The organism is Nocardiopsis dassonvillei, assembly GCF_964273065.1.
Classification (GTDB): domain Bacteria; phylum Actinomycetota; class Actinomycetes; order Streptosporangiales; family Streptosporangiaceae; genus Nocardiopsis; species Nocardiopsis dassonvillei_B.
The window spans coordinates 2,451,515-2,912,887 of the sequence record NZ_OZ186815.1 but is presented as its reverse complement, the minus strand read 5'-3'; the positions used below and the strand labels follow the sequence as shown (position 1 = coordinate 2,912,887).

The window sequence follows — 461,373 nt, the reverse complement described above, 5'->3', positions numbered from 1 at the left end:
CGGGGCCTTCCGATCTCACAGGCCGCGTTCCGCCCCGTGCGGAACGCGGCCTCGCCCGTGCGCGCTTGGCCCCGCGCCGCGCCGGGAGAGCTTAAGCTGACAGGACCGGGTCCCGAACCGGGCGCCCGCGCGGCGTTCCGGCCCCGGCGCAGCGCATCATGAGAACCGCTGGGCATCGAGAAGCGCTGGGCGGAACCCGGGAGGGGCCGCGCAGCGCACCCGACGAGAGAAAGAGCAGCAGCCGTGTCCGAGTCCCCACTGACCAATGACGACTTCCCCGAAGAGGAGCCGGGTCAGTCGTCGGCGGAAGCGACCGGCCTGGCGGGCGAGCCGTCCGAGGAGGCCGCGCAGGCCGACTCCGAGCCGAGCGGCGACGCCGAGCTGACCGACGACGCCGAGTCCGCCGACGAGGCCGAGTCCACCGACGACGAGGACGCGGAGGCCGAGGCGGAGGAGGCCGAGGAGGCCCCGCGCCCCGACCCCGTCGAGGAGTTCAAGAACGAGCTCTTCCTGCTCCCCGGCGACTGGTACGTCGTGCACACCTACGCCGGGTACGAGAAGCGGGTCAAGGCCAACGTCGAGAGCCGCACCCAGTCCCTCAACATGGAGGAGTACATCTTCCAGGTCGAGGTCCCCGAGCACCAGGTCACCGAGGTCAAGAGCGGCAAGCGCCAGCAGGTCACCGAGAAGGTCCTGCCCGGCTACGTGCTCGTCCGCATGGACCTCACCGACGAGTCCTGGTCGGCCATCCGCAACACCCCCGGCGTCACCGGCTTCGTGGGCCTGTCCAACAAGCCCGCCCCGCTGAGCCTCACCGAGGTCGCCAAGCTCCTGGCGCCCGAGCCGGAGGAGGAGCCGGAGCAGGTCCAGAAGGCCAAGGCCGGCGGCGGCGTGGAGATCCGCTCCGACGTCGCCTACGAGATCGGCGAGTCCGTCACGGTCATGGAGGGCCCGTTCGCGACCCTGCCCGCCACCGTGAGCGAGATCAACCCCGACACCCAGAAGCTCAAGGTGCTGGTGTCGATCTTCGGCCGCGAGACCCCGGTCGAGCTGTCGTTCAACCAGGTCGCCAAGATCTGACCCGGTGACCGCGCCCGGGTACTCGCCCGGGCGGCGTAGACTTGGTGGGTCCGCCTCGTGCGGACCCACTCGCGTGCCCGGCCTCCGGCGGGGCGCGCCGGCCCGCCCGGTCCCGGCGGGCCGCCGCCCGGCGCCTTCACCGCCCGGGCGCTGTTCCTCCCACCGCGGTGGTTCCCCCGGCCGTCCCCGGCCGTGCGGTGCCCCGGGAGGACAGGGACCGGTACACAACGCAGATCAGGCAAAGGACCCGATATGCCTCCGAAGAAGAAACTGGCCGCACTCGTCAAGGTGCAGCTGCCCGCCGGTCAGGCGACCCCGGCTCCGCCCGTCGGTACCGCTCTCGGTCCGCACGGCGTCAACATCATGGACTTCTGCAAGCAGTACAACGCTGCCACGGAGTCCCAGCGCGGCAACGTGATCCCGGTCGAGATCTCGATCTACGAGGACCGGTCCTTCACCTTCGTCACGAAGACGCCGCCGGCGCCGAAGCTGATCCTGAAGGCCGCGGGCCTGGACAAGGCCGCCACCGACCCGGGTCGCAGCACGGCCGGTTCCATCACCGCCGAGCAGGTCCGCGAGATCGCGCAGACCAAGCTGCCCGACCTCAACACCGACGACATCGAGGCCGCCGCCAAGATCGTCGCCGGCACCGCCCGCTCGATGGGCATCGAGGTCAAGTAGCCCCGTGCTCCGGCCGCTCCGACCGGCCGGGCGAGGGATGCTCGACAGTTCCAGAACCGAAACGTGGCAGGGCCTCGCGCTGGCCCACAGACCACACGTTCCCCATAAGGAGAACAGCGTGAAGCGCAGCAAGAACCACCGCAAAGCCAGCGAGCTGGTGGACCGCGAGAAGCAGTACGCCCCCTCCGAGGCCGTGAAGCTGGCCAAGGAGACCTCCACCACCAAGTTCGACGCGACCGTCGAGGTCGCCATGCGCCTGGGCGTCGACCCGCGCAAGGCCGACCAGATGGTCCGCGGCACCGTCAACCTGCCGCACGGCACCGGTAAGACCGCACGGGTCCTGGTCTTCGCGACCGGTGAGCGTGCCGAGCAGGCTCTCGCCGCCGGCGCCGACATCATCGGCGACGACGAGATGATCGAGAAGGTGGCCAAGGGCTTCACCGACTTCGACGCCGTCGTCGCCACCCCGGACCTCATGGGCAAGGTCGGTCGCCTCGGCCGCGTCCTGGGTCCGCGCGGCCTGATGCCGAACCCCAAGACGGGCACGGTCACCCCCGACGTGGCCAAGGCCGTCACCGACATCAAGGGCGGCAAGATCGAGTTCCGCGTGGACCGCCACGGGAACCTGCACTTCATCATCGGCAAGGCCTCCTTCAGCGAGCAGCAGCTCGTGGAGAACTTCCAGGCCGCCCTCGACGAGGTGACCCGTCTCAAGCCGTCCGCCGCCAAGGGCCGCTACATCAAGAAGGCCGTGGTCAGCACGAGCATGGGCCCGAGCATCCCGCTCGAGGTCTGACGGTCCTCCTGACGCGAACGGCCCCCGGCTCCGCAAGGAGCCGGGGGCCGTCGTCGCCGGGGCCACGGGGCCCGGCGGCGCCCCCGTCCCGGGGCGCCGGAACGGCTACATGGGGGCGATGGCGTCCTCGGCGGGCAGCTCGAACGACGTGGAGCCGACGGAGGAGAACTCCATCCTCACGGTGGAGGTGTCGTCCACGAACTCCATGCGCATCGGGAAGCCTTCGTCGGACACCCACAGCTTGCTCTTCAGGTCACCGGAGATCTCCGCGCCGAAGAGGCCCTCGAAGGCGTTTCTGCCCTCGGTGGACAGGCCCTGGATCTCCTCGGTGGTCAGGGTGCCGGCGATGACGGTGGTGTCCACACCGTCGACCGCCTCCTGGCCGACCTCCTCGATCTGCTCCAGCTCCCCGAAGGAGCCCACCATCTCGGGCAGGTGGGAGACGTCGAAGCTCTCGGAGAGATCCGGACCGCCGGCGCCCGAGGTGTCCTCCACCCATTCGGTGCCGGTGCCGTAGACGTCGTGCGGGTTGGCGAGAAGGAAGCGGTCGTCCGCGGTGGCGATGCTGGTCACCGTGGAGAGGTCCTCCGCGGTCACTCCGTCCGGAAGGCCGCCGCCCAGCTCCAGGAGCTGGACCATCATCTCCCCGTAGAAGGGCATGACCATCTCCATCCTGATGGCCTGGGGTTCGTCCATGACCTGGTAGGCCATGGTCAGCGGGATGGTCTCACCGGACTCCGGGTCGGTCGCCGTGCCCTCGACGGCGAGGCTGTAGTTGGTGACCTCCGCGGTGTTCTCGCTCAGCGCGGCCAGGAGGTCGGTGAGACCGCCTCCGCTGCTCTCCTCCGCGGCGGCCTCGGTGGCCTCCTCGGTCGGCTCGGGGGCTTCCTCGGAGCCGCAGGCGGCGAGGGACAGGGCCAGGACCCCGGCGGTGAACAGGGCCGGGACGCGGGTCTTCACGGTGCTTGTGTCGCTTTCTCTGGAAGGGGGATGAGCACCAGGGAGCGGGGAGTGCTCGGTGCCGTCGATGCTCCCACGCGCAGGGGACATTCCGGGCATTTTTTCTTGCGTCCCTACGACGGGACCGGGTCCCGTGCGGTTTCCCGGGCCCGGTCCCGGTCCGCCCCCTGCCGGGTGGCCACCGTCACGTCGGGGATCTCCGGAAACGGAGGTTCGAGCACCCGCCGGTTCGGGTACGATGGGTTCTTGCCGAAGACCGCTGGTCGTCACCCGAACGGGTGACCTAAGGATCCATCCACTGATGGGCGCCCGCGCAGGTGTCACAGAAGCTTTCCCGTACCGCTCCACCGCGCCCCGCGCGCCCGGAGCCGGATACGCGGACGTGCCCCGTGCGCCTGGCGCTCGGGGCTTTTCTCGTGCTGACGCCCATGAGTGCGGGTCCTTGGGAAACCACCGGCGTTCAATGTTGGAAGGAGTCCCATGGCGAGGCCGGACAAGGCAGCCGCGGTCGCCGCGCTCTCGGAGGAGTTCCGAGAGTCCAGCGGTGCCGTGCTGACCGAATACCGGGGGCTCACTGTGGCTCAGCTCACCGAGCTGCGCCGTAGCCTCGGTCAGAACGCGCGTTTCTCCATCGTGAAGAACACGCTGACCAAGCTGGCGCTCAAGGAGGCCGGCGTCGACGTCCAGATCGATGATCTGCTCGTCGGCCCGTCCGCCATCGCCTTCGTCCACGGTGACGTGGTCGAGGCCGCCAAGGGTCTGCGCGACTTCTCGAAGGCGAACTCGCCCCTGGTGATCAAGGGCGGCATCATCGACGGCAAGTCGATGAGCGCCGAGGACGTCACCAAGCTGGCCGATCTGGAGTCCCGAGAGGTCCTCCTCTCGAAGCTGGCCGGCGCGCTCAAGGCCAAGCAGGGCCAGGCCGCCGCCGTCTTCCAGGCGCTCCCCTCCAAGGCCGTGCGCCTCGCGCAGGCCCTGGCGGACAAGCGTTCCGAGGAAGCCGCTTAAACCTTTTTGAACCACGGCGGGTGCCGACGGCGCCCGGCCACTGGCTCGCACGTGATGCCCCACGGTGCGCGTGTTCGTAAAGAAAGAGAGATCGCATCATGGCGAAGCTCAGCAACGAAGACCTGCTTGCCGCGTTCGAGGAGATGACCCTTCTCGAGCTCTCCGAGTTCGTGAAGCTCTTCGAGGACAAGTTCGACGTCACCGCCGCCGCTCCGGCCGCCGTCGTCGCCGCCCCGGGTGGCGGTGGCGCCGCCGCCCCGGCCGAGGACGAGAAGGACGAGTTCGACGTCATCCTCGAGGGTGCCGGCGACAAGAAGATCCAGGTCATCAAGGAGGTCCGCGGCCTCACGAGCCTGGGCCTCAAGGAGGCCAAGGACCTGGTCGACAACGCTCCCAAGCCGCTGCTCGAGGGCGTCAACAAGGAGACCGCGGAGAAGGCCAAGGCCGCTCTCGAGGGCGCCGGCGCCACCGTCACCCTCAAGTAGTCCCCAGCGGGCCGCACGCGGCCCGTCGACTGCCTGCGCGGCCGTCCTCCCCACACCGGGGAGGGCGGCCGCCTTCGTGTGTCCGGGGGCCGTCCGCGGGCCGCCCAGGGGCCCTCCGGGGCCCGGTCGCGGCGGCCGCCGCGCCGAGCGCCGCCGTCCGGCGCGGATCACCCCGGGACGTGTGCGAAGCTTGTTCGTGCTCGGCGCCGGGACGCCGGATCCGAGCCGGGGCCGGCCCCGGTCCGCGGATGCGGATCGTCCCCGGAACACGGTAATCTCCGGTGCCGGGAATCTTGGGAGGCCCGGGGGCGAGTGTTTACCCGCCCGCCCCGGGGGAATTCTTCCGGGTGTCCGATGGCTCACAACCCCCCGGGGGCCAGGGCGAGCGCGCAGTCCGCCGGGCGGATCGGCCCCGCGCAGGGGTTGACGGATCGCCTCCCACAGGTGATCCTGCCGGTGTCGTGAGTGGCGCTGTGGACCATGAGTGGACAGCGGTGTGGTGTTCGGCTACACTGCTCTTTTGCGCTGCCCTTTGGTGATCCCTGTGCCGGTGACCGGCTGCCGACCAGCCCGTTTCGTCTGGACACGGTACCCGTTCCCGCTCGATGTGACCGTCTCAACCGCGTTGCGGCGGTCCTTCTCGTGACGGATCGTCTGGCGTGCGCGCTTCAACCGCCACAAGCCTTCGGAAGGACCCCTGTTGGCAGCCTCGCGCAACGCCTCCGCTAACGCCCTTGGTCCGCACCGCGTTTCTTTCGCCCGTATCCAGGAACCCCTCGAGGTTCCGAACCTGCTTGCCCTGCAGACCGAGTCGTTCGACTGGCTGCTTGGCAACGACAAGTGGAAGGCCCGGGTCGACGCGGCCCGGAACGCTGGCCGCAAGGACGTTACGGAGCAGTCCGGTCTCGAAGAGATCTTCGAGGAGATCAGCCCGATCGAGGACTTCTCGGGCACGATGTCCCTGTCGTTCCGTGACCACCGCTTCGAGCCGCCCAAGAACACGGTCGACGAGTGCAAGGAGCGGGACGCCACCTACTCCGCGCCGATGTTCGTCACCGCGGAGTTCATCAACAACGACACCGGCGAGATCAAGAGCCAGACGGTCTTCATGGGCGACTTCCCGCTCATGACCGACAAGGGCACCTTCATCATCAACGGCACCGAGCGTGTCGTCGTGTCCCAGCTGGTCCGGTCCCCGGGCGTCTACTTCGACAGGTCCGTCGACAAGACCACCGACAAGGACCTGTTCGGCTGCAAGGTCATCCCGTCCCGCGGTGCCTGGCTGGAGTTCGAGGTCGACAAGCGCGACTTCGTCGGCGTCCGCATCGACCGCAAGCGCAAGCAGGGCGTCACCGTCCTGCTCAAGGCGCTGGGCTGGACCACCGACCAGATCCTGGAGCGTTTCGGCCAGTACGAGTCCATCCGCAACACGCTGGAGAAGGACCCGACCGCCGGCACCGACGACGCCCTGCTGGACATCTACCGCAAGCTGCGCCCGGGAGAGCCGCCCACGAAGGAGTCGGCCCAGGCGCTGCTGGAGAACCTCTACTTCAACCCCAAGCGCTACGACCTGGCCAAGGTCGGCCGCTACAAGATCAACAAGAAGCTCGGTCTGGAGACCGACTACACGCAGGGCACGCTGACCGAAGAGGACGTCGTCGCCACCATCGAGTACCTCGTGCGGCTGCACGCGGGCGAGAAGGAGAGGGAGACCCCGCTCGGCACCCTGCCGATCGAGGTCGACGACATCGACCACTTCGGCAACCGCCGCCTGCGCACCGTCGGCGAGCTCATCCAGAACCAGGTCCGCCTGGGCCTGGCCCGCATGGAGCGCGTCGTCCGCGAGCGGATGACCACCCAGGACGTCGAGGCGATCACGCCGCAGACCCTGATCAACATCCGCCCCGTCGTGGCCTCCATCAAGGAGTTCTTCGGCACCTCGCAGCTGTCCCAGTTCATGGACCAGACCAACCCGCTCGCGGGCCTGACCCACAAGCGCCGCCTCTCGGCGCTGGGCCCGGGCGGTCTGTCCCGTGAGCGCGCCGGCTTCGAGGTCCGCGACGTGCACCCCTCCCACTACGGCCGCATGTGCCCGATCGAGACCCCCGAAGGTCCCAACATCGGCCTCATCGGCTCGCTGGCCGCGTACGGGCGGGTCAACCCGTTCGGCTTCGTGGAGACCCCGTACCGCAAGGTCGTCGACGGCCGCATCACCGACCAGGTCGACTACCTCACCGCGGACGAGGAGGACCGGTACATCATCGCGCAGGCCAACACGCCGATGAACCCGGACGGCACCTTCGCCGAGGACCGCGTGCTCGTCCGCCGTAAGGGCGGGGAGTTCGAGCAGGTCGGCACCGACGAGGTCGACTACATGGACGTGTCGCCGCGCCAGATGGTGTCGGTCGCCACCGCCATGATCCCGTTCCTGGAGCACGACGACGCCAACCGCGCGCTCATGGGCTCCAACATGCAGCGCCAGGCCGTGCCGCTGCTGCGCGCCGAGTCCCCGTTCGTCGGCACCGGCATGGAGTACCGCGCCGCCACCGACGCCGGTGACGTCGTGCTCGCCGAGAAGGCCGGTGTCGTCGAGGACGTCACCGCCGACTACGTCACCGTCATGGCCGACGACGGCACGCGCAAGACGTACCGCCTGCACAAGTTCCAGCGCTCCAACCAGGGCACCTGCTTCAACCAGCGACCCATCGTCAGCGAGGGCCAGCGGGTCGAGGAGCGCCAGGTCCTGGCCGACGGCCCGTCCACCGACCAGGGCGAGATGTCGCTGGGCAAGAACCTCCTCGTGGCGTACATGTCGTGGGAGGGCCACAACTACGAGGACGCCATCATCCTCTCCCAGCGCCTGGTGCAGGACGACGTCCTGTCCTCGATCCACATCGAGGAGCACGAGGTCGACGCCCGCGACACCAAGCTGGGCCCGGAGGAGATCACCCGCGAGATCCCGAACGTCAGCGAAGAGGTCCTGGCCGACCTCGACGACCGGGGCATCATCCGCATCGGCGCCGAGGTCGTCGACGGCGACATCCTCGTCGGCAAGGTCACGCCCAAGGGCGAGACCGAGCTGACCCCGGAGGAGCGCCTGCTGCGCGCCATCTTCGGCGAGAAGGCCCGCGAGGTCCGCGACACCTCCCTGAAGGTGCCGCACGGCGAGTCCGGCAAGGTCATCGGCGTCAAGGTGTTCAGCCGCGAGGAGGGCGACGAGCTCGCCCCCGGCGTGAACGAGATGGTCCGCGTCTACGTGGCCCAGAAGCGCAAGATCACCGACGGCGACAAGCTCGCCGGCCGCCACGGCAACAAGGGCGTCATCTCCAAGATCCTCCCGCAGGAGGACATGCCCTTCCTGGAGGACGGCACCCCCGTCGACATCATCCTCAACCCGCTGGGCGTCCCCGGCCGAATGAACGTCGGCCAGGTGCTGGAGGTCCACCTGGGCTGGCTGGCCAAGAACGGCTGGCTGGTCGAGGGCCTGGAGGAGGACTGGCAGAAGGCGCTCGACGCCATCGGCGCCACCGACGTACCGCCCGGCTCCCGGGTCGCCACGCCGGTCTTCGACGGCCTGCACGGTGACGAGCTCAGCGGTCTCATCACGTCGGTCCGCCCGAACAAGGACGGCAACCGCCTCATCAACGCGGACGGCAAGGCCCGCCTGTTCGACGGCCGCACCGGTGAGCCCTTCGCCGAGCCCATCTCCGTCGGCTACAAGTACATCCTGAAGCTCCACCACCTCGTGGACGACAAGATCCACGCGCGCTCCACCGGCCCGTACTCCATGATCACCCAGCAGCCGCTGGGCGGTAAGGCGCAGTTCGGCGGCCAGCGCTTCGGTGAGATGGAGGTCTGGGCCCTGGAGGCCTACGGCGCCGCCTACGCCCTCCAGGAGCTGCTCACCATCAAGTCCGACGACGTGGTGGGCCGGGTCAAGGTCTACGAGGCCATCGTCAAGGGCGAGAACATCCCCGAGCCGGGCATCCCTGAGTCCTTCAAGGTGCTCATCAAGGAGATGCAGTCGCTCTGTCTGAACGTGGAGGTGCTGTCCAGTGACGGTATGTCCATCGAGATGCGGGACAGCGACGAGGACGTCTTCCGCGCGGCGGAAGAACTGGGAATCGACCTGGGTCGGCGCGAGCCGAGCAGTGTCGAAGAGGTCTAACTTCCGCATTCTTCGAGAGCAGGGGACGAATTAAGTGCTCGACGTCAACTTCTTCGACGAGCTGCGCATCGGCCTGGCCACGGCCGACGACATCCGCCAGTGGTCGCACGGCGAGGTCAAGAAGCCCGAAACCATCAACTACCGGACCCTCAAGCCCGAGAAGGACGGCCTCTTCTGCGAGAAGATCTTCGGCCCGACCCGGGACTGGGAGTGCTACTGCGGCAAGTACAAGCGCGTCCGCTTCAAGGGCATCATCTGTGAGCGCTGCGGCGTCGAGGTGACCCGTGCCAAGGTGCGCCGCGAGCGGATGGGCCACATCGAGCTGGCCGCTCCCGTCACGCACATCTGGTACTTCAAGGGCGTGCCCTCCCGCCTGGGCTACCTGCTGGACCTGGCGCCGAAGGATCTCGAGAAGATCATCTACTTCGCCGCCTACATGGTCACGTGGGTGGACACCGAGGCCCGTGAGCGCGACCTCCAGTCCCTGGAGGCGCGGATCGCGGTCGAGAAGCAGCACATGGAGCAGCGCCGCGACTCCACCATCGAGGAGCGGCACCGCAAGCTCGAGGCCGACCTGGCCGAGCTCGAGGAGCAGGGTGCCAAGGGCGACGCCCGCCGCAAGGTGCGCGAGGGCGCCGAGCGCGAGATGCGCCAGCTGCGCGACCGCGCCCAGCGCGAGATCGACCGCCTCGACGAGGTCTGGAACCGGTTCAAGAACCTCAAGGTCCAGGACCTCGAGGGCGACGAGATGCTCTACCGCGAGATGCGGGACCGCTTCGGGAAGTACTTCCGCGGCGGCATGGGCGCCCAGGCCATCCAGGACCGGCTCGCCAACTTCGAGCTGGACGAGGAGGCCGAGAAGCTCCGCGAGACCATCCGCACCGGCAAGGGCCAGAAGAAGGCCCGCGCCCTGAAGCGGCTCAAGGTCGTCTCGGCGTTCCTCAACACCCGCAACAGCCCCATGGGCATGGTGCTGGACTGCATCCCGGTCATCCCGCCGGACCTGCGTCCGATGGTGCAGCTGGACGGTGGCCGCTTCGCGACCTCCGACCTCAACGACCTGTACCGCCGCGTCATCAACCGCAACAACCGCCTCAAGCGGCTGCTGGACCTCGGCGCGCCCGAGATCATCGTCAACAACGAGAAGCGGATGCTCCAGGAGGCCGTCGACGCGCTGTTCGACAACGGCCGCCGCGGCCGCCCCGTCACCGGGCCCGGCAACCGTCCGCTCAAGTCGCTGTCCGACATGCTCAAGGGCAAGCAGGGCCGGTTCCGCCAGAACCTGCTGGGCAAGCGCGTCGACTACTCCGGCCGTTCGGTCATCGTCGTCGGCCCGCAGCTGAAGCTGCACCAGTGCGGTCTGCCCAAGCAGATGGCCCTGGAGCTCTTCAAGCCGTTCGTGATGAAGCGCCTGGTCGACCTGAACCACGCCCAGAACATCAAGAGCGCCAAGCGCATGGTGGAGCGGTCCCGCCCCGTCGTGTGGGACGTCCTCGAAGAGGTCATCACCGAGCACCCGGTTCTGCTCAACCGCGCCCCGACCCTGCACCGCCTGGGCATCCAGGCGTTCGAGCCGCAGCTGGTCGAGGGCAAGGCCATCCAGATCCACCCGCTCGTGTGCACCGCCTTCAACGCGGACTTCGACGGCGACCAGATGGCCGTGCACCTGCCGCTGTCCGCCGAGGCCCAGGCCGAGGCGCGGCTGCTGATGCTCGCCACCAACAACATCCTCAAGCCGTCCGACGGCAAGCCCGTGACCATGCCCACCCAGGACATGATCATCGGCCTGTACTACCTGACGACGGAGCGGCCGGGCGCGACCGGCGAGGGCCGCGCGTTCCGCGGTCCGGCCGAGGCGATCATGGCCTACGACCTGGGCGACCTCGACCTGCAGGCGAAGATCCGCCTGCGCATCGAGGACGGCGCCCCGGCTCCCAAGGACTGGACGCCGCCGCAGGACTGGAAGCAGGGCGACCCGTACACCCTGGAGACCACCCTGGGCCGGTACCTCTTCAACGAGACCACCCCGGTGGACTACCCGTACATCAACTACCAGGTCGGCAAGAAGCAGATCTCGGTGCTGGTCAACGACCTCGCCGAGAACTACCCCAAGGTGCAGGTCGCCACGACCCTGGACGCCCTCAAGGACGCCGGTTACCGCTGGGCCACCCGGTCCGGCCTGACCATCGGCATCGAGGACGTCGTCGCGCCTCCGCAGAAGGCGGAGATCCTCGCGGGCTACGACCGCAAGGCGGACAAGATCCAGCGCGAGTACGACCGGGGTCTCATCACCGACGACGAGCGCCGCAACGAGCTCACCGAGGTGTGGACCCAGGCCACCGCCGAGGTCGCCAAGAACATGGAGGACAACTTCCCCGCCGACAACCCGGTGTGGATGATGGTCCAGTCCGGCGCCCGAGGCAACCCGATGCAGGTGCGTCAGATCGCCGGTATCCGCGGTCTGGTCTCCAACACCAAGGGTGAGACGATCCCGCGTCCGATCAAGTCCTCCTACCGCGAGGGCCTGTCCGTGCTGGAGTACTTCATCTCCACGCACGGCCAGCGCAAGGGCCTGGCCGACACCGCGCTGCGGACCGCCGACTCGGGTTACCTGACCCGTCGTCTGGTGGACGTCGCCCAGGACGTCATCGTCCGGGAGATCGACTGCGGCACCGACCGGTCGCTGTGGCACGAGATCGGCGAGAAGAACGCCGCCGGCGTCGTCGTGCGCAAGCACAACGTCGAGAACACCGGGTTCGGCCGCACCCTCTCCGAGGACGTCCACGACGCCAACGGCGACCTGGTGCTGCCCGCGCTGTCCGACACCTCCGAGCAGAACATCGACAAGCTGATCGCCGCCGGGATCACCCGGGTGCGCATCCGCTCGTCGCTGACCTGCGAGGCGAAGATCGGCGTCTGCACCACCTGCTACGGCCGCTCCATGGCGACCGGCAAGCCGGTGGACGTCGGCGAGGCGATCGGTATCATCGCGGCCCAGTCCATCGGTGAGCCCGGCACCCAGCTGACCATGCGGACCTTCCACATGGGCGGTTCCGCCGGTCAGGACATCACCCACGGTCTGCCCCGTGTCCAGGAGCTCTTCGAGGCCCGCATCCCCAAGGGTGTGGCCCCGATCTCCGAGGTCGAGGGTCGGATCCGGATCGACGACACCGAGAAGAGCCGCAAGATCGTCGTCATCCCCGACGACGGCACCGACGAGATCGCCTACCCGGTCCCGATGCGCGCTCAGCTCCTGGTCGGCGAGGGCGACCACGTCAAGGTCGGCCAGCAGCTGATCCAGGGTGCGATCAACCCGCACGAGGTCCTGCGCATCCAGGGCCCGCGCGCGGTGCAGCAGCACCTGGTGTCCGAGGTCCAGGAGGTGTACAAGTCGCAGGGTGTGTCCATCCACGACAAGCACATCGAGATCATCGTGCGCCAGATGCTCAAGCGCGTGAACATCCTGGAGTCGGGCGACACCGAGCTGCTGCCCGGCGAGATGGTCGAGCGGCCCAAGTTCGAGCAGATCAACCGCCGGGTCGTGTCCGAGGGCGGTCAGCCCGCCTCCGGCCGTCCGGTGCTGCTCGGCATCACCAAGGCGTCGCTGGCCACCGAGTCCTGGCTGTCGGCGGCCTCCTTCCAGGAGACCACCCGCGTGCTGACCGAGAACGCGATCCACGGCAAGAGCGACCCGCTGCTCGGCCTCAAGGAGAACGTCATCATCGGTAAGCTCATCCCGGCCGGTACGGGCATCCCCCAGTACCGCAACATCCGGGTGGAGCCCACCGAGGAGGCCAAGGCCTCGATGTACTCGGTCTCCGGTTACGAGGAGCCGAGCGAGTACACCTTCGGGCAGGGCTCCGGCGAGGCCGTGCCGCTGGAGGAGTACGACTTCGGGCCGTACAACCGGTAGCGAAGTGAACTGGCGGCGGCGGTCCGCCGCCCCCCTCGGGGGGCGGCGCCGCCGCCGTTCGGTGTAAGAGGGTCCGTGACACGGGCCGGGGAGAGGGCGCCACGGCGCCGGCGGGAGAGGCATGTCTGATAACGGGGGCGTACGGGATTCCGGCGGTGGCGCTTCGTGGTTCAAACCCAGTGAGGACCGCCACCTGCGGCAGTCGGAGTACGAGGACCCGCTCGAAGGCCAGGAGCGGCAGGAGGAGACGGTCTTCCCGGACAGCGGGGGGTACGCGGGCCTGAGCTCGTCGCGGCCCGCACTGGCGGACCCGTACCCGGAGGCCCTGGGCGGGCCTCCCGTGGAACCGCCCAACCCGCTGTCCTACCCGGGGGCGGGGGAGGCGGCCTACCGGCCGCTCACCCGGATACCGGGCGAGGACACCGGCCCGCGGACCCAGGAGATCCCGGTCCTGCGCCCGGCTTCCGAGCCCCTGTGGGCCGACACCGCCCCGGACACGGGGCGGTCGGCCCCCGCCCGGGACGCCGAGGAGACCCGCGGAGCCGGGGACGCCGACCCGCGTGACGGCCGTGCCGCCGCCCGGGACGCCGACGGCGCCCGCGGCGGTGACGACGGTTTCCGCTCCGCCCCCGCCTGGGGTGCGGAGACGGACCTGCGCGACGACCCGGCCGCCGCAGCGGCGGCCGGGGAGGCCGGGCTGCGTGATGGGGCGTCCGCCGGGTACGGGGCCCCCGCCTGGGATGCGGAGGAGACCCACGGTGCCCGCGGTGCCGCTGTGGCGGGGGACACCGATCTGGGCGGTGACCGCTCTCCCTGGGAGGCGGCCGGCGGTGGGCTCGGCGCCGACGACTTCCGTACGGCCTCCGCCGGGCCCGCGGCTCCCGCATGGGGGACGGACGAGGCCTACGGCGCCCGCGGTGCCGGTGCGTCGGCGGGGGAGTCCGGGCTGCGTGATGAGCGGGCTTCGTGGAGCGGTGACGACGACCTGCGTGGCGGCGCTGCTCCGGCCTGGGGAGCCGGTGCGCCGGCCGGGGACACCGGCCTGAGCGATGACCGGGCGCCCTGGGACTCCGGCAGTGGGGTGCGCGGCGGGGACGACGGTTTCGGCTTCGCCGGGCCCACGGCCTCCGGCTGGGAGCCGGACGCGGGCCCGCGTGAGGCCGCGTCCGCCGGATACCCGACCCCTGCCCGGGGCGCCGATGCGCCGGAGTCGGGGCTGGGTGATGAGCGGGCCTCGTGGGGTGGTGACGACGACCTGCGTGCCGGTTCCGGGTGGGAGTCGGACACGGACCTGCGTGGCGGTGCTGCTCCGTCCTGGGGCGCCGATGGGGCCCCCGGTGCCGGTGCGCCGGAGTCGGGGCTGGGTGATGAGCGGGCCTCGTGGGGTGGTGACGACGACCTGCGTGCCGGTTCCGGGTGGGAGTCGGACACGGACCTGCGCGGCGGTGCTGCTCCGTCCTGGGGCGCCGATGGGGCCCCCGGTGCCGGTGCGCCGGAGTCGGGGCTGGGTGATGAGCGGGCCTCGTGGGGTGGTGACGACGACCTGCGTGCCGGTTCCGGGTGGGAGTCGGACACGGACCTGCGCGGCGGTGCTGCTCCGTCCTGGGGCGCCGATGGGGCCCCCGGTGCTGTGGCCGGGGACACCGGCCTGCGCGATGACCGGGCGCCCTGGGACTCCGGCAGTGGGGTGCGGGACGGTGGCGACGGTTTCGGCTCCGCCGGGCCCACGGCCTCCGGGTGGGATGCGGATCCGCTCGGCGACCGCACCTCCGCCTGGGGTACCGATGAGGCCTATGGTGCGCATGGGGCCGGTGCTGTGGCCGGGGACGATGAGCTGAGTGACGACCGCTCCTCCTGGGGCGCCGACGGGGCGCTCGGCGGGGACGACGGCTTCCGCGCCGCTCCCGCGGCCTCCGGGTGGGACGCGGACCCGCTCGGCGACCGGGGCCCCTGGGACGGCGGGACCGCCCCGCAGGGCACCGGCCGTACGTCCGGCTGGGACGGCGACGACTTCTCCGCGTACGGCCGCGGCCGGTCCGCCGAGGCGGACCCGCTCGGCGACCGCACGCCCGACCGGGACGCGGACGAGGACCTCGGCGCGCGCGGCGCGGACGCGCCCTCGGGGGGCGCGGGCCTCCGGGACGACCTCGGCCCCTGGGGCGCCGACCCGCTGGACGGTGACGGGCGCCAGGAGGCCGCCTGGGAGCGGGGAGACGCGGCCGACGCCCGCCCCGCGGACATCGACCCGCTGACCGACGACTCCTACGGGACGCGGGGCGACCGCGACTCGTCCTGGGGCCCGGAGGCGGACCCCCTCAACGACGACCGGGGGACCGGGTGGGGCGGGGACCCGCTCGGGGAGGACCGGCCCGCGGAGGCGGGCGGGGAGGCCGACCCCTGGGCGTGGAGCAAGAACGCCGACGCCGTCCCCGGACCCGTGCAGGTGCCCGACTCCCGCGAGGAGCGGGCCTCCGCCCCCTGGACCGACGTTCCCGAGCCCGACGCCTGGGAGGGCGAGCCCTCCGGCGGCACCGGCAACACCTGGGCCTTCGACCGGGACGACCCCCGGCTCCCCGACGTGGTCCGCGAGGCCGAGCGGCGGCGCCGCGAGGAGCGCGGGGCCGAGGAGCCGGCGGACGCGCCCGAGGACCCGCTGGCGGCGATCGCCGACATGCAGTCGCGGGCCAGGGAAACCGGGCCCGAGGCCACGCAGATGATCGAGCCCGTGGAGGAGGAGGCCCAGGAGCCGGAGTACGACGACGGCTTCACCCCCGCCGACTACGGGATGCCGGTCAAACCCAGGGCGAAGAAGCGGAAAAAGGATCCCATCGCCGAGGAGTTCCCCGGCTTCGAGGACCGCCCGCTCGGCGGCGAGGCCGGCGACCCCTACCCCGGCTACGACAGCGTCGACTTCCTCGCCGACACCGACCGGGGGGCGGTGGCCACCCTGTGGCTGGGTGTCGCCTCGCTGGTCCCCGGTGTCGGCCTCGTCACCGCGCTGCTCGCCCTGCTGGTCACCGGGCCCCGGGCCAAGCGGGCGATCCGGGCCTCCAACGGCACCCTGGACGGACTCGGCCTCATCACCGGGGGCACCGTCTTCGCGGTGCTCGGCATCCTGGTCACGGTGATCTCCGTCGCCATCTGGGTGATCCTGTAGAACCGACGGCCGCCCCCTGTGACAATGGTCCACGGGGGGCGGCCGTCGTTCCATGCCCGGCCACGGTGGAGAACCGGGGCCGAGCAGCGCCGGGAGCGCGTAGACTGGTGGTGACCCACGGCTACGCGAGGACCGGTTCTGCGGTTCCCGCCATGTCGCACACCGTTTTGACCGCCTAGAGGGTAGACGGTAGCCTGTGTGATTGTGCCCGTGAGTCGACGGGTCACACGTGTGTGTGCGGCGCCCCGGTCCTGGGAGATCTGCGGCGCGCGGCGCATGTGAACCCCCTCCCGTGAAAATCGGCCCCTTTTCAGGTGTCCGTCGTGCCTCCGAAAGAGCGCGACACGCCCGACAGCGTGGGTCGGGGAGGTTCGGGAAATCCAGCAGGTCAATAGCGATACGGCTACGAGAACCGGCGTAGGTCACGAGGAAGACGGAGACGCGGTGCCCACCATCCAGCAGCTGGTCCGCAAGGGCCGACAGGACAAGGTCGCAAAGAACAAGACCCCGGCGCTGAAGGGGAGTCCGCAGCGTCGTGGCGTGTGCACGCGCGTTTACACCACCACGCCGAAGAAGCCGAACTCCGCCCTGCGCAAGGTCGCTCGCGTGAAGCTGAGCAGCGGTATCGAGGTCACGGCCTACATCCCCGGTATCGGTCACAACCTCCAGGAGCACAGCATCGTGCTGGTGCGCGGTGGTCGTGTGAAGGACCTGCCGGGTGTCCGCTACCGAATCGTCCGCGGTTCGCTCGACACCCAGGGTGTCCGTAACCGCAAGCAGGCGCGTAGCCGCTACGGCGCCAAGAAGGAGAAGTAAGCATGCCGCGCAAGGGCCCGGCGCCGAAGCGCCAGCTCATCACCGACCCGGTCTACGGTTCGCCGCTCGTCACCGCACTGATCAACAAGGTGCTGCTCGACGGCAAGCGCTCGATCGCCCAGCGCGTCGTCTACGACGCCCTCGAGGGTGCTCGCGAGAAGACCGGCCAGGACCCGCTGGTCGTCCTCAAGCGCGCTCTGGACAACGTCAAGCCCGCGCTGGAGGTCCGCAGCCGCCGTGTCGGTGGCGCGACCTACCAGGTGCCGGTCGAGGTTCGCGCCTCCCGGTCCACCACGCTGGCCCTGCGCTGGCTGGTCTCCTTCGCGCGTCAGCGCCGTGAGAAGACCATGACCGAGCGTCTGATGAACGAGCTGGTCGACGCCAGCAACGGTCTCGGCGCGGCCGTCAAGAAGCGTGAAGACACGCACAAGATGGCCGAGTCGAACAAGGCCTTCGCCCACTACCGCTGGTAACCCCGCGGTTGTATCGCATTAGACCGAGGGAAGACGAGCCTCATGGCTGTTAAGACTGCGCTTGACCTGGCCAAGGTCCGCAACATCGGGATCATGGCCCACATCGACGCGGGCAAGACCACCACCACTGAGCGGATCCTCTACTACACCGGTGTGACCCACAAGGTGGGCGAGGTCCACGATGGCGCTGCCACCATGGACTGGATGAAGGAGGAGCAGGAGCGGGGTATCACCATTACCTCGGCTGCTACCACCACCCACTGGGACGACCACACCATCAACATCATCGACACGCCCGGCCACGTGGACTTCACGGTCGAGGTCGAGCGGTCGCTGCGTGTTCTCGACGGTGCTGTCGCGGTCTTCGACGCCAAGGAAGGCGTCGAGCCCCAGTCGGAGCAGGTCTGGCGTCAGGCTGACCGCTACGGCGTGCCGCGCATCTGTTTCGTCAACAAGATGGACAAGATCGGTGCCGAGTTCCAGCGCTGCGTGGACATGTTCCGCGAGCGCCTGGGTGCCAACGCGATGCCGATCCAGCTGCCCATCGGCGCCGAGGGCGACTTCAAGGGTGTCATCGACCTCGTGAAGATGAAGGCCTACGTCTGGAACGACGAGGCCGCCCTGGGCGAGATGTACGACACGATCGACATCCCGGACACCCACGCCGACGCCGCGCGTGAGGCTCGCGACCAGTTCCTGGAGACGCTGGCCGAGGCCGACGACGAGATCATGGAGCTGTACCTGGAGGGGCAGGAGCCCACCCTGGAGCAGCTGGTCCCGGCGATCCGCCGCGCGACCATCGCCGGCACGGCCATCCCGGTGGTCTGCGGCACCGCGTTCAAGAACAAGGGCGTGCAGCCCCTGCTCGACGCGGTCGTCGCCTACCTCCCCTCGCCCATGGACATCGAGGCCATCGAGGGCCACGACCCCAAGGACGAGACCGAGGAGACCAAGCTCCAGCGCAAGCCCAGCAACGACGAGCCGCTGTCCGCCCTGGTCTTCAAGATCATGAGCGACCCGCACCTCGGCAAGCTGACCTACCTGCGCGTCTACTCCGGCGTCCTCCAGACCGGTACCCAGGTGCTCAACAGCGTCAAGGGCCGCAAGGAGCGCATCGGCAAGATCTACCGCATGCACTCGAACAAGCGTGAGGAGATCTCCGAGGTCGGCGCCGGCGACATCGTCGCCGTCATGGGTCTGAAGGACACCACCACGGGCGAGACGCTCTGCGACCCGCAGAACGCCATCGTCCTGGAGTCCATGACCTTCCCGGCCCCGGTCATCGAGGTGGCCATCGAGCCGAAGACGAAGAGCGACCAGGAGAAGCTGGGCATCGCGATCCAGCGCCTCGCGGAGGAGGACCCCTCCTTCCAGGTCGCCACCGACGACCAGACCGGCCAGACCGTCATCTCCGGTATGGGCGAGCTGCACCTCGAGGTCCTCGTCAACCGCATGCGCGACGAGTTCAAGGTCGAGGCGAACATCGGTAAGCCCCAGGTGGCCTACCGCGAGACCATTCGCAAGAAGGTCGAAGGCCACGTCTACACCCACAAGAAGCAGACGGGTGGCTCGGGCCAGTTCGCCAAGGTCAAGATCGACATCGAGCCCCTCGAGTCGGAGAGCGGCGACACCAGCGGCTACGAGTTCGTCAACGCCGTCACCGGTGGCCGCATCCCGCGCGAGTACATCCCGTCGGTCGACGCCGGCTGCCAGGAGGCCGCGGAGCTGGGCGTCCTCGCCCACTACCCGCTGGTCGGCGTGAAGGTGACGCTGACCGACGGTCAGTACCACGAGGTCGACTCCTCCGAGATGGCCTTCAAGACCGCCGGTTCGATGGCCTTCAAGGAGGCCGTCAAGCTGGCCAAGCCGACTCTTCTGGAGCCGGTCATGGCGGTGGAGGTCACCACCCCCGAGGAGTACATGGGTGACGTGATCGGCGACCTGAACTCCCGCCGTGGACAGATCCAGTCCATGGACGAGCGTTCCGGTGTCCGTCTCGTCAAGGCCCTCGTGCCCCTCTCCGAGATGTTCGGCTACGTGGGTGACCTGCGCAGCCGTACGCAGGGTCGAGCCAACTACTCGATGGTGTTCGACTCCTACGCGGAGGTTCCGTCCGCTGTCGCCCAAGAAATTGTGGCGAAGGTTCGCGGCGAGTAGTCGCGAACACGTAACCAATCCGGTCCCGCCCCCTCGAGGGGCGGGCCGGGTACCAGATAGCTCTGTACGTCTAGGAGACATCCAGTGGCGAAGGAAAAGTTCGAGCGGACTAAGCCGCACGTCAACATCGGCACCATCGGTCACATCGACCACGGCAAGACCACGCTGACCGCGGCCATCACCAAGGTGCTGCACGACGCGTACCCGGAGATCAACCCGTTCACCCCGTTCGAGGACATCGACAACGCTCCTGAGGAGCGCGAGCGCGGTATCACCATCTCCGTCGCCCACGTCGAGTACCAGACCGAGGCTCGTCACTACGCCCACGTCGACTGCCCGGGTCACGCGGACTACGTGAAGAACATGATCACCGGTGCCGCCCAGATGGACGGCGCGATCCTGGTCGTGGCCGCCACCGACGGCCCGATGCCGCAGACCAAGGAGCACGTGCTCCTGGCCCGCCAGGTCGGCGTGCCCTACATCGTGGTGGCCCTGAACAAGGCCGACATGGTGGACGACGAGGAGATCTTCGAGCTCGTCGAGCTCGAGGTCCGCGAGCTGCTCAGCGAGTACGAGTTCCCCGGCGACGACATCCCCGTCACCAAGGTCTCCGCGCTGAAGGCCCTCGAGGGCGACCCGGAGTGGGGCAAGTCCGTCCTGGAGCTCATGGGCACCGTGGACGAGTACATCCCCGAGCCCGAGCGTGACACCGACAAGCCCTTCCTGATGCCGATCGAGGACGTCTTCTCGATCACCGGTCGCGGCACCGTCGTCACCGGCCGCATCGAGCGCGGCATCGTCAACGTCAACGAGACCGTCGACATCGTCGGTATCAAGGACGAGAAGCAGACCACCACGGTCACCGGTGTCGAGATGTTCCGCAAGCTGCTCGACCAGGGCCAGGCCGGCGACAACGTCGGTCTGCTCCTGCGCGGCATCAAGCGCGAGGACGTCGAGCGCGGCCAGGTCGTCATCAAGCCGGGCACGACCACCCCGCACACCGAGTTCGAGGCCCAGGTCGTCATCCTGTCCAAGGACGAGGGTGGCCGCCACACGCCGTTCTTCAACAACTACCGCCCGCAGTTCTACTTCCGCACCACCGACGTCACCGGCGTCGTGACGCTGCCGGAGGGCACCGAGATGGTCATGCCCGGTGACAACACCGAGATGACCGTCCAGCTGATCCAGCCGGTCGCGATGGAAGAGGGCCTGAAGTTCGCCATCCGCGAGGGTGGCCGGACCGTGGGCGCCGGTCGCGTCACGAAGATCATCAAGTAGCACACGACGGGAAGGCTCCTCCCGGAGCCGACCCGACGTGCCGGGCGGGCCGCCCATTCCGGCGGCCCGCCCGGCACAACGAAAAGACGTCATCGGGCTCTGTGACGGTGACGCACCGCAGGGGCAAGCCCTGTTGCGGTTTCTCAAGGAAATAGGGGCTCACGGCTGTACGGCGGTCTCCGCCGGGCCTGGGCTTCTGTGACCGGACACCGTTACGGACACTGAAGCGAAGGACGAACAGGCCACATGGCGGGACAGAAGATCCGCATTCGGCTAAAGGCCTATGACCACGAGGTCATCGACAGCTCGGCGAAGAAGATCGTCGAGACTGTGACGCGAACTGGCGCACAGGTCGCGGGCCCGGTGCCGCTGCCGACGGAGAAGAACGTTTACTGCGTCATCCGATCGCCGCACAAGTACAAGGACTCGCGCGAGCACTTCGAGATGCGCACCCACAAGCGGCTGATCGACATCATCGACCCCACGCCGAAGACCGTCGACTCGCTCATGCGTCTCGACCTCCCGGCCGGCGTTGACATCGAGATCAAGCTTTAAGGACGCACAGACATGGCCACCAAGCAGATCAAGGGAGTCCTGGGCGAAAAGCTCGGCATGACCCAGGTCTTCGACGACGCGGGCAAGATGGTGCCCGTGACGGTCCTGAAGGCCGGTCCGTGCGTCGTGAGCCGGATCCGGACCCCGGACACCGACGGCTACTCCGCCATCCAGATCGGTTACGGGCAGATCAACCCGCGCAAGGTCAACAAGCCGCTCGGCGACTACCTGCGCAAGAACGACCTGACCCCGCGCCGCCACTACGTCGAGGTCCGCACGACCGACGCCTCCGAGTACACGCTCGGCCAGGAGGTCACCGCGGACGTCTTCGAGACCGGCCAGAAGGTCGACGTTTCGGGCAAGAGCAAGGGCAAGGGCTTCGCCGGTGTGATGAAGCGCCACGGCTTCCGTGGTCTCTCCGCCTCGCACGGCACCCAGCGCAAGCACCGCTCTCCCGGTTCCATCGGCGGCTGCGCCACGCCCGGCCGCGTTTTCAAGGGCATGCGGATGGCCGGGCGCATGGGCAACGTGCGCAAGACCGTCCAGAACCTGACCGTCCACTCCGTGGACACGGAGAAGGGCCTCATCCTGGTCAAGGGTGCTGTTCCCGGTCCCAACGGCGGTCTGGTGCTCGTCCGCACCGCTGTGAAGGGGGACAAGTAAGCCATGGCCCAGATCGAGGTCAAGAACCCCGAGGGCGGCGCCAAGGGCAGCGTCGAGCTGCCGGAGAGCGTCTTCGCCCAGCAGGTCAGCATCCCGCTGATCCACCAGGTCGTGAACGCCCAGCTGGCCGCCGGCCGCCAGGGCACCCACGCGACCAAGACCCGCGGCGAGGTCCGCGGTGGTGGTAAGAAGCCGTACCGCCAGAAGGGCACGGGTCGCGCCCGTCAGGGCTCCATCCGCGCTCCGCAGTACACCGGCGGTGGCACCGTCCACGGGCCCCAGCCCCGCGACTACAGCCAGCGCACCCCGAAGAAGATGAAGGCCGCCGCCCTGCGCGGTGCCCTCTCCGACCGGGCGCGCCACGGCCGCATCCACGTCATCAGCCACTTCGTGGCCGAGGACGCCGACGCGAAGCTCACGCAGGCCGCCCTCAAGGCGCTGCGCCAGGTGACCGAGTCCGACAAGGTCCTGGTCGTCCTGGCCCGCGAGGACGAGCACAACCGACGTGCTCTGCGCAACCTCGAAGAGGTGCACATCCTCGACGCCGACCAGGTGAACACCTACGACGTCCTCTACGCGGACGACATCGTGTTCACCGAGGCGGGCTACGCCGAGTTCCTGGCTCACGCCTCCGGCGCCGCCAAGGCCGCTGCTCAGTCCGAGGAGGACGACCAGTGAGGATCCCCGACCCGCGGGACATCATCATCGAGCCGGTGATCTCGGAGAAGAGCTACGGGCTCATGGACGAGAACAAGTACACGTTCATCGTTCACCCGGACGCCAACAAGACCCAGATCAAGATCGCCATCAAGGAGATCTTCGAGGTCGATGTCACCGCTGTGAACACGATCAACCGCAAGGGCAAGCGCAAGCGCACCCGTTTCGGGTTCGGCAAGCGCCCTGACACCAAGCGCGCGATCGTCAGTGTCGCGGACGGCCAGCAGATCGACATCTTCGGTCGCTAGCAGTCCCGCCTGACCGCTCCACACCAGTAACACGTAAAGGAATGCACGAAGAAGATGGGCATTCGTAAGTACAAGCCGACGACGCCGGGTCGTCGCGGTTCCAGCGTGAGCGACTTCGTCGAGATCACGCGCTCGGAGCCCGAGAAGTCCCTGGTCCGTCCGCTCCACTCCAAGGGCGGCCGCAACGGCCACGGCCGTATCACCGCCCGCCACCAGGGCGGTGGCCACAAGCGCGCCTACCGCGTGATCGACTTCCGTCGTCACGACAAGGACGGCGTGCCGGCCAAGGTCGCGCACATCGAGTACGACCCGAACCGCACCGCGCGCATCGCCCTCCTCCACTACGTGGACGGTGAGAAGCGCTACATTCTCGCGCCCGCCGGCCTCAAGCAGGGCGACCGCGTCGAGAACGGCCCGCAGTCCGACATCAAGCCGGGCAACTGCCTCCCGCTGCGCAACATCCCCACGGGTACGTTCGTGCACGCGGTCGAGCTGAAGCCGGGTGGCGGTGCCAAGCTGGGCCGCTCCGCGGGTACGCAGATCCAGCTCCTGGCCAAGGAGGGCCGGTACGCCACGCTGCGTATGCCCTCCGGCGAGATGCGCATGGTCGAGATCTCCTGCCGCGCGACCGTCGGCCAGGTGGGCAACGCCGAGCAGTCCAACATCAACTGGGGCAAGGCCGGCCGCTCGCGGTGGAAGGGCAAGCGCCCGACCGTCCGCGGTGTGGTCATGAACCCCGTCGACCACCCGCACGGTGGTGGCGAGGGCAAGACCTCCGGTGGTCGCCACCCGGTCAGCCCGTGGGGCAAGAAGGAAGGCCGGACCCGGGCCAAGAACAAGGCCAGCGACAAGCTGATCGTTCGGCGTCGGCGCAGCGGCAAGAAGAAGCGGTAAGGAGCACGTCTGATGCCACGTAGCCTGAAGAAGGGCCCGTTCGTCGACGACCACCTTCTCAAGAAGGTGGAGACGCAGAACGAGGCCAACACCAAGAACGTCATCAAGACGTGGTCCCGTCGGTCCATGATCATCCCCGAGATGATCGGCCACACCATCGCCGTCCACGACGGTCGCAAGCACGTCCCCGTGTTCGTGTCCGAGTCCATGGTCGGCCACAAGCTCGGCGAGTTCGCTCCCACGCGTACTTTCCGCAGCCACGTCAAGGAAGACCGCCGTAGCCGCCGTTAGTCGGTTGCAACAGGCAGTAAGAACCACGTTCTCCACGGTGAGTGGAGATGAATTTCCGTGAGCGAGGGAAAAGCGATGGGAACGAGGGCACAGGCACGGTTCGTCCGTGTTACGCCCCGAAAGGCCCGCCGGGTGGTGGACCTTATTCGCGGGTTGCCCGCTGACGAGGCACAGGCGGTGCTCCGGTTCGCGCCCCAGTCGGCGAGCGAGCCTGTTGGCAAGGTACTGGCCAGTGCCATCGCCAACGCCGAGCACAACGACAAGCTGGACCGCGAGTCGCTGGTCGTCGAGGGTGCGTGGGTGGACGAGGGTCCGACCCTGAAGCGCATTCGGCCCCGCGGCTTCGGTCGGGCTTTCCGGGTGACCAAGCGTACGAGCCACATCACCGTGGTCGTCGCCGAGCGCTCGGGCGCCTCGTCCAAGACCAAGGAAAGGACCCGATAGTGGGGCAGAAGGTTAACCCGCACGGGTTCCGCCTCGGCATCACCACCGACTTCAAGAGCCGCTGGTACGCCGACAAGTCCTACAAGGACTACGTCAAGGAAGACGTCGCGATCCGTCGGATGCTGACCCGCGGCATGGAGCGCGCGGGCATCTCCAAGGTCGAGATCGAGCGCACCCGTGACCGCGTCCGCGTCGACGTCTACACCGCCCGGCCGGGCATCGTCATCGGCCGCCGCGGCGTGGAGGCCGACCGCATCCGGACCGACCTCGAGAAGCTGACCTCCAAGCAGGTCCAGCTGAACGTCTTCGAGGTCAAGAACCCGGAGGTCGACGCGCAGCTGGTCGCCCAGGGCGTCGCCGAGCAGCTCGGCAGCCGTGTGGCGTTCCGCCGCGCGATGCGCAAGGCCATGCAGAGCGCGATCAAGTCCGGTGCCAAGGGCATCCGGATCCAGTGCGGTGGCCGTCTGGGCGGGGCCGAGATGTCCCGCTCGGAGTTCTACCGCGAGGGTCGCGTGCCGCTGCACACGCTGCGCGCCGACATCGACTACGGCTTCTTCGAGGCCCGCACGACCTTCGGCCGCATCGGCGTGAAGGTCTGGATCTACAAGGGTGACGCTCCGGCCACCCGCGCCGAGCGCGAGGCGGCCCAGGCCGCGCAGCGCTCCGCCGGCGGTGGCGGTGGCGGCGGCGGACAGCGCCGCGAGCGCCCGCAGCGCCGCCGTCGCGGCGGTGCCGGTGGCGGTCAGCCCCAGAACGCCGAGGCCAAGGCCCCGGCCGAGTCCGCTCAGTCCGAGGGGAGCTGACCAGTGCTTATTCCTCGTAAGGTCAAGTACCGCAAGCAGCACCACCCCGACCTGCGCGGCAAGGCAAAGGGCGGGACGACCGTCAACTTCGGTGAGTTCGGCATCCAGGCTCTGGAGTCGGCTTACGTGACGAACCGGCAGATCGAGTCCGCTCGTATCGCCATGACGCGTCACATCCGCCGTGGCGGCAAGGTCTGGATCAACATCTTCCCGGACCGCCCGCTGACCAAGAAGCCCGCCGAGGTCCGCATGGGTTCCGGTAAGGGTTCCCCGGAGTGGTGGGTCGCGCCGGTCAAGCCCGGTCGTGTGATGTTCGAGCTGTCGGGCGTGCCCGAGGACATCGCCAAGGAGGCGATGCGCCGTGCCATGCACAAGCTCCCGATGAAGTGCAAGTTCGTTAAGCGGGAGGGGGAGTGATGGCGAAGTCCGTGACTGCCCAGGAGCTCCGCGACCAGTCCGTCGAGGACCTGGCCGCCAAGCTCAAGGAAGCCAAGGCCGAGCTCTTCAACCTCCGCTTCCAGGCCGCGACCGGTCAGCTCGACAACCACAGCCGACTGCGCACCGTCAAGCGCGAGATCGCGCGGATCTACACGATCCTGCGCGAGCACGAGCTGGGTATCGCCCCGCTGTCTGGTGAGTCGGCGCAGGAGTCGAAGGAAGCAGCCGAATGAGTGAGAACCAGACCGAGGCGCGCAACTACCGCAAGGTCCGCGAAGGCTACGTCGTCAGCGACAAGATGGACAAGACCGTCGTCGTCGAGGTCGAGGACCGTGTGAAGCACGCTCTGTACGGCAAGGTCATCCGCCGTACGACCAAGTACAAGGCGCACGACGAGGCGAACTCCTGCGGCGTCGGCGACCGTGTCCGAGTGATGGAGACGCGGCCGCTCTCCGCGACGAAGCGTTGGCGCGTCGTGGAGATCCTGGAGAAGGCTAAGTAACCCCAGCCTGTCGGCGGCCGACACCCGTTGTCGGCCGCCGGCGCGAGGGGTGCAGACCACCTAGCCGTGCGGCAGTGGACCGCACGCATCACATCAGGAGCAGACGTGATTCAGCAGGAGTCGCGACTCAAGGTCGCCGACAACACGGGTGCGAAGGAAATTCTCACCATCCGTGTTCTCGGTGGCTCGGGTCGGCGCTACGCCGGGATCGGCGACACGATCGTCGCCACGGTGAAGGACGCCCTGCCTGGCGCTGGAGTCAAGAAGGGCGACGTCGTCAAGGCCGTTGTCGTGCGCACCGTCAAGGAGCGCCGCCGGCCCGACGGCTCCTACATCCGCTTCGATGAGAACGCTGCCGTGCTCATCAAGGACGGTGGGGACCCGCGAGGCACCCGTATCTTCGGCCCGGTGGGCCGCGAGCTGCGGGACAAGAAGTACATGCGCATCATTTCGCTTGCGCCGGAGGTGCTGTAGGCGATGAAGATCAAATCTGGCGACGAGGTCATCGTCATCGCCGGCAAGGACAAGGGTGCCACGGGCAAGGTCGTCAAGGCCCTGCCCAAGGAGGACCGTGTCGTCGTCGAGGGCGTCAACCTGGTCAAGAAGCACAGGAAGGCCAACCCGGCGGGCGGCCAGCAGGGCGAGGTCGTCACCAAGGAGGCCCCGATCCACGTGAGCAACGTCGCGCTCGTGGAAGACGGCAAGGCCGCCCGGGTGGGCTACCGCTTCGAGGAAGACGGAACCAAGGTTCGGGTCTCCCGCCGCACCGGTAAGGACATCTGATGACGGTTACCAACGACATCACGGCCCCGCCGATGCCGCGGCTCAAGGAGAAGTACCGGAACGAGATCGTTCCGGCCCTCAAGGACGAGCACGGCATCGCCAACATCATGCAGGTCCCCGGTCTGACGAAGATCGTGGTCAACATGGGTGTCGGTGAGGCGGCGCGTGACGCCAAGCTCATCCAGGGCGCGATCGCCGACCTGTCGGCGATCACCGGGCAGAAGCCGCGGGTCAACCGGGCGAAGAACTCCATCGCGCAGTTCAAGCTGCGCGAGGGCCAGCCGATCGGCGCCAGCGTCACGCTGCGCGGCGACCGGATGTGGGAGTTCCTCGACCGGCTGCTCTCCCTGGCGCTGCCCCGTATCCGGGACTTCCGAGGCCTGTCCCCGAAGCAGTTCGACGGGAACGGCAACTACACCTTCGGTCTGACCGAGCAGGTCATGTTCCACGAGGTGGACCCGGACAAGGTCGACCGCGTGCGTGGGATGGACATCACCGTCGTCACCAGCGCGATCAACGACGACCAGGGCCGCAGCCTGCTCAAGCGGCTCGGTTTCCCGTTCAAGGAAGCCTGAGGGGTAAGCACACATGGCTAAGAAGGCTCTGATCGCCAAGTCGCAGCGGAAGCCGAAGTTCGGCGTTCGCGCGTATACTCGATGCTCGCGGTGCGGTCGCCCGCGCGCCGTCTTCCGGAAGTTCGGCCTGTGCCGCATCTGCTTCCGCGAGATGGCCCACCGGGGCGAGCTGCCCGGTATCACCAAGTCGAGCTGGTAGTCCCCGGCGGGGCCGACCCGCGCCCGTCCCCCTGAGACGGCGTGTGCGGAGATCGGCCCCACCGAGGCGCCGGCCGGCGCCTCACAGAAGTGTCCGCCCCCTCACGGGTGCGCGGAACAGCATGATTTCAACCAATCAGGGCACGGCAGTCCCGGGAGGGACGGCGGTGCCCACGACCACGCCGAAGGTCCGGTCGTGCGTCCCCGGGGTCCGCTCCGGGGAACGGGTTCTGGAAAGACCCGCACACGGAAACCGCGGTGAGGAAGGGCCAGTCGGCCATGACGATGACCGACCCGATCGCAGACATGCTGACGCGTCTGCGTAACGCGAATTCGGCTTACCACGACACCGTGGCGATGCCGTACTCCAAGATCAAGGCGCACATCGCCGAGATCCTCCAGCAGGAGGGCTTCATTCAGGGCTGGCGGAGCGAGGACGCCCAGGTGGGCAAGAACCTCGTCCTGGACCTGAAGTACGGCCCCACCCGGGAGCGTTCGATCGCGGGCATCCGCCGGGTCTCCAAGCCCGGTCTGCGGGTGTACGCCAAGAAGGAGAACCTGCCCCGGGTCCTCGGAGGCCTCGGTGTGGCGATCATTTCGACGTCCGGTGGCCTGATGACTGACAAGCAGGCCAAGAAGAACGGCGTTGGCGGCGAAGTCCTCGCCTACGTCTGGTAACCAGGGAGAGATTGAAGCATGTCGCGTATCGGTCGACTGCCGATCTCGGCCCCCAAGGGCGTCGAAGTCACGATTAACGGGCAAGACGTCACTGTCAAGGGGCCGAAGGGCGAACTGAAGCACACCGTCGCCGAGCCGATCACCGTTGGTAAGGACGCCGAGGGCGTCGTCACGGTGTCCCGCCCGGACGACAAGCCGGAGAACCGCTCGCTGCACGGGCTGACCCGTGCGCTGCTGGCGAACCTGGTCGAGGGCGTCTCCAAGGGGTACGCCAAGACCCTGGAGATCCACGGCGTCGGTTACCGCGTCCAGGCCCGCGGCTCCAACCTGGAGTTCTCGCTGGGCTACAGCCACCCCGTCGTGGTGGAGCCCCCGGAGGGCATCACCTTCCGCGTGGAGAAGCCGACGCTCCTCCACGTCGAGGGCATCGACAAGCAGCTCGTGGGTCAGGTCGCGGCGAACATCCGCAGTCTGCGCAAGCCCGACCCGTACAAGGCCAAGGGCGTGCGGTACCAGGGTGAGCACATCCGCCGCAAGGCCGGAAAGGCTGGTAAGTAGGCATGGGTATCACCGTGGCCCGCAAGCGGACCGCCAAGCGCGCGACCTCGCGTGCGCGCCGCCAGTTCCGCGTCCGCAAGAAGATCTTCGGCACCGCCGAGCGTCCGCGCCTGGCCGTGTTCCGCTCCTCCAAGCACATCGTCGCCCAGGTCATCGACGACGTCCAGGGTCACACCCTGGTGGCGGCCTCCAGCGTCGAGACCGACCTGCGCTCCTTCGAGGGCAGCAAGTCGGACAAGTCCGCCGAGGTGGGCCGTCTCATCGCTGAGCGCGCCAAGGCCGCCGGCATCTCCACCGTGGTCTTCGACCGCGGCGGGTTCCAGTACGCCGGCCGGATCGCCAAGCTCGCCGACGCGGCGCGCGAGGGCGGGCTGGAGTTCTAGGCGTATGACCTCTGTAAAGGCTGAGATCAACCACGAGAAGAGGAACCACTGATGGCTGCAGCACCGCGGCGCGGCGCCGGTGGCGAGCGGCGTGATCGCCGTGACGATCGCCGCGGCGGCGCCGCAGACAAGGGTGTCTCCTACATCGAGAAGGTCGTGACCATCAACCGGGTCGCGAAGGTCGTCAAGGGCGGCCGTCGCTTCTCCTTCACCGCCCTGGTCGTCGTCGGCGACGGCAACGGCATGGTCGGTGTGGGTTACGGCAAGGCCAAGGAGGTCCCGGCCGCGATCGCCAAGGGTGTCGAGGAGGCGAAGAAGAACTTCTTCCGCGTCCCCCGCATCCAGGGCACGATCACGCACCGGGTCCAGGGTGAGGCCGCCGCCGGCGTCGTCCTGCTCCGTCCGGCCGCCCCGGGTACCGGTGTCATCGCCGGCGGTCCCGTGCGCGCCGTCCTGGAGTGCGCCGGCATCCACGACATCCTGAGCAAGTCGCTCGGGTCGTCCAACCCGCTGAACATCGTGCACGCCACGGTCGCCGCTCTCAAGGGGCTCAACCAGCCCGAGGAGATCGCCGCCCGCCGTGGCCTGCCGATCGAGGACGTCGCCCCGGCCGCCATGCTGCGCGCTCGCGCTGAGGCGAAGGCAGGAGCCTGACCATGGCCAAGCTCAAGATCACGCAGACCCGTTCCAAGATCGGCGGCAAGAAGAAGCAGCACGCTGCTCTCCAGTCGCTGGGCCTGGGCCGGATCGGCAAGTCCACCGTCCGTGAGGACCGTCCCGAGGTGCGCGGCCAGCTCACGATCGTCTCGCACCTGGTCACTGTCGAGGAGGTCGCGGAATGAGCGACTACAACCCCGACGAGCTGCTCAAGCTGCACCACCTGCGGCCCGCCCCGGGCGCCAACAAGGCCAAGATCCGCAAGGGTCGCGGCGAGGCGTCCAAGGGCAAGACCGCGGGTCGGGGCACCAAGGGCACCAAGGCTCGTAACACCGTCCGTCCCGGCTTCGAGGGCGGGCAGATGCCCCTCATCCGCCGGGTGCCCAAGCTCAAGGGCTTCAGCAACGCCAGGTTCAAGAAGACCTACCAGGTCGTCAACCTGGACAGGCTGAGCGAGCTGTTCCCGGAGGGCGGTGAGGTCACCGTGGAGACGCTGGTGGCCAAGGGCGCCGTTCGCAAGAACGAGCTCGTCAAGGTGCTGGGCACCGGTGAGATCAACGTCGCCGTGCAGGTGAGCGCGAACGCGTTCTCCGCCTCGGCGAAGGAGAAGATCGCCGCTGCCGGTGGCACCACCACCGAGCTGTAGGGGTCAACCCGCATGCGCACTCAGGGGCGCCCGCCCGGACCGGTCGGTGAACGATCGGTCCGGCGGGCGCCCCGCGTGCTTGTGAGTGGTGATCGTTATGACTCACGAACTCAATAGCACGGTGATGGCTGTTACAGTGCCATCTGTTTGACCTCACCGCTTGACGTAGTGTGAGTACTTCCGAGCACCGGGCCACCGCCCGGGGCTGCCGTTCAACGACGATTCAGGATCGGCCGCGATGTCTGGAATCCGTTCCGCCGCCGAAGCCGCGCAGGAGGAGACGTGCTAGGTGCGTTCGTTCGTGCATTCCGCACGCCCGACCTGCGTAACAAGTTGCTGTTCACACTGTTCATCCTGACGCTGTTCCGTCTGGGTTCGGTGATCCCCGCGCCGGGTATCGACTCGGCCGCGATCCGCGACCAGATGGAGATCATCACGGCGGGCGACCAGTCCGGTGTGTACGCGCTCGTCAACCTGTTCAGTGGTGGCGCCCTCCTGCAACTGGCGGTGTTCGCGCTCGGTGTGATGCCCTACATCACCGCGAGCATCATCATCAACCTGCTGACGGTGGTCATCCCCCGCCTCGAGGCCCTCAAGAAGGAGGGCCAGGCCGGGCAGAGCAAGATCACCCAGTACACCCGCTACCTGACACTGATGCTCGCGGTCCTCCAGGCCACCAGCATCGTCGCCATGGCCCGGACCGGCGCCCTGTTCCAGGGGGCCATCTCGGTCAACTCCTACATGCCCAACCAGGACATCCTCACCCTGGTGACCATCGTCTTCGTGATGACCGCGGGCACCTGCATCATCATGTGGTTCGGCGAGCTCATCACCGAGCGCGGCGTGGGCAACGGCATGTCGCTGCTGATCTTCACCCAGGTCGTCGCGATGTTCCCCGCCTCGATCATGAGCCTCTTCCAGGAGCGCTCGGTCTGGATCTTCACGGTCATCTGCATCGCGGGCCTGGCCCTGATCGCGGCCGTGGTGTTCATGGAGCAGGCCCAGCGCCGCATCCCGGTCCAGTACGCCAAGCGCATGGTGGGCCGCCGGATGTACGGGGGCAGCTCGACCTACATCCCGCTCAAGGTGAACCAGGCGGGCATCATCCCCGTGATCTTCGCCTCCTCGCTCCTGTACCTCCCCCAGCTCCTGGTCGGCCTCCTCGGGCAGGACTCGGACAACCGCGTGGTGAACTTCATCTCCACGTACTTCCTCACCGGTACACACCCCGTGTACATGGTGACCTTCTTCGTGATGATCGTCGGTTTCGCGTTCTTCTACGTCGCGATTACCTTCAACCCCACTGAGGTCGCCGACAACATGAAGAAGTACGGTGGGTTCATCCCGGGTATCCGACCAGGGCGTCCGACCGCCGAGTACCTCGACTACGTGCTCACCCGGCTGACGACCCCCGGCTCTCTGTACCTGGGTGTGATCGCTCTGCTGCCGATGGTCGCCCTGGGCGCCAGCGGCGCCGCCAGCGCGAACTTCCCGTTCGGCGGTACGAGCATCCTGATCATGGTCGGTGTCGGGCTGGACACGGTGAAGCAGATCGAGAGTCACCTCCAGCAGAGGAACTACGAAGGTTTTCTGCGATAAATGCGCGCTGTATTGGTGGGGCCGCCTGGGGCCGGTAAAGGCACCCAGGCCCAGATCCTCGCGGCCGAGCTGTCGATCCCGAAGGTGTCCACCGGTGACATCTTCCGGGCCAACGTCAGCGGTGGCACGGAACTCGGCAAGAAGGCCAAGGAGTACATGGACCGCGGTGACCTCGTCCCCGACGAGGTCACCAACGCCATGGTCAAGGACCGCCTCGCCCAGGAGGACGCGGCCGGGGGTTTCCTGCTCGACGGGTTCCCCCGCAACGTCCCGCAGGCCGAGACGCTCAAGGGCATGCTCCGCGACCTGGACACCCGGCTCGACGTCGTCCTGGAACTGCGGGTCGACGAGGACGAGGTCGTGCGCCGGCTCTCGGGCCGCCGCTCGTGTCCGCAGTGCGGCCGCGTCTACCACGTCGAGTACGACCCCCCCAAGGCGGGGGGACGCTGCGACGAGGACGGCGCCGAGCTGTACCAGCGGGAGGACGACCGCGAGGAGACCATCCGCCACCGGCTGAAGGTCTACCGGGAGCAGACCGCTCCGCTCGTGGAGTACTACGAGAAGGAGGGCCTGCTGGCCACCATCGCGGCCACGGGTCCCGTGGCCGAGGTGACCGGCCGCGCCGTGGCCGCCATCGAGGACAAGGCCGGGGCCGGGTCCTGATGTTCGGCAAGGCGAGCGGCGTGCAGATCAAGACGCCGGAGCAGATCGCCCTGATGAGGGCGGCGGGCCAGGTCGTGGCCCGCGCCCTGGACACCCTCCGGGCCGCGGTGCGGCCCGGAGTGTCCACCCTCGAACTGGACTCGCTGGCGGAGAAGGTCATCCGCGACGCCGGCGCGGTCCCCTCGTTCAAGGGCTACCACGGGTTCACCGGCTCCATCTGCGCGTCCGTCAACGAGGAGGTCGTCCACGGCATCCCCAGCGCCGAGCGGGTGCTGGCCGAGGGCGACATCATCTCCATCGACTGCGGAGCCGTCCTGGAGGGCTGGCACGGCGACTCGGCGATCACCGTCGCTGTCGGCGAGGCCCGCCCCGAGGACCTGCGCATGATGGAGGTCTGCGAGGAGTCGATGTGGCGGGGCATCGCCGAGCTGCGGCCCGGTAGGCGCCTGGGCGACATCGGCCACGCGATCGACCACCACATCTCCCACAACGGCGGCTACGGCAACGTCCGCGAGTACGGGGGCCACGGCATCGGCACCGAGATGCACATGGAGCCGCACGTCCTCAACCACGGCCGCCGGGGCAAGGGCCTGCGGCTCGCCGAGGGCATGTGCCTGGCCATCGAGCCGATGACCACGATGGGCACCCAGGACGTCGTCCAGCTGGACGACGGCTGGACGGTCGTGACCCGCGACGGCAAGCGCGCCGCGCACTTCGAGCACTCCGTGGCGATCACCGCGGACGGCCCGCTCGTGCTCACCGCCCGCGAATCCGACCGGGATAAGATCTCACAGATGGGGTTCGTCCAGCCCGCCTGGTAGGCCGGGCCCGGCTCCCGCCGTACGGTGCGGGGGGCGTCAGCACTCACGGGATGCGAGGTGCGCAGTGTCCGACCCGGTTCCGTCGACCCGCACGTCCGACGCCGACCGCGACCGTGTCGCGCAGCTCCTCCAGGAGCACTTCGCGCAGGGCCGCCTGGACCACGAGGAGTTCACCGAGCGCCTGGGCCGCGCCTACAAGGCGCGGACCGTGGGCGAGCTCGAGGTGGTCACCCGCGACCTGCCCGAGCGCGACCTGGCGGAGGTCCGCGGTGCGGCGCCCCGCCGGGAGGAGGGGGCGCCCGCACCGGTGCTGACCCTGCGAGACCCGGCGCTCATGGTGCCCTGGATGCTCTACGCAGGGGTCAACGTCCTCTGCTTCGTGATCTGGCTCATCCTCTTCCTGACCACGGAGTACGACTACCCGTGGTTCCTGTGGGTCATGGGGCCCTGGGGGATCGTGATGGGTGTCGCCACGGTCGGGGTCCTGGCCTCCGGCCGGGGCCGCCGGGACGAGGGCGAGGAGGCCTGAACCGGACCGTGCGGCGCCCGGAGCGGCGCGCGGCGGCCCGCGGGGTCCTGCGGGGCGGAGCGGCGGGACCCTCGGCGGCGCGGTTGCGGGAAGAGATCGGCGGACGGCGGCGTTCCGGGAGAGGCTGCGCGGGTCGCCGGTCCGGAGTGGTTGCCCCGAGGGGATAGACTGTCATTGCCCATACGCGGGCTGTTGGGTCAGTCTGCCTTCTTCGCACCACGTCCTTCCAGTGACGTACCGCTCTGCAGTTGGCCCGAACTTCCAGTGTCCTCGGTGTCGGCGACGCGGGTCCCCCCGTCGTCGGTGCCTTCGCGTCATGTGAAGGGACACCGGGGTCGCGTCGGGTTGTCATGATCGACCAGTTGATGAGCGAGGCGTGGAGGACATGGCCAAGAAAGACGGCGCCATCGAGATCGAGGGCTCCGTTGTCGAGTCCCTACCCAACGCGATGTTCAAGGTAGAGCTCGACAACGGGCACCAGGTCCTTGCCCACATCAGCGGCAAGATGCGGATGAACTACATCCGCATTCTCCCCGACGACCGCGTCGTCGTGGAGTTGAGCCCGTACGACCTCACGCGCGGGCGCATCGTTTACCGCTACAAGTAGACCGTCCGGGCCTCACGGCCGGGACGGCTCCGAGTTCGGAGTCACCATGAAGGTCAAGCCGAGCGTCAAGAAGATCTGCGCGAAGTGCCGCGTGATCCGTCGCAACCGTCGGATCATGGTCATCTGCTCAGACCCGCGGCACAAGCAGCGCCAGGGTTAACACCCGGCCCGCCGGCCGCGGCTGACGCCGTACGGACCCGATCGGGGGGTACTCCCCGGCACGGGACCGCAACACACAACGAACAACCTGCTCCGATCTCCGGGAGCCGCTTCACGCGGCGGGCCCGGGGAGAACCCCCGGTCGGAGGCCGGGGCCTCGTCGATTGGGCGACGAGAGGGTGGAGCGGGTCAGACCTCCGCGAAGGCATGGATGGAGTTTCGCCCACATGGCACGTATTGAAGGCGTCGACCTTCCCCGCGACAAGCGGGTGGAGATCGCTCTCACGTACATCTTCGGGATCGGCCGCACCCGCGCGCTCGAGACCCTGAAGGAAACCGGTGTCGACGGCAACACCCGCGTGTACCAGCTGTCCGAAGAGGACCTGGTCAAGCTGCGCGAGTGGATCGGCGCGAACTACCAGGTCGAGGGTGACCTGCGCCGCGAGGTGCAGGCCGACATCCGTCGCAAGATGGAGATCGGCAGCTACCAGGGCATCCGCCACCGCCGCGGCCTCCCGGTCCGCGGTCAGCGCACCCAGACCAACGCGCGCACCCGCAAGGGCAAGAAGAAGACCGTGGCCGGTAAGAAGAAGGCCGGTAAGAAGTAGTCCGCTCGGACCTTTCGACCGCGTCCGAGAAAACAACGGACCGATGATCTCTGGGAGTTTCGCTCATGCCGCCTAAGGGCCGTCAGGGTGCCGCGCGCAAGGTGCGCCGCAAGGAAAAGAAGAACATTGTCCACGGACACGCTCACATCAAGAGCACGTTCAACAACACGATCGTGAGCATCACGGACCCGACCGGTGCCGTGATCTCGTGGGCCAGCTCCGGCCAGGTGGGCTTCAAGGGTTCGCGCAAGTCGACCCCCTACGCCGCGCAGATGGCCGCCGAGGCCGCCGCCCGCCGTGCCCAGGAGCACGGCGTCCGCAAGGTCGACGTCTTCGTGAAGGGTCCGGGCTCGGGCCGCGAGACCGCCATCCGCTCGCTGCAGGCGACCGGGCTGGAGGTCGGCTCGATCCAGGACGTCACCCCGGTGCCGCACAACGGCTGCCGTCCGCCCAAGCGCCGCCGGGTCTGATCCCGGCCGAGGCGCCCGCGGTCCTACCGCGCGGGCGCCCCGCCGCGCTTGAACCCGCGCCGGGCCCGGAGACGATCCGGGACCGCGCGGGCCGGGTAGGAATCCGAGTGGGAACGCGGGCACCTCGCCGGTGCCCGTTCGGTGGCCGTCAAATAGCGGGCGGCCATGTGGAAGGGAAACACGGACCATGCTGATCGCACAGCGTCCCACGCTGACCGAGGAGCCGATCTCGGACCTGCGCTCGAAGTTCGTCATCGAGCCGCTGGAGCCGGGCTTCGGTTACACCATCGGGAACTCTCTGCGCAGGACCCTCCTGTCCTCCATCCCGGGTGCGGCCGTCACCAGCATCCGGATCGAGGGCGTCGAGCACGAGTTCACCACCGTGCCCGGTGTCAAGGAGGACGTCACGGAGATGATCCTCAACCTCAAGGGCCTGGTCGTCAGCTCCGAGCACGACGAGCCGGTGCTGATGTACCTGCGCAAGCAGGGCCCGGGTGTGGTGACCGCCGCGGACATCGCTCCGCCGGCGGGCGTCGAGGTGCACAACCCCGACCTGCACATCGCCACGCTCAACGGCAAGGGCAAGCTGGAGATGGAGCTGACGGTCGAGCGCGGCCGCGGCTACGTCTCCGCGACTCAGAACAAGCAGGCCGGGCAGGAGATCGGTCGGATCCCGATCGACTCCATCTACTCCCCGGTCCTGCGGGTGACCTACAAGGTCGAGGCCACCCGAGTCGAGCAGCGCACCGACTTCGACCGCCTGATCGTCGACATCGAGACCAAGCCCGCCATCCGTCCCCGCGACGCCGTGGCGAGTGCCGGTAAGACGCTGGTGGAGCTGTTCGGTCTGGCCCGCGAGCTCAACGTCGACGCCGAGGGCATCGACATGGGCCCGTCGCCGACGGACGCCGCCCTGGCGGCCGACCTGGCGCTGCCGATCGAGGACCTCAACCTCACGGTCCGTTCCTACAACTGCCTCAAGCGTGAGGGCATCCACAGCGTTGGCGAGCTGGTTGCCCGCTCCGAGCAGGACCTGTTGGACATCCGCAACTTCGGTGCCAAGTCCATCGACGAGGTGAAGCAGAAGCTCGTCGACATGGGCCTGTCGCTGAAGGACTCCCCGCCCGGATTCGACCCCGGCACCGCGGCCGACTCCTTCGGCTCCGAGGACGACGAGGGCGAGTCCTTCGTCGAGACGGAGCAGTACTGACCTTCGTCGCCCCATGGTCCCCGGCCGAGTGCGGCCGTGGACCGCATCACTAGGAGAACGACACCATGCCCACGCCTACCAAGGGCGCCCGTCTGGGTTCCGGGCCCGCTCACGAGCGGCACATCCTGGCGAACCTCGCCACCTCGCTGTTCCAGCACGGCCGCATCCGCACCACCGAGGCCAAGGCCAAGCGCCTGCGCCCCTACGCCGAGAAGCTCATCACCCTCGGCAAGCGCGGTGACCTGCACGCCCGCCGCCAGGTGCTGACCAAGATCACGGACAAGTCCGTGGTGCACGAGCTCTTCACCGAGATCGGCCCGCGCTACGAGAACCGTCCCGGTGGCTACACCCGTATCACCAAGATCGGTCCGCGCAAGGGCGACAACGCCCCCATGGCGGTCATCGAGCTGGTCGAGGCGCTGGCCGCCAAGCCGGCCGCCGCCGCTCCGGCCGAGCCGGTCGAGGAGACCAAGGCCGAGGAGACCAAGGCCGAAGAGACCGCGGAGGCCACCGAGGCCGCCGAGGCCCCGGCCGAGGAGAACTCCGAGAGCAAGTAGGTCGGGCGTGAGGCACACGGGCGCATCCCGGGTGCACACCGACCGGACGAGTGCCCGATCCCACAGGGGTCGGGCACTCGTGTTTCTCTGAGGCGTCGATGGGATCGATGTGACGGACGAGATGAACGAGGCACCGGAGCCGACGATCCGGATCCGGTTCGACGTGGCCTACGACGGCACCGACTTCTCCGGGTGGGCGGTGCAGCCGAACCGGCGCACCGTCCAGGGCGAGCTGGAGTCGGCGCTGGCCCGGGTACTGCGCCTGCCGGAGGTGACGCTGACCTGTGCCGGGCGCACCGACGCCGGGGTCCACGCCCGGGGCCAGGTGGCCCAGGCCGACGTTCCCGCGGGGACGTGGGAGCGCGAGGGCGAGCGGGTGCTGCGCAGGCTGGCGGGCGTGCTGCCGCCGGACGTGCGGGTGTCCGCGGCCCGCCCCGCCCCGCCCGGGTTCGACGCGCGCTTCTCACCGCTGTTCCGCCGCTACCTGTACCGGGTGAGCGACGCCCCGTACGGGGTGGACCCCCTGCTGCGCAGGGACGTGCTGTGGCACAAGAACCCGCTGGACGCGGACCGCATGAACGCGGCCGCGGAGCTGCTGCGCGGGGAGCACGACTTCGCGGCGTTCTGCAAGAAGCGGGAGGGCGCCACGACCATCCGGGAGCTGCTGCTCCTGGAGTGGGAGCGGGTGGACGACCACCTGCTGCACGGCACGATCCAGGCGGACGCGTTCTGCCACAACATGGTCCGGGCCCTGGTGGGCGCGCTGCTGGCGGTCGGTGACGGCCGCCGCGGGGTCGACTGGCCCGCGCGGGTGCTGGGCGCCGGGGTGCGCGAACCGGCCGTGCACGTGGTCGGCCCCCAGGGGCTGAGCCTGGAGGAGGTGCGCTACCCGGCCGACGGGGAGCTCGCCGCCAGGGCCGGCGCCACCCGCCGGGTCCGCGAGCTGCCCTGCCCCGGCCACTCCGCCTGAGGCGCCTCCGGCGGGGCCTCCCGGCCGGCCCGGTGCCCGCGGTGCCGGGCGGCGGGGGAGCCGACCGCCGGACAGCACGAAGGGGACGTCCGTCCGGACGTCCCCTTCGGCGTTGCGGTGCGGGTCAGCCGCGGTCCTCGGACAGCCTCTCGTAGGCCTCCTCCAGGAAGCCCTCGCTGACCGGGGCCAGGGCGTCGGCGCCCTCGGCGGTCCCGTCGCTGTTGGTGGCCAGGGAGAAGAGCAGGTAGCGGCCCCACTGTCCGCCGCTGCCGTGGCCGCCGGCGTGGCCCAGGCGCTCGGCCGGGGTGCCCTCCTCGCCGGCCAGCCCGGCGAACCACTGGGACTCCTCCAGGTTCTGGGCGTCCAGGGCGGTGGCGGCGCCGTCGGTGTCGGACATCGCGGCCACGCCGACGGTGACGGCCTGCCCCTCGTCCTCGCTCAGGTAGGAGGCGCGGACCAGCTGGCGGCAGCCGTTGTCGGCGAGCACGGTGCCGTAGTCGCCGTGGGCCCCGGCGGCGCAGTCCTCGCCGTCCTCCACGGCCACCCGGGTGAACGAGCCCTGGCCCTCGACCTCCAGGGTCTCGGGGAAGAGGGCGTCGGCGGTCAGGGTCCCCGGGTCGTCCTCCTCGCTGGAGACGGTGGTGGCGTTGTCGGAGGAGCCGCCCAGGCCGCCGCTGGCGAAGTAGAACGTGCCGCCGCCGACGAGGACGAGGGCGAGGGCGAACCCGCCGACCATCAGCGCCTTGCGGCGCCTGCCCGCGGAGTCGTCGTAGCGGTCGTGGTCGTCGTAGCCGCCGTCGTCGTACTCGTCGTAGTCGTTCATCGCCCGGACGTCGAACTGGGCGGTGTCCGCACCGGCGTCCTCGGGGACCTCGTCCCGGAACAGCGGCCGGTTGTCGCCCCGGCCGGCGGGGACGGCGGCGATGTGCTGGGTGGCGCCCATGGCGTCGGCCGGGAACACCGGCTCGGAGGCGGGCGGGACCGGGGGCACCGCGCCGGGGGGCGGGCCCGCCGGGGCGCCCGGCACCGGGGCCATGGGCGGACGGCCGCCGGTGGGCGCGCCGTAGGGCGCCGGGGGGATCTGTCCCGGGCCGGGGCCCATCGGCTGCCCCTGGGGCGCCATCGGTCCCGGAGCCTGCGGGACCTGGCCGTGCGGCCCCTGTCCGTGCGGGACCTGGCCCGGGGCCGGCGGGCGCGGGGCCATGGACGGCTGGCCGCCGGTGGGCGCGGCGTAGGGGGCCGGGGGAAGCTGGGCCTGCGGGGGCTGTGCCGGCTGGGGACGGGCCTGCGGGGGCTGCGGGAAGTGGGGGCCGGAGGGCTGGGCGCCCGGTCCCGCCGGCGCGCCCGGGGGCGGCCCGGCGGGCGGCAGCGGGCCGCCCTGGGTCTGCGCCGGGGGGAGGGGGCCGCCCTGCGTCTGGTTCGGGGGGAGGGGCAGACCGCCCTGGTACTGTCCCGTCTGGGGACCCGTCTGGGGGTGTCCGACGGGCGCGCCGTACGGGTTCTGCGGCGGCTGCACGCCCGGCGGCAGGCCGGGGGCGCCCGGAGGGCCCTGAGGTGACGCCTGCGGCGTCTGCGGGCCGGGGGCGGCCTGGTGTCCCGGGAAGCCCTGCTGCGGCCCGCTCGGGGGGAACGCGGGGTGCTGCGCCTGCGGACCGGAGGGCGAGCCTTGGCCGGGCAGTGGTCGACCGCCCTGCGGACCGGAGGGGTACTGGTCGGGGTGGGGGGAACCGAGCAGGTCCTGGCCGTCACCGGGCTCCGGCCCGTCGGGACCGTACTGTGGCGGGTTCGGATGGGTACTGATGGGAGTCTCCGGAGGCGTTGGGGAATGGGACTTGACCAAAGCCCGTGCCCGCGATGTTTCCGCTGGCGTGCCGGGGTGACGGGCATCTCGTCGGCGCCCGTCGTTCCGGGCGGAGACCGGCCTTTCGGTGCAAGGGTAGCCAACACCCGGGCGCGGAAAGGACGAAGCACTCCACGCAACGGGCATAATGAAAGACGGAGAGGTCACGGATGTGACCCCGTGCCGGCGCTTTCCCCGCCGAGCGTGGTCCTGCCGGTCTGCCCCAACCGCTGGCTTTGACCTGCGCGACGGTGGCCAGTAGGATATTCCGTCGTGCGTTTGAGTTGCCGTGGGCCCCGGGACTTTCACTGAATCCCGGTGCCGATCCACGCACCATCGTCTGCGCACTCACCACCGGACCGTCCTGAAGATGTGGCACGGGACGTCCGGTCCAAACGCCCCGCGCCCGCGGGTGTGTTTCGTAATACGAGTCCACCATCCCGAACCAGGGGGATGGGGCAGCCGACTGAAGAGCGAAGGCAAACGATCGTGCGCACCTACAGCCCCAAACCAAACGATGTTCAGCGTCAGTGGCACGTTGTCGACGCCACCGATCTCGTGCTCGGGCGTATGGCGAGCCAGGTTGCCACGCTCCTCCGGGGCAAGCACAAGCCGTACTACGCGCCCCACATCGACACCGGCGACTTCGTGATCGTCGTGAACGCCGACAAGGTCGCCCTCACCGGCAAGAAGCTGGAGCAGAAGCGGGCCTACCGGCACTCCGGCTACCCCGGCGGTCTGCGTTCCGTCGGCTACGCCGAGCTGCTGGAGAAGAACCCCGAGCGGGCCATCGAGAAGGCCGTCAAGGGCATGCTGCCCAAGGGCTCTCTCGGCCGCCAGATGGCCAAGAAGCTGAAGGTGTACTCCGGTTCGGAGCACCCGCACCAGGCCCAGCAGCCGGTTCCGTTCGAAATCAGCAAGATCCAGCAGCCCGCCTAGGCGTTCGCGAGCTTCACAGAAACACGAGGAGAACCGTGGTCGAGCCCACCGGTATCGAAGACATCGAGCAGGAGTACGCCGAGAACCCGGAGGAGTTCCCCTCCGAGTACACGAGCGAGTCCGATGAGACGGTCGCCGCCTACGTGCCGACCGCTTCCGGCCCCAGCGCCGGCACCGGCCGCCGCAAGACGGCCATCGCCCGCGTGCGCATCGCGCCCGGCGCGGGTGAGTGGAAGATCAACGGCAAGCCGCTCGAGGTCTACTTCCCCGACAAGGTCCACCAGCAGACCATCAAGGAGCCCTTCGTCTCCCTCGGGTTCGAAGGCGCCTACGACGTCTTCGCCCGGATGAGCGGCGGCGGCCCCAGCGGCCAGGCCGGCGCCCTGCGCCACGGCATCGCCCGCGCGCTGGCGTCCCTGGACCCGGAGAACAACCGCCCGACCCTGAAGAAGGCCGGCTTCCTGACCCGCGACGCCCGCGAGGTGGAGCGCAAGAAGGCCGGTCTCAAGAAGGCCCGCAAGGCGCCGCAGTTCTCCAAGCGCTAAGGCTCATGCGCCGGCTCGCGCTCGGCTGAGCTTCGACCCGTACGTCGTCCCCGTCACCGGGGGCGTCGTACGGGTTTTTCCTTTTCGCGTGGCTTGTGGGTCACACTGATCTTCTCGGCGCCCGACGCGGCGCCACTGCCTGAAGGGGGCTGTCGCCTGTGGGACGGCTGTTCGGTACGGATGGTGTACGCGGGGTCGCCGGGCGCGACCTGACCGCCACGCTCGCCCTGGAGTTGTCCATCGCCGCGGCGAGGGTGCTCGCGGCGGGGATCGAGAGGCGGCGCCCCAGGGCCGTCGTGGGCCGCGACCCGCGCGCCTCCGGCGAGTTCCTGGAGGCCGCCGTGGTGGCCGGGCTCGCGAGCACGGGCGTGGACGTGGTCCGGGTGGGGGTGCTGCCCACCCCGGCGGTGGCCTTCCTCACCGGGGACCTGGGCGCCGACTTCGGCGTGATGCTCTCGGCGAGCCACAACCCGGCGCCGGACAACGGCATCAAGTTCTTCGCCAGGGGCGGCCACAAGCTGGAGGACGCCCTGGAGGACGAGATCGAGGGGCTGCTGGGCGTGCCCTCGACCCCCGCGGTGGGCGCGGCCGTGGGTCGGGTCACCGACGCCGACGACGGGGCCGAGCGCTACATCCGGCACGTGCTGGCCTCGGTCCCCCACTCCCTGGCCGGGCTCAAGGTCGTGGTGGACTGCGCCCACGGCGCCTCCGCCCTGGTGGCCCCCGAGGCGCTGCGCCGCGCGGGCGCCGAGGTCGTCGCCATCGGCGACGCGCCCGACGGCCACAACATCAACGAGGGGTGCGGCTCCACCCATCTGGAGAAGCTCCAGGAGGCGGTGCGGCTGCACGGCGCCGACGCGGGGATCGCCAACGACGGCGACGCCGACCGCTGCCTGGCCGTGGACGCCGGGGGCAACGTGGTCGACGGGGACCACATCCTCGCGATCCTGGCCTCGGAGGCCAAGGAGGAGGGCCGCCTGGCCGGCGACACCCTCGTGGTGACGGTCATGTCCAACCTCGGCCTCAAGCTGGCCATGGAGCGCGAGGGCATCTCCGTGGCGGAGACCGCGGTGGGCGACCGCTACGTCCTGGAGGAGATGAAGCGCGGCGGGTTCTCCCTGGGCGGGGAGCAGTCCGGGCACGTCATCCTGCTGGACCACGCCACCACCGGGGACGGGGTGCTGACCGGCCTGCACCTGCTGGCCGCGATGGCGCACCGCAGGCAGGGGCTGGCGGAGCTGGCCAAGGTCATGACCCGCCTGCCGCAGGTGCTCATCAACGTCCCCGACGTGGACAAGTCCCGCGCCGCCGACTCCGAGGAGCTGTGGGCCGCGGTGCGCGAGGCCGAGAAGGAGCTGGGCGGGACCGGCCGTGTCCTCATCCGTCCCAGCGGCACCGAGCCCAAGGTCCGCGTCATGGTGGAGGCACCCGAGCAGGAGCAGGCGACCGCGGTCGCCGAGCACCTCGCCGGGGTGGTGCGCTCCGCCCTGGGCTGACCGGGGAACGGGGCCATGGACCGGACGCGGTACGGGCACGCCCTGACGGTCGGGGTGGACATCGGCGGGACGAAGGTCGCCGCCGGGGTGGTCACCCCGAGCGGAAGGGTGCTGGCCCGGGTGCGCACCGAGACGCCCGAGCGCAGCAAGAGCCCGGCGGTCGTGGAGGACACGATCGTGTCGGTGGTGGAGGAGCTGCGCTCGGGGTACCCGGTGCGCGCCGTGGGCGTGGGGGCGGCGGGGTTCGTGGACGAGCGCCGCGCGAACGTGCTGTTCGCCCCCCACCTGTCCTGGCGGGAGGAGCCGCTGCGGGAGGCGCTGTCCTCCCGCCTGGGCCTGCCCGTGGTGGTGGAGAACGACGCCAACGCCTCCGCGTGGGCGGAGGTGCGCGCCGGTGCCGCCCAGGGGGTCGACGACGTGGTCGTGGTCAACCTGGGTACCGGCATCGGCGGGGCGATCGTCCTGAACGGGCGCCTGTACCGCGGCCGGTACGGCCTGGCCGGTGAGTTCGGCCACATGACGGTGGTCCCGGGCGGGCACCGCTGCGAGTGCGGCAACCGGGGCTGCTGGGAGCAGTACGCCAGCGGCAACGCGCTCACCCGGGAGGCGCGCGAGCTGGTGGCCGCCGAGTCGCCGGTGGCCCGGGCCCTGCACCAGGCGGTGGCGGGCGACGCGGGGCGGATCACCGGACCCCTGGTGAGCGAGCTCGCGCGCAAGGGCGACCGGGCCTGCACCGAGCTGATGCGCGACGCGGGCCAGTGGCTGGGGGCGGGGCTGGCGAATCTGGCGGCGGCCTTCGACCCGGAGCTGTTCGTCATAGGCGGGGGCGTCTCGGAAGCGGGCGACCTGCTGCTGGGACCGGCCCGGGAGGCGTTCGAGCGCGGTCTCACCGGCCGGGGCTACCGCCCCGAGGCCAGGGTGGTGGCCGCCGCCCTGGGCAACGAGGCCGGGCTGGTCGGCGCGGCCGAGCTGGCCCGCGACGCCCTGCCGTCCCGGCGCCGCCGCCCCACCCGCCGCCGCTGACCCGGCTTCGCCTCCCGGCGCGGACCCGTCGGTCGACGAGTCCCCGGACGCCGACCGCCATGGGGAGGGGGCGGGCACGGCACCGGCGGTCCACCCGCCGGGCGGTGGCACGAACCGGTCGGGGAGCGGCCCGGCGGTCGTCGAGACCTCCGGCGTCGATTCCTGAGCCCGCTGTGATCCGGCCGTCGCCACCACGGCGGGAAGACAGCGTCCGGCGGCGGCCGGGCGGGGCGGAACCCGGGAAGCCGCCTCGGCCCCAGGGCCGGGAAGACGGTTCCGGGCGGGCGGTACTCCGTTCAGCGGTCGTTATATCCGCTGTGTACGCTGGAAACCCTCGTGTCTGATCAATCCCGGAAAGCCACGTCGTGAACCCTCTTCCCACGGACGTACCCTGGGCCTTCGAAGGGCACGGGTCGGCGTGGGTGGAATCCCCGCTCCAGTTCCTGTCCGCCGTGGAGGCCTACGCGGCGCACGGACTGTCCACCCAGGGATGCATCCTCCTGCGCCAGGACGCCACCGGGCTGCCCGGCGTCCACGCCGCCCTGCGCCGCCTGTTCCCCGCGACCCCGCCCGCCGCGCTCGCCCGCCGCCCCACCCGCCCCCGCAGCGCCGACTTCACCTGGGTCATCGGCGACGCGTTCTCCGGCCAGGTACAGCGGCTGCTTCTGCGCGCCCCCCGCTGCCGCCTCGTCCTGGTCGACGACGGACTGGCCGTGTGGCACCTGCTGCGGCTGCTCGCCGCCCCCGCCGTCCAGCCCGTGCTGCGTGCCCGGGTGCGGCGCACCCCGACCCGGCTGGCCCTGGGAGCGGCGGCCGGGCGCGTCCTGCGCCGCGCCGCGGAGGAGGGGCGCCTCACCGTGTTCACCATGCTCCCCCTTCCCGGCGACCTGCGGGAGGCGGCGGCCGCCGTGGGCATCCGGGTGGTGTCCCACGACTTCCCCCTGCTGCGCTCCCTGCCCGAGCACACCCCGCCCGCCGAGCAGCGGATCGTCCTGGGGACCGCCCTGGTCAACGACGGCCTGGTCCGCCTGCCCGACTACCTGGGCTGGCTGGAGCACCAGCTCGCCCGGGGGCCGGTGGCCTACCACCCGCACCGGCGGGAGGACCCCCGGGTGCTGGAGCTGCTGGCGGCCGACCCGCGGGCGCGGCTGGTGCGCACCGGGGTACCCGTCGAGCTGTCGCTGCGCGGGCTCGGCCCCGGGCACACCGTGCGGTCGCTGCCCTCCACCGCCCTGGTGTCCCTGCGGCTGCTGGTGCGCGGGGCGTCGATCGGCACGGACGGGGTGCCCGACCACTGGTGGACGGAACTGGCCTCGCCGGGACTGCGCGAGGATCTGGCGGTGACCACCGCCCTGGTCAACGATGAGGAGCACGCGGGTGGAACGTGAGGGCGACGGACGGATCAGGGTCATGGCGATCGCCGACTCCGATTCCTACCTCAAGTGGTCGGCGGCCCTGCTGGGCGCCCTTCCGGGCGGGGGCTGGGACACCGACCTGGCGGTGGTCCGCTCGCCGGTCGCACCGTCCGCCGACCAGGTCCGGGCCGCCGTCGCCGGGACCCCGCTCCAGGGCCGCGAGGTGCCGGTTCGCGGGGCCCTGGAGCTGAGGAGCCGGCTGCTGCGGGAGCGCCCCGACGTGCTCATGCTCAACTGCACCGGCCCCGTGGTGGACGCGCTCGCCCACGCCCTGGTCGGGGAGCACCGGCCGGTGCTGGTCTCCGGACTGCCCGGCATCTCGGTGCCCGCCACCGAGCGCGCCTGGCTGTACCGCTCGACGGCCGACCTGTTCGTGCTGCACAGCCACCGGGAGGTCGCCGAGTTCACCGAGCTGGGCGCCCGCCTGGGCGCCACCGGGGAGGTCGGCCTGGCCACCCTGCCGTTCCTGCCCGACGCCCGGCCCCGGAACGGCACCGGGCGCCCGCGGGTGGTGTTCGCCTCCCAGGCGAAGGTGCCCGCGGGGCAGGGGCAGCGCGAACAGGTGCTGCTGGCGCTGGCCGCGCTCGCCGGGGCCCGCCCCGACCTGGAGGTGGTGGTCAAGCTCCGGGCCAGGGAGGACGAGGCCCAGACCCACAGGGAGAGGTACCACTACGAGGCGCTGTGGCGCTACCTGGCGGCTCGCGGAGAGGTCCGCGCCGACGCGGTCGCGTTCCGCACCGGGCCGATGGTGGAGTACCTGGAGGACGCGGTGGGGTTCGTGACGGTCAGCTCGACCGCGGCCCTGGAGGCGTTCGCGCTCGACGTGCCGACGCTGGTGCTCACCGACTTCGGGCTCAACGCCGAGCAGATCAACCTGGTCTTCGAGGGCAGCGGGGTGCTGGGCACCCTGGACGACGTGCGCGCCGCCCGGTTCCGCCGGGTGGACGGCGCGTGGCTGCGGGCCAACTACTTCCACCCGGTCCACGAGAACGACTGGGTGCGGCGGCTCACCGCGCTGGTGGCCGCCGCACGCCGGGGGGAGCTGCCGCGGCGGGACTCCCTGCTGGACGGCCCCGAGCAGCAGCGCAGGCGCACGCGCTCCCTGGTGAGGCTGTCGCTCCCCCCGACGGCCGTGCGTCAGCTCGGCCGGGCCCGCAGGAGGCTGCGCGCCTTGCGCGCCAACCTGCGCGGCACGCTGGCGTCGCGCAACTGACCGGAGGGACGGACTCCGGGGGCCGTCAGGCCCAGGGCGGCGATCCGCTTGCGCTTGAAGTGGCGCAGCAGGTCGCCCTCGTAACCGAGCAGGTAGGCGGCCGTCTCCTCGCGCAGGTGCGGGTAGGAGGCGGCCTGCATGCAGTAGCCGACCGCGCGGACCAGCGGCACGAGGTCCTTCTCGTACCGGTCCTCCGTGATGGCGGGCGGGACGCTCTCCCCGGAGTCCAGCAGCCGCGGCATGGTGGTGTCGGCGATGGTGACCGGTACACGGTTGCTGTTCTCGTACGGAGTCAGCCGCTCCAGGAGGGTCTCGGTCCCCATGGTGGCGACCGGGATGCCGTAGAACCTGGAGGCGGTGCTCAGCGCGGTGGAGAAGCAGCTCACGACCAGCGCGGGCCGGGAGACCTCGTAGTAGGCCTCGATGGGCAGGGAGCCCTCGACGAACTCCAGCCGGGAACCGGCGGCCTCGGCCGCCGCGACCAGGGCCGCACGCGCGTCGGCCCCGCTCGCGGGATGGGCCTTGAACGCGACCCGGCGGTGACCGGCCCGAGCACAGGCCCGGACCATGCGCACCTCCAGCTCGGTCTCCTCCTCGGGGGTGAGGAACCCCAGAGCCGACAGGTACTGTCCGAGGACCAGTGCCGGAGCCGTTCCTTCGGAGGTCTCGGAACGCAGCCCCGCCCGCTCCGCGACCTCGGCCATGACCGCTCGGAAGGCGGTGCCGTCTCCCGGTAGGGAGGGGACCCTGTACTCGCTGAGCAGCAGCGGAGCCAGCCCCGGGACCAGGTCCAGGTGCAGGACCCGTTCCACGGCGGTGATGGTCTCCATGGGAAGGGTGTTGCGGGTGGGCCCGTAGCTCATCAGACCGTCGGCGTAGACGGTCACAGGAGCTCCGGGGAAGAGCGGCATGAGAGCTCGTGCGGGCGGCACCTGCACCGACTCCAGAACCAGTTCGACCTCTCCCTCCAACCGCAGGTGGGAGCGGAGCATGCGGCGGAGCATGGGCAGGTCGTTGTTGCGAGGCTGCCAGTGCGAGGGGTGGTTCGGCCAGATGAGCTCGTTGTAGGAGACGACCTCGTGGAAGCGGGAGCGGAGGGCCTCGAATCCGGCGGCCTCGGTCAGGGAGGGCACCGCCTCGGGCTCGGCGGCGTTGTCCACCACCAGAAGGATCCGGTGGTGGTCGCCGAATTCGCCGGAGTCGATCGAGGCGCACAGGCTGGCGGTACCGAAGAAGCGGGTGACGGCGAAGATCTGGGTGCGGTGCGGGGCGGTCATGGTCTCCTGGTTCCGGGACGGCGGGGTGACGGCAGAGCTCATCCGCGCTCCCAGAGGGCCAGCAAGCGCTTGCCTCGCTTGCTCCCCATCTCTCGCAGGGTGCGATCGAGGAGGTCCATCGGCATCGCTCGCAGCGCCTGGGTCCCACGCGCATGGAGTTCGAGCCGCAGCTCCCGGGAAAGCCGGTCCTGGAGGTCGATCTGCCGCAGCAGAATCGCGCAGAAGGTGCGCAGGGCCTTGGGGAGGAAGGCGGAGTCGGCTGGATCGGCGGACACCTCATCCACGACCTGCGTCATGGCTTCGAAGAAGTGCAGCTGGCGCCGGTCACCGATCTGGGTGAGCGAGGTGCCGACCTCGCGGCGGTAGAACACTCCGAGCTCCGGGACCCGGGCGTACGACTTCCCGCGCAGGTGGAGCCGCCAGATCCACGGGCGGTCCTCGCAACTGTGCAGCTTCGGATCGAACCGGAGCAGATCGTCGGTGAGACGTTCCCGGTCGAAGACGCCCGACCACGAGTAGGGGTAGTCGACCATGGTCTTGCTGTCGGTGGGCAGAATGCCCCCACGCGGGTCGAGGGCGCGGTTCACCCGGGCTTCGGGGGCGTGGTGGACGACTCGCCGCCCACCGTGCACCTGTACGTGGTCGGTGCGGATGAAGTCCACGTCCAGGTCGCGGAGGGAGCCCAGGGCACGTGACAGGTACCCGGGCGCCAGCCAGTCGTCGCCGTCCAGGTACGTGATGTACCGCCCCCTGGCCTGGGCGAGCCCCTGATTGCGGGCGTTCGACGGTCCCTGCGGAGTCTCGTTACGGATCAGCCGCAGCCCGGGAAGCGACCTGTGGCGTGTCTCGACGATGTCGCCGGTACCGTCGGTGGAGCCGTCGTCCACGACGATGTACTCGAAGTCGGGGTGGTGGTTGCGGGCCAGGCTCGACAGGGCGGTGCCGATGTAGGGCGCCACGTCCTTGGCCGGGATGATCACCGAGAGGGCGGTCACTGGGTACTCCTCGGCCCGGAGGCCCGTGCGGGCCCCCGGGCGCGGTCCGTGGGGGATGAGCGGGGTGGGGGGATCAGACGGTCGTGCGGCGGAGGCGCTTGCGGGGCTCCTCCTCGCCCGGGAAGACTTTCTTGACGCCGTCGCCGAGGGCCTGCTCGACCACGCGGATGTCGCGGACGAGGTTGCGCAGGCCGGTGGGCTCCAGCGAGGCGGCGTGGTCGGAGCCCCACATGGTGCGGTCCAGGGTGATGTGCCGCTCGATGGCGACGGCGCCCAGGGCGGCGGCGGCCACGGAGATCTGGAGGCCGCGCTCGTGGCCGGAGTAGGCCACGGGGACGCGGTAGCGGTCGCGCAGGGTCTCGATGGTGCGGAGGTTGCCCTCCTCCGGCGGCATCGGGTAGGTGGAGGTGGAGTGCATGATCACTAGGTTGCGGGCGCCCAGGATGGTGACCGCGGCGTCGATCTCGTCCAGGGTCGACATGCCCGTGGACAGCAGGATCGGCTTGCCGGTCGCGGCCAGGGCGCGCAGCAGCTCGTGGTCGGTGATGGAGGCGGAGGCCACCTTGTGCACCGGGACGTCGAACTTCTCCAGGAAGTCCACGGACGGCACGTCCCACGGGGAGGCGAACCAGTCCAGGCCCAGGGTGTCGCAGTACTCGGCGATCTCGGTGTACTCGGACTCGCCGAACTCCACCCGGTGCTTGTACTCCATGTAGGTCATCTCGCCCCAGGGCGTCTGCCGGATCTTGTCCCGCTGCTCGACGGGGACGCAGATCTCCGGGGTGCGCTTCTGGAACTTGACGGCCTGGCAGCCCGCCTCGGCGGCGACGTCGATCAGCTGCTTGGCGAGGCCGAGGTCGCCGTTGTGGTTGATGCCGATCTCGCCGATGACGTACACCGGGTGGCCCGGGCCCACCATGTGGCGCCCGATGCGCAGCGCGGGGATCTCCGCTCTCAGGTGGGAGGGGGCGGTGGCGGTGGCGGTGCTCATGTGGCGTCCTTCTTGTCTGTGTTCTGTGCGCGGAAGAGAAGTACGTGCTCGCAGAGTTCGCGCACGGCGCCGGCCCCGCCGGGGCGGGTCAGGACGAGCCGTGCCGCGGCGAGTACGGCGGGGTGCGCGTCGGGGACGGCGACGGGCCAGCCGACCAGGGACATGCAGCCCAGGTCGTTGACGTCGTTGCCGAGGTAGGCGACGCGTGAGGGGTCGATTCCCTCGTCGGACAGCCAGGAGGCCAGGGCCGCCCGCTTGTCGGAGAGCCCGTGGAGGACGGTGACGCCGAGTTTGTCGGCGCGGGCGCGCACGACGGGGTTCACCTCGGTGGACAGGATGTGCACCCGCACGCCCGCCTCCCCCAGGAGGCGGACGCCCATGCCGTCGGACCTGCTGACCCGGACGGCCTCGGTCCCGTCCTGGGTGACGGTGACGGTGTCGTCGGTGTGGACGCCGTCGAAGTCGGTGACCAGGGCGTCGATGTCCACGGGGGCCGTCTCGGGGGCCGCGACGGGTGCCAGGGCGCGGGCCAGGCGCAGGTCGTCGGGTGTGTCGATCTCGAAGGCGTGCAGGTCGGGGACCTCGCACAGGTCGATGCGGCCGAAGAACCGGTGGCCGCTGGAGCGGAACCCGGCGGTGTCCACGACGTAGAAGGCGCCGGTCTCGCGGTAGTGGGGCTCGCGGTCCTGGCGGCGGGGCCGGTGGGTGTGGGAGTGGTTGACGCCGCGGGCGCCCTCGGGGCGGCGGGCCCACAGGAAGGCGTGGGTGGGCACCGCGGAGAAGACGCTGTCGGCCTCGCCCCCGGTGACGCGGGCGACGGCGGCGTCCAGGTCGGCGGGGTCGATGAACGGGCTGGTGCACTGCACGAACACGGTGGCGTCGGAGAGTTCCCCGGAGGCTTCGAGGGCGTCCAGCGCCTGGAGCAGGACCGCCTCGGAGGAGACCGTGTCGCCGCCCAGGTCGGCCGGGCGCTCCAGCACGCGGGCGCCCGCGGCGCGGGCGGCGGCCGCGATGGCGGGGTGGTCGGTGGAGACGACCGTGTCGGTGATGCTCCCCGCCTCCAGGCAGGACCGGACGGCGCGTGCGATGAGGGGGACACCGCCCACGGGCTCGATGTTCTTGAGGGGAATTCCCTTGGAACCGCCCCGTGCGGGAATGATGGCGGTGACACGCAAGGCACAACTCCGGAGTGAGCGAGGGGGTGGAACGGTGTTCCGAGTCTGGTCGGCTCAGATTACGTCATTCTTCGCACTGGGGACATCGCCTTTATGCGGGCGCCCGGTACTCTGTATCGTGAGCATTCGCCTACGCTCGGCAACGCCTTTTCGGCAAGGGGTTCCGTCGGGTGTCCCGGGTGCTGAGCACGGGTTTTCCGGCTTTTCCGGGGTTCGGTCGAGGGTTTTCCGCGTGCCCTTCCCGGTGATGGGGGTCTTGTAACACGCCGCATGGGTCCGCTCGGTTTACGGGGTAGACTGTTTCGTTATCTTCCGGGGTATTCGAGCGGTCGTCCGGGCGGTGGTGAAGGGTTTTTCTTTCGTTGTGATACGCATCACTGGCAATGTGCGGCGCCTTTGTGTGCGGAGGGTGCCCGGGCGGGGGCGCACGGCTTCGGCGCCGGGGCGGGGGTGCTTGACCGAACCCTGTTCTAGTGCGTGGGTCACATCCTCTGTAGAGTGCGGCCCATGGATCTCAACGGAATCTCCGCCCTCGTTTCGGGCGGCGCGAGTGGCCTCGGTGAGGCCACCGCCAGGGAGCTCGCCTCGGCCGGTGCCACCGTCGTCATCGCCGACCTCAACGCCGAACGCGGCGAGGCCATCGCCAAGGAGATCGGTGGCGTCTTCGTCTCCACCGACGTCTCCGACGAAGAGCAGGTCAAGGCCGCCGTCCAGGCCGCCGTCGACACCGGCGCCCCCCTCCGCGTCGCGGTGTCCTGCGCGGGCATCGGCTGGGCCACCCGCACCGTCGACAGGGACGGCAACCCCCACGACCTGGCCAGCTACCAGAAGGTCATCCAGGTCAACCTCATCGGCACCTTCAACGTGCTGCGCCTGGCCGCGGCCGAGATCGCCAAGACCGAGCCGGTCAACGAGGACGGCGAGCGCGGCTCGATCGTCAACACCGCCTCGCTCGCGGGCATCGAGGGCCAGATCGGCCAGATCGCCTACTCCTCCTCCAAGGGCGGCGTCATCGGCATGACCCTGCCCGCGGCCCGCGACCTCGCGGCCGTCGGCATCACGGTCAACACGATCGCCCCCGGCATCCTGGAGACCCCGATCTACGGCGAGGGCGAGGCGTCCGAGCAGTTCAAGCAGCGCCTGGCCGCCCCGGTGCCCTTCCCCAAGCGCCTGGGCACCGCCGCCGAGTTCGCCAAGCTGGCCCGCACCCTGCTCGAGGTCAGCTACATCAACGGCGAGGTCGTCCGCATCGACGGCGCCCTCCGCATGCCTCCGAAGTAAGGGGACACCGTGTCCGACGAGGTTCTCTACACGGCCGAGGACGGCGTCGCCGTCATCACCATCAACCGGCCGCAGGCCAAGAACGCGGTGAACGCCGCGGTCGCCAAGGGCATCGCCGAGGCGCTCGACGACCTGGACTCGCGCAAGGATCTGGTGGTGGGCATCCTCACCGGCGCGGGCGGGACCTTCTGCGCCGGGATGGACCTGAAGGCCTTCATGAAGGGCGAGGTCCCGCTGGTCGAGGGCCGCGGGTTCGGCGGGTTCGCCGAGTCCCCGCCCAGGAAGCCGCTGATCGCCGCGGTCGAGGGCTACGCCCTGGCCGGCGGGTTCGAGGCGGTGCTCGCCTGCGACCTGGTCGTGGCCGCCGAGGACGCCAGTTTCGGCATCCCCGAGGTCAAGCGCGGCCTGGTCGCCGGTGCGGGCGGCCTGCTGCGCCTGCAGCACCGCGTCCCGCGCAACCTGGCGATGGAGTTCGCCCTGACGGGCGACTTCGTCGGTGCCCCGCGCATGGCGGAGCTGGGCCTGGTCAACAAGGTCACCGCCCCGGGCGGCGCCCTGGAGGGCGCCAGGGAGCTGGCAGCGCGGGTGGCCGCCAACGGCCCGCTCGCGGTACGGGTCTCCAAGCAGATCATCACCGCGTCGGACGACTGGTCCACCGCGGAGATGTGGGAGAGGCAGAACGAGCTGGCGGGCCCGGTCTTCGTCAGCCACGACGCCATGGAGGGCGCGGCGGCCTTCGCCGAGAAGCGCGCCCCGGTGTGGAAGGGCGAGTAGCCCGGCGCACGGCACCGCGGAGGCCGCCCGGCCGGGCGGCCTCCGCGGCCTGTCAGCCCGCGGACCCCGCGGATCCCGACCCCCGTGGCTCCGCCACCGGACCGGAGGCGTCGGAGGGCCCGGGACCCCCGGGCTCCCGCGGCTCCGCCCCGTGCGGGGCCCGGTCGCGCACCGTCCACCGGGAGACCGCCCGGGAGAGGGCGGTGACCGGCCGCTCCATCGGGCCGGGGCCCAGGGTGAGCCGCCACACGGTGGCGAACACCAGTGAGAACACCATGACGGTCTCCACCGTGTAGGTCTCCACCCAGTGGGCCCAGCCGGGCAGGAGCATCCCGTTCACCGCCCACAGCACGACCCCGTGCGCGGTGTACAGGGTGAGCGTCATCGCGCCGACGGCGGCCACCGGGTAGAGCGCGACCCGCATCGGGCGCGTCCCGGCGAGCAGCAGGCACAGGCCGACCACGGCCATCGCCACACCGGTGTTGCCGGCCACCTCGAAGGTGCTGTTGCCGTGGGGGTAGGCCTCCAGCGCGGCCCACCAGGGCGTCACGTCGCGCTCACCGGGCAGGAACCGGGAGATCGGCCCCAGCAGCAGCCAGGACGACCCGTAGCCGAGGAGGGCCAGGCCGGCCCCGCCGCCCACCAGCCACCACCGCACCCGCCGCGAGCGCAGGCCGGTGCGGGCGACCGCCATCCCCGCCAGTACGTAGGCCATGAACACCGTGGCCGGGTACAGGCCGAACACCAGCAGGTCCAGCGGGCCCTCCAGGGCGTCGAGGGAGAACAGCGGCATCTCCTCGGAGAACTCCTCCCCCGGGGACCCGTCCTCGGCGAAGGGGTCCTTCCCGCTCTCCTCCAGGGAGGCCCAGTACGCCTCCTTCTCCTCCACCCACTCGGGGTCGCCCCAGGTGGCCTCCCACTCGGCCTCCTCCTCGGGCGTCCACTCCTCCACGTAGGAGTCGGACCCGCCGAGCCCGGCCGGCAGGTACTGGACGGCCAGCGTCGCCTGCGGGCCGACCAGGGCCACCGCGACCGCCAGCGCCGCCAGGTGGCGGGTGCGCAGCCACAGCAGGGGCACCGCCAGCAGGAAGAACAGTCCGTAGAAGTGCAGGATCACCGCCAGCGAGCCCAGCGTCGCCAGGCCGTACCCGAGGAGGATCAGCAGCAGGGCCCGCACCGCCAGCCGCACCCGCACCCGGTTGCGCTCCACGCGCGTCCCCGGCCGGGTGCGCCCGGCCAGCAGGACCAGGGACACCCCGGCCAGGAACGCGAACAGCGCCGCCGAGCGGCCGCTCACCGCCCCCGAGACCCACTCGACCACCGTCGCCCCGGGACCCGAGTAGTCCTCCTCCCAGACCGCGTAGACGTCGGGCGCCCCGGTCAGCAGCAGGGTCAGCGGCACACCCATGTGCGCGACGAAGACCCCGACCAGCGCCACGCCCCGGGCCGCGTCCACGCCGAGCAGGCGCTCGTGCGGGCCCCCGTGCCCGGGTTCCGCGGGTGCCCGGCCCGGCACCGCCGGATCCGGTGGCCGTTCGCCCCCCGCGGCTCCCACTCCCTCGACAACGGCCATGCGCATTCCCCCGTGCGTCGTTCGTCCTTTTGCACAGCCATCAACGCGGGCCGGTCGGGCGGCGGTTCGGTCGGGGGGGCCGATTCCTCCGGGAGAGATGATGACCACCCCGGCGAACAGTCATTACTCCGAAGGGTATCCAGATCAATACTTTGGGTGTGTAGTCTGTCGGCGTATCCCGAACCCACCGCGGCTCCGTCGGTGTTCCCGATGCCGCACGGCCACCTCCAGGAGGACCGACGTGACCGACCCCGACCTCGGCGGCATGGACCTGACGGTCGTGGCCGTTGCGGACTCCGAACCGTACGTCCGCCTGTCAGCGGCCATGTTCGACGCCCTGCCCGGCCACGGTCACACCGTCGGCCTCGCCGTGGTGCGGTCACCGATCACCCCCGCGCCCGCGCAGCTGCGCCGGGCCGTCGCGGGCACCGGCCTGACGGATCGCCGGGTCCCCGTCCTGACCCTGCCCGAGCTGCGCCGCCTGGTCCGCCGCCGGGTGCCCGACGTCGTGATGCTCAACTGCACCGCCCGGGTCACCGACGCCCTGGCCGACATCCTGCCCGCGGGCCGCCGCCGGCCCGTGGTGGTCTCCACGCTGCCCGGTCCCGCCCTGCCCGCGGGGGAGTACGAGTGGCTGCACCGGGCCCGCGCCGACCTGCTCGTCCTGCACAGCCTGCGCGAGGTCGCCGCGTTCTCCGAGCTCGGCGAGAAGCTCGGCGCGAAGACCGAGGTCGCACTGGCGGGGCTGCCGCTGCCCAGGGCCCGCGAGCGCCGCCGGGGGCGCCCGCACCGGGTCGTCTTCGCCGCCCAGGACGGCGTCCCGGCCACCGCCCGCCGGCGGGAGTGCGTCCTGGAGGCGCTGGCCGGCCTGGCCGAGAGCCGCCCCGACCTGGAGGTCGTGGTGTGCCCGGGCGAGCGGCGGTCTTCCGCCCCGGGCGGCGACTACACCGAGCTGTGGCGCGGCCTGGTCGCGGCCGGGCGCGTCCACGACCACACCGTGCTCTTCCGCCCCGGACCGGTCGCCGCCCAGCTGGACCGGGCCCGGGGCCTGGCCACCTTCGGCTCCCCGGCGGCCCTGGACGCCCTCGCCCTGGACGTCCCGGTGATCGTCCTGGGCGACGCCGGCGAGGACCCGGGCGCGACGGTGTTCGAGGACGGCGACGTGTTCGGGACCCTGGACGACCTGCGGGCCCTGCGCTTCCGGGTGCCCTCCCCGGCGTGGGCGCGGGAGAACCACTTCCACCCGCCGGAGCTGGAGGACTGGACCCGCCGCCTCACGGCCCTGGTCCGCCGGGCCCGGCGCGGCGACCTCCCGGCCCGCCCGGCCCTGCTCGACGCGGGGGCGCACCGCCGCGCCCGCCGCCGGGTGCTGGCGGACCTGGGCGGAGCCCCGTCGCTGCTGCGCCCGGGGCCGCGCGCCCAGTGGCCCGCGCCCTGAGCCGCCCGACGGCCGCCGGCCGGACCGTCCCGGGAGGCGGCGTGCGGCTCCCGGACCGGCTCCGCGCACCGACCGCGCGGCGGACGGCCCCGCCTCCCGGAGTCCGGGGAGCGGGGCCGTCCGCCGCACGCGGCCGTCAGTGGTCGGTGACGCTCGGGGCGGCGGCCTCCTCGATACCGCCGATGAGGGTGGAGGTGTGGTCGGCGAGGGTGGTGTCCGCGACCGGGGCGCCGGGCAGCGCCTCCAGCAGGAGCGGCTCCAGCAGCACCGACAGCGACGACGAGAAGGAGTACGAGAAGTGGTTGTCGTCGTAGTAGGCCAGCTGGTTGCCGATCACTCCGGGGCACTCCTCGTCACCGCACAGGTAGCCGGTCAGGTCCACGGTCCGCACGTTGCCCGGCAGGTCCGCGGCCGCGGCCTCCAGCGGTGAGACCTCCGCCATCGTGTACGCCCGGTCCTGCGTGCAGCGGCCGCCCCGGTCGACGCAGTCGGCCACGTCGAAGGAGAAGCGGGGGGTGTCGCGGACGGCGACCACGTCGATCCCGAGCCCCTCCAGCCACCGCCAGTGCTCCACGAAGCCGTCGGGCACGTGCTCCAGGCTCCCGTCCCCCTGCTGCGTCAGCGTCCCCAGGGAGAACACCGCGTCCGGGGCCATCCCCTCGAGCTCCTGGGCGACCTGCGCGTTCCAGGCGGTGCACTCCTCGTAGACCTCGCCCTCGAACACCTGCTCCTCGGCGCTGAACTGGCAGGCGTTCTTGGTCATCATGACCAGCCGCCACCCGTGGTGCTCGGCGATCGGCCGCAGCGCCTGGAACCAGTGCCGCGCGTGCGAGCTGCCGGTGAGGACCAGGGTGTAGTCCGAGTCCACGTCGCCGAACTCGCAGGAGATCAGCTCCGTGGAGGGGATGGTCACGTTGCACTCGCTGGTCTGCGCGATGGTGTCCCGCTTGACCGTGGTGGTGTCCGGGAACACAGGCAGCGCCGGCAGGTCGGCGGCCAGCTCCGGGCTCAGGTGCACGGCGGCGCCGGGGTAGGCGGTCGGGTCCTCGCTGAGCCGGGCGCGCATCTGCCGCTCGTGCTCGATGCCCGCCCCCCAGGCCAGGGAGCCGACCAGCACCGGGACCGCGAACAGCACGCCCGCGGCCAGCGACCACGACGGGGCCCGCCGGTCGCGCAGCACCCGGTCGATACCGCCCTCGAGGATCCACGAGGTGGCCAGGGCGGCGGCGAAGGAGGCACCCAGCACCAGGAGTCCGCCGGTCACCGACGGCTTCACCCGGTCCGTGACCTCGAGGTAGAAGACGAGCACCGGCCAGTGCCACAGGAACAGCGGGAACGAGTGCCTGCCCAGCCACACCAGCGGGCGCAGGCCCAGCAGCCGGTTGGCGGACCACCGCTCGGGCCCGGCCCCGGCCCCCGCCACCAGGACGAGCACGGCGGCCAGCACCGGCCACAGGGAGGCGTACCCGGGGTAGGGGAGCGAGTCGCCGATGACCGCGCCGCACGCGACGAGGGCGGCCAGCCCGGCCCAGCCCGCGAGCAGGCGCAGCGCCCGGGGCAGCCGCGGGCGGGTCAGGACCAGGGCGAGCAGGCCGCCCAGGGCGGGCTCCCACAGGCGGGCGCCGGTGTCGAAGTAGGCCCAGGTCGGATCGGTGGCGGTGATCCACAGCGAGTACCCGAACGACAGGGCGAACACCGCGGCGACGGTCACCGCCGCGGCGGCCCGCACCCGCCCGCCCAGCCGCACGGCGACCAGGGCGACGGCGGTGAGCAGCAGCGGCCACAGCAGGTAGAACTGGCCCTGCACGCCCAGCGACCAGAAGTGCTGGACGGGGCTGGAGGCGGTGTCCCGCGCCATGTAGTCGACCGAGCCCAGCGCCAGGTGCCAGTTGGCGTGGTAGAGCGCGGCGGCCTGCACGTCGGCGATGACGGCGGTCCAGGACGACCGCGGCAGGAACAGGAGGGTTCCGGCCAGGACCGCGCCCAGGACCACCGCGCCCGCGGGGGAGAGGCGCCGGACGGTGCGGCTCCAGAACGCGCCGATGCCGATGCGGCCGTCGCGCTCCAGCGACCGCACCATCGACCCCGTGACGAGGAAGCCGGTGAGCAGCAGGAAGACGTCGACGCCACCGGAGACCGTGCCGAACCAGATGTGGTAGACGGCGATGAGGACGGCCGCGACGGCGCGGAGTCCCTCGATGTCGTCGCGGCGCCGGGACACGGGCGCGCGCATTGTGTCGAGCACGGGGCTCGGGACAGCAGAAGAGGACAAGGGTGTGCCTTGGGCTCGGTGAAGGTGGGGGCAGGGGGCGGCGGCCGTGGTCCGGGCGCGCGGCTGGGCGCCGGAGGGATGACGGCGCTCGGGGAATGCCCTGCCGCTTCAGTATCCGGTGGCTTTGTCCGGATCTGGCCATTACGGGGTGGACGTTGTCCAGTCGAGATGAAATCTGTGTCGTCGCGTGCCCTGATCTGCGAAAACAGTGTCCGACCTCACACCCCGCGAGCCCCGGGGCCCCGCGGATACATGCGCCTTTTGTAGATATATGGGGCTTTTATGACAACGCGCTTGCCCGAACCCGCGTCCTCTTCCGGGACCACCGACCAGCTGGACGACCGGGGAGAGCACCTATGGCGCCGCACTTCGAAGAGGACGAGTACGAGGAGGGCGAGGAGCACTTCTACGACGACGAGGGCACCTTCGGAGTACTCGCACCACTGGACACCGACGAGGCCGACGGCGGCTGGTGACACCTCCCGTGACGCGGATGGGCCCCGGACCTGCACGGTCCGGGGCCCATCCGCGTTCGAGAACGCCTCAGCGGCGCAGGCCGAGGCGTCGCAGCACCCGGCCGCCGAGGCGGCGCAGCCGCCGGTAGGGCGTGGCGGCCGCCGCCTTCTCCAGCTTCTCGATCCGCTTGGCCGTAAGGGTGAGCGTCCTGGCCAGCTCGTCCACCTGCCCGGCCTTCTTCTCCAGGGCCGTCACCTTGCGGGTCAGCTCCCGGACGCGGGCCTCGGAGGCGGAGGCACGGGTGCGCGCACGCTTGTCCGCCTCCCGCAGCCACGCCAGCCGGTACCCCAGGTCGCCGTCGTCCCCGCCGCGCCAGGCACTCACCCCGGGGTGATGCTCCACGGCCGCCAGCCGGGCCTCGAACGCCAGGCCGCCGTCCCGGTCGGGCCGGTGGACGTGGTCCAGCCCGTGCCGGTCCATGAAGGAGACGAGGCGGTCGAACCGCTCCCCGTGCCCCTCCACCACCGCGGAGAAGTCCGCCTCCTCGTACAGGCGCGCGGGCAGGTCCCCGAGGCCCTCCTCCGGCAGCTCGTCGACGGTCCGGTGCGGGATGTCGAAGTACCGGCACAACTCCAGCGTGCGTGAGTCGTGGCACAGGACCACGGCCGGAGTGCCCGCCAGCAGCGCCGCGACGTTGCCGTGGATGCGGGTGCCGAACACGAAGTCGCGGTCCCGCAAAGCGTCGATCCACACGGGCGTGTCGTAGTACAGCCGCATCCGGTCCTCGGTCAGCAGCCGGTGCGACCGGAGCGAGGGCACCGGGTCGCTCTCCCCGGCCGCCTCCGACACGTCGCCCCAGTACAGCAGCTCCAGGTCCTTGAGCTCCTGGGCCACGTACTCCACGTCCGGGTACCGGTCCAGGGCGGCGTCGACCAGTCGGTTGATCACCCCGTCGCCGATGGTGCTGCCCGGGATGTTCCCGGACGGGAAGGACACGTTGACGGCGAGCCGCGCCGACGGGTCCAGCGTCCCGGCCTTCTTGTGCACCTGGAGGTCGCGCCCGTACATGAACATGGACGGGCAGCCGATGACCTCGACGTCGTTGAAGCCGAGACCCCTGAGGTACCGCTCCGTGAACTCGCCGCGCACGCCGATGGACGGCGACCGGTCGAGCACCAGGGAGCAGAACCGGCGGACCTCCTCCTCGACCGGGGCCATCGGGGCCGGGTCGTAGTCCACCCCCGACTGGGCGCCCACGCCGAAGACCACCACGGGGATGCTCAACTGCTCGATGAGGTCGCTCAGGTCCTTCAGGTGGTGCCGGAACGACGGCCGGAAGGCGTTGGCCAGGGGAACGACGAAGACGTCGTACTCCTCGTTGATGCGGCCGGCGTCCTTGGGGTCCACCCGGTACCGGTTGGGCGTGATCTCGGCTCCGGGTGTGTCGAGGAACTTCCACACGGCATCGCTGAACAGCAGGTTGCCCGTGTTCGTCGCGATCAGGTTCCGGTGGATGACCTCGCTGGGAGAGGCCGGGGCGAAGGGGCTGCGGCCCGCACGCAGCAGAACGCGGGTCATGGTGGTCCTTGTGGGTCGGTGGTGGGGGGACGGGGGGATCAGCGGCGGAGCCCCGCCTTGCGCAGGACCCGCCCGAAGGGCCTGCGCACCCTGGCCGTGACCGACTGCTGCGCGGCCTTCTCCGCCTTGGCCGCCTTGTTCTCAGCGGCCTTCAGCCGCTTCTCCAGGGCCTTGAACCTCTGCTCGGTGCTCTTCTCCAGGGAGCGCACCTGCTTGGCCAGCTCCGTGCGGGCCGCCTCGCTCTCCAGATGGCGGGCACGGAGCCAGCCGATGCGGTCGCTCACCCCCGCCTCGGCACTCGTCCAGGCGTCCACGGCGGGCGGGTAGGCCGTCGCGCGCACGCGTTCCTCGAAGGCGGCACCCCCGTCCTCCCCGGGCTGGTGCACGTGGGAGAGCCCGTTCTTCTCCAGGAAGGAGGTGAAGCGGAAGAACCGCTCGGCGTGCCCGGCATGCATCGCGGAGTAGTCGGCCTCGCGGTACAGCTCGGCGGCGTCCACGTCCGATGCCAGGTCCCGGATGAGCCGGTGCGGGATGTCGAAGTACCGGCACAGCTCCAGGGTGCGCGAGTCGTGGCACAGGACCACGGCCGGGGTTCCGGCCAGCAGCGCGGCGATGTTGCCGTGGATGCGGGTGCCGAAGGAGAAGTCGTGGTCGCGCAGTGCGTCGATCCAGGTCGCCGGGTCCAGGTGGACGTTCACCTTGTTCTGGAGGAACAGGGGATGGGTCCGGTGGACGGGCATCGGATTGTGCCGGTCCTCCACCGCGGAGGCGTCGCCCCAGTACAGCAGCGCCAGGTCCTTCGTCTCCTGGGCGAAGTAGCGCATGTTCGGGTAGCGCTCGAAGTTCGAGCTGACGATGCCGCCCACGTCGCCGGCGCCCAGCGCGCTGCGCGAGGCGTTGACGGCGACGGCCGATCCGGAGTCGAGTTCCGCCACCTTCTTGGTGACGGACAGCCGGTCCCCGTACATGAACATCGACGGACAGCCGATCACCTCGACGTCGTTGAAGCCGAGGCTCTTCAGGTACCGCTCGGTGAACTCGCCGCGCACACCGATGCTCGCGGAGTGGTCCAGGACGGCCGAGACGAAGCGCCGTACGGGAGCGTTCAGCGGCTCCATACGGTCCAGGTCGTAGTCGAGGTTCGACTGGGCCCCCACGCCCAGGACCACCACCGGGATGGTCAGTTTCTCGATGAGTGAGCTGAGCTTGTTCAGGTGGCCCACGAAGGAGGTGCGGAACGCGTTGGCCAGGGGCACCACGAACGCGTCGTACTCCTCGTTGATCCGGTCCGCCTCAGAGGCGTCGGCACGGAAGCCGTTGGCGACCACCTCCGTGTCCGACGTCTGGAGCGTCTTGTGCGAGGCCTGGCTGAAGATGAGGTTCCCGACGTTGTTGCCGAAGACGTTCTCTTCGATGGCGGCGCCCGCGTGGACGATGCGGAACGGGTCCTTCCTGGACCGCATGAGGATGCGCTTCATGATCGTTGCCTTTGTGAGGCCCGGGTCAAGGGCTGGTGAGCTCGGCAGGGGTCTCCTTGCCGAGGGGTGACAGCGGCCGCAGTTCGGCGGCGCGCGCGTAGAGGTCGTCGACGGCGGCGGTGAAACGGCTCATGGAGCTGACGTCCGAGGGCCCCAGGAGGTAGGTGCGCAGTTCCCGGCGCTGCTCGGCGAGTTCGTCCGCCTCGCGCAGGTGCACGGCGGCCAGCGCGGTGTCCAGGCCCTCCGCGTCGGGCAGGAGCATGTACGCAGCGCTGGATGTCGGGTGCTTGACCCGGAACTCCTCGTGGGTGATGCCCTCGCAGTTGGTGATCGCGTAGGGCTTCTCGGTGGCGACGAAGTCGGCCACCACGCTGGAGATGTCGCTGATGAGCAGGTCGGCCTGGTTGAAGCAGGAGTACAGCGACGGCCGCGGCCCCTGGATCACCAGGTGCGCGGTGTCGGGCTGGCCCTCCCAGTACACCTGGTGCCACTTCTCGGTGAGGACGGCCATCTCCTCGATGACCCCGGGGTCGGTGCGGCCCTCCTCCCGTGAGTTGTGGGCCTCGTCGGTGGTGCCCCGGTCGTCGTCGAAGGCGGCCAGTCGGCGGTCCAGTTCGGCCAGTGCCGTCCCGTTCCGCTCGCCGTGTCCGGCGGTCCTGTTCGCGGCCTCCAGCAGCGCGACGATCCTCTGGTGTGCGCGGCGCGCCCGGGCCGAGCGCACGCCGGTGAACGGGTGGGGCTTGTACAGCACGCGCACCCGCGGCTCGGCCTTGAGCAGGTGCTCGATCAGGGTGGGGCCGGCGTCGATCAGCGAGGTGTTGCCGGGCTCGTCGGTCCACCCCTCCCAGGTCGGGGCGTACAGCACCGTCCGGACCGCGTTGGGTGCGGTGTCGGTGCGGATCGAGTCCAGCTGGGGGCGGCCCACCTCGACGATCTCGTCCGGGCGCACGCCCACCTGGGCGCGCACGTACCGGTCCAGCCCGGCCCGCCCGGCGGTCCACACCTCGTCGTAGACCTTGCTGAACGGGTTGACGCTGGCGATCTTGTCGCTGTCGCCGTGCCCGATGAACACGTGCTTGATCATCGGGTTGCGCAGCATGTGGATGTTCTTGCCGGTGTTGGCCGGGTACAGGGCCACGCGGGCGGGGCCGAAGTCCAGTGCCATCAGGTCGGTGGAGACGGGCACGCACAGCACCGGGACGGGGGTCGGCGCCAGCTGGGCGGCGATGACGCGCTCGCGCAGCACGACGATCCCGCGCCGGGGCAGCCGGGCCATGGTGTCCAGCCACATGTTCACCTGGTAGGCGGAGTCGGCCGAACCGGAGAAGTACAGGACGACCTCGGGGCGGTAGGAGTCCAGCCACGCCTGGGTGAACTCCATGACCTTCTCGGGGGAGGGGATGGTGCGGGCCCGGCGGATGTGCCACGCCAGCATCAGCACCGCCAGGACGGTGACGCCGATGGTCAGGACCGCACCGGCCGCCACGGCCCAGGGAGAGCCGAACCACACGTACCCCACGACACCGAAGACCAGGAAGGCGTCCAGCGGCAGCAGCCTGCTCATCGGCTCGCGGACGAGCGGCATGGGCGGGCTGTCGGGGATGTTCAGGGCGGTCAGGTCGATGTTGCGGGTGACGATCGGCAGCTTGCGCGAGGCGCGCAGCATCCGGGCGGCGATGCCCGCCACCAGCTGGAGGCCGAAGAGCAGCAGGAACGCCAGCAGGACCATGCCGATGCCGGCGGAGGTGGCCGTGGTCGTGGTGATGAGCAGGCCCAGTACGAGCAGCTGGCGCAGCAGGGCACGCGGTGTGATGCCCAGACGGATCTGCTGGACCAGCTTGGCCAGGTCCTGCAGTCTGTGGAGCAGCAGCGCGTCCATGGCGTAGCTGCCGGCCGCGCCGATCGCGAAGACCCACCAGGAGCCCATGATGACACCGGTGAGCATCACCAGGTAGGTGAGGCCGAGCAGGGCGGCTCCCAGGAGCGTGGCGCGGCCGAGGTCGCGGAGCTTGCTCACTTGGCACCTCCGGCGGCACCGGCGCCCGGCAGGTCCTCGCGGCGGACGTCGACGACGTGGCCGGTGAGGTCGGAGAGGAGCACGTCCAGGGAGGTGGTGGCGACCTTCTCGGCGCTGAGCAGCGTTCCGGCGGGCTCCTCGCCGAAGGCCTTGACGCGCATGGGCGTCTGGGTGCGCTCGGGGTTGATGCAGTTGATGCGCACGCCGTTCTCGGACCACTCGTCGGCCAGGGCCTGGGTGAGGTTGACGGTGGCCGCCTTGGTGGAGGAGTACAGGCTGTACTCCCCGCGTCCGCGCGTGTAGGAGCTGGACGTGTAGAGCAGCAGCTGCCCCTTGGTCTGGGCGAGGTAGGGGAAGGCGGCGCGGGCGATGTGCACCGGGGCCAGGTAGTTGACCCGCAGCGCCTCCTCGATGACCGAGTCGTCGGTCTGGTCGAGGCGGCCGATGCGCAGCACGCCCGCGGTGTTGACGACGTAGTCGACGCGCCCGGTGGCGCTGTGCGCCTGCTCCAGGGCCGCGGCGATGTCGGCCGGGTTCCCCACGTCCGTGCGGGTGGCGCTGCGCGAGTAGCGGAAGACCCGGGCGCCGTGCTTCTCCGCCAGGTCGGCGACCCCCGCCCCGATCCCGTAGCTGCCGCCGAACACCACCACGGTCTTGCCGGTGAGCCGCGCGGCGTAGTCCTCGTCGGTGAACTCGGGCGTGGCGGCCGAGGAGAGCTGGAAGAGCTTGTCGGCGATGAAGATGTCGACCGGCTGGGTCACCTTCATGTTCTGCTCCTCGCCGGCGACCACGTGGATCGGGGTCTCCGGGGAGTAGCGCAGGACGACGGTGCAGTCGTCGGTGGCCTCGAAGCCCGGGTCGCTCCACGCCTTGGCGTAGGCGTCGCGGATGGTGGACATCCGGAAGCCCTGCGGGGTCTGCCCGCGGCGCAGCCGGGACCGGGTCGGGACGTCGGTGATGACGTCGTCGTCGACCTCGATGATGGTGTCCGAGGAGGGGATCGCCACGTCCACGGCCTGGTAGGACTCCAGGGCGGTGATGCAGTCGTCGATGACGCGCTGGGACAGCAGGGGGCGCACCGCGTCGTGGAAGAGCACGTTGGTGTTCTCCGCCGAGTAGTGCGACAGCGCGTCCAGGGCGAGCTGGGTGGTGGCGTTGCGGGAGGTGCCGCCCGGCAGTACCCGGGTCACCTTCCCCAGGCCCGCCTTGCGCACGATCTCCTCGGCGTCGTTCACGAACCCGGGGTTCATCATGACGATGACCTCGTCCACCCGCGGAGCCTGCTCGAACAGCTCCAGCGTGTGCTCCAGGATCGTCTTCCCGGCGATCTTCAGCAGCTGCTTGGGCGTCGCCAGGCCGATGCGCTGGCCGCTGCCGCCGGCCAGGACGACGGCCACGGTGCGGGTCACGGATCGGGCTACGGGCTCGGTGGCATGGCTGGGCAAGGCTGCGCTCCGATAAGGGAAAGAGGGCGGGGTCGTGCCGCGGGAGGGCTCGGGGCGGTCGACGTGAGGCCGGGCCCTGCTCAACGAGACTTCACCGGGCAGACAGGAAGACGTTTTAACAGGATATGGGGTTTACCTGTGGTTTGTGAGTTAGATGACTCACGGACCGACTTTGATACAGAATCGGTCATCACGAGCGGGGCCAGGGGGGCGAAAAAGGGGCCGCGCCATGTCGGCGCGACCCCCTGCATCACGGACGGACAGGCCTCAGACAGCCCCTTCCGCCTCCTCCGTGCCCGGGATGACGATCCGGACAGAGCCGATCGGCCGGTCGCCGCCCCCCTCCTCGCGGAAGGGGTCCGCCGGGACCGGCTCGGCGAAGGTCCCGAGCGGGAAGTCCCGCAGCCCCCGCTCGTACAGGCCGTCCACGGCCGCGGCGAACCGGGTCTGGGCGTCGGGCTCGTCCGGCCCCAGCAGGTACTCCTTGAGGATCCCCCGGCGCCGCGCCATGGCGTCGGCTCCCGGCTCCCGGGCGGCCGCCAGGACCTCCTCCAGCCCGGCCAGGCCGGGCCGCAGCACGTAACCGGCCCCCGCGGACGGGTACTGGCGGCGGAACTCGTCGTCCTCCATCGCCCACAGGTCCGCGATGGCGTAGGGCTTGCCGCTGGCGATGAAGTCCGCGACCACGCTGGAGATGTCGCTGACCATCGCGTCCGACTCGTTGAAGCAGGAGAACAGCGTCGGGAACGGGTCGGTGACCACGTGGTGGCGCAGCGGCCCCGCCGACGTCCAGTACAGGTCGTGCCACTGCCGCAGCAGGTCCCGGTACCCGGCCAGGTCCTCCCCGGTGAGGTTCCGCTCCGACGACTCCTCCCGGAACCGCGCGATCCGCCCGTGCAGCTCCGCCAGCCGCCGCTCGGCCTCCGGCGGTACCGGGTCCAGGCCGCGGTTGTGCGCCGTGATCGCCTCGACGATCCGGCGGTGCGCCGCGGCGGCCCGCGGGGACCGCTTGCCCAGCAGCGGGTGCGGCTTGTAGATGAGCCGCACCGGCTCCGCCCCGCCCAGCAGCCGCTCCACCAGCTCCACACCGACGGTGTCCGCCGAGGTCAGGTAGTTGTTGTCGTCCACGCCCTCCCAGGTGGGCGCGTAGATCACGGTGGGCACCGCCCGCTCGGCCGGCGGCCGCGGGCCCTGGACCACGTCCAGCTGGGGGCGGCCCACCTCCACCACGTCGCGGTCGTCGATGGCGTGCCGGACCCGGCGGTAGCGCTCGCGCCCGCCGCGTCCGGCCACCCAGATCTCGTCGAAGATCCGGCTGACCCGGTTGCTGCTGGGCAGCTTGTCGCTGTCGCCGTGCCCGATGAACACGTGCTTGATCTCGGCGCGCTGCACCAGGTGGATGTTCTTGCCCGCGTTGCCCGGGTACAGGGCCACCCGCACCGTGGACAGGTCCAGGGCGGCCAGGTCGTCGGCGCGCGGCACGCACACCACCGGCAGCGACGTCGGCTCCAGGTGCGGCAGGTTGGCGTGCTCGCGGAACACGACCAGGGCCCGCCGGTCCAGCCGCTCCATCGCCTCCAGCCACATGTTGGCCTGGTAGACGCCGTTCTGGCTGCCCACGCCGAACGTGAAGTACAGGACCACCTCGGGGCGGTACGCGCGCAGCCGCTCGTTGACCGCCTCGATGACCTCCGCGTCGGAGGGGAAGCGCAGGTGCGCGAGGAACGTCGGCACGGTGGCCAGCACCAGCAGCAGCGCTGCTCCGGCACTCAGCGCGGCGCCGCCGACCGCGAGCCACCCGGGCCCGCCCGCCAGGTGCGCCACCCCGCCCATGACCAGGGCGATGTCGGCGAGGAACACCCGGTTCATCGGCAGCTCGCGCACGAACCCGGCCGGCTGCGGCAGGTTCAGCGCGGACAGGTCCAGGTTGCGGGTACGCACCGGCAGCCGGGAGCGGCGCAGGATCTGCATCCGCATCAGGTCGTAGGCCAGGGACAGCACGAAGAAGGCGGCAAGCCCCGCGAACGTCGACCAGTAGGCGGGGGTGCCGATCGCGTTCACGGACACGTACAGGGCGATGAGGAGGATCTGCCGCAGCAGCATCCGCACGGTGAGCCCCACCCGGATGCGGCTGAGCACCTTGGTGAGCACGGTGACCCGCTGGGCGACCAGCCACTCGGTGGTGTACAGGACCAGGGCCAGGAGGCCGAACACCCAGACCTGCGCCATGGCCACCTCGACGGCCTGGAGCAGGAAGGAGAGTCCCATGGCGGCCAGGACGGCCAGTGCCGGGCCGTCCACTCCCAGGTGGCGGAGCCGGTTCACTTCACCGCCTCCGTCCTGCGCGCCCGGGCGGCGGCCACCGGGTCCTCGCGGCGGACGTCGACGACGTGGCCAGTGAGGTCGGAGAGGAGCACGTCCAGGGAGGTGGTGGCGACCTTCTCGGCGCTGAGCAGCGTTCCAGCGGGCTCCTCGCCGAACGCCTTCACCCGCATCGGGGTGCGGGTGCGCTCGGGGTTGATGCAGTTGATGCGCACCCCGTCCCCGGACCACTCGTCGGCCAGGGCCTGGGTGAGGTTGACGGTGGCCGCCTTGGTGGAGGAGTACAGGCTGTACTCGGCCCGGCCCCGGGTGTAGGAGCTGGACGTGTACAGAAGCAGCTGCCCCTTGGTCTGGGCGAGGTAGGGGAAGGCGGCGCGGGCGATGTGCACCGGAGCCAGGTAGTTGACCCGCAGCGCCTCCTCGATCGCCTCCGGGGAGGTGGCGTCCAGCCGCCCGATGCGCAGCACCCCCGCCGTGTTGACGACGTGGTCCACGCGGCCCGTCGCGGAGTGCGCCTGCTCCAGGGCGGCGGCCACCTGGGCGGGGTCGGCGACGTCGGTGCGGGTGGCGCTGCGCGAGTAGCGGAAGACCCGGGCGCCGTGCTTCTCCGCCAGGTCGGCGACCTCGGCCCCGATGCCGTGGCTGCCGCCGAACACCACCACCGTCCGGCCGCCCAGCAGGCGGTCCCGGTCGGCGTCGGTGAACTCGGGGGTGTCCGCGGAGGAGAGCTGGAAGAGCTTGTCGGCGATGAAGATGTCGACCGGCTGGGTCACCTTCATGTTCTGCTCCTCGCCGGCGACCACGTGGACCGGGGTGCCGGGGGAGTAGCGCAGGACGACGGTGCAGTCGTCGGTGGCCTCGAAGCCCGGGTCGGCCCAGGCCTTGGCGTAGGCGTCGCGGATGGTGGACATCCGGAAGCCCTGCGGGGTCTGCCCGCGGCGCAGGCGCGACCGGGTCGGGACGTCGGTGATGACGTCGTCGTCGACCTCGATCACGGTGTCCGAGGACGGGATCGCCACGTCCACCGCGGTGAAGCGGTCCAGGGCCGTCACGCAGTCGTCGATGATGCGCTGGGACAGCAGGGGGCGCACCGCGTCGTGGAAGAGCAGGTTGGTGGTGTCCGCGGGCAGGTGGGCCAGGGCGTCCAGGGCGAGCTGGGTGGTGGCGTTGCGGGAGGTGCCGCCCGGCAGGACCCGGGTCACCTTCCCCAGCCCCGCCTTGCGCACGATCTCCTCGGCGTCACCGACGAACCCGGGGTTCATCATGACGATGACCTCGTCGACCCGCGGGGCCTGCTCGAAGACGTCGAGCGTGTGCTCCAGGATCGTCTTCCCGGCGATCTTCAGCAGCTGCTTGGGCGTCGCCAGGCCGATGCGCTGGCCGCTGCCGCCGGCCAGGACGACCGCGACCGTCCTCGTGGCGGGCGCGGGACGTGGAAAGGTACTGCTCTCAGGCAAGGTCGTCTCCCTCTTCGCGAAGAGTTGGGGGATGTACTGCCCGACCTTGGGGGAAACGTGCGGGTTCCGGGCACGCGAGGCCGAGGGGCACGGACACCGCTCCCGGAGGAGGGCCGTGCACCGTTCGTTTTCGATCGGTTCGCTGTTCCTATCGCCTTCACCCGTTGTTCGGGTTCCGGTGTGAATGGGACGAAGATCCCCGTCGGCGGGTTGTCCGCCCGTGAAGGAAGATTTCGTCGCCCTGAGTGGCCCTCACCAGGCATCATCCGAAGAGAACCCATTTGACCTGGTCTGATGCTCGTGAGGGCATTCTGGTTCTCGACGCTACCCGCGGTCGGGCACCGGTCACGACCGGATGACGCATGCCCCACGTCACTGTGACGCGGAACGGGGGGCCGTGGAACGCCGCGGGGGCCGCACCGTCCGGTGCGGCCCCCGCGGGAGCGGAGCGGGAGCGGTGCCCCCGCCCGGATCAGGCGTCCGCCCTCTCCGGTGCGTCCGCCTCCGGCCCGGCCGCCGGGGCGCCGGCGGACCCGCGGGCGCGGACCGGCGCCGCCAGGTTGAGCACCCAGTAGACGAGGAAGGCGCTCACCAGGCCGACCGCCCAGCCGTAGTCGGCCAGCGGGGACAGCAGCGGGACCAGGCCGTCCTCCGGGAAGGGGCCCAGCTTCGCGCCGGTGGCCGCGTCCACACCCGAGTGGGAGCCGCCCACGGCCAGCAGGGCGCCGGTGCCGAACGCGACCAGGGCCCGCCAGTTCCAGCCGCCGCCGTACCAGTACTCCGACCCGCGCAGGTACAGGCCGGGCAGGTTCAGCCGGGTCCGGCGCACCGCCCAGTAGTCGGCGAGCAGGATGCCCGCCACCGTGCCCAGGACGCCGCCGACGGTGCCCAGCCAGGTGAAGATGTAGACGCTCTCGTTCTCCAGCAGCTTCCACGGGAAGATGAGCACGCCCAGGAAGCAGGTGATGATCGCCCCGGTGCGGAAGCTGATCAGGCGCGGCGCCAGGTTGGCCAGGTCGTAGGCCGGGCCCACCAGGTTCGCGGCGATGTTGGTGGAGACCGTCGCCAGCAGCACCACGAAGATCGCGAACAGCAGGCCCAGCCCGCTGCCCATCTGCGCGACGATGTCGATCGGGTTCCACAGCGGCTCGCCGTACACCGCGGCGGTGCCCGCCGTGACCATGACCGCCAGCAGCGAGAAGAGGGTCATCGTGGTGGGCAGCCCCAGGGACTGGCCCAGCACCTGGGCGCGCTGGGAGGCGGAGAAGCGGGTGAAGTCGCTGATGTTCAGGGTGAGCGTCGCCCAGTAGCCGATGACGCCCATGAGCGAGGGGAAGAACAGAGCCCAGAAGGACGGGCCCCAGTCCATGCCCTCCGGGGCGGCGGCGAGCATGGCGCCCGGACCGCCCGCCTCCACCGCCATCCACACCAGCAGCGCCGCCCCGCCGAGGATCATCAGCGGGGCCGCCCACACCTGCACCCTGCGGACGCCCTCCATGCCCCACAGGATGATGAGCACCTGCACGACCCAGAACAGGGCGAAGGACAGCCACAGGGTCCACGGGTTGCCGCCGACCCCGGCGGCGTCCAGCCACGCGTCGCCGAACAGCCGGCCGGCGAGCACGTACACGCCCTGGCCGCCCACCCACGTCTGGATGCCGAACCAGCCGCAGGCGACGGCGCCGCGCAGGAGGGCCGGGAGGTTGGCACCGCGCAGGCCGAAGGAGGCGCGGGCGAACACCGGGAAGGGGATGCCGTACCTGGCGCCCGCGTGGCCGGTCAGCACCATCGGGAGCAGCACGATGACGTTGCCCAGGACCACGCAGAGCATCGCCTGGCGCCAGTCCATGCCCGCGGCGATCAGGCCGCTGGCCAGGGTCCAGGCGGGGATGCTCACCGACATGCTCACCCACAGGGCGGTGAAGCTCCCGGTGCCCCAGGTGCGCCGGGACATCGGTACCGGCTGGAGGTCCTCGTTGACGTAGGGGCTCTCGGGCATGGACGCGCCCTCGGCCAGGGAGACGCGGCCGTCGGGGTGGGTGACGGCGCTCGGTTCCGGGGAGGGTGGGGCTTGGGTCACGGGGGCACCTGTTCTTCGGTGATACGGGGAATCAGGGGGAGGGCGCGGCGTCGGGCCCGGGGGACGGGGGGGTCGCGGAGAAACTCCGAGAACCGGTGGATCCGTTTCGGACCACCGCATATCTTCGCATGTCACCGGTGATGTGAGGACGGGCGGCGGCCGCCGCCGCACCCGCGTCGGCGGTGTGCGCGCCCGGTCGGGGCCTCCGTGTCCCAGGCGGGTCCCGTCGGCGGGACCCCGCGTCCCGGACCCGGCAGGGCCCGGGACGCGGCGGGTCAGATCCCGGCCACGGCGGGGACCACCTCGCGCCCGTAGGCGTCGATGACCCCGTCCACGTCGTCGTGCATCGCGTAGACCGCGAACTGGTCCACGCCCACCGCGCGCAGCCGCTCCAGCTTGGCCATGTGCTCCTCGGCCGGTCCCAGCAGGCAGAACCGGTCCACCACGCTGTCGGGGACGAAGGCGGTGTCGGGGTTGTCCGCCCGGCCGTGGTGGCTGTAGTCGTAGCCCTGCCGGGCCTCGATGTAGTCGGTCAGCTCCTGCGGCACCGCCCCCGAGTGCCCGTACCGCGCCACCAGGTCGGCGACGTGGTTGCCCACCATGCCGCCGAACCAGCGGCACTGCTCGCGGGCGTGCGCCAGCCCCCGCGCCGACCCGTCGGTGACGTAGGCCGGGGCGGCCACGCACACCGTGATCTCCGCCGGGTCGCGGCCCGCCTCGGCCGCGGCCGTCCGCACCGCCTTGACCATCCACTCCGTCAGGTAGGGGTCGGCCAGCTGGAGGATGAACCCGTCGGCCTGCCTCCCCACCAGCTCCAGGGCCTTGGGACCGTAGGCGCCCATCCAGACCGGCAGCGCGCCGTCGCGCACCCACGGGATGTTCAGGGTCGCGCCGTCCACGTCCGCCTCCCGGCCCTCGGCCAGGTCCTTGATCGCGGTCATGGCCCGGGAGAGCCGGGCCAGGGTGGCGGGGCTGCGCCCGGCCACCCGCATCGCCGAGTCGCCGCGGCCGATCCCGCACACCGTCCGGTTGCCGAACATGTCGTTCAGGGTCGCGAACAGGGAGGCCGTCACCTCCCAGGTGCGCGTCCCCGGGTTGGTCACCATGGGGCCCACCACGAGGTTCTCGGTGCGCTCCAGGATGCGGCTGTAGATGACGAACGGCTCCTGCCACAGCACCACCGAGTCGAACGTCCACCCGTGGGTGAATCCGAGCCGGTCGGCCCGCGCCATCCGGTCCACCAGCAGGTCGGCGGGCGGATCGGTCTGGAGGACGAGTCCGATGTCCATGTGCTCTCCGCTCAGATCAGGTACCCGCAGGTGCCGCGGGTCAGGTAGCGGCCGTGCCCGGCCGAGCCGAGGTACTCGCCGCGGTCCACGACGAGCCGGCCGCGGGAGAGCACGGTGCGGGCCCGGCCCGTCACCCGCCTGCCCTCGTACGCGGAGTAGTCCACGTTCATGTGGTGGGTCTCGGCGGACATCACGTACTCGGCGGCCGGGTCGTAGACGACGATGTCGGCGTCGGAGCCCGGGGCGATGGTGCCCTTGCGCGGGTAGAGCCCGAACATGCGGGCCGGGGTGGCGCAGGCCAGCTCGATCCACCGGCGGCGGTCGATGCGGCCGTCCAGCACCGCCTGGTGCAGCAGGTCCATCCGGTTCTCCACCCCCGGCAGGCCGTTGGGGATCTTGGAGAAGTCGCCCCGGCCCAGTTCCTTCTGCCCGTTGAAGCAGAAGGGGCAGTGGTCGGTGGAGACCACGGACAGGTCGTTGGTGCGCAGCGCCCGCCACAGGAGGTCCTGGTGCTCCCTGGGACGCAGCGGCGTCGAGCACACGTACTTGGCGCCCCCGAAGTCCGGCTCGGCCAGGTCGTCCGCCGACAGGAACAGGTACTGCGGGCAGGTCTCGCCGAACACGTTGAGCCCCAGGTCGCGGGCGCGGGCCAGCTCGTCCACGGCCTCGCCCGCGGACACGTGCACCACGTACAGCGGAGCCCCGGCGACCCGGGCCAGCTGGATGGCGCGGTGGGTGGCCTCCGACTCCAGCAGGGTCCTGCGGACCTCGCCGTGGTGGCGCGGATCGGTCTTCCCGGCCGCCAGCGCCTGCTCGACGAGCACGTCGATGGCGATGCCGTTCTCGGCGTGCATCATGGTCAGCGCGCCGTTGGCGGCGCCGCGCTGCATGGCCCGCAGGATCCGGCCGTCGTCGCTGTAGAACACGCCCGGGTAGGCCATGAACATCTTGAACGAGGTGATGCCCTCGTCCACGAGCGCGTCCATCTCCTTCAGGGAGGACTCGTTGACGTCGGACAGGATCGCGTGGAACCCGTAGTCGATCGCGCAGACGCCCTCCGCCTTGGCCATCCAGGCGTCGACCCCGGCGCGCACCGGCTGTCCGGGGGTCTGCACCGCGAAGTCGATGATGGTGGTGGTCCCGCCCCAGGCGGCGGCGCGGGTCCCGGTCTCGAAGGTGTCGGAGGCGAAGGTGCCGCCGAACGGCAGCTCCATGTGGGTGTGCGCGTCCACCCCGCCCGGGATGACGTAGTGGCCGGCGGCGTCGATGACCTCGGCGCCGCTCCCGGCCCAGGAGAGGGCGGTGTCGCCGCCGCGCAGGGCCAGGGCGGCCACGGTCCCGTCCTCGATGAGGACGTCGGCCTCCAGCTCGTCGGCGGCGGTGAGGACCAGCCCGCCGGTGATGAGGGTGCGTGCCACGGCCGCCCCCTAGCCCTGCGCCAGGGGCCCGTAGGCGTCCGGGCGGCGGTCGCGGTAGAAGGCCCACTGGGTGCGGACCTCGTCGATCAGGTCGAAGTCGAGGTCGCGCACGACCAGCTCGGGCGCGGTGTCGGAGGCGACGTCCCCGACGAACTCCCCCCGCGGGTCCACGAAGTAGCTGGTGCCGTAGAAGTCGTTGTCGCCGTACTCCTCCCGGCCGACCCGGTTGATGGCGGCGACGAAGTACTCGTTGGCGACGGCGGAGGCGGGCTGCTCCAGCTTCCACAGGTACGCGGACAGGCCCCGGCTGGTCGCCGAGGGGTTGTACACCAGCTGCGCCCCGGCCAGGCCGAGCGCCCGCCAGCCCTCCGGGAAGTGGCGGTCGTAGCAGATGTAGACGCCGACCCGCCCGACGGCGGTGTCGAACACCGGCCAGCCCAGGTTGCCGGGGCGGAAGTAGTACTTCTCCCAGAACCCCTTGACCTGCGGGATGTGGTGCTTGCGGTACTTGCCCAGGTAGGTGCCGTCGGCGTCGATGACGGCGGCGGTGTTGTAGTGGAACCCGGGCTTGTCGATCTCGAACACGGGCAGGACCATCACCATGTTCAGCTCCCGGGCCAGGGCCTGGAAACGGGTGACGGTGGGGCCGTCGGGGACGCTCTCGGCCCACCGGTAGTGCTCGGCCTCCTGCACCTGGCAGAAGTAGGGGGCGTTGAACACCTCCTGGAAGCCGATGATCCGCGCCCCCTGGGCGGCGGCGTCGCGCGCGTATTTCTCGTGGGCGGCGAGCATGGAATCGGTGTCGCCGGTCCACTCGCTCTGGACGAGTGCGGCACGGACGATGTGCGGCATGGTTCCCCTCGTTCCTCCGTGGCCGTCGCGGTCGGCCCGGAACGGTCGGTGCGTCCGCGTATGCCCTGCTGGCACGCGGGGTGTCGGCGGAGCGGTGCGCGATGAGAATCGCACCTTAGAGAGCGGGGAATGGCGGGTCAATATCCGACATCCTTGCGAACGGGATTCCTTCGTGTTGCGCGATTTCGCAAAGACGCCCAATGGGGTCCGATGTCTCATTTCTGAGATATGATTATTTGGAGGAAAACACAGGTTTTCCGTTTTTTCCGGTGCGGATTTCGTGCTTCCCTCCACGCCGCGCCGTCGGCTGGAGCGGCCCCGGGGCCTGTTCTTTGATGCCGTCCTGTTCCGCGGGGGGTGTGTGAGGCGCCGGCGGGGTTCTGGAGGCCCGGAGGGGACGTCCGAGGAACGAGGACGTTCCCGTAGGGCCGAAGGTTCCCGCCTTCCGGGGGCGCCGAACGCGAACCGAAGCGGAGCGGAGGTTCAAAAGAACACGGCCCCGGGGCCTGTTCTTTGATGCCGTCCTGTTCCGCGGGGGGTGTGTGAGGCGCCGGCGGGGTTCGGCAGGTCCGGAGGGGACGTCCGGAGAACGGGGACGTCCCCGTGGGGCCGAGGGTTCCCGCCTTCCGGGGGCGCCGAACGCGGACCGGAGCGGAGCGGAGGGTCAAAAGAACACGGCCTCTAGGGTGGGGGCATGGCACGACTGCTCATCGTTCACCACACCGTCTCCCCGGCCACACAGGAACTGCTGGAGGCCGTGCTGGAGGGGGCGCGCGACGACGGGATCGAGGGCGTGGAGGTCGTCGCCCGCCCGGCGCTGGCGGCCTCGGCCGCCGACGCCCTGGAGGCCGACGCCGTCGTCCTGGGGACCCCCGCGAACATCGGTTACATGTCGGGCGCCCTCAAGTACTGGTTCGACCTCGTCTACTACCCGGTCCTGTCCGCGTCGCGCACGGTGCCCTACTCGCTGTACGTGCACGGCAACGACGACACCGCGGGGGCGGTGCGCGCGGTCGAGGGCATCGCCAAGGGCATGGGCTGGGCCCGCCACCGCCCGCCGGTCTCCGTCACCGGCGCCCCGGCCGCCGCCGACCGCGACGCCTGCCGCGAGCTGGGCGCCGTCACCGCGCTCGCCGCCCTGGGCATGTGAGCTCCGGGCACGGGAAAGGGCCCCGCCCCGCGCACCGCGCGGACCGGGGCCCCGGGTTCCCGCGGGGCGACCGCTACTGCACGGGCGCCACGATCGGGTCCTCCATGCCGAAGTAGGGGTCGTAGTGCACCTCGGCAACGGTCACCTCGCCCGCGACGGCGACCTGGCCGGTGAACTGCTCGCCCGGCGCCAGGTCGGTCGCCTCCATCATGGGGATGTCGGCGAAGAGCTCCCAGTCGACGACCTCGGTGCCGTCGTCCAGGATGTAGGTGAAGTACAGCGGGTTGAGCGGCAGGGGCTCGCCCGAGTTGTTCACGAACGTCACGTCGAGCACCGTGTAGACCTCGTTCGGGTCCAGGGTCCCGCCCACGGTGCCCGCGCTGGTCGCGGTCAGGCCCACCCCCTCGGCCGGGGCCTCGGCGGGGGCCTCCTCGTCGGGGGTGCCCGGCTCGGTGGTCTGGGAGGAGGTGGGGGCGCTGCTGACCGAGGTGTCGTCGCCGCCGGAGGCCATCGCGATGACGACGATGATCACCACCACGATCACGATCAGGCCCAGGCAGCCCGCGCCCACGCCGATGCCCACCTTGGCGCCGGTGGACATGCCCTTCTTCTGCTGCGGGGCGCCGGTCGCGCCGTACGGGTCGTAGGGCGGCTGGCCGCCGGGGGCGCCGTAGGACTGGTACCCGCCGGTCGAGTCGCCGTAGGGCGGCTGGCCGCCGGGAGGACCGTAGGAGGGCTGGCCCCCGGTCGGGCCGTACGGGGGCTGGCCGGGAGGACCGCCGTAGGGGGGCTGCGGGCCGGACGGGTCGTTGGGGTAGGACATCGTGAGTGCTCCGGTCTCGGATGCGGGACGGCTGGTGTGCGCCGCGGAAGGGTGCGGTGTGCCCGGGACGGAACACACGCGGCGGTGGAGGACACCGCCCGCCGGTCGGCGGTGGCGGCGGAGCCGCCATGGCGACCGTACCCTCCATCATTCCATCGGATGATGTCGAGCCCCCGACGGTTCGCACAAGACTCCGGTGGCCTGCGCCACGGAAGCCCTGATGGGGGCCGCCCGGCCTTGGTACGTTGCGCCTATGCGCACGGACTACCACCCCACCCCCACGGAGGTCGTGGCCTCCTGGATCCCCCACGACGCCCGGTGGCACGAGGCGGCCCGGACGGCGGCCGCCGTCGGCTCCGACGAGCTGCGCCGCTACGTCTCGGGGCTCGTGCACGAGCAGCGGGACGGGGACCGCGAGCTCGGCGACGAGTACGACCTGCGCTCCATCGGCGCGGTCGTGGAGGACCTGGGCGTGGGCGGCCTGGCCGCGGTCGAGTGGAACAAGGTCCGCGACGCCCTGCTGCTGCCCCTCACCAAGAGGATCTAGGACTCCTCCTCCGGGGAGTGGCACTCCAGGCAGTCGGTGCCGCAGGGGTAGTTGATCACCGACATGGACCGGCAGCGCACGCACATCCGGCGCCTCCCCCCGGTCGGGTCGTGCCGCCACCGGTGGTGCCCCGCCCGGCAGATCCCCGAGGGCTTCATCGCGGTGTCGTCGCGGTCTGCGCTCATGCCCGCACCGTAGCGGAACCGGACCCCGCCCGGAAGCCGTTCGGGGTGGGTCCGTGCCGTGCGGTCCGCCGGCGGTACTACCGTGTGTCGTGAACGCGCCGCCGACCTGGGCGGACGGGATCGGCGGGAGGAGTCGGCATGGTCGAGTGGCTGACCATGGCCATTCAGATGGTTTCCCTGGCGATGGCCGGGTGGTGCCTCGTGTCGACCTTCCGCGACCGGCCCATGCTCGTCCCGCACCTGGTCGGCATGGGGGTCCTGTGGCTCCTGGTGATCGGCCAGGCCGTCGCCACCGTCGCCGCCATGGTCGGCGGGGAGACCCCCGCCGAAACGGCCATGTTCGTCTCCTACCTGGCCACCGTCGTCCTGCTGCCGCCCGCCTGCGCCGTGTGGGGCTTCATGGAGCGCAGCAAGTGGGGCCCGGCCGTCATCGCGTTCGCCTGCCTGATCCTGCCCGTCCTGTTCGTCCGCCTCGAACAGCTCTGGAGCCCCGTTGCCTGAGCCCGCACCGGCCCCCGTGACCGCCAGGACCCTGCGCACCGGCCCCGGCCGCCTGCTGGTCGCCGTCTACGGCGTGTTCGCCCTCGCCGCCACCGCCCGCGGCGTCTACCAGCTGGCCACGAAGTTCGACGAGGCCCCCGTCGCCTACCTGCTGTCGGTGTTCGCCGGGGTCGTCTACATCGTCGCCGCCGTCGGCCTGGCCCGCGCCGGCCGCACCTCCCGGCGCGTCGCCCTGGTCTCGTGCAGCGTCGAGATGGTCGGGGTCCTGGCCGTGGGCGCAGCCGGCCTGCTGTTCCCCGAGGCCTTCCCCGACGACACGGTCTGGTCCGGGTTCGGCAGCGGCTACTTCTTCATCCCGCTGGTCCTGCCGGCCCTGGGCCTGTGGTGGATCCTGCACGTGCACCGGCTCGACCGCGGCTGACCACGCCCGGCCCGTGACCCGGGCGTGACCCCACCGCTACCCTGGGGCCATGTCAGAGCCCCTTCCCCTGCCGGTCGCCGTTTCGGCCGACTGGCTCCACGCGAACCTCGACCGGGTGGTCGTGGTCGACTCCCGGTGGTACCTGGACGGCCGCTCCGGCCGCGACGCCTACCTCGCAGGACACCTCCCCGGAGCGGTGTTCGCCGACGTGGACGCCGACCTGGCCGCCCCGGCGAGCCCCGAGGGCGGGCGGCACCCGCTGCCCGCCGCCGCCGACTTCGCCCACACCCTGGGCCGCCTCGGCATCGGCGACCACTCCCGGGTGGTCGTCTACGACGACGCCGGGGGGTCCGTCGCCGCCCGCCTGGTGTGGATGCTCCGCGTGCTGGGCACCCCCGCCGCCTTCCTCGACGGCGGCCTCCAGGCCTGGACGGGGCCGCTGGAGAAGGGGGAGCACACTCCGCCCCCGGCGCACCGCACCCCCCAGCACTGGCCCGCCGACCGGGTCGTGCACACCGACACCGTCCGGGCCGCCGCGGGCGAGCCCGGGCAGCTGGTCCTCGACGCACGCGCGTACGGCCGCTACACCGGCGAGCAGCCCGCGCCGGTGGACGCCCGCCCCGGCCACGTCCCCGGCGCCCGCAGCGCCGAGTGGACCGGCAACCTCGGCCCCGACGGCCTGCTGGCCGCCCCCGAGGCGCTGCGCGAGAGGTTCGCCGCGCTGGGCGCCGACGACGCCGTCACCATCACCGCCTACTGCGGTTCCGGCGTCACCGCCTGCCACGACCTGCTCGCCCTGGAGCACGCGGGCTACGACGCGCCCCGGCTCTACCCCGGCTCCTGGAGCCTGTGGGGCGCCGACGACTCCCTGCCCGTGGAGACCGGAGACCCCTCGGCGGACCGGGAGCGGTGACCGGGAGGAGGGCCGCCGGCGCGCGCACACGCGCCGGCGGCCCTTCGCGTGTCCGGAACCGAGTGGAACCTCCCGGGCTGTCGGGGCGTCTGACCTGCCAGTAGGATTGCCCGGCCCGGGCCAGGGCCGACGACGAGGCTCCCCCACGCGAAACTGAGGACCAGTGGCCATCGAAATCATGCTCCTGGTGATCGCCGCCCTCGCGGTCGCGGTCGCCGCCGTCATCTTCGCCGTGCGCGCGGCTCTGCGGAGTAAGACGCAGACCCCGCCACCGCCCCCGCGCGCGCCCCACGACCCCTTCGCCCGCACCGGTGACAGCACCGCCGGCGACCCCCGCACGCTCAAGGCCGGGGACATGATCGACTGGGGCACCGAACGCACCTGGATCCGCGGCACCCTGCGCCTCTCGCAGGGCGGCTACGTCTGGGCCGAGCACTTCCTGGAGGTCGAGGGCGGCAAGCGCTGGCTCTCCACCGAGGAGGACCCCGACCTGGAGATGGCCCTGTGGACCGGCCGCCCCGACCTGGACCTGACCCCCCACGGCAAGAAGATCGAGCTCGAGGGCGTCACGTACCGCCTGGAGGAGAAGGGCAGCGGCTCCTACCGCTCCGAGGGCACCACCGGCCTCAAGGCCCAGGGCGGCTTCGACTACGCCGACTACGAGGGCGAGGACGGGAGCCTGCTGTCCTTCGAGCGGTTCGACCACGGGCCCTGGGAGGTCAGCACCGGCACCAGGGTCGCCGAGGGCACCTTCACCATCTACCCGGGGAGCTGATCCACCCCATGCGCGTCGGCATCAGCGCCCCCTTCGTCGACACCCGGGCCGACGACCTGGTCTGGACGCTGGACCACCCGCTGGTCGACCCCCTCGCCGTCCGCTCCCTGCGGGTCGGCGGCACCGGGGTCGAGCTGCGTGTGCTCGGCGCCTCCCACCAGGTCGCCGTCGCGGCGGCGGGGGGCGGCCTGGTGGAGACCGTGGCCTGCCTGCCGGGAGTCGACGGCGCCCTGCCGGGCAGCGCCGAACACCCGGCGGGCCGCTACCGGTTCGACTCGCGGGTGGAGACCCTCGCACGCACCGAACTCGCCCGCCGGGTCGAGCGCCTCCACCGCGAGGTCGCCGACGACCCCGGCGGGCTCCTCGTCGCCTTCCCCGGTGACCCGTTGGCCGTGACCGCGCTGCACCTGTCCCTCGACGGCGCGTGCGACCACGGGGGCCCGCTCCACTGGCGCACCTGGCACGTCTACCCCCAGAGCGGAGAACTCGTGACCACGCACTCCACCGTGTCCGCCCACCCCCGCGGAGAGACCAGATGACCTACAAGCACGGCCATGCGCAGCCGGAGAAGAACAACAGCACCATCATCACCGTGTTCGTGGTGATCGGCGGTATCTTGCTGCTGCTCATCCTCCTGGCGGCCTGCAGCGGCAACTCCAACGACACCTACTGCCCGGACGACGACTACGTCTCCGACCCCGCCTATGACGACGACGAGTGCGAGCGCTCGTCGTCGGGCTCCTCCGGCGGCGGATTCTTCTTCTTCGGCGGCTCCAGCAGCAGGTACGACGACGGCTACCGCGGCGGCTCCAGCGGCTCCAGCGGTTCCAGCAGCTCCGGCAGCGGCTTCCGCGGCGGCGGCACCGGCTTCGGCAAGTGACCCCGTCCGACCACCCCATCCCCTAACGAGACCTGGACATGAACGAGATCCTCTTCAACAGCCTCGCCGCCCTCGCCTACGCCGGGGTCGGCATCGCCATCCTCGCGGTGGGCTACCTGCTCATCGACCTGCTCACCCCGGGTAAGCTGCACAAGCTCATCTGGGAGGAGCGCAACCCCAACGCCGTGATCCTGGTGTCCGCCAACACCCTGGGCGTGGCCGTCATCGTCACCACGGCCATCCTCTCCAGCGACTCGGAGATCGGCCTGGGCGCCGGGCTGCTCTCCACCGCGGTCTACGGGCTGATCGGCCTGGGGGTCATGGCCCTGTCGTTCCTCCTCATCGACCTGCTCATCCCGGCCAAGATCTCCCACATGATCAGCAACCCCGAGCCGCACCCGGCCACCTGGGTGAGCGCCTCCGCCCACCTGGCGATCGCCGTGGTGGTCGCCGCCGCCCTCACCTGACGCGGCGGGGTCCCGAACAGCACAGAAAGCAGTACCCATCGTGATCGAGACACCGGCCCCCCAGCGGTCCCGGCTCCCGGTGCCTCCCCGGGTGGCCCGGTTCCTCGTACTCACCGCGGTGTTCGTCTGCGCCGCCTGCGGCCTGGTGTACGAACTGGCACTGGTCGCCATCGGCAGCTACCTGCTCGGCGACACCATCACCCAGGCCTCCGTGGTCCTGTCGGTGATGGTGTTCGCCATGGGCGTCGGGTCGCTGCTGTCCAAGCGGTTCCAGGGCAGCCCCGCGGTGGCGTTCGCGGTCATCGAGGGCCTGCTGTCCCTGGTCGGCGGACTGTCGGTGCTGCTGCTCTACGGGGCCTTCGCGTGGTTCTCCGCCTACCAGCCCGCCCTGGTGCTCCTGGCCTTCGTCATCGGCATGCTCATCGGCATGGAGATCCCCCTGCTGATGACGCTCATCCAGCGCATCCGCAGGCAGGAGGCGTCGGAGGCGGTCGCCGACCTCTTCGCCGCGGACTACGTGGGCGGCCTCATCGGCGGCCTGGCGTTCCCGTTCCTGCTGCTGCCGCTGCTGGGCCTGCCCAAGGGCGCGCTGGCCGTGGGCGCGCTCAACGCGGTGGTGGGCGTGGCGGTGGTGCTGTGGCTGTTCCGCGCCGAGCTGTCCCGCCGCGCGTACGCGGGGCTCGCCGCGGGCCTGGTCGTCATCATCACGTTCCTGGGCCTGGCGTACCTGTACGCCGACCGGTTCGAGGTGGACGCCCGGCAGGCCATGTACCGCGACCCGATCGTGCACGCCGAGCGCTCCGCCTACCAGGAGATCGTGCTCACCCGCTCGGTCGACGGCCGGGACGTGCGGCTGTACCTCAACGGCGACCTCCAGTTCTCGACCCTGGACGAGTACCGCTACCACGAGTCCCTGGTCCACCCGGCGATGGCCGGCCCGCACCGCGAGGTCCTGGTGCTGGGCGGCGGCGACGGGCTGGCGCTGCGCGAGATCCTCGCCTACGAGGACGTGGAGTCGGTGACCCTGGTGGACCTGGACCCGGCGGTGATCGAGCTGGCCTCCACCGAACCGGTCATCACGGGGCTCAACGGGGGCTCCTTCGAGGACCCCCGGGTGGAGGTGGTCAACACCGACGCCTTCCAGTGGCTGCGCGAGAACCGCGGCGACTTCGACGTCATCGTCGCCGACCTGCCCGACGGCCAGGACGTGGGCCCGTCCAAGCTGTACTCGGTGGAGTTCTACTCCCTGGCCCGCCACTCCCTGGCCGACGACGGGCGGATGGTGGTGCAGGCCGGGTCGCCGTTCTTCGCCCCGGACGCCTACTGGAGCGTGGGCCGCTCCCTGGAGGAGGCGGGCCTGCCCGCCACCCCCTACAACGTGGACGTGCCGTCCTTCGGGAACTGGGGCTTCTACCTGACGACCGTGCACGGCACGCCCGAGCTGCGCATCCCCGAGGACGCGCCGCCGCTGCGCTTCCTGGACGAGGCCCTGCTGGAGGCCGCCCAGGTGTTCCCGCGGGACCGCCGCGAGAGCGAAGAGGTGGAGGCGTCCACGCTCATGCACCCGCGCATCATCGGCTACCACCAGGGCGCCTGGCGCGGCTACTGAGCCCCGGACCCGGCCGCCGGTGCGCGCCCCCGGGGCCCGCGGGCGGCGTCCCGCCGCGTCCTGCCGCGCTCCGTCCGCGGATGCGCGGTTCCGCCGTGCCGCCCCGTGTGCAGCCCCCCGGAGACGCCGCCGTCCTCCGGGTCCGCGCTCCGCCGCGTCCCCCCGCGGGTGTGCGGCCGCGGCCCCGGAGCCGGGCCCTTCCGGTCCCGGACCCCGCCGGGCGCCCTGCCGGCGCCCCGGCCCGGGCGCACCCGGGCCGGAGCGGACAGACACCGCGCAGCCTCATGTGTCGGGCCGGTGGGCGGCCGCGCGGTGGCCTGTGGGGACGGTGCGGGAGGACGTCCCGCGACCGGGTCCATCCTGGCCCACCGCGGGGGAGCGTGGCGCTCGCCGCGCCGCCCCGGGCAATCCCTTACCCCGCCCTACCAACCCTTTTCCGACACGCCGTACGAACCGCCGCAGAACGTCAGCTGTCGAAGCCCAGACCCACCGCGTCCAGACCCCGCAGCCACAGGTTGCGCCTGCCGCCGTTGCGGTCGGCGGCCGCGGTCGCCCGCAGTGTCAGGTCGATGCCGACCGAGCGCACCGGCTCGGGCGGGAACGGCAGCGGCTTCTCCCGGACCATCCGCAGCCGGGTCCGCTCGGTGTCCAGCCCGTCGAGCCGGTCGAGCATCACCTGGGCGCCGAACCGCGTCGCCCCCACGCCCAGCCCCGTGTACCCGGCGGCGTAGGCCAGCCTCCCCCCGTAACCGGTGCCGAAGAACCCGGAGAACCGGCTGCACGTGTCGATCACCCCGCCCCAGGAGTGGGTGAAGCGCACCCCCGCCAACTGCGGGAACGTCTCGAAGAAGTGCTCGGCGAGCTTCTGGAAGGTCTCCGGCCGCTGGTCGTACTCCGGCCGCACCCTCCCGCCGTAGTGGTGGACGATGTCGTACCCGCCCCACAGGATCCGGTCGTCCGCCGTCAGCCGGTAGTAGTGGAAGAAGTTCGCCGCGTCCGACATCCCCTGGCGCCCCTTCCACCCCAGGGACTCCCTCTGGGCGGCGCTCAGCGGCTCGGTCACCAGCGCGTAGTCGTACACCGGTGCCAGGTAGTGCTTGAGCCGCCGCAGCGGGCCGGGGAACGCCCCCGTGCCCCAGGCGACCCTGGGCGCGTGAACCGCCCCGCCGCGCGACTCCAGCCGCAGCCCGGCCGGGGTGGACCGGATCGCCCGTACGGGGGTGTTCTCGAAGATCCGCACCCCCAGCCGCAGGCACGCCTCCCGCAGGCCCCACGCCAGCTTGGCGGGGTGCAGCATCGCCACCCCGTCCGGCTCGTACAGGGCCCCCACGTAGGTGGGCGAGGCGACCTCGGCACGGGTCCGCTCCGCGTCCCACACCTCCGCCCGGTGCCCCAGCGCGGTCATCGCCGCCGCGGACTCCTCGAACCCCTCGGCCTGCCAGGGCTCGGTGGCCACCAGCAGCTCGCCGGTGCGCTCGAAGTCGCAGTCGATGCCGTACCTCTCCACCGCCTCGCCGATGGCGTCCAGGTTGGCGCGGCCCTGGCGCTCCAGCTCCCCGATCTCCTCCGGCCACCGCTCGGCGCCGTTGTCGTACCCGTGGGTGAGGCTGGCGGCGCAGAACCCGCCGTTGCGCCCGGAGGCCGCCCACCCCGCGGTGCGCGCCTCCACCAGGACCACGTCCCGGCCGGGGTCGCGCTCCTTGGCGACGAGCGCCGTCCACAGCCCGCTGTACCCGCCGCCGACCACGGCCAGGTCGGCGAACACGTCGCCGGCCAGCGCCGGCGCGGCCTCGGGCACGTCGTGGCCGGGCACATCGGGATCGAGCCAGAAGACCCTGGGGAGGGCGCCCTCCAGCGCCCCGGAGGCCCCTGCGGTGACCGCGTCGGCCATGGGTATCACACACTTCCGTCGGTGGTGGGAAAGGGATGTCGGATACGGATCGGGGCACCGTCCGGGCGACGCGCGCCCGTCCGGTGCCCCGGGGACCGCGTCAGGCCCGGCGCCTGGCCGCGATGATGTTGATGACGGCCATGGTCAGCCCGACCGCGAACAACAGCGTGCCCATGACGTTCACCTGCGGGGGGATGCCGACGCGCGTGGCGCCCCAGATCCACAGGGGGAACGTGTTCACGTCGCCGCTCACGAACGTGGTGATGATGTAGTCGTCGATGGACAGGGCGAACGCCAGCAGCCCGCCCGCCATCACGGCGGGGAACAGCATCGGCAGCGTCACCAGCCGGAACGTGTCCCAGGGGCCGGCGCCCAGGTCCCGGGCGGCCTCCTCCAGGCTCGGGTCCAGGGTGATCACCCGGGCCCGCACCGTGATGGCGACGAACGACACGCAGAACATCACGTGCGCGATGACCGTCGTCCAGTACCCGGTGGTGATGTTCAGCATCAGGAACGTGGACAGCAGGGCGGCGCCGAGCACCACCTCGGGGGCGCTGATCGCCGCGAACATCACCAGGTTGGTGAGCTGCTTGCCCCGGAAGTCGAACCGGCCCAGGGCCAGCCCCAGCAGGGTGCCCAGCAGCCCGGCGGCGACCATCGTCAGCAGCGCGATGGTCACCGAGTTGAACATCGCCTGGTTGAGGTCGGGGTAGGCGAACGCGTTCGCGTACCACTCGAGGGTGAACCCCTGCCAGGTGATGTTGTGCCGCCCCGCCGGGTCGTTGAAGCTGAACACGACCATGAACAGGATCGGCGCGAACAGCCAGGCCAGCACGGCCCACGTGTACCAGCGGCCCCAGTCGGTCCGGCGCCGGGCCCGGGGCTCGCGCCCCGGTGCGGCGGTGCCGCCGCGGTCCTCGGTGTCGAGCGTGGCGCTCACGACGTGTGCACCTCCATGACCCGTTCGGTGCCCAGGGCCCTGGCGTAGCTGAAGATGCCGACGAGCAGCAGCCCCATGAGCACGAAGGTGATCGACGCGGCGATCGGGTAGTTGTTGTTGACCAGGTACTGGGTCCGGATGACGTTGCCGATCATCGTGTTGTCGGTACCGCCCAGCACCGACGCGTTGACGTAGTCGGCGCTGGTCGGGATGAACGTCATCAGCACGCCCGCGAACACGCCCGGCAGCGACACCGGCAGGATCACGTGCACGAACGCCCGCACCCGGTTCGCGTACAGGTCCTGCGCGGCCTCCACCAGGTGCGGGTCCATCCGCTCCAGCACGGCGTAGATGGGCAGCACCATGAACGGCAGGAAGTTGTAGGCCAGGCCCAGGATCACGGCGGGCGCGGTGTTGAGCACCGCGAACCCGTCCGGGAGCACCCCCAGGTCCTTGAAGGTGCCCAGCAGCACCCCGTTGTCGGACAGGAAGAACCGCCACGAGATCGTCCGCAGTACGAACGACACGAAGAACGGCAGCAGGAGCAGCAGCAGGTACGTGGACTTGTAGGCGCCGCCCCTGAAGGCGATCCAGTACGCCATCGGGTAGCCGACGGCGATGCACACCAGGGTGGCGCAGCCGCCGTAGAGGAGGGAGCGCAGGATCTGCTCCCAGTAGGTCCCGATGGCGTCGACGTAGTTGCCCACCGCGAAGGTCTGCTGGAAGCCGGTGACCACGTTGCCCGTGGTCAGCGACAGCGACAGCATCCCCCCGATGGGGACCACGAAGAACAGCGCCAGCCAGGTCCACGCCGGGAGCACCAGCACGTAGGGCGTCAGCTTGCGGTTTCTCATGGGAAGTCTCGGGTTCGTTCGGCGTCAGCTCTGCGTGATGGCCTGGAACAGGGAGGAGAACCCGTCCTGCTCCTCGGTCGGCAGGACCACGAAGTTGTGCAGCTTCTGGTAGTCGTCCTCGGTGGGGAAGACCAGCGGGCTTCCGGCCATCTCGGTCAGCGCCTCGGCCCGCTCCCCGTCGCCCTCGGCGGCGGCCCACTCCGTCATGACCTCCTGGGCGTGGGGGACCGGCGGGATGTAGGCGATGTACTCGGTGAGGCCGGTGGCGATCTCCGGCTCGTACAGGAAGTCCATCAGCTCGATCGCGTCCACCGGCGCCTTCGTGGTGTACGGGATCATGAGGTTGTCGGTCCACAGGGTGGCGCCCTCCTCGGGGACGACGAACTTCAGGTTCGTGCCCTCCTCGGAGTTCTGCTGGTAGATGTCGCCGGACCAGGCCATGGTGAGCCACAGGTCGCCGTTGGTGAGCGGCTGGATGAAGTCCTGGTCGTAGTAGGCGCGCACGATGCCGGAGTCGCGCTGCTCGCGGAGCTTCTCGGCGGCCGCCTCCCAGTCCTCGGCGGTGGAGTCGGCCGGGTTGACGCCGTTGGCGAGCAGGCCGAAGTTGGCGATCTCCTGCGGGTCGGCGAACATGCCGACCTTGCCCTCGAACGCCGGGTCCCACAGGTCCTGGATGCTGGTGATCTCCCGGTCGACGAACTCCGGGTTGTAGGCGATTCCGGTGATGCCGGAGGTGTAGGGCACCGTGTACCTGTTGCCCGGGTCGAAGGCGCTGTTCTTGTAGATCTCGCCCGCGTACTCGGCGAAGTTCGGCAGCCGCGCGTGGTCGAGCTGGACGAGGTAGCCCAGCTCGATGAGCTTGGCCAGCTCGAACCCGTTGGGCAGCACGATGAGGTCGTAGCCGAGGTCGTCCCCGTTGGCGAGCTTGGGCTGGATCTGGCCGAAGAACGACGCCGCCTCCTGCACGTCCTCCTTGTACTCCACCTCGATGCCGGTGGCCTCGGTGAACTGCTGGATCTGGGTGCGCTCGGAGTCCATGTACAGCGGCCAGTTGGCCCAGCGCAGGTTCCCGGTGCGCTCCTTGCCCTCCCAGAAGTTCGCGTCCGCGGCGGGGTCGCGCTGCTGGCCGCCGACACCGCACGCGGACAGGGCGAGGGCGGCGGCCGCCGCCCCGCCGGCCTGGAGCGTGCGCCGCCGCGTCAGGCCGGGCGGCCCGACCGGGCTGCGGCGGGCCCTGGTGAGGCCCCGGAGGAGTGCGGGGTCGATACCGGCGCGGGAGCGGTTGTTCATTGTCGTTCCTTGACTTCCAGTGGTCCGCCGGGGGAGGGCGGGGGCTTCGGGGGTGGGCGGCGCCGGCCGCGGCCGGCGCCCTCGGGGCCGTGGATCGGACGGGAGGTCAGGCCAGCAGCGGGTAGGAGTGGTGGGCGGGCCAGGACAGCCACACCCGGTCGCCGCGGTCGGCGGCCAGGCTGGAGTCGGAGGAGTTCTGGAGGTAGACGGTGACGGTCTCGCCGCCGCCGATGTCCACCTGGTAGTGCGTGGCCGCCCCCAGGTAGACGGTCTCGGCGACGGTCCCCGGGACGGCGCTGACGTCCCCGCCCGGCTCCTCGGCGCCGATGCGGACCTTCTCCGGGCGCACGGTCAGGTACACCGCGGAGCCGACGGCCCCGGACCCCTGGGAGGCCAGCGCCTCGGGCAGGTCCGCGGCCAGGACGGTGGCGCCGCCGGCGACCTCCACCCGCCAGGTGCCGCCCGACTCCCCGCGCACCGTGCCCCTGATGAGGTTGCTGGTGCCGATGAAGTCCGCCACGAACCGGGTCGCGGGCCGCTCGTACACCTGCGCCGGGGTGCCCAGCTGCTCGACCCGCCCCTGGTTCATCACCGCGATGCGGTCGGACATGGTCAGCGCCTCCCCCTGGTCGTGGGTGACGTAGACGAAGGTGATGCCCACCTCGCGCTGGATGCGCTTGAGCTCCACCTGCATGGTCTGGCGGAGCTTGAGGTCCAGGGCGCCCAGCGGCTCGTCGAGCAGCAGGGCTGCGGGCTCGTTGACCAGTGCGCGGGCCAGGGCCACGCGCTGCTGCTGGCCGCCGGAGAGCTGGGACGGGCGGTGCCCGGCCCGGTGCCCCAGCTCGACCAGTTCGAGCATCTCGCCGACGCGGCGCCTGATCTCGTCCTTGGCGACGCCCTTGCGCCTGAGACCGAAGGCGACGTTGTCCGCGACGTTCATGTGCGGGAACAGGGCGTAGCTCTGGAAGACCATGTTGATGTCGCGGCGGTTGGCGGGGACACCGGTGACGTCGTTGCCGTTGAGCCGGACGACGCCCCGGGTGGGCTCCTCGAAACCCGCGATCATCCGCATGGTGGTGGTCTTGCCGCAGCCGGAGGGGCCCAGCAGGGAGAAGAACTCGCCCTGTTCGATGGCCAGGTCGACGCCGTCGACGGCGTTCACCGTCTCGGTGCCGGAGCGGAAGGACTTGAACACCCCTTCCAGGCTGATCGCCGTTTCGCGCCGGTCGGCGGTTTCCACGTCGGATGTCTCCGGTGCTGTCGTGCTGGTGGTGGCCATGGTGGGGGTGGTCCTGTCGCTTGCTCGTTCCGTACCGGGTGGCGGCCGGTCCGCCCGGGCGGACCGGCCGGGGGCGTCATTCGCCGATGTAGCTCATGACGTGCTTGATGCGGGTGTACTCGTCGAAGGAGTACATGGACAGGTCCTTGCCGTACCCCGAGTGCTTGAAGCCGCCGTGCGGCATCTCCGCGGTGATCGGGATGTGCGTGTTGATCCACACGCACCCGAAGTCGAGGCGGCGCGAGACCCGCAGGGCCCGGGCGTGGTCCCTGGTCCACACGCTGGAGGCCAGGCCGTACTCCACCGAGTTGGCCCACGCGACCGCGGTGTCCTCGTCGGTGAACCTCTGCACGGTGATGACCGGGCCGAAGATCTCGTCGGTGACCAGCTCGTCGCCCTGGCGCAGGCCCGCGACGACGGTCGGGGCGTAGAAGTAGCCCTCCTCACCGACCCGGGAGCCGCCCGCCAGCACCTCGGCGTGGTCGGGGGCCCGGTCCAGGAAGCCGCTCACCCGTGCCAGCTGGTTCGCGTTGTTGACCGGGCCGAACGCGGCGTCGGCGTTGCTCGGCGGCCCCGTGACGGTGCCGCGGGCCTGCTCGGCCAGGGCGGCGGCCAGGTCGTCGTGGATCCCCGGGGCGGCCAGCACCCGGGTGGCGGCGGTGCAGTCCTGTCCGGCGTTGAAGTACCCGGCCTCGGCGATGCCCGCGGCGGCCCGCTCCACGTCGGCGTCGTCGAACACGATGACCGGGGCCTTGCCGCCCAGCTCCAGGTGCAGGCGCTTGAGGTCCCTGGACCCGGCCTGGGCCACCTCGTACCCGGCCCGGGTGGAGCCGGTGAGGGAGATCAGTCCCGGAACGGGGTGCTCGACCAGCGCGCGGCCGGTGTCGCGGTCGCCCGCCACCACGTTGAAGACGCCCGGCGGCAGGAACTCGGCGGCGATCTCCGCCAGCAGCAGGGTGGAGACCGGGGTGGTGTCCGAGGGCTTGAGGACGACGGTGTTGCCCGCGGCCAGGGCGGGGCCGATCTTCCAGGCGGCCATCGCCATCGGGTAGTTCCACGGGGTGATCTGGCCGACGACGCCGATGGGCTCGCGGCGGATCCAGGAGGTGTGGTCGGCCATGTACTCCCCGGCCGCCCTCCCCTCGAGGTTGCGGGAGGCGCCGGCGAAGAAGCGCAGGGCGTCCAGCACCTGCGCGATCTCCTCGCTCTTGGTGAGCTCCACGGGCTTGCCGCAGTTCTGGACCTCGGCGGCGACGAGCTCGTCCGCGCGTTCCTCCACCCGGTCCGCGAACTTGTTGAGGGCGATCTGCCGCTGGGCCGGGGTCCAGTCGCGCCAGCCCTTCTCGAAGGCGGTGCGGGCGGCCTGGAAGGCGCCGTCGACGTCCTCGGCGGTGGAGACCGGTGCGGTGGCGAAGACCTTCCCGGTGGCCGGGTCGACGAGGTCGCTGCGGATTCCGTCGGCCGTGTCCACGTACTCGCCGTTGACGAAGTTGCGCAGGTCTTGGGTCACGGTGCTCTGCTCCCGGGTCTGTCGAGCGCGTCGGTGCGCGGACTGGCGGATGGTGGGCGCGCGCATAGCGCTGTGATCTGCCACACTGCCACCCGGCAACGGTGAGATCAAGATCTACCAATGGATTCCGTTGTAAAGATTAGGTTTCTCAACGGATACTTGACAGAACGCGGATGAGTGCGACTATTTCTATTGAGAGGGTCGTGCATGTGACCCCCCGGGTCGACCCGAGCGTGGTCCCCGCGACACCGACGAACTTGGAGCACCAAGTGGCAGCGCACATGAGTCCTGAGCACCTCCAGCGGGCCGCCAAGGACCACCTGTGGATGCACTTCACCGAGATGGCCGCCTACAACGACGCAGACGTCCCCGTCATCAGCCGCGGCGAGGGCGTGTACGTCTACGACGACAAGGGCAAGCGGTACCTCGACGGCCTCGCCGGGCTCTTCGTCAGCCAGGTCGGCCACGGCCGCACCGAGATCGCGGACGCCATCGCCGAGCAGGCCCGCGAGCTGGCGTACTTCCCCATCTGGACCTACGCCCACCCCAAGGCCGTCGAGCTCGCCGACCGGATCGCCTCCCTGGCCCCCGGCGACCTCGAGCGGGTGTTCTTCACGACCAGCGGCTCCGAGGCCGTGGAGTCCGCCTGGAAGCTGGCCCGCCAGTACTTCAAGGCGATCGGCGAGCCCACCCGGCACAAGGTGATCAGCCGGCGCATCGCCTACCACGGCACCAGCATGGGCGCCCTGTCCATCACCGGCCTCCAGGGCATCAAGACCCCCTTCGAGCCGCTGGTCCCCAGCACCATCCAGGTGCCGAACACCAACTTCTACCGGGCGCCGCAGCACGGCGACGACATCGAGGCGTTCGGCCGGTGGGCCGCCGACCAGATCGAGGAGGCGATCGTCCAGAACGACCCGGACACCATCGCCGCGGTCTACGTCGAGCCCGTCCAGAACTCCGGCGGCTGCTTCCCGCCGCCGCCCGGGTACCTCCAGCGGGTCCGCGAGATCTGCGACCGGTACGGGGTGCTCATGGTGTCCGACGAGGTCATCTGCGCGTTCGGCCGCCTGGGCGAGTACTTCGGTGCCACCAGGTACGGCTACGTGCCGGACATCATCACCTTCGCCAAGGGCGCCACCAGCGGCTACGTCCCGCTGGGCGGCATGGTCGCCCGCGAGAAGCTCATGGAGCCCTTCAAGGAGAAGGGCGCCACGTTCCTGCACGGCATCACCTTCGCCGGGCACCCCGTGGCCGCCGCGGCGGCGCTGGCCAACCTCGACCTGTTCGAGAGCGAGGGCATCCTCGAGAACGTGCGGCGCAACGCGCCCGTGTTCCGGGCGACCCTGGAGAAGCTGCTGGACCTGCCCATCGTCGGCGACGTGCGCGGCGACGGGTTCTTCTACGGCATCGAGCTGGTGAAGGACAAGGACACCAAGGAGACGTTCTCCGACGAGGAGTCGCACCGCCTGCTCAAGGGCTTCCTGTCGGGCGCCCTGTTCGACGCCGGGCTCGTCTGCCGCGCCGACGACCGCGGCGAGCCGGTCATCCAGCTCTCCCCGCCGCTCACCTGCGGGCCGTCGGAGTTCGAGGAGATCGAGGCGATCCTGCGCAAGGTCCTCACCGAGGCCTGGCACCAGCTGTAGGCCCTCCACCCCCGCGACGCCCCCCGCACCCCTCGGTCGGGGGGCGTCCGCATGCCCGGGAGTTTCATGAAAAAGGGGACATGCCGGGATCTGGTGGGGTAGCGTCGTCCACCACGGTCCGCGGTGGTCCCACCCGGCCCGCCTGCACCGCGACGCCCGCTCCGTCGCCCCTTCCCCCGATACGGAGCGGTCATGACCTCGCCCTCGTTCCCCCCGCCCGCCGGCTCCCCCCTGTCCACGGGCAACAGGGTCGGCCTCGGAATCGTCGGATGCCTCGGTGCCCTGATCTTCACGGCCGTCATCGCCTCCTGCGCCGCGGCCCTGGGCGGAGGGGGCGGCACCGCCGCCCCCGCGCCCGCCGCGGCCACCGTCACCGCCACGGTCACCGCGACCGCCACGGAGACGGAGGAGGTCGAGACCGAGGTCGAGGTCACCGCCACCGAGACGGTCACCGCCACCGAGACGGTCACCGTCACCGAGACCGTGACCGAGCGCCCCCGGAGCGGGAGCGGCGGGGGCGGTGGAGACGATGAGGGCGGCGGTGGCGCGCCGGTGTACTACCAGAACTGCGACGCGGCCCGTGCCGCCGGAGCCGCCCCCGTCCGGCGCGGCGAACCGGGGTACGGCCCGCACCTGGACCGGGACGGCGACGGCGTCGGCTGCGAGTAGCCGCCGCTCAGGCGGGCCAGGTGAAGACGTCGGCCTCGGCGGCCACCAGGTGGGCGTCGGACTGGCCGAACTGGATCACCCGCACCCCCACCCGGCCGCCCCCGGGCACCGTGCCCTTCCACGCGTACGCGAACCGGCCCCGGCCGATGGCGTGCACGTTGCTGCCCGCCGGGCGCTCGGAGACCGGGTCGCCGCCCGCGTCGAACTCCACCGCGCGCAGCTGCACCTCGGTGCCCGGGGTGATCCCCATCAGCGTCACCCCCACCGAAAGGTCGTAGCGCCCCTCCAGGGCCAGCGCCCCGACGTCGGCCGCCCCGTCGTCGCCGCGGTCGAACACGATGTCGTGCCAGGTGGCCGGGGCCAGGGTGACGCGGGTGTCCTTCGTGAAGCGGTGGTGGTCGGGCATGCGGACTCCTCGGGGCCGGTCGCCGGTCAGGTCCAGCATCCGGCCCCGGGGGCCACCGATCAACCACCGCCCGCCCGTGTCACTTCGGCCAGTAGAAGACCTCGGCGGTGGCCTCCTTGACCCGCGCCGGGCGGTCGCCGTACTGGACCAGCCGGACCCGCACCCGGCGCCCCGCCGCCAGGTTGCCCTTCCAGGCGTAGGTGAAGTGCCCGTAGCCCGCCGCCTGCACCGGCGAGTCGATCGGCCGGTTGCGCGCCACCTTCCAGCCGCCCTTCCCGTCGGACTCGTACTCCGCGGCGCGCAGGTGCACCTCGGTGCCCGGCGCCAGGTCCTCCAGCACCACCCCCACCGACACGTCGTACAGTGCGCCGTCCGGCTCGTCCACGCCCACCAGCGAGTACAGCTCCCCGGTGCGCCCGTCGTGGCGCCGGTCGAATTTCAGGCTCGTCCACGCCCCCGGGGCCAGCTCCTGGGAGACGTCCTTCTCGAACCTGCGGTGCCTGGGCATGTCGTCGTCTCCTTCGGATCCGCTCGGGGGCTTGCTGAAGGTGCCGTCCCGGACCATCCGGTAGGCCGTGTCGCCGGGGCAGGAGGTGGAGATGAAGTCCCGGTGCCCCAGGACCCTCCCGGAGATGGAGGTGTCCGGCTCCATCAGCCACTGCCGCAGCTGCCGGACCGCCTCGATCTGCTCCGGGGTGACCGGGTCCCGGGGCCCGGTCGCCAGCGTGACGCTGTAGTGCGAGGAGTTCCCGCCCGGCTGGGCGGCCTGGACGCGGTACAGCCCGCGCCCCTCCAGCACGTGGCCGTGCGGGCAGGCCATGAACGAGTTCCCGGTGAAGTACGCCGTCCCCGCCCGCCGGGCCAGCCAGGTGCCGTCCGGCGTGGTCGGGCACCAGATCCGGCCCCCGTGGCGGACCCGTTCGACCGTGAACCCGTCGGTGCGGGCCGCCACCGCCCTGGGGCTGAGTGTCCGGTCGGCGGACAGCTCCACCCGCCACCCCCCGAGCGGGACGCGGCGCACCGACGCCGTCCGCCCGGCCAGGACCGCGGCGAACCGGAACGCCTCCGCGCCCGCCTCGTCCGGCCGGTCCAGGAACCGGTCGTCCTTTCCGGACGCCGTCATGGTGACCCGCAGGAACAGGTCGAGCTGGGCCCGGGTCAGCGACCGCAGGAACGCGGGAGAGGGCACCCGCCCCGGCATCTGCTCGGCCAGCGCCGCGTCGGCGCCCGCCGACAGCCGGAACACGGCCTCCGCCGAGGTGTGCTCCTCCCACCAGGCGACCGTGTCCGGCCGCTCCGGCGCGTCCTCGCGGGCCGACCCGAACAGGGCGTGCAGGGTGGCGCGCACCCTGGCCGCGTCCCAGGCGGCGCGCCGCAGCGGCCGCCGGACCACCGTCCGCGACCCCGGCGCCGACCACGCCCACGCCACCAGTTCCACCAGGGCGTCGGGCCACTTGGCCTGTTCGGGCAGGTCGGAGCAGGGAGCGGCGGTGCGGATGCGGTCGCGGACGGTCAGCTTCTCGCTGGTGGTCCAGGCGGGCGCGAACCCGCTGCCCGGGCGCGGGTCCCGGCCGGGTCTGCCGGTCCTGCGCTCCACCGGCCAGCGGTGGCCCGGAGTGGTCAGGGACGAGTGGCCGCGCCCCTCCATGAGGAGGAGCTCGCGCGGCACCGGGGGGAAGACGTTCACCGCCGTCAGGGGCTGCCAGCGGGACAGCCCGGTGGTGTGGTCCAGGGTCAGGACGAGGTCGCCCGGGGCGACGGCGTCCAGGCTCCGCCATCCCTCCGCGGTGAGGATGTCCGTCTCCTCGTCGACGCAGTAGCCGATGTCCGCCCAGCCCCTGCTCGGGCCGGTGTGGAAGCGTCGGGTGCTGTTCCAGTAGGAGATACAGGCCGAGTGGGCCTTGCCCGCGAGGTTCTGATCGACACTGTCGTAGTGGACGACCAGTCCGGATCGGGGATTCGCGCGTCCGGCGGGGGAGGGTCCCCAGCCGAGGTCGGACCGGGACACGTATTTGCTCGGTCGTGGCATGGCTCCATTGTGTCAAGGCGACACTCCGTCGTGTAGCGGAATGGTGATATCCGGTCGGGAATCCCCCGCGTGGCGCCCCCTGCACCCCACCGCTCCCATGCGGCACGATGGTGCTTCCGCCACCTTCCCGGGAGGTCCGCCCGTGCGCTACGCACACACCGTCGGAGTCGTCCGCGAGGCCGAGTCCGCGCTCATGGCCCGGCTGCCCGACGGGGCCCTCATGGACCGCGCCGCCACCGCACTGGCCGTCGAGTGCGCCCGCCTCCTGCCGCGCGTGTACGGGTCCCGCGTCGTCCTGCTCGTCGGCCCCGGGGACAACGGCGGCGACGCCCTCTACGCGGGGGCCGCCCTGGCCTCCCGCGGCGCCGCCGTCCGCGCTGTCCTCGCCGCGGGCCGCGCACACGAGGGGGGCCTGGCCGCCCTGCGGGCGGCGGGCGGGCGGATCCTCTCCCCGGATTCCGCCGAGGACGCCCTGTTCGAGGCCGGCCTCATCGTCGACGGCCTGCTCGGCATCGGCGGACGCGGCGGGCTTCGGCCCCCGTTCGCCGCCCTCGCCGTCCTGGCCGCCAACGCCCCGGCCCCGGTGGTCGCCGTCGACCTGCCCAGCGGGGTGGACGCCGACACCGGCGAGGTGGCCGGGGCCGCCGTGCGCGCCGACACCACCGTCACGTTCGGCACCCACAAGCCGGGGCTGCTCGTCGACCCGGGGGCCTCCCGCGCGGGGCGCGTGCACCTGGTGGACATCGGCCTGGGGCCCGAACTGCCGGGCCCGGCCCTGCTGTCCTTCGACGACGCCGACGTCGCCGCCCTGCTGCCGGCCCCGGGAGCCGAGTCGGACAAGTACCGCCGGGGCGTCCTCGCCGTCCGGGCGGGCTCGGCCCCCTACCGGGGCGCGGCCGTCCTCACCGTCGGCGGGGCGCTGCGCACCGGAGTGGGCATGGTCCGCTACGCGGGGGCCGAGCCGGTGGTCGACCAGGTGCTCGGCCACTGGCCCGAGGCCGTCGCCGAGGTCCTCGACCCGCAGAGCAGCACCCGCCTGGACCCGGGCCGGGCCGCCGCGGTCGTCATCGGGCCGGGGCGCGGCATCCGGCCGGGCAACGCCGACGAGCTCCACGTGGTGCTGGAGAGCGACCTCCCGGTGCTCGCCGACGCCGACGCCATCACCGTCCTGGCCGGCGGCACCCTGCTGGAGCTGGTGCGCGAGCGCACGGCTCCGACGCTGCTCACCCCGCACGCGGGAGAGCTGGCGCGGCTGCTGGGCACCGACCGGGAGGCGGTGGAGGCGCGCCGGCTGGAGCACGTCGCCCGCGCGGCGGGCGAGCTGGACTGCACGGTGCTGCTCAAGGGGTCGACGACCCTGGTCGCCCACCCGGGCTCCCCGGTCGTCGCCAACGCGACGGGCACCCCGCTGCTGGCCACCGCGGGGTCCGGCGACGTGCTGTCGGGGATCGTCGGGGCCCTGATGGCCGCGGGCCTGCCCGCCACGGAGGCCGCGGTGTGCGGTGCCCACCTGCACGGCCGGGCCGCGACGCTGGTCCGGGCGGGCGCCCCGATCAGCGCTTCGGACCTCCTGGACGGCATTCCGGCCGCACTCCTGGAGATCCGCGGGGACCGGACCGCCTGACGCGGGGGCGCCCCGGAACGATGCACGGTGTCCGCCTCCGGCCACCGTGCACGGTCCGCCCGCCCGCACCGCCCTGGCACCATGGGTTCCTGCCGACCGACGGGACGGACCCCATGCCCCCTGCCCCCACCCTGATCGGCGCCGCCCTCTTCCTCCTCGGGCTCGGTGTCGCTTTCGCCGTGGAGGCGCAGATCATCCTCAGGGACCGCGCGTTCTCGGGGGAACCGGTGGACCGGATGGGCCTGCTGCTGCTGAGGTCGGTCCTGTTGCCCCGCTCCAGCGTGCGCTTCTACCTGGGGGCGGCGGCCATCGGGGTGGTCGTGTGGCTCATGGCTCCGACGTCCGGATACGCGCCCGCCGGCCTGCTCGCGGCCTTCGTGATGTGGGGTTCACCGTCCGTCGACGACAGGCTGCGCCGCCTGCGCACCGGCCGGGGGCCGGGCGGCCGCCGCGAACCTCGCCCGCTGCCGCCGCGCGTTCTCGCGGACCGCGGCCGCCGGAGGCTGGGCGCGGTCCTGCTGGCGGCCCTGGCCGCGGGCACGGTCGCGGTGGCGGCCACCGTCGGCGGATGGCCCGCCGTGGCGGCCGTGGTCGTCCTGGCCGCGGCGGGAAGCGTGGTCGCCCAGGGGTTCCTCGTCCCGCGCATCGTCCTGGACGGTGCCCATCTGTACCTGTACGGGGGCCGGGGGACGTGGGTCGTGCCGGTCGAGCACGTGGCCCGTGTCGGACCGGGGGAGCGCGGTGTGGCGGTGCTCCTCACCGACGGGACCGCCGTCGTCTCCGCGGCCTGGGCGCGCACCCCGGGCCGCAGGCGGTGGACCGCCGACCGGGTACGCGACTTCGTCACCCGCACCCGCCCGCTGGTCGAGGGAATCGGGGGCCGCCGGACATCCTGGGAGCGGACGTTCCCGGTGGACCTGTTCTTCGCCTGGATCTGCGCGGGACTGGTGGCCCTGGCCTTGCTCTGAGGCGGCGCGGGCCACCCGACGGGAAGGAAACCGTTCCGGCCCCCGGCGCGTCCATGAAAAGGACAAAAAGGGCGTCGATGTGTTCTCGGAAGGAGCCCGGGTGACCCGTTCCCCCAGCGCACAGGGACGATCCGATGAGCACCGCGGCGGTCGCCCCCGGTGGCGTTCGCTGTTCAGGACCTGTGTCGTCCTGCCCTTCCTCGGCCTGCTGGCGGCCCTCATCCTGTCCTCCGGGGTGGGGGATGCCGTCGCGCGCCTCCACTACGCCACCGGTTCCGCGACCGCTCCCGGCACCGTCCAGGAGATCCGTGAGGGGCGGCCCGTCGTCGCCTTCATCACGGAGGACGGGACCGAGGTCACCACCGAGGTCCGCGGCGACCACCGTCGCGGAGACCCCGTAGACGTCACGGTCCGCTACCTCCCCGAGCGGCCGACCGAGGCCATGCTGGACGGCTCCTCCTGGATTCCGCCGATCCTGTTCTTCCTCCCGCTGGTCCCGCTCCTCGTGCTGCTGGTGGTACGCCATCCGCACGGTCCCCGAGCGGCCCTGTACCGGGCCCGGCTGCGGGGTCTTGCAGGCGCCGAACCGGCGGAGCGGACCCCCGGCCCCACCCTCCTCCTCGTTTCGGGCGCGCTCCTCACCGCCGGCGGGGCGGCGCTGGTCGTCGTATCGCTGGCCGCCTTCGAGTCCTGGCGGTCCTTCGACCTCTTCCCCGCACTGGCGGTGGTCGGCGCCGCCCTGCTCCCGCCCGGGGTGGACCTGCTGTTCCGGGGGAGGCTGCTCCGGTTGGAGCGCGGGCCCTCCCGCCCGGTTCCGGCTCCTCCCAGGCTCTGGAGCACGGAGGCGTACGCGGTCATGATCGGCCTGGCCTTCCTCGTGGTCCCGCTGGCGCTGCTCGTGGCCTGGGCCTTCGCGGAAGGGGAGGTCGACGACCCCGAGGAGGGCACCGCGACGGTGGTCGCCGCGGGCTGCGGCGACACCATCGGCAACGGCCGCGGCTGCGAGGACAGGGTGGCGCTCGCCTACGAGGTCGACGGCCTCCCCCACACCGCTACCGCCGACATGCTGGGCCTGGACCTGGAACCCGGCGAGGAGGTGCGCGTGGTCTGGGACGCCGAGGACCCGAGCCTGGTCCTGCTGGAGGGCCCGCTGTGATCCGGGGGAGCGGGGGCGGACAGCGCCGCACCGGCCGCCGGTCCTGGTTCCTCGCTTCCGGGGTCCGGCCGCCGGTCGGCGGGAGCGGTACCCCTGTGGCCCCAGGGGTTTCCTGAACGGGAGGGAAACCGTTCCGATCACCGGTGCGTCCATGAAAAGGACGAAACGGATGCACCACCCCCTGCTTCCGACCGCGCGGACGAGGAGGCGACCCCTGAACCCCCACCCGACCCCCGTGGACGAGGCCCCCAAGCCGGGTGCGACGATCGCCCGGATCTTCATCTTCATGCCCTTCCTCGGCTTCGCGGTCGTGCTCCTCTCCGCCCTCGGCATCGGGGACGTGCTCACCCGCCTGGACTACGAGACCGCATCGGCGACCGCCCCCGGCACCGTCGTCGAGATCGACCGGGGGCGGCCCGTGGTCGCGTTCACCGCCGCCGACGGGACCGAGGTCACCGCCATCGCGCGGGGCGAGTACCGGCACGGCGACCCCCTCGACGTCACGGTCCGCTACCTGCCCGAAGACCCCTGGGAGGCGATGGTCGGTGATGCCCTGTGGGTGCCCCCGCTCCTCTTCGCGGTCCCCCTCGTGCCGGTCGCCGTGTTCCTCTTGCTGCGGCACCCGAACGGGCCGCGCGCCCAGGCCTACCGGGCCCGGGTCCGAGCACGGGAGCGCGGCCGCGCGCCGGAGGGGGCGTTCAGCCCGCCGGTGGTCCTCTGGGCGGTCTCCGGGACCGTCTTCACGGTCTGCGCCCTGGTCCTTATCGCGACTTCCCTGTACGGGTTCGACACCTGGGACGACGGTCAGCTGTTCCCCGTGCTCGGTGTGGTCGGCTCGGCGCTGCTCCCGCCCGGCCTCGACATGCTCTTCCAGGGTCGGCTGCGTTACCTGGAGCGCGTCCCCGCCGGGCGCGAGCCGGTCCCGCCCCGGCTGTTCCGGAGCGGTTTCTACATGGCGCTCCTCGGAGCGGCCTGCACGGCGCCGATCATCCTGCTGGTGTTCGTGTCCACGGCGACCGACGTGGAGACCCCCGAGGAGGGCACCGCGACGGTGCTCGCCGCCGGCTGCGGTGACGTGGTCGGCAACGCCCGGGGCTGCCGTGACCTGGTCGCGCTGGAGTACGAGGTCGACGGGCTGCGCTACACCCAGACCACGGACGACGTGGGTTTCGACTTCGCCCCCGGCGACGAGGCCCTGGTGGCCTGGGACGCCGACGACCCGAGCCTCGTCCGGGTCGAGGGCGCCCCGTGAGCCGAAGGCGCAAGCGCCCCCGAGGAGGATCCGGCGGCCCCCGCCCGGAGCCGCCATCGCGCCCGGCCCGCGAGGTCCTGCGGGCGCAGGCCGGTGAGCTGCGGAAGCTGCTGTCGTTTCGGGAGGCTCTGACCCTCGGGGCCTACGCACTCGGGTTCGCGGCGGTCCTGGGCACCCTGACGTTCGCCTTCACCCCGTGGGTCGGACGCTGGTTCGCCGTGGTGCCGCAGCCGGGCCGGATCGTGGCCGTGGAGGAGGGGAACCCGGTCGTGGTGGTCGACGGCGGCTCCGGGGAGCCCCTCCGGGTCGTGGCCCACGGCTCCCACACACCGGGTGAGCCCCTGGAGGTCTCCGTTCGGCACCCCCCGTTCGTGCCCGAGGCCTCGGTCATGGGGGACCATGTCCCGCTGGGGTTCCTCGTCGCCCTGGCGGTCCTGCTCTGCCTGGCCGTTCTGGCGGTGTGGGCTCCGAAAGGCCTGCGCGCCTCATGGCTGCGCAGACGGCGGGCTCATCCCCGCCGCGGGCGGGTTCAGGGCGCCGAGCTCCTGGTCCCGGTCTCGCTGCGTGCGGGCGGGGCCGCTGCGTGCCTGACCGCCGGTGTGGCAGCGGGGGTGTTCGGGAGTGCTCTCGGCGGCGTTTCCACGGGGTGGGCGGTCACGGGTCCCCTCCTGCTGGTCTGCCTCGCCTGGTTGCTGGTCCCCGCCGGTGCCCTACTCGCGGTCCACGCCCTGTACCGGTACGCGGAACGCGCACCGGTGAGGGTCCGCCCTCCGGCACGCGTCCGGGTGCTCCCGCGCGGGGTCGTGCTGGTACTCCGGGCTGCCGCGCTGGTCATCGGGCTCGTGGGCGGAGTCGTCGCGCTCGTGGGGGTGCGGCCGCCCGCCGCTCCGGCCGAGACGGGTACCGCCGAGGTGACCGCCGTCTGGACCGCCGAGTCCCGTAGCGGGGAGTGCTTGGGCCGGGCGCTGGCGGAGTACACGGTCGCGGAGCTTCCCTACCGGACGACCCTGGAAGTGGGGTGCGAGGACCTGCCGGTGCTGGAGGCGGTGGGCGAGATCAGTGTGCGGTGGTCCGCCGCCGCCCCCGAACACGTGCGGTGGGTTCCGTGAACGCACCCGGTCAGGCGCATGTGGACCTCCTCGAACGGCTCCTGCCCGAGCACCGCGTCCGTAGAACCGACAGTCCCATGAGCGGCTGGGCCTTCCTCGCCCTGGTCGTGCCGCTGGTACTGGGCCTCGGTCTGGTGTGCGGGGCGGTGCTCGTCTTCTCGGCCGGGGACGCGCTCCAGCGCGCCGTCTTCGCCGCAGAGGGCGTTCCGGTGCGGGCCACCGCGTTGGAGACCGCCGACGGTCGCGTGAAGGTCGAGTTCACGACCCCTACGGGGAACTCCGTGGTCACCTGGGCCGACGGCGAGTACCGCCCCCACCCCGAGCATGCCGTCACCGTTCTCCACCTTGCCGACGACCCCGCCCTCGCGCAGGTCGCCGACCACGAGCCGGGGTTCGGAGGAGCGCTTGCGCTGCTCCTCCTCGCCTTTCCGGCGGTGCTGTTCTCGCTCCACCACCGGTCGGGCCTGCGTGCCGGCTGGTTCGTGCGCCGGTTCCGGGTCCATGTGCAGGGCCCGGCGCGACGCCCCCGTCGCCTTGTCCCGCTGGCGGCCGCCGCCGTCGTCCTGACCGTGCTCGCGGCCGTCCCCGTGGTGGCCGTGCTGTCGGTGGACCGCACGGAGCTCCTGGTCGAGGAGGCGCACCGGCTGCTCCTTCCGGTGCCCGTGCTCCTGTTCTGTGCCCTGGTCGCGCTGATCCGGGTCGTTCACCGCTACGCCGAGGACCGTCCGGTCGGACGCTTCCCCCGCCCCTTCCGGCTGCTGCCCGTGGGCAGCGCCCGGGCGCTCCTGGTGCTGTTCACGGCCGCCGCCCTCGTCGCGGTGGCCTGGTCGGAGTACCCCGAGCCCATGGCCGACCCCGTGCCGGGTACCGCGGAGGTGCTGGACGCCGGTTCCCGGGGCAGTGGGTTCCGGCTGGACATCCGCTACGAGGTGGACGGCCTCACCCACTACCGCAGTGTCGGCGCGGGCCGTGCCCTGGGTGAGGGGCTGTTGGAGGACGACACCGTCGGTGTCGTCTGGGATGCCGACGATCCCGGCAACGTCCGGTTGAGATGAGGGACCGTGAAGCGCCGACCCCCGAGCCCGCGTCCCGACCGGTCCTGGCTGCTGTGGACGCCCCTGGCGGCCCTGCTGCCCGGCCTGCTCACGGCATGGGCCGCGCCCTGGGTGGTGCGCTGGTTCGCGTTCGTCCCCGCGCCCGCGCGCATCACGGCCGTCCATGACGGGACGCCGGTGGTGCTGGTGGACGCCGGCGGGCCCGAGCCCGTGGAGGCGCTCGCCCACGGCGCGCACACCCCGGGGGATCCGCTGGACGTGACCGTGCGGCACGTCCCCCTCCTGCCCGAGGCGGCGGCGCTGGACGGCCACTTCTCACCGTGGCCGTTCGTCGTGCTCGCCGTCCTCATCTGCCTCGCCGTCCCCGCGCTCTGGGGTCCCGCCGGGCTGCGCGCCGCCTGGAACGGGCGCCGTCGCCGCCCCGCCCCGAGCCGCCGTCGCCGCCACCGCCGGTCCGACCGGGACCGGGGCGCCGCGCTGTGGCGGCCGGTCCTGGCACGGGCGGTCCCCGGCGCCCTGTGCACCGCGGCCGGAACCCTGTTCGCCGGGTGGGGCCTGCTCCGGAGCGCGGCAGGTCCGGACTCCCCGGACCTGGGTGCGTTCGCACTGTTCACCGCCGCCTGGCTGCTGCTGCCTGCCGGGGTCCTCCTGGCGGTGCGGGCCCTGCTGCACTACGCCGACCGCGCCCCCGTCCGCACGGTCCCCGACCCCGTGCGCACCCTTCCCGCGCGGGTCTCGTCGGCGCTCCTGGTCGGCGCCCTGCTCCTGGCCGGGGCGGGAGCGGCGGGCGGGTGGGCGTGGAGCCTGTACCGGGAGCACCGGGCCATGGCCGCCACCGGGTCCGGGACGGCCCTGGTGGCCGAGGTCCGTGAGCGGGACGTGCGCGGCGGCTGCCGGGCCGAGGCCGAGCTGTACTACACGGTCGCCGACCTGCCCTACCGGACCGGCGTCGGCGTCTCCTGCGAGGACGCGGAGCGGCTGCGCTCCGAGCGCTTCGCCGAGGTGGAGTGGTCGGCGGCCCGGCCCGAATTCGTGAGGTGGGCACGGTGACCGCGGACCCGGACCGGGAGGTACTGGTCGCCTTCCTCGAACGCCTCAAGCGGGAGCGCGGCCTGCCCATGTGGCATCCGCGCGGCCCCCGGGCGCACCCCTTCCTCGCCTTCGCGGCCGTCGTGGCCCTGGGCGGGCTGCTCGGCTGCGCCGTGTACCTCGCCGCCGCCGAACTCGTCCGCCGGACGGCGTTCGAGTACCACGGCCGCACCGTCGCCGCGACCGTCGTGGAGGTCCGCCACGGCGACCCCGTGGTCGCCTTCACCACCGCCGAGGGGGAGGAGGTCACCGCCGTCGCCCACGGCGGGTACCGGCACGGCGACCCCCGCGAGGTCGCGGCCCGCCATCTGGCGGACCGCCCCGACGCGGTGGCGCTGGCCGACCACCGGTGGGCCCCCTGGTGGGCGCTCCTGCCCGCGTTCGCGGCCGCGGGTGCCGTGCACGCCCGGTGGGCGCCCACGGGCATCCGCGGCGGTTGGGCCTGGCGGCGGGCGAAGACCCACGTCAAGGGCCCCGACCCGGGCGGCTGGAACCGCCGCGCCCCGATCCGCCCGGCGCTGGGGGCGGCCGCGCTGCTCGCGATGGCCGCGGCCCTCACCGCGCTCCCCGTGGCGCTGGGCGACGTGTCCGGCCTGGCCGTCGCCCCCGAGGGGCTCATCCCGCTGGTGCCCGCGACGGTGTGCGTGGTCGGGGCCGGGACGGTGGCGGTCCGCGCCGCATACCGGTGGGCCGAACGCGTACCCGCTCCACGGCCGCCGCGGCCGTTCCGCCTGCTGAGCCCCGGCTGGTTCTGGCTCCCGGCGCTGGCGGTGTTCGCGGCCGCGATGGTCTGGGGCGTCGCCGCTCCATGGATCGGCCGCCCGGAGCACAGGGAGGCGGGCACCGCCGAGGTCGTCGACGTGCGCTGTGAGGCGCGGGGCCGGGGCGGGTGCGCCAGCTATCTCACCCTCAGGTACGAGGCCGACGGCCTGTCCTACGTCGAGGAGGTCCCGGGCCGCTACGTCCGGGGCGGTGTCCCCGTGGAGTGGGATCCCGAGGACCCCACCGACGTGCGGATCGCCGAGTGACCCCGCCCGGGGGCGGGCACGGTTCCGGGCGGCGTGACCCGGCCTGCCGTGGAGCGGGTCCGCTCCGGCCGGGGCCGCGGATCATTCCGTTCGGATGGCGCGGCCCCGTCCGCCTCGGCGTGGGTCCGGCCCGGGAAGGGCCGCGGGTCACTCTGGTCGGGCGGCGTCCAGGCCGAGTTTGACGATGTCGGTGATGAAGTAGTCGCCCGGGTCGCGGGCGTCGCGCAGCAGCGGAAGCCTCTCCTCGTCCACCCACATGAACTCGGTGTGCTTGCCGACCTCCAGGCGTGGCGCGTCCAGGTCGCCGTCCACCCGCACCAGGTAGTCCACCTCGTGCCGGGTGACCCCGTCGCCCGGGTCCCAGTCGATGCGGAACAGCTCGGCCTCCACCCGGCGCAGCCGCCAGCCGGTCTCCTCCTCCACCTCGCGGACCAGGCCGGCCAGCATGGTCTCACCGGGCTCGACGTGCCCGCCGACGATGTCCCAGCAGTGCGGGAACACCTTGCGGTCCGGGGACCGCCGCTGGGCGAAGATCCGCCCGTCCGGGGCGGCGATGATCGCGCCCGCCACGTGGGTGCGTCCGTCGGAGGTGTCGGGGAACACGATCCCCGGTGCCACGTCGATGTCGTCGATGCCGTGCGTCATGGGCCCTCCCGTGCTCGGCTACGGGCACCACCCTACGGTTTCCCGGTGGCGCCGGCCTCGGCCTTGTGGATGATCTGTGCCCTCGTCCCCGGGGACGATCCGGTTCTCCGGGGCGCCTCGGCGTCCGCCCTCGACCCGTGGGCCGGGCGCCGGTCCACCGTGGCGCCCCGGCCGGACCGCGGCCGCGGAGGACGGGAGCCCGGCCGCACGGCCCCACGGGTCACGGGGCCTCCTCGTCCCCGGCGTCCCCGGCGGGCTCCTCGGCCCCCCGCCCCCGGCGCGGCAGCCGCAGGGTGAGCAGCTTGGCCCGCGGGGCCAGCCGCCCCGCCAGCTCGAACACCCCCTCGGTGCGCGAGTGGTCCTCGTCCAGCACCGAGAACAGGTTGACCCCCAGGTAGAACGTGATCGCCCCGTAGGCCACCTCCCGGGCGGGCAGCAGCCGGGCCAGCGGGGACCCGCCCAGCACGCGCTCCCACTCCTGCTCGATGAACGCGATCCACGGCTCGGCGCGGTCGCGGATCTCGTCGCGCAGCTCGGGTTTGGTGACCGCCGCGGCCACCAGCTCGGAGAACTCGGTGATGTACCCGCGCTCCAGATCGGTGCGGTAGATGCGCACGGCCGCCTCCACCAGCTCCTCCAGGGTGCGCGCCGGGGCGGTGAGCTCCCGGTACATGGCCATCCGCTCGGCGCTGGAGCGGTCCAGCGCGGCCAGCAGCAGCTGGTCGACGCCGCCGAAGTGGTAGAAGACCAGCGCCGAGTTCGCCTCCGCCCGCGCGGCGATCGCCCGGGCCGACGCCCCGGCGTAGCCCTCCTCGCGGAGCGTCTCCGCGGCCGCCGAGACCAGCCTCTCCCGGGTCTCCTCGCTGCTCCGCCGTCCCGTGCCGCCGCTCTTGGCCATGCCCTCGCCCTCCGCCGCTTCCCGTTTTCTTCATCATACGGTTTAATCGAGTGATTAAACCGGTTGATTCAACCGATCGATGAAGGAGTCCGTCGTGTCCGACAACCCCCTGGCCAGCAGGTCCCGCTGGCTGCTCGCGGCCCTGGTCCTGGTCATGCTGGCGGCCGTCGTCGCCCTCCGGATGACCCACTGGGGAGGACTCGACCAGACCGCCCTCTTCTACATGGGCCTGCCCGCGGGCATCGCCCTGCTCGTGGTGTTCACCGCCCGCCCCAAGAGCACCATGGGCGTCTCCATGGCGGCGCTCACCGTCGTCCTCGCCGTGTCCGCCTTCTTCCTGGGCGAGGGCATGGTGTGCCTGATCATCGCCGCGCCCCTGCTCTACGGGGTGGTCGCCATCGTCACCGCCGTCGCCACCTCCATCGCCCGCGGCGGCCCCCGCTCCCAGCAGGCCCTCTTCGCCGTCCCGCTGCTGTTCGCCCTCACCCTGGAGGGCGTCGCCGGGGTCTCCCTCCTGCCCCGCGCCGACCGGGGCGAGGGCGACGCGTACACCGGCGCGACACCCGCCGAGGTCGCCGCCGCCCTGGCCGCCCCGCCCGCCTACGCCCCCTTCGAGGCGGCGTTCCTGCGCGCCGTCCCCTTCCCCGAGCCGGTCTCCGCCACCGGCGCCGGCCTGGAGGTCGGCGACACCCGCCGCATCGAGTTCACCCCGCGCGTCATCCCCCAGATCGGCTCCGAGCCCACCCCCCGCCACATGGAGCTGGAGATCGTCGAGAGCGAGGTCCGCGCCGACGGCGGCCGGGTCGTGTTCGAGATCACCGAGGACGCCGCGTTCGCCAAGTGGATGGACATGCACCGCGCCACCGCCACCTGGACCGCCGAGGGGGAGGGGACCCGGATGAGCTGGGCCGTCGACTACGACCGGACCTACGAGCCCTCCTGGTACTTCGGGCCGATCCAGGCCTACGCCACAGACCTGGCCGCCGCCTACCTCGCCGACACCTTCACCGCCGGGGCAGGGGCGGCTCCCGTGGCGGGCAGCGGTGCGGCCGCGGCGGGGGCCGGGCGGTGAACCCCGAACTCCCCGCCCTCCTCGTCCGCGGCGTGGGCCTGCTCGTGCCGGTCCTGCCGCTCGTGGGCCTGTGCCTGTGGCGGGCGCCCCGGCCGCGCGAGACCGCCGCCATGATCGTCTCCACCGCCTGGGCGCTGCTCACCCTCATCCCGCTCAACCTCTACGCGCTGCACGCGGGCTGGTGGTCCTTCCACGCCGAGGGCGCCGTGTGGGCGGACATCCCCGTCGACCTGCTGCTGGCCTGGGCGCTGCTGTGGGGCGCCCTGCCCGCGGTGCTGCTGCGGTTCCTGCCGGTCCCGCTGCTCACCGCGCTGCTGGTGTGGGCCGACATCATCGCCATGCCGCTGGCCGAACCCGTCGTCGTGCTGCACGGCACCTGGCTGCTCGGCGAGTTCACCGGATCGGCGCTGTGCCTGATCCCCGCCCTGATGCTCGCCCACTGGACCCGCGAGGGGCGTGCGGTGCAGGCGCGCATGTGGGCGCAGGCGGTGCTCTCCTTCGGGCTGATGGTGGTGCTGCCGCTCACCGCCCTGGGCATCCTGCCCGGCGACGGGGCGGCCGTGCCCGGCGGGATCCCGGTGGCCCTCCAGCTCCTGGGGTTCGCCGCCCTGCCGGGGCTGGCCGCCGCCCGAGAGTTCGCCCGGGTCGGCGGCGGCACCCCGCTGCCCTACGACCCGCCGCGGCGGCTGGTCACCAGCGGCCCCTACGCCTACCTGAGCAACCCCATGCAGACCACCATCGTCGCCGTCTACCTGGTCCTGGCCGCGGTCCTCGCCGACCCCCGGCCGCTGTACGGGGCCCTCGTCGCGTTCGCCTACGGCGCCGGGTTCGCGGCCTGGCACGAGGGCGACCGGCTGCGCGAGTCCTTCGGGCCGGAGTGGGAGCGCTACCGCTCGGGGGTGCGGGCCTGGCTGCCCCGGTGGCGGCCCTGGCCGTACCGCGCGCCCGGGACGCTGTACGTGGCCGCCGACTGCTCCCTGTGCCAGGGCCTGCGCGCGTGGATCGAGGCGCGGTCCCCGGTCGCCCTGGAGATCCGGGACGCCCACGAGCATCCCGAGGTCCTGTACCGGCTCACCTACGAGAACCCGGAGGGGGTCCGCTGGAGCGGGGTGGCCGCCCTGGCCCGGGCGCTGGACCACCTGAACCTGGGGTGGGCGTTCACCGGGTGGGCCCTGGAGCTGCCGGTGGTGCGGCACTTCGCGCAGCTGTCCGCCGACGCCTTCGGGGCCGGACCGCGCCCCGCCCGGGAGCCCGGGGCGGCGGCCGCGCCGCCCGGTGCCGAGGTCCCCGTACCGCCCGGTGCCGAGGTCTCCGTGCCGCCCGGGACCGTGGTGCGCCTCGAGACCGGTGGGGCCCCCGAGCGGTACGCGCCCTCCGGTGCCCGCGGGCCCTCCGCGTCGTCCGATCCCGCCCCCTGACGGGCCGGGGCCCCGCCGTTATGCTCGGTCGGGCCGGAGCGTTCCGGGGCGTACTCCCGGAACGCTCCGGCCCCGACCTGTTTACCCCCCGACGGCCGAGGACCCCACATGGAAGAGCAGGCCATGCTCGCGCGGGACCTGGTCCTGCGCGTCTGTGCCGGAGCCACCGAGCTCGACCCGCACTGGATCCGGGCCGACGGCAAGGTCACCACGCCGTTCCTCGTGCCCCGCGACCGCAACCTCGTGCGCGCGGTCATCGCGGCGGGCCGGTCCATGGGGGTGGAGCGGCTGCTGGTGTGCCGCACCCGGCCCGAGTTCTCCTACGAGCCCGTCACCGAGATCCCGCTGCACACCGACACCCTCATCGACCTGGTGCGGGGGTGGGGGCCCGAGCCCACCGACTTCCTGGTGTGCGTGGAGGACTTCTCCGCGGCGGTGCTCATCACCGCCGACGACCTGACGGTGGCGGCGGGGCCCGCGGACTTCGTGCGCGAGCTGGTGGGGGCGGACATCCCCCAGGCGCGGGCGCACTTCGCGTCGCGGGCAGAGATCGAGAAGACCCCGGACCTGGTGCGGGCGGCGGCGCTGTACCGGTGCGCGGACACGGGGCCGAAGCGTGCTCCGGGGCCCGACCTGTACGAGCGGGTGGCCACCGGGGGCGACCGGTTCCGGCGCGGGAGGGCCGCGGGCGGACTGCGGGCGCTGCGCGGCGCGGCGGGGTGGACGGCCCTGGCGGTGGTGGCCATCGCGCCGGCGGCGCTCTCCGCGGTCGCGGCCCCGGTGCTGCCGGTGCTGGTCACGCTCTTCGCCGTGCTGTTCCAGCTGGCCCTGGTCGCCCGGTCCCGGACCGTGGCCTTCGCGTCGCTGCTGCGGGTCGCGGCGCTGGGTGCGCTGCTGCTGGGGCCTCTGGCCCTGGTCGAACGGGCGGTGGCCGGGGCGCTGGGGGCGGACGCCTATGACGTCGTGCCGTACACCTACGTGGCGGTGACGGTGGAGGAGATCGGGAAGCTGCTGCCGCTGGGCCTGCTGCCGCTGGTGGCGCTGCGCCGGGCGCGGCGGCTGGCGGCGGTGGACTTCGCACTGCTGGCGGCGGCGTCGGGTGCGGGATTCCAGCTGGCCGAGCACCTGGTCACCGCGCTCACGGTGGGCACGGCCGGGGGCGGCCCGGGGGGCGGCGGTTGGTTCCTGCCGGGCGGCAGCGAGGTCATGGACCGGGGGACCGGGGCCATGGTCGCGGTGTTCTCGGGGCACGCGGTGACCACGGGACTCGTGGGGGCGGCGCTGGGGCTGGCGGTCGTGGGGCGGGGGCGGTGGCTGTGGGTGCTGCCGCCGCTGGCCGTGCTGCTGGCGTTCCTGGAGCACCTGAACCTGAACGCGCTCCTGGCGGGGGCGGCACTGCACCCGGCCTCGGGCGCGGTGCTGGGGGTGCTGGGCGGGGGAGCGCTGACGCCGTTCTTCCTGGTGGTGCTGATGGTGTGCGCGGTGGCGCTGGACTACCGGCTGATCGCGACGGCGGCGGAGAGCACCCCGCCGCTGCCGGGCCTGCCGCCGCTGGCGGGGCTGCGCAGGAGGGCGCGCGGGCGCGCGGTGGCGATGCGGGTGCGGGTGCCGGGGGACATCGCGCCGGGGTTCCGCCGGGCGGCACTGGCCTGGGCGGAGCTGCCGGTGACGCTGACGACGACGCTGGCGATGATCGTGCACGAGCTGGCGGCGTGCACCATCGCGGCGCGGCGGGGGCCGGCGACGCTGGGGGACACGTGGCGGTTCCTGCGGCAGCGGCGGGCGAACGCGATGGGGGAGGCCCGGGCGGCGGGCAGGCCCTGGAGGCACCACCCCTCGCAGAAGGAGCTGACGCGGACCGCGCGGGAACTGGCGCGGCGGCTGGGACTGGCGGCCACGGGCGGGGTCACGGCGATGACGGGCTCGGCCGCGGTGGCGCTGGCGGTGGTGGCGGTGGCGGTCGCGTCGACCCCCGCTCCGGTGCCGTACGCGCCGGTGGGCGAGCCGGGGTACGCGCTGCTGGCCCTGGAGCGGTTCCAGGCCTGGTACGCGGGGCTTTCGGCGTTCGACGCGGTGTGGGCGGGACTGCTGCCGGGGGCGGTGCTGTTCCTGCTGGTGGCGGGCAACGGTGTCCCGCGCGCCCACCCGCACGTGCGCGACTTCCTGCGCTCGCCGACCGCCAACAGCGGTGCGGTGCTCGGAATGCTGGCTCCGGGGCAGGTGGTCTACGCGGCGGTGGGGCTCGCGGGCCTGCTGCTGCCCAGGTCCGTCGACCGCCTGCTGGTGCGCTGAGCCGGAGAGGCGGGCCGGACGGCCGCGGGCGGGGAGGGGTGCGGGCACCCCTGTGCGGCGGAGGCCGGGGAACGTAGTCTGGGAGAGAACGGGGGGAATGCCCCGTTTCGAGAGAGCCCGGTGAGCCGGGACGAGGGTGTGACGACGCGGCAGCATCCGGAATCACCGTTCCGTGCCGCCACGCCACTTCGGTGCGGGTCTGGAACCCGCTCCCTCTCCCGCCGCGCGCGGTGCGCCCTTCGCGCCGCGCTTCCAGCCGGACCGGGACGAGCAGGGCTCTCCCGGACCGGGGATCGCCGAGCAGTCCGCCATGGCCTCCTTCACCCCGCACCCGCCCGCCGTCTCCGAGACACCTCCATCGGATCCCCGGCTGAGGCTCAATCCCGTCCACCACCACGGCGCCGTCCTGGACGGCGGATGGTGGCCCAGGTCCGGTGACCCCGTGGCCGAACTGCCCGGGCTCATCCTCGCCATCGACGACCGGCGGGGCCCCGTCCAGCTGGTCGAGCTGGGAGTGACCGGCTGGTTCCACAGGCCCGGGCTCCTGTCGGTGGCCGGCCGCGCCGTCCACCTCTCCTGGTCGCTGGAGATGCCGCCCGACCTCGTGGTCACCGTCGGCGGCAACGGCGTACGCACCCGCCTGCTGGTCGTACCGCCCGGCGCGGCGGCGTTCGCCGCCTGGTCCGCGCTCGACCTGGCCATCCTGTCCGCGGACACCACGCGGGCCACCGAGGCCGTGGACGTGGCCTCCCTGTTCCCGTCGCCCCGCACACCCCCGGAAACGGACTGGGAATCCGAGGGCGGCACGCTCCACGACGAGGAGGAGGGGCGCCCCCGCGCCCCGCGCCGCAGCGCGGTCTCGTGGGACGCGCACCCCGGGGGCACGCTCGTCCGGATCTCCGGCGACATCGACCTGGCTTCGGCACCGGGATACCGGACCCGGCTGTTCGAGGTCCTGCGCGACCGGGACGACAAGGTGGTCGTCGACCTGTCCGGCGTGGCCTTCTTCGGGGCGGCCGGGCTCTCCCTCCTGGCGGAGGTCCGGGCCCGGGCCGAACGGATGGGGACCGACCTCCGGCTGGCCGCGCCCTCGGGGCGGGTCGCCCGGGTCCTGGAGATCACCGGGACGCGCGGACTCCCGCCCGTCCACACCACAGTGAGAGAGGCGATGACTCGATGACCCGTACCGGCGGTGCCTTTCCCGAACAGCGCCGGGGGAGCGACTTCGCGGTCCTCTCCCGGGAGGTGAGCGAACACGGGCTGCTGCGCAGGCGCCGGGGCCACTACGCGGTGCGGATCGCCGTCACACTGTCGCTGCTGGGGGCGGCGTGGACGGCGTTCGTGCTGATCGGGCCGTCCTGGTGGCAGATGGTGACGGCCGTGGTCCTCGGGCTGCTCTTCACCCAGACGGCCTTCATCGGGCACGACGCCGGGCACGGGCAGGTCGCGGAGGGCGAGCGGGCCAACCGGGTCGTCGGATGGATCCACGGGGACCTGCTGGTGGGGCTGGCGTTCGGGTGGTGGGTCGACAAGCACGACCGGCACCACGCGCACCCCAACCACGAGGGGAAGGACCCCGACATCGCGGGGGCGGCACTGGCGTTCAGCCGGGAGCAGGCCCTGCTGCGCCGTCGCGGGCCGGGGAGGTGGCTGGCCCGGAGCCAGGCGTGGCTGTTCTTCCCGATGCTGCTCCTGGAGGCGTTCCACCTGCACGCGGCCTCGGTCGTCGGGGTCGTGCGGCGCACCGACCTGCCGCTGCGGACCCGGATCGCGGAGGGGGCGCTGCTGGCGGTGCACTTCGGCGGGTACCTGGCGGTCGTGCTGGTGGTCCTGACGCCGTTGCAGGCGCTGTGCTTCGTGCTGGTGCACCAGGGGGTGTTCGGGCTGTACATGGGGTGTTCGTTCGCCCCGAACCACAAGGGGATGCCGGTGGTGGCGGCGGGGGAGAGGACGGGGTTCCTGCGGAGACAGGTGCTCACCTCGCGGAACATCAGGGGAGGGGTGGTGGTCGACCTGGTGCTGGGCGGGCTGAACTACCAGATCGAGCACCACCTGTTCCCGTCGATGCCCAGGCCCAACCTGCGGCGGGCGCAGCCGCTGGTACGCGCCGCGTGCGAGCGGATCGGGCTGGCGTACCACGAGACGGGGCTGTTCCGGTCCTATGCGGAGGTGCTGGGACACCTGCACCGGGTGGGCGGGCCGCTGCGGCCGGAGCTGGAGTACTGAGGTCCGCGGCGGCCGGGCCCTCAGCCGACGCGCATGGCCAGGACCTGGCCGTGCCAGTCGCCGACGGTGAAGGTCTCGGTGGGGGTGAAGCCCTGCCCGGTGTAGTAGGCGACGAGGCGGCCCCCGCTCCCCGCGAAGCAGTCGACGCGGAGGAGGTCGACGTTCCGCCGGCGGGTCTCCTCGGCTGCGTGCTCCAGGAGGGTGGAGCCGACCCCGCGGCCCGCGAAGCGGCGGTCGGTGACCAGGAGGCGGACGTAGACCTCGGGTTCGTCGGCGGGCGGGACCTCGGGACCGGGGGCCGTGTCGAGGACGAGGGTGCCCGCGGGCTCGCCGTCGACCTCGGCGATCCAGGGCTCCCCCTCCGCGAGCATCTTCTCGATGCGTGCGACGGCCTTGGGGCGGGAGGACCAGGGCTCGGTGCCCCACTGCCCGGTCCGGTTGTTCGATACGAGCCATTCGACGGCGGAGTCGAGCATGCCGAGGACGGTGGAGAGGTCGTCGGGGCCGCCTGGTCTGAGTTTCATGCCCGGAACCCTAGATCGTTGATGGGAAAATGTGCCCTGGTCAGTGGTCGTAGGCGATCAACGACCGCTTGACCGGGGCGCCCACCAGCCAGTTGTGCCAGATCGCGGCGTTGAGCGCCGCGATGCGCTGGCACACACGCGCCCACAGCCCTTCGGTGGTGCGAGCGGCGTGGCGCTCCAGACCGAGCTGGTTCTTCAACGTCCAGATGATCGCTTCGATCCGCTGGCGCAGCCAGCCCGGGAACCGGCCGTCATCGATCTCGCTCCTCAGCGCCGGACGCACCAGGGGAAACCCCAGATCAGCGGCCGCCGTCTCGATACCGACCCCGGCGAAGCCCTTGTCGCACACGATCACCGCCGGCCCCGGAGCACACTGTTGGACGTGCAGCAGGTGCAGGGCCTGTTTGCGTTCGTCCAGCTCCTTGGGGTGGGCCAGGGAGAACGCGCACACCGACCCCTCCGGGGTGGTGATGAGCATGAGCTTGGCACCCCAGTAGAACGCGTGGTGGGACACATCCCGCCCGTACCCGCACACCTCGCCCAGGCCGGAGCGGTCCACCGTGACCTTGGAGGCCCCGCACCGCACCGGGGTGCCGTCCATCAACCGCAACCCCTCCCACCAGGTCGGGACGGCGCGGGCCAGCCACGACGCCACGGTGAACAGGACCGGGGCCGCCTCGCGCAGGTGGCGGTTGTACTCGGACTGGCCGGGCAGGCGGGGGAACAGGTGCCCGATCCGGGCGGGTGCGGCGCGCATCCAGTGCCGTTCGGAATCACACCTGAGCAGGACCTGGGCGATGGCGACACAGACGAGTTCGGCGTCGGTGAGCAGCCGGGGACGGCCCGGGCCGCGGCGCCGGTTCGCCGAAGGGATCACGTGGTCGTCCAGATGGACGTAGAGTGCTGTCAGAAGGGCGTCAAGGTCAGTCTTCACACACCGATCCTCGACGCCCTTCGCCATGCGCGCAGCAGGTTCAGAAATTTCCCATCAACGATCTAGGGGGTGGAGGGGCGGTGATCAACGCCGTTCCGCCACCCGCAGAAGGGCATACGTTCAGCCGGCCCGAACAGGAGACGACCGGTCTCCGAGCCACCCTGTCGAGGCTCTGGAGCGCTTGTACACTCGGCGTGGGATGAATACACAGGAGCCCCCGGCCATCTCGCCGGGGGCTCCTGTTCGTTGACGCTAGCCTTCCTGACGGAGTGCTTGGACAGCCGCTTCCCACTCGCGGCCGGAGAAGGCGAGGTGTCCGCGCTCGCGGTTCTGGGTGTCGCGCACCAGGGTCTCGACGCCCTCCGCCACCTCGACGCACGCGGATTCGTTGGCGCTGTAGCTGGACTTGTGGAACTGCTGGGATGAATACACGGTGCCTCTTCTAGTCGGTGATCAGGCTGCCGATCAGGTCGATGCTGGCGCTTTTGGACAGGGCGTCGGCCGTCACATCGTCCAGAGCGAGACGGTAGTCCGCCACCTGTGCCGGCCCGGTCACGTAGGTGCCGCTGCTCCGGGTCTCGAGATACACGATGGGCGGGTCACGCTCGTCGTCGTACTCGAGCAGCACCGTCGAGCCATGTAGGCACCCGTGCAGACCGACAGAGATCGGTAGCACCGACAAGCTCACGGTGTTGATCGCTTCGGCCATGGACACCAGATGCCGGAGCTGCCGGTTGGCCAGCGGGGCGGGCATGGCGGCCAGGCGGAGGAGGGCGGCCTCGTCCAGGACGCATCGGAATTCCGGTGCGTCCGGACGCCCCAACACGCGCTCCTGCCGTTCGATGCGTGCGGCGACGATCCGCTTGATCTCTTCCTCTGTGCGTGTCAAGGACGCACGCGCGGAGGCTGCGGCGTACTCCGGTGTCTGGAGCAGACCGGGGATGACGGTTGATTGGAACGCGACGATCCTTCTCGCCCGCTCCTCCCACCCGAGGAACCCATCAGTGAGAACGTCTTCATAAACGCGCCACCACGGGCGGGCCTTGGCTTCCTGGCGGAGCGCGTCGAGCGCTTCCCGGCGGGTCGTGTCAGTGACTCCGTAGAGATCGAGGAGAGCACGGAGCCCGGACGCATCCGGCACGGAATGGCGGCCACCCTCCATGTGGTTCAGACGACCGGACGACCAACCGAGAGCAGTCCGGGCCTCCTCGATGGTCAGCCCGGCGGCGTCGCGCAGGCTCCGCAGCTCCGCGGCGAGTCTGCGTCGCTCGATGCTGGGCTGAGGTGGTGGTGCCACGGGGGCGTCTACTTTCTTGTCCTGGTCGGGATGCTTCGCCTTCTGGATCATAAAGCTCCTCCTCAGAAGTAGACATTCTGGTCAGTCTGACTTGGTCTCCTTGACGTGTCAGTCTGACAGAGTCAGTATGGAGCCTGTATTCATCCCTTGCCGGGCCTCCCACCCGGTGCCCTGACCGGAGGTGTGCGCGTATGGCGCGATACCGCTACCTGAACTGCTCCGAACTCGTGGCCGTGCGCTGGCTCGCAGGCGAGGCCCTGCGCTGGCGCCGACCGCGCAGGGCCTCCCGGGCCCGCATGTACACCACCCACCCCGCCCGCGACCTGGCCCCGCTGACCCTGGCGGTACGCCGCTGGCTGTCCCTGACCACCCCCGACCCGGACCCGGTGCCGACCTCAGCCCCGGCCCAGGACCCGGCGGCGGCCTCCCTCCCGACCCCGACCCCGGCCCCGGCCCCGGCTCCGGTGCCGGTATCGGGGTTCGCGGCCGCGGTCGCGGCCCGGCCCCGTATCCACGCCCTGCGCGAAGGCACCCGCCCCCGACCGGTGGAACCCGACCCCGGCGGGCGCAGGGCGGCCGCGCGGTTGCGGGCCCGCACGGCCGCGCACCGCACCCGCGCCTCCCGACCGTTGCCGCAGGTGTCCTCGGTGTCGGAGTGTTCGGCGGCCTGGCTGGACGCACGGGCCGCCTCGCGCATCCTGGCCTGGAACCTGGGAAGGGCGGCCTGATGCACCACGTGTGCGACATCCGCGAGCTCCCCTCACTCCAGACCTTGGGGTTCTGGGCGAGCATCCACCGAGTGCCGTTGCGGTACCTGGGGCCCGACCTCGAAGGTCACGCGGTCTACGCCGCCGTCCACGGCACCGAGACCCGGGTCGCGGTGACCTCCGGGCGCGACCCGCACCCGCTCCCGCTCATCTGGCGCAGCCCTCTGGAGGAACTGTGACCACCGAACCCGGCCAGGCGCCCCGATTGCCGCCGCCGCGCCCTCCCGTCGGCCCTTCTGCGGAGCCGCCTTCTTCTCGGAAGCCGGTGGATCTGACCCTTCGGATGCTGGACGACCTCATCCACCGCCGCTGGGTTCTGACTTTGGAGCCCGCTCCGGACGGCGGCATGGAGGTGGTCGCCTACCGGCCCATCGGCTGGACCGGCCCCGGAGACCCGCACGAGCGCCTGGCCGCACCCGACCACGCCGCCATGCGCCGCCTCCTCGCCCACCGCCACACCACCGAAACGGAGAAGGGCATGGACGACGGGCCCCGGTACACCGACCCGGCCGAAGACCCCATCCCCGACGACCTCACCGACGAGGAGAAGGACGCAGTCCGCCGCCAGGGAGAGGTCATCTCAGATCAGCGCGCATGCGGTGTGCCGCTCATCGGTGAACAGGGCCGCAAGTACGCCCACGGCGACTGATCGCCCGCGCCACATCCCGGACCCCCGCGTGCCCGGGACCCCACCAGTCCTCCCGGGCGCGCGGGCCACTGACAGACCGCAGTGAGACTCCGGAGTTCACGATGACTTCGACTCTCGCCGCACCCGCACCCGTGCGCATTCCGAATGCTGAGCAGTAGGACTGCTCCATGTGCAACGGCCAGGGCGGCAAGTGGCCTAAGCGACGGCAGTGGGACCGCTAGCCGTAGGCCTGGGCGCTACAGTGAGCAGCACATCCCGCGTGGAATGTCCGTTTCTTGAGAAGTCATAGAATTGGCTGGTTGACGGTGTAATCCGACCTGGTCAGCGAGTCTGCTCCCCGCGCACGCGGGGATGGTCCCGCGATCTGGAGCGCGGCGTAGGTCTGCCCGACCTGCTCCCCGCGCACGCGGGGATGGCCCCGGCGGTTCTCGGTGAAGGCCGGGCGTGATTCGCCCGTACCTGGAAATCACGAACTTCAGCCGGGGCTCCACGCGACCCGAAAAAGCCGGACTCGGCCAGGATGCCGGCGAATGGAGTCCCTCTAGAGAATCGGAAGAACGGCTTTCCCAGTCGATGGGCAAACCCATGAAGGGACTTCCCCCACCACTTCGGGCCTCGGCGGATGCGGATGCCCCGGGCACGGGGGAGCGGGTTTCCCGTGTGTGCTCTCCAGCACCTCTTCCTGGAACCGGTCGGCGAGTACGACGACGGCCTCACCGTCCGTCAGCGAATCCGGGATCCTCGCCATGGAACCGTAGCCTTCCGGATGCAGGGAAATACCGACCAGGACACCGGACTCGGCACCCTCGGACGTGTTCTCGAAGCCGAGGACGAAACTCGCCCCCGGGGCGAGCCCTGTATCCACGACGACCGCTTCCACATCATCCACCGGTTCGATGACCAGCTCGAAGACCTCGGGACTTCCGAGTTGCCCGAGTACGGCTTCGGACCACCGCCGGACGGTACCGGCACTCCTTCTCATGAACTGCTTTCCCATCTGGGCACAGGCGGATACAGGAGGCCCCATTATGGTCTCCGCGCACGGCGGACCCGCGCCCGGGGCCGACCCGTACCGTCGAACAGACCCCGAAACGGCCGTGCGCAACCGGAGTGGTTCCATGAATCCATGACCCACCCCCCAAGGGCCGCCCGGACCCTCGCCCCGGCCGCGGTCCTCTCCCTGGTCTGGTTCTACGAGGGCCTGTGGTGCAAGGTCTGGCCCGGGCGCGACGACCACCGGGCGATCGTCGCCGACCTCCCCCTCCTCCCCGACACCCTGGTCACCCCCCTCCTCGTCGCGATCGGCCTGATGGAGGCCGCGATCGGCCTGTGGGTCCTCTGGGGCCGGCGCCCGTACGCGGCGGCGGCCCTCCAGACCGCCCTCATCGCCGCCTTCAACGCCGGCGGCCTCCTGCTCTCCCCCGGCAACATCGACGAACCCGGCCGCATGCTCACCGCCAACCTGGCGATCATCGCCCTCGCGTGGATGGTGGCCGCCCGGCAGGCCGAGGCCCGCCGATGACCCCCCGCAACCCCTGGTCCGCGGGGCGCATCCTCGCCCTTCCCGGCCGCGGACCACGACTCCTCTTCGGCCGCATGTACGAGGACCCGCGTGTGGAGCTGCGCGCCTTTCCCCCCGCCCCCGCCCGCGTGCTCTGCATCGCCTCGGCTGGGGACACCGCCGCCGCCCTCTCCCGCGCCGGATACGACGTCACCGCGATCGACGTCAACCCCGTCCAGCTCGCCTACGCCCGAGCCCGCCTCGACGGCGGGGCACCCGCCGTCGCCGGGAGCGCCGAACTGATGCTCGCGGCGGGCCGCCGCGCCGCCGCCCTCGCCCTGCCCGCATGGCGCCCCGCCCCCCTCGACGCCTTCCTCGGCCTGGACGACCCCCCGGTCCAGTCCTCGTGGTGGCGCACCCGCCTGGACGGCCCCGGCCTGCGGCTCCTCATGGGCGCCGCCCTCCGTCCCGTCGGGCTGCTCGCCGCGACCCTCGCCCCCGGTTTCCGCCACGTCGTCCCCGCCCGCTTCGACGCCGCGCTGCGCTCCCGGACCGCCCGCGTCGTCGCCCGCCACCCGAACAACGACAACCCCCTCCTCGCCGCGCTGCTGGCCGGACGCCCCGCCGACCCGCCCGCCCCCGCCCTCCGCCCCGGCCCGGTCCGCTGGCTGGCCGGCGACATCGCCGAACACCTGGAGTCGGTCCCCGCCCGCACCTATGACGCGGTGACCCTGTCCAACGTCCTGGACGGCCCCGGCCCCGCCTACCGCCGACGGCTGCGCGCTGCCGTCGAACGCGCGGTCCGGCCCGGCGGGACCGCCGTGCTGCGCAGTGTGGGAGGCACGCCCGGCTCCGCCGCCGCCGAACGCGCCGCCGAGGAGCGCTGCCCCCTCTGGGGAAGCCTGTACGCCACCGCCGTCGGAGGCCCGAGATGAGAATCCAGCAGCACCCCCTGCCGATGCGTGCCCACTTCACCGACTCGCTCGTGCTCACCTACGCCTTCCCCCCGCACGTGCTGCGCCCCCTGCTCACACCCGGCCTGGAGCTGGACACCTACCGCGCCCCCGACGGCACCGAACACGGGTTCGCAGCCGTCGCCGCCGTGGCGATGCGGGGCCTGCGCCCGGCCTTCCTGCCCTCCCCGCTGGGCACCGACCAGGTGATGACCGGCTACCGCGTCTTCACGCGGCTCCGGGTGGAACGCACCACCACGGACGGAACGCGCACCCTGCGGGGCCTGCGCATCCTGCGCAGCCAGACGTCGAGCCCCCTCCTGGCCGCGGCGGGCATGCTGCTGACCCGCTACGGCTACGAGCGCGCGGTCCTCGGCACCCGCCGGGCCGGGAACCGGCTGGAGGTCGCCGTGCGCTCGGCGGACGGCCGGGCCGACCTGCGGATCGGCGCCTCCCTGGACGGCGCAGACGCCCCCCTGCCGGAGGGGTCCCCCTTCGCCACCGAGCGGGACGCGCGCCGCTTCGCCGGGCCCCTGCCCCACACCTTCGAGCACGACCCGCGCAGCGGAAAGGTACTGGTGGTCAAGGCACTGCGCACGAGCTGGGAGCCGCGCCCGGTCGCGGTGGACGTGGGGCGGCTGACGTTCTTCCGGCACGGACCCTTCCGCGGGACCGAACCGGTCCTGGCCAACGCCTTCCACGTCGCGGGTGTGGACTACGGATGGCACCGCGGCCGACTCGTGGCCCCCGCCGGGAGGCGGGGATGAGCCGCCGGCCGGCCCCCTCCGGGGCGCGCCACGTCATCGCCTACAACTGGCCCCTGTACCTGGCGGGCACCGCCGTGGCCGTCGGCGGGACACTGGCCGCACGGCGGCTGCGCGGTGCGGCGCGGGCGGTCTCCTGGGCCGTGGCCGGCGCCGGGGCGTGGTGGACCGCGGCCTCTCTCGCGGCCTCCCACGCCGTCTACGACCGCTCGCCCCTGCACGACTGGACGTGGCTCGCCCCCGTCCTGTCCACGGCCGGGCGCCCCGGCGGCCCGGGGCGGCACCTGGTGGTCTCGGCGGGCCTGGACGAGGCCAGCGGCCCGATCTCCGCACTCCACCCCGGGTGCGAGCAGACCGTCGCGGACCTGTACGACGCGCTCCCGGTCGTGGAGCCGTCACTGCGGCGCGCCCGCCGCCGGGTGCCGCCCCGGCCGGGCACGGTGGCGTGCACGCCGTACGCCCTCCCCGCCCCGGACGCGTCGGCGGACACCGTCATCGCGCCCTTCGCCCTGCACGAGCTGCGCACCGCCGCCGACCGGAACGCGGTCTTCGGCGAGGTGGCGCGCGTCCTGCGCCCCGGCGGCGCGCTCGTCCTGGTCGAACACTGCCGGGACCCCGCCAACATCGCGGTCTTCGGGCCGGGCGCCGAGCACTTCATGCCCCGGTCCCGGTGGCTTCGGACCGCGCACGCCGCCGGGCTGCGCCCGGTCTCGGAACGGCGCCTGGCCGGTCTGGTCACGGTGTTCACCTTCGTGAGGCCCGCACGGTGATCGAGGACCTCCTCTCCGTCCAGGGCCAGCTGCGCGCGGTGGGGGCCGTCCTGGTCGCGCTCGGGCTGTTCCACCTGGTGCTGCCCAGGCTGATCGACTGGCCGGCCCAGGTCTCACGGATGGCCGACCCGGCCCGGCAGGTCGCGGGAGCGCACTTCTTCTTCATCGGCGCCACCTGCGCCCTGCTGGGCGCCCTCCCGCTGCTGCTGGCACCCGACCTCCTGGCCGGCGGACGCCTGGGCCGTGCCCTGCTCGCCGCCGAGACCGTGTTCTGGTCCCTGCGCTGGCTGTTCCAGTTCGCCTACTTCTCGCCCTCCCTCTGGCGGGGCGACCCGCTGCGCACCCTCGCCCACCTGGGGTTCTGTCTGCTGTGGACATGGGTGGCCGGGGTCTTCGCGCTCGCCTGGTACACGGCCGCCCGGTAGCGTGCCGCCCCCTCCCGGATCCGGGAGGGCGCGGCACGCCACCGGGCGCCGGGGCGGGGCGCCATCGCGGCCCGCCGGCCCCGGGGTCCCCGCGGGTCACCCCGCTCCCGGCACCGACCTCTCGGCGGCCCCGCGGCGCCGCTGCCAGGGCCACCGGTTCTCCAGCTCGACCTCCAGCGAGAAGCTGAGGAAGGTGCGGATCAGCACGATGCCCGCGAGCACGCCGACGCTGTGGAAGGTCGGCTCGATCGCCACCGTGCGGATGATGTCCCCCGCCACCAGGAACTCCAGCCCCAGCAGGATGGCCCGCCCCACCCCCTGGCGGTAGGGCCGGTAGATCTCCTCCAGGGCCCTTCGGTGGGCGAGCCGGTACAGGAACACGGCGGTCGCGGCGGCCGTGCCCAGGACGATCACCGCCACCCCCGCCACATCGATCGCCGTTCCCACCGACTCGACGACCTCGGCGACGCCCATGAGTTCCCCCCGTCGTGGACACGTGCCCGGCCCCGTGCCCGGGGCGCCGCCCACGGCACCCGCCCCGGCGCGCCCGCCTCCCAGGCCGGGACCTGCGGCGCTGACACCACGACTGCCCGCGAGGGGGCTCCTTCATGCCCGGGGCCTGTGCCGCCCCGGGACCGTCCCGGCGCACGGGCCGCGACGCTCATCCGGGCCCCGCGCCGCCGGCGCCGCCGCGGGAGCGGCCGCGGCCACCGCTCCGCACCCGTTCCGCGAAGCGTCCGGGCGACCGGGGAGCCGGGGCGCCCGCCGGCCGGGGACCGGATCCGGGCACCCCGGCACGCCCGGAACTCCCGGCACGGTCGGAACGGGTGGACGCCCCCTCCGGAGGGCCCCGGGCGGACGGGTCAGGCCGGGGTGGTTCCCCGGGGCGGGTCGAAGGCGCGGACCGGCGGCGGGGTGCCGTCGAAGCGCTCCACACGCACACGCGCCAGCTGGCCCGTGCAGCCCTGGCTCAGGGACGACGTGCCCACGTCGGCGGTGAGCGCGTTCGGGTTGCCGTGGACGCAGGTGGCCTCCGCCGAGGACGGGTCGTACCAGGCGCCCGTCGACAGCTGCACCACGCCCGGCATCAGCGCGTCGCTGAGCACCGCCCCCGCCAGGCAGGACCCGCGCTCGCCGACCACCCGCACCAGGTCCCCGGCGGCGATCCCCGCGGCGGCCGCGTCGTCCGGGTGCAGGCGCACCGGCGCCCGGCCTCCCACCTTCTCGCCCATGCTGTGCGCGCCCATGTCCTGCTGGCCGTGCAGGCGCCCCGTCGGCTGGTTGGCCACCAGCACCAGCGGGAGGTCGTCGCCGCGGTCCGGCACCGCCCGCCCCAGCCACACCGGGTGCCCCGGGCAGTCCTCGTACCCGAACGACGCGATCGTCTCCGAGTACAGCTCGATACGCCCGCTCGGCGTCCGCAGCGCGTTCCCCTCCGGGTCCGCGCGGAACTCGCCGAGCAGCGCCTCGTCCTCGACCCGGCCCGGCATCTCCACCCGGCCGGCCGCCCAGAACTCATCGAACCCCGGCACCTCCAGCCCGCGCCGCGTCACCAGCGACCGCCACCGCCGGTAGATCTCCCGCATCCACCCGGCGGAGGTGCGCCCCTCGGTGAACTCGTCCCGCACCCCCAGCCGCCCGGCCAGGTCCGCGTAGGTGTCGTACTCGTCGCGCGCCTCGCCGTGCGGCGGCACCGCCCGGGGCATCGCCCGCACGCTCAGGTCGCCCCGGCTGGCGGCCAGGTCGTCGCGCTCCAGCACCGTCGTGGACGGGATGACGATGTCGGCGTGCCGGGCCGTCGCCGTCCAGTGCGTCTCGTGCACCACCACGGTCTCCGGCCGCCCGAACGCCCGGGTCAGCCGGGCCAGGTCCTGGTGGTGGTGGAACGGGTTGCCGCCCGCCCAGTAGACCAGCCTGATGTCCGGGTAGCGCCGCTCCCCGCCGTCGTAGTGGTACGCCTCGCCCGGGTGCAGCAGCATGTCCGCCACCCGCGCCACCGGGATGAAGTCCTTGACCGCGTTGTCGCCCTGCGGCATCACCGGCAGCCCCAGGGGGGTGGACCCGCCCCCGTAGTTGCCCATGGACCCGTACCCCGACGCGAACCCGCCGCCCGGCAGGCCCACCTGCCCCAGGCAGCAGGCCAGCGCGAGCCCCGCCCACAGCGGCTGCTCGCCGTACCGGGCCCGCTGCACCGACCAGCCCACGTTGACCAGGGTCCGCCCCCGCGCCATCCGCCGGGCCAGATCCCGGATGCCGTCCGCGGGCACCCCGCTGATCCGCTCCGCCCACTCGGGGGTGCGGGCCGTGCCGGGCCGGTTCCCGCGCTCGTCGCGCCCGCCCAGCACGTAGGACCGCACCACGTCGGCGCCCTCGGTGTACCGGTCCAGGAACCCCGTGTCGGCCAGGTCCTCGGTGAACAGCACGTGCATGAGCGCCAGCAGCACCGCGGTGTCGGTGCCCGGCCGCAGCGGGACCCACTCGGCCTTGACGTCGTCCGGGGTGTCGTCGCGCAGCGGGGACAGGGACACGAACCCGACCCCGGCGTCGGAGGCCGCCCGCATCGCCGGTCCGGCGGTCTGCGCGGCCCGCCCGCCCGAGGTCGTCCAGGTGTTGGACACCCGCAGCCCGCCGAACGTCACCACCAGGTCGGTGTGCTCCCGGATCACCTCCCAGGAGGGCGCCCGGTGCAGCAGCCGGTTCGCGGCCGGGGTGCCGATGATGCGCGGGAACAGCGTCTCCACCGCGCCGTGGCTGTAGGTGGTGCGCGAGCGCGTGTACCCGCCGACGGTGTTGAGGAACCGGTGCAGCTGGCTCTGCGCGTGGTGCACCCGCCCGGCGCTGCCCCAGCCGTAGGACCCGCCGTAGATCGCCGCGTTCCCGTGGACGGTCCGCACCCGGTCCAGCTCTCCGGCGAGCAGGTCCAGCGCCCGGTCCCAGCCGACCTCGACGTACTCGTCGTCGGGGTCGCCCCGGCGCGCGTCGGGGCCGGGCCCGTGCTCCAGCCAGCGGCGCCGCACGGCGGGCCGGGCCACCCGCGACGCGTGGTGCTGGGCGACGGGGGTGTTCTCCATGACGGGGGACGGCGCCGGGTCGTCCGGGTCCGGCCGCACCCCCACCACCCGGTCGCCGCTGACCAGGACCCGGTAACTGCCCCAGTGGGCGCTGGTCGGGTACGACGTGGTGGACATGGACGGCTCCTCCCGGTTCTCGGGGCCCGTGGGGCCCCGTCCCACTTTATGCACCGCCGGAATGCGATGATGGGCCCGCACCACCGCAGACACCACGGGGGAGAACATGGGGCTCAGGGCGCGACGGTCGGTACTCGCGGTGCCGGGGTCCAACCCCCGGTTCGTGGAGAAGGCGCGCGGACTGGACACGGACGCCTTCTTCCTCGACCTGGAGGACGCGGTCGCCCCCGCGGAGAAGGAGGCCGCCCGCGCCACCGTGGTCGCCGCCCTCAACGACGGCGGCTGGGGCGACCGGGTCCGCACCGTCCGGGTCAACGACGCCACCACCGCCTGGTCCTACCGGGACGTCATCACCGTGGTCGAGGGCGCGGGCGCGAACCTGGACGCCCTGGTGCTGCCCAAGGTCACCGCGGCCCGCGACGTCCACTGGCTGGACACCCTGCTCACCCAGGTCGAGCGCGCCGTCGGCCTGCCGGTCGGCCGCATCGGCATCGAGGCCCAGATCGAGGACGCCCGGGGCCTCACCAACGTCGAGGAGATCGCCGCCGCGTCCCCGCGCCTGCAGACCCTGGTGTACGGCCCCGCCGACTTCATGGCCTCCCTCAACATGAAGACCCTGGTCGTGGGCGAGCAGCCGCCCGGCTACGACACCGGCGACGCCTACCACTACGTCCTCATGCGCATCCTCACCGCCGCCCGCGCCCACGGGCTCCAGGCGATCGACGGCCCCTACCTCCAGATCCGCGACGTGGACGCGTTCCGCCGCGCCGCCGCGCGCACCGCGGCCCTGGGCTTCGACGGCAAGTGGGTGCTGCACCCCATCCAGGTGGAGGCCGCCAACGAGGCCTTCGCCCCCTCCCAGGAGGACTACGACCACGCCGAGCTCATCCTGGACGCCTACGCCCACGCCACCGGCGTGGAGCGGCGCGGCGCCGTCATGCTCGGCGAGGAGATGCTGGACGAGGCGTCCCGCAAGATGGCCCTCGTGATCGCGGGCAAGGGCCGGGCCGCGGGGCTGAGCCGCACCCGCACCTTCACCCCGCCCGCCTGACCGGCGCTTCTCTGACACACGACCCACCCGCCTCTTACCGGCCTCTCACCCGGATACGGCAGCATGATGACCATGGACGCCACCACCGCCACCGTGCTGGTCGCCGACGACGACCGCGCCATCAGGGAGTCGCTGGAACGCGCCCTCCAACTGGAGGGCTACGCGGTCCGGACCGTCGCCGACGGGGTGCAGGCGCTCGCCGCCGTCCACTCCGACCCCGTCGACCTGCTCGTCCTCGACGTGATGATGCCGGGCGTGGACGGGCTGGGCGTGGCCCGGGTCCTGCGGGCCGAGCACGACCGGACCCCGATCCTCATGCTCACCGCCCGCGTGGAGACCCCCGACCGGGTGGCGGGCCTGGACGCGGGGGCCGACGACTACCTCGCCAAGCCCTTCGAGCTGGACGAGCTGCTGGCCCGGCTGCGCGCCCTGCTGCGCCGCGCCGCGCCCGCCCCCGGCGACCCGGACGAGGGCACGCTGCGGGTCGGCGAACTGGGCCTGGACCCGCGCGCCCGCCGGGTGTGGCGGGGCGACCGCGAGATCGAGCTGTCCAAGACCGAGTTCGACCTGCTCGAACTGCTGGTCCGCAACGCGGGCATCGTGCTGGACCACGCCACCATCTACGACCGCATCTGGGGCTACGACTTCGGTCCGGAGTCCAAGAACCTCGCGGTCTACATCAGCTACCTGCGCCGCAAACTGGAGGACGGCGGTCCGCCGCTCATCCAGACCGTGCGCGGTGTCGGGTACACGCTGCGCCCGCAGGCGTGAGCGCCGTGTCCCGGCTCAGGGCCTACGCCCGCGTGCTCACGCGCCCGGGCGACTGGCGGCTGGGCACCCGGTTCGCCGTGCTGTTCGCACTGGTCGTCGGGGTCACCATCGCCCTGGTCGGCACCCTGGCCTACACCACGGCGGCCGCGCTCATCCGCGCCGACGTGCGCGACGAGTTCGACCGGGTCGTCACCGCCCTGTCCGACCAGATCGTCTCCCTGCGCGAGAACCAGGGCGACGCCCTCACCCCGGACCGGGGCCCGATCCTGGCCGGCAAGGACCTCCAGATCCACTACCTGGCCCCGGACGGCACCCGCCAGGTCGAGGTCTCGGGCGCCGCCGAGGTGGTGCTCTTCCCGCCCGACGAGGAGGACCTGGAGATGGTGGCCGCCACCGAGCCCGGGGCCGTGGCCACCCGCGAGCAGGAGGTGCACGGCCAGGACTACCGGGTGGCGACGGTCTCCCTGGGGGAGGGGGTGGGCGCCCTCCAGGTCATCCAGCAGATGTCGCCCACCGAGAAGATGCTCGACCGCCTGGCCACCCAGATCCTGTGGGTGGGCCTGCTGGTCGCCCTGTGCGCGGCCTGCGTGGGCTGGCTCGTCGGCCACCGCACCACCGGGCGGCTGGCCCGCCTCACCGACGCGGCCGAGTACGTCAGCTCCACCGGCCGCCTCGACCCGCTGGCGGGGCGCCGGGACGCCGCCGCCGGGGAGGACGGGCACGACGAGGTGGACCGCCTCGGCGACGCCTTCAACGCCATGCTCGCCCGCCTGGCCCGCTCCCAGGAGGAGCAGCGGCGCCTGGTCCAGGACGCCGCCCACGAACTGCGCACCCCGCTGACCAGCCTGTACACCAACATCCAGGTGCTGGGCCGGGCCGACCGGCTCACCCCGCAGGCGCGCTCCAGCCTCATCGACGACCTGCGCGGGGAGACCCGCGAGCTGACCACCCTCGTGAACGAACTGGTGGGGCTGGCCACCGGCGACCACGAGGACGAGACGCCGAGCGCGGTGCGCCTGGCCGACATCGCCGAGAAGGTGGCGGAGCGCACCCGGCGGCGCACCGGCCGGGAGATCGTCGTGGACGCCGACGGCAGCACCGTGCACGGCCGCCCGGGCGCCCTGGAGCGGGCGGTGGCCAACCCGGTGGAGAACTCGGCGAAGTTCGACCCCGACGGCACCGCGCCCATCGAGATCCGGGTCCGCAACGGCACCGTCGAGGTGCTGGACCGGGGCCCGGGCATCGACCCGGCCGAGTCGGAGCGGGTGTTCGAGCGCTTCTACCGCGCCACCTCGGCCCGCGGCCTGCCGGGTTCGGGGCTGGGGCTGTCCATGGTGCGGGAGATCGCCCGCGCCCACGGCGGCGACGTGTTCGCCCGCAACCGGGAGGGCGGCGGGGCCGCCATCGGCTTCACGCTCCCGCTGACCGACCCGCCGCCCGCGCCGGGACCCGGGCCAGGGGGAGCGCCGCCTACCGGCTGACGGCGAGCCCGCCCACGGGCAGCGCCACGCCCTCGGCCGCCGCCTCCCGGTAGATCCGCTCGAACCGGGCCAGCGAGTCCTCCAGCCGGTGGGCGCAGGCCATCTCCCGGCTGTGCGCCCCCATGGCCCGACGCCGCGCCTCGTCGGCGACGACCTCGTCCACCCGCGCGGCCAGCTCCGCGGGCGACCCCGGCCGGTACAGGAACCCGTTGGCGCCCTCCTCCACCAGGTGGGGCAGGGCCATGGCGTCGGCCGCCACCACCGGCAGCCCGGACGCCATGGCCTCCAGGGTGGCGATGCTCTGCAGTTCGGCGATGCCCGCGATGGTGAACACGTCCGCGGCCCGGTACACGTCCGGGAGGTCCTCGTGGGCGACGAACCCCAGGAACACCACCCGGTCGGCGACCCCCTCGGCGGCTGCCAGCTCCTCCAGCCTCCGGCGGTAGGCGCCGTGCCCGGCCAGCACCAGCTGGACGTCCTCGTCGGTGCGCGCCGCCGCCCGGACCAGCTCGTCCGCCCGCTTCTCCTCGTCCAGCCGCCCCACGAACACCATCGTCCTGCGGTCGGGGATCCCCAGCCGGGACCGGATGCGCCGCCGCTGCCCGTCCCCGCCCTCCAGGGGCCGGAACCGCGCCAGGTCGATCCCGCACGAGACCGGCTCCACCGGCCGGGCGAACCCCTGCTCCCACAGCAGCCGGGCGGCCGCCGGGGTCGGCGTGGTCACGTGGTCCACGCGGGACAGCACCGTGCCCAGGTCCCGCCAGGCGAGCCGGGCGGCGTGCGGGCGCAGCGGCCCGGGGACGTGCACGTAGTCGAAGAGGTTCTCCGGCATGAAGTGGTTGGTGGCCACCACCGGAACGCCGTGCGTCCGGGCCGCGGCGGCCAGCATCCGGCCGATGAGGAAGTGGTTCTGGATGTGCACGGCGTCGGGGCCCAACCGCTCCAGCAGCCGGTCCAGGTGGCCGCGCACCCCCAGCGGCAGGGCCAGCCGCACGCTGTCGTGGACCAGGGACGACACCGACCGCAGCCGGTGCTCGACCACTCCGTCGCGCTCCACCACGTGCGGGCGCCCGTCGGGGGAGGGGCACACCACGTGCACGCGCACCCCGCGCCCCACCAGCCCCCGCGCCAGCCGGGCGGTGAAGTAGGCGGCGCCGTTCACGTCGGGCGGGTAGGTGTCCGTGCCGATGAGCACGGTCGTGCGGTGCCCCGCTGCGGCCGTCCGGACCTCGGCCGCCACGGGTGATTCGGGAAGGAACGAGGTGGTCATATCGGGATGTCTCCTGAACCGGTGCACGTCGGGTCGCCGTGTACGCACGAGTGTGGGGCACCCGCGTTGACCATCGCCGACCTCCGGATGACGGGGCGGCGACCGGCGAGCACACGACGCAGGGAACGATACCCTGAGTGATGGTGCGGACACTCTCAATCACCGCACCGTTGCCGACCGGTGACTTCTCCGCCCGGCCGCAGCCGCGGAGCCGTCTCCGCCCACCGCCCCGATGCCTGCGACCAGCCTATTTCCGGCCGCCCCGCCGCACGAGGGGGCACGCACCACGGTCGGGGTGGTGCCACCCCCCGGGCTCCAGGCCGGACGGAACGGGGGCGGGCACGCGAACGGGGGCGGGGCCTGCGGCCCCGCCCCCGCGGTCCTTCCGTGTCCTCCCCTGCGGGGCCGCCCCGGGCGGTTCCCCGTCCCGGGGTCAGTCCTCCTCGCCCTCCTGCTCCACCGAGGCCGAGCTCTGCTCGCCGAGCGTCACCGCGATCTCCTTCTCCTGGCCGGAGCCGCCGGCGCGCACGCCCAGCGTGATCTCGTCGCCCGGGCGGTGCGAGCGGATCTCCGCGATGAGCTGGTCCGGCGTGGTGACCCGGATGCCGTCGACGGACACGATCACGTCGTCCGGGCGCAGACCGGCCTCGTCGGCCGCACCTCCCTCGGTCACCTCGACGATGGCGGCGCCGCCGTCGGGGCTGTTGGTGATGGTGGCCTCGATCGCCGGGTAGCTCGCGCTGCCCTCCGAGACCAGCTGCTCGGCGATCGGCTTGGCCTGGTTGATGGGGATGGCGAAGCCCAGGCCCACCGAGCCGCTCTCCTGGGAGAGCCCGGCGATGGCGGTGTTGATGCCGATGACCTCGCCCGCCATGTTCACCAGCGGTCCGCCCGAGTTGCCGGGGTTGATCGCCGCGTCGGTCTGGATCGCGTTGATCACCGTCGAGGTCTGCCCCGTGCCGCTCTCGGTGGCCCCGGTGTTGACCGGCCGGTTGAGCGCGCTGACCACGCCCGTGGTCACGGTGCCGGACAGTCCCAGCGGGGAGCCGATCGCGACCACGTCGGCGCCCACCCCGACCTGGTCGGAGTCGCCCAGCACGGCGGGCTGGAGCCCGCTGGCGCCCTGGGCCTGGACGATGGCGATGTCGGACACCGGATCCGAGCCCAGCACCTCGGCCGGCGCGGACGTCCCGTCGTTGAACAGGACCTCCAGCGGCCCGCCCTGGGCCGCGTCCACCACGTGCGCGTTGGTGAGGACCTGCCCGTCGGAGGAGATGACCACCCCGCTGCCGCCGCCGTTGGCGGTCTGGATGGACACCACGCTCGGCAGCACCTTCTCGGCGACATCGCCGACCTCGCCCTCGGTGGCGGTCCCGCCCTGCTCGCCGGTGAGGGAGCTGACCGGGCCGCTCAGGCCGTCGGGGAAGAGGTAGGCGGTGCCCAGCGCGGTGGCCGGACCGACGATGAGGCTGGTCACCAGCGCCGTCGCCGCGGCGATGCCGACGACCGACCCGCGCTTTCGGCCGGGCTGCGGGGCGGCGGGGCCGACCGGGGCGCCGTGCGGGCCGTAGGGCGGCTGCCCTCCCTGGTGGTACGTGGCCCCGAAAGGACCCTGCGGCCCCCCGGGACCCTGCGGCCCCCCGGGACTCTGCGGCCCCCCGGGGCCCTGGCCGTGGGGCGCGTGCCCGTGGACGGCCTGCGCCTGCCCGTAGGAGGCCTGCGGCACCGGACCGCCGGGCGCCCCCGGGCCGAACCCGCCCTGGGCCGCGGCGTGCGGCGCCGGGCCGGGGCCGGGGCGCGCACCCTCCCCGCCCCCGGGCGGGAAGGAGAAGGCGACCCGGTCGGCCTCGTTGGGCCCGGTGGCCCAGCGCGGCGGCTGGTCCTGCGGGTGGTCGTGCGGGGCGAACCGGGGTCCGGTGCCCTCCGAGATTCCGGGTGCCCCCGCATCCCGGACGTCGGAGGGCTCCGACCCCTGCGGACCGGTGGCCCCGCGTCCGGCGGAGGCGTCCCCCACCGACCCGGTGGCGTCGGTCCCGGGCGGGTTCTCCGAGGCGTCGGGTTCGGTACCTGGTGTGGGTTCGCTGGGGTTCAACTCATCCTCCGGCTGGCGGGACGATGTTCCGATCTGGTGTGCTCCATCATGCGGCGCATGGGTTAGAACAGGGTGAGAGCCCGATATACCGGGGTTTCGAGTCCGTTCTCCCGCCGAGAGCGGTCGTGGGGGCGCCGTCCGTCCGGATCAGCGCCTCCTGCGTCCTATGCACCGAGTTGTCCGGAACACTACCGCGCCGCGACCGAACCGACACAGACCGAAGGGCCGACCTTGATCAAGATCGTGCTGGCAGATGACGAGCACCTGGTCAGGGGGGCGATCGCCGCGCTCCTGAGCCTGGAGGACGACCTGGAGGTCGTCGCGGAGGTCGGCCGGGGCGACCTCGTCGCCGACGCGGTCCGCGAGCACACCGCCGACGTCGCCGTCCTGGACATCGAGATGCCCGGCGCCACCGGCCTGGAGGTCGCCGCCCGCCTCAAGGAGGCGGCCCCCGCCTGCGGGGTCGTCATCCTCACCAGCTTCGGCCGCCCCGGCTACCTGCGCCGCGCCCTCTCCGCGGGCGCCCGCGGATTCCTCGCCAAGGACGCGCCCGTCAACCAGCTCGCCGGGGCGATCCGCAGGGTCCACGGGGGCGGGCGCTACATCGACACCGACCTGGCCGCCGCCGCCATGGTCGGCGGCGAGAGCCCCCTCACCGAACGCGAGACCGAGGTCCTGCGCGCCGCCGCGGACGGCGCCACCGTCGCCCGCATCGCGGCCGCCCTCCACCTCAGCGAGGGCACCGTCCGCAACTACCTGTCCAACGCCATCGGCAAGGTCGGCGCCGACAACCGGATGGCCGCCATCCGCACCGCCCAGGACATGGGCTGGCTCTGATCCCGCGGCCCGCCCGGGGAACGCGACGGCCCCGGCCGGCACGGCGGCCGCAGGCCCCCGCCGACGGAAGCCCGGTGCCCCGGCACACCTCCGGGCGGCCTACAGGGCCCCGGCCTCCCCGGGCCCTGCGGGCCCTGCGGGTCACAGGAAGCGCAGCACCAGCATGGCGGTGTCGTCCGTGTGGCCGCCGGGCGCGTACTCCTCCAGCTCCCGGTCGATACGGCTGATCACCGCCTGGGCCGACAGCCCCGAGCAGCCGGAGAAGATCCGCTCCAGCCCCGTGTCCCCGAGCATGTCGGAGTTGCTGCGCCGCTCCGTCACCCCGTCGGTGACCGCCAGCACCACCTCGCCCGGGCGGATGTCCACGTTCTCGGTGGTGAACCCGACGTCCTCGAACGCCCCCAGCAGCGGCTGCGAGGTGCCGAACTGCTCCACCTCCCCCTTGGGGTCCAGCCGCAGCGGCAGCGGGTGGCCGGCGCACACCATGCGCACCCGCATCCCGCCCCCGCCGTCCGTTGCCGGGGTCATCTCCCCGTACAGCATCGTCAGGAACCGGGTCGAGGTGTTCTCGTCCAGGATCGCCATGTTCAGCCGCTGCATGATGTGCGAGGGGGTGAACCCCTCCTTGGCCAGCGCGCGCAGCGTGTGCCGGGCCAGGCCGGTCACCGCCGCCGCCTCCGGGCCGGTCCCGCACACGTCGCCGATGGCGAAGCACCACCGGCCGCTGGCCGCGAACACGTCGTAGAAGTCGCCGCCGACCACGTTCTTCTCGTCCGCCGGACGGTAGAACACCGCGTGGTCCACGTGCGGGATCGTCGGCTCCTTCTCCTTGGCGGGCAGCAGGCTGCGCTGCAGGGCCACGCTCATGGAGGCCTGCCGCTCGTGCAGGCGGGCGTTCTCCATCGCGGACGCCACCCGGCGGCTCAGGTCGTCGGCGACGTCCACCTCCTCGCGGGTGAAGTCCTCCGACTCGTTCTTGCCGATGCTCATCCGGCCCAGCTCACGCCCGTGCGCCACCAGCGGAATGCTGATCGCGGGACCGCGCACCAGCTCGCGCACCAGCCCGTCGTCGATCTCCCCGCCGTCCGCGCCGCCCAGGTCGGCCGGGCCCCACAGGGGCTGCGGGTCGCGCTGCTCGCGCGGCGGCTCCCCGGACAGCAGCTCGCGCAGCACGTCGTTGTAGTTCTCGTTGCCGTGCATGACGTGCGTCAGCCGCGGCACGCCCAGCTCGTTGATGGTGTGGATGGCGCACCAGCGGCCCAGCCGGGACGTGATCAGCTGAGCGGCCAGCGCCCCCGTCATCCGCTCGTCCAGCGTGCCCGCGAGCAGGTCGCTGGCCTCGGCCAGGAAGCTGAGCGAGGCCCGCCGGTTGAGCTCCACCTCGGCCAGCCGGGACCGCTCCACGGGCAGCGCGATCAGGTCCGCGCCCTCCTGGAGCCGCTTGGCCGCCGCCGCGGCGAAGTGCCGCGCCCGCCGCGAGGCCACGCCGAGCAGGCCGGTGACCCGGCCGTCCACGATGAGCGGCGCGGTCACCAGCGACCGCATCCCGGCCCGCGACAGGCGCCCCCGGTGGGCGCGCGCGATCATCAGGTCGTCGTTGATCACCGCCCCCGGCTCGGGCGCCGCCGACGGGAACGCCTCCTCGGTGCGGATGCGCAGCGGCCGCCACGGCGCGCCCCCGGAGGTGAGCCCCACCGCGGCGCGCACCTCCCACATGGTCTCGTCGGAGGTGGCCAGCGCGATGTAGGCGGCGTCCCCGCCCAGCGCCGTCGCGGCGTACTCCACCGTCCGCTCCAGCAGCTGGGGCAGGCTCAGCCGCGAGCCCAGCGCGGAGTCCAGCGCCGACCACGGCGCGGGCCGGGCGGGCCGGCCGGGGGAGCGGCGCGGAGCCGCCGGGGCCTCCAGGGACGACACCCCGTCGCCCGCGTCGTCGATGCGGAACCACACCGCCTTGTCGGCGCGCCCGTAGCTCACCCCCCAGCTGGACGCGATGGCCGAGGCCAGCGCCAGCCCCAGCCCGCCGCTGCGCTCCTCGCTCCGGGAGGGGGAGGTGTCCACGGCCAGGGGCCCGGCCTGGGGCACCGCGCGCTCGGGGGCGGCGTCGGTCACCATGACCTCGACGGCGCCCTCCAGACGGCGCACCGTCACCTCCAGGGCCGATCTGGCATGGATGACCGCGTTGGTGACCAGTTCGCTGACCAGCAGGATCACGTCGTCGAACGGGTCTGGCACCCCCCAGGACAGCAGGGTGTCGTGGACGAACTCGCGGGCCGCCGCCGCGGTCTCGGCCGCGGGCGGGAACTCTCGTCGAGCGACCTTCAAGGTGTCATGTGCCGGCAAACCGTCGGGTCCTTCATCACTGGGTTCCGCGCTGGATACGGACTCGGGAGATCGAGAGAGGGGTGGACACTGACACGATACGCGGACCCGGCCACCCGAGCCGGTCCGTATGGCTCTATGGCGGGGCACGTCCCGGGAAGCGGTCGACATGCCGAACCCTCCTGTGCGGGTCGGCGCGGGCGGTTAGTGTAAGTCGATACGTCCGCTCACAGCCCGGTGGTGGCCGGTGTCACGGCCACGGAGGAGGGGTTCGATGCCCGAGGCGGTCGGTGCAGTGGCCGACGACCAGCTCGACGAGATCCTGCGCGCGCTCTACCGGATGCGCGACGGGGACTTCAGCGTGCGCCTGCGCAAACGCGGCAGTGGCACCATCAGGGAGATCGCCTCGGTGTTCAACGAGGTCGTCGACCACAGCGAACAGCTCAGCAGCGAGCTCAAGCGGATCGGCGGCGTCGTCCGCAACGAGGGCCGGCTCAACGAGCGCATCAACGTCAACCCCTCCCGGGGCGCGTGGGCGGAGAGCGCCACCGCGCTCAACACCCTCCTGGACGAGGTGGCCGAGCCGGTCACCGACGTCGCCCGCGTCCTGGACGCGGTCGCCGAGGGCCAGCTGACCGTGCGGGCCTCCACCCAGGGCAGGCGGGGCGAGCTCAAGGGCGACCTGCTGCGGCTGGCCACCACGGTGAACCGGATGTCCGACCAGATGAGCGGCTTCACCCAGGAGGTCACCCGGGTGGCCCGCGAGGTGGGCACCGAGGGCAAGCTGGGCGGCAGCGCCCGCGTCGAGGGCGTCTCCGGCGCCTGGCGCGAGGTCACCGAGGCGGTCAACCAGATGGCCTCCCGCCTCACCGTGCAGGTGCGCGACATCTCCGAGGTCACCACCGCGGTGGCCCGAGGAGACCTGAGCAAGAAGATCACCATCGACGTCCAGGGCGAGATGCTGGAGCTCAAGGACACCGTCAACACGATGGTGGACCAGCTCTCCACGTTCGGTGACGAGGTGACCCGGGTGGCCCGCGAGGTGGGCACCGAGGGCAAGCTGGGCGGCCGCGCCAACGTGCGCGGGGTCCAGGGCATCTGGAAGGACCTCACCGACAACGTCAACTCCATGGCGGACAACCTCACCAACCAGGTGCGCGACATCTCACAGGTGACGACGTCGGTGGCCCGCGGCGACCTCACCCAGAAGGTCCAGGTGGACGTCCAGGGCGAGATGCTCGCCCTGAAGAACACCGTGAACACCATGGTCGACCAGCTCGACTCCTTCGCCGACGAGGTGACCCGCGTGGCCCGCGAGGTCGGCAGCGAGGGCAAGCTGGGCGGCCGGGCCAACGTCAAGGGCGTCTCGGGCATCTGGAAGGACCTGACCGACAACGTCAACTCCATGGCCAACAGCCTCACCTACCAGGTCCGCAACATCTCGCAGGTGACGACGGCGGTGGCCGCCGGCGACCTCACCAAGAAGATCACCGTGGACGCCCAGGGCGAGATGCTGGAGCTGAAGGACACCATCAACAAGATGGTGGACCAGCTGTCCGCGTTCGCCGACGAGGTGACCCGGGTGGCCCGCGAGGTGGGCACCGAGGGCAAGCTGGCCGGCCAGGCCCACGTCCGCGACGTGTCCGGGGTCTGGAAGGACCTGACCGACAACGTCAACTCCATGGCCAACAACCTCACCTACCAGGTGCGGCAGATCTCCATGGTCACCCGCGCCGTCGCGGCCGGCGACCTCACCAAGAAGGTCACGGTCAACGCCAAGGGCGAGATCCTGGAGCTCAAGGAGACCATCAACGTGATGGTCGACCAGCTCTCGGCGTTCGCCGACGAGGTGACCCGGGTGGCCCGCGAGGTGGGCACCGAGGGCAAGCTGGGCGGCCGCGCCGACGTCAAGGGCGTCTCGGGCATGTGGAAGGACCTCACCGAGAACGTCAACTCGATGTCGCACAACCTCACCACCCAGGTGCGCAACATCTCCGAGGTCACCACCGCGGTCGCGGCGGGCGACCTCACCAAGAAGATCGACGTCAACGCCCAGGGCGAGATCCTCGAGGTGAAGACGACGGTCAACACGATGGTGGACCAGCTGTCGGCGTTCGCCACCGAGGTCACCCGCGTGGCCCACGAGGTGGGCAGCCAGGGCCAGCTGGGCGGCCAGGCCAAGGTCGAGGGCGTCTCGGGCACCTGGAAGCAGCTCACCGACAGCGTCAACGGCCTGGCGGGGAACCTCACCACGCAGGTGCGGGCCATCGCCGAGGTCGCCAACGCCGTCGCCAAGGGCGACCTGACCCGCAACATCCAGGTCGACGCCCGCGGTGAGATGGAGCAGCTCAAGGACAACATCAACCTGATGGTGTCCAACCTGCGCGAGACCACCGCCACCCAGCGCGACGCCGACTGGCTCAAGTCCAACCTGGCCCGCATCTCCGGGCACATCCAGGGGCACCGCGACCTGCACGAGCTGGCCCGCCTCATCATGACCGAGGTGACTCCGCTGATGGGGGCCCAGCACGGCGCCTGCTACCTGCCCGAGGACAAGGACGACGACGAGGCGTTCCTGTTCTACGCCGGGTTCGGCTTCGACCCCACCGAGGGCCGCCGCCGCATCCGCAAGGGCATCGGCCTGGCAGGGGAGGCCCTGGCCCAGCAGACCGAGCTCCAGGTCGGCAACCTCCCCGAGGGGTACATCGACATCTCCTCGGCCCTGGGCGGCGCCCAGCCGCGCCACCTGTACATCCTGCCCATCCTCTCGGAGGAGCGGGCCCTGGGCGTCCTGGAGTTCGCCTCCTACGACGAGTTCCACGAGATCCACAAGAACTTCCTGCGCCAGCTGGTCGCCCTGCTGGGCACCACGATCAACACGATCCTGGCCAACAAGCGCACCGAGGACCTGCTGGAGCAGTCCCAGCAGCTCACCAACCAGCTGCGCGAGCGCTCCAACGAGCTCCAGCGCCAGCAGGAGGAGCTGCGCAACAAGAACGCCGAGCTGCGCCAAAAGGCCACCCAGCTCGCCAACCAGAACCGGGCCATCGAGCTCCAGAACCAGCAGATCCAGCGCTCCCGCAACGCCCTGGAGGAGCGCGCCCACCAGCTCCAGGTCTCCTCCAAGTACAAGTCGGAGTTCCTGGCGAACATGTCGCACGAGCTGCGCACGCCGCTCAACAGCCTGCTCATCCTGGCCCGGCTGCTGGCCGACAACGCCGAGCAGAACCTCACCCCCAAGCAGGTGGAGTTCGCCCAGACCATCCACAAGGCGGGCAGCGACCTGCTGCTGCTCATCGACGAGATCCTCGACCTGTCCAAGGTCGAGGCGGGCCGGGCCGAGGTCTCGCCCAGCGCGGTCTCCATCGACCAGCTCGTCGACTACGTGGAGGCGACGTTCCGGCCGGTCACCAGCGACCAGGGGCTGGCGTTCTCGGTGGACGTCTCCCCGGACATCCCCGACAGCCTGTGGACCGACGAGCAGCGGCTCCAGCAGATCCTGCGCAACCTGCTGTCCAACGCCGTCAAGTTCACCCCGCAGGGGGAGGTGCGGCTGCTCATCGAACCCGCGTGGGCACTGGACGACGCCGACCTGGAGATGTTCGTCGAGAACGAGGAGATCATCGCCTTCACCGTCGCCGACACCGGCATCGGGATCGCCGAGGACAAGCTCCAGGTGATCTTCGAGGCGTTCCACCAGGGCGACGGCGGCACCTCCCGCAGGTTCGGCGGAACCGGCCTGGGGCTGTCCATCAGCCGCAACTTCGCCCGCCTGCTCGGCGGTGAGATCCGGGTGCAGAGCGTCCCCAACCAGGGGTCGACCTTCACCCTGCTGCTGCCGGTGCGGCTGCCCGAGGACGCCGCCGAGCGGGCCGGGGAGGACACCGGACTGGACTCGGTGCCCGCCCTGGAGTCCGGCCGCGACGACGACCTCGGGATGCCCCCGGAGGAGTTCGACGCGGCGGTGGCGGCGCTGACCGACCCGGGGACCGAGCCGCTGCCCGCCGTCCCCGTCCTGCGGGCGCCCGAGCCCGCCGCGGAGGTGGCGGCCGCCGGCGAGCCCGAGCCGGAGCGGCAGGGCGAGGCCCGCACCGACCCCGAGCGCCGGGCAGTGCTGGCCGGCCGCCGGGTCCTCATCGTCGACGACGACGTGCGCAACGTGTTCGCGCTCACCAGCGCCCTGGAGGCCCAGGGCCTGGAGGTCCTGTACGCGGACAACGGGCACGAGGGCATCGCCAAGCTGGAGGCCAACGAGGACATCTCCCTCGTCCTCATGGACGTGATGATGCCCGACCTGGACGGCAACCAGACGACGGAGCGCATCCGCCAGATGCCCCAGTTCGCGGACCTGCCGATCGTCTCGCTGACGGCCAAGGCCATGCAGGGCGACCGCGAGCGCAGCCTGGCGGCGGGCGCCACCGACTACGTCACCAAGCCGGTCGACCTCGACCACCTGCTGGACGTCATGAGGCACTGGCTGACCGTGGATCCGGCCTCCAACGCACCCGGCTCCGCGACCGACCCGGGTGCCGCGGCCCGGCCCCGGAACGGGCACAATGGCGCGGAAGGAGACAGCACCCGCAGCAGTCTCGGGGATGACACCGGCCCCAAGGGGAACACCGGCAACGACGACCCGACCGAAGACCTGGAGTGACCGCCGTGACCCAGAAGGCCAACATCCTCCTCGTGGACGACCGCGACGAGAACCTCATCGCGCTGGAGGCGGCCCTCACGTCCCTGGACCAGAACCTGGTCCGCGCCAGTTCCGGCGAGGAGGCGCTCAAACACCTTCTGGGAACGGACTTCGCGGTCATCCTGCTGGACGTGGTCATGCCGGGGATGGACGGCTTCGAGACGGCCGCGCACATCAAGCAGCGCGAGAAGACCAAGGACGTGCCGATCATCTTCCTGACCGCCCAGGAGATCGACCGGCACCAGGTCTTCCGCGGCTACGCCTCGCGCGCGGTCGACTTCCTGCTCAAGCCGTTCGACCCCTGGGTGCTGCGCTCCAAGGTCGAGGTGTTCGTCGAGCTGCACCAGCTCAAGGCGCAGATGCGGGAGCAGGCCCGCACCCTCCAGCGCGACCTGGGCCAGGAGACCGGGGAGCCGGGCAAGGTCCTGGCCGACCAGCTCGCCCAGCGCTCCGGGCACGTGCAGGAGGAACTGGAGGAGCTGCGCCGCCACATCGTCGACGCCTACCAGGACAGCGACCAGCCGCTGGTGGACGGGGTGCGGCGGGTGGACCGCGCGTTCTCCCGCCTGTCCACCCTCATCGACACCCTCCACGGACCCGAGGACTGACCGGGCCCGGCGCCCGCCGGGCCCGGTCGGGATCAGCTCGGGCGGGGCGGCAGGGCCAGGCCGATGTGCTCGCCGACCTCCTCGATGAGGCCCAGGTCGGCGAGGCGGAAACTGCCCCTGTTGCTGCGCCGGATCAGGGTGAGCGCCCCGCGCACGCCGCGGCTGCCGCGCAGCGGTACCGACAGCAGCGACCCGGCGCCGAGCACCGACAGCAGCGGCGCCCCCGAGGAGGCGCGGCCCAGCACGCCCTCCTCCTCGATGAGGGGGAACAGCAGCGACTGCCCCCGGCCCAGCACCTCACCGGGGATGTCGGCGTCCTCCGGTGCGGCCCCGGAGACCTCCCCGCGCTGCTCGTCGGTGGCGTCGGGCGGGCCGGCCACCACCGCACGGCGCACCGCCCGCGGGTCCTCGGGCAGATCGCACACGTCCACGATCACCCAGTCGGCGTAGGAGTCGGCGAGCAGCTCGGCGGCGTCCGCCAGGGCCAGGGGCCTACCGGCCCCGCCCGGCCCCGCCGAGCGCAGCAGCAGCCTGGTCATCCGGGTGAGCACGTCCAGCCGCCGGGCGGCCAGCACCACCACCTGGTCCTCCACCTCCGTCTCCAGCGGGGCGGGCCCCTCCTCCTCGCCGCCGTTCATCGGCGGCGACATCGCCACCAGCACCAGCGGGTTCGGCTCCGTGGGCAGGTCCAGCCGGGTCAGGGTCAGGTGCACGTCCTCGGCCCACCCCCGCTGGGCCAGCCGGGACTCCAGGTCGGCGTCGCCGTCCCCGCGCACCACCGCCGCCAGCCACGACCGCATCGCCGCCCGCCGCCGCAGGTCCACGAAGTGCACGAACGGCTTGCCGGTCAGGTACCCGGGACCGCTGCCCAGCCGGGCCGCCCCGGCGTTGTTGATCCGCCGGATGTACCCCTCGTGGTCGAGCAGCACCACCGGCACGCTCAGCTCGGTGAACATGGCCCGCAGCAGCACACGGTCGCCGTCGTCGCCCTGGCGGCGCTGCTCGGGCGGGTCGGCGTGCGCCTGCGCCAGCTGCGCGCCGGCCTCGCCGAGCAGGCGCTCGGCGTACTCCAGCTCGGCGAGCGCGGCCTCGGCCGTGCTCTGCGCGTCGTCCGGGTACATGGTGTGGGTGTCGCGCAGGGCCGCGATGCGTTCGCCCAGAGCGGTGATCTCTCGTTGCAGCTCCGCCAGGTGCACGCGGGACCCCCTGTCGTCGCGGTCGGCCATGACCTTCCCGACGCTAACGGATGTGTCCCGCCATGACGGCACGGGGCTACCGTGGTCTGGAGGAACCTAGGAGGCCGGATCGTGTGGATCGAGCGCCTGGCCCGCGACATCGGCGCGCTGGGGCACAGCGAGGGCACCACCCTGGAACGCGCCCTGGACCAGATGGGCCGGGCCGCCGCGCTGGGCGTCCCGGGCTGCTCGGCGGCGCTCGTGGTGGTGTGGCGCGAGGTGGTCGGCCCCGACGGGTCGGTCCGCCACGTGGTCGCCGACTACGGCGCGTCCCACGCCGACCTGGCCGCGGCGTTCGAGCACCAGTACACGACCGACCAGGGGCCGGCGGTGGAGGCGGTGCGCGAGATGCGCCAGGTCCGGGTGGGCGACGTGCTGCGCGAGTCCCACCGCTGGCCGCGCTACACCAGCATGGCGGTGCAGTGCGGGGACCGCTCCTCCCTCACCCTGCCCAGCCCGCTGCCCGGCGACGGCGCCGAGGGGGACCGGGTGGTCACGTTCGGGGTGCATTCCGTGCGGCCGGACGCCTTCGACGAGGGTGTGGTCGCCCCGCTGACCGCGCTGCTGGCCGAACACGCGGCGGCGTCGCTGGTCAACGTCGGGCGGCGCACCGACGAGGCCCGCCAGACCGCGCACATGCGCCGTGCCATGTCCGCGCGCACCGTCATCGACCAGGCCAAAGGCATCATCATGCACGCCCGCGGCTGCGATGCCGACGCCGCTTTCGCGGCGCTGCGCGAGGTCGCCCAGCGCAACCGCAAGCGGGTCGTGGACGTCGCCCGCGACCTCGTCGCCGAGAACACGGGCGTGCGCGGCGGCCCCCAGGAGGGCCCGCAGGGGAGGGGCGTGCCCGGGGATGAGTCCCGAGCGTGATCGAAAGGCGCGATGATGGGCAGGGGCCGGGTGCGCTGACCGGCCGATCCGACGGCGGCAAGGAGTGGCGAGCGTGGCGTCATCAGACATCTCGATCCGTCGTGAGGACGGGATCGTGGTCGTGACCCCCGTGGGAGAGATGGACGCGGTGACCTCGCCGGCCCTCGCCGAGGCGCTGGACGGGATCCTGTCGCCGGAACCGCCGCACGGCGTGGTCGTCGACCTCACCAAGGTCGGCTTCTGCGACTCGCGGTGCATCGGCGTCCTGGTCGCCTCCTACCGGCAGGCCCGCGACCTGGGGGTGGGCCTGGTGGTCGCCGAGCCGCAGCGCCAGGTGATGCGGCTGTTCATGATCGCCGGGATCGACCAGGTCATACCGATCGTCGAGACCGTGGGCCGGGCCGTCGAGGGCCTGCGGGACTGAGCCCGCCCGCTCCCCGCCACCGCCTTCAGCGGACGCCTTCCGCGCAGCCCTCCTCCCGGGAGAGCGGGAGCTCCTCCGCGCGGTGGTCCAGGAAGTGCAGGCGCACCGAGGCCCCCCTGTCGCCGCCGGTGATCTCCAGGTAGTCGCAGATCTGCCGGGTGATCCACAGCCCGTAGCCCCGGGGACGCAGCCCGTCGGAGGGGCGGTACCCGGTCAGCGGGTCGACCGGTCCCCCGCGTTCGTCGGAGACGTCGCACACCCAGCGGTCCCAGGACCGCCAGACCCGCACCCCGCCCTTGCCGGCGCCGTGCTCCAGCACGTTCGCGGCCAGTTCGTTGACCGCCGTCACCAGGCGCTCCACCTGGTCCGCGTCCATGCCCTCGGCCCGGCCCAGGGCGGTCAGCTCCCGGCGCAGCCGCGGCAGCGACGGGCCGATCTCCAGCCGGTGGACGGTTCCGTGCACCGGCAGCGGCTCGGGGGCGCGCGGCCGGGACCCGAACGCCGCGGTGCCCTGGTAGGACGGGTTCGGGTAGGGGCCGTCGGCCCCGATGAGCACCGGGTGCGTGGCGAGCACCGCGGCCCGGTCCCGGGGGGACAGCGCGCGCTCGTCGTGCGCGCACACCAGGCGCATCCTGACGGGCGCCAGGGCCGTGCACAGCACCGACTCCCAGCGCCGCCACTCGCGCGTCTCCAGGGCCCCCCGGACGGCCGGGGGCTCGGCGATGACGAGCACGCCGCCCGGGTGCTCCGACGCCAGCCGGTGCAGCGCCGCCAGGGCACGCCCGGGGGAGGCGTACAGGCGGGCCCGGTCCATGGTGTGCACGCGCGACCCGGCGTCCTCCGGCAGCGCGGACAGCAGCCCCTCGACGCGCGCGTCGGAGACCGCGAGGACGGTGCGGGCCTCCGCCGCGGAGCGCAGCATCTCGGCCACCGCCTCGCCGAGCCACCGGTCGCGGCGGAAGAGCAGGCCCTGGTGTTGGAAGGTCATGGGTCCGTGGTCGACGGGTCGGGGGTCACGGCCCCCGGGAGCGGGGACCGCCGTCCGAGGTGTACCCGCTCCGGCCCCCCGGTGGCGACACCGGGGGGCCGATAACGCGGACGCGGAGCGAGGAGGGCCACGACGATCAGCGCACGGCTCCGGACAGCACCAGGCCGTCCGTCTCCCCGCCGAGGTCGTCGCGCTCGGCGGGACGGGGCCGGGCGCGGTCATAGGCGATCTCGGTCTCGACCGCGATCCTCTGCCAGGTGAACCGAGAGCGGGCACGGTCCACCGCGGCGATGCCGTACGCGGTGCTCATGGTGGGTGTTCCGAGCACCGAGCGCACGGCCCGGGCGACCTCGTCGGGGTGGCCGAACCGCATCAGCACGCCGCTGGTGCGGTGCAGGACCGCTCCGGGGACGGCACCGGTCGCGGTGGCCACCACGGGCAGGCCGCACGCCATGGCCTCCAGCACGGCCCCGCCGTAGGGGTCGTAGGAGGCGGCGGACACGTACACGTCGGCCGAGCGCAGCAGGCGGGGGAGTTCCTTGCGCTCCACCGGGCCGACCAGGTGGAGGCGGTCGTCGACCCCCGCCTCCTTGGCCCGGATCTCGAGCCGACGCGCGTCGTCGTCGAGGGGGACGTTGGTGTGCGCGGAGGTGGAGACCAGCAGCAGCTCGGCCTCGGGCATCCGCAGCAGGGAGTCCACGAGGCGGTCGGCGCCGCCGGTGCCGTCCAGCGAGGTGACCGCGACCAGGCGGGGGCGCTCGCCGCGCGAGGAGCGCCAGTGGTCGGAGGAGGTGCCGCCCTCCACGGTGAAGTGCTCGGTGTCCACGCCGAACGGCACGACGCTCACGTGGTGCCGGGGCACGCCCAGGCGGGCCAGCTCGTTCTGCTGGTCGGTGGAGCCGACCAGGACCCGGTCGGCGCGGGACGCCAGGATGGACTCCATACGGGCGCGCTGGGGGTCGCTGTCCAGCCCGGAGCGCTGCTCGCCGGCGTTGAGGGAGTGGAAGGTCTGCACCAGCGGGATCGAGCTCTGGTCGCGCTCGCTGTGCGCCTGTGCGTGCAGGGCGGCCAGTCCGCTGGTCCAGCCGACGGCGTGCAGGACGTCGGGCCGGTCCTCGTCGAGGACGGCGGCCAGAGCCGTCCCGAAGGCGCCGGTGTGCTCCGCGTGCTCCTGCTCGTCCAGAGGCCGGGCCGGGCCCGCGTCGAGGTGGACCACGGAGACGCCGCGCGCCATGCGGGTGCGGCCCTCGGGCTGGTCCGGATCGCTGCGGCGGACGTAGACGGAGACCTTGTGGCCGAGCTTGGCCAACTGCCGGGACAGGGCGCACAGGTGCAGGCTCGCGGGGCAGGCCGGCTCGCCCCGGTGGGCGGGAAGGGGGTTGGCGTGTTCTGCGATCATCGCGATCTTCACGGTCTGAACTCCTAGGACACGAGCGGGTGCCCGTCGAGGTTCCCGGGGACTCCGGAGCGGGGTCGGAGTCCCCCGGGTGGGGCGGATGGTTCTGCAGGGCGGTCGGCTCACCGTCGGCGCGCACACCGGAGGAGGGCGCTCGGCGGTGGACGCTCGGCGGCCCGGGGCACGGGCAGGACACGCCCGTTGCAGGGAGAGGAAAGAAAAAGGGAGGAGGAGGGCAGACGCACGGGAACCACACCAGACGACCTGTTCGAAGGGATACCGTTCGCCACCGTGCGTAATCGGGAGTGGATGCACGGTAGTGGTCGTGTGTGTCTGCGTCTTAGACACCCAACGCGGCCATTGTGCCATACCTCGGCGTGTCGGACAACAGGAGGAAGGTTTTCGTCCGTTGGCGGACGCCATGATCCGGTTGTTCGGGACCGCCCGGAAAGCGGGGTGCGGGGGACCCTGCCGGACACCCGCCACGGCCGCTACTGTCAATGCGGAGCAACACGTACTCCGGGCAGCGCTTTCGGCACTCGAATCCCGTGCGGGAACTGCGTATCCGGGTGTTTTCCGTCATGATGTACCCGGATTTTGACCTACCCCGGCAGTGGCTCGGTACGGTTGCAGAATCCAGACGTTGAACGGGATTCGACCAAGGGTCCGGCACATGCCGGGCAGCGGCCACGGCCGACGAAACGGGAGGAAGGGCGTATGGGTGTCGCTGGTGGGGAAGTCATCGTCACGGCCCTCACGCACCGGGGCGCTATCCGTCCCGCCAACGAGGACGCCATCGTCATGGGAGCCCTGACCGTCGCCAGTGCGAACATGACCTCTCCGGTCCGCTGCGTGCTGCCGGTGGGCGAGCCCGTCATCCTGGCGGTCGCCGACGGCATCGGCGGCCAGGCAGCCGGGGAGATCGCCTCCGAGCACGCCGTGCACCGCATGGCGGAGATGGGACCGAGGCTGGGAGGTCCGGACGAGATCGCCCAGCTGCTGAGCAACATCGACGAGGAGATCAAGGACCACGCCCTCCAGCACACCGAGTTCGCCGGGATGGGGACCACGGTCGCGGGCGTACTGCTCAACAACGACGGCAACTTCTGGTTCAACGTCGGCGACTCCCGCACCTACCGCCTGGATGGGCGCCGCCTGGTGCAGCTGTCCGAGGACGACTCCCCGGCGCTGCCCCCCTCCGAGGACGGCCGCCCCGTCACCACCAACTTCATCACCCAGTCCCTGGGCGGCAGTTCCGGCGGCAGCATGGTCCCGCACGTGGGCCGCGACGACTCCGCCGCCCCCAGCGCCTGGCTGATGTGCAGCGACGGCCTGTCCGACCTGGTGCTGCCCGAGGAGATGGAGCGGATGATCGCCGAGGCGGGCAGTGACGAAGCCGCCGTCCACGCCCTGTGGCAGGCCGCCATGGAGGCCGGCGGCAAGGACAACATCAGCATCCTGCTCGCCCGCCGCGTCTGATCCCGCCGCCCCTCACCCGCCATCCACCCGTCGCCCACCGCCCACCGCCACCCTCGACGAACGGCCTCCGGCCGCGGAGACCCCCGGACACGGACGGCCTCCGACCGGGACCGCCCGGTCGCCGGCCACCCCTGTCCCGCAACGTCCGAAGGGCCCGCGCACCGATCCGGTGCACGGGCCCTTCGGACGTTCGCGTACGACCCCTACTCGGAAGCGGAACCCCTGCGCAGGCGCAGGGCGACCACCACGACGGCGGCGACCGCGACCACGCCCACCGCCGCGATGACGATGAGGCCCACCGGCAGGGAGGACTCCTCCTCGGCCGCGGCCTCGGATGCCTCGACCCCGGCGGGGGACTCCTCCTCGGCGGGCTCCTCGGCGGCCTCCTCGGGCTCCGGGGACTCCTCCGGCGCGGCGGCCGCCACGGCCTCCTCGGTCACCGTGAACGTCAGCGAGTCCTGGATCGGGTGGCCGTCGGAGGACACCACCCGGAACCCGATCGTGTACTCGCCCGCCTGGTCCAGCGGCACCAGGCCCACGGACACGTCGAGGCCGTCGAACTCCGGCTCACCGTCCTCGTAGGTGGTCTCCCCGTCCGGGCCGGTGACGACGACCGCGCTGCCCGAACCGCCCTCCATCGGGGCGTTGTTGAACGAGAGCACGACCTCCTCGGGGACGGTGTCCAGGGTCGCGCCGTCCTCCGGGTTCGACCCGGTCAGGACGTCGTGGGCCAGGGCGGGGGCGGGCAGCGCCACGAGGGCGGCGGCCAGCACGGCGGCCGGGACGAGGGCGCGCCGCAGGGGGGAGGTGTGGGTACGGGTCATTCTTCTCTTCTTCTCTCGGGCTCGTTCCGCGCCGGGACGGCCGCACCGCGGCCCCCGGCCCCATCTCACGCGCCGGCCGTGTCCTCAGGAGAACCGGGCGGCGGCTGGGGCGGGCGGGCCGCGCGGAGGGTGGGCCGAGAGCCCCGGGGCGGCCGGCGCCGCCGCGACGGCGGGCACGGCGACCGCGGGGGAGGGGGGCAGGGGGAGGGCGCGGGCGCGCACGGGGGGCAGCGCGCGCGACAGCAGGGCGGCCAGGAACCACAGGGCCGCCTCCCCGTACGCCAGCAGGGCCGAGGCCAGCAGCGCGGCCCACAGGTGCGCCAGCAGCATGCCGGGGGCGAGACCGAAGGCGTGCACGAGCAGCCCGTGCCCCGAGTGGTCCGCGGCGGTGTCGAAGGCCGCGGGGGCGGGGTCGGCCGAGCCCTGGAGGATCAGGTGCAGGGCCACCTGGACGAGGGCCATGACGGCGAAGATGTCGCCGAAGCCCCGCATGACACGGGTGAAGCGCCACAGCACCGGGGTGAGGAAGGCGGTCGCCAGGGCGAAGCCGCCCGCGCCCGCGGGTTCGGCCGCCCACAGGCCGTGCCCGGCCCAGGCGAGCCCCGTGCACGCAGCGGCCAGCGAGGCCGTGCGCAGGAGGCGGAGTGTGCCGTGAGCGGGTCGCACGTGAGAAAACCTAGATCCTGTCCGATTCGCCCGCAAGGGCACGACGGGCCGCCGGGCGCGATCCCCCGCGCGCCTGGCGGCCCGTCGTCTTCGGGGCCCGCGGCTCGCCGCGGGCCCGCCCGCCCTGGGGCGGTTCTTCTTCCCGGAGCCGGTGTCAGACCGCGGGGGCCAGCTCGCGGCGCATGTAGCGCCGCTCCTCCGGGGTGGTGCCACCCCAGACCCCGTCGGCCTCTCCGGCCCGCAGCGCCCACCGCAGGCACTCTTGGCGAACAGTACAGCTGCGGCAGACGGCGAGGGCCTGCTCGGTGTCGGCCCTGCCGATCCCGGTGGTGCTCACCGGGAAGAAGATCTCGGGGTCGTACGCACGGCAACGTCCCTGCGTGACCCAGTCCTCGCTCTCGTGGTACAGGCGGTTCACGGGCGCCTCCGATCCGTGGCTGTCGGTCCCTGGCCGGTGGCCCGCGCCGTGTCCTCCACGGCCGGGTCGGCGGAAGTCGTCGCGCCGTGCCGCGGCTCCGAAGGCTCTTTCGAGGACCGAGGCGGCCGCGGGGTGTGCGGCCGACCGGAACTGCGGCGAAGCGATGCGACTAAGTGTAGTACTACATCGGGTCGTACTACACGGGGTCTTGCTGGATCTTCTTCTCCTTCCGGGGGACCTTCGCCGGTTCCCGCGGTGGGCGGAGTCCGTCGGCGGCCGGGTCCGGGTCACGCGCATCCGCCGGCGGGCGGGATGCGGCGACACCGTGAAGCCCCTGTGCAGAGCCGCTTTCCCGAGGGGCGGGCGAGTCGTCGTGACCTTCGCGTGACAGGCGCGTAACATTCGGGCGTCGCCCATTCGGCGCACAGAAGACGTTATGTCGCGAGGTTTCCACCGAATTGATGTGACTTAACGCACGCTTAATATTGCTCGTTCAGGCTCTATGTTTGACCCTGACGCCCATCAGGCGCATTCTTCCGGCCCCGGCGCCCCGCCGCCGCCGCGACACGCGGCCCCACCGCGAAGGCGGTACCGAATCCCCTGATGGGCAGTGCATGCGCCGTCTTTGCGCGCTCCACCGGACGGGCCGTGAAAGCCCAGGTCACAGCCCCGAAATCGGGTCAAAGAAACAAGCCTTACCCGATCTTGTTCCGGCGAAACATTCGCGGCTGATCGCATCGTCGTCCCATTGACCTTCATTCGCTAGTTTCAATCGACGTGCCGCATCTACGAACGAATCTCCAAGCCCGCGACCGTACCGACGAAGGAGCAGCCGGCTCCGCGCAGTGCGCCGGTGCCGCGAGCCGGGGGGACGTGCGCCTGGCACATCCCGGAACCGAGGACGGCCCGCACCTGTGGGCCCTGGCGCGGAAGGCGGGGATGGATGTCAACTCTCCGTACGCCTACGCCCTCTGGTGCCGGGATTTCGCCGCCACCAGCGTCGTCGCCCGCGACGACGCCGACCGGCCCATCGCCTACGTCACCGGCTATGTGCGACCTGACAGCCCGGACACCTACTTCCTCTGGCAGGTCGCGGTGGATCCGGACCACCGGGGCCGCCGACTGGCCCGACGCATGCTCGATTTCATCGGTGACCGGCTCGTCGAACGGGGCATCGACCACCTGGAGGCGACCGTCACCCCGGACAACGCCGCGTCGAGGGCGCTCTTCGCGTCCTTCGCACGCGACCGCCGGGCACGGATCACATGGTCCGCACTCTTCTCCGAGGAGCACTTCCCGAAGGAGAATGGAGACTCTCACGAGCCCGAAGACCTCGTGCGCATCGGACCTCTGGGTCTCCCCGACGAAGCACACGTGTGACCGGCCATCCGCACCGCATCGACCACCCCGTCGAGCGGCCACGCCATGAGCCCATGAAGCTGGGGAAAGGAACCGAGGAACCCACGATGGAGACCTTCGAGCGCCTGGAATCCGAAGTCCGCGGATACTGCCGGAACTGGCCGGCGGTCTTCGACCGGGCCGTCGGCGGCCATGTCTACGACGAGTCGGGACGTCCCTACCTGGACTTCTTCGCGGGAGCCGGGTCCCTCAACTACGGGCACAACAACCCGGAGCTGAAGACCGCGCTCATCCGCTACCTCACCGAGGACCGCATCGTCCACAGCCTCGACGCGTACAGCGTCGCCAAACGCGACTTCCTCGAGACCTTCGAGAACGTCGTCCTCGAACCGCGCGGCCTGGACTACAAGGTCCAGTTCCCCGGCCCGGCGGGCAACAACGCCGTCGAGGCCGCGCTCAAACTGGCCCGCAAGTACACCGGCCGCGAGACGATCGTCAACTTCACCAACGGCTTCCACGGCATGACCCTGGGGGCGCTGGCCGTCACCGGCAACTCGATGAAGCGCGGCGGCGCGGGCGTGCCCCTGGGCCACGTGGCCACCATGCCGTTCGACAACTACATGGACGGCCGCACCCCGGACTTCCTGTGGCTGCGCAGCCTGCTGGAGGACAGCGGCAGCGGGCTGGACAAGCCCGCCGCGGTGATCGTCGAGACCGTCCAGGGCGAGGGCGGGATCAACGTCGCCAGCGCCCAGTGGCTGCGCGAGCTCTCCGAGCTGTGCCGCGAGTACGGCATCCTCATGATCGTCGACGACATCCAGATGGGCTGCGGGCGCACCGGCGACTTCTTCAGCTTCGAAGAGGCCGGCATCGTTCCGGACATCGTCACCCTGTCGAAGTCCATCAGCGGCTACGGTCTTCCCATGGCCCTGACCCTGTTCAAGCGAGAGCTCGACGTGTGGGAGCCCGGGGAGCACAACGGGACCTTCCGCGGCTTCAACCCGGCCATGGTCACCGGTACCGAGGCGCTGCGCCGGTTCTGGACGGACGACGCCTTCGCGACCGCGACCAAGGCCAAGGGCGACCTGGTGGCCGCCCGCCTGGGCGAGATGGCCGCCGAGCACGCCGACCTGGGCGCGCACGTGCGCGGCCGGGGCCTGGCCCGGGGGCTGGCCTTCACCGACGCCTCCGTGGCCAAGCGGGTCGCCGCCGAGTCCTTCGACCGCGGCCTGCTGCTGGAGACCTCCGGTCCCGAGGACGAGGTCGCCAAACTCCTGCCCCCGCTCACCATGACGGAGGAGGAGCTGACGGCGGGCCTGGACATCATGGCCGACGCGGCGCGCGCCGCCGTCAAGGTGGCCCAGCCCGCCTGACCCCGCACCACCGCGGGGCCGGCCGGCCGTCCCTCGGGGCGGCGGCCGGCCCCGCGCCGTACGACGACAGCCCCGTGCGCACGGGCGCACGGGGGCAGCGATGAGGAGGAACCCCGTGATCGTTCGCAGTCTGGACGAGATCACCGACACCGAGGCCGACATCAAGACGGAGAACTGGCGCAGCCGCCGCATCGTCCTCGCGAAGGAAAAGGTGGGCTTCTCCTTCCACGAGACCGTGCTGTACGCGGGCACCGAGTCGACGTTCTGGTACGCCAACCACGTCGAGCTGGTGCACTGCATCGAGGGCGAGGCGGAGCTGACCAACGAGGAGACGGGGGAGAAGCACATCATCACCCCGGGCACCCTCTACCTCCTCAACGGCCACGAGCGGCACACCGTCCGCCCCAAGACCGACTTCCGGGTGCTGTGCGTGTTCAACCCGCCGGTGACCGGCCGCGAGGTCCACGACGAGAACGGCGTCTACCCGCTGGTCGTCGAGGCGGACTGACCTCCGCCTTCCGAACGGGACCCCGAGGGGGCGGATCCGGGCGCGGCCCGGGTCCGCCCCCGAGTCGTCACCGAGGGTGACACGGGTGATGCGGCGGGGTACGGACCGGTGTGCGGGCCGTCGTTGTACCGCCCTTTGAATAACCAGTACATAACGGACCACCGGGGACCAGTTACCTCCGGAGGCCCCCGGGGAGGGAGACCCCCGTACCGGAGCCGGGTACGCCGCCGATCAGCGGTGGTGCGGCCGGGAGCCCTCCCGACCCCGGATCTCCCATGGCGCGGCGCCGAGCGGGACGACCCGCGGAGCGCGACGGACCGCGCGAGTGACGCGAGGAGTGAGTGTAGAGATGCAGGTATCAGCGAACAGCCGACGGGCCCCCGGGCGCCGTGACGCGTTCCGCCTGGCCGGCGTGGGGGCGATCACCCTCGGGCTCGCCGCGTGCTCACGCGTCGACAACGGCGGCGGCGGTGGCGGTGGCGGCGGCACCGAGGGCGGCGCGGCCACCCTGGAACGGTTGCGCGAGCAGGGCTTCGTGAACGTCGGCCTGGCCAACGAGATCCCGTTCGGCTTCGTCGACGGCGACAACAACCCGGCGGGCCAGTCCCCGGCCGTCGCCCAGGCGGTCTTCGAGGAACTCGGGGTCCCCGAGATCCGGGCCAACCCGGTCGCCTGGGACGGGCTCATCCCCGGCCTCCAGGCCAGCCAGTTCGACGTCATCGCGGCGGGCATGTTCATCACCCCCGAGCGCTGCGAGCAGGTCGCCTTCACCGAGCCGACCGCCACCTCGCCCGAGGCGTTCATGGTGGCCGCCGGCAACCCGCACGGCATCCGGCACTTCACGGACTTCGTCGACAACTCCGACCTGCGGCTCGCGGTGCTCAACGCCTCCGTGGAGCAGGGGTACGCCGAGTACTTCGAGGTCCCGGGCGGACAGCTGGAGCTGATCCCCGACCAGACCACCGGCTACGAACTGCTGGAGTCGGGCCGGGTCGACGCCGTCTCCATGCTCAAGGTCTCCCACGAGTACCTGCTCCTGGACCGCGGCGGAGACTTCGACGTCACCGAGCCGTTCTTCCCGGAGATCGACGGCCGGGAGGAGAAGGGCTGGGGCGGCCTGTGCGTGCGGCCCGCCGACACCTCTCTGCTGGAGGAGATGAACCGGGTCATCGCCGAGTTCACCGAGAGCGGCCGCCTGCTGGAGCTGGGCGAGGAGTGGGGCTTCACCGAGGCCGACCTGCCCGACGGCACCACGACCGCCGAGCTCTGCGAGGGCTGACCACGCCGTGGACTTCCTCATCGAACGGTTGCCGATCTACCTGGACGGCGCGTGGGTCACCGTCCAGCTGACCGCCGGCGGTATCGCGCTGGCGTTCGTCCTGGCCATGTTCTTCGGCGTCCTGGGCACCCGCCCCGAACGGCTGCCGCGGGCCGTGGCCACGACCTACGTGGAGGTCTTCCGCGGGATCGCCGCGCTGGTGCTGATGTTCTGGATGGCGTACGCGCTGCCCCTCCTCACCGGATACCAGCTCGACGGCAGGTTCGCGGCCATCCTCGCGGTGGGCCTCAACGTGGGCGCCTACGGCGCCGAGGTGGTGCGCGGCGCGATCAACGCCGTGCCCAGGGCCCAGATCGAGGCGACCGTGGCCCTCGACATGACGTGGTTCCAGCGGATGCGCCTGGTGGTCCTGCCGCAGGCCTGGGCGCAGATGCTGCCGACCTTCGGCAACCTGTCCATCGAACTGATGAAGGCCACCGCCGTGTCCTACCTGATCGGCGTCGCCGACATCAGCGCCGTCGCCGACCGGATGCGCCAGGCGACGGGGGAGACGGTGCTCGCCTTCAGCGGTGCGCTGGTGCTCTACTTCCTCATCGCCCAGGTGCTCATCTTCGGTGTGCGCCTGCTGGAGCGCCGGGCCAACCACCGGCTCGGGCGGACCCCGCCCGGCGGCAGGGGGATCCTGGGACTGCTGCGGCCGCCCGCGGTCACCGCCTCCGGAGGTGCGAAGTAGATGTTCTGGGACTTCGAGTGGACCTTCCGGGTCCTGCCCGACCTCATGCGCGGCCTGGCGGTCACCGTCCAGGCGACCCTGCTCGGCTACCTCATCGCCCTGGTGCTGGGGCTGGCCATCGCCCTGGTCCGCCGGGTGCCGGTGGCCGGAACGCTCGTGCACGCGGTCATGGAGTTCGTGCGCACCACCCCGCTGCTGGTCCAGCTGGTGTTCGTGTTCGCGCTGGCACCCTCCACGGTGTCGGCGCTGACCGTGGGCATCGTGGTGCTGGGCGTGCACTACTCGGCCTACACCGCCGAGGTGTACCGCTCCGGCATCGAGGGGGTGCCCAAGGGCCAGTGGGAGGCGGCCCGGGCGCTGAGCCTGCCCGCCTCGCGCACCTGGGGCGCCGTGGTGCTGCCCCAGGCGATCCGCAAGGTCATCCCCGCGCTGGGCAACTACCTCATCGCCATGTTCAAGGACACCCCGCTGCTGCTGGCGATCACCGTGGTCGAGCTGCTCGCCACGGCCCGCCAGGTCGGCAGCGCGGGCTTCCGGATCGTGGAGGCCTACACCGTGGTCGGGTTCCTCTTCCTGCTGGTGAGCGTCCCCTCCGCGATCATCATCCGACGACTGGAGCGACGCTATGCCGCCGTCTGACGCTTCGGCGCTGATCAACTTCGACCAGGTGGTCAAGCGCTTCGGCGACCTCACCGTGCTGGACCACCTGGACTTCTCGGTCGCCCCCGGCGAGCGCGTCACCCTGATCGGGCCGAGCGGTTCGGGCAAGACGACCATCCTGCGCCTGCTCATGACCCTGGAGAAGGTGACCGAGGGCCTGATCGAGGTGGACGGCGAGCCGTTCAGCCACATGCCGCGCGGGGGCCGGATGGTCCCGGCCGGCGAGGCCTACCTGCGCCCGCGCCGCAGGCGGATCGGGATGGTGTTCCAGCAGTTCAACCTGTTCCCGAACATGACGGTCCGCAAGAACCTCACCGAGGCCCCGGTCCACGTGCTGGGCCTGCCCCGGGGGGAGGCGGACGCCCGGGCCGAGGAGCTGCTGGACCTGGTGGGGCTGTCGGACAAGATCGACGCCCATCCCACCCAGCTCTCCGGCGGGCAGCAGCAGCGGGTGGCGATCGCCCGCGCGCTGGCGATGCGCCCGGAGATCCTGCTGCTGGACGAGGTGACCTCGGCGCTGGACCCGGAACTGGTGGCCGGGGTGCTGGACGTGCTGCGAACGGTCGCCGAGACCACGGACATCACGATGCTGTGCGTGACCCACGAGATGGGGTTCGCGCGGGACGTGTCGCACCGGGTGCTCATGTTCGACAAGGGCCGGATCGCGGAGGAGGGGACGCCGGACGAGATCTTCGGCGACCCCCGGGAGGAGCGCACCAAGGAGTTCCTCCGGTCGGTGCTGGACAACGGCCACTGACCGGAGCGCCGCGCCACGGGGGCGGACGGGCCGCGGGCCCGTCCGCCCCCGCCCGATTCGGTGACGACATACCGTAGTCGTAAAGTAGCTTTTAGTTTCCCCTTGGGCAGAATGGGTGTTCTGAGGCAGGGGGGACTCTTGTGACCATGGTGCGAAGATGGGGGCTGCTCGGGTGGGTGGGGGCCGCACTCCTGACCCTCGCGGTGGCGCTGGTCGTCGACTCCGGGCTGCGCCACGACGTCATCATCGACCTCCCGGTCCTGTTCCTGATCTCCTGGGCGCCGATGCTCGCCGGCGGTGTGGTCGCCTGGGCCCTGGTCAGGGCGTTCGGGGCCCGGCCGGAGCTGGACCGGCGCATCGCCGCCGCCCTGCAGACACACCCCATCAACCGTGAGCTCGGCTGGCTGGCGCTGCTCCTGGTGGGGTTCGTGCTGTGCATGGTGGTGCTCGGCACCATCCTCCACCTCTTCGGGGAGGAGATCGGGGCCGACCTGGCCATGTCGGCGTCCCTGGTGTCCCGGCTGCTGTTCCTGTTCACCCTGCCGCTACTCGTCATGGACCGCTCCGGGGTGGTCCTGGACGGCCGGGGGACCGCCATGCCCTCGATCGCCCTCAAGGTCGAGCAGCCCTGGCGGTGGCTGGGCCTGATCCCGGTCGCCATCGTGCTGGCCCTGGTCGGCTACGTCTACCTCCAGGTGCCCGACCGGGGCCTGCTGCCGGAGCCCTCCTTCCCGCTCATCGGGTTCGTGCTGGCGTTCGCGCTGATCTCCGCGTGCGAGGAGGTCTTCTTCCGCGGCATGGTGCAGACGAGGCTGGAGGTCGTCCTGGGCCCGTGGGGCGGGATCGTGGCGACCTCGGTCCTCTTCGCCCTCATGTACGCGGTCGTGCGGCCCTACGACGCGGTGTCCCAGCTCCCCGGGAACGGAGTGGCCCACGACCTGGGCCTGGCCCTGGTCACCTACGGGGCGTCGAGCCTGCTCTACGGCTACCTGTGGCTGTGCTTCCGCAACACGTGGCTCAACGTGCTGCTGAGGATCGGCCTCTTCCTCATCCTCACGCCGCCCGCCCTGGAAGACGGGGTCTTCTAGCGCGAGCGGGTCGTCGGGAGCGGGAGAACCCGCAGGCCCGCCCGGAAGCCCGGCGGGTAGAGTCGCCTTTTCGTCCGTATTCCTTCCGTTGTCGCGGCCATCGGCCGAAACCTGTGCAAACTATGCTCGGTAAGCGCAGGTGTTCGTGCGCATCTGGGTACAGAAGGTCCATAGAGGTCGTGTTGCGGTCATTTTCCACTCACGGAGATGTCACCGGCCGGTCATGAAAAGGGGGGAGTCTGCCAGCTGTGAGCACGGAACCCGTATCGACGACAGCCGGTCCCAGCACCGCCGAACCCCGAGGCCTCCCCAGCGACCGGTTCATGGACCGGGAGGAGGGGTGGCTCCGCTTCAACCAGCGGGTCCTCGAACTGGCCGAGGACAAGGACATCCCCCTGCTGGAGCGGGCCCGCTTCCTGGCCATCTTCTCCAGCAACCTCGACGAGTTCTTCATGGTCCGCGTCGCCGGCCTCAAGCGGCGGCTCGCCACCGGCCTGCTGGTCGCCTCCTCCAGCGGACACCAGCCCCGCGACCTGCTCGAGCGCATCTCCGAGTTCACCCACGACCTCATGCTGCGGCAGGCCGCCTGCTTCCAACACAGCGTCGCCCCCGCCCTGCGCGAGGTCGGTATCCGCATCGTGCGCTGGAACGACCTCGACGCCGCCGAACGCGAATACCTCCACGGCTACTTCCGTCGCTCCATCTACCCCCTGGTCACGCCCTTCGCGGTGGACTCGGCCCACCCCTTCCCCTACATCTCCGGCCGCTCGCTCAACCTGGCCGTCACCGTCCGCGACCCGCGCGACGAGCGCCGCATGTTCGCCCGGGTCAAGGTGCCGGGCGCACTGCCCCGGTTCATCGAGCTGAGCGCCAAGGGCGGCGGCCGCTTCGTGCCGGTGGAGGACATCATCGCCGCCCACCTGCCCCAGCTCTTCGAGGGCATGGAGGTCGTGGAGCACCACGCGTTCCGCGTCACCCGCAACGCCGACCTGGAGGTCGACGAGGACGAGACCGACGACCTCGTCACCTCCCTGGAGAACGAGCTGCTGCGCCGCCGCTTCGGCCCCCTGGTGCGGCTGGAGGTCGAGGAGGACATCAGCGACGAGGTGCTGGCCATCCTCGCCGAGCAGCTGGGCGCCGAGGAGGAGGAGATCTACCGCGTCCCCGGGCCGCTCAACCTGGCGGGCCTGGCCCAGATCGCCGACCTGGACCGCCCCGAGCTGCACTACCCGCCGATGGTCCCGGTCGAGCCGCGCGCCCTCACCTCCGGGGACCTGTTCGCCACCATCCGCGAGCGCGAGGTGCTGGTCCACCACCCCTACGAGTCCTTCGCCACCACCACCGAGCGCTTCCTCGCCCTGGCCGCGGGCGACCCCAAGGTCGTCGCGATCAAGCAGACCCTCTACCGCACCAGCGGCGACTCGCCCATCGTGGAATCGCTCATCGAGGCGGCCCGCGAGGGCAAGGAGGTCGTCGTCCTCGTCGAGATCAAGGCCCGCTTCGACGAGCAGAACAACATCCAGTGGGCCCGCAAGCTCGAACACGCGGGCTGCCACGTCGTCTACGGCGTGGTCGGCCTCAAGACCCACTGCAAGCTGTCCATGGTCATCCGCCAGGACGACGACGGGCTGCTGCGCCGCTACTGCCACGTCGGCACCGGCAACTACAACCCCAGCACCGCCCGCATCTACGAGGACTTCGGCCTGTTCAGCGCCTCCTCGGAGGTCGGCGAGGACGTCAGCGACCTGTTCAACCGCCTCACCGGGTTCTCCCGCAAGAAGCACTACCGCAGGCTGCTGGTGGCGCCCGGCGCCCTGCGCGAGGGGCTGCTCCGGCAGATCGCGGTCGAGAGCGAGAACGCCCTCAAGGGGGAGCCCGCGCACATCCGCCTCAAGGTCAACTCGCTGGTCGACGAAGAGATCATCGACGCCCTCTACCGGGCCTCCCAGGCCGGGGTCAGCGTCGACCTGTGGGTGCGCGGCAGCTGCGTGCTGCGCGCCGGGGTGCCCGGACTGTCGGAGAACATCCGGGTCCGCAGCATCCTGGGCCGGTTCCTGGAGCACTCCCGGATCTTCGTGTTCGCCAACGGCTGGCGCCCGCAGGTGTGGATCGGCAGCGCCGACCTCATGCCCCGCAACCTCGACCGCCGCGTGGAGGCGCTGGTCCGCGTCTCCGACGGGGAGCAGTGCCGCAGACTCATCGGCCTCATGGACATGGCGATGTCCGACGACACGTCCTCCTGGCGCCTGCAACCCGACGGCACGTGGGACCGGGTCACGCACGGCTCCGACGGGCAGCCCCTGGTGGACCTCCAGGACAGCCTGCGCGGCGACCGCCACCTGCGGGTGGTGGAGGGCGGATGAGCGGCCGGGACGCCGTCCCCGGGCCGGGGACCGAGACGCCGGCCGGGCCGGCCGGCGCCTTCCCGCCCAGCACCACCGCCGTCGGCGGCTATCTGGAGCCCATCCGGGCGGGCGGCACCCTGCTGTGGCGCCGGGGCGGCTCCGGGATCGAGGTCGTCCTCATCCGGCGGCCCGTCCGCGACGACTGGACCCTGCCCAAGGGAAAGCTCAAGAACGGCGAGCACCCCATCATCGGGGCGGTCCGCGAGGTCCAGGAGGAGACCGGCCTGACCCCCGTGCTGGGCCGCCGCCTGCCGCCGCAGCACTACCTCAAGGACGGCTGGCCCAAACAGGTCGAATGGTGGGCGGCGACCCCCGCCGAATCCGCCGAGGCCGTCGAGTACCAGGCCAACGAGGAGGTCGACCGGGTCGAGTGGGTCCCGGTGGGGGAGGCGCGCGGGCGCCTCACCTACGGGCACGACGTGGAGGTCCTGGACAACTTCCTGGCCGGGCCCGCCGAGACCTCCCCCGTCATCCTGCTCCGGCACCTGTCGGCGGGGGAGAAGCGCACCTGGGACGACAGCGACCTGCTGCGCCCCCTGGACGCGTCCGGCCGGGCCGACGCCCTGGCCCTGCCCCGGGTGGTGGGAGCCTACGGGCGGCCGGAGGTGGTGTCGTCGGCGGCGGCGCGCTGCACCGAGTCGATGCTGCCCTACACCGTGGAGGCGGACGTGCAGATGCGCACCGAGCGGGCCTTCACGGTCCGGGAGGGCTCGCCGTCCTACGACGTCGAGGGCGCCCGGGAGGCGTTCGCCCGCATCCTCGACGCGGGGCGGCCCGCGGTGGTGTGCTCCCACGGGGAGCTGATCCCCGACCTGATGGAGGAGGCGCTGACCCGGCTGGGGGCGCCGCTCACCCAGCAGCTGGGGCTGCGCAAGGGATCGTTCTGGGTGCTCCACGTCGCCGGCGGGGAGCTGGCCGGGGTGGAGCGGCACGCGGTCCGGGGGTAGGGAGGGGCCCTCCGGGCCCTGCTGCCATGATGGCGGCATGGCTGAGTACAAGGTTTCGCGGAGCGTCGTGGTCGACGCCCCCGCCGCCCGGGTCTTCGAGATCCTCGCGTCCCCCGCCCGTCACCCGGAGATCGACGGGTCGGGCACCGTGCGCGGCGACCTCTTCGGTCCGGCGGAGCTGGTCGAGGACGCGCGCTTCGGCATGGACATGAAGATGTTCGGCCTGCCGTACCGGATGACCAACCGGGTGGTGGAGTACGAGAGGGACCGCCGCATCGCCTGGCGGCACTTCGGCCCGCACCGGTGGCGGTACGAGCTGGAGGAGCTGCCCGGGGGCGCCACGCGGGTGACCGAGACCTTCGACTACAGCCGGGGGTTCCGGCTGTTCTACGTTCTGGCGGGGATGCCAGCGCGCAACGCGCGGGGGATCGAGCGGACCCTGGTGCGCCTCAAGGAGCTGGCGGAGCGGAAGTAGCGGACGGCGCGGTCCCGGCCGGGGGCCGGGACCGCGCCGCCGGGCGCGGTCAGTAGTAGCCGTAGCCGCCGTGGCCGTTGCCCCAGCCGCCGTGGCCGCCCCAGCCGCCGTGGCCGCCGTGGCCACCGTGGCCGTGGCCCCCGTGACCGTAGCCGCCGTGGCCGTGGCCCCCGTGACCACCGTGGCCGTGGCCGCCGTGGCCGTAGCCCTGGAAGAGGGCCGAGTGCACGTGCTCGTACCCGTGGTACCCGTGCTCTTCGTCGGCCGAGGCGGGTGCCGCGGCGAGGCCGAGGGCCGCACCGGCGGCGATGGTCATCAGGGCGATTCCAGCGATGCGCTTCACGAAGAGTCCTCACTCTTAGTAGTTGGCTAGTGACCAACAGTTGTGACTGTAGGTCGCTCCGACCGTTCTGGCCAGCTCATCACCGCAGGTCGGCGCACATCACCGGCGCAACGCGTCCTATGCCCCCTTTGGCCCCCCGGTCCGCGGGCCGCCCCCCGGCCGGAACGAACCGCCGGCCCTCCGCGGTCGTCCCACCCTCCGTACCGTTCCGCGCCGTACGGACCCGTTCCGGCGGATCGCTAGAGTTCGGGCAGTGCCCCGCCCGTCCGGGCCGGGGGAGCCGTCGAGACGCAGTTGGGGGACCACTGGTGGAAACGACCTTCGGTGACGTCTGGCGGGAGGTGCTGACCACCCAGCCCGAACCGGAACAGTGGATCATCGTCGGTGCCGCGGTCCTGGCCCTGGCCGCCGTGCTGCTCAACCCCGTCTGGCGGGTGGCCCGCAACGTCGTCACCATCGCCCACGAGGGCGGCCACGCCCTGGTGGCGCTGCTCAGCGGACGCCAGCTCACCGCGATCCGCCTGCACTCCGACACCTCCGGCGTCACCGTCTCGCGCGGCAAGCCGACCGGTATCGGCATGATCTTCACGGTCTTCGCCGGATACGTCGCCCCGTCGGTCATCGGCCTCCTCGGCATCGTCGTGCTGATGTCCGACCACATCACCGCGCTGCTGTGGCTGAGCCTGGTCGTGCTGGCCGCGATGCTCCTGATGATCCGCAACCTCTACGGCGTGCTCTCGGTGGTGGGCACCGGCGCGGTCGTGTTCGGGATCAGCTGGTTCACTCCCAGCGAGGTCCAGGCGGCCTTCGCCTACCTGTTCATCTGGTTCCTGCTGTTCGCCGGCATCCGCCCGGTGTTCGAGCTCCAGCGCCAGCGCCTCCGCCAGCCCTCCCCGCACTCCGACGCCGACCAGCTGGCCCGGCTCACCGGCCTGCCCGGCACCCTGTGGGTGGGGGTGTTCGCCCTGGTGAACCTCGCCGTCACCGCCCTGGGCGTGTGGCTGCTCCTCTTCGACTGACGCCGGGGCGCCCGCTCCGGACCCCGGGCATGCGAAAAGGGGCGCGACCGTCGCGGTCGCGCCCCTTCGTCACGGCCGTCACCGGCCGCGCGGGTTCAGCCCCGGTCGGCCCGCGGCGCGGTCAGCGCCTCGGAGACGGTACCGAACACCGGGATGCGGGTGTCCAGGGCGGTGATCCGCAGGGTCTGCACCACCCGCGGTGCCGGCGCGGCGATCGCCAGCACGGCCTGCTGTTCCCGGGCGGTCTTGTGGGCGCGGATGAGCACCCGCAGCCCGCTGGAGTCGATGAAGCGCAGGTCGGTGCAGTCCAGGACGACACGCCCGCTCGGCTGGGTGGTGAGCGCCTCGGTGACCGCATCCTGGAACCGGGCCTCGGTGGCCAGGTCGATCTCCCCGTCCAGGGCCAGAACCCGGCCGCCGTCGTGCAGGGTGGACGAGATGGTCAGTGCGGGCATGGCGACTCCGGCGTAATCGGGACGTGCCCGCCGCGCCGGCGAGGCAGGCCGCATCCCGCGCCGGGCGCGGGCGTCGGCCGGTACGTTCAGTGCGTTACCGCGGTAGCCAAGCTGATGGTTCATCATGTCCTCGCGTGCCGCCCCGGTGATCCGGGGCCGGGGATGTGACGCCTTCTCCTCCGCCTCGGGGGCCTGCGCGAAGCGCGGCCACCCTGGGAACGTCCGAGTGCGGGTCGGAAGTTCCCCGTGCGGTCCGCGGGTCACCGGGGATCGGAGATCGGCGGCGTGCCGTGCCGGGCGACTCCCGCGCCCCTCACGACAACAAGAACCCGCCCCGTGGGGCGGTCATTCCCTCCCGCTGGGAGGTGCGGCGGCCGGATCGGTGGCCGGGATCTTCGGGAGACGGTGACCGCCCGGCGCCCCTTCGGGTACCGGCTGTCCCTTGCATCGGCCGCTCAGCCTCGGACTTTACCACAGCGCCGTGGCCGATTCGTGACGTGAGCGACGCAAGGTCGTTCTCGTTCCGGTTTGCACCGCGCGGCGCCGATGAGGTAAGCGTCACAGACAGTGGGCGTTCTCGGTGGGTTCGGAGTCCGGGGTCCGGTCCTCGTCCTCCTGCTGGAGCGCCCACACGCACGCCGACAGGGTCAGCGGCACCGCCACGGTCAGCGCGATCGCCGGGATCGCCACGCCCGAGTCGTTGGCGGCGAACCCCACCAGGGCGGTCACCAGCGATCCGGCCAGACCGGCCCGCAGCGTCGGCGCGTACTCGTAGGCGCGCTGCAGGGCGCCGATCCGCCAGTTCGTGGGCCGGTTGAGCACCGCGAACAGGAACAGCAGGGCGCAGGCCGCCAGCAGGGTCAGCTGCCAGTTGCCGAGCGTGCCCACCATCGCCCCCAGCTTGCGGGCCACGATCGTGCCCGCCTCCCCGTTCAGCACCTGCGCGGCGAACGCCCCGAAGTGGCTGCGCTCCTGCGGCGGGCGCAGGAGGTCCAGCCACGACAGCAGGGTGATCAGGGCCAGGGCCGCCGCACCCACCGCCGCCAGCCGCAGGAAGGTCACGCGCACCCCCGCGATCATCATCGCCGTCACCGCCAGGCCCGGGACCAGCGCGATCACTCCGCCGAAGTCCGTGCCCAGGCCGGGCCAGCCGACGATGGCCACCGACGCAGCCCCCACCGCCAGGGTCACCGCCACGGCGACGCGCCGGCGCCCCCGCCCGATGAGCCCGTGCGAGATCCCGGCCACCGTCATGAGCATGCCGGTGGCGAAGGTGGCGAACGCGATGTTGCCGATCCCGTAGAACCGGCCGCCGACGATCGGCGAGTACCCGGTGGGCGAGTTCATCTGCAGGTTCGCGCCGAAGCACAGGTCGACGAACAGCACCGCCGTGGTCGCCCCCGCCACCACCGTCATCGGCCCCAGGATCGTGCGCCGCCACGGCCCGGCCACCGCCAGCGCCACCACCAGTGCGTCGGCGGCCAGCACGCTCCCCAGCAGCGCCGTCGGCGGCGACTCGGCCGCCCACCACGGGATGAGGTTGGCCAGGTAGCTGGCGACCGGGAACGCCGCCCCGGCCAGGGCCACGATCCGCGTCACCGACAGCACCAGGGCGCGCTTGCCGCGCTGCCCGTCGGAGTAGCGGTGCAGCGCGTAGGCCGCCGCCGCGTAGATGAGCAGCTGCACCGCCACCAGCCCGCTGAAGAACCCGGGGATGGACGCGCCCACGACGACGGCGGCCGTGTTGAAGTCCACCAGCCGCTGCACCGCCTCCCCGGTGTCGGCGGGCCGCCCCGTCACGTGCCAGGCCCGCCCCGAGACCGGCGCCCGCGGTTCCATCCGCAGCTCGGCCAGGACGGTCGCGGTGACGTCGGTGAGCGCCACCAGCCCCCGCCGCCGGGTCGACTCCGAGGCGAGGAACCCGATGGGCCCGGCCGGCCCCTCCTCCGCCACCTGCGCGCTCAGCGCGGCGGTGAGCCGGGAGGGGCCGCTGTCCATGGACACGCCCGCCACCACGAGCGAGGACCCGGTGGGCAGCATCGCGATGAGGCTGCGCAGCCGACCGTCCAGGACGGTCAGCGCCTCCTCCCGGTCCACCTGCGGGACGTCCTCCGGGTCGGGGCCATCGGAGTCGGCGGAGAACGGGTCGTCCTCCGGGTACAGCCGGGTCAGCTCGGGCAGCTCCACCGCCGCCAGGGTCACTCCCCCCAGGCGCTCGGCGTCGAGGTCGCGCATGCTCGCCAGGTAGTGGTCGACCCGCCCGTCGCCGTCGGCGACGCCCAGCGCGGCCCCCGGACCGACGGCCAGGGTGGACCCGCCGTACCGGTGCACGGTGTCGCCGAGCAGACCGACCCGCGCCGCGAACTGCGAGGCGGCGTTCTGGCGCACGTAGGAGTCGAATCCGGGGACGACCGCACCGGACCCGGTGCGCTCGGGTTCGGGCGCGGGCTCGCAGACCCCGAAGTCCTCGCGCGCGGCCAGGGCGCGGTCGCCCGCCGACACCGACAGCCACCCGTCGGTCGGGCAGGTGCGGGAGGTCGCCGTGCGGATCGACACGTTGGCCGTGGCCGAGCGCTCCGCCATCTCCCACAGGGTGGGCGTGTGCTCGGGGGTGATGTCCTGCCACAGCAGGCCGGGCACCCCCACCAGGACCAGGGGTTCCCCGGCCGCTCCCGGCACGTCCGGATCCCGGGCGGGCGCTCCCGCGCCCCCCGACCCCGGCTCCGCCCCCGCCGCCGGAGCGGCGCACAGCAGAGCGGCGACCGCCACCGCCGAGGCGCACCAGCGCGCCAGCACCGCGCCGACCGCCCTCCGGCGCACCCCGTCCGCGGCGCCGGCCGCCCCCCGGCGTTCCGACACCGCCCCGGTGAACCCCCCTGGCATCGCAGACCCCCCGTCGCGCCCTCGGCCTGAGGTCGTCACCCTAGCGACCCCGGGCCGCTCAGCGGGGGATACTCGCCCGACCCGTCCGAATCCGTCCGGGGACTCCTCTTCCGGAGGGGGCCGCGGCCGGATACCGGGCGGACCGGTTCAGCCGCTCAGGCCCCACCCTTCGAGGACCTCGGCGGCGTCCGGCTGCGGCCGCCCCCGGGTCACCCCGCCCGGGGTGCGCGAGAAGCGCGGCGCCGGGCCCGGGACCACCCGGTCCCCCTCCCGGACCAGGGTGCCGCGCTCCCGCACGTGCGGGTGGTCGGGAGCCTCCTCCAGGGACAGCACCGGCATCACGCACGCGTCCACGCCCTCGAACACCGCCGCCCACTCGTCGCGGCCCCGGGTGCGCAGCACCTCGGCGAACCGCTCGCGCAGCCGGGGCCAGCCCGAGCGGTCCCACTGGTCGGGCAGGTCCTCCCCGTCGAGCCCGGTGCCCGCCAGGAAGGCGGCGTAGAACTGCGGCTCGATGCAGCCCACCGACACGTACCGGCCGTCGGCGCACTCGTAGACGTCGTACCAGGGGGCGCCGGTGTCCAGGTAGTTCGTGCCCCGCTCGTCGCTCCACGACCCGCGCGCCCGGTCCTCGTGGACCATCGACATCAGCAGCGCCGACCCGTCGACCATGGCGGCGTCCACGACCTGGCCCCGCCCGGAGTCCCCGCGCTCCACCAGGGCGGCGAGGACGCCGGTGACCGCGAACATCGTGCCGCCGGCGAAGTCCCCGAGGAGGTTGACCGGAGGGACCGGCGGGCCGTCCGCGCGCCCGATGGCGTGCAGGGCGCCGTTGACGGAGATGTAGTTCATGTCGTGCCCGGCGGCGTGTGCCAGCGGTCCGTCCTGGCCCCAGCCGGTGAGCCGGGCGTAGACCAGGCGGGGGTTGAGCTCCAGGCACTCCCGCGGCCCCAGGCCCAGCCGCTCCATCACACCGGGCCGGAAGCCCTCCAGCAGGACGTCGGCGCGCCCGACGAGGTCGCGGGCCAGGGCGAGGCCCTCCTCGGACTTCAGGTCGGCGCCCAGCACGGCGCGGCCCTCGCTCAGGTGGGGCCCTGGGAGGCCTGCGTTCATCGCCTCGGCGGCCCGCGGACGGTCGAGGCGGACGACGTCGGCGCCCAGGTCGGCCAGGAGCATGGCGGCCATCGGGGCCGGCCCGATACCGGTGAACTCGACGACGCGGATTCCGTTGAGGGGTCCCATGGGCGCGGCCTCCAGGAGGGGTGGATTAGAACGGCGTTCGGGTTCATTGTGCCGGGTCGACCGGTACGACACCAGGGCGGCACTCCGGTGGCGCCCGCAGGGCACGAAAAGAAGAAAACCGAAAAAAGCCCCATTGGCTTTCCGGTCGCCTTCTTTTTTCGGCGAGTCCAAAAATCAAACAAAGGTCTGCTGCTAATGTGATCGTCGCTCATCGGGCCGACCGCACTCCCGCGGACCTGCCACGACACGGGCACCCGAAGAACGGGGAATGCGCGACCGCGCCCCGGAAACCCCCTCTCCTCCTCGCGACCCCAGGAACAGCCATGCCCCGAAGGACGACCACCCCGCGCCGTTCCCGCGGACGCCGCCGCGCCCGCAGGCGGCCGTCCCCGCCCCTGCTCGCCGCGGTCGCCGCCGGACTCCTCGCCCTCACCGCGGGAGGCACCGCCCTCGCCGCCCACCGGGCCGTCGTCGTGGACGTCAACGGCACCGAGCACACCGTCCACACCTTCGGCGGCACCGTCGCCGACGCCCTCGACGCCGCCGGCGTCACCCTCGCCGACGGCGACCTCGTCGCGCCGGCACCCGAGGACCCCGTCGCCTCCGGCGAGCACGTCCTGGTCCGCTCCCCGCGCGACATCACCGTCGAACTCGACGGCCACCCCCTGGCCCGCAGCGTCAACGCCGCGACCCTCGGCGAAGCCCTGCACCAGCTCGGCCTGGACCCCGACGGGGTGGCCCTCTCCGCCGAGCACGACACCCCGATCCCCGCCGACGGGCTCACCGTCACCGCCGAGCGCGCTCCGCGCATGGTCGTCCTGCGCGACACCGTCCGCACCGAGACCCGCTCCACCGGGGACACCGTCGCCGACGTCCTGGCCGCCGCCGGGGTCGAACCCGGCGAGCACGACCTCGTCTCACCGGCCCCCGACGAGCCCGCCGCCCCCGACATGACCGTCCGCATCACCCCCGTCGTCGGCGGACCCGTCACCGAGGAGGTCCCCATCGAGGCCGGGACCACCGAACGCGAGAACCCCGACCTGCCCGAGGGCGAGCGCAACGTCCTCACCGAACCCGAGGACGGCGTCAGGAGGGTGACGACCGCCACCGTCCTGCGCAACGGGAAGGAGGTCGAGGAGGTCCTGGAGGAGGAGGTCGTCACCGAACCCGTCGAGGGGGTGGTGGAGGTCGGCACCAAGGCCCCGCAGGGCACGCCCCCGGCGGGCGGCGGAGCGGCCGCGGACCTCAACTGGTCCGCCCTCGCCCGGTGCGAGTCCGGCGGGAACCCGGCCGCCGTCAACTCCGCGGGCGGCTACTACGGCCTCTACCAGTTCAGCGTCCCCACGTGGAACTCGGTCGGCGGCTCCGGCCTGCCCTCCGAGGCGAGTGCCCAGGAGCAGACGCAGCGGGCCCAGCAGCTCTACGACTCGGTCGGGGGGAACTGGCAGAGCCAGTGGCCGCACTGCGGCGTCCACCTCTTCGAGTGACCGTCCCGCCCGCCGCCACCCTCGGCGGACGGGCTTCGGCCGCAGTTCCCATCCCCGCGGACTGGCAAGATGTGGGGGTGACACAGACACCCGCACCCGACGAACGATCCCGCCTGCTCACCCCCGCCGACGTGCGGGTACTGGCCGACCGCCTCGGAGTCCGCCCCACCAAGACCCTCGGGCAGAACTTCGTCATCGACCACGGCACCGTGCGCCGCATCGTCCGGGTCGCGGGGGTCGGCGAGGACGACGTCGTGGTCGAGGTCGGGCCGGGCCTGGGCTCCCTGACCCTGGCCCTGCTCCCGCACGTGCGCCGGGTCACCGCCATCGAGATCGACCCGGTGCTCGCCGGGGCCCTGCCCGACACCGTCGCCGAGCACGCGCCCGACCTCGCGGACCGGCTCACCGTCGTCCGCGACGACGCCATGCGCATCGCCGAGGTGCCCGGCCCCGCACCCACCGCGCTGGTCGCCAACCTGCCCTACAACGTTTCCGTTCCCGTCCTGCTCCACCTGCTCGAACTGCTGCCGAGCCTGGAACGGGTCCTGGTGATGGTCCAGTCGGAGGTCGCCGACCGCATCACCGCCACCCCGGGCGGCCGCATCTACGGGGTGCCCTCGGCCAAGGTCGCCTGGTACGCCGGGGCCCGCCGGGCCGGGGCGGTGGGCCGCAACGTGTTCTGGCCCGCCCCCAACGTCGACTCCGGGCTGGTCGAGCTCATCCGCCGCACCCCGCCCGAGACCGGGGCCACCCGCGAAGAGGTATTCCGGGTGATCGACGCGGCCTTCGCCCAGCGCCGCAAGACCCTGCGCGCCGCCCTGGCGGGCTGGGCCGGGTCGGCGCCGGCCGCCGAGCAGGCCCTGCGCGCCGCCGGGATCGACCCGGGCGCCCGCGGCGAATCCCTCCGGGTGGAGGACTTCGCCGCCATCGCCGAGCACCGCCCGGCCGCGGACGGCTGACCGGCGGACACGCGAGGCGGACACACGGGAGGGGCGCGGCATCCGCCGCGCCCCCCGGTGTTCCGACCTCAGCCCCGGGGCCGGCCGCCGTCGCCGTCGGAGACGGCGGCCCCGGCCGCCTCGGCCCGCTGCCGGGCGCGCGCCCGGGAGCGCTGCACCGCCCGCACCACCCCGGCCAGGGCCAGCCCGGCCAGCACCACCGGCACCGCCCACCAGGCGCCGAACTCCCAGTCCCCGGTGCCCTGCACGACGAACGCGACCGCCAGGCCCAGGAACAGCAGTCCCGCGACCAGCGACCCCCAGTCCGTTCTACGCTTCGCCATGCCGTACCTCCACAGTCCCGACGCGGACATCGGTGTGCACTCTGATCAGGGGGACCCCGTCGTCCCCGGCCCCGCCGACCGGCTCGAACACCTCGCTCAGCTCCCGGGCGACGCCGAACCGCTCGCTGGTCCGCCGCCCGTCACCACCCTCATCGGACGCCTCCGGCCCGGTCCCCTCCCCGTTCCCGGCAGCCGGGCCCGAGGACTCCAGCGAACCGGCCCCGATATCAGCGGTCACCTCCACCCGGGCGTCGTCGGGCAGCAGCAGGAGCACCCGGCCCGCCCCGATCCCCGCCCGCACGTCCACGGCCTCCCCGGGCTCCAGGTCCCCGATGGCGGTCAGGTCCACCGTGAGGTCGCCCACCGTGAACGCGGGCGCGCCCCCGGCCTGCGCCTGCGCCACCGTGGCCGGCCGCCACACGTCCTCGCCGATCCGGACCCGGGTCACATCCGTCGTGGACACCAGCACCAGCCCCAGGGTCAGCACCACCCCCAGGAGCCCCAACCCCCTCGGGTCCCCGGCCCAGGTGCCCACCACGCCCAGCAGGCCCACCAGACCCAGCGCCCCGGCCAGGAAGAACACCCCGGTCTCGGGCCCCAGCAGCAGCTCCAGCGTGTCGGCGCTCCACACCGACGCCTCCCCGCCGTACACCACGATCGGCGTCAGCACGGCCGCGGCCAGCACCGTCCACAGGGCCGTCACCGCCAGCTGGACCCCGCGGGGGCTCCGGCCCCTCTTCCCGGTGCACCGCTCGGGGCCGCCGTCCGGGGCGCCCCCGTCGCCGGGAGCCCCCTCACCGCCGCCGTCCGACCGGTCGCCGTGCAGCGTCCGCTCCGCCACCACCGCCAGGTCCACCGGCCCGGTGGGGGCCGACGCCCAGGGCTGCGCCGGGTTGTAGTAGCTCGGGCTCGGCCCGGCCACGGGCGTCTGCGGCGGCGGCGCCTTGGCCCGCAGCTCCTCGCCCAGGCCGGCGAACGCCGCCCGCAGGTCCGTCCCGCGACCGCGTGCCGTCAGCACCCCCAGCACCAGCGGTACCGCCAGCACCAGCGTCGACCAGCCGAAGCCGCCGACCAGGCTGAACGCCGTCGCCACCGCCAGACCCACCGCGAGCAGCTTCAGCACCGCCTGCGGCGGAATGCTCCGGTTCAGCATCTGCTCGATCGTCGCGGGCCCGCCCCCCGCGTCCCGCATCAGCATCCACGCGACGAGGTACAGCAGCACACCGGTGCCCCCGGCGAACGAGGTCAGCGCGAACGCCGCCCGCCACACCACCGGGTCGATCCCCGTGTAGTGCCCCAGGCCGGAGCACACACCTGCCAGGACCCGGTCCTCTTCCGCCTTGCGCAGTTCCCGCCCGGCGGCGGGAACCGCCTCCGCCGCCGGCGCGTCGGAACCCGCGGGGGCCGAATCCTCACTCATGGTCGCTCACCGCACTCTCCTCACACACCCATGGTCACCCGAAAGCGGTGAACAGCGGAATCCGGGACGACCCTGACCCCACCCTGACCGTGCGCCCCGGCACATCCGGGGGCTCCACCCCGATGCCCCGCCCCCCGGCCCGGGGCATGCTGGAGTCGACGGGGGGCATCCGTGCGCCCCGGAGCGGCCACGCGCACGGACGGAGAACATGGACAAAGCAAGCGCAGACCGGGTGGCCCCGGCCGCGAACGACACCCCGAGGCTCACCCGAGCGGTCGACGGCCGGCTCCTGGGCGGCGTCGCCGCGGGGCTCGCCCGGCACCTGGGAGTGGACCCGGTCGTCGTCCGGCTCGCCTTCATGGCCCTGTCCGTCGGCGGTATCGGCATCGCCGTGTACGTCGCCCTGTTCTTCTTCGTCCCGGCCGAGGAGACCGACCGCGGGGAGGATCCCGGGGCGCGCGCCTCCGAGGGCCGCCGCAAGGGCCGCGACATCTCCCAGCTCGTCGCCTACCTCGGCCTGGCCGCGGGGCTCGGTTTCCTGTTCCTGCTGTTCGGAGGAGTCTTCGACCCGCTGCTGTGGTTCGTGGTGTTCGGCACCCTGGGCGCCGTCATCCTCTGGCAGCAGGCCAACCCCGGCCAGCGCGACGCCTGGATGACCAGCACCGTCGGCCGCGGCAAGGGGCTCATGCGCGCCGGAGCGGGAGTCCTCCTGGTCGTCGTCGGCGTCATCGGCTTCCTCGTCTTCCAGGAACAGCTCCAGAACGCCCGCGCCGGCCTGACCTTCGCGTTCACCCTGCTCGCCGGTGTCGCCCTCATCGTCGCCCCCTGGATCGTCGGCCTCGTCCGAGAACGCGACGCCGAGCGCCGCGAGCGCATCCGCAACGCCGAGCGCGCCGAACTCGCCGCCCACATCCACGACTCCGTGCTGCACACGCTCACCCTCATCCAGCGCCGCGCCGACGACCCCCGCGAGGTGCAGCGCCTGGCCCGGGTACAGGAGCGCGCCCTGCGCAGCTGGCTCTACCAGCGCCCCGCCGACGCCGAGACCACCGTCTCCCCGGCGCTGGAGCGCGTCGCCGCCGAGGTCGAGGAGGAGCACGGCATCCCCATCGAGGTGGTCTGCGTCGGCGACTGCCCCGTCGACGACGGCCTGCACGCCATGCTGCGCTCCGCCCGCGAGGCAATGGTCAACGCCTCCAAGTACGCGGGCACCGAGACCATCTCCGTGTTCGGCGAGGTCGAACCCGAGGAGGTCCTGGTCTTCGTGCGCGACCGCGGCGCCGGGTTCGACCTCGACGCGATCCCCGAGGACCGCATGGGCGTGCGCGGCTCCATCCTGGGCCGCATGGACCGCCACGGCGGATCCGCGCGCATCCGCACCGCCCCCGGCGAGGGCACCGAGGTCCAGCTCCGCATGCCCCGCATCCCCGAGATGTAGGCGGGGACCCCCGAAAGCGGAGGGACACCGGGATGTGGACGGCACCGGGCCATGGGTAGAGTTCCCGTTGTGGGAGACGACAGCACGACCTTCAGTGAAAGCGGCGCGGTGCCCCGCGTCGTGATCGTGGACGACCACCGCCTGTTCCGCAGCGGCGTCCGGGGCGAACTCGGCGACGCCGTCGACGTGATCGGCGAGGCGGGCGACGTGGACTCCGCCGTGCAGGTCATCGAGCAGACGCAGCCCGACCTCGTCCTGCTCGACGTGCACCTGCCCGGCGGCGGCGGGGTGGAGGTGCTGCGCCGCGTCCTGGCCCGCCACCCGCAGATCCGCTTCCTGGCGCTGTCGGTGTCCGACGCCGCCGAGGACGTCATCGGCGTGGTCCGCGGCGGCGCCCGCGGCTACGTCACCAAGACCATCTCGGGCCGGGAGCTCGCCGACGCGATCGTGCGCGTCGCCGACGGCGACGCCGTGTTCTCCCCGCGCCTGGCCGGGTTCGTCCTGGACGCGTTCTCCGCGACCGACGCACCGCCGGTGGACCCCGAGCTGGACCGCCTCACCCAGCGCGAGCGCGAGGTGCTGCGGCACATCGCCCGGGGCTACGCCTACAAGGAGGTCGCCAAGGAGCTGTTCATCTCCGTCAAGACCGTGGAGACCCACGTCTCGTCGGTGCTGCGCAAGCTCCAGCTCTCCAACCGGCACGAGCTCAGCCGCTGGGCCACCGCCCGCCGCCTCGTCTGAGGCCCGCTGCCGCCGACGCGGCGGCAGCGGACGGCCCCGAGGCCGCGGGCGTCCTGCCGGGCCCGGGACGCCCGGTCGTGGCGGCCCTCTCCACCCGGCCGTCCACCCTGACCGCCGTGGAGTGCGACTCCGGCCCCGTCAGGGCCCTCCGGTCCGCCCACTCCGACGAAGAGGCCGGACGGCGGACCCTCCCCGCGGGCACGGCCGTCGCCCCTGTGCCTGCTCGGCGGACTGCACCTGCTGTTCTCCTCCGTCCGCGACCCCTTCTCCCGAGCACAGGAGCCTCCGCGCACGGGGTTCCCGGGTACGGGGGTTCCTGAGTACGGAGCCCGTCGGGCAGGCCGTCGGCCGGGGAGCCCCGGGGCCCGCGGGCCCCGGGGGAGCGCGGTCAGCGCAGCGCGTCGAGCATCCGGCCCAGGAACTCCTCGCCGGCCACGGCCGTGATCACCCGCACGGGGCGCCGCCCGTCCCCGCCGGGGCGCAGCCGCAGGTCCGCCACGGTCATCCCGCGGGTCAGCGAGCCGGCCAGCTCCACCCGCACCGGCGCCTCGACGGCCTCCGTCACCAGGTGCGGGTCCACGAGCACCGCCGCCGCCAGCGGATCGTGCATCGCGCACTGGCGCACCCCGAAGATGCCCTTGTAGAAGTCGGCGTAGAAGTCCAGGAACTCCGAGGTGCGCGCGGCCCGCACTCCCGGCACCTCCTTGAGAGCCTGGAGCCACTCCCCGGTGGCCACCGTCTCCATGGTGATGTCCAGCGCCACCAGGTCCAGGTCGAACCCGGCGCCGAACACGGCCTCGGCCGCCTCAGGGTCGTTGTTGATGTTGGCCTCGGCGTGCGAGGACACGTTGCCCGGGGCGCGCACAGCACCGCCCATCACCACGAGCCTGCGCACCAGCTCCGGCAGCCGCGGCTCCAGGCCCAGCGCGACCGCCAGGTTCGTCAGCGGGCCCACCGCCAGCACGTCCAGCTCACCGGGGAACTCCCGGGCCAGCCGCACCAGCAGTTCCGCGGCGCTCTCCGCCACCGGCGACCCGGACGGCTCGGGCAGCTCCACCCCGCCCAGGCCGTTGTCGCCGTGGACGTGCGGGGCCAGTCGCGGCTCCTGCACCAGCGGCCGGGACGCGCCCACCGCCACCGGTACATCCGGCCGCCCGTACAGCTCCAGCAGGCGCAGGGCGTTGTCCGCCGTCACCTCCACCCCGCCGTTGCCGAACACCGCGCCGACACCGACGATCTCCACCTCCGGCCGCGCCGCCAGATAGGCGAGCGCGACCGCGTCGTCGATCCCCGGATCACAGTCGACGAACACGCGCATGACGAACCCCCGAACACGAGCAACGGCCCCCGCCCAGGCGGAGGCCCCGATCAGAGGAACAGCCTAAACGGGACGAACATCCGATCGGGTACGAACGGCCTCACCCGGCAGGGCCTGTCGCCGACCGGCCGTAACCTGGAGACCGTGTCCTCCCAAGAGCAGCTTCTCGAAGGTCTGAACGGTCCGCAGCGCGAGGCGGTCATCCACGGCGGCGGCCCGCTCCTCATCGTCGCGGGCGCCGGTTCGGGCAAGACCCGGGTCCTCACCCACCGCATCGCGCACCTCATGGCGGCCCGGGGGGTGCGCCCGGGGGAGATCCTCGCGATCACGTTCACCAACAAGGCCGCCGCCGAGATGCGCGAACGCATCCAGGCGCTGCTCGGCGCGCGCGCCGCCGCCAGCATGTGGACCATGACGTTCCACTCGGCGTGCGTGCGCATCCTGCGCCGGGAGGCCCACCGCCTCGGCTACCCGAGCGGGTTCACCATCTACGACTCCGCCGACTCCGCGCGGCTCATGCAGCTGGTCTGCAAGGAGATGGACCTGGACCCCAAGCGGTTCCCGCCCAAGTCGTTCTCCGCCCAGGTCTCCAACCTCAAGAACGAGCTCGTCGACTACGACACGTTCGCCGAGCAGGCCCAGACCGAGCAGGAGAAGAAGCTCGCCGAGGCCTACCGGCTGTACCAGCGCCGCCTGCACGAGGCCGGCGCCATGGACTTCGACGACCTGATCATGGTCACCGTCAACCTGCTCCAGATGTTCCCCGACGTCGCCGAGTACTACCGGCGCCGCTTCCGGCACGTCATGGTCGACGAGTACCAGGACACCAACCACGCCCAGTACGTGTTCATCCGCGAACTCGTCGGCGTGGACGGCGAGTCGGCCGTCCCGCCCTCGGAGCTGTGCGTGGTCGGCGACGCCGACCAGTCCATCTACGCGTTCCGCGGCGCCACCATCCGCAACATCCTGGAGTTCGAGCGCGACTTCCCCGACGCGCGCACGATCCTGCTGGAGCAGAACTACCGCTCCACCCAGACGATCCTGTCGGCCGCCAACGCCGTCATCGAGCGCAACGAGGGCAGGCCCGCCAAGAACCTGTGGTCGGAGCAGGGCGAGGGGACGCCCATCGTCGGCTACGTCGCCGACAACGAGCACGACGAGGCCGCGTTCGTCGTCGGGGAGATCGACAAGCTCACCGACGACGGGTCGATCACCCCGAGCCAGGTCGCGGTGTTCTACCGCACCAACGCCCAGTCCCGGGTGTTCGAGGACGTGTTCATCCGGATGGGCCTGCCGTACAAGATCGTCGGCGGGGTGCGGTTCTACGAGCGCAAGGAGATCCGCGACGTCCTCGCCTACCTGCGGGTGCTCGCCAACCCGGAGGACACCGTCAGCCTGCGCCGCATCCTCAACGTGCCCAAGCGCGGCATCGGCGCCCGGGCGGAGGAGTCCGTGGAGCTGTTCGCGGCCCGTGAGCGCATCACGTTCGCCCAGGCGCTGCGCCGGGTCGACGAGGTCCCGGCGATGGCGACCCGCTCGGTGAACGCGGTCCGCAACTTCACCGCCCTGCTCGACGAGCTGGCCGCGCAGGTCCCGATCGCGAGCCCGTCGCAGCTGGTGGAGGCCGTCCTCGCCAAGACCGGGTACCTGTCCGAGCTCACCGAGTCCAAGGACATCCAGGACGAGAGCCGGGTGGAGAACCTGGAGGAGTTCGTGGACGTGGCCCGGGAGTTCGAGAACACCTTCACCGCGCTGCTCGAGGACGAGGCCGCCCTGGAGGACGGGGAACCGGGGCCGGTGGAGGACGGGGAACCGGGGCCGGTGGAGGACGCGGAGCCGACCCTGGTGGACTTCCTGGAGCGGATCTCCCTGGTGGCCGACACCGACCAGCTCCCGGACGCCGACGACGAGGGCGGGGTGGTCACGCTGATGACGCTGCACTCGGCCAAGGGCCTGGAGTTCCCGGTGGTGTTCCTGACGGGTCTGGAGGACGGGGTGTTCCCGCACATGCGGACCCTGGGCGACAAGACCCAGCTGGAGGAGGAGCGGAGGCTTGCGTACGTGGGCCTGACCCGCGCCGAACGACTCCTCTACGTGAGCCGCGCCGCGGTGCGCAGTGCGTGGGGGAGCCCGTCGTACAACCCGCCCTCCCGCTTCCTGGACGAGATCCCGGCCTCCCTGGTCGACTGGCGCCGGGGGGAGTCCCCGGTCCTGAGCTCCCCGCCCACCCTGCGCCGCGGGCCGGCGGGCGGAGGCCGCTCCCCGAGCGGTTTCGGGGGCGAGGGCTTCGGCGGCACCTTCGGCCGGAGCCGGCCCAAGGCGGAGGCGCCGACCCTGAGCGTGGGGGACCTGGTCAACCACGACAAGTTCGGGATGGGCCGGGTCCAGCTCGTCGAGGGCACGGGCGACCGCACCAAGGCGCGCATCGACTTCGGCGCGGACATCGGCGAGAAGGACCTCATGGTCAAGTACGCACCGATCGAGAAGCTCTGACGGAGCTCCGCGGGAGCTTCGAACAACGCGCTCCGGAGGCCCACAGCGAGTGTTCTGTGGGCCTTCGTCGTTTTTGTCCATCGGCTGTAAGACACGACACGGGCAAGGATCGGCAAACGCGTCACAAGCACTCCGCGACGGGGGTAGTGTTGTCCAAGACCGAGCGAGACGGACGCCGATCCCCAGGGATCCGGGCGGACGGGCCGGTCGACCTCCCTTCCGAAGTGAGCGGTTCGAAGCACTGCTTCGACCATGTAAACTCGGTCGGGTCGCCTCGAAAGGGGCACACACCTTCACGAGAAATCAGAAGGTTCCGGAAAACGCCGGTTTGGCGGGACACGGAAACACTGATAAAGTGAGGGCACAACAAAGCGGAAACGCAGACGCCTTCCACGGAAGAGCGGCCGGGAACAGAAACACGTACCCGGGGCTTGTACGGGAAGAGCGGTTGCTTCTTGAGAACTCAACAGCGCGTGTTCGATTTTTACAGCCAAGTTTGTTTTGGCCCCGTCACACGACGATCAGTGAGATCGGAGTGTGCGAGGTTCCTTTGATTGGACCAGAAGGACATAGAGCCAGACGGTTCGGTCAGGATTTTCTTCTAGGTTTCCGCACCCCTTTCGGGGTGGCGGTGCAAGACCTTTATGGAGAGTTTGATCCTGGCTCAGGACGAACGCTGGCGGCGTGCTTAACACATGCAAGTCGAGCGGTAAGGCCCTTCGGGGTACACGAGCGGCGAACGGGTGAGTAACACGTGAGCAACCTGCCCCTGACTCCGGGATAAGCGGTGGAAACGCCGTCTAATACCGGATACGACCCTCCTCCGCATGGTCGAGGGTGGAAAGTTTTTCGGTCGGGGATGGGCTCGCGGCCTATCAGCTTGTTGGTGGGGTAACGGCCTACCAAGGCGATTACGGGTAGCCGGCCTGAGAGGGCGACCGGCCACACTGGGACTGAGACACGGCCCAGACTCCTGCGGGAGGCAGCAGTGGGGAATATTGCGCAATGGGCGAAAGCCTGACGCAGCGACGCCGCGTGGGGGATGACGGCCTTCGGGTTGTAAACCTCTTTTACCACTCACGCAGGCTCCGCGTTCTCGCGGGGTTGACGGTAGGTGGGGAATAAGGACCGGCTAACTACGTGCCAGCAGCCGCGGTAATACGTAGGGTCCGAGCGTTGTCCGGAATTATTGGGCGTAAAGAGCTCGTAGGCGGCGTGTCGCGTCTGCTGTGAAAGACCGGGGCTTAACCCCGGTTCTGCAGTGGATACGGGCATGCTAGAGGTAGGTAGGGGAGACTGGAATTCCTGGTGTAGCGGTGAAATGCGCAGATATCAGGAGGAACACCGGTGGCGAAGGCGGGTCTCTGGGCCTTACCTGACGCTGAGGAGCGAAAGCATGGGGAGCGAACAGGATTAGATACCCTGGTAGTCCATGCCGTAAACGTTGGGCGCTAGGTGTGGGGACTTTCCACGGTTTCCGCGCCGTAGCTAACGCATTAAGCGCCCCGCCTGGGGAGTACGGCCGCAAGGCTAAAACTCAAAGGAATTGACGGGGGCCCGCACAAGCGGCGGAGCATGTTGCTTAATTCGACGCAACGCGAAGAACCTTACCAAGGTTTGACATCACCCGTGGACCTGCAGAGATGTGGGGTCATTTAGTTGGCGGGTGACAGGTGGTGCATGGCTGTCGTCAGCTCGTGTCGTGAGATGTTGGGTTAAGTCCCGCAACGAGCGCAACCCTTGTTCCATGTTGCCAGCACGTAATGGTGGGGACTCATGGGAGACTGCCGGGGTCAACTCGGAGGAAGGTGGGGACGACGTCAAGTCATCATGCCCCTTATGTCTTGGGCTGCAAACATGCTACAATGGCCGGTACAATGGGCGTGCGATACCGTGAGGTGGAGCGAATCCCTAAAAGCCGGTCTCAGTTCGGATTGGGGTCTGCAACTCGACCCCATGAAGGTGGAGTCGCTAGTAATCGCGGATCAGCAACGCCGCGGTGAATACGTTCCCGGGCCTTGTACACACCGCCCGTCACGTCATGAAAGTCGGCAACACCCGAAACTTGTGGCCTAACCCTTCGGGGAGGGAGTGAGTGAAGGTGGGGCTGGCGATTGGGACGAAGTCGTAACAAGGTAGCCGTACCGGAAGGTGCGGCTGGATCACCTCCTTTCTAAGGAGTCTTTTCAGGCCAACACTTTTCCTATGGTTGGCCGGACTCGAAAGTGGACCTGCTGAACCCATGGTTGATCTGTGGTGTTCCGGTGGGATTGGTTGTAATGGATTGGTCGGACTTCACCTCCAAGGGTCCTAGAAGCCTTGGAGGGCGCGTTGTTGGGTGTCTGAGGAAGCAACCCTTGTGGTTGGTTCCCGCGGACCGCCTCTGAGAACTCTCAGAAGCCTGTGGGCCTGGTTCCCTTGTCTCCGCTGTGTGCGGGGGTGGGGGTTCTCGGTTGTCCGGGTGGGTGAGTGGTAGCAGGGTATGCGGTTGGTGTTTTGATTTGTGAATAGTGTGCGCGAGCATCTTGTTATCTGTAGTGGCCAAGTGATAGTGGCATACGGTGGATGCCTTGGCACCAGGCGCCGATGAAGGACGTGGGAGGCCGCGATAGGCCACGGGGAGCTGTCAACCGAGCTTTGATCCGTGGGTGTCCGAATGGGGAAACCTAGCCCGAGTTGTATCGGGTTGCCGCCGCCTGAATGTATAGGGCGGTTGGTGGTGACGCGGGGAAGTGAAACATCTCAGTACCCGTAGGAAGAGTAAACAACAGTGATTCTCCTAGTAGTGGTGAGCGAACGGGGAAGAGGCTAAACCGTGCGCGTGTGATAGACGGCAGTCGTTGCGTGTGCGGGGTTGTGGGGCGTGTCTTTTCGGGTCTGCCGGCCCGGAGCGTTGATGGTTCTTCTAGCTGAATCCGTTGGGAAGCGGTACCGGAGTGGGTGAGAGTCCCGTAGGTGAAGGAAGAATCTGAGCGTTGACGCTGTCCCCGAGTAGCGCGGAGCCCGAGGAATTCCGTGTGAATCTGGCAGGACCACCTGCTAAGCCAAAATACGTCCTGGTGACCGATAGTGCACTAGTACCGTGAGGGAAAGGTGAAAAGTGCCCCGGTGAGGGGTCGTGAAATAGTACCTGAAACCGTGTGCTGTCAAGCCGTCAGAGCTGGATCTTGTGTCTGGTGATGGCGTGCCTTTTGAAGAATGAGCCTGCGAGTCATGGTGTGTGGCGAGGTTAACCCGGGTGGGGTAGCCGTAGGGAAACCGAGTCTGAATAGGGCGTTTGAGTCGCATGCTGTGGACCCGAAGCGGAGTGATCTACCCATGTCCAGGGTGAAGCGGGGGTAAGACCTCGTGGAGGCCCGAACCCACCAGGGTTGAAAACCTGGGGGATGAGGTGTGGGTAGGGGTGAAAGGCCAATCAAACTCCGTGATAGCTGGTTCTCCCCGAAATGCATTTAGGTGCAGCGTTGCGTGTTTCTTGCCGGAGGTAGAGCTACTGTTTGGCTGATGGGCCCGACAAGGTTACTGACGTCAGACAAACTCCGAATGCCGGTTAAGTGAAGCGTGGCAGTGAGACTGCGGGGGATAAGCTTCGTAGTCGAGAGGGAAACAGCCCAGATCATCAGCTAAGGCCCCTAAGCGTGTGCTAAGTGGGAAAGGTTGTGGAGTTGCTGAGACAACCAGGAGGTTGGCTTAGAAGCAGCCATCCTTTAAAGAGTGCGTAATAGCTCACTGGTCAAGTGGTTCTGCGCCGATAATGTAGCGGGGCTTAAGCACACCGCCGAAGCTGTGGAGCCCGGTTTTTGCCGGGTTGGTAGGGGAGCGTCGTGCGTTCGGTGAAGCCGCCGAGTGATCGTGTGGTGGAGGGCGTGCGAGTGAGAATGCAGGCATGAGTAGCGAAAGCAACGTGAGAAACGTTGCCGCCGATTGACTAAGGGTTCCTGGGGCAGGTTAATCCGCCCAGGGTGAGTCTGGACCTAAGGCGAGGCCGACAGGCGTAGTCGATGGATAACGGGTTGATATTCCCGTACCCGTGCACGAGCGCCCAGTATCGAATCAGGTGATGCTAACCACGCCGGTCCTTGGTGGCCCCTTCGGGGGTTGCCTGTGGATTGGTCTGGGATCCGAGCTTGTAGTAGGTAAGTGATGGGGTGACGCAGGAGGGTAGCTCTACCCGGCGGTGGTTGTCCGGGGGTAAGCGTGTAGGCTGGGGGGTTGGTAAATCCGCCTCCCGTGAAGGCTGAGACGTGATGCGGAGCCGTTTTAGGCGAAGTGAGTGATCCCATGCTGTCGAGAAAAGCCTCTAGCGAGTTCGTGAGCGGCCAGTACCCTAAACCGACGCAGGTGGTCAGGTAGAGAATACCGAGGCGTTCGGGTGAACCATGGTTAAGGAACTCGGCAAATTGTCCCCGTAACTTTGGGAGAAGGGGAGCCCTGTCTGGTGAAGGCCTTCGCGGCTGGAGCTGGGTGGGGTCGCAGATAGCGGGGGGAAGCGACTGTTTATTAAAAACACAGGTCCGTGCGAAGTCGTAAGACGCTGTATACGGACTGACGCCTGCCCGGTGCTGGAACGTTAAGAGGACCGGTCAATGGGGGTTCGCCCCTGTGAAGCTGGGAATCTAAGCGCCAGTAAACGGCGGTGGTAACTATAACCATCCTAAGGTAGCGAAATTCCTTGTCGGGTAAGTTCCGACCTGCACGAATGGCGTAACGACTTCCCCACTGTCTCAACCATGGGCCCGGTGAAATTGCACTACGAGTAAAGATGCTCGTTTCGCGCAGCAGGACGGAAAGACCCCGGGACCTTCACTATAGCTTGACATTGGTGTTTGGGATGGTTTGTGTAGGATAGGTGGGAGCCGGTGAAGCTATCACGCTAGTGGTGGTGGAGGCGTTGGTGAAATACCACTCTGACTGTTTCGGGCATCTAACCTTGGGCCGTGATCCGGTTCGGGGACAGTGTCTGGTGGGTAGTTTAACTGGGGCGGTTGCCTCCCAAAGAGTAACGGAGGCGCCCAAAGGTTCCCTCAGCCTGGTTGGTAATCAGGTGTTGAGTGTAAGTGCACAAGGGAGCTTGACTGTGAGACGGACGTGTCGAGCAGGAGCGAAAGCTGGGACTAGTGATCCGGCACCGGCGTGTGGAAGCGGTGTCGCTCAACGGCTAAAAGGTACCCCGGGGATAACAGGCTGATCTTCCCCAAGAGTCCATATCGACGGGATGGTTTGGCACCTCGATGTCGGCTCGTCGCATCCTGGGGCTGGAGTTGGTCCCAAGGGTTGGGCTGTTCGCCCATTAAAGCGGCACGCGAGCTGGGTTTAGAACGTCGTGAGACAGTTCGGTCCCTATCCGCTGTGCGCGTTGGAGACTTGAGAAGGGCTGTCCCTAGTACGAGAGGACCGGGACGGACGAACCTCTGGTGTGCCAGTTGTCCTGCCAAGGGCATGGCTGGTTGGCTACGTTCGGGAGGGATAACCGCTGAAAGCATCTAAGCGGGAAGCTTGCTTCGAGATGAGGTCTCCTGCCTCCTTTGAGAGGGTAAGGCTCCCTATAGACGATGGGGTTGATAGGCCGGGTGTGGAAGCCTTGTGAGGGGTGGAGCTGACCGGTACTAATAGGCCGAGGGCTTGTCCGCTGCAGATAATTGGGTGCTCGCGCATACGTTTCACATAGCTGGTGGAAATGTTTCCCGGCTTCGGGGCTCTTTGTTGGGGTTTCGGGGTGTGGGTGTTGGTTTCCGTGGTGGTTATGGTGGGAGGGTCACACCCGGTTACATTCCGAACCCGGTCGTTAAGTCTCCTTGCGCTGATGGTACTGCCCTGTGGTGGGGTGGGAGAGTAGGTTGCTGCCACGGTTTTTTGTTGGGGGTTGAGGCCCGTCTCTGGTGAGGCGGGCCTCCCTTCGTTGGTGGGGGTTGTTGTGGGGGGTCGTCTTTTGGGGGCGGCCCCTCTTTTTTTGTTTTGGGTGTGGGTGGGTGGGTGTTTCTCGGTCCTGGCTTCAGGGGGTTTCCCGTCGGACTGGGGTCCTCGGCCATAGCCGGAGGGTGGGCCCGGGCCCCGAGTACAGGGGGGGAGGGAGAACCTCGGCCCGCGCCTCAGGGGGGTGGACGGACTTGGAGGTTTCCAGGAGGGTCACCATCTGGGGTGGGCGGTCTGTGGGGGCGCCCGGCAGCAAGCGTTGGTTTCCAAAAGCCCGGCCGTTTGGGAAGGTACAGACGGCGGAGCGTGGGCCCGTCCCGTCGCAGTCGGCGTGCGGCAGACCACCAGGCCTGGGCGTTCGACGGGCGTGCCGGGTGGTGGGGGCTTGCGGGGCGGGTGCGCGCGAGGCCTGCCCCGCCCGGCCACACAGGTCCACGGAGGAAGGGTCCGCCTGGAAAGGGACGGGCCTGTCCGACCTCGCTTGTAACACCAGCCCCCGCTGGGGGTGTGTCAAGTTAAGGGTGTAACTGTTTTTCTTGGTCACTGGCGTGTCGCGGTCAACCGCCCGTCGAAGGCCAGATCGAACGCGTTCAGCGCTCGCTTCCACCGGCCGGCCCACTTCACCGCACCCGCCCCGGTCGGATCCAACGCCATCAACGCCAGATACACGCACTTGAGCGCGGCCTGCTCGTTGGGGAAGTGTCCCCGGGCCTTGACCGCACGCCGGATCCGGGCGTTGATCGACTCGACCGCGTTCGTGGTGCAGATGACCCGCCGGATCTCCACATCGAAGGCCAGGAACGGCACCATCTCCGCCCACGCCTGCTCCCACAACCGCACGATCGCCGGATACCGCTCACCCCACACCGAACAGAACTCGGCGAACCGCTCCCGGGCGGCCTCCTCGGTCGCCGCGGAGTAGACCGGCCGCAGCGCGCCGGCGACCTTCTGCCGATCGGCGACCGAGGCGTAGCGGAAGCTGTTGCGCAGCAGGTGCACGATGCAGGTCTGCAGCACCGTGCGCGGCCACACGGCCTCGACCGCCTCGCCCATGCCCTTGACCCCGTCGGCCACCAGCATGAGCACATCGGCCACCCCGCGGTTGCGCAGCTCGGTGAACACGTGCGCCCAGTACTTGGCACCCTCACCGCCCTCGCCCGCCCACAGACCCAGGATGTCGCGCTCGCCCTCGGCCGTCACCCCGAGCACGACGTAGACGGGCCGGTTGGTGACCTGGCCGTCGCGGATCTTGACGTTGATGGCGTCCACGAACAGCACCGGGTAGACGGGGTCCAGGGGCCGGTTCTGCCACTCGGCCATCCGGTCCATCGCACCGTCGGTGATCGTGGAGATGGTCTGCTTGGACACGTTCGCCCCGTAGACCTCGGCCAGGTGGGCGCAGATCTCGCCGTGGGTCAGGCCGCGGGCCGAGAGTGAGAGCACGATGCCGTTGACGCCGTTCAGGCGGCGCTGGCGCTTCTTGACGATCTGCGGCTCGAAGGAGCCGTCGCGGTCGCGGGGCACGTCGAGCTCGACGGGGCCGGCCTCGGTGGTGACGGTCTTGGAGCGGGTGCCGTTACGGGCGTTGCCGCTGCCGCTGCCGTTGCCGGGCGCGGAGCGTTCGTGTTTGGCGTAGCCCAGGTGGGCGTCCATCTCCGCTTGCAGGACGTTCTCCAGGGTGGTCTTGGTCAGGCGGGACAGCAGCCCGTTCTCGCCGACCAGGTCGATGCCCTCGGCCTTGGCCTTGGCGACCAGTTCCGCGACCAGCTCTTCGTCCGACCTGCCAGTATCCTTCTTGACCTGCGCCTTGTCACTCATGGTGAACTCCTACCCCCTTGGAGTTACACCCTTATCTTTACAGTCCCCCCGCTGGGGTAACCCCAGCCATGAGCGCCCTCCGGCACCACAGGGGGGTGAACCCGAACAGACGCTCCCATCCCTGGCCCCCGGGGTGAAGGCCGCAGAGGACCTCTCCCGCTTGGGAGCGGCCGGCACCGAACACCCGCACCGGGCCTGGCTGGGCAGTCCCGGGCCGGTGGCGAGGGCCAGTGGTCCCTCCTCCCTCCACCCCCCTTGGGGTCGGGGCGGGAAGGTGCCTGTGGCTTTCACCCCCTGGGGGCGGGGTGGGAAGGTGCCTGTGGCCTTCACCCCCTGCGGCGGAGGCGCCCACAAGAGTCCAGGGCCTGTGGCCAAGGCCTCCAGTCCGACGAGAAACCCAGGAGCACCAGCCACAGCCCTCCTCCCCAACCCCTGGGCCTGTGCCGGGAAACCCGTGCCCTTCACCCCCTGCGGCGGAGGCCGAGCAACGCCCCCGGCCGGTGCTCAAGGGCTCCAGGAAACGGAACGCCCCCGGCCGCCAAGGCCCCCTGGTCCTCCCCCGCGTGGCTCCCGGGGCCGGGGAGGGAGACCCTCCCCGGCCCTCGCCCTCCTCGGGGTGCCCGAGTGGGGTCCGGGAGGTCCGGCGAGCCGGTGGAGGCGGCTAGAAGCCGTAGTTGTAGACGGAGCCGCCCGGGTACACCGTGCCGACGCCGCTGCGGTAGACGTAGCCGCCGTAGGCGGCGCCCTCGGCGAAGGTCCAGCCGCCGAGGGTCTTCCCGTGGAGGGGGACGTACCAGCCCGCGGCGTTCGGGTCGGTGTAGGCGCGCAGGCCGAAGTGGATGTGGGCGCCCGTGCTGGAGCCGCCCGCGCAGAGGCTGTTGCCCTGGGTGCCCAGGTAGTGGCCGACGCCGACGTTGTTGCCGGGCAGCCACTGGTAGTTCTCAAGGTGGTAGTAGTCCGTGGAGTACCCGTTGTCGTGGATGACGCGCGTCCACCCCGTGCAGAGGCTGTAGGCGTACCCGCCGCGGGCGGCGCGGGCCTGGCCGTTGCCGCCGGCGAAGTCCACGGAGCTGTAGGGGTGTCCGGATCCCCAGCCGTGCGGACCGCCGGTCATGATCATCGAGGTGCCGATGGCGAACGGCAGGCCCACCCCGATGTAGGCGGCGGCCGTGAACTCCTGCTCGGGGTCGGTGGCGGCGGCGACGGCCTCGCGCTGTTCGGTGTCCAGGAGGGTGGAGTCCGCGAGGATGTCGGAGAACTCGGCGCTTCCCTCCAGACCCACCTCCCAGCCGCCGGCGCCGTGGTCCGCGGCGAACAGCCAGGCCTCCGGGGCCTCCTCCGAGCCGACCGGGACGGCGATGATGGCGACTCCGAACGCGGAGTCGTCGGAGGTCTCGCGGATGTCGACCCGCACCTCGCGTTCCTGCGCGTCGAGGGTGGCGATGCCCGCGCCCTCCTCGGCGAGGACATCGGCGACGACCGCGTCGGCGAGCAGTTCCTCCGTGCCGGGCAGGTCGGCGGCGACCGCCGGTTCGACGAGGATCTCGACGTTGTCGGCGCTGGAGGGCGCCGGTGCCGCCTGGGCGGTGCCCGCGGTCGCGACGAGGGCGGCCGCGCAGGTGAGGGCGAGGGTGGACATGCCGACGAAACGGGGGGTGGGGGGCGTCAACGCTTCTCCTTGTGGGGGTGGCGAGCGGGGTTCGACGGCGGCCGGGGACGGGGTCACTGCCCCGGCCGCACCCGTGGTCCTGCCTTCGGACCTTGGCTACCGCAGAGTAACCAGACGCGCACACTCGGACAAGGGGAGGAGCGTCGCTTTCTTCGGGGTTCAGGCCCCCCGAGACTCCAGGGACAGCAGGAACCTCTTGCGCTCCAGCCCGCCCGCGTACCCCGTGAGGGTCCCGTCCGCCCCGATCACCCGGTGGCAGGGGACGATGATGCTGATGGGGTTGCGACCGTTGGCCATGCCCACGGCACGGGAGGCGGTGGGCCGCCCGAGTTCCCGGGCCAGTTCGCCGTAGCTCGCGGTCTCGCCGTACGGGATGGTGGTCAGCGCGGTCCACACGCGCCGCTGCCACTCGGTCCCCGCGGGGGCCAGGGGCAGGTCGAACCCGGTGAGCTCCCCCGCGAAGTACGCGCGCAGCTGGGCCGCGGCGTCGGCGAGCACGCCGGTGTCCTCGCGGACCCAGCCGGCGGGCACGTGGCGGGGGCTCCCGTCCTTGGCCGGGGTGAGCGCCCCGCCCAGGGCCCGGCCGTCGCCGTACAGGGTCAGCTCCCCCACCGGGGAGTCCATGGTCGTGAACCGGGTCGGGCCCGGCGCCGGTTCCCCGAAGGCGACGGCGGTGGCGCGGGCCGGGGCGGGTACCTCGATCTCGAGGGGCAGCATGTCCATGTCAGGGTCCTTCACAGAGAGGCCCACAGCAGGTGGGTGGCGTAGGAGCGCCAGGGGCTCCAGGCCTTGTCGTCGGGGGTGCCGGTGAGCGCCTTGCGCACACCCAGGTCGGTGCCCAGGAACACGTCCGGGTCGCCCAGGCCGCGCATGCGCACGTAGGCGGCGGTCCAGGGACCGATACCGCGCAGCTCCTGGAGGCGGCGCTCGGTCTCGTCGCGGTCGCAGCCCGGGCCCAGGTCGACCTCCCCGGCGGCGAGGGCGGCGGCCAGCCCGGTCAGGGTGGCGGCGCGGGTGCGGGGCAGCGGCAGGGTGTCCGGCGGGACCGCGGCCAGGGCCGCGGGGTCGGGGAACAGGTGGGTGAGGTCCCCGGTGCGCAGTGCCGGGGGGAGGGGCTCCCCGTGAGCCCGGACCAGGCGTCCCGCCAGTGTACGGGCGGCCGCCACGGAGACCTGCTGGCCCAGGACCGCGCGCACGGCCAGTTCGGCCGGGTCCGGGTGGCCCGGGGAGCGCAGCCCCGGGAAGCGGGCGGCCAGCGGGCCGAGCAGGGGGTCGCCGGAGAACGTCTCGGCCACGGCCTGCGGGTCGGCGTCCAGGTCCAGCAGGCGCCGGCAGCGGCGCACCGCGCCGGTCAGGTCGCGGGTGTCGGCCAGGCGCAGGAGGCACACCACGTGCCCGGGGCCCGGGGACAGCTCGGCGACGGCCGGGCCGTGCGGCAGCCGCAGCGTGCGCCGGTAGACGCCGTCGCGGTACTCCTCCACGCCGGGGACGGCGCGGGTGCCGAGGAAGGCCAGGACGCGGTCGAGGTCGAACGGCGGCCGGTAGGCGAGGCGCAGCGTGATCGTGTCCGAGCCCTGGCGGACGGAGCGGCCCCGCATCTCGCTGGGGGACCGGTCGAACATCGCGCGCATGGTCTCGTTGAACTGCCGGACGCTGGAGAACCCCGCCGCGAACGCGATGTCGGTCATCGGCATGTCGGTGGTCTCCACCAGCGTGCGCGCCGTGCGCGCCCGCTCGGTACGGGCCAGGGCCAGCGGCCCGGCGCCGAGTTCGCCGGTGAGCAGTCGGTTGAGCTGGCGTTCGCTGTAGCCGACCGCGGCCGCGACCGCGCCCACGCCGCCGCGGTCGACGGCGCCGTCCTGGATGAGGCGCATGGCGCGGCCCACCACGTCGGCGCGGATGTTCCACTCGGGCGAGCCCGGGGTCAGTTCGGGGCGGCAGCGCTTGCAGGCGCGAAAGCCCGCCTCCTGGGCGGCGGCCGCCGTGGGGTAGAAGTCGACGTTCTGCCTTTTGGGGGTGCGCGCCGGGCAACTGGGACGGCAGTAGACACCGGTGGTGCGCACCGCCGTGTAGAACATCCCGTCGAACCGGGAGTCCCTGCCGTGTACGGCGCGGTAGCGCTGGTCATCGTCCATCACGAGATCCATGTTCGCCGATCCGGGAGGTCCGGACCGGCGGTTTTCGGACATCGCGGTCAGGCCTCCCCGGCGTGCTCCCTGAGGTACTCGATGTACACGGGGCGCAGTGCCTCCTGGACCTTGGGGTCGTTGTCGGCGGACAGCGCCTCGTACACGAATCCGGAGAGCTGGGCGACGCTGGCCTCGCTGGCCTCCCGGTTCCCGGCGATGGCCTCGGCGGCGGGGATCAGTCCCAGGAGTTTCCAGAAGAAGCGCAGGTCCCATTTCCTGCGCGCCAGTTCGACCGCGCGTTCGCGCAGTTCCTCGGTGCCGAGCGCGTCGAGATCCTGTTCCTGTGCCATGCTCCGGACGATACCCGTCCCCGCGCCCCGCCACCGCTAGTGACCTGGGTTACTCTTCAGGGCATCGGAGTGTTCTCGCACAAGGGTCCCCACAAGGGGCCGTGAGGGGTTGGACCATGGCTGGTGCAGCACGGGTCGTCGTCGCCAAACCGGGGCTGGACGGGCATGACCGCGGAGTCAAGATCGTGGCCCGGGTGCTGCGCGACGCCGGTGTCGAGGTCATCTACACGGGACTGCGCCAGACGCCGGAGATGATCGTGGCGGCCGCACTCCAGGAGGACGCGGACGCGATCGGCCTGTCGGTGCTGTCGGGGGCGCACATGACGATGTTCACCCGGGTGCTGGAACTGCTCAAGGAGAACGGCGCGGAGGACATCCGGCTGTTCGGCGGCGGGATCATCCCGGACGAGGACATCGCCGAGCTGGAGCGCCTGGGGGTCGCGAAGATCTTCACGCCGGGTGCGCCCACGGCGGAGATCGCGGAGTGGGTGAAGGAGAACGTGCGTCCCGCGCACGCCGTCCGAACCGTGACGTGACGTTCGTCGCACGCCCGTTAAGTGCGGATGTGCGGTTTCCGTCGCGTTGGCAGTGTTATACGGCGTGGCGCTGGTCACAGATTTTCCCACGGGGAACTCCCCAGGGCCGCCTGCGCGGCGGTCATCGGGGCGGGCGGCGCGGCCAACGCGCCCCCGGTGTCCGGCGTCCGGATTTCAGGCGACTAAGCTTTGCGCATGTCGCGGGTGGCTAAAGACGCCGCGGCGATCTCGATCTCTGAAGACGGCTCGGCCCCAGCGGGGCACCCGCGTCGTGTGACACGTGACAGCGGTCACGAGCCGGATCCGGACCAGGCCACCCCGGTAGACATCCTGAGCCAGCGAGTTACAAGGACGGACCCTCGTGGACCTGTTCGAATACCAGGCGAAGCAACTCTTCGCAGAGTACGGGGTTCCCGTACCCCAGGGGAAGGTGGCGAGCACGGCCGCCGAGGCGCGTGCGATCGCCGATGAGTTCGCCGCCGCGGGCAAGCCCCGCGTCGTCGTCAAGGCCCAGGTCAAGACCGGTGGCCGCGGCAAGGCCGGCGGTGTGAAGGTCGCCGAGGGCCCGGAGGACGCCCAGGCCAAGGCCGAGCAGATCCTCGGCATGGACATCAAGGGCCACACGGTCCACCGTGTCCTGGTCGAGGAGGCGTCCGACATCGCGGAGGAGTACTACTTCTCCTTCCTGCTGGACCGGGCCAACCGCAACTTCCTCTCGATCTGCTCCGCCGAGGGCGGCATGGAGATCGAGGAGGTCGCCGAGACCAACCCCGACGCCGTCGCCAAGATCGCGATCGACCCGCTGACCGGCGCCACCGAGGCCGTCGCCGCGGAGATCGCCAAGGCCGGCCGCCTCCCCGAGGCCGCCGCCGCGGGTGCCGCGGAGATCATCGCCAAGCTGTGGAACGCCTTCGTCGGCAAGGACGCCACGCTCGTCGAGGTCAACCCGCTCATCCTCACCAAGGACGGCCGCGTCGTCGCCCTGGACGGCAAGGTCACCCTGGACGAGAACGCCGAGTTCCGCCAGGACCTGGAGAGCCTCGCCGTTCCCGAGGAGGGTGACCCGCTGGAGGTCGCCGCCAAGGAGAAGGGCCTCAACTACGTCAAGCTCGACGGTGAGGTCGGCATCATCGGCAACGGCGCGGGCCTGGTCATGTCCACCCTGGACGTGGTCGCCTACGCCGGCGAGGAGCACGGCGGCGTCAAGCCCGCCAACTTCCTCGACATCGGCGGCGGCGCCTCGGCCGAGGTCATGGCCAACGGCCTGGAGATCATCCTGGGCGACCCCTCGGTCAAGAGCGTGTTCGTCAACGTCTTCGGCGGCATCACCGCCTGCGACGCCGTGGCCAACGGCATCGTCCAGGCCCTGGAACTGCTCGAGGGCCGCGGCGAGGACGTCTCCAAGCCGCTCGTCGTCCGCCTGGACGGCAACAACGCCGAGCTGGGCCGGCGGATCCTCACCGATCGCGCCCACCCGGCCGTGCGACAGGTCGACACGATGGACGGCGCCGCCGCGCAGGCCGCCGAGCTCGCGGCGAAGTAGAGGGAGCAACACGAACCATGGCCATCTTCCTCACCAAGGACAGCAAGGTCCTCGTCCAGGGCATGACCGGCTCGGAGGGCACCAAGCACACCCGCCGCATGCTCGCCTCGGGCACCAACATCGTGGGCGGCGTCAACCCGCGCAAGGCCGGCCAGACGGTCGACTTCGACGGCACCGGGGTGCCGGTGTTCGGCTCGGTGGCCGAGGGCATCGACAAGACCGGCGCCGACGTCACCGTCATCTTCGTGCCGCCCCGGTTCACCAAGGACGCGGTGATCGAGGCCATCGACGCCTCGATCGGCCTGGCCGTGGTGATCACCGAGGGCGTGCCGGTGCACGACACCGCCGCGTTCTGGTCCTACGCCCAGAGCAAGGGCAACGCGACCCGGATCATCGGCCCGAACTGCCCGGGCCTGATCACGCCGGGCCAGTCCAACGCGGGCATCATCCCGGCCACGATCACCAAGCCGGGCCGGATCGGGCTGGTGTCCAAGTCCGGGACGCTGACCTACCAGATGATGTACGAGCTGGCCGACATCGGGTTCTCCTCGGCGGTGGGCATCGGCGGGGACCCGATCATCGGGACCACGCACATCGACGCGCTGGCGGCGTTCGAGGCCGACCCCGACACCGACGTGATCGTGATGATCGGTGAGATCGGCGGGGACGCCGAGGAGCGGGCGGCGGCGTTCATCCGGGAGAACGTGTCCAAGCCCGTGGTGGGCTACGTGGCGGGTTTCACCGCTCCGGAGGGCAAGACCATGGGCCACGCGGGCGCCATCGTCTCGGGCTCCTCCGGGACGGCCGCCGCGAAGAAGGAGGCGTTGGAGGCCGCCGGCGTCAAGGTCGGCAAGACCCCCAGCGAAACCGCCAAGCTGGTCCGCGAGCTGTTCTGAGGCCCCTCGCCCGGGTTCCCCCCCGCACCGCGGGGGGTCCGCGAGGCGCAGGCGGGGTTCCGCAGGCCCGCAGGAGGGGTTCCGGGAACGAGGACGTCTCCTCGGGGGCCGGAGGCCCCCCGGGGGCGCCGCGCGCGGACCGAAGCCGAGGTTCAGAAGCACAAGGCCGCCACGGCCCCGATCCGCACCTGTGGGTGCGGGCGGGGCCGTCGCCGTGTCAGCCCCCGGTGACCTCGCCGGGACCGCTCCCGCGGCGCCGGCGGCGGGCCAGGGCGGTGATGAGGCCGGGTACCACCATCAGGCAGAAGAACCCCAGGAAGACGCTGATGGCGGTGACGTTGCCGGACACGAACGTCGGCACGCCCCACACGAAGAGCAGGAACCCGCCCCAGCCCAGGACGGACGGCAGGTTGTCGTCGTCCTTCTTCTTCTTTCTCTTCTCCACGGACCGGGCGGTCTCGGCCAGGTCCACCGGTCCCTCGCCGTTCGCGACGGGGGCGACCGCGCTCAGGGAGCGCGGGTGCAGGTGCGCAGGCAGGTCCTCGAAGAGCGGGGCCAGATCCTTGCCGGTGACGGCGTGCAGGGCGGCGCCGGAGCGCTCCTCGTGCTCCTCGACGGTGAGCCTGCCCTCCTGGAACGCGGTGCGCAGGGACTCCAGCGCCTCATCGCGTTCGCCGTCGGAGAGGCGGTACGGGGCGGGTTCCGGGCCGGTCATGATCGTCCGTTCGAGCGGGGGCGCTGGATCTCTCATCGTATGACGGGCATATCGGCCGGGGGGTTCCGTACCGGCCGCGCCGGGGCGGGGAAGCACGACACGCGCGGCGGGGATGGCGCGGAGCAATCCGGTCCCTGGCAGCATAAGTCGGGTGAGCACGCCAGGATCTCCCCCCGACCCAGCCCGCCGCACGGGCACCGCCGACGCACCGCGCCCGGTCTACTCGACCGGAGGCGTGGCCGCGGCCACCGCCGCGGGCATCGGTCTGGCGGTCATCGTCACCCTCACCATGGTCGGGTGGGTGGCCGCGCCCCACGACACGTTCGGCGAGGAGATCGTCGACCTGCTCCAGGCCGCCGTGCTGGCCTGGCTGGTGGGCCACCAGGTGTCGTTCGCCGTGCCGGGGGGGAGCATCAGCCTGCTCCCGCTCGGCCTGGTGCTGCTGCCGGGGCTGCTGCTGTACCGGTCGGGGCGGTGGGTGGCGCGCAACTGCGAGATCGCCCGGCTGCGGCACGTCCACCGGGCGGCGATCGCGATCGCCGGACCGTACGCGGCGATCGCGGGGACGCTGGCGCTGCTCGCCCGGACGGACGAGCTGGTGCCGAGCATGCCGCGGGCACTGCTCATGGGGTTCCTCATCGCGTTCCTGGCCGGCGGGCTGGGCGTGCTGCGCCAGCTGATGCGGGACAAGGGCGTGGCGGCCGGGGACCTGCTGGGGCTGATGCCCGCCCGGTCGCGGTCGCTGCTCGTGGGGATGCTCGCCTCCACCGGGGCCCTGCTGCTGGGCGGACTCCTGCTGTTCCTGGTGGCGCTGGCGGTGAGCCTGCCCGAGGCGGCGGAGACCACGCGGCTGCTGGGCCCGGGGTGGGTGGGCGGTCTGCTGCTGCTCCTCCTCCAGCTCGCGTACCTGCCCAACGCGGTGGTGTTCGCGGTCTGCTACGCCCTCGGCCCGGGGTTCGCGGTGGGGGAGATGACGGTGGTGGCGCCGACGGGGGTGTCGGTGGGGCCGCTGCCGCTGCTGCCGATGCTGGCCGCGCTGCCGGAGAACGGGGCGGCACCGGTGGTGTCGCTGGCGGCGCTGGCGGTGCCGTTCGCCGCGGGTGCGCTGGGCGGGGTGCTGACCCAGCGCAGTGCGCCGGACGTGGTGAGCGAGGCCGCGCCGCTGTGGGGGTTCGTGTGCGGGGTGACCACGGGGCTGCTGTGCGCGGCGCTGGGGGAGCTGGCGGGCGGGTCCCTGGGCGGGGACCGGCTGTCGGACGTGGGGCCGTCGGCCTGGCAGGTGGGGCTGGTGGCGGCGCTGGAGGTGGGGGTGGCCGCGGCGATCGCGGCGTGGGTGGCCAACTGGTGGTACACCCGCCGCTCCCCGGCCGCCGCCCCGGCTCCGGCGTCCGCCGGACCGGGGCCCGGACCGGAGCCCGCACCGAGGGTGGAGCTGCCCGCCGACGTCCCGGTGGGCGAGGGGCTGGCCACGGTCACCCCGCTGCGGCCCAGGGAGGAGCCGGGTGGAGCGGTCGCCGTGGAGGAGGCGCCCGGGGACACCGCGGAGGAGCCGGCGCCCACCGCCGAGGAGGGGCACGGGCGCGGGGAGGAGGAGCGCCGCGAGCGGGCCGAGGCGAAGGCCGCCGCCCGGGCGGCCAGGGCCGCGGAGAAGGAGCGGCGGCGCGAGGAGCGCCGAGCCCGCCGGGCCGAACGCCCCCGCCTGTGGCGCCGCAGGGCCGCCGAGGACGAGTCCGAGGACCTGTACGGCATCACCTACGAGGCGGGCCCGGAGGACGACGGTACGCCGCAGGCCTGAGGGCCGCCGACACGGCTCGGGGCCGCACCCTGGTGCGGCCCCGAGCCGTGTGTCCGGACGATCAGTCCCGGACGGCCGGCGGTTTGGGCCTGCCCGGCTCGAAGATGGCGTTGACCAGCTCCGTGCACCAGGCCAGCAGCTCCAGGTCCCGCAGCGGCTTGCCGCCCATGCCGCCCGCCTTGGGGACCGGCACCAGCAGGGTGCGGGTGGCCTCCTTCAGCAGCGACTTGGGGTACATCCGCCGCAGCCGCAGCTCCTGCGACTCCCGCAGCTCCACCGGGGTGAACCGGATCTGGTTGCCCTGGAGCACCACGTCCTGGAGCCCCGCGGAGCGGGCCAGGACCCGGAACCGGGCCACCGCCATGAGGTTGTCCACCGGCTGGGGCGGGGTGCCGAACCGGTCGGTGAGCTCCTCGTAGGCGGCGAGCACGTCCTCCTCGCCGGTGATGCCGGCGATCCGCTTGTAGGCCTGCAGCCGCAGCCGCTCGCCCGGGACGTAGTCGTGCGGGATGTGCGCGTTGACCGGCAGCTCGACGCGGGTCTCGACCTCCTCGGCGGCGCCCTGGTCGCCCTTGAGCTCGGCGACGGCCTCGCCGACCATGCGCACGTACAGGTCGAAGCCGACCCCGGCGATGGTCCCCGACTGCTCGGCGCCCAGGATGTTGCCCGCGCCGCGGATCTCCAGGTCCTTCATGGCCACGTACATGCCCGCGCCGGTCTCGGTGTGCTGGGCGACGGTGGCCAGCCGCTCGTAGGCGGTCTCGGTGAGCGGTTTCTCCGGCGGGTACAGGAAGTACGCGTAGGCCCGCTCGCGGCCGCGGCCGACCCGGCCGCGCAGCTGGTGGAGCTGGGACAGGCCGTAGGTGTCGGCGCGGTCCACGATCAGCGTGTTGGCGTTGGGGACGTCCAGGCCGGACTCGACGATGGTCGTGGAGACCAGCACGTCGAAGTTCTTCTCCCAGAAGTCCACCATGACCTTCTCGAGCTGCTGCTCGTTCATCTGGCCGTGGGCGTAGGCGACCCGCGCCTCGGGCACCAGGCGCTTGATCTCGGCGGCGACCCTGTCGATGGACGCGACCCGGTTGTGCACGAAGAACACCTGGCCCTCGCGCATCAGCTCCCGGCGGATGGCGGCGGTGATCTGCTTGTCCTCGTAGGGCCCGACGAAGGTCAGCACCGGGTGGCGCTCCTCCGGCGGGGTGAGGATGGTGGTCATCTCCCGGATGCCGGTCAGGCCCATCTCCAGGGTGCGCGGGATCGGCGTCGCCGACATGGCGAGCACGTCCACCTGGGTGCGCAGCCGCTTGAGCGCCTCCTTGTGCTCGACGCCGAACCGCTGCTCCTCGTCGATGATGACCAGGCCCAGGTCCTTGAACCGGGTCTCGGCGGACAGCAGCCGGTGCGTGCCGATGACGACGTCGACCTCGCCGCTGCGCAGGCCCTCCCGGGTGAGCTCCACCTCGGCGTCGGTCTGGAAGCGCGACATCGGCTTGACGGTGACGGGGAAGGACGCGTACCGCTCGGTGAACGTGGACAGGTGCTGCTGCACCAGCAGGGTGGTCGGCACCAGCAGCGCCACCTGCTTGCCGTCCTGTACGGCCTTGAACGCGGCACGCACCGCGACCTCGGTCTTGCCGTAGCCGACGTCGCCGCAGATCAGCCGGTCCATGGGGACGGACCGGCCCATGTCCTTCTTGACCTCTTCGATGGCGGCGAGCTGGTCGGGCGTCTCCACGTAGGGGAACGCGTCCTCCAGCTCCCGCTGCCAGGGCGTGTCGGGGCCGAACGCGTGCCCGGGCGAGGCCTGGCGGGCGGAGTACAGGCGGATGAGGTCGCCCGCGATCTCCCGGACCACCTTGCGGGCGCGGCTCTTGGCCTTGCTCCACTCGGCGCCGCCCATCTTGGACAGGGTGGGCGCCTCGCCGCCGACGTACCGCGTGACCTCGCTGAGCTGGTCGGTGGGCACGAAGAGGCGGTCGCCGGGCTGGCCGCGCTTGGAGGGGGCGTACTCGATGAGCAGGTACTCGCGGGTGGCGCCCTGCACCTGGCGGCTGACCATCTCCAGGTAGCGGCCCACACCGTGCTGCTCGTGCACCACGTAGTCGCCCGGTTTGAGCTGGAGCGGGTCGACGGTGCCCTTGCGGCGGCTGGGCATGCGCCGCATGTCGCGGGTGGAGGACTTCTGCCCGGCCAGGTCGGTCTCGGTGAGCACGACGGTGTGGACGGTGCGCAGCAGGAACCCGTGGTCGACCAGCCCGGTGGTCACGGTGGCGACGGCGGGTGCGGGCGGGTCGGTGAGGTCCTGGGCGAGCTGGGCGCCGAGCCCGGCGTCGCGCAGCATCGCCACGAACCGCTCGGCGGGGCCGTGCCCCTGGGTGACCAGCACGACGCTCCAGTTGTCGTGCAGCCAGCCCTTGATGTCCGCGAGGGCGCGCTCGGTGTCGCCGCGGTAGGACTCGGCGGGCACCGCGCCCACCACGACGGCGTCGTCCTCCTCACGGGTGTCGGTCTCGCCGGGGCTGAACGGGGTCAGGCCCCACCAGGGCGTTCCCAGCCCGGAGGCGACGGAGCGCAGGTCGGCGATGGACATGTACGCGGAGGCGCCCAGGTCGATGGGCGACTCGCCGCCGGAGGCGGCGTTGATCCAGGAGGCCTCGAGGAACTCGGCGCTGGTGGCCTCCAGCTCGATGGCGCGGGTGCGGATGCGCTCGGGGTCGCAGCCCACCACCATGGCGCCCTCGGGCAGCAGTTCCAGCAGCGGTTCCATGCGGTCGGCGAGGACGGGGGCGAACGCCTCCATGCCCTCGACCGCGACGCCGTCGGCCATCTTGGTGAGGACCTCGGCCAGCGAGGGGTGCTCGGCGGCCAGGGCGCGGGCGCGTTCGCGCACGGTCTCGGTGAGCAGCAGCTCCCGGCAGGGCGGGGCGAACAGGCCGGAGGCGGCGTCGCCGTGGTCGCCGCCCTCGGCGGGGGAGATGGAGCGCTGGTCGGCGACCTGGAAGTAGCGGACGTCCTCGACGCTGTCGCCCCAGAACTCCAGGCGCAGGGGGTGCTCCTCGGTGGGCGGGAACACGTCGAGGATGCCGCCGCGCACGGCCATGTCCCCGCGCTTCTCCACCAGGTCGACCCGGGAGTAGCCGGTGTCGGCCAGGGCGCGCACCACGTCCTCCAGGGACGCCTCGTCCCCGGGGCGGACCCGCACGGGTTCGAGGTCGCCCAGCCCGGCGACGAGGGGCTGGAGGACGCTGCGCACGGGCGCGACGACGACCCGCAGCGGTGTGGTCAGCGGGTCGGCGGGGTCGGGGTGGGCGAGTCTGCGCAGCACGGCCAGGCGCCGGCCGACGGTGTCCGAGCGGGGGGAGAGCCGCTCGTGCGGCAGGGTCTCCCAGGCGGGGAACAGCGCGACGGAGTTCTCGGGCAGCAGCGAGCGCAGGGCGTCGGCCAGGTCGGCGGCCTCCCGCTCGGTGGCGGTGACGGCCAGGACGGGCCGGCCGGCGCCCACGGGCGCGTCGGCGGCCAGGGCGCCGACCATGAAGGGTCGCAGAGCCGCCGGGGCGACGAGGTCGAGGTGGGGATCGCGGCCGCCCCGGGCGGTCTCGATCGCGCTGTGCAGTGCCGGGTCCCGGGAGACGTCGGCGAGAAGTCCAATGAGGCTCATAGCACCAAAGAAAGAAGAAGGTCCGGTTCAGGCGGAAGGTCGCGGCCTGCACGGTGAGGGGCGGCGGCACGGCTGCGGGCGCCGCCCGGGTCTGTTCAGACTATCGAGTCCGCGGCCCGCGCGCGGGCCGGGTTCGGACGGGCGCCGACGCGGTGCCCGGGGCGGGCCCTGTGCGCACGGCGGGCGGTGCCTTCATGAAAACCCTTCTCGAACTGCGCGTATTCCGTTTCCCGCGGGGGCCGGGGCGCCGTCCGAGCGGTGCGGCGCGGCGGCGCGTACCCGGTCCGGCATACGCTAGTGGCGATTTCGGTGAACTCCGGTCGGACCGCAGGAGAGGAAGTCGCGTGGTGAGTGTCGACAGGCGTGGGAGCACGTCGGACGGGCGGCCGGACGCGCCGGTCCTGGCCCCGGGCCCGGAAGCGCTCGCACATCTGGAGCTGATCCTGAGCGGTGCGTACCCGCTGCCGGGTTTCATGACACGCGAGCAGGCGGAGTCGGTGGAGCGCGGGGGCAGGCTGCCCGACGGGCGGGCCTGGCCGGTTCCGGTCATTCTTCCCGTTCCGGCGGAATTCGCCGTCGACGGCGGGGCGGTGGTCCTCACCGACCCGGAGGGCGCCCCGCTGGCGGAGCTCGCGGTGGCCGAGCGCTGGAAGGACGAGCACGGGGAGTACCGCCTGGCGGGCGAGGTGTCGCTGCTGCGGCCGCCCACCTACGGGGTGCTGCGCGAGCTGAGGGCGACCCCGGCGGAGGTGCGCGCCCGCCGCGACCTGGAGGGCAGGGCGGCGGGGCCGCTGCTGGCGGTGGTCACCGACCGGCCGCTGCACCACAGGGCCCTGCACCAGATCCGGGCGGAGGCGGAGGCGCTGGGCCTGGCCCCGGGGGCGGAGTCGGGCCGGGCCGAGGTGCTGGTCCTGGTCGACACCGGCCTGGAGGACGAGGGTATGACGGCGGCGGTGCTGGCGGCCCGGCCGCTGCTGCCGCCGCGCACCTCGTTCGCGGTGTGCACGCTGCCGCGGGCGGCGGCCCGCGCGTCCGGTCCGTTCGGCGGCCGGTGGAGCGACCGGGACGCGCTGCTGGCGGCGCACGTGGCCGCCGCGTACGGCGCGACCCACCTGATCGTGGAGGCGGGGGCGGAGGGGCCGGACGTGGAGCGGGTCATGGCCCGGCGCCCGCCGGTGACGGTGCTGGACCCCGAGCCGTGGCGGTACGACGCCGACGAGGGCCTGTGGGAGCCGCTGACCCGGGTGGATCCGGCGCGGGCCCGTCGGGAGCCGTCCGACGCCGAGGTGGAGGAGGAGCTGGCGCACGGCCGCGAGCTGCCGGTGTGGTTCACCCCGGCGAGGGTGGGCGCGGAGCTGGCGCGGCTGCGCCCGGCGCGCACCCGGCGCGGGCTGACGGTGTTCTTCACGGGCCTGTCGGGGTCGGGCAAGTCGACGATCGCCCGGGGGGTGTGCGACGGGATCCGCCGGTCGGGCCGCACGGTGACGCTGCTCGACGGCGACGTGGTGCGGCGCATGCTCTCGCACGGGCTGACGTTCTCCCAGGCGGACCGGGAGCTGAACATCCGCCGGATCGGGTACGTGGCTGCGGAGATCGGCCGCCACGGCGGGGTGGCGGTGTGCGCGCCGATCGCCCCGTACGCCAGGGGCCGCGCCGAGGCGCGGGCCATGGCCCGGGACGCGGGCGGCGACTTCTTCCTGGTGCACGTGGCGACGCCGCTGGAGGTGTGCGAGGCACGCGACCGCAAGGGCCTGTACGCCAGGGCGCGGGCGGGGGAGATCCCCGCGTTCACCGGGATCTCCGACCCCTATGAGGAGCCGGTCGACGCGGACCTGGTGGTGGACACCGTGGACGCGGACCCGGCCGATTCGGTGGCGGCGGTGCTGGCCGCGCTGCGCGCGGGCGGCTGGCTGCCCGAGGACCGCTGACCCGTCCCCCCCTTTCGAGAAGAAGTAGACGAGGATGCCGACATGACCGACCCCCAGCCCGTCGGGCACCGCCTGCTGCGCCTGGTGGAGGTGATGGACACCCTGCGCCGGGAGTGCCCCTGGGACCGAGGCCAGACCCACGAGTCGCTGGCCGAGTACCTCATCCAGGAGGCGTACGAGACGCTGGAGACCATCGAGGAGGGCGACCTGGCGCTGCTGCGCGAGGAGCTGGGCGACGTGCTGCTCCAGGTGGTGTTCCATGCGGCGATCGCGGCCGAGCGGCCCGAGGGCGACCCTGCGCGGTTCACGGTGGACGACGTCGCGGACGCGATCATCGACAAGATGACCCGCCGCCACCCGCACGTGTTCGGCGGGGAGCGGGTGTCGGGCACCGACGAGGTGTGGTCGAACTGGGAGGCCATCAAGGCGGCCGAGCGGGCGGCCAAGGCCGAGGCCAGGGGCGGGGAGGTGACCTCCGTCCTGGACGGGGTGCCCTTCGCCCAGCCCGCGGTGATGCTGGCGGCCGAGCTGCAGGGGCGGGCGGTGCGCAACGGGTTCCCCGCGGACCTGGTGGGCGACGACGGCGGGGCGGGCGGTGCGCTGTTCGCGGCGGTGGCCGCCGAGCGCGACCGCGACGCCGAGACGGACCTGCGGGCGGCGTCCCGCCGTTTCGACGCCCGGGTGCGGGCGGCCGAGGCGGCCGCCCGCGCGGACGGCCGCGACCCGCGCGGCCTGTCCGAGGAGGAGTGGCGCTCCTACTGGTCCGTCACCGCCTGAGCGGGACCGCCGGGCCCCGGGCCGGTCAGGTCCGGGCGGGGGCCGGGGCGTCCAGGTCCAGGGCCTCGGAGGCGTTGGACAGCCGCCTGTCGAACCGGCCCAGCAGGGCGAGCAGCGGGCCTCCCGCCCGCAGCACCGTGTCGCGCAGCAGGATCCCCCGGCGGGTGCGCGGGGCCAGGACGGCCATGCCGGCGTCGGCGATGGCCTGGTTGGCGTCCGCGTAGGGGCGCATCCGGGTGCCGTAGGCGGCCAGGGCGTCCGCGGCCCGGTCGTGCCGGGCCAGCTCCTGTGCGAGCACGTACGCGCCGACCAGGGCCAGGCTGGTGCCCTGTCCCGACATGGGGGAGGGGCAGTACCCGGCGTCGCCGAGCAGGGTGACCCGGCCGGCGGACCAGGTGTCCATGCGGACCTGGGTGACCGAGTCGAAGTAGAAGTCCTCGGTCCCGTCCATGGCGTCCAGGATGCGGTCGTTCTCCCAGCCCAGTCCGGCGAACTCCGCGCGCAGGTACGCCTTCTGCTCGGCGGGCGGGCGGCGGTCGATCCCGGTGGCCCGGGGGGCGCGGACGACGAAGATGCCCTTGGCCCCCTCGGCGCGGGGCGTGTGGTACATCCCGGCGCCCCTGCCCGGTGTGTTGAACAGCCGGGCCTCCCGGTCCAGCCCCAGGTGGTCCGGGATGGTGAAGATGCTGACGTAGGCGCCCAGGAACCGGGTGTACCGCTCCTCGGGTCCGAACGCGAGCCGCCGTGTGGCGGAGTGCAGCCCGTCGGCGCCCACGACCAGGTCGAAGGTGCGCGGTGCGGTGTTCTCGAAGACGGCCCGCACCCGGTCGCCGTCCTGTTCCAGGGCGGTGAGGGTGTCGTCGTAGAGGTACTCGGTGTACGCGGTGGTGGGTGCGTGCAGGATGCGCACCAGGTCGCCGCGGAGGATCTCCAGGGAGCGGTCGGCGCCCACCGCGGCGGAGGAGGAGAACCCGGCGGTGCGGCGGCCGCGGGCGTCGACGAAGGTGGCGCCCTCCATCTCGGTGACCCGTCCGCGGATCTCCTCGAGCAGGCCCATGCGTCCGGCGACGTCGACGGCGACGCCGCGCAGGTCGACGGCGTAGCCGCCGGGGCGCAGGGCGGGGGCCCGTTCGACCACGGTCGCGCGGATGCCGTGGCGGTGCAGCAGGTGGGCGAGGGCGGGTCCGGCGACGCCGGCGCCGGAGATCAGGACGTCGTGCACGGCGGGCATGGGGTCCTCCAGTGGGTCCCTCGGGGAGGTGGAGCCGTCTCCATCAACGTAGAGAGCTACTTGCCGGTCGTCAAGTAACTTACCGGTCGGAAAGTCAGGAGTAGACTCGGATGACCGGAGGAACGCAGGAACGGGAGTGACGTCTGTGCCCAGAACGCACGGGGACACCAGGGCCGAGATCCAGGAGGTCGCCCTCGACCTCTTCGGCAGGCACGGGTACGAGAAGACGAGCCTGCGCGAGATCGCCGAGCGGCTGGGCATCACCAAGGCCGCGCTGTACTACCACTTCCGCTCCAAGGAGGACCTGCTCCGGGCGCTCGTCGAACCCCTGGAGCGGGACATGGAGGAGTTCCTCACGGGCCTGGAGGAGGCCGGGGCCGGCGACCCCGCCGGGGTCCTGGGCGCCTACTTCGACATCTGCGTGCGCCACTCCGCCCTGATGACCGCACTGCTCAACGACCTGGCCTCGCTGAACCGGATCGGGCTGGTCGAGGACGTCATGGGCTGGCGGCGCCGCCTGGACGCCCTGCTCGTGGGCGGGGGCGCCGACATGCCCGCCCGCATGGGCGCCGTCATCGCCCTGGGCGGGCTCCAGGACCTCGCGGTGTTCCTGGACCCGGAACAGGCCCGGGGCCACCGCTCCCGGGCGGTGGCCATCGCGTTGGCCGCGCTGGCGGAGGGTACGGGGCAGCGAACACCCGGCATGGACTAGACCAATTTCACAGGGTGGGCGCGCTCACCCCCCGGGTGGGTCGCTAGTCTCGTGTCGGGTCCTGGAAGAGTGGTTCCCAGAAACACCGAAGAGACGGAGAGTGACCGTGGCGTCCATCGAGGCAGTTCAGGCGCGAGAGATCCTTGACTCCCGCGGCAACCCCACCGTCGAGGTCGAGGTCGGGCTCGACAACGGCATCATCGGGCGCGCCGGCGTGCCCAGCGGAGCCTCCACCGGTCAGTTCGAGGCGGTCGAGCTGCGCGACGGCGGCGACCGCTACGGCGGCAAGGGCGTGACCAAGGCCGTCGCCGCCGTCAACGACGAGATCGCCAACGAGCTGCACGGCTTCGAGCCCGACGACCAGCGGCTGATCGACCGCGCGCTCATCGAGCTCGACGGCACCCCCGACAAGTCCCGGCTGGGCGCCAACGCCATCCTGGGCGCCTCCCTGGCCGTGGCCCACGCCGCCGCGCTGGAGGCGGAGCTGCCGCTCTTCCGCTACATCGGCGGCCCCAACGCGCACGTGCTGCCCGTGCCGATGATGAACATCCTCAACGGCGGCGCCCACGCCGACAGCAACGTCGACATCCAGGAGTTCATGATCGCCCCCGTCGGGGCGTCCACCTTCTCCGAGGCGGTCCGCTGGGGCGCCGAGGTCTACCAGGCCCTGAAGTCCGTGCTCAAGGCCCACGGCCTGGCCACCGGCGTCGGCGACGAGGGCGGCTTCGCCCCGAACCTGGACAGCAACCGCGCCGCCCTCGACCTCATCGTCGAGGCGATCCAGAAGGCCGGGTACACCCCGGGCACCGACATCGCGCTGGCCCTGGACGTCGCCGCCACCGAGTTCCACTCCGACGGCGTCTACACCTTCGAGGGCGAGCAGCGCACCTCCGCGGAGATGTCCGCCTACTACGCCGAGCTGGTCGAGGCCTACCCGCTGGTCTCCATCGAGGACCCGCTCGACGAGGAGGACTGGGACGGCTGGAAGAAGCTCACCGACGACATCGGCGACAAGGTCCAGCTGGTCGGCGACGACCTGTTCGTCACCAACCCCGAGCGGCTGGCCCGCGGCATCGGCGAGGGCACCGCCAACTCGCTGCTGGTCAAGGTCAACCAGATCGGCACCCTCACCGAGACGCTGGACGCGGTCGCCCTGGCCCAGCGCAGCGGCTACACGGCGATGATCAGCCACCGCTCCGGCGAGACCGAGGACACCACCATCGCCGACATCGCGGTGGCCACCAACGCTGGGCAGATCAAGACCGGTGCCCCGGCGCGCAGCGAGCGGGTCGCCAAGTACAACCAGCTGCTGCGCATCGAGGAGCTGCTGGAGGACGCGGCCGTCTACGCGGGCGTGTCGGCCTTCCCGCGCTTCGCCCGGCGCGGCTAGTCTGCCCCAGTGTCCCGCGAATCACAGCAGCCACCCGCAAAGGCCCGTAAGGCGACCAAAGCCGACAGGCCGCGCGGCCGTGCCGCCCGGCGGGACACGAAGGCACCGGACCGGAAGAAGAAGCGGCCGGGGAGGGCGCCGCGGCCGGCGCCCTCCTCCGCCCGGGCCGTGCGGCCCATGCTCACCAGCCGGGCCGCGATCCTGGCCCTGGTGGTGTGCGTGATCGCGCTCAGCCTGGCCTACCCGCTGCGCGAGTACGTGGCCCAGCGCGCCCAGATCGCCCAGCTGCAGGAGGAGCGGGCGCGCATGGAGGAGAACGTGCGCGACCTGCGCTCCCGGGAGGAGGCGCTGGGCACCGAGGAGTACGTGGAGCGCGAGGCCCGGCTGCGCCTGCACTACCAGTACCCCGGTGAGACCGCCTACATCGTGGTGCGCCCCGAGGCCGAGGACGAGCCCGGTGCCGAGGCGGGGCCCGGCGAACCGTGGTTCACCGCCCTGTGGCGCTCGGTGCGGGAGGCGGACGACCCCGCGGCGGGGGCCGCCCCCTGACCCGCCGGGCCCGGCCCGCCGCCCGGAAGGGGCGCGGGCGCCCCGTTGGCCCTATCCTGGACCGGTCATGAATTCCGCAGACCAGCCCGTATCCGGGCCCACCGGGGACCCCGTCGACCCGCGCGACGTGGCCGCCGTCGAACTCCAGCTGGGCCGTGCGCCGCGCGGCGTGCGCGGTGTCGCGCACCGCTGCCCGTGCGGCCTGCCGGACGTGGTGCGCACCGCACCGCGCCTGGAGGACGGCACCCCCTTCCCGACCCTGTACTACCTGACGTGCCCGCGCGCCGCGTCCGCGATCGGCCGGCTGGAGAACTCCGGCCGGATGCGCGAGATGCAGGACCGCCTGGCCGAGGACCCGGACCTGCGCGCCGCCTACACCAAGGCGCACGAGTCCTACGTCGCCGAGCGCGCCGAACAGGCGCGCCGCGACGGCGTGGAGCCGCTGCCGGAGGGGATGCAGAGCACCGGGGGCATGCCCACCCGGGTCAAGTGCCTGCACGCGCTGGTCGCCCACGAGCTGGCCGAGCCGGGGGTCAACCCGTTCGGGGCCCAGGCCCTGGAGGAACTGCCGCGCTGGTGGGACAGGGGACCGTGCGTGTGCGTCGACGAGAACGCCCCCGAGGGCTCTGAAGGGAACGGGTCATGAGCGGTGTCGCGGCGATCGACTGCGGGACGAACTCGGTCAGGCTGCTGATCGCGGACGTCGTCCACATCGACGGTGACGAGGTCCAGGTCGTGGACGTCGACCGGCGCATGGAGATCGTGCGCCTGGGCGAGGGCGTCGACGAGACCGGGGAGTTCGCCCCGGAGGCGCTGGAGCGCACCTTCGAGGCGCTGCGCGGCTACGCGGAGGCCATCGAGGCGCACGGTATCGAGCTGGGCCCGGAGGCGGTCCGGATGGTCGCCACCAGCGCCACCCGGGACGCGGGCAACCGGCAGGTGTTCATCGACGGAGTGCGCGAGATCCTGGGCGTGGAGCCGGAGGTCGTCACCGGCCTGGAGGAGGCGGAGCTGTCCTTCGTCGGAGCCACGGCCGAGTTCGCGGCCGAGGCGGCCGAGGGCGGTCCCACCGATTTCAAGCCGCCGTTCCTGGTGGTGGACATCGGCGGCGGGTCCACCGAGTTCGTGCTGGGCGGTGAGCCCGGGTCGGAGGGCGAGCTGGTGCGGGCGGCCCTGTCGGTCAACATCGGCTGCGTGCGGATGACCGAGCGGCACCTGCGCAGCGACCCGCCCACGGAGCAGGAGATCGCGGCGGCGACCGCCGACATCGACGCGGCGCTGGACGAGGTCGAGCGGGTCGTGCCGCTGCGCGAGGCGGGATCGGTGGTGTGCGTCGCGGGCACCGCGACCACGGTCGCCGGGATCGCCCTGGACCTGCCCGAGTACGACTCGGAGCGGATCCACCACACGCGCGTGCCGGTGGCCGAGCTGGACCGGATCACCGGGCTGCTGCTGGCGTCCACGGCGGCGCGGCGGTCGGAGATCGGCGTCATGCACCCGGGCCGGGTCGACGTGATCGGCGCGGGCGCGCTGGTGCTGTCCCGGGTCCTGGCCCGCACGGGGTCGGACGCGTTCACGGCCAGCGAGCACGACATCCTGGACGGCGTGGCCTGGAGCCTGCTGGTCTAGGCCGTGTTCTTCGGGCCTTTGCTCCGCTTCGGTCCGTGTCCGGCGCCCTCAGGTGGCGGGAGCCTCCGGCCCCGCGGAGACGCCCCCGTTCCCCGGACGCCTCCTCCGGGTCTCCAGGACCCCACCGGCCCCCTGCGGAGCAGACCGACATCCGCGGAACAGGCCCCGGGGCCTGTTCCGCGGGCCGTCCGCCGGGGACCTTCCGGGCACCCGGGGGCGGGCGCGGGCACCCCGCGCCGCAGGTCCGGCGGGCGGCGGCCCGGCCCCCGGCGCGGGGGCCGGACCCCCGTGGTCTAGGGTTCACCAGGGTCTTTCGGGGTCCGGGCAAGGGACCTCCGGGTGAGACGCATCACCCCGACAGGCCCTTGTGAATGCTTTCACAACCGCTCTGAGCTGCGGAAACGCATTTCGGGTGGGTGGGAAAGTGGTGGGAAGGTGGTCAGATGTGAACCTTCTCTGTGGGTAGCTGCTTGTGAAAGAATGCACAAGCAGCGACAAAAAGGTCGGGCTCCCGTAACAGCCACGACTCACAACACGAGTGGGAGCCTCCACCCCCTACACGAGCAGGGGGAGGCAAGAAACCGTTAGGGCGGATATGCGATGACCGAGAGCAGGAACTACCGGCTGGTGCACGGCGGAGGGGACGAGGCGGAGATCCCGCACATCCTCATCGTCGGTGGCGGTTACCTCGGGATGTACACCGCGAAGCGGCTGGAGAAGAAGCTCGGTGCCGGTGAAGCGCGGATCACCGTCATCGACCCCAACTCGTACATGACCTACCAGCCGTTCCTGCCCGAGGCCGCGGCCGGGAGCATCTCCCCCCGCCACGTCGTCGTCCCGCTGCGCAAGGTCTTCAAGCGGGTCCGCGTCCTGGGCGGCCGGGTCGTGCGCATCGACCACGCCGACCGCACCGTCCGCTACGAGCCCAACGCGGGCGAGCCCGAGACCATCTCCTACGACTACCTGGTGATGGCCGCCGGCGCCGTCTCGCGCACCCTGCCCATCCCGGGCCTGGCCGAGTGGGGCATCGGCATCAAGACGGTCGAAGAGGCCGCCTTCCTGCGCAACCACGTGCTCGACCAGCTGACCATCGCCGACTCCACCGACGACGAGGACGTCCGCCGCAAGGCGCTGACCTTCGTGTTCGTCGGCGGCGGGTTCGCGGGCGCCGAGGCCATCGCCGAGCTGGAGGACATGGTCCGCGACGCGGTCCGCATCCACCCCTCGATCGAGCAGTCGGACGTGCGGTTCTTCCTCATCGAGGCGGCCGACAAGATCCTGCCCGAGGTCGGCCCGGAGGTCGGCACCAAGGCCCTCAACCAGCTGCGCCGCCGCGGCATCGACGTCCGGCTCAAGACGTTCCTGGAGTCGGCGGCCGACCAGCACATCAAGCTCAGCGACGGCACCGAGTTCGACGCCGGGACCCTGGTGTGGACCGCGGGCGTCAAGCCCAGCCCCGTGGTGGCCGCCAGCGACCTGCCGCTGGGCCCCAAGGGCCACGTCGACACCAGCGAGTTCCTCGCCGTCAACGGTGTGGAGAACGCCTTCGCCGGCGGTGACAACGCCCAGGTGCCCGACGGCAACGGCGGCTACTACCCGCCCAACGCCCAGAACGCGGTCCGCCAGGCCCCCGTGCTGGCCGACAACGTCATCGCCGCCCTGCGCGGCGAGAAGCCCAAGGCCTACCGCCACAAGAACCTCGGAGCGGTCGCCGGGCTGGGCATGCACAAGGGCGCGGCCCAGCTGTTCGGCAGGATCGGGCTCAACGGCCGCCTCGCCTGGTACGCGCACCGCGCCTACCACCTGTTCGCGGTCCCGACCTTCAACCGCAAGTTCCGGGTGCTGTCGGACTGGACCCTCGGGTTCTTCCTGCGCCGCGACTTCGCAGCGCTGCCGGACATGGTCGAGCCCCGCCAGGCCTTCGAGGAGGCCAGCAACCCGCAGGCCGTCGAGGGCGGCCACCTGCGCCGGGTGAGCTAGTCCCGCTGTACGGAAGGAGGCCGTTCCCCCCCCGGGGGGAACGGCCTCCTCGTCTGTCCCGTTCCGGCCAGGCGGCGGCAAAGTGCGCAATCGGCCCGGCCGGTATGATGGGCTCGCCCTCGTAGCCCAATGGTAGAGGCAGGCCCCCTAAAAGGGTCACAAGTGTCGGTTCGAGTCCGACCGGGGGTACTCCGCGGACCGCCGCCTCACGGCGCGGACCGTTCCTGCTCCATCAGCAGCTGCAACTGGGTGAACAGCCGCTCCCCGGGGTCGCCCAGGTCGATGCCGCTGACCTCCGCCGCCCGGCGCACCCGGTAGCGCAGGGTGTTCGGGTGGATGTGCAGCCGCTCCGCCGCGGCCCGGGCGTCCCCGAACTCCTCCAGGTACGCCGACAGCGACCGGACCAGCTCCACACCGCCTCCCCGGTCGTACTCCACCAGCCGCGACACCCTCGGGTCGCGCAGCGACGGCTCCTCGCGCAGCAGCGCCAGCGTCTCCCGGATGAGCACCCGCGAGCGCACGTCGTCGATGGTCGCGACCTCCCGGTCGGGGTCGCCGCGCATCGCCTCCAGCACCCGGTCGGCCTCCCCCCGCGACTCCGGGACGTCGGCCAGCCGCCCCACCGGGGAGCCCACCGCCGCCCGTACCCGCAGCCCCAGCGCGGCCCGTGCCGCCTCCGCGATCCGGCCGCACAGCGTCACCACCGAGCGCTCCACCCCGTCCCGGTCCCGGGTCAGGTCCGGCAGCAGGGCGTACACACGGCCGTTCAGCTCGGTCACCAGCGCACTGCGCCGGTAGGCGGCGGTGTGCACCGACACCAGGTCCAGGAGCCGGCGGCGGCGCAGCTCCCGCTCGGAGCGGTCGGCCCGGTCCGCTCCCTCCTCTCCGGTCAGGGCGAACGCCGCCACCAGCGCCGACCGGTCGCTGTGCACCTCCACCGTGTCCGCCAGGGCGGCGGCGTCGATCCGCCCCTCCAGCAGGCTGGACAGCAGGTCCTCGCGCAGGCGCAGCCCGGCGCTGGCCCGGGTGCGCTGGCGGATCATCTGCAGGGCCGCGGTGCGGGCCGCGCCCAGCAGCGCCTCCTCGGCGTGCTCGGCCAGCGGGCGCGACCCCTCCTGCACCCAGATCGCGCCCAGCGGCCGGTCCCCGGCGTGGATGCCCACCGCCAGCCGCCGCCGGATGCCCAGCTCCGGGTGCTCCTCGATCCGCACCACCTCCTCGCCCGCGCGCAGCCGGGCGAACACCCCCCACTCGCGCAGCAGCGCCAGGTACGACTCCGGGCCGCGCCGCCCCAGCACCGACAGCCGACGGAGCTCGTCCACCTCGGCGCCGCTGGAGTAGGCCAGCACCCGGCTCGCCGAGTCCTCGATGCTCACCAGGCCGCCGGTGAGCTGGGCGATGGTCTGCGCCATCGAGAACAGGTCCCCGTCGGCCTCGCCGGAGTCCCCGTCGTCCAGCAGCCGTGCGTCGTCCACGATGCTCTGGCACACCGCCTGGAGCCGGTCCCAGCGCACCTCCGGGCGGACCACCAGCAGGGCTATACCCGACTCCTGGGCCTCGGCGCGCAGCGGCGCCAGGTCGTCCCCGCCCACCCGGGGGCGCCGCACCGCGGTCCCCGGGTGGGCGGCCCCGGTCTTGACCGCGACCGCGGACGCCCCCTGTTCGGCGAGCAGCCGCACCAGCCGCCGGGCCGACCCGCCGCGGGCCCCGATCAGAAGCACCAGGTCGCCGCCGCGCACCTCGGTCCGGTCCTCGGGGTCCATGATGAGGACATTGTCCACTTGGACATCCAGACCCTCCGGTGCGGCGGCCACGTCCAGGATCGGGTCGCCCAGGGCGAGCAGCAGGCGGCGCAGCGGGACGCCCGGGTGCGGATCCGCCGTGTTCCGTTCGTGACCAGCGGGAACGTCGGGCGTCACGGGGGCCTCCGGTGGAGTGCGGTGAGCGGTGGGACAACCGTCGTGAAACGGGGTCGGTACAAGCCTTCGAGTCTCATTTTGTCCTAAGGGACAAATAGGCCGTGCAAAGAGTGGCCCGACCCACAAGGTTCGCACGGTCCTGGTCTGGGAGCGTGGGATGAGACAGCCCCTGCGCGATTCAGGGATCAGACTTTCAGGGAGGTGCCCATGGACGCCGTGACCAACGTCCCGCTGCCGGTGAACGAGCCCGTTCTCTCCTACGCGCCCGGCAGTGCCGAGCGCGCGGAGCTCGTCGCCGAGCTGGAGAAGCTCGGCAAGGAGCGCATCGACCTGCCGATGCGCATCGGCGGCGAGAGCCGCATGGGCGGCGGCGAGCCCATCGACGTGGTGCAGCCGCACAACCACGCCGCCGTACTGGGCACGATGCGCAACGCCACCCACCAGGACGCGCGCGACGCCATCGCCGCGGCCAAGGCCGCCGCCCCGGCCTGGCGCGCGATGTCCTTCGACGACCGCGCCGCCATCCTGCTGCGCGCCGCCGAGCTGCTCTCCGGCCCCTGGCGCGCCACCATCAACGCCGCCACCATGCTCGGCCAGTCCAAGACGGCCCAGCAGGCGGAGATCGACGCGGCCTGCGAGCTCATCGACTTCTGGCGCTTCAACGTCGCCTACGCCCGCGAGCTCATCGCCCAGCAGCCGCTGAGCGTCAAGGGCGTGTGGAACCGCATGGAGCAGCGGCCGCTGGAGGGGTTCGTCTACGCGATCACCCCGTTCAACTTCACCGCCATCGCGGGCAACCTGCCCACCGCCCCGGCCCTGATGGGCAACGTGGTCGTGTGGAAGCCCTCCCCGACGCAGCAGTTCGCCGCCGAGCTGACCATGCGCCTGCTGGAGGAGGCCGGGATGCCCGCCGGCGTCATCAACATGGTCACCGGTGACGGTCTGGCCGTCTCCGACGTCGCCCTCAACGACCCGGAGCTGGCCGGTGTGCACTTCACCGGCTCCACCCGCACCTTCCAGCACCTGTGGAAGACCGTCGGCGAGAACATCTCCACCTACCGCAGCTACCCGCGCATCGTGGGCGAGACCGGCGGCAAGGACTTCATCGTCGCCCACTCCACCGCCGACCCGGAGATCCTGCGCACCGCCATCGTGCGCGGCGCCTTCGAGTACCAGGGGCAGAAGTGCTCGGCCGCCTCGCGCGTGTTCGTGGCCCGCTCGGTCTGGGAGAAGATGGGCGACGCCCTCATCGCCGAGACCGAGGCCCTGACCATGGGCGACGTCACCGACCTGTCGAACTTCATGGGCGCCGTCATCGACCGCCGCTCCTTCGACAAGCTGGCCAAGGTCCTGGAGGACGCCAAGTCCGACCCGACCCTGGAGATCGTGGCGGGCGGCACCGCCGACGACTCCGTGGGCTACTTCGTGCGCCCGACCATCATCGTGGGCACGGACCCGTCCAACGACGTGTTCCGCACCGAGTACTTCGGCCCGGTCGTCGCCGTCCACGTCTACGAGGACGACCGCTACAGCGAGATCCTCAAGGTCGTCGACGAGGGCTCGGCCTACGCGCTGACCGGTGCGGTCATCGCCAACGACCGCTCGGCGGTCGCCGAGGCCGAGGAGGCCCTGCGCTTCACCGCGGGCAACTTCTACATCAACGACCGGCCGACCGGCTCCATCGTGGGCCAGCAGCCCTTCGGCGGCGGCCGCGCCTCGGGCACCAACGACAAGGCCGGGTCCGCGCAGAACCTGTCGCGCTGGTCCAGCCCGCGCTCCATCAAGGAGACGTTCGTCGCCCCGACGACCTCCTCCTACCCCCACCAGGGATAGCACCCCAGGGTTCCGCACCCCTCCCGTCCTGGGGGGTGCGGACTCCCCGCCCCCCGAGGAACCACCGGTGCGGCCGGGCCGAATCCCGGCCGCACCCCGTCCGCGCGCGACACGACCGTCCGCGCTCGTCTCCTTCGAGGTCACCATGCTCCGCAAGCCTCTGCTGCTCGCCGCCAGGTCCGCCGCCTGCCGCCGGATCGTCGAGCGCACCCCCGTCACCCGCGCCATGGTCCACCGGTTCGTCGCCGGAGAGGACCTGGACTCCGCCCTGCCCGCCGTCGAGCGGCTGGCCGCGGACCGCCTCGTCACGCTGGACTTCCTCGGAGAGGACACCGAGGACCGAGCCCAGGCCGAGGCCACCGTCCTGGCCTACGAGGACCTGCTGGCGGCCCTGGGCGAGGCCGGTCTGGGCGACCGCGCCGAGGTGTCGGTCAAGCTGTCCGCGGTCGGGCAGTTCCTGGGCGGCGACGGCGAGAAGATCGCCCTGGACAACGCCCGGCGCATCGCCGAGGCGGCCAAGGCCGTCGGCACCACGGTCACCCTGGACATGGAGGACCACACCACCACCGACTCCACCCTGGGCGTCCTGCGCGATCTGCGCGAGGACTTCCCCTTCGTGGGCGCGGTGCTCCAGGCCTACCTGCGCCGCACCGAGGCCGACTGCCGCGACCTGAGCGGCGCCGGCTCCCGGGTGCGCCTGTGCAAGGGCGCCTACGACGAGCCCGAGTCGGTGGCCTTCCGCGACAAGCACGAGGTCGACAAGGCGTACGTGCGCGCGCTGCGCATCCTGATGGAGGGCGACGGCTACCCGATGGTCGCCTCGCACGACCCGCGGATGATCGCCATCGCCGGAGAGCTGGCGGCCGCCAACGGCCGCGGCGCGGACGACCACGAGTACCAGATGCTGTTCGGCATCCGCGAGGAGGAGCAGGTCCGCCTGGCCGCCGAGGGCAAGCGCATGCGCGTTTACGTCCCCTACGGCACCGAATGGTACGGCTACTACATGCGCCGCCTGGCGGAGCGTCCCGCGAACATGCTGTTCTTCGCGCGCTCGCTGATCACCCGTAACTAGCTTGGCGTTTAAGCTGGTTGCTTGTCTGCGGGACGACTCGCAGTGCCCGTTTTGTTCTTCTTGTTCTTCCTCGCGACCCCGTAACGGGGAGCCGGACACCGGTTCCGGCTCCCCGGCGGGCGCCCCGGACCCGGCCGCGAGGGCCGTGGAACACCCACGAGCCCGGGCAGACCCGCACGCAGGTACCGAAACCCCCGCCGCACCCTGCCCGGACTCAACCGGTGCTGCTCCACCCGCCTCTGCCAGGGCAAACGCACATCACCCACCGAACGCCGCGCCAACCGCAGCTGGGTGTAGGCCGCGATCACGATCCAGGACCACCGGTCCGCCGCCTCCGGGTCCCGCAACCGCGGTGCGTCCCACCCCAACTGCTGCTTGAGGAACCGGAAGGTGTGCTCGATATCGAACCGGCGCAGGTAGGCCCACCACAACCCGTCCACCCCCTCCGCGCCCAGACCGGTGGCCGAGGACCACAACCACAACGGCGCGGGAGACCTGCGGGAAGGCAGCGCCTCCACCTCCAACCGGACCAGGGTGCCCTCGATCACCGGCAGCTCCCCGGGGTGGTCGGCCCACGCCGACCGGTGCGTCAGCCGGGGGTGCATCCGATTCCAGGCCCGGGCGGTCGCGGTTCCGTAGCGGCGGGTCGCCGTCGAGGTCTCCTGCTCCGGTGCGGGCCAGGTGGCCGGGGCGGCCATGCGCAGCGGGGCGCCGTGCTTGGCCGGGCGCCCGGCCGCGGAAGGCGGCAGGTGCTCGGCGGGTCCGTAGAGCACCCGGTCCGAGCGCAACCGGCCCAGCACCTGCACGGGCAGGCCGGCCAGCAGGAAGGCCAGACGGACCGCGTCGTAACCGGCGTCGACCACCACCAGTACGTCCGGGTCGGCGGGCCGGTGGTGCCCGGCGGCGATCAGCCGCTGGAGGAGGCCGCGGACCTGGTCGGCGGTGGCGGTGATCGGGTCCTGGCCCGGGAGCAGACGCAGCAGGTCCAGCGGCGCGGTCCAGGAGGTGGAGCCCTCTTCCAGGGCGGCGATCATCGAGTAGGGCCAGCCCGGGACCATCTCGGCCTGGCCGGTGCCGCGCCCGTAGGTGTGGCACCAGGAGCGATCGGGGCTGGTCCAGGCGTCCGGGCGCAGCCACGGGGAGACGTCGCAGGCCAGGACCAGGCGGCCGTGGAAGCGGGGTGGGGGCGGTGCGGTCAGGCTCTGGCGCAACCGGTCGGTGTCGAGGCGGCCGTGGTTGAGGGCGGCGTAGGCCGAGCCGTGGCCGCGGTGGTGTTCGGGTTCCAGGGAGAGTTGGGCCAGGTGGTGGACGGGTCCGGGGGCGCACACCAGGGCCTCGCACACCTCGAACAGGGCGTCACGGCGGCCGGTGAGGCAGGCGTGCAGGTCGGTGCGGAACCGGGACAACTCCGACAGTGACTCGACGGGGGGCCTCTGGTGGGGCAGACTCACAGGTGACGGCCTTCGTGGTGTTGATGTGTTTGCTTGGTCGCTGCACATGATCACGCGAAGGCCGTTGTGCTGTCCGCAGAACAGCGAAGCCCGTGACCGAGACGTTGTCCGGTCACGGGCTTGAGCTTAAACGCCAAGCTAGGGCCTGTTCTTTGGATGCCCTCCTGCTCCGCGGGGGTGTGTGAGGCGCCGGCGGGGGCCGGGAGGCCCGGAGGGGGTGTCCGGGTAGCGAGGACGTTCCCGTGGGGCCGAGGGTTCCCGCCTTCCGGGGGCGCCGAACGCGGACCGGAGCGGAGGTTCGAAGAACACGGCCCAGCGCGCGACCGGTCCCATCCGGCACGACGGGGGCACGGGCCGGGGTCCCCACCCCGGCCCGTCACCGTGTTCGGCGGGGGTTCACGGGCGTCACCCGGAGCCGTTTCCCAACGGTGACCTGAGCGGCGGAACCCGGGAGCAGGCCGGTACGTTACCTTGTGGGCAGCAAACCACGGTTTCGAAAGGTCATCAGCGGACATGCGGATGCGCAGTTCCAACCCCGTTCTCAAGCGGGCGCTCCAGCAGGCCGGCCCGGCAGGGTACGGCCAGCAGCAGGGATACCCCCAGCAGGGTCACGGACAGCCGTACCCGCAGCAGGGCTACGGCCAGCAGCCGGGCTACGGTCAGCCGTACCCGCAGCAGGGATACCCCCAGCAGGGTTACCCGCAACAGCCGTACCCGGGCGGTCCCGCCCAGGGCTTCGGCGAAGCGCGGATGACCATCGACGACGTGGTCGTGCGCACCGGGATGTCCCTGGGCCTGGTCGTCGTCACGGCCGTCCTCAACTACTTCCTCTTCCAGTCCTCCCCGGGCCTGGCCATGCTCCTGGCGATCACGGGCGCCCTCGGCGGCCTGGTCCTGGGCCTGGTCGTCGGGTTCAAGGGCATCGCCAACCCGGTCGCCACCCTGGCCTACGCGGCCCTGGAGGGCCTGCTCGTCGGCGGTCTGACGGCGATCCTCGCCGGCAGCCTCGACGCCACGCAGGGCGCCGGCTCGGGCGGTGTGCTCGTCACCCAGGCCGTGGTCGGCACCTTCCTGGTGTTCGGCGTGATGCTGGCGCTGTACAAGTTCCGCATCATCAAGGTGACCGACGGCTTCGTCAAGGTCGTCGTCTACGCCTCCATGGGCGCCCTGGCCCTGATGCTGGTCAACTTCGTCGCGAGCTTCTTCATCTCCGGCGGCATCGGGATCCGCGAGGCCAGCCCGCTGGGCCTGGTCGTCAGCCTGGTCTTCATCGTCATCGCCGCCTGCACCCTGGCCCTGGACTTCCGGGGCATCGAGGAGGGCATCAACGCCGGTGTCCCGGCCAAGACCTCCTGGCTGTTCGCGTTCGGCCTGACCGCCTCCCTGGTCTGGCTCTACATCGAGATCCTGCGCCTGCTCTGGATCATCAAGTCGATGTTCGGCGAGTAGACCGCGGCCTTCGGGCCGCCGTGCACGACAGAGGGGCCGTTCCGGTACTGCCGGAGCGGCCCCTCGTCGTCGTACGCGGACGGGCTGGACTCAGGCCGACTCCGGGCTCCGCTCGCCCGCGCGGCGCGGTGCGGGGATGGAGCGGTTCCGGCGGCGGCGTTCGTACTCGGTGACGAGGGCCTGGGCGTACCACGGGGGCAGCTCGTACTCGTCGGCGAGCCAGTTGGCGCGCTCGGAGCAGCGGAGCAGGCCCGGTCCCTGATCGAGGGCGTCGAACCACTCGTGGAGTCCTCGGCCGGTGACGGCCGGGATGCGTTCGATGAGCTTGGCGTGGACTTCCGGCGAGTGGGTTACCGGCATGGGCACCTCCGGCAGTGCGTTGGCGTTTGACGCTTACCTGCGACACTGCATCAGGATCACGATATGGACAAGCCCTGGACACCGGCTTTTACCTTGCATGTGTGGGAACGTTTGCCTACAGGTCCTGGACGACCGTTAGTGCCGGTGTTAAGCCGCGCTCGCGCGTGTTCCGGAGTGCCCACGACCGGTGGGGTAAATGTCAGGAAAACGCATAGGGGTCCGGAAAAAGAAGAAAGGGGCCGGGGGATGGCCACCCCCGGCCCCGCGTGTACGGGGAGCGGATCAGCTCAGGCGCTCGAAGACGGCCGCCATGCCCTGGCCGCCGCCGACGCACATGGTCTCCAGGCCGAAGGTCTTGTCGTGGAACCGAAGACCGTTGATCAGGGTGCCGGTGATGCGGGCGCCGGTGCTGCCGAACGGGTGGCCGACCGCGATGCCGCCGCCGTTGACGTTCAGCTGCGCGTCGATGTCCACGCCCAGCTGGTCGGCGGAGGGCAGCACCTGGGCGGCGAACGCCTCGTTGATCTCGACCAGGTCGATGTCGCCGATCGCCATGTTGGCGCGGGCCAGGGCCTGCCTGGAGGCCTCGACCGGGCCCAGACCCATGATCTCCGGGTTCAGGCCGGTCACGCCGGTGGAGACGATGCGGGCCAGCGGGGTCAGGCCCAGCTGCGCGGCCTTGGTGTCGCTCATGATGACGAGCGCGGAGGCACCGTCGTTGAGCGGGCAGGCGTTGCCCGCGGTGACGGTGCCGTCGGGACGGAACACCGGCTGGAGCTGGGAGACCTTCTCGTAGGTGGTGCCGCGGCGGATTCCGTCGTCGGCGGTGACCACCGTGCCGTCGGGCAGGGTGATCGGGACGATCTCGCGCTCCCAGAAGCCGTTGTCCAGGGACTTCTCGGCGAGGTTCTGGGAGCGGACGGCGAACTCGTCCTGGCGCCGGCGGTCGACGCCGGTGATCTGGGCGACGTTCTCGGCGGTCTGGCCCATCGAGATGTAGATGTCGGGCAGGGCGCCGTCCTCGCGCGGGTCGGTCCAGACCGGCGCGCCGGCCTCCTGGCGCTTCTCGGTGCGGGCCTTCGCGTCGGCGAACAGCGGGTTCTCGTTCTGCGGGTTGTCGCTGCTGCCGTGGGCGAAGCGGCTCACGGTCTCCACGCCGGCGGAGATGAACACGTCGCCCTCGCCCGCCTTGATGGCGTGGAAGGCCATCCGGGTGGTCTGGAGGGAGGAGGAGCAGTAGCGGGTGACGGTGGCGCCGGGCACGGTGTCCAGTCCGAGCTGGACGGCGACCACGCGGGCCATGTTGAAGCCCTGCTCGCCCCCGGGCAGGCCGCAGCCGAGCATGAGGTCGTCGATCGAGGACGGGTCCAGCTGCGGGACCTTGGCCAGGGCGGCGCCGATGACCTGCGTGGCGAGGTCGTCGGGTCGGATGTCCTTGAGCGAACCCTTGAAGGCGCGCCCGATCGGGGAGCGGGCGGTGGCGACGATGACTGCTTCGGGCATGGCTGCGTCCCTATCGGAGTGGAGCTACGGGTGTGCGACCGGCGCGACGCCGGTCACGGCATGTCTTGTTACCAGTCAGTAAACCCGGAGGCCGCCCTCCCGCGCCACCCGGGGTCGTGGATGTCCGTGGTCTCACCGATGCCCCGGGCGGGACCGCGGCTCCTGCGCGGGGCCGCCCCCGTCGGCGGGTACCGGCTCCCGGACGGCGGAGGGGCCCCGCAGTGCCGCCAGGGGGCGGCGGACCAGGACCGACCAGCGGCCCCGCCGCCCCTGGGCCGGGTCGCCCGCGGCGGAGACCTCCGTGCCGGGGTTCTCCGCGGCGACCACCGCGGCCCGGTCCACCGGCAGGATGCCCGCCACCGGGGCCGCCTCCGGCTCCGGGAGCAGGCCCAGCGCCGTGCACACCGACGGCAGCACCGCGAACGCCGCCTGGGCGTATCCGCGCGCCGAGGGGTGGAACCGGTCCGGTCCGAACATGAGGGAGGGGTCGGCCAGGAAGTCGTCGGCCAGCAGGTCGCTCAGCGACACCGTGCGGCCGCCCGCCTCGGTGACCGCGATCGTCTGCGCGGCGGCCAGCTGGCGCGAGGCCCGGCGCGCCACCGAGCGCAGCGGCCACCCGATGGGGCGCACCGTGCCCAGGTCCGGGCAGGTCGCCACCACCACCTCCGTGCCGTGCTCCACCAGCTCCCGCACGGTGTCGCGCAGGGCGGCCACGGCGTCGGTGGGGCGCACCCGGCGGATCACGTCGTTGGCACCGATGAAGATGACCGCCACGTCGTAGCGGGTGCCCTCCGCGAGCGCCCCCGACCGCTCCGCCTGGCCGGCCAGGGTGGCCGAGGTCGCGCCGGGGAAGGCCGTGCAGCGCAGCCGCACCGGCCGGTCCGCGGCGTTGGCCAGCCCGGTCGCCAGCAGCACCCCGGGGGTCTGGGCGGCGGTCTCGACGGCGAACCCCGCCGCGGTGGAGTCGCCCATCATGAGCATCCGCACCGGCGGCCCCGAGCCCTGGCCGTAAAGACCGTTGACGACGGGCCGCTCCCATTCGGTGACCCCCACCGCCCGGCGGGCCAGCCGGGCCTGGAGGTAGAGGAGCGTGAGCGTCCCCGCGCCCACCAGGGTGAGCCCGCCGCCACCGAACGCGGTGGCAGCGGCTATCCGCCGGGCGCGTGCGGCTCGCAGCATCGGGTCGACCTCCGCGGCGTTCGGGACCCCCGGCCCGCGGACTCCGCGCGGCGAGCCGGTCGGATCCCCGAGGCTACCGGGGGCGGGCGGCCGGGTCACGTACCCCGGCGCAACACCGTTGGAACTCCGGGGTGAGGGCGTTCGAACCCCCGGGGGAAGGCCGGGCCGGACCGGGTGCGGACCGAGGAGCCGAACCCGCTGATGGGGGGCGTTAGAGTCGGTGTGAGACGGGCCGGACCGGCCCTACGGCCCCGGGCCCGCGCCACCGGGGCGCGAGTCGAACGGCGGGCCGACGACCCGGTCGCCACGATGCAAGGGAGCATGAAGTGCGGGTATACGACTCACTGATCGACCTGGTGGGGAACACCCCGCTCGTCCGGCTGAGGAAGGTGACCGAGGGGCTGGGGCCGAACGCGCCCACGGTGCTGGCCAAGGTCGAGTACTTCAACCCGGGCGGTTCCGTGAAGGACCGCATCGCCCTGCGCATGGTCGAGGCGGCAGAGAAGAGCGGCGAGCTCGGGCCGGGCGGCACCATCGTCGAGCCGACCTCGGGCAACACCGGTATCGGCCTGGCGATCGTGGCCCAGGAGAAGGGCTACCGCTGCGTCTTCGTCTGCCCGGACAAGGTGGGCCCGGACAAGCTCTCCGTGCTGCGGGCCTACGGCGCCGAGGTCGTGGTGTGCCCGACCACGGTCGCCCCCGAGCACCCGGAGTCGTACTACTCGGTCTCGGACCGGCTCGCCAGGGAGATCCCCGGCGCCTGGAAGCCGAACCAGTACGAGAACGTGAACAACCCGGAGTCGCACTACCACTCCACCGGGCCGGAGATCTGGGAGCAGACCGAGGGCCGCATCACGCACTTCGTGGCGGGCATCGGCACCGGCGGCACCATCAGCGGCACCGGCCGCTACCTCAAGGAGGTGTCGGAGGGCGCGGTGAAGATCGTCGGCGCCGACCCGGAGGGCTCGGTGTACTCCGGCGGCTCGGGCCGCCCCTACCTGGTGGAGGGCGTGGGCGAGGACATCTGGCCGGGCACCTACGACACCGGGATCTGCGACGAGATCGTGGCGGTCAGCGACAAGGAGTCGTTCCTGATGACCCGCCGCCTGGCCAGGGAGGAGGCCCTGCTGGTGGGCGGCTCCTGCGGCCTGGCCGTGGAGGCGGCGCTGCGGGTGGCCCGCGACGCCGGGCCCGACGACGTGATCGTCGTGCTGCTGCCCGACGGCGGCCGCGGCTACCTGGGCAAGATCTTCAACGACGAGTGGATGGCCGACTACGGCTTCCTGTCGACGGAGACCGAGGAGGCCACCGCGGGGGAGGTGCTGGCCGCCAAGGGGGGCGAGCTTCCCGACTTCGTGCACACGCACCCGGACGAGACGGTCGGCACGGCCGTGGCGATCATGCGCGAGTACGGGGTCTCCCAGGTGCCGGTCATGAAGGAGGAGCCGCCGGTGATGGCGGCCGAGGTGGTCGGCTCCCTCGCCGAGCGGGACGTGCTGGACGCGCTGTTCGACGGGCGCGCCCAGCTGGACGACCACGTGGAGGCGCACATGGGCCGCCCGCTGGCCACGGTGGGCACCGGCACCCCGGTGGGCGACTGCGTACGGCTGCTGCGCGAGTCGGGCGCGCTGGTGGTGCTGCGCGACGGCAAGCCCGTGGGCATTCTCACCCGCCAGGACCTGCTGGCCCACCTGTCGAACTGACGCCTGCCGCGTCCCCCCGCGAGCCCCGGCGGCCCGCCACCCCCCCCGGGGGGCGGCGGGCCGCCGGGCCCTGCGGGGCCCGGACACCGCCCGGAACCGAGCGCTGTTCGGACCCCGGTGCGAACGTAACGGACATCGGGGCGCATACTCGAACACTGCTAATGTTCGCGGCAAGGCTACTGGCAGGTAACACATGGGAGCTCGCGTGTCGCGGCTGTTGTCCTGGGTCATCCGTTCGCTCTGGTCGTACGCGCGCGGCCACGCGGAGATCCGCTCCGGTTCCCGGGCGGCGCAGAAGTTCGCGCGCTTCGGCGACGGCTCCGCCATCGCCTTCCCCACGGCCACGCTCTACGGCGAGCCCTGGATCGAGATCGGCGCCTTCACCGTGCTGGGCGGGGACATGACCCTGGCCGCCGGGATGGGGCCCGACTACGACCTGGGGCCGGGCACGGTCGTGCGGATCGGCTCGGGGTGCGCCATCGGGCGCGGCTCCCACATCGTCGCCCACAAGTCGATCGACATCGGCGACCACGTGTACACCGGCCCCTACGTGTACATCACCGACCAGAACCACTCCTACGCCAACACCGAGATCCCCGTCGGCCTCCAGTGGCCGGTCGACGACCCGGTCAGCATCGGCGCCGGGACCTGGATCGGCGCGAACGCGGTGATCCTGCCCGGCGTCCACCTGGGCCGCAACTCCGTGGTGGCGGCCGGGACGGTCGTGCGCCCGGGCACCTACCCCGACCACGCCGTCATCGCCGGGATCCCCGGCAAGGTCGTGCGCACCCACGACGCCGAACTGGGCTGGCAGCCGCCGCTGCGCGGCACCGGCACCCCCACCCGGGTGCCCACCCCCGCCACCGGTCCGCTGCCCGGCGCCCCGGAGGAGCCCCCGCAGCCCGGCACCCCGACCCGCTTCCCGCCCGCCTGACCGGGGGCGGCACGGCGCCGCACGGGCCGCCGCGTCCGCCTCCGGCGCGGCGCCGTGCCCGTGCCCGTGCCCGTGCCCGACGGGGTCTACGCGGCCGGACCGGTCCCACCGGGCGTCCCCGCCCCCGCCGGCGGTCCGACCGGCCGTACCGGGGCGCCGAGGGGACGGCGTTCGCGCAGGAAGAGGGCCTGTGGAAAACGGGTCGGACGAGGTCGGCGGGCACTATCGTGGTGCCCATGAAGTTCGACGGATTCGAGACGCTGGCCATCCACGCGGGCCAGGAGCCGGACGCGGGCACCGGGGCCGTGGTGGTGCCGATCTACCAGACCAGCACCTACGCCCAGGACGGCGTGGGCGGGTTGCGCCGGGGGTACGAGTACTCGCGCACCGGCAACCCCACCAGGGCCGCGCTGGAGGAGTGCCTGGCCGCACTGGAGGACGGCGTACGCGGCCTGGCGTTCGCCTCCGGCATGGCCGCCGAGGACACCCTGCTGCGCACGGTGCTGTCCCCGGGCGACCACATCATCATCCCCGGCGACGCCTACGGGGGCACCTTCCGCCTGGTCTCCAAGGTGGTCGAGCGCTGGGGCGTCACCTGGGACGCGGTGGACCAGACCGACATCGACGCGGTGCGCGCGGCGGTGCGCCCGCAGACCAGGGTGATCTGGACCGAGACGCCCACCAACCCGCTGCTCAACATCACCGACATCGAGACGGTGGCGCAGATCGCCCACGACGCCGGGGCGATCCACGTCGTGGACAACACGTTCGCCTCGTCCTACCTGCAGCGGCCGCTGACCCTGGGCGCCGACGTCGTCGTCCACTCCACCACCAAGTACCTGGGCGGGCACTCCGACGTCGTCGGCGGCGCGCTCGTGGTGGCCGACGCCGAACTGGGCGAGCGGCTGGCGTTCCACCAGAACACCATGGGTGCTATTCCGGGGCCCTTCGACTCGTGGCTGACCCTGCGCGGGGTCAAGACCCTGGGCGTGCGGATGGACCGGCACAGCGCCAACGCCGAGAAGGTGGTGGCCGCTCTGGACGGCCACCCGGCGGTGCGGCGGGTCTACTACCCGGGCCTGGAGGGGCACCCGGGCCACAAGATCGCCGAGCGGCAGATGCGGTCCTTCGGTGGGATGGTCTCCTTCGCTCTGCGCGACGGGGAGAAGGCTGCTCTGGGGGTGTGCGAGCGTACACAGGTCTTCACGCTGGGCGAGTCCCTGGGCGGGGTGGAGTCCCTGATCGAGCACCCGGGGCGGATGACGCACGCCTCCACCGCGGGCTCCCCGCTGGAGGTTCCGGCGGATCTGGTCCGGATCTCCGTGGGCATCGAGTCTGCTGACGACCTGGTGGCGGATCTGCTGCAGGCGCTGGAGGGCTGAGTCCCGGCCGGGCCCCTGGGGGACCGGGGGCCGGTCACGGCGCTCGCGGCCGTGCCGCGCGGGCTCTGCGGCGACGCTGCCGGGCCCGACGCGGCGCTCCTGCTCTCTCCGGGGGAGTGGGCTGTCAACGGGGCCGGCACTCCGTCGTGCCGTGCGCGGGGTGTTCCGAACCGTTCCGGCTAGACCGTGGTGGGCGTACGGTCCCGCTCGGGGGCGGGTCGGGGTGCGGGGATGCGGGCGGCGGTCCCGCGGGGGCTCGTGTTGGCGAAGCGGAGTCCGACGATCAGGCTTCCGGTGCGGGAGAGGGCGCTGTTGTCGTCCTCCTCACGGAGGGAGCGGTAGCCGCCCCGTCCGTCCTGGCGGCGGATGCCGATCGAGACTGCGAGGAAGAACCCGGCGGCCAGGGCCAGGAGGAGGCCGCCGACGGCGATGATGACGCTTGCGAACATGGTCTCGTTCTCCGTGTGTTCGTGTTCCTTATCCGGTCGGGGTGCCGCCACCGGTCGGTGGGGCCCGGTACCGCGGGCGCGGTATCCGTCTGCGGGCGGTGGGCGGTTCGGCCCTCAGCCTCGATCGTCGCTTTTCCGAGTGGCCACCTGGCAGCGCCACCGTGTACTGAGGGTGGCCTTCACCTAGTATGGGTTCATCAGAACCGGACGGACCTGTTTGGCTGGTGTACCGATCACCTTGTTGGTACAAGCTAAGTTGTTGGTCTAGTGCTACCCCCTAGAGGGCTGACTTATGCGGGCAGAAAGTAGATATCGACAGATCGCCCGGGCGTTGCGACGGGAGATACAGGAGGGGAGCCTGCCCCTCGGCGGGCAGCTGCCCTCGGAGAAACAGCTCGAGGAGCGTTTCAGCGCTTCCCGCAACACGGTCAGGCTGGCCCTGGGCATGCTCCGCAACCAGGGGCTGATCGTCAGCCGCCCCGGTCGCGGCCACTTCGTCCAGGACGTGGTCCCCGAGACCTTCCACGCCAACAGGTCCAAGGGCGTCGACGGGTTCAACGAGTCCAACATGGCCGGGCAGACCCTCGAGGAGCTCCAGCTCCTCAGCGCCAACGCCGACCTGGCCAGCCGGCTGCGCGTGCCGGAGGGCGACATGACCGTGGTCCGGCGCATGTACCGCTTCTCCGGCGAGATCTCCGGGTCCATCAGCTCCGCCTTCTACCCGATGGACCTGGTCCAGGGCACGGCCCTCATGCTGCCCGAGGACGTGGAGAGCGCCCTGTCGATCCTGGCCGAACACGGCCACCGCCAGGTCGGGTTCGTGGACGAGCTGGAGACCCGGATGCCCAGCCCCAGCGAGGCCGCCCAGCTCGAGCTGCCCCCCGGGGTGCCGGTGCTGTGGGTCCACCGCACCGACCTGTCCGAGGAACGGCCGATCCGCGTGGTCGAGACCGTCTACGCCGGCCACAGCATCCGCTACCAGTACGAGCACGGTGACATCAGTGCCTACCACCGCGACTGACCCGCGCACCCCCCGAGAGAAAGCAAGCGGGCCGGAGGCCCTTCCGTTGAGGGTGGTGGTGGGCGACGTGCGGGCACCCGCCCCCTCGGGCCGGTGCTCCGGGGGGTAGGCGGCCCTCCGCGCGGGGGAGAACCCCGGGCAGGGGTCATCCGTTGAGAGTGTGGGAGGGCCCGGGGCCCCACGGGCCCCCGACGGCCGACGACGACCGGACGAACAGGGCTGAGGACACGCATGAGCACGTCGAAGAAGACGGTGGTCGCCGATCACCTGCGCGAGGCCCTGTCCCGCGGCGACTACAAGCCCGGTGAGCGCCTACCGGCCGAGGAGGAGCTCGCCGAGCAGTTCGGCGTGTCCCGTGCCACCGCCCGGCTGGGCATGCGCATCCTCCAGGACGAGGGGGTCATCGCCATCCAGGCCGGGCGCGGCGCCTTCGTCGCCGACCACCGGCCCATCGTCCACCTGGCCACCCCGGTGTCCGGCGGCACCGACTCCGAGCGGTTCGAGGACGGCTACCAGCCGCACCTGCGCGAGGCCGGCTACGACCAGGTCGAGCAGCGGATCAAGGTCAGCCTCGACACCATGCGCCCCCGGGTGGCCAAGCGCCTGCGCTGGGGCGGCGAGGAGGAGGGCCCCCACGGGGGCCTGGTCGTCATCCGCTCCTGCGACCGGTTCGTCGAGGGCGGCCTGTGGCAGTCCCAGATCACCTACTTCCCGTTCACCATCGCCAGCAACACCCCGCTGATGTCCCCCCAGCACCTGGAACAGGGCGTCGCCTCCGTACTGCGCGAGCTGGGGCACAGGGAGGAGTGGAACTGGGACATCGTGGGCGCCCGCATGCCCTCCCAGGACGAGGCGGACTCCTTCAACCTGGGCCCGGGCATCCCGCTGCTCGTCCACGAGCGGGTGGTCTACGACGGCGACCGCCCGCTGCGCTTCACCGAGACGGTCATGCCCGCCAACCGCCACCAGCTCCTGTACTCCGGCGGCGACGCCCCGGAGGAACTGCTGCTCATGGCCTCCGACGTCAACATCTTCGAGCGCTGAGGCACACGCGCAGGCGCATGTGAGCCCGGCTCATGCACGCGGCCACGGCCGCCCGCCGAGGTAGGTGTCCAGCAGCAGGGGCGCCAGCGCGTCCGCGTCCGCGGACACAGCGTCCACCCCGCGCCGCCGTACCACCAGGTCGCGGAACGCGCGCAGCCGCGGGTCGTCGGAGAGCAGGAAGAACGTCACCCGCGACCCGTCGCGCAGGGCGGCGTCCAGTTCGGCGACCGTCACCTCCACGGTGCGCGGACCGGCGGGCCAGGAGAACCGGGCGTCGCCGTCCTCGCCCAGGTGGGCGGTGGGCTCCCCGTCGGTGACCACCAGGACCCGGTGGGCCAGGCCGGGGTGGCGCCTGCGGTGTCCGCGGGCCAGCCGCAGCGCGTGGTGCAGGTTGGTGCCGGGGACCCGGCCCCAGGGGTGGGCCACCAGCTCGGCGGGCCCAGCCTCGCGGGCGGTCTCGCCGAACCCCACCCACTGCACCCGGTCGCCGGGGTGGCGGCGCACCAGCGCGTCCAGTGCCAGGGCGGTGCGCACGGCGGCCTCGTGCAGGGAGCGCTCCGCCATGGAGTGGGACAGGTCCACCAGCAGCGAAACCGCCAGCCCGGCGGACGGCTCGGTCTCGGCCGACCGCAGGTCCCCGGCGTGCAGCGCCGCCGTGTCGGCGGGGTCGGCGGCCCGGCGCAGCATCGCCCGGCGCAGGGTGGCCACCGCGTCCAGCGGCCGGTCCGCCCGGTAGGGGACGTCCCGGCCGGTCGGGTCGCCGCCGGGGCCGCCCTCCCGGCCTCCCGGATGCGGCCCGGGGCGGGGCGCGTCGCGCACCTCGCCCAGCGCCACCTCGGCCAGCCGCCGCAGCTCGCGCGGGCTCAGCCCGTGGTCGGCCCGGTCCAGGCGCTCCCACAGTCCGCGGCCCCCGGCTCCCAGGACGCGGCCCAGCAGGGGGCCGGGGGAGTCCAGGGCCTCCAGGGCGGACCGGTCGCCGTCCGCGTAGCGGGCCACCGCCTTCTCCACGGCGACGACGGCGTCGTCGGGGCCCGGCACGCCCGCGATCAGGTCGAGCAGGGCGCGGGCGGCCTCGACGGCCTCCTCGGGCGGCGGGTCGGGTTCGGCCAGGGGGTCGGGGCCTCCCATGTACGCCCGGTACCGGAACCTCACAGCCACTACCTCCAGGGTGTGCACGACGAACCGGTATGTTCCCGGCTTTCAGAACCGGTAGACGCCTCCGTCGGCAACGATGTCCTTGGACAGCCGCCGCTCCAGGTAGAGGCCTTCCAGTGCGAACTCGACCACGGCGGCGGCCAGGCCGGGGGAGACCGGGCCGTCCTCCTCCTCGGGTGCGGCGGCCGCGACCATCGCCGCCAGCCCGGGCACCGGCCCGACCCGGCGCAGCAGCTCGTCGGCGCCCACCAGGTCGCCGCTCTCCACCGTGCCCCCCGCGGCGAACCGGTCGGCCAGCGGGGCCAGGTCGGCGGCGCCCAGCCGGGCGCGGAAGGTGTCGGCGACGGCGCGGCGCAGCAGCCCCAGCAGGACGGCCTCCCCGTCCTCCTCGTACCCCATCGCGAACTCGACCTTGCCCAACAGGGAGGGCACGGCGGCGGGCAGGTCGCACACCCGGGCCACCGGCACCCCCTCCCCGGCCAGCGCGGACCGGCGCAGGGCCGAGGCGGCCACCGTCTCCACCGCCGCCACCGCGAAACGCACCGACACCCCCGAGCGGGGGTCCGCCTTCTTGGAGGCGCGGGTCAGCCGGGTGAACCGGGCGACGGCCTCCCACAGGTGCCCGGGGACCAGGGTGCCCTCCGGCACCGCCGCCTCCTGGCGCAGCACCGCCCGCTCGTCGTCCAGGGTCGGCGGGTAGTGGGTGCGCACCTGGGCGCCGAACCGGTCCTTGAGCGGGGTGACGATCCTGCCCCTGTCGGTGTAGTCGTCGGGGTTGGCGCTGGCCAGCAGCAGCAGGTCCAGCGGCAGGCGCAGGGCGTAACCGCGGATCTGCAGGTCGCGCTCCTCCAGCACGTTGAACAGCGCGACCTGGGCGCGCGCGGGCAGGTCGGGCAGCTCGTTGACGCAGAACACGCCCCGGTTGGCGCGCGGGACCAGGCCGTAGTGGACGGTCTCGGGATCGCCCAGGGAGCGGCCCTGCGCCAGCCGGGCCGGGTCGATGTCGCCGATGAGCTCGGCGGTGCCGGTGTCGGGGGTGGCGAGCTTCTCCCCGTAGCGTTCACCGCGGTGGCGCCACACCACCGGCAGGTCGCCGCCCTCCTCGGCGGACCGGCGCAGGCAGGACGGGCACACCGGGGCGTAGGGGTGATCGTTCACGGAACATCCGGCGACCGCGGGCGACCACTCGTCCAACAGGTCGGCGACGGCCCGCAGGAGCCGGCTCTTGCCCTGGCCGCGCTCGCCGAGCAGCACCACGTCGTGCCCGGCCAGCAGGGCCCGCTCCAGGGCGGGCAGCACCGTGGCGTCGAACCCGTGCATGCCGGGGAAGCGGGGCAGCCCGCAGGCCATGCGGGACAGCAGGTTCGCGCGGACCTCGGCGGCGACGGTGCGGTGCTCGTGGCCGGAGGCCCGCAGTCCGGACAGCGTCCGGGGCAGGGCGGGGGGCGGCGGAGGTGTCACCCTCCAGAACCTATCGCCCGGGGCGGCCGATGGTGGCCGGGACCGGTCCCGGCCGGGCCCCGCGCCCGGCCCGGGGTGGGACAATGACAGAGGGTGGCACCCGCGCTCGGCGGGTCCGGTGACGAGGAGGAGTCCAGCCGGTGGCGCGGTTCGGCGATGCACTGACGACCGGGGCGGACCTGGTGAACGCGGCCGAGCGCGCCGCGCTCACCGCCCTGGCCCGCCTCGACGGCCCGGCGGACCTGGTGTGCTTCTTCATCTGCGGCTCCGACACCGAGGAGGTCTCCCTGGCCGGGGCCCGGGTGATGGAGCTGGCGGGCGACGCGGCCACCCTGGGGTGCAGCGGCACCGGTGTCATCGGCGGCGGCCGGTCGGTGGAGGGCCAGGGCTCGGTCAGCGTGTGGTGCGCCCGGCTGCCGGGGGTTGAGATCACCCCGTTCCGGCTGGACACGGTGGTGGAGGGCGAGCGGCTCACCGTGGTGGGCATGCGCGAGCCCGGGCCGCGCGACCGCGCCGCCCTGCTGCTGGTCAACCCCTACGAGTTCCCCGCGCGGGAGTTCGTGCGCGAGTCCACCCGGGCGCTGGGCGGGCTGCCGCTGGTGGGCGGGATGGCCGACGGGATGCTGGGCGAGGGCTCGGTCCGGCTGTTCTGCGACGGGTCGGTGGCCGAGAACGGCGCGGTGGGCGTGCTCATCGGCGGCGAGGGCGTGCTGGGCGCCGTGGTGAGCCAGGGCTGCCGCCCGATCGGACCGGCGATGACGGTGACCGGTTCGCGGGACAACGTGGTCAAGGAGCTGGCCGGGGTATCCGCCTACACCCGCCTGGAGGAGCTGCTGGAGACGCTCCCCGAGGAGGACCGGGAGATGGCGGCGCAGGGCCTGTACCTGGGCATCGCCATGGACGAGTACGCCGACCACCACGAGCAGGGCGACTTCCTCATCCGCTCGCTGACCGGCGCCGACGCCGAGGCGGGGACGCTGGTCGTCGACGAGTCGGTCGAGGTGGGGCAGACGGTCCGCTTCCAGGTGCGCGACGCCGGGACCGCGGACGAGGACCTGGCCCGGCGGCTGGCCGACTTCGGCGAGCGCCACCGGGTGGGGGCGGGCCTGCTGTTCTCCTGCAACGGGCGGGGCGCGGCCCTGTTCCCGCACGCGGACCACGACGTGCTGGCGGTCCGTCGGGTTCTGGGAGCCGAGGCGGTCGCGGGGTTCTTCGCGGCGGGCGAGATCGGCCCGGTCGGCGGGGTCAACCACCTGCACGCGTTCACGGCCTGCCTGCTGGCCTTCACCTGAGCGGACGCCGTCCTCCACGCGGCGAGCCGGACCTTTACCTGCGCACCACCGACACTCGACGCGCGCTGCTTGAGCCCGCACGCCTCCATGCCCCTTACTGAGAGTGCGTTATCTGCGCACTCTGTGTGATCAAAGGGAAAGGTCCATCATGACCGGAAGGTGTGCGTCCATCACGAACCGCATGCGCGGCAGACGCTGGGCGGTGGTGGGGGCCCTGGTCCTGCTGATCCCGGTCGGACCCCGGCCCGCCTTCGCGGAGGCCGGCTGGCTCCCCCAGGACCTGGAGTCTGCAGACCGCATCGGCCTGGTCCTGGACTCGGGGGCGCTGCGGCTGGAGGAGGGGGCCGCACCCGGGGCCTCGCTGCGCCGGGAGAACGGAGCCCGGGCCACCGGCCTGGCGACCTTCCCCGAGCAGTCCCTGGAGCGGCCCACCGACACCGTCGACGTACGCGTCGGCTCCTCCGGAGACCCCGAGGACGTGCTGGCCGAGGTGCGCGGCGTGCGCGCCGACGGCATGTGGACCGAGTGGCACCCCGCCCCCGGGGGCGGCGGCCGCATCGCCCTGTCCGCCGACGTCTCCCGGGTGCAGCTGCGGGTGGCCGTCGAGGGCTCCGAGACCTCCGTCACCGGCCTGGGCGTGCGCCCGCTGGAGGGCACCGGCGACCTCCCGGTCACCGGCCTGCCCGACGACCCCGGGACCGAACCCGGGACGCGGCCCGAGGGCGGCGGGGGCGGCGAGGACCCCGGGGACGACGGCGGCGACCCGCCCGGGGGCGAGGCCGACCACGACGCCGAGCCGTCCGGGGACGGGACCGGCCGCGGCGACGACATCCCCGAGCGCCCCTTCTCGGCGCGCCTGTTCGCCACCCGCATCGGCCTGGTGGGGGAGACCACCGCCAACGGGCACACCATCCGCCAGAACGACCACTTCGTCGCCCTGCCCTCCCGGCGCGGCCTGGCCGCCCGGGGCGGCGGCGAATACACCGTCCGGGTGTGCAGCACCGGTGCCCTGGGACCGGACGGCAAGGGCGACACCGAGGGCCACGAGCCCCGCTGCGCCTACCTCCCCGTCTGGGACGTGGGCCCCTGGAACATCACCGACGACCACTGGAACGCCGAGCGCCAGTCCTGGCGCGACCTCGACCGGGGCCGCCCCCAGGCCCAGGCCGCCTACGCCGAGGGCCACAACGGCGGCCTGGACGGGTTCGGCCGCCGGGTCCGCAACCCCGCCGGGATCGACCTGGCCGACGGGGCGTTCAACGGCGGGCTCCGACTGCCCACCAACGGCTGGGTGCAGGTCGACTACCTGTGGACGGGCGAGTACCGCCACCGCATCGAGGTCACCACGGCCACCCGGCGCGACCCGGTCGTGGTGCGCGGCGGGCCGGGCCCGGAGCACCCCGCGATCGGCCTGGCCGCCCACGCGGCGAACATCGACGTCATCTGCCGGGCCGGCGGCGCGTCGGCCACCGGCCCCCGGGGCACCGACGACACCTGGTACCGGATCGGCGAGGACCACTACATCCCGGCCGTGTACGCCGAGGGCGGCGCCGACGCCCCCTCCTGTACCTAGGGTGCGGAACCGTCCCCGGTCCGCACGACCGCGGTCAGGGACAGCCGGTCGTGCAGGGCCCGGCCCGCGGGGGAGGCGGCGCCCAGGCTCTCGACCAGGGTGAAGCACGGTCCGACGCAGGGCAGGGCCTGGGGCAGGCAGAGCACGGCGGCGCGCACCGCGGCCTGCCCGCGGGTGGGGCGGCCGCCGCCGGGGCCGACCACTGCGATGCCCACCATCGCCTTGCCCGGGGTGGCCCCCCGCAGGACCAGGAAGAGCCACTCGTAGAGGAACAGCAGCACGGCCCCGCCGCCCAGCACCAGCCCCGCCCAGAACAGCGCGCCGGCGTACCCGTCGACGGGGACCGCCGTCGCCGGGAGCGCCGCGAGCGCGAGCAGCACCGAGACGGCGGCCGCGGCCAGAACGAGGTCGATGAACCGGGCCGTCGCGCGCAGCGAGAGCGGGGCCGGCACCGCTCCGGGGCCCGGGGCCACGCCGGGGTCGCCCCCCTCCATCCGACGCACCCCCCTCAGCGGCGGGAGAGCACGACGACGGTCCCGGACACGCGGTCGTGCAGGGCCCGGCGCTCCTCGCCCAGCGCCGCCATGCTCTCCATGAGGCTCAGCAGGTGGCCCACGCACGGCAGGGACTGGGGCAGGCAGAAGAAGGCCGCCCGGCCCATGGCCCGGCCCTGGGTGAGGCGGCCGCCGTCCGGCCGGGTCACCTTCAGGCCGAGCATCATCTTGCCCAGGGTGGCGCCCCAGGTGACCAGGAACAGCCAGTCGTAGAAGAACAGCAGCAGGCCCCAGCCGAAGAAGAACAGCCACGCCCACACCTCGCCCTGGGCGTCGGACGTCTCCGCGCCCCCGGTGAGGAGCACGATGACGAACGCCATCAGGATGAAGAACGCCGTGGCCGCGACCAGTGCCAGGACGTAGTCGACGAGCCGGGCCGCCAGGCGGCGGCCGAACGTGGCCGGTACGGGCCCCGCGGGCTCGGGCGGCGGCACCGGCGCACCCCAGCCCGCCTGCGGGAGCGGAGGGGGCGGAGGGGGCGGGCTCGCCGGACCCCAGGCGCCCTGGGGAGGACGGCCGCCGTGACCGGGGTCCTGCGGGTTCCAGTAAGGCGAGGACATCGGGCCCTTTCGGTGGTCGGGGGGCGGCGCCCGTCGGCCGCCCTCAGAGGTTACGACGCACCCGGCCTTCCGTGGGATGCCTCCGGTGTACCGGTTCCTCCCGACACATGCGGTGAGGGGCGGCCGCAGCCGCCCCTCACCGCAACGACCCCCTCGGGGGCCGCCCTACATTCCGCTGTAGGGCACCGCCTCGATGATCTCGACTCCGAGGCTCTTGCCGTTGGGCAGCTGGTAGCTGACCTTCTCACCGACGGCCTTGCCGTTGATCGCCGAGCCGAGCGGCGAGCGCGGGGAGTACACGTCGATCGGGGACCCGCTCTCCTCACGGGAGGCGAGCAGGAAGGTGACCTCCTCGTCGTCGCCGTCGAACATGACGGTGACGGTCATGCCGGGGCCGACCACCCCCTCGGTCCGGGGCGCCTCGCCGACCCGCGCGGTGCGCAGGATCTCGGTGAGCTGGAGGATGCGGGCCTCCATCTTGCCCTGCTCCTCCTTGGCGGCGTGGTAGCCGCCGTTCTCCTTGAGGTCGCCCTCCTCGCGGGCCGCTTCGATCTTCTCCGCGATCTCGATGCGCCCGCTCCCCGTCAGGTGGTCCAGCTCGGCCTTGAGCCGGTCGTACGCCTCCTGGGTGAGCCAGGTGACGTTGTCATCGCGGGTCTGGGTCACGGGAACTCCTTGTGTACTAGTAGCAAAGGCCACCAGGCGGCCAGAGCTGAACTTACGAGAATATCACCGTGTGTCATGGGACACGGTTCCCGAACGTCCGGCTCCGTCACCGGGACCGGCGGGGAAAGGGGTTCGGCGGTGTCAGTCCTGCGAACCTTGTTCCCTGCACGAGGCCACTTCTACCGTTGAAGCCTGACGAACCGTTTCAACGGTCGTGGAGACCATGCGGTTCCCGGCCTCCGTCGTGACGGTCCTCTGGCCGACCTCCACCAGGCGTTCGTCCAGCGCGCGGATCAGGCACACGGCCCCGTCGCGGCTGTTCACCTCGTAGCTGATGGTCGCCTCGGTGGACGACGGCGCCGACGAGGTGATCACCTGGTGGTACACGCCCCCGCCCAGCCCGGAGTAGCTCATGACCGCGTAGCCCCACCCGGCGGCGCACAGCACGGCGAACAGCGCCGCGATCACGAAGAAGACCGGGCCGTTGCCGTGGCGTTTGCGCAGGGCGGGTGCTGTCTCCTCGTCGGGGGCGGCCGCGTCGGCGGCCGGCTCGTCGGCGCTCTTCACGGCGTCTTCCTCCGGGGTGGTGGGCATCGGGAATCTCCGTACACGGGGACGGTGTTGTCTAAGATATCCCCGACCTGACAGACCCCCCGCGCGGCCCGCACCAAGTCGTCGACGTGCCGTGACCAGGGGTGCCGGACGGTACGCCCCTGCGTCCGTCGACCGAGTCAAGGAGAACCCTTCGTTGTCCGAGCGCCTGCGGCTCATGGCCGTTCATGCCCACCCCGATGACGAGTCGAGCAAAGGCGCGGCCACCATGGCGCGCTACGTCGCCGAAGGAGCGGAAGTGCTGGTCGTCACCATGACCGGTGGCGAACGCGGCGACATCCTCAACCCCGCGATGGAGCGGCCCGACGTCCGCGAGAACATCGCGGAGGTGCGCCGACGCGAGATGGACCGGGCCCGCGAGATCCTCGGCATCCGCCAGGAGTTCGCCGGCTTCGTCGACTCGGGCCTGCCCGAGGGCGACCCGCTCCCGCCGCTGCCCGAGGGCTGCTTCGCCCTCACCCCGGTGGAGGAGGCCGCCGCACCCCTGGTGGAGTCCATCCGCCGCTTCCGCCCGCACGTGATCCTCACGTACGACGAGAACGGCGGCTACCCGCACCCCGACCACATCATGACCCACAAGGTGTCGATGCACGCCTTCGACACGGCGGGCGACCCGGACGCCTATCCGGGCGCCGGCGACCCGTGGCAGCCCCTCAAGCTGTACTACTTCGTCTCGTTCCCGCCCGAGCGCTTCGAGGCGATCAGCGTCCTGCTGGCGGAGAAGGGGCTGGAGAACCCCTACAAGGAGTGGATCGACCGCATCAAGGACCGCGGTGACCGGCCCGTGTGGGAGATCACCACGCGGGTGGAGTGCGCCGAGTACTTCGACGTCGCGGAGAAGGCGCTGAAGGCGCACGAGACCCAGGTGGACCCCAACGGGTTCTGGTTCGCGGTGCCCAACGACCTCCTCGCCCAGGCCTGGCCGACCGAGGACTACCACCTGGTGCGGTCGCTGGTGGACACCGAGGTCCCGGAGACGGACCTCTTCGCGGGTGTCCGGGACACAGTGGGAGTATGAGCCTATGAACACCCTTCTCGTGTCCACCGCCGCGAGCGCCGACACGTTCACCCTGGACAAGTACACGGTCACCCCGGGCGTCCTGGGCTTCCTCGTCATCTTCGCCATCGGCGTGGCCCTGTACCTGCTCATGCGCAGTATGACCGGAAAGCTCAAGGCGGTGCGCGGCGAGCGCACGATCGACGAGCCGGTCGACGTCGCGGCCGCCCCGGCCCTGGTCGAGGCCGACGGCGAGAAGGGCGAGAAGAAGGACTCCTAGGGCGCTCCACGCGGACGCCCGCGGTCGGCCCGGCGCCGGGCCGACCGGTCCCCGCCGCACGCGGCCCGGTCGGTGCATCCGGCCGGGCCCGCCTACGATGGGGTCCATGCCGCCCGAGCCCTCCCCGTCGCTGCGCGACCGGGTCTACACCGAGCTCAGGTCCCGGATCATGGATCTGCGCCTGCTTCCGGGACACCGCGTCACCGAACGCGAGACGGCCGCCGAGCTGGGCGTCTCCCGGGTGCCCCTGCGCGAGGCCCTGCGGCTGCTGGAGGCCGAGGGGCTCGTCGTCCTGGTCCCGCGCCAGGGGGCCATGGTGGCCGGCTGGTCGCGCGAGGACATCGTCCACCTCTTCGAGGTGCGCGAGGAGCTGGAGCCGCTGGCCGCGCGCCTGGCCGCCGCCCGGCGCGACGAGGACGACCTGCGGCTGATGCGGGGCCTGCTCGACGAGGCGGCCCGGGCCCTGGCGGCGGGCGACGAGTCCGCCACCGCCGCCGCCAACGCGGGGTTCCACCGCGCCGTGCTGGGGGCCTGCGGCAACCCGCTGCTCCAGGAGATGATGGCGCCGCTGGAGGCCCGCGTGCAGTGGCTCTTCCACCTCACCCGGCACCGCGACACCCGTGAGCAGCGCGAGGAGCACGTCCGGGTGCTCGAACTGATCGAGCGCCGGGACGCCGAGGGGGCCGCGGCCCTGTACCGCGCCCACGTCGCCGCCGGGCTGGAACCGACGCTGGCCGTGGCGGAGACCTGGGAGCACTTCGACCCGGTCGACGTCACCCGCGGCCGCAACCGCAGGTAGCCCGCGCCGCCGCCCGGGAGGTGCCCCCGCCGGGCGGGCCCGGGTGGCAGAGTGGGGGTATGTCCAACCGCCTGCGCGACGCGACCAGCCCGTACCTGCTCCAGCACGCCGACAACCCCGTCGAATGGTGGCCCTGGGGGGAGGAGGCCTTCGCCGAGGCGCGCCGCCGCGACGTGCCCGTCCTGATCTCCGTCGGCTACGCGGCCTGCCACTGGTGCCACGTCATGGCCCACGAGTCCTTCGAGGACGCGGCGACCGCCGCCCGCATGAACGACCTCTTCGTCAACGTCAAGGTGGACCGAGAGGAGCGCCCCGACGTCGACGCCGTCTACATGGAGGCCACCCAGGCCATGACCGGCCAGGGCGGGTGGCCGATGACGGTGTTCGCCACCCCCGACGGCGCCCCCTTCTACTGCGGCACCTACTTCCCGCGCGACCACTTCCAGCGGCTGCTGGAGGGCGTCTCCCAGGCCTGGCGGACCAGGCGCGGCGAACTCCTCGACCAGGGGCGCCGGGTCGTGGAGGCCCTGGGCGCGCCCCGCACCCTGCCCGACGCGCCCCCGCCGGACGCGGCCCTGCTCGACCTGGCGGTGCGGGCGCTGGTGCGCGACTACGACACGACGGCGGGCGGGTTCGGCGACGCGCCCAAGTTCCCGCCGTCGATGCTGCTGTCCTTCCTGACCGCGCACGACGAGCGCACCCGCCCCCTCCAGAGCTCCGACGAGCCCACCCCCTCCTGGCTGATGGCGCTGGGTACCGCCGACGCCATGGCCCGGGGCGGCATCTACGACCAGCTCGGCGGCGGGTTCGCCCGCTACTCGGTCGACCGGGAGTGGGTGGTGCCGCACTTCGAGAAGATGCTCTACGACAACGCCCTGCTGCTGCGCGCCTACGCCCGGATGGCACGCCGCCCGGCCGAGCCCGGCCCGGCCGGCGAGGCGTCCGCGGCGCTGCTGCGCCGGATCGCCGAGGAGACCGCCGACTGGATGCTGCGCGACCTGCGCACCCCCGAGGGGGGCTTCGCCTCCGCGCTGGACGCCGACAGCGACGGGGAGGAGGGCACCTACTACGTGTGGACCCCCGGGCAGCTGCGCGGGGTGCTGGGCGAGGAGGACGCCGCCTTCGCGGCCGAGGTGTTCGGGGTGACGGAGGAGGGCACCTTCGAGCACGGCTCCTCGGTGCTGCGCCTGCCGTCCAGTCCGGCCGACACCTGGAGGTACGAGCGGGTCAGGGCCGCCCTGCTGGCCGCCCGGGAGGAGCGCACGCCCCCGGCCCGCGACGACAAGGTGGTGGCCGCGTGGAACGGGCTGGCCGTGGCGGGCCTGGCCGAGGCCGGGATCCTGCTGGAGCGGCCCGAGCTGGTGGACGCCGCCCGGGAGGCCGCCGAGCTGCTGCTCTCGGTGCACCTGCGCGACGGGCGGCTGGTGCGCACCTCCCGCCACGGGGCGGCCGGGGGGAGCCCCGGGGTGCTGGAGGACTACGCCGACGTCGCCGAGGGGCTGATCGCCCTGCACGGCGCCACCGGGGAGGCCCGCTACGCCCACGTCGCGGGGGAGCTGCTGGAGGTGGTGCTGGAGCGCTTCACCGACGGGGAGGGCGGCTTCTACGACACCGCCGACGACGCCGAGAAGCTGTTCAACCGGCCCCAGGACCCCACCGACAACGCCGTGCCCTCGGGCCGCTCCGCGGCCGCCGGGGCGCTGCTGTCCTACGCGGCGCTCACCGGTTCGCGCCGCCACCGCGAGGCCGCAGAGCGGGCGCTGGTCCCGGTGGGCCTGCTGGCGGAGAAGGCGCCCCGGTTCGCCGGGTGGGGACTGGCGGCCGGCGAGGCGCTGCTGGCCGGCCCGCTGGAGGTGGCGGTCGTGGGCGACCCCGCGGACCCGGCCACCCTGGAACTGGTGCGCACCGCGCTGGTCCACGCCCCGATCGGCACCGTGCTCTCGCGCGGTGACGGTCTCGACGACGGGGGTGTGCCGCTGCTGCGCGACCGGGTCCGGGTGGGCGGGCGGCCCACGGCGTACGTGTGCGAGGGGTTCGTGTGCCGCCTCCCCGTCACGTCGCCGGAGGACCTCCGCGACCTCCTCACCCGGAGGGGATGAGGCGGGAGCGGGCCCGCGGCCGGATCAGCCCAGGACCGTGTGGTCGATGATCTCGTTCACCAGGTCGGGCCGGTAGTCCGGCTGGCGGACCTCCAGGTACAGCGTGGCGGGTTCCCCGGGCCGGTGTACGGCGGCGCTGGTGAAGGCCCCGGTGCCGTTGCACTCGGGCCAGTCCCACGCCGTGCCCTCCCAGCCCCCGGTGTGGACCTCGCGGCGCGCGGGGTCCCCCGGGCAGGGGTCGACTTCGGCGACCCGCGCCAGGTCGCGGGCGCCGGGCACCACGGTCGCGTACACCCCGTAGGACGGGATTTCGGTGGAGTGCCAGTCGTCGGCGTCGGTGGCCACCAGCAGCCCGGGCCCGGCCCCGGCGTCGGCCGCGGCGGGCCGCGCGGCCAGGTCGGTGTGGAACTCCCGCGCCCACACCGAGGGCACGTCCATGCGGATGTCCTGGCCGGCGTGGCGCACCGTGGTCAGCGCCAGGCCCGGTGCGCCGACCGAGGCGGTGAGCACACCCGCCCCCAGCACGGACACGGCCACCATGGCGGCGGCCCGCCGCCACGGCATCCGGTACCTCTGCCACCACGGGTCGGCCCTGGGCAGGTCGGGCGCCATACGGATGGAGCGGACCCGGTCGGTGAAGGTCTTGGCGTCGGCCGGGCGGCTCTCCCGGTCGACGGACAGCGCCGACAGGATGAGCTCGTCCAGTTCCCGCGGCAGTCCTGGCCGGATGCGGCCAGGCGGGACGCGCACCGGCGGGCGCGAGGGCGGCTTGCCGGTGATCAGCTCGTAGGCGACGGCGCCCAGCGAGTACACGTCCGAGCGCACGTCCAGGTCGCCGCCGGGGATGCTCTGCTCCGGCGACATGTAGCCGGGCGTCCCGGCCGCGGCGGTGAACCCCGACGCCTCGTCGATGGCCTTGGCGAAGCCCAGGTCGGCGACGAGCACCCGCTGGCCCACCGGGGAGGACTGGAGCAGAACGTTGGAGGGCTTGATGTCCCGGTGGATGGTGCCGTGGTTGTGCAGCACGGTGATGCCCTGGCCGATCTCGGTCAGCAGCCGCAGCGCCTCGTCCAGCGGCAGCGGCCCCCGGCGGATGAGATCCGCCACGCTGCCCTGGTCGGCGTAGGTCATCACCATGTACGGGCGGCCGTCGGGGAGGACGTCCACGTCGTGGACCGCGACCAGCCAGGTGGAGTCGGTCTGGCGCAGGATGCGCGCCTCCTCCAGGAACCGGTGCTGGATGTCCATCTGGTGCGCCCAGTTCTCGGCGAGTACCTTGATGGCGACCGGGTAGTTCAGCAGGTCGTCCTGGGCGAGCCAGACGGTGGCGAAGGAGCCCGACCCCAGGCGCCGGATGACGCGGTAACGGCCGAAGGCCTCGGGTTGGCTCATTTCCGCCTCGGTCTGTCAGGGGTGGATACGCGGTCGTTGCCCACTAATACACCATCTACACCTTCGCGTTGACTCTTGCGGATATGATCCCCTCTCCGGGTAGCGCGGACCCCGCCGGGGGATGGAAACTGGTGGGAACCCCCGCGGGCCGCCGATGCCCTGTAACGGCCGGGCGGAATACGAAACCGCGTCGACCACGGACCCCGTTCGCGGGAGGACCGGGAGGAAGGAACGAGGCGGAGCCGTTGGGGCCCCGTGGACGTCCTATTGACGTGTGGCCCTCCGATCGTGGGCGCACAGCGCCGAACAGCGGACGGCCGGACGTCTGCCGTCAGTCAGGGAGAGACCAGCCATGCGCAGTAGTCACCACACCGAGCACGAGGAGACCCCCGCGCCCCGTCGCCGGGTCGCGAGCAACGTCGACGAGGAGCTGGAGGAGCTCGCCCGCAGGTCCAGGGACGGCGACCCCGTCGCGCTGGACGCACTGCTCCGGCGGATCCAGCCCGAGGTGCTGCGCCGGTGCGCGCGCTTCCTGCCCTACCGGCAGGACGCCGAGGAGGCGTGCCAGGACGCCCTGCTCAGGGTGGCCCGCAAGATCGACAGCTTCAAGGGCGACTCCCTGTTCACGACGTGGCTGTACACCGTCGTGTCCAACTCCGCCCGCCAGACCTACCGCTCCATGAAGCGCCGCGCCGCCGAGTTCCCCACCGAGGCCGAGCGCATGCCCCACCAGCGCGACCCGCGCACCACCAGTGTGATCGCCGGATCCCGGATCGACCTGCTGGAGGCCCTCGACCAGTTGGAGAAGGACCGCCCCAACCTCGTGGCCCCCCTGGTCCTGCGCGACCTGTGCCAGATGGACTACAACGAGATCGCCTCGGAGCTGAACCTGGCCCTGGGCACGGTGAAGTCCCGTATCCACCAGGGGCGCAAGCACGTGCGCAAGTCCCTGGCCGTAACGTGACCCCCTGCGGCGAACTACTCTGGACGGTATCCCCGTCGGCATCTCCTGGCACAGGAGCGTGCTGTCCTTGATCCAGCTCTGAGAGGTTTTCGCCCATGGGGCTTCGCGACCCCTTGTACTGGCTCTACGAGCGGCGTCTGGAACGTCAGCTGCAGGGCCGGCAGATTCCCCGCCATGTCGGTGTAGCCATGGACGGCAACCGCCGGTGGGCGAAGAACAGCGGTCTGGCGGAGGCGGCGGAGGGCCACCGGGCCGGAGCGGACAAGATCTTCGAGCTGCTGCGCTGGTGCGACGAGATCGGTGTGCAGGTCGTCACGCTCTGGATGCTGTCCACCGACAACCTTTCGCGCGACGAGGCCGAACTCGGCGCTCTCGTGCAGATCATCGAGGAGACCATCGCCCGGCTGCGCGAGGAGGGGTGGAACACCCGGCCCGTCGGGGCACTCGACGTGCTGCCCGCGTCGACCGCCAGCGCCCTGAAGGAGGCGGAGGAGGCCACATCCGGTAACCCGGGGCTGGTTGTCAACGTCGCCGTCGGGTATGGAGGTAGACGTGAGATCGCCGACGCGGTTCGGTCGCTCCTCCACGAGGAGGCGGCCAAGGGCACCGGTATCCAGGAACTCGCCGAGCGCCTGGACATCGCCGACATCGCCCGGCACCTCTACACGCGCGGCCAGCCCGACCCGGACCTGCTCATCCGCACGTCCGGGGAGCAGCGCCTGTCCGGCTTCATGCTGTGGCAGAGCGTGCACTCGGAGTTCTACTTCTGCGAGGTCTTCTGGCCTGCTTTCCGCAGGGTGGACTTCCTGCGCGCATTGCGCTCGTACGGCGCGCGCAACCGTCGCTACGGTTCCTGAACCCCCGGTCCCGCCACGGAGTCACCCCTTAACGCGGTGTTCACCCCACCGGCCGGAAACGGACTGGAAAACGGGTTCTCGGACGCGTAGCTTCGGAAGAAGCGGGTGGCGTTCGCCCACCCGTTCGGGAGGCCCCGGCTCATTGATCCCCTCCGCCACCGCGGAACGTCAACGAGGAGGGCCGGACCCGGCCCTGTGGGGCCTGGTCCCGGTCCTCCATGATCCCGTGACAGTGGGGCGCCCGTGCGGCGCCCAAGGGGAGAACGAGTGGCTAGTTCCTCGACCGATCGCCGTGACACCCAGCCCCCCACCGCCGCCCTCGCGGAGGCGGAAGCGGACCGGCGCGTCTACGTGCTCGACACCAGCGTCCTGCTCGCCGACCCGCTGGCCCTGACCCGGTTCGCCGAGCACGAGGTGGTCATCCCCGTGGTGGTGATCACCGAGCTGGAGAGCAAGCGGCACCACCCGGAACTCGGGTACTTCGCCCGCAACGCTCTGCGCTTCCTGGACGACCTGCGGGTCGCCAACGGCCGCCTGGATCTCCCGGTGCCCGTCAACGACCTGGGCGGCACCCTGCGGGTCGAGCTCAACCACAGCGATCCGGACATCCTCCCGGCCGGTTTCCGACTGGGGGACAACGACACCCGGATCCTGACCGTCGCGCGCAACCTCCAAGAGGACGGCGGCGAGGTCGTGCTGGTGAGCAAGGACCTGCCGATGCGCATCAAGGCCTCCTCGATCGGCCTGGCGGCCGACGAGTACCGGGCCGAGCTGGCGATCGAGCACGGCTGGACGGGCATGGCCGAGCTGGACGTGGCCGCCCACCAGGTCTCGGAGCTGTTCGAGCACGGTGCCACCGACATCGAGGCCGCGCGCGAGCTCCCCTGCCACACCGGACTGGTGCTGGTCTCCGAACGCGGGAAGGCGCTGGGGCGGGTCCGCCCGGACAAGTCGGTGCGCCTGGTGCGCGGCGACCGCGACGTGTTCGGCCTGCACGGCCGCAGCGCCGAGCAGCGCATCGCCCTGGACCTGCTCACCGACCCCGAGGTGGGCATCGTCTCCCTGGGCGGCCGGGCCGGTACGGGCAAGTCGGCGCTGGCACTGTGCGCCGGACTGGAGGCGGTCCTGGAGCGCCGCCAGCACCGCAAGGTGATGGTGTTCCGCCCGCTGTACGCGGTCGGCGGCCAGGAGCTCGGCTACCTGCCCGGTACCGAGAACGACAAGATGACCCCGTGGGGGCAGGCGGTGCACGACACCCTGTCCGCCGTCACCACGGAGGACGTCATCGAGGAGATCGTGGACCGGGGGATGCTGGAGGTCCTGCCGCTCACCCACATCCGCGGCCGGTCGCTGCACGACGCGTTCGTCATCGTGGACGAGGCGCAGTCGCTGGAGCGGGGGGTCCTGCTCACCGTGCTGTCCCGGCTGGGGGAGAACTCGCGGGTGGTCCTCACCCACGACATCGCCCAGCGCGACAACCTGCGGGTCGGCCGCCACGACGGTGTCGTCGCGGTGATCGAGAAGCTCAAGGGCCACCCGCTGTTCGCGCACATCACGCTGACCCGGTCGGAGCGGTCCCCGATCGCGGCACTGGTCACGGAGATGCTGGAGAACTGACGGAGAAGGAAGAAGGGGTGCCCGCCTCCGGGAGGCGGGCACCCCGCTTCGTGCGCCCCCGCGGGGCGCACGCCGCCGGTCAGCGCATGCCGCCGATGAAGTGACCGAGCCGGCGCACCCGCTCCAGGTTGGCCTCGTAGCGGGCACCGACCAGCAGCAGCAGCGCGCCGATCACCGCGAACGGAACCCAGTTGGGCAGCAGCCGGGTCAGGTCCCACAGCGGCGGGCCGAACGCCCGCAGCGACGCGGCCGCCAGGACCAGGCCGCCGATGACCAGCGCCGCCTGGCTCCGCGCCCGCAGGCCCCACAGGACCACGGCCAGCGCGGCGGCCAGCAGCGCGGGCACCCGCCACGGCGTGTCCTCGCCCGCCAGCACCATCCCCAGGCCGGGCAGGAGCAGCAGGCACAGGCCCGCGGACAGGGACGCCCAGCTCGACGGCGGGCGCTCCGCCCTGCGGCCCCACTCCCAGCCGACGACCAGGGCGGCCAGGGCCGGGAGCGCGGTGTAGGCCTCCGGGACCGTCACGTTCCAGGCGGCCAGGGCGGTCCACAGGGCGCCCAGCATCAGCAGCGCGCCCACCGCCGCGGCCCAGCGGCGCTCCGGCCGGATCGCGGTGGCCAGGGCGATCACACCCACGACCGCCAGTGCCAGGGCGACGATCCCGCCGTGTGCGCCGTACAGCACGGCGACCCCCACGGACACCGCCGCCCACAGCGCGGCCGGGACCTCGGCCGCCTCCACCAGCGGCGAGCGCATCCGGGGCGCCGCCGCGGCCACCCCCGCCACCAGGGCGACGGGCGCCAGCGCCGCGTACTCCGCCGGTGCGCCCAGGGCCAGGGTGAGCGTGAACGCGAACCCGCCGGTCGCCGCGGTGGCCGCGGCGGTCGCCGCCACCGCGGTCGGGACGGTGCGGGCCAGCGCGGCCACCGCCGAGCCCAGAGCCGCCACGGCCAGCAGGACCGCGATGGTCGCGTACCGCTCGGCCAGCGCCCAGCCCAGCGCCTGGACCAGCGTCAGCAGGCCGGTGAGCCCGGGCAGCCAGGCGAAGGCCCGGTCCCGGGACAGCGCCGACCACAGGGCCAGGCCGGAGCCGACACCGACCGACACCGCCAGCGCCACCGCGAAGGGGGCGCCGGCGAGCACCGCCACGGGGACCAGGGCGGGCGGGACCGCCAGCGCGGCCGCGTGCCCGCTCCACCGGTCGGAGACCAGGGCGACCGCGCCGACCGCCACCGCGCCCGCCGCCAGCACGCCCAGGGCGATCAGCGGGTCGGGCCGGTCCCCCAGGCCCAGGAACACGTACGCGGGGTCGAGCAGCGCACCCGGCGAGGCCTGCGCCACCCCGTGGCGCCAGGAGACCGGCACCAGGGCGACGGCCGCCGTCGTCCCCGCCACCAGCGGTGCCGCACCGCCCAGCAGCAGGCCGACCGGGACGAGCGCCCGGATCCCGCCGCCGTCGCCCAGCACCAGCGCCCCGGCCCCCAGCACGACGGGGACCGCCGCGAGCAGCCACCAGGCCGCCGGTCCCGCGCCCCCGGCGGCCGTGCCGGCCAGGCACAGCACCCAGGCGAGCGCGGCCGGGACCCCGGTCCCCAGGGCCACCCCGAAGGCCGTGCCGATTCCGGAGCCCGCGGGCCGGGCCCCCAGGCCCGCGGCGGCCGCGACCGGTCCGGGGACCGGAGCGGGCAGCGGACCGCCGGCGTCCGCCGGGTGCCGGGGGGCGCCCGCCCGGCGGAAGACCAGCGCGCAGCCCAGGGCGGCGGCGGCCGCCGCCAGGACCACGACCAGGGTCGTGTGCCGCTCGGGCAGCGACCACAGCAGCGCCGCGGCCAGGGTGAGCGGACCGGTCAGGCCCGGCACCCACGCCAGGCGGTCGCGGACCAGTGCCGCCGCCAGAGCGAGCAGCACGCCCACCGCGGCCGCCCACACGACCGCGACGACGAACGGCGCACCCAGCATCACCGGCAGCGGCACCAGAGCGGGCGGGGCCACCAGTGCCGCGGCGGGCAGCAGCCAGCGGCGGTCGACGGCGCCGACCAGGGCCACGGCCAGGGCGCCGGCGAGCAGTACCCCCGCCGCCGTGCCCGGGCCGCCCGCGACGGCCGTGCCCAGCACGGCGGCCGCGGGTTCGAGCATCGTCTCCGGTGCCGCGCCCCAGACCGGTACGGAGGCCCCACCGCTCCACAGGACCCCGCCCGGCGGCGCCAGCAGCGGGGCCAGCGGCAGGAGCAGCAGGCCGAACACGGTGAACGCGGTCCGGGCGTCGGGGGAGCCCGGACCGGCCGGGCGGGGGGCGGTCCGGCTCAGCAGCAGCGCGGTCACGCCGCTGATCAGCACCGCGGCGGCGGTCCACCAGCTGCCCCGCTCGGGCATCGCGGCCGCGGCCAGGGCGATCCACGACGAGGACCAGGCCGCCAGCCCCACGGCCCACAGGGCCAGGGCCGCCCCGTACAGGGCCCGGCCCGGCGGCGTCGGGCCTGGGGTGCCGGAAGGTGCGGGGGCACCGGGGGACACGGGGGCGGCGGGTGCCCCGGATCCGGAGGCCCGGTACCGCAGGAGCAGCAGCGCGAGCAGGGCGACCAGGCCGACGCACGGCAGCGCGGCCACGAAGGTCCAGAACAGCGCCGAGGACCACATCAGGGCCGTGACCAGGGTCGCCACCCCGGCCGTGGCGGGCGCCCAGGCGTAGGGGCGGGTGGAGACGAAGGAGGTGCCCAGCACCAGGGCCGCGCCCAGGAGCAGCGCCCACCCGACCACGACCGGGAGCGGCAGGCCCAGCAGCATCGGCGGGGCGAGCAGTACCGGCGGGGCCGCCAGGGCGGCCACCGTCGGCAGCAGGTCGCGGCGCAGCAGCGCGGTCGTGCCGGCGGCCAGCGCCGCGCCGACCACGATCGCCAGCAGGTAGGGCAGGCTCCCGGGCCAGGCCGTGCCCGGCCCCTCGACACCCAGCAGCACGGTCGCGGGGGTGTCGGCGGCGCGCAGGCTCCAGGGGTCCCCGAAGGGGAGGCGGGGCAGCACCGGCAGGTCCCCCGGACCGGCGGCCAGCGGGACCAGGGCCAGGGCCGCGACACCGGGGGCCGCCACCCACCGGCTGCCGGGGGACCGCGACAGCGCCAGCCAGGCCGCGGCGGACAGCAGCAGGGCCAGGGCCAGGCCCCACCACTCCGGCGGGTACGAGCGGGGAACGAGGAACACCAGCAGGGCGGACACCCCGGTGGTGATCACGGTGAGGACCAGGGACAGCACGGTCAGGGTCTGGGGCACTCCCACCCGTCTCCCCCCACCACCCTCAACGGGGCCTGCGGCGCTGTTCTCACTCCAGCGTCTCCCCCCGCCCTCAACGGGGCCTGCGGCGCCGTCCTCTTCCCGGTGCCGGGCGGTGCGCGCCACCGCCAGGTCGGCCAGCCCGGTGGCGGCCAGGACCGCCAGGATCCACGGGAAGGGGTCGTCCACCGGCAGCGCGAAGAGGAGCAGCAGCGGTACCGGCTGGGCGGCCAGGGCGGCGATGACCCGCGGCCCGCGCAGCGGGACCAGCAGCGGGTAGAGCGCCATGAGCGCGGCGATGATCGCCAGCGCCCCGGCCGAGTAGCCGGGCCCGTCGGGCAGGCGGTCGGGCATGAGCAGCCACAGCGCCAGCGCGTCGATGCCCAGCAGGACCGCGGCCAGGGCGCCGAAGGTCTCGGCTGTGGCGCGCAGCCCCCGGCGGTACAGCGGCAGGGCCACCAGGGCGAACGCCGCCGTGGTCGCCCCGAGCACCAGGGCCCGGGCGCCGGTGCCCATGTCGCTCCAGGTCCAGATGGCGAACACCAGGGCGGAGATCCCGATGAGCAGCCCGCCCAGGCCCAGGATGATGTTCTGGGCGGAGCGGCGGCGCATCTCGCCGTCGATCCGGGGCGGAACGGCCGCCGCCGGGGGCGGCGCCGCGGGGGACAGGGGGGCCGCGGGGCGCACGGGCGGGGGAGCGGCGGAGGACACCGCGCCCGCGGGCGCCGCCGCGGCGGCCCGGCGGGAGGCCTCGCGCAGGGCGTGCAGCAGGCCGGAGCGCTCGCTGCGCAGCCGCCGCAGGTGCTCGTCGACCCGGGTGAGCTCGGTGTCCACCTCCCACAGGCGCTGGGCGAGGGGGCCCGTGAGCAGCAGCCCGCACCGCGCGCAGACGGCGGCCCCCGGGGGCAGGGAGGACCGGCAGTCCGGGCAGCGCAGGGGAGGCCCCGCCGCGGGCGGCGGGGATGCTGTGACGTCCATGCCCGCCATCTTGTCCCCGGACCCCGGGTGAGCACATCCGTATCCGTACTCAGATGCGGCGCGTCCGCGGCCGCGGCGGGGACCGCCGCCCTTGGGGACCGTCTCGGCCGACCCCTGACTCTCCGTGTCCCCGTGCAGGTCAGCGGGAGACAGTACGGGAACACCGGGTGATGTGAGTCAAGACACAGTATGTATGGCGTTACGTGGTCGTAATGATGGTGCAGGCTGAATCCGCTGCACAGAGCACCCCCACCGTGCGGACCCGCCGTGCGGACGGAGCGCCATCGCGCCCGTCCCCCTTCCTTCTCCGGCCCGAGGCCGGCGGCGGCGACCCACCGTACGCGCACCGACCCCCGCCCGCCGGGGCGTCCTGTCCGACGCGTGCGGCCGTCTACGCGAAAGGGCGATCTTGCCTCTCCCACGGATGTCACTGCGTCACGCGAGTGCCGCCGGCGCCGCGGTCCTGGTCGCCGCGGGCACCTTCGGTGTCGCGGCCTTCGCCGACACCGGGACCCCCGACCCCCGCGACGCGGCCTCGGCGGCCCTGCCCGCCGGGCCCGAGGAGGTCCCGAGCGCGCAGGAGGACGAAGACTTCTTCCAGACCCCGGCCGAGGCCGACCCGCAGCGCCGGGCACAGGACCTGGAGCAGGCCCGTGAGGCCGCCGAGGAGGCCGGCCGGGAGGCGGTCCGCAGCGGCGGTGCCGAGGGCTCCGACATCCTCCGGGAGCCCGAACCCGAGCCCGTCGGCCCCGAGCCGCAGGGCGGGGGGTCCTCCGGTTCCTCCGCCGCCCCGGTCCCGGCCGGCTCGGCCAAGGAGACCGCGCTGCAGATGGTGGTCGCCGAGGGCTGGCCGGAGAGCGAGTTCCACGACTGCCTCGAACCGCTGTGGCAGAAGGAGAGCAACTGGAACCACCTGGCCCAGAATCCCGGCTCCGGCGCCTACGGGATCCCGCAGTCGCTCCCCGGCGACAAGATGGCGTCCCACGGCTCGGACTGGCGCACCAATCCGGCCACCCAGATCGCCTGGGGCATCGACTACATCAAGGGCCGCTACGGCACCCCGTGCGGCGCCTGGTCCCACTCCCAGGCGAACAACTGGTATTAATAGGGCTTTCCCGCCCCATGACCCCCTCTTGGGAAAGGTAACCGTGTTACTCAACCGCATGTCGCTGCGCAGTACGGCGGCGGTCGGTGCGGCCACCCTCGTCGCAGGTGCGACGTTCGCCGTCTCCGCGTTCGCGGACGAGGGCGTCGACCCGGAGGTGGCGGCGAGCGCCGCCGTCCCGGGCGAGGGAGAGGCCCCCGCCGACGAGACCCCCGAGGACGTGTTCTTCTCGTCCTCCGAGCAGCCGACCGAGGAAGAAATCGAGGCCGCGCGCCAGGAGGCCCGCGCCGAGCGCGACGCCGCCGTGGGCTCCCGGACCCAGTCCTCCGCCTCCGAGGCCCAGGACATCGAGGAGGAGCCGGAGGAACCCGAGGCCCCCGTCTTCACGGGTGACGCCCAGGGGCTCGCCCTCCAGATGGTGGTCGCCGAGGGCTGGCCGGAGAGCGAGTTCACCGACTGCCTCCAGCCGCTGTGGCAGAAGGAGAGCAACTGGAACCACCTGGCCCAGAACCCCAGCTCCGGCGCCTACGGCATCCCCCAGGCCCTGCCCGGTAGCAAGATGGCGTCCCACGGCTCGGACTGGCAGACCAACCCCGCCACCCAGATCGCCTGGGGCATCGACTACATCAAGGGCCGCTACGGCACCCCCTGCGGTGCCTGGGCCCACTCCCAGTCCGTCGGCTGGTACTGATCCCGACGCGCACGACGGCCCCCGGCGATCGCCGGGGGCCGTCGTCGTGTCCGGGGCCGGTCACAGGTGCGGTTCGAACGAGTCCATGACCTCGGCGGGCAGTTCCTCGTAGTAGCTCGCGTCGCCGCGCGGCACGTTCACGGTGACCATGTAGAACACCCTCTGGTCCCCGTGGTCCATGCTGATCGCGTAGGCCCAGAAGCGGCGGGCCGGGCTGGCCCAGGTGTCGTTGGTGAGGTTGGCGCGGACCAGGGCGACGTCCCAGCCGTCCTCGAAGTCGTCCTCCTCGAACTCGTGGAGGTTGAGCTGGAGGTAGTCGGTGGTCACGTCGCCCTCGACGGCGGTGCCGCCCCTGGTCTCCTCCAGGTACTCCGCGCTGCTCCCCGTGAACTCCTCCTCGGTCCATCCGGCGACCCACACCTGGTGGTCGGAACCGGGCGCCAGGAACACGACGAGGCTCTCGTCGATCCGGCTGTCGTCGACCGTCCAGGTCTCGGGGTAGTCCACGTCGAACCACTCCGACTCGAAGGTCTCCAGGTCGTCGTAGGAGGGCGGGCCGTCCGTCTGCTCGTCGCCGTCGCCGTCGCCGTCGCCGTCGCCGTCATCGGGCAGGGCCGAGGGGGTGGGCTCAGCCGGGGCGCTCTGCTCGCTGGGAAGCGTGCCCTCGTCGACGTCCTCGCCCGCCCGGTCGGCGCCGTTGTCGCCGGGGTTCGACAGCAGTATGCCGCTCACCGCGATCACGGCGATGAGCACGAGCGCGACGGCACCGCAGCCCAGGCCGACGAGCACCTTGCTGACGCCGCCGCCCGAGGACGGGGCGGACGCGGGAGGCCGGGGCGGGGCCATGGTGCCGTGCCCGCCGGTGGGGCCTGAGTGCCCCGGGCCGTGGCCGCCGCTGTGCGCGGCGAACGAGGGCTGCGGCTGCGAGGGGCCGTAGGGGGTCGTCGGCCCCGTGGGCGGGAACGGGCGCGCCGGGGTGTGCGGGCCGCCGGGCCCGCCCATGCCCGGCTGCGGGCCGCTGAGGGGGCCGCTGGTCGCCCCCGGGCCGCGCCCGCCCGCCGGGACGGGACCGCTCGGGTGCCCGCCGTGCCCGGGGATGGGGCCGCTGTGGTACCCGCCGCCGTGTCCCGGCAGGGGGCCGCTCGGGTGTCCGGCCACCGGGCCGGGGACGGGACCGCTCGGAAAGCCGCCGCTGGCCGCCGCGACCGGACCGCTGTCCGAGGCCGGACCGGGGCCCGGGACGATCGCGGGGCGGGCCCCGCTGCCGCCGCCAGCCCCGCCGCGTCCGTCCAGCAGTGCCAGCGCCCCGTCCACCGTCAGCCGCCGGTCGGGGTCGCGCTCCAGCAGCCCGGCGATCACCGGGGTGAGGCGGCCCGCCCGCCGCATCGGCGGCAGCGGGGCGCCCAGCACGGCCGCGATGGCCGCGGTGATCGAGTCGCGGCGGAACGGGGAGAGCCCCTCCACCGCGGCGAACAGCGTGACGCCGATGCTCCACAGGTCGCCCCGGTGCTCGGCGGGGCCGCCCTCCAGGCGCTCGGGCGGCATGTACTCCGGGGAGCCGATCAGGGCTCCGGTGCGGGTGATGCTCGGCCCGCCCTCCATCGTGGCGATGCCGAAGTCGGTGAGGATGACCCGCCCGTCGGAGGACATCATGATGTTGCCGGGCTTGATGTCCCGGTGCAGGACACCGGCGGCGTCGGCCGCCTGGACCGCCTTGAGCAGGGCCTCGGCGATGGCGGCGGTGGTGTCCTCGTCCAGGGCGCCGCGCTGTTCGAGCAGGTCCTGGAGGGAGCCGCCCTCGATGAGCTCCATCACGACCCACGGGTCGCCCTCGAAGTCGAACACGTCGTGGATGGTGATGACGGAGGGGTGGGAGATCCGGGCCGCGGAGCGGGCCTCCCGGCGCACCCGGGCGTGGGCGTCGGCGCGCTCCTCGTCGGTGAAGTGGTCGGGCAGGAGCACCTGTTTGATGGCCACCGTGCGGTCCAGGGAGGGGTCGAAGGCCTCCCAGACCACGCCCATGCCACCCCGGCCGAGCTCTCGGCGCAGGATGTAACGGTTCGCGACGATGTGTTCACTGTCGCTGTTGCTCGACATGTACTGCCCTCTCGGACGCGGGCTCTGCTCACGGGTGCTCTGTCAAGAATGTCCGACGCCTACCGCTTGGGGAAGGTTCCTGAACAGAAGGCATCGGAACGGAAGTGTCACCTCCGGCCCCGCCCCGGGGCCCGGACACACGGCGGGGCACCCCGCCGGCCGGGGTGCCCCGTGGGTCGTCGGCGGTCACCGGCCGCCGGCGATGCGCCTCACTGCGAGTTGGTCATCTTCAGGACGTCCAGGGCGGCGTCCAGCTGCTCCTCGGTGAGTTTGCCGTCCTCGACGTAGCCGCGCTCCAGGACCACCTGGCGGATGGTCTTCTTCTCCTTCAGCGACTGCTTGGCGACCTTGGCGGCCTCCTCGTAGCCGATGTAGCGGTTGAGCGGGGTGACGATCGACGGGGAGGACTCCGCGTAGGTCCGGCACTGCTCCTCGTTGGCGGTGATCCCGGCGACGCAGCGGTCCGCGAACACCCGCGAGACGTTGGCGAGCAGGCGGATCGACTCCAGCACGTTGCGGGCGATCAGCGGCAGCTGCACGTTGAGCTCGAAGTTGCCGCTGGCACCGCCGAAGGCCACCGCGGCGTCGTTGCCGACGACCTGCGAGGAGACCTGGAGCACGGCCTCGCACAGGACCGGGTTGACCTTGCCCGGCATGATCGAGGAGCCCGGCTGCAGGTCGGGCAGGAACAGCTCGCCCAGGCCGGTGGTCGGGCCCGAGCCCATCCAGCGGATGTCGTTGGCGATCTTGGCGAAGCCGACCGCGATGGTCCGCAGCTGGCCGGACAGCTCCACCAGGCCGTCGCGGGCGCCCTGCGCCTCGAAGTGGTCGCGGGCCTCGGTCAGCGGCAGGCCGGTGTGCGCCGCGATCTCGGCGATGACCCGGGCGGAGAAGCCCTCCGGGGTGTTGATGCCGGTGCCCACGGCGGTGCCGCCCAGCGGCAGCTCGGCCACCCGGGGCAGGGACGCCTCCAGGCGCTCGACGCCGTAGCGGACCTGCGCGGCGTACCCGGCGAACTCCTGGCCCAGGGTGACCGGGGTGGCGTCCATCAGGTGGGTGCGGCCGCTCTTGACCACCGAGGCGAACTCGGCGGACTTGCGGGTCAGCTCCTCCTCCAGGTGCCGCAGCGCCGGGACCAGGTCGTTGATCACGGCGGAGGTGGCGGCGATGTGGATGGAGGACGGGAACACGTCGTTGGAGGACTGCGACGCGTTGACGTGGTCGTTGGGGTGGACCTCGAGGCCGGTCCGCTCCCTGGCGATGGTGGCGATGACCTCGTTGGTGTTCATGTTGCTGGAGGTCCCCGAACCGGTCTGGAAGACGTCGATCGGGAACTCGGAGTTCCACTTGCCGTCGGCCACCTCCAGAGCGGCCTCGCGGATCGCCTTGCCCAGGTCGTCGCCGATGACGCCGAGCTCGGCGTTGACCTTGGCCGCGGCGGCCTTGATCTGGCCCAGGGCGGCGATGTGGGCGCCTTCCAGGCCCTGCCCCGAGATCGGGAAGTTCTCGACGGCGCGCTGGGTCTGGGCACGCCACTTGGCGTCGACCGGGACCTTGACCTCACCCATCGAGTCGTGCTCGATGCGGAACTCACTCATTGGCTACCACACTCTCCTGGGAAAACCTGTGAAACACAGCCTGCCAGACGCACGGGGGCACACCGTCACCTCACCCCGCCAAGGCGGTGTTGCACGCGTCATGTTGACATCGCGGCAGGTCAGGCCCCGATGCCCGGGGGCCGTCGGCGCCGCCGCAACCGGGCCAGGAACGGCCTGCGGGGGGCCTTGATCCGCACGGTGCCCAGCACCGAGAACCCGTTGATCTCCAGCACCGGCGGATCGGACAGGTCCGACCGCCGCGCCGTGGTGCCGCGCAGCCCCAGGACGGCGCGGCCGTTGACCCGCACCTCCACCCCGTCGGGGACCAGGATCTCCACCTGGCCCAGGACGGCGGTGACGGTCATCCGGTGGTGCCCCCGCAGCAGCAGCGCCTCGCGCATGTCCACCTCGACCCGGCCCGCCACGGCCAGGACGAGGTCGCCGGGGTAGGCGACCCAGCGGCCCCTGCGGACGGCGGTGCCGAACACCCCGAGGGCGGGCTGGTGGTCCAGGCGGATGGGCTGCTCCTGGAGCGGGAGCAGGTCGGCGGTGAGCGGCGGCAGCTCCCCCAGGGTCCGGGCCTCCTGCGCCCGGTCGGAGCGCTCCTGGAACTCGTCCAGGTCCAGGCGTCCGTCCGCCGCGGCCTCGCGCAGCACCTTCAGCACCCGTTCCCGGTCGCTGTTGGAGGCCCGCAGCTCTTCAGGGGGGATCCGCTCGCTCACACCGGCAACCCTAGTCGACACGCGTCCCCCTCACCGGTGCGGATTCGCGCGCTGTTCCCTGCGGCGACGCCCCCGCGGACGCCCCCGGTTCACCGCGCACTCCTAGCGTCCGGTTGATGCCTGCGAGTACGCACGCGGAAGACGGAGACGACATGCGCGCGACCGGAACGTGGAAGAGACCGACGACCCGGGCCGCGGCCCTGGGGGCGGCACTGGCGGCACTGGCCACCACCGCCCCGGCCGCCGCCGAGCCCGCCCCGGCGGAGCCCGCCACCGTGCTCGCCGACACGGCGGAGGCCGCGTCCGCCGGGCTCCCGGCGTCCGTGGACGGCGGGGCCTGGCGCTCCGGGCACGTCCAGGGCATCGCCCTGGACGCCGAGCGCGGGCACATGTACTTCTCCTTCACCGACACCCTCGTCAAGACGGACCTGTCCGGCACGGTCATCGGCACCGTCACCGGGCTCACCGGACACCTGGGCGACCTCGACATCGACGAGCGCGACGGCCGGGTCTACGGCTCCCTGGAGTACAAGGCCGCAGAGGCGTTCTACATCGCCATCTTCGATACCGACCGCATCACCCGGGTCGGCATGGACGCCGAGGCCGACGGCGTGCTCACCACGGTCCACCTGGAGGAGGTCGTCGCCGACTACACCGCGGACATGGACGGCGACGGGGTCTTCGACGGCAACGTCGCCGCCACCGCCGACCACCGGTACGGGTGCAGCGGCATCGACGGGGTGGCCTTCGGCCCCGAGTTCGGCCGCCCCGGCGGCCGGACGATGCTCACCGTCGCCTACGGCGTGTACTCCAACGCCGACCGGGAGGACAACGACCACCAGGTGCTGCTCCAGTACGACGTGACCCGCTGGCGCGGCCTGGACCGCCCCCTGGACCAGTCCGACCCGCACACCAGCGGTCCGCGCCGCCCCGAGGGCAAGTACTTCGTGTACACCGGCAACACCACCTACGGAGTGCAGAACCTGGAGTACGACGCCGCCAGCGGCGACTGGTTCATGGCGGTCTACAACGGGGTGAAGCCGCACTTCCCCAACCACTCCCTGTACGTCGTCGACGGCTCCCGGAGCCCCGTGCTCGGACCGGTCCGCGGCCAGGCGGAGGCGGAGCGGGGCCTGCTGCTGTCGCTGCGGGAGGGCGGCGAGCTCCACGAACCCACCGGTGTGTCCGGGTGGCCGGTGAGCGGCGGGCAGTACGGGCTGGTCTCCCTCGGCGACGGCCGCTTCTACGTGGTCGAACGCGGCCGCCGCGACGAGGGCGGCACCGTCCTGGAGACCGGTGTCGCCCGCCTGCACCGCTGGACCGGCGCGGTCCCGGACCCGTTCGAGCCCCTGGAGGGCTGACCGGGCCCGGGAACCGCGCTCAGAGCCGGACCAGGGCGTCGCGGGCCACAGCCGCGAACCCCGACGGCGCCCCGGCCAGCGGGCGGACCGCCAGCCGCACCAGGGCGCGGGCGTTGTCGTCGCCCGCGACCCGGTTGACGCTCAGTTCACCGCAGCGGGCGCAGCGGTGGACGAGCATCCACTCGCCGTCCGCGCGGCTGGTCAGGCTCACCGCGGACATCGGCCCGCGGCAGTCCGCGGCCCGGTCGCCCGGGACCCGAAGGTCCACGTGCAGACTGGTCAGGCAGTGCGGGCAGTGGTTGCGGTGGGCGGTACCCGGTGCGGTGGCGGGCACCTCCAGCCGGCATCCCGCGCAACGGAACGACCCGGCCCGGCCCGCCTCGCCGCGGGCGTGCAGGACGGTCTTGGGCCGCTGGGGCCGCCGCTCGCGGCGGTCCCGGTTGCGGCGCGCCATGTCACACCTCCCCGAACAGGTCGAGCGGGAAGGGCGGGTCGGCCAGCGGCCGGACCGCGATGCGCATGAGCACGAGGTGGTTGTCGTCCGCGGAGACGGGGGCCTCGGCCAGTTCGTCGCACCGGGTGCACCGGTGGATGAGGACCCAGGCGCCGCTGCGCGGAACGGCGATGGAGATGGGGACCATGCGCCCGCCGCAGCCGGAGGACCCGCCGTCGACGCGGTCGACGGTGTGCCGGGAGCTCAGGCAGCTGGGGCAGTGGTCGCGTCCCCGCCCTTCGGGACCGAGGACGGAGACGGTGAGGCCGCAGCGCACACAGGTGAAGGTGGCGGTGCGCAGGGTGGGGCTCGGTTCGGTGGTGGACACCGGAGGACTCCTCGCTGGAGGTGGAACGGGTCAGCGGGAGCAGGCCGAGCGCTACTCGGTGATCGGGTCAGCGGCTCCGGTGGGAGCGGGTGTTCCGGTTCTGGTGAGGCGCGCTCGGCGCGTTCCGGGTCATCAAGACACCTTCCCCTCCACCGGGGGCGGCCCTCGGTGTCCGTCGTTGCAGGTCGCCGTCGATGGTAGGCCGCGGTCCGGCCGGGGGCAACGGATTTTCCGGCGGCCGTCCGGCCGCGGGGGAACCCCGTCGCCCGGTCGACCGGTCGGCCCGAAAAGTGGGAAAAGTGCCTGCATGAATGAACCTTCTGAAATCAATCCCTTTCCTGGGGGAAATCCTCAGGAACGAATCACCGGCGGGCCCCGGAAATGACGTCCGTGCCCCTTTTCTTTCGGGGCCCGGGCCTCCTCGGCCTGGGATCGGGCGACGTCGGGGGAGGAGGGGCCGCCGGAACGAGGGCGCCGACGCCTTTTCCGGACAAAGGTCGGATCTCCCTCTCCTGTGCCGCCGCGGTCTCCCCCGGTCCGCCCGGGTTCTTTTCCGGCCGCCGGGCCCCCGGTGCCGCGTAAAATCCGTGGATTTTCGTCGTACCCGCGTTCTACCGTGGGTCCCATGACCTCTTCCGAACCCGGTCTCCACGCCCCGGACCGCGCGACGGCGTCCGCGCCCCCGGACGTCCCGGCCCTGCACCTGCGCGGAGTCGTCAAGCGCTTCGGGTCCTTCACCGCCGTCGCCGGCCTCGACCTGGAGGTCCCCCAGGGAGTCGTCCTGGGACTGCTGGGCCCCAACGGCGCGGGCAAGTCGACGACGATGAAGATGCTCACCGCGCAGTCCATGGCCGACGAGGGCGAGATCCGAATCCTCGGCCACGAGATCCCCGCAGAGTCCAAGTGGGCCCGCGCCCGGATGGGCGTCGTGCCCCAGCACGACAACCTCGACGAGGAGCTCACCGTCGAGCAGAACCTGCGGATGTTCTCGTTCCTGTACCGGGTGCCCCGCGCCCGGCGGCGCGAGGCCATCGAGCGGGCCATGCGCATCGCCCAGCTCACCGACCGCGGCGACACCGTCGTGGAGGACCTGTCCGGCGGTATGCGGCGGCGGCTCCTCATCGTCCGCGCCCTGTTGCACCGGCCCGAGCTCGTCCTCATGGACGAGCCCACCGTCGGCCTGGACCCACAGGTCCGCCAGGACCTGTGGGGCGTCATCGACGCCCTGCGCCAGGAGGGCGCGACGGTGCTCATGTCCACCCACTACATCGAGGAGGCCGAGCGCCTCTCCGACGAGGTCGCCCTCATGGCGGCGGGGCGGATCATCGAGCGCGGCACCCCGGTCGACCTGGTCGCCAAGTACGCGGGCACCACCGTGGAGGAGTACTCCCCCGACGGGGAGGGCATCGACGACCTGGAGGCACGCATCAGGAGCCACGGCTTCACCACCCGGCGCACCGGTACCACCGTGTCGGTCCTGCGCGCCGAAGAACTCCCGCAGTCCCTCCGGGACCGGCTCCCCGTGCCGCTGCGCCGGGCCAGCAACCTGGAGGACGTGTTCGTCACCCTGACCGGGGAGAACGTCGAATGAGCATCGACCACACCGACGCCCGGCGCCTGCGCGACCGCGAGGACGCCCGGCCCGAGGCGCACGCCCGGCCCGGCCGGTTCGAGATGGACGCCGTCCTGGGCGTCGTCGCCCGCGAGTGGATCCTCTACGGGCGCTCCTGGCGGGCCACCACGTTCGCCGCCGTCGTCGAGCCCACGCTGTACCTGCTCTGCTTCGGGTTCGGCATGGGCGCGCTCATCGGGACCCTGGCGGGCTTCAGCTACATCGACTTCCTGGGGACCGGCATCGTCGCGGTGTCGGTGATGTTCCAGTCGATGATGCCGGCCGTCATCAACACCTTCATCAAACGCCGGTTCCTGCACACCTACGAGGGCATCCTCGCCGCCCCCGTCGACGTGCGCGAGCTCGTCACCGGGGAGGCCCTGTGGCTGGCGATGCGCTCGGGCGTCTACGGGTGCGTGCCGCTGCTGGTCGCCATGGGGTTCGGGCTGCGGCCCGGCTGGGGCGGCCTGCTGGTGCCGTTCGTCGCGTTCTTCGCCGGGTTCGCCTTCGCGCTGTTCGGGATCTGGATCTCGGCGGTGATCAACTCGGTGCGGTCCATGGACTACGTGTTCAGCGGCCTGTTCACGCCGCTGTTCCTGGTGGCGGGCACGTTCTTCCCGCTCACCGAGCTGCCGGGCTGGGTCCAGGCCGTCGCGGTCGTCAACCCGCTGTACCACGCGGTGGAGCTCATCCGCGGGTCGGTCTTCGGGGGCCTGTCCGGCGGGGCGGCGCTGCTGCACGTGGGGGTGCTGCTGGCGTTCACCGCGCTCATGTGGTTCCTGGCGGGATCGCAGATGCGCCGCCGCGTGGTCTCCTGACGGGCGGGCCCGGGAAGGGCCCCGCGGACACGGAGAGGGGGGAGCGGCGCACACCGCTCCCCCCTGCCCCGCCGTCCGGCGCCGGGTCAGCCCGCGCTGGGCGCCCAGCGGAGCTCGACGCTGCTGCGCCGGCCCTCCTCGGTGACGCTCAGGGCCAGGCCGACCGCGCCCCACTCCTCGGGGGCCTGCACCTCGCCGGTGGTCAGCACCTGGCGCAGGTCGAAGTACCCGGCCACGATCGCGTCGTCCATCTCCTGCATGGTCTGCTGGAAGACGGGGTCGTCGGCCAGGCGGCCGGTGCCGCTGCTGCCCAGTGCCACCACCACGGCGTCGCCGTCGGAGGAGACGCCCGGGGGAGTGGTGTACGGGTCGTCGGAGGCGGCCCCGAAGAAGTCGGAGATGACGCCCTCGTCACCGCCGACGGCCCGGTACTGGAACGAGAACTGCTCGGCGCCGTAGCTGCTGAAGAAGTCGTCCAGGCTGATCTCGGTGATACCGAACGCGGTCGAGGAACCCAGCAGGTCGCTGAAGCCCTCCGGAGCGGAGACGCCCATCCCGTTGAGGGTGCGCTCGAACTCCTGCTGCTCGCCGGAGCTGCTGAAGAACGGCATCTCGTCGCTGTTGTAGGCGTCGATCAGCGCCTGGTCCAGACCGCTGGCGCCCAGGCCCATCACCGTGTTGTCCGGCAGGTCGCCCAGGGCCGCCACGCTCTCGCCCGGCGTCTCGGCCAGCCACGACAGGTCGGCCGCGTCGACCTCGAAGGCGAACGCGTCCACGCGCGCCTCCAGGTAGTCGCCGTCCACGCGCACCGACGCGGTCGCCCGGCCGGAGAGGTCGGTCGGCTCCGTCGCCAGCTCCGACGAGAACTCCTGGGCGAACGACTCGATGCCCATGGCCGCGCCCAGGTCGGCCCAGGCCACGGCCAGGCTGCCGTCGGGGACGCCCGCGAGGTCCTCGGAGAAGACGTCGGCGTCGGCCAGCGACCCGTGCTCCCGGATCTGCGCCTCCAGGTCGGACAGGGCCGCGTCCGAGTGGGTGAAGACGACGTAGTCGCCGTCCACCGAGTAGGAGATGTCCTCCTCCTGGGCGGCGATCTCCGCGAAGTCCTCATCGGCCTTGCGCGGGTCCTCCACGGCCAGGGCGATGGCGAGGGCGACGCCGGCGCCCTCCTCCAGCTCCGCCTCGCCGGAGGCGGGCCACACCGAGAATCCGGCGCGCTGGCCGATCCACTCCTCGACCCGGCTCTGCCCCGGGGAGCTCTCGGGGAACGCCTCGACGAACACCTCGGCGAAGAACTCGGTCATGTCGCCGTCGGGGGTCCCGGTCTCCTCGGTGATCTCGGCCGGGAGCCGGTCCACGAACTCCAGGAGCTCGATCGCCTGCGACCCGTTGATCGCCAGGTCGACCTTGCCGAACGCGATGGAGTTGCCGGGGAGCACCTCCTCCGGCTGCGGGCCGCCGAAGGCGACCAGGGACACGGTGGCCCACACGGTCCCGGCCATCACCACGAGGGCGGTTCCGGCCGCGGCGGGGATGAGCCAGCGGTTGCGCCTGCGCGGGGCGGGGGGGACCGGGCCGCCGGGGAAGCCGGGACCGCCGGGGTACCCGGGACCGCCGGGGTACCCGGGCCCGCCGGGCCCACCGGGGAACCCGGGACCGCCGGGGCCGGGTGCCGAGTACTGCTGTCCGGGGACGCCGCCGGGCGGGACCGCGCCGGGCGCCGGAGGCTGCCCGGGGACGGGAGCCCCGGGCTGGTGGGGCGGCTGCCACTGGGGCTGCCGAGGGGGATCGGGGTAGGACATCGGACCTCCGACGGGGTTCTCACAGGCGCGGTGCCCGCGCTGCCAACGATCGTTCAGATGCCGCCTCCCCCCGGTGCGGTTCTCACGAGGGGCACGGGAACCGCCGCGTGCACCACGCGGACGCGGGCGGCCCGTGCGACGGGGCCCGGAGGACCCGCCGTCCGGCCGCCCGCGCGGGGAGGGGCCGGGTCAGGCCTGCGGGGCGGAGGTCAGGTCCACGCCGCTGTAGGACGACAGCTTGCGCAGCCGGTGCTCGCTGAGCACCTGGCGGACCGTGCCGCTGCGGCCGCGCATCACCAGCGAGTCGGTGATGACCCGCGAGGACTCGTAGCGCACACCGCCGACCAGCTCGCCGTCGGTGATCCCGGTCGCCGCGAAGAACACGTCGTCGGAGGAGACCAGGTCGTCGGTGTACAGCACCCGGTCCAGGTCGTGCCCGGCCTCGACCGCCTTGGCCCGCTCGGCGTCGTCCTTGGGCCACAGGCGGCCCTGGATGACACCGCCCAGGCACTTCATGGCGCAGGCCGTGATGATGCCCTCGGGAGTGCCGCCGATGCCCAGCAGCAGGTCCACGCCGGTCCCGGCCCGGGCCGCCATGATCGCGCCCGCCACGTCGCCGTCGCTGATGAACTTGATCCGGGCGCCCGCGTCGCGGACCTCCTTGACGATCTGCTCGTGGCGCGGGCGGTTGAGGATGACGACCGTCACATCCTGCGGGGACTTGCCCTTGGCCCGGGCCACCGCGCGGATGTTGTCGGCCACGGGCGCGGCGATGTCCACCACGTCGGCGGCCTCCGGCCCGGTGGCCAGCTTCTCCATGTAGAACACCGCCGACGGGTCGAACATGGACCCGCGCGGGCTCAGCGCGATGACGGCGATCGCGTTGGGCATGCCCATCGCGGTCAGGGTGGTGCCGTCGATCGGGTCGACCGCGACGTCCCAGTCCTGCCCGCCGCCGTCGCCGACGCGCTCGCCGTTGTACAGCATGGGGGCGTTGTCCTTCTCGCCCTCGCCGATGACGACGGTGCCGTTCATCGACACGGTGCTGATCATGTGGCGCATGCCGCGGACAGCCGCACCGTCGGCGCCGTTCTTGTCGCCCTTGCCGACCCAGCGGGCGGCCGCCAGCGCCGCGGTCTCGGTCACGCGGACCAGTTCGAGGGCGAGGTTGCGATCGGGCGCGGTGGGACCGCCGGCCTGTGACATGGGAAGGTGCCTTCCGTCGGGGTACAGGGTGGGATTCACGTCTTAGGGTAGTCACCCGGCATGATCCGCCGCCTCCGCGGCCACGCTCCCGTGTGCGCTCGGAAGCGCACGGTCTACTCTGGCGGGATCCGGACGGGAGTGAGGCATGACAGTGGAAAAGACGGACCGGCCGACAGGGGTCTCGCCGCGCGGCGCGGCGACGCGCACCGCGCTGCTCAGGGCCGCCGCCCAGGTCTTCCGCACGGTGGGCTTCGCCAAGGCCGGGGTCAGCGAGGTCGTCTCCGTCGCGGGCGCCAGCGTGGGCAGCCTCTACCACCACTTCACCGGCAAGGCCGACCTCTACCTCGCCCTGTACGAGGAGTTCCAGCAGCGCCAGCAGGAGCGCACCCACCAGGCGGTGGTGGAGGCGCGGGCCCGGGGGGAGAGCGACCCCACCCGGCTGATGAACATCGCCGCCCGCGCCTACCTGCTCGGCTGCATCGAGGAGAGGGACACCACCCGGCTGTTCTTCAGCGGTGACGGCCCGCCCGGGTTCGAGTACCAGCTGCGGGCCCGGCTCACCCAGTGGACCGACCGCAACGTCGCCCTGTACCGCAAGGCCGACGAGCCGGTGGACGAGGCGCTGCTGATCGTGGTGAGCGGGGCGATGCTGCTGGCGGTCGCCGAGGTGGTCAACCGCGGCGACGCCGACGCGTTCCGCCTGGCCGACGACATCACCCGCCTGCTCGACCAGCTCCAGCCGCTGCGCCGCGAGGAGGACTGACCGGGGCGGACGGCCCCGGGCGGGCCGGGCCGGCGCCGGTAACCGCACCCCGGGTCGGTGCGGTCCGCGACCTGCGGCAAGCTGGAAGCGTCATGAGTGAGTACAGCCGGTCCAGCGCGACCTTCAAGAACTACGCCATCTCCCTGGGCATCATCGTCGCCATCGTCCTGGCGATGGCGTTCGTGGTCTCCACGCGCTCGGGGGAGAACATCCCGTCCGTGGACTACCGGCCCGAGGCCGGGGCGCTGCGCGAGGTGGCGGACTACCCGGTGACGCTCCCCGCCGCAGACCTCGCCGAGCAGGGGTGGACGCCCACCAGCTCGACCCTGGAGACACAGGGGCCGGTGGAGTGGAGCGTGGGGTTCGCCACCCCCGCCGACAGCCATGTGATGTTCACCCAGAGCGACGGCGACCCCGACGCGGTCGTCGCCGACCGCAGCCGGGGCGCCGAGGAGACCGGCACGGTCGCGGTCGGCGGCCGGGAGTGGGAGCACCGCGAGTCCGAGGACTGGTCCGCCCTGGTCCTGCGCGAGGAGGGGTACACGCTGGTCGTGGCCGGCCCCGCCGCCCTGGACGAGCTGGCGCACTTCGCGGGCGGACTGGAGACGGGCGCCGAGAGCGCACCGCAGGGCGGGCGCTCCGCCGGGCCCGCCGAGGATTCCTGAGCGGGCCCCGGCTCCGCCGACGTGCGCGAGGGGCCCCGGACCGCACGGTCCGGGGCCCCTCGCACGTGTTCGCGGCCGTGCTACTCGGCGCGCAGGTCGCGGCGCAGCTCCTTGGGCAGCGAGAAGGTCAGCGTCTCGTCCGCGGTGGTCACCAGGGACACGTCGCCGTAGCCGTACCCGGCCAGGCGGTCCAGCAGCTCCCGGACCAGGATCTCGGGCACCGAGGCGCCGCTGGTGACGCCCACGGTGGTGACGCCCTCCAGCCAGGACTCCTGCATGAGGGAGGCGTTGTCGATGAGGTAGGCGGCGTCGGCCCCGGCGGCCAGGGCGACCTCGACCAGCCGCACCGAGTTCGAGGAGTTGTCCGAGCCCACCACGATGACCAGCTCGCACTCGGGCGCCATCGTCTTGACGGCGACCTGGCGGTTGGTGGTGGCGTAGCAGATGTCGTCGCTGGGCGGGTCGAGCAGGTTCGGGAACTTGCGGCGCAGGGCGTCGACGGTCTCGTTGGTCTCGTCCACCGACAGGGTGGTCTGCGACAGCCAGGACACGTTGTCCGGGTTGCGCACCTCGAGCTTGTCGACCTCGTCCGGGCTCTCCACGATCTGGATGTGCTCGGGGGCCTCACCGCTGGTGCCCTCGACCTCCTCGTGGCCGATGTGCCCGATGAGGACGATGTCCCGGTCCTCGGCCGCGAAGCGCTTGGCCTCCTTGTGGACCTTGGTCACCAGCGGGCAGGTGGCGTCGATCGTCTTGAGGCTGCGGTCGGCCGCCTCCGCGTGCACGGCCGGAGAGACCCCGTGGGCGGAGAACACGACGATCGCCCCCTCGGGCACCTCGTCGGTCTCCTCGACGAAGATCGCGCCGCGCTCCTCCAGGGTCCGCACGACGTGCGTGTTGTGCACGATCTGCTTGCGGACGTAGATCGGGGCGCCGTACTGGTCCAGGGCCTTCTCGACGGTGATGACCGCGCGGTCCACACCGGCGCAGTAACCCCGGGGGTTGGCGAGCAGCACGCGGCGTTGCTTGGTGGCGGTGGTCGTCGCTGTCATGCGATACATCCTAGGTGGGGTACGCGGGTGCGCCGCGCGGGCGTGGGGGAGCGCCCGCTGCGGACCGGGCGGGGCGATCCGGGCGGCGGCGGTGCGACGCGCGCCCGGGCCCAAGGTGACGGTATCGCAACAAGCCGCATGCGGTTCCGCTGCGAAGTGGCGAAATCGTTCACTTCTCTCCTGCTCATGGTGTTCTTCCCTCCTCTATCCTGGTTCACCATCGCAATGTGTTATAGGCGGTTCGCCCTCACCCGGCCCGGCCGGATCGCGGGGTGTGATCCGCCCCGCCGAGAGCAATCAGGAGCCCCCGCCCCATGTCGAACCCGACGTTCGCCACGAAAGTCGTGACCCTGTTCAAGGGCCTCTTCGGGCGCAAGGAGGAGACGGCCGCCGCCCCCGCGCCCGCCGCTCCCGCCGAGGAGACCGCTCCCGCCGCGGAGAAGGCGGTCCAGGAGAAGACCGCCGAGGCTCCGGAGACCGCGCCCGCCGCCGAGGAGAAGGCCCAGGAGCCCGCCGCGGAGGAGGTGTCCGCTCCCGCCGCCGAGGTGAAGGCCGAGGTGAAGGCCGGAACCGTCACCCCGGGGAAGGACGGGGAGGCCGCCGCGGAGCCCGCGGAGGAGGCGCCCGCGCCCGCTGCAGAGGAGAAGGCCCCGGAGCCCGCCGCCGAGGAGAAGGCCGGGGAGCCCGCCGCGGCCGGGGAGGCGCCCGAGCCCGCCACCGCCGACCTGGCCGACAGCGGCGAGGCCATCGCCGAGGAGATCGCGGCCGCCGAGGCCAAGACCGAGGTCGCCGACTCCGGGATCCTGGAGAAGGTCCGCAAGGACAACGCCCCGGCCGCCGAGGACCTGGCCGTCCCCACCTACGACGAGCTCACCCTGCCCTCGGTCCGGGCCCGGCTGCGCAAGCTCACCGTGGAGCAGGTCCGCGACCTGCGCGCCTACGAGGTCGCGCACCAGGGCCGCGCCGAGTTCATCAAGATGTACGACAACCGCATCGCCAAGCTGGAGGACACCGACTCCTGAGTCCGGGCTCTCGGTCGCCGTGCCCGCACGGGGTGCCGGGTGCGGCCTGGGGACCGACGGGGCCGCCGGGAACGGCGGCCCCGTCGGCGTGCGGAGGAACCCGGGCGGCCTCCGGAGCGTCACACCCGGTGAGAGACACCACCGCTCCCCAGCCCGAAAGGCCCACCGCCATGACCGCTCCCGCCCTCCGCACCACGGCCCGCCTGGCCGCCGTGCTCGCCACGGCCGCGGCCTTCGGGCTCACCGGCTGCTCCTTCTCCCTCCCCGGCGGCCAGGACGTCTCCGTCGACCCCGACGGGGTGAGCGTCCGCGACGGGGAGACCGAGGTCTCCGTGGACGGCGAGGGCGGCGTCAGCGTCGACAACGGCGAGGGCGGCGTCAGCGTCGACGGCGAGGGCGGTGTGGGGGTGGGCGGCGACGAGCTCCTCAACATCACCGGCGGCGACCTGACCGAGGACTGCGCCGGCCGCGCGGTCAACATCGCCTCCGAGGGCGCAGTGATCGTCCTCAACGGCTCCTGCACCACCGTCACCGTCGCGGGCAGCAACCTGACCGTCCACATCGGCTCCGCCGAGTCCATCCACGTCGTCGGCGCGGACAACACCGTCCACTACGCCTCCGGCGATCCCGCCGTCACCGACCTGGGCGGCAACAACTCCGTCTCCTCCGGCGGCGACGCCACCCCGTAGGGCCCCGCCCCGGGCGGGGGCCGGCTTCCGGGGGGCACGGCGGCCCCTCCGGCGGAGCCCCCGCCCGCCCGTTCGACGGACGGCCCGGCGGCCACGGGCCTCCCCTCGGAGACTCCTCCTCCGCGGCCTCCGGAACCCCGACCGGCGCCCGAGCCTCGGAGGAAGCGTCGCACCTCTGGCCTAGGCTCGGGTGTCATGGGCATGGAGAGTTCCCCCGAGGCGCCGCAGCCGGTCCGCGTGGTCCTCAACGCCGTCGGCGGCTGGATCGGCCGTCTGGGCCGGATCTGGGTCGAGGGCCAGATCGCCGAGCTGAACCGGCGCGGCCGGATGGCCTACATCACGCTGCGGGACCCGGTCGCCAACGTCTCCGTGCGGGTGGTCTGCCAGACGTCCGTCCTGGACGCGCAGCAGCCCCCGCCGGAGGCGGGCGCCCGGGTCGTCGTGCACGCCAAACCCGACTTCTACGAGGTGCGCGGCACGTTCTCGCTGCGCGCCCTGGAGATCCGCCACGTCGGCCTGGGCGAGCTGCTCGCCCGCCTGGACCAGCTCCGCCGCACGCTCCAGGCCGAGGGGCTGTTCGCCCCCGAGCGCAAGCGCCCGCTGCCGTTCCTGCCGGGCACGGTCGGCCTGATCTGCGGCCGGGACTCCGCGGCCGAGCGCGACGTGCTGGAGAACAGCCGCCGCCGCTGGCCGGCCGTGCGCTTCGAGGTGCGCCAGGTCGCCGTCCAGGGCGACCGCGCCGTCCGCGAGGTCGTCGAAGCGCTCAAGGACCTCGACTCCCGCCCCGAGGTGGACGTCATCGTCATCGCCCGGGGCGGCGGCTCCCTGGAGGACCTGCTGCCGTTCTCGGACGAGGCGATGGTCCGCGCGGTCGCCGCCGCCCGCACCCCGGTGGTCAGCGCCATCGGCCACGAGCAGGACGCCCCGCTGCTGGACCATGTCGCGGACCTGCGCGCCTCCACCCCCACCGACGCGGCCAAGAAGACCGTCCCGGACGTGGGGGAGCAGCTGGAGATCATCCGCCAGCTCCGGGACCGGGGCCGCCGGGTGCTCACCGGTGCCCTGGAGAGGGAGCGCGCCTGGCTGGCCTCGATGCGCTCCCGCCCGGCGCTGGCCGATCCGGTCCGCGAGATCGACCGCCTCACCGAGCAGGTCCTGGACCTGCGCGAGCGCTCCCGGCGCAACCTCGGGGTGTCGCTGGACCGGGCCGCCGAAAACCTGGCGCACACCCGGGCCCGCCTGCACGCCCTGTCCCCGGCCACCACCCTGGCCAGGGGGTACGCGATCGTGCAGCGCGCCGACGGCTCGGTGGTGCGCTCGGCGGCCGAGCCCGACCTGGGCGAGACCCTGCGGGTGCGCTTCGCCCGGGACGGCCTCGCCGTCACCGTGGACGCCGTCGAGACCGGGCCCGAGCCGGGCCCCGAGACCACCGACACCACCGGAGGAGAAGAGTAGACATGGCGAAGAAGGGCGCGGCCGAGGCCGCCGACACCAACGAGCCCGAGCTGAGCTACGAGGAGAGCCGCGAGGAGCTCAACAATGTGGTGCGCCGGCTGGAGTCGGGCGGCCTGAGCCTCAAGGAGTCCCTGGCCCTGTGGGAGCGGGGCGAGGAACTGGCCCGCATCTGCGAGCGCTGGCTGGAGGGCGCCCGCGCGACGATGGCCGCGGCCATGGACGAGCGCGAGAAGGACGACGCCCCGGGGGACGCCGACACGCCCTTCTAGGGGGACCTGCGGGGGCGGGGAGGATCCGGGGCCGGTGCGGCCCCGGTCACCTGCGGCCGTTGAGTTCGTCGCCGAGGTCGCGCAGGTTGCCGGGCAGCCCCCGGAACACCCCGATGACCAGTACCAGCGCCGTGCCCAGGAAGAGCCAGGGGGCGACCTGGGCCAGCCGGGAGGCCAGGGCCAGCAGGAGCACCCGTGCGAAGCCCTCGTTGCCCAGGGCGAGCACGCTCTCGGCGGCGACCACCGCGACGAAGAACGCGATGGGCGGGCTGACCGACAGCGACAGCAGGTCGCCCGGCCGGACCAGCGACACCGTCAGCAGGCAGGCGAGGGTGAAGGCGATGCCCGGCGCCGCCGGCAGTTCGGCCGTGTGCGCGACCACCGTGCCGGTGACGCTGAACAGGGCGATGACGAGGACGCCGCCGCGGCCGGTGAGCCGTGCCGCGCCCGCCCGCGGGCGGGCGCGCGGAGCGGTCGGCCCGGGCACGCCGCCGGGTGGCCCGGCGGGCCGGGCGGGCGCGGGCTTCCTGGTCTTCGGTGCGTTCGGGGCACGGCCCTCGGGCCGCACGAAGTACGGTGCCCGTTCGGGTTCCGGGCCGTCCGTCTTCCGTGGGGGCATGGCCGTGCGCCTCCCAAGTGTGTTACTCACAGTGTTTAGTGTGTCACTTCTCGTAAGCGTTCGGTGTCTTTTCCGGGGAACGTGTCGTCATTTCGTCCACTTGCCCCTTCCGCGCCGAACACGCCTTCCTCCCGTTGGACACCGGGATGGGGGGTCGGGGTTCGCTTGGTTCGATGATGAAGTGTCCGTATTCGTCCCGCGGGTCGCGGAGGGTGTTCCGAAGTGGATTTCCTTGGCCCGGAGACGGGGCTCCCGGTCCCCGGGATTCGGGAACTCTCTTTTCAGGTCGCACCGTTGTGGCCGTTATTTGCCATCCGAATGACGGACTCGTCGGTCAGCTCCGGTGCCGCGACCGTCCGGGGCGGCTCCTCCACCCCGCGCGGCCGCTCCAGGTCGCCGTCCACCAGCCCCAGCTCCCCGAAGCGGCGGGCCGTCACCAGCACCCGGTTCTCCAGCGACCCCACCGTCTGGTTGTAGGCCGACACCGTCCGCGACAGCGCCCGGCCCAGCCCCTCCACGTGCCCGCCCAGCGTCGACAGCCGGGCGTGCAGCTGCTTGCCCAGCTCGAACACCTCCCGGGCGTTCCGGCTCAGGGCCTCCTGCTGCCAGGCGTACTGGGCCGTGCGCAGCAGCGAGATCAGAGTCGTGGGCGTGGCGATGTGCACGCGCCTGCCCATCGCGTACTCCAGCAGCCCCGGGTCGTGCTCCAGCGCCGGGGCCAGGAACGCCTCGCCCGGGATGAACAGCACCACGAACTCCGGCGCCGGGCTCAGCGCCGTCCAGTAAGCCTTGCCCGCCAGCTGGTCCACATGCGTGCGCAGGTGCCGGGAGTGCGCCCGCAGGCGCTCGCGGACCTCCGACTCGCCCTCCGCGGCCACCGCGTCCAGGTAGGCCGCCAGCGGCACCTTGGAGTCCACGACGATGTTCTTGCCCCCGGCCAGGCGCACCACCATGTCGGGGCGGCGCGCCCCGTCCTCCACGGCCACCTGCTCCTCGAAGTCGCAGTGCGCGCTCATGCCCGCCAGCTCCGCCACCCGGCGCAGCTGCACCTCGCCCCAGCGGCCGCGCGCCTCGGGCCGGCGCAGCGCCGTCACCAGCGCCTGCGTCTGGTCGCGCAGCCTCTCGGAGCCCTCGCGCATGAGTTCCACCTGCCTGGTCAGCTCGGCGTGCGCCGCCACCCGGCCCGCGTCCGCCTCGCGCAGCCGCTGCTCGACCCGGTCCAGCATCGCGGCCAGCGGTTCCACCATGCGCTCCACGGCCCGGCGCCGCTCGTCCAGGTCGTGCCCGGCCTGCGTTCCCACGGCCCGCAGCCTGCCCTCGGCCAGCTCCAGGAAGTTCCGGTTGGTCTGGTCCAGGGCCTGGGCGGACAGCGCCCGGAAGCGTTCGGCCAGCCGCTCCTCCATGAACTCGGCCCGCTCCCGGGCCGCCTCGGCCTCCGCGCGCGCCTGCGCGCTCTGCCCCCGGGCCCAGAGCAGGCCCAGGGCGACGCCCACCGCGATGCCGACGAGGAGTACCGCCACGAGTGAGAGGAGATCCATGGCGCCCTATGGTGTCAGTCCCCGCCCCGCCGGGTCCCCCGCCACGCAGGACATCGGTGAGCAGAGCCATCAAGTCCGGCATGTCCACCGCCCCCGCGTCGTAGGACCACTGGAGCCGGAGGCCGCCCATCGCCGCGATGAGCAGGGCCGCCGCCGTCCGGACTCTCCCAGCGCGACCCCGGTGGACGCCATCCCCTTCGCGCCGGCCCACGGCCTGCCCGAGGTCCTCGGCTGGGACGGCCCGCCCGACCCGGTGCTCCCCGGCATCGACCACGGCCCCAACGCCGTCTCGCGGATCCCGTACCCGGGCACCGTCGGGGTCACCTCCACCGCCGCCGCGACCGGGGAAGGAAAGCTGCGGGAGCGCGTCCGTTTCCGGTCATTTCCTTCCCGGCCTGCGGATTGTCCGAGAAGCTGAGATGACCGCCCCCGTCGACCGGTCCTCTCCTTCGCCGGTCCCGGAGCGGCTTCCCGCCCCCTCGCAAGGAGTCCCATTGAACCTGGAGACCTACACGACCGGCACCGGAGAGAGAACGGCCCTCCTCGTCCACGGCGCCGGGGCCGGCGCCGGCACCTGGCACGCCCTGGTCCCCGCGCTCGTCGAGCGCGGCCACCGCGTCGTGACCGTGGACCTGCGCGGCCACGGGCGCAGCCCGCGCGGCGGCTACAGCGTCCAGGCGCTGGGAGACGACCTGGTCGACTCCCTGCCGGGCGGAGCGGACCTGGCCGTCGGCCACTCCCTGGGCGGCCTGGCGCTGTCCCTGGCGGTGGAGCGGCTGGCGCCCGCCCGCGCCGTCTACCTGGACCCGGCGTTCCGGCTGCCGCCGATCCCCGCCGACGCCGGGGAGCGCATGCGCCGGGTGTTCGAGACCGCCGACGCCGCGCACGTGCGGTCCATGAACCCGCGCTGGAACGACCTCGACGTGGAGCAGGAGCTGGCCGGGTTCGCCTCCTGCGACCCGGAGTTCTACGCCTTCGTCGCGGCCGAGGTCGCAGGCCGCGACCTGCTTCCGGACAAGCCGCACGCGCCGTCCCTGGTGCTGCGGGCCGCGGACGCCATCACGGTCGACGACCGGGCCGCCGCCGAACTCGCCGAGCGCGGCTTCGAGGTGCGCAGGGTCGCGGGGGCCGCGCACTGCATCCACCGCGACAACCTGCCCGGGCTGCTGGCCGAGCTGGACTCCTGGCTCTGACCCGCGCGAGGGCGGGACGCCGCGCGCCCCGCCCCGCCTCAGCAGCAGGCCGCCAGCGCCTCCCGCCAGGTCCGCGCCGACGCCCAGAAGTCCTCCCCGGCGGGCTCGGGCGCGAACAGCCACATCCGTTCCCAGGCCGGTGACGCGACCGCCTCGACCTCCTTGCTCGGCTGGTAGGGCGGGCGACCTCCGACCGCGTACCACGTGTACTCCAGCGGATCCAGCAGGGCCATCAGCCGCTCCTCCAGCCCCCGGCCCGGACGCACCTTCACCAGCAGCCAGGGCCGGAACCGGCGCAGCACCTCCAGCCCGCCGGCGACCACGTCCGGTTCGGTGCCCGCGGTGTCGATCTTCACCACCGCCGGGGAGCAGCCCGCCGAATCGCACCACCGGGCCATGGTGGCCGCCCGCACCGTCGTCCCGGACAGGTCCTGGTGCCGGGGCCGCTCGATCGTGTTGCACATGTCGTTGTGCCGGGCCCGTCTCAGGTAGGCGCTGCCGTTGTGGTTGCTCAGCGCCGCCTCCACCACCGTGAAGCCCAGGCCGGTGGCCTCCGCCGCCGACCGGGCCGCCACGGCGATCTCCGGGGTCGGCTCGAACGCGAACACCGGCCGCCGCGACCGGGCCGCCGCGAGCATCGCGTACACCCCGATCCCCGAACCCACGTCGAGCACCGCGCCCGGGCGGGCGAGGCCGAGGGCGGCCAGGAAGCAGGAGAGGCCGTCGGGCCCGTGCCCGGCCAGCCCGTGGGCGGCCAGCCTGCGCGGCACCGTCAGGTATCCGGGCAGGTCCAGCCTCAGTTCCCGCGGGCGCCGGGGACCGGGCAGCGCCAGCGTGAAGGCGCGGTTCCACGGCGGCACCCGGTCCGCGTCCAGGCCGCCCATGCTCCGCGGCAGCCGGACGCGCAGCCGCCGCGCCGCGAGCCGCACCAGCGGATATCGGCGCACGATCTCGCGCAGTTGGTCGGTGACCATGTTCCCCCCTAGGAAACGGGACCGCGGGCCGGCGGCCGTCCGCGCGCCGCCCCCTCCCCGTGGCGCGCGTACTTCCCCAACCGCCGGGATCCGCGGTCATGGCTCGCAGGCCGGGGCGGGGGGAAGGACCGGCAGGTCGGACATCTCCCGCCCCGGTCCCCGGCGACGTGAATCGAACCTACTGTGCGTAGTGGGTCCTGCGCAGGGTGTTTCGGCGATCGGCCCGCTTTCCCCGTGCCGGACCGGGCGGGCCCCCGGGCCGCATAGACTCTCACCTTGTGAGTCTGTCTATCGGGATCGTGGGACTGCCCAACGTCGGCAAGTCCACCCTTTTCAACGCGCTGACCAAGAACGACGCCCTGGCCGCGAACTACCCGTTCGCGACCATCGAGCCCAACGTCGGAGTCGTCGGCGTGCCCGATGCACGGCTCGGCAGGCTCGCCGAGATCTTCGGCTCCGCCAAGGTCCTCCCCGCGACCGTCGACTTCGTCGACATCGCGGGCATCGTGCGCGGCGCCTCCACCGGTGAGGGCCTGGGCAACAAGTTCCTCGCCAACATCCGCGAGAGCGACGCCATCTGCCAGGTGATCCGGGTCTTCGACGACCCCGACGTCACCCATGTCGACGGCGAGGTCGAGCCCTCCCGGGACATCGAGACGATCAACACCGAGCTGATCCTGGCCGACCTCCAGACCCTGGAGAAGGCCCTGCCGCGCCTGGAGAAGGACGCCAAGCGCAACGCCAAGGACAAGGACTCCCAGGAGCTGCTGGCCGCGGCCCGCGCCGCCCAGGAGATCCTCGACGGCGGCACCTCCCTCTACGCGGCCGGGGACAAGGACGTCGACCTGGCCCGGCTGCGCGAGCTGAGCCTGCTCACGGTCAAGCCGTTCATCTACGTGTTCAACCTCGACAGCGGCGAGCTGGCCGACGAGGCCCTGCGCGCCAAGCTCCAGGAGCTGGTCGCCCCCGCCGAGGCGATCTTCCTGGACGCCAAGATCGAGGCGGAGCTGGCCGAGCTGGACGAGGACGAGGCGCAGGAGCTGCTGGAGTCCATGGGGCAGACCGAGTCCGGCCTGGCCCAGCTGGCCCGTGTCGGGTTCGACACCCTGGGCCTGCAGACCTACCTCACCGCCGGGCCCAAGGAGGCCCGCGCCTGGACCATCAGGAAGGGCGCGACCGCCCCGGAGGCGGCGGGGGTCATCCACACCGACTTCCAGCGCGGCTTCATCAAGGCCGAGGTGGTCTCCTACGACGACCTGGTCGCGGCGGGCGACATGCAGGCCGCCCGCGCCGCGGGCAAGGTCCGCATGGAGGGCAAGGACTACGTGATGGCCGACGGCGACGTCGTGGAGTTCCGCTTCAACGTCTGACGCACGGGCGCGGGCCGGGGGCGGATCCGGAGATCCGCCCCCGGCCTCTCCCACCGCCCGCGGGCCCGGGGCCCGGCGCCGGGCCGGTACCGGCCCGGCGAGGCGGACCGGCACCGGACAGCGGCCGCTCCCGGCCGCCCCGGGCGGTGCGCGGCGGACGTGCACCCTCCCCGCCCCGGGAGGGGGCGCGGACCTGCCCTATCGTGTGGCCATGAGCGAGCCTCCCCCGCAGAACCCGCCGCCCCGCCACCCCCGCACCCTCCCCGCGCCGGCGCAGCCGGTCCCGCCCGGGCGCCCGTCGAACGTCCTCGGGGTCCTGATGATCGTGTTCGGCGTCCTCACCGGGCTCCTGGGACTGCTGGTCCTCGCCCTTCCGTACATGCTGTTCCTCCTCGGCGGAGGCGGTGACGTCGCCGGGTTCGACGATTTCGTCGGGCCGTTCCGGTACACGGGGTGGAGCGTCGCGCTCCTGGGGCTCGCGATGTCCGTGTTCGGCACCGTCCGCACCGTCTCCCGCGGGCGCGCCCGGCGCCGGTGGGACCGGACGTACCGCCGCACGCCCTGACCCGCGGCCGCCCCGGCGGCGGGCTCCGCCACGGGCCGGATTCCGGCTTGATCCCCGGTCCGGGTTCTCCTACCGTTCCGTGAACGGAACGATGCCGAGGAGAGCCATGGAAGCGCACGCCGTCGAATCCCTTCCCGCCCGCAGCCGGGAGGTGGCCCTGGCCCTGGCCGCCGCCGGCGCCCCGGGCCGGGTGCGCGAGCTGGCCGGGTCGGCGCGCACCGCCGCCGATGCCGCGGCCGCCCTCGGCTGCGAGGTCGGCGCCATCGCCAACAGCCTGGTGTTCATCTCCGACGGCGAACCGGTCCTGGTCATGACCAGCGGCCGCCACCGGGTGGACACCGTCGCACTGGCCGTCCGCTGGGGGCGCGGTGAGCTCCGCCGCGCCACCCCCGAGCAGGTGCGCGCGGCCACCGGCCAGGCGATCGGCGGCGTGGCCCCGGTCGGTCACCCCGCGCCGCTGCCCACCGTGGTCGACGAGGCCCTGGGCGACCACGAGCGGGTCTGGGCCGCGGGCGGCACCCCGCACACGGTCTTTCCCACCACGGCGGCCGAGCTCGTCCGCCTCACCGGCGGTACGCTGCTGCCCGTCACCGCCTGACCCGCCGCCGAAGGGACGCCCCGTGGCCGTCGTCCACCGCACCACCCTGACCCCCACCAAGCTCGAACTCCTCCAGGCCTGGCTGCCCGCTCAGCCCTGGTACGCGGGTGGGGAGCCGGACCCGGCCAGGGCCGGCGGGTTCCGGCTCGACGACCCCCGGGGCGAGGTCGGCATCGAGTTCATGGTGGTCACCGACGCCGGGAACGCCTACCACGTGCCGCTCACCTACCGCGGGGCGCCGCTGGAGGGGGGAGAGGAGGCCCTCGTGGGCACCGCCGAGCACGGGGTCCTGGGAAAGCGGTGGGTCTACGACGGGACGCACGACCCGGTCCTGGCCGCGCAGCTGCTCGCCCTGCTCCTCGGCGACGCCGAGCCGCAGGCCCAGAGCCTGAGCGACACGCCGGACCCGTCCGTCACCGCCCGCTTCGCGGCCGCCGGCCCCCCGGCGGGGGTCGCCTCGTTCACCACGGCCCACGGGCCGGACGGCACCGGGATCGTGTTGGAGACCGGCGCCGGCGACCGGATCACCCTCCGTGTCGCCCGCGCCCTCAGCCCGGCCCCCGACCCGGAGGCCACCGGGTACGTCTCCGCCACCTGGCGCACCCCGGACGGGGTCGAGCACCGGGCCCCCTTCGTCACCGTCCGCTGACCCCGCGCCCTCCCCGGACCGGCCGGCGGTTCACACCGCCGCCTCGGCGCGCCCGGCCGGTTCGCGGTCGCGGGCCAGCACGCCGAGCACGATGAGGGCCTGCGCCGCCGTGTACGTCAGCATCACCCAGAACCCGCTCAGCGGCAGGTCGAACCCCGGGCTGAACGCCCGCAGCGCGATCAGCCCGTCCGACAGCAGGAACAGCGCCCCGCCGACCGCCGTCCACCGGTGCACCCCCAGCGACAGCACCGCCATCGCCCCCAGCAGCAGCCCGTACACCAGCACCGGCACCAGCAGCGGACCCGCCCCGGGCGCGCACAGCGCGACCAGCCCGGCCACCACCACCGCGTAGGGCACCAGCAGGGTCCGGTTCGAGCGCAGGGGCCCCTGCCCCCACCACGGGGCGAACGCGACGATGTACACCACCTGCGCCACCAGGAAGAAGCCCACCATCACCAGGAAGGCCGCGTCCCCGGACGCGAGCGCCGGGGCGGTGTCGCCCAGCCAGGAGAAGAACAGCGCGACCGCGACCAGCCGGACCAGGCGCCCGCGCGGGGGCGGGGCGGCCGTCCAGGCGAACGCCGCCAGCAGCGGCATGAGCAGCGCCTGGGTGGGGCGCGACCAGGCTTCGGCGCCGACGGCCTGAACGGCCAGGTGCACCGCCGCCGTCAGGACGAACAGTGCCAGGAAGACGCGGGGGAGGGGCTCTCGGGGGATCACCGGGTCATCATAGGCGTCCCCGCCGCGCCCACCCCAGGGGAGACCCCGGTCACAATCCGGCGGCCGTTCCCTGTCCCCGCGGACACATGTTGCTCCCCAACAGGTGACTAATCCATTTTCGGGCCGACCATAAATCCTGGAGGGGGGACAACCATCAGATGAGTTCGTCTGCGTATTGCCGTATTGTTCCGCTTTTGGGAACTTCGACTGTTGCGTGCAATGCGCGCTTGGCGGGGAAACGCGGAGCGCCCATGTCCGCGCCCAACCCGCACAATGCCTCACTATAGGGATGGGGTAGACAAGGGCGTGGCGGATACGCCGCCCGCACGGGCGGCGCGGAACTGTGTGCAGGAGGTCGGGGATGGCGAACGCACCACGGCGCGGTGCCGCCGTGCGCGAACGGCACGACGACGCGGAGTACGAGGCACCGGCCCCCCGCCGGCGCCCCCGCGCCGGCGCCGGCGGGCGCTGGTGGGTCGGCGTGGGCCGCGCCGTCCTCTGGGCCTTCCTCATCGTCGTCATCTTCAACGGCATCTGGTTCCCCCTGCGCGGCGGCTTCGCCCTCCCCGCCTCCGCCCCCGAACCCGAGCAGACCCGGGCCCCCGCCTTCCCCGAAACCTCGGCCGCGGCCTTCGCGCTCCGCTTCGCGGACGTCTACCTCACCACCGACGACCTCGAGGCCCGCCGCGACGCCCTGGCCGCGTTCGTCCCCGAGGGCGAGGCCGCCGCGCTCGACGCCCCCGCGGACTCGCTCGCCGGACGGAACCTCGTCGTCACCGCCATCGACGTCAAGGACGACAACAACGCCATCGTCGTCGTCCGCGCCGACGTCAACGGCCAGCCCATGAGCCTGGAGGTCCCCGTCTACGCCGACGGCGACACCCTCGCGGTCTCCGGGCGGCCGGCCCTGCTGGCCGCCCCGGCCCGCGCCTCCCTGCCCGAGCAGGCAGCCTTCGAGACCGACCCGGTCGCCGCCGAACAGCTCGAGGAGGTGCTGACCGGCTTCTTCGGCGCCTACGCGCAGGAGCCGAGCCACCTCGACCGCTATGTCGAGCCCGGTGTCACGATCGCCCCACTTCCGGCGAACACCCTGGAATTCTCCAAACTGTCCGATACCACGGTGCCATCCCAGAGTTCGAACAGGGATGATGACGTACGAGAGGTGGCCGTCACCGTGCACTGGGCCGTTCCCGCCCCCGAGGGGGAGGAGTCCGGGGTGCTGGTGCAGGGCTATCTGGTCACCGTCGTGGACTCCGGCAGCGAGTGGCACGTGCGTGACATCCAGGGAGCCCCCCACTCGTTCGGCGAGTGACGGGGCACGTAGGCAAGGAGACGAGAAGGATCATGCGCACAGCAGCAACGACACCGGGAGGCGGCGCCTGACATGCTCCCCCTGTTGTCCACCGCGGCCGACACCGTGACAGTGCTCGGCGGGGCCGACCCCCTGGTCCTGGCCGACTCGCAGGCCCCCGACACCGGCGGCCTCGCGGAGTTCCTGCGCGGCTTCTTCGGTCCGCTGTTCCTCGTCATCGTGTCCATCGTCGCGATCTTCTTCCTGTTCACCAGGGAGATCACGCGGTTCGCTCAGTTCATCATCCTGGCGATCTTCATCGGGATCGTCTTCTACGTCCCCGGCATCATCGAGGTCATCGCAGTGGCGCTGGCGCGAGCGATGGGCGTATCGACGGAATAGGCGAGGGAGGCCGGGAACGTGGATCTGCCCACGTACACCAACATCTGGCGTATCGAGAAGCGGCTCTACAAGCTCTACGACTTCCGGCTGCCCATGCCGCTCCCGGTGGGCACCTTCGGTGTCGCCGTGGGCGTGTTCCTGGTCTGGGTGATCCTGCTCGGGATCCTCAACGCCCCGTTCGTGTTCGGCAACGGGTGGCACCTGGTGCTGTGGGTGGTGCCGCCCGGCGTCATCACGGTCCTGGTCACCAGACCGGTCATCGAGGGCAAGCGCCTCACCGAACTGCTCCTGTCGCAGGCCCGCTTCCTCGCCGAGTCGCGGGTGTACACCCGGCTGGCCCCGGAGTACGAGCCCGCCGAGGTGCGCGTCGCGGTGCGCGTGTGGCACCGCGACCCGGAGGCGGGCCCGCTGCCGCTGCCGCGCCGCCGAGCCGAGCGCGAGGTCCTCGCGGTGGAGCCGGTGGAGGCGGCGGAGGCCGTCGGGGTGGAGGAGGAGCGGCCGGCGCCGGAGCAGGCCCCGCCGCTGCGCCGCGTCCGCGAGGCGGGGCCGGTACGGGCGCCGGAGCCCACCGCGTCCGCGTCCGCCGTGCCCGGGACCCTCCCGGAGCCGGTCCGCGCCGAGCCGGTCCCCGTGCCCGTCGCCGAGCCCGAACGGCCCGAGCCCGTGCGCTCCCCGGTCGCCACCGTGGCGGCGGTGGAGCGCCCGGCGGACACCGGCGGCGACCCGGGGCCGCAGGAGGAGCGGGAACAGGACGACCGCCCGGGTGTGGGCGTCCGGGTGCTCAACTACTTCGGGTTCGCGCTGCGGAGCGGACCCGCGACCCCGGCCGACACGGAGGGGAACGACTTCGAGGAGGGGTTCGCCGAACCCGTCCACGCCACTGAGGGTGAGGAGGAGCGCGACAGCGACGAGTGGTTCTCCCGCCTGCGCGCCTCCTCCGGGCAGACCCCGGTGAACCTCAGCTCCAAGAGCGCCTACACGGTGGGGGACACCTCGGCGCTCAGCCGGGAGGAGGTCGCCGGGGCGCTCGGGAGCGACGAGGCCGACGAGACCCCGGCGGCCCGCCGCCTGCGCGGCCGCACCCAGGGGATCCGCGTGACCCGTGAGCTGGAGGAGCGCCGCACCACGGGGCTGCCCGCCGACGGGGCCGAGGCCCGGGAGGCCGTCCGGCCCCGCCGCACGGGGAGGCCGCACGCCGCCCCGTGGGAGCTGGACGAGTCCGCCAGGGAGGCGCGGGAGGAGGCACCGGGCTACGACGTGTCCGACTACGCGGCCCGCTACGCCGCCGCCACGGGCCGCCCGGCCGCCAAACCCACCTCGGCCCCCTGGCTCCCGCAGTCGGAGGACGAGGGGGATCCGGCGCGCACCGCCGAGGGTGCCCCGTCCGCCGACGGGCCCCGAGCCGAGACCGCCGCCCCCGCCCGCCCGGCGGACGCACGTCCCGCAACCGAGGCCGACGCCCGTCCGGTGGGTCCGACGCGTGCCGACGCGGTGGCTCCGGGGCGTTCGGTGGAGGCTTCCGGGGCCGTGGAGGAGGCTCCTGCCCGTCCGGTGGGTCCGACGCGTGCCGACGCGGTGGCTCCGGGGCGTTCGGTGGAGGCTTCCGGGGCCGTGGAGGAGGCTCCTGCCCGTCCGGTGGGTCCGACGCGCGCCGACGCCGCGGCCCCGGTCCGCTCGGCCGGCTCCCGCGCCGGGCAGGACACCGACGGTGCTGCGGCCGCCCCCGCCCTCGGAGCGGAGGACACCGACGCGCACCCGGCCGCTCCGACCCGCACCGAGGCCGCCCGCCCGACCGGCGCGGCCGCCGCCGACACCCCCGTCGGGAAGGCCCCGGCCCCGGCGGCCAAGCCTCCGCTGGAGCTGGACCACGGCACCGGCGAGCAGGCGTCCATGCCCGTGCGCCCGCAGGAGGACGAGGACCGCGGCCCCGAGTGGAACGAGCACATGACCGTGCTCGACCGCCACCTCAGCACCGCCGACACCCCCGCCCCGCCCCGCCCCAAGTTCGCCGACGTCGTCCCCGGCCGCCGGAGCGGGGCCAAGGACCCCTCCGAGTGGTTCGACGACGGAAGGAAGCGCCACCCCGACCAGCCGCGGGTCGGCGACAAGGGCAACCCCGTCATCCCCGCCGAGGAGCTGCGCGAGCGCGCCGCGGACGGCGAGGCCCCGGCCGCCAAGCCGCCCACCCAGCTCGACCACGGCACCGGCGAGCTCGCCGGGTTCGCCGAGGTCCGCGAGGCCCCCCAGCGCCGCACCACCGCCGACCTCGAGGAGGCCGAGGCGGCCGCGCTGGCCCGGCGCCGGGCTCAGCGCCCCGCCCCGACCGCGCCTCCCACCCCGCCCGCGCCCCCTGCCGGGGACGGGCAGCCCGCCCCGGTCAAGTGGAGCATGCGCGCCACCGGCGCCGCCGACCCGGACACCCCCGACACCGCGGACACCGCGCAGGACGCGGAACCCCGGGACCCGGCCCACGACCCGCACGACGGCATGTTCCACCGGGTCGCCCAGAACGCCCGCAGGATCGGCCGCCTCTTCGGCCAGCCCGCCCCCGGCGAGGAGCCCGAGCCGCCCCGCCGCGAGCCCCGACCCGACCTCGAACTCGACCACGGCACCGGCGAGCAGCAGAGCCTGGGCGACACCCCGCACGGCTCTCCCACCGCCCCCGCCGTCGGTTCGGCCTCCGCCGTGCGCCCCGAGTCCGCCGAGTCGGACCCGCCCGCGTCCGCCGCCGACTCCGGCGGCACCCGCGGCTGGCGCCGCCTGGCCAAGGTCGTCACCGGCGGCGCCGCCCCGGTCCGCTCCGAGCTGTCCCCGGAGGACATCGAGCGCCTGCGGACCCCGCTGGAGAGCCCCCGCAGCCTGGTCGTCCTGGGCTGCACGGGCGGCGCCGGGCAGACCGTCACCACGCTGATGATCGGCCACACCCTGGCGGGCTACCGGGACGAGCGAATCGTCGCCGTCGACGTCAACCCGGGTCCCAACGGCCTCTCCCGCCGCATCGGCTCCCAAGCCCCCGAGACCCTCACCGCTCTGCTGGCCAACGCCGACGGCATCGGCGACCAGGAGGCGATGAGCGCCTACACCGGCCGCACCCAGACAGGCCTGGAGGTCGTCCAGACCCTGGACGACCCGTATGTGCAGACCCTCGACGACCGCGACTACGCCCAGCTCACCGGGCTGCTCGGCCGCTTCTACGCGGTCACCGTGCTGGACCCGGCGGCCACCGGGGTCGCCCGGGCCCTGCCCGCCGCCGACGGCCTGGTCCTGGTGACCCCGGCCAACGCCGACGCAGAGCGGGCGGTCTCCATGACCTTCGACTGGCTCGACGGCAACGGCCACGGCGCCCTGCGCGCCAGATCGGTGCTGGTCGTCAACGGGGTCAGCAAGCGCAGCCTGCCGGACGTGGACGCCGCCGAGCGGGTGGCCCGCGGCCGCTGCCGGGCGATCGTCCGCATCCCGTGGGACGACCACCTGGGGTCCTCCTACACGCGCATCGACGTCGGCGCCCTGCGGGCCAGCACCAAGCGCGCCCACGGCGCCCTGGCGGGCGTCATCGTCGACAAGCTCCTCACCTAGTCCGGCTCCGCCCCGGCGCCCGGCGGCGGCCTCAGCGGCGGGGCACGGGCGTGGCACCGGCCGGGACGGAGCCCGCCGCCCGCCCTTCCGGGGGCGAGCGGCGGCCCGGACCCCGGCCCGTATCGGGCCGCCCGTGCCGACAGCGGTGCCCCGCCCCCGTCGCCGGGGGGCGGGGCACCGGCGCGTTCACCTGCCTGCGGGGGTGAAGTCCCGGGAGGCCAGGAACCCGGGCCTGGGGTCCTCGCCCCCGAACGGCTTCTCGCAGGCGTTCTCCACGCTGTTGTAGACGACGAACAGGCTCGACCGAGCCCACGGGGTGATGTTCGCCCCGGCCGCGTACATGCAGTTGGAGTCCAGCGCGGTCACGTCCCCGGGCGCCGCGTCCAGCGCCTCGATGCCGTGCCGGTCGGCCAGGATGGTCAGGGTCCCCCGGTCGGGGGTGCCGGCGCGGCCGCCGTCACCCTCCTCCAGGCAGGACACGTAGGTGCGGTGCGAGCCGGGCATCACCAGGGGCGCGCCGTTGTGCGGGTGGTGGTCGGTCAGCGCCACCGAGAACCCGACGGCGCGCATGCGCGGCATGCCGTCCTCGGCGTGCCAGGTCTCGAAGTCCGAGCGCCAGTACAGGGGGCCGCCGCCGAACCCGGGGCGGTGGTCGAGGCGGCTCTGGTGCACGTACACCTCGGAGCCGAGGAGCTGGCGGGCGGGTTCCAGCAGCCGGGGGTCGTTCACCAGGGCCTCGAAGGCCTCGCTGACCCGGTGCACCTCGAACACGGAGCGCACGCCCCCGTCGGCGGGGTCGACGACGACGCGCTCGTCGTCGCGCAGCCGGGGGTCGCCGACCAGCCGGTCGGCCTCGTCGAGGTGCCCGGCGGCCTCGTCCCCGTCCAGCAGGGACGCGAACCGGGTGTAGCCGCGGCGGTCGTGCTCCTGGAGGAGGTCGTCGGTGAGGGGGCCGTCCTCGGCGGTGCCCCACACGGTGGGGTCCCTCCGGTAGAGGAGCGCGGCCTCGGTGCCCTTGCGGGTCGGGTAGTCGTCCAGTGTCGGGAGATCCATCTGCAACGTCATGGCCGATACCCCTGTGCGGGGTGATCCTTTCGGTGTCGCTGTCTCTTCAGGTGGACGGTCCGTACGACACCCGAACGTAACAAACACCCCGATCGGCGTTCTCGGGCGATTTCCTCCGACGGGTTTATCGGCTTTGATCCCGGGTAGGGTGGGCCTATTCTGGGGCGCCCGCCGAAAAGGCCGAGGGCGCCTTTCGTGCTCCCGCCCTTCTTCGGCCCGGCGTTCTCCCATGTGCCTCCGGCCTTCGCGGTGCCGCCGCCGCACCGCGTGCCCGGCCCCGTCCCAGGGTGCCCGCCGCCCCGGCTGCCTCCCCGGTCGGCGAACCGGCCAAACCCCCCGTTCGCCCACTCCGCTTTTTTCCGTGACGCAGTTCACATGGATACGGTGCGTTGTCCGGTGCAAAAAGGGCCCATTCGAACCGGTTCCGTAACACCGGGTTCTCCGGGAATTCCCATATGAGGGTCTGGCGCGAAAGATCCTTCGGCCGCACAGTGGTGAAGGTCCTTCCCTCGCCCCCCGCTCAAGAGGAGAGAACAGAATATGACCCCCGCCCCCCGCAGGCTCCGCGCCGCCCTGACCACGGTCCTCGCACTGGTCCTGGCCGTCGTCATCGGCTGGGCCGCCCCGGCCTCCGCCCACCACGTCCTGCCCCCCGGCATCCCCTCCACCTCCGCCGCCCAGTCGCAGCTCAACTCGCTCAGGGTCGCCGCGAAGGGGCCCCAGACGGGCTACGACCGCAGCCTCTTCCCGCACTGGTCGGTGGTCTCCAGCCCGTGCACCGCCCGCCAGTACGTCCTGGTGCGCGACGGCCACAACGTCGTCACCGACTCCAACTGCCAGCCCACCTCCGGCAGCTGGTACAGCACCTACGACAACGTGAACTGGAGCGGGGCCGTCTCCCAGATCAGCGTCGACCACATGGTCCCGCTCAGCGAGGCCTGGAAGACCGGGGCCGCCTCCTGGACCACCGACCGGCGCCGCGCCTTCGCCAACGACGTCAACTCGCCGCAGCTGTGGCCGGTCACCACCACGGTCAACAGCGCCAAGGGCGACAAGGACCCCTCCCAGTGGATGCCGCCGAACACGGCCATCCACTGCTCCTACGTCAAGGCGTGGGTCAACGTGAAGTACCGGTACAACCTCACGGTCACCTCCGCCGAGAAGTCCTCCATCCAGAGCACCATCAACAGCCGCTGCTGAGGCACCCCGGTTCGCGGCCCGCCCCGGCCCCCGGGGCGGGCCGCCCCCTTCCCTCCCCGGCCCCGCCGACCACACCCGCTCCCGGCCGGTGCGCGGCCGGTGGGCGGCCGCCGTGCCGGGTCCCGCCTTTCAGGGCGGGGCACCGGGCTTTCCGGCTCGCCGTAAACCGTTCCGCTTCTACGGCCGGGTACCCATGCAGCACACTATGGGGGTGGCACAGGCACGGCCGCGCCCGCCCGCCGGGCGCACCCGCCGCGCGACGCGACCAGGAGGGGCGGCAGAAGATGACCGGCACATGGGGGACCCGCGGCTCGACCCGCCTCGCGGTCCGCTACTTCGACGACCGGGTGCTGTTCAGCGACAGCGAGGCCTGGGCCTACTTCCGGTTGCCGACGGTCTCCTACGAGTTCACCACCCCCGAGGAACGCCAGGCCCTGGCCACCAACATCACCATCGCGCTCGCGGCCATCCGCATGAACGACGCCGAGGTCCACCTCCGCGTCGCCCACCGCACCTACCCCGCGGCCGAATGGGCCACCCGCCTCGACGAGACCTCCGACTCCGGACCCGGCTGGTACGACTACCTCGACGAGAGCTACCGGCACGTGTGGGCCAAGGACTTCTGGACCAAGGAGGTCTACCTCGGGGTGCGCCTCGGCCTGCGCAACCCCGGTGCGGGCCTGGGCCTGTTCTCCCAGTTCCTGGGCGCCTACCAGCGCACCGAGGAGATCCTGGGCATCACCGACGACGCCGTCGACGACAAGGAGCTCGCCCGCTGGACCGACCAGTCCGAGCGCCTGGGCCGCGCCCTGGCAGCCAGCTCCCTGCACGCCCGCCACGCCACCTCCGACGAGATCGCCTGGCTCATCCGCCACTCCGTCACCGGCAGCTCCGAGGAGCCCCGCACCTCCGCCACCGGCCGCCGCACCTGGGGCCGCGGCGAGATCGAGGCCCTGGTCGACGGAACCCTCCACAACGGCCGGTCCATGCTCCGCCTGGAGCAGCCCTCCGGCTCCACGTGGGTCGCCTTCCTCTCCTTCGCCCGCTTCCCCGACCTCATGCCGTTCCCCGACGGCGAACCCTGGATGCACCACGCCGACTCCCTGCCGTTCCCGGTGGAGATGTCCCTGCGGATGAAGCTCATCCCGCCCGCCAAGGCGTCCAAGGACGTCGGCCGCAAACTCGCGCACGCCCGCGACATGGACGCCCACATCCGCGAGGCCGGGGTCGAGGCCCCCATCGCCCTGGCCGAGCAGATCGACGCCGCCCGCATGCTCGAGCACGGGATCACCAAGGAGCGCCTGCCGTTCGTCTACGGCTGGCACCGCCTCATGGTGTCCGCGCCCACCGAACGCCTCCTCGTCCAGCACGTCGAGGCCGTCATCGAGCACTACCGCGACATCGGCATCGACGTCATCAACTCCACCGGCGACCAGTTCTCCCTGTTCAACGAGTCCCTGCCGGGCGACCGCATCCGACTGAGCGCCTACGCCCAGCGCCAGCCGCTGCGCACCATCGCGGGCGGCATGCCCACCGCCACCGTCGACGTCGGCGACCGGTCCGACCGCACCGGCGACGGCTGGGTGGGCCCCTACATCGGCGAGACCATCGGCCGGGCCCGCTCGATCGTCCACTTCGACCCGCTGGTCGCCGCCGCCCGCAACCGCCCCACCGCCATCGCCATCACCGGCGAGCCCGGCGGCGGCAAGACCACCCTGGCGCTGCTGCTCATCTACCAGCTCGCGCTGCGCGGCGTCACCGTCGCCGCCATCGACCCCAAGGGCGACGCCGAGTCCCTGGTGCAGCTCCTGCAGCGCCGCGGCCGCAAGGCCCGCATCATGTCCCTGGGGTCGGCCCAGCCGGGCCTGCTCGACCCGTTCGCGTTCGGCGACGACCTGGCCGCCAAGAAGACCATGGCCACCGAGACCCTGCGCCTGCTGCTGCCCCGCATGAGCGAGGAGCGCGAGTCGGCGATGATCCAGGCCGTGGCCGCGGTCGCCAACCAGCCCCGCCCCTCCCTGGCCAAGGTCGTCGACCACCTGTCGAACGCCTCCGACGCCGCCTCCCGCAACCTCGGCGCCGTCCTGGGCTCCATGTCGGAGATGCGCCTGGCCTCGCTGTGCTTCGACCCCCAGGGCGACGCGCAGATCGACACCGAGGGCTGGACCACCGTGTTCACCCTGGGCGGGCTCACCCTGCCCGACTCCGGGCTCCGCCGCGACGACTACTCCTACGAGCAGCGCCTGTCGGTCGCCCTGCTGTACCTGGTGTCCCAGTTCGCCCGCCGCCTCATGAACGGCCTGGACCGGCACCTGCCCAAGGCGATCTTCCTGGACGAGGCGTGGGCGGTCACCTCCACCCCCGAGGGCGCCAAGCTCGTCCCGGAGGTCTCCAGGATGGGCCGGTCCCGCAACACCGCGCTCATCCTGGTGTCCCAGAACGCGGGCGACCTCCTCAACGAGCAGGTCACCAACTGCCTGTCCTCGGTGTTCGCGTTCCGCTCCAGCGAACGCTTCGAGGTGGAGAGCGTCATGGCCCTGCTGGGGGTGGAGCCCACCGAGGACCACCTGGCGGTGCTGCGCAACCTGGGCAACGGCGAGTGCCTGTTCCGCGACCTGGACGGCCGGGCCGCCCGGATCGCCGTGGACCTGGTCTCGGAGGACCTGCTGCGCTGGCTGGACACCAACCCCACCCGCCGCCGCCCGGGCGCCGGGGACGAGGACCTGGTCTCCTCCACCCGCGGTTCCTGACCCCGCCCTCCCGGGACGGCGGCCGGTCCCGGGAGGACCCGGGGCCGGCCGCCGCTCCCCGGCCGCACGCCCCGGGGCGGTCCGACCACCGGGGCGGCCACCGCCCCGGTCCCCACGCGCGGCACCCGCACCGGAGGCCGGTACGGCCGCACGCCCCCCGGCCCTCCCGCCTCGGCCCCCGAGCGGTCCCGCCGTGGCCGGAGCGGGTCACCTCACGCCCGCGACCTGCGTGGACGATCCAGGTGCGAGCCGCCCGGCAAGCTCCGGGCGCACCCGGGTTCGGTGGAGCCCCCGGATGGGCATCTCTTACCCTGTCGGGTTCCTCCCCTGACGCCCGACCGCCGCCGACCCCCGAACCGACACACTCACGAGGGACCGCCCATGAGTGAGGACGTCATCCGCCGGCCCAGACCCGTCATCGACCCCGCCCTCCCCGCCCCCGCACGGGACGAGCTGGAACGGCGGGCCGCCGCCCCCCGGCCGCCCGTGCGGTGGCCCGGCGGGGAGGCCGCCACCCGCCGCGCCCGACTGCGCGAGGCCGCGGTCCACCTCCTCGCGGTCGGGGGCACCATCGCCCTGTCCCTGGTCACCGCGGGCTGGTACCTGGGCATGGCCATCGTCAACATCGGCCTCATCGCCCACGTCGCCGCCCTCGCCCTGCGCGGCGACTCCCACCCCGCCACCCGGGCCGCGGGGGTGGCGGCGGGCGCGGGCGCCCTCGCCGCCGTCCCGGTCTGGCTGCTCGACCTCCTGCCCGGGGACCCGTCCGCGGGCATCCCGTGGGGGCTGTTCGGCGTCCTGGTCGTCCTGGTCTCCGCCGACGCCCTCACCTCCCGGGTCCAGGAGGGGCCCGGCGACGTCCCGCAGGGGGCCGTCGTCCACCCGGACGACCTCAGCGAGTCCGACCACGCCGCCCTCGCCGCCGTCCAGCACACCATCGACCTGGTCGAACGCGCCCGCGACGCGTTCGGCGGCGGGGACTCCCTGGACACCGACCGGGCCCTGGCGGTGCTGCGCGACCAGGAGTGGCGCATCGCCGTCCTGCTCTCCCGCCAGCGCGAACTGCGCCGGGCCCACCTGCGCCGCTGGCAGCGCGCCGACTCCCCGCGGGTGCGCGAGGCGCTGCGGCCCCAGCGCGAGCACCTGTGCGCAGTGGAGGACGCCGTGCACACCCGGGTCGAGCAGATCGTCGAGTACGGCCGCCTGGTGGAGCGGGCGGTGGCCGCCCACCGCGAGTGGGAGCAGTGCCAGGAGGCGGTCGACTCCACCGCCGCCTACGCCGAGCACCGCGCCGCCGCGGCGTTCCTGGGCACCGGCTCACCGGAGGTGTCCGAACTGGCCGCCACCGCCGACGCCGCCCGCCGGGTCCGCGACGAACACGTCGACCGCCTCACCGGCCACCCCCTGGTCTTCTGACCCGCCCGGCCGACCCGGCGAGGCTCACCGGCACGGACCGGTCCCGGCCGTGTCCGGACCCCGTGCCGGCCCCGCCGCCCCCCTTCTCCGTGCACGTCCGCATGCGGACAGCGATATCTCCGACAATCCGCCCCGAGCACTCCCGGCTTCTGACACATTGGGCGAATGATCGAACACTGGGACGGCGAGGAGCCGCTCGCCTCGGTCCGCGCGGGCGTCGCGGTCCGGACCGCCTCGGCCCGGGGCGGGTACCCCGAACTGCTGGACCAGGCCCTCCTGGACCTGGAGGAGGGCCTGCCCGAGCACCTCGCCGCGGACTCCCCGCGGGTCCGCGCGCTCGCGGAGACCCTCCCCGGGTACGTGGACGCGGCCCTGGCCGACCACGTCCACCGCCAGCGCCGCCGTCCCTCCCGCACCGACTCCGAGCGCCTCACCCGGGCGTTCCGCGCCCTGGACGCCTCGGGGGTCCTCGCCCGCGAGGAGTACCTGTGCTGCGACGGCTGCGCCCGCGCCGGGCTCGACGCGGAGGCCGCCGCGGCCGGCAGCCGCGGCTACGCGTACTACCACCGGCAGGACGCCCGGTCGGCCGCCGGCGGGGCCCCGCTCATGGTCGGTTTCGAGTCCACCCACCAGGTCCGCCGCGCCGCCGTCGGCGCCGAGGTGGCCGAAGCCCTGCGCGCCCACGGGCTCACGGTCCACTGGGACGGCGGCCCCGAGCGCAGGATCCGGGTGGACATGGACTGGAGCCGCCGCCGCCACGACCGGCTGGCAGCCTTCCCCGGTCCGGCCTCCGCCGGCGAACCGCACGTGGACGCCGACTTCTCCACCCCGGGCCCCTACCGCCTCCCTGCGTGGGTCACCCGCCACCGGGGCCGGGTGAGCGTCCGCGAACTCGCCCGCCTGGTGCTGCCGTGGCTGCCCCGCGGGGTGCGGGCCACGGTCGGCGCGGGCGGCCGCACGGCCGTGCTCACCCGCGACTTCGACCTCCTGCGCGTGGAGGGCGGCCCGGCCCTGCCCCGCGACCGGATCGAGGACGTCCTGGCCTGCTGGGCGGTCGGCGCGGGCTGGCCCGCGCAGGGAACGCGCACCGACCCCGCCGCCCGCACCCCCGGACCGTGCCCGCTGGACGTCACCTACGCCGACACGGCGACCGGCGGCATGGGGTTCGTGGACTACGCCGAACCCCTGAGCGGCGCCGCCGCCCGCGACCTCGTCTACCGGCTCACCCCCGTCGACGGAACGTTCGGGGTGTTCGCGGCGCGCTCGGGCGCGGTGGTCCAGATGATGTGGCAGGAGGGGCCCCGGCTGTGGATGGAGAGCCCCTCCGCCGACGAGCGCCTGGCCAGCGGCCGCCACGTCACCCTCACCGAGGCCGAGGAGATGGTGCGCGTCCTGGCCGACGAGGGGCGGGCCGCCCTCGCCGAACTGGGGGAACTGCAGGTCACCCGCTGGTGACGCCGGCCGGCCGTGCCGACCGCCTCAGTCGGACGACGAACCCAGGCGGAAGTACGCCCGGGCCCGGGGCGGGATGAGCAGCAGGCCGCCGACCAGCAGGTTGAACAGCAGCATCGCCAGGTAGAACGGCAGTTCGTCGCGCGCGTAGACGACCACGGTGAACATGGTGAAGACCAGCGCCACCGACACCGCGACCTGCAGCAGCACCACGAGGCCGTACACCACCCGCGAGCGCAGCAGCAGACCGGCCACCGAGGCCGCCGAGAACCCGCCCCACAGGGCGAGCAGGAGCGGCCCGCCCCACCCGGCGAAGGCGGTCTCGGAGCCGCCGAGCGACAGCAGGGCCAGGGCCAGCAGGTAGAGGCCGTTGAGCCCGAGCAGCGTGCACGCCGCGATCACCGGGAACGACGGCCTGGGAGCCGGGGCGCGCGTCGGCACGGGGGCGGGTACGCCCGACGGACCGGTGTGCCCGACCCCGCCCACGAAACCGCGCGCGGCCGCGGTCCTGTCGACCTGGGCCCACGGGCCCGGCGGGTCGAGGGGGGTGACGGGCGGAACCGGCCCCGGAGCGGATGGCCGCGCCACGGGGCGGGTGCCGGAACCGGTGTGCCCCGGGTGGGCGGGACCGGGGCGGGTGCCGGGTGGCGGCCCGCCGGGAGCGGGCGCCCGGGGACCGCCCGGGGCGCGGGCCGCGGAGTGCGGGGGGTGGGGGGAGTACGGCACCCGGGGGCCGCCGGGGGCGTAAGGGTTCTGCGGCCCGCTCGCGGGGGGAGCGGCCCCGGCGGCGGACACCTGCGGTCCGGAGGCGGCGCGCGGCCCCGGAGGGGGCTGCGAGGCGTACGGACCCGAAGGCGCCGGTGCGCCGTGGGGAGCCTGTGGCCCGGAAGGGAGCTGTGAGGCGTACGGCCCGGAAGGTGCCCCCGGACCCGAAGGCGCCGGAGGGCCGAAAGGGGGCTGAGAGCCCCTCGCCGTACCGGCTGCCCGCGGACCCTGGGATGTGTGCGGCCCGAAGGGTGCCTGTGCGCCCGAAGGGGGCTGTGATGCATCCGTCCCGAAAGGCACCCGGGGACCGGAGGGTACGTGGGCTTCGGAGGCGCCCCGCGGCCCGGAAGGCGCCCCTGGGGCGTGCGGCCCGGAAGGCGGGTGCGTACCGGAGGAGGCAGGCGGGCCCGACGGGACGCCTGGACCCGTCACCGCACCGGGCTCCGGACCGTCTCCGGGGGAGTCGCCGGGCGCGGCACCCCCCACGGCCCCACCGGATCCTGCGACACCCGTGGTCCCACCGGTCCCGGCGGGCCCACCGATGCCGCCGTTCCCACCACTGTCCCCCGGAGCTCCACCGCTCCCCGCATGGATGCCGGCCACCCGGGTCGTGCCCCCGTCGCGGACCGACTCCTCCTTCGCCCGGTCCAGCAGTTCGAGGGCCCGGGCCGCCGACGGCCGCGACGCCACGTCCCGGTTCAGCAGGGCCCCGATCAGCGCCCGCAGCGGGGCCGCCGCCACGTCCCCCGTCCCGCCGGGGGCCGACAGGCGCGGCGGCATCGGCGCGGTCAGCACCGCGCTGATGATCCCGGTGACGCTCTCCCGCTTGAAGGGGGAGCGCCCCTCCAGCAGCGCGTACAGGGTGACGCCCAGGCTCCACAGGTCGGACGCCGGCAGCGCCCGCTCGCCCTCGAACCGCTCCGGTGCCATGTACTCGGGCGAGCCGATGTACACGCCGGTCTGGGTGAGCGCGGTGCTCCCGTCGACGTTCGCGATGCCGAAGTCCGTCAGCACCGTCCGGCCGTCCTCGGTGAGCATGATGTTGGCGGGCTTGACGTCCCGGTGGGTGACCCCGACCGCGTGCGCCGCCCCCAGCCCGCTCAGCAGCGACCGGGCCGCCTCCTCCACCCGGGCCGCCGGCATGGGGCCGTCCTGGTCCAGGTGGTGCTGGAGCGACCGTCCGCTGAGCAGCTCCATCACGATCCAGGGGCTGCCCTCATGCTCGAGGACGTCGTGCACCGTGACCACGGCGTTGTCCCTGATCCGGGCGGTCGCCCGCGCCTCCCGCAGAGTGCGCTCCCGGGCCTCGTCGCGGTCCTCCGAGCTCATGCCCTCGGGGAGGACGACCTCCTTCACCGCGACGTCGCGCTGGAGGGCGGGGTCCCAGGCATGCCACACCGTCCCCATCCCGCCCGCGCCGAGCCGCTCGCGCAGCTCGTACCGGCCGGCGGAGGAGTGGGGGGAGGACATGGGGGCGCATCCCTTCTGCGTCGGGGGACGATGCGCAGGCCAATCTATCCGAGAAAGGACCCGGCACCGGCGTTCCCGGTGGTCACCGACGCTTTCCGAACCATTCTCACTGTGAATCCCGCTCCCTCCCCGCCCGGGGGCGAAGAGGGACGACCGGTAGCGGTCGCCTTCCGGAACCCCTGTCTCCTAGGGGGTTCCGAATCCCGCCGGGTCCGCCCCGAAGAGCCGCCGAAAACGGGGTCGTCGCTGTTCACCTGTTGTTCGCGGCCGGATCCGGACGCGGTTCCCGATTCTTCGGACCGAACCGTTCCCCGCCTTCCGGAACCCGTTCGGGCGCATCCCCGCGCTTCACACGGGGCGACGCCGGAACGAATTCGCCACCTTTTCCTCTCGGACACCCGCCCGGAACCGGCCCGGCGGCCGGATGCCCTCAGTCCCGTCCGGCGGCGGTGAGGTGGCGCACCTGTGCCGCGACCAGCGCCGTCGACCGGTACCTCTCCTCCCCGGCCCCGGGCACGGGATACCAGACGGCCGGTCCGTCGAGCACCTCCCCGGGCAGCGGACCGGACACCAGCGCCTCCTCCCCGGCCTCCGCCACCGCGCCGGGGCCCACCGCCATCCCGACGGGCGCGAGCACCCCGTGCCAGCGCGGCGCGAACGTCACGTCGGGACGGCCCCGCCCCCGGCGCACGTGCAGCGTCGACAGCAGGCCCTCCCCGGCCAGCGCCTCCACCATCGGGGGCAGCGCCTCCAGCGGCGGTTCCCCAGGGTGGCCGAATACCAACGAGACCCGCTCGCGCGCCCGCTCCCCGTCCCAGGACACCCGGATCCCCCCGGCGAACGCGCCCGCACCACCCGGGCCCACCGGCCCGGCCAGGTGCAGGACCACCCCGCCGGGTGCCCGGTGCCGGGCCATCCGGGTGATCCCTCCGCGGCTCCACGGACCGAGGGCGGGCTCGTGCGTTCCCCAGCCCGCCGGCCGTGTTCCGGCCAGGTGCTCGGCGACGACCTCCGCGGCCCGGCCCAGCGGGGGCGCCAGCGGCCGCGTGTGCTCGACGACCAGGTCCACCACCAGCTGGACGCCCAGCGGATCGGGGTCCAGGAAACCGGGGGCGGGCTCCGGTGCCCCGGTCTCCACCCCGGCCGGGGAGGGGACGCGGGACCCGGGGGGCCGACGCGGCACGAAACCGTTCTCGGAATGCCACACCAGGGGCAGTCCGCTGATCCCGTCGAAGTGGCCGCCGTCCCCGTCCGCCACCACCCACCGGGCCAGCGGCTGCGACAGCAGCGCGCGCAGGGCGTGCGTGACCCGTGCCGACGCGGGTGTCAGCACCTGCAGTCCCCGCCGCTGCGCCCCGTGCACGGCGAGCACATCGGAGATCCCGGCGGACAGCGGGACGACCTCCCGGTCCTGCACGACCACCACCGCGTCCTCCGCCTCGAACGACACGAGGGGATGCCCGGCGGCACCGGGCCGGGTGCGCGGAGCCCCGGCGGCCGCCGCTCCCTCCACGAGCCGCTCCACACCGGAGCACGGCGTCCACACGTTCCCGCCCAGCCGCAGCACCAGGGCGTCCGCCGCCCGCACCGCCGCCTCCCGCGCGGCCCCGTGAGGGCGTGCGTGCAGCTCCACCCACCAGCAGCGCCCCTCCGGCGGCCCGGCGGCCGCGTCGGCGCCCAGCAGCCTGAGGGCCTCTCCGGGGACGTCCACCCGCTGGGCGGGTTCCACCGCGAACAGCGCGTTCCCGCCCCGGTCCAGGACCTCCAGCACACCGCCCCCCGCGAGCGGGCGGACCACCCCGTCGGGAACCGCCTCGCGCAGGACCCGGGCGAGCAGCAGGGCGTCGGGCTCGGCGGCGGTGAGGGCCACGAGGTCGTAGCTCAACCGGTCTCCTCGGTTCAAGGGGCGAAGGACACGGAGGTCACCCTTCGCGATGGGGGAGTCATGATCTGTCGTTGGACATCGGCATAATACGCACGAATCACTGACAGAAACGGCACATCCGTATCCACCGCGGCGGACGAGGGGCGATGAAGTTCGAGCTGCTGGAACCCGCAGACCGGAGCGGCGAGGAGACCGCCACAGGCACCGGGGCGCGCTCGCCCGCCGCACCTCGGCCCCCCGCGCCGGCCCGGCTCTCCCAGGAGGAACTGCTGGAGCACATGCACGACCGCACCGACTCCCTCGGAACCCGCCTGACCAGGGTGATCGAGGCCGTCCGTCCGAGCCTGCACCGCATGGAGGCGGCCATCGCCCGCAGCGGGTACACCGCCGTGGCCGAAACCGGCCAGGAGGCCCCCGCCCCGCCCCCTGAGGGCTTCCGCCCGGACCGCTTCAACGCCCGCGGAGCGAGCCGGTGAGCGCCTGGGACATCGACGCGCCCGCCGTCGGCCAGGTCGTCAACGAGGTGTTCGACAAGGTCGGCGACGGCAGCGGTGACGGCCTGGACGGTTCGCTCGCCCTCGCGGGGGAGTCGGTCGTCACCGCGGCCTCGGCCGCGTGCAGCGGTCCGGTGCAGAGCGAGCTCTACCTCTTCCTCGAACGCTACGGCGGGATCGCCGAGGAGATGGTCGAGCGCGCCGGCTCGGCCATGGAGGGCTGCTGCCTGGCGGTCGACGCCTACCTCGCCGGAGACCTGGAGATGGCGGGGGAGGCCCAGGAGAACGCCACCGCCGCCGACATCCCGGGCGCGCTGAACGCACCCCACTGACCCCCGCTCCCAGCCCCCGCCGCCCCCGGCACATCTCCCCCGACCCCCGACGGAGCGAACATGCCCCCTGTCGACGTAGTGCGCCCGGAAGCCGATCCCAGGGCCCAGAACGCGCTTCCCATGGACGACACCGTCCTCATCGTCCCCGACGCCATCCCGTACCCGGGGACCTCCGTCGAGATCCTCGAGGGCGCCGCCGCGGACATGCGCAAGGCCGCCGGAGAGATCTCCGAGGGCGGTTCGGGCATCGAGGCGTCCTGGCAGGGCCTCCAGGCCCACTACACGGCCCCCGAGTCCCAGGACCTCTTCTCCGCGATGGAACCGGTCCGCACCAAGGGCGAGACCATCCACGACGACCTCACCGCCGTCGCGGGTGCCCTGGAGACCTTCGCCGAAGCCGCGGCCTCCGCCAAGGAACGCCTGTGGCGGCTCCGGGAGGACGCCAGGGCCTTCGTCGACCGGGTCGGCGACGACCCGGAGTGGAGCGGCGACGTGGAACTGGTCACGGAGAACCGGGCCCTGATCTACGCGGTCAACCGGGCCTGGGGCGACTTCCAGGAGGCCGAACGGGACTGCGCCAACTCCCTGGAGAACGTCACCGGCTCCGGCAACAACTACATCGCCGGGAGCATGGCCGAGCCCGTCGAGCCCAAGCCCGGCGACATCGTCTACGGCATCGACCCTGCGGACATCCCCGAGATCGCCTACGACCTCACCGAGTGGGAGGACTGGAAGCGGCTCAACGCGGACACCTGGCACTTCCTCGAGACGGGGAACCACGGCTGGCCGATGGACTGGGCCGTCGACGCCTCCATGGCCCAGTGGGACCACTTCGGCCCCGGCATGCTCTGGGACGTGGGCGTCGGGGCCGTGGCCGCCACGGGGCTGTGGCGCGAGGGGCGGGGCTGGGCCACCAGCGTCGACGAGGTCGTGACCAACTTCGTCGACCACAAGACGGAGACCTTCCAGGGGTACGGGGCGATGGCCGGCCTGTACGGCGAGGACGGGTGGATGAACCCGTTCGACGCCGACGAGCGCTCCTGGGAGACCATGAAGGCCAACGCCGGACCGGTCTGGGAGGAAGTCGCCCACGACATCGTGCCCTGGAGGGAGTGGGACGACCGCCCGGCGTACACCGTGTACACGGGGGCGGGCAATGTCGCCCTCACCATCGTGGCGCTGCCGGTCCGCGGCGGCATGCTGGCCGCGAGGGCGTCCCAGATCGCCTCGGGCGCGGGACGACTCCTCCCGGACTGGGACATGAGCCTCGCCTCCCTGCCGGACTTCGACCTGGGGCGGCGACTGGGCGACCTCCGGACCGGCACCGCCACCACTCTCGCGAACCTCAACGGCCGACTCCAGGAGCTCACCTCCGACCTGGCCCTCAGAATCGACTCCTGGGGCGGATCCCCGGGCTCCCCGGTCTTCGCCGGCGTTCCGGGCGGCGGTGCCTGGCCTCTTCCCACCGACGGTCCGGAGGGGGCGACCACCGCCGAGGCCGCCCGCAGGGCGGAGAACGCCGCGGCGGGCGGAGGGCTCCAGGAGATCGCGGACGAGTACCGCCTCCGCCAGGAGCCGGTGAGGCCGACGACCGACGACACGTCCCACCCGGATACCGACGGCCTCCCGGCCGACCGCCGCGATCCGGCCCCGGACGCCACCGACCCCCGGGAGAGCACCTCCTGGCGCAGCGGCCACGCCGCTGCCGTGGACACCCCCCACGCCCCGGACGGCTCCGCCTTCGACCAGGACACCGGTCGTGAGCGGAACGGCGGCCAAGAGGACACAGAACGCCGCGAACCGGAATTCCTCCAGCGCTCCGGCGGGATCGTGGGGAGCAACAACCCCCGGATCAACCTCCAGGAGGGGGACGGCTTCTACGACGCCAACGGCGATCTCGTCGAGGTGGGCCGCCGGGACCACACCGGCACCTACATCGACGACGAGGGCAACCGGTACGTCGACGTCCCGGAGAGCGCCCAGGCGCTCGAGCGCTACAGGGAGATCCGCGCCGACGACGGCGACATCGACCGCATCGCCGCCAACACCGGCCTCGACCGGAACGTGGTCGATGAGATCAAGCAGCACATCTTCTTCCGCGAGCACGCGGACATCGCCTCCCCGCCGGACGGGCGCCTGCGCAGTGGCCGCTTCGCGCCGATGGACCACATCGCCGACCTGTGGCGCAAAGCGGAGACGGGCACCCTGGACGCCTCCGAGGCCAACGCCTTCCGCCGCCTGGTCGCCCACGAGTACGTCGAGGCCCGCCTGATGCAGGAGGGGGTGCCGTACCGCTCCCGCGACCCGAAGCTGTGGCACGACGACTACTACATGCCCACCCGGCACAACAGCGGTGCGCACGACCTCGCTCCGCTGAACTGGAAGGACGACGGCTTCGCCCTCTGGGAGAAGTGGGGCGTTCCCAAACCCGACTCCGACGACGACTTCCGGCTGGCCGACGACATGTCCAACCTGGACGGCGTCGCCGCGAGCGCCCTGGCCTGGTGGAGGCACCAGAACCCCCAAGGAGGGTTCCCCTTCGAAAGGCGGCTCAAGGGCAGCGCCCCAGGTATGGCGATCGACGCCGACACCGACCCCGGCCGCTCCAGGAACACCCCCGACCCGTCCATCTATGCGAACCATCCCTCCGCCCGCCCCAATTTCCTGCTGGCTCCTGCCGTCAAGGTGCCCACGACCTCCAGTAGAAAACCTACGCGCTTTTACGTTCCCATTTATGATTTCCCGGTCGATCTGAACGAGGGGGCGAAGAAGATTGATCGTAGTGAGGGCTTGGAGCACAAGCACATCAGTCCGCTTGGGGGAGCCGAAGAAATTTCTTTGTGCCCCAGTCCGGACCAGAGATTCGGTGACGCCGATCAGTTGGAGCCCCGGGTGGAGTATGAAGTCCATGATACGAATAATGACTACCGGGGGACATATGTAACCGACGAGGATGGCGAGATCAGGGAGGTCCGAATGTTGGCGGCCTCCGGGAAGGATCCACATCCCGAGCTGAGCAATCCGCGGCCGAATTCCTTGTATGTAATAAAGACGAAAAATTCGTCCTTCACTTATGAGACCAATGCGCAGGGTGATAACCTGGAAACAGAGGGTGCCTTCACGAGGGGCAGTGCACCGCGCATCGGAGACGAAGAGAAGGCGGTGAGGCGTTCGGCCGCCCTGTACTATAAGGCGTATAACAAGATCCTGGCAGAAGAATTCAAGGTGAACCCGGGAAAGTTTTCCAGGATGGTGGCCCCACCCCGGTTCGAATCGGTTTCATGGAACGGTGGTCATATTGTTGGGATCGCCGAGTACGGGGGAATCCCCGAGCGCCTGAACCAGGTTGCGATGAGAGATGACGTAAACCAGCATGCGGCAAATGACTGGCACGTTAAAAATTCCTATAGGAATTTTGAAACTTCTCTTCTCAAACTTATCTCGATGGACTTGTCGAGTCTCCAGGGCAGGGTCGAGCCCACTATTTTGAGTGACTGGAACCTGGCCATGTCACAGTCTTCTCTTCCCCCTGATGTCCGTGTTAGGGTAAGTCAGGTCTACGAAAGGGAACTTCCCCTGATCAAGGTGGTCACCACCAAGGACAAAGTGATGCGCATCCTCGGTCCTCCTCCGTCGGCGATCATTGTGAATTACTCAATCAATGGATTCGTGCAGCAGAAGTTGACTTACGTGAATCTTCCGTATCTCAAGTAGGGAATATGTTTTTCGGATTCCAGAAGGGCGACATGGGGCCCATTCAGCAGGAAGAGCACATCCGCGAAATCGCGGCAAGCCTGGCCGGTGGGCTTCCCGTGGATTGGGAATCGGCCACCTATGATGCTCAAATTGTCGGGGGGTATATTAACGAGCGGCTGGAGGTTGAATTTGAAGGCGGAGAAAAAAGACTCGCTGAAATGCCTGATGATTCTGGCTTGAAGGCGTCCCGTCTTCGGTCGGGCATGTACAAGCAGGGCAGGGGAACCTGGTTTTCCGTGCGACTCGAGCTGTGGAGTTCCGGGAAGTACAAGTGCAGATTTAATTATGCCGAAAAGCCGGCATTTGGTTTTGCTCCGGATGTCCGAGATTATGAGCAGGACTTGAAGATTTTTCCGCGTGACGAAGAAAATATCCCTGGATGGATGAAGGAGATTCTCGAGGGAGAGGGCTAGGGGTTTGATTCTGTCGGCTCGCTGTTGATTTTTGAGGTTCGGATTTTATTTGCACTGTCTGGAATGAGGCCTGCCTCTCGGAGTCCGTGTCCCCTCATGGCGGGTGCGAATGCGCTCGAGAGCCCGATCGGTTCTCGCGGGACGATGACTCCGCTCCCGATCGGATTCGGGAGAAGGTCCGTGGCTTATGAGGGTGGATGAGTCCCCCGTGGAGGTCGTCCACTACTACCGTTCGGTGGAACGGGCGCAGGGGTCGGACCGATGTTCCCCTGACCGTGGACCATGCTGAGCAGGGGTACGCCTCCTGGGAGGAGTTCACCTCCACACTCCTCCCGGACATCCCGGGTCCGCCCACGCCCGTCGGGTTCGCGCTGGGCTGCGGGTACGCCGCGACCGCCTTCCTCGGCAGGGGAGAGGGCGGCTTTCCCCTGCACGAGGTCTACATCTGGCACCACGGCGGGCGTGAGTCGTGCGCCGTGATCTCCCGGGCCGCCGCGTACGGGGCCCGGGATCGCCCCGGACGGGCACGGCGCGGCCGCGAGGACCGACAAGGGCGGGGGCGTCAGGGAGACGGCGGAGTACACCGGACCCCTTGTGAACGGGGACTGGGAAGCCGGTTCCCGGGCTCGGGGACCGGGCTCCATCGCTCGCGGGAGCGGTGACCCCTGTGCTCCTTACCCCTCCGGGATCCCCAGGGCCGCCAGGTCGATGTGCAGGGCTGCGAGGCGGTCCGGATCAGCCAGGACGTCGACGGCGGTGATCCGCCCGCCGGCCACGGCGAACCCCATGACCGACAGCACCCGGCCGCCCGCCGCCACCACGACGCCCTCGGCGCCGTTGACCGACACCGGGTGCACGAACGGCGCGAACCGGTGGAACGTGACCGCCTGCCCCGCCACCTCCCGCGCGCCCGCGATCCGCGTCGTGTAGCGGCCGCGCACCCCGCCGTCCGAGCGCAGCACCACCTCCGGATGCAGCACGGACAGCAGTGCGTCGATGTCGCCCTCCCGTGCCGCGGCGAAGAACGCGTCCACCGCCCGACGCCGCTGCGCCGGGTCCCCGTCGGGGACCGTTCCGTGCGCCCCCTGCGCGCGCACCCGCCTCCGCGCCCGGCTGGCCAGCTGCCGGGCGGTGTCCTCGGTGCGCTCCACCAGTGGGCCGATCTCCGCGTACGGCACCGCGAACAGGTCGTGCAGCACGAACGCCACCCGCTCCACCGGGTTCAGCTCCTGGAGCACCACCATGAGCGCCCACCCCACCGCGTCCGCGGTCAGCGCCGCCCACTCGGGGTCGGCGGCACGGGTCCCCGCCGGCCCGACCAGCGGGTCCGGCAGGCGGCCGCCGGCCTCCGGAGCGGCCACCGCCTCGTCCAGGGGCTCCTCGCGCCGCTGCTCCCGGGAGCGCAGCATGTTCAGGCACACCCGAGCCGTCACCGTCGTCGTCCACGCGCCCAGGTCGTCGATGTTCCCGATCCCGGTCCGCTCCAGCCGCAGCCAGGTCTCCTGGACGGCGTCGTCGGTCTCGGCCACCGACCCCAGGATCCGGTAGGCGACGGCCCGCAGCCGGGGCCGGTGCTCCTCGAACCGCTCCGCCACGGAAAAAACTTCCTGCATCCCCGTCACGTTCCCCTCGCCTGCCGGGTCAAGTCAACGAACCCGGTGGTGCGCCCGAGCCCACCGCACACCCACCAGAGGAGAGCCCACCATGAACGCACCCGTACTCGTCACCGGGGGTACCGGAACGCTCGGCTCCCTGACCGTTCCGCTGCTGCGCGACGCCGGGCACGACGTCCGCCTGCTCACCCGCGGCTCCCGCCCGGCCCCCGAGGGCCTGACACATGTGAAGGCCGACCTGCTCACCGGGGAGGGAATCGGCGCGGCCCTGGACGGTGTGGGCACAGTCCTGCACCTGGCGGGCGGCCCCAAGGGCGACGACGTCGCCACCCGCAACCTGGTGGCGGCGGCCGAGCGCGCCGGGGTGGGGCACCTGCTGCTCATCTCGGTGGTCGCCGCCGACCGGGTACCGCTGGGGTACTTCCGCGCCAAGCTGGGCGCGGAGCGGGCGGTGACGGGGTCCGCGGTCCCGTGGACCGTCCTGCGCGCCGCCCAGTTCCACGACCTGGCGCTGACGGCGGTGCGGGCGCTGGCGAAGTCGCCTCTGGTGCCGTTGCCCGGTCTGCGCTGGGAGTCGGTGGACGCGCGCGACGTCGCCGAACGCCTCGCCGCACTGGCGGTGGGCGAACCCGCGGGCCGGGTCGCGGACCTGGCCGGGCCGGAGGTGCTGCCCATGGCCGACCTGGTGCGCACCTACCTGGCGGCACGGGGGATCCGGCGGCCGACGGTGCCGCTGCGCGTCCCCGGTGCGGCGGGGCGCGCCTACCGGGCGGGGGAGAACCTGGCGGGCCCGAACGCCGACCGGGGCGCCCGCACCTGGGCCGCGTTCCTGGAGGAGCGGGTGGGGACGGCGGCCCGCACCTGACCAGCTGGAGGCCCGCGTCCGCGGAGGGGCGGAGGCGTTCGCGAAGGGGTGGGCCCGGGAGGCCGTCCGTGCCCACTCCCCGGCCCGCATGGGCGCTCCGGCAGGGGGCGCGAACCGCCGACTGCGGCGGCGGAGGAGGAGGCGGTTGGGGCGGGTGCACGAACAGGGACACGGGCACCGGAGCGAACTCCCGGTCTGTTGCCAGGGGCACGGTCCTCCGGGCCCGCCCGCGGATCCGGATTCCTCCAGGTCTCCACCGCTCGCCCGTGGCCCCGGTCTCTCGCGTGGATCGCGGCGTGCCGCCCCATCCCGGCGGAGGAGCACGTGTGGTGGCCACAGGCCGACCGGTGCCGCCGGATCCGTTCCATTCCACGGAGCGGGGTACGGCAGCGGCTTCCGGCGGGGGAGGGTGTGTCCGGCTCCGCCGGGATCCGCCCCGCGTCACGGCCCCGGATGTGACAGCGGTTCTTGGTGAGGTGTGTGTCCGGTTCGGTCTGCGTCCGCAGGCGGTCCGGCCCCGGTGGGACACCGGGCGCCCCGGTCCGGGTCGCCACCTCCTCCGGACCGGCCGCCCGTCCCGGCCTCCCGGGCCTCTCCGGAGCACCCCTCGGCGGTGTCAGCGGATCTCCGCGAGGGTGCGCGTGTCCGCCTCGGCCAGCGCAAGCAGATCGTCCGGCCCCACCGGTCGGATCCGGTCCAGCAGCTCCACCAGTACCTCGGCCCGGGGGCCGGGGGAAGACCCCTCGGGAAAGGCCTCCGAACTCTCGGGACCCCCTCCGTGTGCGAGGGTGACGACACCTCCCCGGGTCAGCAGGCGGATGTGCTCCCCCTCGTGCTCCGCCGGACCCGGAAGCCGCAGTACCCCCGGCCCGGTCCCCAGGACCTCCGGCACGGACACTTCGAGGCATTCCGCTCCGGGTGCCGAACACCCCTCCCACAGCAGGTCACCGGGGCCTCCGGACTGAGGGACCGCCGGCGGCAGCGGCTCCTGGGTGAGCGTCAGGACCTCCTCCGAGGAGCCCTCATAGACCAGGATCGAGTGCGGTGCGGGATCCCGGAACACCGTGGCGTTCCGGGGCTTCCAGCCGGGGGCGTCCAGGAGCAGGAGGTTCCCGCTTTCGGAACCGTGCCGGGCGAGAAGCTCCTCGTACGCCGACAGTTCGGCGACCGTCGTCGTGACGTGGCGGTCCCGCATGTACGCGTGCCACCCCCACGCGGCCCCCAGAGGTACCAGGAGCAGCAGCGCCGCGATCCCGGCGGTGAACCGGATCCCGCGTCCGCGGAGCAGCAGCACCAGGACGGCACCGCCGATCAGCGGGCAGCCGAGCACCGTCCAGCCCGCGAACCCGGGAGCGAACGGCAGCAGGGTGTCCTGGAGCATCGCCGCCTCCTGGCACAGGAGGACCGTCGCGTACAGCAGCGCCGTCGCGGCGAGCGGGCGGCGTACCCGGGCCCACCAGAGCGCGAGCGCCAGCCCGGAGCAGAGCGGCAGGCCGACCCTGGCCGTGATGAGGAGCAGACCGCCGAGGGGGACACGGGCGTCCTCCGCCCAGAGGAGGTCGACGAAGCCGGAATCGACGAAGGCCAGGAGCGCCGACATGGAGAGGAGGACGACCAGCCCGGTGAGCGCCGCCGTTCCGGTGGCGATGAGGCGTGGTGGGCGTTCGCCGTGCGGCCTTCTGCCGGTGGCCTCGGCTCCCGGGTCGGTTCCTCCGTTCGCGCCCGTGGCGTTCGAGGCGCTTGAGGCGCTCGGGGCGTCACCGGGGTGCGCTGGTGCGGGCCCCGCGTCCGGGCCGGGGGCGGCGCCGGCGGGGCTGTCGCCATGGGGCGGAAAGGACATGGGTACGGCTCCCGGAACGCTTTGGAGAAGGGGCGTGGCCACCGGGTCACCTGTTGTCGGAGTGGCCCCAGGGGCCGGTGGTTCTGCGTACCGGTGTGATGCTCGCGGGGGCGGTTTCGACGACTTCTCTACAGAACCTCTTTTCGGTCCTGCGACAAACCCGGCTGCGGTTTCCGCGGAAGCCGGGATCGGCACCGCGTACCAGTCCGTTTGCCAGTCGACTGTCCACTTTTGGACACGGAGGCCTGTGTGACGCCAGTCATAGAGGGGGGAGGAAGGGGTAATTGCGGGTGGGTGATTTCTGGGGCTTGTGCAAGGCCGATGGTGTCCACTAGCTGGGGAAACATTGATATGTACACCCTTTGTCACCCCCGGTTCGGGTGTGGTCGGATAGAGAACCCGAAAACCCGTCGCGTTGCGTCCGTACGCGAACCCCGTGATGGAGCACCATAGAGGATGGGGTAAAGACATCCGGGGGCCTTGTGGTCGTGCACGGCCTCGCACCGGCGCGCGTCTGCGAGCGCCCGGTGGGAGACCGTGCGACGGCGATCGGGCGAGGACCCCGCCTCACGGTGTCCGCCATCATGACCCCCAGGGCACCGACCGACGACGCAGGAGCCAGCAGATGACGGATCAGCACGTCCGACGGCGGGGATGGCGACGCCTCCTGATGACGTTCCTTCTGCTGACCGGTTTCCTGGTCCTGCCGCTCACCGCGGCCCAGGCCAACCCGCTGTGTCCCGGCGAACCCGCCCCGCTGCCCGAGTCCGCGGGCAGCGGCTCCGACGGCCTGCTGGTGCCGCCCCAGTCCCAGTCGGCCATCGAGGGATCGCCGGACGGCCTGCCGCCCGACGCCAGCATGTACGGGCAGTACGGGACGGCCGGGCAGCAGTGGCACATGATCACCGAGTCCTGCGTCGACGGGATCAGCAACGGACCGCAGGCCACCCTGGCGAACACCGCCTGGGACCTGTCCAAGACCATCAACCAGTCGACCATCACCGTCTACCAGGCGGCGACCTCGGACGGGCTGCTCGCCAGTTTCAACGAACTGGTGGAGAACGTCGTGGTCACCCTGCGGGAGGGGATCTGGCGGCCGCTCATCCCGACCGTGGTCATCCTGGGCGCGATCTGGCTGGGCTGGTACGGGCTCATCCGGAAGCGGATGACGCTCACCATCGAGTCGACGGTGTGGATGATCGGGGCGACGGCGCTGGGGCTGTGGATCATGGTCAATCCGGCGCAGGTGATGGGGCTGGCGAGCAGCCTGGTCAACTCGGGCAGCCAGTTGGTGACGAGCACGGTGGGACAGATCCCCTACGGGGGCGGGTCGGGGACCTGCCCATCCGGTGCCGAGCCCCCCGAAAAAGCTGACTGGGAGTCGGAATCGGACTTCCAGGTGCGGCGGAACGCGGACATGCTGTGGTCGAGCCTGGTGTGTCAGCCGTGGGTGGCGGGGCAGTTCGGGAACGGCGACATCGCCGAGTCGGCCGCCCACATCCATGGAACCGATCTCATCGAAGCTCAGGCCATCAGCCGTATCGAACAACAGCAGATCCTGGATGGCGAGGCTGACGCCAACGAACTGGTCACGGCCAAACAGGATTCCTACGAGTCAATCGCTTCCGACGTCCAGGAGTTTTATCCCAGCGTTTACCCACTCTTCTCCGGCCAGGACCAGGGCAGCAGGTTGGGCGTCGCGACCTTGGCCCTGTTCGCGTCGGTCTTCGCGGGCGGCCTGATCCTCGCCGGTTCGGTGGCCCTCATCGTCCTGAAGATCGCCTTCCTGATCTTGTTCCTGCTGTCCCCGATCTTCCTGCTCATCGGTATCCACCCCGGCTACGGCCGAATGGTGCTGCTGCGCTGGGTCGAGCTCATGGTGGGGTTCCTGCTCAAGCAGATCTTCGTCGTCCTCCTGATCTCCCTGCTGGTCATGTGCTACGGCATGATCATGTCGACCAGCCTGGGTTGGGGCCTCCAGATGATCCTGCTGGCCCTGTTCACGGTGGCGCTCTTCGTCTACCGCAAGCCCTTCGCGTACCTGTTCTCCTCGGTGAACGCGAACTCCTTCACCTCCCGCGTCGTCGGGGACGCGGCCAACAGCCAGGTCCTCTCGAAGAGCGCGACGGTCCTGCCTCCGGTGGCCTACCTCAAGGCGCAGAACTGGGGGCGCCGCAACAGTGCCGCCATCGCGGGGACCGCGGCCGGGGTCTCGGCCGCCCCCGGTACCGCGGCCGAGATCAGGGGTGCGGAGGAGACCGTGGGCGAGGCCCCCGAACCGACCCGGGTGCGGGGGACCGGAGGCTACGGCCGGGTCCGGGGCAACGGAGCCGCGCCGCCGCTCAACGTCAGCCGCCAGGAAGGCGGCCCCAGGCCCGCCGGTGCCAGACGCACCGCTGACGACGCGCCGAGTCTGGGCGGGCGCGGCGGCGCCATCCCGCCCCGGCCCAGCGGCGGCTACACCGGCGCCGGTGACACCGGGTGGGGTTCGGTGTTCGGCACCGCCTCCGGCGGGCGCTCCGAGCGGCGGGACGCCGGCGGAGCCACGCCCGTGGCCGGGACCGGTCGGGCGGCGAGCGCGGACCGGCCCGAGCCCAGCACCGGCCGGGGCATCTTCAACAGCCGGGAGGACACCCCGCCGAGGGGCAACCCCGACGCCCGGGGGTCCCGTTGGGGCGCGCCGCGCGACCGCCGGGACCGCCCGGCGCCGCAGCGGCCCGCCCGTCCGGCACCGGCGCCTCCGGAGCGTCGGCGCGGCGACGGCGAGGGCGGCTGGTTGAGTGGTTCCGGCAAGCGCGGCGACAATGCCCCCATCACCCCCTTCTGGGGGGAGGGCTCCAGCACTCCCCGCAGGGACCGGAAGCGCGATGTGCCCTTCTGGCTGAACGACGACTGACCCGAATCCGACCGACGACAAAAGGCCCCTGACGATGCCCAACCCCCTCCCCGAGCGTGCCCAGAGGTTCGTGTTCATCGGACTCATCGTCGTGCTGGTCGGGGCCGGGGTGTACTTCAGCACGGGCGGTTTCGGGGGCGAAAGCGAGGAGGCGGCCACGCCTCCCGAGGGGGCGGTGGCCACACAGGGAGAGAACGGCGGCAGCGCAGGAGCCCCCGGCGGACTGTCGGATGTCGAGCCCAGTCCGCTCCCGACCACGGCGGAAGCCGATGTGGACGTGCTGGAGTGGTTCCCCTTCCCGGAAGAGGAGCTGAGGTCCGCCGGAGCGACGGCGAAGGCGTTCGCCGAGGCCTACGGGACGATCGACTACACCGGTTCCCCCGAGGCCTACTACGACTCGATGCGCGTACTGGCGACGGACGAGTACGCCGACGTGCTGGCCGAGTCCTCCCGGGCCGGGGCCTTCTGGGAGGAGATGGCGGACGCGGAGGCGATCGCCCGGGGGCGCGCCGAGGTGGAGTCCATCCGCACGTTCGGGGACAGCTCGATCACCTTCGTGGTGACGGCGCAGTCCGTCACCGAGACGGCGAACCGCGGGTTCGACGAGGAGCTCGGGGAGTTCGCGATCACCGTGGTGCAGGAGGGGCGGACGTGGAGGGTCTTCGACTTCCAGCCCGCCGACGCCGGGCAGTTCGGGGAGGAGTGAGCCGGTGCTGTCCTATTTCGGTGCCCCCGGGGACCGCGGCTCCGTCCGCTGGTGGGTCGGCGGCGCGGTCGCGGTCGGAGTGGCGCTGCTGATCCTGGTGGCGATGTTCGTCATCCCGGTGATCACCAACACCGGGAGCCGGTTGGCGAGCCTCATGGCGAGCGGACTGGTGTGCGCCCCGAACGCCGACGCGGAGCAGCCGGGGGCGAGCGGGTACGCGATGGACTCGATCCCGGAGAACTACCTGGAGCTGTACCAGGAGGTGGGGGAGGATCGCGGGATCCCGTGGAACATCCTCGCCGGGGTCGGCCAGGTGGAGTCCCACCACGGGCGCTGGGAGGGGCCCGGGATCACGGAGGGGCACAACGACTGGGGTGCGGCGGGCCCGATGCAGTTCGGTTCGCTGGACGGTTCCGCGGCCGGGAACAGCTGGGGCGGCCAGCCGATTCAGGCCGTGGAGGACCGGCCGGAGGTCGGATACGGAGTGGACGGCAACGGCGACGGGATCGTCAACGTCTACGATCCGGCCGACGCCATCCCCGCTGCGGCGGACTACCTGATCGCCCACGGGATCCAGGACGATGTGCGACGGGCGATCTACGGCTACAACCACGCCTGGTGGTACGTGGACGATGTACTGGAGTGGGCGGACAGGTACGCCGAGGGTGACTACAACACCTCGGATCCCATCCGGACCGCGGTGCTGTGCGAGCTGGACGAGGACGGGGTGCCGATCGGCCGGGCCCCCGACGAGCTGACGCAGGCGGTGGTCGACTGGGCGCTGGCGCAGCGGGGCAAGCCGTACATCTGGGGCGGGACCGGGCCGGACGGGTTCGACTGCTCGGGGCTCACGATGAAGGCGTACGAGAGCATCGGCGTGACCATTCCGCGGGTGTCCCAGGACCAGTGGAAATTCGGCCCGGAGATTCCTCCGGGTGAAGAACAGCCGGGTGACCTGGTGTTCTTCGATGTGACCCGGGCGGGAGAGCCGCCGGGTCCCGGGCATATGGCGATGGTGATCGGCGACGGCCTCATGGTGGAGGCCTGGTGCACCAACTGTGGACCGATCGCGGTGCGCGAGTACGATGACCCCAATCGTTCGGAGATCGTGGGGTTCACCCGCCCGCTCGAGCACCCCGATGTGAAGGCCCAGTTGGAGGCGCAGGATAACCGTGGTTGACGAGAAGGCACCACCCAGGAAGCAGGGGCTGCACGGGTGGAAGGCCGCGCTCGCGGTTTTCGGCTGCGGAACGCTGGCGGCCTTCGGTGTCTTCGGCCTGGTTCTGGCTGTTTTCGGGACCTTCCTTTCAACGCTTTCTTCTGGTTTCGGGGGAAGTTCAGAGGGAGCCGGAAGCGTGCCTGCCGTGGGCGCTCAGCCCTCTGAGCCTCGGGAAGACTTTCGTGCGGAAGACTTCGATGTGTGTGAGATCGTGGACTCTATCACCGCCATACAGTTGACATTTGCCGAGGAATCCGAAGGGCCTGTGGACGAATCCCTTGCAGGGGGGTCTCCTGCTGGAAATGACCTGGTCAGGTCGGGTTCTTGTTCGGGAAGTGTTACGCCTGCGGGATCCGGTTACCCGAGTGGCCCATGGGATGTCGACTTTTCTTACCGAGCGGTCATCTACTCCCCAGAGGACAATCGGGATCAGTTGGCTGGAGAATACCTGCAAGAGGTCGCTTCAGAGATATCCATTTCGGGTATTGCTGTCACGGAGAGTGGACCCTATGATCTGCTGGACGAGGCGCAGTATTTTTATGGAGTCCCCGGTTCTGGGGCAGGTAGCTATTACGCTGTGGTTGCGCGAAAGCGCAGCGCCGTGATCCTGGTGGAGTTCTCATCGGCAGACCAGGTGACCGCAGCGGCTTTCTCCAATGAGGTGAAGAAGCTGCAAGTGCGTCTGGATAACGACCTCAGGGACCTTATTCCCCGGTAGTTTCGGGAGTGAAGGTGGGGCCGGCCAGCGGCAAGGCATCTGTGGGCGGGCGGGAGTCGTCCACAGGCTGGAGTGGGTGGCTTCCTCGCCTTACGCGCACTCCCTAGGGTGTGAGTAAGGGGGAGCTGAAGTTCCGCCGACATGGTGCTGCCTTCCGTCGTCGCTCCCACTCAGAAGAACCGCCCGTGAGCCTCAGGGGCGTCCACGAACTGGATCACACCGTCCTCCTCGGCCGCGGTCCCGGGGCCCGGCCTGACGGAACGGCCCGCGGGAACCCGGCTCCGCCGACGTCCAGCTCGACTTCCGCGTCCCGCCTTCCGCGGTGGACGTCTGCCACGCCGAATCGCCCGCCGCGGGGGTGCCCGTCCTCCGTGATCCGGAGGACGACATCATCGAGTTCCACGCCGAATACCGACCGGATCGGCCCGGATCGACTCGGCCCGGCCCCGGGGGAGCGCCGCGGCCCTGGAACACGCCCGCCGGAACCTCCGCGCCCGCGCGCAAGCCCTGCCGGTGCGGGGCCGGGCCGCCTCCGCCCGGGAGCCCTCCGCCTGGGACGGCCGTCTTCGGCCCGAGTTCGGTCGGTGACACGCCGCACGGCTTCGACCGCCGGTTCCGGCCGACCGGCGTGGACGCAGTGGCCGCTCTCCTGCGCCGTGGCGAGGCCGTTGCACCCGGAGTCCCCCAGCCACCTCCCCCGTCCTGTCCCCCGGCCCGCACGCGCTCCAGGTCATCGCTGTACCCGGCCATCCCTCCAGGCTGGGGAACCCGTAGGTCCGCTCCACCGGAAGGTCTCCGGCGGAGCGGACCTGGGCGTCGCTTTCGAGGGCGGCGAAGAGGTTCGTCTCGCGCTTCCCGGGCGGGCCCGGTCTGTGCGACCGGGCCCGGACCGTGGCCCGCGCGCACCGGCACGGGCCGGCGGCCGTCCGCCCCCTGAGGCGGACGATCGGACCGCCGCCCCGGCCCGGGCCGGCAGCGGCCCGGGCCGGGGCTCTCAGAACCCCAGGCCGCGGAGCCAGGCGAGCAGGTCGTCCGTGCGCTGCCGCGCCTTCCCGGTGCTCCACGGGCCCAGCGTGCGGGAGTCCACCACGACACCGTCGCGGAGGTAGACCACCCGGTCGGCCCGGGCGGCGCACGCCGGGTCGTGCGTCACCATGACGAGCGTCGCCCCCTCCCGGTGCACGCCGGTGAGGGCGTCCATGACCTCGGCCGACATGGAGCTGTTCAGCGCCCCCGTCGGTTCGTCGGCGAACAGCACCGACGGCTCGCACGCCAGCGCCCGGCAGATCGAGGCCCGCTGCAACTGTCCGCCCGACACCTCCGTGATGCCGTGCCGCCGGACGTGTGCGATCCCGAACCGCTCCATGAGCGCGTCCACCCGGGCGACCGCGGCGTTCCGACCGGCCCGGTCGCCCCGGGGCACCGCCTTGAGCGCGGGCAGCAGGATGTTGTCCCGGATGTTCAGGTTCTCCAGGAAGTACGCCTGCTGGAAGACGAACCCCATCCTCGTCAGCCGGACACGGCTCATCTCCCCGTCCGACAGGGAGGTCAGGTCCCGCCCCTCCAGGAGCACGCTCCCGCCCGTGGGCCGGTCCATGCCGCTGACGCTGTACAGCAGTGTCGACTTCCCCGAGCCCGACGCCCCCATCACCGCCAGGAACTCGCCTTCGCCGACGCTCAGGTCGATCCCGTCGAGGACCCGGGTCGGCGGGTCGGTGGAGTGGTAGGACTTGGTCAGCCCGCGGCATTTCAGCGCGGGAGTGCCGTTGCGTGTCCCGGGTGTTCCCGTCATTCCTGTCAGCTCCTGAGCCATGCACTCTTGTCGGCACCGCGCAGCCGCGCGGTGAGGAACACGGCGCCGAGGTATCCGGCGCCGACCAGAACCAGCGGATAGGCCGCGTAGACGAGCAGCGGGTCCGGCAGGAACGCCAGTTCCGCCAGCCCCAGCCCTGCCGATGCGAGCAGGGCCCCGACGGCGGCCTCCCCGAGCGTGGCCGCGAACACCAGTCCCGCCGCGGTCCCGGTGGCCGCCGCCAGGAGGGTCTTGGCCCGTACCTGCGCGATGATCTCGCCGACCGGGAAGCCGAGGGCGGAGAGCACGCCCATCTTCCGGCGGTCCCGGACCAGCCGCAGTTCGGTGAACAGGATCGTGATGAGCACCGCCACCCCCACGCCGAAGACCACGGACAGCACGGCGGCGGCGCGCAGGGCGTCGGTCACGTACGACAGCGTCTGCTGCACGTACTCCCGCATGGGGACCACGGAGGCGGTGGGGAAGCGCTCGCCGTAGTCCGCGGAGACGGCGCCCGGGTCGACCCCCTCGGCCGTGTCCGCGTAGACCACGTGGCCGTCGGCTCCGGAGGTCGCCTCCCCGTCCGCTTTCGCGGTGAACCCGCCGCTGGTGACGTCCTGGTAGACACCGCTGACGGTGAGGGTCCGGGGCCGCACCGCCCCCTCGTCGCCCCCGTCGCGGTGGACGGTCAGCCCGTCCCCGGTCGAGACCCCGTACGCGTCCGCGTTCAGCACGGACAGGGCGATCTCGCCGGGCCCCGGCGGACCGCCCTCCAGGAACTCGACGGGATCCTCCGAGTGATCGCCCACCTCCACGCGCAGTGCCTCCCAGCCCTCCTCGCCCCGGACCCGGTACGGCACGATGGCGAAGGCGCGCACGTCCGTCAGCCGCTCGTCGCGGTGCATGTCCGCGAGGAGGGCGGTGCGGACGGTGTCGACCTCGTCGGAGAACAGCAGGTCGGCGCGCAGATCGCTCTGCGGGGCGCCCATGTAGGTGGCGAACCGGGGGCTCTCGAGGGTGCTGAGCAGGTTGGTCGGCAGGGTCATGAGGACGGAGGCGAGGAAGAACACGGCGGGGAGCAGCGCCCACCGCCCCGGTTCCGCCCGCAGGTCCAGCAGCATCAGGCGCCCGTTCACACCCGGGCCCGGGAGCGTGCCCGGGACCCCGGCCGGGACGCCCGCACCTGCGTCGGCGTCCGTGTTCCCGCCCCTGTCCGCGGCCTCGCGCCCGGTGCCCGCCCGCGCGACCGGCTCCGTACCCGGCCCCGCCGTGTGCGTCGGCTCGGCCGACACCCCGCCCCGGTCCGCGGTGTCCGCCTGCGGGGCCGGATCCGCAGGCGGGGCCGTGCCGCCCGGCCCCGCACCCGGGGCCGCTGTGCCCGGCTCCGGGCCCGGGACCGCGCGGTCCGGGGCGAGCCCGGTCCGCCGTGCCAGCCGGGCCCGCCGCGCGGCCCTGCGCGCGGTCCGGCGTTCGTCGAGGGTGCTCCCGTGCACCAGGGCGTTGACGACCTCGAGCCTCCCGATCCCGCGCAGGAAGCCCCGGCACAGCAGGAGGACGAACACGTACACCAGGGCCAGCGCCGACAGCGGGACCAGGAAGCTCGCGATCCCCAACGGCGCCTCGGCGTGGTTCGCCTGGACGCCCCGCGTCAGCAGCCCCGCCGCGGGGACGGCCAGGCTCCCGCCGACCGCGCAGGCGAGCAGGGTCATGACGCCGTACTTCGCCAGGTAGAGGCGGGACATCTCCCGGTCCGGGATGCCGATGGCCTTCATCGCACCGATCTGCCGGACCTCGTCCTCCAGCGTTCCGCGGATGACGAAGCGCAGGTTGAGCAGGGAGACCGCGATGAGCAGCAGGCTCGCGAACACCAGTGCCACCGCCACCAGGCCGTCGCTGAACGTGTTGAGCAGGCGGACCATCGCGAACGTGACCGCCTGCCCGTTCCCGGGCAGGTCCGCGTCGGCCTCGTACGCCCGCTGCAGGTCGGCGGCCCCGGCCGGGTCGGCCAGCCGGTACCCGACGATGATCTCGGGGTCGCCGCCCCCGGCCGCCGCCAGCGCCGCGTGGTCGTCCTCGGAGACCAGGAAGCGGATGGACGAGGCCAGCGACGACGCCATCTGCGCGTCGCGCACGAACCCCTGGACGCGCAGCGGGTGGACGCCGGCGTCCGTACCGACCCCGAGCTCGTCGCCGACCCGGAGGCCGTACCGCTGCTGGTACACCACCGGGACGTAGACCTCGCCGGGGGAGGGGTGCGGGGCGGCCCCGGTCCCGTCGAGGAGGAGGTCGAACTCCTCGTTCTGGGTGACGAAGAGGTTGTCGATCAGGCTGTCGCCGAGGTCGCCCGTCTCGCCGGTCGAGGGGCGGTGCCAGGTGAGCGCGGCGCCGTCGAAGCCCAGCATCTCCTCGACGAGCCAGGCGTCGATCTCCGGGTGCGCGGCGGCGAACCGGGCCAGCGCGTCCGGGTCGTGGTCGCCCCGGTGCATCTGGAGGAAGTGCGGGGGCCGGGCCTGCTCGAAGAGGCGGTCGACCGCGCCGACGGTGCGCTCCATGACCATCGCGCCGGTGGCCATGAGGAAGGCGCTGAGGATGAGGACGACGGTGAGTGCGAGGGTGACGCCCCTGTTCTTCGTGATGTCGTTGTACGCGTACCGGAAATACAGAGAACCCCTGGTTCTCACCTGTGACTCCCAACTCGCGGGATACGGCGTCGGACGGGTACGGCCTGGTCGGCGAAAGGCTCCGGGCGTGGGCCCGTGTCACCGTCGACGGGGGCGGGGTGATCCGGTGCGGGCCGTGTCCGGTGGATTCCGTGGTCCGGTATCCGGTGGCGCTGCCGCCGGAGGATCCCCGCCGGGGAATTCGTGTTCCTCCGGGCGGGCCCGTGGGGATTCCTGTCCCTGACCCAGAAATTAGCCGTGTCCTCGGTCGGCCACATCAGGGGCGGACCCCGGTTCGGCGGGGGAGCCCCCCTGGTCTTCCACGGGGTGCGCGTGCCTTTCCTCAGGGTCGGACGGGCACGGACACCTCTGCCGTCACCGGTGTCTTCTGCTTCACCCGCGCCCCGGGTCGCTGACGCCCTGTTCCGGTCCGGCCCCCTGTGGCCGCGACCGGGCGGAGCGTGTCCGCTGCGGTACGGCGCCGGCACGATCCATCCGGCCCGGCGGACGCCCTCTCCGGGAGCGGTGCCGTGACGCCCCCCCAGGGTGGCGACCCCTCCCGGACCGGTGGTTCCATCCCCCGCGGGCGCCCGGCCGTGGGCGGCGCGGGTGCGGTCCGTCCCGGTCGATCCCCGGTCGCCGAGTGGGGGCCGCCGAGACCGTCCGCCCGGCCCCCGCGTCGGATCCGGGGCTCCGGCGGCGCTTCGCCACCGGGGTCGGAGAGACCCGGAGGGCCGGCGGGCCCTACGGGGCGGAGGCCGCCGCCGACACCGAGGGGGATCCGCCCCGGTCGGCCACCGTCCGCCTCCCGGACCCCAGCCGCCACCGGGTCGCCGCCGGGCCGCGACCGGCCCACGGGCCGCCACACCGCCCGCCCCGTCGGCCGTGGCCGCGGCCGGTCCGCGGTCGGCGGCTCCGGTCGCCGTCGCCCGCCGGAGCGGTGTCCCGTGCCGTTCCGCCCCCTGCCGGGCCGGGAGCCGGCCGGGTCAGGCGACGCCCGCCATGAAGTGGTGGCGGCACAGGGTCGCGTAGGACTCGTTGCCGCCGATGTGCACCTGCTCGCCCCTGTACACCATCACACCGTCCACCACGCGCGCGTTGTGGGTGGCCCGGGCCCCGCACCAGCAGCGCGCCGACACCGGCAGCACCTCGACCTTGTCCGCCAGCTCCACCAGCCGCTGCGACCCCGCGAAGAGGTGCCCCTGGAAGTCGGTGAGGATCCCGTAGCAGTACACGTCGATCCGCATCCCGTCCACGACGCCCGCCAGCTGCCCCACCTGCTTGGGCGACAGGAACTGGGCCTCGTCGCAGATCACGTACGGCGCCTTGCGGTCGGCGACGTCGTCGTACAGGTCGAGGTCGTCGGTCACCTCGACGGCCGGTGACACCAGGCCCAGGCGGGAGGAGATGATCCCCGAGCCGGCCCGGTCCTGGCGGGTGTACAGCACGCCTTCGCTGCCGCGGGAGTGGTGCTCCTGGAGGGCCATGGTGCTCTTGCCGGAGTTCATCGCTCCGGTGAAGTACTTCAGCTCCGCCATGGCTCTCTTTCCTCGGTCGGGGGCGGAATCCGGGTGGGGCCCGGCTGCTCCGGCGGGACCCCCCGGGGCCCGGCGGGGGACCCGCCCGGTCCGGCGGAGTCCGGTGGGGCCTGCCGGGACCGGCGGCTCCCGCGGCTCCCGGTGCTCCCGGTCCGTTGCCGGGCCCGCCCGGACCGGCGTGCCGGGCCGCACTCCGGACGGGATCCGGGAACGCTCCGCGGGGCGGCGGGGGAGCCCGGGGCGTGCCCGAGCCCGTGCCAGGGACCGAGGGGGCCGGAGGGCCCGAAGGCCAGCAGAGAAGATACCAGTGCGCCGCCCGCCCCCAGGAACTCCGGCGGGTGGCCCGGGTTCCGGGCCCGCAGGGGATTTCCCCGGCCGCCGACTTCCGGATCCCTTTCGCCGGTGTGTTTCCGGCCTGGTCCGCGCGTGAGGTGTGTTCCGGCCGGAAATGCCGATGTGGCGCGTTGCACCCGTGAATCGCGCCGGTCGTCATCCGGCCGTTATCGGCCCGCCGCCGATACGCGCCCGCGTGGCCCGGCGGCCGCGCGCGGCGCTCGGGGGGCGCCCGGTGGAGACGGGGGCCGTCCGCAGGGGCGGGTGCGCGGCCCCGGGACCGGTGAAAGGGGAGTTCACCGGGCTGCGGACAGGCCGTTCGGACCCGGCCCCGGGCCCTCCCGCCGGTTCCGGGCCCCGCCCGCGGAGAGCCTTCACCGCCCGGTCCGGTCGGAGGCCGGGCCCGGTCGGTGGGCCGCGCCGGAGCGGACACGCCGAACAGCGGTTCGGGCGCCTTTGGTATATGTGGGTGGCCGCCGCCCGAATCGGGTGCGGAATTGCGGAGGGGAACGTCGCATTGCAGAGGGACCGGGTCGCCCGTGTAGTGGAGAGCAAGTGGTTCTCCAACGTGATGTTGCTGGTGATTCTGGTCAATGCCGGGATTTTGGGATGGGCGACTTATGGGGGTTCCGCCCTTCCTTATCTTTTGGTCGCCGAGCAGGTGTTCGTCGGCGTCTTCGTCGTCGAGATGGTGCTCAAGCTCTACGCCTGGCGCCGGGACTTCTTCCGCGCGCCCTGGAACTGGTTCGACCTCCTGGTCGTGGCCATCTCCGTGATCCCGGCGACCGGTCCCTTCTCGGTGCTGCGCATCCTGCGCGTCCTGCGGATCCTGCGCGTCATCACGGCCGTCCCGCAGATGCGGCTGATCATCATGGCCCTGTTCCGGTCGGTGCCGGGGATGGGCACGGTCATCGGGCTCCTGCTGGTGACCATCTACACCTCCGCGATCATCGCCCAGCAGCTTTTCGGTGAGGAAGTCCCCGAGTTCTTCGGCGACCTGGGGAGGTCGCTGTACACGATGTTCCTGCTGCTCACCACGGAGAACTGGCCGGACGTGTCGGACGCCGTCCTCCAGGAGCACCCGATGGGCTGGGCGTTCTTCGTGATCTACATCGTGATCACGGCGTTCATCATGCTGAACCTGGTCATCGGCGTGATCGTGACCTCGATGGAGCAGGAGGTCAACGAGGAGCGCTGGGAGGAGGACCAGGAGCTGGAGGCCGTGCAGCACGAGGCGGTCATGGCGCGGCTGGAGCGGCTGGGCGCGCAGGTGGAGCGGCTCGACCGGCTGCTGCGCGAGCAGCGCGGCGAAGGAGGTGCCGGTGGGGACGCCGGGCCGGTGCCGCCGGAGGCGGTGCCGGGGATGCCGGAGAACGGGCACCGCGTGCAGGGGTGACGGGCGGCCGCTCGGCGGGTCCGGCGACGGCCGGGTGCGGCACGGCCGGGCGACCGGATGCCGCGCGGAGTCGCCGGCCCGGGGGCGCGGACCGGGTCGCGTGGGGGACCGGGCCGTCGCCTGAGCGGACCGGGGGGAACGGCGTGCACGGAGAACCGGGGCGCGGGCGCGGGAGGTGCGCGTTCCAGAATGACAGAACGGCGGATTCGGCGCTGCCCACCGGAGAATACTGTGCGGGCGCCCGGCCTGGGAAAACGGGGCGCCGAGAATTTTCCGCGGAATGACCACCCGCGGGTTCGCTCCCGCGCTGCGGATCCCCTGTTCCCGGTTCCGGACACGAAGGCGGACGACACGGTGCCCCCGCGGGGCGCAGGAGCGCCCGGGGCCGGGTGCGTCACGGCCGGGTGCGCCCCACCCGGCGGCACGGCTTAGGATTCGGCCGTGTTCTCCCAGAGGTTCGAGGCCTTCCTCCCCGGTGCGACCCCCGAGGACGTGCGTGTGCGCGTCGAGCCGTTCCGGGGCGGCCGCCACCGCGGGCTCTGGATCCGCGTGGACGGGGACCGCGTCACCGCGCGGCACCTGACGGGCGGCCGTATCTCCGCGGACGGCGTCCTGCGCGGCCGCCTGGAACCGGTCGGGGGGTCGGACGGCGGCACACGCGTCACCGGGCGGATGCGCTGGGGCAACCTCGCCGTCTTCGTGTGGATCTACCTGGCCTGCGCCGCCGCGATCGGGGCGATGGCCCTCCACTACGCCAATGAGGTGATCGGGTTCGTCACCCTGGTGCCGCTGGGCATGGCCGCGCTGTACGCCCTGGCCGTCCTCCGGTCGCGGGAGCGCGACGCGCGGGAACTGGAGCAGCGGCTGCGGCGCGCACTCCGGTAGGCCCCCGGTACCGGTACGGGGCCCCGCGCCCGGGGGCCCCGCCGCAGGGTGTGCGGCTCATCCGCGCCCGCCGCCGGGGGAGAGGTCGGGCAGGCCGGCCGCCTCGCGCAGGCGGGCGTACTCCCCGGCCAGGGAGGCGAGCGTCCAGTGCGCGTTGCGGCCGCTCGGGTTGGGCAGCAGCCACACGCGGGTGCCGCCGATCGCCTCGTCCTGCGGCCCCACCTTCGCGCCCCGCGCCCCGAACGCCGCGCGGTACGCCGCCACGCCCAGCACGGCCAGCCACTCCGGCTCCCGTGCGAGGACCTTCTCGCGCAGCCGCGCCGCGCCCTCGGTATACTCCTCCGCGGTCAGCTCCTCGATGCCGCGGGTGGGACGGGCCACGAGGTTCGTCAGCCCCAGCCCCCGCCCCGGCAGTTCGCCCTGCCGCTCCGGGGGCAGCACCTCCGGGGTGAACCCGGCCAGGGCCAGCGCGGGCCAGAACCGGTTGCCCGGCCCCGCGAAGTGGTGGCCGCGCACGGCGGTGGTCAGCCCCGGGTTCACCCCGCAGAACACCACCTTCAGCCCGTCCGCGAGCAGGTCCGGCAGCAGCCGGTCGCGCGCCGCGTCCAGTTCGGCGCGGCTCAGCCCGCCCACCCCCCGCAGCGGCCGGGCGCCCTGTCCGCGCTTCGCGGCATCGCCCATCGTTCCTCCCCGTTCCCGTGGTCCTGCCGGGCACCTACCCCCGCCCGTCGCCGCGGACCCCTTCCGGGGCGGGTGCCTCCGGCAGGGGGTCCCAGCCGACGGCGGAGGAGCCCGCCAGGGCGAGTGCGCGCGCGGGCACCATGCGCAGCAGCGAGTTGCGCACCGTCTGCCGCCATCCGCCGCCCAGGTCGGCGCCCACCTTCGCGATGAACGCGGCCTGCCGGGCGATGTTCCGGCAGCGGGGGCGGCGTTCGGCGTCGAAGCGGGCCATCGCCTCGGCCTGGTCCCCGCCCGCGGCGACCGGGGCCGCGACCAGCTTCCCGAGGGCCACCGCGTCCTCCAGTGCGGTCGCCGCGCCCTGGCCCATGGTGGGCAGCGCCGCGTGCGCCGCGTCGCCCACCATCACCGCCCGGCCGCGGACGTAGGTCGGCAGGCCGCCCCGCAGGTGGTGGACGTCGTGCCGCATCAGGCGGGCCGGGTCGGTGCGCTCGACGAGCTCGACGACCTCCGGCGCCCATCCGGCGAACCGGGCGCGGGCCGTCGCGTGCTCGTCGGCGACGACCGAGCCCTCGGGGGCGCGGACGTAGCCGTACCAGTACAGCTCGGTGTCGCTCACCCGCATGACCCCGAACTCCGCCCCCGGCCCCCAGTACTCGGCGAGCCGCCCGTCGCGCCCGGTGTCCGGGACGATCGCCCGCCAGCTGGTGCTCCCGCTGTAGGTCGGGCGCACTCCCGGGAAGAGGACGCCGCGCACCGCGCTCCACATCCCGTCGGCGCCCACGACCAGGTCGGACTCCGCGTGCAGCGCCTCACCGTCCGAGGGGCCGCGCCACGACACGGTGGCGCGGGCCCCGCCGGGGGTCCCGGCGGTCACGCTGGTGACCCGGGCGCCCGTGACCACCTCCACGCCGCGGGCGCGTGCGGTCCGCTCCAGGGCGGCGTGCAGCCGCCGCCGGTGGAAGCCCCGGATGGTGACGGCCCGGCGCACCTCCTCGAGGTCGTCGGGGATGAGGAGGATGGGGCGGCCCCGTGTGTCGCGGAACCCCGTGCCGAGGGTCTCGTGCCCGATCGAGGCGATGAGGTCGTCGTCCAGGCCCAGGGCGCGCAGGGCGGCCACACCGTTGCGGGGCACGGCGACCCCCGCGCCGACCTCGGCCTCGCCCGTGCGGCGTTCGAGCACCGTGGTGCGCCACCCCGCCCGGGCCAGCGCCGCCGCCGCGGCCAGCCCCGCGATGCCGCCGCCGACCACCGTCGCCGTCGAAGTCCCGCCGCTCATGATCCCCTCCGAACCCCGAGTCGCAACCCTCATTCAATACGATAGTAGTGGTACGCGGGCGAGTCCTATACTCGGCCCCATGCCGCCCGCCAACCTGCACCGACGCCGTGCCCTCGCCGACGCCGCGATCGCACTGCTGGCGGCGGAGGGCGTGCACGGGCTCACGCACCGGGCGGTGGAGGCCCGCGCCGGGGTCCCCGCCGGCACGGCCACCAACTACTTCCGGAGCCGGGAGGCCCTGCTGGTCGCCGCCGCGGAGCGGGTGCTGGAACTGCACCTGGCGGACATGGCGGCCGCGACGGAGGGGATGGCCGGGCCGACCGGGGCCGACGAGCTGATCGACATGATCGCGGCGTCGCTGTGGGGAGCGGCGACCGTGCTGCGGGACCGCTACCTGGCGATCTTCGAGCTCCGGCTGGAGGAGCGGCGGCGGCCCGCGCTGGCGGAGGTGCTGGGCCGGTTGGAGCGGACGGCGGTGGCCGACACCGCCGCGCTGCACGCGGTGCTGGGGACGTCGGTGCCGGAGGAGGCGGTGGCGACCCTGGCCGCCCTGTACGGGGGAGCGCTGTTCACACTGGTCACCGGGCCGGCGGGGGCGTTCGACGAGGCCGACGTGCGGAGGCTGGTGGCGGCGATGGTCCACGGTGCCCTGGTGGCGCCGAAGCCGCCGCGGGGTCCGGACGACCGGATCTGAACGCCGAGGGCCCCGGGCCGCCGCGTGAGCGGAGGTGCCGGGGCCCTCGTGTGCCCGGGGAGGGCGGCGGGGGCGGGGAGCGGTCAGGGGTGCGCGGCCCTGCCGTCGAGCCACAGGGTGCCGGACTCGTTCCCGTCGGACATTCCGGGGCCGGGCGCCGGCTCAGCCGGGGGTGGGGCGGGCGTACACGCCCCCGGGGTCCAGGACCAGGTGGCGGTGGCCGGGCGGGGCGGTCTCCACCGCCTCCTCCACGTGCACCAGGAACAGCCGGAGTGCGGCGATCTGCGGCTCGGTGCCCGGGAACGCCTCCCGCGCCTCCTCCGCCGTCGACCGCAGACGGGTGCCCAGGGCCGACGGGCTCACGTGCAGGACGTAGGGCTCCCTGCCGCCCCCGCCGTGCAGCAGGACCGCGGCGCGGCCCGGGGCCGCCCCAGCGGTCCGGTCCTCCAGGTTCAGGCGGCGCAGGAGTTCGTCGAACAGCTCCTCGTCGCCCCACCCCGCGGTGTTCGGCTCGTCGCCCAGGTCTTCGTCGCTCACGGCTTCGCTCCCTCCGCTCCGGGGCCGCCGCGGTCGGTGGTCGCCGCGGGTGCGGCCGGCATTCCCATCCCTCCAGGATCACCGCGCCCGCAAGCGGGGGGCGGAGGCGGAGGGGTGTGTCGCGAAGGAGTTCGTGCAACCCGGTGGTTGCGCATTGGTCCGGGTGGTGCAACCATGGGGTTGCACTTCAAGGAGGAGTCCGCCATGACCGAAGCCGACCGCATCGAACGCGCCATCGACATCGACGCCCCCGCGGAGCGCGTCCGGGGCCTGGTCACCCGACCCGGCTGGTTCGTCAACGACGGCGCCGTCATCGACCACACCGTCGACCGGGACGGTGACGTCGACATCGTCCGCGACCCCGTGCACGGCGACTTCCGCTTCCGCACCGAGAAGCTCGACCCGCACCGCTACGCCGCCTTCCGCTGGCTGGACGCCGACACCGACGGCTCCACCCTGGTCGAGTTCCACCTCGACGGTCGCCCCGGCGGGGTCCGGCTCACGGTCGTCGAGAGCGGGTTCGACACCCTCGGGGGCACCGAGGCCGACCGGCGGCGCCGCCTGGAGGAGAACACCGAGGGCTGGCGGATCGAGCTGGCCGCCGCCCGCGACCACCTGGACCCGCTGTCGGTGCACCGGGCCGTCCACGTCGACGCCCCGCCCGAGCGCGTGTGGGAGGTCGTCACCACGCCCCGGCACCTCGCCGCCTGGTACGCCTTCGGCGGCGCCGACTTCGTCCCCGAGCCCGGCGCACCCATGACCCTGCACTGGGACGGGCACGGCACCCACCGGGGCCGGGTGACGGAGGTCGGCGCCCCCCGCCGGTTCGCCTACCGCGTCGCAGCGGAGCCCGACACGGACCCCGCCGACGACAACTCCACCCTGGTCGTCCTGGAGGTGCGGCCCTCCGGGAAGGGTGCGCTGCTCACGGTCGCCCAGACCGGGTTCGGGGCGCTCGACGCGCGTTTCGGGGCGCCCGCCGACAACGCCGCCGCGGAGGCCGGCGGCTGGGAGGGCGGCTTCACCGCCCTGGCCGGGCACCTGGCGGGAGCACGGGGATGAGCGGCGCCGCGGGTACCGCCGCCGTGTTCGCCGCCCTGGGCGACGAGACCCGGTGGTCGATCCTGGTCCGGCTGGGCCGCGAGCCCGCCTCGGCGTCCGCGCTGGCAGCGGAGCTGCCCGTCACCCGTCAGGCGGTCGGGAAGCACCTGGAGGTGCTGCGGTCCGCCGGCCTGGTGGAGTCGCACCGACAGGGCCGGGAGGTCGTGTACCGGGCGCTCGGATCCCGGCTCGACGAACTCGGCCGGGACCTGCAACGGGTCGCCGAGTCCTGGGACCGCAGGCTCGCCGCCCTCAAGGAGATCGCCGAACGCGGCGGCTGACCGCTGCCGGACCGGGCCTGCGCCGGTCACCGCCAGAGGCGGGAGGCCAGGTCCTCGGCGAGGAGGTCGCGCTCGCCCGGGGACTCCGGCCGCAGGCCGCGGGCGGCGTCGTGGAGGCCGACCGGGGTCCCGCCGCCCGGCGCCAGGCTCACGATCCGCCCGTCGTCCAGGGCGACGCGCAGTTCGGCCGGGTGGCCGTCGGGACGGTGGACGGCGACGCCGCCGCCGAGGCCGCCGCACCGCGTTCCGGGGTACTCGCAGCCCTGGGTGATCCCCCCGGAGGCGTCCTCCCAGGTGACCACGTACAGCGGGGTGCCGTCGCCGTCCACGTAGGTGAGCCGCAGTCCCCGGTGGGTGCGGTGGGCGGCGGCCAGCTCCCAGTCCGGGTGGTCCAGGACGGCGATCGGCCGCCCGTAGCCGCGGATCAGATCGCCCGCGTGCTCGGCGGCCACCCGGCCGCGCACGGCCTCGGACAGCGCCGGAAGGAGCAGCAGCAGGACGAACACCACGGCCACGGCGGGCAGCGCGCCCGGGGAGCGGTCGCCGGGCAGCCAGGCGCAGAGCATGGCCGCGCCCAGCCCCAGGGTGGTGATCAGCCCGGTCAGGAACGGGATGTTGGCGGTGGGCCCGCCCGGCAGCGGGGCGGCGTCCGGGGCCAGGAACGACACCAGGACCGGAACGGCCATGGCGGTGCCGGTCACCAGGACCGCGCAGGTCAGGGCGTGCTCGACGCCGAATCCGGCGAGCCAGCGGTCGGCCGTCCAGACCATGAGCAGGACGGCCCCGGTGACCACCGGGGCCAGCAGGAACAGCTCCATCCCGGCTTCGCCCACGGCCAGGGCGCGGGAGAAGTCCCACAGCGCCACCGGGAACAGCGACATGAGCGGGGCGCCCACCAGGCACAGGGTGAGGATCGCGCCGACCGCGGCCACCCGTGGTCGGCCGGTGGGAGCGCGGGGAAGCACACCGTCCATCAGGCCGAATCATCCTCCTGGCGGGGAGGCCACGTTACGCCTGTCGGGGCTTGAGCGCCAGATGTGCAACGCGGGATCCGGGCTTGACCCGCCCGGCGGCCCGGTACGGACGGGGTCCGCCCCGGGTCGCCGGGCGGTCAACGGGAGCCCACGGGGGAGGGCCCGCACTTTGACGGATCAGCGCTTGAAGAAGGCGCGGTAGGGGCGCAGGAGGCCGCCGAACACGCTCCGTTCGGGGTCCAGCCGGGTGCTGAGCTTGAGGTCGCCCTCGGCCCAGCCCTTGAGCTCCTCCTCGAACGGGGCCAGCACCCCCGAGTCCGGGTCGAGGTAGAACAGCATGTCCTTGCGGCCGGGCACGGTCTGGTGCATGACCATCGCGCCGTCGTCGCCCAGCACCCGGTTCAGCCGGTTCTCCAGGTCCTGGAGGGCGAGCGCGGAGGTCTCGCCCGGGCTGCCGTCGGCGGCGGTCTCGGCGTAGGGCACGATCACGCGCACGGCCAGCGTGAGGGCGGGGAGGTCGCGGCGGGTCAGCGGGTGGCGGGCGGAGAAGGTGACCCGTCCGCGCCCCGGCCCGGTCCCGCGCAGGGTGACCCAGCCGCCCTCGCCGCCGCCGATCATGTCGACCATCTGGCGCACCGTCGAGGGGATGGAGGTGGGCGGCAACGGGTCCATGGGCGACTCGTCCAGCGCGGTCACCCCGCCGATGTAGCGGACGACGTCGTCCTCGCCCAGGGCGAGCAGCACCACGTGGTCGGCCAGGGAGCGGCGCACGTCCTCGGACAGGAACATGTTGTCGGGGTGGTAGACGCCCACCGCGATCCGTCCCGAGGCGTGGTCGACGTGCATCGACACCGACACGTGGGACAGGTCCAGCTCGTGGTCGTCCCAGCGCACGGTCCTGGCCAGGCCCTCGTGGTCGGCGGGTCTGGCCGGGAGGAACCGCCAGGAGCCGTCGTCGGGGGCCGAGCGGTACCAGCGCTCGGACTGGATGCGGGCGTCGTCGGAGGCGCCCGGGCGCAGGGTGAGGGCGTGGGCGGCGGGCTCGGCGAGGGAGCCCGGGTCGTCCAGCGCCGCCAGCCGCTCCAGCAGCTCGTCGGGGTCGACGTCCATCGACAGGTCCAGGTCGGCCAGGTCCGGCCTGGGCGCGGCCGGGGCCGGGCCCACCTCCCAGTCGAGGTCCGGGTGCACGGCCTTGACCAGCGAGGTCACCCGTTCGGCGGTCTCCTCGGGGGCCGGGCGGTCCGCCTCGACGGCCTCGGCCAGGGGGCCGCGCAGGGACGGCCAGGCCTCCCAGAACGCGGAGATGGCGGCGGACGGGTCGGTGGTGTCGTTGGAGCGGCGACGACGGAACAGAGCCATGCGTCGATTTTCGCAGAAGCGGACGACCACCCCCGCCCCGCACACCCCCGAGAGGCGCATAGTCTGGGACCACTATGACTTTGCGTGTACTGGCCGCCATGTCGGGCGGGGTCGATTCCGCGGTCGCCGCGGCCCGGGTGGCCGAGGCCGGCCACGACGTGACCGGCGTCCACCTGGCGCTCTCCAAGAACCCGCAGTCCTACCGCACGGGCGCCCGCGGGTGCTGCACGGTGGAGGACTCCCACGACGCCCGCCGGGCCGCCGACGTCATCGGCATCCCCTTCTACGTGTGGGACATGTCGGAGGAGTTCGACCGCGAGGTCGTGCAGGACTTCGTCGCCGAGTACGAGTCGGGCAACACGCCCAACCCGTGCCTGCGCTGCAACGAGAAGATCAAGTTCGAGGCGGTGCTGGACCGGGCGATCGCCCTGGGCTTCGACGCGGTCGCCACCGGCCACCACGTCCGCAAGGTCGACGGGCGGCTGGTGCGCAGCGTGGACCGGGACAAGGACCAGTCGTACGTGCTGGGCGTGCTCACAGCCGAGCAGGTGGAGCACGCGGTGTTCCCGCTGGGCGACTGCACCAAGGAGGAGGTGCGGGCCGAGGCGGAGCGGCGCGGCCTGTCGGTGGCCGACAAGCCCGACAGCCACGACATCTGCTTCATCGCCGACGGCGACACCGCCGGGTTCCTCAACCGCAGGCTGGGGGAGCGGCCCGGGGAGATCCTGGACCAGGACGGCAACGTGCTGGGCGAGCACCGGGGCGCGCACGCGTTCACGGTGGGCCAGCGCAAGGGCCTGGGCCTGGGCGGTGCTCCGAACCCGCGCTACGTGCTGTCCATCGAGCCGGTGGGCAACACGGTGACGGTGGGACCCCGCGAGGCGCTGCTGGTGGACGGGATCACCGGGGTCCGCCCGGTGTGGAGCGGCTCCGAGCCGCCGGCCGTGCCCACCGACTGCCACGTCCAGCTGCGCGCCCACGGAGAGGTGTACCGGGCGACGGTGCACCAGCGGGAGGGCGCGGACGGACCCGAGCTGGTGGTGCGGCTGGCCGAGCCCGCCGCCGGGGTGGCGACCGGGCAGGCCGTGGTGGTCTACGACGGCGAGCGGGGCGACACGGTGCTGGGGTCGGCGACGATCTCCGCGACGTCGCGCTCGGCGGTGTCCGCCTGACCAGGGGAGGAGGCGGGGCGTGAGCCCCGCCACTTGCCGGACGAAACGGTCAGAACGGGACAGTTTTCCATCACTTTCCGCCCTTCGGCCCTTGCCCGGGTTAGGTAAGGCAATGCAAACTCAGGGGGGTCAAGGTTGGGAGACCCGTCCATGCCCCAGTTCGCTTTCCTCGAGGGACAACCCTTCTGGGTGGTCTACTTCACCCTGCTCGTCGTCATCCTGCTGCGCGCCCCCGCGACGTACTGGATCGGCCGCGGACTGGGCGCCGGGGTGAACCGCAGCCGCGTGGGCACGCGCCTGGGTCCCCGGCTGGAGCGGGCCAGGAACCTGGTGGACCGCTACGGGGCTCCCGTGGTCACCCTGAGCTTCTTCACCGTCGGCATGCAGACCGCCATCAACCTGTCCGCCGGTGTGGTGCGGATGCGCTTCCCGCGCTACCTCGCCGCCGTGTTCGTCGGCGGCCTGGCCTGGGCGGGCCTGTGGGGCATGGTCATCGCCGGGATCGTCGGCACCTGGCTCAAGCTGTTCCTGGACTCGCCGTGGACGGCGGCCGGCGTCATCGCCGCGGCCGCGGTGCTGGTCACCGCCATGGTGCTGGTCCGCCGCCGCCGGGGCGCCACCGCGGCGCCCGGTGCAGGGGAGGCGGGCCCCGGGGCCGCCGCGGAGGCGGGGCCCGACACCGGATCCGCCCCCGAGCGCACCGCCACCGCCTGAGCCGGACCCGCCCCCGCCGCCCGGGGCCGGCCGTGCCCGGCCGCCGCGCCGTACCGTTCCCCGGTGCCCCGTTGCCCTAACCTTGGGCGATGTGACAGAACAGCACCCCTACCCCTGGCCCGCCGCCTCCTCCACCGGGGTCGGGTCCTGGCCCGGAGAGGACCCCGACGAGGCGGTCCGCACCGTCCTGGGCGAACTCCCCGACCTGCCGCACCTGCCCGAACTCCCCGGCCGCGGGGTCGGCGCGGACATGATCGGCCGCACCGCCGGACTCCTGGTGGAGTTCCCCGTCGAGGTGCAGCCCACCGGCTGGCGCGTCGCCGACACCCCCGGCCGCGACCTGTACCGCGCCCACGGCTTCCTCTCCCGCGACCTGGACGTCCTCGCCGAGCACGCCCACGCCTACGAGGGCGCCCTCAAGGTCCAGGTGGCCGGCCCCTGGACGATGGCGGCCTCCGTCGAGCTGCGCAACGGCCAGCGCATGGTCGCCGATCCCGGCGCGTACCGCGACCTGGCCGACTCCCACCTGGAGGGCGTGCGCGCCCACATCGCCCAGGTCCGCAAACGGGTGCCCGGCGCCCGGATCATCGTGCAGGTCGACGAACCCTCCCTGCCCGCCGTCCTGATGGGAGCCCTGCCCACCGCCAGCGGCTACGGGCGGCTGCGCGCCGTGGACCGGGTCCGGGTGGAGGAGGTGCTGCGCACCCTGTTCGGCGCGGTGGAGGAGGCCGGGGCGGTCCCCGCCGCCCACTGCTGCTCCGCCGACGCCCCCCTGGACCTGCTGCGCCGCAGCGGCGCGCGGGCGCTGAGCCTGGACGCCGCGCTGCTCGACCGGCGCCACGACGACCTGGTCGGCACCGCCGTCGAGGCCGGTGTGGGCCTGCTTCTGGGCGTCGTTCCGGCGGTCGATCCGCCCCCCGCACAGCGTGACCGAATGTCAGACCCGGCGACTAGCGTCGAGGTCGTACGCGAGTTGTGGAACCGGCTGGGTTTCGGCCCTGACCTGCTGACCCGTGCGGTGGTGGCCACCCCCGCGTGCGGGCTGGCCGGTGCCTCCCCCCACCACGCCCGGGCGGCCCTGAAAGCCGTGCGGGACGGGGCGCGGGTCCTGCGGGACGAGCCCCGACGGTCGTAGTCGAGCACGAGACGGAAAGGCGGCCACGTGGCGCCCGAGAACACCACCGACATCCCCGACGAGGCGCGCAACCGGCACGAGGAGCTGTCCCTGGAGCTGGACGACCACAGCTACCGCTACTACCTCGGCACCCCCATCGTCTCCGACGCCGAGTACGACGCGCTCATGGGCGAGCTGCGCGACCTGGAGGAGAAGTACCCGCAGCTCATCACCCAGGACTCGCCCACCCAGAAGGTCGGCGCGCCGATCAGCGTCGACTTCGCCGCGGTCGAGCACCTGGTGCGGATGGAGAGCCTGGGCAACGCCTTCGACTTCGACGAGCTGAGCGCCTGGGCGGACCGCGCCTCGGCGGAGGTGCCCGTCGGCGCCTACCTGTGCGAGCTGAAGATCGACGGCCTGGCCGTGGACCTGGTGTACGAGAGGGGCCGCCTGGTGCGCGCCGCCACCCGCGGCGACGGGCGGGTGGGCGAGGACATCACCCTCAACATCCGCACCATCGACGCGGTGCCCGAGCGGCTCGACGAGAGCGTGCGACCGGCGCCCGAGCTGCTGGAGGTGCGCGGCGAAGTGTTCCTGCCGGTGGAGGCGTTCGAGGCGCTCAACCGGCGCATCTCCGAGACCGGCGAGCACACCCCCTTCGCCAACCCGCGCAACGCCGCAGCCGGGTCGCTGCGGCAGAAGGACCCGCGGGTCACCGCCACCCGTCCGCTGTCGATGATCGTGCACGGTGTGGGCGCCTACACCCCGGCCCCCGGCTCGGAGGACGTGCGGTTCACCAGCCAGTCCCAGGCGTACGCGCTGCTCGGGGAGTGGGGGCTGCCGCTCAGCGACCGCTACAGGGTCGTGTCCACCATGGACGAGGTGCGCGCCTACGTCTCCCACTACCAGGAGCACCGGCACGAGCCCGCCTACGAGATCGACGGCATCGTCGTCAAGGTGGACGACTTCGCGCTCCAGCGGCGGCTGGGCTCCACCAGCCGCGCCCCGCGCTGGGCGATCGCCTACAAGTACCCGCCGGAGGAGGTCACCACGAAGCTGGTGGACATCAAGGTGGGCGTGGGCCGCACCGGCCGGGTCACCCCCTACGGCGTGATGGAGCCGGTGCTCGTCGCCGGGTCCGAGGTGGAGTTCGCCACCCTGCACAACGCCCAGGAGGTCGCGCGCAAGGGCGTGCTCATCGGCGACACGGTGGTGCTGCGCAAGGCGGGCGACGTCATCCCCGAGATCGTCGGACCGGTGGTGGAGAAGCGCGACGGCACCGAGCGGCCGTTCGTCATGCCGGAGAAGTGCCCCGAGTGCGGCACGCCGCTGGGCCGGCAGAAGGAGGGCGACGTCGACCTGCGCTGCCCCAACGCCCGGTCCTGCCCCGGACAGCTGCGCGAGCGGGTGTACTTCGTGGCCGGCCGCAAGGCCCTGGACATCGAGGCGCTCGGGTACGTGGCGGCCACCGCGCTGACCCGGCCGCTGGAGCCCGCCGACGCCCCGCTCAAGGACGAGGGCGACCTGTTCGACCTCACCGTCGAGCAGCTGCTGCCGATCCGCACCCACGTGCTCGACCCCGACACCTCCGAGCCCAAGACCGATCCCAGGACCGGCGAGCCCAAGGTCGTGTCGTTCTTCGCCAACCTCAAGGGCGAGCCCAAGAAGACCGTGGAGAAGCTGTTCGAGCAGCTGGAGATCGCCAAGACACGGCCGCTGTGGCGGGTGCTGGTGGCGCTGTCCATCCGGCACGTGGGCCCGCGCGCCGCCGAGGACCTGGCCCGCCACTTCCGGTCGATGGACGCCATCCGCGCCGCCTCCGAGGAGGAGCTGGCCGCGGTGGACGGCATCGGCCCCACCATCGCCCGCTCCATCCGGGAGTGGTTCGAGGTCGACTGGCACCGGGAGATCGTCGCCAAGTGGGCGGCGGCCGGGGTGCGCATGGAGGACGAGGTCGACGAGTCCGTCTCGAACGTGCTGGACGGGGTGACGGTGGTGGTCACCGGCTCGCTGGAGGGCTTCACCCGGGACGGGGCCAAGGAGTCCATCGCCGAGCGCGGCGGCCGGGCCACCGCCTCGGTGTCCAAGAAGACCGGATTCGTGGTGGTGGGCGACAGCCCCGGGTCCAAGTACGACAAGGCCGTCAAGCTGGGTGTGCCGATCCTCGACGAGCAGGGGTTCCGGGTCCTGCTGGAGGCCGGCCCCGAGGCAGCCGAGAAGCTGCGGATCAACCCGCCGGAGGAGCCCGGGGCCGCCGAGGCGGTGACCTCCGACCGGGAACAGGCCTACGACCAGGAGTGATGAGCGGGGTCCGGCGGCCCGGAACCCCCCGTCCCGCACGCCCGTCCGACGGGTGGCGGTTCGGGGTCCGTTCCGGGTCGCCGTATCTTTTTCCGGTTCCGGCCACGATCTCCCCGCGCCTTGGTTAACTGATAGTTCCGAACAGGCGACACTTGGTGACGAAGCAGCGTAAGGTGGACAGTGCGCCCCGGGAAACGGGCGCCACCGAACCCGGGATTCGGTCATGGAGGGGTGACCGGTCCCGTAGACCGGAACCATCAGGAGCCCCGGCGGTGCCGACCGCGCCGCCGGACCCCGCGTCCCCCTCGTGAGGACGGCACGCATGAGAGATCCCATCAGTACCCGGGACATCGGCCCCCGCGCCGGCACCCCGCTCTGGCTGTACATGACGGGCACCGTCGTCGCCGGGACGCTCCTGCTCGCCGCCGCCCTGCTGTGGTCGGGCCCCGCCCTGACCCGGTACGCCGTCGAACCCCTCACCTGGGTCCTGCTCGCCATGGTCGTCCTGGGCGAGCTGCGCCCCGTCTCCATCCCCGGGCAGCCGCCCGGCGACGGCGTCCCCACCTCCCTGCCGTTCTCCCTGGCCCTGGTGATCTTCCAGGGACTGCCCCTGGCCGGGCTCGTCCAGGCCGCCGCCACCGTCATCACCGGGTTCGCCCGCGGCCACGCCTCCCACCGCACCGCGTTCAACGCCGCCCAGTACGTCCTGTCCCTGGGCGCCGCCGACGCCGTCCTGCGCCTGGTCCTGCCGCCGCTGCGCGCCACCGGGTGGATCCCCGCCGGGGAGGGCCTCATCGCCGTCGGCCTGGCCGGGACCGCCTACTTCCTGGTCAACCGGGTGCTGGTGACCTGTGCCGTCGCCATGCACGAACGCGTCCCCCTGTCCCAGGTCATGTTCAAGGGCATCGGCCGCCAGGCCCGGATCAACACCGTGCTCATAGCCCTGGCGCCCCTGGTCGCCGTCGCCGCGACCCACTCCGTGCTGTACGTGCCGCTGTTCGCGCTGCCGCTCATCGCCCTGCACACCAGCGCGCTGCTGTCGGTCAAGCGCGACCACCAGGCCAACCACGACGAGCTCACCGGCCTGGCCAACCGCAAACTCCTCACCGTCCGGGCCCACCAGGAGATCGACGCGGCCCGGCGGCGCGGCGGCCGGGTCGGCCTCCTCCTGCTCGACCTGGACCGGTTCAAGGAGGTCAACGACACCCTGGGGCACCCGACCGGGGACCGGCTGCTCCAGACCGTCGCCGGCCGGCTCACCCACAGCGTCCGGCCCGGCGACCTCGTCGCCCGGCTCGGCGGCGACGAGTTCGCTGTGCTGCTGCCCCAGATCCGCGACACCGAGGCCGCCGCGGAGGTCGCCTCCCGGCTGCGCGGCGCCCTGAGCGAACCCGTCCGCCTCGACGGCATGGACCTCGACCTGGAGGCCAGCATCGGCATCGCCCTGCACCCCGAGGACGCCGTCGACTTCGAGCACCTCATGCAGCGCGCCGACGTCGCCATGTACGTCGCCAAGTCCGCCCGCTCCGGGGTGGAGTCCTACGACCCCGGCAAGGACCGCAACTCCACCGCCCGGCTGAGCCTGTTCAGCGAGCTGCGCCGCGGGCTCACCGAGGGCGCCCTGGAGATGCACTACCAGCCCAGGGTGAGCCTGGACGACGGGCGCGCCGTCGGGCTGGAGGCCCTGGCCCGGTGGCGGCACCCCTCCCGCGGGCTGCTGTGGCCCGAGGAGTTCATGCCGGTCGTGGAGGAGTCCCACCTGTTCCGGGCGTTCACCGGGCAGGTCCTGGACATCACCCTCGCCCGGGCCGCGCACTGGCGGGAACGGGGGCTGCTGCTGCCCGTCTCCGTCAACCTGGGCGTGCGCGAACTCCTCCACCCCGACCTTCCGGACACCGTCGCCTCCGCCCTGGCCGAGCACGGGGTCCCGCCCGAGAGCCTGGTGCTGGAGATCGGGGAGAGCGCCCTCATCACCGACACCGCCGCGGCCACCGCCGCCGTCCACCGGCTCCGCGAACTGGGGGTGGGGCTGGCCCTGGACGACTTCGGGACCGGCCACTTCACCCTGGTCCAGCTCGCCGGGCTGCCGCTGGACGAGGTCAAGATCCACGGCTCGTTCACCGCCCGCCTCACCGACGGCACCGGCAACGGGCCCACCGTGGTCCGCGCCGCCATCGCCCTGGTCAACGCGCTCGGCATGCGCGCCACCGCCGAGGGGGTGCAGACCCGCGCCCTGGCCGAGGCGGCCCGCGACACCGGCTGCCAGGCCGCCCAGGGCCACTACTTCGCCCGGCCCATGCCCGCAGCCGACGTCCCCGCCTGGCTCGCCGACCACCGGGGGAGCGGCCGTGGCGGGGGTCCGGGCGGCCCCGGCCCCGGCCTGGGAGTACCGGCACCGGGAACGGTGGGGGAGCCATAGGATTGACGGGATAGTCCGTCCGCCGAAGAAACGGTTCTGCCACTCATGACCGCCATCACCCGCGATGAGGTCGCGCACCTCGCCCGGTTGTCGCGGCTGGCGCTCGACGAGAGCGAGCTCGACACGCTCGCCGCCCAGCTCGGTGACATCCTCACCGCAGTGGCCAAGGTGCAGGAGGTCGCCAAGGGCGACATCCCGCCGAGCTCGCACGCCCTGCCGCTGACCAACGTCTTCCGTCCCGACGCGGCCGAGCCGTGCCTCACCCCGGAGCAGGCCCTGTCCGGAGCCCCGGCGGTGGAGGACCAGCGCTTCCGGGTCCCGCGCATCCTCGGGGAGGAGGAGTAGCCATGAGCGACATCGTCAGTCTCGGCGCGGCCGAGCTCGGTGCGGCGATCAGGGCGGGCGAGGTCTCCGCGGAGGAGGCCGCCACCGCCTACCTGGACCGGATCGAGGCCGTGGACGGCGACATCAACGCCTTCCTCCACGTGCGCCGGGAGACCGCCCTGGAGCAGGCGCGGGCCGTGGACGCCCGCCGCGCCGCGGGCGAGGAGCAGGGTCCGCTCGCCGGTGTGCCCGTCGCCCACAAGGACGTGTTCACCACCAAGGACATGCCCACCACCGCCGCCTCCAAGATCCTGGAGGGCTGGCAGCCGCCCTACGACGCCACCGTCACCGCGCGCCTGCGCGAGGCCGGGCTGGTCATCCTGGGCAAGACCAACATGGACGAGTTCGCGATGGGCTCCTCCACCGAGAACTCCGCCTACCAGGTCACCCGCAACCCGTGGGACACCGCCCGCATCCCCGGCGGCTCCTCGGGCGGGTCCTCCGCGGCCGTCGCCGCGTTCGAGGCCCCCCTGGCCACCGGAACCGACACCGGCGGTTCCATCCGCCAGCCCGCCGCAGTGTGCGGCCTGGTCGGCGCCAAGCCCACCTACGGCGGCTCGTCCCGGTACGGGATGATCGCGTTCGCCTCCTCCCTGGACACCCCCGGCCCGTTCGCGCGCAACGTGCTCGACGCCGCCCTGCTCCAGGAGGCGTTCTCCGGCCACGACCCGCGCGACTCCACCTCCATCGACGCCCCCGTCCCGCCGATCGTCGAGGCCGCCCGCCGCGGCGAGATCGACGGCCTGCGCGTCGGCGTGGTCAAGGAGCTGGACAGCGACGGCTTCCAGGCCGGGGTGCGCCAGCGCTTCCACGAGAGCCTGGAGCTGCTGGAGTCGCTGGGCGCCAAGATCGTCGAGGTGTCCTGCCCCAGCTTCGACGCCGCCCTGTCGGCGTACTACCTCATCGCGCCCAGCGAGTGCTCGTCCAACCTGGCCCGGTTCGACGCCATGCGCTACGGCCTGCGGGTGGGCGACGACGGCACGCGCAGCGCCGAGGAGGTCATGTCGCTGACCCGCGCCCAGGGCTTCGGCCCCGAGGTGAAGCGGCGGATCATGCTGGGCACCTACGCGCTGTCCAGCGGTTACTACGACGCCTACTACGGCAGCGCCCAGCAGGTGCGCACACTCATCAAGCGCGACTTCGACGCGGCCTTCGAGAACGTGGACGTGCTGGTCTCGCCGACCACGCCGACCACCGCGTTCCCCATCGGCGAGCGCGCCGAGGACCCGATGGCGATGTACCTCGCCGACCTGTGCACCATCCCGTCCAACCTGGCGGGCAACGCGGCGCTGTCCGTGCCGTGCGGCCTGGCCCCGGAGGACGGGCTGCCGGTGGGCCTGCAGATCATGGCCCCGCCGCTGGCCGACGACCGCGCCTACCGGGTGGCGGCGGCGGTCGAGCGCGCGCTGACCGACCGGGACGGTGCGCTCATCGCGCGCAGCCCCTACGCGGTCAACGCCTAGGGTCCCCCGTCACGGCGCCCGCCGACCCCGCGGGGTCGGCGGGCGCCGCCGTGTGCGCGGACGCGGAACGGGGCCCGGGCCGCGGGGGGTGTACGGTCCGGGCCCCGGGCTCGGGGCGGGCGGCCTCAGCCCTGCGCCGCCCTGCGGCGGCGCGCCGCCAGGAGGAAGGCCGCCCCGCCCAGGACGAGCACCGCGGCGCCCGCGACCAGGGCGATGACCGCCGGTCCGGTCAGGGCCAGGCGGCGGTCGTCGGCGGCCGCCGCCACCGGGCTCGCGTCGGTGTCGGGCTCGGCGATCGGCGGCGGGGTGCCGCCCGCCTCGTCCCAGGCGGCGGTGACCGTGCGGGAGACGGTGACCTCCCCGTCGGCCGCGGCGATGAGCGTCTGGGTGGGCTCGTCGGGGTCCTCACCCTTGAACAGGCGGCCGGTCAGCACCGCGGCCTCCGCCGCGAGGGTCAGTTCGGCCTCGCCCGCCGCGGCGTCGGCCGGGACCGAGAGCCCGATGCGGTCGCCGTCCGACACGGCCTCGACGGTCCTCCCGGTCGCGAGGTCCACGACCTCCACGCCCTCGGGCGCGTCCAGCTCGACGGGTACGGAACCGGCGCTGGTCTCCACGGTGAACTCGCCGACGGTCTCCCCGGCCAGACCCGAACCCTGTTCCGGGGACACCGACAGGGCGGTCGGCGGCTCGTCGGGCAGCTCCTCGGCGTCGGTGACGAGGAGCTCGTAGAGTTCGACCACCTCCTCCTCGGAGACCGTGGGCAGGTCCGGGTTCTGCCGTACCTCCTCCAGGTCGAGCCCGTTGCTGAAGTGCCAGATCGCGGCCTGGGTCGCCGTCAGGGCCTCGGCCTTCGTCAGCCCCGGGATGCCGGTCTCCTCCCGCAGGTCCCCGATCTCCACGACCGGGTAGGAGTTCATGAGGATCCAGTGGACCCGCCCCGGTTCGCCGAAGTCGCCCTGGCCCGGGTAGTCGGCCCAGCGGTCCTCCACGTACCGGGCGTCCTCGACGATCCCGGTCCGGAAGTCGATGCAGTAGGTCGGCAGGACCCTCTCCCCCAGGTCGATGCCGAAGGTCGCGGTGGTGGTGAACTCCTCGCCCCGCATGACGATCCCGTGCCCGTGCTCGTCGACCCCGGTGTACCGCCCGCGGACCGGGTCCGCGGCGGCCGGGACGGCCAGCGGGCCCAGGAGGAGCGCGGTCACCGCGAGTGCGGCGAGGGCGGGGCGGGTGAGGGCGGACGCGGTCACGTGTCTCTTTCCGTCGGGGGCAGCGGAGGGGGAGAGGTGCGCGGGAACGGCGGTGCCGTGCCTGTTCCGGTCGGGGGTACCGGGCCGATGGTAGCGATTCATCTTGGTGTGTCCAACCCTCGGTAGTGACGTGAGTGCACTGTGTCCGCGATTGGGCTTTTTGTCTGGTGAACACATGACAAAGGGCCCCGTCCTCTACAGGACGGGGCCCGATGGGTCCAGGATTACTCCTGGCCGGAAGCGGCCCTGCGCTTGCGGCTCAGGTAGATCGCCCCACCGCCGGCGCCGAGGGCGGCGATGCCCGCGGCGACCAGGCCGGCCAGGGCGCCACCGGTGACGGGCAGGCTCGGCCGGTCATCGGCCGGGGCGCTCGGCTTCGGGGAGGCCGGGGTGGAGGGCGCCTCGGAGGGCGTCGGGCTCGGCGTCGGGCCCGGGGTCGGCGACGGGGTCTCGCTCGGCTCCTCGGACGGGGTGGGGGAGGGGCTCGGGGAGGGCTCCTCGCCGCCGCCGGCGGTCCAGGTGGCGGCGGCCGAGGCCGAGACGGTGACCTTCTCGGTCTTGGCGGTGATCAGCGTCTGGGTCGGCGTGTCCGGGTCCTCGCCCTTGAACAGGCGTCCCGCGGACACCTCGGCGCCGGCCTCCAGTGAGAAGGACGCCTCGCCCGCCTCGGCGTCGGACGGGACCTGGAAGCCGACCTTGTCACCGTCGTTGACGGCGCTGACCGGCTGCTCGGTCTCCAGGTCGACCAGGGTGACGCCGGCGGGGGCGCTCAGGTCCACCGGGACGTCGGAGGCGTTGGTCTCGATGGTGAACTCGCCGACGGTGGAACCGGCCTCGCCCTCGGCGGTGCCCGGAGTGATGCTCAGGGACGGGCCCGGCTCCTGGGGCAGGTCGACGGCGTTCTCGACCAGGTACCGGTAGACCAGCTCGACCCCGTCGGTGTCGTGGCCGGTCACCTCGGCGCCGTTGGTGAAGTGCCAGATCGCCGCCTGGGTGGCGGCGATGGCGTGCCCCTTCTTGAAGCGCTGGGTGGTCCGGGCGTCGAGACCCGCGTTCTCGGCCAGCTGCGCGACGGAGATGGTCGGGTAGCTGTTCTGGAGGATCCAGTGGACCTTGCCCGGGGCGGCGAAGGCGCCCTGGCCCGGGTAGTTCGCCCACTCGTCCTCGACGTACCAGGCACCGCCGCGGATACCCGTTTTCAGGTCGATGCAGTACGTGGTGAACGTGCTGCCGTCCTCGAGTTCGAGGGTGAAGAGCCTCGTCTTCTGCGAGACGCCGTCGACGCGGACGTCGACGCCGTTCTCGGCCGGGCCCGTGTACTGCGCGCGGACGGCGTTGTCGGCGGCGGCCGGGGCGGCCAGGCCGAGGGCGAGGAGGGCGGCCGCGCCTGCGGCGACGGTCGTGCGCCCGAGGGCACGGGGGAGGGACACGTTCGTCACGTCTCTTCCTTGAGTTCTACGGTTCCGGCCGGGGTGGAGAGCGCTCGCGCGGCCGGGGTGCCGTGAGGGAACCGAGCGGGGGAGGGGCGGCGGCCACCGCCGCACGACCGGCACGGACGTCCTCGCCGACACGGCGAGGCGGACCGTCCCGGTCCCGCGGAGACCATCCGGGCTCCGATGAGAAGACGCGCGGAGGGGCCGCACGGTGCACACGGGAAGGCCCCCTCCCGGATGAATTCCGGGAGAGGGCCCGTTGAACGGTGGCCTTACGCGATCACGCGTCGGTGGAGGTACCGGCCGCCTTGCGCTTGCGGCTCAGGTAGATCGCCCCACCGCCGGCGCCGAGGGCGGCGATGCCCGCGGCGACCAGGCCGGCCAGGGCGCCACCGGTGACGGGCAGGCTCGGCCGGTCATCGGCCGGGGCGCTCGGCTTCGGGGACTCCGGGGCCGATGGGGTCTCGGACGGGGTCGGGCTCGGGGCCGGGGACTCCGGCTCGCTCGGCTCCTCGGACGGGGTGGGGGAGGGGCTCGGGGAGGGCTCCTCGCCGCCGCCCGCGGTCCAGGTGGCCGAGGCCGAGGCGGAGACCTTGGTCTCGCCGCCCTGGGCGGTGATGAGGGTCTGGGTCTTGACCTCGGCGCCCTTGAACAGGCGGCCGGTGGCGACGGTGGCGGTGGCCTCCAGGGAGAAGGAGGCCTGGCCCGCCTCGGTGCCCGCGGGCACCTCGAAGCCGACCTTGTCGCCGTTCTCGACCGCGGTGACCGCCTCGCCGCTCTCCAGGTCGACCAGCTCGACGCCCTCGGGGGCGTCGATGACGACCGGCACGGAGGCCGCGCTGGTCTCGATGGTGAACTCGCCGACCGTGGAGCCGGCCGTGCCCTCGGCGGAACCCGGGGTGATGCTCAGGGTCGGGGTCGGCTCGGAGGTCTGCGGCAGGTCCTCGGCGTTGCCGACCAGGTACTCGTAGACCTTCTTGACGGCCTCGGCGTTGTCACCGGCCAGGTCCATGCCGTTGCTGAAGTGCCAGATGGCGGCCTGGGTGGCGCCCAGGGCGTCCCCCTTGCTCAGGCCCTCGACCCCGGCGGCGGCGCCCAGCTCCTCGGCACCGACGTTCGGGTAGGAGTTCTGGAGGATCCAGTGGACCTTGGCGGGCTCGGCGAAGTCGCCCTTGCCCGGGTAGTTCGCCCACTCGTCCTCGACGTACTTCGCCTGGCTCACGATGCTCGTGCGGAAGTCGATGCAGTACGTGGTGAGGACGGTGCCGTCGTCCAGCTTCAGGTTGAAGAGGCTGGTCGAGGCGGTTCCGCCGTCCATCTTGACGCGGGTGCCGTTCTCGGCGTTGTTGACGTAGGTACCGGTGACGGCACCCTCGTACGGGGCGGGCTCGGCGGCCGCGGGGGCGGCCAGGCCGAAGGCGAGGAAGGCCGCGGCGGCGGCCGCCAGGCCCGCGCGCCCGGCGGTACGGGGGAGGGAGATCTGAGTCAAGTCGTATCCCGGTGTCGTGTAGGGGTGACCGGATGGAACCGGGTCAGGCCGCGGCAGGGGACCGCGGTGTTTTCCGGTGCGAAGGACGGACGGTCCGGAGCCACCTGACGTGCGTCCGGGTCGGGACAGGCCGCGTCGGGGGGCGCAGGTGGCGCGGAGCCGGGGTCGGGAGGGTCGCGATGCATCCCGGTCCCGGGCTGAGTCGTCTCACGGGGGCGGGCCTACGGCGCGCCGCACTAGGTCCATCGCCTGCCCGATACTAGCGAGCCGATTCACTACTTCCAACCCGGTTCGCGAAAAATGTGACCGGATACGGGCCAGGAAAAAACCCGAGCGAACAAAGCCGCATTATGGGCGAATGTTATGCAACTACTTCGGGGTCATTCGCGTCGTTTACGACCCAGAACCAGGATGATCAGGCCTGATACCACCAGGGCCCCCGCGATGACCAGCAGCCCGGACAGCCACGTGCCCGTCGTCGGCAGGTCCTCCTCCGGGATTCGGACAGCCTCGGCGGGCGTGGCCTCCGGGCTCGGCGCGACCTCCGCGAGCGGTGCGCTCGCCTCGGGCACCGGGGTTTCGGACGGGGTTTCGGACCCTGGCGTCGGCGTCGGCTCACCGGAGGGGCTCGGGGCGTGCCAGGTGACCGTCGCAGCGGTGGTGATGTTCGCCTCTCCCGGCTCGGCGGTGATCAGCGGTCGGGTCCGCACCCCGTCGCGACCGGTGAACAGGCTCCCCTCGGCCAGCGGCAGGCTCTCACCGCGCACGTGCAGGGTCACCACTCCGGCGGGGACGGACGGCTTCACGTCCAGGTAGAGCTCGCCGCCGTGGGACACCTGGGCGGTCTGGCGCCCCTGGGCGTCCACCAGCCAGGAGGCCGGCGCGCCGCTGAGCGACACCCTCAGCGGACCCCCACCGGTGCTCGACACGGTGAGCGGCCCCAGCGGCTCCTGCGGCGCGGTCGCCTCCAGGTGGTCGGGGGACACGGTCAGCGGGCGCGGGCCCGGCGCCACGACGCCGTCGCCCTCCATCAGGTGGTCGTACAGCGCCAGGACGGCGTCGTCGTTGGCCCCGCGGTCGGGCTCGACGCCCGCCAGCACCCGCCACAGCGCGGCCTGGGTGCCGGCGATCGCCTGGTCCTCGCTCAGCGGCAGGCCGGTGTCCAGGCCCAGGGACAGCAGGTCCCGGTTGGGATAGGAGTGGGCGACGATCCAGCGGGCCCGGCCGGCGCTCTCCCCCGGGGCGTCGGACCAGTCCGACTCCACATAGGCGGCACGCCGACGGACCTCGTCGTCGGGTGATGCGGTGTAGGCGCGCACGGAGTCGTCGTTCCCGGTCCGCAGACTGTAGAGCGCGGTGGCCACGGGCCCGCCGCCGACGGGGACGAGGTCCGCCCCGGCCACGGCGTCACGGTCCACGCGGGAGAAGTCGTCGGCGAGGGCGGCCGGGGTGCCGGCCAGGGTCGCGACGAGGACGACCGAGGAAAACAGCGCGGCGCACCGACGCAGGATGCCCATCTGCAGCTCCCGTGATCGGCCTGGCGAAATCGTCTCCTGGGAGCAATCAGACTAACGGTCCGGCACCCTGGGTGACGGAGGAACACCTCTACAGTGGCCCGATCGTGCGCATGACGTGACATCCGGCGTCGGCCGGGCCACCCCCGGGCGCTCGGTAGGCTGACCTGGAAGGTATGTCCTCTACGGAAACGGGTTTGCGGCGATGGCCCACGCGGTGACTCCCACCACGAACGGCGGCCCGGTGGCCTACGAGCAGGCACTGGCCGAATACGAGCCGGTGCTCGGTCTGGAGACCCACATCGAGCTGGGTACCGCTTCGAAGATGTTCTGCTCCTGCCCGACCGGGTTCGGGGCGGCGCCCAACACCCAGGTGTGCCCGGTCTGCCTGGCGCTGCCCGGCTCCCTGCCGGTGGTCAACGCCAAGGCCGTCGAGGGCGCCATCCGCCTGGGCCTGGCGCTGAACTGCTCCATCGCCCCCTGGGGCCGGTTCGCCCGGAAGAACTACTTCTACCCGGACATGCCGAAGAACTACCAGATCTCCCAGTACGACGAGCCGATCTGCGTCGACGGGTACCTGGACGTGACCGTGGACACCCCCGAGGGCCCGCGCGAGTTCCGGGTGGAGATCGAGCGCGTCCACATGGAGGAGGACACCGGCAAGACCTCCCACGTGGGCGGGGCCACCGGTCGCATCCACGGCGCCGAGTACTCCATCGTCGACTACAACCGCGCCGGCATCCCGCTGCTGGAGATCGTCACCAAGCCGATCACCGGAACCGGCGGGCTGGCCCCGCTGGTGGCCCGCGCCTACGCCGCCGAGCTGCGCGACCTGGTCCGCTCCCTGGGCATCTCCGACGTCCGCATGGAGGAGGGCTCCATGCGCTGCGACGTCAACGTCTCCATCAACGAGCGCGGCGCGAGCGAGTGGGGCACCCGCAGCGAGACCAAGAACGTCAACTCCCTGCGCTCGGTCGAGCGCGCCGTCCGCTCCGAGATCGAGCGGCAGGCGGGCGTGCTGAAGTCGGGCGGCAGGGTCGTCCAGGAGACCCGCCACTTCCAGGAGCACCTCGGGTCCAGCGTCTCGGGCCGGAGCAAGGAGGAGGCGCAGGACTACCGCTACTTCCCCGACCCCGACCTGGTGCCGGTCGCCCCGTCCCGGGAGTGGATCGAGGAGCTGCGCGCCACCCTGCCGGAGCTGCCCGCCGCCAAGCGGGCCCGCATCCGCGCGGAGTGGGACCTGAGCGACACCGAGCTGCGCGACCTGGTCAACGCCGACGCCGTCGAGCTGGTGGAGGCGACCGTCGCCGCCGGGGCGCCCTCGGCGGAGGCCCGCAAGCTGTGGCTGAACGAGCTGTCGCGCCGCGCCACGGAGCAGGAGGTGGAGCTGGCGGCCCTGCCGATCACCCCCGCCCAGGTCGCCCGGATCATCGCCCTGGTCGCCGAGGGCACGCTCACCAACAAGCTGGCCCGCCAGGTCGTCGAGGGCGTGCTGGCCGGTGAGGGCGAGCCCGACGAGGTCGTGGAGGCCCGCGGTCTCAAGGTCGTCAGCGACGACGGCGCCCTGGGCGCGGCCGTCGACGCCGCCATCGCCGCCGACCCCGACGCCGCCGACAAGGTGCGCGGCGGCAAGGTCGCCGCGGCCGGGGCCCTGGTCGGCGCCGTCATGAAGGCGACCCGGGGCCAGGCCGACGCCGGACGCGCCCGCCAGCTGATCCTGGAGAAGCTGGGCGTCGCCTGACCCGGTGTGCCCGGCGCCACGCCGGGCGCGTGACGGGGCCCGTCGCGCATCCCCTAGGGTTCATGGGTGTGCCGCGGTTCCGGGAGGGGAACCGCGGCGCGCCCTGTGAGCACCGGGGAGCCGGGCGTCCGCAACGGCGGTCACGGTGGGTGACGACACCGTCGTCATCTCTCGTCCGGTCCTCAATCGCCATGTGACCTTGGTTGCGTAGGGTTGCGATCGCACGGTGGTGCCGCGGTCGATGCCGCCCGCCCGCCACCGGTCCGCCCCGGTCCCGCGAGCTCGGCGGTCCGCGCGCCGGACGCCCGAGAGCGCCCGGAGCCGTCACGACGCGAGGTGGGTGCTCCATGTCCGAGGAGAGAGCGCGTCCGCGGCGATCCGCCGCGGAGTCCACTGCTCGCCCACTGGGAGGTCGGTAATGGGAACCCGGGCACGTCGCCTGTCGGTCAGCGGGCTCGTCGTCCTGTTCCTCGTCTATGTCGCGGCGACCCTGGTCCCCGTGGGGGACGGCACGGTCGCGACCCTGCTCGGCGAGTGGCCCGCCTCCGCGGCCGCGGGAGCGGCCGGCGTGTCCCTGCTGCTGGCGTCCCGCCGCTGGGCGGCGACCGGCGCCGACCGTGCGGCGCACGCCGACGGCGCGGACGGGCCCGCGGCACTGCGCAACCTCGGCTTCGCCGCGCTCGCCTGGTGCGCGGGCGGGGTCACCCACGGCATCACCCGGCTGCTCAGCTCCGGATCGGTGCTGTCCCTGACCCTGGGGGACCTGTTCTCCCTGGCGGCGCTGCCCCTCTTCGTGGTGGGCTTCACCCGTTTCGCCCCGTGGCCCGGCGGACTGCGCACCGCCCTGCGGCACATCACCGACAGCTACGTGTGCGCGGCCGCCGTGTTCTCCGTGGTGTGGGTGCTGCTGTTCTCGCCGCTGTACCACGAGCTGGGCGAGGGCGCGGGGGTGCTGGGGTTCGCCCTGGTGTACCCCGTGGCCGACATCGCGGTGCTGTGCCTGCTGGTCCCGCTGGTCTTCATGTCGCCGCACAGCACCCGGCGCGCGGTGCTGCTGGCGATCGGCGCACTCATCGTCATCGCCGCCGCGGACATGATCGGCGCCATCACCCGCCTGACCGGGCCCCCGGTGGCGGGCGGGCTGGAACACCCGGTCCGCTTCCTGGGGTTCGCGCTGATGGGCGCGCTGCCGTGGCTGGTGGAGCACCGGCCCGGCGCCCGGCCGCGGAAGATCACCGGCCGGGGCCTGTACCGGTTCGCCCCGGAGCTGGCCGCGGTGGGCGCGGTCGCGATCGCCGCGGTGGTGCTCACGGTGGCGGGCCTGCGGCTGCCGGGGGTGGCCCCGGTGCTGCCGCTGGCGGCGGGGACCGCGGTGGTGGTGCTGCTGGTGCGCATCCTCGGGATGCTGGAGGAGAACGCGACCCTCACCCGGATGGTGCGCAACCGCGAGGGGCACTTCCACGAGCTGGCCCGCAACAGCGGCGACGTCATCCTGGTGCTGGACCGCGACGGCGGGGTGTACTACGTCAGCCCGGGCACCGCCGAGGCGTTCGGGTACCGGCTGGACGACGTGCTGGCCGCGCCGGTGACGGCGCTCATCCACCCCGAGGACATGGAGCGGACCGAGGCGGTCACCGCACTGTTCGACGAGCGCGACGGCAAGGGCGTCCACCTGCGGCTGCGGGTGCGCGCCGCGGACGGCACCTGGCGGCACACCGAGTCCACGGTCTCGCTGTACGAGCAGCCGGCCGAGCCGGACCGGCTGCTGGTGACCACCCGCGACATCAGCGCCCAGGTGGCGCTCCAGGACGAGGTCGAGCACCTGACCTTCCACGACGGGGTGACGGGGCTGCCGAACCGCGCCTACCTGGAGGAGCGGGCCAGCGACGTGCTGGCGCACCGGGCCATCAGCGACGAGCCCACCGGCGACATCGCCGTGCTCTTCCTGGACCTGGACGGGTTCACCGCGGTCAACGACTCCGCCGGGCACGTGCGCGGCGACCACCTGCTGGCGCAGGCGGCGCGCAGGCTGCGCGGGGAGCTGGAGCCGGGGGCGACGCTGGCGCGCTGGGGCGGCGACGAGTTCGCGGTCCTCATCGAGGGGATCCCGCGGGCGCAGCGGGTGGTGGACCTGGCCGAGAGGTTGGGCCGGGTGATCGCCTCGGAGCCGTTCCAGGTGGCCGACCGGGAGCTGGTGCTGACGGCCAGCCTGGGGGTGGCGTTCGCCGAGCCGGACACCGACAGCGGCGACCTGCTGCGCAACGCCGACGTGGCGCTGACCCGGGCCAAGGAGCGCGGGCCGGGCAACGTCGAGGTGTACGCGGCGCACATGCACGACACGGTGGTCTCCCGGCTGGAGCTGCAGATCCGGCTGCGCCGGGCGCTGGCCGACGGGGAGTTCTTCCTGGAGTACCAGCCGATCGTGGACCTGGGCACCTCCCGGGTGACGTCGGTGGAGGCGCTGGTGCGCTGGAACCGGGACGGCGAGGTGGTGGGCCCGGACGGGTTCCTGGGCGCCGCCGAGGAGTCCGGGCTGATCGTGCCGCTGGGGGAGTGGATCCTGCGGGAGGCCTGCGAGAAGGTCGCGGTGTGGCGGGTGTCGGACTGGGACATCGGCCTGTCGGTGAACCTGTCGGTCAAGCAGGTGCTGTCGCCGCGCTTCGTGCGGACGGTGGAGTCGGTGCTGGCCGACTCGGGCCTGTCCGCCGAGGTGCTCACCCTGGAGGTGGACGAGGACGTCCTGCTCGACGGCGGGGGCGAGGCCGTGCAGCACCTGGCGGAGCTGCGGGAGCTGGGCGTGCAGCTGGCCATCGACGACTACGGCATGGGGTACGCCTCGCTGGCGCACCTGCGCAGGCTGAGCGTGGACGCCATCAAGGTCGACCCGTCGTTCATCGCCGACCTGGGCCGCGACGACACGGTCACGCTGCTCACGCACACGATCATCCAGCTGGGCCGCGACCTGGGCGTGCAGGTGGTGGCCGAGGGCATCGAGCGGCCGGAGCAGCTGGAGCACCTGCGGGCCATGGGCTGCGACCGCGGCCAAGGCTTCCTGGTGGCCCGCCCCATGGCGGCCTCCGGCGTGGAGTCCCTCGTGGGCGGCGAGGCCGGCGCCAACCTGTAGCACCGGAACTCCGCCGGTCGGCGGGACGTTCTCCGGTCGGACACGGGGCGGGAGTGCGGGGGCGCGGATGGAGCGGGCGAAGGTCGTCGTCGTGGGGGCCGGGATGGCAGGGCTGGCGGCGGCCCGGGAGCTCCGGGAGACGGGCGTCGGCCCGGTCGTGGTGCTCGACGGGGCGTCGGGCCCGGGCGGCCGGGTGGAGGCCCCGGTGCCGGCCGGCGTCGAAGGGCTCTCCCCGGTCCCCATGGCCGTCCGGCGCGGCGAGTCCGAGCTGCTGGAGCTGGCCGGGGAGCTGGACGTCCCGCTGGAGGAGATCCCCGGGCGGGGCGACCTGAGGGACCTGCGGGTCGGCGAGGACGGCGAGGTCTCGGCCAGCCGCGACAACCTGCCCGTCTCGTTCCCGTGGTGGAACCGCTTCCACAACGAGTGGCTGCTGGACAGGTTCGGCAGGCTCGCCGAGGGCATCGACTTCGCGGACCCGTGGAACTCGGCGAAGGCCCGCGACCTCGACGCCCAGACCGCCCGCTCCTGGCTCCGCGAGCATGCCGCCGACGCGGGGGCGCTCGAACCGCTGGAGGAGTCCCTCACCCTGGAGGCAGCCCTGCCCGCGGGGCGGGTGAGCCTGCTGTGGCTGCTCGCCCACTCGGGCCCGGACCCGGCCCAGGAGGAGCCGCTGTTCCTCCTGGACGCCCGCCTCCTGCTACGGCGGATGGGGGTGGAGGTCCGCACCGGGCACCACGTCGATCTGGTCGAGCAGGACGAGGACGGGGTGCGGGTCAGCGGCGACTGGGGCGTGTGCGCCGCCGACCGGGTCGTGCTGGCCCTGTCGCCCGCCGACGCGGACCGGATCGGGTTCTCACCCCGGCTGTCGGGGCGCCGGCTGCGCATGCAGCGGCAGTGGCCGCAGGCCGGGGTCGTCCTGACGGAGCTGGTCTACTGGAGGCCGTTCTGGCGCAACTTCGGGCTGTCCGGCCAGGTCTTCTTCGACGACGGGGTCCCGGCCTGGTGCTGCGACCTCAGCCCCTCGGACTCCTCCCACGGGCGGCTGCTGGCGTTCACCTACACGTTCGGCGAGCACGCACCGCTGGGCGCCGACCAGGACGCGGTGGACCAACCGGCGCTCCACCGGGGCCTGCTCCTGGAGAACCTGGCCCGCGCCTTCGGACCGATGGGCGCCAAGCCCCTGGCGGTGGCGGAGACCTTCCCGGACACGGGTCCCTACAATGCCGCCTACCGGTCGCCCATGCCGCCCGGGTTCCTGACCGAGTACGGCCCGGTGCTGCGGCGTCCCGTGGGCCGGGTGCACTGGGCCGGAACGGAGACCGCGGACTTCCCGCGCAACGGCGACCTCGGGGGCGCCCTGTCCAGCGGCCGCCGGGCGGCGCGGGAGGTGGCCCGCGCGCTGCGCCGCTGACCCGCCGCCCGGCCCGTGCCGTCCTGTAGGGCAATTCGTAACCAATGTGGAAATAGCGCCGTTCACCTGCGGGAACACTGGTGTGCTCGCTACTTTTCCGGTATGCCTTCCCTCAAGCACGAGTTCCCACTCGACCTGATCCGCCACGATCCGGCGTCCGCGGTGGAGCTCCTCCGTGAACTCACCGGTGAACCCCTGCCGGAGTTCACCCGCGTCCGCTGCGACGCCGCCGAGGCCACCAGCACGGCCGTGACCCGGCTGACCTCCGACTCGGTGGTGGTCTGCGAACGGCCGCCCCACCCACATGAGAAGGGGGACGACCCGGTTGCGGCTCTGGCGATCATCGTCGAGCCGCAGAACAAGCGGGACGACCGCAAGTACTACCGCTGGCCCGCCTACGTGGCCAACACCCGCATGCGCCTGGAGTGCCCGGTGGCGCTCCTGGTGCTCACCCCCACGTCGTCGCTGGCCGGGCACTTCGCCGAGCCCATCGATCTGGGGTGTGGTGAGATCCGACCCCTGGTCCTGGCCCTGGACACCCTCCAGCCGATCACCGACCCGGAGACGGCTGCGGCCCGGCCGATGCTGACCATCCTGTCCCTGGCGAACAACCCGCCCGTGGGCGAGGACGAGGCCGTGCTGTCCGCGTTGAACGAGGCACTGAAGAGCCTCGATGGCCCGTCCACCTCGCTGTACTCTGACTATGTGCTCGCGGCCCTGACGGCCACGGCCCCCGGAATCCTGGAGACGCTCATGAAGCTGAAGGACTACGAGTTCAAGACCGAGTTCGTCGGACGTCTCTTCCGCGAGGGAGAAGCCAAGGGCAAGGCGGAGGGCAAGGCCGAGGCGGTGCTCACGGTGCTCGGGGCCAGGGGCATCGAGGTCTCAGAGGAGGCACGGAAGCGCATCGAGGGCACGACCGACCTGGGCCTGCTGGACGTCTGGCTCGCCAGGGTGGGCGGTGCCGAGCGGGTCGGGGACCTCTTCGGCGAGCGTTCCGACGAGGCCCGTTAAGCCGGGCTAACGGCCGGACCCCAAGGTCCCTGTCACGTGTTCTGTGTTACACGTGACGGGGGCTTTTTTCGCATTCATCCTGGTCAGGGGGGTGCGGGGGAGGCGCGGGCGGCCGTATGATGACATCGACGTCTCACGATTCGAGACAATATGAAGTTCTTGTTGACGGGTGGACGCATCTTCGGCCAAGGTTGGGAGCGTGAAGAGCAACTCCCTGATTCTCGTACTTGGTCGGCGCGCAGCCCACTGAGTCACTTCTGCTGCGCGCCACCCCTCGACCGCCACGGGCGGTGGGGGTTTTTTTATTGCCGCACCAGACCACGACGAGTCAGACCCACCAGACGCCAGAGCCCCCGTGCCGCTCTGGACCCTCGCGAAGGATCTTGAGATGACCGAGCAGATGACCGGCGCACAATCGCTGATCAGGTCGCTGGAGCAGGTCGGTGTCGACACCGTCTTCGGGATTCCCGGGGGCGCCATCCTCCCCGCCTACGACCCCCTCTACGACTCCGCGAAGGTGCGCCACATCCTCATGCGCCACGAGCAGGGCGCCGGTCATGCCGCCGAGGGCTACGCGTACGCCACCGGCCGACCCGGCGTCTGCATGGCGACCAGCGGCCCCGGCGCCACGAACCTGGTGACCCCCCTGGCCGACGCCTACATGGACTCGGTCCCGATGGTCGCCATCACCGGCCAGGTCGCCTCCCCGATGATCGGCACGGACGCCTTCCAGGAGGCGGACATCTGCGGCATCACGATGCCGATCACCAAGCACAACTTCCTGGTCAAGGACGTGCGCGACATCCCGCGCACCGTCGCCGAGGCCTTCCACATCGCCTCCAGCGGCCGCCCCGGCCCGGTGCTGGTCGACATCTCCAAGGACGCCCTCCAGGCCGGTGCCGAGTTCGTCTGGCCCGAGCGCCTGGACCTGCCCGGCTACCGCCCGGTCACCAAGCCGCACGGCAAGCAGGTCCGCGAGGCCGCCCGGATGATCCTGGACGCCAGGCGCCCGGTGCTGTACGTCGGCGGCGGCGTCCTGCGCGCCGGCGCCGCGGCCGAGCTGCGCATCCTCGCGGAGCTGACCGGGGTCCCCGTCGTCACCACGCTGATGGCCCGCGGCGTCTTCCCCGACAGCCACCCCCAGTTCGTCGGCATGCCGGGCATGCACGGCGACGTCACCGCCGTCGGCGCGCTGCAGAAGGCCGACCTCATCGTCGCCCTGGGCGCCCGCTTCGACGACCGCGTCACCGGCCGCCTGGACAGCTTCGCCCCCGACGCGAAGATCGTCCACGCCGATATCGACCCGGCCGAGATCTCCAAGAACCGCCACGCGGACGTCCCCATCGTCGGCGACTGCCGCGAGGTGCTCGCCGACCTGGTGGTCGCGGTCCGCGCCGACCAGGAGAAGGGCCGGGCCGGAGACTACGGGGCCTGGTGGCAGCAGCTGGGCCGGCTGCGGGAGACCTACCCCAAGGGCTACGACGTCCCCGAGGACGGCAGCCTCGCCCCGCAGATGGTCATCGAGCGCCTGGGCAAGGTCGTCGGCCCCGAGGCCACCTACGTCGCGGGCGTCGGCCAGCACCAGATGTGGGCCGCCCAGTTCATCGGCTACGAGCGCCCCGGCGCGTTCGTCAACTCCGGCGGCCTGGGCACCATGGGCTTCTCGGTCCCCGCCGCGCTGGGCGCCAAGGTCGGCGACCCCGACCGCGTGGTCTGGTCCATCGACGGCGACGGCTGCTTCCAGATGACCAACCAGGAGCTGGCCACCTGCGCCGTCGAGGGCATCCCCGTCAAGGTCGCCGTGGTCAACAACGGCAACCTGGGCATGGTCCGGCAGTGGCAGACCCTGTTCTACGAGGGCCGCTACTCCAACACCGACCTGCAGACCTCGCCCCGGGACGAGAAGGTCCGCATTCCGGACTTCGTCAAGCTGTCGGAGGCGTACGGTTGTGTCGGCCTGCGGTGCGAGCGCGCCGAGGACATCGACGCCACCATCGAGAAGGCCATGGCGATCAACGACGTCCCCGTCGTCGTCGACTTCACGGTGAACCACGACGCGATGGTCTGGCCGATGGTCGGACCCGGCGTCAGCAACGACAACATCCAGTACGCGCGCGACATGGCGCCGAGCTGGGACACCGAGGACTAAGAGGAGCAGGCCGACCACCATGAGCCGTCACACGCTTTCCGTTCTGGTGGAGGACACCCCGGGCATCCTCGCCCGCGCCTCTGCCCTCTTCTCCCGCCGCGGGTTCAACATCGACTCGCTCAGTGTCAGCACCACCGAGTATCCGGGCCTGTCCAGGATGACGATCGTGGTCAACTGCGACCTCCACCCCTTGGAGCAGGTGACCAAACAGCTCAACAAGCTGATCAACGTCGTCAAGATCGTGGAGATGGACACCACCGCGTCGGTCCAGCGCGAGCTGCTGCTCGTGAAGGTCAAGGCCGACGCGTCGAGCCGCACCCATGTGCTTCAGACGGCCGAGCTGTTCCGCGCGCACGTCGTGGACGTCAGCCCGGACGTCGTCGTCATCGAGGCCACCGGCGACCCCGAGAAGCTCGATGCCCTGGTGAAGAACCTGGAGCCGTTCGGCATCCGGGAACTGGTCAAGTCAGGGCTGGTCGCCCTGGGACGCGGGCCCCGGTCGATCACCGACCGCTCCCTGCGGGCGGTCGAGCGCACCGCCTGAGGATCCCGGCACCCGGACACGGACGGGTGCCCCCGCGTCCCCCAACGAATGTGAAGAACAAGGAGCAACCCCAAGTGGCAGCACAGATGTACTACGACGACGCCGCGGACCTCGGGCTCATCCAGAGCAAGAAGGTCGCCGTGATCGGTTACGGCAGCCAGGGCCACGCGCACGCGCTGTCGCTGCGGGACTCGGGCGTCGACGTTCGGATCGGTCTGGCCGAGGGCTCCAAGAGCCGCGCCAAGGCGGAGGAGGAGGGCCTGCGGGTCCTCACCCCGGCGGAGGCCACCCGCGAGGCCGACGTCATCATGATCCTGGTCCCCGACCACATCCACCGGGACCTGTACGCCGCGGAGATCGAGCCCAACCTGGAGTCGGGCAACGCCCTGTTCTTCGGCCACGGCTTCAGCATCCGCTACGGGTTCATCACCCCGCCCGAGGGCGTGGACGTCGCCATGGTCGCCCCCAAGGGCCCGGGCCACCTGGTCCGCCGCCAGTTCGAGGCCGGGCGCGGCGTGCCCTGCCTGGTCGCGGTCGAGAAGGACGCCAGCGGACAGGCCTGGGACCTGGCGCTGTCGTGGGCCAAGGGCATCGGCGGCACCAAGGCCGGCGTCATCAGGACCACGTTCAAGGAGGAGACCGAGACCGACCTGTTCGGCGAGCAGGCCGTGCTGTGCGGCGGCGCCGAGGAGCTGGTCAAGGCCGGTTTCGCCACCCTGGTCGAGGCGGGCTACCAGCCCGAGGTCGCCTACTTCGAGTGCCTGCACGAGCTGAAGCTCATCGTCGACCTCATGTACGAGGGCGGCATCTCCAAGATGAACTGGTCGGTGTCGGACAACGCCGAGTACGGCGGCTACACCCGCGGCCCGCGCGTCATCACCGGGGAGACCCGCGAGGAGATGCGCAAGATCCTGCGCGAGATCCAGGACGGCTCCTACGCCAAGGAGCTCATGGACGAGTTCGACGCCGGGCAGCCGACGTTCACGAAGCGCCGCGAGGCCGAGCAGAACGAGCAGATCGAGAAGGTGGGCGCCGAGCTGCGTCCGCTGATGAGCTGGCTCAAGGGCTGACCGGAGTCCTCCTGAGACGGGGGTGGGAGGCTTCGGCCACCCGCCCCCTTCGGGCTTCCCTACCCCCGCAGTAGACTTTGTTCCGGCCGTCCTCACCCGATCTCGGTAGGGCCTGACCTGCGTGAATCGGGACGCACCACCCGAAAAGGAACCCCTGTGTCCAAACCCGCCGTACTCGTAGCGGAAGAACTCTCGCCCGCCGGAATCGCTCTGCTCGAAGAGGACTTCGAGGTGCGCCGCGTCGACGGCGCCGACCGGTCCCTGCTCCTGCCGGCCCTGGCCGACGTGGACGCCCTCATCGTCCGCAGCGCCACCAAGGTGGACGCCGAGGCACTGGCCGCGGCCCCCCGCCTCCAGGTGGTCGCCCGGGCCGGCGTCGGCCTGGACAACGTGGACGTGGAGGCCGCCACCAAGGCGGGCGTGCTGGTGGTCAACGCCCCGACCTCCAACATCGTCAGCGCCGCCGAGCAGGCCGTGAACCTGCTGCTGGCCAGCGCCCGCAACACCGCCCCGGCCCACAACGCGCTGGTCAACGGCGAGTGGAAGCGGTCCAAGTACACCGGTGTGGAGCTGTACGAGAAGACCGTGGGCATCGTCGGCCTGGGCCGCATCGGCGCCCTGGTCGCCCAGCGCCTGCTGGCCTTCGGCACCGAGGTCATCGCCTACGACCCCTTCGTGCAGCCCGCGCGCGCCGCGCAGATGGGCGTGGAGATGACCACGCTCGACGACCTGCTCGGCCGCTCCGACTTCATCACCATCCACCTGCCCAAGAACAAGGACACCCTGGGCCTGATCGGTGACGAGGCGCTGCACAAGGTCAAGCCGACCGTGCGGATCATCAACGCGGCGCGCGGCGGCATCCTGGACGAGGACGCGCTGTACCGGGCGCTCAAGGACGGCCGGGTCGCGGGCGCGGGCATCGACGTGTTCGCCAAGGAGCCCTGCACCGACAGCCCGCTGTTCGAGTTCGAGAACGTGGTCGTGGCCCCGCACCTGGGCGCCAGCACCCACGAGGCGCAGGAGAAGGCGGGCACCCAGGTGGCCCGCTCGGTCAAGCTCGCCCTGTCCGGCGAGTTCGTGCCCGACGCGGTGAACGTGCAGGGCACCGGCGTGGCCGAGGAGATCAAGCCGGGCCTGCCGCTCACCGAGAAGCTGGGCCGGGTCTTCACCGCCCTGGCGGGGGCGCTGCCGAGCCGTATCGACGTCGAGGTGCGCGGCGAGATCGCCGCCCACGACGTCAAGGTGCTGGAACTGGCCGCGCTCAAGGGCGTGTTCGCCGACGTCGTCGAGGACACGGTGACGTTCGTCAACGCCCCGCTGCTGGCCAAGGAGCGCGGTGTCGAGGTCGACCTCGTCACCAGCGACGACAGCGGCGACTGGCGCAACCTCATCGCGGTCCGCGGCGTACTGGCCGACGGAACCCGGGTGTCGGTGTCGGGCACGCTCACCGGCCCCCGCCAGATCGAGAAGCTGGTGGAGGTCAACGACTACACCCTGGAGATCGGCCTGGCCGAGCACATGGTGTTCCTGTCCTACGACGACCGCCCCGGCGTGGTCGGCAAGGTGGGCGCCCTGCTGGGCGACGCGGACGTCAACATCGCCGGGATGCAGGTGATCCGGGACCAGGAGGGCGGCAAGGCGCTCATCGCGCTGACCGTGGACTCCGCGGTGCCGGACCCCATCCTGGCCTCGATCTCGGGCGAGATCGACGCCGCGGTGACCCGCCAGGTGGACCTGGAGGACTGACCCCGGCCGCGCCGAGGACCCCGGAGGGGCCGCACCGTGAGGTGCGGCCCCTCTTCCGGTGTTACACGGCTTTTCTTTGGATTCGCCTTTTCTGTGCACTCTGGGTTCGGTGAGGGTTTTCTTGTCGATTGGCGCGGAAGCTCTCGGCTTCCGTCGGCTCTATTTACTCCTGCTTTCCTTTGGCGGCGGTGTCCTCTCTGGTCGCAGCCCCTAAGATTTCCGAGGACATATGAGTCGACGGTTTTCCCTGGGGGCGGGGTTGAAGCTTTCGCGTTCTCGAATTCTCTTTCTCGGTGCACTTCTCGCCGGAATGGAGGTGGCGTTCCTCGGAGGCCTGGTCGCTTTCGGCCGCCTCTCCTTCCAGGACGCCGTTCAGCTGCTGGTGTGCACGGCGCTCCTCGGTACGTGCCTCGTCCTGGTCCTGGTGCTCCACAGGGTCAACCGCCAGCTCCGGGCGCTCAGGACCGGGTTCGACCGGCAGGTCCGGGAGTTCGCCGAGATCTCCGGGGAGAACCGCGTCGAGCTCGTCGGCCGCGCCGACGACCTGGCCGAGCGCCTGGACCGCCTCGAGCTCCGCCTCACCTCTCCGGGGGTGCGGATCACGCTGGACGGCCGTGACGCGGACGCCGCCCAGAGCTTGCGGAACCTCTCATGAGCCCCGCGGAGCGGACCCGGCTCGCCGGGTTCCTGGGGCGCGGCCCCGTGCTGGTGTGCCGCTACGGCGGGGAGGGCGGCCCGCCCCCGTCCCGGCTGCCCGGGAACGCGGTGTTCCTGGAACTGGAAGCACTGATCCGGGGGGACCGCCCCGCGTTCGACGGGGGATCCGCGTACGAACAGGCGATGGTGATCGTCCCCGGCGTACTCCATCTGCGAGCCCTGGCCCCGCACGCGCACCTGATCCCGCCCGTGCCCCGGCTCTCGGTCCTCATCGGGGCCCTCCTCCGGCCGGGCTCGCCCCTGCCGGCGTTCCCCCCGTCCCTTCCCGGTCCCGAACTCCTCGACTTCCGCGGCCGTGTGCTCCCCTGCGGTGGGCGCCTGGTGGAGTTCGTCTTCGACGGCCCGGCCCCGACCGCCGAGGTGATCGCCGGGGTGGCCCGCGGCGCGCTCGGCGGCCGGCGCGGGGCCCCGCCCCTCCCCGTCGGCCGCGCGCTGGGACCCGACGCGGGCTCGTGGCGGCCCGGGGAGCCCTTCCGCACTCCTGCGGAACCGCTCGATCTCACCCTGCTCACCGGAGCGGACACCCGCGACGACGACGTCCGGACCCCGCACCTGGGCAGGCACTCCGGAGCGGAACTCTCCTGGGGGTCCGTCGGCCGGGCCGGTACCGACATCGCTCCGCTGCGGTCTCTGTCCGTGGGGGATGTGCCTCCGGTGGATGAGCGTGTGGTGAATCCGGTGGGGTTCGTGCGGGGGTGTTCGTCGGTGGTGGGTCGGTTGGTGTGTCGTGGGGGGCGGTGGGTGCTGGTCGCGGGTGGTCGGGAGCGGTGGCGGGTGCCTGATGACGGGACCGTGACCGATGTGGATGTGGCGTCGGTGCGTGATCTGCGTGCGGTGCGGGTGGAGTGGGGGCGGCACAGCGGTCCGTTGGCGGCGGTGCGTGCGGTGGCGGCGTTGGCGGTGGCCGGGGTTCCGGTGGTGTCGTCGGGTGTGCCGTTGTGGGCGGGGTGTCTGGGCGGGCCGCTGGTGGGGTTGATGGGTTCGGTGTCGGTGGCCGGGCTGGCGGATGCGCAGGTGCGTGAGGAGTTCAGTGTGCGGTTGCGTCGTGCGGCGTTGGGGTCGCACAGTGTGGCCGCGCGGTGGCGGGGGTTGGCGGTGGAGGCGGGGTCGGGGCCGGTTCCGGTGGCTTCGGTGTCGGTGGTGTTGTGCACGCGGCGGCCGGAGATGGTGGGGTTCGCGTTGCGTCAGGTGGGGCGGCAGCGGGGTGTGGATGTGGAGGTGGTGTTGGCGCTGCACGGGTTCGGTGTGGATGCGCCGGGGGTGCGGGAGGCGGTGGAGGGGTTCCGGGCGTCGGGTGGCCGGTTGGTGGTGTGGGAGGCCGGTGGGGATGTGGTGTTCGGTGCGGTGTTGAACGGGGCGGTGGCGCGGGCGTCGGGGTCGTTGGTGGCGAAGATGGACGACGATGACTGGTACGGGCCTGATCATCTGTCCGATCTGGTGTGGGCGCGTCGTTATTCGGGGGCGGACCTGGTGGGAACCGCAGCCGAATTCGTGTACCTGGAGGCTTTGGACGCCACCGTCCGACTGGTCCAGCCGACCGAGTGCACCTGGCACACCGCGGCGGGGGGCACCCTGTTCACCGACCGCAGGACCCTGGAGGAGGCCGGAGGCTTCCCGGAGGTCCCCACCGGCGAGGACACCCGGCTGAACCTGGCCATCTGCAGGATGGGCGGCCGTATCCACCGCGGCCACGGGGGCAACTACGTGCTGCGCCGCAAGGCGTCCGGCCACACCTGGAGCGTGGGGAGCGGCTACTTCCTGAGGCACGGGGGCGAACGCCTCCTTCCCGGGTGGCGGCCCAGCTCGCTGCTGGAGGCCGGGCCCGGCGAGGGGCCCCCGGGGGCGCGCCGGGTGGATCCGTGGACCGCGGGAGAGGAACCCGCCCGGAGGGTGCCGGCGGAGGCGGCCCCGTGAGTGTTACGGAGCTCGGCGGCGCGCTGCGTGCCGCCTCCCCGCGCGGAGCCCTGCTGTGCCACATCGGACGGGGCACCTCGCGCCTCGCCCGCGCCGCCGCCACGGCGGACGTCCGGACCGTGGACCTCGCGGAAGCCGACGCGTCCCCTCCTCCCCGGGAGGAGGCCGGGCCCCTCGACCTCGTCGCCGTCCTGGCCGGGTCGATCACGGACCTGCGCCGCTGCATCCCCGCGACGGCGGGGCTCCCCGAGGCCGCACGGGTCCTCGTCTGCATCTGCTCGCCCGCCACCGCCCGGCGACCGCCGCTGCCGGCCCTGCCGGATCCGGACCGGTGGTCCGGCCTCCTCGACGTTCGGGTCCGCCGTTCGGTCGGCTGGGGGTGGACGACGGACCTCTTCTTCGAGTCCCCCGTGCCGGTGGCCGAGGTGCTGGCCGGGGTGGCCCGGGGGTTCGTGGGCGGCCGTCGTGGCGCCGCCCCGGCGCCCCCCGGCGAGCCGGCCGGGCCCGACGCCGGCCTGTGGCGTCCCGGCGAGGTCCCGCTGCGGGCGGTCGGCGGGAGCGGACGCGGGCGCGAGCTCGTCCCGGAGGTCCTCCCGGAGGCCGGGGAGGGGGCCGGGCGCCGGGGCCTGCCTCCGCGGCGCTCCCTCGCCGCGGGCTCCTGGGAGCGGATCGGTTCCCTCGGCACCGAAGGCCTCCACTCCCCCCTGCCCTCCGTGGGGGATGTGCCTCCGGTGGATGAGCGTGTGGTGAATCCGGTGGGGTTCGTGCGGGGGTGTTCGTCGGTGGTGGGTCGGTTGGTGTGTCGTGGGGGGCGGTGGGTGCTGGTCGCGGGTGGTCGGGAGCGGTGGCGGGTGCCTGATGACGGGACCGTGACCGATGTGGATGTGGCGTCGGTGCGTGATCTGCGTGCGGTGCGGGTGGAGTGGGGGCGGCACAGCGGTCCGTTGGCGGCGGTGCGTGCGGTGGCGGCGTTGGCGGTGGCCGGGGTTCCGGTGGTGTCGTCGGGTGTGCCGTTGTGGGCGGGGTGTCTGGGCGGGCCGCTGGTGGGGTTGATGGGTTCGGTGTCGGTGGCCGGGCTGGCGGATGCGCAGGTGCGTGAGGAGTTCAGTGTGCGGTTGCGTCGTGCGGCGTTGGGGTCGCACAGTGTGGCCGCGCGGTGGCGGGGGTTGGCGGTGGAGGCGGGGTCGGGGCCGGTTCCGGTGGCTTCGGTGTCGGTGGTGTTGTGCACGCGGCGGCCGGAGATGGTGGGGTTCGCGTTGCGTCAGGTGGGGCGGCAGCGGGGTGTGGATGTGGAGGTGGTGTTGGCGCTGCACGGGTTCGGTGTGGATGCGCCGGGGGTGCGGGAGGCGGTGGAGGGGTTCCGGGCGTCGGGTGGCCGGTTGGTGGTGTGGGAGGCCGGTGGGGATGTGGTGTTCGGTGCGGTGTTGAACGGGGCGGTGGCGCGGGCGTCGGGGTCGTTGGTGGCGAAGATGGACGACGATGACTGGTACGGGCCTGATCATCTGTCCGATCTGGTGTGGGCGCGGCGTTATTCGGGGGCGGACCTGGTGGGAACCGCAGCCGAGTACTTCTACCTCGAACCCCTGTCCCTCACCGTCCGGTGGGACACCTTCTCCGAATGCTTCGCCGGGCACGTTTCCGGTGCCTGCCTCCTCACCGACCGGACCCTCCTGGAGGAGGTCGGCGGGTTCCGCCCCCTCCCGGTGAACGAGGACGCCGCGCTCCTCGACGGGGCCCGGGCGGCCGGGGCCTCCGTCTACCGCGCACACGGCCTGGGACACGTCATCCGCCGGGCCGGGCACGGCCACACCTGGCTGGAGCGAACGGGGTTCTTCCTGCGCGACAGGGGCGTGCAGTGGCGGGGTTGGCGGCCCAGCGCCCTGCTGGAGAGCGATCCCGGCGACGCTCCCCCCGGGGAGGCTCGGGACACCGGCGCCGGGGCACCGGAGCGGGGGGTCCCCTCCGGTCAGAGCACGAGCAACTGAGGAGACAGCCGTGACACTCGTCGACCATTCCGGGCAGCAGGTGCTCGGCTCCACCGCACCCGCAGCCGCCTCTCCACCGGTTCTGCGGCGCAACGACTATTCGGTGCTGGAGCCTCCGGCGCTGGGGGAGTGGTCTCCGGTGCTGGGTGTGAGTGTGGTGGTCCCGGCGTTCGGGGGTCAGGGGAAGCTGGACCTGACGCTGGCGTCGTTGGCGGCGCAGGGGTATCCGTCGTCGTTGACCGAGGTGGTGGTGGTGGACGACGGGAGTGTTCCCGCGCTGCGGCTGCCGGAGCTGCGTCCGGAGAACACGCGGCTGGTGTCCGCCCGGCCCGGCGGATGGGGGCGTGCCCACGCCGTCCATTCGGGCGTCCTGTCCGCCGGGGGCGAGGTGCTGCTGTTCCTCGACGCGGACATGGTCGTGTTCCGCGACCACCTGGAGGCGCAGATGCGCTGGCACCACCTGGCCGACTACCTCGCGGTCACCGGGCACCTGCGCTTCGTCGAGGACACCGACCGTCCGCCCACCCCGCGGGAGGTGTTCGAGGCCGTGGGGAGGGGGGAGGAGGAGCGGCTGGTCGAGGGGCCGGGGCGGGAGTTGGAGTGGCTGGCCAAGGCCTACCGTACGACCGGGGATCTGCGCAGGGCCGGCCCCCGGGCGCACCGGTGCTTCATCGGGGCCACGGGTTCGGTCCACCGGGCCTTCTACCACGAGTGCGGGGGCATGGATCCCACCCTCCTTCTGGGGGAGGACACCCATCTGGGGTTCCGCATGCTCCAGAACGGAGCCGTCTTCGTTCCCGAGCGCACCGCCGACAGCTGGCACCTGGGCCTCCCCCACATGGAGAGGCGCCGTGCGGAGGCCACACGCTTCAACCGGACCTTCGTGGGCAACCGCCTTCCGTACATGACGGACGCCCAGCGCGTCCGGGGACGCCGGTGGCAGGTCCCCGGGGTCGACGCGGTGGTGGAGGCCGGGGGGCACACCTTCGAGGATGTCGCGGCCACCGTCGACGCGCTGCTGCGCGGTGACACGTCGAACCTGAGGATCACGCTGGTCGGCGCCTGGGAGACCGGGCGGGCGGCCCGGCGGAGGCCGGTGGACGACCCCGGTCAGGACCTGCACCTGCTCCGGGAGCACTACGGTGCGGAACCCCGGGTCCGTTTCGCCTCCGCGGTGCCCGACGCCGACCCTGACGTCCCCTTCCGCCTCCTCGTCGCACCCGGGCAGGTGCTCGCCCCCCACGCCGTGGACCGGATGGTCGACCGGATGGAGAAGAGCCGGTGCGGGCTCCTGCGCGCCACCGTCCTCGGGAACGAACTGGGGGGACCCCGGCTCGAACGCACCTCGGCCTTCGCACGGGCGCGTCGGCTGATCAGGGAGGACGGGGACCTGGAGGCGATGGTCGACCGCGTTCACGGCATCCGCTGGATGGACGGCGACTCGGAGCTGTTCCAGGAGGAGCCGCAGGCTCCGGCCGACTGGGAGGAACAGGTCGAGCGGGCTCTGGCGGAGGCCGGGAGGCACCGCGCGCGGGCCGAGGCCCTGGAGGGCAGGTTCCGTCGGCTGACCAGGGGCGGGCTCGGGCGGTTGCTGTGCCGGATCATGGGATGAGGGGTGACACGGTGAGGGGTGTCCGTACCGAGGGCCTCCCGGAGGGCGCGGCGTGTGCGCCGCGGCCTGTGGTGCGGCGCAACGACTATTCGGTGCTGGAGCCTCCGGCGCTGGGGGAGTGGTCTCCGGTGCTGGGTGTGAGTGTGGTGGTCCCGGCGTTCGGGGGTCAGGGGAAGCTGGACCTGACGCTGGCGTCGTTGGCGGCGCAGGGGTATCCGTCGTCGTTGACCGAGGTGGTGGTGGTGGACGACGGGAGTGTTCCCGCGCTGCGGCTGCCGGAGCTGCGTCCGGAGAACACGCGGCTGGTGTCCGCCCGGCCCGGCGGATGGGGCCCCGGGCACGCGGTGCACTCGGGCGTCCTGTCCTCCGGGGGAGAGGTGGTGCTCCGGCTGGACGCGGACATGGTCGTGTTCCGCGACCACCTGGAGGCGCAGATGCGCTGGCACCACCTGGCCGACTACCTCGCGGTCCTGGGTGACACGGTGTACGAGGAGGGTCCTTTCCACGACCTGACCCCCGAGGGGGTGAGGAACATGGTCCTCACCGCTGCGTGGCCGCGGCGACGGGAGGAGAGCGCCACCCGGCCGGCGTGGATCGCCGAACTGCTGGAGGCCACCGGAGGGCCGGCGGGTGCGGCGCACCGCGCCTGGGAGATGTCCACCGGGGCCTCGTTCTCGGTGCGCCGCTCCTTCCTGGAGGAGGCCGGAGGCAGCGACCCGGCCCTGAGCCTGGGTGAGGACAGTGAGCTCGGATACCGCCTGGCCCAGCGGGGGGCGGTCTTCGTCCCCGACCCCGAGGCGATCGGCCGGCATCTGGGGACGCCCGCCACGGAGCGGGACGGCCGACGGGTCGCGCGGGCCTCGCGGCCCTTCAAGGAGAACCGGATCCCCCTGATGTGGAGCCGCCGGAAGGCGGCGTGGCGCTCCTGGCGGGTCCCCTACGCACAGATCGTGGTGGACACCCTGGGGCAGGGGTACGACGAGGTCGCGACCGTGGTGGACGGACTCCTGGGCGGTGCGCCCGCGGACATCGAGGTGGTGCTCTCGGGGGAGTGGTCCAAAGCCGGTCCCGGACGGCACGGCATGCTGGACGACCCGGACCTCGACGTGCGCCTGTTGAAGGAGTACTACCGCTGCGAACCGAGGGTCCGCTTCTGCGAGGGGGAGCCCGTACCGCATCCGGACGCGCCCTTCCGGCTGCTCGTACCGGCGGGTTTCCCGGCGGCGCCCCACGCCCTGGCGGAGATGGCGGCGACGGCGGACCGGGAGCGGGCGGGGCTGGTGCTGACGCGGGGTGGGGGGCCGCGGCTGGAGCGGACCTCGGCCTTCGCCCGGGCCCGGCTCCTGGGCGCCTCCCCGGAGGACCTGGACGCCGTCGTGGCCGACGTGTGGGGGAGGTCCGAGATGCCCCGGGAGGCCGTCGCCGCGGTGGGGGAGGCGCCGGTGGCGCCCCCCGCGGACTGGAGCAGGCGCCTGAGGAGGGCACGCCGGAAGGCGGAGCTCGCCGAGGCGGAGGCCGACCGCTGGGAGCGGCGGATTCGCGCGCTCACGCGGGGGCGCGGGACCCGGCTGACCCTGTGGGGTATGCGCTGACCACAGGGGAGGGGTGCGGTACCCGACCGGGTGCCGCACCCCTTCGTCCTGTTCCGTGGTGGAACGTCATGGTCTCTCACCTGTGGAGACACGCGGTCGTCTCGCATGGTGAGAAATTCTGGCCACATAGTTGGACATCCGATATTCTGGCGTCCTAGGAGTCAGCGGCGTCCGTCTCCACCGGCCGGTGCCGCCGTCCGCCGCCCCGCCCGCCCGAACCGGGCCCGCGGGGACGGGCCCGGTGCGACCCCGCCGGGGCAGGTGCTCCTTCTCTTTTCTCATCTCTCTCGCGGTCACCGCCGACCGCCGTGTCCGTGCAGCGCACACCCACCAGGTCCGCCGCACGCGGCATCGGTCGCGCACCGCAATCGGAGTCCCACATGATGTACGACATGGTCGAGTACCCGTCCACCTCCGACGTCGACGAAGAGATCTCCCGTGCGCTCCAGGAAGCCCTGGACCGCCGCGACTGACCACCGGGCGCGGGGCGCCGCCGGTTCCGCGGGCCGGTATGGTTGTCTCATTCAGTGTTCATTCTGATCTCACCATGTGAGAAACAGCCGGTGGGATCGCGATCGGATCAGAGGCAGGCCGCATGGCAGCGCGTACGGTGAAACTGGCCGTCATCCCCGGCGACGGGATCGGACCCGAGGTCGTCGCCGAGGGGCTGAAGGTGCTGGAGGCCGCCGCGGCCCGGCACGACCTCGCCGTGGAGACCACCGAGTACGAGCTCGGGGCCCGGCTCTGGCACCGCACCGGCGAGACCCTGCCCGACTCCGTCGCCGCGGAGCTGGCCCGGCACGAGGCCATCTACCTGGGCGCGGTCGGCGACCCCACGGTCCCCAGCGGTGTCCTGGAGCGGGGCCTGCTGCTGCGCCTGCGCTTCGACTTCGACCACTACGTCAACCTGCGCCCCGTGCGCCTGTACCCCGGCGTGGAGAGCCCGCTGGCCGGTGCGACCCCCGAGGACATCGACATGCTCGTCGTCCGCGAGGGCACCGAGGGCCCCTACGCCGGGGCCGGCGGCGTCCTGCGCAAGGGCACCCCGCACGAGATCGCCACGCAGGACAGCGTCAACACCCGCTTCGGCGTGGAGCGCGTCGTCCGCTACGCCTTCGCCAAGGCGGCCGAGCGCCCGCGCAGGAAGCTCACGCTGGTCCACAAGGACAACGTCCTGACCTTCGCGGGCGAGCTGTGGCAGCGCGTCGTCCGCGAGGTCGGTGCGGAGTACCCGCAGGTCTCCGTCGACTACTGCCACGTCGACGCCGCGGCGATGTTCTTCGTCAACCAGCCGGCCCGGTTCGACGTGGTGGTCACCGACAACCTGTTCGGCGACATCATCACCGACATCGGTGCGGCCATCACCGGCGGCATCGGGCTGGCCGCCAGCGGCAACATCAACCCGACCGGCGCCTTCCCGAGCATGTTCGAGCCGGTCCACGGATCGGCCCCCGACATCGCCGGCCAGGGCAAGGCCGACCCGACCGCCACCGTGCTGTCGGCCGCCACCCTCCTGGACCACCTCGGCGTCCCCGACGCGGCCCGCCGCATCGAGGCCGCCGTCGCCGCCGACCTCAAGACCCGTGCCCCCGGCGACACCCGCTCCACCTCCCGCATCGGCGACGACCTCGCCGCGCGAGTAGCCGAGCAGGGCTGACGCCCCGCGTCGGCCCTGCCCCGCTGGACCAGGGCGCGGCCGACCGGCACAGCCACCGCGAACACCCGTGAGGGCGCGCCCGGACACCCCCGGGTGCGCCCTCGCCGTGTTACGGCCCCATTGCTCCTGCTCTGGCACAGGGTGCGCTCTTCCGACAGACTAGATCCCAGGTCGGCGGCGCTGCCGACCTGTTGCACCCGAGAGGACCGACGACGACATGACCAACGACAACACCACCACGAGCGGGTTGGCGTTCGACATCCAGCTCTCCGACCGGCGGAAGACCCCGCAGGAGCGAGAGGCGCTGCTGGAGAGTCCGGGGTTCGGCCAGGTGTTCACCGACCACATGGTGAGCATCCGCTACACCGAGGGCAAGGGGTGGCACGACGCGAAGCTGGAGCCCTACGGCCCGCTGAGCCTGGACCCGGCCACCTCCGCGCTGCACTACGCCCAGGAGATCTTCGAGGGGCTCAAGGCCTACCGCCACCCCGACGGCTCCCTGGCGTCCTTCCGGCCCGAGGCCAACGCGGCCCGCTTCAACCGGAGCGCCGCCCGCATGGCCATGCCCGCGCTTCCCGAGGACCTGTTCCTCAGGTCCATCGAGCTGCTGCTGGAGCACGACGGCGACTGGGTCCCCACCAAGCCCGACTTCAGCCTCTACCTGCGGCCGTTCATGATCTCCACCGACGTGGGCCTGGGGGTCAACCACCCCTCCCGCAGCTACGTCTACCTGCTCATCGCCTCGCCGGTCGGCTCCTACTTCTCGGGCGGCGTCAAGCCGGTCACCGTCTGGCTGTCCAAGGACTACACGCGGGCCGCCCCCGGCGGCACCGGTGCGGCCAAGTTCGCGGGCAACTACGCGGCCAGCTTCCTGGCCCAGGCGCAGGCCGTGGAGAAGGGCTGCGACCAGGTGGTCTGGCTGGACGCCCGCGAGCACCGCTGGGTGGAGGAGATGGGCGGCATGAACCTGTGGTTCGTGTTCGGCTCGGGTGAGAACGCGCGCCTGCGCACCCCGCCGCTCACCGGGACGCTGCTGCCCGGCATCACCCGCGAGTCGCTGCTGACCCTGGCCCCCGACCTGGGCATCCCGGCGGAGGAGGCGCCGATCTCCATCGAGGAGTGGCGCGAGGCCGCCGAGTCGGGCGAGCTGACCGAGGTGTTCGCCTGCGGCACGGCGGCGGTCATCACACCGGTCGGGTTCGTCAAGAGCGACGACGGGGAGTTCACCGTGGGCGACGGCACCCCCGGCCCGGTCACCATGCGCCTGCGCGAGGAGCTGGTCGGCCTCCAGACCGGACACCGCCCGGACAAGCACGGCTGGGTGACCCGCTTCCAGGAGTAGTCCGCCGTAACGAGGGCGGGGCCGCCGGGTTCCCCGGCGGCCCTTTCGCTTGCCCGTTTTGTCCAGTGGGAGAAATCACTGTCCCACATACTGGGACAATCGGTCCGGGAGCAGGGTCACGGCCGTCGTCCTGTGGCACACTGGCCGCATGCCGTCTCAGGTGATCATTATCGTGAGGCGCGCCGGCTGACAGCGGACCTCGCCGGCGCGCAGACCTCTCATGTCCATGGGGGGTCTTTTTTGTTGGCCGGGTCCGGGTCGGTCCACCACAGCATCCACCTTCGGGAGTTCCACCCATGAGGAACGACGGTTTCCACGTTTTCGACACCACGCTGCGCGACGGGGCCCAGCGCGAGGGGATCAATCTCCGGGTCTCCGACAAGCTGGCCATCGCGAAGCTGCTGGACGACTTCGGGGTGGGGTTCATCGAGGGAGGGTGGCCGGGGGCGAACCCCAAGGACACCGAGTTCTTTCAGCGGGCTTCACAAGAGCTCACGCTGAAGCACGCGCGACTCACCGCGTTCGGCGCGACCCGCCGGCCCGGTGTGAAGGCCGCCGACGACCCCATGGTGGCCGCGCTGCGCAACAGCGGCGCGCCGGTCGTCACCCTTGTCGCCAAGAGTGACGACCGGCACGTCGAGCGCGCACTGCGCACGACTCTCGACGAGAACCTCGCCATGATCGCCGACACGGTATCCTACCTGCGCGAACACGGCCAACGTGTGTTCGTGGACTGTGAGCACTTCTTCGACGGGTACCGGCACGACCCGTCCTACGCACTCGACGTCGTGCGGACCGCCGCCGCGGCCGGGGCCGACGTCGTGGTCCTGTGCGACACCAACGGCGGCATGCTCCCCGACGACGTCTTCCGCACCGTCACCGAGGTGCGCGAGGCCACCGGCGCACGCCTGGGCATGCACGCCCAGGACGACACCGGCTGCGCCGTGGCCAACACCCTGGCCGCCGTGGAGGCCGGCGCCACCCACGTGCAGTGCACCGCCAACGGCTACGGGGAGCGGGTGGGCAACGCCGACCTGTTCGCCGTGACGGGGGCGCTCACCCTCAAGCGCGGCATGGACGTGCTGCCCCCGGGGTGCCTGGAGGAGATGACCCGGGTGTCGCACGCCATCGCCGAGATCGTCAACCTCACCCCGGACACGCACCGCCCCTACGTGGGCGTCTCGGCGTTCGCGCACAAGGCGGGGCTGCACGCCTCGGCCATCAAGGTCGACCCCGACCTGTACCAGCACACCGACCCGGCACTGGTCGGCAACACCATGCGCATGCTCGTCTCCGACATGGCCGGGCGGGCGTCCATCGAGCTCAAGGCCGAGGAGCTCGGCCTGGACCTGGCCGGCGACCGGGCCCTGTCGGGCCGCGTCGTGGAGCGGGTCAAGAGCCTGGAGCTCTCGGGGTACAGCTTCGAGGCGGCCGACGCCTCCCTGGAGCTGCTGATGCGCGAGGAGATGGGCGAGCCGGTCCGCTACTTCGAGACGGAGTCGTGGCGGGTCATCACCGAACGCCGCCCCCGGGACGGGGCACCGCTGTTCGGCGAGTACGAGAGCCTGACCGAGGCCACGGTCAAACTGCGGGTCAAGGGCGAGCGCGTCATCGCCACCGCGGAGGGCAACGGCCCGGTCAACGCGCTGGACCGGGCGCTGCGCTCCTCCATGGAGGGCGTCTACACGGCGCTGGCCGGACTGGAGCTGGTGGACTACAAGGTCCGGATCCTGGAGGGCAGCTCCGGCACCAACGCCATCACCCGGACGCTCGTCACCTTCAGCGACGGGGCGGGGGAGTGGACGACGGTCGGGGTGGGCCCCAACGTCGTGGACGCCTCCTGGGTCGCGCTGGAGCAGGCCTTCGACTACGGCCTGCTCCGGCAGGGCTACCCGCGCGACCGGGGCGTGTGACGGCCGGACCGTCTCCGGTCACGCGGCCGCGTGACCGGACGGGACCCCCGCCCGGGCCGAACCGGGCGAGGGGCCCGGCGCACCGGTCCGGCGGGACCCCGCCCGTCGGCGGGAGCGGTCCGGCCCGGGATCCATGACCACTGTGGCCTGCGTCACCGGACATCGCGAACTTCCGGTGAACCCGCAGGTTACGGGTGATGATCGATGTCGGACATAACCGCCCGGCGTCCCCCCGTTGGCACACCGTTCTCCCTCCGGGCGGACCGCGGTCATCAGCCCGGACAAGACTGCGGGGCGTGTCCTCACCAACCACCCTCACCGGCGGGGGAAGGGGCGCGACCACCACCCCGGCCGCCGCACCCCCCGAGTCCCCACCGGCCCGGCGCACCCGCCGGAGCCGGGAGACCGGGCTGGCCTGGGCGTTCCTGGCGCCCTCGATCGTGGTGTTCGCGCTCTTCCTCGCCTATCCCCTCGGCCGCACCGTGTACCTGTCGATGCACGGCAACGACATCATCGGCCGCCCCGACCGGTTCGTCGGGCTCAGCCACTTCGCCGAGATGGCCTCGCCCGAGTTCGGCCGGATCCTGCTCACCACACTGCTCTTCACGGTCGGCACCGTCGTGCCGGGGGTGCTCGGCGCGCTCGCCGTCGTCCTCCTCCTGGAGGGCGTCATCCGCGGACAGCGCCTCCTGCGCGGTGCCTTCGCACTGCCCTTCGCGTTCTCCGTGGCCAGCGCCTCGGTGATCTTCGTGGTGTTCTACAGCTCGGGCAACAGCGTCCTCAACGGCATCCTGTACCGCGCCGGGCTCTCCCAGGTCCCCTGGCTGACCTCCCAGGAGATGGCCCTGTGGTCGGTGTGCATCACCACGGTCTGGATGAACCTCGGCTACGGGGTGCTCGTCCTGGCCGCCGGGATCGGCGCCATCCCCAAGGAGGTCAACGAGGCCGCCCGCATCGACGGGGCCACCGGCGTGCGCCTGGCCCGCGACGTCACCGTCCCCATGCTCGGCCCGCAGCTGTTCTTCCTCGTCGTGATCTCCACGATCAACGCCCTCCAGGGCTTCGGGCAGATCCACATCCTCACCCGGGGCGGGCCCAGCGGCTCCACGACCACCCTGGTCTACTCGATCTTCGAGTACGCCTTCGCCTACAGCACCAGCGACTTCGGCCGGGCCAGCGCCCAGGCGCTCGTCCTGCTGCTCGTGGTCCTGGTGTGCACCGCGGTCCAGTTCGGCGTCATCGAGCGGAAGGTGCACTACGCATGACCGCGGCACCCCTCACCATCCCCGACCGAGGCGGCCCCGCCCCGGCCCCCGCGGCGGCCCGGCGCCGGCGCGGACACGGCCCGGGGTCCCTGCTCGGCCGCGCGGTGCTCTACCTGCTGCTGCTCCTGTTCCTGGTCCCGACCCTGTTCCCGGTGTACTACGTGTTCGCCGGAGCCCTCATGGACCCCAGGGAGCTGTCGACCTTCCCGGCGCAGCTGTTCCCCACCGGACTGCACACGGACAACATCACGGCCGCGCTGAACGCGGTGCCGCTGGTGCGCATGTACGGGAACTCGCTCCTCGCGGCGGGGATCATCACGGTCTCCCAGCTGGTCACCTCCGCCCTGGCCGCCTACGCCTTCGTGTTCCTGCGCTTCCGCGGCTCGGCCGTGGTCTTCGCCCTGTTCCTGGCGACCCTCATGGTCCCGGGCGAGGCCACCTTCATCCCCAACTACCTGACCATCGCCTCGTGGGGGCTCACCGACACCTTCGCGGGGCTGGTCATGCCCTTCCTCGCCTACGCCTTCGGCACGTTCCTGCTGCGCCAGAGCTTCCGGCAGTTCCCCCGGGAGCTGTACGACGCGGCCCGCATGGACGGCATGGGGCACCTGCGGTTCCTGTGGACGGTCCTGGTCCCGCTCAGCCGCCCCGCCCTCACCGCGGTGGGCGTCTACGTGTTCATCACCAGCTGGAACATGTACTTCTGGCCGCTGATCATCACCCGCAGCACCGAGATGCAGACCCTCCAGATCGGTCTCAACAGCCTCAAGACCGGCGAGGCGTCCAACCCCGGCCTCCTCCTGGCCGGCGCCGCCCTCTCCGTCCTGCCCACCCTCGCCCTCGTGATCTTCGGACAGCGCTTCATCGTCCGCGGGCTCACTGCGGGCGCGGTCAAGTAGCCGGACTCCGATCGACCGCCCCCCGGACCCCGGGTGCGGATCCCCTAACGACCAGAGGAAGCGACGAAGCATGAGAATCTCCCCCCGGCGGCACGCGGTCCGCGCCGCCGCCCTGATCACCGGCCTGGGCCTGGTCCTGAGCGGCTGCTCCGGCGGCGGCGGTGGCGAAAGCACCCTCACCGCACCGGGCGCGGACGTCCTGGAGGGCCTGGACGAGGCGGTCCAGGTGGAGTTCTGGCACAGCATGGACGCCACCAACGGACAGGTGCTCGACGGGCTCATCGAGGAGTTCAACTCCCGGAACGAGGGCCGCATCGAGGTCACCGGCGCCTTCCAGGGCGACTACGACACCGCCCTGGCCAACCACCGCGCGGCCATCCAGCAGGGCGAGACCGCCGAACTGATCATGATCTTCGACCTGGGCACCCAGTTCATGATCGACTCCGGGCAGACCGTGCCCGCGCAGTCCTTCGTCGACGCCGACGGCTACGACACCGAGCCGATCGAGGACGCGCTGCTCAACTACTTCACGGTGGACGGCGAACTGCGGTCCTTCCCGTTCAACAACTCCACCCCGCTGATGTACATCAACCGGGACGCCTTCGAGGAGGCGGGCCTGGACCCCGACTCCCCGCCCACCGACCTCGCGGAGATCCGCGAGGCGGCCGAGGAGCTGACCGTCCGCGACGACGACGGAACCGTCGTGCAGTACGGCTTCGGGGCCGCCGTCTACGGCTGGTTCGTCGAGCAGTTCATGGCCCGCGCCGGGGTCCCCTACTGCGACAACTCCAACGGCCGCAGCGGCCGGGCCGCCGAGGTGCTCTTCGACGACCCCAAGGTCGTCGAGCTGGTCGAGTGGTGGCAGGGCATGATCGACGACGAGCTCGCCCTGCAGATCGGCCGCAACACCGACGAGGCCCAGGCCGCGTTCAACTCGGGCCGGGTCGCGATGACCCTGGAGTCCACCGGTTCCCTGGGCGGCTTCATCGAGCAGTCCGACTTCGAGGTGGGCGCCGGGTACTTCCCGCTGGTCGAGGCGGGCGACCCGGGCGGCTCGATCATCGGCGGCGCCTCCCTGTGGATCAACGGCGAGGGGCACAGCGAACAGGAGGTCCGCGCCTCCTGGGAGTTCGTGCAGTTCCTGCTGACCCCCGAGTCCCAGTCGAAGTGGCACGCCGGGACCGGCTACCTGTCCGTCAACACCGAGGGCTACGACGGCCCGGAGGCGCGGGAGCGCGCCGAGGAGTTCCCGCAGTTCTCCGTGGCGGCGGCCCAGCTCGCCGACTCCGAGATCAACGAGAACACCGCCGGCTGCATGATGGGCGTCATGGCGGAGGCGCGCGCCGCCGCCGAGGAGGGCTGGGAGACCGCCCTGACCAGTGACACCCCGGCCGAGGAGGCCATGGCCGAGGCCGCCGACAGGCTGACCACCCCCATCGAGGAGTACAACGCCTCCGTGGAGGAGTGACCCGCGGAGCGGGTCCCGCGGGCCGGGGGAGCGTCCCCCCGGCCCGCGGCCGTGTTCAGGGCGCGCGCCTCACCCGGGTCCCGGGCGCGGCCTCCGCGGTGTGCAGGAGCACCGTGCCGTCCCCGGACCGCAGCAGCCAGTGGGCCCCGTCGCGCTCGGGGGTCCCGGCGGGGCCACCGGGGTGCACCGCCCAGCCTAGGCCCCTGGCGACCGCGCCGGTGACCGGGTGCTCCAGGTAGCGGGCGACCCAGACGCCGAGCCCGGGGGCGTGCTCCCCGAGCGCGTCGAGGCGCTCCCGTTCGGCCCTGAGGGTCGCCCGGAGGCGCGCCGCACGGTCCTTGACGTCCCTGAGCGCCTCGGGGCGGCCCCCGGCCGGTCCCCCGGGCGCCCGGGGGACCGCCTTCCCGTCGGGGCCGACGTACCGCAGGGTGGCGCCGCCCGCCGTCGCGGCCAGCGTCACGACGTGGTCGCCCACCTGTTCGGTGCGGGTGCCGTCGGGGCCCAGGCCGTGGCGGGGCACGGTGCGCTCGGCCGTCTCCTCCGGGCCCAGCCCCAGCCGCCGGGCCACGCGGGCCAGCGAGGCCGCGGTGTGCTTCACCGAGACCCGGTCCCGGAACTCCGCGTGCAGGTCGGCCAGCGACGCCAGCGCCTCCTCCCCGCCCAGCCGCTCGATCACCGAGACGAGGCCGCGGGCGGTGCGGGGATCGCGGGGGACGCGGCCGCACCCCAGCCGCAGGGCCAGCCGGTACGGCAGGTCCACCGCCCATCCGGGGCGGTGGGACAGGTGCGGCAGCACCAGGGCGACCCCCTCCACCAGGTGTCGGGCGTGCGGCCCCAGGTGCTCCGCGGCACGGGGGGAGACGTGTCCCGCGTGCAGGTACCGCACCCGCTCCCCGTCGGTGAACCGCGGTCTCGGCACCGGGACCTCCGGCAGGTCCAAGGCCGTCTCCAGGAAACCCCGCAGGGTCCCGTCGAGGTCCGCGAAGGCGCCGAGCCGTAGCGGCAGGCCCGCCTCCCAGGCGTGCCCGTGGAAGGGCTGGAGGCAGTGGACCGCCAGTCCGGTCAGCCCCGGGTCGGCGATCAGGTCCGGGCGTTCCGCGCGGAGCCGGTCGAAGAAGCGGTCGTCCCGGTAGCAGAGCACCTCCAGGGAGGCGGGCGGCTCGCCCAGCGCGGCGAGGACCTCCAGCAGCCGGTGGTGCGCCCGCTCCCGCTCCCGGTCGTCACCGGGCGTCGACCGCAGCCGGGCCTCCAGGTGGGCCGCCGCGTCGCGCACGGCCCGAACGGAGGCGGCCGGGAGGGCGGGGGAGGCGCGTACGCAGGCGCCCACCGGCAGGTCCGGCGGGCTCCAGCCCAGCGTCAGGGTGCGGACCAGCGCGGGCAGGGTCGCGTCGTCCCAGCCGAGGGACGACCGGGCGAAGTGGTCCTGCACCGCCCAGTGTCGGGAGCAGAGCGCGTGGGGCCGGAGCGCGGGGACACCGGCGATCCGCGCGTCCGGGGGCATCGTCGCCCGGGACCACACCAGGACCCGGCGCAGGGTGTCCTCGTCCCACCCCTCCAGCAGGAGGTCCAGGCCGGTCGCCGGGCGGCGGCCCGCGGTCCCCCAGGTCGGGCGGGGCCTGTCGGGCAGGGCGGCCAGTTCGCGCTCGAAGGCCGCAGCGGCCGCGGGCAGTGCCGGGGTGTGGAGGCCTTCCAGGAGCGCGGTCGCCTCCGGGGGGAGGCCGTACTCCTCCGCCTGGTCCTGGGCCCAGGCGCGTGCCGTGGAGGGGGCCATCGTCGGCCTTTCTCGATGATCCGGTCGGACGGGGGGTCCGATCCCTCCGGGGCCGGAGCGGTTCTCCCGCCGTCAGCCCACCACCAGACCGCCCTCCCCGGTGACGGTGACCGTGTACTCCTCCAGCGGGTCTGTGGCCGGACCCTCCGTCGGGGAGCCGTCGGCGATGGAGAACCGGCTGCCGTGGCACGGGCACACGATCTCCCCGCCGGCCACCTCGTCCACCGGACAGCCCTCGTGGGTGCAGGCGGTGGAGAACGCCCGGAACTCCCCGGCCTCCGGCTGGGTGACGACCACGGCGACCCCGGCCAGGACGACGCCTCCGCCGACCGGCACCTCGTCGACGGTGGCCACGGACTCCTCGGGCGAGGGCGCCGGGTCGGTCCCCGGGGACGGGGACGGGGACGGCGGGGCGCCCCCCGTCTCCGGGGGGCCCGAGCAGGCGGCGGCCCCGGCGACCGCGGCCGCGGCGGCGGCCGCGCCCAGCGCCGCCCGCCGGCTCATCGGGGAAGGAACGTTCAGGGGGTCACGGCGCTCGCACACGGTGCGGCCTCTCTCCCGGGGCGTGGTCAGTCGTCCTCCCCGCCCTCGGGCGGGTCGTTGTCCGGGTGCACCCAGCCGTTGGGCTCGCACCCCTGCAGGTCCAGGGTCTGCTGCTGCATCACCGGGGCGACCTCGCCCGGCCCCGGGCAGGAGACGTGGCCGTGGCCCAGGGTGTGGCCCACCTCGTGGTTGATCAGGTAGACGCGGTAGGTCTCCAGGTCGCCCTCGAAGTGCGGGACCCCGGCCACCCAGCGGTTCTGGTTGATGATGGCCCGGTTGCCGTTGGCGCAGGAGACGTAGCCGTTGGTGCGCAGCGGCGCGCACATGCGGTCCACCGTGTCGGGGGCGGCCAGCAGGACCCGGACGTCGGCGTCGTCGCCGTCCACGCGCTGCATGGACCGCTCCCCGTCGTCGCCCCAGCTGCGCGGGTCGCCCAGGATCAGCTCGACGGCCGCGACGAAGTCCTCGGCCTCGCCGGGCAGGCCCTTCTCGACCTCCACCGCGAACGTCGTCACCGGGCCCTCGCCCATGACGTCGCCCTCGCCCTCCATCACGGAGAAGTCGCCGTCGGCGCTGTCGACCTCCTCCACGACCGAGCGGAGCAGCACCGGCTCGTCCTCCTTCTCCTCCTCGGAAGCGGAGGAGGGGGAAGGCGCGGCGGGCGGGTCCTCGCTCTGTCCGCTGGCGCTGGCCATCGGCGGGGCCTCCCGGCCGTCGGCCACCCCGTCGCCGACCGGACGGGAGGTTCCCGCGGGGGTGCCGGCGTCCTCCATCGGGGGCGGCACACTGACCATCAGCACGGCGGAAGCGCCCGAGACCAGGCACAGGCCGAGGGCGAGTCCCGCCGGGTGCCGGCGGGGCCGGCGGCGACGGCCTCCCGGGGACGGAGCGGACGTGGGCACGGGGCACCTCTCAGTAACGGATGACGGATCCAGCATGCCACGACCGCGACCCTTCCGAGGGCCGGGGCGAAGGTGCGGCACCGCCGTCGCTCCGCCGGGGGCGGACGCGGATAACCTTCAAGCGCAAAGGTGTCGATCTGGGAGGACAACAGGTGCGCATCGCACGGTTCGCGGCCGGTGACGAGGTCGGATTCGGCCTGGTCGAGACCGATTCCGACGGCGGCGGCGAGTACGTCGCCAGGCTCAACGGGCACCCCCTGCTCGGGGACATCCGGTTGACCGGCGAGCGGGCGAAGCTCGCCGACGTCCGCCTGCTGTCGCCGGTCCTGCCCACCAAGGTGGTCTGCATCGGCAAGAACTACGCCGACCACGTGGCGGAGATGAAGGACATCACGGGTGAGGGCACGGAGGAGCCGGTGGTCTTCCTCAAGCCCTCCACCTCCGTCGCCGGGCCCCGGGACCCGATCTTCCACCCGGCGGTCTCCGAGCGGGTGGACTACGAGGGCGAGATGGCGATCGTCATCTCCCGGCCCTGCCGCGAGGTGCCCCGGGAGCGGGCCGCCGACGTCATCTTCGGATACACCGTCGCCAACGACGTCACCGCCCGCGACCTCCAGCAGAAGGACGGGCAGTGGACCCGCGCCAAGGGGTTCGACTCCTTCTGCCCGATCGGCCCGTGGATCACCACCGGGCTGGGCATCGAGGAGGCGCAGGACCTGGAGGTCACCACCACCGTGGACGGTGAGGTCCGGCAGAGCGGGCGAACGTCACAGTTCATCCACGACATCCCGGGCATGATCTCCTATGTCACCTCTTTCATGACGCTGCTCCCCGGCGACGTCCTGCTCACCGGCACACCCGCCGGTGTCGGCCCGGTGCGGGTCGGCCAGGAGGTCTCGGTGACGGTGGAGGGACTGGGCACGATCAGCAACCGGGTCGTGGCCCGGGACTGAGCGTCCGGCCCGGCCGCCCGACGGCCGGGCCGCACCGCTCCCGGGCGGCGGTCCCCCGCGCAGTCCGACGACTCAACGGAAGGGCAACGAAGTGGCCGTCCCCGCGTTCCGCCGCACCGGCACCCTGGTCCTGGCCGGCCTCCTGGCGCTGGCCCTGGTCGCCGGCGGCGGCTATCTGTGGGTGACACGCACCGACGACCGTGGAACCGACCCCCGAGCGGAGGCCGAGGAACCCGTGAGCGGATCACTGCGCGTCATGCTCTCCGGAGACTCCATGACCCAGGGAGCCGACGGCGACCGGACGTGGCGCTACCACCTGTGGAACCACCTGGAGCCCGCGGTGGAGGGGCTGGAATTCGTCGGCCCCTACACCGACCCGGCCACCGCCGACATGATCATCCCGGTGCCCACCGACGGGGAACCGCCCTCCGCGGAGGAGTCCGCGGCCCAGGAGCGGGCGTTCGCCGAGATGACGCCCGAGGAGGCCGAGGCCCTGGCCGGGCTCGCGGAGCACGGCCTGCCGAGCGCCGACGGCGGCGCCGGCGAGTACCGCGACCCCGACTTCGACCAGGACCACAACGCCGTGTGGGGACGCACCCTGCGCGACGCCTCCGCCAGCATCGGGGAGGAGGTCGGCAGCTACGAGCCGGACGTGCTGTGCACCCTCATCGGTGTCAACGACCTGCTGTGGCCGGTCGAAATGCAGGAGATGGAGGACCGGCTGCGCCGGTACGTCGAGGGCGCCCGCGAGGGCAACCCCGACGTGAAGATCGTCCTGGCCGAGGCTCCGCCCATCGCCTACGCGGACAGCGACCCCGGGTTCGCGCTGCGCCTGTACTCCTACAACGTCCTCGTGCGGAACCTGGCGGGGGAGCTGTCCACCGAGCGGTCCCCGGTGATCAGCGTCGACATCGCCGAGCGCGAGAAATGGGACGTGCGGGCCGACACCTACGACGGCACCCACCCCAACGCCCGCGGTGAGATCAAGATCGCGGCCGCGTTCGCCGACGCCCTCGCCGAGGCCTACGGGGTGGGCCGGCCCTACCCCCGTCCTCTGCCCGAGCCCTCCTGAGGCCGCCCCTCCGGCCCTGCGCCCCTCGCGCCCGTCCCGCGCCGCCCCCGGAGAGGCGGGCCGTACCCGTCCCCGGAACCCCGCCGGGCACTCCCCGGCGGGGCGGAGGGGGCCCGGGCGTCCGGTTCGGCAATACCCTGGAAGGCGTGACCGAGACTTCGATTCGTACCCGCTTCGCCCCTTCCCCCACGGGCATGTTCCACGTCGGCGGCGCCCGCTCCGCGCTCTTCAACTGGGCTCTGGCACAGCAGCAGCCCGAGGGGCGCATGGTGCTGCGCATCGAGGACACCGACGCCGCGCGCAACCGCCCGGAGTGGACCGAGGGCATCGTCCGCGCCCTGGCCTGGCTCGGCATCGGGGAGGATGACCCCCACTTCGAGGGGCCCTACTTCCAGTCCGCCTACGTCGACAAGCACCGCGAGACCGCGCAGGAGCTGTACAAGAACGGCCGCGCCTACTACTGCGACTGCACCCGCGAGCAGCTGGAGGCCCGCCGCGACAACCCCAACCTGGGCTACGACGGGTTCTGCCGCGACCGCGGCCTGGAGGCCGGGCCCGGCCGCGCGCTGCGCTTCCGCGTGCCCGACGGCGGTCCCACCGTCGTCGACGACAGGATCCGCGGCCGGGTGGAGTTCGCCCACTCGGCCATCGAGGACTTCGTGATCGCCCGTGCCGACGGCTCCCCGCTGTTCGTGCTGGCCAACGTGGTCGACGACGTCGAGATGGGCATCACCCAGGTGGTCCGCGGCGAGGAGCACCTGTCCAACACCCCCAAGCAGCAGTTGCTGTGGGAGGCGCTGGGCCGCACACCCCCGGTGTGGGCGCACCTGCCGGTCATCGTCAACGAGCAGCGCAAGAAGCTGTCCAAACGCCGTGACAAGGTCGCCCTGGAGTCCTACCAGGAGGAGGGCTACCTGGCCGAGGCCATGGTCAACTACCTGATGCTGCTGGGCTGGGCGCCGGGCGACGACCGCGAGATCATGCCGTGGCCGGAGATGGTGCCGCTGTTCCGCATCGAGGACGTCAACAGCTCCAGCGCGTTCTTCGACGAGAAGAAGCTGCGCGCCTTCAACGGCGAGTACATCCGCTCGCTGGACCCGGACGAGTTCATCGAGCGCTGCGCCCCCTGGACCACCGGGGAGGACACCCCCTGGGACGCCGCCGACTACGACCCGGAGGTGTTCCGGGCGGTCGCGCCGCTGGCCCAGAGCCGGGTGGCGGTGCTGTCGGAGATCGTCCCCAACGTCGACTTCCTGTTCCTGCGCACGCCGGTGGAGGACGAGAAGAGCTGGGCCAAGGCCATGAAGCCCGGGGTGGGCGAGGAGATGCTCGCCGCCGCCCTGGAGCGCTTCGCCGACCCGGCCCTGGCGTGGGACGCCGAGTCGCTCAAGACCGCCACCGAGGAGGCCGGCGCGGGCCTGGGCCTCAAGCTCGGCAAGGCCCAGGCGCCGGTGCGCGTCGCGGTCACCGGCCGCACGGTCGGCCTGCCGCTGTTCGAGTCGCTGGAGCTGCTGGGCCGCGAGCGCGTTCTGGCACGGGTGGGCGCGGCCCTGGAGAAGCTGCGCGCCCAGGGGCCGGCGGACCAGGCCTGAGCGTTCCGGGGAGAGCGTGGAACCCCTGATCGCAGGGGGTTCGGAACGGGGTGGTCGGGGTCACGGACCCCCCACCCCGTATTCGGTTCGCGAGCACTCTCAAACTCCGCTAGAGTTATCCACGTCGCCGAGGGGGACAGGGAAGCGGGAAGCGGACCGGTCCTCCCAGAGCACTGGGGTATGGTGTAATCGGCAGCACGACTGATTCTGGTTCAGTTAGTCTAGGTTCGAGTCCTGGTACCCCAGCGCGGTCCGCGTGAGAGCGCGGGCTATCGGGTCCGGAGGGACCCGGCACGCGCCCCCGTCGTCTAGTGGCCTAGGACGCCGCCCTCTCAAGGCGGTAACGGCGGTTCGAATCCGCTCGGGGGTACCACAGGGAGCGCCTCCCACACCGTGGGGGGTTTCTTTCTGGCCGGTGCGCGTCACCGGTGTCCGGTTCGACCGGGTATCGTGGGAGATCGGTGGTCGCGCCGATCACCACATGAGCAGTCCAGGCCCCCGTCGTCTAGTGGCCTAGGACGCCGCCCTCTCAAGGCGGTAACGGCGGTTCGAATCCGCTCGGGGGTACCAGCACGAAGGCCCCGCCCACCAGGGCGGGGCCTTCGTCGTTTTCTGACCGGGGCCACCGGCCGGGGGGCGGTCCCCGGGGCCTACCGGATCGCGCGGTCCTTCAGGGCGCCCAGCTCCTCCTCGGGCGCGCCGGAGGCCAGGACCATCGCGACCAGCTGGTCCAGCAGCCAGTCCGCCAGCTCCTCGGCGGTGCGCCCGCGCTCCTGGAGCCACAGCATCACCGCGGTCTCCACCGCCGAGATCCAGCAGCGCAGCGCCAGCACCAGGAGCGGAGAGGGCCGCCGCGGCCCGACCCGGTCCAGGATCAGCCCCAGCACCCCCGACCGCACCCGGTCGATCTCCGCCTCGGTCTCCTCGGTGGCGATCACCGAGCCGCCGCGCAGCAGGGCGACGTAGGCGGGGGAGTAGGAGTCGGCGAACTCGATGAACCGGACCAGGGAGCGCCGCAGCTGGTCCAGCGGCTCCAGTTCCGCGGGAGGGACGAGCCGCTCCAGCAGTTCGGACGTGGCCCGCTCCAGCGCCTCGCGGCGCAGTTCGGCCATGTTCGGGAAGTAGCGGTACACCAGCGCGCGGGACACGTCCGCGGCCTCGGCGATGTCCTCCGGGGTGACCTCGCCGGGCGGGCGCAGGGCGAACACGTCCAGCGCCGTCCGGATCAGGTCCTCCCGGCGTTCGTGCGGCGCCATGCGGCGGGGCCGGCGCCCCGGCCCCGACGGGTTCGCCGGGGACTCCGACCCGGTCACCCGCGCCAGGTGACGGTCGGTCCTGTGGGACACCACCGTGGTGACAACCTCCCGGAGGCCGCTCGATCGTTCCCTCCGAACCTACCGCCGGCCGCCGGGGCCGGCGGCCCGCTCAGACCGGGAGCCCGGCCCCGGCGAGGGCGCGGACCGCGCCCGGGGCGAACCGGGACAGGTAGGGGCCCAGGCGGGTCCCGGCGCCCACGGGGAGGACCGCGGGGGCGTCCGCGACGGCGTCCGCGATGCTGCGCGCCGCCCTTTCGGCGGCGTTGCCGCAGCGGGACGGGAGGGACGGGCGCGCCCCGGCCTCCTCCGGGGCGGGGCTCCCCGGCGGACGGGCGGCGTCGAGGGCGCCGCCGACGACGGGGCCGGGGAGGACGGCGGTGACGCCGACGCCGGAGGCGGCCAGTTCGCCGCGCAGGGAGCGGCTGAACGCCGACACGGCCGCCCGGGCGGCCGGGTACGCCCCGCCCCTGAGCGACGGCGGGTGGCCGGGGGCAGGGGCGATGTTGACGATGCGGCCGCCGCCACCGGCCTCCACCATCATCGGGGCGAAGGCGCGGCAGCCGTGGGCCACGCCCCGCAGGACGGTGCCGACCGGGCTCCCCGCGTCGGCGGCCGGGGTCCGCGGCGGCGGTCCGGCCGCGCCCGTCACGGCGTTGTTGACGACCAGGTCCGGCACCCCGTACTCCTCGCGCACCCGGGCGGCGAGCTTCTCCACGGCGGCGGCGTCGGCGACGTCCACGGGCCGGGCGGCCGCGCCCGGGGTGAGCAGGGAGCACAGTTCGGCGGTGCGCTCGGCGGCCGGACCGTCGGGGTCCGCGGCGACCACCCGGGCACCGCGTTCGGCCAGTTCGAGGCAGAGGGCCCGGCCGAGGCCGCCGCCCGCGCCGATGACCACGGCGACCTGGCCGGCGAAGGCGCCGCCGTGGCGGCGGGCGGCGGGGGAGCGGCGGTGGCGGGGCGTGCCCGCCTCCACCTCCCCGACGAAGGCCCGCAGCCGGGCGGCGACCGCGCCGGGACGCGAGCGCAGCGACCAGTGCCCGCCGTGGAAGCGGTGGAAGCGCAGGTCGTCGACCCAGCGGCCGGCGTTGGACTGGAGCTGATCGACCATGAACGCGTCGTGGGTGGGCGCGAGCACCTGGACCGGGACCGCCGTGCGGCGCCCGGCGGGGCGGGTGAGGCGGGGGGCCATGTTGGCCCGGTACAGCGCCAGGCCGTTGACGTGGTCGCGGGTGGTGCGGCGGGCCGGGCGCACGTCCCCGCCGCCGAAACGCTCCAGCCCGGCCAGGACCCGCCCGCCCAGCCCGGTCAGCCAGGCCAGTTCCGGGACGACCGGGGTGTGGAAGAAGCCGATGTACCCGGAGCGCACGGCCTGGCGCAGGACGGCGCGCAGGCCGTCGGGGGCGGAGCGGAACCAGTGCCCGGCGTGGTCCAGGCTCGGACCGGAGATCGAGGTGTAGGAGGCGAACCGGTCCGCGTACCGGGGCTCGGTGACGGCGTGCCAGCTCTGGATGGACCCCCAGTCGTGGCCGACGAGGTGGACCGGACGGCCCGGGGCGACCGCGTCGGCGACCGCGGCGACGTCGGAGGCCAGCCGGTCCATCCGGTAGCCGGCGCGGGTGCCGGGGGCGGTGGACCGCCCGGCGCCGCGCACGTCGTAGGCGGCGATGCGGTACTCCCCGGCCAGCTCCTCGACCAGGGCGTCCCAGACGGAGGAGTTGTCGGGGTAGCCGTGGACGAGCAGCAGAACAGGGCGGTCGGCGGGTCCGGTGGTGCGGACGGCCAGGCGCTGGCCGTCCGAGGCGGTGACGTACCGGTGCACTCGGGATCTCCTCAGGGGGCGGCGGCCGGGGCGCGGCCGTCCATGGGCCGGTCGTGCGCGGGACCGGCACCGAACCGCGCGATGGGGGCGTGGAACCGGTCCCGCACGCCGTGTCCGGTGAGGCGGTCGCGGGTGCGGCGCGCGCCCCCGCGTCCCGTCGCCCCGGGCACCGGGGCCGCGGCGGCCCCGGAGGTGTCCCGGCGGGCGGGCCGCCGGAGACCGCGGGTCGCGGCCGACCCCTGTGGAGGTGCGGTGTCCCCGGTCACACTCTCATGAGACATGGCGTCATGTTAGACAATCTGTCAACAAGAGTCCACGGCCGGCCCCGTTCCGGTCCGTCCCGCGCCGGACGCATCGGACCCCGCCCGGCGACGGCCGGGCGGGGTCCGTGTCCGCCGCGGGACCGCCGGTCCGGAGCGCGGGGCCGGGGCGGCGGTGGTGCGGTGCGGGTCAGTGGCCCTCGACGCTGTGCAGGGACTCGCTGATCTTCTCGGCGGCCGACAGGATCGCCTGGGAGTGGATGCGCCCGGGCGAGCGGGTCAGCCGCTCTATCGGGCCCGACACCGAGACCGCCGCGATCACGCGCCCGCCCGGGCCGGACACCGGTGCCGACACCGAGGCCACGCCCTGCTCGCGCTCGGCCACGCTCTGGGCCCAGCGGCGGCGGCGGACCTGGGCCAGGCTGGCCGCGGTGAAGCGGGCGCCCACCAGGGAGCGGCGGATGCGGTCCGGGTCCTCCCAGGCCAGCAGCACCTGCGCCGCCGACCCCGCGTTCATGGGCAGCTCGCTGCCGACCGGCACGGTGTCGCGCAGGCCGCTGGTGCGCTCGGAGGCGGCCACGCACACGCGTACGTCCCCCTGACGGCGGTACAGCTGGGCGCTCTCCCCGGTGAGGTCGCGCAGCTGTACCAGGACCGGGGCCGCCACGGCCAGCAGGCGGTCCTCCCCGGTGGCGATCGACAGCTCGCCCAGACGGGGCCCCAGCACGAAGCGCCCCTGGCTGTCCCGGGTGACCATGCGGTGCCGCTCCAGCGCGACCGCCAGCCGGTGGGCCGTGGGCCGGGCCAGTCCGGTGATCTGGACCAGCTGGGCCAGGGAGGCCGGTCCCGATTCCAGGGCGTCCAGGACGGACATCGTCTTGTCGAGTACGCCGACGCCGCTGGATGAGCTAGAGTTGTCCATGACTTGATATTGCCGTCTCGAAATATGGAATGCAAGTCAGAGTCCGCGCAACGGCACGAACGAGAGAGGCGATCGCCCATGGCACGCACGATGGCCGAGAAGGTCTGGGAGGAGCACGTCGTCCGGCGTGCCGAAGGCGAGCCGGATCTGCTCTACATCGACCTCCACCTCGTGCACGAGGTGACCAGCCCCCAGGCCTTCGAGGGCCTGCGGCTGGCCGGTCGCCCGGTGCGCCGTCCGGACCTGACCATCGCGACCGAGGACCACAACGTCCCCACGCTGGACCTGCTGGCCCCCATCGCCGACCCGGTCTCCCGCAAACAGGTCGAGACGCTGCGCAAGAACTGCTCCGACTTCGGCATCCGCCTGCACCCCATGGGCGACATCGAGCAGGGCGTCGTGCACGTGGTCGGCCCCCAGCTCGGCCTGACCCAGCCCGGCATGACCATCGTCTGCGGCGACAGCCACACCAGCACCCACGGCGCGTTCGGCGCGCTGGCCTTCGGTATCGGCACCAGCCAGGTCGAGCACGTGCTGGCCACCCAGACCCTGCCCATGGCCCCCTTCAAGACCATGGCCGTCACGGTCAACGGAAAGCTCCGCCCGGGGGTGTCCGCCAAGGACATCATCCTGGCGGTCATCGCCCGGATCGGGACCGGCGGCGGCCAGGGCTACGTCATCGAGTACCGGGGCGAGGCCATCGAGTCCCTCTCGATGGAGGCCCGCATGACCGTGTGCAACATGTCCATCGAGGCGGGCGCCCGGGCCGGGATGATCGCGCCGGACCAGACCACGTTCGACTACATCGAGGGCCGCCCGCACGCCCCGCGGGGTGCGGACTTCGAGGCGGCCGTCGAGCACTGGAGGACGCTGCGCACCGACGAGGGCGCCGTCTTCGACGCCGAGGTCGTGCTGGACGCCGACGAGCTCAGCCCGTTCGTCACCTGGGGCACCAACCCCGGCCAGGGCGTGCCCCTGGACGCCGCGGTGCCCGACCCCGCCTCCTTCGAGGACCCCTCCGCGCGCGCCGCCGCCGAGAAGGCCCTGGCCTACATGGGACTGGAGGCCGGGACCCCGATGCGCGAGGTCCGGGTGGACACCGTCTTCCTGGGCTCGTGCACCAACGGCCGGATCGAGGACCTGCGCACCGCCGCCGAGATCCTCCGGGGCCGCAAGGTCGCCGACGGCGTCCGGATGCTGGTGGTCCCCGGCTCCATGCGGGTCAAGGAGCAGGCCAACGCCGAGGGCCTGGGCGCGGTCTTCGAGGCCGCCGGGGCCGAGTGGCGGGAGGCGGGCTGCTCCATGTGCCTGGGCATGAACCCCGACCAGCTCAAGCCCGGTGAGCGCAGCGCCTCCACCTCCAACCGCAACTTCGAGGGGCGCCAGGGCAAGGGCGGCCGCACCCACCTGGTGTCGCCGCAGGTCGCCGCCGCCACCGCGGTGCGCGGCACGCTGTCCTCGCCCGCCGACCTGGCCGACCTGTAGCCGAGCCCGACCACGACAGGAGGAGACCTGCCATGGAGAAGTTCCACGTCCACACCGGTCGGGCCGTGCCGCTGCGCGCGAGCAACGTCGACACCGACCAGATCATCCCCGCCGTCTACCTCAAGCGGGTCAGCCGCACCGGGTTCGAGGACGGACTGTTCGCCGAGTGGCGCGAGGACCCCGAGTTCGTTCTCAACCGCCCCGAGTACCAGGGCGCGTCGGTGCTGGTCACCGGACCCGACTTCGGCACCGGCTCGTCCCGCGAGCACGCCGTCTGGGCGCTGCAGGACTACGGCTTCAAGGCCGTGCTGTCCCCCCGGTTCGCCGACATCTTCCGCGGCAACTCGCTCAAGGGCGGCCTGCTGACCGTGCTGCTGCCGCAGGAGGTCATCGAGCGGCTGTGGAAGGCCGTCGAGGACGACCCGGCCACCGAGATCACCGTGGACCTCGTCGAGCGCGAGGTGCGGGCCCCCGGGGCCGGCGTGCAGGAGCCGTTCGAGCTGGACGACTACACCCGGTGGCGGCTCATGGAGGGCCTGGACGACATCGGGCTGACTCTGCGTCACACGGACGCGATCACGGAGTTCGAGAAGCACCGCAAGCCGTGGTCGCCGGTGACGCTGTAGCGATCCGAACCCCTTACGGGACGGGGGTCGACGGGGCTGTGTGACGCAGCGCACCCGTCGGCCCCCAAATATTTTACCTTTACTTGGCGTGACCGAACGGCGGCACTTCCCGTATCCGTGAACATGGTCCACCGCTCGTCCGGAATCCGGTTATACATAGGCATTTGAGGATCACAGAGGGGGGCAAAAGGGACCTGTCCCGATGCCCCCGAGTCCGCGGTGGACCCGTCCCGGAGAGTGACCGCGCAGGTCGGACCGGACCCGACACGCCCTAACCGCAGGCGTTTGTATTTGTGCAAGAGCCTCTGTGTCCCCTAATTTCGTGCGAGCAAGGGGGAACCGGAGGAACCTTATGAACAAGCGTGACCTGATCGACGCGATCTCCGACCGACTCGGAGACAAGAAGACCGCGACCGAAGCGGTCAACGCTGTGCTTGAGACCATTCAGGCCACCGTGGCGTCGGGCGACAAGGTCGCCATCACCGGCTTCGGCGTTTTCGAGAAGGCGGAGCGCGCCGCGCGCACCGCCCGCAACCCCGCCACCGGCGCCACCATCGACGTTCCCGCGAGCTTCGTTCCGAAGTTCCGCGCCGGCGCCGACTTCAAGGCGCTCGTCAACGGGGACAAGAAGTAGGCACGGTTCACAGGAGACCGTGACCGCACTCCGCCCGGGTCCGACGGACCCGGGCGGAGTCGTGTCCGCAGCCCGCCGGTCGAGGGTGGTGGAGGGCTGCGGGCGGGGGCCGTCGGTTGAGGGTGGTGGAGGGCGGCGGGCGGGGTGCTGCGGGCGGGGGCCGTCGGTTGAGGGTGGTGGAGGGAGACGGGCGGGGTGCTGCGGCCGGGGGCCGTCGGTTGAGGGTGGTGGAGGGAGACGGGCGGGCTAGGGACCCGCGGGCCCCCTCCGGAGCGGCTCCGCGGCCAGCTCCCGGGTGCGCGGCCCCACACCCAGCTCCAGCGCCGCCGCCAGGTCCCCGGGGGTGTCCACGTCCCGGCGCACCGACTCCACGCCCGGGAGCAGCAGCTCCCACGCCCCGGAGGCCAGGTGCCGCTCGCGCGAGGCCCCCTCGAACGCGGGGGAGAACTGGTGCCCAGGCGCCGCCGCGTACAGGGTCGTCCCCACTCCGGGGGCGTCGGCCAGGAACGACCGGCCGTACCCGGCCGCGGCCGCCAGCACCCGGCCCAGCTCCGCCGGGCGCAGCGCGGGCAGGTCCGCCGACAGCGCGCACACGCCCGCTCCCGGCGTCTCCCGCAGGGCCGCCCGCGCCCCGTGCACCAGCGCGGGATTGAGGCCGGTGCCCGGCTCCCCGGGCACCACCGCCGCACCCAGCGCCGCCAGTGCCGCGCCCGCCCGCGCGTCGTCGGTGACCGCGTACACCGCCGCCACCGCCCGGCACTCCAGCGCGGCGGCCACCGTGTCGCAGGCGAACGCCAGGGCCAGCTCCGCCCGCTGCGGCCCCGGCGCCGGGGCCAGGCGCGACTTGGCGAGCCCGAGGTGCTTGACTGGGACGATCAGGGACCAGCGCACTCCGGGGCCCGCGGCCCCCTCCCGCTCTCCGACGCCGGCCACGTTCTCCTCCCGGGACGTTCGTACGGCCACGACAGTGACGAGGGTAGGGCCTCGCGGGGGCGCGGCTCGGAGGGGCCACGGCCGTAGGCCGTCCGTGAGCGGGCGGTGGCGGTCGACCGGAGGGTGTCGGGGGCGGCGGGCGGGCCCCGGGATGCGTCGACACCGCGGGGACCGCCCCTGCCGAGCAGGGCGATCGCCCGCCGCACACGTCCTAAACTGAACCGATTGTGCTTCGAGGTCCGGTAGGGACCAGGGAGCGATGGAATGAGGAGTCCCGTGGCCAAGCAACGAGAATCGCGATGGGTGAAGGCGGTCGTCTCCCGGATCGTCCGCCTCGTCCTGTGGTTCGTCACCAAGCCGGACTGGAAGGGCACCGACAACGTTCCGGCCCAGGGCGGCGTGATCATCGCGGCCAACCACCTGTCGCTGGTCGACCCGCTGACGGTCGCGCACTTCCTCTACATCGGGGCCCGCCGCTGGCCCACCTTCACCATGAAGGACGGGGTCATGAAGATCCCCGTGGTGCGCTCGGTCGCCAAGAGCACGGGGCAGATCCCGGTCAAGCGCGGCACCACCGACGCCGTCAAGGCCCTCAAGGAGGCCGAGCTGGCGCTCACCCGCGACGGCGCATCGGTGATCTTCTACCCCGAGGGCACCTGCACCCGGGACCCCGGCCTGTGGCCGATGAGCGCCAAGACCGGTGTCGCCCGGCTGGCCCTGACCACCGGCGTCCCCGTCGTCCCGGTGGCGCACTGGGGCGAGCAGCACATCCTGCCCTACGGCTCCAAGAAGCCCAGCCTGTTCCCGCGCAAGCGCCTGGAGTTCCGGGCCGGTCCCCCCGTGGACCTGGAGCGCTTCAGGGGCAAGCCGCTGACGGCCGGCCTCCTCAAGGAGGCCACCGACGTGATCATGGACGACATCACCGCCCTCCAGGCGAAGATCCGCGGCGAGGAGCCGCCCGCGGTGCGCTACGACCTCAAGCGCGCGCGGCTGGAGGAGGCCGAGAGGAAGAAGGCGGAGGCGGCCGGAGAGGGCGCCGACGGCGACAACGCGACGAAGGGTGCGGGCGAGTGACGGTGGCGGGCAACGACAGCGTGCGGATCGCCGTCCTGGGCTCCGGCTCGTGGGGCACCGTGTTCGCGAACCTCATCGCGGACGCCGCCGACCACACCCGTTCCCAGGACCCGGCCGCCCCCGCCGCGGAGGTCGTCCTGTGGGGGCGGCGGGACGCGGTGGTCGACGCCGTCAACCGGACCTCGGAGAACCCCGACTACCTGCCGGGCGTCAAGCTCAACCCGCGGCTGACCGCCACCGCCGACGCCGCCGAGGCGCTGGCGCGGGCCGAGGTCGTGGTGCTGGCGGTGCCCACCCAGACGCTGCGGGACAACCTGGCGAAGTGGCGCGGGCACCTGCGCGGGGACGCGGTGGTCGTCAGCCTCATGAAGGGCGTGGAGCTGGGCACCCACCTGACGGCCTCGCAGATCATCGCCGAGGTGCTGGAGCTGCCCGCCGAGCGCATCGCCGTGGTCTCCGGGCCCAACCTGGCCAGGGAGATCGCCGGGCGCCAGCCCGCCACCGCCGTGGTCGCCTGCCCGCACGAGGAGACCGCCGTCCGCCTCCAGGCGCTGTTCAAGGCCCCCTACTTCCGGCCCTACACCAGTACCGACCTGGTGGGCGTGGAGATCGGCGGAGCCATGAAGAACGTCATCGCGCTGGCCGTGGGCGTGGCCGAGGGCATGGGGTTCGGCGACAACACCAAGGCCTCGCTCATCACCCGGGGCCTGGCCGAGACCACCCGCCTGGCGGTGGCCCTGGGGGCCGACGAGCACACCCTCTCCGGTCTGGCCGGGATGGGGGACCTCGTCGCGACATGCTCGTCTCCGTTGTCGCGGAACCGGACCTTCGGTGAGAAACTGGGCAAGGGCAAGACCCTTGAGCAGGTCATCGCCGAGACCCGGCAGACCGCCGAGGGGGTCAAGTCCTCCGAATCGGTCCTCGAACTCGGGTGGGCCCACGGGGTCGACCTCCCGATCACCGAGGCCGTCGTCAAGATGATGCACCACGACCTGAGCCCCGCCGAGGCACTCGTCGCGTTCATGGCGCGCAGTGCGAAACCCGAGCGCTACGGGGTCTGAGAGCGAGCAGCGATGTCGTACACACCCCCGGCCGGAGGCGAGCACACCCGGGCGGCCTCCCCGCCGCCCGCGGCCGTGCCCGCCGAGCGTCCCATGCGGATGCCGGTCCACCGGGCCACCACCTACGCCTTCGACACCTCCCAGGACTACGCCGACGTCCTGTCCGGTGCGAAGCAGGGCTACTCCTACGCCCGCATCGACAGCCCCACCGTGGACGCCTTCGCCGAGGCGGTCGCGGCGCTGGAGGGCGCGGGCCTGCCCGACCGGGTGCGCGGCCAGGCGTTCGCCTCCGGGATGGGCGCGCTGAGCACCGTGTTCATGGCGCTCACCGAGGCGGGCTCGCACGTGGTGGCGTCGCAGTCCATCTACGGCAACACCTACTCGCTGCTGGGCCGGCTGCTGCGCCGGTTCGGGGTGCGGACCGACTTCGTGGACATCACCGACCTGGACGCGGTGCGCGGGGCCGTGCGCCCGGACACCGCCGTGCTGTTCACCGAGACCCTGTCCAACCCCACCATGACCGTCTCCGACCTGCCCGGACTGGCGCAGATCGCCCGGGAGGCCGGGGCCGCCCTCGTGGTCGACTCCACCTTCGCCTCCCCGGCGGTGTGCCGCCCCCTGGAGTACGGGGCCGACATCGTGGTGCACTCGGCCACCAAGTACATCGGCGGGCACAGCGACACCACCGGCGGCGTGGCCGTGGCCGCACCCTCCTTCATCGACCGGATCCGGTCGGCGCGGGTGGACCTGGGACCGTGCCTGGCCCCCGACGAGGCGTACCTGCTGCACCGGGGGCTGGAGACGCTGCCGCTGCGGGTGCAGCGCCAGTGCGAGAGCGCCGCGGCGTTCGCCGCCGCGCTGGAGGGCCACCCGCTGGTGGAGCGGGTCGACCACCCGTCCCTGGAGTCGCACCCGCAGTCGGGACTGGCCGCCAAGCTGTTCGACCCCGGCCGCTTCGGTGCCGTCGTCACCGTCCACCCGCGCGGCGGGTGGGAGGCGGGGATGGCGTTCGCCGACCGGCTCCGGATCGCCACCATCGCCGCCTCCCTGGGCGGCACCCACACCCTGGCCGGTCACGTCGCCTCCACGTCGCACCGGAACATGAACGACGTCGAACTGGCGGCCGCCGGCATCTCACCGGGTGCGGTGCGGTTCTCCATCGGTCTGGAGGACCCCCGGGACCTCATCGGGGACGCCCTGGCGGCCCTCGGGGGCAACTGACACACAGCGCGGCCGGGGAGAACCCCCGGTCCGTTCCGGTAACGAGTACAAAGGGTCAGCACCATGTCGTCCGAGCAGCGAAGGATCCGGGTCGCCGTCGTCTTCGGCGGTCGCAGTTCCGAACACGAGATCTCCTGCGTCACCGCGGGCAGCGTCCTGTCCGTGATCGACCACGACCGCTACGAGGTCGTGCCGGTCGGCATCACCAAGACCGGCAACTGGGTGCTGACCTCCGGGGACCCCGAGCGGCTGCGCATCGAGGAGGGCACCAAGGCCCTGCCGACGGTGCCGGAGGAGGGCGGCAGGGACCTGGCCCTGCCCTTCGACGCGGCCGGGCAGCTGATGGTGGTGGACCCCGCCGAGGGGCCCTCGCGGCTCGCCGAGGTGGACGTGGTGCTGCCGCTGCTGCACGGCCCCTTCGGTGAGGACGGCACCATCCAGGGGCTGTTCGAGATGATGGGCGTGCGCTACGCGGGCGCCGGGGTGTTCTCCAGCGCCGCGGCCATGGACAAGGTGTTCATGAAGGCGATCCTGACCGGCAACGGGATCCCCACCAGCGACTACGTCGCCATCACCGACCGGCGCTGGCGCACCGAGCGCAAGAAGGTCCTGGACGACGTCGCCGAGCTGGGCGAGACGGTGTTCGTCAAGCCCGCCCGGGCGGGCAGCAGCGTGGGCATCAGCAGGGTGCGGGACTCCTCCGACGCCGACGCGGTGGTCGCGGCGGTCGAGGCGGCCCGCGAGCACGACCCCAAGGTGCTGGTGGAGGCCCAGGTCGTCGGCCGCGAGATCGAGTGCGGCGTCCTGGAGTCCGAGGACGGGGGCACCCCCGACGTCTCCTTCCCGGCCGAGGTGCACGTGGCGGAGGGGTACGACTTCTACGACTTCGAGGCCAAGTACCTGTCGACCAGCGGGCTGACCATTCCCGCGGAGATCCCCGAGGACGTCACCGCGCGGCTGCGCGGGCTGGCCGCCGAGGTGTTCGAGGCGATGGGCTGCGAGGGGCTGGCCCGGGTGGACTTCTTCTACACCGAGGACGGCGAGATCCTCGTCAACGAGCTCAACACCATGCCCGGGTTCACCCCGGCGTCGGCGTTCCCGCAGATGTGGGCCGCCACGGGGCTGGACTACGCGGCGCTGGTGGACCGGATGATCGCCACGGCCCTGCGCCGCTCGCCGGGCCTGCGCTGACACACGCGAGAAGGGGGCGGCCCGAGCGGGCCGCCCCCTTCGTGTTCAGGCCCCCGGGGGAGGGGGCGGCACCTGCGGGTGCCCGTGGGGCGGCGGGGCCACCGGCGGGGCCGGGCGGCCTGCTCCCCGGGGGACCTCGGGGACGCCCAGCAGCTGGCGGGCCAGGATGGTGCCGCCCGCCGTCGCGGCCGGGAACACCACGACCGCCACGAACGGGATCGCCAGCAGCAGGTAGGTCGGGACGGTGAAGCCCAGCATCCGCAGCCGCCGGGTGCCCATCCGCTTGCGGCGCTCCTTGATGGTGAGGAGCCCGCGGCGGTCGAACGAGCCCGCCACCAGCTCGATCCCCAGCAGCCACCCGCCCAGCAGGGCGGCCAGCACCGAGCCGATGACCGGGCCCGCCAGCGGGATGAACCCGATGAAGAACACCATGACGGTCACCAGCAGCGACGCGAGGATGATCACCAGGGACTGGCGGACCGACCGGGCCAGCGACGACCAGAACGACTCGTCGGACTCGGCGGGCGCGTTGCCGAGCTCGTGCTCGACCAGGTCGGTGATCTTGTCGTAGATCGGCGCGCCCAGGGCCAGCGTGATGGTGGTGAAGGAGACGACCATCAGCAGGACCGTCCCGGCCAGCGTGCCGAGGGCGACGGCGCCGCGGACCAGGTTGCGCCAGACCTCGTCCCAGCCGTCCGCGAAGGGGGTGGCCCACGCGGCCAGGTCGGTCAGGTTGACCACCAGGACCACGAACAGCGCCAGGAACAGCAGCGAGGTGATCAGGGCGGGCAGCGCGCCCAGGACGAACAGGCGGGGCTTGCGCAGGAGCAGGCCGAAGCCGCGCGCCAGCGCGCCGGCTCCGCCGAGGACTTCACGTACGGGATTGGCCACGCTGGAACATTAGGGCAATTCCCGCCGCCTCCGCCAACCCGCCCCCGTTCCCCCGGACCGCTGGGTGCCGGACCTGCTGGTGATGCCGACCGCCCTGGCGGACGGCGAGGGCTGGGACGGCCCGGAGCGGATCCGCCCGGTGGAGGCCGTCGGACTCGCTCTGGAGCCCGTCTCCCCGGGCAGCGCGCTCCACGACCGGAAGGCCGGGGCCCAGGGCTACGCCCGGGCCCGGGTCCCCCTGCACCTCCTGGTCGACCCGCGACCGGGGAGGGCGCCCTGTTCTCCGACCCCGGCGGCCGCGGCCACCGCCAGGTGGCCCGGGCCGTGCGGGGCGGGCGCGTGCGGCCTCCGGAGCCCTCCGGGCCGGAGGCGGAGCGGTCGGCCGGGACCTGCTCGACGGTTCCGCCTCGCGGCCGCCGGGCCTCCTCCCGCCGCGACGCCTGCGCCCGGGCAGCCGGACCCGGGCCGGACCGCGCCGGCCGTCCTGTGGGAGACCGCCCGGCGGCCGCCCGTGCAGCTCGGCGCAGGCGCCGAACCGGGCGAGGACGTCCGCCGGACACGCCCTAGAGGTCGGGGTGGACGTCGCGGTACCAGCCCTCGCGGGCCAGGAGCTCGGTATGGGTGCCGGACTGGACGACGCGGCCGTCGCGGACCACGACGATGCGGTCCACCCGGTCCAGGCCGGTGAGGTCGTGGGTGATGAGCAGCGTCGAGTAGCCCTCGGCGGCGGCCAGCAGGTCGTCGACCACCGCGTCGCGGGTGTCGGGGTCCAGGTGGGCGGTGGGCTCGTCGAGCACCAGCACCCGGGGTGCCGCCAGCAGCGCGCGGGCCAGCGCCAGCCGCTGCACCATGCCGCCGCTCAGCCCCAGGCCGTGGGTGCCCACCCGGGTGTCCAGGCCCTCGGGCATCGCCGCGACGTCGTCGGCCAGGCGGGCCCGGCGCAGCGCCTCCCACAGGTCCTCGTCGGACGCGTCGGGACGGGCCAGCCTGAGGTTCTCGCGCAGGGTCGAGGCGAACACGTGCGGGTCCTGCGGTACTCCCGACACCACGGCGCGCACCTCGTCGGCCGGATATCCGGTGATGTCGGCGCCGCCCAGTTCCACGCGTCCCGCGTCGGGGTCGCGGAACCGCAGCAGGACGGACGCCAGCGTGCTCTTGCCCGCCCCGCTGGGGCCCACCACCGCCACCGTCTCCCCGGCCGGGACGTCCAGGTCCACGCCGTCCAGCGCCCACGGCCCGTCCGGGGTGTAGCGCACCCGCAGCCCGCGGACCCGCACGGAGGAGTCGCCGTCTGGGTCCAGGCCGGCGCGGGCGGCCGGGGCGACCGCCGCCGGGGTGTCCAGTACCCCGAACAGCCGTGCCCCGCTCTCCCGGATCGCCCCCAGCTTCGCGGCCACCGCGGGCAGCGGGGCGACGATCTCGAACGCGGCCAGGGTCACCAGCACCAGCACCGCCAGCGACACCGCGTCCAGGTCCCCGCCCTCCACGGCCAGAACCCCCAGGAGCAGGGCGCCCCACACGCTCAGCCCGGTGATGAGCGTGGTCGCGCCCGCTCCCAGCCCCAGGACCGCGGCGTCGCGCCGCGCCATCCGGGTCAGCTCCTCGTCGGCCTCGTACACCCGGGCCGCCTGCCGGTCCATCGCCCCGTAGGCGATGAGGTCCGGCGCCCCGTGCAGGGTGTCCACCAGCGCGGTCGACAGCCGCCCGCGGGCCACCGCCTGGCGGCGGCCCGGGGCCCGGCCCAGTGCGGCGGCCGCCCACGGCACCGCCAGCCCCGCCAGCAGCAGGCCCGCGGCCAGCAGCGCCCCGCCGGGCGCGTACACCGCGGTGACCACCAGGACGGTGGCCCCGCCGGTCACCAGGGACACCAGCGGCGGGGTCAGCCCGCGCACCAGCAGGTCCAGGGTGGCCTCGGTGTCGTTGACCAGACGCGACACCAGGTCGCCGGAGCGGAACCGGCCGAAGGGCTCGGTGGCGGCGAGCCGCCGGTACACCCGCACCCGCACCTCGGCCAGCGTGCGGAACGCGGCGTCGTGGGTGACCAGCCGCTCCAGGTACCGGCTCACCCCCTTGCCCACGCCCAGCGCCCGGGTGGCCACCACCGAGACCCCCAGCGCGGTGATCGCCGGGTGCGACGCCGCGGTGGCCAGCATCCACGCGGCCACCCCCAGCAGGGCCACCCCGGAACCGGTGGCGACGGCGCCCAGCAGGACGCCCAGTGCGAACCGCCCGGTCCGCGGCCGGGCCAGTGCGGCCATCCGCCGCAGCGGGTCCCGGCGGCGCTCCGCCTCGGGGACGGGGGCGGAGTCGGCGGGGGAGGTGTCGTTCGTGCTCATCGGCTCAGCGCCCCTTCACGGCCGGGCAGCGGGAGTTCGACGACCCGGGCGCCGAGGACGGCCTCGGCCCAGCCGGTGTCGTGCGCGACGATGACCGCGGTGCGCTCCGCGAGGAGGCGGTCCACGGCGGTGCGGACCGCCGCGGCGTTCTCCGGGTCCAGGTGGGCGGTGGGCTCGTCCAGCAGCACCAGCGGGGCGTCCCGGCAGAACGCCCGGGCCAGTGCGATCCGCTGGCGCTGCCCGGCCGAGAGCCGGGCGCCGCGCTCGCCGAGCCGGGTGTCGTACCCGTCGGGCAGCGCGGACACGAACTCGTCGGCCTCGGCCAGCCGGGCCGCCTCGCGCACCTGTTCCAGCGGTGTGTCCGGGGCGCCCAGCCTGATGTTGTCGGCCACCGACACGTCGAACAGGTAGGGGTGCTGGGGCACCCAGGCCACCCCCAGCCGCCAGTCGTCGGCGGGTACGGACTCCAGCGGCGCCCAGTCGCCGCCGGGTTCGCGCACCTCGATCCGCCCCTCCGCCGGGGTGTTCATCCGCAGCAGCAGCGACAGCAGGGTGGTCTTGCCCGATCCGCTGGGGCCGGTGAGCAGCACCCGCTCGCCCGCGCGCACGGTCAGGTCCACGCCGGACAGCGCGGGCAGGTCCCGCCCCGGGTAGGTCACCGACACCCCGCGCAGCCGCAGGTCGCCGGAGGCCGCCGGGGAGCGCTCCCCGACGGGCGCCGGCGCGGGGCCGCCGCCGTCCGCGGACCGGCGCCGCTCCAGCTCGGTGAACACCTGGTCCGCGGCGGCCACCCCCTCCATGCTCGCGTGGAACCGGGCGCCGACCTCGCGCAGCGGCAGGTACGCCTCCGGTGCCAGGATCAGCACCAGCAGCGCGGTCTGGTAGTCCATGTGCCCGCCCAGCAGCCGCAGCCCCACCTCCACGGCGACCAGCGCCACCGCCAGGGTGGCCAGCAGCTCCAGGGCGAACGCGGACAGGAACGCGATCCGCAGCGTCCCCATGGTGGCCTTGCGGTGCTCCTCGCCGACCCGGCGGATGAGCGCGGCCTGTGCCTTGGCCCGGCGGAAGACCGCCAGGGTCGGCAGCCCCTCCACCACGTCGAGGAAGTGCCCGCCGAGCCTGCTGAGCAGCCGCCACTGCCGCTCGGTCCGGCTCTGGGTGTGCATGCCGATGAGCGCCATGAAGATCGGGATGAGCGGCACCGTCACCAGCACGACGATCCCGGAGATCCAGTCGGCCCAGAACACCACGGCCAGTACCGCCAGCGGCACGATCGCCGCCAGCACCAGCTGCGGCAGGTAGCGGGCGAAGTAGTCGTCGAGCGCGTCCAGGCCCCGGGTGGCGAGGGTGACCAGCTCCCCGGCCTTGGGGGTGTCCCCGTCCGCGCCGCGCTCGGCCGTCCACACCGTTCCGTCGCCGGTGACGTGGGCGACCAGCCGGCGCCGCAGGATCGACTTGGTGCGGGCCGCGCTGTGCAGCGCGGACGCCTCGGCCAGGTACGACAGCAGGGCGCGGGCGAGGGCGATCCCGGCGACGGCGGCGATCGCCCACCCCAGGGCGTCGAAGCCGGACCCGGCGAACGCCTGTGAGATGACGTGGGCGAGCAGCCAGGCCTGGGCCAGGATCAGCCCGGTGATCGCCACCCCGCTGAGCACGGAGACGGCCAGGTGCGTGCGGACCGCGCCGGCGGTCCGCACCAGGCGCGGATCGAGCGGTTTCAATGGGACCCCTTCGGTGCGAGGGCGTGCGTGCGGACGGACAGGGCTGCGCCGGAGGCGTCCGCCGGGGCGGTCGAGGGTGACGGGCGGGTGCGCTCCCTAGTCTTGCCCATGGCCGCCGGACGCGGAGCGGTCCCCGCCCCGGGCGATGGGGGAGGGGACCGCGCCCGCCGGGGGTCAGGCGCCGGCGGTCTCCCCGGCCGGGTCCTTGCCGGAGACGGTCCCGCCGGGGACGAGGCCCTCGGCGGCCAGGCCGCCGCTCCCGGTGCCGCCGGTGACCGTCTCACCTGTGACGGTGGCTCCGGTGACCCGCTTGCGGAACACCCAGTAGCTCCAGCCCTGGTAGAGGAGCACCAGGGGCAGGAACACCACGGCGACCCACGTCATGATGGTGAGCGTGTAGTCCGCCGAGGAGGCGTTCTGGACGGTGAGGCTGAACGCCGGGTCGGTGGTGGAGGGCAGCACGTTCGGGAACAGCGACCCGAACAGGGCGGCCACGGAGGCCAGGACGGTGGCCGCGGTGAGCCCGAACGCCAGGCCCTCGCGCCGCCCCCGCACCGCGGCGACCGCGCCGACCAGGGCCAGGGCCGCCGCCGCCACGAGCGGCCAGGTCCACTCCGGGCCGTGGGCGAGCTGGGTCCACAGCAGGAACGCGGCCCCGGCGGGCACGGCGACGCAGGCGGTCCGCAGCGCGGCGGCGCGGGCACGGGCCCGGACCGGCCCGTCGGTCTTCAGGCTCAGGAACACCGCCCCGTGCAGGGTGAACAGCGACAGGGTGGTGAGCCCGCCCAGCAGCCCGTACGGGTTGAGCAGGTCGAGCACCGACGCGGTGACGATGTGGTCGGCGTCCATGGCCACGCCCCGGACGATGTTGGCGAAGGCGACGCCCCACAGCAGGGCGGGCGCGGCGCTGCCGAAGAAGATGGCGCGGTCCCACCACAGCCGCCAGGTGGCGCTGTCGCGCTTGCCGCGGTACTCGAAGGCCACGCCGCGCAGGATGAGCGCGATGAGGATGAGGAACAGCGGCAGGTAGAACCCGCTGAACAGGGACGCGTACCAGGCGGGGAAGGCGGCGAACATGGCGCCGCCCGCGGTGAGCAGCCACACCTCGTTGGCGTCCCAGACGGGCCCGATGGAGTTGATCGCGACCCGCCGGTCGACGGAGTCCCGCCTGCCCATGAACGGCAGCAGGATCCCGACCCCGAAGTCGAATCCCTCCAGGACGAAGTACCCGATCCACAGGACCGAGATGGCGATGAACCAGATGACGGCCAGATCCATGATCAGGGGCTTCCTCAGTAGCTGAAGTGCGGGATCTTCGACTCGTCGCCGTCCTTCTCGAGGGCGGGGACGAGGTGGGACGGGCCCGCCTTGATGTACTTGACGAGCAGGCCGACCTCGACGACGGCGAGGACGCCGTAGATGAGGGTGAACCCGGTCAGGCTCAGGGCGACGGTGCCCAGGCTCACGCCGGGCGAGACGCTGGCGGCGGTGAGCAGGTAGCCGTGGACGGTCCAGGGCTGGCGGCCCATCTCGGTGAGCACCCAGCCGAAGATGTTGGCGGCCAGGGCGGCCGGCAGTGCGAGCACGGCGAGCGGGTAGAACCAGCGGGTCAGGCGGCCCTGGACGGACGGCATCCGGTCCCTGCCCCGGGTGAGCCACAGTCCGAGGGCCGCGACGGCGACCCCGGCCATGCCCAGGCCCATCATGAGGCGGAACGACCAGTACGTGACGAACACGTTGGGGATGTAGTCCCCCTCGCCGTACTCCTCCTCGTACGCCTCCTGGAGGTTGTTCATCCCGTGGACCTCGCCGTCGAACTCTCCGGTGGCGAGGAAGCTGAGGATGTTGGGAACGGTGATGTCGATGGGGTTGTAGTGGGCGTCGGTGTCCCCGACCGCGAAGGCGGAGAACGCGGCGCCCTCCTCGGTCTCCCACAGGGCTTCGGCGGCGGCGAGCTTCATCGGCTCGTACTCGGCGGCGAGCTTGGCCTGGTGGTCTCCGGAGACCGCGACGACGACCCCGGCGATGAGCGTGAAGACCAGGCCGACCTTGAGCGTGCCCCGGAAGAGGGCGCGCTCGCCCCTGGGCGGGGCCACCCCGCGGACCCCGGTGTCGCCGTGCTTCTGGTCGCGCCACAGCTTGTAGGCGCTGACGCAGACCACGAACAGCCCGGCGGTGATGAACGCGGCCGAGACGGTGTGCAGGTAGGTGGACCAGGCCTGGTCGTTGCTGAGGACGGCCCAGATGTCGTTGAGCTGGGCGCGCCCGGTCTCGGGGTCGACCTCGAACCCCACGGGGCGGCGCATCCAGGCGTTGGCGGCCAGGATGAAGTACGCCGACAGGTTGGTGCCGATCGCCACCATCCAGATGCAGGCCAGGTGGGCGGCGCGGGGCAGCCGGTGCCAGCCGAAGATCCACAGGCCGATGAAGGTGGACTCCAGGAAGAAGGCGAGCAGGGCCTCCATCGCCAGCGGGGCGCCGAAGACGTCGCCGACGAACCGGGAGTACTCGCTCCAGTTCATGCCGAACTGGAACTCCTGGACGATGCCGGTGACCACGCCCATGGCGAAGTTGATGAGGAAGAGCTTGCCGAAGAACTGGGTCGCCTGGAGGTACTCGTGCCTACCGGTCCGGTACCAGAGGGTCTGGAGCACGGCCACGATGAACGACAGGCCGATGGTCAACGGCACGAACAGGAAGTGGTAGATCGTGGTGACACCGAACTGCCACCGCGCTAGTTCAAGGGCTTCCATATCCGCCTCTCAGATACCGACCTCCGGTAGTACTACACATCGTAGTTCTACAGCTTGTCGTAGACGAGTCCGGGGGCTCCCCGAGGGGTCGCCTGAGGGGCCCGGGAGGGGTGCGGGCACGGGTCCGGACCGCGGTCCGAGGCGGCTGGAGAGCCGAGGACACCGCCCTGGACTGGGATGACGCCGGAGCCCTCCCCTCCGGCCGGATGCCGCTGTGGACTCCGACACATGCGTGCGAAGGGGAGGGGCGCACCGGCGCGGGGGTGCGTGGACGGCCTCCCGGGTCCGCGTCCACGGCAGTCGGCCGCACCACGCCGCGCCCCTGTCCCGAAGGCGGTCACGGCCTGCCGGAGCCGATCGCGGCCCCGGGAGAACAACGGCGGCGGCGACCCCGCGAGGGTCGCCGCCGCCGTCGGGTGCGCGCCGGGGTCAGCCGCCGGTCCGGTCGGCCAGCATCCGCTCCATGAGGTCCACCTCGGCCCCCTGGGCCTCGATCATCCCCTCGGCGAAGTCCACGACCATCTCCTCCCGGCCCAGGTCCACCTCGGCCCGGGCCATCTCGATCCCGCCCAGGTGGTGGGCGATCATCAGTTCCAGGAAGACGATCTCGGCGTCCACGCCCTCGGCCTCCCCGAGCTCGGCGAGCTGCTCCTCGGTGGCCAGCCCCGGCATGCTCTCGGGAGCCCCGCCCCCCTCGCCGCCGTGCTCGTGCCCCGCCATCCAGGCCATCGGCGCGTTCGGGGCGCGCAGCGGCAGGTCCCAGGCCAGCAGCCAGCCCTGCATCCGCCCCACCTGGGCCTGCTGGGTGCGGGCCATGTCGGTGGCGACGGTGCGCAGCTCGGGGTCCTCGGACTTCTCCAGGATGATCATCGACATGTCCACGGCCTGGTTGTGGTGGACGCTCATGTCCCGCAGGAACCCCGCGTCGGCGCCGGTGTCCAGCGGGTACGAGGGGCGTCCCAACAGGTAGCCGCCGAACAGGGAGACTGCGACCAGGATCACGACGGCCCAGGTCGGAACGGACGCGAGTGAGACCGGGCGGGGGCCCGGCCCCTCCGGGAACCCCCCGGGGGCCGCCTCCCCGTCGGCGTCCCCGGGGGAGTCGGCGGCGTGCCCGAGGTCACCGATCGGGTCGCGCTCGGTACCGCTTTCATCTCCCATGGGAACCATCCTGGTCAAATCGCCCGACTGTGATGCCAAAGTAGAGGATAGGTAAGTCCCAGGCCCCACCACCCACCTCAGGAGACCCAGTGGCCAAGAAGAAGACGGCGGAGGAGCGCCGCCAGCGCGCCGCCGCCCTCAAAGCGGAGCGCCTGCGCAAGGAGAGACGGCGCAAGATCCTCGGCATCACCGGCGTGGTCACGGCGGTCGTGCTGGTCGTGGGCCTCATCGGCTTCCTTTTCTACATGGACCACCGCAGCCGGCAGATCCCGGGGATGGCGGAGCACGAGGTGGGCTCCTACGTCCACGTCACCACCGGGGAGAAGGTCTCCTACGAGCAGAGCCCGCCGGTCGGCGGCGACCACTGGAGCGCCTGGCAGAACTGCGGCGTCTACCCCGCCCCGGTGACCCCCGAGTTCGCGGTCCACTCCCTGGAGCACGGAGCGGTGTGGATCGCCTACGACCCCGAGCTGCCCGCCGACCAGGTCGAGGCGCTCAACGGCTTCTACACCCAGGGCTCCTACCTGCTGGTCTCCCCCTACGAGGGTGAGATGGACGGCCCGATCGTGGCCTCCGCCTGGGGCCGCCAGGTCGCGGTCGACAACCCGGAGGACGAGGCCCTCCAGCGCTTCGTCCGCGCCTTCGAGCAGAGCCGGGACGTCCCCGAGCCGGGCGCGCTGTGCTCCCAGGGCGTGGCCGAGAGCGCCGAGGAGGTCGAGGCCATGCTCGCCGCCGGCGAGGAGCAGATCGCCGAGGGCATGGACGACCCCGCCGAGGGCGCAGAGGAGAGCGACGCCCCGGCAGACGGGGAGAGCGAGGCCCCCGCCGACGAGGAGGCCACCGAGGAGGAGTCCGAGTAGCGGACCCCGCAGAGCGGCGGAACAGAGGAGGGGCGTGGCGACCGCGGTCGCCACGCCCCTTCGCGTTCCGGGAGGGAGGGGGTCACAGCTCCCCGTCGGGCAGCGGGGCCAGGTGCTCGGAGACCAGGTCGCTCACGGCCGTGAGCGCCGCGGCCGGGGGGCCGTAGGAGGTCGGGATCAGCAGTTCGACGTAGGCCTCGTGGCCGACGGCGGTGAAGACGGTGGGGGCGTCGGCCGGCTCTGACAGCCAGGGGACCCCGTTGACCTCCTCGAGCAGGGAGTCCGGGGCCAGTGCCACGGGCCGCTCCACCCCGCAGCGCAGGCCGATCGCCGGGTCGCCCCAGGCGGCCGTCAGCTCGGACGCGGGCCGGACGCCGACGCGCTCGGCGTCCATGAGGGTGTCCGGCAGGTCCGCCACCAGGGCCGCGCACTGCTCCTCGGCGGAGGGGTCGGGAAGCGGCGGCTCCATGCGGACCGTCTGCGCCCCGCACCCGGTGGCGGCGGCCAGGGCGAGGAGTACCGGGGTCCAGCGCAGGAGTACGCGCACCACACGCTCCGGAGATCGGGTCAGATGTTGACGATGGGACAGGTGAGCGTCCGGGCGATCCCTTCCAGACGCTGGATCCGGGCCACCACCAGGGAGCCCAGGGAATCCACGTCGCCGGCCTCGGCCTGGACGATCACATCGTAGGGGCCGGTGACGTCGTGGGCCTCCGCGACCCCCTCGATGCCCCTGATCCGCTCGGCGACCTCGGCGGCGCGGCCGACCTCGGTCTGGATCAGGATGTATGCCTGCACCATGTGTACTCCTTCGTGCATGCCGGGTACGGGAGCACCCGGCGGTGCGGCCGATGACGAACGGGTGACGAACGTGGGTCCAGACCACCGCGCCGGAGCGTCACCGTACCCTGTTCCCTGTGCAGAACACCATTGGGGGCCTGGGTGAGTTCGCTCTGATCAGACGCGTGACGAGCCGATTCCCCAGGACGGACGATGTAATCCTCGGTCCCGGCGACGATGCGGCGGTCGTCGCGGCCCCCGACGGACGGACCGTGGCCACCACGGACCTGCTGGTCGAGGGGCGCCACTTCCGGCGCGACTGGTCCACGGCGCGCGACGTCGGCCACCGGGCCGTGGCCCAGAACTACGCCGACGTCATCGCCATGGGCGCCCGCCCCACCGGCCTGCTCATCGGCTTCGCCGCCCCCGCCGACCTGCCCCTGGAGTGGGCCGAGGAGTTCACGCTGGGAGTGCGCGACGAGTGCGCGGCCGCGGGCGGCGCGGTGGTGGGCGGCGACACCGTCGGCTCCACCGCCCTCACCATCGCGATCACCGCGCTGGGCGACCTCGAGGGCCGGGCCCCGGTCCGCAGGGACGGCGCCCGCCCCGGCGACACCGTCGCCTACAGCGGCCACCTGGGCCTGTCCGCCGCCGGGCTGGCCCTGCTCACCGCCGGGACCGACGGGCCCGCCGCCTGCCTGGACGAGTACCGCAGGCCCTCCCCGCCCTACCCCGCCGGACCCGAGGCGGCGCGGCTGGGCGCCACCGCCATGCTCGACGTCAGCGACGGCCTCGCCCAGGACCTGGGCCACGTCTGCCGCGCCTCGGGGGTGCGCATCGACCTGGACCCGGACCTGCTGCGCCCCGAGCCCGCGCTGGAGGAGGCCGTGCGCGTCCTGGGGGCGGAGCCCGGCCGGGCCCTGGACTTCATGGTCGCCGGGGGCGAGGACCACGCCCTCGCGGCGACCTTCCCCGCGGGGACCCCCCTGCCCGCCCACTGGCACCGGATCGGGGAGGTCCATCCGGCGGCGGAGGAGGAACGGCACGTCACCGTCGCGGGGCGGATCCCCGAGCGCGCCGGGTGGGATCATTTCCCCGAGGAATGAGCGCGTTTGGATTTGTCTGTTTTAGCTCTCGCGCTAGGCTTGCGGCCGAGAATCGCCCGGTCCTGTCGCGTCGCGGCCACCGGGCAGGTGTCCGCGTCCCGGGCACCGGAGGCGGGCGATCGGAATCCGATCCCGGGGAGAGGCGGTCCATGGGGCGGCACGGCCAGCGGCAGGGCACCCGTCGCGGTGCGCACCGCAGCGAGCCCTCGGACACCGGTGCGCTGCGCCGCCTCGGCGGCCTGATCGAGAGCACCGTCCCCAAACGGGTCGAGCCCCCGCGCCTGCTCAACGTGCTCGTCGTCTCCGGTGTGATCCTGGGCCTGCTCCTCTTCGGATACAGCACCACCCAGATCTACCTCCAGTTCGGAGGCGGCCCCGGGGGCGCCGCGCAGAACCCCGGCACCCAGGACGGGGCGGGCCCCAGCGGCGACCTCACCCCCCAGCCCGAGACCGGGACGCCCGCACCGCAGACCCAGGCGGGCACCGAGCCCACCACCGTCTCCTACCGCATCACGGAGTCGGGCGAGGCGGGCTTCAGCGGGGAGGTCACCGTCACCAACACCTCCCGCAGCAGGCTCGACGCCTGGGAGCTGGCCCTGGCCTTCGAGGACGCCGAGATCACCCACGTCGAGGGCGCCGACTGGGAGGCCATCGACGACGGCATCCTGGCCCGCCAGCCCGGTGCCGCCGACAGGCTCGACCCGGGGGAGAGCGCCTCCCTCACCTTCCAGGCGCTGGGAGCCCCGCAGAGCCCGATCCGCTGCTCCCTCAACGGGCACGTCTGCCGTCTGTGAGCGGGCCGGCCCCGCCCGCGGCGCCGTGCCCCTCCCGGGGCCTGCGCTCAGGGCACCCCGGACACGGCGAAGGCCCCCCGACCGGAGTCGGAGGGCCTCGAAGACCTGTCGGGGGCGGTGCTCCCTAGCGGGTCACCTTGCCGGCCTTGATGCACGAGGTGCAGGCGTTCACGCGCTTGGGCGTGCCGCCGACACGGGTGCGGACGGTCTGGATGTTGGGGTTCCAGCGGCGGCGGGTGCGACGGTGCGAGTGGGAAACACTGTTACCGAACCCTGGTCCCTTGCCGCAGACGTCGCAGACGGAAGCCACGGTAACTCCATTCAAGTGTTCGGGATCGCGCACGTCGCCGCACGCGAAGGTTCAACCGGCCGGGAGGGCCGGGCGGACAGGTCGGCGCGGACGCCAACCGTGGAAGAGTACACGAGGGAAGGTAAAACGCCCCCTGCGTGCGCCGGCGGAACACGATGCCGCCGGAAGGACCATCGACCGCCGCCACGCGGGCACGGCGGAAACACGATGAACTCACACGAGTATAGCGCCGCCGGAGACGGCGGCGGACACCCCTGCCTTCGGTCCCGGTCCCGGGAGAACGCCGACCCGTCCCCGGCACCGCCGCCGAGCGTCGGCGCGGGGCACTAGCGTGGTCGGTGACCGGCGATCCTGAAGAGGAAGACCATGAGCACCTGGGACGAACCGCTGGGCCGGGGCCCGCTGCGCGGCAAGACGGCCAAGGCCCTGGAGGAGAAGCTCGACCTCCACACCCTCGGCGACCTCCTGCGCTACTACCCGCGCCGCTACGACCGGCGCGGCGACCTCACCGACCTGGCCCTGCTGCGAGAGGGCGAGCAGGTCACCGTGCAGGCCCGCGTCCTGGACGCCAAGCGGCGCACCGTCCCGCCCCGGCAGGGGCGGCGGCGGATGGACCTGCTGGAGGTCGTCGTCACCGACGGCACCGGGCGGCTGCACCTCACCTTCTTCAACCAGGGCGCCTACCACCAGACCCGGCTCACCCCCGGCCGGCTCGCCATGTTCTCCGGCCGGGTCGACACCTTCAAGGGCCGCCGCCAGCTCGGCCACCCCCAGTACGAGCTCCTCGACGAGGACGGCTCCGAGGTGGACCGCGCCCGCGCCTACGCCGACGAGCTCATCCCCGTCTACCCGGCGGTGAAGGGCATGGACTCGGCGACCATCGGCCGCGCCGTCGAGGTCGCCCTGGGGGTCGTCGACGACCTGCCCGACCCGCTGCCGCCCGCCGTGCTCGGCGGCCGCCTGGACATCGCGGACGCCCTGCGCAGGATCCACCGGCCGCAGAGCGACCAGGACATCGGCGCCGCCCGCCGCCGCCTGAAGTGGGACGAGGCGTTCGTCCTGCAACTGGCGCTGGCCCGCAGGCGCCGCGACGCCGAGAGCCTGCCCGCGGTGCCCCGGCCCGGCGCCGAGGGCGGCATCCTCGACGCCTTCGACGCGCAGCTGCCGTTCACCCTCACCGACGGCCAGCGCGAGGTCGGCGACCTGCTCGCCGCGCGCCTGGACTCCTCCCACCCCATGCACTGCCTGCTCCAGGGCGACGTGGGCGCGGGCAAGACCCTCGTGGCGCTGCGGGCCATGCTCCGCGTCGTGGACTCCGGCGGCCAGGCCGTCCTGCTCGCCCCCACCGAGGTGCTGGCCCAGCAGCACCACCGCTCCATCGGCGCCATGCTCGGCGCGCTGGGCCGGGCCGGGCAGATCGACGGGGCCGAGCGGGCCACCCGCACCGCCCTGCTCACCGGCTCCATGGGGGCCGCCGCCCGTCGGGAGGCCCTGCTGGACGCCGCCTCCGGGGCCGCCGGGATCGTGGTGGGCACCCACGCCCTGCTCCAGGAGCACGTGTCCTTCGCCGACCTGGGGCTGGTGGTGGTCGACGAGCAGCACCGGTTCGGTGTGGAGCAGCGCGACGCCCTGCGGGCCAAGGCCGCCGACGGCCGCCCGCACGTGCTGGTGATGACCGCCACGCCCATCCCGCGCACCGTCGCCATGACCGTCTACGGCGACCTCGACGTGATCGCCCTCACCCAGCTGCCCGCCGGGCGCGCACCGGTGTCCACCCACGTGGTCCCGGCCAGGGACAAGCCGCACTTCCTCACCCGGGCCTGGGAGAGGATCCGCGAGGAGGCGGCCAACGGCCGGCAGGCGTTCGTGGTCTGTCCCCGCATCGGCGACGGCGACGCCGCCGAGGACGCCCAGGGCGGGGGGGAGGAGGGCGAGCGCGCCCCGCTGGCGGTGCTGGATGTGGCCGCGCGCCTGGCCGAGGGCCCCCTGGCGGACCTCAAGGTGGAGGTGCTGCACGGGCGCATGGCCCCCGACGACAAGGACGCGGTGATGGGCCGCTTCTCGGCGGGCACCACCGACGTGGTGGTGTCCACCACCGTCATCGAGGTCGGAGTGGACGTGCCCAACGCCACTGTGATGGTCATCATGGACGCCGACCGGTTCGGGGTGTCCCAGCTGCACCAGCTGCGCGGCCGGGTCGGCCGGGGCAGCCTGCCGGGCCTGTGCCTGCTGGTCACCGAGAGCGAGGAGGGCTCGCCCTCCCGGGAGCGGCTCGACGTGGTCGCCTCGACCACCGACGGCTTCGAGCTCTCGCAGGAGGACCTGCGGATGCGCCGCGAGGGCGACGTGCTCGGCGACGCCCAGTCCGGGCGCTCCAGCCTGCGCCTGCTCACCCTGCTCAAGGACGAGAAGGTCATCGAGGAGGCCCGCGAGCGCGCCGCCTCCTACCTGGAGGAGGACCCGGAGCTGACCGCCCACCCGCCGCTGGCCAGGGCCCTGGAGGAGCTGCTCCCGGAGGAGCGCGCCGAATACCTCGACAAGGCCTGAGCCGGCCCCGCCCCGGTCCGCCCGCCGGTGCCCGGGCGGCTCCCGTGGTCCGTCACCGCCCCGGCCGGTGCGGCCCGGGGCGCCCGTTCCTGCGGCGGGTGGACCGCGGTCGGGGTACGCCCCACCCGGAGGGGTCCGTTCCGGGGCGGCGGGGCACCGCCGGCGCCGCGCGGGCTACGGGGTGCGGTGGGCGTACCAGAGGACGGCCTCGCCGTACCCGCGCTTGCGGTCGCGGGTGAGCCCGGCCGGCCAGTCGGGCTCGGCGCCGCGCTTGGAGCGCTCCACCACCACCAGCGCGCCGTCGGCGAGCCACCCGCGGGCGACCAGGTCGGCGAGCACCCCCGCGACCTCGGCGTCGGTGACCGCGTACGGGGGGTCGGCCACCACCAGGTCGTAGGGCTCGCCGGGGTCCTCCTGCGCGACCACCCGCTCCACCCGGTCGGCGGCCAGGCGCGCGCCGGGCAGGCCCAGCGCCTCGATGTTGTCCCGCACCGCCTTGGCGGCCCTGCGGTCGGCCTCCACCAGCAGTGCGTGCGCGGCGCCCCGGGACAGGGCCTCCAGGCCGATGGCCCCCGACCCCGCGTACAGGTCCATGACCCGCAGCCCGGTCAGCGGACCGAGGTCGGACTGGGCGGAGGCGAACAGGGCCTCGCGGGCCCGGTCGCTGGTGGGGCGGGTGGTGCGGCCGTCGGGTACGGAGAGGCGGCGCCCCCCGGCCGTCCCGGCGATGATGCGCGTCATGGCACCACCGTAGCCAAGGCGCCGCGCCGTCCGGACGCCCCGGCGCGCCTCCTCCGCAGGTGCGGCCGATGGGGGGAAAGTGGTCACTAAGCGGGAGTTGCCCGAATCGACGTGAAGGGCGCCCCCTACGATCGCGGTTACCCGAACGCCACGTCCGAAAGGGGCGATCCACCGTGCGCCGTGCCGTCTGCCCGGGTTCCTTCGATCCGGTGACCTACGGTCACATCGACATCATCGGCCGGGCGGCCAAGCAGTACGACGAGGTCGTCGCCGCTGTTCTCAACAACGTGAACAAGCGGGGCCTGTTCACCGTCCCGGAGAAGCTCGACATGCTCCGGGTGGGGACCGAGGACCTCGCCAACGTCGGGGTCGCCGAGTTCGACGGGCTCCTCGTCGACTTCTGCCGCGCCAACGGCATCGACACCATCGTGCGCAGCCTCCGCTCGGTCAGCGACTTCGACTACGAGCTCCAGATCGCCCAGATGAACTACCGCCTGTCCGGGGTGGAGACGGTGTTCATGACGGCGAACCCGCAGTACTCCTTCCTGTCCTCCAGCCTGGTCCGCGAGATCGCCCAGTACGACGGCGACGTCTCCAACCTCGTGACCCCCTACGTCCGGGACCGGCTGCGGGAGAAGTACGCCGCGAAGCGCTGAACAGCAGGCCTTCCCGGGGCTGATTTGGGTGCTCGGGGGCGCGATGGGTAGAATCCAGGTTCGACCATGTGCGTCGCCGTCTTCGGCGTGCGCTCGGGCCGGTCACGGCCGCCTCAGGCGGACGTCCCGGCTCCCGGAACTCTCGTGAAAGCCCGATGACCCTGTCTCGTCTCAATCCCCGTGACCCGTTCGTGGTCGACACCCAGGCGCTGGGCCGCCAGCCGGGGTCGATGCGGACGGTCCAGCGCATCGTGAACGTCCCCGAGGCGTTCGCGAACGCGATGGCCTCCGTGCCCGAGGGCCGTGAGCTGGAGCTCGACCTGCGGCTGGAAGCGGTGATGGAGGGCGTGCTGGTCACCGGGACCGTTCGCGGCCAGATCGCGGCCGAGTGCTCCCGCTGCCTCGATCCCCTCTCCGAGGACTTCGAGGCGGGTTTCCAGGAGCTGTTCCGGTACACCGCCGACGAGAGCGTCCCGCACTCGGAGGACATGGAAGCGGACGACGACGATGAGGACTACTATCTAGAGGGCGACCTGCTCGACCTCGAACCCGTGGTCCGAGACGCCGTCGTGCTCGCCCTCCCGCTCTCGCCGCTGTGCGACCCGGACTGTCCGGGCCTGTGCTCGGAGTGCGGTGCCCGACTCGCCGACGCGGGTCCCGACCACGGTCACGGCGACCGGGTCGACCCCCGGTGGGAGGCGCTCCGCAACCTCGCGGAGCGGCCCGGCGAGTGACCCAAGCCCTTCCCCGTGCACCACGGGGATGATCCCGGCCCCGTGCCGGGCGCCCCGTTCTGCGGAGCACACCCCGCCGCGCGCGGGGCCGACCAGATAAGCGACCTCCCGCGATCCGCGCGGGGGTGACCCAGGAGGATTGAAGTGGCCGTCCCGAAGCGGAAGATGTCGCGGAGCAACACCCGGACCCGCCGTTCCCAGTGGAAGGCGTCGCGCCCGGTGCTGGTCAACTGCCCGCGCTGCCGTGACCCCAAGCAGCCCCACGTCGCCTGCCCGACCTGCGGCACCTACAACAACCGCCAGGTCGTCAACCCGGCGTAGCGCATTGACAGGTCTCCGGGTCCTCGAACCCGACTCCTGCCCCCGGGGCGGGCCCGTACCACGGGCCCGCCCCGACCGCTGTCCGGGGTCTGCGGGGGAGGCGCGGACGGGCCGGGATTTGTAGAGTGTCATCCAGGGACGGCCCCGGGCCGCCCCGATCCGCCTCCGTCCATGCGACGGCCGGCCCGCGGACCGCACCGGAGTTCCCGAGTTCGTGGTGGCCGCCGGGGGAGCGGGCGCCGTGTCCGGCGCCGGGCTCCCGCGACGTTCACCTCGTTTTCGAGCACCCTGGTCGGGCCGTGCGTCCGCGACCGCGCACGCGCGCCCACCCGGCGTGCCCGAACAGGGAAGTGAAAAAGAGTGGCCACCCAGCTCTCCTCCGCCGAGGCCCAGGCGTTCCACCGGGCCATCGGGGTCGAGGTCGACCCCAAGATCCTGGTCCGCGCGCTGACCCACCGCTCCTACGCCTACGAGAAGGGCGGACTGCCCACCAACGAGCGGCTGGAGTTCCTCGGTGACTCCGTGCTCGGCCTGGTCGTCACCGACACGCTGTTCCGCAAGCACCCCGACCTTCCGGAGGGCCAGCTGGCCAAGCTGCGCGCCGCCGTGGTCAACATGCGGGCGCTCGCCGACGTGGCCCGCGGCCTGGGCATCGGCGCCTACATCCGGCTGGGCCGCGGCGAGGAGGGCACCGGCGGGCGCGACAAGTCGTCGATCCTCGCCGACACCCTGGAGGCCATCATCGGCGCGGTCTACCTGGACCGCGGCCTGGACACCGCCTCGGAGTTCGTGCACCGGCTGTTCGACCCGCTGATCGCGACCGCCTCCGGGCTGGGAGCGGGCCTGGACTGGAAGACCTCCCTCCAGGAGCTGACGGCGGCGGAGATGCTCGGGGTGCCCGAGTACCACGTGGACGAGTCCGGTCCCGACCACCAGAAGACGTTCCGGGCCACGGTCCGCGTCGCGGGGGAGAGTTACGGGCTGGGCGAGGGCCGCAGCAAGAAGGAGGCCGAGCAGCAGGCCGCCGAGTCCGCCTGGAAGGCGATCAAGGCCCGCTCCGAGGCCGCCGGCAACGGAAAGAAGTAGGTTCCTCCCATGCCCGAGTTGCCCGAGGTCGAGGTCGTCCGCCGGGGGCTGGCCGACCACGCCGTGGGACGCACCGTCGCGGGGGTGGAGGTCCTCCACCCCCGCGCGGTGCGCAGGCACGTCCCCGGCCCCGCCGACTTCGCGGCCCGGCTGGAGGGCCGCACGCCCACGGCCGCGCTGCGCCGCGGCAAGTACATGTGGCTCGCCCTGGACGACGGGTCCATGCTCCTGGCCCACCTGGGGATGAGCGGCCAGCTGCTGGTCCAGCCGCAGGGCAAGCCGGACGAGAGGCACCTGCGGGTGCGGCTCCCGCTGTCGGACGGCAACGAGCTGAGGTTCGTCGACCAGCGCACGTTCGGGCACCTGATGGTGGACGGGCCGGGGGAGCGCGCGGACGTGCCCGCGTCGGTGGACCACATCGCCCTGGACCCGCTGGACCCCGCGTTCGTCCCGGAGGTGTTCGTACGGGCGCTGCGCGCCAGGGACACCGAGGTCAAGCGGGCGCTGCTGGACCAGACCCTGATCAGCGGGGTGGGCAACATCTACGCCGACGAGGCGCTGTGGCGCTCCGGGCTGCACGGGCGGCGCGGCACCCGGGGGCTGACCCGGGCGCAGGCGGAGACGCTGCTGGGGCACGTGCGCGAGGTCATGGCCGAGGCGCTGGAGGTGGGCGGCACCACCTTCGACGGGCTGTACGTCAACGTCAACGGCGAGAGCGGCTACTTCGCCCGGGGCCTCAACGCCTACGGGCGCAGGGACCGGCCCTGCGGCCGGTGCGGGACCCCGATCGTGCGGGAGTCGTTCATGAACCGCTCCTCGTTCAGCTGCCCCGCCTGCCAGCGCCCCCCGCGGCTGTCGCGCACGGCCTGACCGGGCTGTGACGGGTGGTGCCGGAGGGGTTTTCCGGGTCCGGATCGGCCCCGGGACCACTCGGTGAGGAAAGTGTCTCCCCAAGGTAAGGAAGAGGAACGGTCATGAACGGCGGCGACGAGGTCGTCCGGCTGACCGCGTGGGTGCGCGGACACGTCCAGGGTGTGGGTTTTCGCTGGTGGACGCGGTCCCGGGCGCTGGAACTGGGGCTGGTGGGGGCCGCCACCAACCTCGCGGACGGCCGTGTCGAGGTCGTCGCGGAGGGCTCCCGCCAAGCCTGCGAGGAGCTTCTTGAACGCCTCAAGGGCGGCGGAACACCCGGACGTGTGGACTCTGTGGTCGAACGTTGGGGTCCGGTCGGGGGGACGTTCACCGGTTTCGTCGAACGGTGAGTATCCTGGATGGGTAACGCGATTCGAGACGCACCCCGCGACCGCGGCGGTCGGAACCGAAGACTCGTGGCAGGGTCTCGCGGGGCGTGTCGACGATCACCGTGCGTTCCCGCACGTCACCGGTCCGGCCGGGGTGGTCCTTTTCGCATCGCGTTGCCGTCACCTGCCCGGGATTTCTCACTCCGGGTCGCGGTGGTTACCGACTGTTTGTAATCCAATCTTGACCAGTGGCGCGCCTAGTGAGACTCTGGAAGGCACACCGCGCAACCTTCCACCCGCGTGGAAGAAACATCCGTGAACGCCGAAGTGCACGTCACGGAGAAAGAAATCCCGCGGGGTGTCGCATGCGCGAAATCACGACTGGTCACTCAGTGTGGAGGACCCATATCATGGCGAAGGCTCTGTTCGGCCACGTCGGCGGCTCCGACCCTCGTATGGTCCAGGAGATGCGACGGCTTCAGAAGCGGGTGCGCGACCTCGAGGACGAGGTCAGCCGGCTCCAGGCGCGCAACGACCAGCTCAACATGGCGGTCAGCGACGTCACCGGTGCCACCGAACGCGAGCCCGCGCTCGCCTGATCCGCGTGTTCCGCGACCGGTCCGAACCGGCTCGCGCACGTCGTGCACAATCCATCGGCGGGGACGCCGCAGAAAGTGTTGAGGCGTCCCTTGAACCCCCGGTGGAGTTCCACCGGTCCACAAGTCCACCAGCCGCATTCTTTCCTTTTCCATTGCGGCCTCTTTTCCTTTAGTACCCGGCGGACCCCGTCACAACCCTCCGTGTCCGCCGGTTATCCCCCCTCCTTTTCTCTCCCCCGCGGAAGCCGGGGGGAGAGGTTCGAAGAACGCGCCGCCCGGGGCGGAGCCGCTCCGCCCGGCGACGCGTCCCCCGCCGCCGCACCGCGCCGATCACCGCACCCCGGTCACCGCTTCGTGGCACCCTTGTACGGGTCGACCCGCGTCACCGCCCCAGGGAACGCGGCGCGAACGCTCGGTGGCCACTGCGGGAGGTGTGGGTGTATCTGAAGAATCTGACGCTGCGCGGCTTCAAGTCGTTCGCGTCGGCCACCACCCTGCGCTTCGAACCGGGCATCACCTGTGTGGTGGGCCCCAACGGCTCGGGCAAGTCCAACGTCGTCGACGCACTCTCCTGGGTGATGGGCGAGCAGGGGGCCAAGTCCCTGCGCGGCGGCAAGATGGAGGACGTCATCTTCGCGGGGACCTCCACCCGCCCCGCGCTGGGCCGCGCCGAGGTCAGCCTCACCATCGACAACTCCGACGGCGCCCTGCCCATCGACTACACCGAGGTCACCATCAGGCGGACGATGTTCCGCAACGGCGGCTCGGAGTACGCCATCAACGGCGACACCTGCCGCCTCCTCGACATCCAGGACCTGCTCAGCGACTCCGGCATCGGCCGGGAGATGCACGTCATCGTCGGCCAGGGCCAGCTCGACACCGTCCTGCACGCCGGCCCCGAGGAGCGCCGCTCCCTCGTGGAGGAGGCCGCCGGCATCCTCAAGCACCGCAAGCGCAAAGAGAAGGCGATCCGCAAGCTCAACGCGATGCAGGGCAACCTGGACCGGGTCACCGACCTCACCGCCGAGCTGCGCCGCCAGCTCAAGCCGCTGGGCCGCCAGGCCGAGCTGGCCCGCCGGGCCGCCGTCATCCAGGCCGACCTGCGCGACTCCCGGCTGCGGCTGCTCGCCGACGACATCGTCACCCTCACCGAGCAGCTCGCCAAGGAGGAGGCCGACGAGAAGGAGGTCCTGCTCCGCCGGGCCGCCGTGGAGGCCTCCCTCGCCCAGGCACAGGAGCGCGAGTCCGAGCTGGACGCGCAGGCCGCCGAGGCCGCCCCCGCCCTGGCCCGCGCCACCGAGACCTACCACTCCCTCTCCCGGCTCACCGAGCGGCTGGACGCCGTGCGCGGCCTGGCCTCCGAGCGCTTCCGCAACCTCGCCGCCGTCGGCGACGAGCCCGCCCACCGGCGCGACCCCGAAGAGCTGGAGATGGAGGCCGAGGAGGCGGCCGCCCAGGAGGAGGAGCTGCTCGCCCGGCTGGACGAGGCACGCGAGGTCCTGGAGACCGCCGTCACCGAGCGCGGCGCCGCCGAGGACGCCCTGCACCGCGAGGAGAAGCGCCTGGAGGCCGCGGGACGGGCCGCCGCCGAGCGCCGCGAGCAGCTGGTCCGCCTGTCCGCGAGCGTCGAGGGGCTGCGCGGCCGCCTGTCCTCCGGAGAGGCGGAGATCACCCGCCTGGAGGAGGCCGCCGCCCAGGCCGCCGAACGCGCCGAGCAGGCCCAGGCCGAGTACGAGATGGCCGCCGAGGAGGCCGCCGGCCTCGACGAGGGCGACGCCGAGATCGACGCGGCCCAGGAGGAGGCGGCCGCCGCGCTCGCCGCGGTCGAGGCCGAGCTCAACCGGCTGCGCGACGCCGAGCGCTCCGCCGAGGGCGAGCGGGCGGCGCTGGCGGCCCGCAAGGAGGCACTCGAACTCGGGCTCGCGGGCAAGGACGGCGCCGCCGCCCTGCTCGGCTCCGACCTGTCCGGCCTGCTCGGCTCGCTGGCATCCCTGGTCCAGGTGGAGCCCGGCCGGGAGGCCGCCGTGGCCGCCGCCCTGGGCGCGGCCGCCGGGGCCGTCGCGGTCGCCGACCCCGACACCGCCGTCGCCGCCCTGGAACTCCTGCGCGCCGAGGACGCCGGCCGGGCCGGGATCGTCATCGCCGGGGCCGTGCCCGCCGTCCCGCGCGCGGACTGGCCCCAGCCCCCGCCCGGGGTCCGCTACGCCGTGGACGCGGTCACCGCCCCCGAGCACCTGTCCGGCCCGGTCACCGCCCTGCTCGACCGGGTGCTGCTGGCCCCCGACCTGTCCGCCGCCCGCGACCTGGTCGCCAAGATGCCCGGCGTGCGCGCCGTCACCCCTGACGGGGACGTCCTGGCCGGGGCACTGGCCCACGGCGGTTCGGCCGCCGCGCCCAGCCTCCTGGAGGTCCAGGCCGCCGTCGACGAGGCCGCCGCGAAGCTGGAGGCCGCCACCGCCGCGGCCGCCACCGCCGCCGAGGAGCTGGACGCCGCCAAGGCCGAGCGCGCCGAGCTGTCCGCCCGGGTCCAGGAGCTGACCGCCCGCCGCCGCCAGGGCGACCGCAAGCGCAACGAGACCGCCCAGCGCCTGGGCAAGCTCGGCGGCCAGGCCCGCTCCGCCGAGGCCGAGTCCGAACGGTACGCCGCCGCGGCGGCCCGGGCCGCCGCCGCCCGCGGTGAGGACGCCGAGAAGCTGGCCCGGCTGGAGGAGCGGCTCGCCGAGGCCGAGGAGATGGCCGCCTCCCTGGAGGAGGAGGCCCCCGACCCGGAGGTGCGCGACGAGCTGGCCGCGCAGGCCTCGCGCGCCCGCGCCGCCGAGATGGAGCGCCGCCTGGCGGTGCGCACCGCCGAGGAGCGCGCCCGCGCCGTCGCCGGACGCGCCGAGCGGCTGCTCGCCCAGGCCGCCGAGGAGCGGCGGGCCGCCGAGCGCGCCGAGCAGCGCCGGGCCCTGCGCGGCGCGCAGGCCACCCTCGCCGAGGCCGTTGCCGAGGGTGCCCGCCTGGCGCTGGAGCGCATCGCCGAGTCCCTGGCCGCCGCCGAGACCGAGCGGGCCGCCGCCGAGGCGCAGAAGGAGGCCCGCGACGCCGAGCTGCGCACCGTGCGCGCCCGCGTCCGCGAGCTGTCCGTGGACCTGGAGAAGCTCACCGGTTCGGCGCACAGCGGCGAGATGGCCCGTGCCGAGCGCCGCCTGCGCCTGGAGCAGCTGGAGGCCAAGGCGATGGAGGAGATGGGCGTGGACGTGCCCACGCTCGTCGCCGAGTACGGACCGGCCGTGCCGGTGCCGCCGCCCGCCGAGGCGGGCGAGGACGGCGTCGCGGTGCCGTACGTGCGCGAGGTGCAGCTCAAGCGGGCCAAGGCGGCCGAGCGCCAGCTCAACCAGCTCGGCAGGATCAACCCGCTGGCGCTGGAGGAGTTCGCCGCACTGGAGGAGCGGCACGCCTTCCTCAACGCCCAGCTGGAGGACCTCAAGAAGACCCGGCGCGACCTGATGGAGATCGTCCAGGAGGTGGACGCCCGGGTGCAGGAGGTGTTCGCCTCCGCCTACCTGGACGTGGAGCGCGAGTTCTCGGCGATCTTCGGCCGGCTGTTCCCGGGCGGTGAGGGGCGGCTGCTGCTCACGGACCCCGACGACATGCTCACCACCGGAATCGAGGTGGAGGCCCGCCCTCCCGGCAAGAAGGTCAAGCGGCTGTCGCTGCTGTCGGGCGGTGAGCGCTCGCTGACCGCGGTGGCGTTCCTGGCGGCGATCTTCAAGGCCCGCCCCTCGCCCTTCTACGTGATGGACGAGGTCGAGGCGGCACTGGACGACACCAACCTCCAGCGGCTGCTGGTGATCTTCGAGGAGCTGCGGGAGTCCTCCCAGCTCATCGTGATCACCCACCAGAAGCGCACGATGGAGGCGGCCGACGCCCTCTACGGGGTCACCATGCAGGGCGACGGCATCTCCCAGGTCATCAGCCAGAAGCTCGAACGCCCCGCCTGACGCCCGCTCCCGGCCGGGCCCCGGACGCGAGGCGGCCGCCCCCTCCGGAGAGGGGGCGGCCGCGGAGCGGGGAGGGGTCAGCCCCGGTCGATGGTGATGACCGGGGAGGTCCAGGTCTCCCAGTGGTCGGGGTTCGACTCGTCGCCGAGCGCCTTGAGGGCGCGCAGCTCCAGCCGGTAGCCGCCGTTCTTCACGTGCTTGACGCGGCCGTGCGCGTCGACGTAGGTGCCGTCCCACACGTAGCTGTGGAACGAGGTCGGCGTGGCGTTGCGGCCGACGTGGTCGACCGACAACGCGATGTTGTTGCGCGGGTGGACCGGGCGGCCCGTGCGCTCGTTGATGATCACCATTTCCAGCCTGGTGACGTGGTGGTCGAAGTGCGCGATGACGTACGGGGCGTCGGGCAGGCCGTCCACCCACTCCAGGGTGTAGGTGTGGCCCTCGGGGCGGTTCTCGAAGGAGCCGCCGGAGGCGCACTCCAGACCGGAGAAGGCGTCGCAGTCGGTGATCGAGGTCAGCCAGGGCAGGCCGTACTCGGTCGGGGCCAGCGCCGGGATCTCCTGGTAGTTCCCGTTGTAGGCGGCGTAGGGGACCCGGAAGGTCTCGCCGTCGGCCTGGGAGACCACCACGTACCCGCCGTAGATCATCTGCGAGTAGTCGCGGGCGGGCGGGGTCACGGTCACCCGGACGTCCACGGAGGCGCCCGCGGCGACGGTCACCTCGTCGGAGTCGAACGCCACGTCGGCGGAGCCGTCGTTGAAGCTCGGCGCGAAGGTGTCCCCGTGGGTGCCCAGCGCGCTCTCGTGGGACAGCTCGTAGACGGCCTCGGCGTCACCGTCGTTGGTGATGGTGACGGTCGCCGTGGCCGGGCCCTCGGTCGCGCCCAGGGACAGCTTGCCCGGGGTGACCGTGGTGGTGGCCAGCACCGCGCCGGGGATGTCGAGCATGCCCGCGCCCTGGCGGTGGACGTTGTCCAGGAGGCCGAGGCCGGGGTTGCCCCACCAGGCCTTGGGGTCGGCGCTGTTCTGGATGACGGTGCGCACCTCGTGGGAGTCCAGGTCGGGGCGGGCCTGCAGGAGCAGGGCCACACCGCCCGCCACGTGCGGCGACGACATCGAGGTGCCGCTGATGGTGGCGTATCCGCCCTTGGCCATGGGGTAGGTCGAGTTGATCAGACCGCCCGGGGCGCCGATGTCCGGCTTGACGGTGAGGTCGGCGGCCAGGCCGTAGGAGCTGAAGGAGCTGATCAGCCCGCCGGTCGGGTTGGGGACGGTGGCGGTCTGGTCGGTCCAGGACAGGGTGACCGGCTCGGAGCCCTCCAGCAGCTCCAGCAGGTGGGCGCCGGAGGCGTCGGAGACGCCGATGGAGAAGGCCTCGCCCGCGGCGACGCCGCCGCCCGCGAACAGGCCGGAGACGTTGTTGTAGATGACGACGCCGGTGGCGCCGGCCGCCACCGCCGCGTCGTACTTCTCGGCGAAGGTGCAGCTGCCGCGGATGATGAGCGCGGTGCGCCCGGTCATGTCGCCGACCTCGTCACCGAGGGAGGTGCAGGCGCGGCCGGCCACGGCGAGCGGGTCGGTGCCGCCCGAGGTGGGCGGTGCCGGGGCGTCGTCCATCTCCATGTAGGGGATCGTCTCGCCGCTGGGGTCGGCGACCGCGCTGGCGGCCCGCACGTGGGTGTTGTCGAAGGAGGCCACACCGATGACGTTCTCGCCCAGGCCGGGCGCGCCCGCGGAGTACAGGCCGGTCGCGCCCTCGTTGCCGATGGAGGCGACCACGACCATGCCCTCGTCGACCAGGTTGTCGGAGGCGGTGGCGGTGGGGTACTGCGGCCAGGAGTGGGAGGAGCCGATGCTCATGTTGAGCACGTCCATGTCGTCGGCCAGAGCCTGCTCCATGGCCGCGATCATGATGTCGGAGGTGGTGGAGCCGGTGCAGCCGAACACCTTGTAGGCGCCGAACACCACGTCGGGGGCCACACCGGTGACCTCGCCCTCGGCGCCGACGATGCCCGCGACGTGGGTGCCGTGGCCGTTGCAGTCCTGGGGGTCGGCGTCGGGCGCCGGGACCGCGTCCGGGTCCTGGGCGTTGAAGTCGTCGCCGACGAAGTCGTGGCCGGCGACCACGCGGTCGTTGGGGAAGCCGCCGCCGCCCAGGTCCGGGTGGGTGTAGTCGACGCCGGTGTCCATGATGGCGACCCGGACGCCCTCGCCGGTCAGGCCGAGCTCGTTCTGGGCGGTGTCGGCGCCGGTCATGGGCAGGGCCGTGTCGAGGTCGGGGGTGCTCTCCCGGGCCTCGGGGATCTCGTAGGTGACGACGGGGTAGATCGCCCGGACCCCGGGGATCTCCCGGGCGGTGCTCACCTGGGCGTCGTCCATCTCGACCGAGAAGCCGTTCCACAGGTCGGTGAAGGAGTGGCGTTCGTCGTACTCCAGGCCGTACTCGCCGGCCTCGGAGCGGAACTCGTCCTGTTCGGCGTCGACCTTCGCGGCGGAGGTGCCCTGAGTGGTGGGCGGGCTCTCCAGCTCGATGAACCACAGGCCGTTCGCCTGGTGGACGAGTTCTCCGTCCTCGGGGGTGGGAACGGGGTGCAGGGGCGCGAGCTCCGAGATCTCGTCGGCTCCCGCGGGGGCGGCGGAGACGAGGCCCGCCAGGAGGGTCAGACCGGCGAGAGACGCCAGGCGTTTACGGTGGGGTGCCACCTTGTCAACACATCCCTTCTCTGTGCGCGCCTCGGGACGCCGGGGGAATGGTGGCGGGACAGCCCGTGGGGGTACGGGAGTACACGGTTGGGGCTATACACCGCGTCAAGTCCTTACTCGGTTAAATGGCGCGCATAGCAACGAGATCATTGCTGTGCGCCATCTCTGTGTCAATGTTCACTAAGACTCAATATGGCCACACGGAGCGTGAAAGCGCTCCCAGGTGGTGGATGTTGCGCAAAGTGAGAAAAACAGGCGATCTTCCCCTTTGGTGTGGTTTCCTCCGTGGGCAGGATTCCGGTACCCGGTCCCCCTTCTCTGGCAGATCCGAAAAAGCCGCAGGTGAGCGCGGTCCCCGCCCGGCCGGTCCGTGCCGGGCGCGCACCAGTACAGTGGAGGAGCCGGTCCGCCCGAACCCGGGCCGACCGGCCGGTGTCGACCGAGCGAAGTCCGGTACCGCGGCCCGGAAGGGCCGCCCAACCCGGCGCTGCCCCGCAACCGTGAAGCCCCGCCCGACGGGGACGAGCCGGGTCGCCTCGCCGACGCCGTTCGACCCCGTCCTCGTGGGAGGGACAGGCCGTCCTCCGCCAAGGCCGCTCCCCTTCCCCCGGTTCCACAAGGAGCACCGTGCGGATCGCACCCCGACTTCCCGTCGTCCTGCTGGGCGCCGCGCTCGCCCTCACCGCCTGCGGCGGCCCGGGCGAGGAGCCCGAACCCGCAGAGTCCCCCGAGCCGGGCACCGGGAGCGCCGCCCCGGCCTGCGCGCCGCCCCCGGCCGACCCGGACCGCCCCGGCGTCGGCGACGGCACCTTCCCCGTGACCCTCACCGACTTCACCGGCGAGGTCACCCTGGAGGCCGCCCCCGAGCGGATCGTCTCCCTCTCCCCGAGCCACACCGAGATGCTCTTCGCCATCGGCGCGGGCGACCTGGTCGAGGCCGCCGACGAGTACTCCAACCACCCGCCCGAGGCCCCCACCACCGACCTGAGCGGGTTCACGCCCAGCGTCGAGGCCATCACCGAGTATGACCCCGACCTGGTCGTCATGTCCGACAGCACCGCCGAGGTCGCCGGACAGCTCGGCGAGGTGGACATCCCCACCCTGGTCCTGCCGGCCGCCGCCACGCTGGAGGACACCTACGCCCAGATCCGGCTGCTCGGCGACGCCACCGGCCACAGCGAGGACGCCGACGCCGAGGCGACCCGGGTCGAGACCGAGTTCACCGAGGTCGTCGAGGAGGTCTGCGCCGAGGCGGGCGACAGCGGCCTGAGCTTCTACCAGGAGCTCGACGAGACCCCCTTCGCCGCCACCTCCTCCACCTTCGTCGGCCAGATCTACTCCTCGTTCGGCCTGGTCAACATCGCCGACGCGGCCGACGAGGACGGCGCCGCCGGGGGCTACCCGCAGCTCTCGCAGGAGTACGTGGTCGAGGAGAACCCCGACCTGGTCTTCCTGTCCTACGGCGACGAGGCCGCCGTGCAGGCCGTCGCCGAGCGCCCCGCCTTCGACACCGTCACCGCCGTGCAGAACGACGCCGTCTACCTGCTCGACGCCGACATCGCCTCCCGGTGGGGACCGCGCGTGGTCGACTTCGCCCGTCTCGTCGGCGACGCCGTCCTCGAGAACGCGGACAAGTAGTGCCCCGGGGTGTCGTCGGCGCCCCCCTCGGCTGGGGGGCGGGCGGTCTGGCGGTCCTGGCCGCCGCCGTCCTCTTCGGGATCTCCGCGGGAGCGGCCTCCCTGTCCGCCGGCGACATCGTCCTGCACCTGCTGAGCCTCCTGCCGCTCGACGTCGAGTCACCGCTCACCGAGCGGCAGGCGGCCCTGCTGGTCGAGCTCCGCCTGCCCCGCGTGGCCATGGGCGCCGTCGTCGGCGCCCTGCTGGCCACCGCGGGCGCCGCCTACCAGGGCGTCTTCCGCAACCCGCTGGCCGATCCCTACCTGCTGGGCGCCGCCGCCGGTGCCGGGCTGGGCGCCACCGCGGTCATCGTCTTCGGCGCCCAGATCAGTGCCGAGCCGCGGGCGCTGGTGCCGGTGGCCGCGTTCGCCGGTGCGCTGTTCGGGGTCGCCGCCGCCTACCTGCTCGGCGCCACCGCGGGCGGAGGCGGCACCGCCTCGCTCGTCCTGGCCGGGGTGGCCGTGTCCTCGTTCCTGTCCGCGGTCCAGACCTTCGTCCAGCAGATGGGCACCGACCAGTTGCAGCGCATCTACGCCTGGCTGCTGGGCGGGCTGGGGCGCGGCGGCTGGGACGACGTGCGCCTGGTCGCCCCCTACGCGGTGACCGGGATGCTCGTCCTGCTCGTCTGCGGCCACCTGCTGGACATGCTCGCGCTGGGCGACGACAAGGCCGTCAGCCTGGGGCTGGACCCCGCGGTCGTGCGCATCGTCGTGATCTCCGCCGCGTCGCTGGCCACCGCCGCCGCGGTGTCGGTGAGCGGCCTCATCGGGTTCGTCGGCATCGTCGTGCCGCACATCGTGCGCCGCCTGGTGGGGTCGAGCTACCGGGCGATCCTGCCGGTCTCCATGATCGTCGGCGCCGCCTTCCTGGTCGCCGTGGACATCGTCGCGCGCACCGTGGTGGCTCCGGCCGAGCTGCCCATCGGGGTGGTCACCGCGTTCCTGGGGGCGCCGTTCTTCGTGCTGATCCTGCGGACCACGCGCAACCGCTCCGTCTGAGCGCGGCGCCGGGGGCCGCGTCCGGACACCGGTTCGTTCCCGGCACGCCACCCCGGCGTGATGCGATCGCGTCGAACACTCTGGGAGACTGGGCGGGCTATGGAAATCTACTTGCTCGCAGGTCTTGCCATCGTCGTCGTGCTCCTGGCCGTCGGCGGCTTCTACCTGGTCAGGACCCGGCGTTCGGTCGCGCCGGGTGAGGAGGAGACCGCCCCCGAGGTCACCGGGGAGACGAAGCCGGCCGCCCCGGAGGACCGGGAGAAGGACGGGGGCGTCGACGTCCTCCCGCCCGCCCAGGCGCCCCCGGTGCGGGAGGGGGCGACCGCCGCCCCCGCCGAACCCGAGCTGGAGACGCCCCCGCCCTCGGCCGGGCGCATGGTCCGGCTGCGCGCCCGGCTGGCCCGGTCGCAGAGCACCCTGGGCCAGGGGCTGCTCAACCTCCTGTCCTCCTCCTCGCTGGACGAGGACGCCTGGGAGGAGATCGAGGACACCCTCATCACCGCCGACATCGGCGTCACCTCCGCCACGCAGATCGTGGAGAACCTGCGCACCAAGGTCAAGGTGCTGGGGACCCGCGACCGGGACGAGGTCCGCGCCCTGCTGCGCGAGGAACTGCTCGCCCAGATCCGCACCGACGCGGACCGCGGGGTGCGCACCGCCCCGCACGGCGACCGCCCCGCGGTCATCATGGTCGTCGGCGTCAACGGCACGGGGAAGACCACCACCACGGGCAAGCTGGCCCGGGTGCTGGTGGGCGACGGCCGCTCGGTCGTCCTGGGCGCGGCCGACACCTTCCGCGCCGCCGCCAGCGAGCAGCTCCAGACCTGGGGCTCGCGGGTGGGCGCGCCGGTCGTGCGCAAGGAGGAGGGCGCCGACCCGGCCAGCGTGGCCTTCGACGCCGTGGCGCGGGGTATCGCCGACGGCGCCGACACGGTCATCATCGACACCGCCGGGCGCCTGCACACCAAGACGGGCCTGATGGACGAGCTCGGCAAGGTCAAGCGGGTGGTGGAGAAGAAGTCCCAGGTGGACGAGGTCCTGCTGGTGCTGGACGCCACCACCGGCCAGAACGGCCTGCGCCAGGCGCGGGTGTTCGCCGAGGTGGTCAACGTGACCGGCATCGCGCTGACCAAGCTGGACGGCACCGCCAAGGGCGGCATCATCGTGCAGGTCCAGCGGGAGCTGGGCGTGCCGGTGAAGCTGGTCGGCCTGGGCGAGGGCCCCGACGACCTGGCGCCGTTCGACCCCGAGGTCTTCGTGGACGCCATCCTCGGCTAGGAGCGCTTCCCGTCCCACGGTGGCCGGTCATCCCCGCGGGGATGACCGGCCACCGTCGTCTCCGGGGCGCCGCAGCCGGCACTGTGACCCACGTCATCCAATTGAAATACCGGTGTTACACGCGGTGGTGACTTCCTGGCAATGACTCCGTCATCCCCGTGAGATGTCGCTCTGCGTGCCGGAAGTGTTGCGCAAGGTTGTCCAGGGGCGCCGTGGCCGGGGGAGGTGCACGTGCATTGGCCGCTTGCGGGGGGTCCGTTCACGGGTCGTTAACACGACTGGCTGTCCTTTTACGCCGGTGCAACACGTCGGGCGCCGTCGAGAAACACCCCGGTCGGACAGTTGCGTGCGTGGTGATCTGCATCGGGCCCGATGATGCGCTCGCTGACTGCCGCCCTCACAGACAATCCCCCGTCCGTCCTATGGAGGCGACGTAATGATTGACACCGGCACGACGGCCTGGCTGTTGACCAGTGCCGCGCTCGTGATGCTCATGACACCGGGCCTGGCCTTCTTCTACGGCGGCATGTCGCGGGCCAAGAGCGTCCTGAACATGATGCTCATGAGCTTCGCCAGCATCGCGGTCGTCAGCGTGCTCTGGGTCCTGGTCGGCCACTCCCTGACCTACGCCGAGGGCGTCGGGCCCCTGCAGGCGTTCATCGGCGGCTTCGACTACGTCGGCCTGAGCTCGCTGATCGGCGAGATCGACGCCGAGGGCGGCTACCCGCTCCTGGTCGACGCCGGCTTCCAGATGATGTTCGCGATCATCACCGTCGCCCTGATCAGCGGTGCCATCGCCGACCGCGCCAAGTTCGGCGCCTGGCTGCTGTTCGCCCCGGTCTGGGCGCTGCTGGTCTACTTCCCCGTCGCCCACTGGGTCTGGGGCGACGGCTGGATCGAGACCATGTCCATCGGCGGCTACAACGTCATCGACTTCGCCGGCGGTACCGCGGTCCACATCAACGCCGGCGCCGCAGCCCTGGCCCTGACCTTCGTGCTCGGCCGCCGCAAGGGCTTCGGCTCCGAGTCGATGCGCCCGCACAACCTGCCGTTCGTCCTGCTGGGCACCGCCCTGCTGTGGTTCGGCTGGTTCGGCTTCAACGCCGGCTCCGCCTACGCCGCCGACGCCAGCGCCGCCCTGGCCCTGGTCAACACCCAGGTCGCCACCGCCGCCGCCACCGCCGCCTGGATGCTCGTCGAGCGCATCCGCTACGGCAAGGTCAGCGCCCTGGGCTTCGCCTCCGGCGCCATCGCCGGCCTCGTCGCGATCACCCCGGCCGCCGCCAACCTCACCCCGCTCGGCGCCATCGCGCTCGGCCTCGTCGCCGGCGGTGTCTGCGCGTACGCCATCAGCTGGAAGTTCAAGTTCAAGTACGACGACGCCCTGGACGTGGTCGGCATCCACATGGTCGGCGGCATCATCGGCTGCCTGGCCCTGGGCTTCCTGGCCGCCGACGCCGCGGGCGGCACCGACGGCCTCCTCTACGGGGGCGGCATCGGCCTCCTCGCCGTCCAGGCCGTCTCGGTCGTCGGCGTCATGCTCTACTCCTTCGTCGCCACCTACGTCATCGGCAAGGTCATCGACCTCGTCATCGGGTTCCGCATCCCCGAGGAGGTCGAGACCAACGGGCTCGACCACGAGCTCCACGCCGAGTCGGCCTACGCCTTCGACGAGCTCGACGAGCTCGAGGCGGAAGCGGTCTCCTCGCCGACGCCTCCGGGCGGGGAGGCGGCCTCATCGCAGGCCAAGGCCTAGTCTTCAACGTTGAGGCCGGAGGTCTTGCGCCGCTGACGCGGTGAGGTGATCCAGGGGCCGACGGGGAGTGATCCCCGTCGGCCCCGCTCCTGTTTTCCGAGAACGTGGCTTTCGTGGCATATGTGGCATTAATGGCCGGATGTTGGCCGTGCTCCGTGCCGTGGTTCGATACCCTTGCCACGCGGTGTGGTCGGGGGTCGGACACCGCGGAGGCCGGACACGCGGCCGGATCGTGCGAAACGCCCGTACCTCCCCGAACCCGCGAGCGCACGGGCGCATCCCAGGGGGCGAACGGGTCGAGGGGGCGCACCCCGACCGGACTCCCGGAAGAAACCACGCTGATTCGTACGTGCCCCGCACAGCGGGGTCAGGAGGCAAGATGGCGCCGGTCATTCACAACAGGCTTCGCAGAGGCGGGCGCACCGCACTCGCCGCGGCGGGTGCGACGGTCGTGCTCGGCCTGGCCGGATGCTCCATCGACCTGAGCAACCTGCGCCCCGGCGGCGAGGAGGAGCCCAGCCCCGAGCCCGCCGAGCCGGTGGCCGCGGCGCCCCTGGTGGAGCAGGCGCTGGAGGACCTCGCCGGGTACCAGGGCCTGGTCGCCACCGGCCAGGTCGCCCAGAGCGTGGGCGCCGACGTGCGCGACGCCGCGCTCACCGTCGCCGACGGCGGCGCCGCCAGCGGCACCATCCGCTCCGGCAGCATCGAGGCCGACGTCATCAGCGCCGACGGGCGGATCTTCATCCGGGCGCTCGAGGACTTCTGGCTCGACCAGGGCGTCTTCGCCCCCGACTTCGACGAGTTCGACGGCAACTGGGTGCGCGCCTCCACCGCCCAGGCCGGGATCAACCCCAGCGCAGTCCTCGCCCCGCCGGTCCTCGCCGAGATCCTCGGCGGCATCGAGCTGGAGTCGGACGAGGCCGTCGAGGAGAACCTGGACGGCACCCTCACCCACCGCATCGACCTGGCGGGCGAGCGCAACCAGATGTGGATCGACGCCGAGAGCGGCCGGATCAAGCGCATCGCCATCGAGGAGCTCGTGGCCCCGGAGGCCGAGAGCGGCCCCCAGGTGCGCCTGGACCTCGCCGAGGCCGACACCGCCGCCGTGGAGGAGCTCTACGACGGGGTCATCGCCACCACCACCGACGAGCTCGGCTCCGCGCGGGACGCGCGCATCGAGGTCGGATGGGACGGCCAGGCCGAGATGACCTGTGAGGACGGCCCCAACTGCACGTGGTCGGGCACCGTCCGCGACTCCGCCGGAACCGGGAGCGGCACGGTCGCCGTCCGCATGGACGTGACCTTCAGCAACTCCGAGATCGGCGAGCAGACCTGCAGCGACAGCGGCAACCTGGAGGCGGGCGGCACGCTGGACCTGGCGTGCAGCGCCGACTACAACATCGTCAGCGAGACCCAGCAGACCTACACGATCGACGGCAACGCGACCCTGAGCACCCGGGGCCTGCCCTCCGGCCAGCAGGAGAGCATGCTGGAGGCCCTGAACGAGCAGCGGGACGCCACGCTGTCCGGTGAGACCCCCACCGACGAGGAGAGCGCGGAGGAGGGCGGCGACTAGGCCGCGGCTTTCCGGACCCCGACTCCGCCTCGGCCCGCCCGCCGGGGGCCTTCCGGCCCCCGGCGGGCGGGCCGAGGCCGCGGACCCCTTCCCGGGGGAGCCTCCTGCGGCCCCCGGAACCCCGCCGGGGCCTCGACCGCCCCAGCGGAGCGGACCGGCGTCCGAGAGAGGGCCCCGGCCGGCGGCGCCGGGGCCAGGACCGGGGGAGGGGCCGGTGGGCACCGGCCCCTCCGCGCCGTTCCGGGCGTCCCGACGGGTTTCCGCCGGTGTGACGAGGTCCGGGTAGGCTTAGAGACCAATTCCGAGACGAAGGACTGGCCACACTCGTGTTCGAGACGCTTTCCGACCGGCTGACATCGGTCTTCTCCTCGCTGCGGGGCAAGGGGCGCCTGTCCGAGGAGGACATCAACGCGACCGCGCGGGAGATCCGTCTCGCGCTGTTGGAGGCGGACGTCGCCCTGCCCGTGGTCCGTGATTTCATCGCGCGGATCAAGGAGCGCTCCCGGGGCGAGGAGGTCTCCAAGGCCCTCAACCCGGCCCAGCAGGTCATCAAGATCGTCAACGAGGAGCTCATCGAGGTCCTCGGCGGCGAGACCCGGCAGATCCGCTACGCCAAGAACCCTCCCACCGTCATCATGCTGGCGGGCCTGCAGGGCGCCGGTAAGACCACCCTGGCGGGCAAGCTCGCCAAGTGGCTGGCCGCCCAGCGCAACACGCCGCTGCTGGTCGCCGCCGACCTCCAGCGTCCCAACGCGGTCACCCAGCTCCAGGTCGTCGGCGAGCGCGCCGGCGCCCCCGTCTTCGCGCCCGAGCCCGGCAACGGCGTCGGCGACCCGGTCGAGGTCGCGCGCCGGTCCATCGAGTTCGCCGAGCGCAACAACCACAACGTCGTCGTCATCGACACCGCCGGCCGCCTCGGTGTGGACACCGAGATGATGCGCCAGGCGGCGGACATCCGGGACGCCGTCAAGCCCGACGAGATCATCTTCGTCGTCGACGCGATGATCGGCCAGGACGCCGTCAACACCGCCCAGGCCTTCCTGGACGGGGTCGGCTACGACGCGGTCGCCCTCACCAAGCTCGACGGCGACGCGCGCGGCGGTGCCGCACTGTCCATCCGGCACATCACCGGCCGTCCCATCATGTTCGCCTCCACCGGCGAGAAGCTGGACGACTTCGACCTGTTCCACCCGGACCGGATGGCCTCGCGCATCCTGGACATGGGTGACGTGCTCACGCTCATCGAGCAGGCACAGCGCACGTTCGACGAGGCCGAGGTCCAGAAGATGGCCTCGACCATGGCGTCGGACGAGGACTTCACGCTGGACGACTTCCTCCAGCAGATGACGATGGTCCGCAAGCTCGGCCCCATCGGCAACCTGCTCGGCATGATGCCCGGCATGGGCCAGATGCGCGAGCAGATCGAGAACATCGACGACAAGGCCCTGGACCGCCTCCAGGCGATCATCCAGTCGATGACGCCCGGCGAGCGCTCCAACCCGAAGATGATCAACGGCTCGCGCCGCCTGCGCATCGCCAACGGTTCGGGTACCCAGGTCAGCGACGTCAACAACCTGGTCACCCGGTTCTTCGAGGCGCAGAAGGTCATGCGCAAGATGAAGAACGGCGGCATGCCCGGGATCCCCGGCATGCCCGGCATGGGCGGTGGCGGCGGCGGTGGGGCCCGCAAGAAGGCCAAGGCCCAGAAGAAGAAGGGCAAGCAGCGCAGCGGCAACCCGATGAAGGCCCGCCAGCAGGAGTTGGAGCGCCAGCAGCGCCGCAAGGAGCAGCAGGAGAACGCGCAGCCCCAGCTGCCTCCGGGCTTCGGCGGCGGCAAGCAGCCGCAGCTGCCCCCCGCGTTCGGCGGTGGCGGCATGCCGAACATGCCCGACCTGTCCGACTTCAAGCTGCCTGAGAAGTAGGCCACGCCGCGGGGTTGTCCAAGGAACCCGCGGGTGTCTGGCACAATGAGTAGTCGACTAACGGTGGCGGGCCGGCCCTCTAACTAGCCCGCCGCCCACGTCTGTTCCGGTGGGCTCCGCAACCCCACGTGGCCGCCCCACCGGGCGCCTCAACCGTTAATCGGGAGAAGACCACTCCAGTGGCTGTCAAACTGAAGCTCAAGCGTATGGGCAAGATCCGTACGCCCCAGTACCGCATCGTCGTCGCCGACTCCCGCACCAAGCGTGACGGCAAGGCGATCGAGGAGATCGGCAAGTACCACCCCAAGGAGCACCCGAGCCTCATCGAGGTCGACTCCGAGCGGGCCCAGTACTGGCTCGGCGTGGGCGCCCAGCCCTCCGACGCGGTCAAGGTCCTCCTGCGCAAGACCGGCGACTGGCAGAAGTTCAAGGGCCTGGCCGCTCCGGCTCCGCTGAAGGTCGCCGAGGCCAAGGACCCGGAGGCCAAGGAGGCCGCCTTCCAGGCCGCCCTGAAGGAGCTCGTGCTCCCCGGCGCCGAGAAGAAGACCGCCGCTCCGAAGAAGAAGGCGGAGAAGCCCGCCGCCGAGACCGCTGAGGCCGAGAAGTCCGAGGGCGAGGCCTGACGTGCTGGAAGAGGCGCTCGAGCACCTCGTGAAGGGGATCGTTGCGAACACCGACGATGTCCAGGTGCGGGTCAAGAGACTCCGCAAGGGCAAAGTCCTGGAGGTCAGGGTCCACCCCGACGACCTCGGCAAGGTGATCGGCCGTAACGGACGCACCGCCAAGGCCCTGCGCACCGTCATCGGCGCGCTGGCCGGCGGCCGCTACGTCCGCGTCGATCTGCTGGACCTGAACGAAGTGCGCTGACGCGCCTTGCGGGGGTGCCGACCGCGGTCGGCACCCCCGCAGCCGTGCCCGGGGCCCCACACGGCCCCGGGCACGGTCATTTCCCCCGTGCCCCCCGGCACCATGTTTCCCCGCGTCCCGCTCGAGAGCGGGTGGCAGGACGGAGTTCCCATGCGTTTGGTGGTCGGCCGGATCGGCCGCGCCCACGGCATCCGCGGTGACGTCGCCATCGATGTGCGCACCGACACCCCCGAGGAGCGCTTCACCGTCGGTGCGGCCCTGGAGACCGACCGGTCCGGGGTCGGCCCGCTGACCATCGCGTCGGTGCGCGTGCACAGCGGCCGACTGCTGGTGCGCTTCAGGGGCGTGGCCGACCGCACCGCCGCCGAGGCGCTGCGCGGGATCGCCCTGCTCGTGGACTCGGCGGACATCCCGCCCACCGACGACCCGGACGAGTTCCACGACCACGAACTCATCGGCCTGACCGCCGTCACCACCGGCGGCGAGGAGGTCGGCACGGTGGACGACGTGCTCCACCACGCCCAGGACCTGCTGGTGCTGTCCGTCCCCGGCGGCCGCGAGGTGCTCGTCCCGTTCGTCGCCGAGCTGGTCCCCGAGGTGGACGTGCCCGGCGGCCGGATCGTCCTGGACCCGCCCCCGGGCCTGCTCGACCTCGCCGACTGAAGGGCGCACCGTGCGCATCGACATCATCAGCATCTTCCCCGACTACTTCGCGCCGCTGGACCTGTCCCTCATCGGCAGGGCGCGCACCTCCGGGCTGCTCGACGTGCGCGTCCACGACCTCCGCTCGTGGACCCACGACCGGCACAACACCGTGGACGACACCCCCTACGGCGGCGGCCCCGGCATGGTGATGAAGCCCGAGCCGTGGGGCGAGGCGCTGGACGCCGTGGTCGGCGACGCGCCCGCCCGGCTCATCCTGCCCACCCCCAGCGGCCGCCCCTTCCGGCAGGCCGACGCCGAGCGGCTGGCCGGGGAGACACACCTGGTGTTCGGCTGCGGCCGCTACGAGGGCATCGACTCGCGGGTCGCCCAGGACGCCGCCGGGCGGATGCCGGTCGAGGAGTTCAGCATCGGCGACTACGTGCTCAACGGCGGGGAGTCGGCGACGCTGGTCATGGTCGAGGCGATCACCCGGCTGCTGCCCGGGGTGCTGGGCAACCGGGAGTCGGCGGTGCAGGACTCCTTCGCCTCCGGCGGCATGGAGAACCTGGTCGAGGGTCCCGTCTACACCAAGCCCGCCGTGTGGCGCGACCGCGAGGTGCCGCCGGTCCTGCTGTCGGGCGACCACGGCGCGGTCGACCGCTGGCGGCGGGACGAGGCGCTGCGCAGGACCGCGCGCAACCGCCCCGACCTGGTGGCCGCCATGCCCGCGGACTCCCTGGACCGGCGGGACCGGGAGGTCCTGGCCGAGGAGGGTGTACCGGGGGCGACCTGACCAGGCCGTTCGGTTCGCCGCCGGGGATGTGGCAGACTGGGTGGGTTCCCCCCTGGTGACCCCTAGGCATCCGCATGCCGGCGGTACGACGTCGGCCTCTGTGTCGGTCACCCGGGCGGTTCGACAGTCAGACCCTTACGGGCCATCGCCCGCGCACCCCCGCACGCCTGCGGCGCCGGGGTGGGGCGCGGTGCGCTATTGATGAGGATTCGCGAGATGCACACCGCCATTCAGGAGCTGGAGAAGGCCCAGCTGCGTTCCGACGTCCCGGAGTTCCGCCCCGGTGACACCCTCAACGTCCACGTGCGCGTGACCGAGGGCAACCGTACCCGTGTCCAGGTCTTCAAGGGCGTTGTCATCCGCCGCCAGGGCTCCGGCAACCGGGAGACCTTCACCATCCGCAAGGTGAGCTACGGCGTCGGCGTGGAGCGGACCTTCCCGATCCACACCCCGGCCATCGAGAAGTACGAGGTCGCCGCCCGCGGCCGCGTCCGTCGCGCCAAGCTGTACTACCTCCGCGACCTGCGCGGCAAGGCCGCCCGCATCCGCGAGCGCCGCGAGCCCGTCGGCCAGTAGTCGTCCGGTTCCTCTCCGAAGCCACACCCGCGGTTTTCCCGCGAGGTATAAGCTTCGGCACGATGAACACAGACGACAGGGACCTCGGCGCGGACGGGGTTCAGCACGAGGATTCCGCCCGGCCCGGCCCGCAGGAGCACGGCTCCCCACTGGCTCCCGAGTCCGATCAGGACCCGGGGGCCAGTGCTGTCTCCGAAGCCGAGGACACCGATGCGGGGGAGAAGGCGGACGCGCGGATGAGCAAGGAAAAGCAGGGGTCGTTCTGGAAGGAACTGCCCATCCTCATCGTGATCGCCCTGGTTCTGGCGTTCGTGATCAGGACCTGGGTGATGCAGGCGTTCTACATCCCCTCCGGGTCGATGGAGAACACCCTGCTGGTCGGCGACCGGGTGCTCGTCAACAAGGTCGTCTACGAGATCCGGGACATCCGGCGCGGCGAGGTCGTGGTCTTCAACGGCGACGGGTCGTGGGACGACCCCAACACGGTGGTGATCCCCGAGCCGACCAACCCGATCTCGCGCGGCTTCACCTGGGTGCAGCAGCAGCTGGGGGCGGCGCCCACCGGCAAGGAGTACATCAAGCGGGTCATCGGCCTGCCGGGTGACGTGGTGGAGTGCTGTGACGACCAGCAGCGGGTGACGGTCAACGGCGTCGCCCTGGACGAGGAGGACTACCTCTACCCGGGCAGCCTGGCCTCGCACGAGCCGTTCGGCCCGGTCACGGTGCCCGACGGGCACGTGTGGGTGATGGGCGACCACCGGGCGATCTCCTCCGACTCCCGGCGCAACCAGGGCAACCCCGGGGGCGGGGCGGTGCCCATCGACCATGTGGTCGGGCGGGCGTTCGTGATCATCTGGCCCTTCGACCAGGCCGGCGGCCTGGGTGCGCCGGAGACCTTCGCACGCCTGGACGACGACGGCTCCTGAGCGGGGCGGCGGGAACGATCCGAGGAAATCTTCTCGTCCGGGCACGAAAGCCCGTTCCGTGACGCATGATGGATCACAGACCGTGTGGGTCTCGCGTGGAACGTCCCCGGGCCTCTCCCCGTTGGGATGAGAGCGAAGGCCGACGACATGTGGATGACAGGGAGGAACCGGACACCCCGGCCGGAGACTGCAGACGAAAGCGAGCACGTGGATGAGTTCTGAGGACCTGGAGAAGTACGAGGCCGAGATGGAGCTTCAGCTCTATCGCGAGTACCGGGACGTCGTGGGGCTGTTCGGCTACGTCGTGGAGACCGAGCGGCGGTTCTACCTGACCAACCACGTCGACCTGCAGCCGCGTTCCACCGAGAACGGGGAGATGTACTTCGAGGTCGTGATGGAGGACGCCTGGGTCTGGGACATGTACCGACCCGCGAGGTTCGTCCGCAACGTCCGCGTCGTGACGTTCAAGGACGTCAACGTCGAGGAGATCACCAAGGCCGACATCGAGCTGCCCCCCGCGGAGGGCGGCCGGGACTGACGCCGGTTATCCACAGAAAAAGATCGGCCCTGGCGGGACACCGTCCGATCACCGACCGTGGTAGCGGGAGGTGGTCGACGTGGACGTGTACGCCGCGTACCGGAGGGACCTGGGCGGTCTCGGTGAGGAGCTGGCCGCCGCGTTCCTGGAGCGAGCCGGGATGCGCGTGGTGGACCGCAACTGGCGGTGCCCCGCCGGGGAGATCGACATCGTGGCCCGGGACGGCCCCGTGCTGGTCGTGGCCGAGGTCAAGACCCGCACCCGGCTGTTCCACGGCCACCCGCTGGAGGCCATCGGGAGGCACAAGCGCAGGCGGCTGCGCCGCCTGGGCCGGGCCTGGGCCCACGCCCGCCGGGTCCCCGGGCGCCCGCTGCGCGTCGACGGGTTGGGCGTCCTGCTCCGTGACGGCCGGGTGTACGTGTCCCACGAGCGGGGCCTGTCATGAGCGCCCCGCCGGGACCCGGGCCCGGGTGTGCGCTGCCGCCCCGCGGCCCCTCCGGGGAGGTTCCTGAACCCCGGCCCCGCGAGCGCGGGCTTCTGCTGCCCCCGCGCCGGAGCGCCCTGTCGGGACCCGGGCCCGGGTGTGCGCCGTCGCCCCGCGGCCCCTCCGGGGAGGTTCCTGAGCCCCGGCCCCGCGAGCACCGGCCTCTGAGGGTCCCGCGCCGGAGCGCCCCGCCGGTACCGGCCCGCCGCGGGCCCGCGCCGCACCGCCGTCCTCCGCAGGATCCCGCCGGGCGTGCCGGACCCCCGGGGGGAGCGTTCCGCAGCGGCGTCCGGTGCGCGGTACCGGCCCGGGGCGGGAAGCCCGTGCCGCACCTCCGGGGGGCGCGATGATCACGCTCGCCCGGACCCACTGCGTCGCGCTGCTGGGGGTGGAGGGGCACGTCGTCGAGATCGAGGTCCACCTGGGCGGCGGCGATCCCGGCGTCACCCTGGTGGGCCTGCCCGACGCGGCCCTGCGCGAGGCCCGCGACCGCATCCGCGCGGCCCTGGCCAACAGCGGTGAGGCCTGGCCCAGCGGCCAGATCACCATCAGCCTGTCACCGGCCAGCCTGCCCAAGGCGGGCAGCCTCTTCGACCTGGCCATCGCCGCCGCCATCCTGGCCGCCGAGGGGGCGGTGCCCCCGGACCCGCTGGCGGGCTCGGTCCTCATCGCCGAGCTGGGGCTGGACGGCCGGACCCGGCCGGTGCGCGGGGTGCTGCCCGCGGTGATCGCCGCCCGGGAGAGCGGCCACGACCGGTTCGTCGTGGCCCGCGGCAACGCCGCCGAGGCGGCGCTGGTCCCCGACATCGAGGTGGTCGCGGTCGACTCCCTGGAGGAGCTGTGCCGCTGGGCCAGGGAGGGCCTCCTCCCCGAGGCGCGTCCCCCCGACCCGGCGCCCCGCCCCCGCCGCCCCTCCGACGCCGAGCCCGACCTGGCCGACGTGCTGGGCCAGCCCGTGGCCCGGCGGGCGGTGGAGATCGCCGCCGCGGGCGGACACAACCTGATGATGCTCGGCCCGCCCGGGACCGGGAAGAGCCTGCTGGCCGAGCGGCTGCCCACGGTGCTGCCCCGCCTGGACCCCGCGGCGGCGCTGGAGGCCACCGCCATCCACTCGGTGGCCGGGCTGCTGCCCGCCGGCTCGCCACTGGTCACGGAGCCGCCCTTCGCCGCGCCCCACCACACCTCCACCCGCTCGGCCATCATCGGCGGCGGCAGCGGCCACCCCGCCCCGGGGTGGGTGTCCAAGGCGCACCGCGGCGTGCTGTTCGTGGACGAGGCACCGCAGTTCGGGCGGGGAGTCCTGGACTCGCTGCGCGAGCCGCTGGAACGCGGTGAGGTGGTGCTGGCCCGCGCTTCCTCCACGGTCGTGTTCCCGGCCAGCTTCCAGCTGGTGATGGCGGCCAATCCCTGCCCCTGCGCCAAACCCGGCGCGCTCTGCGACTGCCCGGCCGGGGAGCGGCGCCGGTACTTCTCCCGCATCTCCGGGCCGCTGCTGGACAGGATCGACCTCAAGGTCGAGCTGCCCCAGGTGGGCCGGGCCGAGCTGCTCGCCGACCGGGCCTTCGCCGAGTCCTCGGCGGTGGTGGCCGCCCGGGTGCTCGCGGCCCGGGACCGGGCGGCCCGCCGCCTGTCGCAGACCCCGTGGACGACCAACGCCCGGGTGCCCGGGGCCCACCTGCGCCGGGACTTCCCGGTGGAGCCGGGCGCGCTGCGGATCCTGGGGACGGCCATGGACCAGGGGCGGATCAGCGCCCGCGGGGTCGACAGGACCCTGCGGGTCGCCTGGACGCTGGCGGACCTGGCCGACCGAGACCGTCCGGGGGAGGAGGAGGTGGCCTATGCCTTCGCCCTGTGGTCCGGCCGCGCCTGGTGACGTCGGCGGGGCGGCCACGGCTCCGCCGCGCCGTATCGGAGCGGCGGGCGGAAGGCCGCGGCCCGGGTCGGGCGGCGGGAGGAGCGCGGCTCCGCCGCGCGGCGGAATGGGCGGGCACGGCCGTTCCTCCCCGGGAGGACGCGGCACCCGTGCGCGACAGGGCGGTGCAGGAGTGCGGCCGCCGGGCGGCGGGTGCGATCGCCGTGCGGCGCCGGTGCGGGGCGCAACGGTGGGGCGGGGACGGTCGACCTGCGGGCCGGCGGGCGGCCCCCGCCGCGGGGTGTGGGGGGCGGCGTCCGTGGGCGGGGCGGTGCGGGTGTTCGGATGGCAGGGGAGGGAAGCGGTGGACGAGGACGAGGTGCGGGCCCTGGCGGCGCTGACGACGGTGGCGCCGCCCGGTGACCCGTGGCTGGGCGCGGTGCTCGCCGGACACGGGGCGGCACGGGTGTGGGCGGAGCTGGTCGCCGGGGCGCCGCCGCCGGCCGAGCCCGAGGACGCGGAGGCCGTCGTGGACCGGGAGCGGGTGGAACGGCGCTGGCGGCGCTGGCACACCGCGGCCGCCCGGGTGGACGTCGACGCCCTGCTGGCGGCCTCCGCCGCGGCCGGGGTCAGGTTCGTGGCACCGGGCGACCCCGAGTGGCCCGGCCGACTGGAGGCGCTGGACGCGCCCGGCGGACGCCGCTCCCACGGGCTGTGGGTGCGCGGCCGCGGCGACCTGCGCAACCTGTGCCTGCGCTCGGTGGCCGTGGTCGGCTCCCGGGCGGCCACCTCCTACGGCGAGCACGTCGCCGCCGAGCTCGCCTACGACCTGGCCGAGCGCTCCGTGGCCGTGGTGTCCGGCGGGGCGTACGGCATCGACGGCGCCGCGCACCGGGCCGCCCACGCCGCCGGCGCCACCGTGGTCGTGCTCGCCTGCGGGCCGGACGTGGACTACCCGCGGGGGCACGCCGGGATGTTCACCGACATCGCCCGCACCGGGGTCCTGGTGAGCGAGCGCCCCGTCGGCGCCCGGCCCGGCGCCAAGGACTTCCTCGTCCGCAACCGGCTCATCGCCGCGCTCACCCCCGGCACCGTGGTGGTGGAGGCGGGGCGGCGCAGCGGGGCGCTCAACACCGCCGCGCACGCCGTCGAGCTGCACCGGGTCCTCATGGCCGTCCCCGGCCCGGTCACCTCGGCGATGTCGGTCGGCTGCCACCTGCTCCTGCGCGACCGGCAGGCGGCCTGTGTCACCTGTGCCGACGACGTGCTCGACCAGATCGGTCCGCTGGGCGGGGTCCCGCCCGGACCGGTGCGGCTCAGCGCGGAGCTGGCGCCCGAGAGCGCCCGCGTGCTGGCCGCGGTCCCGCGGAGCGGTGGCGGACCCGCGGTCATCGCCCGGGCCTGCGGACGGGACCTGGAGTCCACCATGAGGGCGCTGGGGCTGCTGGCCGCGGCCGGGCTGGTGGAGCGCTGCCCGGCGGGGTGGCGGCCCGCCCGGTGAGGTCATCCGGAGGCGGGCAGCCAGGTCCGGCACAGCCACCAGGCGTCCACCGCGCCCAGCGGGGTGTACGGGTCCATGCCGGTGACCTCGGCGAACCGCTGGAGTCGGTTGCGCACGGTGTTGGGGTGCACGAACAGCGCCTCGGCGGTCCGGGCCACGTCGCGGTCGTACTCGAACCAGGTGCGCACGGCCCGGGCCACCGGCACCGCGTTCGAACCGAGCGCACGCCGGGCGGGAGCGTGGTGCCGGGCCAGTACCCCGGCCAGGTCGTCGCGCTCCACCACGGCGGCCAGCGCGGCCACGCCGGCGATGTGCACCACCCCCGTGAGGCCCGCGGCCTCGGCCGCCGCCAGCGCCGAGGCCGCCAGGCGGCGCAGCCCCGACAGGTGTTCCGGGTGTCCCGGCCCGGCCAGGCCCGCGGGCCCCGGCAGCGCGTCCGGAGCGGGGGCGCCGCCCAGCACCGCCACGAAGAGGCCGTCCACCTCCGCCGCCAGGGCCGGGGCGGGATCGCGCAGACCGCGCTCCCAGCGGGCGGTGTCCGGCGGTCGCCCGGAGCGGGCCGTCACCACCCACAGGTCCGCGGGCAGCCCCGCCTCGGCGGCGGCCAGCGACGCCGCCGAGCCGCCCTCCAGCAGGCGCAGCAGCAGGGCGGTGTCCCGGGCGGCGACGGACCTCTCCTGGTCCGCCAGGGTCTCCCGGTGGGCGGTGATGAGCCGACCGCGCACCGCCTCGGCCCAGTCCTCGTACAGCTCGCGCATGTCGAGCAACTGCTCGGCGCCCACCCCGTGGGCGCGGGCGATCTCGCGGGCCCGCGTCCAGATCGCGCGTTCGGCCACGTGGATGGCGGACAGCACCGCCTCCACCGGGACGCCCTGGCGGGCCCGGCTCACGCCGAGCTCCTGGACGAAGCCGAGTTCGGCCTCGGTGGGGCCGCGCCGGGCCGCCACCGCGCGGGTCGCCGCCAGCAGCAGTGCCCGGGTGTGCGCGCTCATGTCGCCCGGCGTCAGCCCGGACACCTCGCGCACCGTCCCGCGCACACCGGCCACGGTCGCCGACAACAGGTGGTCGTCGGCCACCACCTGCTCGATGACGGCGACGACCCCGTCCCAGTCCCCACGCGAACCCATCGGCCCTCCTCGTGCGCTCCGTCCCGCTGGATTGTGGTGGAACACAACAAGGGAGGACAAGGGTGTGCCCGTGGCCATGTCCTTCGTTCGTGGAGCCGCCTACGATTGGTCCTGCGCACAAGCCCCGCATCCGGGTGGCCGGTGTGCGGCGGCGTCCCCTCCCCCGAAGGGGCCGCGTCCCGGATGACCCCGCCCCTCCCCGAGCACACCGGCCCACGGCCTCCCCGCCGGTGCCGCGCCACCGGACCCGGTGCGGTCGCCAGCGGGGGTGCGGCATCCAGGCCGCGGCGCCCGCCGACCGGGAAGGGCCCGGCGGGCGCCGCCCCTTCCCCCCACGGAGGATCCCGATGAACGTGCCAGGCCCCCGCGGAACCGACCGGTGCACCGGGTCCGCGGGGACGGTCGCAGCGCTCCGGCCCCCGCGGCACGCCCTCCGTTCCGGGCTCCCCGCGCCCGGCACCCGCGGCCCCGGCGAGCCCCGGTGAGCCGCCCCCGCGTCGCCGTCATCGGAGCCGGGGCGGCCGGCCTGGCCACCGCCAAGGCCCTGCTGGACCACGGCCTGGAGCCGGTGGTCCACGAACGCGGCGAGCGCCCCGGCGGGCTGTGGGTGCGCGAGGACCCCGAGTCCCCCGCCTACGCCTCCCTGCACCTCAACACCAGCAGGGGGCGCACCGAGTTCTCGGCCTTCCCCATGCCGCGGGAGTGGCCCGACTACCCGTCGGCGGACCTGGTCGCCGGGTACCTCGCCGACTACGCCGACGCCTTCGGGGTGACCGGGCGCATCCGGTTCGGCACCACCGTCACCTCCGTGGAACACGCACGGGGCGGCGGCTGGGAGGTCGCCACCGACCGGGGGAGCGACCGCTACGACGCGGTCGTCGTCGCCAACGGGCACAACCGCGAGCCCCGCATGCCCGCTGAGGAGTACCCCGGCGACTTCTCCGGCGTCCACATGCACGCACACGCCTACCGCGACCCCGAGCTTTTCCGGGACCGGCGGGTCCTGGTCGTCGGCATGGGCAACTCCGCCATGGACATCGCCGTCGACGCCTCCCACACGGCCCGCGGCCCCGTCCTGCTCTCGGCCCGCCGCGGCGTCCACATCGTGCCCAAGTACCTGTTCGGGCGGCCCGCCGACGCCACCGGCGCGGCCCTGGCGGTACTGCCCTGGCGCGTCCGGCAGGCCGTCGCCCAGGCCCTGCTGCGGCTGGCCGTGGGCCGTCCCCAGGACTACGGGCTGCCCGCCCCGGCCGGGGGGATGTTCCAGAACCACCCGACGGTCAGCGACACCGTCCTCAGCCGCCTCACCCACGGCGAGATCGCCCCCCGCCCCGGCATCGTGCGCTTCGAGGGGGACCGGGCGGTGTTCGCCGACGGGCGCCATGACGTCGTCGACATCGTCGTCTGGGCGACCGGCTACCGCGTCACCCTGCCCTTCCTCGGCGAGCACTGGACCGGCCCCGACCCCGAGCGCCTACCCCTGTACAAGCGGGTGTTCCACCTGGACGACCCGAGCCTGGTGTTCGTCGGGCTCATGCAGTCCACCGGAGCCGCACTGCCCGTCGTGGAGGCCCAGGCCGAGCTCGCCGCCGCCCACCTGGCGGGGGAGTGCGCACTGCCCGGTCCGTCCGAGCAGCGCCGCTCCGTCGCCCGGGAGCTGCGGGCCGCCACCGCCCGCTGGGGGGGCGGGCGCCCCATGATGCGGGTGGACTTCGACCGCTACGTCGCCGACCTGCGCCGCGAACGCGCCGCCGGGGCCCGGCGCCCGGCCGCGCACCGCGAACGCGCCGCCGCACCCGCCCGCCCGGAGGGGGATCCCCGATGAACCGGCCACTGCGCGACCTGCTGTCCGGCGGCCGCCGCGACCCCCGCGGACTGCGGGTCCTGGTCACCGGCGCCTCGGGGACCTTCGGGCGGGCCCTGTGCACCCGGCTGCACGACGCGGGCGCCCGTGTCGTCGGCCTGGACGCCCGCCCCCGCGAGGACGACCCGGTCGAGGTCCTCGCCTGCGACGTCACCGACGACGCCGCGGTCCCCACCGCCGTCGCCGGGGCGCTGTCCCGGCTGGGCGGGCTCGACCTGCTCGTCAACAACGCCGGGATCGGCGGACCCGCCCCGGCCGAGCTGCCCCCCGGCGCCGAGGCCCGCCGCCAGCTGGACATCAACCTGCTCGGCAGCTGGCGGGTCAGCGCCGCCTGCGTCGACGCACTCGTGGAGTCCCGCGGCCGGGTGGTCATGGTGTCCTCGCGCATGGCCGTCATGCAGCTGCCACTGGCCGCCGCCTACGGGGCGTCCAAGCGCGCGCTCGTCGCCTACGCCGACGCCCTGCGCCTGGAGCTGGCCCCGCACGTGGGGGTCACCTGCGTCTACCCGTCCATGGTGCGCAGCCCCATCCACGACTCCACCGCCCGGGCGGGGCTGTCCCTGGAGGGGATGAGCACCTACGAGAGCCTCGAGGGGGTCGTCGACACCGTGCTGCTGGCCGGGCTGTCGCGACGCCCCCGCCGGGACCTGCCGACCACCCGCAGGGGCGCGGTCGAGTTCCTCCTGGCCCGGCACCTGCCGTCGGTCACCGACCGGATCATCGCGCGCACCCTGGCCGCCCGCGCCCGCTCGGGCGCCTTCGCCGGGGCCGAACTCGCCCGGGGTGTGGTCCGGCGCACCGCCACCCGGGGGGAGCGCTGATACCGTGCGGGCATGGCCAAGCCCTACAGTGACGCCCTGATCGCCGACGGCCCGCTGCTGTTCATCTCGGGCCAGGTCCCCACGGGGCCCGAGGGAGAGGTCGCCGGGGACATCGGCGGCCAGACCCGGCAGGTCCTGGACAACATGGAGGAGATCCTCGTCCGCCACGGCGCGGACCTCTCCCACCTGGTGCGGCTCACCTACTACCTGCGCCACATCAGCGACCTGGAGGAGTTCCGCTCCGCACTCCTGGGCCGGCTACCCGACGGACACCGGCCGACCTCGACCCTGGTGGAGGTCAGCGGCCTCGTCGACCCCACCTACCTGGTGGAGATCGACGGCGTCGCCTGCCTGCCCCGCCGGTGAACCCGCTGGAGGGCTTCGCCTCCCACCTGGCGGGCGAGCTGGGCCGCTCCCCGCACACCGTGCGCGGCTACCTCGCCGACCTGCGGTCCCTCCTGGCGGACCTGGAGGAGCACGGCCTGGAGGTCGGCGACCTCGACGTCCCCGTGGTACGCGCCTGGCTGTCGCGCGCCCGCGACCGGGGCGCGGGCCGGTCCACGGTCGCCCGCCGGGTGGCCGCCGTCCGCGCCTTCACCCGCTACCTGCACCGCGAGGGCCTGCTCGCGGCCGACCCGGGCCCGCGCCTGTCCGCGCCCGCCCAGCGGCGCAGCCTGCCCGCCGTGCTGGACGAGGGGCAGGCCGAGGCCGCGCTGTCGAGCCCGGTGGACGACAGCCCCGTGGGCGTGCGCCGCCGCGCCGTGGTGGAACTGCTCTATGCCACGGGCGTGCGCGTCGCCGAGCTGTGCGCCCTGGACCTGGAGGACGTCGACCGCGCCCGGAACACCGTGCGCGTGGTGGGCAAGGGCGACAAGGAGCGCACCGTCCCGGTGGGCACCCCGGCCCTGGACGCCCTCGACGACTGGCTCTCCGCCGGGCGCCCGGCCCTGGTCGCGCCGTCGAGCGGCCCGGCCCTTTTCCTGGGCGCCCGGGGCGGCCGCCTGAACGTGCGCCGCGCCCGGGAGGACGTCCACGCCCACCTGCGCGCCGCGGGCCTGGACGCGGCCCCGCACGACCTGCGCCACAGCGCCGCCACCCACCTGCTCAACGGCGGTGCCGACCTGCGCAGCGTCCAGGAGTTCCTGGGCCACGCCAGCCCCCGCAGCACCCAGATCTACACCCACGTCTCCGTCGACCGCCTCCGCGACGTCTACCGCCGCTCCCACCCCCGCGCCTGACCCCCGCGGCAGGCCTCACGGCCGCCCAGGGCCCCCGCCACGGCCCCGGGGGCCGGGCCGCCCCGGACGGAGCGGGTGTCCCCGTCGGCCCGGGCCCCTCCGGCACGGCCCGCACGGCCGTTCGGGCCGTTCTCCGGGAGACGGCCGCCCTGACCGGGCCCCGTTTCCCCTCCGGCCGCCGCCCCCGCGCCCACCGCGGTAGAAGCCGCCCCGGCCACCCCACGCGCCCTGCCCGTCCCGGTCACCCCACCCTCCCCGACCGCCCCGCTGTCCCGACCGCCCCGTCGGTCCCGGCACGGCCGCCGCGGCCGTGCCGGGACCGACGGGGCGTCGCCGCATGACGGGCGGGGGCCGGGTACGGCCGGACGCTCACGGGGAGCGGGGGAGGAGGCGGGTGTCGACGGGGCCGAGGAGGGAGAGCGGGTCGAGGTACTCCCGGCCGCGGAGCAGGCCCCAATGGAGGCAGGCGCGGTCCGCGCAGTGCCGGGGCCCGTCGGCGACGGTGCCGATGACCTGGCCCGCCGCCACCGGGTCGCCGCGGACCAGGCCGGTCTCCACCGGAAGGTAGGTGGTGCGCAGGTCCCCGTGGGACACCGACACCACGGGCGTGCCCGCCACCCTCCCCGCGAAGTGGACGCGGCCCGCTCCGGCCGACAGGACCTCCCGGCCGGGCCCGGCGGCCAGGTCCACGCCCCGGTGGCCGGGCAGCCAGGGCCGCTCGGGCGGGTCGAAGGGCCGCAGCACCCGCGGTGGCGGGTCCAGCGGCCAGCGCCAGACGGCGTCGGCGGCCGTCGGCGCGGGAGGCGGGAGGTGGAGGGCGGCGAGCAGGCACAGGAGGAGGACCAGGAATCGTCTCACCCCTCCAGGGTCCCCGCGTCGGGCCCGGGGCGCAGCCCCTTCCGCCGGCCTGTGGACGACCGCGGGGGCCGGTCGCCTGCGCAGGTCCGGCCTGTTCCCCGCGGAGGATAGAATCATCTGTGGCCCACCGGGCCGAACACACTACGCACGTCCACCAGCCTCCCTCCGGAGGGGTCGTACCCACGGTCCACACCGCCTCGGCGGAGTGGCGGTGCGGCCGGGGCGTCAGGAACAACCGAAGGCGGGGAGCCCTATCCCCGCCACCAATAGGAGGACCTGTCATGGCCACAGTCGTGACGACTCGCCAGCTCCTGGAGAGCGGCGTCCACTTCGGGCACCAGACCCGTCGCTGGAACCCGAAGATGAAGCGCTTCATCCTCACGGAGCGCAACGGCATCTACATCATCGACCTCCAGAAGTCGCTGGCGCACATCGACCGCGCTTACGAGTTCGTCAAGCAGACGGTCGCCCACGGCGGCACCGTCCTGTTCGTCGGTACCAAGAAGCAGGCGCAGGAGGCCATCGACGAGCAGGCCCGCCGCGTCGGCATGCCCTTCGTCAACCAGCGCTGGCTGGGCGGCATGCTCACCAACTTCTCCACCGTCCACAAGCGGCTGCAGCGCCTCAAGGAGCTGGAGGAGATCGACTTCGACGACGTCGCCGGCTCCTCGCTCACCAAGAAGGAGCTCCTCAACCTCCGCCGCGAGAAGGAGAAGCTCGAGCGCACCCTCGGCGGTATCCGCGACATGTCCCGCGTGCCCAGCGCCGTGTGGATCGTGGACACCAAGAAGGAGCACATCGCGATCAGCGAGGCCCGGAAGCTCAACATCCCGGTCGTCGCGATCCTGGACACCAACTGCGACCCGGACGAGGTCGACTACCCGATCCCGGGCAACGACGACGCCATCCGCAGTGTCAGCCTGCTGACCCGCGTGATCGCCGACGCCGTGGCCGACGGCCTGCTGACCCGCTCCGGCGGCGGTGAGCAGAAGGCCGCCGAGGAGCCCCTGGCCGAGTGGGAGCGGGAGATCCTCGAGGGCAAGGGCGAGACCGCGGACTCCGCCGGGACCGGTGCGGACACCGCCGAGGTCCCGGTCCAGACCCCCGAGCCCGCGGCCGAGGCCGTCGCCGAGGCCGAGGCCGCCACCGTGGACGAGGCTCCGGCCGAGGAGACCCCGGCCGCCGCTGCCGACGAGACCCCGGCCTCCGAGTAGCAGACGGTCCTCCGGGACCCACGACACCCCGGTGCCGCTCCGCCTCCGAGCGGGGCGGCACGCGGGGTGTACGGACCGCTCACCTTCCGTACAGACTTCACTTCCAAGGGAATCCAACAGTCATGGCGAACTTCACCGCCGCGGACGTCAAGAAGCTGCGCGACATGACCGGCGCGGGCATGATGGACTGCAAGAAGGCCCTGACCGAGGCCGAGGGCGACTTCGACAAGGCCGTCGAGGCCCTGCGCATCAAGGGCGCCAAGTCCGTCGACAAGCGTGCGGGCCGCACCGCCGCCCAGGGCACGGTCGTCCTCCGCCAGCAGGGCGAGGGCAAGGCCACCCTCATCGAGCTCAACTGCGAGACCGACTTCGTCGCCAAGAACGCCCAGTTCATCGAGCTGGCCGACCAGGTCGCCGACTTCGTCGCCGCCCAGGACAGCGACGACCTCGCCACCGTCGCCGCCGCCGAGATCGAGCCCGGGAAGACCCTCCAGGGCTACATCGAGGAGAAGAGCGCGATCATCGGCGAGAAGCTCGAGTTCCGCCGCTTCGCCAAGTTCGACGGTGCCTACGTCTCCGCCTACCTGCACAAGTCCGACCCGGACCTGCCCCCGACCATGGGCGTCCTGGTCGAGCTGGACAAGGTGAACGAGGAGGTCGGCAAGGACCTCGCGCAGCAGATCGCCGCGATGGCCCCGCAGTACGTCTCCAAGGACGAGGTCCCGGCCGAGGTCGTCGAGAACGAGCGCCGCATCGCCGAGCAGACCACCCGCGAGGAGGGCAAGCCCGAGCAGGCGATCCCCAAGATCGTGGAGGGCCGCCTCAACGGTTACTTCAAGGACGTGACGCTGCTCGGCCAGCCGTTCGTCAAGGAGAACAAGAAGTCGGTCCAGCAGGTCGTCGACGCCGCCGGCGTCACGGTCAAGCGCTTCGCCCGCTTCAAGGTCGGCCAGGCCTAGGTTTTGACATGATGGAGGTGCCGGGGAGAACGTTCTCCCCGGCACCTTCGGTGGATATGGGCGGTTTCGGGGGGCATGAGGGCCCACACCGCCCGCAGCAGGAGCACTCGGGGGACCCTGTGCCGCTCGGGGACGACAAGGGAGGCCACAGGCCGTGAACGCAGCGACGAACACCGAACCCGCCATGCACGACGCAGGCTGGAAGCGCGTGATGCTCAAGCTCTCCGGGGAGGCGTTCGCCGGCGGGGGCGGCCTGGGCATCGACCCGGAGGTCGTCCAGTACGTCGCCGAGTCCATCGCCGAGGCCGTGTCCGAGGGCATCCAGGTCGCCGTGGTGGTGGGCGGCGGCAACATGTTCCGCGGCGCCCAGCTCACCGAGGGCGGCATCGAGCGCGGCCGCGCCGACTACATGGGCATGCTCGGCACCGTCATCAACTGCCTCGCCCTCCAGGACTTCCTGGAGCGGCTGGGGGTGGACACCCGTGTCCAGACCGCCATCCACATGAGCCAGGTCGCCGAGGCGTACATCCCCCGCCGCGCCGTCCGCCACCTGGAGAAGGGCCGTGTGGTCATCTTCGGCGCCGGACTGGGCGCCCCGTTCTTCTCCACCGACACGACCGCGGCCCAGCGCGCCCTGGAGATCGGCGCCCAGGCCGTCCTCAAGGGCACCCAGGTCGACGGGGTCTACGACTCCGACCCCCGCCGCAACCCGGAGGCGGTCAAGTTCGACAAGCTCAACTACAACGAGGTCCTCACCCGCGGCCTCAAGGTCATGGACGCCACCGCCGTCAGCCTGTGCATGGACAACGGGCTGCCCATCGTGGTCTTCGACCTGATGAGCCAGGGCAACATCCTGCGTGCCGTCCGGGGTGAGAAGATCGGCACCATCGTCGGGCCGACCCCCGCCTGAGGCGGCCACGGCGACACCAGCAAGCCACGCACACCACAGCCGAGAACCGGGAGCGCCCCATGATCGAAGAGACCCTCCTCGAAGCCGAGGAGAAGATGGAGAAGGCCGTCATCGTCGCCAAGGAGGACTTCGCGGCGATCCGCACGGGGCGTCCCACCCCGGCGACGTTCAACAAGATCACCGTCGACTACTACGGCGCGCCGACGCCGATCAACCAGCTCGCGTCCTTCTCGGTCCCGGAGCCGCGCATGGTGGTCATCTCGCCGTTCGACGTCAACTCCCGGACCTCGATCATCAACGCCATCCGCAACAGCGACCTGGGCGTCAACCCGTCCGACGACGGCCAGGTCATCCGTGTCGTCTTCCCGGACCTGTCCGAGGAGCGCCGCAAGGAGTACGTGAAGGTCGCGCGCACCAAGGGCGAGGACGCCAAGATCTCGATCCGCAACGTCCGCCGCCGTGCCAAGGACGCCTTCGAGAAGGCCGTCAAGGCGGGCGAGGTCGGCGAGGACGAGGCCCACCGCGCGCAGGCGGAGCTGGACGAGCTGTCCCACAAGTATGTCGGTTCCGTCGACGAGCTCCTCAAGCACAAGGAATCGGAACTCCTTGAGGTCTAGCCGGTGACGACTCCTTCCAGCGGCTCCGGAGGCGATGACCACTCGCCGGAGCACAGACCCGACGACGCTCAGCAGGTCGGTCCCGGCGACGCCGGGGCCGACAAGGCCGCCGGTCAGCGCTTCGTGCTGCACAAGCCGGGAGGTGAGCCGGTCAAGACCGGCCGCAACCTCCCGGTGGCCATCGCCAGCGGATGCCTCCTGGGCGCGCTGGTCTTCTTCTCGATCTTCCCGCTTCCCGCGCTGTTCACGATCATCACCTCCGCGGGGGTGCTCATCGGCATGCGCGAGCTCAACCGGGCCTTCGCCAGCAAGGGCATGGACGTCGCGGTGGTCCCCCTGGCCATCGGCGGCGTCGCCATGCAGGCGGCCGCCTACTTCGGCGGTCCCGACTGGCTGCTGGGGACCACCGCCCTGACCGCCGTCACCGCCCTGGTGTGGCGGCTGCGGGGCGGGGCGGACGGGTTCGTCGCCGACACCTCGGCGAGCCTGTTCACCCTGGTCTACCTGCCGTTCCTGCTGGGGACGTGGCTGCTGCTGATCGCCCACCCCGAGGACGGTCAGCAGCGCCTGGTGACGTTCATCGTGGTGACGATCTCCAGTGACATCGGCGGCTACTTCGCCGGGATCCTCCTGGGCCGGCACAAGATGGCCCCGGTGATCAGCCCGAACAAGACGTGGGAGGGCTTCGGCGGATCGGTGCTCGCCTGCGCCCTGGCCGGCGCCCTGTGCGTGACCCTGATGCTCGACGGGCCCTGGTGGGTCGGCGTGGTCCTGGGACTGGCGGTCGTCCTGGCCGCGACGGTCGGCGACCTGATCGAGTCGCTGTTCAAGCGCGACCTGGGGATCAAGGACATGGGCCGGTTCATGCCGGGCCACGGCGGACTGATGGACCGGCTGGACTCGCTGCTCATCGCGGGCCCGGTGGTCTGGATCGTGCTCAGCCTGCTCCTGCCCTGACGCGTACGCGGGGCGGGACCCCCGGGGGGTCCCGCCCCGCAGGTGTGCCCGGATGGTCCCGCCGGGGGTCTGCGGATACGCTCGGGGCGTGGAAGAACCGCTGATCGAACGAATGCGCGTGTACGGCGAGACGATCTTCGCCGAGATGACGCGGCTGGCCACGGAGACCGGGTCGGTCAACCTGGGCCAGGGTTTCCCCGACACGGACGGCCCCCGCTCCCTGCTGGAGGCCGCCTCCCGCAACATCCTGGAGGGCGTCAACCAGTACCCGCCCGGCCCGGGGCGGCCGGAGCTGCGCCGGGCGGTCAGCCGGTACCGGTCGCGCCACTACGGGATCGACCTGGACCCCGACACGGAGGTGTACATCACCGTCGGGGCCACGGCCGGCATCGCCGCCGCACTGCTGGCCCTGGTCGAGCACGGCGACGAGGTCATCGTGTTCGAGCCGATGTACGACTCCTACGCCGCGATGATCACGCTGGCCGGCGGGATCCGCCGCCCGGTCACCCTGCGCCCCGACCCGGTGACCGGCCGGTTCACCTTCGATCCGGACGAGCTGCGCGCCGCCGTGGGGCCCCGGACCCGGATGGTGCTGGTCAACACCCCGCACAACCCGACCGGGACGGTGTTCACCGCGCAGGAGCTGGAGGAGGTCGTGGCGGTGTGCCGCGAGTACGACCTCCTCGCGTTCACCGACGAGGTGTACGAGTTCCTGACCTTCGACGGCAGGCCGCACGTGCCGCTGGCGACCCTGCCCGGAATGCGCGAGCGCACCGTGTCGGTGTCCTCCGTGGGCAAGATGTTCGCGGTCACCGGGTGGAAGACCGGGTGGGTCATGGGCCCCGAACCGCTGGTGACGGCCGTGCGCACGGTCAACCAGTTCCTGACGTTCAGCGCCAACGGCGCCCTCCAGCTCGCCGTCGCCGACGCGATCGACGACGAGGGAGAGTGGATCGCCGCCCAGCGCGCAGCCCTCCAGGGCAAGCGGGACCGCCTGGCCGCCGGGCTGGCGGAGACCGGGTTCGACGTGAGCGCCTCCGAGGGCACCTACTTCGTGATGGCCGACATCCGACCGCTGGGGTACACGAGCGGGGTGGACATCGCCCGCGCCCTGCCCCGCGAGGCGGGGGTGGCGGCGGTCCCGGCGCAGGTGTTCTACGACCGTGAGAAGGAGGGCGAGCACCTGCTGCGCTTCGCCTTCTGCAAGCGCGACGAGGTCCTGGACGAGGCGGTCTCCCGCCTCACCGCCTGGCACCGCCGCGGCGCCTGATAGGAGGAGGGGCCGCCGCACGCCTCACCGTCGGACCCGGTCCCGGGGGGCCCCGCCCCCTCCCGGCGCGGGGGAGGGCGGCGGACACCGCCCCCGGCCCCGGCGGCCCCGGCGGGCCGCCGGCGCCGCTCACCGCCGGGCGTCCATGAGCTCGATGAGGCGCCGTTCGGCGTCCGGGCCCGGGGGCACGCGGGGCAGCCGCCACAGCAGCAGCGCCCCGGCGATCCACCAGGCCAGCACCATCGGCCACTCGTGGGGCCAGCCCAGGGCGGCGGGCATACCAGGCAGGTACAGCGTGAACAGCCCGAACGACAGGACCAGGGCGACCGCCCCCACCGCGGGGCCGGCGGGGGAGCGGAACGGCCGCTCCATGGCGGGCTCCCGGCGGCGCAGTACCAGGAAGCACACCGCCACCGTCATGTACGCGAGCACGATGTTCATCCCGCCCGCGTTGGTCAGCCACACCAGCATGGGGCGGCCGAAGAACGGGGCGACGGCCGACAGCGCCCCGAGGAACAGGACGGCGTTGCCCGGGGTGCGGTACCGGGGGTGCAGGCGGCCGAACCACGCCGGGAGCATCCGGGAGGCGGCCATCGCGTACACCAGCCGGCTGCCGCCGATGAGGAAGGCGTTCCAGCTGGTCAGCAGTCCGGCGATGCCGCCCAGGACCAGCACGTCGCCCATCACCGGGCTGTTCCACATGGCGGCCACCGCGTCCGCCGAGGCCAGCTCGGAGGTCAGCAGGTCCGCGGAGGACAGGCCCGCCCCCGCGGTGAGCATGACCATCGCGTACCAGGCGGTCGCGCACAGAACCGAGACCACCAGCAGCCCGCCCACCAGGCGGTGGGGGATCCTGACCTCGGACGCCGACTGCGGGATCACGTCGAAGCCGACGAACAGGAACGGCACCGCCACCAGGACCGCGAAGACCCCCGGCGCGCCGCCGGTGAACAGGGGTTCCATGTTCTCCACCGAGCCGCCCGCGAAGGACCCGGTGACCATGACGGCGCCGATGCCCAGCAGGAACAGCACCGCGATGGTCTGGAACACGGCCGCGGGCCTGATCCCGACGTAGTTGACGAAGGTCATCACCGCCGCGGCGGCCACGCCGGTGGCGACCAGACTGGCGTACACGTCGTACCCGGCGACGGTCCACAGGTGCCCGACCCCCATGCCGGGGAAGAGGTAGACGAGCGTCTGGGGGACGGCGACCGCCTCGAAGGCGACCACCGACACGTAGCCGAGCACCATCGCCCAGGAGGCGACGAGCGCCCCGTGGGGTCCGATGGCCCGCATGGCGTAGTGGTGCTCGCCTCCGGCCTGGGGCATGGCGGAGACGAGCTCGGCGTAGGTGAGGCCGACGAAGGCCATGATCACCCCGCCGATGACGAAGGCGAGGGCGGCGCCGCCGGGTCCGGCGGCGTTGACGAAGTCGCCGACCAGCACGATCCAGCCGAAGCCGACCATGGCCCCGAACCCGAGGGCGAGGACGTCGCCCCGGCCGAGGACTTTCGCGAAACTCCGGGAGGTGTCGGACATAGGGGGTGTCCCATCGTTCGTGACTGTGGTGGGGGACACCCCAGCACGCGGCTCCGCGGAGGTAAAGGGCCGTTCCGGAGGAATTCCGGCCGGGTTTCATCCACGAAGGCGGACCGGTCGACCACCCGGAGCCACGACGCCCCCGTGACCTGCGGCGCCGTCCCACACCGGAGGACGCCGCGGTGACGATGGCACGGGGCGGCCCCGGTCCGCCCGGACCGGGGCCGCCCCGGCGAGGTCAGGGCCGGTGCTCGAACCAGACCGCGCCCAGCGGCGGCAGCGTCACCTCGGCCGAGAACGGCTGTCCGTGCCAGGGCTGCACCTGCGCCTCCACGTGCGTGGGGGCCGGGTGGTCCGATCCCCCGAACCGGGCCTCGTCGGTGTTCAGCACCGCCGCCCAGCGCCCCTCCCAGGGCAGGCCGATCCGCCACTCCGGGCGCGGCACCGGCGAGAAGTTCACCGCGCACACCAGCGCGGAGCCGTCCTCGCCCCGCCGCACGTACGACAGCGTGTTGCCCTCGCGGTCGCCGCCGTCCAGCCACTGGAACCCGGTCGGGTCGGTGTCCAGCGACCACAGCGCGGGGCGGGGCCGGTACAGGTCGTTGAGCGCCCTGACCAGCCGCTGTGTCCCCGCGTGGTGGTCGTAGCGCAGCAGCCACCAGGGCACCCCGTCCAGGTGCGACCACTCGTCGCCCTGGGCGATCTCCCCGCCCATGAACAGCAGCTGCTTGCCCGGGTGCGACCACATGAACGCCAGCAGCGCCCGCAGGTTCGCCGCCCGCTGCCACTCGTCACCCGGCGGCCGGTTGAACAGCGAGCCCTTGCCGTGCACCACCTCGTCGTGCGACAGCGGCAGCACGTAGTTCTCGCTGTAGGCGTACACCATCGAGAAGGTGACCTCGTCGTGGTGGTACTGCCGGTGGATCGGCTCCTTCTCGACGTACTTCAGGGTGTCGTGCATCCACCCCATGTTCCACTTGAGCCCGAACCCGAGCCCGCCGTGGTCCACCGGCCGGGTCACCCCCGGGTAGGCGGTGGACTCCTCGGCGATCATCACCGCGTGCGGGTTGCGCCGGTACACGACGGTGTTGAGCTCCTTGAGGAAGTCGATCGCCTCCAGGTTCTCCCGGCCGCCGAACACGTTGGGCTCCCACCCGCCGTCCTCGCGCGAGTAGTCCAGGTACAGCATGGACGCCACCGCGTCCACCCGCAGCCCGTCGATGTGGAACTCCTCCAGCCAGTACAGCGCGTTGGCCACGAGGAAGTTGCGCACCTCGGTGCGCCCGTAGTTGAAGATGAGCGTCCCCCAGTCGGGGTGCTCGCCACGGCGCGGGTCCGGGTGCTCGTACAGCGCGGTGCCGTCGAACCGGGCCAGCGCCCACTCGTCCCTGGGGAAGTGCGCGGGCACCCAGTCCAGCAGGACCCCGACCCCGGCCCGGTGCAGCGAGTCCACCAGGTGCCGGAACTCGTCGGGCGACCCGAACCGGGGCGTGGGCGCGTAGTACGACGTGACCTGGTACCCCCAGGACCCGTCGTAGGGGTGCCCGGCGACCGGCAGGAGCTCCACGTGCGTGAAGCCCATGTCCGTGACGTACTCGACGAGCTGCTCGGCCAGCTCGGAGTAGGACAGCCCGGGCCGCCACGACCCCAGGTGCACCTCGTACACGCTCATCGGCGCCCGGTGCGGCTCCACGCCCTTGCGCTCGGCCATCCACTCCTGGTCGCTCCACACGTGCGCCGAGGTCGTGACCACCGAGGCGGTCTCCGGCGGCATCTGGGTGGCCCGCGCCATCGGGTCGGCCTTGTCGCGCCAGTGCCCGTCGGCGCCCAGCACCTGGAACTTGTACAGGGCCCCGTCGCCCACGCCGGGCACGAACAGCTCCCACACACCGGTGCCGCCCAGGCTGCGCATGGGGTGGCCGGTGCCGTTCCACAGGTTGAAGTCGCCGACCAGGCGCACCCCGCGCGCGTTGGGCGCCCAGACCGTGAAGGACGTGCCGGACACCTCGCCCGCCCCGGTCTCCAGGGTGCGGGTGTGCGCGCCCAGTGCCCGCCACAGCTCCTCGTGCCTGCCCTCGCCGATGAGGTGCAGGTCGAGGTCGCCCAGGGTGGGCGTGAACCGGTACGGGTCGGCGACGACGTGCTCGGCACCCTCCTCGTAGCGGGCCGCGACCCGGTAGTCGGCGGGCGAGCCGAGCTTCTTGGCCGGGACCCTGGCGGTGAACACGCCCCGGTGCAGGTGCTCGGTCCGCACCCGCTCCCCGCCGGACAGCTCCAGGTGGACCTCGACGGCGTGCGGCCGCAGCACCCGCACCACGGTGCCCCGGCCCTGGGCGTGCACGCCCAGGACGGAGTGCGGGTCGTGGTGGTGGCCGTCGACCAGGCGGTCGATCTCGGCGAGCAGTTCCGCTTCGGGCCCGGCGGCGCGGGCCGGGGCCGTGCGCGCGGGCGCCTTCCCCGCCGGGGCGGGCTTCGCCCGGCCCTTGGTGGCGGGCGAGGTGCTCGCAGCGGCCTTCTCGCGGCCCTGGGACTTCTTCTCCGGCTTCTCCGCGGCGGCCTTGCGGGTCCGCGACCGGGCGGCGGCCCCGGGCGCGGCCGCCGCCTTGCCGCCGGTCTTCTCGGCGGGCGCGGCCTCGGTCTTCTTCGCCGAGGCCGCCCTGCTCCCGGTCTTCTTCGCGGTCTCCTCATCGGTGGTCGCGCGCGGACGCTGTTCGCTGCGTGGCGAGGACAATGCGGCTCCGTGGTACTCGTTGACAGGGACGGTGGACAGGCAGGGGAGGGGAGAGGGTCGGGCGGCCCGCCGCGGACGGCGGGCCGCCGGTCACCGGGAGATCGGCGGCATGGCGGCCTCCGTGGCGATGGACTCCAGCGGGACCCGGAGCCAGTGCGGACGGTTGCGGGCCTCGTACAGCACCTCGTACACGGCCTTGTCGAACTCGAAGGCCCGCAGCACGGTCAGGTGCTTCTCCGGGTCGGCGCCGCCGCCGTCGGCGTACCCGCGGCAGAACGCCTCGCGGTTGGCCCGGGCCCACGCCCGGGCCGACCACTCCAGTTCCTCGTCGCCGGGGTGGGCGACCAGCAGGTACCCGGCGGCGTAGTCGAAGGAGCGCAGCATCCCGGCCACGTCCCTCAGCGGGCTGGAGGGGCGCCGGCGCTCGGCGACGGAGACGGTGGGCTCGCCCTCGAAGTCGAGCAGCACCCACCCCCCGGACCGGGTGCGGATGACCTGGCCCAGGTGGTAGTCGCCGTGGATGCGCTGTATCGGCAGCGGCTCGTCGACCCGGGCGAAGTCGGCGTAGGCCTCCATCACCCGGGGCGCGTGCTCGGCCAGCTCGGGCACCTCGGCGCTGGCCATGGCCAGCCGCTCCACCATGGCGTCGGCCAGCTCCGCGACGGCCGTCACCGACAGCACGTCCGTGGGCAGGGTCCGGGCCAGGCTGCGGTGCACCTCCGCCGTGGTGCGGCCGAGCAGGGCGGCGTCCCCGGTGAAGGACGTCTCCGCGGCCCGGCCGCCGCCCCGGGTCAGGGCCTCGGCGTCGGCGGTGGCCAGCACCCAGCCGTCCGAGGCGCCGGGGATGTAGTCCTGGAGCATCGCCAGGGTGGTGGGCTCGGCGTACCCGGGCAGGTCCGCCTCGATCCAGCCGCACGGCCGGGCGACGTACGGCGACCCGTGCAGCGCCTGGTTGAGCTCCAGGTCCGGGTTGGGGCCGGGCCACACGCGCCGGAACGTCTTGAGGACGTAGTCCTCGCCGAACACCAGCGACGTGTTGGACTGCTCCCCGGTGAGCAGCCGCCCGACGGAGCCGGTGCGGATCCGCTCGCCGGGCAGGGTGCGGAACCGCACACCCCCGGCCCCGGCCGGGGCCGAGAAGCGTTCCAGCAGCATGGCGGTCAGCCGGGTGTCGTGGGCGGCGTCGTAGATGACCCGCGCCCGGCCGCCGGGCGACTGGCAGACGCCGATGGCGGTGCCCGCCAGGTCCGGGGGCAGGGACCGCGACGGCCGGGAGCCGAGCAGTACCTGGTAGCGGGAGCTGCGGCCGCGCTGTCCGGCGCGGACGACGAGCAGGTTGAGGTCGGGTCCCTCGGGGCCGGCGGACACCAGGGTGTGCCGGCTCTCGATCCGGATCTGTCGGATGGGGATCCCCTTGCCGGAGAACCAGCGCTGCCGGGGCAGCCACACGGCCAGAAGCTCTTCGAGTTGGGACATGTCAGTCGGGCCTGTTCCCCTTCTCACCGGAAGCCGGCATCGTGACCGTGGTGCGGCGGGCGCCGCGCGTGCGGGGGTCGCGCCCGCCCAGCGCGGCCCGGGCACTGACTCCGGCCGCGGGCAGGCCGTAGGTCGGTGCGGTGTCCTCCTCGCCGGCGACGGGGTCGGGGCCGGACGCCGTGGCGGGGGGCAGCTGGAACCAGTAGAAGCCGTGCCCGGGCAGGGTGAGCAGGTACGGCAGCTCGCCGATCCGGGGGAAGCGCACTCCGCCCACGCACTCCACCGGCTCCACCCCGGTGTACCGGGCCAGGTCCAGTTCCACCGGCTGCGGGTGCTTGGACAGGTTGTTGACGCACAGCATGCGGTCGTCCCCGTACTCGCGGATGAACGCGAACACGGCGGGGTTGCTGGCGTCGAGCTCGGTGAACGCGCCGGTGCCGAACACCGGGTGCTTCTTGCGGATCTGGATCATCGTGCGGGTCCACCGGAGCAGGGAGCCGGGGTTGGCGCGCTGGGACTCGACGTTGACCGCCTGGTAGCCGTACACCGGGTCGAGGATGAGCGGGAGGTAGAGCCGGCCGGGGTCGCCGGTGGAGAACCCGGCGTTGCGGTCGCAGTTCCACTGCATGGGCGTGCGCACGGCGTCGCGGTCGCCCAGCCAGATGTTGTCGCCCATGCCGATCTCGTCGCCGTAGTACAGCACCGGCGAGCCGGGCAGGGACAGCAGCAGGGCGGTGAACAGCTCGATCTGGTTGCGGTCGTTGTCCAGCAGGGGCGCGAGCCGCCGGCGGATCCCCACGTTGGCGCGCATGCGGGGTTCCTTGGCGTACTCGGAGTACATGTAGTCGCGCTCCTCGTCGGTGACCATCTCCAGGGTCAGCTCGTCGTGGTTGCGCAGGAAGATCGCCCACTGGCAGTTGGCCGGGATCTCCGGGGTCTGGGCGAGGATCTCCGAGATCGGGTACCGCTGCTCCCGCCGCACCGCCATGAACATGCGGGGCATCAGCGGGAAGTGGAAGTTCATGTGGCACTCGTCGCCACCGGACTCGTGGTCGCCGAAGTAGTCCACGACCTCGGAGGGCCACTGGTTGGCCTCGCTCAGCAGGACCCGGCCGGGGTAGAGCCGGTCCACCTCCGCGCGCACGCGCTTGAGGAACTCGTGCGTCTCCTTGAGGTTCTCGCAGTTGGTGCCCTCGCGCTCGTACAGGTAGGGGACCGCGTCCAGCCGGAAGCCGTCGATTCCCAGGTCCAGCCAGTAGCGCAGGACCTCCAGGATGGCCTCCTGGACGGCCGGGTTCTCGAAGTTGAGGTCGGGCTGGTGGGAGAAGAAGCGGTGCCAGTAGTACTGGCCGCGGACCTCGTCGTAGCTCCAGTTGGACGTCTCGGTGTCGACGAAGATGATCCGGGCGTCCTCGTAGCGCTCCTTGGTGTCGGACCACACGTAGAAGTCGCCGTAGGGGCCGTCGGGGTCCTCGCGGGAGGCCTTGAACCAGGGGTGCTGGTCGCTGGTGTGGTTCATGACCAGGTCGGTGATCACGCGGATGCCGCGCCGGTGCGCCTCGTCCAGCAGCTCCACGAAGTCGGCCGTGGTACCGAACTCGGGAAGGATCTTGAAGTAGTCCGAGATGTCGTAGCCGCCGTCGCGCAGGGGGGACTCGTACATCGGCAGCAGCCAGATGCAGTCGATGCCGAGCCACTGGAGGTAGTCCAGTTTGCGCACCAGTCCGGCGAGGTCGCCGGTGCCGTCGCCGTTGGAGTCGTGGAACCCCCGGGCGAGTACTTCGTAGAAGACGGCGTGCTTGTACCAGTAGGGGTCACCGGTACCGCCCGAGGACATGAGCGGGCCGGTGGCGGCCCCGGTGGCCGGCGCGAGCGGACCGTGCGCGGGGTGTTCGGGGCGGCCCGGTCCGGACTCGTCGTTGCTCATCTACTGCTCCCCACCAATGAATGTTCGACATCGGATCAACGGCTGATCGGGGCATGGGAGGGGCGCCGGCGGACATCGTCCGCAGCGCCCCCGCCACGTCCCGGGCCGTCATCTGCCGTTGACGGTGAACACGTGCGCGGGCCCCTGTGCGGGGTCGAGCCGGACGTAGTTGGCCGCCCCCCAGGTGTAGGAGGCGCCGGTCAGTTCGTCGGTCACCTTGAGTTCCTCCTCCCACGCACGGCCGATGGACGGCAGGTCCAGGTGCACCGTCGCCTCCCGGGCGAGGTGCGGGTCGAGGTTGACGACCGCGATGACCACGTCGTCGGGGTCGCCGGGCCGTTCGCCGGGGCGGCGCTTGGAGAAGCAGAGGATCTCCGGCCCGTCCACGCGGTGGAACCGCAGGTTGCGCAGCTCGCGCAGGGCCGGGTGGTCCCGGCGCAGGCGGTTGAGCCGGGTGATGAGGCCGGAGATGCTCCGCCCCTCGGCCTCGGCCGCGGCCCAGTCGCGGGGGCGGTACTGGTACTTCTCCGAGTTCAGGTACTCCTCGCTGCCGGGCCGCACGGGGGTGTTCTCGCACAGCTCGTAGCCGGAGTAGATGCCCCAGGTGGGGGAGAGCAGGGCCGCCAGGACGGCGCGGACCTCGAAGGCGGCGCGGCCGCCCTCCTGGAGGTAGGCGTGGAGGATGTCCGGGGTGTTGGCGAAGAAGTTGGGGCGCAGGTAGTGGGCGGTCTCCCGGCTCAGCTCGGTGAGGTAGTCGGTGAGCTCGTCCCTGCTGTTGCGCCAGGTGAAGTAGGTGTAGGACTGGTGGAACCCGACCTTGGCCAGGGTCCGCATCATGGCGGGGCGGGTGAACGCCTCGGCCAGGAACAGCACGTCCGGGTGCTTCCTGGCGACGTCGGCCAGCAGCTTCTCCCAGAACGCCACCGGCTTGGTGTGCGGGTTGTCGACCCGGAAGATGCGCACCCCGTGGTCGATCCAGTGCTGGACGACGCGGCGGATCTCCTTGTACAGGCCCGGGAAGTCGTTGTCGAAGTCGAGCGGGTAGATGTCCTGGTACTTCTTGGGCGGGTTCTCGGCGTAGGCGATGGACCCGTCGGCCCGGGTGGTGAACCACTCGGGGTGCTCGGCGACCCACGGGTGGTCGGGGGAGCACTGCAGCGCCAGGTCCAGGGCGATCTCCAGGCCGTGCCCGTGCGCCTCGGCGACGAAGGCGTCGAAGTCGGCGAGGGTGCCCAGGTCCGGGTGGACGGCGTCGTGGCCCCCGTCGGCCGACCCGATGGCCCACACCGACCCGGGCTCGCCCGGGCCGGCGGTGAGGGCGTTGTTCGCACCCTTGCGGTGGGCGTGCCCGACCGGGTGGATCGGCGGCAGGTACACCACGTCGAAGCCCATCTCGGCGATGGCGGGCAGCCGCTTGGCCGCTGTGGCGAAGGTGCCGGAGACCTCCATGCCGGGGGCGGTGTCCACCTGGGCGCCCTCGGAACGCGGGAAGAACTCGTACCAGGAGCCGAACAGGGCGCGCTCGCGGTGCACGACCACGCGGGTGCGCGGCGAGCGGGTGACGAGTTCGCGCAGCGGCTCGTCGTGCATGAGGGCGAGCACCTCGGGGGTGATCGCGGCCGCGTAGCGCTCGGCCGGGGTCGCGTCGGTGTCGCGCAGGGCGGCGGCGGCCCGGGCCAGCAGCGGTCTGCGGGGGACGCGGCGGGCGGCCCGCGACAGCAGCCGGGCGCCCTCCTCCAGGACGATGTCGGTGTCCTGGTCCAGGGGGAGCTTGACCTGTGCGACGTGGTGCCAGGTCGCGAAGGGGTCGCTCCAGGCCTCGATGGCGAAGGACCACTTCCCCTGTTCGGGGAGCGAGATCTCCGCCTCGTAGCGGTCGGTCCCGGGTGCGCGCTCGCTCATGCGGACGAGGCGTTCCCGGCGGCCCTTGGGCGAATAGACGACCACGCCCGCGGCGAGCGAGTCGTGCCCTTCGCGGATGACGGTCGCGCCGACGGTGAAGTGTTCACCGGGGACCGCTTTCACCGGGCCGAGATCGTTGTCCGGAGAGATGTCGAGGATGGGCAGGCGTCCGATCACTGGCTACACCGTAATTGTCGTGGTTCGGGCGTTTTCTGGAGGCGCTTTGGCTCTCGGGAGATGGAAATAACCCAGAGTTAATCCAAGGCAAGACGGAGTTAACGAAGTGCCCGGATCGGATTCTGTCCGGATTGCGGCTTCGGTGCCCTCCGCTCTCTATCGTCTGCCCTCTCGTGTGGTTTAGCGGAGTGCCAGCGCCGGATAATTTGTGTGATCCTCATCACACTAGGCGTTCGGGCTTCTGGCTGGTATTTGCCTGGTTTCACCTGGGTAAACCTCGCAAATCGGTCAGAAGGCGACAGGTGTTTCGGGTGTCTCTCTGGTTCTTCTGACATTGTCTGTGGTGAAAAGTCGGAAAACTCATCGGTCATGTTGCGGGGCGGTGTCGGCTGGGTAGGGATGACCGAATGTCCGGAGGGGGCGCCCGACCTTATTGCGGACATGCCGGTGTGTCGGAATCATCTCCCGGGGTCTGCTTGCCCGAGATTTTGCCCTTCGTTGCAGTACGGGCCCCGGCGCGGCGTGGTTGCGTCTTGATGTCGAGGAATTGAAATGCCCGTTTCGTTGAGCTGTGCACTTGGCGTGAGACATGTCCGATCTGCGGGCTTTGCCATGGATTGATGAAGCTTTTCGGTGACACGCCAGATCTCATACCGAACATGACGGTCCGTCCCTGCGAGGGTGGTCGGTGCAGCAGTGCCCCGTCCGTGCCCGTGCACGGACGGGGGCCACACGGCGTAGGGGGGCGACGTGGCGGAGCCGAAACGGAAGGACCGGCCCGGAGCGAAACGCAGGACGATCCTGAGGCTGGCGGGAACAGGCGCACTCGCGGGACTGCTGACCGCGGCTCTGGTCATGCCCTGGGCCGGCGGCCTGGGACTGGCCGCCCGCGACGCCGCGTCCGGGTTCATGGCCCTGCCCGCCGACCTGGAGATCTCCCGCCTGGCCGAGCGGGTCCTCATCACCGACGTCGACCACCGGCCCATCGCCGAGGTCGCCCGGCGCGAGCGCGACGTCGTCGACCTCGACGACATCAGCCCCTGGGTCCCGGCCGCCCTCATGGCCATCGAGGACGAGCGGTTCTACGAGCACTCCGGACTGGACCTGCGCGGTCTGCTGCGCGCCGCCATGCGCACCGCCCGGGGCGACACCCAGGGCGGCTCGACCATCACCCAGCAGTACGTCAAGAACCTGCTCATCGAACAGGCCACCGACGAGGAGGGGGTGCGGCGCGCCAGCGAGCGGACCCTCGTGCGCAAGCTCGTCGAGCTGCGCTACGCCATGGACGTCGAGGACCGCCTGTCCAAGGACGAGATCATGGAGGGCTACCTCAACCTCGCCTACTTCGGGGCGGGAGCCCACGGGATCGAGATCGCGGCCCGCCGCTACTTCTCGACCACCGCGGACGAGCTGGACCCCGGCCAGGCGGCCACCCTCGTCGGCCTGGTGCGCGCCCCCTCCTACTACGACCCGCTGACCAACCCCGAGGCCGCCCGGGAGCGGCGCGACCTGGTGCTCGGGCGCATGGTCGACACCGGGCACCTGGACGAGGAGGAGGCCGCCGGGTACCTCGGGGCCGACCTGCGGCTGGACCCCACCCCGCGCGGCGGCAGCTGCTACCACAGCGAGCAGCCGTTCTTCTGCGACTACGTGATGCGCTGGCTCCAGGAGTCCGACGAGCTGTCCGAGGACCCCGCCGAACGCGCCTTCCTGCTGGAGCGCGGAGGCATCACCGTGCGCACCACCTTGGACTCGGAGATGCAGGAGGCAGCCCAGGAGGCCATCGACGCCCGCGTGCCGCCGGAGGAGACCACCAAGTTCGCCGCCCAGGTGCTGGTGGAGCCCGGCACCGGCAAGGTCCGGGCGATGGCCCAGAACATGCGGTACGGGTTCGACGGGGAGGAGACCGGGACGACCTCCATCAACCTGGCCGTCGACCACGCCGACGGGGGCTCGCTCGGGTACCAGGCCGGATCCACGTTCAAGACGTTCACCCTGGCCGCCGCCCTGGACAAGGGGCTGAAGTACGGGACCAGCTTCAACTCGCCCAAGTCCGTGTCCGTGAGCGGGCTGAGGAACTGCGACGGCGGCGTGATGTCGAGCTGGGACGTGCGCAACGCCGGTGAGAGCGACGAGGGCTCGCACAACATGATCAGCGCAACCAAGGGGTCGGTGAACACCTACTTCGCCCAGCTCCAGAGGCGGGTGGGCCTGTGCGAGACCTCCAGGATGGCCGAGCGGGTCGGCGTCCACCGCGCCGACGGCGAGCCGCTGGGGGTGTGGAGCTCCTTCACGCTGGGCGACCAGGAGGTCTCCCCGCTCACCGTCGCCAACGCCTACGCCACCTTCGCCGCCCGCGGCACCTACTGCGAGCCCCGCCCGGTGTCCTCGGTGACCGTCGGCCAGGAGGGCGACGAGGACTTCCGCGAGATCCGGATGCGCTCGCACTGCGAGGAGGAGGCGGTGCCGGTCCACGTGGCCGACGGGGTCAACCACCTGCTCCAGCAGACCTTCAAGGGCGGCACCGCCAACGGGCTGGGCCTCGGCCGCCCGGCCGCGGGCAAGACCGGCACCACGGACAACGCCGCCTACGCCTGGTTCGCCGGGTACACGCCCAACCTGGCCTCGGCCGTGGTGGTCGGCGACATCCGGGGCGGGGAGGAGAACCCGCTCCAGGGGGTGAGGATCGGCGGCCGGTACTACGGGATCGTCTACGGCGGCACGCTGCCGGGGCCGATCTGGCAGGCCACCATGCGCAAGGCCGCGTCCGACCTGCCCGAGGAGTCCTTCGCACCGTCCCCGTCCCGCTTCGGCAACCCGTCGGCGGGCCCGCCCAAGAAGAAGGAGGACGAGGACGCCTGACCGGGCGGGCCGGCGCCCGCGGGCCGGGGTGCGGGGCCCTCCGTCCGCGGGCCCCCGCCCCGTCCCGGGCCCCGGGCGGGCCGGGCCGCTTTCGCCGGCGGCCCGCCGGGAGGGCCCGCACCGGACCCGGCGGGAGGGGGCCGCCGGGTCCGGTGCCGGTCCACGCGGCGTTCCGGGTGGTGAGACGGAACACCGCAGGGCTGGTCTTTTCTGTCATATGGCGCATAATGGGTGCGAACCGACAGGGGAGCGCGTGAGCGCTGAGAGTGCGGCCCGACCGCAGACCCTTACACACCTGATCCGGGTAATGCCGGCGAAGGAAGTCGTGGGAACCGCCACCGGTGGCGCGTCTCGCGCACCGGAGGTCGCCTTCCGGTGCGCCGTGCCCCGGTGCCGCTCTTGGCCGTATCCGCCCCTCGTCACACCGACGAAGGGACACAAGACATGGGCACCGACACCACCTCCGGTGGTACCTGGGCCGACATCAAGTCGCGGGCACGCGGCTGGCGCACCGTCGACATCGTCGTCGCCGCCGTGCTGGGCGTCGCCGTCGGCGTCGTCTTCTGGCTCTGGAACATCGTCTGGTCGGTCACCACACCGCTGTTCGCCGGTTTCCCGCCCGCGCAGGCCGCCGTCTACGGCATGTGGCTGATCTCCGGCGTGCTGGGCGGCCTCATCATCCGCAGGCCGGGCGCCGCCCTGCTGACCTCCGTCGCCGCCGCCTCGGTGTCGGCGGTCCTGGGCACCCAGTGGGGGATCATGGTCATCCTCGACGGCACCCTCCAGGGCATCCTGCCCGAGCTGGTCTTCCTGGCCTTCGGCTACCGCCGCTGGGGCATGGGCGTCGCGGTCCTGGCCGCCGCCGTCGCCGGGATCTCCCCGGCCATCCGCGACAACATCGCCTACAACGTCACCTGGCCGCTGCACTACCAGGTGATCTACGGGGTCATCGTCGTCATCAGCGCAGCGCTCATCGCCGGGGTCGGGGCGCGCCTGCTCACCACCGCCCTGGCCCGCGCCGGCGCCCTGGCCCCCTTCGCCTCGGCCAAGGGCTGACCGTGGCCGACCGAGGACGTCCCGGCGCGCGCGTCGAACTCTCCGGCTGGGGATGGCGGCACGCGGGGCGGGACACGCACACCCTGCGCGGGGTCGACCTGACGATCGACCCCGGCGAACGGGTGCTGCTGCTGGGCGCCTCCGGCACCGGCAAGTCGACGCTGCTGCACGCCCTGGCCGGCCTGACCGGCGACGACGGTGCGATCGGCGGCGACGAGGAGGGCCTGCTCCTGGTGGACGGGGAGCAGGCCCGCCGGGGCCGGGCCGGAGCCGCCCTGGTCGCCCAGGACCCCGAGTCGCAGATCGTCATGGCCCGGGCCGGGGACGACGTCGCCTTCGGCCCGGAGAACCTGGGCGTGCCGCCCCAGGAGATCCGCGAACGGGTGCACGAGGCGCTGGAGGCCGTCGGGTTCCCCTACGGCCCGCGCCACCCCACCGGCGCGCTGTCGGGCGGGGAGAAGCAGCGCCTCGTCATCGCGGGGGCGCTGGCCATGCGCCCGCGCCTGCTGCTGCTCGACGAGCCCACCGCCAACCTCGACCCGGCCGGGGCCGCTCTGGTGCGCGGCGTGCTCGACCGCCTTCTGGAGCGCGGAAGCGCCACGATGGTGCTGGTCGAGCACCGGGTCGCCGAGGTCGTGGACCTCGTGGACCGGGTCGTCGTGCTGGAGGCCGGGGGCGGGGTGATCGCCGACGGGGCACCGGAGGCCGTGTTCGCCGCGCACGGCGCCGCCCTGGCCGCCCGCGGCGTGTGGGTGCCCGGGCACGAGCCCGCGCCCCGCCCGGGCTCCGCCCCCGGCGGACCGGTCCTGCTGGAGGCGCGCGGACTGGCCGCCCGAACCCCGCCCGGGCTGGGCGTGCGCGCCGCGCCCCGGAGGACCGTGCTGGAGGACGTGGACGTGGCGGTGCGGGCCGGGACCGCCACCGCGCTGACCGGGCCCAACGGCGCCGGGAAGTCCACCCTGCTCACCCTGCTGGCCGGGCTGGCCGGACCGCACCGGGGCGCGGTGCTGCCGCACGGCCCGCTGGCCGGGGCCGACCGGCGGCCGCTGGCGCGCTGGCCCGCCCGCAGGCTGGCCCGGCACGTGGGCACCGTGTTCCAGCACGCCGAGGACCAGTTCGTCACCGGTTCCGTCCGCGACGAACTGCGCTTCGCCCCGCTGCGCGCCGGCCTGGGCGAGGCCGACACGGAGGCGTGGGTGGAGGAGCTGCTGGAGCGCCTGCGGTTGACGGCGCTGGCGGACGTGCACCCGTACACGCTCTCCGGCGGGGAGAAACGGCGGCTTTCGGTCGCCACCGCCCTGAGTTCCGGGCCCTCGCACGCCCCTGACGTGCTGGTCCTGGACGAGCCGACCTTCGGACAGGACACCCGCACCTGGACCGAGCTGGTGGAGCTGCTCGGCGAGCTGAGGGCGGAGGGGCGCGCCGTCGTCATGGCCACCCACGACGAGCCCCTGCTGCGCCACCTGGCCGACGTGCGGATCCGGGTCGCCGACGGGCGGGCCGAGGAGACGGGCCGCACCGCGGCGGAAGGAGGTGCCCGTGGCCGGGCATGACCGGGCGCCCGTCGCGGACGCCCTCACCCTGGACCTGCCGGACGACGGCGGCGCCCGGTACTGGCTGACCCGCTTCAACCCCGCCGCCAAACTCCTGGCCGCCCTCGCCCTGGGCCTGGGGCTGGTCCCGGCGGTGGACGCCGTGACGGGCGGCGTGGTGCTGCTGGGCGTGCTGGCCCTGGTGCCGTTCAGCGGCCTGGACCGGCGCACCCTGCTGGTCCTGGGCGGGCCGTTCCTCCTCATGGGCCTGTCCACGGGGATCGTCAACTACCTCTACGGCGAGGAGGGGCTGGAGGGCGCCGTGGGCGCGGCGGTGCGCCTGCTGGCGATCGCCCTGCCCGGCCTGCTCGCCGCCGCCGGGAGCGACCCCACCGACATGGCCGACGGCCTGGTCCAGCGGCTGAGGGTGCCCGAGCGCCCCGCCATGGGCGTGCTGGCCGCACTGCGGCTGGTCCCGCTGCTCGCCGACCAGTGGCGCACCGTCACCCTGGCCCGGCGGGCCCGCGGGCTGGAGGCGGGGCGCAACCCGGTGCGGATGGTGTCGCTGTTCTTCGGGAGGATGTTCGCCCTGCTGGTGCGGGCCATCCGCACGGGGACGCTCATGGCCACCGCCATGGACGCCCGCGCGTTCGGCACCGGGCCGCGCAGCCACGCCCGGCGCAGCCGCTGGCGCACCGCCGACACGCTGCTGCCGGTCGGCGCGCTCGTGCTGCTGGCGGCGGCCTACACGCTGTCCGCGCGGCTGGGCACCCTGGTCCTGCTCTTCTCCTGACCCGGGTGATAAGAATCCGGGGACAGTGACGTCGACGAAGGAAGAGGTGGGGCACGTGGCCGAGTTCGTGCGCGTGGAGACCGATCCCGAGCACCCCGCGGTCGCCGTGATCCGGCTGGACCGGCCCAAGGTGAACGCGCTCAACGCGGTGCTCACCGCCGAGATCGCCGAGGCCGCCGCGCAGGTCGCCGCCGACCCGGCGGCCCGCGCCGTCGTGGTCTACGGCGGCGAGCGGTTCTTCGTGGCGGGGGCCGACATCAAGGAGATGGCCGAGCGCACCCACGCGGAGATGCTGGAGTACGCCCGCGACCTCCAGCGCGCGCTGACCGCCGTGGCCCGCATCCCCAAGCCGGTGGTCGCGGCCGTCACCGGCTACGCCCTGGGCGGCGGCCTGGAGCTGGCGCTGGCCGCCGACTTCCGGGTGGTGGGGAGCAGGGCCAAGCTGGGCGTCCCCGAGATCCAGCTCGGCGTGATCCCCGGCGCCGGCGGCACCCAGCGGCTGCCCCGGCTCGTCGGCCCGGCCCGCGCCAAGGAGATGATCTTCAGCGGCCGCCACGTGGACGCCGCCGAGGCGAAGGAGATCGGCCTGGCGGACGCCGTCGTCGCCGACGAGGACGTCTACGCCGAGGCGGTGGCCTTCGTGGCCCGCTTCGCCGACGGCCCCGCGGTGGCGCTGGCCGCCGCCAAGGAGGCCGTGGACCGCGGCATGGAGACCGACCTGGAGACCGGGCTGGAGATCGAGCGCCTGCACTTCGCCGGGCTGTTCGCCACCGAGGACCAGAAGGCCGGCATGCGGAGCTTCATCGAGCACGGCCCCGGCAAGGCGACCTTCCACGGCCGCTGACACCCCGGTCGGACGCCCCGGCGCCCGGGTACGGGGTGCCCCGCGGCCCGGGTCGCGGTGGCCGTGGGAGCGGTGCGCGGGACGGGATGGGTGGGACGGGTACGCCGGGACCGAAACACCCATCCCGAAGACCGAAACCGGCCAGTTCGGGCAGGCCGGTGGGAACCGCCCGCCCGGATTTTCCGTCATACTCGGAGGTGGTCGTTCGATGAGGGACCGATCGCCGGAGCCCCCAGATCTCCCGGTGGCGCCGAACAGACCACAAGGCCCCGTCGGGGCCAGTACAAGCCAATGGTGACCCATCCCCCCGGCCGATAAGCTGGACGTGGCGGTATGCGGTCTTTTGAGGGGATGAGTACTCGATGGCAATGTCGGCAGGTTTCCCCATGGGTGAGGAGCTGCCGGAGCGCATCGGCCACTACGTGATCCGCCGCCGCATCGGATCGGGCGGCATGGGCGTGGTGTACCAGGCCGAAGATCCCCGGACCCAGCAGTTCGTCGCGGTGAAGGTCCTCAAGCCCGAGGTCGCCGGCGACCGCATCGCCCGCGCCCGGCTCGCCCGCGAGGTCGAGACGATGCGCCGGGTGCAGAGCCCCAACGTCGCCGAGGTCATCGACGCCAACACCGACGCCGAGCTCCCCTGGGTGGTCACCGAGTACATCCCCGGCCCCACCCTGGACGCCACCGTCACCGACCACGGGCCGCTGCGCGGCCGCGCGCTCACCCGGTTCATCACCGGCCTGGCGCGGGCGATCAAGGACATCCACGAGGTCGACGTCATCCACCGCGACCTCAAGCCGGGCAACGTCATCATCTCCAACGGCGAGCCCATCGTCATCGACTTCGGCATCGCACACGCCGTCGACGGCGCCAAGCTCACCCAGACCGGTACCTTCGTCGGCACGCCCAGCTACCTCTCCCCGGAGGTCATCGAGGGCACCGCGCTGGGTCCGGCCACCGACATCCACGCCTGGGGCGGCACCGTCGCCTTCGCCTCCACCGGCCGCCCGCCCTACGGCGCGGGCGCCTTCGAGGTGATCTTCTTCCGCATCCTCAACGGCGAGATCGACATGGACGGGATGCACGAGGCGCTGCGGCCCCTGGTCTCCCGCGCCGTCTCCCGCGACATGCGCCGCCGTCCCACCGCCGCCGAACTGGTGGAGGAGGCCGGGCGGCTCAACCTCGACCTGCCCTGGACCGAGGACCCCGGTTCCAAGTCCACCGGGCTGACCGGCAGCCACACCGTCTACCACGCGCAGGTGCCCGGCGCCGACTCCGGTTCGGGCGGCCGCCCCGCGGCCGACCTGGGCGGCGGCGCGGGTGCGGCGGGCGGCTCCGGCGGATCCGGCGCGGGCGCGGCCCTGGGCGGAGCCGCACTGGGCGGTGCGGCCGGGTACCTGGCCAGCCGGATGACGCACGGCGGGGGCGGCGCCCCCGACCCCACGGCGAGCGCCTGGTCCGCCCCGGGCGACCAGCGCCGGGAGTCGCGTTCGGAGTCGGTCGGCTGGAACGGCGACGACGCCACCGACGACCTCTCGGGCGGCCGCTCCGGCGGCTGGGAGGACGAGGCCACCGACGACCTGGGCGGGATCGGCACCGAG

Annotated in this window: 389 protein-coding genes, 4 tRNA genes, 3 rRNA genes and 1 riboswitch (1 of these 397 running past the window's edge); of the genes, 266 read left to right on the top strand and 130 right to left on the bottom strand. The window is 72.5% G+C overall.

The window, feature by feature from the left end:
• The first annotated feature begins 243 nt into the window (after positions 1-243).
• From nusG to rplA, 3 genes are all read left to right on the top strand, one after another.
• On the top strand, positions 244-1,080 hold the full coding sequence (gene nusG / locus ACSUPR_RS12805; RefSeq protein WP_436891521.1) for a transcription termination/antitermination protein NusG: 837 nt from the start codon (positions 244-246) through the stop codon (positions 1,078-1,080).
• Between the two features lie 252 nt (positions 1,081-1,332).
• On the top strand, positions 1,333-1,761 hold the full coding sequence (gene rplK, locus ACSUPR_RS12800) for a 50S ribosomal protein L11 (protein WP_220563411.1): 429 nt from the start codon (positions 1,333-1,335) through the stop codon (positions 1,759-1,761).
• 118 nt (positions 1,762-1,879) lie between these two features.
• The gene (gene rplA / locus ACSUPR_RS12795) at positions 1,880-2,557 is read left to right on the top strand and encodes a 50S ribosomal protein L1 (RefSeq protein WP_436891520.1); all 678 of its coding nucleotides are present in this window, start codon (positions 1,880-1,882) and stop codon (positions 2,555-2,557) included.
• Positions 2,558-2,662: 105 nt separating this feature from the next.
• Here rplA and ACSUPR_RS12790 read toward each other — a convergent pair whose 3' ends face one another.
• Positions 2,663-3,517: a hypothetical protein gene (locus tag ACSUPR_RS12790; protein ID WP_436891519.1), complete on the bottom strand. Its 855-nt coding sequence runs from the start codon at positions 3,515-3,517 to the stop codon at positions 2,663-2,665.
• A gap of 480 nt (positions 3,518-3,997) precedes the next feature.
• Between ACSUPR_RS12790 and rplJ the strand changes: the two genes are divergently transcribed.
• From rplJ to truA, 41 genes are all read left to right on the top strand, one after another.
• Positions 3,998-4,525, top strand: a complete 528-nt coding sequence (gene rplJ, locus ACSUPR_RS12785; RefSeq protein WP_436891518.1) for a 50S ribosomal protein L10 — start codon at positions 3,998-4,000, stop codon at positions 4,523-4,525.
• A gap of 98 nt (positions 4,526-4,623) precedes the next feature.
• Positions 4,624-5,010 (top strand): 50S ribosomal protein L7/L12, encoded by a 387-nt coding sequence (gene rplL / locus ACSUPR_RS12780; RefSeq protein ID WP_436891517.1) that lies wholly within the window; start codon positions 4,624-4,626, stop codon positions 5,008-5,010.
• A gap of 700 nt (positions 5,011-5,710) precedes the next feature.
• Entirely contained in the window at positions 5,711-9,178 is a 3,468-nt protein-coding gene (gene rpoB, locus ACSUPR_RS12775; RefSeq protein ID WP_436891516.1) for a DNA-directed RNA polymerase subunit beta, read from the top strand.
• Between the two features lie 34 nt (positions 9,179-9,212).
• Positions 9,213-13,091 carry a DNA-directed RNA polymerase subunit beta' gene (locus ACSUPR_RS12770; protein ID WP_436891515.1) on the top strand — a complete coding sequence of 1,293 codons (3,879 nt, stop codon included), beginning with the start codon at positions 9,213-9,215 and terminating at the stop codon, positions 13,089-13,091.
• 121 nt (positions 13,092-13,212) lie between these two features.
• Positions 13,213-16,248: a hypothetical protein gene (locus ACSUPR_RS12765; protein ID WP_436891514.1), complete on the top strand. Its 3,036-nt coding sequence runs from the start codon at positions 13,213-13,215 to the stop codon at positions 16,246-16,248.
• A 444-nt stretch (positions 16,249-16,692) separates the two neighbouring features.
• A complete protein-coding gene (gene rpsL / locus ACSUPR_RS12760) occupies positions 16,693-17,064 on the top strand; it encodes a 30S ribosomal protein S12 (protein ID WP_017538026.1) in 372 nt (123 codons plus the stop codon).
• A gap of 2 nt (positions 17,065-17,066) precedes the next feature.
• Positions 17,067-17,537 carry a 30S ribosomal protein S7 gene (gene rpsG / locus ACSUPR_RS12755; RefSeq protein WP_436891513.1) on the top strand — a complete coding sequence of 157 codons (471 nt, stop codon included), beginning with the start codon at positions 17,067-17,069 and terminating at the stop codon, positions 17,535-17,537.
• 42 nt (positions 17,538-17,579) lie between these two features.
• On the top strand, positions 17,580-19,694 hold the full coding sequence (gene fusA, locus ACSUPR_RS12750) for an elongation factor G (RefSeq protein WP_436891512.1): 2,115 nt from the start codon (positions 17,580-17,582) through the stop codon (positions 19,692-19,694).
• Between the two features lie 84 nt (positions 19,695-19,778).
• Positions 19,779-20,972 carry an elongation factor Tu gene (gene tuf / locus ACSUPR_RS12745; protein ID WP_436891511.1) on the top strand — a complete coding sequence of 398 codons (1,194 nt, stop codon included), beginning with the start codon at positions 19,779-19,781 and terminating at the stop codon, positions 20,970-20,972.
• A 246-nt stretch (positions 20,973-21,218) separates the two neighbouring features.
• Positions 21,219-21,527: a 30S ribosomal protein S10 gene (rpsJ, locus tag ACSUPR_RS12740; RefSeq protein ID WP_014908366.1), complete on the top strand. Its 309-nt coding sequence runs from the start codon at positions 21,219-21,221 to the stop codon at positions 21,525-21,527.
• 12 nt (positions 21,528-21,539) lie between these two features.
• Positions 21,540-22,190: a 50S ribosomal protein L3 gene (rplC, locus tag ACSUPR_RS12735; protein WP_436891510.1), complete on the top strand. Its 651-nt coding sequence runs from the start codon at positions 21,540-21,542 to the stop codon at positions 22,188-22,190.
• Between the two features lie 3 nt (positions 22,191-22,193).
• Positions 22,194-22,868: a 50S ribosomal protein L4 gene (gene rplD / locus ACSUPR_RS12730; RefSeq protein ID WP_436891508.1), complete on the top strand. Its 675-nt coding sequence runs from the start codon at positions 22,194-22,196 to the stop codon at positions 22,866-22,868.
• Positions 22,865-23,155, top strand: a complete 291-nt coding sequence (gene rplW / locus ACSUPR_RS12725) for a 50S ribosomal protein L23 (protein WP_436891506.1) — start codon at positions 22,865-22,867, stop codon at positions 23,153-23,155. The genes rplD and rplW overlap by 4 nt, the downstream gene beginning before the upstream one ends.
• 54 nt (positions 23,156-23,209) lie before the next feature.
• A complete protein-coding gene (gene rplB / locus ACSUPR_RS12720; protein WP_073382314.1) occupies positions 23,210-24,049 on the top strand; it encodes a 50S ribosomal protein L2 in 840 nt (279 codons plus the stop codon).
• A 12-nt stretch (positions 24,050-24,061) separates the two neighbouring features.
• Complete coding sequence (gene rpsS / locus ACSUPR_RS12715) at positions 24,062-24,340, top strand: 30S ribosomal protein S19 (RefSeq protein WP_073382317.1); 279 nt, start codon at positions 24,062-24,064, stop codon at positions 24,338-24,340.
• 75 nt (positions 24,341-24,415) lie between these two features.
• Positions 24,416-24,784, top strand: coding sequence for a 50S ribosomal protein L22 (rplV, locus tag ACSUPR_RS12710; RefSeq protein WP_073382319.1), 369 nt, complete (start codon positions 24,416-24,418; stop codon positions 24,782-24,784).
• Positions 24,784-25,587 (top strand): 30S ribosomal protein S3, encoded by an 804-nt coding sequence (rpsC, locus tag ACSUPR_RS12705; RefSeq protein ID WP_436891504.1) that lies wholly within the window; start codon positions 24,784-24,786, stop codon positions 25,585-25,587. Before rplV ends, rpsC begins: the two co-directional genes overlap by 1 nt.
• 3 nt (positions 25,588-25,590) lie before the next feature.
• Entirely contained in the window at positions 25,591-26,004 is a 414-nt protein-coding gene (gene rplP, locus ACSUPR_RS12700) for a 50S ribosomal protein L16 (RefSeq protein WP_436891502.1), read from the top strand.
• Complete coding sequence (rpmC, locus tag ACSUPR_RS12695) at positions 26,004-26,258, top strand: 50S ribosomal protein L29 (protein WP_436891500.1); 255 nt, start codon at positions 26,004-26,006, stop codon at positions 26,256-26,258. Before rplP ends, rpmC begins: the two co-directional genes overlap by 1 nt.
• The gene (rpsQ, locus tag ACSUPR_RS12690; RefSeq protein WP_073382327.1) at positions 26,255-26,527 is read left to right on the top strand and encodes a 30S ribosomal protein S17; all 273 of its coding nucleotides are present in this window, start codon (positions 26,255-26,257) and stop codon (positions 26,525-26,527) included. Before rpmC ends, rpsQ begins: the two co-directional genes overlap by 4 nt.
• A gap of 105 nt (positions 26,528-26,632) precedes the next feature.
• Positions 26,633-27,001 carry a 50S ribosomal protein L14 gene (gene rplN / locus ACSUPR_RS12685; RefSeq protein WP_013156121.1) on the top strand — a complete coding sequence of 123 codons (369 nt, stop codon included), beginning with the start codon at positions 26,633-26,635 and terminating at the stop codon, positions 26,999-27,001.
• A gap of 3 nt (positions 27,002-27,004) precedes the next feature.
• Positions 27,005-27,310: a 50S ribosomal protein L24 gene (gene rplX, locus ACSUPR_RS12680; RefSeq protein ID WP_220563393.1), complete on the top strand. Its 306-nt coding sequence runs from the start codon at positions 27,005-27,007 to the stop codon at positions 27,308-27,310.
• On the top strand, positions 27,310-27,885 hold the full coding sequence (rplE, locus tag ACSUPR_RS12675) for a 50S ribosomal protein L5 (RefSeq protein ID WP_073382331.1): 576 nt from the start codon (positions 27,310-27,312) through the stop codon (positions 27,883-27,885). The genes rplX and rplE overlap by 1 nt, the downstream gene beginning before the upstream one ends.
• 13 nt (positions 27,886-27,898) lie before the next feature.
• Positions 27,899-28,084: a type Z 30S ribosomal protein S14 gene (locus tag ACSUPR_RS12670; RefSeq protein ID WP_073382333.1), complete on the top strand. Its 186-nt coding sequence runs from the start codon at positions 27,899-27,901 to the stop codon at positions 28,082-28,084.
• 278 nt (positions 28,085-28,362) lie between these two features.
• Positions 28,363-28,761, top strand: a complete 399-nt coding sequence (rpsH, locus tag ACSUPR_RS12665; RefSeq protein ID WP_220563390.1) for a 30S ribosomal protein S8 — start codon at positions 28,363-28,365, stop codon at positions 28,759-28,761.
• Between the two features lie 18 nt (positions 28,762-28,779).
• Entirely contained in the window at positions 28,780-29,319 is a 540-nt protein-coding gene (rplF, locus tag ACSUPR_RS12660; RefSeq protein ID WP_436891497.1) for a 50S ribosomal protein L6, read from the top strand.
• 2 nt (positions 29,320-29,321) lie between these two features.
• Positions 29,322-29,702 (top strand): 50S ribosomal protein L18, encoded by a 381-nt coding sequence (gene rplR, locus ACSUPR_RS12655; RefSeq protein WP_436891495.1) that lies wholly within the window; start codon positions 29,322-29,324, stop codon positions 29,700-29,702.
• Between the two features lie 51 nt (positions 29,703-29,753).
• The gene (gene rpsE, locus ACSUPR_RS12650) at positions 29,754-30,356 is read left to right on the top strand and encodes a 30S ribosomal protein S5 (RefSeq protein ID WP_073382340.1); all 603 of its coding nucleotides are present in this window, start codon (positions 29,754-29,756) and stop codon (positions 30,354-30,356) included.
• Positions 30,357-30,358: 2 nt separating this feature from the next.
• Positions 30,359-30,544, top strand: coding sequence for a 50S ribosomal protein L30 (gene rpmD, locus ACSUPR_RS12645; RefSeq protein ID WP_073382342.1), 186 nt, complete (start codon positions 30,359-30,361; stop codon positions 30,542-30,544).
• On the top strand, positions 30,541-31,005 hold the full coding sequence (gene rplO / locus ACSUPR_RS12640; RefSeq protein WP_436891492.1) for a 50S ribosomal protein L15: 465 nt from the start codon (positions 30,541-30,543) through the stop codon (positions 31,003-31,005). Before rpmD ends, rplO begins: the two co-directional genes overlap by 4 nt.
• A gap of 282 nt (positions 31,006-31,287) precedes the next feature.
• Complete coding sequence (gene secY, locus ACSUPR_RS12635; protein WP_436891490.1) at positions 31,288-32,604, top strand: preprotein translocase subunit SecY; 1,317 nt, start codon at positions 31,288-31,290, stop codon at positions 32,602-32,604.
• Positions 32,605-33,267 (top strand): adenylate kinase, encoded by a 663-nt coding sequence (locus ACSUPR_RS12630; protein WP_436891488.1) that lies wholly within the window; start codon positions 32,605-32,607, stop codon positions 33,265-33,267.
• Entirely contained in the window at positions 33,267-34,088 is an 822-nt protein-coding gene (map, locus tag ACSUPR_RS12625; RefSeq protein ID WP_436891486.1) for a type I methionyl aminopeptidase, read from the top strand. The genes ACSUPR_RS12630 and map overlap by 1 nt, the downstream gene beginning before the upstream one ends.
• A 64-nt stretch (positions 34,089-34,152) precedes the next feature.
• The gene (locus ACSUPR_RS12620) at positions 34,153-34,617 is read left to right on the top strand and encodes a DUF1707 domain-containing protein (protein ID WP_436891484.1); all 465 of its coding nucleotides are present in this window, start codon (positions 34,153-34,155) and stop codon (positions 34,615-34,617) included.
• 385 nt (positions 34,618-35,002) lie between these two features.
• Positions 35,003-35,224 (top strand): translation initiation factor IF-1, encoded by a 222-nt coding sequence (gene infA / locus ACSUPR_RS12615; RefSeq protein WP_013156135.1) that lies wholly within the window; start codon positions 35,003-35,005, stop codon positions 35,222-35,224.
• Positions 35,225-35,270: 46 nt separating this feature from the next.
• Entirely contained in the window at positions 35,271-35,384 is a 114-nt protein-coding gene (gene rpmJ / locus ACSUPR_RS12610) for a 50S ribosomal protein L36 (RefSeq protein ID WP_082206327.1), read from the top strand.
• 226 nt (positions 35,385-35,610) lie between these two features.
• The gene (gene rpsM, locus ACSUPR_RS12605) at positions 35,611-35,991 is read left to right on the top strand and encodes a 30S ribosomal protein S13 (protein ID WP_220563381.1); all 381 of its coding nucleotides are present in this window, start codon (positions 35,611-35,613) and stop codon (positions 35,989-35,991) included.
• Between the two features lie 65 nt (positions 35,992-36,056).
• Positions 36,057-36,461 (top strand): 30S ribosomal protein S11, encoded by a 405-nt coding sequence (gene rpsK, locus ACSUPR_RS12600; protein ID WP_013156138.1) that lies wholly within the window; start codon positions 36,057-36,059, stop codon positions 36,459-36,461.
• 187 nt (positions 36,462-36,648) lie between these two features.
• A complete protein-coding gene (locus ACSUPR_RS12595; RefSeq protein WP_073382357.1) occupies positions 36,649-37,671 on the top strand; it encodes a DNA-directed RNA polymerase subunit alpha in 1,023 nt (340 codons plus the stop codon).
• A 65-nt stretch (positions 37,672-37,736) separates the two neighbouring features.
• Positions 37,737-38,228, top strand: coding sequence for a 50S ribosomal protein L17 (gene rplQ, locus ACSUPR_RS12590; RefSeq protein ID WP_436891481.1), 492 nt, complete (start codon positions 37,737-37,739; stop codon positions 38,226-38,228).
• A gap of 121 nt (positions 38,229-38,349) precedes the next feature.
• Positions 38,350-39,198 (top strand): tRNA pseudouridine(38-40) synthase TruA, encoded by an 849-nt coding sequence (gene truA, locus ACSUPR_RS12585; protein WP_436891479.1) that lies wholly within the window; start codon positions 38,350-38,352, stop codon positions 39,196-39,198.
• A 124-nt stretch (positions 39,199-39,322) separates the two neighbouring features.
• Here truA and ACSUPR_RS12580 read toward each other — a convergent pair whose 3' ends face one another.
• Complete coding sequence (locus ACSUPR_RS12580; RefSeq protein WP_436891477.1) at positions 39,323-40,321, bottom strand: hypothetical protein; 999 nt, start codon at positions 40,319-40,321, stop codon at positions 39,323-39,325.
• Between the two features lie 1,206 nt (positions 40,322-41,527).
• Here ACSUPR_RS12580 and rplM point away from each other — a divergent pair.
• The 6 genes from rplM (at position 41,528) to ACSUPR_RS12550 (ending at position 47,669) form a co-directional block, all read left to right on the top strand.
• Positions 41,528-41,977 carry a 50S ribosomal protein L13 gene (gene rplM / locus ACSUPR_RS12575; protein WP_073382445.1) on the top strand — a complete coding sequence of 150 codons (450 nt, stop codon included), beginning with the start codon at positions 41,528-41,530 and terminating at the stop codon, positions 41,975-41,977.
• Positions 41,978-42,012: 35 nt separating this feature from the next.
• Entirely contained in the window at positions 42,013-42,522 is a 510-nt protein-coding gene (rpsI, locus tag ACSUPR_RS12570) for a 30S ribosomal protein S9 (protein WP_073382370.1), read from the top strand.
• 158 nt (positions 42,523-42,680) lie between these two features.
• Positions 42,681-44,018 (top strand): phosphoglucosamine mutase, encoded by a 1,338-nt coding sequence (glmM, locus tag ACSUPR_RS12565; RefSeq protein ID WP_436891475.1) that lies wholly within the window; start codon positions 42,681-42,683, stop codon positions 44,016-44,018.
• 15 nt (positions 44,019-44,033) lie between these two features.
• On the top strand, positions 44,034-45,041 hold the full coding sequence (locus tag ACSUPR_RS12560) for an ROK family glucokinase (RefSeq protein WP_436891473.1): 1,008 nt from the start codon (positions 44,034-44,036) through the stop codon (positions 45,039-45,041).
• Positions 45,042-45,406: 365 nt separating this feature from the next.
• Positions 45,407-46,429, top strand: coding sequence for a hypothetical protein (locus ACSUPR_RS12555; protein WP_436891472.1), 1,023 nt, complete (start codon positions 45,407-45,409; stop codon positions 46,427-46,429).
• The gene (locus tag ACSUPR_RS12550) at positions 46,419-47,669 is read left to right on the top strand and encodes a DUF6716 putative glycosyltransferase (protein WP_436891470.1); all 1,251 of its coding nucleotides are present in this window, start codon (positions 46,419-46,421) and stop codon (positions 47,667-47,669) included. The genes ACSUPR_RS12555 and ACSUPR_RS12550 overlap by 11 nt, the downstream gene beginning before the upstream one ends.
• On the opposite strand, the gene ACSUPR_RS12545 is transcribed toward ACSUPR_RS12550, so the two are convergent.
• The 4 genes from ACSUPR_RS12545 to ACSUPR_RS12530 all read right to left on the bottom strand — a co-directional run bounded on the left by ACSUPR_RS12545 (position 47,594) and on the right by ACSUPR_RS12530 (position 52,038).
• Positions 47,594-48,988 (bottom strand): polysialyltransferase family glycosyltransferase, encoded by a 1,395-nt coding sequence (locus ACSUPR_RS12545; RefSeq protein WP_436891468.1) that lies wholly within the window; start codon positions 48,986-48,988, stop codon positions 47,594-47,596. The two genes, ACSUPR_RS12550 and ACSUPR_RS12545, sit on opposite strands and share 76 nt — an antisense overlap.
• Positions 48,985-49,941 carry a glycosyltransferase family 2 protein gene (locus tag ACSUPR_RS12540; RefSeq protein ID WP_436891466.1) on the bottom strand — a complete coding sequence of 319 codons (957 nt, stop codon included), beginning with the start codon at positions 49,939-49,941 and terminating at the stop codon, positions 48,985-48,987. The genes ACSUPR_RS12545 and ACSUPR_RS12540 overlap by 4 nt, the downstream gene beginning before the upstream one ends.
• 73 nt (positions 49,942-50,014) lie before the next feature.
• Positions 50,015-50,932 (bottom strand): N-acetylneuraminate synthase family protein, encoded by a 918-nt coding sequence (locus ACSUPR_RS12535; protein WP_436891464.1) that lies wholly within the window; start codon positions 50,930-50,932, stop codon positions 50,015-50,017.
• Complete coding sequence (locus tag ACSUPR_RS12530) at positions 50,929-52,038, bottom strand: cytidylyltransferase domain-containing protein (RefSeq protein ID WP_436891462.1); 1,110 nt, start codon at positions 52,036-52,038, stop codon at positions 50,929-50,931. The genes ACSUPR_RS12535 and ACSUPR_RS12530 overlap by 4 nt, the downstream gene beginning before the upstream one ends.
• A gap of 576 nt (positions 52,039-52,614) precedes the next feature.
• On the opposite strand from ACSUPR_RS12530, the gene ACSUPR_RS12525 reads away from it, so the two are divergent.
• Together ACSUPR_RS12525 and ACSUPR_RS12520 are read left to right on the top strand one after the other, a co-directional pair.
• A complete protein-coding gene (locus ACSUPR_RS12525) occupies positions 52,615-53,388 on the top strand; it encodes an SDR family NAD(P)-dependent oxidoreductase (protein WP_436891461.1) in 774 nt (257 codons plus the stop codon).
• Positions 53,389-53,397: 9 nt separating this feature from the next.
• Positions 53,398-54,162 carry a crotonase/enoyl-CoA hydratase family protein gene (locus ACSUPR_RS12520; protein WP_436891459.1) on the top strand — a complete coding sequence of 255 codons (765 nt, stop codon included), beginning with the start codon at positions 53,398-53,400 and terminating at the stop codon, positions 54,160-54,162.
• Between the two features lie 52 nt (positions 54,163-54,214).
• On the opposite strand, the gene ACSUPR_RS12515 is transcribed toward ACSUPR_RS12520, so the two are convergent.
• Complete coding sequence (locus ACSUPR_RS12515) at positions 54,215-55,735, bottom strand: DUF418 domain-containing protein (RefSeq protein WP_436891458.1); 1,521 nt, start codon at positions 55,733-55,735, stop codon at positions 54,215-54,217.
• A 241-nt stretch (positions 55,736-55,976) separates the two neighbouring features.
• On the opposite strand from ACSUPR_RS12515, the gene ACSUPR_RS12510 reads away from it, so the two are divergent.
• Positions 55,977-57,173: a DUF6716 putative glycosyltransferase gene (locus tag ACSUPR_RS12510; RefSeq protein ID WP_436891456.1), complete on the top strand. Its 1,197-nt coding sequence runs from the start codon at positions 55,977-55,979 to the stop codon at positions 57,171-57,173.
• A gap of 136 nt (positions 57,174-57,309) precedes the next feature.
• Here ACSUPR_RS12510 and ACSUPR_RS12505 read toward each other — a convergent pair whose 3' ends face one another.
• The 11 genes from ACSUPR_RS12505 to ACSUPR_RS12455 all read right to left on the bottom strand — a co-directional run bounded on the left by ACSUPR_RS12505 (position 57,310) and on the right by ACSUPR_RS12455 (position 75,837).
• Positions 57,310-59,406, bottom strand: coding sequence for an acyltransferase family protein (locus ACSUPR_RS12505; protein WP_436891988.1), 2,097 nt, complete (start codon positions 59,404-59,406; stop codon positions 57,310-57,312).
• Between the two features lie 582 nt (positions 59,407-59,988).
• The gene (locus tag ACSUPR_RS12500; RefSeq protein ID WP_436891454.1) at positions 59,989-61,479 is read right to left on the bottom strand and encodes a polysaccharide pyruvyl transferase family protein; all 1,491 of its coding nucleotides are present in this window, start codon (positions 61,477-61,479) and stop codon (positions 59,989-59,991) included.
• Positions 61,480-61,517: 38 nt separating this feature from the next.
• Positions 61,518-62,957 (bottom strand): polysaccharide pyruvyl transferase family protein, encoded by a 1,440-nt coding sequence (locus ACSUPR_RS12495; protein ID WP_436891453.1) that lies wholly within the window; start codon positions 62,955-62,957, stop codon positions 61,518-61,520.
• 25 nt (positions 62,958-62,982) lie between these two features.
• Complete coding sequence (locus ACSUPR_RS12490) at positions 62,983-64,974, bottom strand: glycerophosphotransferase (protein WP_436891452.1); 1,992 nt, start codon at positions 64,972-64,974, stop codon at positions 62,983-62,985.
• A complete protein-coding gene (locus ACSUPR_RS12485) occupies positions 64,971-66,383 on the bottom strand; it encodes a D-ribitol-5-phosphate cytidylyltransferase (protein WP_436891450.1) in 1,413 nt (470 codons plus the stop codon). The genes ACSUPR_RS12490 and ACSUPR_RS12485 overlap by 4 nt, the downstream gene beginning before the upstream one ends.
• 303 nt (positions 66,384-66,686) lie before the next feature.
• On the bottom strand, positions 66,687-68,744 hold the full coding sequence (locus ACSUPR_RS12480; RefSeq protein ID WP_436891448.1) for a glycerophosphotransferase: 2,058 nt from the start codon (positions 68,742-68,744) through the stop codon (positions 66,687-66,689).
• Positions 68,741-70,198 carry an SDR family NAD(P)-dependent oxidoreductase gene (locus ACSUPR_RS12475; RefSeq protein WP_436891446.1) on the bottom strand — a complete coding sequence of 486 codons (1,458 nt, stop codon included), beginning with the start codon at positions 70,196-70,198 and terminating at the stop codon, positions 68,741-68,743. The genes ACSUPR_RS12480 and ACSUPR_RS12475 overlap by 4 nt, the downstream gene beginning before the upstream one ends.
• A gap of 472 nt (positions 70,199-70,670) precedes the next feature.
• Complete coding sequence (locus tag ACSUPR_RS12470) at positions 70,671-72,278, bottom strand: NCS1 family nucleobase:cation symporter-1 (RefSeq protein ID WP_436891444.1); 1,608 nt, start codon at positions 72,276-72,278, stop codon at positions 70,671-70,673.
• A 275-nt stretch (positions 72,279-72,553) separates the two neighbouring features.
• Positions 72,554-73,567, bottom strand: a complete 1,014-nt coding sequence (locus ACSUPR_RS12465) for a TIGR03842 family LLM class F420-dependent oxidoreductase (RefSeq protein WP_436891443.1) — start codon at positions 73,565-73,567, stop codon at positions 72,554-72,556.
• A gap of 11 nt (positions 73,568-73,578) precedes the next feature.
• The gene (gene hydA, locus ACSUPR_RS12460; protein ID WP_436891441.1) at positions 73,579-74,985 is read right to left on the bottom strand and encodes a dihydropyrimidinase; all 1,407 of its coding nucleotides are present in this window, start codon (positions 74,983-74,985) and stop codon (positions 73,579-73,581) included.
• Positions 74,986-74,994: 9 nt separating this feature from the next.
• Entirely contained in the window at positions 74,995-75,837 is an 843-nt protein-coding gene (locus ACSUPR_RS12455; protein ID WP_436891439.1) for a nitrilase-related carbon-nitrogen hydrolase, read from the bottom strand.
• Positions 75,838-76,531: 694 nt separating this feature from the next.
• Here ACSUPR_RS12455 and ACSUPR_RS12450 point away from each other — a divergent pair.
• On the top strand, positions 76,532-76,987 hold the full coding sequence (locus ACSUPR_RS12450; RefSeq protein ID WP_436891437.1) for a flavodoxin: 456 nt from the start codon (positions 76,532-76,534) through the stop codon (positions 76,985-76,987).
• A 73-nt stretch (positions 76,988-77,060) separates the two neighbouring features.
• Here the strand turns inward: ACSUPR_RS12450 and ACSUPR_RS12445 are convergent, their stop codons facing one another.
• The gene (locus ACSUPR_RS12445) at positions 77,061-77,810 is read right to left on the bottom strand and encodes a DUF4352 domain-containing protein (protein ID WP_436891436.1); all 750 of its coding nucleotides are present in this window, start codon (positions 77,808-77,810) and stop codon (positions 77,061-77,063) included.
• Positions 77,811-78,063: 253 nt separating this feature from the next.
• Here ACSUPR_RS12445 and ACSUPR_RS12440 point away from each other — a divergent pair, with 253 nt between their 5' ends.
• Complete coding sequence (locus ACSUPR_RS12440) at positions 78,064-78,357, top strand: hypothetical protein (protein WP_436891434.1); 294 nt, start codon at positions 78,064-78,066, stop codon at positions 78,355-78,357.
• On the opposite strand, the gene ACSUPR_RS12435 is transcribed toward ACSUPR_RS12440, so the two are convergent.
• Positions 78,354-78,542: a hypothetical protein gene (locus tag ACSUPR_RS12435; RefSeq protein ID WP_436891432.1), complete on the bottom strand. Its 189-nt coding sequence runs from the start codon at positions 78,540-78,542 to the stop codon at positions 78,354-78,356. The genes ACSUPR_RS12440 and ACSUPR_RS12435 overlap by 4 nt on opposite strands.
• Before the next feature lie 138 nt (positions 78,543-78,680).
• Here ACSUPR_RS12435 and ACSUPR_RS12430 point away from each other — a divergent pair, with 138 nt between their 5' ends.
• From ACSUPR_RS12430 to ACSUPR_RS12395, 8 genes are all read left to right on the top strand, one after another.
• Entirely contained in the window at positions 78,681-79,043 is a 363-nt protein-coding gene (locus ACSUPR_RS12430) for a hypothetical protein (protein WP_436891430.1), read from the top strand.
• On the top strand, positions 79,036-79,464 hold the full coding sequence (locus ACSUPR_RS12425) for a hypothetical protein (protein WP_436891429.1): 429 nt from the start codon (positions 79,036-79,038) through the stop codon (positions 79,462-79,464). Before ACSUPR_RS12430 ends, ACSUPR_RS12425 begins: the two co-directional genes overlap by 8 nt.
• A 49-nt stretch (positions 79,465-79,513) precedes the next feature.
• Complete coding sequence (locus ACSUPR_RS12420; RefSeq protein ID WP_436891427.1) at positions 79,514-80,377, top strand: sulfurtransferase; 864 nt, start codon at positions 79,514-79,516, stop codon at positions 80,375-80,377.
• Between the two features lie 178 nt (positions 80,378-80,555).
• Positions 80,556-81,152: a DUF4178 domain-containing protein gene (locus ACSUPR_RS12415; RefSeq protein ID WP_436891987.1), complete on the top strand. Its 597-nt coding sequence runs from the start codon at positions 80,556-80,558 to the stop codon at positions 81,150-81,152.
• 8 nt (positions 81,153-81,160) lie between these two features.
• Positions 81,161-81,691: a DUF2617 family protein gene (locus ACSUPR_RS12410; protein ID WP_436891426.1), complete on the top strand. Its 531-nt coding sequence runs from the start codon at positions 81,161-81,163 to the stop codon at positions 81,689-81,691.
• A complete protein-coding gene (locus tag ACSUPR_RS12405; RefSeq protein WP_436891425.1) occupies positions 81,688-82,032 on the top strand; it encodes a hypothetical protein in 345 nt (114 codons plus the stop codon). The genes ACSUPR_RS12410 and ACSUPR_RS12405 overlap by 4 nt, the downstream gene beginning before the upstream one ends.
• Before the next feature lie 38 nt (positions 82,033-82,070).
• Positions 82,071-82,499 carry a DUF350 domain-containing protein gene (locus ACSUPR_RS12400; RefSeq protein ID WP_436891423.1) on the top strand — a complete coding sequence of 143 codons (429 nt, stop codon included), beginning with the start codon at positions 82,071-82,073 and terminating at the stop codon, positions 82,497-82,499.
• Between the two features lie 40 nt (positions 82,500-82,539).
• Positions 82,540-84,108 carry a polyamine aminopropyltransferase gene (locus tag ACSUPR_RS12395; RefSeq protein ID WP_436891422.1) on the top strand — a complete coding sequence of 523 codons (1,569 nt, stop codon included), beginning with the start codon at positions 82,540-82,542 and terminating at the stop codon, positions 84,106-84,108.
• A gap of 466 nt (positions 84,109-84,574) precedes the next feature.
• On the opposite strand, the gene ACSUPR_RS12390 is transcribed toward ACSUPR_RS12395, so the two are convergent.
• The 6 genes from ACSUPR_RS12390 to ACSUPR_RS12365 form a co-directional block, all read right to left on the bottom strand.
• The gene (locus tag ACSUPR_RS12390) at positions 84,575-85,999 is read right to left on the bottom strand and encodes an NAD(P)/FAD-dependent oxidoreductase (RefSeq protein WP_436891420.1); all 1,425 of its coding nucleotides are present in this window, start codon (positions 85,997-85,999) and stop codon (positions 84,575-84,577) included.
• 100 nt (positions 86,000-86,099) lie between these two features.
• Entirely contained in the window at positions 86,100-86,939 is an 840-nt protein-coding gene (locus ACSUPR_RS12385) for an ABC transporter permease (protein WP_436891418.1), read from the bottom strand.
• Positions 86,936-87,793 (bottom strand): ABC transporter permease, encoded by an 858-nt coding sequence (locus ACSUPR_RS12380; RefSeq protein ID WP_436891416.1) that lies wholly within the window; start codon positions 87,791-87,793, stop codon positions 86,936-86,938. Before ACSUPR_RS12380 ends, ACSUPR_RS12385 begins: the two co-directional genes overlap by 4 nt.
• Positions 87,794-87,817: 24 nt before the next feature.
• The gene (locus ACSUPR_RS12375) at positions 87,818-89,083 is read right to left on the bottom strand and encodes an ABC transporter substrate-binding protein (protein WP_436891414.1); all 1,266 of its coding nucleotides are present in this window, start codon (positions 89,081-89,083) and stop codon (positions 87,818-87,820) included.
• 106 nt (positions 89,084-89,189) lie between these two features.
• Entirely contained in the window at positions 89,190-90,362 is a 1,173-nt protein-coding gene (locus ACSUPR_RS12370; RefSeq protein ID WP_436891413.1) for an ABC transporter ATP-binding protein, read from the bottom strand.
• Positions 90,363-90,438: 76 nt separating this feature from the next.
• Positions 90,439-91,938: a gamma-aminobutyraldehyde dehydrogenase gene (locus ACSUPR_RS12365; protein WP_436891411.1), complete on the bottom strand. Its 1,500-nt coding sequence runs from the start codon at positions 91,936-91,938 to the stop codon at positions 90,439-90,441.
• Positions 91,939-92,153: 215 nt separating this feature from the next.
• On the opposite strand from ACSUPR_RS12365, the gene ACSUPR_RS12360 reads away from it, so the two are divergent.
• Together ACSUPR_RS12360 and ACSUPR_RS12355 are read left to right on the top strand one after the other, a co-directional pair.
• Entirely contained in the window at positions 92,154-93,518 is a 1,365-nt protein-coding gene (locus tag ACSUPR_RS12360) for an aspartate aminotransferase family protein (RefSeq protein ID WP_436891410.1), read from the top strand.
• A 192-nt stretch (positions 93,519-93,710) separates the two neighbouring features.
• Complete coding sequence (locus ACSUPR_RS12355) at positions 93,711-94,187, top strand: excalibur calcium-binding domain-containing protein (protein ID WP_436891408.1); 477 nt, start codon at positions 93,711-93,713, stop codon at positions 94,185-94,187.
• Between the two features lie 7 nt (positions 94,188-94,194).
• On the opposite strand, the gene ACSUPR_RS12350 is transcribed toward ACSUPR_RS12355, so the two are convergent.
• A complete protein-coding gene (locus tag ACSUPR_RS12350) occupies positions 94,195-94,593 on the bottom strand; it encodes a hypothetical protein (RefSeq protein WP_436891406.1) in 399 nt (132 codons plus the stop codon).
• Between the two features lie 79 nt (positions 94,594-94,672).
• On the bottom strand, positions 94,673-96,622 hold the full coding sequence (locus ACSUPR_RS12345; protein ID WP_436891405.1) for an N-acetylmuramoyl-L-alanine amidase: 1,950 nt from the start codon (positions 96,620-96,622) through the stop codon (positions 94,673-94,675).
• A 142-nt stretch (positions 96,623-96,764) separates the two neighbouring features.
• Here ACSUPR_RS12345 and ACSUPR_RS12340 point away from each other — a divergent pair, with 142 nt between their 5' ends.
• The 8 genes from ACSUPR_RS12340 (at position 96,765) to ACSUPR_RS12305 (ending at position 105,903) form a co-directional block, all read left to right on the top strand.
• Positions 96,765-98,246, top strand: a complete 1,482-nt coding sequence (locus ACSUPR_RS12340; RefSeq protein WP_436891403.1) for an NAD(P)H-hydrate dehydratase — start codon at positions 96,765-96,767, stop codon at positions 98,244-98,246.
• A gap of 113 nt (positions 98,247-98,359) precedes the next feature.
• Positions 98,360-99,214 carry a hypothetical protein gene (locus ACSUPR_RS12335; RefSeq protein ID WP_436891402.1) on the top strand — a complete coding sequence of 285 codons (855 nt, stop codon included), beginning with the start codon at positions 98,360-98,362 and terminating at the stop codon, positions 99,212-99,214.
• Positions 99,215-99,314: 100 nt separating this feature from the next.
• On the top strand, positions 99,315-100,370 hold the full coding sequence (locus ACSUPR_RS12330) for a hypothetical protein (protein WP_436891400.1): 1,056 nt from the start codon (positions 99,315-99,317) through the stop codon (positions 100,368-100,370).
• Between the two features lie 169 nt (positions 100,371-100,539).
• Positions 100,540-101,622 carry a hypothetical protein gene (locus ACSUPR_RS12325; RefSeq protein WP_436891398.1) on the top strand — a complete coding sequence of 361 codons (1,083 nt, stop codon included), beginning with the start codon at positions 100,540-100,542 and terminating at the stop codon, positions 101,620-101,622.
• Positions 101,619-102,731 (top strand): hypothetical protein, encoded by a 1,113-nt coding sequence (locus ACSUPR_RS12320; protein ID WP_436891397.1) that lies wholly within the window; start codon positions 101,619-101,621, stop codon positions 102,729-102,731. The genes ACSUPR_RS12325 and ACSUPR_RS12320 overlap by 4 nt, the downstream gene beginning before the upstream one ends.
• The gene (locus tag ACSUPR_RS12315) at positions 102,728-103,786 is read left to right on the top strand and encodes a hypothetical protein (RefSeq protein WP_436891395.1); all 1,059 of its coding nucleotides are present in this window, start codon (positions 102,728-102,730) and stop codon (positions 103,784-103,786) included. Before ACSUPR_RS12320 ends, ACSUPR_RS12315 begins: the two co-directional genes overlap by 4 nt.
• 6 nt (positions 103,787-103,792) lie before the next feature.
• Entirely contained in the window at positions 103,793-104,836 is a 1,044-nt protein-coding gene (locus tag ACSUPR_RS12310) for a hypothetical protein (protein WP_436891394.1), read from the top strand.
• Positions 104,833-105,903, top strand: coding sequence for a hypothetical protein (locus ACSUPR_RS12305; protein ID WP_436891392.1), 1,071 nt, complete (start codon positions 104,833-104,835; stop codon positions 105,901-105,903). The genes ACSUPR_RS12310 and ACSUPR_RS12305 overlap by 4 nt, the downstream gene beginning before the upstream one ends.
• A gap of 147 nt (positions 105,904-106,050) precedes the next feature.
• Here the strand turns inward: ACSUPR_RS12305 and ACSUPR_RS12300 are convergent, their stop codons facing one another.
• Positions 106,051-106,548: an NUDIX domain-containing protein gene (locus ACSUPR_RS12300; protein ID WP_436891391.1), complete on the bottom strand. Its 498-nt coding sequence runs from the start codon at positions 106,546-106,548 to the stop codon at positions 106,051-106,053.
• Between the two features lie 220 nt (positions 106,549-106,768).
• The gene (locus tag ACSUPR_RS12295; RefSeq protein WP_436891390.1) at positions 106,769-107,446 is read right to left on the bottom strand and encodes a TetR family transcriptional regulator; all 678 of its coding nucleotides are present in this window, start codon (positions 107,444-107,446) and stop codon (positions 106,769-106,771) included.
• A 154-nt stretch (positions 107,447-107,600) separates the two neighbouring features.
• Between ACSUPR_RS12295 and ACSUPR_RS12290 the strand changes: the two genes are divergently transcribed.
• The 5 genes from ACSUPR_RS12290 to ACSUPR_RS12270 all read left to right on the top strand — a co-directional run bounded on the left by ACSUPR_RS12290 (position 107,601) and on the right by ACSUPR_RS12270 (position 114,454).
• A complete protein-coding gene (locus ACSUPR_RS12290) occupies positions 107,601-108,518 on the top strand; it encodes a hypothetical protein (protein ID WP_436891986.1) in 918 nt (305 codons plus the stop codon).
• Positions 108,515-109,936 carry an isoprenylcysteine carboxylmethyltransferase family protein gene (locus ACSUPR_RS12285; protein WP_436891389.1) on the top strand — a complete coding sequence of 474 codons (1,422 nt, stop codon included), beginning with the start codon at positions 108,515-108,517 and terminating at the stop codon, positions 109,934-109,936. Before ACSUPR_RS12290 ends, ACSUPR_RS12285 begins: the two co-directional genes overlap by 4 nt.
• Before the next feature lie 108 nt (positions 109,937-110,044).
• Positions 110,045-112,228 carry a PrsW family intramembrane metalloprotease gene (locus tag ACSUPR_RS12280; protein WP_436891387.1) on the top strand — a complete coding sequence of 728 codons (2,184 nt, stop codon included), beginning with the start codon at positions 110,045-110,047 and terminating at the stop codon, positions 112,226-112,228.
• 172 nt (positions 112,229-112,400) lie between these two features.
• Positions 112,401-113,408 carry a DUF5994 family protein gene (locus ACSUPR_RS12275; RefSeq protein ID WP_436891386.1) on the top strand — a complete coding sequence of 336 codons (1,008 nt, stop codon included), beginning with the start codon at positions 112,401-112,403 and terminating at the stop codon, positions 113,406-113,408.
• A complete protein-coding gene (locus ACSUPR_RS12270; protein ID WP_436891384.1) occupies positions 113,405-114,454 on the top strand; it encodes a fatty acid desaturase family protein in 1,050 nt (349 codons plus the stop codon). Before ACSUPR_RS12275 ends, ACSUPR_RS12270 begins: the two co-directional genes overlap by 4 nt.
• A gap of 20 nt (positions 114,455-114,474) precedes the next feature.
• Here ACSUPR_RS12270 and ACSUPR_RS12265 read toward each other — a convergent pair whose 3' ends face one another.
• The 4 genes from ACSUPR_RS12265 to ACSUPR_RS12250 all read right to left on the bottom strand — a co-directional run bounded on the left by ACSUPR_RS12265 (position 114,475) and on the right by ACSUPR_RS12250 (position 117,260).
• Positions 114,475-114,978 carry a GNAT family N-acetyltransferase gene (locus ACSUPR_RS12265; protein WP_436891383.1) on the bottom strand — a complete coding sequence of 168 codons (504 nt, stop codon included), beginning with the start codon at positions 114,976-114,978 and terminating at the stop codon, positions 114,475-114,477.
• Positions 114,979-115,018: 40 nt separating this feature from the next.
• Entirely contained in the window at positions 115,019-115,912 is an 894-nt protein-coding gene (locus ACSUPR_RS12260) for a hypothetical protein (RefSeq protein WP_436891381.1), read from the bottom strand.
• A gap of 252 nt (positions 115,913-116,164) precedes the next feature.
• The gene (locus ACSUPR_RS12255) at positions 116,165-116,344 is read right to left on the bottom strand and encodes a DUF397 domain-containing protein (RefSeq protein WP_436891379.1); all 180 of its coding nucleotides are present in this window, start codon (positions 116,342-116,344) and stop codon (positions 116,165-116,167) included.
• A 10-nt stretch (positions 116,345-116,354) separates the two neighbouring features.
• Entirely contained in the window at positions 116,355-117,260 is a 906-nt protein-coding gene (locus ACSUPR_RS12250) for a helix-turn-helix domain-containing protein (protein WP_436891378.1), read from the bottom strand.
• A gap of 140 nt (positions 117,261-117,400) precedes the next feature.
• Here ACSUPR_RS12250 and ACSUPR_RS12245 point away from each other — a divergent pair, with 140 nt between their 5' ends.
• The 3 genes from ACSUPR_RS12245 (at position 117,401) to ACSUPR_RS12235 (ending at position 118,625) form a co-directional block, all read left to right on the top strand.
• Entirely contained in the window at positions 117,401-117,937 is a 537-nt protein-coding gene (locus ACSUPR_RS12245) for a hypothetical protein (protein ID WP_436891377.1), read from the top strand.
• Positions 117,937-118,155: a hypothetical protein gene (locus ACSUPR_RS12240; RefSeq protein WP_436891376.1), complete on the top strand. Its 219-nt coding sequence runs from the start codon at positions 117,937-117,939 to the stop codon at positions 118,153-118,155. Before ACSUPR_RS12245 ends, ACSUPR_RS12240 begins: the two co-directional genes overlap by 1 nt.
• Before the next feature lie 86 nt (positions 118,156-118,241).
• On the top strand, positions 118,242-118,625 hold the full coding sequence (locus ACSUPR_RS12235) for a hypothetical protein (protein ID WP_436891374.1): 384 nt from the start codon (positions 118,242-118,244) through the stop codon (positions 118,623-118,625).
• A 541-nt stretch (positions 118,626-119,166) separates the two neighbouring features.
• Here ACSUPR_RS12235 and ACSUPR_RS12230 read toward each other — a convergent pair.
• Positions 119,167-119,622, bottom strand: a complete 456-nt coding sequence (locus tag ACSUPR_RS12230; RefSeq protein WP_436891373.1) for a hypothetical protein — start codon at positions 119,620-119,622, stop codon at positions 119,167-119,169.
• A gap of 129 nt (positions 119,623-119,751) precedes the next feature.
• Between ACSUPR_RS12230 and ACSUPR_RS12225 the strand changes: the two genes are divergently transcribed.
• The 5 genes from ACSUPR_RS12225 to ACSUPR_RS12205 are packed head-to-tail and all read left to right on the top strand — an operon-like array spanning position 119,752 to position 123,038.
• Positions 119,752-120,147: a DoxX-like family protein gene (locus tag ACSUPR_RS12225; protein ID WP_436891371.1), complete on the top strand. Its 396-nt coding sequence runs from the start codon at positions 119,752-119,754 to the stop codon at positions 120,145-120,147.
• Entirely contained in the window at positions 120,144-121,061 is a 918-nt protein-coding gene (locus ACSUPR_RS12220) for a DUF3419 domain-containing protein (protein ID WP_436891369.1), read from the top strand. The genes ACSUPR_RS12225 and ACSUPR_RS12220 overlap by 4 nt, the downstream gene beginning before the upstream one ends.
• The gene (locus tag ACSUPR_RS12215) at positions 121,058-121,846 is read left to right on the top strand and encodes a DUF2071 domain-containing protein (RefSeq protein WP_436891368.1); all 789 of its coding nucleotides are present in this window, start codon (positions 121,058-121,060) and stop codon (positions 121,844-121,846) included. Before ACSUPR_RS12220 ends, ACSUPR_RS12215 begins: the two co-directional genes overlap by 4 nt.
• Positions 121,843-122,613, top strand: coding sequence for a class I SAM-dependent methyltransferase (locus ACSUPR_RS12210; protein ID WP_436891366.1), 771 nt, complete (start codon positions 121,843-121,845; stop codon positions 122,611-122,613). The genes ACSUPR_RS12215 and ACSUPR_RS12210 overlap by 4 nt, the downstream gene beginning before the upstream one ends.
• Positions 122,610-123,038 (top strand): hypothetical protein, encoded by a 429-nt coding sequence (locus ACSUPR_RS12205; protein ID WP_436891364.1) that lies wholly within the window; start codon positions 122,610-122,612, stop codon positions 123,036-123,038. Before ACSUPR_RS12210 ends, ACSUPR_RS12205 begins: the two co-directional genes overlap by 4 nt.
• A gap of 96 nt (positions 123,039-123,134) precedes the next feature.
• Here ACSUPR_RS12205 and ACSUPR_RS12200 read toward each other — a convergent pair whose 3' ends face one another.
• The gene (locus ACSUPR_RS12200) at positions 123,135-123,512 is read right to left on the bottom strand and encodes a DUF1622 domain-containing protein (protein ID WP_436891362.1); all 378 of its coding nucleotides are present in this window, start codon (positions 123,510-123,512) and stop codon (positions 123,135-123,137) included.
• A gap of 389 nt (positions 123,513-123,901) precedes the next feature.
• Complete coding sequence (locus ACSUPR_RS12195; RefSeq protein WP_436891361.1) at positions 123,902-126,226, bottom strand: molybdopterin-dependent oxidoreductase; 2,325 nt, start codon at positions 126,224-126,226, stop codon at positions 123,902-123,904.
• Between the two features lie 106 nt (positions 126,227-126,332).
• Between ACSUPR_RS12195 and ACSUPR_RS12190 the strand changes: the two genes are divergently transcribed.
• The 3 genes from ACSUPR_RS12190 (at position 126,333) to ACSUPR_RS12180 (ending at position 129,529) form a co-directional block, all read left to right on the top strand.
• On the top strand, positions 126,333-127,277 hold the full coding sequence (locus tag ACSUPR_RS12190; RefSeq protein WP_436891359.1) for an HpcH/HpaI aldolase/citrate lyase family protein: 945 nt from the start codon (positions 126,333-126,335) through the stop codon (positions 127,275-127,277).
• Between the two features lie 72 nt (positions 127,278-127,349).
• Positions 127,350-128,048: a response regulator transcription factor gene (locus ACSUPR_RS12185; RefSeq protein ID WP_436891357.1), complete on the top strand. Its 699-nt coding sequence runs from the start codon at positions 127,350-127,352 to the stop codon at positions 128,046-128,048.
• Positions 128,045-129,529 (top strand): HAMP domain-containing sensor histidine kinase, encoded by a 1,485-nt coding sequence (locus tag ACSUPR_RS12180; protein WP_436891355.1) that lies wholly within the window; start codon positions 128,045-128,047, stop codon positions 129,527-129,529. Before ACSUPR_RS12185 ends, ACSUPR_RS12180 begins: the two co-directional genes overlap by 4 nt.
• Here ACSUPR_RS12180 and ACSUPR_RS12175 read toward each other — a convergent pair.
• Entirely contained in the window at positions 129,519-130,799 is a 1,281-nt protein-coding gene (locus ACSUPR_RS12175) for a glycosyltransferase (protein ID WP_436891354.1), read from the bottom strand. The two genes, ACSUPR_RS12180 and ACSUPR_RS12175, sit on opposite strands and share 11 nt — an antisense overlap.
• 433 nt (positions 130,800-131,232) lie before the next feature.
• Positions 131,233-132,891 carry a trypsin-like peptidase domain-containing protein gene (locus ACSUPR_RS12170; protein WP_436891353.1) on the bottom strand — a complete coding sequence of 553 codons (1,659 nt, stop codon included), beginning with the start codon at positions 132,889-132,891 and terminating at the stop codon, positions 131,233-131,235.
• Between the two features lie 231 nt (positions 132,892-133,122).
• Here ACSUPR_RS12170 and ACSUPR_RS12165 point away from each other — a divergent pair, with 231 nt between their 5' ends.
• A complete protein-coding gene (locus tag ACSUPR_RS12165) occupies positions 133,123-133,728 on the top strand; it encodes a response regulator (protein ID WP_436891351.1) in 606 nt (201 codons plus the stop codon).
• A gap of 141 nt (positions 133,729-133,869) precedes the next feature.
• On the opposite strand, the gene ACSUPR_RS12160 is transcribed toward ACSUPR_RS12165, so the two are convergent.
• The gene (locus tag ACSUPR_RS12160; protein ID WP_436891349.1) at positions 133,870-136,050 is read right to left on the bottom strand and encodes a SpoIIE family protein phosphatase; all 2,181 of its coding nucleotides are present in this window, start codon (positions 136,048-136,050) and stop codon (positions 133,870-133,872) included.
• A 271-nt stretch (positions 136,051-136,321) separates the two neighbouring features.
• Here ACSUPR_RS12160 and ACSUPR_RS12155 point away from each other — a divergent pair, with 271 nt between their 5' ends.
• Both ACSUPR_RS12155 and ACSUPR_RS12150 read left to right on the top strand, forming a co-directional pair.
• A complete protein-coding gene (locus ACSUPR_RS12155; protein ID WP_436891348.1) occupies positions 136,322-140,701 on the top strand; it encodes a HAMP domain-containing protein in 4,380 nt (1,459 codons plus the stop codon).
• Positions 140,702-140,706: 5 nt separating this feature from the next.
• Positions 140,707-141,348, top strand: coding sequence for a response regulator (locus ACSUPR_RS12150; RefSeq protein ID WP_436891985.1), 642 nt, complete (start codon positions 140,707-140,709; stop codon positions 141,346-141,348).
• 32 nt (positions 141,349-141,380) lie between these two features.
• On the opposite strand, the gene ACSUPR_RS12145 is transcribed toward ACSUPR_RS12150, so the two are convergent.
• Positions 141,381-142,574 (bottom strand): histidine kinase, encoded by a 1,194-nt coding sequence (locus tag ACSUPR_RS12145; protein WP_436891346.1) that lies wholly within the window; start codon positions 142,572-142,574, stop codon positions 141,381-141,383.
• 81 nt (positions 142,575-142,655) lie between these two features.
• Here ACSUPR_RS12145 and ACSUPR_RS12140 point away from each other — a divergent pair, with 81 nt between their 5' ends.
• Both ACSUPR_RS12140 and ACSUPR_RS12135 read left to right on the top strand, forming a co-directional pair.
• Positions 142,656-143,456: an ANTAR domain-containing response regulator gene (locus ACSUPR_RS12140; protein WP_436891344.1), complete on the top strand. Its 801-nt coding sequence runs from the start codon at positions 142,656-142,658 to the stop codon at positions 143,454-143,456.
• Between the two features lie 139 nt (positions 143,457-143,595).
• Positions 143,596-143,880: an STAS domain-containing protein gene (locus ACSUPR_RS12135; RefSeq protein ID WP_436891984.1), complete on the top strand. Its 285-nt coding sequence runs from the start codon at positions 143,596-143,598 to the stop codon at positions 143,878-143,880.
• 25 nt (positions 143,881-143,905) lie between these two features.
• Here the strand turns inward: ACSUPR_RS12135 and ACSUPR_RS12130 are convergent, their stop codons facing one another.
• Both ACSUPR_RS12130 and ACSUPR_RS12125 read right to left on the bottom strand, forming a co-directional pair.
• On the bottom strand, positions 143,906-144,868 hold the full coding sequence (locus ACSUPR_RS12130; RefSeq protein WP_436891343.1) for an anti-sigma factor RsbA family regulatory protein: 963 nt from the start codon (positions 144,866-144,868) through the stop codon (positions 143,906-143,908).
• A 136-nt stretch (positions 144,869-145,004) separates the two neighbouring features.
• The gene (locus tag ACSUPR_RS12125) at positions 145,005-146,279 is read right to left on the bottom strand and encodes a glycosyltransferase (RefSeq protein ID WP_436891342.1); all 1,275 of its coding nucleotides are present in this window, start codon (positions 146,277-146,279) and stop codon (positions 145,005-145,007) included.
• 702 nt (positions 146,280-146,981) lie between these two features.
• Here ACSUPR_RS12125 and ACSUPR_RS12120 point away from each other — a divergent pair.
• The gene (locus ACSUPR_RS12120) at positions 146,982-147,743 is read left to right on the top strand and encodes a PP2C family protein-serine/threonine phosphatase (protein WP_436891341.1); all 762 of its coding nucleotides are present in this window, start codon (positions 146,982-146,984) and stop codon (positions 147,741-147,743) included.
• Positions 147,744-147,946: 203 nt separating this feature from the next.
• Here the strand turns inward: ACSUPR_RS12120 and ACSUPR_RS12115 are convergent, their stop codons facing one another.
• The 3 genes from ACSUPR_RS12115 to ACSUPR_RS12105 form a co-directional block, all read right to left on the bottom strand.
• Positions 147,947-148,567, bottom strand: a complete 621-nt coding sequence (locus ACSUPR_RS12115; RefSeq protein WP_436891339.1) for a copper resistance CopC family protein — start codon at positions 148,565-148,567, stop codon at positions 147,947-147,949.
• Positions 148,568-148,651: 84 nt separating this feature from the next.
• Entirely contained in the window at positions 148,652-149,233 is a 582-nt protein-coding gene (locus tag ACSUPR_RS12110; RefSeq protein WP_436891337.1) for a copper resistance protein, read from the bottom strand.
• A 154-nt stretch (positions 149,234-149,387) separates the two neighbouring features.
• Entirely contained in the window at positions 149,388-149,651 is a 264-nt protein-coding gene (locus ACSUPR_RS12105) for a WhiB family transcriptional regulator (RefSeq protein WP_436891336.1), read from the bottom strand.
• A 912-nt stretch (positions 149,652-150,563) separates the two neighbouring features.
• On the opposite strand from ACSUPR_RS12105, the gene ectA reads away from it, so the two are divergent.
• The 11 genes from ectA to ACSUPR_RS12050 all read left to right on the top strand — a co-directional run bounded on the left by ectA (position 150,564) and on the right by ACSUPR_RS12050 (position 161,235).
• Positions 150,564-151,031: a diaminobutyrate acetyltransferase gene (gene ectA, locus ACSUPR_RS12100; protein ID WP_436891983.1), complete on the top strand. Its 468-nt coding sequence runs from the start codon at positions 150,564-150,566 to the stop codon at positions 151,029-151,031.
• An 86-nt stretch (positions 151,032-151,117) separates the two neighbouring features.
• A complete protein-coding gene (ectB, locus tag ACSUPR_RS12095; protein WP_436891334.1) occupies positions 151,118-152,383 on the top strand; it encodes a diaminobutyrate--2-oxoglutarate transaminase in 1,266 nt (421 codons plus the stop codon).
• Between the two features lie 115 nt (positions 152,384-152,498).
• Positions 152,499-152,891: an ectoine synthase gene (locus ACSUPR_RS12090; protein ID WP_306370635.1), complete on the top strand. Its 393-nt coding sequence runs from the start codon at positions 152,499-152,501 to the stop codon at positions 152,889-152,891.
• Between the two features lie 412 nt (positions 152,892-153,303).
• Positions 153,304-154,170: an ectoine/hydroxyectoine ABC transporter substrate-binding protein EhuB gene (gene ehuB, locus ACSUPR_RS12085; protein ID WP_436891982.1), complete on the top strand. Its 867-nt coding sequence runs from the start codon at positions 153,304-153,306 to the stop codon at positions 154,168-154,170.
• 7 nt (positions 154,171-154,177) lie between these two features.
• Positions 154,178-154,903 carry an ectoine/hydroxyectoine ABC transporter permease subunit EhuC gene (gene ehuC / locus ACSUPR_RS12080; RefSeq protein ID WP_436891332.1) on the top strand — a complete coding sequence of 242 codons (726 nt, stop codon included), beginning with the start codon at positions 154,178-154,180 and terminating at the stop codon, positions 154,901-154,903.
• Positions 154,904-155,542 carry an ectoine/hydroxyectoine ABC transporter permease subunit EhuD gene (gene ehuD / locus ACSUPR_RS12075; RefSeq protein WP_436891330.1) on the top strand — a complete coding sequence of 213 codons (639 nt, stop codon included), beginning with the start codon at positions 154,904-154,906 and terminating at the stop codon, positions 155,540-155,542.
• A complete protein-coding gene (ehuA, locus tag ACSUPR_RS12070; protein ID WP_436891328.1) occupies positions 155,529-156,320 on the top strand; it encodes an ectoine/hydroxyectoine ABC transporter ATP-binding protein EhuA in 792 nt (263 codons plus the stop codon). The genes ehuD and ehuA overlap by 14 nt, the downstream gene beginning before the upstream one ends.
• A gap of 146 nt (positions 156,321-156,466) precedes the next feature.
• On the top strand, positions 156,467-157,408 hold the full coding sequence (locus ACSUPR_RS12065) for a CPBP family intramembrane glutamic endopeptidase (protein WP_436891327.1): 942 nt from the start codon (positions 156,467-156,469) through the stop codon (positions 157,406-157,408).
• 323 nt (positions 157,409-157,731) lie between these two features.
• Entirely contained in the window at positions 157,732-159,771 is a 2,040-nt protein-coding gene (locus ACSUPR_RS12060) for an RNA degradosome polyphosphate kinase (RefSeq protein ID WP_436891981.1), read from the top strand.
• Positions 159,768-160,760: an NUDIX domain-containing protein gene (locus ACSUPR_RS12055; RefSeq protein ID WP_436891325.1), complete on the top strand. Its 993-nt coding sequence runs from the start codon at positions 159,768-159,770 to the stop codon at positions 160,758-160,760. Before ACSUPR_RS12060 ends, ACSUPR_RS12055 begins: the two co-directional genes overlap by 4 nt.
• Before the next feature lie 37 nt (positions 160,761-160,797).
• Complete coding sequence (locus ACSUPR_RS12050) at positions 160,798-161,235, top strand: SRPBCC family protein (RefSeq protein ID WP_436891324.1); 438 nt, start codon at positions 160,798-160,800, stop codon at positions 161,233-161,235.
• Positions 161,236-161,284: 49 nt separating this feature from the next.
• Here ACSUPR_RS12050 and ACSUPR_RS12045 read toward each other — a convergent pair whose 3' ends face one another.
• Complete coding sequence (locus tag ACSUPR_RS12045; protein WP_436891322.1) at positions 161,285-161,578, bottom strand: hypothetical protein; 294 nt, start codon at positions 161,576-161,578, stop codon at positions 161,285-161,287.
• A gap of 308 nt (positions 161,579-161,886) precedes the next feature.
• On the opposite strand from ACSUPR_RS12045, the gene ACSUPR_RS12040 reads away from it, so the two are divergent.
• Entirely contained in the window at positions 161,887-162,597 is a 711-nt protein-coding gene (locus ACSUPR_RS12040; RefSeq protein WP_436891320.1) for a M50 family metallopeptidase, read from the top strand.
• 95 nt (positions 162,598-162,692) lie between these two features.
• Here the strand turns inward: ACSUPR_RS12040 and ACSUPR_RS12035 are convergent, their stop codons facing one another.
• The 3 genes from ACSUPR_RS12035 to ACSUPR_RS12025 form a co-directional block, all read right to left on the bottom strand.
• A complete protein-coding gene (locus ACSUPR_RS12035) occupies positions 162,693-163,052 on the bottom strand; it encodes an STAS domain-containing protein (protein ID WP_436891318.1) in 360 nt (119 codons plus the stop codon).
• A 558-nt stretch (positions 163,053-163,610) separates the two neighbouring features.
• Positions 163,611-165,935, bottom strand: coding sequence for a hypothetical protein (locus tag ACSUPR_RS12030; protein WP_436891317.1), 2,325 nt, complete (start codon positions 165,933-165,935; stop codon positions 163,611-163,613).
• A gap of 147 nt (positions 165,936-166,082) precedes the next feature.
• Entirely contained in the window at positions 166,083-167,177 is a 1,095-nt protein-coding gene (locus ACSUPR_RS12025; RefSeq protein ID WP_436891315.1) for a CaiB/BaiF CoA transferase family protein, read from the bottom strand.
• Positions 167,178-167,500: 323 nt separating this feature from the next.
• On the opposite strand from ACSUPR_RS12025, the gene ACSUPR_RS12020 reads away from it, so the two are divergent.
• A complete protein-coding gene (locus ACSUPR_RS12020; protein ID WP_436891313.1) occupies positions 167,501-168,664 on the top strand; it encodes a ubiquitin-like domain-containing protein in 1,164 nt (387 codons plus the stop codon).
• A 71-nt stretch (positions 168,665-168,735) separates the two neighbouring features.
• Positions 168,736-169,623, top strand: a complete 888-nt coding sequence (rsmA, locus tag ACSUPR_RS12015) for a 16S rRNA (adenine(1518)-N(6)/adenine(1519)-N(6))-dimethyltransferase RsmA (RefSeq protein WP_436891311.1) — start codon at positions 168,736-168,738, stop codon at positions 169,621-169,623.
• A 68-nt stretch (positions 169,624-169,691) separates the two neighbouring features.
• Here the strand turns inward: rsmA and ACSUPR_RS12010 are convergent, their stop codons facing one another.
• Together ACSUPR_RS12010 and ACSUPR_RS12005 are read right to left on the bottom strand one after the other, a co-directional pair.
• Entirely contained in the window at positions 169,692-169,946 is a 255-nt protein-coding gene (locus ACSUPR_RS12010; RefSeq protein ID WP_436891309.1) for a hypothetical protein, read from the bottom strand.
• A complete protein-coding gene (locus tag ACSUPR_RS12005; protein WP_436891307.1) occupies positions 169,933-171,366 on the bottom strand; it encodes a PspC domain-containing protein in 1,434 nt (477 codons plus the stop codon). Before ACSUPR_RS12005 ends, ACSUPR_RS12010 begins: the two co-directional genes overlap by 14 nt.
• 208 nt (positions 171,367-171,574) lie before the next feature.
• On the opposite strand from ACSUPR_RS12005, the gene ACSUPR_RS12000 reads away from it, so the two are divergent.
• Positions 171,575-172,804 (top strand): ATP-binding protein, encoded by a 1,230-nt coding sequence (locus tag ACSUPR_RS12000; protein WP_436891305.1) that lies wholly within the window; start codon positions 171,575-171,577, stop codon positions 172,802-172,804.
• A gap of 69 nt (positions 172,805-172,873) precedes the next feature.
• A complete protein-coding gene (locus ACSUPR_RS11995) occupies positions 172,874-173,545 on the top strand; it encodes a response regulator (RefSeq protein WP_436891303.1) in 672 nt (223 codons plus the stop codon).
• A gap of 388 nt (positions 173,546-173,933) precedes the next feature.
• On the opposite strand, the gene ACSUPR_RS11990 is transcribed toward ACSUPR_RS11995, so the two are convergent.
• Complete coding sequence (locus tag ACSUPR_RS11990) at positions 173,934-174,863, bottom strand: nucleoside hydrolase (RefSeq protein ID WP_436891301.1); 930 nt, start codon at positions 174,861-174,863, stop codon at positions 173,934-173,936.
• Between the two features lie 144 nt (positions 174,864-175,007).
• On the opposite strand from ACSUPR_RS11990, the gene pcrA reads away from it, so the two are divergent.
• The 4 genes from pcrA (at position 175,008) to rrf (ending at position 183,205) form a co-directional block, all read left to right on the top strand.
• Entirely contained in the window at positions 175,008-177,356 is a 2,349-nt protein-coding gene (pcrA, locus tag ACSUPR_RS11985; protein WP_436891299.1) for a DNA helicase PcrA, read from the top strand.
• Between the two features lie 641 nt (positions 177,357-177,997).
• A 16S ribosomal RNA gene (locus tag ACSUPR_RS11980) occupies positions 177,998-179,529 on the top strand.
• A gap of 365 nt (positions 179,530-179,894) precedes the next feature.
• Positions 179,895-182,987, top strand: a 23S ribosomal RNA gene (locus ACSUPR_RS11975).
• Positions 182,988-183,089: 102 nt separating this feature from the next.
• Positions 183,090-183,205 (top strand): 5S ribosomal RNA (gene rrf, locus ACSUPR_RS11970).
• Together the 16S, 23S and 5S rRNA genes form the textbook arrangement of a ribosomal RNA operon.
• 604 nt (positions 183,206-183,809) lie before the next feature.
• Here rrf and ACSUPR_RS11965 read toward each other — a convergent pair.
• The 5 genes from ACSUPR_RS11965 to ACSUPR_RS11945 all read right to left on the bottom strand — a co-directional run bounded on the left by ACSUPR_RS11965 (position 183,810) and on the right by ACSUPR_RS11945 (position 189,235).
• The gene (locus tag ACSUPR_RS11965; protein WP_436885469.1) at positions 183,810-185,087 is read right to left on the bottom strand and encodes an IS256 family transposase; all 1,278 of its coding nucleotides are present in this window, start codon (positions 185,085-185,087) and stop codon (positions 183,810-183,812) included.
• Between the two features lie 661 nt (positions 185,088-185,748).
• Positions 185,749-186,726, bottom strand: a complete 978-nt coding sequence (locus tag ACSUPR_RS11960; RefSeq protein ID WP_436891980.1) for a M23 family metallopeptidase — start codon at positions 186,724-186,726, stop codon at positions 185,749-185,751.
• 189 nt (positions 186,727-186,915) lie between these two features.
• On the bottom strand, positions 186,916-187,479 hold the full coding sequence (locus tag ACSUPR_RS11955; protein WP_436891297.1) for a methylated-DNA--[protein]-cysteine S-methyltransferase: 564 nt from the start codon (positions 187,477-187,479) through the stop codon (positions 186,916-186,918).
• 11 nt (positions 187,480-187,490) lie between these two features.
• Positions 187,491-188,891, bottom strand: coding sequence for an AlkA N-terminal domain-containing protein (locus ACSUPR_RS11950; RefSeq protein ID WP_436891295.1), 1,401 nt, complete (start codon positions 188,889-188,891; stop codon positions 187,491-187,493).
• 59 nt (positions 188,892-188,950) lie between these two features.
• On the bottom strand, positions 188,951-189,235 hold the full coding sequence (locus ACSUPR_RS11945; RefSeq protein WP_436891294.1) for a hypothetical protein: 285 nt from the start codon (positions 189,233-189,235) through the stop codon (positions 188,951-188,953).
• Between the two features lie 116 nt (positions 189,236-189,351).
• Here ACSUPR_RS11945 and ACSUPR_RS11940 point away from each other — a divergent pair, with 116 nt between their 5' ends.
• The 3 genes from ACSUPR_RS11940 (at position 189,352) to sucD (ending at position 192,210) form a co-directional block, all read left to right on the top strand.
• The gene (locus tag ACSUPR_RS11940) at positions 189,352-189,771 is read left to right on the top strand and encodes a cobalamin B12-binding domain-containing protein (RefSeq protein ID WP_436891292.1); all 420 of its coding nucleotides are present in this window, start codon (positions 189,352-189,354) and stop codon (positions 189,769-189,771) included.
• 361 nt (positions 189,772-190,132) lie between these two features.
• A complete protein-coding gene (gene sucC / locus ACSUPR_RS11935) occupies positions 190,133-191,314 on the top strand; it encodes an ADP-forming succinate--CoA ligase subunit beta (protein ID WP_436891290.1) in 1,182 nt (393 codons plus the stop codon).
• Between the two features lie 17 nt (positions 191,315-191,331).
• Positions 191,332-192,210, top strand: a complete 879-nt coding sequence (gene sucD / locus ACSUPR_RS11930; protein WP_436891288.1) for a succinate--CoA ligase subunit alpha — start codon at positions 191,332-191,334, stop codon at positions 192,208-192,210.
• Between the two features lie 217 nt (positions 192,211-192,427).
• Here sucD and ACSUPR_RS11925 read toward each other — a convergent pair whose 3' ends face one another.
• A complete protein-coding gene (locus tag ACSUPR_RS11925; protein WP_436891286.1) occupies positions 192,428-192,925 on the bottom strand; it encodes a DUF1707 SHOCT-like domain-containing protein in 498 nt (165 codons plus the stop codon).
• Positions 192,926-193,076: 151 nt separating this feature from the next.
• Here ACSUPR_RS11925 and ACSUPR_RS11920 point away from each other — a divergent pair, with 151 nt between their 5' ends.
• A complete protein-coding gene (locus tag ACSUPR_RS11920) occupies positions 193,077-194,720 on the top strand; it encodes a cell division protein PerM (RefSeq protein WP_436891284.1) in 1,644 nt (547 codons plus the stop codon).
• A gap of 61 nt (positions 194,721-194,781) precedes the next feature.
• Here ACSUPR_RS11920 and mfd read toward each other — a convergent pair whose 3' ends face one another.
• A complete protein-coding gene (mfd, locus tag ACSUPR_RS11915) occupies positions 194,782-198,378 on the bottom strand; it encodes a transcription-repair coupling factor (protein WP_436891282.1) in 3,597 nt (1,198 codons plus the stop codon).
• A 344-nt stretch (positions 198,379-198,722) separates the two neighbouring features.
• Between mfd and cysC the strand changes: the two genes are divergently transcribed.
• Both cysC and ACSUPR_RS11905 read left to right on the top strand, forming a co-directional pair.
• Positions 198,723-200,306 carry an adenylyl-sulfate kinase gene (cysC, locus tag ACSUPR_RS11910; RefSeq protein WP_436891280.1) on the top strand — a complete coding sequence of 528 codons (1,584 nt, stop codon included), beginning with the start codon at positions 198,723-198,725 and terminating at the stop codon, positions 200,304-200,306.
• A gap of 42 nt (positions 200,307-200,348) precedes the next feature.
• Positions 200,349-201,083, top strand: a complete 735-nt coding sequence (locus ACSUPR_RS11905) for a MazG family protein (protein WP_436891278.1) — start codon at positions 200,349-200,351, stop codon at positions 201,081-201,083.
• A gap of 25 nt (positions 201,084-201,108) precedes the next feature.
• Here ACSUPR_RS11905 and ACSUPR_RS11900 read toward each other — a convergent pair whose 3' ends face one another.
• Positions 201,109-202,314, bottom strand: a complete 1,206-nt coding sequence (locus tag ACSUPR_RS11900) for an FAD-dependent monooxygenase (protein WP_436891276.1) — start codon at positions 202,312-202,314, stop codon at positions 201,109-201,111.
• A gap of 145 nt (positions 202,315-202,459) precedes the next feature.
• On the opposite strand from ACSUPR_RS11900, the gene ACSUPR_RS11895 reads away from it, so the two are divergent.
• From ACSUPR_RS11895 to ACSUPR_RS11865, 7 genes are all read left to right on the top strand, one after another.
• Complete coding sequence (locus tag ACSUPR_RS11895; RefSeq protein WP_436891274.1) at positions 202,460-203,026, top strand: TetR/AcrR family transcriptional regulator; 567 nt, start codon at positions 202,460-202,462, stop codon at positions 203,024-203,026.
• A 106-nt stretch (positions 203,027-203,132) separates the two neighbouring features.
• Complete coding sequence (eno, locus tag ACSUPR_RS11890; protein WP_436891272.1) at positions 203,133-204,416, top strand: phosphopyruvate hydratase; 1,284 nt, start codon at positions 203,133-203,135, stop codon at positions 204,414-204,416.
• A 177-nt stretch (positions 204,417-204,593) separates the two neighbouring features.
• Positions 204,594-204,965 (top strand): FtsB family cell division protein, encoded by a 372-nt coding sequence (locus tag ACSUPR_RS11885; RefSeq protein WP_436891270.1) that lies wholly within the window; start codon positions 204,594-204,596, stop codon positions 204,963-204,965.
• Between the two features lie 67 nt (positions 204,966-205,032).
• The gene (locus ACSUPR_RS11880; protein ID WP_436891268.1) at positions 205,033-205,611 is read left to right on the top strand and encodes a DUF501 domain-containing protein; all 579 of its coding nucleotides are present in this window, start codon (positions 205,033-205,035) and stop codon (positions 205,609-205,611) included.
• Positions 205,608-206,594: a Ppx/GppA phosphatase family protein gene (locus ACSUPR_RS11875; RefSeq protein WP_436891266.1), complete on the top strand. Its 987-nt coding sequence runs from the start codon at positions 205,608-205,610 to the stop codon at positions 206,592-206,594. Before ACSUPR_RS11880 ends, ACSUPR_RS11875 begins: the two co-directional genes overlap by 4 nt.
• A gap of 600 nt (positions 206,595-207,194) precedes the next feature.
• The gene (locus ACSUPR_RS11870) at positions 207,195-208,574 is read left to right on the top strand and encodes an NAD(P)/FAD-dependent oxidoreductase (RefSeq protein WP_436891264.1); all 1,380 of its coding nucleotides are present in this window, start codon (positions 207,195-207,197) and stop codon (positions 208,572-208,574) included.
• Between the two features lie 115 nt (positions 208,575-208,689).
• Positions 208,690-208,763: transfer RNA gene (locus ACSUPR_RS11865), tRNA-Leu, on the top strand.
• A gap of 17 nt (positions 208,764-208,780) precedes the next feature.
• Here the strand turns inward: ACSUPR_RS11865 and ACSUPR_RS11860 are convergent.
• Positions 208,781-210,493, bottom strand: a complete 1,713-nt coding sequence (locus tag ACSUPR_RS11860) for a helix-turn-helix domain-containing protein (RefSeq protein WP_436891262.1) — start codon at positions 210,491-210,493, stop codon at positions 208,781-208,783.
• Positions 210,494-210,700: 207 nt separating this feature from the next.
• Between ACSUPR_RS11860 and pruA the strand changes: the two genes are divergently transcribed.
• Complete coding sequence (gene pruA, locus ACSUPR_RS11855; RefSeq protein WP_436891260.1) at positions 210,701-212,326, top strand: L-glutamate gamma-semialdehyde dehydrogenase; 1,626 nt, start codon at positions 210,701-210,703, stop codon at positions 212,324-212,326.
• A 145-nt stretch (positions 212,327-212,471) separates the two neighbouring features.
• Positions 212,472-213,398: a proline dehydrogenase family protein gene (locus ACSUPR_RS11850; protein WP_436891259.1), complete on the top strand. Its 927-nt coding sequence runs from the start codon at positions 212,472-212,474 to the stop codon at positions 213,396-213,398.
• A gap of 8 nt (positions 213,399-213,406) precedes the next feature.
• Here the strand turns inward: ACSUPR_RS11850 and ACSUPR_RS11845 are convergent, their stop codons facing one another.
• Positions 213,407-214,849, bottom strand: a complete 1,443-nt coding sequence (locus ACSUPR_RS11845; RefSeq protein WP_436887147.1) for an NF041680 family putative transposase — start codon at positions 214,847-214,849, stop codon at positions 213,407-213,409.
• A gap of 513 nt (positions 214,850-215,362) precedes the next feature.
• On the opposite strand from ACSUPR_RS11845, the gene ACSUPR_RS11840 reads away from it, so the two are divergent.
• On the top strand, positions 215,363-216,298 hold the full coding sequence (locus ACSUPR_RS11840; protein ID WP_436891258.1) for a Bax inhibitor-1/YccA family membrane protein: 936 nt from the start codon (positions 215,363-215,365) through the stop codon (positions 216,296-216,298).
• A gap of 90 nt (positions 216,299-216,388) precedes the next feature.
• Here ACSUPR_RS11840 and ACSUPR_RS11835 read toward each other — a convergent pair whose 3' ends face one another.
• From ACSUPR_RS11835 to ACSUPR_RS11825, 3 genes are all read right to left on the bottom strand, one after another.
• The gene (locus ACSUPR_RS11835; RefSeq protein WP_436891257.1) at positions 216,389-216,658 is read right to left on the bottom strand and encodes a DUF4287 domain-containing protein; all 270 of its coding nucleotides are present in this window, start codon (positions 216,656-216,658) and stop codon (positions 216,389-216,391) included.
• A 282-nt stretch (positions 216,659-216,940) separates the two neighbouring features.
• Positions 216,941-218,161 (bottom strand): acetyl-CoA C-acetyltransferase, encoded by a 1,221-nt coding sequence (locus ACSUPR_RS11830; protein ID WP_436891255.1) that lies wholly within the window; start codon positions 218,159-218,161, stop codon positions 216,941-216,943.
• Positions 218,162-218,293: 132 nt separating this feature from the next.
• Positions 218,294-219,340, bottom strand: coding sequence for an SGNH/GDSL hydrolase family protein (locus ACSUPR_RS11825; RefSeq protein WP_436891253.1), 1,047 nt, complete (start codon positions 219,338-219,340; stop codon positions 218,294-218,296).
• A 326-nt stretch (positions 219,341-219,666) separates the two neighbouring features.
• Here ACSUPR_RS11825 and ACSUPR_RS11820 point away from each other — a divergent pair, with 326 nt between their 5' ends.
• The 3 genes from ACSUPR_RS11820 to ACSUPR_RS11810 all read left to right on the top strand — a co-directional run bounded on the left by ACSUPR_RS11820 (position 219,667) and on the right by ACSUPR_RS11810 (position 223,359).
• Positions 219,667-221,043: a cystathionine beta-synthase gene (locus ACSUPR_RS11820; RefSeq protein WP_436891251.1), complete on the top strand. Its 1,377-nt coding sequence runs from the start codon at positions 219,667-219,669 to the stop codon at positions 221,041-221,043.
• Positions 221,044-221,236: 193 nt separating this feature from the next.
• On the top strand, positions 221,237-221,977 hold the full coding sequence (locus tag ACSUPR_RS11815; RefSeq protein WP_436891249.1) for an acyltransferase: 741 nt from the start codon (positions 221,237-221,239) through the stop codon (positions 221,975-221,977).
• 236 nt (positions 221,978-222,213) lie between these two features.
• Positions 222,214-223,359 carry a cystathionine gamma-synthase gene (locus ACSUPR_RS11810; protein ID WP_436891248.1) on the top strand — a complete coding sequence of 382 codons (1,146 nt, stop codon included), beginning with the start codon at positions 222,214-222,216 and terminating at the stop codon, positions 223,357-223,359.
• 179 nt (positions 223,360-223,538) lie between these two features.
• On the opposite strand, the gene ACSUPR_RS11805 is transcribed toward ACSUPR_RS11810, so the two are convergent.
• Entirely contained in the window at positions 223,539-223,808 is a 270-nt protein-coding gene (locus ACSUPR_RS11805; RefSeq protein ID WP_436891246.1) for a hypothetical protein, read from the bottom strand.
• Positions 223,809-224,100: 292 nt separating this feature from the next.
• On the opposite strand from ACSUPR_RS11805, the gene ACSUPR_RS11800 reads away from it, so the two are divergent.
• Both ACSUPR_RS11800 and ACSUPR_RS11795 read left to right on the top strand, forming a co-directional pair.
• Positions 224,101-224,829 (top strand): GntR family transcriptional regulator, encoded by a 729-nt coding sequence (locus ACSUPR_RS11800; RefSeq protein ID WP_436891245.1) that lies wholly within the window; start codon positions 224,101-224,103, stop codon positions 224,827-224,829.
• A 231-nt stretch (positions 224,830-225,060) separates the two neighbouring features.
• Positions 225,061-225,873 carry a GntR family transcriptional regulator gene (locus tag ACSUPR_RS11795; protein WP_436891243.1) on the top strand — a complete coding sequence of 271 codons (813 nt, stop codon included), beginning with the start codon at positions 225,061-225,063 and terminating at the stop codon, positions 225,871-225,873.
• Positions 225,874-225,903: 30 nt separating this feature from the next.
• Here ACSUPR_RS11795 and ACSUPR_RS11790 read toward each other — a convergent pair whose 3' ends face one another.
• Together ACSUPR_RS11790 and ACSUPR_RS11785 are read right to left on the bottom strand one after the other, a co-directional pair.
• A complete protein-coding gene (locus ACSUPR_RS11790; RefSeq protein WP_436891979.1) occupies positions 225,904-227,025 on the bottom strand; it encodes a hypothetical protein in 1,122 nt (373 codons plus the stop codon).
• Between the two features lie 48 nt (positions 227,026-227,073).
• Positions 227,074-228,489: a sigma 54-interacting transcriptional regulator gene (locus tag ACSUPR_RS11785; RefSeq protein ID WP_436891241.1), complete on the bottom strand. Its 1,416-nt coding sequence runs from the start codon at positions 228,487-228,489 to the stop codon at positions 227,074-227,076.
• Between the two features lie 140 nt (positions 228,490-228,629).
• On the opposite strand from ACSUPR_RS11785, the gene ACSUPR_RS11780 reads away from it, so the two are divergent.
• Positions 228,630-229,781 (top strand): FIST signal transduction protein, encoded by a 1,152-nt coding sequence (locus ACSUPR_RS11780; RefSeq protein WP_436891240.1) that lies wholly within the window; start codon positions 228,630-228,632, stop codon positions 229,779-229,781.
• A 181-nt stretch (positions 229,782-229,962) separates the two neighbouring features.
• Positions 229,963-231,354 carry a hypothetical protein gene (locus ACSUPR_RS11775; protein ID WP_436891238.1) on the top strand — a complete coding sequence of 464 codons (1,392 nt, stop codon included), beginning with the start codon at positions 229,963-229,965 and terminating at the stop codon, positions 231,352-231,354.
• Here ACSUPR_RS11775 and ACSUPR_RS11770 read toward each other — a convergent pair.
• The 4 genes from ACSUPR_RS11770 to ACSUPR_RS11755 form a co-directional block, all read right to left on the bottom strand.
• Entirely contained in the window at positions 231,351-231,848 is a 498-nt protein-coding gene (locus ACSUPR_RS11770; protein WP_436891236.1) for an RDD family protein, read from the bottom strand. The genes ACSUPR_RS11775 and ACSUPR_RS11770 overlap by 4 nt on opposite strands.
• A 14-nt stretch (positions 231,849-231,862) precedes the next feature.
• Positions 231,863-232,342: an RDD family protein gene (locus ACSUPR_RS11765; RefSeq protein ID WP_436891234.1), complete on the bottom strand. Its 480-nt coding sequence runs from the start codon at positions 232,340-232,342 to the stop codon at positions 231,863-231,865.
• 291 nt (positions 232,343-232,633) lie between these two features.
• The gene (greA, locus tag ACSUPR_RS11760) at positions 232,634-233,134 is read right to left on the bottom strand and encodes a transcription elongation factor GreA (RefSeq protein WP_220563246.1); all 501 of its coding nucleotides are present in this window, start codon (positions 233,132-233,134) and stop codon (positions 232,634-232,636) included.
• 141 nt (positions 233,135-233,275) lie between these two features.
• On the bottom strand, positions 233,276-233,728 hold the full coding sequence (locus ACSUPR_RS11755; RefSeq protein ID WP_436891232.1) for a DUF4307 domain-containing protein: 453 nt from the start codon (positions 233,726-233,728) through the stop codon (positions 233,276-233,278).
• 154 nt (positions 233,729-233,882) lie between these two features.
• On the opposite strand from ACSUPR_RS11755, the gene mca reads away from it, so the two are divergent.
• The 4 genes from mca to ACSUPR_RS11735 all read left to right on the top strand — a co-directional run bounded on the left by mca (position 233,883) and on the right by ACSUPR_RS11735 (position 237,921).
• Positions 233,883-234,764, top strand: coding sequence for a mycothiol conjugate amidase Mca (mca, locus tag ACSUPR_RS11750; protein WP_436891231.1), 882 nt, complete (start codon positions 233,883-233,885; stop codon positions 234,762-234,764).
• 4 nt (positions 234,765-234,768) lie between these two features.
• Positions 234,769-235,023 carry a hypothetical protein gene (locus tag ACSUPR_RS11745; RefSeq protein ID WP_436891230.1) on the top strand — a complete coding sequence of 85 codons (255 nt, stop codon included), beginning with the start codon at positions 234,769-234,771 and terminating at the stop codon, positions 235,021-235,023.
• Between the two features lie 106 nt (positions 235,024-235,129).
• Positions 235,130-235,822, top strand: a complete 693-nt coding sequence (locus tag ACSUPR_RS11740; protein WP_436891228.1) for a GntR family transcriptional regulator — start codon at positions 235,130-235,132, stop codon at positions 235,820-235,822.
• 59 nt (positions 235,823-235,881) lie between these two features.
• Positions 235,882-237,921: a thioredoxin domain-containing protein gene (locus ACSUPR_RS11735; RefSeq protein ID WP_436891226.1), complete on the top strand. Its 2,040-nt coding sequence runs from the start codon at positions 235,882-235,884 to the stop codon at positions 237,919-237,921.
• A gap of 24 nt (positions 237,922-237,945) precedes the next feature.
• Here the strand turns inward: ACSUPR_RS11735 and ACSUPR_RS11730 are convergent, their stop codons facing one another.
• Positions 237,946-239,313 carry a serine/threonine-protein kinase gene (locus ACSUPR_RS11730; RefSeq protein WP_436891224.1) on the bottom strand — a complete coding sequence of 456 codons (1,368 nt, stop codon included), beginning with the start codon at positions 239,311-239,313 and terminating at the stop codon, positions 237,946-237,948.
• Between the two features lie 352 nt (positions 239,314-239,665).
• Here ACSUPR_RS11730 and ACSUPR_RS11725 point away from each other — a divergent pair, with 352 nt between their 5' ends.
• The 3 genes from ACSUPR_RS11725 to ACSUPR_RS11715 all read left to right on the top strand — a co-directional run bounded on the left by ACSUPR_RS11725 (position 239,666) and on the right by ACSUPR_RS11715 (position 242,751).
• Positions 239,666-240,277 (top strand): RNA polymerase sigma factor, encoded by a 612-nt coding sequence (locus ACSUPR_RS11725; protein WP_436891223.1) that lies wholly within the window; start codon positions 239,666-239,668, stop codon positions 240,275-240,277.
• A 95-nt stretch (positions 240,278-240,372) separates the two neighbouring features.
• Positions 240,373-241,134: an isoprenyl transferase gene (locus ACSUPR_RS11720; protein WP_436891221.1), complete on the top strand. Its 762-nt coding sequence runs from the start codon at positions 240,373-240,375 to the stop codon at positions 241,132-241,134.
• Positions 241,135-241,401: 267 nt separating this feature from the next.
• On the top strand, positions 241,402-242,751 hold the full coding sequence (locus tag ACSUPR_RS11715; RefSeq protein ID WP_436891220.1) for a PhoH family protein: 1,350 nt from the start codon (positions 241,402-241,404) through the stop codon (positions 242,749-242,751).
• A 79-nt stretch (positions 242,752-242,830) separates the two neighbouring features.
• On the opposite strand, the gene ACSUPR_RS11710 is transcribed toward ACSUPR_RS11715, so the two are convergent.
• On the bottom strand, positions 242,831-246,994 hold the full coding sequence (locus ACSUPR_RS11710) for an SCO7613 C-terminal domain-containing membrane protein (protein WP_436891218.1): 4,164 nt from the start codon (positions 246,992-246,994) through the stop codon (positions 242,831-242,833).
• A 409-nt stretch (positions 246,995-247,403) separates the two neighbouring features.
• Between ACSUPR_RS11710 and ACSUPR_RS11705 the strand changes: the two genes are divergently transcribed.
• Together ACSUPR_RS11705 and ACSUPR_RS11700 are read left to right on the top strand one after the other, a co-directional pair.
• Entirely contained in the window at positions 247,404-248,099 is a 696-nt protein-coding gene (locus ACSUPR_RS11705) for a lytic transglycosylase domain-containing protein (protein WP_436891216.1), read from the top strand.
• Between the two features lie 43 nt (positions 248,100-248,142).
• Positions 248,143-248,790, top strand: coding sequence for a lytic transglycosylase domain-containing protein (locus ACSUPR_RS11700; RefSeq protein ID WP_436891215.1), 648 nt, complete (start codon positions 248,143-248,145; stop codon positions 248,788-248,790).
• 60 nt (positions 248,791-248,850) lie between these two features.
• Here ACSUPR_RS11700 and ACSUPR_RS11695 read toward each other — a convergent pair whose 3' ends face one another.
• From ACSUPR_RS11695 to ACSUPR_RS11685, 3 genes are all read right to left on the bottom strand, one after another.
• Complete coding sequence (locus ACSUPR_RS11695) at positions 248,851-250,887, bottom strand: serine/threonine-protein kinase (protein ID WP_436891214.1); 2,037 nt, start codon at positions 250,885-250,887, stop codon at positions 248,851-248,853.
• A gap of 209 nt (positions 250,888-251,096) precedes the next feature.
• On the bottom strand, positions 251,097-252,485 hold the full coding sequence (locus tag ACSUPR_RS11690; protein ID WP_436891212.1) for a class II fumarate hydratase: 1,389 nt from the start codon (positions 252,483-252,485) through the stop codon (positions 251,097-251,099).
• 119 nt (positions 252,486-252,604) lie between these two features.
• A complete protein-coding gene (locus ACSUPR_RS11685; RefSeq protein ID WP_436891978.1) occupies positions 252,605-253,195 on the bottom strand; it encodes a DUF1707 SHOCT-like domain-containing protein in 591 nt (196 codons plus the stop codon).
• Positions 253,196-253,359: 164 nt separating this feature from the next.
• Here ACSUPR_RS11685 and ACSUPR_RS11680 point away from each other — a divergent pair, with 164 nt between their 5' ends.
• Positions 253,360-254,568: a hypothetical protein gene (locus tag ACSUPR_RS11680; RefSeq protein ID WP_436891211.1), complete on the top strand. Its 1,209-nt coding sequence runs from the start codon at positions 253,360-253,362 to the stop codon at positions 254,566-254,568.
• 19 nt (positions 254,569-254,587) lie between these two features.
• Here ACSUPR_RS11680 and ACSUPR_RS11675 read toward each other — a convergent pair whose 3' ends face one another.
• A complete protein-coding gene (locus ACSUPR_RS11675) occupies positions 254,588-255,022 on the bottom strand; it encodes an RNHCP domain-containing protein (RefSeq protein WP_436891210.1) in 435 nt (144 codons plus the stop codon).
• Between the two features lies 1 nt (position 255,023).
• Positions 255,024-255,389, bottom strand: a complete 366-nt coding sequence (locus ACSUPR_RS11670; RefSeq protein ID WP_436891209.1) for an RNHCP domain-containing protein — start codon at positions 255,387-255,389, stop codon at positions 255,024-255,026.
• Positions 255,390-256,014: 625 nt separating this feature from the next.
• Between ACSUPR_RS11670 and ACSUPR_RS11665 the strand changes: the two genes are divergently transcribed.
• Entirely contained in the window at positions 256,015-256,980 is a 966-nt protein-coding gene (locus ACSUPR_RS11665) for an ABC transporter ATP-binding protein (protein WP_436891207.1), read from the top strand.
• Positions 256,977-257,819, top strand: coding sequence for an ABC transporter permease (locus tag ACSUPR_RS11660; RefSeq protein ID WP_436891206.1), 843 nt, complete (start codon positions 256,977-256,979; stop codon positions 257,817-257,819). The genes ACSUPR_RS11665 and ACSUPR_RS11660 overlap by 4 nt, the downstream gene beginning before the upstream one ends.
• A gap of 86 nt (positions 257,820-257,905) precedes the next feature.
• Here the strand turns inward: ACSUPR_RS11660 and ACSUPR_RS11655 are convergent, their stop codons facing one another.
• Together ACSUPR_RS11655 and glpX are read right to left on the bottom strand one after the other, a co-directional pair.
• Positions 257,906-259,621: a hypothetical protein gene (locus ACSUPR_RS11655; protein ID WP_436891205.1), complete on the bottom strand. Its 1,716-nt coding sequence runs from the start codon at positions 259,619-259,621 to the stop codon at positions 257,906-257,908.
• Positions 259,622-259,810: 189 nt separating this feature from the next.
• Positions 259,811-260,827, bottom strand: a complete 1,017-nt coding sequence (gene glpX, locus ACSUPR_RS11650; RefSeq protein ID WP_436891204.1) for a class II fructose-bisphosphatase — start codon at positions 260,825-260,827, stop codon at positions 259,811-259,813.
• A 151-nt stretch (positions 260,828-260,978) separates the two neighbouring features.
• On the opposite strand from glpX, the gene ACSUPR_RS11645 reads away from it, so the two are divergent.
• A complete protein-coding gene (locus tag ACSUPR_RS11645; protein ID WP_436891977.1) occupies positions 260,979-261,590 on the top strand; it encodes a TetR/AcrR family transcriptional regulator in 612 nt (203 codons plus the stop codon).
• 92 nt (positions 261,591-261,682) lie between these two features.
• A complete protein-coding gene (locus ACSUPR_RS11640) occupies positions 261,683-262,255 on the top strand; it encodes a DUF4245 domain-containing protein (RefSeq protein ID WP_436891203.1) in 573 nt (190 codons plus the stop codon).
• An 80-nt stretch (positions 262,256-262,335) separates the two neighbouring features.
• Here ACSUPR_RS11640 and ACSUPR_RS11635 read toward each other — a convergent pair whose 3' ends face one another.
• Positions 262,336-263,271, bottom strand: a complete 936-nt coding sequence (locus tag ACSUPR_RS11635) for a 4-hydroxy-3-methylbut-2-enyl diphosphate reductase (protein WP_436891976.1) — start codon at positions 263,269-263,271, stop codon at positions 262,336-262,338.
• A 350-nt stretch (positions 263,272-263,621) separates the two neighbouring features.
• Between ACSUPR_RS11635 and ACSUPR_RS11630 the strand changes: the two genes are divergently transcribed.
• The 4 genes from ACSUPR_RS11630 (at position 263,622) to ACSUPR_RS11615 (ending at position 266,742) form a co-directional block, all read left to right on the top strand.
• Positions 263,622-264,329 (top strand): hypothetical protein, encoded by a 708-nt coding sequence (locus ACSUPR_RS11630; protein WP_436891201.1) that lies wholly within the window; start codon positions 263,622-263,624, stop codon positions 264,327-264,329.
• Positions 264,330-264,499: 170 nt separating this feature from the next.
• Positions 264,500-265,018: a DUF3060 domain-containing protein gene (locus ACSUPR_RS11625; protein ID WP_436891199.1), complete on the top strand. Its 519-nt coding sequence runs from the start codon at positions 264,500-264,502 to the stop codon at positions 265,016-265,018.
• 195 nt (positions 265,019-265,213) lie between these two features.
• The gene (gene xseA, locus ACSUPR_RS11620) at positions 265,214-266,473 is read left to right on the top strand and encodes an exodeoxyribonuclease VII large subunit (protein WP_436891197.1); all 1,260 of its coding nucleotides are present in this window, start codon (positions 265,214-265,216) and stop codon (positions 266,471-266,473) included.
• Positions 266,474-266,475: 2 nt separating this feature from the next.
• Positions 266,476-266,742 carry an exodeoxyribonuclease VII small subunit gene (locus tag ACSUPR_RS11615; RefSeq protein ID WP_436891196.1) on the top strand — a complete coding sequence of 89 codons (267 nt, stop codon included), beginning with the start codon at positions 266,476-266,478 and terminating at the stop codon, positions 266,740-266,742.
• Positions 266,743-266,788: 46 nt separating this feature from the next.
• Here the strand turns inward: ACSUPR_RS11615 and ACSUPR_RS11610 are convergent, their stop codons facing one another.
• Positions 266,789-267,361: a DUF6542 domain-containing protein gene (locus ACSUPR_RS11610; RefSeq protein WP_436891195.1), complete on the bottom strand. Its 573-nt coding sequence runs from the start codon at positions 267,359-267,361 to the stop codon at positions 266,789-266,791.
• Positions 267,362-267,642: 281 nt separating this feature from the next.
• Positions 267,643-268,899: a DNA recombination protein RmuC gene (locus ACSUPR_RS11605; RefSeq protein WP_436891194.1), complete on the bottom strand. Its 1,257-nt coding sequence runs from the start codon at positions 268,897-268,899 to the stop codon at positions 267,643-267,645.
• A 494-nt stretch (positions 268,900-269,393) separates the two neighbouring features.
• Here ACSUPR_RS11605 and ACSUPR_RS11600 point away from each other — a divergent pair, with 494 nt between their 5' ends.
• Entirely contained in the window at positions 269,394-270,092 is a 699-nt protein-coding gene (locus tag ACSUPR_RS11600; RefSeq protein WP_436891192.1) for an alpha/beta fold hydrolase, read from the top strand.
• Positions 270,093-270,130: 38 nt separating this feature from the next.
• Here the strand turns inward: ACSUPR_RS11600 and ACSUPR_RS11595 are convergent, their stop codons facing one another.
• A complete protein-coding gene (locus ACSUPR_RS11595) occupies positions 270,131-271,066 on the bottom strand; it encodes an FkbM family methyltransferase (protein WP_436891190.1) in 936 nt (311 codons plus the stop codon).
• A 278-nt stretch (positions 271,067-271,344) separates the two neighbouring features.
• Between ACSUPR_RS11595 and ychF the strand changes: the two genes are divergently transcribed.
• The 4 genes from ychF (at position 271,345) to ACSUPR_RS11575 (ending at position 274,248) form a co-directional block, all read left to right on the top strand.
• On the top strand, positions 271,345-272,436 hold the full coding sequence (gene ychF / locus ACSUPR_RS11590; protein ID WP_436891188.1) for a redox-regulated ATPase YchF: 1,092 nt from the start codon (positions 271,345-271,347) through the stop codon (positions 272,434-272,436).
• Between the two features lie 211 nt (positions 272,437-272,647).
• Entirely contained in the window at positions 272,648-273,001 is a 354-nt protein-coding gene (locus tag ACSUPR_RS11585; protein WP_436891187.1) for a hypothetical protein, read from the top strand.
• A gap of 106 nt (positions 273,002-273,107) precedes the next feature.
• The gene (locus tag ACSUPR_RS11580) at positions 273,108-273,599 is read left to right on the top strand and encodes a YbaK/EbsC family protein (RefSeq protein WP_436891186.1); all 492 of its coding nucleotides are present in this window, start codon (positions 273,108-273,110) and stop codon (positions 273,597-273,599) included.
• A gap of 22 nt (positions 273,600-273,621) precedes the next feature.
• A complete protein-coding gene (locus ACSUPR_RS11575) occupies positions 273,622-274,248 on the top strand; it encodes a maltokinase N-terminal cap-like domain-containing protein (RefSeq protein ID WP_436891184.1) in 627 nt (208 codons plus the stop codon).
• Positions 274,249-274,278: 30 nt separating this feature from the next.
• Here the strand turns inward: ACSUPR_RS11575 and ACSUPR_RS11570 are convergent, their stop codons facing one another.
• Positions 274,279-274,968: a lysoplasmalogenase gene (locus tag ACSUPR_RS11570; RefSeq protein ID WP_436891182.1), complete on the bottom strand. Its 690-nt coding sequence runs from the start codon at positions 274,966-274,968 to the stop codon at positions 274,279-274,281.
• Between the two features lie 361 nt (positions 274,969-275,329).
• Between ACSUPR_RS11570 and ACSUPR_RS11565 the strand changes: the two genes are divergently transcribed.
• The 3 genes from ACSUPR_RS11565 to ACSUPR_RS11555 all read left to right on the top strand — a co-directional run bounded on the left by ACSUPR_RS11565 (position 275,330) and on the right by ACSUPR_RS11555 (position 280,237).
• On the top strand, positions 275,330-276,280 hold the full coding sequence (locus tag ACSUPR_RS11565) for a conjugal transfer protein (RefSeq protein ID WP_436891180.1): 951 nt from the start codon (positions 275,330-275,332) through the stop codon (positions 276,278-276,280).
• A 72-nt stretch (positions 276,281-276,352) separates the two neighbouring features.
• Positions 276,353-276,661 (top strand): hypothetical protein, encoded by a 309-nt coding sequence (locus ACSUPR_RS11560; protein ID WP_436891178.1) that lies wholly within the window; start codon positions 276,353-276,355, stop codon positions 276,659-276,661.
• 18 nt (positions 276,662-276,679) lie between these two features.
• The gene (locus tag ACSUPR_RS11555; RefSeq protein ID WP_436891177.1) at positions 276,680-280,237 is read left to right on the top strand and encodes a TcpE family conjugal transfer membrane protein; all 3,558 of its coding nucleotides are present in this window, start codon (positions 276,680-276,682) and stop codon (positions 280,235-280,237) included.
• Between the two features lie 186 nt (positions 280,238-280,423).
• On the opposite strand, the gene ACSUPR_RS11550 is transcribed toward ACSUPR_RS11555, so the two are convergent.
• Positions 280,424-281,290: a phytanoyl-CoA dioxygenase family protein gene (locus tag ACSUPR_RS11550; protein WP_436891175.1), complete on the bottom strand. Its 867-nt coding sequence runs from the start codon at positions 281,288-281,290 to the stop codon at positions 280,424-280,426.
• Between the two features lie 552 nt (positions 281,291-281,842).
• Here ACSUPR_RS11550 and ACSUPR_RS11545 point away from each other — a divergent pair.
• From ACSUPR_RS11545 to ACSUPR_RS11530, 4 genes are all read left to right on the top strand, one after another.
• Positions 281,843-282,502, top strand: coding sequence for an HNH endonuclease family protein (locus ACSUPR_RS11545; RefSeq protein WP_436891173.1), 660 nt, complete (start codon positions 281,843-281,845; stop codon positions 282,500-282,502).
• 284 nt (positions 282,503-282,786) lie between these two features.
• Positions 282,787-285,252, top strand: a complete 2,466-nt coding sequence (locus tag ACSUPR_RS11540) for an ATP-binding protein (RefSeq protein WP_436891171.1) — start codon at positions 282,787-282,789, stop codon at positions 285,250-285,252.
• A gap of 381 nt (positions 285,253-285,633) precedes the next feature.
• Positions 285,634-286,668, top strand: coding sequence for a hypothetical protein (locus ACSUPR_RS11535; protein ID WP_436891170.1), 1,035 nt, complete (start codon positions 285,634-285,636; stop codon positions 286,666-286,668).
• Between the two features lie 165 nt (positions 286,669-286,833).
• On the top strand, positions 286,834-288,123 hold the full coding sequence (locus ACSUPR_RS11530; RefSeq protein WP_436891169.1) for a DUF6891 domain-containing protein: 1,290 nt from the start codon (positions 286,834-286,836) through the stop codon (positions 288,121-288,123).
• 24 nt (positions 288,124-288,147) lie between these two features.
• On the opposite strand, the gene ACSUPR_RS11525 is transcribed toward ACSUPR_RS11530, so the two are convergent.
• Positions 288,148-290,355: a protein kinase domain-containing protein gene (locus ACSUPR_RS11525; protein ID WP_436891167.1), complete on the bottom strand. Its 2,208-nt coding sequence runs from the start codon at positions 290,353-290,355 to the stop codon at positions 288,148-288,150.
• A gap of 430 nt (positions 290,356-290,785) precedes the next feature.
• On the bottom strand, positions 290,786-292,240 hold the full coding sequence (locus ACSUPR_RS11520) for a DUF6177 family protein (RefSeq protein ID WP_436891166.1): 1,455 nt from the start codon (positions 292,238-292,240) through the stop codon (positions 290,786-290,788).
• A 146-nt stretch (positions 292,241-292,386) separates the two neighbouring features.
• Between ACSUPR_RS11520 and ACSUPR_RS11515 the strand changes: the two genes are divergently transcribed.
• The 4 genes from ACSUPR_RS11515 to ACSUPR_RS11500 all read left to right on the top strand — a co-directional run bounded on the left by ACSUPR_RS11515 (position 292,387) and on the right by ACSUPR_RS11500 (position 297,235).
• Positions 292,387-292,716 (top strand): hypothetical protein, encoded by a 330-nt coding sequence (locus ACSUPR_RS11515; protein WP_436891164.1) that lies wholly within the window; start codon positions 292,387-292,389, stop codon positions 292,714-292,716.
• Positions 292,713-293,066 carry a DUF6507 family protein gene (locus ACSUPR_RS11510; RefSeq protein WP_436891162.1) on the top strand — a complete coding sequence of 118 codons (354 nt, stop codon included), beginning with the start codon at positions 292,713-292,715 and terminating at the stop codon, positions 293,064-293,066. The genes ACSUPR_RS11515 and ACSUPR_RS11510 overlap by 4 nt, the downstream gene beginning before the upstream one ends.
• Positions 293,067-293,186: 120 nt before the next feature.
• Positions 293,187-296,780, top strand: a complete 3,594-nt coding sequence (locus ACSUPR_RS11505) for a WXG100 family type VII secretion target (protein ID WP_436891161.1) — start codon at positions 293,187-293,189, stop codon at positions 296,778-296,780.
• Positions 296,781-296,785: 5 nt separating this feature from the next.
• Positions 296,786-297,235, top strand: coding sequence for a hypothetical protein (locus ACSUPR_RS11500; protein ID WP_436891159.1), 450 nt, complete (start codon positions 296,786-296,788; stop codon positions 297,233-297,235).
• A gap of 674 nt (positions 297,236-297,909) precedes the next feature.
• Here the strand turns inward: ACSUPR_RS11500 and ACSUPR_RS11495 are convergent.
• Positions 297,910-298,848 (bottom strand): sigma-70 family RNA polymerase sigma factor, encoded by a 939-nt coding sequence (locus ACSUPR_RS11495; RefSeq protein WP_436891157.1) that lies wholly within the window; start codon positions 298,846-298,848, stop codon positions 297,910-297,912.
• 91 nt (positions 298,849-298,939) lie between these two features.
• On the opposite strand from ACSUPR_RS11495, the gene ACSUPR_RS11490 reads away from it, so the two are divergent.
• The gene (locus tag ACSUPR_RS11490; protein ID WP_436891156.1) at positions 298,940-299,713 is read left to right on the top strand and encodes an SDR family oxidoreductase; all 774 of its coding nucleotides are present in this window, start codon (positions 298,940-298,942) and stop codon (positions 299,711-299,713) included.
• Between the two features lie 616 nt (positions 299,714-300,329).
• Here the strand turns inward: ACSUPR_RS11490 and ACSUPR_RS11485 are convergent.
• Entirely contained in the window at positions 300,330-301,313 is a 984-nt protein-coding gene (locus ACSUPR_RS11485; protein WP_436891154.1) for a hypothetical protein, read from the bottom strand.
• A 910-nt stretch (positions 301,314-302,223) separates the two neighbouring features.
• On the opposite strand from ACSUPR_RS11485, the gene ACSUPR_RS11480 reads away from it, so the two are divergent.
• The 4 genes from ACSUPR_RS11480 (at position 302,224) to ACSUPR_RS11465 (ending at position 307,092) form a co-directional block, all read left to right on the top strand.
• Positions 302,224-304,449: a type IV secretion system protein gene (locus ACSUPR_RS11480; RefSeq protein ID WP_436891152.1), complete on the top strand. Its 2,226-nt coding sequence runs from the start codon at positions 302,224-302,226 to the stop codon at positions 304,447-304,449.
• 34 nt (positions 304,450-304,483) lie between these two features.
• Positions 304,484-305,155: a hypothetical protein gene (locus ACSUPR_RS11475; RefSeq protein WP_436891151.1), complete on the top strand. Its 672-nt coding sequence runs from the start codon at positions 304,484-304,486 to the stop codon at positions 305,153-305,155.
• A 103-nt stretch (positions 305,156-305,258) separates the two neighbouring features.
• Positions 305,259-306,335, top strand: a complete 1,077-nt coding sequence (locus tag ACSUPR_RS11470; protein WP_436891975.1) for an NlpC/P60 family protein — start codon at positions 305,259-305,261, stop codon at positions 306,333-306,335.
• The gene (locus tag ACSUPR_RS11465; protein WP_436891149.1) at positions 306,328-307,092 is read left to right on the top strand and encodes a hypothetical protein; all 765 of its coding nucleotides are present in this window, start codon (positions 306,328-306,330) and stop codon (positions 307,090-307,092) included. Before ACSUPR_RS11470 ends, ACSUPR_RS11465 begins: the two co-directional genes overlap by 8 nt.
• Before the next feature lie 994 nt (positions 307,093-308,086).
• Here ACSUPR_RS11465 and ACSUPR_RS11460 read toward each other — a convergent pair.
• The 3 genes from ACSUPR_RS11460 to ACSUPR_RS11450 form a co-directional block, all read right to left on the bottom strand.
• Positions 308,087-308,884 carry an ABC transporter ATP-binding protein gene (locus ACSUPR_RS11460; RefSeq protein WP_436891147.1) on the bottom strand — a complete coding sequence of 266 codons (798 nt, stop codon included), beginning with the start codon at positions 308,882-308,884 and terminating at the stop codon, positions 308,087-308,089.
• A 5-nt stretch (positions 308,885-308,889) separates the two neighbouring features.
• The gene (locus ACSUPR_RS11455) at positions 308,890-311,565 is read right to left on the bottom strand and encodes an FtsX-like permease family protein (protein ID WP_436891145.1); all 2,676 of its coding nucleotides are present in this window, start codon (positions 311,563-311,565) and stop codon (positions 308,890-308,892) included.
• A gap of 965 nt (positions 311,566-312,530) precedes the next feature.
• Entirely contained in the window at positions 312,531-313,082 is a 552-nt protein-coding gene (locus ACSUPR_RS11450) for a thymidine kinase (protein ID WP_436891143.1), read from the bottom strand.
• 904 nt (positions 313,083-313,986) lie between these two features.
• On the opposite strand from ACSUPR_RS11450, the gene ACSUPR_RS11445 reads away from it, so the two are divergent.
• Positions 313,987-314,811, top strand: a complete 825-nt coding sequence (locus tag ACSUPR_RS11445) for an ion transporter (protein ID WP_436891974.1) — start codon at positions 313,987-313,989, stop codon at positions 314,809-314,811.
• Between the two features lie 441 nt (positions 314,812-315,252).
• Positions 315,253-315,696 carry a hypothetical protein gene (locus ACSUPR_RS11440; RefSeq protein ID WP_436891142.1) on the top strand — a complete coding sequence of 148 codons (444 nt, stop codon included), beginning with the start codon at positions 315,253-315,255 and terminating at the stop codon, positions 315,694-315,696.
• 57 nt (positions 315,697-315,753) lie between these two features.
• Here the strand turns inward: ACSUPR_RS11440 and mug are convergent, their stop codons facing one another.
• Positions 315,754-316,377: a G/U mismatch-specific DNA glycosylase gene (gene mug, locus ACSUPR_RS11435; RefSeq protein ID WP_436891141.1), complete on the bottom strand. Its 624-nt coding sequence runs from the start codon at positions 316,375-316,377 to the stop codon at positions 315,754-315,756.
• 34 nt (positions 316,378-316,411) lie between these two features.
• Positions 316,412-317,653, bottom strand: coding sequence for an FAD-dependent monooxygenase (locus ACSUPR_RS11430; protein WP_436891139.1), 1,242 nt, complete (start codon positions 317,651-317,653; stop codon positions 316,412-316,414).
• 79 nt (positions 317,654-317,732) lie between these two features.
• Here ACSUPR_RS11430 and ACSUPR_RS11425 point away from each other — a divergent pair, with 79 nt between their 5' ends.
• Positions 317,733-318,347 carry a TetR/AcrR family transcriptional regulator gene (locus ACSUPR_RS11425; protein WP_436891137.1) on the top strand — a complete coding sequence of 205 codons (615 nt, stop codon included), beginning with the start codon at positions 317,733-317,735 and terminating at the stop codon, positions 318,345-318,347.
• Between the two features lie 162 nt (positions 318,348-318,509).
• On the opposite strand, the gene ACSUPR_RS11420 is transcribed toward ACSUPR_RS11425, so the two are convergent.
• Positions 318,510-318,884 (bottom strand): hypothetical protein, encoded by a 375-nt coding sequence (locus ACSUPR_RS11420; RefSeq protein WP_436891136.1) that lies wholly within the window; start codon positions 318,882-318,884, stop codon positions 318,510-318,512.
• A gap of 204 nt (positions 318,885-319,088) precedes the next feature.
• Here ACSUPR_RS11420 and ACSUPR_RS11415 point away from each other — a divergent pair, with 204 nt between their 5' ends.
• Positions 319,089-319,946 carry an SRPBCC domain-containing protein gene (locus tag ACSUPR_RS11415; RefSeq protein ID WP_436891134.1) on the top strand — a complete coding sequence of 286 codons (858 nt, stop codon included), beginning with the start codon at positions 319,089-319,091 and terminating at the stop codon, positions 319,944-319,946.
• On the top strand, positions 319,943-320,266 hold the full coding sequence (locus ACSUPR_RS11410; RefSeq protein ID WP_436891133.1) for an ArsR/SmtB family transcription factor: 324 nt from the start codon (positions 319,943-319,945) through the stop codon (positions 320,264-320,266). The genes ACSUPR_RS11415 and ACSUPR_RS11410 overlap by 4 nt, the downstream gene beginning before the upstream one ends.
• A 26-nt stretch (positions 320,267-320,292) precedes the next feature.
• Here ACSUPR_RS11410 and ACSUPR_RS11405 read toward each other — a convergent pair whose 3' ends face one another.
• Entirely contained in the window at positions 320,293-321,240 is a 948-nt protein-coding gene (locus ACSUPR_RS11405; protein WP_436891132.1) for a hypothetical protein, read from the bottom strand.
• Positions 321,241-321,417: 177 nt separating this feature from the next.
• The gene (locus ACSUPR_RS11400; RefSeq protein ID WP_436891131.1) at positions 321,418-322,599 is read right to left on the bottom strand and encodes a DUF695 domain-containing protein; all 1,182 of its coding nucleotides are present in this window, start codon (positions 322,597-322,599) and stop codon (positions 321,418-321,420) included.
• Positions 322,600-322,673: 74 nt separating this feature from the next.
• Between ACSUPR_RS11400 and mnmA the strand changes: the two genes are divergently transcribed.
• The 7 genes from mnmA to gatA all read left to right on the top strand — a co-directional run bounded on the left by mnmA (position 322,674) and on the right by gatA (position 332,166).
• Positions 322,674-323,771, top strand: a complete 1,098-nt coding sequence (gene mnmA, locus ACSUPR_RS11395) for a tRNA 2-thiouridine(34) synthase MnmA (protein ID WP_436891129.1) — start codon at positions 322,674-322,676, stop codon at positions 323,769-323,771.
• 150 nt (positions 323,772-323,921) lie between these two features.
• On the top strand, positions 323,922-324,485 hold the full coding sequence (locus ACSUPR_RS11390; RefSeq protein ID WP_436891127.1) for a DedA family protein: 564 nt from the start codon (positions 323,922-323,924) through the stop codon (positions 324,483-324,485).
• Between the two features lie 91 nt (positions 324,486-324,576).
• Complete coding sequence (locus ACSUPR_RS11385; RefSeq protein WP_436891126.1) at positions 324,577-325,620, top strand: methionine synthase; 1,044 nt, start codon at positions 324,577-324,579, stop codon at positions 325,618-325,620.
• A gap of 27 nt (positions 325,621-325,647) precedes the next feature.
• Entirely contained in the window at positions 325,648-327,900 is a 2,253-nt protein-coding gene (ligA, locus tag ACSUPR_RS11380; RefSeq protein WP_436891124.1) for an NAD-dependent DNA ligase LigA, read from the top strand.
• 322 nt (positions 327,901-328,222) lie between these two features.
• Complete coding sequence (locus tag ACSUPR_RS11375) at positions 328,223-330,319, top strand: putative bifunctional diguanylate cyclase/phosphodiesterase (RefSeq protein WP_436891122.1); 2,097 nt, start codon at positions 328,223-328,225, stop codon at positions 330,317-330,319.
• Positions 330,320-330,364: 45 nt separating this feature from the next.
• Positions 330,365-330,664 carry an Asp-tRNA(Asn)/Glu-tRNA(Gln) amidotransferase subunit GatC gene (gatC, locus tag ACSUPR_RS11370; RefSeq protein ID WP_436891120.1) on the top strand — a complete coding sequence of 100 codons (300 nt, stop codon included), beginning with the start codon at positions 330,365-330,367 and terminating at the stop codon, positions 330,662-330,664.
• 2 nt (positions 330,665-330,666) lie between these two features.
• Positions 330,667-332,166: an Asp-tRNA(Asn)/Glu-tRNA(Gln) amidotransferase subunit GatA gene (gene gatA / locus ACSUPR_RS11365; RefSeq protein ID WP_436891118.1), complete on the top strand. Its 1,500-nt coding sequence runs from the start codon at positions 330,667-330,669 to the stop codon at positions 332,164-332,166.
• A gap of 125 nt (positions 332,167-332,291) precedes the next feature.
• Here the strand turns inward: gatA and ACSUPR_RS11360 are convergent, their stop codons facing one another.
• From ACSUPR_RS11360 to ACSUPR_RS11345, 4 genes are all read right to left on the bottom strand, one after another.
• Positions 332,292-333,413, bottom strand: coding sequence for a thioester domain-containing protein (locus tag ACSUPR_RS11360; RefSeq protein WP_436891116.1), 1,122 nt, complete (start codon positions 333,411-333,413; stop codon positions 332,292-332,294).
• 224 nt (positions 333,414-333,637) lie between these two features.
• Positions 333,638-334,852 carry a thioester domain-containing protein gene (locus ACSUPR_RS11355; protein WP_436891115.1) on the bottom strand — a complete coding sequence of 405 codons (1,215 nt, stop codon included), beginning with the start codon at positions 334,850-334,852 and terminating at the stop codon, positions 333,638-333,640.
• A 274-nt stretch (positions 334,853-335,126) separates the two neighbouring features.
• Positions 335,127-336,335: a thioester domain-containing protein gene (locus ACSUPR_RS11350; RefSeq protein ID WP_436891113.1), complete on the bottom strand. Its 1,209-nt coding sequence runs from the start codon at positions 336,333-336,335 to the stop codon at positions 335,127-335,129.
• Between the two features lie 380 nt (positions 336,336-336,715).
• Positions 336,716-337,852, bottom strand: a complete 1,137-nt coding sequence (locus ACSUPR_RS11345; RefSeq protein ID WP_436891111.1) for a Cys-Gln thioester bond-forming surface protein — start codon at positions 337,850-337,852, stop codon at positions 336,716-336,718.
• A gap of 241 nt (positions 337,853-338,093) precedes the next feature.
• Here ACSUPR_RS11345 and gatB point away from each other — a divergent pair, with 241 nt between their 5' ends.
• The 20 genes from gatB to ACSUPR_RS11245 all read left to right on the top strand — a co-directional run bounded on the left by gatB (position 338,094) and on the right by ACSUPR_RS11245 (position 367,012).
• On the top strand, positions 338,094-339,590 hold the full coding sequence (gene gatB, locus ACSUPR_RS11340; protein ID WP_436891973.1) for an Asp-tRNA(Asn)/Glu-tRNA(Gln) amidotransferase subunit GatB: 1,497 nt from the start codon (positions 338,094-338,096) through the stop codon (positions 339,588-339,590).
• A gap of 418 nt (positions 339,591-340,008) precedes the next feature.
• Entirely contained in the window at positions 340,009-342,714 is a 2,706-nt protein-coding gene (locus tag ACSUPR_RS11335; RefSeq protein ID WP_436891109.1) for a putative bifunctional diguanylate cyclase/phosphodiesterase, read from the top strand.
• Positions 342,715-342,781: 67 nt separating this feature from the next.
• Positions 342,782-344,125: a flavin monoamine oxidase family protein gene (locus ACSUPR_RS11330; protein WP_436891107.1), complete on the top strand. Its 1,344-nt coding sequence runs from the start codon at positions 342,782-342,784 to the stop codon at positions 344,123-344,125.
• A gap of 102 nt (positions 344,126-344,227) precedes the next feature.
• On the top strand, positions 344,228-345,139 hold the full coding sequence (locus tag ACSUPR_RS11325; RefSeq protein ID WP_436891106.1) for a hypothetical protein: 912 nt from the start codon (positions 344,228-344,230) through the stop codon (positions 345,137-345,139).
• 388 nt (positions 345,140-345,527) lie between these two features.
• Positions 345,528-347,288, top strand: coding sequence for an acetolactate synthase large subunit (locus ACSUPR_RS11320; RefSeq protein ID WP_436891104.1), 1,761 nt, complete (start codon positions 345,528-345,530; stop codon positions 347,286-347,288).
• A 19-nt stretch (positions 347,289-347,307) separates the two neighbouring features.
• A complete protein-coding gene (gene ilvN, locus ACSUPR_RS11315) occupies positions 347,308-347,832 on the top strand; it encodes an acetolactate synthase small subunit (protein ID WP_220563144.1) in 525 nt (174 codons plus the stop codon).
• A gap of 74 nt (positions 347,833-347,906) precedes the next feature.
• Positions 347,907-348,902, top strand: a complete 996-nt coding sequence (gene ilvC / locus ACSUPR_RS11310) for a ketol-acid reductoisomerase (RefSeq protein ID WP_436891103.1) — start codon at positions 347,907-347,909, stop codon at positions 348,900-348,902.
• Between the two features lie 156 nt (positions 348,903-349,058).
• Positions 349,059-350,648 carry a phosphoglycerate dehydrogenase gene (gene serA, locus ACSUPR_RS11305; protein WP_436891102.1) on the top strand — a complete coding sequence of 530 codons (1,590 nt, stop codon included), beginning with the start codon at positions 349,059-349,061 and terminating at the stop codon, positions 350,646-350,648.
• A 316-nt stretch (positions 350,649-350,964) separates the two neighbouring features.
• Positions 350,965-351,303: a hypothetical protein gene (locus ACSUPR_RS11300; RefSeq protein ID WP_436891100.1), complete on the top strand. Its 339-nt coding sequence runs from the start codon at positions 350,965-350,967 to the stop codon at positions 351,301-351,303.
• Positions 351,300-353,279 carry a glycosyltransferase gene (locus ACSUPR_RS11295; protein ID WP_436891099.1) on the top strand — a complete coding sequence of 660 codons (1,980 nt, stop codon included), beginning with the start codon at positions 351,300-351,302 and terminating at the stop codon, positions 353,277-353,279. The genes ACSUPR_RS11300 and ACSUPR_RS11295 overlap by 4 nt, the downstream gene beginning before the upstream one ends.
• Positions 353,276-355,264, top strand: coding sequence for a glycosyltransferase (locus ACSUPR_RS11290; RefSeq protein ID WP_436891098.1), 1,989 nt, complete (start codon positions 353,276-353,278; stop codon positions 355,262-355,264). Before ACSUPR_RS11295 ends, ACSUPR_RS11290 begins: the two co-directional genes overlap by 4 nt.
• A gap of 10 nt (positions 355,265-355,274) precedes the next feature.
• On the top strand, positions 355,275-356,876 hold the full coding sequence (locus ACSUPR_RS11285; protein WP_436891097.1) for a glycosyltransferase: 1,602 nt from the start codon (positions 355,275-355,277) through the stop codon (positions 356,874-356,876).
• 11 nt (positions 356,877-356,887) lie between these two features.
• On the top strand, positions 356,888-358,468 hold the full coding sequence (locus tag ACSUPR_RS11280; protein WP_436891095.1) for a glycosyltransferase: 1,581 nt from the start codon (positions 356,888-356,890) through the stop codon (positions 358,466-358,468).
• A gap of 314 nt (positions 358,469-358,782) precedes the next feature.
• Positions 358,783-358,941, top strand: a complete 159-nt coding sequence (locus tag ACSUPR_RS11275; RefSeq protein ID WP_436891093.1) for a hypothetical protein — start codon at positions 358,783-358,785, stop codon at positions 358,939-358,941.
• A gap of 122 nt (positions 358,942-359,063) precedes the next feature.
• On the top strand, positions 359,064-360,125 hold the full coding sequence (locus ACSUPR_RS11270; RefSeq protein ID WP_436891091.1) for a 3-isopropylmalate dehydrogenase: 1,062 nt from the start codon (positions 359,064-359,066) through the stop codon (positions 360,123-360,125).
• Between the two features lie 217 nt (positions 360,126-360,342).
• Positions 360,343-361,467 (top strand): branched-chain amino acid aminotransferase, encoded by a 1,125-nt coding sequence (locus tag ACSUPR_RS11265; protein ID WP_436891090.1) that lies wholly within the window; start codon positions 360,343-360,345, stop codon positions 361,465-361,467.
• 296 nt (positions 361,468-361,763) lie between these two features.
• On the top strand, positions 361,764-363,380 hold the full coding sequence (gene cimA, locus ACSUPR_RS11260; protein WP_436891089.1) for a citramalate synthase: 1,617 nt from the start codon (positions 361,764-361,766) through the stop codon (positions 363,378-363,380).
• 296 nt (positions 363,381-363,676) lie between these two features.
• Positions 363,677-364,645: a carbohydrate ABC transporter permease gene (locus ACSUPR_RS11255; protein WP_436891087.1), complete on the top strand. Its 969-nt coding sequence runs from the start codon at positions 363,677-363,679 to the stop codon at positions 364,643-364,645.
• The gene (locus ACSUPR_RS11250; RefSeq protein WP_436891086.1) at positions 364,642-365,544 is read left to right on the top strand and encodes a carbohydrate ABC transporter permease; all 903 of its coding nucleotides are present in this window, start codon (positions 364,642-364,644) and stop codon (positions 365,542-365,544) included. Before ACSUPR_RS11255 ends, ACSUPR_RS11250 begins: the two co-directional genes overlap by 4 nt.
• Before the next feature lie 70 nt (positions 365,545-365,614).
• A complete protein-coding gene (locus ACSUPR_RS11245) occupies positions 365,615-367,012 on the top strand; it encodes an ABC transporter substrate-binding protein (protein ID WP_436891085.1) in 1,398 nt (465 codons plus the stop codon).
• A gap of 55 nt (positions 367,013-367,067) precedes the next feature.
• Here ACSUPR_RS11245 and ACSUPR_RS11240 read toward each other — a convergent pair whose 3' ends face one another.
• The 3 genes from ACSUPR_RS11240 to ACSUPR_RS11230 all read right to left on the bottom strand — a co-directional run bounded on the left by ACSUPR_RS11240 (position 367,068) and on the right by ACSUPR_RS11230 (position 370,120).
• Positions 367,068-368,783, bottom strand: coding sequence for a hypothetical protein (locus ACSUPR_RS11240; RefSeq protein ID WP_436891084.1), 1,716 nt, complete (start codon positions 368,781-368,783; stop codon positions 367,068-367,070).
• A 72-nt stretch (positions 368,784-368,855) separates the two neighbouring features.
• On the bottom strand, positions 368,856-369,287 hold the full coding sequence (locus ACSUPR_RS11235) for a Rieske (2Fe-2S) protein (RefSeq protein WP_436891083.1): 432 nt from the start codon (positions 369,285-369,287) through the stop codon (positions 368,856-368,858).
• A gap of 65 nt (positions 369,288-369,352) precedes the next feature.
• Complete coding sequence (locus ACSUPR_RS11230) at positions 369,353-370,120, bottom strand: DUF3152 domain-containing protein (RefSeq protein ID WP_436891972.1); 768 nt, start codon at positions 370,118-370,120, stop codon at positions 369,353-369,355.
• A 260-nt stretch (positions 370,121-370,380) separates the two neighbouring features.
• On the opposite strand from ACSUPR_RS11230, the gene ACSUPR_RS11225 reads away from it, so the two are divergent.
• The 6 genes from ACSUPR_RS11225 to ACSUPR_RS11200 all read left to right on the top strand — a co-directional run bounded on the left by ACSUPR_RS11225 (position 370,381) and on the right by ACSUPR_RS11200 (position 374,415).
• Positions 370,381-371,181, top strand: coding sequence for a fumarylacetoacetate hydrolase family protein (locus ACSUPR_RS11225; RefSeq protein WP_436891082.1), 801 nt, complete (start codon positions 370,381-370,383; stop codon positions 371,179-371,181).
• A 91-nt stretch (positions 371,182-371,272) separates the two neighbouring features.
• Complete coding sequence (locus tag ACSUPR_RS11220) at positions 371,273-372,253, top strand: GDSL-type esterase/lipase family protein (protein WP_436891080.1); 981 nt, start codon at positions 371,273-371,275, stop codon at positions 372,251-372,253.
• Positions 372,254-372,447: 194 nt separating this feature from the next.
• Positions 372,448-373,845: a glutamate--tRNA ligase gene (gltX, locus tag ACSUPR_RS11215; RefSeq protein ID WP_436891970.1), complete on the top strand. Its 1,398-nt coding sequence runs from the start codon at positions 372,448-372,450 to the stop codon at positions 373,843-373,845.
• 174 nt (positions 373,846-374,019) lie between these two features.
• A tRNA-Gln gene (locus ACSUPR_RS11210) sits at positions 374,020-374,091 on the top strand.
• Positions 374,092-374,142: 51 nt separating this feature from the next.
• Positions 374,143-374,218, top strand: a tRNA-Glu gene (locus ACSUPR_RS11205).
• 121 nt (positions 374,219-374,339) lie between these two features.
• Positions 374,340-374,415: transfer RNA gene (locus tag ACSUPR_RS11200), tRNA-Glu, on the top strand.
• An 80-nt stretch (positions 374,416-374,495) separates the two neighbouring features.
• Here ACSUPR_RS11200 and ACSUPR_RS11195 read toward each other — a convergent pair.
• The 4 genes from ACSUPR_RS11195 to ACSUPR_RS11180 form a co-directional block, all read right to left on the bottom strand.
• Positions 374,496-375,101 (bottom strand): TetR/AcrR family transcriptional regulator, encoded by a 606-nt coding sequence (locus ACSUPR_RS11195; protein ID WP_436891078.1) that lies wholly within the window; start codon positions 375,099-375,101, stop codon positions 374,496-374,498.
• Between the two features lie 169 nt (positions 375,102-375,270).
• Positions 375,271-376,980: an SDR family oxidoreductase gene (locus ACSUPR_RS11190; protein ID WP_436891077.1), complete on the bottom strand. Its 1,710-nt coding sequence runs from the start codon at positions 376,978-376,980 to the stop codon at positions 375,271-375,273.
• 11 nt (positions 376,981-376,991) lie between these two features.
• The gene (locus tag ACSUPR_RS11185; protein WP_436891076.1) at positions 376,992-377,261 is read right to left on the bottom strand and encodes a hypothetical protein; all 270 of its coding nucleotides are present in this window, start codon (positions 377,259-377,261) and stop codon (positions 376,992-376,994) included.
• 169 nt (positions 377,262-377,430) lie between these two features.
• Entirely contained in the window at positions 377,431-378,114 is a 684-nt protein-coding gene (locus ACSUPR_RS11180; RefSeq protein WP_436891969.1) for an IclR family transcriptional regulator, read from the bottom strand.
• A 126-nt stretch (positions 378,115-378,240) separates the two neighbouring features.
• Here ACSUPR_RS11180 and leuC point away from each other — a divergent pair, with 126 nt between their 5' ends.
• The 3 genes from leuC (at position 378,241) to ACSUPR_RS11165 (ending at position 380,907) form a co-directional block, all read left to right on the top strand.
• Positions 378,241-379,647, top strand: a complete 1,407-nt coding sequence (gene leuC, locus ACSUPR_RS11175; protein WP_436891074.1) for a 3-isopropylmalate dehydratase large subunit — start codon at positions 378,241-378,243, stop codon at positions 379,645-379,647.
• A gap of 32 nt (positions 379,648-379,679) precedes the next feature.
• A complete protein-coding gene (gene leuD / locus ACSUPR_RS11170; protein WP_436891073.1) occupies positions 379,680-380,273 on the top strand; it encodes a 3-isopropylmalate dehydratase small subunit in 594 nt (197 codons plus the stop codon).
• Between the two features lie 352 nt (positions 380,274-380,625).
• A complete protein-coding gene (locus ACSUPR_RS11165) occupies positions 380,626-380,907 on the top strand; it encodes an HU family DNA-binding protein (protein WP_073379845.1) in 282 nt (93 codons plus the stop codon).
• Positions 380,908-381,153: 246 nt separating this feature from the next.
• Here the strand turns inward: ACSUPR_RS11165 and cofC are convergent, their stop codons facing one another.
• Complete coding sequence (cofC, locus tag ACSUPR_RS11160) at positions 381,154-381,840, bottom strand: 2-phospho-L-lactate guanylyltransferase (RefSeq protein WP_436891967.1); 687 nt, start codon at positions 381,838-381,840, stop codon at positions 381,154-381,156.
• A gap of 276 nt (positions 381,841-382,116) precedes the next feature.
• Between cofC and ACSUPR_RS11155 the strand changes: the two genes are divergently transcribed.
• The 4 genes from ACSUPR_RS11155 to ACSUPR_RS11140 all read left to right on the top strand — a co-directional run bounded on the left by ACSUPR_RS11155 (position 382,117) and on the right by ACSUPR_RS11140 (position 386,387).
• A complete protein-coding gene (locus ACSUPR_RS11155; RefSeq protein ID WP_436891072.1) occupies positions 382,117-382,914 on the top strand; it encodes a lysophospholipid acyltransferase family protein in 798 nt (265 codons plus the stop codon).
• Complete coding sequence (locus ACSUPR_RS11150) at positions 382,911-383,975, top strand: NAD(P)H-dependent glycerol-3-phosphate dehydrogenase (protein WP_436891071.1); 1,065 nt, start codon at positions 382,911-382,913, stop codon at positions 383,973-383,975. The genes ACSUPR_RS11155 and ACSUPR_RS11150 overlap by 4 nt, the downstream gene beginning before the upstream one ends.
• 12 nt (positions 383,976-383,987) lie before the next feature.
• On the top strand, positions 383,988-385,196 hold the full coding sequence (locus ACSUPR_RS11145; protein WP_436891070.1) for a trans-sulfuration enzyme family protein: 1,209 nt from the start codon (positions 383,988-383,990) through the stop codon (positions 385,194-385,196).
• A 63-nt stretch (positions 385,197-385,259) separates the two neighbouring features.
• Positions 385,260-386,387 (top strand): D-alanine--D-alanine ligase family protein, encoded by a 1,128-nt coding sequence (locus ACSUPR_RS11140; protein ID WP_436891069.1) that lies wholly within the window; start codon positions 385,260-385,262, stop codon positions 386,385-386,387.
• 45 nt (positions 386,388-386,432) lie between these two features.
• On the opposite strand, the gene ACSUPR_RS11135 is transcribed toward ACSUPR_RS11140, so the two are convergent.
• From ACSUPR_RS11135 to ACSUPR_RS11110, 6 genes are all read right to left on the bottom strand, one after another.
• On the bottom strand, positions 386,433-387,278 hold the full coding sequence (locus ACSUPR_RS11135; protein ID WP_436891068.1) for an EI24 domain-containing protein: 846 nt from the start codon (positions 387,276-387,278) through the stop codon (positions 386,433-386,435).
• Positions 387,279-387,841: 563 nt separating this feature from the next.
• Positions 387,842-389,614: a thiol reductant ABC exporter subunit CydC gene (cydC, locus tag ACSUPR_RS11130; RefSeq protein ID WP_436891067.1), complete on the bottom strand. Its 1,773-nt coding sequence runs from the start codon at positions 389,612-389,614 to the stop codon at positions 387,842-387,844.
• Positions 389,611-391,335 carry a thiol reductant ABC exporter subunit CydD gene (gene cydD, locus ACSUPR_RS11125; protein ID WP_436891066.1) on the bottom strand — a complete coding sequence of 575 codons (1,725 nt, stop codon included), beginning with the start codon at positions 391,333-391,335 and terminating at the stop codon, positions 389,611-389,613. Before cydD ends, cydC begins: the two co-directional genes overlap by 4 nt.
• A 174-nt stretch (positions 391,336-391,509) precedes the next feature.
• The gene (gene cydB / locus ACSUPR_RS11120; protein ID WP_436891065.1) at positions 391,510-392,613 is read right to left on the bottom strand and encodes a cytochrome d ubiquinol oxidase subunit II; all 1,104 of its coding nucleotides are present in this window, start codon (positions 392,611-392,613) and stop codon (positions 391,510-391,512) included.
• 14 nt (positions 392,614-392,627) lie between these two features.
• Positions 392,628-394,088, bottom strand: coding sequence for a cytochrome ubiquinol oxidase subunit I (locus tag ACSUPR_RS11115; RefSeq protein ID WP_436891064.1), 1,461 nt, complete (start codon positions 394,086-394,088; stop codon positions 392,628-392,630).
• Between the two features lie 429 nt (positions 394,089-394,517).
• Positions 394,518-395,249, bottom strand: coding sequence for a DUF305 domain-containing protein (locus ACSUPR_RS11110; protein WP_436891063.1), 732 nt, complete (start codon positions 395,247-395,249; stop codon positions 394,518-394,520).
• Between the two features lie 89 nt (positions 395,250-395,338).
• On the opposite strand from ACSUPR_RS11110, the gene ACSUPR_RS11105 reads away from it, so the two are divergent.
• Entirely contained in the window at positions 395,339-396,109 is a 771-nt protein-coding gene (locus ACSUPR_RS11105) for a DUF3105 domain-containing protein (RefSeq protein ID WP_436891062.1), read from the top strand.
• An 82-nt stretch (positions 396,110-396,191) separates the two neighbouring features.
• Here the strand turns inward: ACSUPR_RS11105 and ACSUPR_RS11100 are convergent, their stop codons facing one another.
• Together ACSUPR_RS11100 and ACSUPR_RS11095 are read right to left on the bottom strand one after the other, a co-directional pair.
• Positions 396,192-396,578 carry a DUF3515 domain-containing protein gene (locus ACSUPR_RS11100; RefSeq protein ID WP_436891966.1) on the bottom strand — a complete coding sequence of 129 codons (387 nt, stop codon included), beginning with the start codon at positions 396,576-396,578 and terminating at the stop codon, positions 396,192-396,194.
• Between the two features lie 98 nt (positions 396,579-396,676).
• Positions 396,677-396,910, bottom strand: a complete 234-nt coding sequence (locus ACSUPR_RS11095) for an Lrp/AsnC family transcriptional regulator (RefSeq protein ID WP_436891061.1) — start codon at positions 396,908-396,910, stop codon at positions 396,677-396,679.
• A gap of 116 nt (positions 396,911-397,026) precedes the next feature.
• Here ACSUPR_RS11095 and ACSUPR_RS11090 point away from each other — a divergent pair, with 116 nt between their 5' ends.
• Entirely contained in the window at positions 397,027-397,995 is a 969-nt protein-coding gene (locus ACSUPR_RS11090) for a thiamine-phosphate kinase (RefSeq protein ID WP_436891060.1), read from the top strand.
• Positions 397,996-398,144: 149 nt separating this feature from the next.
• Positions 398,145-398,789, top strand: coding sequence for a cellulose binding domain-containing protein (locus ACSUPR_RS11085; RefSeq protein WP_436891059.1), 645 nt, complete (start codon positions 398,145-398,147; stop codon positions 398,787-398,789).
• 124 nt (positions 398,790-398,913) lie between these two features.
• Here ACSUPR_RS11085 and rpmB read toward each other — a convergent pair whose 3' ends face one another.
• Positions 398,914-399,099, bottom strand: coding sequence for a 50S ribosomal protein L28 (rpmB, locus tag ACSUPR_RS11080; RefSeq protein ID WP_013151263.1), 186 nt, complete (start codon positions 399,097-399,099; stop codon positions 398,914-398,916).
• A gap of 366 nt (positions 399,100-399,465) precedes the next feature.
• On the opposite strand from rpmB, the gene recG reads away from it, so the two are divergent.
• Positions 399,466-401,646: an ATP-dependent DNA helicase RecG gene (gene recG, locus ACSUPR_RS11075; protein ID WP_436891058.1), complete on the top strand. Its 2,181-nt coding sequence runs from the start codon at positions 399,466-399,468 to the stop codon at positions 401,644-401,646.
• A 174-nt stretch (positions 401,647-401,820) separates the two neighbouring features.
• Here recG and rsmD read toward each other — a convergent pair whose 3' ends face one another.
• The gene (rsmD, locus tag ACSUPR_RS11070; protein WP_436891057.1) at positions 401,821-402,387 is read right to left on the bottom strand and encodes a 16S rRNA (guanine(966)-N(2))-methyltransferase RsmD; all 567 of its coding nucleotides are present in this window, start codon (positions 402,385-402,387) and stop codon (positions 401,821-401,823) included.
• A 173-nt stretch (positions 402,388-402,560) separates the two neighbouring features.
• Here rsmD and coaD point away from each other — a divergent pair, with 173 nt between their 5' ends.
• From coaD to smc, 8 genes are all read left to right on the top strand, one after another.
• Positions 402,561-403,043, top strand: a complete 483-nt coding sequence (coaD, locus tag ACSUPR_RS11065) for a pantetheine-phosphate adenylyltransferase (protein WP_436891056.1) — start codon at positions 402,561-402,563, stop codon at positions 403,041-403,043.
• A 155-nt stretch (positions 403,044-403,198) separates the two neighbouring features.
• On the top strand, positions 403,199-403,777 hold the full coding sequence (locus ACSUPR_RS11060) for a YceD family protein (protein ID WP_436891055.1): 579 nt from the start codon (positions 403,199-403,201) through the stop codon (positions 403,775-403,777).
• A 144-nt stretch (positions 403,778-403,921) separates the two neighbouring features.
• The gene (gene rpmF / locus ACSUPR_RS11055; protein WP_073379826.1) at positions 403,922-404,098 is read left to right on the top strand and encodes a 50S ribosomal protein L32; all 177 of its coding nucleotides are present in this window, start codon (positions 403,922-403,924) and stop codon (positions 404,096-404,098) included.
• A 360-nt stretch (positions 404,099-404,458) separates the two neighbouring features.
• Positions 404,459-405,184: a ribonuclease III gene (gene rnc, locus ACSUPR_RS11050; protein ID WP_436891054.1), complete on the top strand. Its 726-nt coding sequence runs from the start codon at positions 404,459-404,461 to the stop codon at positions 405,182-405,184.
• Positions 405,185-405,193: 9 nt separating this feature from the next.
• On the top strand, positions 405,194-406,054 hold the full coding sequence (gene mutM, locus ACSUPR_RS11045) for a bifunctional DNA-formamidopyrimidine glycosylase/DNA-(apurinic or apyrimidinic site) lyase (protein ID WP_436891053.1): 861 nt from the start codon (positions 405,194-405,196) through the stop codon (positions 406,052-406,054).
• A gap of 104 nt (positions 406,055-406,158) precedes the next feature.
• A complete protein-coding gene (locus ACSUPR_RS11040; protein WP_436891052.1) occupies positions 406,159-406,446 on the top strand; it encodes an acylphosphatase in 288 nt (95 codons plus the stop codon).
• Positions 406,447-406,835: 389 nt separating this feature from the next.
• Positions 406,836-407,024 (top strand): hypothetical protein, encoded by a 189-nt coding sequence (locus ACSUPR_RS11035; protein ID WP_436891051.1) that lies wholly within the window; start codon positions 406,836-406,838, stop codon positions 407,022-407,024.
• 437 nt (positions 407,025-407,461) lie between these two features.
• Positions 407,462-411,007 (top strand): chromosome segregation protein SMC, encoded by a 3,546-nt coding sequence (gene smc, locus ACSUPR_RS11030; protein ID WP_436891050.1) that lies wholly within the window; start codon positions 407,462-407,464, stop codon positions 411,005-411,007.
• Between the two features lie 77 nt (positions 411,008-411,084).
• Here smc and ACSUPR_RS11025 read toward each other — a convergent pair whose 3' ends face one another.
• On the bottom strand, positions 411,085-413,709 hold the full coding sequence (locus ACSUPR_RS11025; RefSeq protein ID WP_436891049.1) for a S8 family serine peptidase: 2,625 nt from the start codon (positions 413,707-413,709) through the stop codon (positions 411,085-411,087).
• Between the two features lie 627 nt (positions 413,710-414,336).
• On the opposite strand from ACSUPR_RS11025, the gene ACSUPR_RS11020 reads away from it, so the two are divergent.
• The 16 genes from ACSUPR_RS11020 (at position 414,337) to ACSUPR_RS10945 (ending at position 431,098) form a co-directional block, all read left to right on the top strand.
• Positions 414,337-415,347, top strand: a complete 1,011-nt coding sequence (locus ACSUPR_RS11020) for a helical backbone metal receptor (RefSeq protein WP_436891048.1) — start codon at positions 414,337-414,339, stop codon at positions 415,345-415,347.
• Positions 415,347-416,384, top strand: a complete 1,038-nt coding sequence (locus ACSUPR_RS11015; RefSeq protein ID WP_436891047.1) for a FecCD family ABC transporter permease — start codon at positions 415,347-415,349, stop codon at positions 416,382-416,384. Before ACSUPR_RS11020 ends, ACSUPR_RS11015 begins: the two co-directional genes overlap by 1 nt.
• Before the next feature lie 99 nt (positions 416,385-416,483).
• Positions 416,484-417,662, top strand: a complete 1,179-nt coding sequence (ftsY, locus tag ACSUPR_RS11010) for a signal recognition particle-docking protein FtsY (RefSeq protein ID WP_436891046.1) — start codon at positions 416,484-416,486, stop codon at positions 417,660-417,662.
• A 436-nt stretch (positions 417,663-418,098) separates the two neighbouring features.
• Entirely contained in the window at positions 418,099-419,418 is a 1,320-nt protein-coding gene (locus tag ACSUPR_RS11005; protein WP_436891045.1) for an ammonium transporter, read from the top strand.
• 379 nt (positions 419,419-419,797) lie between these two features.
• A complete protein-coding gene (locus tag ACSUPR_RS11000) occupies positions 419,798-420,994 on the top strand; it encodes a hypothetical protein (protein ID WP_436891044.1) in 1,197 nt (398 codons plus the stop codon).
• A 326-nt stretch (positions 420,995-421,320) separates the two neighbouring features.
• On the top strand, positions 421,321-422,916 hold the full coding sequence (ffh, locus tag ACSUPR_RS10995) for a signal recognition particle protein (protein WP_436891043.1): 1,596 nt from the start codon (positions 421,321-421,323) through the stop codon (positions 422,914-422,916).
• Between the two features lie 179 nt (positions 422,917-423,095).
• The gene (rpsP, locus tag ACSUPR_RS10990; protein WP_436891042.1) at positions 423,096-423,539 is read left to right on the top strand and encodes a 30S ribosomal protein S16; all 444 of its coding nucleotides are present in this window, start codon (positions 423,096-423,098) and stop codon (positions 423,537-423,539) included.
• Between the two features lies 1 nt (position 423,540).
• Positions 423,541-423,783 (top strand): RNA-binding protein, encoded by a 243-nt coding sequence (locus ACSUPR_RS10985; protein ID WP_073379813.1) that lies wholly within the window; start codon positions 423,541-423,543, stop codon positions 423,781-423,783.
• Between the two features lie 150 nt (positions 423,784-423,933).
• The gene (gene rimM, locus ACSUPR_RS10980; protein ID WP_436891041.1) at positions 423,934-424,446 is read left to right on the top strand and encodes a ribosome maturation factor RimM; all 513 of its coding nucleotides are present in this window, start codon (positions 423,934-423,936) and stop codon (positions 424,444-424,446) included.
• Positions 424,447-424,456: 10 nt separating this feature from the next.
• The gene (gene trmD / locus ACSUPR_RS10975; protein WP_436891040.1) at positions 424,457-425,221 is read left to right on the top strand and encodes a tRNA (guanosine(37)-N1)-methyltransferase TrmD; all 765 of its coding nucleotides are present in this window, start codon (positions 424,457-424,459) and stop codon (positions 425,219-425,221) included.
• Between the two features lie 216 nt (positions 425,222-425,437).
• On the top strand, positions 425,438-425,797 hold the full coding sequence (gene rplS, locus ACSUPR_RS10970; protein ID WP_436891039.1) for a 50S ribosomal protein L19: 360 nt from the start codon (positions 425,438-425,440) through the stop codon (positions 425,795-425,797).
• A gap of 62 nt (positions 425,798-425,859) precedes the next feature.
• Positions 425,860-426,723 (top strand): signal peptidase I, encoded by an 864-nt coding sequence (gene lepB / locus ACSUPR_RS10965; RefSeq protein WP_436891038.1) that lies wholly within the window; start codon positions 425,860-425,862, stop codon positions 426,721-426,723.
• 211 nt (positions 426,724-426,934) lie between these two features.
• On the top strand, positions 426,935-427,261 hold the full coding sequence (locus tag ACSUPR_RS10960) for a DUF2469 domain-containing protein (protein ID WP_073379808.1): 327 nt from the start codon (positions 426,935-426,937) through the stop codon (positions 427,259-427,261).
• A 79-nt stretch (positions 427,262-427,340) separates the two neighbouring features.
• Positions 427,341-427,706 (top strand): YraN family protein, encoded by a 366-nt coding sequence (locus ACSUPR_RS10955; RefSeq protein ID WP_436891037.1) that lies wholly within the window; start codon positions 427,341-427,343, stop codon positions 427,704-427,706.
• Between the two features lie 388 nt (positions 427,707-428,094).
• The gene (locus ACSUPR_RS10950; RefSeq protein WP_436891964.1) at positions 428,095-429,618 is read left to right on the top strand and encodes a YifB family Mg chelatase-like AAA ATPase; all 1,524 of its coding nucleotides are present in this window, start codon (positions 428,095-428,097) and stop codon (positions 429,616-429,618) included.
• Between the two features lie 343 nt (positions 429,619-429,961).
• On the top strand, positions 429,962-431,098 hold the full coding sequence (locus ACSUPR_RS10945) for a DNA-processing protein DprA (protein WP_436891036.1): 1,137 nt from the start codon (positions 429,962-429,964) through the stop codon (positions 431,096-431,098).
• Positions 431,099-431,100: 2 nt separating this feature from the next.
• Here the strand turns inward: ACSUPR_RS10945 and ACSUPR_RS10940 are convergent, their stop codons facing one another.
• Complete coding sequence (locus tag ACSUPR_RS10940) at positions 431,101-432,225, bottom strand: helix-turn-helix domain-containing protein (protein WP_436891035.1); 1,125 nt, start codon at positions 432,223-432,225, stop codon at positions 431,101-431,103.
• A 481-nt stretch (positions 432,226-432,706) separates the two neighbouring features.
• On the opposite strand from ACSUPR_RS10940, the gene ACSUPR_RS10935 reads away from it, so the two are divergent.
• From ACSUPR_RS10935 to ACSUPR_RS10920, 4 genes are read left to right on the top strand one after another with little or no spacing between them, the layout of a single operon-like run.
• Positions 432,707-434,050: a flavin-containing monooxygenase gene (locus ACSUPR_RS10935; protein WP_436891034.1), complete on the top strand. Its 1,344-nt coding sequence runs from the start codon at positions 432,707-432,709 to the stop codon at positions 434,048-434,050.
• Positions 434,047-434,910 carry an SDR family NAD(P)-dependent oxidoreductase gene (locus ACSUPR_RS10930; protein WP_436891033.1) on the top strand — a complete coding sequence of 288 codons (864 nt, stop codon included), beginning with the start codon at positions 434,047-434,049 and terminating at the stop codon, positions 434,908-434,910. The genes ACSUPR_RS10935 and ACSUPR_RS10930 overlap by 4 nt, the downstream gene beginning before the upstream one ends.
• A 12-nt stretch (positions 434,911-434,922) precedes the next feature.
• On the top strand, positions 434,923-435,276 hold the full coding sequence (locus ACSUPR_RS10925; RefSeq protein ID WP_436891032.1) for a RidA family protein: 354 nt from the start codon (positions 434,923-434,925) through the stop codon (positions 435,274-435,276).
• Positions 435,273-436,148 (top strand): tyrosine recombinase XerC, encoded by an 876-nt coding sequence (locus ACSUPR_RS10920; RefSeq protein ID WP_436891031.1) that lies wholly within the window; start codon positions 435,273-435,275, stop codon positions 436,146-436,148. Before ACSUPR_RS10925 ends, ACSUPR_RS10920 begins: the two co-directional genes overlap by 4 nt.
• 369 nt (positions 436,149-436,517) lie before the next feature.
• On the opposite strand, the gene ACSUPR_RS10915 is transcribed toward ACSUPR_RS10920, so the two are convergent.
• A complete protein-coding gene (locus ACSUPR_RS10915) occupies positions 436,518-437,006 on the bottom strand; it encodes a M23 family metallopeptidase (protein ID WP_436891030.1) in 489 nt (162 codons plus the stop codon).
• Positions 437,007-437,287: 281 nt separating this feature from the next.
• On the opposite strand from ACSUPR_RS10915, the gene rpsB reads away from it, so the two are divergent.
• From rpsB to ACSUPR_RS10885, 6 genes are all read left to right on the top strand, one after another.
• Complete coding sequence (rpsB, locus tag ACSUPR_RS10910) at positions 437,288-438,220, top strand: 30S ribosomal protein S2 (RefSeq protein WP_436891029.1); 933 nt, start codon at positions 437,288-437,290, stop codon at positions 438,218-438,220.
• A gap of 122 nt (positions 438,221-438,342) precedes the next feature.
• Positions 438,343-439,179, top strand: coding sequence for a translation elongation factor Ts (tsf, locus tag ACSUPR_RS10905; RefSeq protein ID WP_436891028.1), 837 nt, complete (start codon positions 438,343-438,345; stop codon positions 439,177-439,179).
• Between the two features lie 184 nt (positions 439,180-439,363).
• The gene (pyrH, locus tag ACSUPR_RS10900; RefSeq protein WP_436891963.1) at positions 439,364-440,089 is read left to right on the top strand and encodes a UMP kinase; all 726 of its coding nucleotides are present in this window, start codon (positions 439,364-439,366) and stop codon (positions 440,087-440,089) included.
• Between the two features lie 59 nt (positions 440,090-440,148).
• Complete coding sequence (gene frr / locus ACSUPR_RS10895; protein WP_306370665.1) at positions 440,149-440,706, top strand: ribosome recycling factor; 558 nt, start codon at positions 440,149-440,151, stop codon at positions 440,704-440,706.
• Between the two features lie 3 nt (positions 440,707-440,709).
• The gene (locus ACSUPR_RS10890) at positions 440,710-441,663 is read left to right on the top strand and encodes a phosphatidate cytidylyltransferase (RefSeq protein ID WP_436891027.1); all 954 of its coding nucleotides are present in this window, start codon (positions 440,710-440,712) and stop codon (positions 441,661-441,663) included.
• 112 nt (positions 441,664-441,775) lie between these two features.
• On the top strand, positions 441,776-442,933 hold the full coding sequence (locus tag ACSUPR_RS10885) for a pyridoxal phosphate-dependent aminotransferase (RefSeq protein ID WP_436891961.1): 1,158 nt from the start codon (positions 441,776-441,778) through the stop codon (positions 442,931-442,933).
• Positions 442,934-443,062: 129 nt separating this feature from the next.
• On the opposite strand, the gene ACSUPR_RS10880 is transcribed toward ACSUPR_RS10885, so the two are convergent.
• The 5 genes from ACSUPR_RS10880 to ACSUPR_RS10860 form a co-directional block, all read right to left on the bottom strand.
• Positions 443,063-444,472 (bottom strand): APC family permease, encoded by a 1,410-nt coding sequence (locus tag ACSUPR_RS10880; RefSeq protein WP_436891026.1) that lies wholly within the window; start codon positions 444,470-444,472, stop codon positions 443,063-443,065.
• A 238-nt stretch (positions 444,473-444,710) separates the two neighbouring features.
• Positions 444,711-446,876, bottom strand: coding sequence for a 1,4-alpha-glucan branching protein GlgB (gene glgB / locus ACSUPR_RS10875; RefSeq protein ID WP_436891960.1), 2,166 nt, complete (start codon positions 446,874-446,876; stop codon positions 444,711-444,713).
• 417 nt (positions 446,877-447,293) lie between these two features.
• Positions 447,294-448,679, bottom strand: coding sequence for a maltokinase N-terminal cap-like domain-containing protein (locus ACSUPR_RS10870; protein ID WP_436891025.1), 1,386 nt, complete (start codon positions 448,677-448,679; stop codon positions 447,294-447,296).
• A 1-nt stretch (position 448,680) separates the two neighbouring features.
• On the bottom strand, positions 448,681-450,606 hold the full coding sequence (gene treS / locus ACSUPR_RS10865; protein WP_436891024.1) for a maltose alpha-D-glucosyltransferase: 1,926 nt from the start codon (positions 450,604-450,606) through the stop codon (positions 448,681-448,683).
• Between the two features lie 108 nt (positions 450,607-450,714).
• Positions 450,715-452,685 carry a maltotransferase domain-containing protein gene (locus ACSUPR_RS10860; protein ID WP_436891023.1) on the bottom strand — a complete coding sequence of 657 codons (1,971 nt, stop codon included), beginning with the start codon at positions 452,683-452,685 and terminating at the stop codon, positions 450,715-450,717.
• A gap of 750 nt (positions 452,686-453,435) precedes the next feature.
• Between ACSUPR_RS10860 and ACSUPR_RS10855 the strand changes: the two genes are divergently transcribed.
• From ACSUPR_RS10855 to ACSUPR_RS10830, 6 genes are all read left to right on the top strand, one after another.
• Positions 453,436-455,547, top strand: coding sequence for a transglycosylase domain-containing protein (locus tag ACSUPR_RS10855; RefSeq protein WP_436891022.1), 2,112 nt, complete (start codon positions 453,436-453,438; stop codon positions 455,545-455,547).
• Between the two features lie 233 nt (positions 455,548-455,780).
• Positions 455,781-455,886: riboswitch (TPP riboswitch) on the top strand.
• 105 nt (positions 455,887-455,991) lie between these two features.
• The gene (locus ACSUPR_RS10850) at positions 455,992-456,603 is read left to right on the top strand and encodes an ECF transporter S component (RefSeq protein ID WP_436891021.1); all 612 of its coding nucleotides are present in this window, start codon (positions 455,992-455,994) and stop codon (positions 456,601-456,603) included.
• Between the two features lie 2 nt (positions 456,604-456,605).
• Positions 456,606-458,156, top strand: coding sequence for an ABC transporter ATP-binding protein (locus ACSUPR_RS10845; protein WP_436891020.1), 1,551 nt, complete (start codon positions 456,606-456,608; stop codon positions 458,154-458,156).
• Positions 458,143-458,928: an energy-coupling factor transporter transmembrane component T family protein gene (locus tag ACSUPR_RS10840; RefSeq protein WP_436891019.1), complete on the top strand. Its 786-nt coding sequence runs from the start codon at positions 458,143-458,145 to the stop codon at positions 458,926-458,928. Before ACSUPR_RS10845 ends, ACSUPR_RS10840 begins: the two co-directional genes overlap by 14 nt.
• A gap of 55 nt (positions 458,929-458,983) precedes the next feature.
• A complete protein-coding gene (locus tag ACSUPR_RS10835) occupies positions 458,984-459,772 on the top strand; it encodes an enoyl-CoA hydratase/isomerase family protein (protein WP_436891959.1) in 789 nt (262 codons plus the stop codon).
• Positions 459,773-460,158: 386 nt separating this feature from the next.
• Positions 460,159-461,373, top strand: partial view of a protein kinase domain-containing protein gene (locus ACSUPR_RS10830; RefSeq protein ID WP_436891018.1) — the 5' portion only. The gene runs 1,173 nt beyond the window's last position; 1,215 of the gene's 2,388 nt are visible here — the first part of the coding sequence; its start codon is at positions 460,159-460,161; its stop codon lies beyond the right edge, outside the window.

Bases quoted from the DNA above. Each gene is read 5' to 3' on its own strand.
- rplK (WP_220563411.1), top strand. From the start codon at position 1,333: ATGCCTCCGAAGAAGAAACTGGCCGCACTCGTCAAGGTGCAGCTGCCC.
- rplJ (WP_436891518.1), top strand. From the start codon at position 3,998: ATGGCGAGGCCGGACAAGGCAGCCGCGGTCGCCGCGCTCTCGGAGGAG.
- rplL (WP_436891517.1), top strand. From the start codon at position 4,624: ATGGCGAAGCTCAGCAACGAAGACCTGCTTGCCGCGTTCGAGGAGATG.
- ACSUPR_RS12765 (WP_436891514.1), top strand. From the start codon at position 13,213: ATGTCTGATAACGGGGGCGTACGGGATTCCGGCGGTGGCGCTTCGTGG.
- rpsG (WP_436891513.1), top strand. From the start codon at position 17,067: ATGCCGCGCAAGGGCCCGGCGCCGAAGCGCCAGCTCATCACCGACCCG.
- fusA (WP_436891512.1), top strand. From the start codon at position 17,580: ATGGCTGTTAAGACTGCGCTTGACCTGGCCAAGGTCCGCAACATCGGG.
- rpsJ (WP_014908366.1), top strand. From the start codon at position 21,219: ATGGCGGGACAGAAGATCCGCATTCGGCTAAAGGCCTATGACCACGAG.
- rplC (WP_436891510.1), top strand. From the start codon at position 21,540: ATGGCCACCAAGCAGATCAAGGGAGTCCTGGGCGAAAAGCTCGGCATG.
- rplD (WP_436891508.1), top strand. From the start codon at position 22,194: ATGGCCCAGATCGAGGTCAAGAACCCCGAGGGCGGCGCCAAGGGCAGC.
- rplB (WP_073382314.1), top strand. From the start codon at position 23,210: ATGGGCATTCGTAAGTACAAGCCGACGACGCCGGGTCGTCGCGGTTCC.
- rpsS (WP_073382317.1), top strand. From the start codon at position 24,062: ATGCCACGTAGCCTGAAGAAGGGCCCGTTCGTCGACGACCACCTTCTC.
- rplV (WP_073382319.1), top strand. From the start codon at position 24,416: ATGGGAACGAGGGCACAGGCACGGTTCGTCCGTGTTACGCCCCGAAAG.
- rpmC (WP_436891500.1), top strand. From the start codon at position 26,004: ATGGCGAAGTCCGTGACTGCCCAGGAGCTCCGCGACCAGTCCGTCGAG.
- rpsQ (WP_073382327.1), top strand. From the start codon at position 26,255: ATGAGTGAGAACCAGACCGAGGCGCGCAACTACCGCAAGGTCCGCGAA.
- rplX (WP_220563393.1), top strand. From the start codon at position 27,005: ATGAAGATCAAATCTGGCGACGAGGTCATCGTCATCGCCGGCAAGGAC.
- rplE (WP_073382331.1), top strand. From the start codon at position 27,310: ATGACGGTTACCAACGACATCACGGCCCCGCCGATGCCGCGGCTCAAG.
- ACSUPR_RS12670 (WP_073382333.1), top strand. From the start codon at position 27,899: ATGGCTAAGAAGGCTCTGATCGCCAAGTCGCAGCGGAAGCCGAAGTTC.
- rpsH (WP_220563390.1), top strand. From the start codon at position 28,363: ATGACGATGACCGACCCGATCGCAGACATGCTGACGCGTCTGCGTAAC.
- rplF (WP_436891497.1), top strand. From the start codon at position 28,780: ATGTCGCGTATCGGTCGACTGCCGATCTCGGCCCCCAAGGGCGTCGAA.
- rplR (WP_436891495.1), top strand. From the start codon at position 29,322: ATGGGTATCACCGTGGCCCGCAAGCGGACCGCCAAGCGCGCGACCTCG.
- rpsE (WP_073382340.1), top strand. From the start codon at position 29,754: ATGGCTGCAGCACCGCGGCGCGGCGCCGGTGGCGAGCGGCGTGATCGC.
- rpmD (WP_073382342.1), top strand. From the start codon at position 30,359: ATGGCCAAGCTCAAGATCACGCAGACCCGTTCCAAGATCGGCGGCAAG.
- rplO (WP_436891492.1), top strand. From the start codon at position 30,541: ATGAGCGACTACAACCCCGACGAGCTGCTCAAGCTGCACCACCTGCGG.
- ACSUPR_RS12630 (WP_436891488.1), top strand. From the start codon at position 32,605: ATGCGCGCTGTATTGGTGGGGCCGCCTGGGGCCGGTAAAGGCACCCAG.
- map (WP_436891486.1), top strand. From the start codon at position 33,267: ATGTTCGGCAAGGCGAGCGGCGTGCAGATCAAGACGCCGGAGCAGATC.
- infA (WP_013156135.1), top strand. From the start codon at position 35,003: ATGGCCAAGAAAGACGGCGCCATCGAGATCGAGGGCTCCGTTGTCGAG.
- rpmJ (WP_082206327.1), top strand. From the start codon at position 35,271: ATGAAGGTCAAGCCGAGCGTCAAGAAGATCTGCGCGAAGTGCCGCGTG.
- rpsM (WP_220563381.1), top strand. From the start codon at position 35,611: ATGGCACGTATTGAAGGCGTCGACCTTCCCCGCGACAAGCGGGTGGAG.
- rpsK (WP_013156138.1), top strand. From the start codon at position 36,057: ATGCCGCCTAAGGGCCGTCAGGGTGCCGCGCGCAAGGTGCGCCGCAAG.
- ACSUPR_RS12595 (WP_073382357.1), top strand. From the start codon at position 36,649: ATGCTGATCGCACAGCGTCCCACGCTGACCGAGGAGCCGATCTCGGAC.
- rplQ (WP_436891481.1), top strand. From the start codon at position 37,737: ATGCCCACGCCTACCAAGGGCGCCCGTCTGGGTTCCGGGCCCGCTCAC.
- truA (WP_436891479.1), top strand. From the start codon at position 38,350: ATGAACGAGGCACCGGAGCCGACGATCCGGATCCGGTTCGACGTGGCC.
- ACSUPR_RS12580 (WP_436891477.1), bottom strand. From the start codon at position 40,321: ATGGCGCCCCAGGGGCAGCCGATGGGCCCCGGCCCGGGACAGATCCCC.
- ACSUPR_RS12560 (WP_436891473.1), top strand. From the start codon at position 44,034: ATGGACCGGACGCGGTACGGGCACGCCCTGACGGTCGGGGTGGACATC.
- ACSUPR_RS12545 (WP_436891468.1), bottom strand. From the start codon at position 48,988: ATGAGCTCTGCCGTCACCCCGCCGTCCCGGAACCAGGAGACCATGACC.
- ACSUPR_RS12535 (WP_436891464.1), bottom strand. From the start codon at position 50,932: ATGAGCACCGCCACCGCCACCGCCCCCTCCCACCTGAGAGCGGAGATC.
- ACSUPR_RS12525 (WP_436891461.1), top strand. From the start codon at position 52,615: ATGGATCTCAACGGAATCTCCGCCCTCGTTTCGGGCGGCGCGAGTGGC.
- ACSUPR_RS12515 (WP_436891458.1), bottom strand. From the start codon at position 55,735: ATGGCCGTTGTCGAGGGAGTGGGAGCCGCGGGGGGCGAACGGCCACCG.
- ACSUPR_RS12505 (WP_436891988.1), bottom strand. From the start codon at position 59,406: ATGCGCGCGCCCGTGTCCCGGCGCCGCGACGACATCGAGGGACTCCGC.
- ACSUPR_RS12500 (WP_436891454.1), bottom strand. From the start codon at position 61,479: ATGACCCGCGTTCTGCTGCGTGCGGGCCGCAGCCCCTTCGCCCCGGCC.
- ACSUPR_RS12495 (WP_436891453.1), bottom strand. From the start codon at position 62,957: ATGAAGCGCATCCTCATGCGGTCCAGGAAGGACCCGTTCCGCATCGTC.
- ACSUPR_RS12465 (WP_436891443.1), bottom strand. From the start codon at position 73,567: ATGGACATCGGACTCGTCCTCCAGACCGATCCGCCCGCCGACCTGCTG.
- ACSUPR_RS12455 (WP_436891439.1), bottom strand. From the start codon at position 75,837: ATGCCGCACATCGTCCGTGCCGCACTCGTCCAGAGCGAGTGGACCGGC.
- ACSUPR_RS12450 (WP_436891437.1), top strand. From the start codon at position 76,532: ATGGCACGACTGCTCATCGTTCACCACACCGTCTCCCCGGCCACACAG.
- ACSUPR_RS12445 (WP_436891436.1), bottom strand. From the start codon at position 77,810: ATGTCCTACCCCAACGACCCGTCCGGCCCGCAGCCCCCCTACGGCGGT.
- ACSUPR_RS12440 (WP_436891434.1), top strand. From the start codon at position 78,064: ATGCGCACGGACTACCACCCCACCCCCACGGAGGTCGTGGCCTCCTGG.
- ACSUPR_RS12435 (WP_436891432.1), bottom strand. From the start codon at position 78,542: ATGAGCGCAGACCGCGACGACACCGCGATGAAGCCCTCGGGGATCTGC.
- ACSUPR_RS12430 (WP_436891430.1), top strand. From the start codon at position 78,681: ATGGTCGAGTGGCTGACCATGGCCATTCAGATGGTTTCCCTGGCGATG.
- ACSUPR_RS12420 (WP_436891427.1), top strand. From the start codon at position 79,514: ATGTCAGAGCCCCTTCCCCTGCCGGTCGCCGTTTCGGCCGACTGGCTC.
- ACSUPR_RS12415 (WP_436891987.1), top strand. From the start codon at position 80,556: ATGCTCCTGGTGATCGCCGCCCTCGCGGTCGCGGTCGCCGCCGTCATC.
- ACSUPR_RS12410 (WP_436891426.1), top strand. From the start codon at position 81,161: ATGCGCGTCGGCATCAGCGCCCCCTTCGTCGACACCCGGGCCGACGAC.
- ACSUPR_RS12405 (WP_436891425.1), top strand. From the start codon at position 81,688: ATGACCTACAAGCACGGCCATGCGCAGCCGGAGAAGAACAACAGCACC.
- ACSUPR_RS12400 (WP_436891423.1), top strand. From the start codon at position 82,071: ATGAACGAGATCCTCTTCAACAGCCTCGCCGCCCTCGCCTACGCCGGG.
- ACSUPR_RS12390 (WP_436891420.1), bottom strand. From the start codon at position 85,999: ATGGCCGACGCGGTCACCGCAGGGGCCTCCGGGGCGCTGGAGGGCGCC.
- ACSUPR_RS12380 (WP_436891416.1), bottom strand. From the start codon at position 87,793: ATGAGAAACCGCAAGCTGACGCCCTACGTGCTGGTGCTCCCGGCGTGG.
- ACSUPR_RS12375 (WP_436891414.1), bottom strand. From the start codon at position 89,083: ATGAACAACCGCTCCCGCGCCGGTATCGACCCCGCACTCCTCCGGGGC.
- ACSUPR_RS12370 (WP_436891413.1), bottom strand. From the start codon at position 90,362: ATGGCCACCACCAGCACGACAGCACCGGAGACATCCGACGTGGAAACC.
- ACSUPR_RS12365 (WP_436891411.1), bottom strand. From the start codon at position 91,938: ATGCGCGCGCCCACCATCCGCCAGTCCGCGCACCGACGCGCTCGACAG.
- ACSUPR_RS12360 (WP_436891410.1), top strand. From the start codon at position 92,154: ATGAGTCCTGAGCACCTCCAGCGGGCCGCCAAGGACCACCTGTGGATG.
- ACSUPR_RS12355 (WP_436891408.1), top strand. From the start codon at position 93,711: ATGACCTCGCCCTCGTTCCCCCCGCCCGCCGGCTCCCCCCTGTCCACG.
- ACSUPR_RS12350 (WP_436891406.1), bottom strand. From the start codon at position 94,593: ATGCCCGACCACCACCGCTTCACGAAGGACACCCGCGTCACCCTGGCC.
- ACSUPR_RS12345 (WP_436891405.1), bottom strand. From the start codon at position 96,622: ATGCCACGACCGAGCAAATACGTGTCCCGGTCCGACCTCGGCTGGGGA.
- ACSUPR_RS12335 (WP_436891402.1), top strand. From the start codon at position 98,360: ATGCCCCCTGCCCCCACCCTGATCGGCGCCGCCCTCTTCCTCCTCGGG.
- ACSUPR_RS12325 (WP_436891398.1), top strand. From the start codon at position 100,540: ATGCACCACCCCCTGCTTCCGACCGCGCGGACGAGGAGGCGACCCCTG.
- ACSUPR_RS12300 (WP_436891391.1), bottom strand. From the start codon at position 106,548: ATGACGCACGGCATCGACGACATCGACGTGGCACCGGGGATCGTGTTC.
- ACSUPR_RS12295 (WP_436891390.1), bottom strand. From the start codon at position 107,446: ATGGCCAAGAGCGGCGGCACGGGACGGCGGAGCAGCGAGGAGACCCGG.
- ACSUPR_RS12290 (WP_436891986.1), top strand. From the start codon at position 107,601: ATGCTGGCGGCCGTCGTCGCCCTCCGGATGACCCACTGGGGAGGACTC.
- ACSUPR_RS12280 (WP_436891387.1), top strand. From the start codon at position 110,045: ATGGAAGAGCAGGCCATGCTCGCGCGGGACCTGGTCCTGCGCGTCTGT.
- ACSUPR_RS12270 (WP_436891384.1), top strand. From the start codon at position 113,405: ATGACCCGTACCGGCGGTGCCTTTCCCGAACAGCGCCGGGGGAGCGAC.
- ACSUPR_RS12265 (WP_436891383.1), bottom strand. From the start codon at position 114,978: ATGAAACTCAGACCAGGCGGCCCCGACGACCTCTCCACCGTCCTCGGC.
- ACSUPR_RS12250 (WP_436891378.1), bottom strand. From the start codon at position 117,260: ATGATCCAGAAGGCGAAGCATCCCGACCAGGACAAGAAAGTAGACGCC.
- ACSUPR_RS12245 (WP_436891377.1), top strand. From the start codon at position 117,401: ATGGCGCGATACCGCTACCTGAACTGCTCCGAACTCGTGGCCGTGCGC.
- ACSUPR_RS12240 (WP_436891376.1), top strand. From the start codon at position 117,937: ATGCACCACGTGTGCGACATCCGCGAGCTCCCCTCACTCCAGACCTTG.
- ACSUPR_RS12230 (WP_436891373.1), bottom strand. From the start codon at position 119,622: ATGGGAAAGCAGTTCATGAGAAGGAGTGCCGGTACCGTCCGGCGGTGG.
- ACSUPR_RS12225 (WP_436891371.1), top strand. From the start codon at position 119,752: ATGACCCACCCCCCAAGGGCCGCCCGGACCCTCGCCCCGGCCGCGGTC.
- ACSUPR_RS12220 (WP_436891369.1), top strand. From the start codon at position 120,144: ATGACCCCCCGCAACCCCTGGTCCGCGGGGCGCATCCTCGCCCTTCCC.
- ACSUPR_RS12215 (WP_436891368.1), top strand. From the start codon at position 121,058: ATGAGAATCCAGCAGCACCCCCTGCCGATGCGTGCCCACTTCACCGAC.
- ACSUPR_RS12210 (WP_436891366.1), top strand. From the start codon at position 121,843: ATGAGCCGCCGGCCGGCCCCCTCCGGGGCGCGCCACGTCATCGCCTAC.
- ACSUPR_RS12200 (WP_436891362.1), bottom strand. From the start codon at position 123,512: ATGGGCGTCGCCGAGGTCGTCGAGTCGGTGGGAACGGCGATCGATGTG.
- ACSUPR_RS12195 (WP_436891361.1), bottom strand. From the start codon at position 126,226: ATGTCCACCACGTCGTACCCGACCAGCGCCCACTGGGGCAGTTACCGG.
- ACSUPR_RS12190 (WP_436891359.1), top strand. From the start codon at position 126,333: ATGGGGCTCAGGGCGCGACGGTCGGTACTCGCGGTGCCGGGGTCCAAC.
- ACSUPR_RS12185 (WP_436891357.1), top strand. From the start codon at position 127,350: ATGGACGCCACCACCGCCACCGTGCTGGTCGCCGACGACGACCGCGCC.
- ACSUPR_RS12175 (WP_436891354.1), bottom strand. From the start codon at position 130,799: ATGACCACCTCGTTCCTTCCCGAATCACCCGTGGCGGCCGAGGTCCGG.
- ACSUPR_RS12155 (WP_436891348.1), top strand. From the start codon at position 136,322: ATGCCCGAGGCGGTCGGTGCAGTGGCCGACGACCAGCTCGACGAGATC.
- ACSUPR_RS12145 (WP_436891346.1), bottom strand. From the start codon at position 142,574: ATGGCCGACCGCGACGACAGGGGGTCCCGCGTGCACCTGGCGGAGCTG.
- ACSUPR_RS12135 (WP_436891984.1), top strand. From the start codon at position 143,596: ATGGACGCGGTGACCTCGCCGGCCCTCGCCGAGGCGCTGGACGGGATC.
- ACSUPR_RS12130 (WP_436891343.1), bottom strand. From the start codon at position 144,868: ATGACCTTCCAACACCAGGGCCTGCTCTTCCGCCGCGACCGGTGGCTC.
- ACSUPR_RS12120 (WP_436891341.1), top strand. From the start codon at position 146,982: ATGGGTGTCGCTGGTGGGGAAGTCATCGTCACGGCCCTCACGCACCGG.
- ACSUPR_RS12115 (WP_436891339.1), bottom strand. From the start codon at position 148,567: ATGACCCGTACCCACACCTCCCCCCTGCGGCGCGCCCTCGTCCCGGCC.
- ectB (WP_436891334.1), top strand. From the start codon at position 151,118: ATGGAGACCTTCGAGCGCCTGGAATCCGAAGTCCGCGGATACTGCCGG.
- ehuD (WP_436891330.1), top strand. From the start codon at position 154,904: ATGTTCTGGGACTTCGAGTGGACCTTCCGGGTCCTGCCCGACCTCATG.
- ehuA (WP_436891328.1), top strand. From the start codon at position 155,529: ATGCCGCCGTCTGACGCTTCGGCGCTGATCAACTTCGACCAGGTGGTC.
- ACSUPR_RS12065 (WP_436891327.1), top strand. From the start codon at position 156,467: ATGGTGCGAAGATGGGGGCTGCTCGGGTGGGTGGGGGCCGCACTCCTG.
- ACSUPR_RS12060 (WP_436891981.1), top strand. From the start codon at position 157,732: ATGGACCGGGAGGAGGGGTGGCTCCGCTTCAACCAGCGGGTCCTCGAA.
- ACSUPR_RS12055 (WP_436891325.1), top strand. From the start codon at position 159,768: ATGAGCGGCCGGGACGCCGTCCCCGGGCCGGGGACCGAGACGCCGGCC.
- ACSUPR_RS12050 (WP_436891324.1), top strand. From the start codon at position 160,798: ATGGCTGAGTACAAGGTTTCGCGGAGCGTCGTGGTCGACGCCCCCGCC.
- ACSUPR_RS12035 (WP_436891318.1), bottom strand. From the start codon at position 163,052: ATGCCCGCACTGACCATCTCGTCCACCCTGCACGACGGCGGCCGGGTT.
- ACSUPR_RS12030 (WP_436891317.1), bottom strand. From the start codon at position 165,935: ATGCCAGGGGGGTTCACCGGGGCGGTGTCGGAACGCCGGGGGGCGGCC.
- ACSUPR_RS12025 (WP_436891315.1), bottom strand. From the start codon at position 167,177: ATGGGACCCCTCAACGGAATCCGCGTCGTCGAGTTCACCGGTATCGGG.
- ACSUPR_RS12020 (WP_436891313.1), top strand. From the start codon at position 167,501: ATGCCCCGAAGGACGACCACCCCGCGCCGTTCCCGCGGACGCCGCCGC.
- ACSUPR_RS12010 (WP_436891309.1), bottom strand. From the start codon at position 169,946: ATGGCGAAGCGTAGAACGGACTGGGGGTCGCTGGTCGCGGGACTGCTG.
- ACSUPR_RS12005 (WP_436891307.1), bottom strand. From the start codon at position 171,366: ATGAGTGAGGATTCGGCCCCCGCGGGTTCCGACGCGCCGGCGGCGGAG.
- ACSUPR_RS12000 (WP_436891305.1), top strand. From the start codon at position 171,575: ATGGACAAAGCAAGCGCAGACCGGGTGGCCCCGGCCGCGAACGACACC.
- ACSUPR_RS11990 (WP_436891301.1), bottom strand. From the start codon at position 174,863: ATGCGCGTGTTCGTCGACTGTGATCCGGGGATCGACGACGCGGTCGCG.
- ACSUPR_RS11965 (WP_436885469.1), bottom strand. From the start codon at position 185,087: ATGAGTGACAAGGCGCAGGTCAAGAAGGATACTGGCAGGTCGGACGAA.
- ACSUPR_RS11960 (WP_436891980.1), bottom strand. From the start codon at position 186,726: ATGTCCACCCTCGCCCTCACCTGCGCGGCCGCCCTCGTCGCGACCGCG.
- ACSUPR_RS11955 (WP_436891297.1), bottom strand. From the start codon at position 187,479: ATGGACATGCTGCCCCTCGAGATCGAGGTACCCGCCCCGGCCCGCGCC.
- ACSUPR_RS11950 (WP_436891295.1), bottom strand. From the start codon at position 188,891: ATGGACGATGACCAGCGCTACCGCGCCGTACACGGCAGGGACTCCCGG.
- ACSUPR_RS11945 (WP_436891294.1), bottom strand. From the start codon at position 189,235: ATGGCACAGGAACAGGATCTCGACGCGCTCGGCACCGAGGAACTGCGC.
- ACSUPR_RS11940 (WP_436891292.1), top strand. From the start codon at position 189,352: ATGGCTGGTGCAGCACGGGTCGTCGTCGCCAAACCGGGGCTGGACGGG.
- sucD (WP_436891288.1), top strand. From the start codon at position 191,332: ATGGCCATCTTCCTCACCAAGGACAGCAAGGTCCTCGTCCAGGGCATG.
- ACSUPR_RS11925 (WP_436891286.1), bottom strand. From the start codon at position 192,925: ATGACCGGCCCGGAACCCGCCCCGTACCGCCTCTCCGACGGCGAACGC.
- mfd (WP_436891282.1), bottom strand. From the start codon at position 198,378: ATGAGCCTCATTGGACTTCTCGCCGACGTCTCCCGGGACCCGGCACTG.
- ACSUPR_RS11905 (WP_436891278.1), top strand. From the start codon at position 200,349: ATGACCGACCCCCAGCCCGTCGGGCACCGCCTGCTGCGCCTGGTGGAG.
- ACSUPR_RS11900 (WP_436891276.1), bottom strand. From the start codon at position 202,314: ATGCCCGCCGTGCACGACGTCCTGATCTCCGGCGCCGGCGTCGCCGGA.
- ACSUPR_RS11885 (WP_436891270.1), top strand. From the start codon at position 204,594: ATGCTCACCAGCCGGGCCGCGATCCTGGCCCTGGTGGTGTGCGTGATC.
- ACSUPR_RS11880 (WP_436891268.1), top strand. From the start codon at position 205,033: ATGAATTCCGCAGACCAGCCCGTATCCGGGCCCACCGGGGACCCCGTC.
- ACSUPR_RS11875 (WP_436891266.1), top strand. From the start codon at position 205,608: ATGAGCGGTGTCGCGGCGATCGACTGCGGGACGAACTCGGTCAGGCTG.
- ACSUPR_RS11870 (WP_436891264.1), top strand. From the start codon at position 207,195: ATGACCGAGAGCAGGAACTACCGGCTGGTGCACGGCGGAGGGGACGAG.
- pruA (WP_436891260.1), top strand. From the start codon at position 210,701: ATGGACGCCGTGACCAACGTCCCGCTGCCGGTGAACGAGCCCGTTCTC.
- ACSUPR_RS11850 (WP_436891259.1), top strand. From the start codon at position 212,472: ATGCTCCGCAAGCCTCTGCTGCTCGCCGCCAGGTCCGCCGCCTGCCGC.
- ACSUPR_RS11840 (WP_436891258.1), top strand. From the start codon at position 215,363: ATGCGGATGCGCAGTTCCAACCCCGTTCTCAAGCGGGCGCTCCAGCAG.
- ACSUPR_RS11835 (WP_436891257.1), bottom strand. From the start codon at position 216,658: ATGCCGGTAACCCACTCGCCGGAAGTCCACGCCAAGCTCATCGAACGC.
- ACSUPR_RS11830 (WP_436891255.1), bottom strand. From the start codon at position 218,161: ATGCCCGAAGCAGTCATCGTCGCCACCGCCCGCTCCCCGATCGGGCGC.
- ACSUPR_RS11825 (WP_436891253.1), bottom strand. From the start codon at position 219,340: ATGCTGCGAGCCGCACGCGCCCGGCGGATAGCCGCTGCCACCGCGTTC.
- ACSUPR_RS11815 (WP_436891249.1), top strand. From the start codon at position 221,237: ATGGGAGCTCGCGTGTCGCGGCTGTTGTCCTGGGTCATCCGTTCGCTC.
- ACSUPR_RS11810 (WP_436891248.1), top strand. From the start codon at position 222,214: ATGAAGTTCGACGGATTCGAGACGCTGGCCATCCACGCGGGCCAGGAG.
- ACSUPR_RS11805 (WP_436891246.1), bottom strand. From the start codon at position 223,808: ATGTTCGCAAGCGTCATCATCGCCGTCGGCGGCCTCCTCCTGGCCCTG.
- ACSUPR_RS11800 (WP_436891245.1), top strand. From the start codon at position 224,101: ATGCGGGCAGAAAGTAGATATCGACAGATCGCCCGGGCGTTGCGACGG.
- ACSUPR_RS11795 (WP_436891243.1), top strand. From the start codon at position 225,061: ATGAGCACGTCGAAGAAGACGGTGGTCGCCGATCACCTGCGCGAGGCC.
- ACSUPR_RS11775 (WP_436891238.1), top strand. From the start codon at position 229,963: ATGCGCGGCAGACGCTGGGCGGTGGTGGGGGCCCTGGTCCTGCTGATC.
- ACSUPR_RS11770 (WP_436891236.1), bottom strand. From the start codon at position 231,848: ATGGAGGGGGGCGACCCCGGCGTGGCCCCGGGCCCCGGAGCGGTGCCG.
- ACSUPR_RS11755 (WP_436891232.1), bottom strand. From the start codon at position 233,728: ATGCCCACCACCCCGGAGGAAGACGCCGTGAAGAGCGCCGACGAGCCG.
- ACSUPR_RS11745 (WP_436891230.1), top strand. From the start codon at position 234,769: ATGAACACCCTTCTCGTGTCCACCGCCGCGAGCGCCGACACGTTCACC.
- ACSUPR_RS11740 (WP_436891228.1), top strand. From the start codon at position 235,130: ATGCCGCCCGAGCCCTCCCCGTCGCTGCGCGACCGGGTCTACACCGAG.
- ACSUPR_RS11735 (WP_436891226.1), top strand. From the start codon at position 235,882: ATGTCCAACCGCCTGCGCGACGCGACCAGCCCGTACCTGCTCCAGCAC.
- ACSUPR_RS11730 (WP_436891224.1), bottom strand. From the start codon at position 239,313: ATGAGCCAACCCGAGGCCTTCGGCCGTTACCGCGTCATCCGGCGCCTG.
- ACSUPR_RS11725 (WP_436891223.1), top strand. From the start codon at position 239,666: ATGCGCAGTAGTCACCACACCGAGCACGAGGAGACCCCCGCGCCCCGT.
- ACSUPR_RS11720 (WP_436891221.1), top strand. From the start codon at position 240,373: ATGGGGCTTCGCGACCCCTTGTACTGGCTCTACGAGCGGCGTCTGGAA.
- ACSUPR_RS11710 (WP_436891218.1), bottom strand. From the start codon at position 246,994: ATGGACGTCACAGCATCCCCGCCGCCCGCGGCGGGGCCTCCCCTGCGC.
- ACSUPR_RS11695 (WP_436891214.1), bottom strand. From the start codon at position 250,887: ATGTCGAGCAACAGCGACAGTGAACACATCGTCGCGAACCGTTACATC.
- ACSUPR_RS11690 (WP_436891212.1), bottom strand. From the start codon at position 252,485: ATGAGTGAGTTCCGCATCGAGCACGACTCGATGGGTGAGGTCAAGGTC.
- ACSUPR_RS11680 (WP_436891211.1), top strand. From the start codon at position 253,360: ATGCGCGCGACCGGAACGTGGAAGAGACCGACGACCCGGGCCGCGGCC.
- ACSUPR_RS11675 (WP_436891210.1), bottom strand. From the start codon at position 255,022: ATGGCGCGCCGCAACCGGGACCGCCGCGAGCGGCGGCCCCAGCGGCCC.
- ACSUPR_RS11665 (WP_436891207.1), top strand. From the start codon at position 256,015: ATGACCTCTTCCGAACCCGGTCTCCACGCCCCGGACCGCGCGACGGCG.
- ACSUPR_RS11660 (WP_436891206.1), top strand. From the start codon at position 256,977: ATGAGCATCGACCACACCGACGCCCGGCGCCTGCGCGACCGCGAGGAC.
- ACSUPR_RS11655 (WP_436891205.1), bottom strand. From the start codon at position 259,621: ATGTCCTACCCCGATCCCCCTCGGCAGCCCCAGTGGCAGCCGCCCCAC.
- glpX (WP_436891204.1), bottom strand. From the start codon at position 260,827: ATGTCACAGGCCGGCGGTCCCACCGCGCCCGATCGCAACCTCGCCCTC.
- ACSUPR_RS11640 (WP_436891203.1), top strand. From the start codon at position 261,683: ATGAGTGAGTACAGCCGGTCCAGCGCGACCTTCAAGAACTACGCCATC.
- ACSUPR_RS11630 (WP_436891201.1), top strand. From the start codon at position 263,622: ATGTCGAACCCGACGTTCGCCACGAAAGTCGTGACCCTGTTCAAGGGC.
- ACSUPR_RS11625 (WP_436891199.1), top strand. From the start codon at position 264,500: ATGACCGCTCCCGCCCTCCGCACCACGGCCCGCCTGGCCGCCGTGCTC.
- xseA (WP_436891197.1), top strand. From the start codon at position 265,214: ATGGGCATGGAGAGTTCCCCCGAGGCGCCGCAGCCGGTCCGCGTGGTC.
- ACSUPR_RS11615 (WP_436891196.1), top strand. From the start codon at position 266,476: ATGGCGAAGAAGGGCGCGGCCGAGGCCGCCGACACCAACGAGCCCGAG.
- ACSUPR_RS11610 (WP_436891195.1), bottom strand. From the start codon at position 267,361: ATGCCCCCACGGAAGACGGACGGCCCGGAACCCGAACGGGCACCGTAC.
- ACSUPR_RS11605 (WP_436891194.1), bottom strand. From the start codon at position 268,899: ATGGATCTCCTCTCACTCGTGGCGGTACTCCTCGTCGGCATCGCGGTG.
- ACSUPR_RS11595 (WP_436891190.1), bottom strand. From the start codon at position 271,066: ATGGTCACCGACCAACTGCGCGAGATCGTGCGCCGATATCCGCTGGTG.
- ACSUPR_RS11585 (WP_436891187.1), top strand. From the start codon at position 272,648: ATGAGCGAGCCTCCCCCGCAGAACCCGCCGCCCCGCCACCCCCGCACC.
- ACSUPR_RS11580 (WP_436891186.1), top strand. From the start codon at position 273,108: ATGGAAGCGCACGCCGTCGAATCCCTTCCCGCCCGCAGCCGGGAGGTG.
- ACSUPR_RS11565 (WP_436891180.1), top strand. From the start codon at position 275,330: ATGGCGAACGCACCACGGCGCGGTGCCGCCGTGCGCGAACGGCACGAC.
- ACSUPR_RS11560 (WP_436891178.1), top strand. From the start codon at position 276,353: ATGCTCCCCCTGTTGTCCACCGCGGCCGACACCGTGACAGTGCTCGGC.
- ACSUPR_RS11550 (WP_436891175.1), bottom strand. From the start codon at position 281,290: ATGGATCTCCCGACACTGGACGACTACCCGACCCGCAAGGGCACCGAG.
- ACSUPR_RS11545 (WP_436891173.1), top strand. From the start codon at position 281,843: ATGACCCCCGCCCCCCGCAGGCTCCGCGCCGCCCTGACCACGGTCCTC.
- ACSUPR_RS11540 (WP_436891171.1), top strand. From the start codon at position 282,787: ATGACCGGCACATGGGGGACCCGCGGCTCGACCCGCCTCGCGGTCCGC.
- ACSUPR_RS11535 (WP_436891170.1), top strand. From the start codon at position 285,634: ATGAGTGAGGACGTCATCCGCCGGCCCAGACCCGTCATCGACCCCGCC.
- ACSUPR_RS11530 (WP_436891169.1), top strand. From the start codon at position 286,834: ATGATCGAACACTGGGACGGCGAGGAGCCGCTCGCCTCGGTCCGCGCG.
- ACSUPR_RS11525 (WP_436891167.1), bottom strand. From the start codon at position 290,355: ATGTCCTCCCCCCACTCCTCCGCCGGCCGGTACGAGCTGCGCGAGCGG.
- ACSUPR_RS11515 (WP_436891164.1), top strand. From the start codon at position 292,387: ATGAAGTTCGAGCTGCTGGAACCCGCAGACCGGAGCGGCGAGGAGACC.
- ACSUPR_RS11505 (WP_436891161.1), top strand. From the start codon at position 293,187: ATGGACGACACCGTCCTCATCGTCCCCGACGCCATCCCGTACCCGGGG.
- ACSUPR_RS11500 (WP_436891159.1), top strand. From the start codon at position 296,786: ATGTTTTTCGGATTCCAGAAGGGCGACATGGGGCCCATTCAGCAGGAA.
- ACSUPR_RS11495 (WP_436891157.1), bottom strand. From the start codon at position 298,848: ATGCAGGAAGTTTTTTCCGTGGCGGAGCGGTTCGAGGAGCACCGGCCC.
- ACSUPR_RS11490 (WP_436891156.1), top strand. From the start codon at position 298,940: ATGAACGCACCCGTACTCGTCACCGGGGGTACCGGAACGCTCGGCTCC.
- ACSUPR_RS11485 (WP_436891154.1), bottom strand. From the start codon at position 301,313: ATGTCGGCGCTCCTGGCCTTCGTCGATTCCGGCTTCGTCGACCTCCTC.
- ACSUPR_RS11480 (WP_436891152.1), top strand. From the start codon at position 302,224: ATGACGTTCCTTCTGCTGACCGGTTTCCTGGTCCTGCCGCTCACCGCG.
- ACSUPR_RS11475 (WP_436891151.1), top strand. From the start codon at position 304,484: ATGCCCAACCCCCTCCCCGAGCGTGCCCAGAGGTTCGTGTTCATCGGA.
- ACSUPR_RS11470 (WP_436891975.1), top strand. From the start codon at position 305,259: ATGTTCGTCATCCCGGTGATCACCAACACCGGGAGCCGGTTGGCGAGC.
- ACSUPR_RS11460 (WP_436891147.1), bottom strand. From the start codon at position 308,884: ATGACGGGAACACCCGGGACACGCAACGGCACTCCCGCGCTGAAATGC.
- ACSUPR_RS11450 (WP_436891143.1), bottom strand. From the start codon at position 313,082: ATGGCGGAGCTGAAGTACTTCACCGGAGCGATGAACTCCGGCAAGAGC.
- ACSUPR_RS11445 (WP_436891974.1), top strand. From the start codon at position 313,987: ATGTTGCTGGTGATTCTGGTCAATGCCGGGATTTTGGGATGGGCGACT.
- mug (WP_436891141.1), bottom strand. From the start codon at position 316,377: ATGGGCGATGCCGCGAAGCGCGGACAGGGCGCCCGGCCGCTGCGGGGG.
- ACSUPR_RS11430 (WP_436891139.1), bottom strand. From the start codon at position 317,653: ATGAGCGGCGGGACTTCGACGGCGACGGTGGTCGGCGGCGGCATCGCG.
- ACSUPR_RS11425 (WP_436891137.1), top strand. From the start codon at position 317,733: ATGCCGCCCGCCAACCTGCACCGACGCCGTGCCCTCGCCGACGCCGCG.
- ACSUPR_RS11415 (WP_436891134.1), top strand. From the start codon at position 319,089: ATGACCGAAGCCGACCGCATCGAACGCGCCATCGACATCGACGCCCCC.
- ACSUPR_RS11410 (WP_436891133.1), top strand. From the start codon at position 319,943: ATGAGCGGCGCCGCGGGTACCGCCGCCGTGTTCGCCGCCCTGGGCGAC.
- ACSUPR_RS11405 (WP_436891132.1), bottom strand. From the start codon at position 321,240: ATGGACGGTGTGCTTCCCCGCGCTCCCACCGGCCGACCACGGGTGGCC.
- ACSUPR_RS11400 (WP_436891131.1), bottom strand. From the start codon at position 322,599: ATGGCTCTGTTCCGTCGTCGCCGCTCCAACGACACCACCGACCCGTCC.
- mnmA (WP_436891129.1), top strand. From the start codon at position 322,674: ATGACTTTGCGTGTACTGGCCGCCATGTCGGGCGGGGTCGATTCCGCG.
- ACSUPR_RS11390 (WP_436891127.1), top strand. From the start codon at position 323,922: ATGCCCCAGTTCGCTTTCCTCGAGGGACAACCCTTCTGGGTGGTCTAC.
- ACSUPR_RS11375 (WP_436891122.1), top strand. From the start codon at position 328,223: ATGAGAGATCCCATCAGTACCCGGGACATCGGCCCCCGCGCCGGCACC.
- gatC (WP_436891120.1), top strand. From the start codon at position 330,365: ATGACCGCCATCACCCGCGATGAGGTCGCGCACCTCGCCCGGTTGTCG.
- gatA (WP_436891118.1), top strand. From the start codon at position 330,667: ATGAGCGACATCGTCAGTCTCGGCGCGGCCGAGCTCGGTGCGGCGATC.
- ACSUPR_RS11345 (WP_436891111.1), bottom strand. From the start codon at position 337,852: ATGGGCATCCTGCGTCGGTGCGCCGCGCTGTTTTCCTCGGTCGTCCTC.
- ACSUPR_RS11335 (WP_436891109.1), top strand. From the start codon at position 340,009: ATGGGAACCCGGGCACGTCGCCTGTCGGTCAGCGGGCTCGTCGTCCTG.
- ACSUPR_RS11330 (WP_436891107.1), top strand. From the start codon at position 342,782: ATGGAGCGGGCGAAGGTCGTCGTCGTGGGGGCCGGGATGGCAGGGCTG.
- ACSUPR_RS11325 (WP_436891106.1), top strand. From the start codon at position 344,228: ATGCCTTCCCTCAAGCACGAGTTCCCACTCGACCTGATCCGCCACGAT.
- ACSUPR_RS11320 (WP_436891104.1), top strand. From the start codon at position 345,528: ATGACCGAGCAGATGACCGGCGCACAATCGCTGATCAGGTCGCTGGAG.
- ilvN (WP_220563144.1), top strand. From the start codon at position 347,308: ATGAGCCGTCACACGCTTTCCGTTCTGGTGGAGGACACCCCGGGCATC.
- ACSUPR_RS11295 (WP_436891099.1), top strand. From the start codon at position 351,300: ATGAGCCCCGCGGAGCGGACCCGGCTCGCCGGGTTCCTGGGGCGCGGC.
- ACSUPR_RS11270 (WP_436891091.1), top strand. From the start codon at position 359,064: ATGGCAGCGCGTACGGTGAAACTGGCCGTCATCCCCGGCGACGGGATC.
- ACSUPR_RS11265 (WP_436891090.1), top strand. From the start codon at position 360,343: ATGACCAACGACAACACCACCACGAGCGGGTTGGCGTTCGACATCCAG.
- cimA (WP_436891089.1), top strand. From the start codon at position 361,764: ATGAGGAACGACGGTTTCCACGTTTTCGACACCACGCTGCGCGACGGG.
- ACSUPR_RS11250 (WP_436891086.1), top strand. From the start codon at position 364,642: ATGACCGCGGCACCCCTCACCATCCCCGACCGAGGCGGCCCCGCCCCG.
- ACSUPR_RS11245 (WP_436891085.1), top strand. From the start codon at position 365,615: ATGAGAATCTCCCCCCGGCGGCACGCGGTCCGCGCCGCCGCCCTGATC.
- ACSUPR_RS11240 (WP_436891084.1), bottom strand. From the start codon at position 368,783: ATGGCCCCCTCCACGGCACGCGCCTGGGCCCAGGACCAGGCGGAGGAG.
- ACSUPR_RS11235 (WP_436891083.1), bottom strand. From the start codon at position 369,287: ATGAGCCGGCGGGCGGCGCTGGGCGCGGCCGCCGCCGCGGCCGCGGTC.
- ACSUPR_RS11230 (WP_436891972.1), bottom strand. From the start codon at position 370,120: ATGGTCAGTGTGCCGCCCCCGATGGAGGACGCCGGCACCCCCGCGGGA.
- gltX (WP_436891970.1), top strand. From the start codon at position 372,448: ATGTTCCACGTCGGCGGCGCCCGCTCCGCGCTCTTCAACTGGGCTCTG.
- ACSUPR_RS11195 (WP_436891078.1), bottom strand. From the start codon at position 375,101: ATGGCGCCGCACGAACGCCGGGAGGACCTGATCCGGACGGCGCTGGAC.
- ACSUPR_RS11185 (WP_436891076.1), bottom strand. From the start codon at position 377,261: ATGTCTCATGAGAGTGTGACCGGGGACACCGCACCTCCACAGGGGTCG.
- ACSUPR_RS11180 (WP_436891969.1), bottom strand. From the start codon at position 378,114: ATGTCCGTCCTGGACGCCCTGGAATCGGGACCGGCCTCCCTGGCCCAG.
- leuC (WP_436891074.1), top strand. From the start codon at position 378,241: ATGGCACGCACGATGGCCGAGAAGGTCTGGGAGGAGCACGTCGTCCGG.
- leuD (WP_436891073.1), top strand. From the start codon at position 379,680: ATGGAGAAGTTCCACGTCCACACCGGTCGGGCCGTGCCGCTGCGCGCG.
- ACSUPR_RS11165 (WP_073379845.1), top strand. From the start codon at position 380,626: ATGAACAAGCGTGACCTGATCGACGCGATCTCCGACCGACTCGGAGAC.
- ACSUPR_RS11145 (WP_436891070.1), top strand. From the start codon at position 383,988: ATGTCGTACACACCCCCGGCCGGAGGCGAGCACACCCGGGCGGCCTCC.
- ACSUPR_RS11140 (WP_436891069.1), top strand. From the start codon at position 385,260: ATGTCGTCCGAGCAGCGAAGGATCCGGGTCGCCGTCGTCTTCGGCGGT.
- cydC (WP_436891067.1), bottom strand. From the start codon at position 389,614: ATGAGCACGAACGACACCTCCCCCGCCGACTCCGCCCCCGTCCCCGAG.
- cydB (WP_436891065.1), bottom strand. From the start codon at position 392,613: ATGGATCTGGCCGTCATCTGGTTCATCGCCATCTCGGTCCTGTGGATC.
- ACSUPR_RS11115 (WP_436891064.1), bottom strand. From the start codon at position 394,088: ATGGAAGCCCTTGAACTAGCGCGGTGGCAGTTCGGTGTCACCACGATC.
- ACSUPR_RS11110 (WP_436891063.1), bottom strand. From the start codon at position 395,249: ATGGGAGATGAAAGCGGTACCGAGCGCGACCCGATCGGTGACCTCGGG.
- ACSUPR_RS11100 (WP_436891966.1), bottom strand. From the start codon at position 396,578: ATGGAGCCGCCGCTTCCCGACCCCTCCGCCGAGGAGCAGTGCGCGGCC.
- ACSUPR_RS11095 (WP_436891061.1), bottom strand. From the start codon at position 396,910: ATGGTGCAGGCATACATCCTGATCCAGACCGAGGTCGGCCGCGCCGCC.
- ACSUPR_RS11085 (WP_436891059.1), top strand. From the start codon at position 398,145: ATGGGGCGGCACGGCCAGCGGCAGGGCACCCGTCGCGGTGCGCACCGC.
- recG (WP_436891058.1), top strand. From the start codon at position 399,466: ATGAGCACCTGGGACGAACCGCTGGGCCGGGGCCCGCTGCGCGGCAAG.
- rsmD (WP_436891057.1), bottom strand. From the start codon at position 402,387: ATGACGCGCATCATCGCCGGGACGGCCGGGGGGCGCCGCCTCTCCGTA.
- ACSUPR_RS11060 (WP_436891055.1), top strand. From the start codon at position 403,199: ATGACCCTGTCTCGTCTCAATCCCCGTGACCCGTTCGTGGTCGACACC.
- mutM (WP_436891053.1), top strand. From the start codon at position 405,194: ATGCCCGAGTTGCCCGAGGTCGAGGTCGTCCGCCGGGGGCTGGCCGAC.
- ACSUPR_RS11040 (WP_436891052.1), top strand. From the start codon at position 406,159: ATGAACGGCGGCGACGAGGTCGTCCGGCTGACCGCGTGGGTGCGCGGA.
- ACSUPR_RS11035 (WP_436891051.1), top strand. From the start codon at position 406,836: ATGGCGAAGGCTCTGTTCGGCCACGTCGGCGGCTCCGACCCTCGTATG.
- ftsY (WP_436891046.1), top strand. From the start codon at position 416,484: ATGGAAATCTACTTGCTCGCAGGTCTTGCCATCGTCGTCGTGCTCCTG.
- ACSUPR_RS11005 (WP_436891045.1), top strand. From the start codon at position 418,099: ATGATTGACACCGGCACGACGGCCTGGCTGTTGACCAGTGCCGCGCTC.
- ACSUPR_RS11000 (WP_436891044.1), top strand. From the start codon at position 419,798: ATGGCGCCGGTCATTCACAACAGGCTTCGCAGAGGCGGGCGCACCGCA.
- rimM (WP_436891041.1), top strand. From the start codon at position 423,934: ATGCGTTTGGTGGTCGGCCGGATCGGCCGCGCCCACGGCATCCGCGGT.
- rplS (WP_436891039.1), top strand. From the start codon at position 425,438: ATGCACACCGCCATTCAGGAGCTGGAGAAGGCCCAGCTGCGTTCCGAC.
- lepB (WP_436891038.1), top strand. From the start codon at position 425,860: ATGAACACAGACGACAGGGACCTCGGCGCGGACGGGGTTCAGCACGAG.
- ACSUPR_RS10960 (WP_073379808.1), top strand. From the start codon at position 426,935: ATGAGTTCTGAGGACCTGGAGAAGTACGAGGCCGAGATGGAGCTTCAG.
- ACSUPR_RS10940 (WP_436891035.1), bottom strand. From the start codon at position 432,225: ATGGGTTCGCGTGGGGACTGGGACGGGGTCGTCGCCGTCATCGAGCAG.
- ACSUPR_RS10930 (WP_436891033.1), top strand. From the start codon at position 434,047: ATGAACCGGCCACTGCGCGACCTGCTGTCCGGCGGCCGCCGCGACCCC.
- ACSUPR_RS10925 (WP_436891032.1), top strand. From the start codon at position 434,923: ATGGCCAAGCCCTACAGTGACGCCCTGATCGCCGACGGCCCGCTGCTG.
- rpsB (WP_436891029.1), top strand. From the start codon at position 437,288: ATGGCCACAGTCGTGACGACTCGCCAGCTCCTGGAGAGCGGCGTCCAC.
- tsf (WP_436891028.1), top strand. From the start codon at position 438,343: ATGGCGAACTTCACCGCCGCGGACGTCAAGAAGCTGCGCGACATGACC.
- pyrH (WP_436891963.1), top strand. From the start codon at position 439,364: ATGCACGACGCAGGCTGGAAGCGCGTGATGCTCAAGCTCTCCGGGGAG.
- frr (WP_306370665.1), top strand. From the start codon at position 440,149: ATGATCGAAGAGACCCTCCTCGAAGCCGAGGAGAAGATGGAGAAGGCC.
- ACSUPR_RS10885 (WP_436891961.1), top strand. From the start codon at position 441,776: ATGCGCGTGTACGGCGAGACGATCTTCGCCGAGATGACGCGGCTGGCC.
- ACSUPR_RS10880 (WP_436891026.1), bottom strand. From the start codon at position 444,472: ATGTCCGACACCTCCCGGAGTTTCGCGAAAGTCCTCGGCCGGGGCGAC.
- ACSUPR_RS10870 (WP_436891025.1), bottom strand. From the start codon at position 448,679: ATGTCCCAACTCGAAGAGCTTCTGGCCGTGTGGCTGCCCCGGCAGCGC.
- treS (WP_436891024.1), bottom strand. From the start codon at position 450,606: ATGAGCAACGACGAGTCCGGACCGGGCCGCCCCGAACACCCCGCGCAC.
- ACSUPR_RS10850 (WP_436891021.1), top strand. From the start codon at position 455,992: ATGGGCACCGACACCACCTCCGGTGGTACCTGGGCCGACATCAAGTCG.